397 protein-coding genes, 3 tRNA genes, 3 rRNA genes, 1 other RNA gene, 12 pseudogenes, 1 riboswitch and 1 other annotated feature (2 of these 418 cut by a window edge) are annotated in these 461373 nt (G+C 53.0%); of the genes and pseudogenes, 167 read left to right on the plus strand and 249 right to left on the minus strand.

Features of this window, described 5'->3' with window-relative positions:
- The 4 genes from HV037_RS17930 to ybaK form a co-directional block, all read left to right on the plus strand.
- Window positions 1–468, plus strand: the 3' portion of a protein-coding gene (locus HV037_RS17930) for a heme ABC transporter ATP-binding protein (protein ID WP_019076187.1). Its footprint begins 303 nt before the window's first position; 468 of the gene's 771 nt are visible here — the last part of the coding sequence; its start codon lies beyond the left edge, outside the window; its stop codon occupies window positions 466–468.
- Between the two features lie 146 nt (window positions 469–614).
- Window positions 615–3116, plus strand: a complete 2502-nt coding sequence (gene copA / locus HV037_RS17935; protein ID WP_016155883.1) for a copper-exporting P-type ATPase CopA — start codon at window positions 615–617, stop codon at window positions 3114–3116.
- 202 nt (window positions 3117–3318) lie between these two features.
- Window positions 3319–4113, plus strand: coding sequence for a TraB/GumN family protein (locus HV037_RS17940; RefSeq protein WP_016155882.1), 795 nt, complete (start codon window positions 3319–3321; stop codon window positions 4111–4113).
- Between the two features lie 200 nt (window positions 4114–4313).
- Complete coding sequence (ybaK, locus tag HV037_RS17945; protein ID WP_016152092.1) at window positions 4314–4793, plus strand: Cys-tRNA(Pro)/Cys-tRNA(Cys) deacylase YbaK; 480 nt, start codon at window positions 4314–4316, stop codon at window positions 4791–4793.
- A gap of 181 nt (window positions 4794–4974) precedes the next feature.
- On the opposite strand, the gene ushA is transcribed toward ybaK, so the two are convergent.
- Window positions 4975–6627, minus strand: a complete 1653-nt coding sequence (gene ushA, locus HV037_RS17950; protein ID WP_181500125.1) for a bifunctional UDP-sugar hydrolase/5'-nucleotidase UshA — start codon at window positions 6625–6627, stop codon at window positions 4975–4977.
- Between the two features lie 297 nt (window positions 6628–6924).
- Here ushA and fsr point away from each other — a divergent pair, with 297 nt between their 5' ends.
- Entirely contained in the window at window positions 6925–8145 is a 1221-nt protein-coding gene (fsr, locus tag HV037_RS17955; protein ID WP_016155879.1) for a fosmidomycin MFS transporter, read from the plus strand.
- Window positions 8146–8369: 224 nt separating this feature from the next.
- Complete coding sequence (ybaL, locus tag HV037_RS17960) at window positions 8370–10049, plus strand: YbaL family putative K(+) efflux transporter (RefSeq protein WP_016152087.1); 1680 nt, start codon at window positions 8370–8372, stop codon at window positions 10047–10049.
- Between the two features lie 45 nt (window positions 10050–10094).
- Here the strand turns inward: ybaL and gsk are convergent, their stop codons facing one another.
- The gene (gene gsk, locus HV037_RS17965; protein WP_016152086.1) at window positions 10095–11399 is read right to left on the minus strand and encodes an inosine/guanosine kinase; all 1305 of its coding nucleotides are present in this window, start codon (window positions 11397–11399) and stop codon (window positions 10095–10097) included.
- A 152-nt stretch (window positions 11400–11551) separates the two neighbouring features.
- Here gsk and aes point away from each other — a divergent pair, with 152 nt between their 5' ends.
- The gene (gene aes / locus HV037_RS17970; protein WP_016155878.1) at window positions 11552–12511 is read left to right on the plus strand and encodes an acetyl esterase; all 960 of its coding nucleotides are present in this window, start codon (window positions 11552–11554) and stop codon (window positions 12509–12511) included.
- Here aes and hemH read toward each other — a convergent pair.
- The 8 genes from hemH to HV037_RS18010 all read right to left on the minus strand — a co-directional run bounded on the left by hemH (window position 12508) and on the right by HV037_RS18010 (window position 20675).
- Window positions 12508–13470 carry a ferrochelatase gene (gene hemH / locus HV037_RS17975; RefSeq protein ID WP_181624245.1) on the minus strand — a complete coding sequence of 321 codons (963 nt, stop codon included), beginning with the start codon at window positions 13468–13470 and terminating at the stop codon, window positions 12508–12510. The genes aes and hemH overlap by 4 nt on opposite strands.
- Window positions 13471–13650: 180 nt before the next feature.
- Window positions 13651–14295, minus strand: coding sequence for an adenylate kinase (gene adk, locus HV037_RS17980; protein ID WP_003021773.1), 645 nt, complete (start codon window positions 14293–14295; stop codon window positions 13651–13653).
- 232 nt (window positions 14296–14527) lie between these two features.
- Complete coding sequence (htpG, locus tag HV037_RS17985) at window positions 14528–16402, minus strand: molecular chaperone HtpG (protein ID WP_181500126.1); 1875 nt, start codon at window positions 16400–16402, stop codon at window positions 14528–14530.
- Window positions 16403–16512: 110 nt separating this feature from the next.
- Window positions 16513–17118, minus strand: coding sequence for a recombination mediator RecR (gene recR / locus HV037_RS17990; protein WP_016152082.1), 606 nt, complete (start codon window positions 17116–17118; stop codon window positions 16513–16515).
- Window positions 17118–17447 carry a YbaB/EbfC family nucleoid-associated protein gene (locus HV037_RS17995; protein ID WP_003021764.1) on the minus strand — a complete coding sequence of 110 codons (330 nt, stop codon included), beginning with the start codon at window positions 17445–17447 and terminating at the stop codon, window positions 17118–17120. The genes recR and HV037_RS17995 overlap by 1 nt, the downstream gene beginning before the upstream one ends.
- A 58-nt stretch (window positions 17448–17505) precedes the next feature.
- Complete coding sequence (dnaX, locus tag HV037_RS18000) at window positions 17506–19434, minus strand: DNA polymerase III subunit gamma/tau (protein WP_019076181.1); 1929 nt, start codon at window positions 19432–19434, stop codon at window positions 17506–17508.
- Window positions 18109–18173 (minus strand) — a sequence feature (DnaX frameshifting element). It overlaps the preceding gene by 65 nt.
- A 118-nt stretch (window positions 19435–19552) precedes the next feature.
- Window positions 19553–20104, minus strand: coding sequence for an adenine phosphoribosyltransferase (gene apt / locus HV037_RS18005; protein ID WP_006685676.1), 552 nt, complete (start codon window positions 20102–20104; stop codon window positions 19553–19555).
- Between the two features lie 193 nt (window positions 20105–20297).
- Window positions 20298–20675, minus strand: coding sequence for a DUF454 family protein (locus HV037_RS18010; RefSeq protein ID WP_103284448.1), 378 nt, complete (start codon window positions 20673–20675; stop codon window positions 20298–20300).
- A gap of 69 nt (window positions 20676–20744) precedes the next feature.
- Between HV037_RS18010 and priC the strand changes: the two genes are divergently transcribed.
- A complete protein-coding gene (gene priC / locus HV037_RS18015) occupies window positions 20745–21272 on the plus strand; it encodes a primosomal replication protein N'' (protein ID WP_103283557.1) in 528 nt (175 codons plus the stop codon).
- Window positions 21273–21286: 14 nt separating this feature from the next.
- The gene (rsmS, locus tag HV037_RS18020) at window positions 21287–21448 is read left to right on the plus strand and encodes a pleiotropic regulatory protein RsmS (protein WP_016155875.1); all 162 of its coding nucleotides are present in this window, start codon (window positions 21287–21289) and stop codon (window positions 21446–21448) included.
- A 74-nt stretch (window positions 21449–21522) separates the two neighbouring features.
- Here the strand turns inward: rsmS and mscK are convergent, their stop codons facing one another.
- Window positions 21523–24888, minus strand: a complete 3366-nt coding sequence (gene mscK / locus HV037_RS18025) for a mechanosensitive channel MscK (RefSeq protein WP_103283556.1) — start codon at window positions 24886–24888, stop codon at window positions 21523–21525.
- 127 nt (window positions 24889–25015) lie between these two features.
- Window positions 25016–25666: a multidrug efflux transporter transcriptional repressor AcrR gene (acrR, locus tag HV037_RS18030; RefSeq protein WP_016152075.1), complete on the minus strand. Its 651-nt coding sequence runs from the start codon at window positions 25664–25666 to the stop codon at window positions 25016–25018.
- Between the two features lie 141 nt (window positions 25667–25807).
- On the opposite strand from acrR, the gene acrA reads away from it, so the two are divergent.
- The 6 genes from acrA to HV037_RS18060 all read left to right on the plus strand — a co-directional run bounded on the left by acrA (window position 25808) and on the right by HV037_RS18060 (window position 32600).
- Window positions 25808–27001, plus strand: coding sequence for a multidrug efflux RND transporter periplasmic adaptor subunit AcrA (gene acrA, locus HV037_RS18035; RefSeq protein ID WP_016152074.1), 1194 nt, complete (start codon window positions 25808–25810; stop codon window positions 26999–27001).
- Between the two features lie 22 nt (window positions 27002–27023).
- Complete coding sequence (gene acrB / locus HV037_RS18040) at window positions 27024–30173, plus strand: efflux RND transporter permease AcrB (RefSeq protein WP_016152073.1); 3150 nt, start codon at window positions 27024–27026, stop codon at window positions 30171–30173.
- A gap of 487 nt (window positions 30174–30660) precedes the next feature.
- Window positions 30661–31035 (plus strand): Hha toxicity modulator TomB, encoded by a 375-nt coding sequence (gene tomB / locus HV037_RS18045; protein WP_181500127.1) that lies wholly within the window; start codon window positions 30661–30663, stop codon window positions 31033–31035.
- Between the two features lie 27 nt (window positions 31036–31062).
- On the plus strand, window positions 31063–31281 hold the full coding sequence (locus tag HV037_RS18050) for an HHA domain-containing protein (protein WP_002892050.1): 219 nt from the start codon (window positions 31063–31065) through the stop codon (window positions 31279–31281).
- A 180-nt stretch (window positions 31282–31461) separates the two neighbouring features.
- Window positions 31462–32013 carry a maltose O-acetyltransferase gene (maa, locus tag HV037_RS18055; RefSeq protein ID WP_103283555.1) on the plus strand — a complete coding sequence of 184 codons (552 nt, stop codon included), beginning with the start codon at window positions 31462–31464 and terminating at the stop codon, window positions 32011–32013.
- 116 nt (window positions 32014–32129) lie between these two features.
- On the plus strand, window positions 32130–32600 hold the full coding sequence (locus HV037_RS18060; protein ID WP_016152071.1) for a YlaC family protein: 471 nt from the start codon (window positions 32130–32132) through the stop codon (window positions 32598–32600).
- A 77-nt stretch (window positions 32601–32677) separates the two neighbouring features.
- On the opposite strand, the gene ykgO is transcribed toward HV037_RS18060, so the two are convergent.
- Complete coding sequence (gene ykgO, locus HV037_RS18065; RefSeq protein ID WP_005125190.1) at window positions 32678–32818, minus strand: type B 50S ribosomal protein L36; 141 nt, start codon at window positions 32816–32818, stop codon at window positions 32678–32680.
- Window position 32819: 1 nt separating this feature from the next.
- Window positions 32820–33080, minus strand: a complete 261-nt coding sequence (locus HV037_RS18070; RefSeq protein WP_016152070.1) for a type B 50S ribosomal protein L31 — start codon at window positions 33078–33080, stop codon at window positions 32820–32822.
- 188 nt (window positions 33081–33268) lie between these two features.
- Here HV037_RS18070 and HV037_RS18075 point away from each other — a divergent pair, with 188 nt between their 5' ends.
- Window positions 33269–34822, plus strand: a complete 1554-nt coding sequence (locus tag HV037_RS18075) for an EAL domain-containing protein (protein WP_047416867.1) — start codon at window positions 33269–33271, stop codon at window positions 34820–34822.
- A gap of 51 nt (window positions 34823–34873) precedes the next feature.
- Here the strand turns inward: HV037_RS18075 and HV037_RS18080 are convergent, their stop codons facing one another.
- Both HV037_RS18080 and HV037_RS18085 read right to left on the minus strand, forming a co-directional pair.
- Window positions 34874–35227, minus strand: a complete 354-nt coding sequence (locus HV037_RS18080) for a DUF1428 family protein (protein WP_003831033.1) — start codon at window positions 35225–35227, stop codon at window positions 34874–34876.
- Between the two features lie 64 nt (window positions 35228–35291).
- Window positions 35292–35921: a hypothetical protein gene (locus HV037_RS18085; RefSeq protein WP_103283554.1), complete on the minus strand. Its 630-nt coding sequence runs from the start codon at window positions 35919–35921 to the stop codon at window positions 35292–35294.
- Window positions 35922–36008: 87 nt separating this feature from the next.
- Between HV037_RS18085 and HV037_RS18090 the strand changes: the two genes are divergently transcribed.
- Window positions 36009–37436, plus strand: coding sequence for a PLP-dependent aminotransferase family protein (locus HV037_RS18090; protein WP_029139437.1), 1428 nt, complete (start codon window positions 36009–36011; stop codon window positions 37434–37436).
- A 59-nt stretch (window positions 37437–37495) separates the two neighbouring features.
- On the opposite strand, the gene HV037_RS18095 is transcribed toward HV037_RS18090, so the two are convergent.
- The 3 genes from HV037_RS18095 to ffs form a co-directional block, all read right to left on the minus strand.
- Window positions 37496–37714, minus strand: coding sequence for a hypothetical protein (locus HV037_RS18095; protein ID WP_016152066.1), 219 nt, complete (start codon window positions 37712–37714; stop codon window positions 37496–37498).
- Window positions 37711–37962, minus strand: a complete 252-nt coding sequence (locus HV037_RS18100; protein WP_016152065.1) for a hypothetical protein — start codon at window positions 37960–37962, stop codon at window positions 37711–37713. The genes HV037_RS18095 and HV037_RS18100 overlap by 4 nt, the downstream gene beginning before the upstream one ends.
- A gap of 197 nt (window positions 37963–38159) precedes the next feature.
- Window positions 38160–38256: signal recognition particle sRNA small type (ffs, locus tag HV037_RS18105), an RNA gene on the minus strand.
- A gap of 150 nt (window positions 38257–38406) precedes the next feature.
- Here ffs and HV037_RS18110 point away from each other — a divergent pair.
- Window positions 38407–38730, plus strand: a pseudogene (locus HV037_RS18110) (MGMT family protein); the annotation flags it as partial.
- A 31-nt stretch (window positions 38731–38761) separates the two neighbouring features.
- Here HV037_RS18110 and HV037_RS18115 read toward each other — a convergent pair.
- Window positions 38762–39331: a YbaY family lipoprotein gene (locus HV037_RS18115; RefSeq protein ID WP_016152063.1), complete on the minus strand. Its 570-nt coding sequence runs from the start codon at window positions 39329–39331 to the stop codon at window positions 38762–38764.
- Between the two features lie 212 nt (window positions 39332–39543).
- Between HV037_RS18115 and tesB the strand changes: the two genes are divergently transcribed.
- Window positions 39544–40404, plus strand: coding sequence for an acyl-CoA thioesterase II (tesB, locus tag HV037_RS18120; RefSeq protein WP_016152062.1), 861 nt, complete (start codon window positions 39544–39546; stop codon window positions 40402–40404).
- 49 nt (window positions 40405–40453) lie between these two features.
- Here the strand turns inward: tesB and amtB are convergent, their stop codons facing one another.
- The 5 genes from amtB to decR form a co-directional block, all read right to left on the minus strand.
- Window positions 40454–41740 (minus strand): ammonium transporter AmtB, encoded by a 1287-nt coding sequence (gene amtB / locus HV037_RS18125; protein ID WP_008783954.1) that lies wholly within the window; start codon window positions 41738–41740, stop codon window positions 40454–40456.
- A gap of 31 nt (window positions 41741–41771) precedes the next feature.
- Entirely contained in the window at window positions 41772–42110 is a 339-nt protein-coding gene (glnK, locus tag HV037_RS18130) for a P-II family nitrogen regulator (protein ID WP_003021657.1), read from the minus strand.
- Between the two features lie 256 nt (window positions 42111–42366).
- The gene (locus HV037_RS18135; RefSeq protein WP_181545562.1) at window positions 42367–44145 is read right to left on the minus strand and encodes a SmdB family multidrug efflux ABC transporter permease/ATP-binding protein; all 1779 of its coding nucleotides are present in this window, start codon (window positions 44143–44145) and stop codon (window positions 42367–42369) included.
- A complete protein-coding gene (locus tag HV037_RS18140) occupies window positions 44138–45910 on the minus strand; it encodes a SmdA family multidrug ABC transporter permease/ATP-binding protein (RefSeq protein WP_016155869.1) in 1773 nt (590 codons plus the stop codon). Before HV037_RS18140 ends, HV037_RS18135 begins: the two co-directional genes overlap by 8 nt.
- Before the next feature lie 44 nt (window positions 45911–45954).
- Window positions 45955–46413, minus strand: a complete 459-nt coding sequence (decR, locus tag HV037_RS18145; RefSeq protein WP_016152059.1) for a DNA-binding transcriptional regulator DecR — start codon at window positions 46411–46413, stop codon at window positions 45955–45957.
- Window positions 46414–46529: 116 nt separating this feature from the next.
- On the opposite strand from decR, the gene HV037_RS18150 reads away from it, so the two are divergent.
- Complete coding sequence (locus HV037_RS18150) at window positions 46530–47585, plus strand: PLP-dependent cysteine synthase family protein (RefSeq protein ID WP_152692699.1); 1056 nt, start codon at window positions 46530–46532, stop codon at window positions 47583–47585.
- A 50-nt stretch (window positions 47586–47635) separates the two neighbouring features.
- On the opposite strand, the gene cof is transcribed toward HV037_RS18150, so the two are convergent.
- Window positions 47636–48454 (minus strand): HMP-PP phosphatase, encoded by an 819-nt coding sequence (gene cof, locus HV037_RS18155; RefSeq protein ID WP_016152057.1) that lies wholly within the window; start codon window positions 48452–48454, stop codon window positions 47636–47638.
- Window positions 48455–48671: 217 nt separating this feature from the next.
- Between cof and HV037_RS18160 the strand changes: the two genes are divergently transcribed.
- The gene (locus tag HV037_RS18160) at window positions 48672–50372 is read left to right on the plus strand and encodes an SgrR family transcriptional regulator (protein ID WP_016155866.1); all 1701 of its coding nucleotides are present in this window, start codon (window positions 48672–48674) and stop codon (window positions 50370–50372) included.
- Between the two features lie 64 nt (window positions 50373–50436).
- Window positions 50437–51132 carry a 7-cyano-7-deazaguanine synthase QueC gene (gene queC / locus HV037_RS18165; protein WP_003021638.1) on the plus strand — a complete coding sequence of 232 codons (696 nt, stop codon included), beginning with the start codon at window positions 50437–50439 and terminating at the stop codon, window positions 51130–51132.
- 107 nt (window positions 51133–51239) lie between these two features.
- Here the strand turns inward: queC and fadM are convergent, their stop codons facing one another.
- From fadM to bolA, 9 genes are all read right to left on the minus strand, one after another.
- Window positions 51240–51638, minus strand: a complete 399-nt coding sequence (fadM, locus tag HV037_RS18170; RefSeq protein WP_016152055.1) for a long-chain acyl-CoA thioesterase FadM — start codon at window positions 51636–51638, stop codon at window positions 51240–51242.
- A gap of 105 nt (window positions 51639–51743) precedes the next feature.
- Window positions 51744–52118 carry a helix-hairpin-helix domain-containing protein gene (locus HV037_RS18175; RefSeq protein ID WP_047416882.1) on the minus strand — a complete coding sequence of 125 codons (375 nt, stop codon included), beginning with the start codon at window positions 52116–52118 and terminating at the stop codon, window positions 51744–51746.
- Between the two features lie 146 nt (window positions 52119–52264).
- A complete protein-coding gene (ppiD, locus tag HV037_RS18180; RefSeq protein ID WP_016155864.1) occupies window positions 52265–54139 on the minus strand; it encodes a peptidylprolyl isomerase in 1875 nt (624 codons plus the stop codon).
- 267 nt (window positions 54140–54406) lie between these two features.
- The gene (gene hupB / locus HV037_RS18185) at window positions 54407–54679 is read right to left on the minus strand and encodes a nucleoid-associated protein HU-beta (protein WP_003021629.1); all 273 of its coding nucleotides are present in this window, start codon (window positions 54677–54679) and stop codon (window positions 54407–54409) included.
- A 208-nt stretch (window positions 54680–54887) separates the two neighbouring features.
- Complete coding sequence (lon, locus tag HV037_RS18190; RefSeq protein WP_016152052.1) at window positions 54888–57242, minus strand: endopeptidase La; 2355 nt, start codon at window positions 57240–57242, stop codon at window positions 54888–54890.
- Between the two features lie 184 nt (window positions 57243–57426).
- Complete coding sequence (clpX, locus tag HV037_RS18195) at window positions 57427–58701, minus strand: ATP-dependent protease ATP-binding subunit ClpX (RefSeq protein WP_003831013.1); 1275 nt, start codon at window positions 58699–58701, stop codon at window positions 57427–57429.
- A gap of 126 nt (window positions 58702–58827) precedes the next feature.
- Complete coding sequence (gene clpP, locus HV037_RS18200) at window positions 58828–59451, minus strand: ATP-dependent Clp endopeptidase proteolytic subunit ClpP (RefSeq protein WP_003021624.1); 624 nt, start codon at window positions 59449–59451, stop codon at window positions 58828–58830.
- 247 nt (window positions 59452–59698) lie between these two features.
- Window positions 59699–60997 (minus strand): trigger factor, encoded by a 1299-nt coding sequence (gene tig / locus HV037_RS18205; RefSeq protein ID WP_003021622.1) that lies wholly within the window; start codon window positions 60995–60997, stop codon window positions 59699–59701.
- A 344-nt stretch (window positions 60998–61341) separates the two neighbouring features.
- Entirely contained in the window at window positions 61342–61659 is a 318-nt protein-coding gene (gene bolA, locus HV037_RS18210; RefSeq protein ID WP_016152051.1) for a transcriptional regulator BolA, read from the minus strand.
- Window positions 61660–61965: 306 nt separating this feature from the next.
- On the opposite strand from bolA, the gene HV037_RS18215 reads away from it, so the two are divergent.
- From HV037_RS18215 to cyoE, 7 genes are all read left to right on the plus strand, one after another.
- A complete protein-coding gene (locus HV037_RS18215) occupies window positions 61966–62544 on the plus strand; it encodes a lipoprotein (RefSeq protein WP_103283543.1) in 579 nt (192 codons plus the stop codon).
- A gap of 44 nt (window positions 62545–62588) precedes the next feature.
- Complete coding sequence (gene ampG / locus HV037_RS18220) at window positions 62589–64064, plus strand: muropeptide MFS transporter AmpG (RefSeq protein ID WP_103283542.1); 1476 nt, start codon at window positions 62589–62591, stop codon at window positions 64062–64064.
- Window positions 64065–64523: 459 nt separating this feature from the next.
- Window positions 64524–65471 (plus strand): cytochrome o ubiquinol oxidase subunit II, encoded by a 948-nt coding sequence (gene cyoA, locus HV037_RS18225; RefSeq protein ID WP_003847580.1) that lies wholly within the window; start codon window positions 64524–64526, stop codon window positions 65469–65471.
- A gap of 19 nt (window positions 65472–65490) precedes the next feature.
- On the plus strand, window positions 65491–67482 hold the full coding sequence (cyoB, locus tag HV037_RS18230; RefSeq protein WP_003831008.1) for a cytochrome o ubiquinol oxidase subunit I: 1992 nt from the start codon (window positions 65491–65493) through the stop codon (window positions 67480–67482).
- Complete coding sequence (locus HV037_RS18235; protein WP_003831007.1) at window positions 67472–68086, plus strand: cytochrome o ubiquinol oxidase subunit III; 615 nt, start codon at window positions 67472–67474, stop codon at window positions 68084–68086. The genes cyoB and HV037_RS18235 overlap by 11 nt, the downstream gene beginning before the upstream one ends.
- Window positions 68086–68415, plus strand: a complete 330-nt coding sequence (locus tag HV037_RS18240; protein ID WP_003831006.1) for a cytochrome o ubiquinol oxidase subunit IV — start codon at window positions 68086–68088, stop codon at window positions 68413–68415. Before HV037_RS18235 ends, HV037_RS18240 begins: the two co-directional genes overlap by 1 nt.
- 11 nt (window positions 68416–68426) lie before the next feature.
- Entirely contained in the window at window positions 68427–69317 is an 891-nt protein-coding gene (cyoE, locus tag HV037_RS18245; RefSeq protein WP_003831005.1) for a heme o synthase, read from the plus strand.
- Window positions 69318–69376: 59 nt separating this feature from the next.
- Here the strand turns inward: cyoE and HV037_RS18250 are convergent, their stop codons facing one another.
- Genes HV037_RS18250 through tssD form a run of 3 tightly spaced genes read right to left on the minus strand, consistent with a single transcriptional unit; the run spans window position 69377 to window position 70649 of the window.
- Window positions 69377–69706, minus strand: coding sequence for a DUF1493 family protein (locus tag HV037_RS18250; RefSeq protein ID WP_047357697.1), 330 nt, complete (start codon window positions 69704–69706; stop codon window positions 69377–69379).
- The gene (locus tag HV037_RS18255) at window positions 69706–70155 is read right to left on the minus strand and encodes an STM2901 family protein (RefSeq protein ID WP_047357696.1); all 450 of its coding nucleotides are present in this window, start codon (window positions 70153–70155) and stop codon (window positions 69706–69708) included. Before HV037_RS18255 ends, HV037_RS18250 begins: the two co-directional genes overlap by 1 nt.
- An 11-nt stretch (window positions 70156–70166) precedes the next feature.
- Complete coding sequence (gene tssD, locus HV037_RS18260; protein ID WP_016155861.1) at window positions 70167–70649, minus strand: type VI secretion system tube protein TssD; 483 nt, start codon at window positions 70647–70649, stop codon at window positions 70167–70169.
- Window positions 70650–70831: 182 nt separating this feature from the next.
- Here tssD and HV037_RS18265 point away from each other — a divergent pair, with 182 nt between their 5' ends.
- Window positions 70832–72196, plus strand: coding sequence for an MFS transporter (locus HV037_RS18265; protein ID WP_103283541.1), 1365 nt, complete (start codon window positions 70832–70834; stop codon window positions 72194–72196).
- 94 nt (window positions 72197–72290) lie between these two features.
- Here the strand turns inward: HV037_RS18265 and HV037_RS18270 are convergent, their stop codons facing one another.
- A complete protein-coding gene (locus HV037_RS18270; protein WP_003831002.1) occupies window positions 72291–72782 on the minus strand; it encodes a YajQ family cyclic di-GMP-binding protein in 492 nt (163 codons plus the stop codon).
- 174 nt (window positions 72783–72956) lie between these two features.
- Between HV037_RS18270 and panE the strand changes: the two genes are divergently transcribed.
- Genes panE through HV037_RS18285 form a run of 3 tightly spaced genes read left to right on the plus strand, consistent with a single transcriptional unit; the run spans window position 72957 to window position 75532 of the window.
- Window positions 72957–73868 (plus strand): 2-dehydropantoate 2-reductase, encoded by a 912-nt coding sequence (gene panE, locus HV037_RS18275; RefSeq protein WP_016155860.1) that lies wholly within the window; start codon window positions 72957–72959, stop codon window positions 73866–73868.
- Window positions 73831–74421 (plus strand): protein deglycase YajL, encoded by a 591-nt coding sequence (yajL, locus tag HV037_RS18280; RefSeq protein ID WP_016152043.1) that lies wholly within the window; start codon window positions 73831–73833, stop codon window positions 74419–74421. Before panE ends, yajL begins: the two co-directional genes overlap by 38 nt.
- A 31-nt stretch (window positions 74422–74452) precedes the next feature.
- Window positions 74453–75532 carry a hypothetical protein gene (locus HV037_RS18285; protein ID WP_046276092.1) on the plus strand — a complete coding sequence of 360 codons (1080 nt, stop codon included), beginning with the start codon at window positions 74453–74455 and terminating at the stop codon, window positions 75530–75532.
- Between the two features lie 99 nt (window positions 75533–75631).
- Here the strand turns inward: HV037_RS18285 and thiI are convergent, their stop codons facing one another.
- Window positions 75632–77080, minus strand: coding sequence for a tRNA uracil 4-sulfurtransferase ThiI (gene thiI, locus HV037_RS18290; protein WP_005125147.1), 1449 nt, complete (start codon window positions 77078–77080; stop codon window positions 75632–75634).
- 208 nt (window positions 77081–77288) lie between these two features.
- On the opposite strand from thiI, the gene xseB reads away from it, so the two are divergent.
- Genes xseB through yajO form a run of 4 tightly spaced genes read left to right on the plus strand, consistent with a single transcriptional unit; the run spans window position 77289 to window position 81349 of the window.
- A complete protein-coding gene (xseB, locus tag HV037_RS18295) occupies window positions 77289–77531 on the plus strand; it encodes an exodeoxyribonuclease VII small subunit (protein WP_016152040.1) in 243 nt (80 codons plus the stop codon).
- Window positions 77532–78431 (plus strand): (2E,6E)-farnesyl diphosphate synthase, encoded by a 900-nt coding sequence (ispA, locus tag HV037_RS18300; RefSeq protein ID WP_016152039.1) that lies wholly within the window; start codon window positions 77532–77534, stop codon window positions 78429–78431.
- Between the two features lie 24 nt (window positions 78432–78455).
- Window positions 78456–80318 (plus strand): 1-deoxy-D-xylulose-5-phosphate synthase, encoded by a 1863-nt coding sequence (gene dxs / locus HV037_RS18305; protein WP_019076160.1) that lies wholly within the window; start codon window positions 78456–78458, stop codon window positions 80316–80318.
- A 56-nt stretch (window positions 80319–80374) separates the two neighbouring features.
- A complete protein-coding gene (gene yajO / locus HV037_RS18310) occupies window positions 80375–81349 on the plus strand; it encodes a 1-deoxyxylulose-5-phosphate synthase YajO (RefSeq protein ID WP_049270173.1) in 975 nt (324 codons plus the stop codon).
- Window positions 81350–81449: 100 nt separating this feature from the next.
- Here yajO and pgpA read toward each other — a convergent pair whose 3' ends face one another.
- From pgpA to nrdR, 6 genes are all read right to left on the minus strand, one after another.
- The gene (gene pgpA / locus HV037_RS18315) at window positions 81450–81968 is read right to left on the minus strand and encodes a phosphatidylglycerophosphatase A (RefSeq protein ID WP_016152036.1); all 519 of its coding nucleotides are present in this window, start codon (window positions 81966–81968) and stop codon (window positions 81450–81452) included.
- On the minus strand, window positions 81946–82923 hold the full coding sequence (gene thiL / locus HV037_RS18320) for a thiamine-phosphate kinase (RefSeq protein WP_075846808.1): 978 nt from the start codon (window positions 82921–82923) through the stop codon (window positions 81946–81948). Before thiL ends, pgpA begins: the two co-directional genes overlap by 23 nt.
- Window positions 82924–82999: 76 nt before the next feature.
- On the minus strand, window positions 83000–83419 hold the full coding sequence (nusB, locus tag HV037_RS18325) for a transcription antitermination factor NusB (protein ID WP_000801129.1): 420 nt from the start codon (window positions 83417–83419) through the stop codon (window positions 83000–83002).
- A gap of 19 nt (window positions 83420–83438) precedes the next feature.
- Window positions 83439–83909: a 6,7-dimethyl-8-ribityllumazine synthase gene (ribE, locus tag HV037_RS18330; RefSeq protein ID WP_016152034.1), complete on the minus strand. Its 471-nt coding sequence runs from the start codon at window positions 83907–83909 to the stop codon at window positions 83439–83441.
- A gap of 86 nt (window positions 83910–83995) precedes the next feature.
- A complete protein-coding gene (gene ribD, locus HV037_RS18335; RefSeq protein ID WP_016152033.1) occupies window positions 83996–85099 on the minus strand; it encodes a bifunctional diaminohydroxyphosphoribosylaminopyrimidine deaminase/5-amino-6-(5-phosphoribosylamino)uracil reductase RibD in 1104 nt (367 codons plus the stop codon).
- A gap of 3 nt (window positions 85100–85102) precedes the next feature.
- The gene (gene nrdR, locus HV037_RS18340) at window positions 85103–85552 is read right to left on the minus strand and encodes a transcriptional regulator NrdR (protein ID WP_016152032.1); all 450 of its coding nucleotides are present in this window, start codon (window positions 85550–85552) and stop codon (window positions 85103–85105) included.
- A 153-nt stretch (window positions 85553–85705) separates the two neighbouring features.
- On the opposite strand from nrdR, the gene HV037_RS18345 reads away from it, so the two are divergent.
- Together HV037_RS18345 and HV037_RS18350 are read left to right on the plus strand one after the other, a co-directional pair.
- Entirely contained in the window at window positions 85706–86245 is a 540-nt protein-coding gene (locus HV037_RS18345; protein WP_016155853.1) for a DUF3251 domain-containing protein, read from the plus strand.
- 298 nt (window positions 86246–86543) lie between these two features.
- Window positions 86544–87407 (plus strand): nucleoside-specific channel-forming protein Tsx, encoded by an 864-nt coding sequence (locus HV037_RS18350; protein WP_003021561.1) that lies wholly within the window; start codon window positions 86544–86546, stop codon window positions 87405–87407.
- A gap of 45 nt (window positions 87408–87452) precedes the next feature.
- Here HV037_RS18350 and HV037_RS18355 read toward each other — a convergent pair whose 3' ends face one another.
- The 7 genes from HV037_RS18355 to queA form a co-directional block, all read right to left on the minus strand.
- Window positions 87453–88145: a YafY family protein gene (locus HV037_RS18355; protein ID WP_103283540.1), complete on the minus strand. Its 693-nt coding sequence runs from the start codon at window positions 88143–88145 to the stop codon at window positions 87453–87455.
- Between the two features lie 23 nt (window positions 88146–88168).
- Window positions 88169–88534: a VOC family protein gene (locus HV037_RS18360; RefSeq protein WP_016152028.1), complete on the minus strand. Its 366-nt coding sequence runs from the start codon at window positions 88532–88534 to the stop codon at window positions 88169–88171.
- 169 nt (window positions 88535–88703) lie between these two features.
- Window positions 88704–89675, minus strand: a complete 972-nt coding sequence (secF, locus tag HV037_RS18365) for a protein translocase subunit SecF (RefSeq protein WP_003021550.1) — start codon at window positions 89673–89675, stop codon at window positions 88704–88706.
- A 10-nt stretch (window positions 89676–89685) separates the two neighbouring features.
- A complete protein-coding gene (secD, locus tag HV037_RS18370) occupies window positions 89686–91533 on the minus strand; it encodes a protein translocase subunit SecD (RefSeq protein WP_003021547.1) in 1848 nt (615 codons plus the stop codon).
- Window positions 91534–91560: 27 nt separating this feature from the next.
- Window positions 91561–91893: a preprotein translocase subunit YajC gene (gene yajC / locus HV037_RS18375; protein ID WP_003021544.1), complete on the minus strand. Its 333-nt coding sequence runs from the start codon at window positions 91891–91893 to the stop codon at window positions 91561–91563.
- Between the two features lie 22 nt (window positions 91894–91915).
- Entirely contained in the window at window positions 91916–93043 is a 1128-nt protein-coding gene (gene tgt / locus HV037_RS18380; RefSeq protein WP_103283539.1) for a tRNA guanosine(34) transglycosylase Tgt, read from the minus strand.
- 55 nt (window positions 93044–93098) lie between these two features.
- Window positions 93099–94169 (minus strand): tRNA preQ1(34) S-adenosylmethionine ribosyltransferase-isomerase QueA, encoded by a 1071-nt coding sequence (queA, locus tag HV037_RS18385; protein ID WP_181545564.1) that lies wholly within the window; start codon window positions 94167–94169, stop codon window positions 93099–93101.
- A gap of 217 nt (window positions 94170–94386) precedes the next feature.
- Here queA and acpH point away from each other — a divergent pair, with 217 nt between their 5' ends.
- Window positions 94387–94968, plus strand: coding sequence for an ACP phosphodiesterase (gene acpH / locus HV037_RS18390; protein WP_016155851.1), 582 nt, complete (start codon window positions 94387–94389; stop codon window positions 94966–94968).
- Between the two features lie 168 nt (window positions 94969–95136).
- A complete protein-coding gene (locus tag HV037_RS18395; protein ID WP_003021524.1) occupies window positions 95137–95739 on the plus strand; it encodes a peroxiredoxin in 603 nt (200 codons plus the stop codon).
- Window positions 95740–95787: 48 nt separating this feature from the next.
- On the opposite strand, the gene HV037_RS18400 is transcribed toward HV037_RS18395, so the two are convergent.
- The 5 genes and pseudogenes from HV037_RS18400 to HV037_RS18420 form a co-directional block, all read right to left on the minus strand.
- Window positions 95788–97182: a DUF3999 domain-containing protein gene (locus tag HV037_RS18400; RefSeq protein ID WP_103283538.1), complete on the minus strand. Its 1395-nt coding sequence runs from the start codon at window positions 97180–97182 to the stop codon at window positions 95788–95790.
- Window positions 97179–99821: pseudogene (locus tag HV037_RS18405) on the minus strand (DUF2339 domain-containing protein). Before HV037_RS18405 ends, HV037_RS18400 begins: the two are co-directional and overlap by 4 nt.
- Before the next feature lie 136 nt (window positions 99822–99957).
- Window positions 99958–101826, minus strand: coding sequence for an amidohydrolase (locus HV037_RS18410; protein WP_016155848.1), 1869 nt, complete (start codon window positions 101824–101826; stop codon window positions 99958–99960).
- A gap of 21 nt (window positions 101827–101847) precedes the next feature.
- Window positions 101848–102393: an antibiotic biosynthesis monooxygenase gene (locus tag HV037_RS18415; protein ID WP_016152022.1), complete on the minus strand. Its 546-nt coding sequence runs from the start codon at window positions 102391–102393 to the stop codon at window positions 101848–101850.
- A gap of 173 nt (window positions 102394–102566) precedes the next feature.
- Entirely contained in the window at window positions 102567–103208 is a 642-nt protein-coding gene (locus HV037_RS18420) for a hydrolase (RefSeq protein WP_003021513.1), read from the minus strand.
- Window positions 103209–103481: 273 nt separating this feature from the next.
- Between HV037_RS18420 and HV037_RS18425 the strand changes: the two genes are divergently transcribed.
- Window positions 103482–104384 carry a LysR family transcriptional regulator gene (locus HV037_RS18425; protein ID WP_049042268.1) on the plus strand — a complete coding sequence of 301 codons (903 nt, stop codon included), beginning with the start codon at window positions 103482–103484 and terminating at the stop codon, window positions 104382–104384.
- Here HV037_RS18425 and malZ read toward each other — a convergent pair.
- The 5 genes from malZ to phoB form a co-directional block, all read right to left on the minus strand.
- On the minus strand, window positions 104378–106195 hold the full coding sequence (gene malZ, locus HV037_RS18430; RefSeq protein ID WP_103283537.1) for a maltodextrin glucosidase: 1818 nt from the start codon (window positions 106193–106195) through the stop codon (window positions 104378–104380). The genes HV037_RS18425 and malZ overlap by 7 nt on opposite strands.
- Window positions 106196–106333: 138 nt before the next feature.
- Window positions 106334–107707, minus strand: a complete 1374-nt coding sequence (gene proY / locus HV037_RS18435; protein ID WP_016152018.1) for a proline-specific permease ProY — start codon at window positions 107705–107707, stop codon at window positions 106334–106336.
- Window positions 107708–107787: 80 nt separating this feature from the next.
- Window positions 107788–109107, minus strand: coding sequence for a branched-chain amino acid transporter carrier protein BrnQ (gene brnQ / locus HV037_RS18440; protein ID WP_016152017.1), 1320 nt, complete (start codon window positions 109105–109107; stop codon window positions 107788–107790).
- A 405-nt stretch (window positions 109108–109512) separates the two neighbouring features.
- Window positions 109513–110808 (minus strand): phosphate regulon sensor histidine kinase PhoR, encoded by a 1296-nt coding sequence (gene phoR / locus HV037_RS18445; RefSeq protein WP_016155846.1) that lies wholly within the window; start codon window positions 110806–110808, stop codon window positions 109513–109515.
- A 50-nt stretch (window positions 110809–110858) separates the two neighbouring features.
- Entirely contained in the window at window positions 110859–111548 is a 690-nt protein-coding gene (gene phoB / locus HV037_RS18450; RefSeq protein ID WP_003021496.1) for a phosphate response regulator transcription factor PhoB, read from the minus strand.
- Window positions 111549–111738: 190 nt separating this feature from the next.
- Here phoB and sbcD point away from each other — a divergent pair, with 190 nt between their 5' ends.
- The 3 genes from sbcD (at window position 111739) to araJ (ending at window position 117444) form a co-directional block, all read left to right on the plus strand.
- The gene (gene sbcD / locus HV037_RS18455; RefSeq protein ID WP_103283536.1) at window positions 111739–112941 is read left to right on the plus strand and encodes an exonuclease subunit SbcD; all 1203 of its coding nucleotides are present in this window, start codon (window positions 111739–111741) and stop codon (window positions 112939–112941) included.
- Window positions 112938–116084 (plus strand): exonuclease subunit SbcC, encoded by a 3147-nt coding sequence (gene sbcC, locus HV037_RS18460; protein WP_103283535.1) that lies wholly within the window; start codon window positions 112938–112940, stop codon window positions 116082–116084. The genes sbcD and sbcC overlap by 4 nt, the downstream gene beginning before the upstream one ends.
- Before the next feature lie 187 nt (window positions 116085–116271).
- The gene (gene araJ, locus HV037_RS18465; protein WP_094169087.1) at window positions 116272–117444 is read left to right on the plus strand and encodes an MFS transporter AraJ; all 1173 of its coding nucleotides are present in this window, start codon (window positions 116272–116274) and stop codon (window positions 117442–117444) included.
- 27 nt (window positions 117445–117471) lie between these two features.
- Here araJ and mak read toward each other — a convergent pair whose 3' ends face one another.
- Entirely contained in the window at window positions 117472–118380 is a 909-nt protein-coding gene (gene mak, locus HV037_RS18470; protein WP_103283534.1) for a fructokinase, read from the minus strand.
- 91 nt (window positions 118381–118471) lie between these two features.
- Here mak and rdgC point away from each other — a divergent pair, with 91 nt between their 5' ends.
- The gene (gene rdgC / locus HV037_RS18475) at window positions 118472–119383 is read left to right on the plus strand and encodes a recombination-associated protein RdgC (RefSeq protein ID WP_003021479.1); all 912 of its coding nucleotides are present in this window, start codon (window positions 118472–118474) and stop codon (window positions 119381–119383) included.
- A 50-nt stretch (window positions 119384–119433) separates the two neighbouring features.
- Here the strand turns inward: rdgC and ppnP are convergent, their stop codons facing one another.
- The 5 genes from ppnP to HV037_RS18500 form a co-directional block, all read right to left on the minus strand.
- Window positions 119434–119718: a pyrimidine/purine nucleoside phosphorylase gene (gene ppnP, locus HV037_RS18480; RefSeq protein WP_016152010.1), complete on the minus strand. Its 285-nt coding sequence runs from the start codon at window positions 119716–119718 to the stop codon at window positions 119434–119436.
- Between the two features lie 71 nt (window positions 119719–119789).
- Window positions 119790–120467, minus strand: coding sequence for an AroM family protein (locus HV037_RS18485; protein ID WP_016155840.1), 678 nt, complete (start codon window positions 120465–120467; stop codon window positions 119790–119792).
- 247 nt (window positions 120468–120714) lie between these two features.
- Window positions 120715–120906, minus strand: coding sequence for a protein YaiA (gene yaiA / locus HV037_RS18490; RefSeq protein WP_016155839.1), 192 nt, complete (start codon window positions 120904–120906; stop codon window positions 120715–120717).
- Between the two features lie 26 nt (window positions 120907–120932).
- On the minus strand, window positions 120933–121478 hold the full coding sequence (gene aroL, locus HV037_RS18495; RefSeq protein ID WP_016155838.1) for a shikimate kinase AroL: 546 nt from the start codon (window positions 121476–121478) through the stop codon (window positions 120933–120935).
- A 185-nt stretch (window positions 121479–121663) separates the two neighbouring features.
- On the minus strand, window positions 121664–122119 hold the full coding sequence (locus tag HV037_RS18500) for a YaiI/YqxD family protein (RefSeq protein WP_016155837.1): 456 nt from the start codon (window positions 122117–122119) through the stop codon (window positions 121664–121666).
- A 148-nt stretch (window positions 122120–122267) separates the two neighbouring features.
- On the opposite strand from HV037_RS18500, the gene proC reads away from it, so the two are divergent.
- Entirely contained in the window at window positions 122268–123077 is an 810-nt protein-coding gene (gene proC, locus HV037_RS18505) for a pyrroline-5-carboxylate reductase (protein WP_016152005.1), read from the plus strand.
- Window positions 123078–123094: 17 nt separating this feature from the next.
- Here the strand turns inward: proC and adrA are convergent, their stop codons facing one another.
- From adrA to HV037_RS18530, 5 genes are all read right to left on the minus strand, one after another.
- Window positions 123095–124195: a diguanylate cyclase AdrA gene (gene adrA, locus HV037_RS18510; protein ID WP_016152004.1), complete on the minus strand. Its 1101-nt coding sequence runs from the start codon at window positions 124193–124195 to the stop codon at window positions 123095–123097.
- A 106-nt stretch (window positions 124196–124301) separates the two neighbouring features.
- Window positions 124302–124622 carry a phosphate starvation-inducible protein PsiF gene (gene psiF / locus HV037_RS18515; RefSeq protein ID WP_003830956.1) on the minus strand — a complete coding sequence of 107 codons (321 nt, stop codon included), beginning with the start codon at window positions 124620–124622 and terminating at the stop codon, window positions 124302–124304.
- Between the two features lie 97 nt (window positions 124623–124719).
- The gene (gene phoA, locus HV037_RS18520) at window positions 124720–126135 is read right to left on the minus strand and encodes an alkaline phosphatase (RefSeq protein ID WP_019076143.1); all 1416 of its coding nucleotides are present in this window, start codon (window positions 126133–126135) and stop codon (window positions 124720–124722) included.
- 104 nt (window positions 126136–126239) lie between these two features.
- The gene (locus HV037_RS18525; protein WP_016152002.1) at window positions 126240–126482 is read right to left on the minus strand and encodes a sigma-S stabilization anti-adapter protein IraP; all 243 of its coding nucleotides are present in this window, start codon (window positions 126480–126482) and stop codon (window positions 126240–126242) included.
- A 249-nt stretch (window positions 126483–126731) separates the two neighbouring features.
- Entirely contained in the window at window positions 126732–127928 is a 1197-nt protein-coding gene (locus HV037_RS18530) for a multidrug efflux MFS transporter (RefSeq protein WP_103283533.1), read from the minus strand.
- A gap of 302 nt (window positions 127929–128230) precedes the next feature.
- Here HV037_RS18530 and ddlA point away from each other — a divergent pair, with 302 nt between their 5' ends.
- Complete coding sequence (gene ddlA, locus HV037_RS18535; protein ID WP_103283532.1) at window positions 128231–129325, plus strand: D-alanine--D-alanine ligase; 1095 nt, start codon at window positions 128231–128233, stop codon at window positions 129323–129325.
- Window positions 129326–129350: 25 nt separating this feature from the next.
- On the opposite strand, the gene HV037_RS18540 is transcribed toward ddlA, so the two are convergent.
- Window positions 129351–129572 carry a DUF2754 domain-containing protein gene (locus HV037_RS18540; protein WP_019076140.1) on the minus strand — a complete coding sequence of 74 codons (222 nt, stop codon included), beginning with the start codon at window positions 129570–129572 and terminating at the stop codon, window positions 129351–129353.
- A gap of 263 nt (window positions 129573–129835) precedes the next feature.
- Here HV037_RS18540 and HV037_RS18545 point away from each other — a divergent pair, with 263 nt between their 5' ends.
- A complete protein-coding gene (locus tag HV037_RS18545) occupies window positions 129836–130159 on the plus strand; it encodes a DUF2755 family protein (protein ID WP_103283531.1) in 324 nt (107 codons plus the stop codon).
- Here HV037_RS18545 and HV037_RS18550 read toward each other — a convergent pair.
- Together HV037_RS18550 and sbmA are read right to left on the minus strand one after the other, a co-directional pair.
- Entirely contained in the window at window positions 130144–131247 is a 1104-nt protein-coding gene (locus tag HV037_RS18550; RefSeq protein WP_047497835.1) for a DUF1615 domain-containing protein, read from the minus strand. The two genes, HV037_RS18545 and HV037_RS18550, sit on opposite strands and share 16 nt — an antisense overlap.
- A gap of 16 nt (window positions 131248–131263) precedes the next feature.
- On the minus strand, window positions 131264–132484 hold the full coding sequence (gene sbmA / locus HV037_RS18555) for a peptide antibiotic transporter SbmA (protein WP_103283530.1): 1221 nt from the start codon (window positions 132482–132484) through the stop codon (window positions 131264–131266).
- Between the two features lie 383 nt (window positions 132485–132867).
- Between sbmA and ampH the strand changes: the two genes are divergently transcribed.
- Window positions 132868–134025: a D-alanyl-D-alanine-carboxypeptidase/endopeptidase AmpH gene (ampH, locus tag HV037_RS18560; protein WP_103283529.1), complete on the plus strand. Its 1158-nt coding sequence runs from the start codon at window positions 132868–132870 to the stop codon at window positions 134023–134025.
- A gap of 1 nt (window position 134026) precedes the next feature.
- Here the strand turns inward: ampH and iprA are convergent, their stop codons facing one another.
- Window positions 134027–134650: a hydrogen peroxide resistance inhibitor IprA gene (gene iprA, locus HV037_RS18565; protein WP_103283528.1), complete on the minus strand. Its 624-nt coding sequence runs from the start codon at window positions 134648–134650 to the stop codon at window positions 134027–134029.
- An 89-nt stretch (window positions 134651–134739) separates the two neighbouring features.
- Entirely contained in the window at window positions 134740–137664 is a 2925-nt protein-coding gene (gene ehaB / locus HV037_RS18570) for an autotransporter adhesin EhaB (protein WP_049282015.1), read from the minus strand.
- Window positions 137665–138173: 509 nt separating this feature from the next.
- On the opposite strand from ehaB, the gene hemB reads away from it, so the two are divergent.
- Window positions 138174–139148: a porphobilinogen synthase gene (gene hemB, locus HV037_RS18575; protein ID WP_016151991.1), complete on the plus strand. Its 975-nt coding sequence runs from the start codon at window positions 138174–138176 to the stop codon at window positions 139146–139148.
- A gap of 78 nt (window positions 139149–139226) precedes the next feature.
- Here the strand turns inward: hemB and tauD are convergent, their stop codons facing one another.
- The 4 genes from tauD to tauA are packed head-to-tail and all read right to left on the minus strand — an operon-like array spanning window position 139227 to window position 142646.
- Window positions 139227–140078, minus strand: coding sequence for a taurine dioxygenase (gene tauD, locus HV037_RS18580; protein ID WP_049270213.1), 852 nt, complete (start codon window positions 140076–140078; stop codon window positions 139227–139229).
- Window positions 140075–140905, minus strand: a complete 831-nt coding sequence (gene tauC / locus HV037_RS18585) for a taurine ABC transporter permease TauC (RefSeq protein WP_103283526.1) — start codon at window positions 140903–140905, stop codon at window positions 140075–140077. Before tauC ends, tauD begins: the two co-directional genes overlap by 4 nt.
- Complete coding sequence (gene tauB, locus HV037_RS18590) at window positions 140902–141669, minus strand: taurine ABC transporter ATP-binding subunit (protein ID WP_103283525.1); 768 nt, start codon at window positions 141667–141669, stop codon at window positions 140902–140904. Before tauB ends, tauC begins: the two co-directional genes overlap by 4 nt.
- A 14-nt stretch (window positions 141670–141683) precedes the next feature.
- A complete protein-coding gene (tauA, locus tag HV037_RS18595) occupies window positions 141684–142646 on the minus strand; it encodes a taurine ABC transporter substrate-binding protein (RefSeq protein WP_103283524.1) in 963 nt (320 codons plus the stop codon).
- A 256-nt stretch (window positions 142647–142902) separates the two neighbouring features.
- Between tauA and HV037_RS18600 the strand changes: the two genes are divergently transcribed.
- The 6 genes from HV037_RS18600 to fbpC all read left to right on the plus strand — a co-directional run bounded on the left by HV037_RS18600 (window position 142903) and on the right by fbpC (window position 150697).
- A complete protein-coding gene (locus HV037_RS18600) occupies window positions 142903–143532 on the plus strand; it encodes a response regulator transcription factor (protein WP_029139427.1) in 630 nt (209 codons plus the stop codon).
- On the plus strand, window positions 143532–145073 hold the full coding sequence (locus HV037_RS18605; RefSeq protein WP_046275611.1) for an MASE1 domain-containing protein: 1542 nt from the start codon (window positions 143532–143534) through the stop codon (window positions 145071–145073). The genes HV037_RS18600 and HV037_RS18605 overlap by 1 nt, the downstream gene beginning before the upstream one ends.
- 85 nt (window positions 145074–145158) lie before the next feature.
- A complete protein-coding gene (gene uhpC, locus HV037_RS18610) occupies window positions 145159–146463 on the plus strand; it encodes an MFS transporter family glucose-6-phosphate receptor UhpC (RefSeq protein ID WP_103283523.1) in 1305 nt (434 codons plus the stop codon).
- On the plus strand, window positions 146460–147491 hold the full coding sequence (locus HV037_RS18615) for an ABC transporter substrate-binding protein (protein WP_016151983.1): 1032 nt from the start codon (window positions 146460–146462) through the stop codon (window positions 147489–147491). Before uhpC ends, HV037_RS18615 begins: the two co-directional genes overlap by 4 nt.
- Window positions 147492–147560: 69 nt before the next feature.
- Window positions 147561–149639 carry an iron ABC transporter permease gene (locus HV037_RS18620; RefSeq protein ID WP_047357661.1) on the plus strand — a complete coding sequence of 693 codons (2079 nt, stop codon included), beginning with the start codon at window positions 147561–147563 and terminating at the stop codon, window positions 149637–149639.
- 11 nt (window positions 149640–149650) lie between these two features.
- Complete coding sequence (gene fbpC, locus HV037_RS18625; protein WP_049270222.1) at window positions 149651–150697, plus strand: ferric ABC transporter ATP-binding protein; 1047 nt, start codon at window positions 149651–149653, stop codon at window positions 150695–150697.
- 69 nt (window positions 150698–150766) lie between these two features.
- On the opposite strand, the gene mmuM is transcribed toward fbpC, so the two are convergent.
- From mmuM to HV037_RS18670, 9 genes are all read right to left on the minus strand, one after another.
- Complete coding sequence (gene mmuM, locus HV037_RS18630) at window positions 150767–151708, minus strand: homocysteine S-methyltransferase (RefSeq protein WP_047497862.1); 942 nt, start codon at window positions 151706–151708, stop codon at window positions 150767–150769.
- Entirely contained in the window at window positions 151695–153098 is a 1404-nt protein-coding gene (mmuP, locus tag HV037_RS18635) for an S-methylmethionine permease (RefSeq protein WP_103284446.1), read from the minus strand. The genes mmuM and mmuP overlap by 14 nt, the downstream gene beginning before the upstream one ends.
- A 274-nt stretch (window positions 153099–153372) precedes the next feature.
- Complete coding sequence (gene mhpT, locus HV037_RS18640) at window positions 153373–154584, minus strand: 3-(3-hydroxy-phenyl)propionate transporter MhpT (protein ID WP_016155816.1); 1212 nt, start codon at window positions 154582–154584, stop codon at window positions 153373–153375.
- A 68-nt stretch (window positions 154585–154652) separates the two neighbouring features.
- A complete protein-coding gene (gene mhpE, locus HV037_RS18645) occupies window positions 154653–155666 on the minus strand; it encodes a 4-hydroxy-2-oxovalerate aldolase (protein ID WP_016151976.1) in 1014 nt (337 codons plus the stop codon).
- Window positions 155663–156613 carry an acetaldehyde dehydrogenase gene (gene mhpF, locus HV037_RS18650; RefSeq protein ID WP_103283522.1) on the minus strand — a complete coding sequence of 317 codons (951 nt, stop codon included), beginning with the start codon at window positions 156611–156613 and terminating at the stop codon, window positions 155663–155665. Before mhpF ends, mhpE begins: the two co-directional genes overlap by 4 nt.
- The gene (mhpD, locus tag HV037_RS18655) at window positions 156610–157419 is read right to left on the minus strand and encodes a 2-keto-4-pentenoate hydratase (RefSeq protein ID WP_016151974.1); all 810 of its coding nucleotides are present in this window, start codon (window positions 157417–157419) and stop codon (window positions 156610–156612) included. Before mhpD ends, mhpF begins: the two co-directional genes overlap by 4 nt.
- A 9-nt stretch (window positions 157420–157428) precedes the next feature.
- Window positions 157429–158295, minus strand: a complete 867-nt coding sequence (mhpC, locus tag HV037_RS18660) for a 2-hydroxy-6-oxonona-2,4-dienedioate hydrolase (RefSeq protein ID WP_016151973.1) — start codon at window positions 158293–158295, stop codon at window positions 157429–157431.
- A gap of 28 nt (window positions 158296–158323) precedes the next feature.
- Window positions 158324–159268, minus strand: a complete 945-nt coding sequence (mhpB, locus tag HV037_RS18665) for a 2,3-dihydroxyphenylpropionate/2,3-dihydroxicinnamic acid 1,2-dioxygenase (protein WP_046275617.1) — start codon at window positions 159266–159268, stop codon at window positions 158324–158326.
- A gap of 1 nt (window position 159269) precedes the next feature.
- Window positions 159270–160934 carry a bifunctional 3-(3-hydroxy-phenyl)propionate/3-hydroxycinnamic acid hydroxylase gene (locus HV037_RS18670; protein WP_103283521.1) on the minus strand — a complete coding sequence of 555 codons (1665 nt, stop codon included), beginning with the start codon at window positions 160932–160934 and terminating at the stop codon, window positions 159270–159272.
- Between the two features lie 191 nt (window positions 160935–161125).
- Here HV037_RS18670 and HV037_RS18675 point away from each other — a divergent pair, with 191 nt between their 5' ends.
- Entirely contained in the window at window positions 161126–161938 is an 813-nt protein-coding gene (locus HV037_RS18675; RefSeq protein WP_046275638.1) for a DNA-binding transcriptional regulator, read from the plus strand.
- 135 nt (window positions 161939–162073) lie between these two features.
- Window positions 162074–162382, plus strand: a complete 309-nt coding sequence (locus tag HV037_RS18680) for a putative quinol monooxygenase (protein ID WP_046275619.1) — start codon at window positions 162074–162076, stop codon at window positions 162380–162382.
- Between the two features lie 127 nt (window positions 162383–162509).
- Here HV037_RS18680 and HV037_RS18685 read toward each other — a convergent pair whose 3' ends face one another.
- The 8 genes from HV037_RS18685 to HV037_RS18720 all read right to left on the minus strand — a co-directional run bounded on the left by HV037_RS18685 (window position 162510) and on the right by HV037_RS18720 (window position 180798).
- Window positions 162510–162986: a cold shock domain-containing protein gene (locus HV037_RS18685; protein WP_016151966.1), complete on the minus strand. Its 477-nt coding sequence runs from the start codon at window positions 162984–162986 to the stop codon at window positions 162510–162512.
- A gap of 86 nt (window positions 162987–163072) precedes the next feature.
- A complete protein-coding gene (locus HV037_RS18690) occupies window positions 163073–163318 on the minus strand; it encodes a DUF2543 family protein (protein WP_019076120.1) in 246 nt (81 codons plus the stop codon).
- A gap of 579 nt (window positions 163319–163897) precedes the next feature.
- Window positions 163898–164068 carry a hypothetical protein gene (locus HV037_RS24675; RefSeq protein ID WP_230851692.1) on the minus strand — a complete coding sequence of 57 codons (171 nt, stop codon included), beginning with the start codon at window positions 164066–164068 and terminating at the stop codon, window positions 163898–163900.
- A 493-nt stretch (window positions 164069–164561) separates the two neighbouring features.
- Window positions 164562–165476: a hypothetical protein gene (locus tag HV037_RS18700; RefSeq protein ID WP_247799040.1), complete on the minus strand. Its 915-nt coding sequence runs from the start codon at window positions 165474–165476 to the stop codon at window positions 164562–164564.
- Between the two features lie 127 nt (window positions 165477–165603).
- The gene (locus HV037_RS18705) at window positions 165604–165978 is read right to left on the minus strand and encodes a hypothetical protein (RefSeq protein WP_000171782.1); all 375 of its coding nucleotides are present in this window, start codon (window positions 165976–165978) and stop codon (window positions 165604–165606) included.
- Between the two features lie 5 nt (window positions 165979–165983).
- Entirely contained in the window at window positions 165984–177872 is an 11889-nt protein-coding gene (locus tag HV037_RS18710; RefSeq protein ID WP_103283520.1) for a hemagglutinin repeat-containing protein, read from the minus strand.
- 12 nt (window positions 177873–177884) lie between these two features.
- Window positions 177885–179522, minus strand: coding sequence for a ShlB/FhaC/HecB family hemolysin secretion/activation protein (locus tag HV037_RS18715; RefSeq protein WP_227021731.1), 1638 nt, complete (start codon window positions 179520–179522; stop codon window positions 177885–177887).
- Window positions 179523–180189: 667 nt separating this feature from the next.
- Window positions 180190–180798, minus strand: coding sequence for a class I SAM-dependent methyltransferase (locus HV037_RS18720; RefSeq protein ID WP_181500129.1), 609 nt, complete (start codon window positions 180796–180798; stop codon window positions 180190–180192).
- Window positions 180799–180962: 164 nt separating this feature from the next.
- On the opposite strand from HV037_RS18720, the gene HV037_RS18725 reads away from it, so the two are divergent.
- From HV037_RS18725 to HV037_RS18735, 3 genes and pseudogenes are all read left to right on the plus strand, one after another.
- Window positions 180963–182045 (plus strand): LacI family DNA-binding transcriptional regulator, encoded by a 1083-nt coding sequence (locus tag HV037_RS18725; RefSeq protein ID WP_181500361.1) that lies wholly within the window; start codon window positions 180963–180965, stop codon window positions 182043–182045.
- 121 nt (window positions 182046–182166) lie between these two features.
- A complete protein-coding gene (locus tag HV037_RS18730) occupies window positions 182167–185250 on the plus strand; it encodes a beta-galactosidase (protein WP_181500130.1) in 3084 nt (1027 codons plus the stop codon).
- A 52-nt stretch (window positions 185251–185302) separates the two neighbouring features.
- A pseudogene (locus HV037_RS18735) lies at window positions 185303–185737 on the plus strand (oligosaccharide MFS transporter); the annotation flags it as partial.
- Between the two features lie 11 nt (window positions 185738–185748).
- Here HV037_RS18735 and HV037_RS18740 read toward each other — a convergent pair.
- A protein-coding gene (locus tag HV037_RS18740; protein ID WP_223274117.1) for an IS1 family transposase occupies window positions 185749–186446 on the minus strand; the annotation gives its coding sequence in 2 pieces (ribosomal slippage) (window positions 185749–186197 and window positions 186197–186446; 699 coding nt in all).
- A 49-nt stretch (window positions 186447–186495) separates the two neighbouring features.
- Here HV037_RS18740 and HV037_RS18745 point away from each other — a divergent pair.
- The gene (locus tag HV037_RS18745; protein ID WP_103283518.1) at window positions 186496–187236 is read left to right on the plus strand and encodes a class I SAM-dependent methyltransferase; all 741 of its coding nucleotides are present in this window, start codon (window positions 186496–186498) and stop codon (window positions 187234–187236) included.
- Between the two features lie 49 nt (window positions 187237–187285).
- On the opposite strand, the gene HV037_RS18750 is transcribed toward HV037_RS18745, so the two are convergent.
- From HV037_RS18750 to HV037_RS18760, 3 genes are all read right to left on the minus strand, one after another.
- Complete coding sequence (locus HV037_RS18750; RefSeq protein WP_049281633.1) at window positions 187286–187849, minus strand: DJ-1/PfpI family protein; 564 nt, start codon at window positions 187847–187849, stop codon at window positions 187286–187288.
- Between the two features lie 165 nt (window positions 187850–188014).
- Window positions 188015–189403, minus strand: a complete 1389-nt coding sequence (locus tag HV037_RS18755) for an APC family permease (protein WP_016151916.1) — start codon at window positions 189401–189403, stop codon at window positions 188015–188017.
- Between the two features lie 387 nt (window positions 189404–189790).
- On the minus strand, window positions 189791–191209 hold the full coding sequence (locus tag HV037_RS18760; protein WP_046276299.1) for a glutamine synthetase family protein: 1419 nt from the start codon (window positions 191207–191209) through the stop codon (window positions 189791–189793).
- 211 nt (window positions 191210–191420) lie between these two features.
- Here HV037_RS18760 and puuD point away from each other — a divergent pair, with 211 nt between their 5' ends.
- From puuD to HV037_RS18865, 21 genes and pseudogenes are all read left to right on the plus strand, one after another.
- Entirely contained in the window at window positions 191421–192185 is a 765-nt protein-coding gene (puuD, locus tag HV037_RS18765) for a gamma-glutamyl-gamma-aminobutyrate hydrolase (protein ID WP_016151914.1), read from the plus strand.
- A 25-nt stretch (window positions 192186–192210) separates the two neighbouring features.
- Window positions 192211–192768 carry an HTH-type transcriptional regulator PuuR gene (puuR, locus tag HV037_RS18770; RefSeq protein ID WP_016151913.1) on the plus strand — a complete coding sequence of 186 codons (558 nt, stop codon included), beginning with the start codon at window positions 192211–192213 and terminating at the stop codon, window positions 192766–192768.
- Between the two features lie 137 nt (window positions 192769–192905).
- The gene (gene puuC / locus HV037_RS18775) at window positions 192906–194393 is read left to right on the plus strand and encodes an aldehyde dehydrogenase PuuC (protein WP_016151912.1); all 1488 of its coding nucleotides are present in this window, start codon (window positions 192906–192908) and stop codon (window positions 194391–194393) included.
- 2 nt (window positions 194394–194395) lie between these two features.
- A complete protein-coding gene (locus HV037_RS18780) occupies window positions 194396–195676 on the plus strand; it encodes an FAD-binding oxidoreductase (protein ID WP_016155784.1) in 1281 nt (426 codons plus the stop codon).
- A gap of 208 nt (window positions 195677–195884) precedes the next feature.
- Window positions 195885–197012 (plus strand): hydrogenase 1 small subunit, encoded by a 1128-nt coding sequence (gene hyaA, locus HV037_RS18785; protein ID WP_049270897.1) that lies wholly within the window; start codon window positions 195885–195887, stop codon window positions 197010–197012.
- Window positions 197009–198802, plus strand: coding sequence for a Ni/Fe-hydrogenase large subunit (gene hyaB / locus HV037_RS18790; protein ID WP_103283516.1), 1794 nt, complete (start codon window positions 197009–197011; stop codon window positions 198800–198802). Before hyaA ends, hyaB begins: the two co-directional genes overlap by 4 nt.
- Before the next feature lie 18 nt (window positions 198803–198820).
- Complete coding sequence (gene hyaC, locus HV037_RS18795) at window positions 198821–199555, plus strand: Ni/Fe-hydrogenase b-type cytochrome subunit (protein WP_016155781.1); 735 nt, start codon at window positions 198821–198823, stop codon at window positions 199553–199555.
- Entirely contained in the window at window positions 199552–200133 is a 582-nt protein-coding gene (gene hyaD, locus HV037_RS18800; protein WP_016151907.1) for a hydrogenase 1 maturation protease, read from the plus strand. The genes hyaC and hyaD overlap by 4 nt, the downstream gene beginning before the upstream one ends.
- Window positions 200134–200138: 5 nt before the next feature.
- Complete coding sequence (gene hyaE, locus HV037_RS18805; protein WP_103283515.1) at window positions 200139–200546, plus strand: hydrogenase-1 operon protein HyaE; 408 nt, start codon at window positions 200139–200141, stop codon at window positions 200544–200546.
- Window positions 200539–201396: a hydrogenase expression/formation protein gene (locus HV037_RS18810; RefSeq protein ID WP_016155779.1), complete on the plus strand. Its 858-nt coding sequence runs from the start codon at window positions 200539–200541 to the stop codon at window positions 201394–201396. Before hyaE ends, HV037_RS18810 begins: the two co-directional genes overlap by 8 nt.
- Before the next feature lie 89 nt (window positions 201397–201485).
- Entirely contained in the window at window positions 201486–203030 is a 1545-nt protein-coding gene (appC, locus tag HV037_RS18815; RefSeq protein ID WP_080859982.1) for a cytochrome bd-II oxidase subunit 1, read from the plus strand.
- Between the two features lie 11 nt (window positions 203031–203041).
- Entirely contained in the window at window positions 203042–204178 is a 1137-nt protein-coding gene (gene appB, locus HV037_RS18820; RefSeq protein ID WP_103283514.1) for a cytochrome d ubiquinol oxidase subunit II, read from the plus strand.
- Window positions 204179–204191: 13 nt separating this feature from the next.
- Window positions 204192–204281: a cytochrome bd-II oxidase subunit CbdX gene (gene cbdX / locus HV037_RS18825; RefSeq protein ID WP_016151902.1), complete on the plus strand. Its 90-nt coding sequence runs from the start codon at window positions 204192–204194 to the stop codon at window positions 204279–204281.
- Window positions 204282–204689: 408 nt separating this feature from the next.
- A pseudogene (locus HV037_RS18830) lies at window positions 204690–206084 on the plus strand (integrase family protein).
- Window positions 206085–206753: 669 nt separating this feature from the next.
- Window positions 206754–207734, plus strand: a complete 981-nt coding sequence (locus HV037_RS18835; RefSeq protein ID WP_000019445.1) for an IS5-like element ISKpn26 family transposase — start codon at window positions 206754–206756, stop codon at window positions 207732–207734.
- A complete protein-coding gene (locus HV037_RS24840) occupies window positions 207716–207916 on the plus strand; it encodes a hypothetical protein (RefSeq protein WP_308457824.1) in 201 nt (66 codons plus the stop codon). The genes HV037_RS18835 and HV037_RS24840 overlap by 19 nt, the downstream gene beginning before the upstream one ends.
- 501 nt (window positions 207917–208417) lie before the next feature.
- Window positions 208418–209341: an aminoimidazole riboside kinase gene (locus tag HV037_RS18845; protein WP_003029584.1), complete on the plus strand. Its 924-nt coding sequence runs from the start codon at window positions 208418–208420 to the stop codon at window positions 209339–209341.
- Window positions 209342–209506: 165 nt separating this feature from the next.
- Window positions 209507–211024, plus strand: a complete 1518-nt coding sequence (locus tag HV037_RS18850; protein ID WP_003029587.1) for a carbohydrate porin — start codon at window positions 209507–209509, stop codon at window positions 211022–211024.
- A gap of 137 nt (window positions 211025–211161) precedes the next feature.
- Complete coding sequence (locus HV037_RS18855) at window positions 211162–212532, plus strand: sucrose-specific PTS transporter subunit IIBC (RefSeq protein ID WP_000345204.1); 1371 nt, start codon at window positions 211162–211164, stop codon at window positions 212530–212532.
- Entirely contained in the window at window positions 212532–213932 is a 1401-nt protein-coding gene (locus tag HV037_RS18860) for a sucrose-6-phosphate hydrolase (protein ID WP_003029589.1), read from the plus strand. Before HV037_RS18855 ends, HV037_RS18860 begins: the two co-directional genes overlap by 1 nt.
- A gap of 29 nt (window positions 213933–213961) precedes the next feature.
- The gene (locus HV037_RS18865) at window positions 213962–214966 is read left to right on the plus strand and encodes a LacI family DNA-binding transcriptional regulator (protein WP_003029591.1); all 1005 of its coding nucleotides are present in this window, start codon (window positions 213962–213964) and stop codon (window positions 214964–214966) included.
- Window positions 214967–215140: 174 nt separating this feature from the next.
- Here HV037_RS18865 and HV037_RS24680 read toward each other — a convergent pair.
- The 12 genes and pseudogenes from HV037_RS24680 to proB form a co-directional block, all read right to left on the minus strand.
- Window positions 215141–215319: pseudogene (locus HV037_RS24680) on the minus strand (DDE-type integrase/transposase/recombinase); the annotation flags it as partial.
- An 80-nt stretch (window positions 215320–215399) separates the two neighbouring features.
- Entirely contained in the window at window positions 215400–216908 is a 1509-nt protein-coding gene (gene ltrA / locus HV037_RS18875; RefSeq protein WP_001189123.1) for a group II intron reverse transcriptase/maturase, read from the minus strand.
- Window positions 216909–217580: 672 nt separating this feature from the next.
- Window positions 217581–218006 (minus strand): annotated as a pseudogene (locus HV037_RS18880) (IS3 family transposase); the annotation flags it as partial.
- A 9-nt stretch (window positions 218007–218015) separates the two neighbouring features.
- Window positions 218016–219167, minus strand: coding sequence for an IS30-like element IS30 family transposase (locus HV037_RS18885; protein ID WP_001254932.1), 1152 nt, complete (start codon window positions 219165–219167; stop codon window positions 218016–218018).
- Between the two features lie 62 nt (window positions 219168–219229).
- Window positions 219230–219565: pseudogene (locus HV037_RS18890) on the minus strand (molecular chaperone); the annotation flags it as partial.
- Entirely contained in the window at window positions 219562–221178 is a 1617-nt protein-coding gene (locus tag HV037_RS18895) for a fimbrial protein (RefSeq protein ID WP_103283508.1), read from the minus strand. The pseudogene HV037_RS18890 and the gene HV037_RS18895, both read right to left, overlap by 4 nt.
- A gap of 4 nt (window positions 221179–221182) precedes the next feature.
- The gene (locus HV037_RS18900; RefSeq protein WP_103284444.1) at window positions 221183–223675 is read right to left on the minus strand and encodes a CS1-pili formation C-terminal domain-containing protein; all 2493 of its coding nucleotides are present in this window, start codon (window positions 223673–223675) and stop codon (window positions 221183–221185) included.
- A gap of 58 nt (window positions 223676–223733) precedes the next feature.
- Entirely contained in the window at window positions 223734–224411 is a 678-nt protein-coding gene (locus HV037_RS18905) for a hypothetical protein (protein ID WP_094761451.1), read from the minus strand.
- Window positions 224412–224464: 53 nt separating this feature from the next.
- Window positions 224465–225052: a common pilus major fimbrillin subunit EcpA gene (locus HV037_RS18910; RefSeq protein ID WP_016151870.1), complete on the minus strand. Its 588-nt coding sequence runs from the start codon at window positions 225050–225052 to the stop codon at window positions 224465–224467.
- Between the two features lie 595 nt (window positions 225053–225647).
- Window positions 225648–226367 (minus strand): Crp/Fnr family transcriptional regulator, encoded by a 720-nt coding sequence (locus HV037_RS18915; RefSeq protein ID WP_103283507.1) that lies wholly within the window; start codon window positions 226365–226367, stop codon window positions 225648–225650.
- 280 nt (window positions 226368–226647) lie between these two features.
- Window positions 226648–227901 (minus strand): glutamate-5-semialdehyde dehydrogenase, encoded by a 1254-nt coding sequence (proA, locus tag HV037_RS18920; protein ID WP_016151868.1) that lies wholly within the window; start codon window positions 227899–227901, stop codon window positions 226648–226650.
- 11 nt (window positions 227902–227912) lie between these two features.
- Window positions 227913–229016 carry a glutamate 5-kinase gene (gene proB / locus HV037_RS18925; RefSeq protein WP_103283506.1) on the minus strand — a complete coding sequence of 368 codons (1104 nt, stop codon included), beginning with the start codon at window positions 229014–229016 and terminating at the stop codon, window positions 227913–227915.
- A gap of 289 nt (window positions 229017–229305) precedes the next feature.
- Between proB and phoE the strand changes: the two genes are divergently transcribed.
- Window positions 229306–230361 carry a phosphoporin PhoE gene (gene phoE / locus HV037_RS18930; protein ID WP_075846726.1) on the plus strand — a complete coding sequence of 352 codons (1056 nt, stop codon included), beginning with the start codon at window positions 229306–229308 and terminating at the stop codon, window positions 230359–230361.
- Between the two features lie 57 nt (window positions 230362–230418).
- Here the strand turns inward: phoE and crl are convergent, their stop codons facing one another.
- From crl to gpt, 3 genes are all read right to left on the minus strand, one after another.
- Window positions 230419–230820, minus strand: coding sequence for a sigma factor-binding protein Crl (crl, locus tag HV037_RS18935; protein ID WP_016151866.1), 402 nt, complete (start codon window positions 230818–230820; stop codon window positions 230419–230421).
- Window positions 230821–230877: 57 nt separating this feature from the next.
- Entirely contained in the window at window positions 230878–232122 is a 1245-nt protein-coding gene (gene frsA, locus HV037_RS18940; protein WP_016155767.1) for an esterase FrsA, read from the minus strand.
- A gap of 98 nt (window positions 232123–232220) precedes the next feature.
- Window positions 232221–232679: a xanthine phosphoribosyltransferase gene (gpt, locus tag HV037_RS18945; protein ID WP_003031380.1), complete on the minus strand. Its 459-nt coding sequence runs from the start codon at window positions 232677–232679 to the stop codon at window positions 232221–232223.
- Between the two features lie 261 nt (window positions 232680–232940).
- On the opposite strand from gpt, the gene pepD reads away from it, so the two are divergent.
- Window positions 232941–234398: a cytosol nonspecific dipeptidase gene (gene pepD / locus HV037_RS18950; RefSeq protein ID WP_016151863.1), complete on the plus strand. Its 1458-nt coding sequence runs from the start codon at window positions 232941–232943 to the stop codon at window positions 234396–234398.
- 53 nt (window positions 234399–234451) lie between these two features.
- Here pepD and dinB read toward each other — a convergent pair whose 3' ends face one another.
- The 11 genes from dinB to lafA all read right to left on the minus strand — a co-directional run bounded on the left by dinB (window position 234452) and on the right by lafA (window position 243736).
- Window positions 234452–235507 (minus strand): DNA polymerase IV, encoded by a 1056-nt coding sequence (dinB, locus tag HV037_RS18955; RefSeq protein ID WP_016155765.1) that lies wholly within the window; start codon window positions 235505–235507, stop codon window positions 234452–234454.
- Between the two features lie 66 nt (window positions 235508–235573).
- Window positions 235574–236215, minus strand: coding sequence for a hypothetical protein (locus HV037_RS18960; RefSeq protein WP_016151861.1), 642 nt, complete (start codon window positions 236213–236215; stop codon window positions 235574–235576).
- A 55-nt stretch (window positions 236216–236270) separates the two neighbouring features.
- Window positions 236271–237269: a putative lateral flagellar export/assembly protein LafU gene (gene lafU / locus HV037_RS18965; protein WP_016151860.1), complete on the minus strand. Its 999-nt coding sequence runs from the start codon at window positions 237267–237269 to the stop codon at window positions 236271–236273.
- Between the two features lie 2 nt (window positions 237270–237271).
- Window positions 237272–238135, minus strand: a complete 864-nt coding sequence (gene motA, locus HV037_RS18970; RefSeq protein WP_016151859.1) for a flagellar motor stator protein MotA — start codon at window positions 238133–238135, stop codon at window positions 237272–237274.
- A 29-nt stretch (window positions 238136–238164) separates the two neighbouring features.
- Window positions 238165–238881 (minus strand): FliA/WhiG family RNA polymerase sigma factor, encoded by a 717-nt coding sequence (locus tag HV037_RS18975; protein ID WP_046275416.1) that lies wholly within the window; start codon window positions 238879–238881, stop codon window positions 238165–238167.
- A 20-nt stretch (window positions 238882–238901) separates the two neighbouring features.
- Entirely contained in the window at window positions 238902–239372 is a 471-nt protein-coding gene (locus HV037_RS18980) for a flagellar basal body-associated FliL family protein (protein ID WP_047357630.1), read from the minus strand.
- Between the two features lie 7 nt (window positions 239373–239379).
- Entirely contained in the window at window positions 239380–240555 is a 1176-nt protein-coding gene (locus tag HV037_RS18985) for a flagellar hook-length control protein FliK (RefSeq protein WP_016151856.1), read from the minus strand.
- The gene (locus HV037_RS18990) at window positions 240552–240869 is read right to left on the minus strand and encodes a hypothetical protein (RefSeq protein WP_016151855.1); all 318 of its coding nucleotides are present in this window, start codon (window positions 240867–240869) and stop codon (window positions 240552–240554) included. Before HV037_RS18990 ends, HV037_RS18985 begins: the two co-directional genes overlap by 4 nt.
- Window positions 240870–240873: 4 nt before the next feature.
- Window positions 240874–241266 carry a flagellar export chaperone FliS gene (fliS, locus tag HV037_RS18995; protein ID WP_003843794.1) on the minus strand — a complete coding sequence of 131 codons (393 nt, stop codon included), beginning with the start codon at window positions 241264–241266 and terminating at the stop codon, window positions 240874–240876.
- A 33-nt stretch (window positions 241267–241299) separates the two neighbouring features.
- Window positions 241300–242625 carry a flagellar filament capping protein FliD gene (gene fliD / locus HV037_RS19000; RefSeq protein ID WP_049040790.1) on the minus strand — a complete coding sequence of 442 codons (1326 nt, stop codon included), beginning with the start codon at window positions 242623–242625 and terminating at the stop codon, window positions 241300–241302.
- Window positions 242626–242821: 196 nt separating this feature from the next.
- Complete coding sequence (gene lafA / locus HV037_RS19005) at window positions 242822–243736, minus strand: lateral flagellin LafA (RefSeq protein ID WP_103283505.1); 915 nt, start codon at window positions 243734–243736, stop codon at window positions 242822–242824.
- A gap of 554 nt (window positions 243737–244290) precedes the next feature.
- Between lafA and HV037_RS19010 the strand changes: the two genes are divergently transcribed.
- The gene (locus HV037_RS19010; RefSeq protein WP_103283504.1) at window positions 244291–245238 is read left to right on the plus strand and encodes a winged helix-turn-helix domain-containing protein; all 948 of its coding nucleotides are present in this window, start codon (window positions 244291–244293) and stop codon (window positions 245236–245238) included.
- Window positions 245216–245695, plus strand: a complete 480-nt coding sequence (locus HV037_RS19015; protein WP_016151851.1) for a hypothetical protein — start codon at window positions 245216–245218, stop codon at window positions 245693–245695. The genes HV037_RS19010 and HV037_RS19015 overlap by 23 nt, the downstream gene beginning before the upstream one ends.
- On the opposite strand, the gene HV037_RS19020 is transcribed toward HV037_RS19015, so the two are convergent.
- The 12 genes from HV037_RS19020 to flgB all read right to left on the minus strand — a co-directional run bounded on the left by HV037_RS19020 (window position 245692) and on the right by flgB (window position 255761).
- Complete coding sequence (locus tag HV037_RS19020; protein WP_103283503.1) at window positions 245692–246693, minus strand: flagellar hook-associated protein; 1002 nt, start codon at window positions 246691–246693, stop codon at window positions 245692–245694. The two genes, HV037_RS19015 and HV037_RS19020, sit on opposite strands and share 4 nt — an antisense overlap.
- Before the next feature lie 25 nt (window positions 246694–246718).
- Entirely contained in the window at window positions 246719–247648 is a 930-nt protein-coding gene (gene flgL / locus HV037_RS19025; RefSeq protein ID WP_019076091.1) for a flagellar hook-associated protein FlgL, read from the minus strand.
- A 17-nt stretch (window positions 247649–247665) separates the two neighbouring features.
- Window positions 247666–249042 (minus strand): flagellar hook-associated protein FlgK, encoded by a 1377-nt coding sequence (flgK, locus tag HV037_RS19030; RefSeq protein ID WP_047357628.1) that lies wholly within the window; start codon window positions 249040–249042, stop codon window positions 247666–247668.
- Between the two features lie 98 nt (window positions 249043–249140).
- On the minus strand, window positions 249141–249443 hold the full coding sequence (locus HV037_RS19035; protein WP_029139422.1) for a rod-binding protein: 303 nt from the start codon (window positions 249441–249443) through the stop codon (window positions 249141–249143).
- Window positions 249444–249451: 8 nt separating this feature from the next.
- Window positions 249452–250573, minus strand: coding sequence for a flagellar basal body P-ring protein FlgI (locus tag HV037_RS19040; protein WP_016151847.1), 1122 nt, complete (start codon window positions 250571–250573; stop codon window positions 249452–249454).
- A 14-nt stretch (window positions 250574–250587) separates the two neighbouring features.
- On the minus strand, window positions 250588–251253 hold the full coding sequence (gene flgH / locus HV037_RS19045) for a flagellar basal body L-ring protein FlgH (RefSeq protein ID WP_029139421.1): 666 nt from the start codon (window positions 251251–251253) through the stop codon (window positions 250588–250590).
- Window positions 251254–251321: 68 nt separating this feature from the next.
- Window positions 251322–252107, minus strand: coding sequence for a flagellar basal-body rod protein FlgG (gene flgG / locus HV037_RS19050; RefSeq protein ID WP_019076088.1), 786 nt, complete (start codon window positions 252105–252107; stop codon window positions 251322–251324).
- 30 nt (window positions 252108–252137) lie between these two features.
- Window positions 252138–252875 carry a flagellar basal body rod protein FlgF gene (locus HV037_RS19055; protein ID WP_016151844.1) on the minus strand — a complete coding sequence of 246 codons (738 nt, stop codon included), beginning with the start codon at window positions 252873–252875 and terminating at the stop codon, window positions 252138–252140.
- Between the two features lie 9 nt (window positions 252876–252884).
- Window positions 252885–254087: a flagellar hook protein FlgE gene (flgE, locus tag HV037_RS19060; protein ID WP_046275408.1), complete on the minus strand. Its 1203-nt coding sequence runs from the start codon at window positions 254085–254087 to the stop codon at window positions 252885–252887.
- Between the two features lie 26 nt (window positions 254088–254113).
- Window positions 254114–254980, minus strand: coding sequence for a flagellar hook capping FlgD N-terminal domain-containing protein (locus HV037_RS19065; protein WP_046275407.1), 867 nt, complete (start codon window positions 254978–254980; stop codon window positions 254114–254116).
- Window positions 254980–255411, minus strand: coding sequence for a flagellar basal body rod protein FlgC (flgC, locus tag HV037_RS19070; RefSeq protein WP_016151841.1), 432 nt, complete (start codon window positions 255409–255411; stop codon window positions 254980–254982). Before flgC ends, HV037_RS19065 begins: the two co-directional genes overlap by 1 nt.
- A 2-nt stretch (window positions 255412–255413) precedes the next feature.
- Entirely contained in the window at window positions 255414–255761 is a 348-nt protein-coding gene (gene flgB, locus HV037_RS19075) for a flagellar basal body rod protein FlgB (protein ID WP_016151840.1), read from the minus strand.
- Window positions 255762–255843: 82 nt separating this feature from the next.
- Between flgB and flgA the strand changes: the two genes are divergently transcribed.
- The 12 genes and pseudogenes from flgA (at window position 255844) to HV037_RS19135 (ending at window position 267868) form a co-directional block, all read left to right on the plus strand.
- Window positions 255844–256614 carry a flagellar basal body P-ring formation chaperone FlgA gene (flgA, locus tag HV037_RS19080; protein ID WP_103283502.1) on the plus strand — a complete coding sequence of 257 codons (771 nt, stop codon included), beginning with the start codon at window positions 255844–255846 and terminating at the stop codon, window positions 256612–256614.
- Window positions 256615–256710: 96 nt separating this feature from the next.
- Window positions 256711–256998 (plus strand): flagellar biosynthesis anti-sigma factor FlgM, encoded by a 288-nt coding sequence (flgM, locus tag HV037_RS19085; RefSeq protein ID WP_016151838.1) that lies wholly within the window; start codon window positions 256711–256713, stop codon window positions 256996–256998.
- Window positions 256999–257010: 12 nt separating this feature from the next.
- Complete coding sequence (locus HV037_RS19090) at window positions 257011–257439, plus strand: flagellar protein FlgN (protein ID WP_046275405.1); 429 nt, start codon at window positions 257011–257013, stop codon at window positions 257437–257439.
- Window positions 257440–257574: 135 nt separating this feature from the next.
- Window positions 257575–258519 (plus strand): lysine-N-methylase, encoded by a 945-nt coding sequence (locus HV037_RS19095; RefSeq protein ID WP_103283501.1) that lies wholly within the window; start codon window positions 257575–257577, stop codon window positions 258517–258519.
- A gap of 56 nt (window positions 258520–258575) precedes the next feature.
- Complete coding sequence (locus HV037_RS19100) at window positions 258576–261137, plus strand: glycosyltransferase (protein WP_103283500.1); 2562 nt, start codon at window positions 258576–258578, stop codon at window positions 261135–261137.
- 154 nt (window positions 261138–261291) lie between these two features.
- A complete protein-coding gene (locus HV037_RS19105; protein ID WP_220131381.1) occupies window positions 261292–262272 on the plus strand; it encodes an IS5-like element IS5 family transposase in 981 nt (326 codons plus the stop codon).
- Window positions 262273–262467: 195 nt separating this feature from the next.
- The gene (locus HV037_RS19110; protein ID WP_016151824.1) at window positions 262468–262839 is read left to right on the plus strand and encodes a FliM/FliN family flagellar motor switch protein; all 372 of its coding nucleotides are present in this window, start codon (window positions 262468–262470) and stop codon (window positions 262837–262839) included.
- Window positions 262836–263593, plus strand: a pseudogene (gene fliP / locus HV037_RS19115) (flagellar type III secretion system pore protein FliP). The gene HV037_RS19110 and the pseudogene fliP overlap by 4 nt, the downstream one beginning before the upstream one ends.
- Before the next feature lie 12 nt (window positions 263594–263605).
- Window positions 263606–263878: a flagellar biosynthetic protein FliQ gene (locus HV037_RS19120; protein ID WP_016151822.1), complete on the plus strand. Its 273-nt coding sequence runs from the start codon at window positions 263606–263608 to the stop codon at window positions 263876–263878.
- Between the two features lies 1 nt (window position 263879).
- Window positions 263880–264662 (plus strand): flagellar biosynthetic protein FliR, encoded by a 783-nt coding sequence (gene fliR, locus HV037_RS19125; RefSeq protein WP_103283494.1) that lies wholly within the window; start codon window positions 263880–263882, stop codon window positions 264660–264662.
- Window positions 264652–265791, plus strand: a complete 1140-nt coding sequence (flhB, locus tag HV037_RS19130) for a flagellar biosynthesis protein FlhB (RefSeq protein WP_103283493.1) — start codon at window positions 264652–264654, stop codon at window positions 265789–265791. Before fliR ends, flhB begins: the two co-directional genes overlap by 11 nt.
- On the plus strand, window positions 265775–267868 hold the full coding sequence (locus HV037_RS19135; RefSeq protein ID WP_103283492.1) for a flagellar biosynthesis protein FlhA: 2094 nt from the start codon (window positions 265775–265777) through the stop codon (window positions 267866–267868). The genes flhB and HV037_RS19135 overlap by 17 nt, the downstream gene beginning before the upstream one ends.
- 38 nt (window positions 267869–267906) lie before the next feature.
- Here HV037_RS19135 and HV037_RS19140 read toward each other — a convergent pair whose 3' ends face one another.
- Window positions 267907–268668, minus strand: coding sequence for a C40 family peptidase (locus tag HV037_RS19140; RefSeq protein WP_016155761.1), 762 nt, complete (start codon window positions 268666–268668; stop codon window positions 267907–267909).
- A 349-nt stretch (window positions 268669–269017) separates the two neighbouring features.
- Here HV037_RS19140 and dpaA point away from each other — a divergent pair, with 349 nt between their 5' ends.
- Complete coding sequence (gene dpaA, locus HV037_RS19145; protein WP_016151817.1) at window positions 269018–269758, plus strand: peptidoglycan meso-diaminopimelic acid protein amidase; 741 nt, start codon at window positions 269018–269020, stop codon at window positions 269756–269758.
- On the opposite strand, the gene HV037_RS19150 is transcribed toward dpaA, so the two are convergent.
- A complete protein-coding gene (locus HV037_RS19150) occupies window positions 269729–270496 on the minus strand; it encodes a class II glutamine amidotransferase (RefSeq protein WP_016151816.1) in 768 nt (255 codons plus the stop codon). The genes dpaA and HV037_RS19150 overlap by 30 nt on opposite strands.
- A gap of 149 nt (window positions 270497–270645) precedes the next feature.
- The gene (lpcA, locus tag HV037_RS19155; RefSeq protein WP_016151815.1) at window positions 270646–271224 is read right to left on the minus strand and encodes a D-sedoheptulose 7-phosphate isomerase; all 579 of its coding nucleotides are present in this window, start codon (window positions 271222–271224) and stop codon (window positions 270646–270648) included.
- A 239-nt stretch (window positions 271225–271463) separates the two neighbouring features.
- On the opposite strand from lpcA, the gene fadE reads away from it, so the two are divergent.
- The 3 genes from fadE (at window position 271464) to HV037_RS19170 (ending at window position 275375) form a co-directional block, all read left to right on the plus strand.
- Entirely contained in the window at window positions 271464–273908 is a 2445-nt protein-coding gene (gene fadE, locus HV037_RS19160; protein ID WP_103283491.1) for an acyl-CoA dehydrogenase FadE, read from the plus strand.
- A gap of 110 nt (window positions 273909–274018) precedes the next feature.
- On the plus strand, window positions 274019–274786 hold the full coding sequence (locus HV037_RS19165) for an amidohydrolase (protein WP_016151813.1): 768 nt from the start codon (window positions 274019–274021) through the stop codon (window positions 274784–274786).
- Window positions 274787–274964: 178 nt separating this feature from the next.
- Entirely contained in the window at window positions 274965–275375 is a 411-nt protein-coding gene (locus HV037_RS19170) for a Spy/CpxP family protein refolding chaperone (RefSeq protein ID WP_016155758.1), read from the plus strand.
- A gap of 15 nt (window positions 275376–275390) precedes the next feature.
- On the opposite strand, the gene HV037_RS19175 is transcribed toward HV037_RS19170, so the two are convergent.
- The 9 genes from HV037_RS19175 to HV037_RS19215 all read right to left on the minus strand — a co-directional run bounded on the left by HV037_RS19175 (window position 275391) and on the right by HV037_RS19215 (window position 284410).
- On the minus strand, window positions 275391–276110 hold the full coding sequence (locus HV037_RS19175; protein ID WP_016155757.1) for an EAL domain-containing protein: 720 nt from the start codon (window positions 276108–276110) through the stop codon (window positions 275391–275393).
- A 1-nt stretch (window position 276111) separates the two neighbouring features.
- Window positions 276112–277695, minus strand: a complete 1584-nt coding sequence (locus HV037_RS19180; RefSeq protein WP_103283490.1) for a Wzy polymerase domain-containing protein — start codon at window positions 277693–277695, stop codon at window positions 276112–276114.
- A gap of 1 nt (window position 277696) precedes the next feature.
- On the minus strand, window positions 277697–278239 hold the full coding sequence (locus tag HV037_RS19185; RefSeq protein ID WP_016155755.1) for a fimbrial protein: 543 nt from the start codon (window positions 278237–278239) through the stop codon (window positions 277697–277699).
- 9 nt (window positions 278240–278248) lie between these two features.
- Window positions 278249–279313, minus strand: coding sequence for a fimbrial protein (locus tag HV037_RS19190; RefSeq protein ID WP_016155754.1), 1065 nt, complete (start codon window positions 279311–279313; stop codon window positions 278249–278251).
- Complete coding sequence (locus tag HV037_RS19195; RefSeq protein WP_103283489.1) at window positions 279310–279915, minus strand: fimbrial protein; 606 nt, start codon at window positions 279913–279915, stop codon at window positions 279310–279312. The genes HV037_RS19190 and HV037_RS19195 overlap by 4 nt, the downstream gene beginning before the upstream one ends.
- A 12-nt stretch (window positions 279916–279927) precedes the next feature.
- Window positions 279928–280704 (minus strand): fimbria/pilus periplasmic chaperone, encoded by a 777-nt coding sequence (locus HV037_RS19200; RefSeq protein ID WP_019076064.1) that lies wholly within the window; start codon window positions 280702–280704, stop codon window positions 279928–279930.
- Window positions 280705–280730: 26 nt separating this feature from the next.
- Window positions 280731–283202, minus strand: coding sequence for a fimbria/pilus outer membrane usher protein (locus HV037_RS19205; RefSeq protein ID WP_016155751.1), 2472 nt, complete (start codon window positions 283200–283202; stop codon window positions 280731–280733).
- Between the two features lie 41 nt (window positions 283203–283243).
- Window positions 283244–283792, minus strand: a complete 549-nt coding sequence (locus HV037_RS19210; protein WP_016155750.1) for a fimbrial protein — start codon at window positions 283790–283792, stop codon at window positions 283244–283246.
- A 69-nt stretch (window positions 283793–283861) separates the two neighbouring features.
- Window positions 283862–284410 carry a fimbrial protein gene (locus tag HV037_RS19215; protein ID WP_016155749.1) on the minus strand — a complete coding sequence of 183 codons (549 nt, stop codon included), beginning with the start codon at window positions 284408–284410 and terminating at the stop codon, window positions 283862–283864.
- A gap of 645 nt (window positions 284411–285055) precedes the next feature.
- Between HV037_RS19215 and HV037_RS19220 the strand changes: the two genes are divergently transcribed.
- Together HV037_RS19220 and HV037_RS19225 are read left to right on the plus strand one after the other, a co-directional pair.
- The gene (locus HV037_RS19220) at window positions 285056–285844 is read left to right on the plus strand and encodes a winged helix-turn-helix domain-containing protein (RefSeq protein WP_016155748.1); all 789 of its coding nucleotides are present in this window, start codon (window positions 285056–285058) and stop codon (window positions 285842–285844) included.
- 1 nt (window position 285845) lies between these two features.
- Window positions 285846–286364: a hypothetical protein gene (locus tag HV037_RS19225; protein WP_016155747.1), complete on the plus strand. Its 519-nt coding sequence runs from the start codon at window positions 285846–285848 to the stop codon at window positions 286362–286364.
- A 155-nt stretch (window positions 286365–286519) separates the two neighbouring features.
- Here HV037_RS19225 and HV037_RS19230 read toward each other — a convergent pair.
- Window positions 286520–286596, minus strand: a tRNA-Asp gene (locus HV037_RS19230).
- A gap of 134 nt (window positions 286597–286730) precedes the next feature.
- Window positions 286731–287459: a DNA polymerase III subunit epsilon gene (gene dnaQ / locus HV037_RS19235; RefSeq protein ID WP_029139417.1), complete on the minus strand. Its 729-nt coding sequence runs from the start codon at window positions 287457–287459 to the stop codon at window positions 286731–286733.
- A gap of 64 nt (window positions 287460–287523) precedes the next feature.
- On the opposite strand from dnaQ, the gene rnhA reads away from it, so the two are divergent.
- The gene (gene rnhA / locus HV037_RS19240) at window positions 287524–287991 is read left to right on the plus strand and encodes a ribonuclease HI (RefSeq protein ID WP_016151805.1); all 468 of its coding nucleotides are present in this window, start codon (window positions 287524–287526) and stop codon (window positions 287989–287991) included.
- Here rnhA and HV037_RS19245 read toward each other — a convergent pair.
- Window positions 287988–288710: a class I SAM-dependent methyltransferase gene (locus tag HV037_RS19245; protein ID WP_019076062.1), complete on the minus strand. Its 723-nt coding sequence runs from the start codon at window positions 288708–288710 to the stop codon at window positions 287988–287990. The two genes, rnhA and HV037_RS19245, sit on opposite strands and share 4 nt — an antisense overlap.
- Before the next feature lie 33 nt (window positions 288711–288743).
- Between HV037_RS19245 and gloB the strand changes: the two genes are divergently transcribed.
- Together gloB and mltD are read left to right on the plus strand one after the other, a co-directional pair.
- Window positions 288744–289499, plus strand: coding sequence for a hydroxyacylglutathione hydrolase (gene gloB / locus HV037_RS19250; protein WP_046274999.1), 756 nt, complete (start codon window positions 288744–288746; stop codon window positions 289497–289499).
- A gap of 71 nt (window positions 289500–289570) precedes the next feature.
- Window positions 289571–290929: a murein transglycosylase D gene (gene mltD, locus HV037_RS19255; protein ID WP_029139416.1), complete on the plus strand. Its 1359-nt coding sequence runs from the start codon at window positions 289571–289573 to the stop codon at window positions 290927–290929.
- Between the two features lie 49 nt (window positions 290930–290978).
- Here mltD and HV037_RS19260 read toward each other — a convergent pair whose 3' ends face one another.
- From HV037_RS19260 to HV037_RS19270, 3 genes are all read right to left on the minus strand, one after another.
- Complete coding sequence (locus HV037_RS19260; protein ID WP_049271174.1) at window positions 290979–291749, minus strand: class I SAM-dependent methyltransferase; 771 nt, start codon at window positions 291747–291749, stop codon at window positions 290979–290981.
- A gap of 76 nt (window positions 291750–291825) precedes the next feature.
- Complete coding sequence (locus HV037_RS19265) at window positions 291826–292626, minus strand: endonuclease/exonuclease/phosphatase family protein (protein ID WP_029139415.1); 801 nt, start codon at window positions 292624–292626, stop codon at window positions 291826–291828.
- A 131-nt stretch (window positions 292627–292757) separates the two neighbouring features.
- Entirely contained in the window at window positions 292758–293933 is a 1176-nt protein-coding gene (locus tag HV037_RS19270; protein WP_103284442.1) for an MFS transporter, read from the minus strand.
- 104 nt (window positions 293934–294037) lie between these two features.
- Between HV037_RS19270 and yafC the strand changes: the two genes are divergently transcribed.
- Window positions 294038–294952 carry a DNA-binding transcriptional regulator YafC gene (gene yafC / locus HV037_RS19275; RefSeq protein WP_103283488.1) on the plus strand — a complete coding sequence of 305 codons (915 nt, stop codon included), beginning with the start codon at window positions 294038–294040 and terminating at the stop codon, window positions 294950–294952.
- Between the two features lie 20 nt (window positions 294953–294972).
- Here the strand turns inward: yafC and dkgB are convergent, their stop codons facing one another.
- The 7 genes from dkgB to gmhB form a co-directional block, all read right to left on the minus strand.
- A complete protein-coding gene (dkgB, locus tag HV037_RS19280; protein WP_049282727.1) occupies window positions 294973–295776 on the minus strand; it encodes a 2,5-didehydrogluconate reductase DkgB in 804 nt (267 codons plus the stop codon).
- A 164-nt stretch (window positions 295777–295940) separates the two neighbouring features.
- Window positions 295941–296017 (minus strand) — tRNA-Asp (locus HV037_RS19285).
- 55 nt (window positions 296018–296072) lie between these two features.
- Window positions 296073–296188: ribosomal RNA gene (rrf, locus tag HV037_RS19290) — 5S ribosomal RNA — on the minus strand.
- Window positions 296189–296282: 94 nt separating this feature from the next.
- Window positions 296283–299189: ribosomal RNA gene (locus HV037_RS19295) — 23S ribosomal RNA — on the minus strand.
- Window positions 299190–299409: 220 nt separating this feature from the next.
- Window positions 299410–299485: transfer RNA gene (locus tag HV037_RS19300), tRNA-Glu, on the minus strand.
- 85 nt (window positions 299486–299570) lie between these two features.
- A 16S ribosomal RNA gene (locus HV037_RS19305) occupies window positions 299571–301112 on the minus strand.
- Together the 16S, 23S and 5S rRNA genes with 2 tRNA genes alongside form the textbook arrangement of a ribosomal RNA operon.
- 364 nt (window positions 301113–301476) lie before the next feature.
- The gene (gene gmhB / locus HV037_RS19310; protein ID WP_016151783.1) at window positions 301477–302043 is read right to left on the minus strand and encodes a D-glycero-beta-D-manno-heptose 1,7-bisphosphate 7-phosphatase; all 567 of its coding nucleotides are present in this window, start codon (window positions 302041–302043) and stop codon (window positions 301477–301479) included.
- A 189-nt stretch (window positions 302044–302232) separates the two neighbouring features.
- On the opposite strand from gmhB, the gene metN reads away from it, so the two are divergent.
- The 7 genes from metN to HV037_RS19345 all read left to right on the plus strand — a co-directional run bounded on the left by metN (window position 302233) and on the right by HV037_RS19345 (window position 308704).
- On the plus strand, window positions 302233–303264 hold the full coding sequence (metN, locus tag HV037_RS19315) for a methionine ABC transporter ATP-binding protein MetN (protein ID WP_103283487.1): 1032 nt from the start codon (window positions 302233–302235) through the stop codon (window positions 303262–303264).
- Window positions 303257–303910 carry a methionine ABC transporter permease MetI gene (locus HV037_RS19320; RefSeq protein WP_016151781.1) on the plus strand — a complete coding sequence of 218 codons (654 nt, stop codon included), beginning with the start codon at window positions 303257–303259 and terminating at the stop codon, window positions 303908–303910. Before metN ends, HV037_RS19320 begins: the two co-directional genes overlap by 8 nt.
- Window positions 303911–303954: 44 nt before the next feature.
- Window positions 303955–304770, plus strand: coding sequence for a methionine ABC transporter substrate-binding lipoprotein MetQ (gene metQ, locus HV037_RS19325; protein WP_006686809.1), 816 nt, complete (start codon window positions 303955–303957; stop codon window positions 304768–304770).
- A 116-nt stretch (window positions 304771–304886) separates the two neighbouring features.
- A complete protein-coding gene (gene rcsF / locus HV037_RS19330; protein ID WP_016151780.1) occupies window positions 304887–305291 on the plus strand; it encodes an Rcs stress response system protein RcsF in 405 nt (134 codons plus the stop codon).
- A complete protein-coding gene (gene tsaA / locus HV037_RS19335) occupies window positions 305288–305995 on the plus strand; it encodes a tRNA (N6-threonylcarbamoyladenosine(37)-N6)-methyltransferase TrmO (protein WP_016155737.1) in 708 nt (235 codons plus the stop codon). The genes rcsF and tsaA overlap by 4 nt, the downstream gene beginning before the upstream one ends.
- 113 nt (window positions 305996–306108) lie before the next feature.
- Complete coding sequence (gene proS / locus HV037_RS19340; protein ID WP_016151778.1) at window positions 306109–307827, plus strand: proline--tRNA ligase; 1719 nt, start codon at window positions 306109–306111, stop codon at window positions 307825–307827.
- Between the two features lie 52 nt (window positions 307828–307879).
- Complete coding sequence (locus HV037_RS19345) at window positions 307880–308704, plus strand: YaeF family permuted papain-like enzyme (protein ID WP_103283486.1); 825 nt, start codon at window positions 307880–307882, stop codon at window positions 308702–308704.
- A gap of 47 nt (window positions 308705–308751) precedes the next feature.
- Here the strand turns inward: HV037_RS19345 and nlpE are convergent, their stop codons facing one another.
- From nlpE to HV037_RS19360, 3 genes are read right to left on the minus strand one after another with little or no spacing between them, the layout of a single operon-like run.
- Window positions 308752–309453: an envelope stress response activation lipoprotein NlpE gene (nlpE, locus tag HV037_RS19350; protein WP_103283485.1), complete on the minus strand. Its 702-nt coding sequence runs from the start codon at window positions 309451–309453 to the stop codon at window positions 308752–308754.
- A 30-nt stretch (window positions 309454–309483) separates the two neighbouring features.
- Window positions 309484–309906 carry an alternative ribosome rescue aminoacyl-tRNA hydrolase ArfB gene (arfB, locus tag HV037_RS19355; RefSeq protein WP_016151775.1) on the minus strand — a complete coding sequence of 141 codons (423 nt, stop codon included), beginning with the start codon at window positions 309904–309906 and terminating at the stop codon, window positions 309484–309486.
- On the minus strand, window positions 309903–310448 hold the full coding sequence (locus HV037_RS19360; protein ID WP_046275338.1) for a YaeQ family protein: 546 nt from the start codon (window positions 310446–310448) through the stop codon (window positions 309903–309905). The genes arfB and HV037_RS19360 overlap by 4 nt, the downstream gene beginning before the upstream one ends.
- A gap of 188 nt (window positions 310449–310636) precedes the next feature.
- On the opposite strand from HV037_RS19360, the gene HV037_RS19365 reads away from it, so the two are divergent.
- Together HV037_RS19365 and rof are read left to right on the plus strand one after the other, a co-directional pair.
- Window positions 310637–310837: a YaeP family protein gene (locus tag HV037_RS19365; RefSeq protein ID WP_003018499.1), complete on the plus strand. Its 201-nt coding sequence runs from the start codon at window positions 310637–310639 to the stop codon at window positions 310835–310837.
- Complete coding sequence (gene rof / locus HV037_RS19370; RefSeq protein WP_016151773.1) at window positions 310824–311084, plus strand: Rho-binding antiterminator; 261 nt, start codon at window positions 310824–310826, stop codon at window positions 311082–311084. The genes HV037_RS19365 and rof overlap by 14 nt, the downstream gene beginning before the upstream one ends.
- A gap of 54 nt (window positions 311085–311138) precedes the next feature.
- On the opposite strand, the gene tilS is transcribed toward rof, so the two are convergent.
- From tilS to rpsB, 20 genes are all read right to left on the minus strand, one after another.
- The gene (gene tilS / locus HV037_RS19375; protein ID WP_103283484.1) at window positions 311139–312431 is read right to left on the minus strand and encodes a tRNA lysidine(34) synthetase TilS; all 1293 of its coding nucleotides are present in this window, start codon (window positions 312429–312431) and stop codon (window positions 311139–311141) included.
- A gap of 61 nt (window positions 312432–312492) precedes the next feature.
- On the minus strand, window positions 312493–312882 hold the full coding sequence (locus HV037_RS19380; protein WP_016151771.1) for a VOC family protein: 390 nt from the start codon (window positions 312880–312882) through the stop codon (window positions 312493–312495).
- 66 nt (window positions 312883–312948) lie between these two features.
- Window positions 312949–315087: a lysine decarboxylase LdcC gene (gene ldcC, locus HV037_RS19385; protein WP_181500133.1), complete on the minus strand. Its 2139-nt coding sequence runs from the start codon at window positions 315085–315087 to the stop codon at window positions 312949–312951.
- A 99-nt stretch (window positions 315088–315186) separates the two neighbouring features.
- Window positions 315187–316146, minus strand: coding sequence for an acetyl-CoA carboxylase carboxyl transferase subunit alpha (accA, locus tag HV037_RS19390; protein ID WP_003018513.1), 960 nt, complete (start codon window positions 316144–316146; stop codon window positions 315187–315189).
- 12 nt (window positions 316147–316158) lie between these two features.
- Complete coding sequence (gene dnaE / locus HV037_RS19395; protein ID WP_016155731.1) at window positions 316159–319641, minus strand: DNA polymerase III subunit alpha; 3483 nt, start codon at window positions 319639–319641, stop codon at window positions 316159–316161.
- 24 nt (window positions 319642–319665) lie between these two features.
- Window positions 319666–320262 (minus strand): ribonuclease HII, encoded by a 597-nt coding sequence (gene rnhB / locus HV037_RS19400; RefSeq protein WP_019078405.1) that lies wholly within the window; start codon window positions 320260–320262, stop codon window positions 319666–319668.
- Window positions 320259–321407: a lipid-A-disaccharide synthase gene (gene lpxB / locus HV037_RS19405; RefSeq protein WP_003829168.1), complete on the minus strand. Its 1149-nt coding sequence runs from the start codon at window positions 321405–321407 to the stop codon at window positions 320259–320261. The genes rnhB and lpxB overlap by 4 nt, the downstream gene beginning before the upstream one ends.
- Window positions 321407–322195 carry an acyl-ACP--UDP-N-acetylglucosamine O-acyltransferase gene (lpxA, locus tag HV037_RS19410; RefSeq protein WP_003018525.1) on the minus strand — a complete coding sequence of 263 codons (789 nt, stop codon included), beginning with the start codon at window positions 322193–322195 and terminating at the stop codon, window positions 321407–321409. Before lpxA ends, lpxB begins: the two co-directional genes overlap by 1 nt.
- Window positions 322196–322198: 3 nt before the next feature.
- Window positions 322199–322654, minus strand: coding sequence for a 3-hydroxyacyl-ACP dehydratase FabZ (fabZ, locus tag HV037_RS19415; RefSeq protein WP_003018528.1), 456 nt, complete (start codon window positions 322652–322654; stop codon window positions 322199–322201).
- Window positions 322655–322757: 103 nt separating this feature from the next.
- A complete protein-coding gene (lpxD, locus tag HV037_RS19420; protein WP_046275342.1) occupies window positions 322758–323783 on the minus strand; it encodes a UDP-3-O-(3-hydroxymyristoyl)glucosamine N-acyltransferase in 1026 nt (341 codons plus the stop codon).
- A 3-nt stretch (window positions 323784–323786) separates the two neighbouring features.
- Window positions 323787–324272, minus strand: a complete 486-nt coding sequence (skp, locus tag HV037_RS19425) for a molecular chaperone Skp (RefSeq protein ID WP_016151765.1) — start codon at window positions 324270–324272, stop codon at window positions 323787–323789.
- Window positions 324273–324394: 122 nt separating this feature from the next.
- Window positions 324395–326809, minus strand: a complete 2415-nt coding sequence (gene bamA, locus HV037_RS19430; RefSeq protein ID WP_016151764.1) for an outer membrane protein assembly factor BamA — start codon at window positions 326807–326809, stop codon at window positions 324395–324397.
- A 29-nt stretch (window positions 326810–326838) separates the two neighbouring features.
- Window positions 326839–328191 (minus strand): sigma E protease regulator RseP, encoded by a 1353-nt coding sequence (rseP, locus tag HV037_RS19435; protein ID WP_016151763.1) that lies wholly within the window; start codon window positions 328189–328191, stop codon window positions 326839–326841.
- 11 nt (window positions 328192–328202) lie between these two features.
- Window positions 328203–329060, minus strand: a complete 858-nt coding sequence (gene cdsA, locus HV037_RS19440) for a phosphatidate cytidylyltransferase (RefSeq protein WP_016151762.1) — start codon at window positions 329058–329060, stop codon at window positions 328203–328205.
- A 12-nt stretch (window positions 329061–329072) separates the two neighbouring features.
- Window positions 329073–329831 (minus strand): (2E,6E)-farnesyl-diphosphate-specific ditrans,polycis-undecaprenyl-diphosphate synthase, encoded by a 759-nt coding sequence (gene ispU / locus HV037_RS19445; RefSeq protein ID WP_003018543.1) that lies wholly within the window; start codon window positions 329829–329831, stop codon window positions 329073–329075.
- A 312-nt stretch (window positions 329832–330143) separates the two neighbouring features.
- Window positions 330144–331340, minus strand: a complete 1197-nt coding sequence (gene ispC, locus HV037_RS19450) for a 1-deoxy-D-xylulose-5-phosphate reductoisomerase (RefSeq protein ID WP_016155727.1) — start codon at window positions 331338–331340, stop codon at window positions 330144–330146.
- Window positions 331341–331559: 219 nt separating this feature from the next.
- Entirely contained in the window at window positions 331560–332117 is a 558-nt protein-coding gene (gene frr / locus HV037_RS19455; protein WP_016151760.1) for a ribosome recycling factor, read from the minus strand.
- Between the two features lie 139 nt (window positions 332118–332256).
- Window positions 332257–332982 carry a UMP kinase gene (pyrH, locus tag HV037_RS19460; RefSeq protein WP_005132114.1) on the minus strand — a complete coding sequence of 242 codons (726 nt, stop codon included), beginning with the start codon at window positions 332980–332982 and terminating at the stop codon, window positions 332257–332259.
- Between the two features lie 145 nt (window positions 332983–333127).
- A complete protein-coding gene (gene tsf / locus HV037_RS19465) occupies window positions 333128–333979 on the minus strand; it encodes a translation elongation factor Ts (RefSeq protein ID WP_016151759.1) in 852 nt (283 codons plus the stop codon).
- Between the two features lie 134 nt (window positions 333980–334113).
- Entirely contained in the window at window positions 334114–334839 is a 726-nt protein-coding gene (rpsB, locus tag HV037_RS19470; RefSeq protein WP_016151758.1) for a 30S ribosomal protein S2, read from the minus strand.
- 450 nt (window positions 334840–335289) lie between these two features.
- On the opposite strand from rpsB, the gene map reads away from it, so the two are divergent.
- From map to HV037_RS19490, 4 genes are all read left to right on the plus strand, one after another.
- Window positions 335290–336084, plus strand: a complete 795-nt coding sequence (gene map / locus HV037_RS19475; protein ID WP_016155726.1) for a type I methionyl aminopeptidase — start codon at window positions 335290–335292, stop codon at window positions 336082–336084.
- Window positions 336085–336198: 114 nt separating this feature from the next.
- Entirely contained in the window at window positions 336199–338871 is a 2673-nt protein-coding gene (gene glnD, locus HV037_RS19480) for a bifunctional uridylyltransferase/uridylyl-removing protein GlnD (protein WP_016151756.1), read from the plus strand.
- A 31-nt stretch (window positions 338872–338902) separates the two neighbouring features.
- On the plus strand, window positions 338903–339727 hold the full coding sequence (gene dapD / locus HV037_RS19485; RefSeq protein WP_003829186.1) for a 2,3,4,5-tetrahydropyridine-2,6-dicarboxylate N-succinyltransferase: 825 nt from the start codon (window positions 338903–338905) through the stop codon (window positions 339725–339727).
- Window positions 339728–339836: 109 nt separating this feature from the next.
- Complete coding sequence (locus tag HV037_RS19490) at window positions 339837–340223, plus strand: DUF3461 family protein (RefSeq protein ID WP_003018562.1); 387 nt, start codon at window positions 339837–339839, stop codon at window positions 340221–340223.
- Window positions 340224–340265: 42 nt separating this feature from the next.
- Here HV037_RS19490 and cdaR read toward each other — a convergent pair whose 3' ends face one another.
- The 3 genes from cdaR to dgt form a co-directional block, all read right to left on the minus strand.
- Complete coding sequence (cdaR, locus tag HV037_RS19495) at window positions 340266–341423, minus strand: DNA-binding transcriptional regulator CdaR (RefSeq protein WP_016151755.1); 1158 nt, start codon at window positions 341421–341423, stop codon at window positions 340266–340268.
- A gap of 148 nt (window positions 341424–341571) precedes the next feature.
- Window positions 341572–343005 (minus strand): serine endoprotease DegP, encoded by a 1434-nt coding sequence (degP, locus tag HV037_RS19500; RefSeq protein WP_016151754.1) that lies wholly within the window; start codon window positions 343003–343005, stop codon window positions 341572–341574.
- A 129-nt stretch (window positions 343006–343134) separates the two neighbouring features.
- Window positions 343135–344652, minus strand: coding sequence for a dGTPase (dgt, locus tag HV037_RS19505; RefSeq protein WP_016155724.1), 1518 nt, complete (start codon window positions 344650–344652; stop codon window positions 343135–343137).
- Between the two features lie 83 nt (window positions 344653–344735).
- Between dgt and mtnN the strand changes: the two genes are divergently transcribed.
- The 3 genes from mtnN to HV037_RS19520 are packed head-to-tail and all read left to right on the plus strand — an operon-like array spanning window position 344736 to window position 346888.
- Window positions 344736–345434 carry a 5'-methylthioadenosine/S-adenosylhomocysteine nucleosidase gene (mtnN, locus tag HV037_RS19510; RefSeq protein WP_016151752.1) on the plus strand — a complete coding sequence of 233 codons (699 nt, stop codon included), beginning with the start codon at window positions 344736–344738 and terminating at the stop codon, window positions 345432–345434.
- Complete coding sequence (gene btuF, locus HV037_RS19515) at window positions 345427–346227, plus strand: vitamin B12 ABC transporter substrate-binding protein BtuF (RefSeq protein ID WP_016155723.1); 801 nt, start codon at window positions 345427–345429, stop codon at window positions 346225–346227. The genes mtnN and btuF overlap by 8 nt, the downstream gene beginning before the upstream one ends.
- A gap of 37 nt (window positions 346228–346264) precedes the next feature.
- Window positions 346265–346888, plus strand: a complete 624-nt coding sequence (locus HV037_RS19520; RefSeq protein ID WP_006686772.1) for a TRIC cation channel family protein — start codon at window positions 346265–346267, stop codon at window positions 346886–346888.
- 119 nt (window positions 346889–347007) lie between these two features.
- Here HV037_RS19520 and erpA read toward each other — a convergent pair whose 3' ends face one another.
- The 3 genes and pseudogenes from erpA to clcA all read right to left on the minus strand — a co-directional run bounded on the left by erpA (window position 347008) and on the right by clcA (window position 348855).
- Window positions 347008–347352 carry an iron-sulfur cluster insertion protein ErpA gene (erpA, locus tag HV037_RS19525; protein ID WP_003018581.1) on the minus strand — a complete coding sequence of 115 codons (345 nt, stop codon included), beginning with the start codon at window positions 347350–347352 and terminating at the stop codon, window positions 347008–347010.
- Window positions 347345–347410: pseudogene (yadW, locus tag HV037_RS24455) on the minus strand (small protein YadW). The gene erpA and the pseudogene yadW overlap by 8 nt, the downstream one beginning before the upstream one ends.
- Before the next feature lie 23 nt (window positions 347411–347433).
- Window positions 347434–348855, minus strand: coding sequence for a H(+)/Cl(-) exchange transporter ClcA (clcA, locus tag HV037_RS19530; RefSeq protein WP_103283483.1), 1422 nt, complete (start codon window positions 348853–348855; stop codon window positions 347434–347436).
- A 168-nt stretch (window positions 348856–349023) separates the two neighbouring features.
- Between clcA and hemL the strand changes: the two genes are divergently transcribed.
- Window positions 349024–350304: a glutamate-1-semialdehyde 2,1-aminomutase gene (gene hemL, locus HV037_RS19535; protein WP_103283482.1), complete on the plus strand. Its 1281-nt coding sequence runs from the start codon at window positions 349024–349026 to the stop codon at window positions 350302–350304.
- 100 nt (window positions 350305–350404) lie between these two features.
- Here the strand turns inward: hemL and fhuB are convergent, their stop codons facing one another.
- The 6 genes from fhuB to hrpB all read right to left on the minus strand — a co-directional run bounded on the left by fhuB (window position 350405) and on the right by hrpB (window position 361691).
- Entirely contained in the window at window positions 350405–352387 is a 1983-nt protein-coding gene (gene fhuB / locus HV037_RS19540; protein WP_103283481.1) for a Fe(3+)-hydroxamate ABC transporter permease FhuB, read from the minus strand.
- Complete coding sequence (gene fhuD / locus HV037_RS19545; protein WP_019078397.1) at window positions 352384–353274, minus strand: Fe(3+)-hydroxamate ABC transporter substrate-binding protein FhuD; 891 nt, start codon at window positions 353272–353274, stop codon at window positions 352384–352386. The genes fhuB and fhuD overlap by 4 nt, the downstream gene beginning before the upstream one ends.
- Window positions 353274–354071, minus strand: coding sequence for a Fe3+-hydroxamate ABC transporter ATP-binding protein FhuC (gene fhuC, locus HV037_RS19550; RefSeq protein WP_003845793.1), 798 nt, complete (start codon window positions 354069–354071; stop codon window positions 353274–353276). The genes fhuD and fhuC overlap by 1 nt, the downstream gene beginning before the upstream one ends.
- Before the next feature lie 47 nt (window positions 354072–354118).
- Window positions 354119–356353 (minus strand): ferrichrome porin FhuA, encoded by a 2235-nt coding sequence (gene fhuA / locus HV037_RS19555; RefSeq protein WP_016155718.1) that lies wholly within the window; start codon window positions 356351–356353, stop codon window positions 354119–354121.
- 232 nt (window positions 356354–356585) lie between these two features.
- The gene (gene mrcB, locus HV037_RS19560) at window positions 356586–359126 is read right to left on the minus strand and encodes a bifunctional glycosyl transferase/transpeptidase (protein ID WP_016151745.1); all 2541 of its coding nucleotides are present in this window, start codon (window positions 359124–359126) and stop codon (window positions 356586–356588) included.
- Window positions 359127–359261: 135 nt separating this feature from the next.
- Window positions 359262–361691 (minus strand): ATP-dependent helicase HrpB, encoded by a 2430-nt coding sequence (gene hrpB, locus HV037_RS19565; RefSeq protein ID WP_181500134.1) that lies wholly within the window; start codon window positions 361689–361691, stop codon window positions 359262–359264.
- Between the two features lie 73 nt (window positions 361692–361764).
- On the opposite strand from hrpB, the gene thpR reads away from it, so the two are divergent.
- The 9 genes from thpR to panD all read left to right on the plus strand — a co-directional run bounded on the left by thpR (window position 361765) and on the right by panD (window position 368925).
- Window positions 361765–362295 carry an RNA 2',3'-cyclic phosphodiesterase gene (gene thpR / locus HV037_RS19570; RefSeq protein WP_016155716.1) on the plus strand — a complete coding sequence of 177 codons (531 nt, stop codon included), beginning with the start codon at window positions 361765–361767 and terminating at the stop codon, window positions 362293–362295.
- A 15-nt stretch (window positions 362296–362310) separates the two neighbouring features.
- Entirely contained in the window at window positions 362311–363015 is a 705-nt protein-coding gene (sfsA, locus tag HV037_RS19575; RefSeq protein WP_016155715.1) for a DNA/RNA nuclease SfsA, read from the plus strand.
- Between the two features lie 177 nt (window positions 363016–363192).
- Complete coding sequence (gene dksA, locus HV037_RS19580; protein ID WP_003018625.1) at window positions 363193–363648, plus strand: RNA polymerase-binding protein DksA; 456 nt, start codon at window positions 363193–363195, stop codon at window positions 363646–363648.
- Between the two features lie 70 nt (window positions 363649–363718).
- Entirely contained in the window at window positions 363719–364615 is an 897-nt protein-coding gene (gene gluQRS / locus HV037_RS19585) for a tRNA glutamyl-Q(34) synthetase GluQRS (protein ID WP_016155714.1), read from the plus strand.
- 71 nt (window positions 364616–364686) lie between these two features.
- Complete coding sequence (gene pcnB / locus HV037_RS19590; RefSeq protein WP_203457720.1) at window positions 364687–366081, plus strand: polynucleotide adenylyltransferase PcnB; 1395 nt, start codon at window positions 364687–364689, stop codon at window positions 366079–366081.
- A complete protein-coding gene (folK, locus tag HV037_RS19595) occupies window positions 366078–366557 on the plus strand; it encodes a 2-amino-4-hydroxy-6-hydroxymethyldihydropteridine diphosphokinase (protein ID WP_016155713.1) in 480 nt (159 codons plus the stop codon). Before pcnB ends, folK begins: the two co-directional genes overlap by 4 nt.
- A 120-nt stretch (window positions 366558–366677) precedes the next feature.
- On the plus strand, window positions 366678–367469 hold the full coding sequence (gene panB / locus HV037_RS19600; RefSeq protein WP_016155712.1) for a 3-methyl-2-oxobutanoate hydroxymethyltransferase: 792 nt from the start codon (window positions 366678–366680) through the stop codon (window positions 367467–367469).
- Window positions 367470–367594: 125 nt separating this feature from the next.
- Entirely contained in the window at window positions 367595–368449 is an 855-nt protein-coding gene (gene panC, locus HV037_RS19605) for a pantoate--beta-alanine ligase (RefSeq protein WP_016151737.1), read from the plus strand.
- A 95-nt stretch (window positions 368450–368544) separates the two neighbouring features.
- Window positions 368545–368925: an aspartate 1-decarboxylase gene (panD, locus tag HV037_RS19610; RefSeq protein WP_016155711.1), complete on the plus strand. Its 381-nt coding sequence runs from the start codon at window positions 368545–368547 to the stop codon at window positions 368923–368925.
- A gap of 6 nt (window positions 368926–368931) precedes the next feature.
- Here panD and HV037_RS19615 read toward each other — a convergent pair whose 3' ends face one another.
- The 4 genes from HV037_RS19615 to HV037_RS19630 all read right to left on the minus strand — a co-directional run bounded on the left by HV037_RS19615 (window position 368932) and on the right by HV037_RS19630 (window position 372460).
- Window positions 368932–370161, minus strand: a complete 1230-nt coding sequence (locus HV037_RS19615; RefSeq protein WP_016151736.1) for a polysaccharide deacetylase family protein — start codon at window positions 370159–370161, stop codon at window positions 368932–368934.
- A gap of 61 nt (window positions 370162–370222) precedes the next feature.
- Entirely contained in the window at window positions 370223–370663 is a 441-nt protein-coding gene (locus tag HV037_RS19620) for a PTS sugar transporter subunit IIA (RefSeq protein ID WP_016151735.1), read from the minus strand.
- A 103-nt stretch (window positions 370664–370766) separates the two neighbouring features.
- On the minus strand, window positions 370767–371537 hold the full coding sequence (locus tag HV037_RS19625) for an ABC transporter permease (RefSeq protein WP_003829467.1): 771 nt from the start codon (window positions 371535–371537) through the stop codon (window positions 370767–370769).
- Window positions 371534–372460: an ABC transporter ATP-binding protein gene (locus HV037_RS19630; protein ID WP_016155710.1), complete on the minus strand. Its 927-nt coding sequence runs from the start codon at window positions 372458–372460 to the stop codon at window positions 371534–371536. The genes HV037_RS19625 and HV037_RS19630 overlap by 4 nt, the downstream gene beginning before the upstream one ends.
- 101 nt (window positions 372461–372561) lie before the next feature.
- Here HV037_RS19630 and can point away from each other — a divergent pair, with 101 nt between their 5' ends.
- Entirely contained in the window at window positions 372562–373251 is a 690-nt protein-coding gene (gene can / locus HV037_RS19635) for a carbonate dehydratase (RefSeq protein ID WP_016151733.1), read from the plus strand.
- A gap of 70 nt (window positions 373252–373321) precedes the next feature.
- Here can and hpt read toward each other — a convergent pair whose 3' ends face one another.
- Window positions 373322–373858, minus strand: a complete 537-nt coding sequence (gene hpt, locus HV037_RS19640; RefSeq protein WP_016151732.1) for a hypoxanthine phosphoribosyltransferase — start codon at window positions 373856–373858, stop codon at window positions 373322–373324.
- Between the two features lie 203 nt (window positions 373859–374061).
- On the opposite strand from hpt, the gene HV037_RS19645 reads away from it, so the two are divergent.
- Window positions 374062–376452 (plus strand): glucose/quinate/shikimate family membrane-bound PQQ-dependent dehydrogenase, encoded by a 2391-nt coding sequence (locus HV037_RS19645; RefSeq protein WP_103284441.1) that lies wholly within the window; start codon window positions 374062–374064, stop codon window positions 376450–376452.
- Window positions 376453–376486: 34 nt separating this feature from the next.
- On the opposite strand, the gene HV037_RS19650 is transcribed toward HV037_RS19645, so the two are convergent.
- On the minus strand, window positions 376487–377008 hold the full coding sequence (locus tag HV037_RS19650) for a hypothetical protein (RefSeq protein WP_016155709.1): 522 nt from the start codon (window positions 377006–377008) through the stop codon (window positions 376487–376489).
- A gap of 122 nt (window positions 377009–377130) precedes the next feature.
- Window positions 377131–378747: a multicopper oxidase CueO gene (cueO, locus tag HV037_RS19655; RefSeq protein WP_103283480.1), complete on the minus strand. Its 1617-nt coding sequence runs from the start codon at window positions 378745–378747 to the stop codon at window positions 377131–377133.
- Window positions 378748–378900: 153 nt separating this feature from the next.
- Between cueO and HV037_RS19660 the strand changes: the two genes are divergently transcribed.
- The 3 genes and pseudogenes from HV037_RS19660 to HV037_RS24690 all read left to right on the plus strand — a co-directional run.
- Window positions 378901–379248, plus strand: a complete 348-nt coding sequence (locus tag HV037_RS19660) for a YacC family pilotin-like protein (protein ID WP_003018667.1) — start codon at window positions 378901–378903, stop codon at window positions 379246–379248.
- A 63-nt stretch (window positions 379249–379311) separates the two neighbouring features.
- Window positions 379312–379508, plus strand: a pseudogene (locus HV037_RS24685) (polyamine aminopropyltransferase); the annotation flags it as partial.
- Window positions 379509–379527: 19 nt separating this feature from the next.
- Window positions 379528–379743, plus strand: a pseudogene (locus HV037_RS24690) (hypothetical protein); the annotation flags it as partial.
- 13 nt (window positions 379744–379756) lie between these two features.
- Here the strand turns inward: HV037_RS24690 and HV037_RS19665 are convergent.
- The 3 genes from HV037_RS19665 to acnB all read right to left on the minus strand — a co-directional run bounded on the left by HV037_RS19665 (window position 379757) and on the right by acnB (window position 384219).
- Complete coding sequence (locus HV037_RS19665) at window positions 379757–380971, minus strand: rhomboid family intramembrane serine protease (protein ID WP_049281552.1); 1215 nt, start codon at window positions 380969–380971, stop codon at window positions 379757–379759.
- A gap of 113 nt (window positions 380972–381084) precedes the next feature.
- On the minus strand, window positions 381085–381447 hold the full coding sequence (yacL, locus tag HV037_RS19670) for a protein YacL (RefSeq protein WP_016155706.1): 363 nt from the start codon (window positions 381445–381447) through the stop codon (window positions 381085–381087).
- A 174-nt stretch (window positions 381448–381621) separates the two neighbouring features.
- Entirely contained in the window at window positions 381622–384219 is a 2598-nt protein-coding gene (acnB, locus tag HV037_RS19675) for a bifunctional aconitate hydratase 2/2-methylisocitrate dehydratase (protein WP_049042705.1), read from the minus strand.
- Between the two features lie 447 nt (window positions 384220–384666).
- Between acnB and HV037_RS19680 the strand changes: the two genes are divergently transcribed.
- The gene (locus tag HV037_RS19680; protein ID WP_103283478.1) at window positions 384667–386268 is read left to right on the plus strand and encodes a DUF3300 domain-containing protein; all 1602 of its coding nucleotides are present in this window, start codon (window positions 384667–384669) and stop codon (window positions 386266–386268) included.
- A gap of 10 nt (window positions 386269–386278) precedes the next feature.
- On the plus strand, window positions 386279–387073 hold the full coding sequence (locus HV037_RS19685) for a DUF2950 family protein (protein ID WP_016155703.1): 795 nt from the start codon (window positions 386279–386281) through the stop codon (window positions 387071–387073).
- 50 nt (window positions 387074–387123) lie between these two features.
- Here HV037_RS19685 and traT read toward each other — a convergent pair.
- The 5 genes and pseudogenes from traT to pdhR form a co-directional block, all read right to left on the minus strand.
- Window positions 387124–387306 (minus strand): annotated as a pseudogene (gene traT / locus HV037_RS19690) (complement resistance protein TraT); the annotation flags it as partial.
- A 67-nt stretch (window positions 387307–387373) separates the two neighbouring features.
- Entirely contained in the window at window positions 387374–388798 is a 1425-nt protein-coding gene (lpdA, locus tag HV037_RS19695; protein ID WP_016155701.1) for a dihydrolipoyl dehydrogenase, read from the minus strand.
- A 175-nt stretch (window positions 388799–388973) separates the two neighbouring features.
- On the minus strand, window positions 388974–390866 hold the full coding sequence (gene aceF / locus HV037_RS19700) for a pyruvate dehydrogenase complex dihydrolipoyllysine-residue acetyltransferase (RefSeq protein ID WP_103283477.1): 1893 nt from the start codon (window positions 390864–390866) through the stop codon (window positions 388974–388976).
- Window positions 390867–390880: 14 nt separating this feature from the next.
- Window positions 390881–393544 (minus strand): pyruvate dehydrogenase (acetyl-transferring), homodimeric type, encoded by a 2664-nt coding sequence (aceE, locus tag HV037_RS19705; protein WP_016151717.1) that lies wholly within the window; start codon window positions 393542–393544, stop codon window positions 390881–390883.
- A 162-nt stretch (window positions 393545–393706) separates the two neighbouring features.
- Window positions 393707–394471: a pyruvate dehydrogenase complex transcriptional repressor PdhR gene (gene pdhR / locus HV037_RS19710; RefSeq protein ID WP_003018699.1), complete on the minus strand. Its 765-nt coding sequence runs from the start codon at window positions 394469–394471 to the stop codon at window positions 393707–393709.
- A gap of 564 nt (window positions 394472–395035) precedes the next feature.
- Here pdhR and aroP point away from each other — a divergent pair.
- The 3 genes from aroP (at window position 395036) to HV037_RS19725 (ending at window position 398923) form a co-directional block, all read left to right on the plus strand.
- Window positions 395036–396409: an aromatic amino acid transporter AroP gene (aroP, locus tag HV037_RS19715; RefSeq protein WP_085951098.1), complete on the plus strand. Its 1374-nt coding sequence runs from the start codon at window positions 395036–395038 to the stop codon at window positions 396407–396409.
- Between the two features lie 157 nt (window positions 396410–396566).
- The gene (locus HV037_RS19720; protein WP_016151715.1) at window positions 396567–397973 is read left to right on the plus strand and encodes an MFS transporter; all 1407 of its coding nucleotides are present in this window, start codon (window positions 396567–396569) and stop codon (window positions 397971–397973) included.
- Window positions 397973–398923, plus strand: a complete 951-nt coding sequence (locus HV037_RS19725) for a family 43 glycosylhydrolase (protein WP_075847960.1) — start codon at window positions 397973–397975, stop codon at window positions 398921–398923. The genes HV037_RS19720 and HV037_RS19725 overlap by 1 nt, the downstream gene beginning before the upstream one ends.
- 83 nt (window positions 398924–399006) lie before the next feature.
- Here HV037_RS19725 and ampE read toward each other — a convergent pair whose 3' ends face one another.
- Complete coding sequence (gene ampE / locus HV037_RS19730; RefSeq protein ID WP_016155697.1) at window positions 399007–399861, minus strand: beta-lactamase regulator AmpE; 855 nt, start codon at window positions 399859–399861, stop codon at window positions 399007–399009.
- A complete protein-coding gene (gene ampD / locus HV037_RS19735; RefSeq protein ID WP_181500135.1) occupies window positions 399858–400421 on the minus strand; it encodes a 1,6-anhydro-N-acetylmuramyl-L-alanine amidase AmpD in 564 nt (187 codons plus the stop codon). The genes ampE and ampD overlap by 4 nt, the downstream gene beginning before the upstream one ends.
- Before the next feature lie 87 nt (window positions 400422–400508).
- Here ampD and nadC point away from each other — a divergent pair, with 87 nt between their 5' ends.
- The 4 genes from nadC to hofC all read left to right on the plus strand — a co-directional run bounded on the left by nadC (window position 400509) and on the right by hofC (window position 404669).
- Window positions 400509–401402 (plus strand): carboxylating nicotinate-nucleotide diphosphorylase, encoded by an 894-nt coding sequence (gene nadC / locus HV037_RS19740; protein ID WP_016151711.1) that lies wholly within the window; start codon window positions 400509–400511, stop codon window positions 401400–401402.
- A gap of 242 nt (window positions 401403–401644) precedes the next feature.
- The gene (gene ppdD, locus HV037_RS19745) at window positions 401645–402082 is read left to right on the plus strand and encodes a prepilin peptidase-dependent pilin (protein ID WP_016151710.1); all 438 of its coding nucleotides are present in this window, start codon (window positions 401645–401647) and stop codon (window positions 402080–402082) included.
- 9 nt (window positions 402083–402091) lie between these two features.
- Window positions 402092–403477, plus strand: a complete 1386-nt coding sequence (gene gspE, locus HV037_RS19750) for a type II secretion system protein GspE (protein ID WP_049269183.1) — start codon at window positions 402092–402094, stop codon at window positions 403475–403477.
- The gene (gene hofC, locus HV037_RS19755) at window positions 403467–404669 is read left to right on the plus strand and encodes a protein transport protein HofC (protein WP_103283476.1); all 1203 of its coding nucleotides are present in this window, start codon (window positions 403467–403469) and stop codon (window positions 404667–404669) included. The genes gspE and hofC overlap by 11 nt, the downstream gene beginning before the upstream one ends.
- A gap of 55 nt (window positions 404670–404724) precedes the next feature.
- Here the strand turns inward: hofC and HV037_RS19760 are convergent, their stop codons facing one another.
- A complete protein-coding gene (locus tag HV037_RS19760) occupies window positions 404725–405768 on the minus strand; it encodes a GMP reductase (RefSeq protein WP_003829510.1) in 1044 nt (347 codons plus the stop codon).
- A 225-nt stretch (window positions 405769–405993) separates the two neighbouring features.
- On the opposite strand from HV037_RS19760, the gene coaE reads away from it, so the two are divergent.
- Genes coaE through yacG form a run of 3 tightly spaced genes read left to right on the plus strand, consistent with a single transcriptional unit; the run spans window position 405994 to window position 407561 of the window.
- Complete coding sequence (gene coaE / locus HV037_RS19765) at window positions 405994–406614, plus strand: dephospho-CoA kinase (protein WP_046275369.1); 621 nt, start codon at window positions 405994–405996, stop codon at window positions 406612–406614.
- Window positions 406614–407357: a cell division protein ZapD gene (zapD, locus tag HV037_RS19770; RefSeq protein WP_016151705.1), complete on the plus strand. Its 744-nt coding sequence runs from the start codon at window positions 406614–406616 to the stop codon at window positions 407355–407357. The genes coaE and zapD overlap by 1 nt, the downstream gene beginning before the upstream one ends.
- A 9-nt stretch (window positions 407358–407366) precedes the next feature.
- Window positions 407367–407561 (plus strand): DNA gyrase inhibitor YacG, encoded by a 195-nt coding sequence (yacG, locus tag HV037_RS19775; RefSeq protein WP_016151704.1) that lies wholly within the window; start codon window positions 407367–407369, stop codon window positions 407559–407561.
- A gap of 88 nt (window positions 407562–407649) precedes the next feature.
- Here yacG and mutT read toward each other — a convergent pair whose 3' ends face one another.
- The 23 genes from mutT to leuO form a co-directional block, all read right to left on the minus strand.
- Window positions 407650–408039, minus strand: a complete 390-nt coding sequence (mutT, locus tag HV037_RS19780; RefSeq protein WP_016155691.1) for an 8-oxo-dGTP diphosphatase MutT — start codon at window positions 408037–408039, stop codon at window positions 407650–407652.
- A gap of 56 nt (window positions 408040–408095) precedes the next feature.
- Entirely contained in the window at window positions 408096–410801 is a 2706-nt protein-coding gene (secA, locus tag HV037_RS19785; protein WP_016151702.1) for a preprotein translocase subunit SecA, read from the minus strand.
- Window positions 410802–410861: 60 nt separating this feature from the next.
- The gene (secM, locus tag HV037_RS19790) at window positions 410862–411368 is read right to left on the minus strand and encodes a secA translation cis-regulator SecM (protein ID WP_016151701.1); all 507 of its coding nucleotides are present in this window, start codon (window positions 411366–411368) and stop codon (window positions 410862–410864) included.
- 285 nt (window positions 411369–411653) lie between these two features.
- Window positions 411654–412571, minus strand: coding sequence for a UDP-3-O-acyl-N-acetylglucosamine deacetylase (gene lpxC / locus HV037_RS19795; RefSeq protein WP_006686706.1), 918 nt, complete (start codon window positions 412569–412571; stop codon window positions 411654–411656).
- A 100-nt stretch (window positions 412572–412671) separates the two neighbouring features.
- Window positions 412672–413823, minus strand: coding sequence for a cell division protein FtsZ (ftsZ, locus tag HV037_RS19800; protein ID WP_003018753.1), 1152 nt, complete (start codon window positions 413821–413823; stop codon window positions 412672–412674).
- A 186-nt stretch (window positions 413824–414009) separates the two neighbouring features.
- Window positions 414010–415272 (minus strand): cell division protein FtsA, encoded by a 1263-nt coding sequence (gene ftsA, locus HV037_RS19805; RefSeq protein ID WP_003018755.1) that lies wholly within the window; start codon window positions 415270–415272, stop codon window positions 414010–414012.
- A complete protein-coding gene (gene ftsQ / locus HV037_RS19810) occupies window positions 415269–416102 on the minus strand; it encodes a cell division protein FtsQ (RefSeq protein ID WP_103283475.1) in 834 nt (277 codons plus the stop codon). Before ftsQ ends, ftsA begins: the two co-directional genes overlap by 4 nt.
- A gap of 1 nt (window position 416103) precedes the next feature.
- Entirely contained in the window at window positions 416104–417024 is a 921-nt protein-coding gene (locus HV037_RS19815) for a D-alanine--D-alanine ligase (protein WP_049269172.1), read from the minus strand.
- Window positions 417017–418492 carry a UDP-N-acetylmuramate--L-alanine ligase gene (gene murC, locus HV037_RS19820; protein ID WP_016151698.1) on the minus strand — a complete coding sequence of 492 codons (1476 nt, stop codon included), beginning with the start codon at window positions 418490–418492 and terminating at the stop codon, window positions 417017–417019. The genes HV037_RS19815 and murC overlap by 8 nt, the downstream gene beginning before the upstream one ends.
- 51 nt (window positions 418493–418543) lie before the next feature.
- Complete coding sequence (gene murG, locus HV037_RS19825; RefSeq protein ID WP_049281563.1) at window positions 418544–419611, minus strand: undecaprenyldiphospho-muramoylpentapeptide beta-N-acetylglucosaminyltransferase; 1068 nt, start codon at window positions 419609–419611, stop codon at window positions 418544–418546.
- Window positions 419608–420852, minus strand: coding sequence for a cell division protein FtsW (gene ftsW, locus HV037_RS19830; protein ID WP_016151696.1), 1245 nt, complete (start codon window positions 420850–420852; stop codon window positions 419608–419610). The genes murG and ftsW overlap by 4 nt, the downstream gene beginning before the upstream one ends.
- Complete coding sequence (gene murD, locus HV037_RS19835) at window positions 420852–422168, minus strand: UDP-N-acetylmuramoyl-L-alanine--D-glutamate ligase (RefSeq protein WP_047417193.1); 1317 nt, start codon at window positions 422166–422168, stop codon at window positions 420852–420854. Before murD ends, ftsW begins: the two co-directional genes overlap by 1 nt.
- A 2-nt stretch (window positions 422169–422170) precedes the next feature.
- Window positions 422171–423253, minus strand: a complete 1083-nt coding sequence (gene mraY, locus HV037_RS19840; protein WP_016151694.1) for a phospho-N-acetylmuramoyl-pentapeptide-transferase — start codon at window positions 423251–423253, stop codon at window positions 422171–422173.
- Entirely contained in the window at window positions 423247–424605 is a 1359-nt protein-coding gene (gene murF / locus HV037_RS19845) for a UDP-N-acetylmuramoyl-tripeptide--D-alanyl-D-alanine ligase (RefSeq protein ID WP_019078371.1), read from the minus strand. Before murF ends, mraY begins: the two co-directional genes overlap by 7 nt.
- Window positions 424602–426089: a UDP-N-acetylmuramoyl-L-alanyl-D-glutamate--2,6-diaminopimelate ligase gene (gene murE / locus HV037_RS19850; RefSeq protein ID WP_103283474.1), complete on the minus strand. Its 1488-nt coding sequence runs from the start codon at window positions 426087–426089 to the stop codon at window positions 424602–424604. The genes murF and murE overlap by 4 nt, the downstream gene beginning before the upstream one ends.
- Window positions 426076–427842, minus strand: a complete 1767-nt coding sequence (gene ftsI, locus HV037_RS19855; protein WP_103283473.1) for a peptidoglycan glycosyltransferase FtsI — start codon at window positions 427840–427842, stop codon at window positions 426076–426078. Before ftsI ends, murE begins: the two co-directional genes overlap by 14 nt.
- Before the next feature lie 15 nt (window positions 427843–427857).
- A complete protein-coding gene (gene ftsL, locus HV037_RS19860; protein WP_006686695.1) occupies window positions 427858–428223 on the minus strand; it encodes a cell division protein FtsL in 366 nt (121 codons plus the stop codon).
- Window positions 428220–429161, minus strand: a complete 942-nt coding sequence (rsmH, locus tag HV037_RS19865; protein ID WP_016155687.1) for a 16S rRNA (cytosine(1402)-N(4))-methyltransferase RsmH — start codon at window positions 429159–429161, stop codon at window positions 428220–428222. Before rsmH ends, ftsL begins: the two co-directional genes overlap by 4 nt.
- Window position 429162: 1 nt before the next feature.
- Window positions 429163–429621 carry a division/cell wall cluster transcriptional repressor MraZ gene (gene mraZ / locus HV037_RS19870; protein WP_005124560.1) on the minus strand — a complete coding sequence of 153 codons (459 nt, stop codon included), beginning with the start codon at window positions 429619–429621 and terminating at the stop codon, window positions 429163–429165.
- Between the two features lie 613 nt (window positions 429622–430234).
- On the minus strand, window positions 430235–431239 hold the full coding sequence (cra, locus tag HV037_RS19875) for a catabolite repressor/activator (RefSeq protein ID WP_016151689.1): 1005 nt from the start codon (window positions 431237–431239) through the stop codon (window positions 430235–430237).
- A gap of 175 nt (window positions 431240–431414) precedes the next feature.
- Entirely contained in the window at window positions 431415–431906 is a 492-nt protein-coding gene (ilvN, locus tag HV037_RS19880; RefSeq protein ID WP_003829566.1) for an acetolactate synthase small subunit, read from the minus strand.
- 2 nt (window positions 431907–431908) lie between these two features.
- Window positions 431909–433633 (minus strand): acetolactate synthase 3 large subunit, encoded by a 1725-nt coding sequence (gene ilvI, locus HV037_RS19885; protein WP_016151688.1) that lies wholly within the window; start codon window positions 433631–433633, stop codon window positions 431909–431911.
- Window positions 433634–433951: 318 nt separating this feature from the next.
- The gene (gene leuO / locus HV037_RS19890) at window positions 433952–434899 is read right to left on the minus strand and encodes a transcriptional regulator LeuO (protein ID WP_016151687.1); all 948 of its coding nucleotides are present in this window, start codon (window positions 434897–434899) and stop codon (window positions 433952–433954) included.
- An 831-nt stretch (window positions 434900–435730) separates the two neighbouring features.
- On the opposite strand from leuO, the gene leuA reads away from it, so the two are divergent.
- From leuA to leuD, 4 genes are read left to right on the plus strand one after another with little or no spacing between them, the layout of a single operon-like run.
- A complete protein-coding gene (gene leuA / locus HV037_RS19900) occupies window positions 435731–437302 on the plus strand; it encodes a 2-isopropylmalate synthase (RefSeq protein WP_016151686.1) in 1572 nt (523 codons plus the stop codon).
- A complete protein-coding gene (leuB, locus tag HV037_RS19905) occupies window positions 437302–438393 on the plus strand; it encodes a 3-isopropylmalate dehydrogenase (RefSeq protein WP_016155686.1) in 1092 nt (363 codons plus the stop codon). The genes leuA and leuB overlap by 1 nt, the downstream gene beginning before the upstream one ends.
- A gap of 2 nt (window positions 438394–438395) precedes the next feature.
- Window positions 438396–439796 (plus strand): 3-isopropylmalate dehydratase large subunit, encoded by a 1401-nt coding sequence (leuC, locus tag HV037_RS19910; RefSeq protein WP_016155685.1) that lies wholly within the window; start codon window positions 438396–438398, stop codon window positions 439794–439796.
- Window positions 439797–439806: 10 nt separating this feature from the next.
- Window positions 439807–440412, plus strand: a complete 606-nt coding sequence (gene leuD / locus HV037_RS19915) for a 3-isopropylmalate dehydratase small subunit (protein ID WP_016155684.1) — start codon at window positions 439807–439809, stop codon at window positions 440410–440412.
- A gap of 49 nt (window positions 440413–440461) precedes the next feature.
- Here leuD and HV037_RS19920 read toward each other — a convergent pair whose 3' ends face one another.
- Both HV037_RS19920 and sgrT read right to left on the minus strand, forming a co-directional pair.
- The gene (locus HV037_RS19920; RefSeq protein WP_016155683.1) at window positions 440462–441640 is read right to left on the minus strand and encodes a sugar efflux transporter; all 1179 of its coding nucleotides are present in this window, start codon (window positions 441638–441640) and stop codon (window positions 440462–440464) included.
- 115 nt (window positions 441641–441755) lie between these two features.
- Entirely contained in the window at window positions 441756–441878 is a 123-nt protein-coding gene (sgrT, locus tag HV037_RS19925) for a glucose uptake inhibitor SgrT (RefSeq protein ID WP_016151681.1), read from the minus strand.
- Window positions 441879–441977: 99 nt separating this feature from the next.
- On the opposite strand from sgrT, the gene sgrR reads away from it, so the two are divergent.
- From sgrR to thiQ, 4 genes are all read left to right on the plus strand, one after another.
- The gene (gene sgrR / locus HV037_RS19930) at window positions 441978–443633 is read left to right on the plus strand and encodes an HTH-type transcriptional regulator SgrR (protein ID WP_016155682.1); all 1656 of its coding nucleotides are present in this window, start codon (window positions 441978–441980) and stop codon (window positions 443631–443633) included.
- A 239-nt stretch (window positions 443634–443872) separates the two neighbouring features.
- Window positions 443873–443975, plus strand: a riboswitch (TPP riboswitch).
- A gap of 33 nt (window positions 443976–444008) precedes the next feature.
- Window positions 444009–444992, plus strand: a complete 984-nt coding sequence (gene thiB / locus HV037_RS19935; RefSeq protein WP_080859376.1) for a thiamine ABC transporter substrate binding subunit — start codon at window positions 444009–444011, stop codon at window positions 444990–444992.
- Window positions 444968–446578, plus strand: coding sequence for a thiamine/thiamine pyrophosphate ABC transporter permease ThiP (gene thiP, locus HV037_RS19940; RefSeq protein ID WP_103283472.1), 1611 nt, complete (start codon window positions 444968–444970; stop codon window positions 446576–446578). The genes thiB and thiP overlap by 25 nt, the downstream gene beginning before the upstream one ends.
- Window positions 446562–447263, plus strand: coding sequence for a thiamine ABC transporter ATP-binding protein ThiQ (gene thiQ / locus HV037_RS19945; RefSeq protein ID WP_016151677.1), 702 nt, complete (start codon window positions 446562–446564; stop codon window positions 447261–447263). Before thiP ends, thiQ begins: the two co-directional genes overlap by 17 nt.
- Before the next feature lie 49 nt (window positions 447264–447312).
- On the opposite strand, the gene HV037_RS19950 is transcribed toward thiQ, so the two are convergent.
- Both HV037_RS19950 and araC read right to left on the minus strand, forming a co-directional pair.
- Window positions 447313–448080: a DedA family protein gene (locus HV037_RS19950; RefSeq protein ID WP_016151676.1), complete on the minus strand. Its 768-nt coding sequence runs from the start codon at window positions 448078–448080 to the stop codon at window positions 447313–447315.
- A gap of 119 nt (window positions 448081–448199) precedes the next feature.
- Window positions 448200–449045 carry an arabinose operon transcriptional regulator AraC gene (gene araC / locus HV037_RS19955; protein WP_003018834.1) on the minus strand — a complete coding sequence of 282 codons (846 nt, stop codon included), beginning with the start codon at window positions 449043–449045 and terminating at the stop codon, window positions 448200–448202.
- 339 nt (window positions 449046–449384) lie between these two features.
- Here araC and araB point away from each other — a divergent pair, with 339 nt between their 5' ends.
- The 3 genes from araB to araD are packed head-to-tail and all read left to right on the plus strand — an operon-like array spanning window position 449385 to window position 453360.
- Complete coding sequence (araB, locus tag HV037_RS19960; protein ID WP_049281576.1) at window positions 449385–451094, plus strand: ribulokinase; 1710 nt, start codon at window positions 449385–449387, stop codon at window positions 451092–451094.
- 10 nt (window positions 451095–451104) lie between these two features.
- On the plus strand, window positions 451105–452607 hold the full coding sequence (gene araA, locus HV037_RS19965) for an L-arabinose isomerase (RefSeq protein WP_016155678.1): 1503 nt from the start codon (window positions 451105–451107) through the stop codon (window positions 452605–452607).
- A gap of 57 nt (window positions 452608–452664) precedes the next feature.
- Window positions 452665–453360, plus strand: a complete 696-nt coding sequence (gene araD, locus HV037_RS19970; protein WP_047498360.1) for an L-ribulose-5-phosphate 4-epimerase — start codon at window positions 452665–452667, stop codon at window positions 453358–453360.
- A gap of 44 nt (window positions 453361–453404) precedes the next feature.
- On the opposite strand, the gene HV037_RS19975 is transcribed toward araD, so the two are convergent.
- Window positions 453405–453788: a DUF4751 family protein gene (locus tag HV037_RS19975; RefSeq protein WP_016155677.1), complete on the minus strand. Its 384-nt coding sequence runs from the start codon at window positions 453786–453788 to the stop codon at window positions 453405–453407.
- A 601-nt stretch (window positions 453789–454389) separates the two neighbouring features.
- Here HV037_RS19975 and polB point away from each other — a divergent pair.
- From polB to rluA, 3 genes are all read left to right on the plus strand, one after another.
- The gene (gene polB / locus HV037_RS19980) at window positions 454390–456741 is read left to right on the plus strand and encodes a DNA polymerase II (RefSeq protein ID WP_080859379.1); all 2352 of its coding nucleotides are present in this window, start codon (window positions 454390–454392) and stop codon (window positions 456739–456741) included.
- 177 nt (window positions 456742–456918) lie between these two features.
- Window positions 456919–459825 (plus strand): RNA polymerase-associated protein RapA, encoded by a 2907-nt coding sequence (rapA, locus tag HV037_RS19985; protein WP_181500136.1) that lies wholly within the window; start codon window positions 456919–456921, stop codon window positions 459823–459825.
- 11 nt (window positions 459826–459836) lie between these two features.
- Window positions 459837–460496, plus strand: coding sequence for a bifunctional tRNA pseudouridine(32) synthase/23S rRNA pseudouridine(746) synthase RluA (gene rluA / locus HV037_RS19990; RefSeq protein ID WP_094168672.1), 660 nt, complete (start codon window positions 459837–459839; stop codon window positions 460494–460496).
- 94 nt (window positions 460497–460590) lie between these two features.
- Here the strand turns inward: rluA and djlA are convergent, their stop codons facing one another.
- Window positions 460591–461373, minus strand: the 3' portion of a protein-coding gene (gene djlA / locus HV037_RS19995; protein WP_005124510.1) for a co-chaperone DjlA. 33 nt of this gene lie beyond the right edge of the window; 783 of the gene's 816 nt are visible here — the last part of the coding sequence; its start codon lies off the right edge, out of view — the gene reads right to left on this strand; its stop codon occupies window positions 460591–460593.

Consider the following 461373-nt stretch of genomic DNA (forward strand, 5'->3'; position numbering starts at 1 on the left):
CCGTATCGTACGCGCAACACGGGCGATGAAACGGAGTACATCATGGCATTGTGTGATTGCCAGGCGCTGGCCGCACGCGATTACCGGCATCTCTCGGGAGGAGAACAACAGCGGGTACAACTGGCGCGCCTGCTGGTTCAGCTTTGGGAGCCCGAGCCTGGGCCGAAATGGTTGTTTCTTGATGAACCCACCTCCGCGCTGGATATTCACCACCAGCAGCACCTTTTTCGTCTGCTACGTCGTCTGGTGCGTGAACGACAGTTTAACGTCTGCTGCGTCCTGCACGATCTCAACCTCGCGGCGCGCTATGCCGACCGTGTGGTATTGATGGAACGCGGCAGGATAGTTGATAACGGATATCCGCAGGATGTTCTGAAGCAACGGTCGCTGAACGCGCTGTACGGTGCCGATCTCACGGTCATAAATGAACCGGAGCATCGAACGCCGATTATCGTCCTCAATCAATAACAGACCGGGAACCCCTGACATGGCGTTCCCGTTTTTCTCCCTTTACACCCTTTTTTCACCTTTTCTAAAAACGCCCTTGACCTTCCCCTTGCTGGAAGGTTTAACCTTTATCACAGTCAGTTAATCCTGCAAAAAAGGAGTTGGTTATGTCTCAAACAATCGATCTAACCCTGGACGGCCTGTCCTGTGGTCACTGCGTAAAACGCGTTAAAGAAAGTCTGGAACAACGTCCGGACGTTGAGCAAGCGGATGTCACCGTGACAGAAGCGCATGTTACCGGGAGCGCCAGCGCAGAAGCGCTGATTGAAACCATTAAACAAGCCGGTTACGGCGCGGAGTTAAGCCACCCAAAGGCTAAACCGCTGACGGAGTCATCAATCCCGTCGGAAGCACTGGCAGCGGTCCCTTCCGAGCTTCCGGCAGCTACGGCTGATGATGACAGCCAACAGTTGCTGTTAAACGGCATGAGCTGCGCCAGTTGTGTGACCCGCGTACAAAATGCATTGCAAAGTGTACCGGGCGTCACGCAGGCACGGGTAAACCTGGCGGAACGCACTGCGCTGGTAATGGGCAGTGCCTCCGCCGCAGATTTAGTACAAGCGGTTGAAAAAGCGGGCTACGGCGCAGAAGCGATTGAAGATGATGCTAAGCGTCGCGAACGTCAGCAAGAAACCGCCGTGGCAACCATGAAACGTTTTCGCTGGCAGGCAGCCGTCGCGCTGCTCCTGGGTATCCCGGTGATGGTATGGGGCATGATTGGCGACAACATGATGGTGAGCGACGACAACCGCAGCCTGTGGCTGATGATTGGTCTGGCAACGCTTGCCGTGATGGTTTTCGCGGGCGGTCACTTTTACCGCAATGCGTGGAAAAGCCTGATGAACGGCACCGCGACCATGGATACGTTGGTGGCGCTGGGTACGGGGGTGGCATGGCTCTATTCCATGAGCGTCAACCTCTGGCCACAATGGTTCCCGATGGAAGCGCGACACCTCTATTATGAAGCCAGTGCCATGATTATCGGTCTGATTAACCTCGGACACATGCTGGAAGCGCGGGCTCGCCAACGCTCGTCTAAAGCACTGGAAAAACTGCTCGATCTGACACCGCCGACCGCACGCGTCGTCACTGACGAAGGTGAAAAGAACGTGCCGCTGGCAGAGGTGCAGGCTGGAATGTTGCTGCGCCTGACCACCGGTGACCGCGTTCCGGTTGATGGCGAAATCACTCAGGGTGAAGCCTGGCTGGATGAGGCCATGCTGACCGGTGAGCCGATTCCACAGCAAAAAGGCGCAGGCGATAGCGTCCACGCCGGTACGGTCGTACAGGACGGTAGCGTGCTGTTCCGCGCCAGCGCTGTTGGCAGTCACACCACGCTGTCGCGCATTATTCGTATGGTGCGCCAGGCACAAAGCAGCAAACCGGAGATTGGCAAACTGGCCGACCGCATCTCGTCGGTGTTCGTTCCGGTCGTGGTCGCCATTGCGCTGGTCAGTGCGGCTATCTGGTATTTCTTTGGACCGGCGCCGCAGATTGTCTATACGCTGGTAATCGCCACCACCGTCCTGATTATTGCCTGCCCTTGTGCGCTGGGTCTGGCAACGCCGATGTCGATTATTTCCGGCGTCGGGCGTGCCGCTGAATTTGGTGTGCTGGTACGTGATGCCGATGCGCTGCAGCGCGCCAGCACGCTCGATACCATCGTGTTTGATAAAACCGGGACGCTAACTGAAGGCAAACCACAGGTTGTCGCCATCAAAACGTTTGGCAATACCGACGAAGCGCTGGCAATTCGTCTGGCAGCGGCCCTTGAACAGGGTTCCAGCCACCCGTTAGCCAGGGCGATTCTGGACAAAGCAGGTGATGTCACGCTGCCGCAGGTCAACGGTTTCCGTACGCTGCGCGGTTTAGGCGTCAGTGGCGAAACGGAAGGTCATTCGCTGCTGCTGGGAAACCAGGCGCTGCTCAATGAACAGCAGGTAGATACCACTGAAATGGAGGCTGAAATCACCGCTCAGGCTTCCCAAGGCTCAACCCCAGTACTGTTAGCGATTGACGGTAAAGCGGCAGCGCTGTTAGCGGTACGTGATCCTCTGCGTAGCGACAGCGTGGCAGCACTCCAGCGTCTGCACCGCGCCGGGTATCGTCTGGTGATGCTCACCGGCGACAACCCAACGACCGCCAACGCCATTGCCAAAGAGGCGGGTATTGATGAGGTGATTGCTGGCGTTCTGCCGGACGGTAAAGCCGAGGCGATTAAACGTCTGCAGAGCCAGGGGCGTCAGGTTGCCATGGTCGGTGACGGTATCAACGATGCGCCTGCGCTGGCTCAGGCTGACGTAGGGATTGCCATGGGTGGCGGCAGCGATGTGGCGATTGAAACCGCCGCGATTACGCTGATGCGCCATAGCCTGATGGGCGTTGCCGATGCGCTGTCTATCTCCCGGGCAACGCTGCGCAATATGAAGCAGAACCTGCTCGGCGCGTTTATCTATAACAGCATCGGTATCCCCGTTGCCGCCGGGATTTTGTGGCCGTTCACCGGAACACTGCTCAACCCGGTCGTTGCCGGGGCGGCGATGGCGCTCTCCTCCATTACCGTGGTGAGCAACGCTAACCGACTGCTGCGCTTCAAACCTAAAGAGTAAGCCTTTACCGGATGTCGCTCTGAACGGGGCCCCAAATCATTCGCGTTGCCTCAAGGCGGCAAGTATAAAAACCCCAGGAGCATAGCCAACTATGTGACTGGGGTTTTTGCTCGCTGCCAATAAAGAGGCTGAGCGAATGATGAAGTGTATTTGCACCTTCCAGGACCACGCGCTAGCATGGAAGTCTACTTAGGGAGGCCGTATGGATCTGTTGTACCGGGTAAAATCATTTTTCACCGCGCTACGCGGCAACCACTATACCTGGCCTGCCATCGACATCTCCTTGCCCGGAAACCGCCATTTTCATCTGATTGGCAGTATTCACATGGGCAGCCGCGATATGGCGCCTCTGCCTGCCAAATTACTCAAAAAGCTCCAGCGTGCCGATGCGCTCATTGTCGAAGCCGATGTTTCCGGCGACGACGCGCCGTTTGCCAACCTTCCGACCTTTGCCGCACTGGAAGAGCGCATCAGCCCAGAGCTGCTAGATAATCTGCACAAAGTCACCGACGAGCTGGGTATTTCCTCTTCCCTGCTGTCTACCCAGCCGCTGTGGCAAATCGCCATGGTCTTGCAGGCAACGCAGGCGCAGCAGTTAGGGTTGCGGGCAGAATACGGCATTGATTACCAACTTCTGAATGCGGCAAAACAGGTGCATAAACCCATAATCGAGCTGGAAGGCGCATCCAGCCAAATCGAACTGTTGTGTCAGTTACCCGATAACGGACTGGCTCTGCTGGACGATACCCTGACGCACTGGCACACCAATGCCAGACTGCTACAACAGATGATGGGCTGGTGGCTTAAAACGCCGCCACGCAATAGCGAACTCACTCTACCCAATACTTTTAGCCAGTCGCTGTATGACGTTTTGATGCATCAGCGTAATGTGGCCTGGCGCGATCGACTCAGGGCGATGCCTGCCGGGCACTATGTCGTGGCCGTTGGCGCGCTGCATTTGTATGGAGAAGGAAATTTGCCGGAGATGTTACGGTAAAAAAATGGCCAATATTGCTATTGGCCCGTCAAAGAGGAATTTCATCATTATTATGATCCCGACGCTTAAAGCATCGGTGTAGTTCGATTGTCGCTCAAAGTCATCATCCTGCCAACACTATTGCGCAAGATGGTACTATTTTTTAGACAGACATCAGGCGTATGCTTGTGTCGTATTTTGTCTGGGCCAGGAAAATTGCTATGACACCCGCCGTTAAATTACTCGAAAAAAACAAAATTTCTTTCCAGATCCACACCTACGATCACGATCCGTCCGAGACGAACTTTGGTGACGAAGTGGTACGCAAGTTAGGTCTGAATGCGGACCAGGTCTACAAAACGCTACTGGTTGCCGTGAATGGCGATATGAAGCACCTGGCGGTTGCCGTTACGCCGGTAGCCGGTCAACTGGATCTCAAAAAAGTCGCCAGGGCGTTGGGAGCCAAAAAGGTCGATATGGCCGATCCGATGATCGCGCAGCGAACCACCGGGTATCTGGTAGGCGGCATCAGCCCGCTGGGGCAGAAAAAAAGATTGCCGACGCTCATCGACGCTCCCGCCCAGACGTTTGACACCATTTATGTGTCCGGCGGCAAACGCGGGCTGGATATTGAACTGGCAGCGGGCGATTTGGCGAAAATTCTGGATGCGAAATTCGCCGATATCGCACGCCGTGATTAATTGTCTTTTGCCCGGTGATACGGCGATTGAGCCTACTGCGATTACAGGGTGTGATTGGTGAAGACAGTTTGGACTCGGCCAGCGCGCAAGAACCGGAGCGTAGATGTAATAAGTAGGATTATTGGGCCGCCATGAAGGGCGGCCCGGAGGAGCGGATAAAATGATGCCCCAAATTGCCCTGTTACTGCCAGCTTACCTCGCCCTTCGGCTCATACGCACCAGCATCGAGCGGTGAGTTCTTCTGCACGTACTCTTTCAGCACTTCCGCATCAATAAACCCGGTATTTACATAGCCAGGCTTGTTATCAATTCGCGGATAGCCATCGCCGCCGGTGGCATTGAAGCTCAGCGTTGCCATGCGATAGGTTTTGGCTGGATCAACGGGTTCGCCTTTAATTTTCAAATCGTTAAGCTTGCCGTCTTTCGCCACGAAGCTGACATTGGCAAACTGCGGATAGGCCCCGGAATCCGGCTTCATTTGTGCCACGGCGGTCAGATAGTCAATCACCTCTTTCCCGCTCATGTCGGCGTACACCACGATGTTACCGAACGGCTGCACTTTCAGCACGCTCTTATAGGTGATATCACCGCCTTCGATGGAGTCACGGATACCGCCGCCGCTCATCACGCCAAAATCAGCGCTGGTTCGCGCCATTTGCGCAGCCAGCAGTAAATGCCCCATGTTGGTCTGTACGAAACGGACTTTGCTACGGTCGCCTTCGAGGCGCGCATTGACGCTACCAATTTTCACGTCGAGCTGCGCTTTACCTTTATTCTGGAACGGCGTCAGCAGTGAAAGCATTTGCTGATTTTCTGCAATTTCCGGGGTGTAGAGTACGCGCTCACTTTTACCGTTGTCCCAGGTCACTTTTTTCTTCTGGTTGACGGGGATGAGCTGGTAGTTAACCATTTTCATTTCGCCATTGCGGAACTCAAAGTCCGCCCGCCCCACGTATTTCCCCCACTCATGCGCCTGCACAATCCAGATCCCGTTTTGCTTGTCTGGCGCACACGGCGTACCCGGTACGTAATCAACCTGCTTCTTGTTTTCCGCGGCCATACATACCGGATCCTGCGAGTGACCACCCACAATCATTGCCAGCGATCCCGCCGGCAGGCTGCGCGCCATTTCTACGTCGCCAGGCGCGTTCGAGCCGTGATTGCCATTGTCATAATGTCCCATATGGGTGGTCGCAATAATGATGTCCGGCTTTTCCCCCATATTCAGTTCCTGGATAACCAGTTTGGCTTCATCAGCAGGTTTACGGAACTCAATATCGGTAAAGAACTCTGGGTTGCCAATTTTCGCCGTATCGTCAGTGGTTAAACCGAGTACGGCAATTTTTAAATCCTGGCGCTTAAAGATGGCCCACGGCTTAAACAAACGCTCGCCGGTGCTTTTCTGATAGATATTGGCCGAGAGAAACGGGAATTTGGACCATTTTTCCTGCTGGCGCAATACGCTAAGCGGATTATCAAACTCGTGGTTTCCGACCGCCATCGCATCATAGCCAATCAGGTTCATTCCACGAAAATCAGGTTCAGCATCCTGCAGATCGGACTCCGGTACGCCGGTATTAATGTCGCCACCGGAAAGCAGCAGTACGCTGCCTCCTTCCTCAGCCACCTCTTTACGAATACCGTCCACCAGCGTTTTTTGTGCCGCCAGCCCGTATTCACCGTATTCGCTGCGCCAGAAGTGACCGTGATGATCGTTGGTATGCAGAATGGTAATTTTGTAGGTTTTATCTTTTTCGTACGCCTGTGCAGGTTGACCTGCCAGCGCAAATGCGGCTAATAACGCCAGCGCCACGCCCCGTTTTAAAAACTTCATATTTCACTCCCTGACTCAATATCAACCGCCATACCCGTTATCCTTCAAATTACATGTGCGTTGGCTGCGCTCACTTCCCCCTGTCGCTTATGCAGTAAGCTCCTGGGACTCTCGCGTTTGCCGCCTACCTGTAAGTCGAATTAGTTCGGGCATAAAATTACAGCTACTGAAAATAATAGCCGAAAATGTTTTCAGAAATGAGACTTCCTTCAAACACCTTCCGCAGGTATGTTAGTCAGGTAATAATAACAAATTAGATTACCCTCATAATCGCAACCCAAACAGAAGTGACTTTCTATGGCAATAAGTGAACCAACCCAGCCAGTGGCTGGCGCGTCAGCGTCGGTTGCTAAAGCACGCACCTCATTTGGCATTTTAGGGGCAATCAGCCTCTCCCATCTGCTAAACGATATGATCCAGTCGCTGATCCTGGCGATTTATCCGCTATTGCAGTCAGAGTTCTCGCTGACGTTTATGCAGATAGGGATGATTACCCTGACCTTCCAGCTTGCTTCCTCACTGCTGCAACCGGTTGTGGGTTACTGGACGGATAAATACCCGATGCCGTGGTCGCTGCCCATTGGGATGTGCTTCACGCTGAGTGGGCTTGTTTTGCTGGCCATGGCCGGCAGTTTCCATATGGTCCTGCTCGCCGCAGCGCTGGTTGGTACCGGCTCTTCGGTATTTCACCCGGAATCATCCCGCGTGGCGCGAATGGCCTCCGGCGGTCGTCACGGTCTTGCCCAGTCAATTTTCCAGGTTGGCGGCAACTTCGGTAGCTCTCTGGGACCGTTACTGGCGGCTGTCATCATCGCGCCATATGGTAAGGGTAATGTGGCTTGGTTTGTGCTGGCTGCGTTATTAGCGATTGTCGTTCTGGCGCAAATCAGCCGTTGGTATGCCGCGCAGCACCGGATGAGTAAAGGAAAACCGAAAGTCGCCATCGTGAATCCGTTACCACGGAATAAAGTGGTACTGGCGGTAAGCATCCTGCTGGTGCTGATTTTCTCCAAATACTTCTATATGGCGAGCATCAGCAGCTATTACACCTTTTATCTGATGCAAAAATTCGGATTATCGGTACAAAATGCCCAGTTTCACCTGTTTGCCTTCCTGTTTGCCGTCGCAGCCGGGACGGTGATTGGTGGACCATTGGGCGATAAAATTGGCAGAAAATATGTTATTTGGGGCTCTATCCTCGGCGTAGCACCCTTTACCCTCTTTTTACCCTACGCAACGCTGGAATGGACCGGGATTTTAACCGTGATCATTGGTTTTATCCTCGCATCGGCGTTTTCTGCCATTCTGGTCTACGCGCAGGAGCTGCTTCCTGGCCGTATCGGCATGGTTTCTGGGCTATTTTTCGGTTTTGCCTTCGGCATGGGCGGCTTGGGAGCCGCGGTGTTAGGGCTGATTGCCGACCATACCAGCATCGATTTGGTCTACAAAATATGTGCTTTCCTGCCACTACTGGGGATACTGACCATATTCTTACCTGATAACCGACATAAAGCGTGATTTCCTGACGGCCAAAAGTAAATTTTGGCCGTCAGACTTACAGTAGCCATCAGCCTTTGCCTCTCACATACCGCTGTACTTTTCCGATCCGTGCTTTTTTACGTCTAAAATCCTATTTTCATCAAAATTCAATAATTATTCACAAACAAAAACATCAAAATTGTCATAAACTATTACTCGTCGTTTGAGTTTTCAGGATTATCACAGCAACCAAAGGAGACGGAATGCATCACGCCACCCCGCTTATCACCACCATTGTCGGCGGCCTTGTGCTCGCTTTTATATTAGGCATGATTGCCAATAAACTACGTATTTCTCCTCTGGTGGGATATCTGTTAGCGGGCGTTCTGGCCGGTCCATTTACACCTGGTTTTGTTGCTGATACCAAGCTAGCGCCTGAACTGGCCGAGCTTGGCGTAATCCTGCTGATGTTCGGCGTGGGGCTGCACTTTTCGCTGAAGGATTTGATGGCGGTAAAGTCTATCGCCATTCCCGGCGCGATTGCCCAGATAGCGGTGGCAACGCTGCTGGGCATGGCGCTTTCAGCAGTGATGGGCTGGTCGCTGATGGTTGGGATCGTGTTTGGTCTGTGTCTTTCAACCGCCAGTACCGTAGTGCTATTGCGTGCGCTTGAAGAAAGGCAGCTCATTGACAGTCAGCGCGGGCAAATCGCCATTGGCTGGCTGATTGTCGAAGACCTGATGATGGTGCTGACGCTGGTTCTCCTGCCAGCCGTCGCTGGAATGCTGGAAAAAGAAGATGTCGGCTTTGCCTCGCTGGCCGTAGATATGGGCATTACCATCGGTAAGGTAGTGGCGTTTATCGCAATTATGATGCTGGTTGGTCGTCGCCTGGTGCCGTGGATTATGGCCCGTAGCGCCGCAACCGGCTCACGCGAACTGTTTACCCTGTCAGTCCTCGCCCTCGCATTAGGTATCGCATTTGGCGCAGTGGAGCTGTTCGATGTCTCCTTTGCACTGGGGGCATTCTTCGCCGGCATGGTGCTGAACGAATCTGAACTGAGTCACCGTGCGGCGCATGACACCCTGCCGCTGCGCGATGCGTTCGCCGTACTGTTCTTCGTTTCCGTCGGGATGCTCTTTGATCCCATGATTCTGATTCAGCAGCCGCTGGCGGTGCTGGGCACGCTGGCGATTATCATCTTTGGTAAATCCCTTGCCGCCTATTTCCTGGTGCGCCTGTTTGGTCACTCCCAACGCACAGCGCTCACCATTGCCACCAGCCTGGCGCAGATTGGTGAATTTGCCTTTATCCTGGCGGGTCTGGGCATGGCGTTAAACCTGCTGCCGCAGGCCGGACAGAATCTGGTGCTGGCGGGGGCGATCCTGTCTATCATGCTTAACCCGGTGCTGTTCGCGGTGTTAGAAAAATATCTCGCCAAAACAGAAACGCTGGAAGAACAGACGCTGGAAGAGGCTATTGAAGAAGAGAAGCAAATTCCGGTGGATATCTGCAATCACGCCCTGCTGGTTGGCTTTGGGCGCGTCGGTAGCCTGCTGGGCGAGAAATTGATGGCTGCGGGGATCCCGCTGGTAGTTATCGAAACCTCACGCACCCGAGTGGATGAACTGCGCGAGCGCGGGATCCGCGCGGTGCTGGGGAATGCCGCCAACGAAGAAATTATGAATCTGGCGCATCTGGATTGCGCACGCTGGCTGCTGCTGACTATTCCCAATGGCTATGAAGCGGGTGAAATTGTCGCTTCAGCACGCGAGAAGTGCCCGTCGATTGAAATTATCGCGCGCGCGCATTATGACGATGAGGTGGAATACATTACCGAACGCGGCGCCAATCAGGTCGTCATGGGTGAGCGTGAAATCGCCCGTACCATGCTGGAGCTGATTGAAACGCCGCCTGCTGGTGAGGTGGTCGTTACAGGCTGATGTCGTTGCCGGATGACGCTATCGCTTATCCGGCATGTGCATGATTTAACGATCCCAGTACGACTCTTCGAGGCTATCTTCGCGTTCCGGCAAACCGCGCGTCAGGCGCGGGGAATGCTGGTTCAGCACCTGATAACTCACGCGATTCGCATATTTACACACCTGGGCTAACGACGAATAGGTCAGCCAGGTGAACTTGTGCTTGCTGGAGTTAGGCACGTTGCTGCGGTGATAGCTGTTAGCGGTAATATCATGCAGCAATGCCGCCAGCGCGCCGTCGCCAGCGCCGTTGGTATTCATGATCTTCTCTGGACCGCCCATATACGGTGCGATGTGCGAATACACACGCAGCGGATTGGTACAATCTTTATGGCGCATGGCGCGGCTAAACTCGTACTGGTTGAATTCGGCAATGGCCCCAGGCAGCAGCGGATGCTGGGTTTTACGTTTGACTTCTTCTTCCGTAAAGCCCGCCATATAAAGACCCGCCGGTCCCGCTGTGCACAGCACCAGATCCACCCAATCCAGCGCCTTGTCGGACGCCAGCAGCGGATCGTTTTCGCCGGTCAGCGCTTCGGCCTCTTCTTCATTCATCGCCAGAATTGAGACATGCTCTTTCAGGAATGCCTGCCACCACTGCGGATTATCGGCAATGACAAATTTGGTGCCCAGCGTCAGTACCACCGGAACATTGTGTTTTTTAGCAAATTCGATCGCCTTCATGGTCGCTTCCGGCATTGGCTCGCCCGGCTCGCAGCGCACCAGATAGGACGTCAGCACCAGCGCGGACGCTCCGGCAATCACCGATTCAGGGATGCTATCCGCCCGTAGCTTGTTCATATGCCCTGGGCTGATTGCAAAGGTACGCTCACCGGACTCGCCAATCAGCGTAAAGCAGCGACCAATCGGTCCATCTACGCCCTGCAGGTAGTTCAGATCGGTACGACTGGAGGTATTGCATAAATAGCGGTACGCATAGCTGCCAATCTCGATATTGCTGCACATCACACCCAGCAGCACCGAGCGGTCATCCGCCAGCACAGAGTAGTTGTGCATCGTATTACCGATAGTACCGCCCGCAAACTGATGGGTGATCAAATTTTCACGCACCAGTTCCTGGTAGAGCGCTTCAGCGACATCATCTGCAATCACCAGAGAGTGCCCGGCACTTAATCCATAACGTTTTACAAAGTTATCATCAACTTTGGCTTCAATATCCACCAGCGTCTGGTCAATACCCACCACCCAGGCTGCGCTGGTTTCATTTTCTGGCTGAATTTGTTGCAGCAACGGATCGCGCGCGCTGACGGGAAAATAGTGTTTGGATTTACGTTTACCGGGAAATTTCATGGTCGATTTTACGGGTGGTTAGCTGAGCGATGCATGGTAGCACATTCCCCGCTGCGCATGCGATGCGGCGCTGAGTTTCAATATCGGACGGTGAGATCGCAGTTTATCCGGGATGAATTTCTACAATAACTCACCTTCACAAGGAGCGCTTTATGAAGCCGGAAAACAAGATCCCCGTACTCGACAACATTTCGGATGAAATGAAAAGTGTGGTGAATTTTCATCGCGAAGATTTGCCGCCGTGGCCCGCTGCCGATGACTTTGTGGCCCAGCGTAAACACTACATTCATGAACGGCAGTTGTGGAATGCCGATGCCCCACAGATGAATACCCGAGAATGCGTTATTTCCACCGCATGCGGCCCCGTTGCCACACGAATTTACGCTCCGCTGCCCCATAGCCAGGCGACGCTATATTACCTGCACGGCGGCGGTTTTATTCTCGGTAATCTGGATACCCACGATCGCATTATGCGTTTACTGGCGCGCTATACGCAGTGCACGATAATTGGCATCGACTATTCGCTTTCGCCAGAGGCCCGCTACCCGCAAGCCATCGAAGAGATTGTCGCCGTCTGTCAGTACTTTTATCAGCACGCTGGCGATTATTCCCTTAATGTGAATCATATTGGTTTTGCGGGCGATTCCGCCGGGGCCATGCTGGCGCTTGCCAGCGCGTTGTGGTTGCGGGATAAACACATTGCCTGCGGCAAGGTGGCTGGCGTGCTGTTGTGGTATGGGCTTTACGGCCTGCAGGATTCACTGAGCCGACGGCTAATGGGCGGAGCCTGGGATGGTTTAACTCGCGAGGATCTGCAGATGTACGAAAACGCGTACCTGCGTAGCGCCGACGATCGTGAATCACCGTACTATTGCCTGTTTAATAACGACCTGACGCGCGACGTGCCGCCGTGTTTTATCGCCGGTGCGGAGTTTGATCCGCTGATTGACGACAGCCGCTTATTGTTCCAGACGCTACAGGCGCATCAGCAGCCCTGCCAGTACAAAATGTACCCCGGCACGTTGCACGCCTTCCTGCACTATTCGCGGATGATGAAAACCGCCGACGATGCGTTGCGGGAGGGCGCGCGTTACTTCAGAGCGCAGCTTTAACGGTAGGCTGCGGTCAGTTTAACCATCATTTCGATATGTTCCGGTGTGGCATTCAGCGCCGGAATATACTCATATTGCTTACCGCCTGCCTCGAGGAAAATCTCCCGGTTTTGCACCGCTATCTCTTCCAGCGTTTCGAGACAATCAGCCGCGAAGCCCGGACACATGACCTGGATATGTCGGGTCCCTTTCTCCGCCAGCATTTTTAACGTTTCATCGGTATATGGCGTCAACCACGGTTCACGGCCAAAACGAGACTGGAAGGTCATCATCACTTTTTCCGGCGGCAAGCCAAGCGCAGAAACCAGCTCACGAGTCGTATCACGACAGCGCTGCGGGTAGTCACCGCCTTCATCGGCGTAGCGCTGCGGAATGCCGTGATAGGAAAGCAGCAGCAAATCGGGTTCACCATGTTGAGCAAATGAATCACGGGCGCTCTTGGCCAGCGCATCAATGTAGCTGCTGTCATCGGCGTAATCACGAATAAATGAGATGCCAGGAATACTGCGTTTACGCGCTAAGATTCGCGCCAGTTCATCCCAGACTGCCGCCACGGTAGAACAGGAATATTGCGGGTACAGCGGTAACACCACCATGTGTTCAACTCCGCTTGCCAGCAGTTCATCGACCGCGCTTTCAAGCGACGGTGAACCGTAGCTCATCCCCAGCGCGACAGGCGTATTTGGCAGACGTTGTGCCAGCGCCAGCTGTTGCGCCTTGCTGTAGACCATCAGCGGGGAACCGTCTTCCATCCAGATTGACTGGTACAGCTTTGCCACGCGTGGCGCACGTAGCGGCAAAATCACACCACGCAGCAGCGGCCACCACAGCGCAGGTGACGTATCGACTACGCGTTGATCGCTTAAAAACTGGCGCAGGTAGCGCTTAACGGCTTCGGGGGTTGGGGCATCGGGAGTGCCGAGGTTTGCCAGCAGGATACCGGTTTTCGTCTGACGCATTACCGCCTCTTATCGATTCAAATTGTTGATAATTGTAGCGGAAAAGCGATAAAGAAGAACTAATTGCTGTGAAAGGTAAGACGAGAATTTGCCTGATGGCGCTGTGCTTATCAGGCCTACATAAAATCGTAGGCCGGATAAGGTGTTTACACCGCCATCCGGCATTGACTGCGCTAAAACTTAACCGAGGATTTTTTCCAGCGCTGCGCGAACGTCAGCCACAGCCTGGGTGCCGTCAACTTTCGCGTATTTGGTGTTACCCGCCTGCGCTTCTTTAGAGTAGTAGCCGATCAGCGGAGCGGTCATCTGATGGTATTCCACCAGGCGCTTACGTACGGTCTCTTCCTGATCGTCTTTACGGGTGGTCAGCTCTTCGCCGGTCACGTCGTCTTTGCCTTCAACCTTAGGCGGGTTGAATTTGATGTGGTAAACGCGGCCAGAAGCAGCGTGTACGCGACGACCCACGATACGGTCAACGATCAGCTCGTCCGGAACGTCGAATTCAAGAACGTAGTCCACGTTGATGCCTGCTTCTTTCATGGCATCAGCCTGCGGAATAGTACGCGGGAAGCCATCAAGCAGGAAACCATTACGGCAGTCTTCCTGAGCAATACGCTCTTTTACCAGCGCGATCACCAGCTCATCAGTCACCAGCTTACCGGCGTCCATGATGTCTTTCGCTTGTTTGCCCAGCTCGGAGCCAGATTTCACGGCAGCACGCAGCATATCACCGGTGGAGATTTGCGGAATACCATACTTCTCCATGATGAACTGAGCCTGAGTTCCTTTACCCGCGCCCGGAGCGCCAAGCAGAATGATACGCATTACGAAAATCCCCTTAAAGGTTGTCGATATTTTTTAAAAAGCGCTAAACGATACCACCATCACGCAATTGGCTCAAGGAAGACGCCCGACGCTGAAACGGTTAACGATGGGAAAATTAAAAATGAGGAGAGAAAATGCCGGATCGCGGTGTAAACACCGTATCCGGCCAGGGATCGACGAGATGGTGTAAGCCGGACACGCGTTAGCATCATCCGGCATTACCTTACGGCTATCAGGACACCAGCAACTGGTTCATACGACGAATGAACTGGTTTGGATCTTCCAGCGTGCCGCGTTCAGCAAACAGCGCCTGATCCAGCAGCAGTTCAACCCACTCTTTGAACTGCGCTTCGTCCTGGGTATCCGCTGTGCGTTTGACCAGCACGTGGTCCGGGTTGAGTTCAAAGATATATTTCACTTCCGGTACGGCCTGGCCAGCAGCTGCGAACAGTTTCGCCATCTGGGTGCTCATTTCGTCCGCATCGGTGGTAACGATGGCCGGCGTGTCGGTCAGACGGTGAGTCAGACGCACTTCTTTTACGCGATCGCCCAGCAGGGTTTTCACGCGCTCAACGAACGGCGTCAGCGCTTTTTCCGCTTCTTTTGCCGATTCGTCAACGTCATCCGCCAGCTTGTCGATGGACTCGTCAGCTTTGGCTACGGACTGGAATGCCTTACCGTCGAACTCGGTCAGGTAGTTCATCATCCACTCATCGATACGGTCAGAAAGCAGCAGCACTTCGATGCCTTTCTTACGCAACAGTTCCAGGTGCGGGCTGCTCTTCGCCGCCGCATAGCTGTCTGCGGTGATGTAGTAGATTTTCTCCTGCCCTTCTTTCATACGCGACACGTAGTCTTCCAGCGACACGGTTTGTGCGGAGGAGTCAGTGTGCGTGGACGCGAAGCGCATCAGCTTAGCGATCGTTTCCTGGTTAGCGTTGTCTTCCGCCGGGCCTTCTTTCAGCACCAGGCCGAACTGTTTCCAGAAGGTCTGGTATTTTTCCGCGTCGTCTTTCGCCAGTTTTTCCAGCATCTGCAGTACGCGTTTGGTCAGCGCGCTACGCAGGTTACGGGTGACGGTGCTGTCCTGCAGGATCTCACGAGAAACGTTCAGCGGCAGATCGTTAGAATCTATCAGGCCACGCACAAAGCGCAGGTAATTCGGCATGAACTGCTCGGCGTCGTCCATAATGAACACGCGCTGAACGTACAGTTTCAGACCATGCTTGTGATCGCGGTTCCACATATCCCACGGAGCCTGAGACGGGATGTACAGCAGGCTGGTGTACTCCTGCTTACCTTCCACACGGTTATGACTCCAGGTCAGCGGATCAGTGAAGTCGTGCGCGATATGTTTGTAGAATTCGTTGTACTCGTCGTCTTTGATTTCCGACTTGTTACGGGTCCACAGCGCCTGCGCCTTGTTGATCTTTTCCCAGGAAACTACGGTCTCGCCGTCTTTCTCTTCGGATTTTTCGATCTCTACCGGCAGCGCGATATGGTCGGAATATTTGCTGATGATGGAACGTACGCGCCAGTCATCAAGGAACTCGTCTTCGCCTTCGCGCAGATGCAGCGTGATTTCGGTGCCGCGATCGTCTTTGGTGATGTCGGCAACGGTGTACTCACCTTCACCCGCAGATTCCCAGAACACGCCGTTTTCCGGTTTATCGCCCGCTGCGCGGGTACGCACGGTGACTTTATCCGCCACGATGAACGCAGAGTAGAAGCCAACCCCGAACTGGCCGATCAACTGGCTGTCTTTTGCCTGATCGGATCCCATGGATTCAAGGAAAGATTTAGCACCGGATTTCGCAATGGTCCCCAGATGATCGATAACGTCATCACGGTTCATCCCCACGCCGTTATCGGCAATGGTCAACGTACGCTTATCTTTATCGAAGGAAACACGCACACGCAGCTCACCGTCACCTTCATACAGGTCCGGGTTAGACAGTGCGCGAAAACGCAGCTTGTCTGCCGCATCCGAGGCGTTAGAGATAAGCTCACGCAGGAAGATTTCTTTATTGGAATACAGAGAATGGATCATCAGGTGCAGAAGCTGTTTTACTTCTGACTGAAAACCACGAGTTTCTTGTCCTTTCATGTAGGTCTACCTCAACAATGCCATTTTCAATGGTAAAAACAGGTTGAGGGTGAAATGGGGACAAGCGGAAAGGATTTCAAGCGGAAGCCGCCGTCGCGGCCTCCGTTTGTTCAGAATTTAATCTTGTGTCGTCCTGCCAGAGAGTGCGACAGCGTGGTGCCATCGACCATTTCCAGCTCGCCACCAACCGGAACGCCATGGGCGATACGGCTGGCCTCAACGTCATATTGCATGCAAAGCTCAGCAATATAGTTGGCGGTCGCCTCTCCTTCGACCGTGGGATTGGTCGCCAGGATCAGTTCGCTGATTTGCTCAGATGCCAGCCGCTGCTCGAGACGATCCAGCCCGATATCATCAGGACCAATACCGTCCAGCGGCGACAGGTGTCCCATCAGCACGAAGTAACGTCCGGAAAATTGCCCGGTTTGCTCAATGGCGTAGATGTCCGCCGGACTCTCCACCACGCAAATCTGACCGTTTTCCTGGCGACGCGGGTTCGAGCAGATGTTGCAGACGTCCTGTTCTGTGAATGTGCGGCAATCGGCACAGTGGCCGATTTCCGACATCGCCTTCGTTAACGCCTGCGCCAGACGCATCCCGCCGCTGCGATCGCGCTGAAGCAGCGTGAACGCCATGCGCTGCGCAGACTTCGGGCCAACGCCCGGCAGACAGCGCAGCGCTTCCATAAGCTGAGTTAACAGCGGGCTGGTTTGCATCAGAACGGCATCTTAAAGCCAGGCGGCAGCTGCATTCCGGAGGAAACAGAGGCCATCTTCTCTTTCTGCGTCTCTTCAATACGGCGCGCGGCGTCGTTGAATGCCGCAGCAACCAAGTCTTCCAGCATCTCTTTGTCGTCTTCCAGCAGGCTTGGATCGATCTCCACACGACGGCAGTTATGCGCGCCGTTGATGGTTACTTTTACCAGACCAGCGCCAGATTCGCCGGTCACTTCCAGCTTGGCGACTTCTTCCTGCATCTGCTGCATTTTTTCTTGCATCTGCTGGGCCTGTTTCATCAGGTTACCCAGACCGCCTTTACCAAACATAGGCTTCTCTCTCAATCACGTTAAGGGATGACGACCGTCAAACCGTAATGGCTGACGATCAAATGGGGCGAATACTCTCTTCGTCCAGGTCCGCATCGAAAAAACGACGCAGCGTCTGAATGTTATTATCCGCAATAATCGACTCACGCGCCTGCGCGAGTTTCTCTTCATAAATGGCCTGACGCCACTCCAGCGGCGTGCGCACCGCTGGATTATCATCTTCAACGATGGTCAATTCAACCGTTGACCCCGTTAAGGAACTCAATGCTTCGGCCAGTTTTTGCTGCGCGCCGCTGGAGTTAAGGTGTCGCTGCGTGGAACGCAGGTGCAGGCAAACCACGTTGCCATTCTCTTCTTTCCAGGCATTAAGCGCCACCTGCTCCACCAGTTTAGGCAGCGAGAGCTGGCTTACCTGTGCAGCCCACGGGTCGCGTTCGATGGCCTCAGCCGCCAGCTTTGCCGCCAGTTCTGGCGTTTTTTCATGCTCAAGCGCTTTTTTCAGCGCTTTCGGCGTAGCGACGACCTCTTTGACTTCTGCAACAGGATTGGTCGCTTTCCAGCGATACGCTTCTTTCTTCGCTGGCGCTTTTTCCAGCGCAGAGACCGCTGGACGCGCCTGAACACGTTCCGACACCGAAGCCAGTCTTTCCAGCGCAGCATTATTCACCGGCCGCGCGCGGGAAGCGGCTGCCGGTTCACTCTTTTTTGGTTTGGTTGCTCCCTGAGCGCGTTGCAGCTGGCTGCGTGCCGCCAGCACCTGGCTGGTAGCATCGGAGAGCGGTACATTCTGTTGCTGTTGCGCTGCCGCAGGCTGCTGCGGCACCTGCGTCGGGTTCATCACCGCAGTGGGGGCGACCGGGGCAAAAGACTGTCGCGGGGCTTCAGGTTCCGGGAGCGGCATGCGCGGATGAAAAGCCAGCGCACGTAGCAGCGTCATTTCAACGCCCATTCGCCTGTCCGGCGCATACGGCAGTTCTTTGCGCCCGATTAACAGGGTCTGGTAGTAAAGCTGCACATCGGTTGGCGGGACGATTCGCGCCAGTTCGCGCATACGCTGTTCAATGGCGGCCATATCGCTGCCGAGCGCGGCAGGTGAAAGCTGAACCATGGCAATACGATGCAGCAGAGCCGACATCTCAACCAGTAGCGCTTCCCATTCAATACCGCGCGCGGCGGCATCGTTCACCAGCGTCATAACGCGTTCGCCGTCCGCAGCCACAACCGCTTCAACCAGCGAAAGCGCCTGGTCGTCGTCCAGCGTACCAAGCATGGTGCTGACCGCGTCGGTCGAGACCTGACCATCGCCGCTGGCGATCGCTTGATCGGTCAGGCTCAGCGCATCGCGCAGGCTGCCGTCCGCGGCGCGAGCCAGCAGTTGCAACGCACGTGGCTCATGGGCGATATGCTCTTCTTTGAGGATATGCTCAAGCTGATGGCGAATCTGTTCGACATCCAACGCTTTAAGATGGAATTGCAGACAGCGCGACAGGATAGTCACCGGCAGCTTCTGCGGATCGGTGGTCGCCAGCAGGAACTTAACGTGTGCGGGCGGCTCTTCGAGCGTTTTCAGCAAGGCGTTAAAACTGTGGCGCGACAGCATGTGCACTTCGTCAATCAAATAGACCTTAAAGCGACCGCGCGCTGGCGCGTACTGGACGTTATCCAGCAGGTCACGGGTGTCTTCGACTTTGGTGCGTGAGGCGGCGTCGATTTCAATCAGATCGACAAAGCGCCCCTGCTCGATTTCACGGCAGTTATCACACACGCCGCACGGCGTAGCGGTGATGCCGGTTTCACAGTTTAATCCCTTCGCCAGCAAACGGGCGATTGACGTTTTCCCGACGCCACGGGTGCCGGAAAACAAATAAGCATGATGAATACGCCCTAACGACAAGCCGTTCGCCAGTGCCGTCAGCACATGTTCCTGGCCGACGACGTCAGCAAAGGTTTGTGGGCGCCATTTTCGGGCTAAGACCTGATAACTCATTGGCAGGCTCTGAAAGGCTGGAGGGTGGATTCACAGGGAGATAATGCTAACACAACCTCGCAGCGACGGCGAGGTTGTGTGTCTCGGTATTAATCTGCCGAGATAAGATAGCCCGAAATTAGTGGCCCGGGAATGGAACCAGGCTATAACAGGTCAGTCCCTGCTTTTCCAGACGCTGCTCGCCACCCAGATCAAACAGGTTAATGATAAATGCAGCATCGGTCACTTCGCCACCCAGACGGCGGATCAGTTTCACGGTCGCTTCAATCGTGCCGCCGGTTGCCAACAGGTCGTCCACAACCAGGACTTTATCACCAGGTTTGATGGCATCAACGTGGATTTCCAGTTGATCGGTGCCGTATTCCAGCTCATAGCTCTCAGCAATAACTTCACGCGGAAGCTTACGGGGTTTACGTACCGGAACAAAACCAACGCCCAGACCCAACGCTACCGGCGCGCCAAACAGGAAGCCACGCGCTTCGGTACCAACCACTTTAGTGATACCCGCATTTTTGTAGCGTTCAACCAGCAATTCAATACTGAGGGCGTAGGCTTTCGGGTCTTCCAGTAAACTGGTGACATCACGAAAAAGAATGCCCGGTTTTGGGTAATCGTGGATGCTTTTGATGCTATTTTTGAGAAACTCAAGCTGCTGTGCAGTCGCGGTCATAAGTTTGTGCCTGATTAATACAGTATTACTTCACGGCGCACTATACACTTCATCCTCGACGTATCTTGAATGATTTTGTGTCTGTATAAGAGCCAAGGTTATATTTGCTTAACCTTTGACCACCTGCGCCTGTGCTCGAAAACGGTCGAATTTACTGGCTGTGAGAGACAATTGCAACAGCGTTTATTGCGCTTTACTGCTTTTGTTGTTTTTCATCAATCACCGGGATCCGCCACATAAAAATCAGTAAACAGGCGAGAATAACCAGCAGCAGGCCGCGTACCCACATCATATTGACCAGCCACAGTGAAATACTAAACGTTACCAGGATCAACAAAATAGCGCGCGGCTTTGCTCCCGGCGGCATCGCGCGGTGTTTTTGCCAGTGGCGCAGATACCCGCCGAACCACGAACGGTACAGCAACCAGTCGTGAAAACGCGGCGACGAGCGAGCAAAACACCAGGCGGCCAGCAAGATAAACGGCGTTGTCGGCAACAGAGGCAATACAACGCCCAGCGTTCCTGACACTACCGCTATCCAGCCTATGATGATTAGAATAATGCGTTGCATAATATGAATACTTAACACAGAGAATCGCTACTTTATCATAACAGTTCTCATTTTCATCGGAGTGTTGTCGTGAAAACCGTCATGCTGCTTCAGACGCTCGAAAACCAGCTTAACCGCTTGCGGCAGCGTTGTGCCCCACTGGCACACCATGCCACGCTTAGCGCCCGCTTTGACAGGCATCTGTTTCACACCCGCAGCACGTTGCTACAGGCCTGTCTGGATGAAGCTGATGATAATCTCACTGCTCTACGTCGCGCAGTTGAACAGCAACAACTACCACAAATTACCTGGCTTACGGAACACCTTGCCTCACAGTTAGAGGCGATTTCACGTGAAACCGCCAGTTGGTCGCTCCGGGAGTGGGACTGCGCCTCTCCTGGTCTGGCGCGCTGGCAGCGTAAGCGAGTTCAACACCAGGAGTTTGAGCGCCGCCTGGTTGAAATGACGCGTGAACGTAAAGAACGCCTGGCACAGGTTACAGGCTTTGAAGAACAGCAAAAACTGCATCGCGAAGTAGAGGCATTCGAAGCACGACTGGCACGCTGTCGTCATGCACTGGCAAGAATAGATAACATGCTGGCGCGTTTAACCCGCTAATCCCCGGAGAATTTATGTCATTAGAGAACGCCCCAGATGAAGTCAAACTGGCCGTCGATTTGATTGTCCTGCTTGAAGAGAATCAGATGGAGCCTGAAACAGTTCTGAAAGCACTGGAGATTGTGAAGCAGGATTACGAGAAGAAACTACTCTCTTTATCTAAAAAAGAGCTGTAACTGAAAACCTGATGGCTTTGCACTTATCAGGCCTACGAATGAATCGAAGCTCGCAGGCCTGATGATTATTTCTGTTAACCTACCGAAGGCGTCGGATCGTCACCTTTAATGATGTCACGTTTAACCTCGGTCACGGTGTCACCTTTCGCGTTATGCAGGTGAACTTCGAGCTGGTTAAAGGCGATATCAATGTCATTTTCACGACACAAACGATCGACCGCCCGGTTAAGTTCATCAACCGTGTGGCTACGATCGCGCAATTCACGCACGTATAAACGCAGCTCATGATCCAGCGTGCTGGCGCCGAAGGCGGTAAAGAACACTGCAGGCTCCGGATCGTGCATCACTTTCGGGTGTTCTGTCGCCGCCTGCAACAGCACCTTCTTCACTTTGTCCAGATCCGAACCATAGGCCACGCCAATGCGGATCACCAGACGCGTGGTGGTATCGGAGAGCGACCAGTTGATCAAACGCTCCGTCACGAATGCTTTGTTCGGGATGATCACCTCTTTACGATCGAAGTCAGTAATAGTAGTGGCACGGATACGGATCTTGCTGACCGTTCCGGAGAACGTACCGATGGTCACGGTATCGCCGATGCGTACCGGGCGTTCAAACAGAATAATCAGACCGGAAACAAAGTTACCGAAAATTTCCTGCAAGCCGAAACCAAGACCAACCGAGAGAGCAGCGGCCAGCCACTGTAGCTTATCCCACGAAACGCCGAGCGATCCGAAGACCGTCATCGCACCAATGGCGATGATGGCGTAATTCAGGATCGTGGTGATCGCATAAGAAGCCCCCTGGCGCATCTTCAGTCGCGAGAGCACCAGCACTTCCAGCAGGCCGGGTAAGTTGCGGATCAGCGCCCACGCGACCATTGACGCAATAATCGCAAACAACAGGCTGCCCATGGTGACGTCTTTCACCACTGCCGCACCCGCTTCGGTGCCGTTGTAATGCCAGAGCGTTATGCTGTCGAGATAGCTGAACACGGTGATCAAATCAGACCAAATGGCCCAGAACAGAACACCAAACAGGGCAACCATCACCAGCATGGTTATACGCAGCGTTTGCTGGTTAACCTGTTCCAGCGCAATAGTCGGTTCTTCCTGCGGCTCTGCGCCTTCGGCCCCTTCTTTCACCAGGTTCTGACGACGCGCTAACGCACGACGCCAGGCGATACGGCGTGCCGCTACGCTCAACCCTCGCAGCACCGTCTGGTACAGCAGATTCCAGAGGATAACCAGATAGACCGTTTCAATCCAGCGGCCCGCCAGGCGCAGCGTGGTGTAGAAATACCCTGTCGCCGTCAGCACCATTAATGCAATCGGAATAATAGACAGCACGGTAATAGTGACCAGACGCAGACCATGCGACTCTTTGTCACGCCAGCTTTCGCGGCACATTGGCCATACCAGGAAGGCGATCAGCAGCAGGTTGAGGAAAATGACCACCTGGCCAAGCACATCGTCCATCAAATTAAGCGGCGACAGCTCAGCAATGACCGACCAGAAGTTAAGCGGCAACAGCGCAAGGCTAATACGCACAATCTGGCGACGCCAGTGGCTGGTCTGCTTCGCTGGCATGCCAAAATGACGTATCGCCACGCCATCTTTTTCCAGCACCTTCCAGCACAGACCAAACACCAGCCAGAAGATGGTCATCTTCTTACTGAACGCCCACAGCAGGTCGCTAATATTCAGTTGCATAGTCAGCAGAATCAGACCCACCGCGAGGATAATCAGACACGCCGGCAAGGCTCTGATGAGATCGATCAGAATCGCTTTTGGCGTATTAAGCTGACTGTCATTGCGCAGGTTCCCCACCGCGGCGGCTAATTTTGCCTGATAATCCTTCAGCCACTTCAAACGCCAACGGATTAACCCGGCGATAAGCAGCAGCGGCAGCCCTGCCAGGAACGCAATAAACACGGCGGGCCAGGCTTTTTCCCAGTTCACCGTGATTTTCATCGACTTAAACTGGTCTTTTAGGGTTTGCGGGAAGGCTTTGATCCAGTCCCAGTCCATCGGACGGTTACTGTTAACCCAGAAGATTTGCTGCGTGAGGATCTCTTTCAGGTTTTTCGACACGCTCATTAACTGCTGCTGGTTGATTTGCAGATTAATCGCCATCATCAACTGGTTGCCCAGCTGCTTATTTAGCTGATCCAACAGTTCACGACGCATATCCACGACCTGCAGCAGGGCATCATGGACTTCAGGGTTAACGTCGTTGCTGTGTCCTTCTTCCAGTTTGGCGACAAACGCATCATTCTGGAACAACGTATCGCGCTGCTGGTTAACTTCGAACTGCTCCAGACGCAAATCGGCGATCCGGTTGGTCATATCGGCAAGCTCATCCGCCGACGGCAGCGTTTGTTGTTGCTGATATAAAATGCGCGACAGCAGCAGACTGCCTTTCAGGACGGCGATCTGCTCTTTAATGTTGCGTTCGGATTGCATCGCGCGGTCAAGCCAGTTTTTGACCTTGATATTTTGCTGCATCAGGCTGTTGCCGTTTTCAGTCGCGGCAATCAGGCGCTGGCTGAGCTGATGGTTAACATCAAGTTCCTGCTTCACTAACGGATTGGACTGAATACGCTCGGCTTCGTCCGGCGTTACCGCTTCCTGTGCCGTCTTTTCGGTTAACGTCAGTCGTTTGCTGTTCACCGCCTCTTGCAGGAGCTGGAGCTGGTGTTCAAGGCGGTTACTGTGCGCCGTCACATAATCGCGTTGTTTTTGCAGGGTATCCTGCAAAACGGTATTCCCTTCGAGGCTCTTACGCTGCTGGTCGATCTGCGCGTTCAGCAACGCTTGCTGCGCCTGCAGCAGCACCTGCTGGCTGGGGCGTAAAGCCGCCTCTCCCACAGTGGTGCCATCGAGTCGATTGCGGATTTGCTGCATCTGTTGCGACGCGGTGTACATCGCATTTTGTACGCGCTCTGGCTGTGTCTGCAGCGATACCAGTTGGCTGTTGTAAGCGGCCAGATCGTTTTGCGAGCTTTGCAGATCATCCAGGACCTGCGACACGCGCGACTCAAGCTGTCGTAAGGAGAGCGTACTCAGCGTTTTTCGCGTTTCATCGTCATTATCGACATCGCTAAGCGAATTTAGCGCATCCGTCGCCTGACGCATTTTCTCCGGCGCCTGGGCAACTTTTTGCCGAAGCTGTACGGTTTCATCCTTCACACGATCGATTTTATCCAGCGTGGCAATGGTATCGATGAGATCCTGTTGAACCAGCTTATCCTGTGCGGAGAGATCTTTTTGTTTATTCAGCGTGTCTAACTGGCTCTGAATATCCGCTTTCGTCGGCAGTTCACCACTCTGTTGCGCCCGCGCAAATGCAGATGACTGGCAGGATAGCAATAGAATGAAGAAAAGAATGGTAATAGCAATAAGATGCTGTGAACGTTTATAGAGCTGCAACATAGTCATGAGAATGAAGGTTTCTGAACCGGAAAAGTGACCGAAAATAGTCAAACGGCAAGAATATCACGGCTGTGACCGGCAGAATAGCAGGAGGCAAAATGACCAGGAGAATTCCTGGTACAGACCCAGAGAGTTAACAGGTTTCCGCTACGTTAACCCGCAAGGTTGGGCAGAGAAGACACATCTCAAGCAGCACGGCGACGTATTCCCGAGCCTCTTTTTTCAGATCAAAAGATTCAGGGGCAAATAACCAGTTCTCGATAATTCCGGTAACATAACTACGCAGCAGCACCGCCACGCGACGCGTGTTCAGATTTTCCGGCAGCATGTTGGCGTTCATGCAGTGCCGCAATGTTTGTTCGATACGGTCGTAATTTTCAATACACAGACTGCGTTGAGCTAGCTGAACTGAGGCCATTTCCCCGACAAATTCGCATTTGTGGAATATAATTTCCAACAATAAACGTCGGCGTTCTTCTGTCACGGTAGCTTCAAGAACGTAAATTAAAATTTCTCTTAATACTGATAGTGGATCGTCGGGGAATTTTGCCTGATACTCAGTCTCTAACTCATCAATGTTAGGTTTTGCTAGCTCCCAGATTTCACTGAATAAATCCGATTTGTTTTTGAAATGCCAATAGATCGCGCCGCGCGTGACACCAGCGGCTGCTGCGATCTCCGCAAGCGAGGTGGATGATACCCCTTGTTGCGAAAACAAACGCAGAGCGACATCGAGAATGTGCTGTCGAGTTTCCTGTGCTTGTTGTTTGGTTTTTCGTGCCATAGGTCAGTGAATTTACAGGCGTTAGATTTACATACATTTGTGAATGTATGTACCATAGCACGACGATAATATAAACGCAGCAATGGGTTTATGGGCTTTCAGCCATTGATCAATTTGAAATCGGACACTCGAGGTTTACATATGAACAAAAACAGAGGGTTAACGCCTCTGGCAGTCGTTCTGATGCTCTCAGGCAGCTTAGCGCTAACAGGATGTGACGACAAACAGGCCCAACAAGGGGGCCAGCAGATGCCAGAGGTTGGAGTTGTTACGCTCAAAACTGAACCTCTACAGATAACAACCGAACTCCCGGGTCGCACCAGTGCGTATCGCATTGCAGAAGTTCGCCCTCAGGTTAGCGGTATTATCCTGAAGCGTAATTTCACGGAAGGTGGTGACATCGAAGCGGGTGTATCTCTCTATCAGATTGATCCTGCTACTTACCAGGCCGCTTATGAAAGCGCAAAAGGCGATCTGGCAAAAGCGCAAGCCGCAGCAAATATCGCTCAACTGACGGTCAAACGTTATCAGAAACTGTTGGGTACTAAGTACATCAGTCAACAGGATTACGATAGTGCACTGGCAGACGCACAGCAGGCGAACGCCTCCGTTGTCGCCGCGAAAGCCGCGGTAGAAACTGCACGCATCAATCTGGCTTATACCAAAGTAACGTCGCCGATCAGCGGCCGCATTGGTAAATCATCCGTTACTGAAGGCGCTCTGGTGCAAAACGGTCAGGCAACCGCACTGGCAACCGTTCAGCAGTTGGATCCCATCTATGTGGACGTGACGCAGTCAAGCAACGATTTCCTGCGCCTGAAACAAGAGTTGGCCAACGGCACTCTGAAGCAAGAAAACGGTAAAGCGAAAGTCGAACTGGTGACCAATGACGGCATTAAATTCCCGCAGTCCGGTACGCTGGAATTTTCTGATGTCACGGTAGATCAAACCACCGGGTCGATTACGTTACGCGCAATCTTCCCTAACCCGGATCACACCTTACTGCCGGGTATGTTCGTCCGTGCTCGTCTGGAAGAAGGGACTAACCCAACTGCATTACTGGTTCCACAGCAAGGCGTTACCCGCACACCGCGTGGCGATGCCAGTGCATTGGTTATCGGTGCAGACAACAAAGTTGAAACCCGTCAAATTGTCGCCGCACAAGCGATTGGCGACAAATGGTTAGTCACTGATGGACTTAAACCGGGCGACCGCGTGATTGTCACTGGGCTGCAAAAAGTACGTCCTGGCGCGCAGGTAAAAGCGCAGGAAATCACCGCTGATAACAACCAGCAAGCTGCAAGCGGTAGCCAGCCTGAACAGTCCAAGTCTTAACTTAAACAGGAGCCGTTAAGACATGCCTAATTTCTTTATCGATCGCCCAATATTTGCGTGGGTGATCGCCATTATCATCATGTTGGCAGGGGGGCTCGCGATCCTCAAATTGCCGGTAGCGCAATATCCGACTATTGCACCGCCAGCAGTGACGATCTCCGCGACCTACCCTGGCGCTGATGCCAAAACAGTACAGGATACTGTTACGCAGGTTATCGAACAGAATATGAACGGTATCGATAACCTGATGTACATGTCCTCAAACAGTGACTCCACGGGTACCGTGCAGATCACGCTTACCTTTCAGTCTGGTACTGATGCGGATATCGCGCAGGTACAGGTGCAGAACAAACTGCAGCTGGCAATGCCGCTTCTACCGCAGGAAGTACAACAACAGGGTGTGAGCGTTGAGAAATCATCCAGTAGCTTCCTGATGGTTGTCGGCGTAATCAACACCAACGGCACCATGACGCAGGAGGATATTTCCGACTACGTGGGCGCCAACATGAAGGACGCCATCAGCCGTACTTCAGGTGTGGGTGATGTTCAGCTGTTCGGTTCCCAGTACGCGATGCGCATCTGGATGGATCCGAACAAACTGAATAACTTCCAGCTGACGCCGGTTGATGTGATCAGCGCCATCAAAGCGCAGAACGCCCAGGTTGCAGCCGGTCAGTTAGGCGGTACGCCGCCGGTGAAAGGCCAGCAGCTTAACGCTTCGATCATCGCGCAAACCCGTCTAACCTCCGCCGATGAGTTCAGCAAAATTCTGCTGAAAGTGAATCAGGACGGTTCCCAGGTGCGCCTGCGTGACGTAGCGAAAGTCGAACTGGGTGGTGAGAACTACGACATCATTGCGAAGTTCAACGGTAAACCGGCATCCGGTCTGGGTATCAAGCTGGCGACAGGCGCTAACGCCCTGGACACCGCAAACGCTATCCGCGATGAACTGAAGAAGATGGAACCGTTCTTCCCGTCAGGTCTGAAGATCGTTTACCCGTATGACACCACGCCGTTCGTGAAAATCTCTATTCACGAAGTAGTGAAAACGCTGGCGGAAGCCATCATCCTCGTGTTCCTGGTAATGTATCTGTTCCTGCAGAACTTCCGCGCGACGCTGATTCCGACTATCGCCGTGCCGGTGGTGCTATTGGGTACGTTTGCCGTCCTTGCGATTTTCGGCTTCTCGATAAACACGCTGACGATGTTCGGGATGGTGCTCGCCATCGGCCTGTTGGTGGATGACGCCATCGTTGTGGTCGAGAACGTTGAACGTGTAATGGCTGAGGAAGGGCTACCACCGAAGGAAGCAACGCGTAAATCGATGGGCCAGATTCAGGGCGCACTGGTTGGTATCGCTATGGTGCTGTCAGCGGTATTTATTCCGATGGCCTTCTTCGGGGGATCTACCGGTGCAATTTACCGTCAGTTCTCCATCACCATTGTTTCGGCGATGGCGTTATCAGTCCTGGTGGCATTGATTCTGACCCCTGCCCTGTGTGCGACCATGCTCAAACCGGTTGCTAAAGGCGATCACGGAGAAGGCAAAAAAGGTTTCTTCGGCTGGTTTAACCGCATGTTCGATAAGAGCACGCACCATTACACCGACAGCGTGGGCGGAATTCTGCGCAGCACCGGTCGTTATCTGGCGCTGTATCTGATCATCGTCGTGGGTATGGCCTATCTGTTCGTTCGTCTGCCAAGCTCGTTCCTGCCGGATGAAGACCAGGGGGTATTCCTGTCAATGGCTCAGCTGCCAGCGGGTGCAACGCAAGAGCGTACCCAGAAGGTGCTGGACGAAATGACGGATTACTATCTGACCAAAGAAAAAGCGAACGTTGAATCGGTGTTTGCCGTTAACGGCTTCGGTTTTGCAGGACGTGGTCAGAACACCGGTATCGCATTCGTGTCTCTGAAAGACTGGAGTGAACGTCCAGGCGAGGAGAACAAGGTTGAGGCAATTACTCAACGTGCGATGGGCGCATTCTCGCAGATTAAAGACGCGATGGTCTTTGCTTTTAACCTGCCAGCGATTGTGGAGTTAGGGACCGCGACCGGTTTCGACTTCCAGCTGATTGACCAGGCAGGTTTAGGTCATGAGAAGCTAACCCAGGCGCGTAACCAGCTGTTTGGTGAAGTTGCGAAACATCCTGATCTGTTAGTCGGCGTACGTCCTAACGGTCTGGAAGATACGCCGCAGTTCAAGATCGATATCGATCAGGAAAAAGCGCAGGCTCTGGGTGTATCCATTAGTGATATTAATACAACGCTGGGTGCAGCATGGGGCGGAAGCTACGTAAATGACTTCATCGACCGTGGTCGTGTGAAGAAAGTTTACATCATGTCTGAAGCGAAATACCGTATGTTGCCGGAAGATATTGGAAACTGGTATGTCCGCGGTAGCGATGGACAGATGGTACCGTTCTCCGCCTTCTCTACCTCACGTTGGGAATATGGTTCACCGCGTCTGGAACGCTATAACGGTCTGCCTTCCATGGAAATCTTAGGCCAGGCCGCACCGGGTAAAAGTACCGGTGAAGCCATGGCAATGATGGAGGAACTGGCCAGCAAACTGCCATCCGGTATCGGCTATGACTGGACCGGTATGTCCTACCAGGAACGACTGTCCGGCAACCAGGCCCCTGCTCTGTATGCCATTTCACTGATTGTCGTATTCCTGTGTCTGGCGGCATTGTACGAGAGCTGGTCAATTCCGTTCTCCGTCATGCTGGTGGTACCGTTAGGTGTTATCGGTGCATTGCTGGCAGCAACGTTCCGCGGCCTGACCAACGACGTTTACTTCCAGGTAGGCCTGCTCACAACCATTGGGTTGTCGGCGAAGAACGCGATACTTATCGTCGAATTCGCCAAAGACTTGATGGATAAAGAGGGTAAAGGTCTGATAGAGGCGACGCTGGATGCGGTCCGCATGCGTTTACGTCCGATCCTGATGACATCGCTGGCCTTTATTCTGGGCGTAATGCCGCTGGTTATCAGCTCCGGCGCAGGCTCCGGCGCGCAGAACGCCGTTGGTACTGGCGTAATGGGCGGGATGGTGACGGCAACCGTGTTGGCTATCTTCTTTGTTCCGGTGTTCTTTGTGGTGGTACGCCGCCGCTTTAGCCGCAAAAGTGAAGATCTTGAGCATAGCCACTCAGTAGACCATCATTGATAGATCTCTAAAGATAAGGCCGCGCAAGCGGCCTTTTTTCTGGAAAAATCATAAAAATCACTTATTGCTATTTCGTTTATTTTCTCCAGGGTAAATAAGCGATATAATCCCTGTAGCCTTAAAGGCTATTCTTAAAAATCATTGAGAGTTCTTATTTACTTTAATAAATATTAAGATTATTCCTGGTAAGCGGTTCACATTGTCGATTGTTACCTTTCGTTGCTAAACCTAATCAAGATAACTCGATGATTGCCCGAAGAATAAAGAAATTGTCCGATTCCGAATAACCGCATTTATCTGTTAAAATGTAAAAATGACCTGACATCATAAGTTTGCATAATTGTAATTTTTCGTGATATGACGATGAAATCTTTTTTAGACTAGATTATAGTTAAATCATCAGGAGTCGCGGGCAAGTTCCAGGTAGTCTGTTGTATCCATCCCGAAGGTGTTCGGTTAGTTTAAGCCACGAAGAAGGGGATGCGTTATGGATGAATACTCACCCAAAAGACATGATATCGCGCAGCTTAAATTTCTCTGCGAAACCCTGTATCATGACTGTCTTGCAAACCTTGAACAAAGTAACCATGGCTGGGTTAATGACCCTACCTCTGCCACTAGCTTGCAGCTCAATGAACTGATAGAGCATATTGCAACCTTCGCACTTAATTATAAAATTAAGTACAATGAGGACAATAAGATGATCGCGCAGATAGATGAATACCTGGATGACACTTTTATGTTGTTCAGCAGTTATGGTATTAATACGCAGGATCTGCAGAAATGGCGGAAGTCAGGTAATCGACTGTTTCGCTGTTTTGTCAATGCCACCAGGGCTAATCCTGTTAGTTTGTCTTGTTAAAAATTATTACAATCATAGGTAAGATTTATGTCCGATAAACCATTAACTAAAACTGATTATTTGATGCGCCTGCGACGTTGTCAGACAATTGACACACTTGAGCGCGTTATTGAAAAAAATAAATATGAATTGTCCGACAACGAACTGGCTGTATTTTACTCAGCAGCAGATCACCGCCTTGCTGAATTGACTATGAATAAGCTCTACGACAAGATTCCAACTTCTGTTTGGAAATTCATTCGCTAATTGCTCACGGGTTAAGTCAGGTATAGCGGTACATTTGTCTGGCTGACCATTTTCGTATTTACAATGGTTATTTAAATCAAATCACGTGACTACGATCACAGCGAAGAAGTGGGAACGTTCCCCTTGTTTGCATTGCGTTTTACTGTGTTGAAATGACCTCCAGTACACAGGAAATTCGTAATGAGTAATGAAAAGCAAAAAATGATCGCCGGTGAACTTTATCGCCCGGCGGATGAAACATTGCGCCACGACCGACTACGCGCTCGTCAGTTGACCCATCGCTACAACCTCACCGCTCCCGATGAAAAAAATGCGCGACAAGCTATCCTGCATGAGCTGTTGGGCCAGAGCGAAGGGGCTTATATTGAACCCTCTTTTCGTTGTGATTACGGCTATAACATCTATCTCGGTAAAGAATTTTACGCCAACTTCGACTGCGTTATGCTCGACGTCTGCCCGATCCATATTGGCGACAACTGCATGTTAGCCCCAGGAGTCCATATTTATACAGCCACCCACCCGCTGGATGCCACCGAGCGAAACAGTGGCATGGAGCTCGGCAAACCCGTGACTATTGGCAACAACGTCTGGATAGGTGGACGCGCAGTGATAAACCCTGGCGTAACGTTGGGTGATAACGTGGTTGTGGCCTCAGGCGCGGTGGTCACGAAAAGCGTTCAGGCAAACTGCGTGGTTGGGGGCAATCCCGCCAGGATTATCAAAACGCTGTGATCTTAAATGTAACTGTTATGCTAAATTGTGGTTAATCTGTTACTTTCTTCACAAGGTATCCCCTTTTAAAATAGGGCGATCGCATCTGAATATCGCAGACACTACAAAGGCAAGAGATGACAGAAATACAGCGCCTGCTTACCGAAACCATCGACGACTTAAATATTCGCGAAAAGCGCGACAACAAACCGCGCTTTAGCATCAGCTTTATTCGCAAACATCCCGGCCTGTTCATCGGCATGTATGTTGCGTGGTTTGCCACGCTGGCGGTGATGCTGCAGTCAGAAACGTTAGTCGATTCAGTATGGCTGCTGGTGGTTCTGTTCGTCATACTCAACGCGTTTTTCTTTTTCGACGTTGCGCCGCGATACCGCTTTGAAGATATCGACGTACTGGATTTCAGAGTTTGCTATAACGGGGAATGGTATAACACGCGCTTTGTCCCCCCTTCACTCATCGATACCATCCTGCACTCACCTTCCGTCGATAGCGAACATAAAGCGCAGCTGCAAAAGATGATATCGCGTAAGGGTGAACTCTCGTTTTACGATGTCTTTACGCTAACCCGCCCCCAGACCAGCCAGTAACCACATCTCAACGCAGATAAAAAAGTGCGTCCCGATGAAGGAAACGCACTTTAATCCCTGAAATGTTGGTAAAGAAACTAACGTCTTTTTTTACGACCCTGAACAGCTTTAAAGCGCGGATTCGTTTTGCAGATTACGTACAAACGCCCTTTGCGTTTCACTATCTGGCAGTCAGGATGACGCTGTTTTGCACTACGAAGTGAATTGAGTACCTGCATCTTAACCTCGCTTAGTGCCAATAAAATGACCAAAACGTTTCTGGAAACGTGCTGCACTGCCTTCGTTATCAAAGGTTTTTTGTTTCCCGGTATAGTACGGATGCGATTTGGAAGAGATATCCAGGGTCACGTACGGGTACATTTTCCCCTCAAACTCAATCTCACGTTCCGTTTTAATGGTCGAGCCGACCTTAAAAAATTCATTGGCGCTGGTATCGTGAAACACCACAGTACGGTAAAAAGGATGAATATCCGGCTTCATGGCAACCTCAATTTGTTACGTTATAACATAACTATCAAAATACACCACTCTTGTATAAATCACAACCTGGTTTACGCGATTAAGAGTTAAACGGGATGATAAGTGGCTGTAAATATATGATGCCAATCGAATAGCTTTTTCGGCTTTCGGATATACTTTCCCTACGCTGTGTTAATAAGGATATCACTGTGATAACACGACATCTGATAAGCCTGGTGACTGGGGTGCTGTTTCTTTCCATCCTCGCGCCCGTAGGTTTAAGCCTGTGGCTGGCGCATCGTCAGGTCGAAACGAAATTTATCGATGAACTCGATATGTTCTCAACCCGAGTCGCATTACGTACGGAACGCGTAGGTGAACAGGCCAAAAAAGCGTTGCGCCATATTGAAGCTTTTCAGGGTGAACCTTGTAGTGAAGAGCATCTGCTTGAAATGCGTCGTTTGTCATATAGCTATCGCTATATTCAGGAAGTGCTGTACCTCAAAGATAACGTTCCACAATGCTCATCCCTGGAAAAAAGAAGCCGGGCAGCCGCGTTTCCTCCAGCAATGAAAATCACGCCCGATGGCTACCACGCATGGTTGACCATGCAAAACGATTTGGGCATCAAGCGTTTTATGGCGGCATTAGGTAGCAAGCATTACGTCGTGATGATCGATCCCGGTTCTTTTATTGATGTCATCCCGTTTGGCTCATGGCCGATTGAAGTCGCTATCATTGGTACCGCGCGTAACACGGTGGTAGCCAGTAGCACCGATCTGCCACCGGATGTTTTACAACATGTGCAACTAGAGCATTCGATTACCCATCTGCAGAAAGACGGCAGTATTTATAACGCCCGCCCCTTCCCCGAACTGGGCATTACGGTTGTAACCTGGGCATCCACTGTACCTTTGCAAAAGAGCTGGCACCGACAAGCGCTAATCTGGCTGCCGGCAGGGATCCTCCTCGGCTTACTCACCGCAGCCTTTATTCTGCGTATTTTGCGCCGTTTACAGTCCCCTCATCACCAGTTGCAGGACGCTATCCAGCATCGGGATATCAAGGTCTACTACCAACCGATTATCTCGCTCAAAACGGGGAAAGTGGTCGGGGCAGAAGCGCTGGCTCGCTGGCCACAGGCCGACGGGAGCTATCTGTCGCCTGAGATTTTCGTCGCACTGGCGCAAGAGACCGGGCTTTCAGAGCCGCTCACCCGTTTGATTATTGAAAGCGTATTTGACGATTTAGGAAAATGGTTGCGTCAATATCCCCACCAGCATATATCCATTAACCTTGAGTCAGCCGATCTGACCTCCGAAACGCTTCCTGCTCTGTTAAGCCAGAAGGTGAACCACTGGCAACTTAAGCCTGCGCAAATCGCGCTGGAGCTGACCGAACGTGAATTTGCCGACCCGAAAAACAGCGCGCCGTTTATTGCTAAATACCGACAGGCAGGCCATTCGATCTATATTGATGATTTTGGTACCGGCTATTCAAGTCTTAGCTATTTGCAGGATCTGGATGTGGATATCCTGAAGATCGACAAATCGTTCGTCGATGCGCTGGAGTACAACAACGTCACGCCACATATCATCGAGATCGCGAAAACGCTGAAGCTGGAGATGGTGGCAGAAGGTATTGAAACCGAGAATCAGGAAGCCTGGCTACGCCAGCACGGCGTGCAGTACGGTCAGGGCTGGCTCTACAGTAAAGCGCTGCCGAAAGCGGAATTTATTCTGTGGGCAGAAAAACGGCTTTAGCATAGCTGTTGATGGTGAGATGGCTGGCGGCACGCCGCACAGCCAGTCACATCACTCTTCCATAATGGGCGCAAATCCACCGTAGATCATTCGCTTGCCATCAAATGGCATAGATTCACCGAATTCCTTCATACGGGGATCGGACATCATCTTCTGATTCGCCGCATCGCGGACCTCTTTGGAAGGGTATTCAATCCAGCTGAATACCACTTCTTCATGATCCTGCGCTTTCACAGCCATGCGAAAATCGGTCAGTTTGCCGTCGGGGACATCATCTGCCCAGCACTCCACCACGCGCAATGCACCGAACTCCTTGAAAAGCGGAGCTGCTTTTGCCGCCATCGCAATGTACGCCTCCTTGTTTTCAGCGGGTACGGCAACCACAAAGCCATCAACATACTTCATGAGAAAAACCTCCGAAGTGTACTGCGCGGCAAGCCGATTCCGGCCGCGTCAGTCGAGGTTAAGTTTAGTCGCCAGCAGGCGATCGTGCCCCAGGCGCATTCCTGATGCGAATACGCGCCTGTGGCTGATGGCAAAACCATGGCAGGCAAATTTGAATCAGCGGCCCAATAGCCAGTGCATACAGCACCGTTCCAAACCCAACGGTTCCCCCCAGCAGCCAACCAATAAGCAACACGGACACTTCGATTGCGGTTCGAATTCGTCGTACTGGCCAACCGGTACGCGCGTGAATTCCAGTCATCAGACCGTCACGCGGGCCCGCGCCAAAACCGGCACCAATGTACAGAGCGGTTGCTAACGCATTCAGTATCACCGCTGACACCAGCAGCCCGCTGCGCGCCAGCAGGGATTCAAATCCCGGAATCACCAGCAGCGCGATATCTGCCGCCAGCCCAATCATAATCACGTTGCTCAACGTGCCAAACCCTGGGCGCTGGCGTAGCGGTATCCACGCCAGAAGCACCAACACACCCACGGCAATAATCACCACGCCGATATTCATCGACAGTAAATTTGCCACCCCCAGGTGAAACACGTTCCACGGATCGGCCCCTAAATCGGCACGGACAAACATCGCCGTCGACACACCGTACAGCGTCAGCCCAATAAACAGCTGAAGTAAACGACGCAGCATGTTCTTCCCCTCTTACTCTCAGATAACTTTCATCTTCACCGCAATTGGCACTATGATTAATGTCCAGTTTTCAAAAAGTGGACTGCTATGTCATCTCGCCGTTACGGAAGCCAGTCTTTGCAACGCCTGCTCGGACACTGGCAGGAAAGTCCCTCGCGAACGCCCATCTGGCGACAGTTGGCAGAAGCGTTACGTTTGCTGATCCTCGATGGACGACTGGCGCTGGATAGCCGCTTGCCCGGTGAGCGCGAGCTCGCTGCCGTTCTGCAAGTCAGCCGAACCACCGTCGCCAGCGCCATGGCACAACTGCGTGAGGAGGGATATCTGGAAAGCCGACATGGTAGCGGTTCACGGGTGATCCTGCCGGAACACATTCGCCATGTGCCTACGCGGACCAGCACTGGCACAGCGCTTGATTTGTCCACGGCAGCGCTGAGTGCCGGTCCTGAAATTCATCAGGCTTACCAGCAGGCACTGTTCGCAATGCCGCAGCATCTGCTGAGCTCCGGGTATCTACCGCAGGGACTGTCGGTTTTGCGTGAATCCATCGCCCGGCATTATTGCGAACGCGGTCTCCCGACGCAGCCCGACGAAATAATGGTCGTGAACGGCGCGGTTAGCGGTCTGGCGTTGATCCTGCGTTTACTCACCGGCCCCGGCGATCGCGTAGTGGTAGATCACCCCACTTATCCGCTGGCCATTGCAGCAATACAAGGGGCGTCATGTCGCCCCGTCGGCGTGTCGCTGCCCGAGCACGGTTGGGATACGGCGGGTCTGGTCGCCACCATCGCGCAAACTGCACCGAGAATGGCCTATCTGATGCCGGATTTTCACAACCCGACCGGGCGCTGTATGGACACCGCTACTCGCCAGGTCGTGGCGGATATTGCTGAAAGAACCCGCACGACGTTGGTGGTCGATGAGACCATGGTGAACCTGTGGTATGACGCCCCACCGCCACCGCCGCTTGCCGCATTCAATCGCGATGCCCCAATCATCCTGCTCGGTTCAGCAGGGAAAAGCTTTTGGGGCGGATTACGTCTGGGCTGGATTCGGGCGTCGGCGCGTACCATTGCCGCGCTGGTCCAAACCCGCGACACCTTCGATTTGGGCTCCCCGGTGCTTGAACAACTCGCCACCAGTTGGCTGCTGGATAACGCCGAGGACTTTCTTCCTGACAGAAGACGCCGACTCACATCACAGCGAGACCTGTGCTCGCGCCTGATGAACTCACATTTCCCGGAATGGCAGTTTACCCAGCCACAAGGAGGACTCTCTTTCTGGGTTGAACTGCCTGATACGCTGGCGACGCTCTTTGCCACGCGCGCCGAAAGTGCAGGCATTCAGTTGGGAACCGGTACGCGGTTCGGCCTTGATGGCGCATTCGACCGATTTTTGCGTATGCCCTTCACGTTGCCGGATGACACAGCTTGTGCCGCCTTCAGAGTGTTGCAACCCATTTGGGATAGCCTGCGCTTGCAGGCCAGCAGTGGGAAAATGCGTAAAATAATCTAAACGACGAGTTAAAGGACTCGCTCTTGAATGCCGTGATGGACGAGGAGGTCCAGGCAATACTACCGCTGAGGAGGAACCGGAAAACCCTTCAGGGAAATCACGAAATTCTCACCATCTTTCTTAATTTTTGCCCCAGCATCACACCAGTCGGAGGCAATACGGAAGAACTCATCGCTGCCGACATTCCAGCTCAGACGAACGTGTTTCACATAACCGGAGCGCAGCATTTCACAGGCTTCGCCATAATTACAGGCGGTTGAGAGCGATTGTTGTTTCATTTTTTCTTCTTCAGTAATCTTCGCAATGCTTTGATTTCTTTAGGAGTCAGTGCATCAACTACGGATTCTTCCGTATGCTGGCTATCGATATCCTCAGCGGAGACTCCCACCTCTTCAATGGCGGAAAACGCGATCAGTAGCAGTTTTTCCGTGGCGATACTCAAATTTTCATTATGCACTTCAGCATAATGGCGAAGCTTTTCTTTTAGCGCCTCATCAACTTTGACATTCAATACAGCGGTCGACATCGTAGAAAATCCTTGTGGTCAGCCACAACACACCGGATGTAAGACCATGTCATTACAGCGCAATGGCGGCGGCAAAAGCTCAAATAACATCCCCAAAACACAGTGACAGTATTTGATGACAATAAAATGACGATACGATGACAAAGAAAAGAAGATAAACAGAAGAGAAATTGCCGGACGGCAGAATTGGGTGGGGGCCCTGCCAGCTACATCCCGGCACACACGTCATCTGCCTTGGCTGCTTCCTTCCGGACCTGACCTGGTAAACAGAGTAGTGTTGCGGGAGAACCAACAGAGCCCCCATTGAGAGCGTTGTTAACCAACGCGCAGGCGCATTATCACTGCTGCACCCTGTAATTGCAACCCATCCAGCATCGGATGCTGTTTTCTTGTGCAATGCGGCTTCACTCCTTCGCCATTCGGCATTATGCTGGAGGATTAGCGCAGGAATAAATGATGGATATACAGGACTCTTTCCCCCAACGCGTCTGGCAAATTGTCGCTTCAATCCCCGAAGGTTTCGTCACCACGTATGGCGATGTTGCCAGGCTTGCGGGATCGCCGCGCGCTGCGCGTCAGGTAGGCGGCGTGCTTAAGCGTCTCCCCGAAGGCAGCACCCTGCCCTGGCATCGGGTGGTCAATCGCCACGGGGCCATTTCGCTGACAGGTCCCGACCTACAACGACAACGTCAGGCGTTGCTGGCTGAAGGAATAGTGGTTTCAGGAAGCGGACAGATCGATTTACAGCGCTATCGCTGGGTGTACTAACCCTCTCCAGGCGGAGAGGGTTACAACGACCTTAGTACTGCGTGGGAGCCGGAACCGCAGATGACGGATTCACCTGGGTTGGTGACGTTGACGGAACCGTGGTAGTAGCCCCACCGCTCGCCTGAACCGGTACTGCTGTTTGCTGTACCGGGACCAACGTCAGGTCGGCTTTAGTCCCACCCTGATTGATGACCGTCTGAACGGTATCAGTAATAAAGACCAGTTTATCATTTACCGTAATAGCCGCACTCAGCAGAATACGGGCGTTAGGTTGAATATCTGCCGGGTTAAACGGTAATACAAAGCTGAATGGCGCTTGTTTACCTTCAGTACGAACCGCTTTCTGCGACAGCACTTTTGACGGCGCATCGGCCAGTGAAGCATCTGACAGCGTAACGGTTAGCACCGCATCGGGTGGCAAGGCCACTTTCTGACGGATCCATACTGTACCGGAGACATTTGGCTGCTGAATTTTAGACTGTGTGTCAGAAATTGACGTATTAGGGCTTGGCGCAGGTGTCTGAATATCAGCGCTTTTATCGGCACAGGCCGCCAGAGCGACTGCAACCGCTAAACCACTTACCATGTGCACGAGTTTCATTAAATTCTCCTTATCATCTATGCACCAGCGAGAACTTTCCTCGCCAGAAGAGTGGTTAACAAAAACATAACGTGACTAAGTGTGGCACAAGACAGCTATTTTTGCCTGTAATAGGCCAGTAATTCAGACAATTGCACCCATCGGACCACTTTTAAAATTGCGTTATACTCTGCCTACCTCGCTGCGACATCGATATCACCTGGAGAGCACGTATGAGTCTGGCACTGAAAAATTTGCTGACATTGTTAAATCTGGAAAAAATTGAAGAAGGACTCTTTCGGGGCCAAAGTGAAGACTTAGGGTTACGTCAGGTTTTTGGGGGACAGGTTGTCGGTCAGGCGCTATATGCCGCAAAAGAAACCGTACCGGAAGAGCGTCTGGTACACTCTTTTCACAGCTACTTTTTACGCCCCGGCGATAGCCAAAAGCCCATCATCTATGATGTGGAAGTCCTGCGTGATGGTAACAGCTTCAGCGCGCGCCGCGTTGCCGCGATCCAGAATGGTAAACCCATTTTTTACATGACTGCCTCTTTTCAGGCACCGGAAGACGGATTTGAACATCAGAAAACCATGCCAGATGCGCCGGGTCCCGATGAGCTGAAATCAGAAACGGAAATTGCCCGCTCAGTGGCGCATTTGCTGCCGCCGCTGTTGAAAGAAAAATTTATCAACGATCGTCCGTTGGAAGTACGCCCTGTCGAGTTTCATAACCCCCTAAAAGGTCACGTCGCACCTCCGACGCGCCAGGTATGGATCCGAGCTAACGGCGTGCTGCAGGACGATCTGCGCGTCCATCAGTATCTGCTGGGTTATGCCTCAGACCTGAACTTCCTGCCTGTTGCGCTGCAACCGTATGGGATTGGCTTCCTGGAAAAAGGGATTCAGATCGCCACCATTGACCATTCCATGTGGTTCCACCGTCCGTTTAATATCAATGAATGGCTGCTGTATAACGTCGAGAGTACTTCGGCATCCGGTGCCCGGGGCTTTGTACGCGGAGAGTTTTATACCCAGGATGGCGTGCTGGTCGCTTCTACCGTACAGGAAGGGGTAATGCGTAATCGCAATTGAGAATTACCGGATGGTGGCGCAAAAGCGTTGCCATCCGGCAAATTGAGAATCAGGCGTTGTAAGCGTTCTCGCCGTGACTGTTTACATCCAGACCTTCGCGCTCCTGCTCTTCCGGTACGCGCAAACCAACCGTCATATCCGCCAGCTTATAGCCAATGAAAGCCACCACGCCAGACCAGACGATGGTGATCGCCACGCTTTCCAGTTGCACCAGCAGCTGATGCCCCATGGTCACGCCCTCGGCAAAGCCCACGCCTCCCAAAGAGCTGGCAGCGAAAACTCCGGTCAGGATACAGCCGACAATGCCGCACACGCCGTGAACGCCAAACACGTCACACGGATCGTCCACACGCAGAAAACGCTTCAGCATGGTCACGCCCCACAGGCCTGCCAAACCCGCAACGACACCGATTATCAGCGCGCCGCCGACACCGATGTAGCCACATGCAGGTGTTACGCCCACCAGACCCGCAATGGCACCAGAGCAGGCGCCCAGCAGAGACGGTTTACCACGCAGCGCCCATTCACCGAAGATCCATCCGAGGATGGCTGCAGCGGTGGCGACCACGGTATTGACGAAGGCCAGTGCGGCGATTTCATTTGCCGTACCCGCTGAACCAGCGTTAAAGCCAAACCAACCAATGTAGAGAATAGCGGTACCGGTGAAGACCATCGGCAGGTTATGCGGTTTAAAAGCTTCTTTGCCAAAACCGACACGTTTGCCAATCAGATACGCGCCTACCAGACCGGCAATCGCCGCGTTGATGTGCACAACCGTTCCGCCGGCAAAATCCAGCGCGCCGTGGGAAGCCAGCAAGCCGCCGCCCCAGACCATATGGGCAATGGGGATGTACGACAGCGTTAACCATACCACCACAAAAATCAGCACCGCGGAGAAGCGAATACGTTCAGCCAGCGCACCGACGATTAGCCCAACGGTGATGCAGGCGAACGAGCCCTGAAAAGCAACGTGAATGTACTGGTAGAAGCTCCCCGTTACTGCCGTCAGCGCAATATTCTTCAGCAATACCCAGTTGAAGTTGCCGAAGAAATTATTTCCTTCGCCAAAGGCCAGTGAGTAGCCATAAACCACCCATAAAATACAAACCAGAGCAAATGTCACCGTAACCTGAGTCAGCATCGACAGCACGTTCTTACCGCGAATCAAACCGCCGTAGAACAGCGCAATGCCAGGGATGGTCATAAACAGCACCAGCGCGGTACAGATCATCATAAAAGCGTTATCCGCTTTATCCGCAACCGCCGGTGCCGCCATCGCCAGTCCCGGCAGCAGCGCCAGTGAAGCAATACCTGTTTTCATCGTTGCTATCTTCATTTTTTGGTTTCCTATCACTGTGTGCCAGACGTTACAGTGCGGCTTCGTCGGCTTCGCCGGTACGAATACGAATCACACGTTGCAGCTCGGCGACGAAGATTTTGCCGTCGCCAATTTTTCCGGTGTATGCCGCCTTACTGATGACATCAATCACGCCATCCAGTTGGTCGTCGGCAATCGCCACATCAATCTTCACCTTCGGCAGAAAATTGACGCTATATTCAGCCCCACGGTACAGCTCAGCATGACCTTTCTGTCGGCCAAACCCCTTCACTTCGGTGACGGTCAGCCCCTGAATACCAATAGACGACAATGCTTCACGGACGTCTTCCAGTTTGAACGGTTTGATTACCACGGTAACCAGCTTCATAGATCCCCTCCAGTCAGAATTCAGTAGTGGCTGCAGATACACGAGAGGAATATTGCAAGGGATGTGCCAGAAATGAAAAAGGCGGGATGATTCAGGTTCTCAGGGTACTTCCGGGAGAGAAAAAGAAAAAACGCACTATAACGGTGCATAGTGCGTTACATTTTTGCACCAGATTGTTGATTGCCGGATGGCAGCGTAAACGCCTTATCCGGCCTACGAGACCGCGCAGGCCCCAGACCGGATAAGCGCCGCGCCATCAGGCGATAACAGAATCGTCTTGCGTACTGGCGGCTAACTCTTCACCCGCCAGCTGCAGCTGATACATCTGCCAGTAACGGCCTTGCGCCGCGAGTAATTGCTGGTGCGTACCACGCTCAACCGCCTGACCGCGATGCAGCACCAGAATGGTGTCCGCATCGACAATCGTCGATAACCGATGCGCAATCACCACCAGCGTGGTGTGTTCACGTACCGCCGCCAGAGCTTGCTGAATGGCCTGTTCAGTACCGGAGTCAATACTGGCCGTCGCTTCGTCGAGGATCAACACCTGTGGCGTTTCAACCAACACCCGCGCCAACGCCAGCAGCTGTTTTTGACCAACGGAGAGATTATTGCCCTGCTCGCCCAGCCGGGTATGAATCCCCTCGCTCAGACCTCGCGCCAGTTCTGCCAGTTGCTCGGTCTCCAGCGCCTGCCATACCCGCTCTTCTGAGATATCGCGGCCCAGCGTGACGTTCGCCAGGAAGGTATCTGCCATCACCACCGGATCCTGCTGCACCATGGCGATGCCCTGACGTAACGCACCGTGGCTCAGTGAAGACAGCGGCCGTCCATCAAGGCGGATTTCCCCCTGCGTCAGCGGGTAGTAACCCATCAACAGGCTGGCGAGCGTGCTTTTACCACTGCCGGTGTGTCCGACCAAAGCCACAAAGCTGCGCGAAGGCACGGACAAACTGATATTTTGCAGCACCAGATTGTCGTCGCGATAGGCAAATGAAACGTTATCCACCTCAATGTCCCCGCTCTTTAGCGGCCGCTCATCTTCACCATAGCGCTGACGTGGCCCATCCATCAGTTCGAACACTCGCTCACCGGCGACAACCGCCTGCTGCAGCATTGATTGCTGAGTGGTCAACTCGATCAGCGGTTCGTTCAAACGGCCGAGGTAGCTGATAAACGCGTACAGCACGCCAACCTCGATCGAGCTGCCAGAGGTAAAACTGAACAGCATCAGCAATCCGCAGAGGATCAGCGCCGAGAAAAGGCTAAGCAGCGGGCGCAACAAAAAACCATCCAGTCGCAGGGTCTGCATACGCGCCATATAGTGCGAGCGGCTTGCTTCGCCCATTCTCTCGCCAAATCGCGCCTGCTGGCGGAACTGCTGGATAACACTCATGCCGTTGATGACTTCGTTAAAGCCATCGTTAATATCCGCCAGATAAGCGCGAACCCGGCGCACAATCGGGGTGCTGTAGCGTTGATAAATCACCATCACCACCAGCACGGCCGGGAAAATGGCCATCGCCACTAACGCCATACGCCACTCAAGGCTGAACATCGCTACCAGCATGGCGCCAATTAATGCCGCGCTGCGCAGGACCGTTGCTACCACCGTCACGTACAGGTCGCGAATAACTTCAGTGTCGTTGGTCACGCGGGAGATTAGCTGTCCGACGGGTTGAGTATCAAAGGCGCTGAGCGGCTGGCGCAGCGCAGCGTCCATTACGTCGGTGCGCAACTGTTGTACTACGCCAACTGCCGCCTGGTTAAACAGCAATGACTGCGCGTAATGCAGGCCAGCCGCCAGCAGTTGCAGACCGATATATGCCGCAACCAGCCCGGCGACCATCGCCAGCGGCAGATTATTCTTCGCCACCATGTTATCGATAAAATAGCTAATCAGCAGCGGACCGCTGACTTCCGCCGCAGCTGCCACCCACAGCATGACTACCGCAATAGCCAGCTGTTTTCGCCATGGAGAGCCATACGCCAGCAATCTTTTCAGGGTCGGCCATAATTGCCCAAAACTACGCATTAGCCGCCTCCTCGTTTATCTCTGGTGCATCAGTCAGCGCCGCTTCCAGTTGCTGATAGCGGTACATATCGCGATACCAGCCAGGCTGCTGCACTAACGCATCATGCTCGCCGCGCTGGGCAATATGCCCATGCTGCATCACGATAATCTCACTGGCTTCCGTCAGGGCCGATAAACGGTGGGCGCTAATAATGACGGTTCTGCCTTCGCCCCACTGGCGCAGGTTATGCAGGATCTGATGCTCGGTACGACCATCTACCGCCGACAGCGCATCATCCAGAATCAGGATTTCAGCGTTCAGGAGTAGCGCTCGAGCGATAGAAATACGCTGTTTTTGCCCACCAGACAGCATCACCCCACGTTCGCCCACTTCGGTGTCGTAGCCCTGCGGAAGACGTAAAATATCCTCATGAACGCTGGCAAGGCGTGCCACATACTCGATCTCTTCCTGCGTGGCCTGAGGGCGTCCTAACGCGATGTTATTGCCAACGGTATCCGAAAACAGGAATGGCGTCTGGCTGACAACTGCCAGCCGGCTGCGCCAGCTATCCAGTTGTAATCGCGTTAAGGGGATATCATGAAAGCGCACATCGCCGTGGGTGATATCAAAATGACGCTGAATCAGCGACAGCACCGTACTTTTCCCCGCGCCGGTAGGCCCACAAATACCCAACATCTGCCCAGGTTTAAGCTGGAAGTTCACATTTTCCAGCGCCGGATGTGCCGTTTGCGGGTAGCAAAATTCACGAATCGCCACCGCCAGCTCTCCACGCCCTTCCGGTACCGGTTCAGTGCCGTCATCCACCACCGGCGCTTCAGACAGCATGGCGCGAATACGGCTGTACGCCGCGCTGCCACGTTCGACGATGTTAAACATCCATGCCAGCGCCAGCATCGGCCAAATCATCAAACCGAGATACATCATAAAGCTGGTGAGCTGGCCGAGCGTCAGCGAACCGTGCACCACCATCCAGCTTCCCCCAGCAATCGCCAGTAGGTTAGCCATGCCAATGGCGATATAAATCGTGGGATCAAAGCGGGCGTCAATGCGCGCCACGCGCAGGTTTTTCTTACCGGTATCTTCGGCATCGGCGGCAAATAATGCCGATTGCCGATCCTCCAGACCGAAGGCCTTGATCATGCGAATACTGGTCAGGCTTTCCTGAGTACGGTCGTTGAGACTGGAAAACGCCGCCTGCGCCAGCTTAAAGCGGTTATGCAGTCGATCGCCGTAACGTTTGATCATCAACGCCATCACCGGCATCGGCAGCAGCGCAATTAACGTCAACTGCCAGCTTATCTGCGTTGACATCACGATCAGCACCGCACATCCCATTACCAGCGAATCTACCAGCGTCAGCACGCCTTCTCCGGCGGCAAATACGACCCGATCGACATCGTTGGTCGCACGCGCCATCAGATCGCCCGTGCGGTGACGCAGATAAAATTCTGGATGCTGGCGACTCAACTGACGGTAATAATCTTCCCGCAGCTCAACCGCTAGTTGGTAGGATGCGCCAAACAGCAGCACGCGCCAGACATAGCGCAGCAAATAAACCACCACTGCAATCAGGGCAATTGTTCCCACCCACATCAGCAGTCGCTCGGTGGTGAAGCGTTGAGTCGTCACGCCATCCACAATGATCCCGACCACTTTCGGCGGAATAAGCTGAAGGATAGCGATGATGATAAGCAGGGCCACCGCCCCGAGGTAGCGACGCCACTCCCGGCGGAAGTACCAGCTTAATTGAGCAAATAATCGCACGCGTTATGTCCTGACAAGATTTCCGGCAATAAGCGCCGGGAGAGTTATTCAATAGGGAGAGCAGTTGTGTATTTAATCTGTTCCATCGCAAAGCTGGAGGTGACGTCAGACAGGCCCGGTACGCTGTTCACCAGGCGCTTATAAAATTCATCGTAGCTTTTCATATCGGCGACCTGCACTCGCATCAGGTAATCATATTCCCCTGCCATACGCCAGAACCCCAGAACCTCCGGCATACCGGTGACTTCGGTGACAAAGCGGCAATACCATTCACTGCTGTGATGCTGAGTCTTAATCAGCACAAACGCGGTCAGCCCCAGCCCCAGTTTTTCTGGATCTAACAGGGCGACTCTACCCAGCAGGATACCGTCATCCTCAAGCCGTTTGAGGCGTTTCCAGCAGGGGGTGGTAGTCAGATTAACGGCATCTGCTAACGCCTGCAAAGAAAGGGTGCAGTCCTGTTGCAGTAAGCTAAGCAGCTTACGGTCAATTTTGTCTAACATATCCACTCCACAGAGAAGAATTTTCTCCTTACATTCTATTTTAAAGGCTAAATGGCAACAATTTTTTCCGTGCTTTTCGCTATTCTTGGCACAAAATGACAAATGGATATCTATTAATTATGAATAGCTCCTGGGTTAAAAACGCCATCAATGAAATCAACGCGGATTATCAGCGTTCTGCGGATACGCATCTCATTCGTCTGTCGCTACCGGCGTTCCCGGGCATTCAGATCTATTTAAAAGATGAGAGCACGCATCCCACCGGGAGCCTGAAGCATCGTCTGGCGCGTTCACTGTTTCTGTACGGATTGTGCAATGGCTGGATTAAAGAAGGCACCACCATCATTGAATCATCGTCCGGTTCAACGGCGGTCTCCGAGGCTTATTTCGCCCGACTGTTAGGGCTGCCGTTTATTGCCGTCATGCCTTCCTGTACGGCGAAGCGTAAAATTGAACAGATTGAGTTTTACGGCGGTCGCTGTCATTTCGTGGAAAGCGCCTGTGAAATCTATGCGGCCTCTGAACAGCTGGCGCGTGAGCTGAACGGTCATTACATGGACCAGTTCACTTATGCTGAGCGCGCTACCGACTGGCGTGGCAATAACAATATTGCTGACAGCATCTTCCGCCAGATGCAGTGCGAGCCCAACCCCGTCCCCCGCCATATTGTGATGAGCGCCGGAACCGGCGGCACCTCTGCAACCATTGGCCGCTATATTCGTTGTCAGGGCTACGATACTCGCCTGATGGTGGTGGATCCGGAAAACTCAGTCTTTCTGCCCTTCTGGCAGGATCGCGATGCAACGTTACGCAGCCCGGTAGGAAGCAAAATCGAAGGCATCGGCCGCCCACGTGTCGAACCCTCCTTCATTCCTGACGTAGTCGATGAAATGCTGCGCGTGCCGGATGCCGCAAGCGTGGCCACCGCACACTGGCTGGAAACGCAGTTGGGCCGCAAAGTCGGCGCTTCAACTGGCACCAACATGTGGGGAACGCTGCAACTTGCCGCCCGTATGCGCGATGCAGGAGAAAGCGGTTCACTGGTCACGCTGCTGTGCGACAGCGGCGAACGCTATCTTGAAACCTACTACAACCCGCAGTGGATCGACACGCACATCGGTGATTTAACGCAGTGGAAAGCGGAACTCACCCGGCTTCTGAACACCCATTAATGGGATAAAAAAAAGCCAGACGCGAAGTCTGGCTTGCTGGAAGGGATCTCTCATTCGGGGGAATAAGGTAGATGCGGATTGTCCAGCCAATGCGTCAAAAAGTGTGACACCGCCTGATTTCGGCAATGCCCAATCACCGACAAATGCGGCAGTTCAGCAATCAGTTGTGGCATCGCGTTACCCATAATCAGGCCGCGCCCAACGCTACCTAACATTTCGCGATCGTTCATGGCATCGCCAAACGCCATACATTCGGCCATTGAATAACCTAAGTGGTCGCTTAGTACCGCCAGCGCCGATCCTTTGTTACAGCCCACCGGCAGCACCTCAAGGCAATCAACCGCGGAAAAACAGAGATTTGCCTGCTCACCCAGCGCCTCATTCAGTTGAATGCGTAATTGGATCAGGGAGTCATGATCCCCACAGAAACAGACTTTCGTTACCTGATGAGCCGGGATACGTTTCACATCGACGATCTGGTAGCGAAATCCGCTATACACATGCGCCTGTAGCAGCGATGGGATCTCTTGTCCGGTGAACCAACCGTTGTCATTAAAGACATGCATGCTGGCTGTAGTATCCCACTTCTGATGTAACACGATATCCGCCACAGTCGGATCCAGATCCTGACGGTGCAATACATCGCCCTCAACAGAGTGAATGCGCGTGCCGTTACCCGTGATCAAAAAGGCGTCCAGTGAGATAGAACCCAAAATATGGCGCATCTCCAGCACATGGCGGCCGGTGGCAAATGTCAGGGTGATCTCGCGTTCACGCAGGCGCGCCAGCGTTGAAAGCGTTTCGTCACCTAAATGGTGATTCGGCATCAAAAGGGTGCCATCCATATCAAATGCAGCCAGACGAGCCATTTCTTTCTCCACACTGTGACGCGGTTAACTTGTGATTCAGTATTACCTGAGATATACGGAAGTAATAGTGAATAGATAAAATGAATTGTTCCGGGTTTATTACACAAAATCATTCAAGTTGCATCCAGGCGGCAAGTGAATGAACGTCCAGGAGCATGCAGTGACTGGGGTGAATTAACGCCGCCAACAAAGAGGCAGCTTGAAGGATGACGTGTATATGAGATTGTTGAATCGCCTGAATCAGTACCAACGCCTGTGGCAGCCTTCGGCGGGAGAACCGCAGTCGGTGACCGTCGGGGAGCTGGCAGAACGCTGTTTTTGCAGCGAGCGCCACGTGCGTACCCTGCTGAAGCAAGCGCAGGATGCTGGCTGGCTGGAGTGGCACGCCCAGTCGGGGCGTGGGAAACGCGGGCAACTGCGCTTTTTGGTGACGCCAGATTCGCTACGCAGCATTATGATGGAGCAAGCGCTGCAAAAGGGGGAGCAACTTAGCGTACTGGAGCTGGCTCAGCTGGCGCCGGGAGAATTAAGAACGCTGCTCCAGCCGTTTATGGGCGGGCAGTGGCAAAACGACACGCCAACCCTGCGCATCCCCTATTACCGCCAGCTCGACCCTTTGCACCCTGGATTTCTCCCTGGTCGCGCAGAACAACACCTCGCCGGACAAATATTCTCGGGCCTGACCCGGTTCGACAGTGTTACGCAACGCCCCTGCGGAGATTTAGCCCACCACTGGAATATCTCCGCCGACGGCCAGCGCTGGGATTTCTATATTCGTTCCACCCTGTACTGGCATAACGGCGATGCGGTCAGCAGCACACAGCTACATCAACAGTTGCTGAAGCTGTTAGAGCTACCCGCGTTAAACAAGCTGTTTATCAGCGTAAAGCGCATTGAGGTGACGCATCCCCAGTGCCTAACCTTTATTTTGCATCGCCCCGACTTCTGGCTGGCGCATCGTCTGGCAAGCTACAGCAGTCACCTGGCACATCCCGAACTCCCGTTTGTTGGTACCGGTCCGTTCCGGTTGACGCTGTTTACCCCAGACCTGGTGCGCATCGAGAGTCACGATCACTACCACCTGAGTCACCCGCTACTAAAAGCCATTGAATACTGGATAACCCCGCAGCTTTTCTCCCAGGATTTGGGCACCAGCTGTCGCCATCCGGTTCAAATTGCAATTGGTAAACCCGAAGAGCTTCCCATGCTAAGCCAGGTAAGCAGCGGGATCAGCCTCGGTTTCTGCTATCTCACGCTCAGAAAAAGCGCGCGGCTGAATACGCAGCAGGCCCGTCGCCTGGTCAATATTATCCACCGCTCTTCCCTGCTACAAACGCTTGACGTGGATGAAAACCTGATCACGCCAAGCAATGCGCTGCTGCCGGGATGGATGATCCCCCAATGGGATGAACTGGACGACGTGCCGCTACCGGAAAAACTTACGCTGGCCTATCACCTGCCGGTAGAATTGCACGCCATGGCTGAACAGCTTCGCCAGGCGCTGGCGCTACTCGGCTGTGAATTAACGCTTATTTTTCATAATGCTAAAAACTGGGATGGCGACCATCCTTTAGCCCAGGCCGACCTGATGATGGGCGACAGGCTGATTGGCGAAGCGCCTGAATATACCCTCGAACAGTGGCTGCGTTGCGATCAGCTCTGGTCACATGTATTGAGCTCGCCGGCATATACTCATCTGCAAACCACCCTGGATGCCCTGCAAATCCAGGCCGATGAGGACGATCGTCATGCGGCTTTACAACACGTTTTCGCCTCGCTGATGCATGACGCGACCCTGACACCGCTGTTCAATTATCACTATCGTATTAGCGCTCCGCCGGGCGTGAACGGCGTACGCCTGAATCCTCGCGGCTGGTTTGAATTTACCGAAGCCTGGCTACCGCCCCCGTCGGCGTGAAGAAGCTGGTCGGCGACACGCCCAGGCGCTACCATAAGGGTTTCGTTATTTGTCAGGAAAAACCATGAAACGTGCCGTTGTTGTATTCAGTGGGGGTCAGGACTCCACAACCTGTCTGGCGCAAGCGCTGCATCAGTATGATGAAGTGCACTGCGTGACCTTTGATTATGGTCAGCGCCATCGCGCTGAGATTGATGTCGCACGTGACCTGGCCTTAAAACTTGGCGCGCGTGCGCACAAGGTACTTGATGTAACGCTGCTCAGCGAACTGGCCGTCAGCAGCCTGACCCGCGATAACATTCCGGTACCCGATTACGAACCGGATGCGAACGGCATTCCTAATACCTTTGTGCCAGGACGCAATATTCTGTTTTTAACGCTGGCGGCGATTTACGCGTATCAGGTGCAGGCGGAGGCGGTCATTACCGGCGTTTGTGAAACGGATTTCTCTGGATATCCGGACTGCCGCGATGAGTTCGTCAAAGCCCTGAACCATGCCGTAAGCCTGGGAATGGCGAAAGATATCCGCTTTGAAACCCCGCTGATGTGGATCGATAAAGCCGAAACCTGGGCACTGGCCGATTACTGGGGCAAGCTGGACCTGGTACGCGAAGAAACGCTGACCTGCTATAACGGCATCAAAGGTGACGGTTGCGGTCACTGCGCGGCCTGTAATCTGCGCGCCAACGGCCTGAACCATTATCTGGCAGATAAACCGGCAGTGATGGCGGCAATGAAGCAGAAAACAGGACTAAAGTGATCGTTTTGCCGGATGGCGGTGCACGCACCTTATCCGGCTTTCGACGTTCACCGTGGTCAATATCGCCCGTAAGCCTGATAAGCAAAGCGCCGTCAGGCTTCCTTCCATCACTTCACCATCTGCTCCAGTTTTTCGCGCAACTCCCCTTCCAGCGGTAGCGCCTTTTGCGTTTTCAAATCAATACAGACGAAGGTAATCAACGCGTCTGCCACCACCTGTCCTTCCGGCTCCAGGGTGATAGTCTGGTTCAACACACCGCTTTTGCCATTTAACTGTTGCACCTGACTGGTAATGGTCAGCAGGTCGCTCAGCACCGCAGGGCGGCGGTAGTTAATGTTAATATTCACGACCACAAAAGCGATGTTGTGTGCGGTCATCCACTGAAAGCTGTCGCTGTTTTCCAGGCCATCCCAGCGGGCTTCTTCCAGAAACTCAAGATAGCGAGCATTGTTAACGTGCTGATAGACATCAAGATGAAAACCACGAACTTTGATTTGTGTTTGCATAGCGCAGGAGCCTTACGTTGTTTTTATAGGAACACACTTCAGGGTAAGAGGTCATAACTGGTATGACCTCTACAGTCTGGCAAACTTTCAGCACTCTGCAAGTTATTAAAGTGTTAAAACTGCCAGATTGCGCTCTACCAGCGAACTCCCCATGCCCGGTACCTGCTTTAAGTCCTCCACCGTTTTAAACGGCCCGTACTCCTCACGATAGCTGACAATCGCCTGCGCTTTCTTCAGACCCACGCCATTCATGACTCGCGCTAAATCCTCCGCAGAAGCGCTGTTGATGCTTACCCTGGTGCCTTCATCATCGCTCGCTTTAGCCGGTTGCGTGGCTTTGCTTTGTGCTACTCCCGTAGCATCCGCTTTGGCTTGAGTCGCCTGGCTTTTGGCGACTGGCTCTGCAGCCAGTGCGCTTTGAGCCATACCGGCACAGGTCAATGAAAGGGTAATAAGCAGGGCTTTGATTCCATGTTTCATACTGTTTTCTCCTTGTTTGTTAACAGTGGAATCACGATAGCGAGGTGCAGAACGGCAGACAAACGGCAAATATCAGAAATGGAAAAGGCCGCGAAAGCGGCCTTTGGTTGATACAATTTTTTGCAATTTTTTGCGAGTAGCCTCGGTTATTGCTGCTGTTCCAGCGCGTCACCGACTTTAATTTTTGCGGCTTTACGCAGGTTGCTCATCAGCGCTTCAAAGACAATCTGCGCATTGTTCTGGGTAATCCCCTGAACCATCGCTTTCTTCTGCTCTTCAGGCATAGAACCGGCTTTCACCTCGTCCAGCGCCAGCAGTACAACGTTACCCTGCATGTCGTTCGCCACGCCGTAGCTCGGTTTGTCTTTCGCCGGCAGGCTCAGGCCAAAGGCCGCCTGACTCAGCGGATCCTGACCCGTACGGCTCAGCGTTTTCGCCTCGCCAAAGCTCAGACCCGCCGCTTTCATGGCTTCATCGCCTTTACCAGCTTTCAGATCCGCCAGCAGTTTATCGGCATCAAGCTTCGCCTGCTGCTCTGCTTTATTGTGCTTAACAAGCGCAGTTACCTGATCTTTCACTTCAGCCAGTGGTTTAACGGCTTCAGCTTTGTGCTCTGCAATACGCAGTACAAACGCGCGATCGCCATCCACGGTGATGATGTCAGAGTTACTGCCAGGCGTACCGTTCTCACCAACCAAACCACCATTGAAAATGATGTCAGCGACCGGTTTGAAGTTCAGCTCTTCCGGCAGGCTGTCACGGCTAAACCAGCCCGTTTCAACCGCTTTCATACCCGCCGCCTGCTCCGCGCCCGCCAGGGATTCGTTATCGTTGCTGGCGGCATCGCTCACTTTCTGCTGCAGCGCATAGTAGGCATCCAGCGCTTTTTCCTGCTTCACTTTCACCGCAATGTCGTCACGGGCTTCGCTCAGCGGTTTAACCTGCGCAGGCTGTACGTCGTCAAGACGCGCAACGAGGAAACCAACGGAAGACTTAATCACACCTGACAGCTGGCCTTTCTCTTTCAGACCGGCATTCTTCAGCTCATCCGGGGTGGTGGAATCTTCCAGCCATCCCATATCGCCGCCTTTACGGGCAGAGATGATGTCAGCAGATTTTTCTTTTGCCAGCGCAGCGAAATCACCGCCTTTGTTCAGCTCGTCCAGTACCGCTTTGGCTTCATCTTCCGTTTTGGTCTGAATGATGCTGTAGCGGTTACGCTGCGGCTGAGTGAACTGATCCTGATGCTGGTCATAATAAGCCTGAATATCCGCATCGCTGGCCGTCTCCTGCATAGCAGCAGCATCCAGCTTGATGTAGCTCACGCGGAACTGTTCCGGCGTCATAAAGTTGTTTTTATTCTGCTCGTAGTAGCTGGCAACTTCTTGCTCGGTAACAGACTGCTTAGCGGCCAGTGCGTTAACGTCAATTGTCGCCTCGCGAACGATACGCTGCTGTGCGACCAGCGCCGCCAGCTCGTCCGTTTCGCCTTTCAGCATGAAGTCCGTACCGGCAACACCGTTAATCAGTTGCTGGGTAGTAAGCTGATTACGTAATGCCTGAGCGTACTGGTCTGCGGTCATTCCCATCTGATTAACAATCGCGTTGTAGCGATTGTTATCAAATTTACCGTCCACCTGGAACGCAGGCGTGGCGAAAATAGCCTGTTTAACCTGATCGTCGCTGATGTTGAGATTAAGCTCGCGGGAGTACTGATCCAGCAGCGCTTCGTCAATAAGACGATTCAGCACCTGCTGACGCAGCGTTTTCATGTAGCCTTCGTTCGCAGCCAGTTCGGAGTATTGATCGCCCAGCTGTTGCTGCATGCGGTTACGTTCGCTGTTGAACGCATTCTCGAACTGCCCGCGGCTAATCTCCTGGCCATTCACTTTGGCGGCGAAGTTATTGCCCCCGCCAATCAGGTAACCACTCACGCCGGTCAAAATGAACGACACGATAATGATACCGAAAATAATCTTGAGCACGAGACTGTTAGCAGCCGTGCGTAAGCTGTCCATCATGGTGTAACCACACTCCGCTGTAGATGACTATACGCGTTATCTCTCAAGCCGCCTGCGCGTTGTCACCACAGCGGCGGCAAGGATTTTGAGTATATATGCTTCACGCAGCATAGCGTTTCCTGAACGCTGCGTACAAAGGCCTATTGTGACAAGAAACAGGGGCAATTGTCAGCCCACAACGCGTAGAAAGTACCGGAATTACAAATAAAAAAGGCACATCAGTCGATGCGCCCTTGTACTTCGTCACATCCCCAAAGGGGAAATCACTTAGTTTACCGCGTCTTTCAGTGCTTTACCTGCACGGAAGCCCGGTACTTTAGCCGCGGCGATGGTGATCTCTTTACCTGTTTGCGGGTTGCGACCAGTACGGGCAGCACGCTCTTTAACGGCAAAAGTACCAAAACCTACCAGCGCTACGTCATCACCTTCTTTCAGAGATTCGGTAACAGAAGCAATAATTGCATCTAACGCACGTCCAGCCGCAGCTTTAGAGATATCAGCCCCTGCAGCAATTTTGTCGATCAGTTGAGATTTATTCACTCTTCTCTTCCTCTTTATAATTTATATCGCACCTGAATCCTTCAAAGTGCGAACGCGCAGCAGTTATATCAGGCCTGCCATGCCCTTACAACACCCGTTAATGATGGCAAGCCCAATCCGTCATCTAAATTAGCTATACAAAAAAAGGCTGGCAAGTCCGAAATGGCCTGCCAGCCCTGTTTTTATTAGTGCTCTTTGCGCGAGGTCACTATTTTGCGGTCACAACCTGCATTCCGGAGGGCTCATTTTGCAACGCGAGCGTCAGAACCTCCTCAATGCGTTTCACCGGATGGATGTCCAGATCGGCAATTACGTTGTCAGGAATCTCTTCCAGGTCACGTTTGTTTTCGTCTGGAATTAAGACCGTTTTAATACCACCACGGTGTGCTGCCAGCAGTTTTTCTTTCAAACCACCAATAGGCAGAACCTGGCCACGCAGGGTGATCTCGCCGGTCATCGCTACGTCGGCGCGAACCGGGTTACCGGTCAGACAAGAAACCAGCGCAGTACACATGGCAATACCCGCACTTGGACCGTCTTTCGGCGTCGCCCCTTCAGGTACGTGAACGTGGATGTCGCGTTTTTCGTAAAAGTCCGGATTAATGCCCAGTTTTTCCGCGCGCGCGCGCACCACGGTCAGCGCAGCCTGAATGGATTCCTGCATGACTTCACCCAGAGAACCGGTGTAGGTCAGCTTACCTTTACCCGGTACGCAAGCGGTTTCGATGGTCAGCAGATCGCCGCCCACTTCCGTCCATGCCAGACCGGTTACCTGACCAACGCGGTTTTCGTTGTCCGCGCGGCCATAGTCAAAGCGCTGTACGCCCAGGTAGTCGTGCAGGTTGTCACCATTGATCTCAATATGTTTCAGCGACTTGTCGAGCAGCAACTGTTTCACCGCTTTACGGCACAGTTTGGAAATTTCACGCTCCAGACTACGCACGCCAGCTTCACGGGTGTAATAACGAATAATGCCCACAATGGCGCTATCGTCGACCGTCAGCTCGCCTTTTTTCAGCGCGTTACGCTCAATCTGTTTCGGCAACAGGTGACGTTTAGCAATGTTCAGCTTCTCGTCTTCGGTATACCCGGACAGACGGATCACTTCCATACGATCCAGCAACGGTGCGGGAATATTCATGGAGTTAGAGGTCGCAACGAACATCACGTCGCTGAGATCGTAGTCCACTTCCAGGTAATGATCGCTGAACGCCACGTTCTGCTCTGGATCCAGCACCTCAAGCAGTGCGGAAGCCGGATCGCCACGCATGTCGGAAGACATTTTGTCGATCTCATCAAGCAGGAACAGCGGGTTTTTAACGCCCACTTTAGCCATTTTCTGGATCAGTTTACCCGGCATCGAACCAATATAGGTCCGGCGGTGACCGCGAATTTCAGCTTCATCACGCACGCCGCCCAGCGCCATACGGATGTATTTACGTCCGGTTGCTTTAGCGATGGACTGTCCCAGAGAAGTTTTACCTACCCCCGGCGGCCCAACCAGGCACAGGATCGGCCCCTTGATTTTATTCACACGGCTTTGAACCGCGAGATACTCAAGAATACGGTCTTTGACGCGTTCCAGACCGTAATGGTCAGTATCGAGGATTTCCTGAGCCTGACGCAGATCTTTTTTGACCTTGCTACGCGCATTCCACGGCACCTGAACCATCCAGTCGATGTAGCCACGGACTACGGTCGCTTCCGCTGACATCGGAGACATCATTTTCAGCTTCTGCAGTTCTGCTTCCGCTTTCTCTTTTGCCTCTTTCGGCATTTTCGCCGCGTCGATTTTACGCTTCAACGCTTCGTTTTCGTCCGGCGCATCGTCCATCTCGCCGAGCTCTTTCTGAATGGCTTTCATCTGCTCGTTCAGATAGTACTCACGCTGGGATTTTTCCATCTGCTTTTTCACGCGGTTGCGAATGCGTTTCTCAACCTGCAGCAGATCGATTTCAGACTCCATCATCGCCATCAGATATTCCAGACGTTCGTTAACGTCAGACATCTCCAGTACGGACTGCTTGTCAGCAAGCTTCAGCGGCATGTGCGCAGCGATGGTGTCCGCCAGACGTGCAGGATCGTCAATACTGTTCAGCGACGTCAGCACTTCGGGCGGGATTTTCTTGTTCAGCTTGATATAGCCTTCGAACTGGCTGATAGCGGTACGCACCAGCACTTCCTGTTCGCGCTCATCAATAGCAGGCGAGTCAAGGTACTCCGCTTTCGCAGAGAAGTGCTCACCGTTGTCAGACAGCGCTGAAATACGCGCGCGCTGTAACCCCTCGACCAGCACTTTTACGGTGCCGTCAGGCAGTTTCAGCATCTGCAAAATAGAGGCCACGGTCCCGACGGTGAAAAGATCGTTTACACCCGGCTCATCCGTTGACGCTTCTTTCTGGGCAACCAGCATGATTTTTTTATCATGGTCCATAGCCGCTTCCAGACAACGGATAGATTTTTCCCGCCCTACAAATAAGGGTATGACCATGTGCGGATAAACCACCACATCGCGCAACGGCAATACGGGGATTTCAATGCGTTCAGAACGCTCAGGATTCATAGAGCTCTCTCTTAGTTTAGTTTCCGCCAGGTAATCAGGTGGTACGACTGTGCTCCACACCACCTTTAACATGTATGTCAGTATATGGGGATGTTTCCCACACATTCAACGCCATGTTTACGGAAAAATAAAAGGGGAGATAAAATCCCCCCTTATTAATTAAATGTCTGTATGAATTGATGAATTATTCGCCAGATGCCTGCTGCGCTTCCGGCTTACCGTAAATCAGCAATGGCTTGCTCTGGCCACCAATCACCGACTCATCGATCACCACTTTTTCGACGTCTTCCATAGAAGGCAGATCGTACATGGTGTCAAGCAGCGCGGCTTCGACGATAGAACGCAGACCACGAGCACCGGTTTTACGTGCCATCGCTTTCTTGGCGATCGCATCCAGCGCTTCCTCACGGAATTCCAGATCAACACCTTCAAGATTGAACAGCGCCTGGTACTGCTTGGTCAGGGCATTTTTCGGCTCTTTCAGGATCTGGATCAGCGCTTCTTCGCTCAGTTCGCTCAGCGTCGCTACAACCGGCAGACGCCCGATGAACTCAGGGATCAGACCAAATTTGATCAGATCTTCCGGCTCCACCTGCGACAGCAGTTCACCTTCACTGGCTTTATCAGACTGCGCTTTTACCGTTGCGCCAAAACCAATGCCGGAGCCCGTTTCAACACGGTTAGCAATGACTTTATCCAGACCGGCAAAGGCACCGCCACAGATAAACAGGATCTTGGAGGTATCAACCTGCAGGAATTCCTGCTGAGGATGTTTACGCCCTCCCTGCGGTGGAACGGCAGCAACCGTACCTTCGATCAATTTCAACAGCGCCTGCTGTACACCTTCGCCAGAAACGTCACGGGTAATGGACGGGTTGTCAGACTTACGAGAAATCTTGTCGATTTCATCGATATAGACGATCCCGCGCTGTGCTTTCTGCACGTCGTAATCGCACTTCTGCAGCAGTTTCTGAATAATATTTTCAACATCTTCACCCACATAACCAGCTTCGGTCAGCGTGGTGGCATCGGCCATAGTGAACGGAACGTCCAGCAGGCGTGCCAGCGTTTCAGCCAGCAGCGTTTTACCGGAACCCGTCGGGCCAATCAGCAGGATGTTACTTTTGCCCAACTCGACGCCATTGCTGGTGTCGCCGTTGCGCAGACGTTTGTAATGGTTGTATACCGCGACCGCCAGCACTTTCTTCGCCTGCTCCTGACCGATGACGTAATCGTCCAGGTGGTTGCGAATTTCATGTGGCGTCGGCAGCGCACTGCGTTCACGGTGCGGTGCTACTTCCTTAATCTCTTCGCGAATGATGTCGTTACATAAATCAACACATTCGTCGCAGATATACACGGATGGTCCGGCAATCAGCTTACGCACTTCATGCTGGCTTTTGCCGCAAAAAGAGCAGTACAACAATTTGCCCGAGCCATCTTTGCGTTTATCTGTCATGGGTCAAAACCTCTTCTTTGTTCTTTGTGCCGCACACGACGACGCAAATGCCATTCTCAGGCGCAAGACGCTAGTCAGCGTTGTGCCGCTCCAGGTAATTATAGCGGTACACCTGCGCGCTGGGCATTAATTACGATGGGTCAAAATCGAGTCGACCAGACCGTACTCTACCGCTTCAGAAGCGGAGAGGAAGCGATCGCGCTCGGTATCACGTTCAATCTGCTCAAGAGATTGACCCGTATGATGCGCCATAAGTTCGTTCATGCGCCCTTTTACCTTCAGGATTTCACGGGCATGAATTTCAATATCCGTTGCCTGGCCCTGGTAACCGCCCAGAGGCTGGTGGATCATGACGCGAGAGTTAGGCAGGCAAAAACGTTTACCTTTCGCCCCGGCAGTCAGCAGGAACGCGCCCATTGAGGCCGCCTGGCCCATACAAATGGTGCTGACGTCCGGCTTAATAAACTGCATGGTGTCATAGATAGACATCCCGGCAGTGATCACTCCACCAGGGGAGTTGATGTACAGGTAGATATCTTTTTCTGGGTTTTCTGCTTCCAGGAACAGCATCTGCGCCACGATCAGGTTAGCCATATGGTCTTCGACCTGGCCGGTCAGAAAAATGACGCGTTCCTTAAGTAGACGAGAATAGATATCAAAAGAGCGCTCACCACGTGAGGTCTGTTCAATGACCATCGGCACCAGCGCCATATGGGGTGCAAAGTTATCTCGTTCGCCGCTGTATGACATTTCCGTCTCCTGGATAAAATTTGAAAAAACCTGCTGTGCTGATTGTAACCTTATGGACGGATTATCAGCTAGTCCCTCAGTAATGGGTACGACATCGCCATAATTCAAGCATAACAATCTTTTGTTGTAACGCTAACACTGAAACGCTGTTTTCGCACTCTTCCCATGCAAAATCCGTGACAAAAAAAAACCCGCCACCAAAAGGTGACGGGCTTGTGTACGAAATTCGTGCTAAATAAGCGACGAATTACGCCTGCTGGTTCATCAGCTCGTTGAAGGAAGTGGCTTTTTCAGTCACTTTCGCTTTCGCCAGAACGGCTTCAACAGCCTGCTCTTCCAGAGCGACGTTACGCATGTTGTCCATCAGCTCTTTATTTTTGCTGTAGAACTCAACAACTTCTTTCGGATCTTCGTAAGCAGAAGCCATCTCTTCGATCAGGCCTTTAACGCGATCTTCGTCAGCTTTCAGCTCGTTGGTACGAATCACTTCGCCCAGCAGCAGACCTACAACTACGCGACGCTTAGCCTGTTCTTCGAACAGTTCACGCGGCAGTTCCAGAGCTTGTTTTTCGTTGCCGCCAAAACGCTGTGCAGCCTGACGACGCAGAACGTCGATTTCGCTGTCGATCAGAGCAGCCGGAACGTCGATGTCGTTAGCTTTTACCAGACCTTCGATCGCCTGAGACTTAACGCGGTTGCGCACAGCGCCTTTCAGCTCACGTTCCATGTTTTTACGTACTTCAGCGCGCAGACCCGCTACGGAACCATCTTCAACGCCGAAACGTTTGATGAATTCTTCAGTCAGTTCCGGCAGTTCGCGCTCTTCAACTTTCTTCAGGTTGATAACGAACTTAGCGGCTTTACCTTTCAGGTTTTCAGCGTGGTACTCTTCCGGGAAGGTCACATCGATAGTGAACTCTTCGCCAGCTTTGTGGCCTTTAACGCCTTCTTCAAAGCCTGGGATCATACGACCCTGGCCCATCGCCAGTACGAAGTCAGACGCTTTGCCGCCTTCGAACTCTTCGCCGTCTACAGAGCCGGTGAAGTCGATGGTTACACGGTCTTCTGCATCAGCAGCGCCGTCTTTGTCTTTCCAGGTAGCCTGCTGCTTACGCAGGGTGTCCAGCATCACGTCAACGTCAGCGTCGGTGACTTCAACAACCGGTTTTTCAACTTCGATTGCTTCCAGGCCAGTCAGCTCAACTTCCGGGTAAACTTCGAACTCTACCGCGTAAGTAAAATCTTCACCCAGTTTGTATTCGCCCGGAACGTAGTTCGGTGCGCCAGCCGGATTGATTTTTTCTTTGATGATCGCGTCAACGAAGTTGCGGCTCATCAGGTCGCCCAGAACGTCCTGGCGAACAGACGCGCCATAACGCTGAGCAACAACATTCATCGGTACTTTTCCTTTGCGGAAACCGTCAATACGCACTTTCTTCGCTACGTTGACCAGCTCGCTTTTCACAGCGGTCTCGATGCTGTCAGCAGCGATAGTAATCGTTACACGGCGGCCAAGGCCTTGAGTGGTTTCAACTGAAACTTGCATCTTGTTACCTCAAAAAATCACAGTGCTCGGTCAACTCTTCTCCGCAAGCACAGGTTGTTGGCTTCGCGGAACTGGGATGTTCTCATAAGCAATCACATTCCCTGTCGTCAGAATCATCCCGAAGACATTCCGAAAAATAAGACGCGCATTATAGCGGCATCACTTTTATGAGTCGAGAACGGTTATCGCGCGTTGCTGCGGCTTTTTTCACAATTCCCGGCTAATTTTTGTCTGAATACTGTACGACTGCCCCAGAATTCAGACAAAACAAAACGGCCCGCAGGCCGTTTTCACATAATCTGTAGCAACATACTGGAAAAGCGTCGGTTGTTGCAAATCCGTTTTTACGCGATGCTTCCCGCCCCACGACACGGAGGCGATGCAAAAATCGTATCCTGCAACGCTTCCCACTCCTTAATGGTGTAGGTATGCAGGGCAAGTGCATGAACGGTTGTGGAAAGCTCCACCGTTAAGGTGCTGTAAATCATCCGATGACGATTCAGAAAACGCTCACCTGTAAAGCGATCGCTAACCAGCACAACCTTAAAGTGGCTTTCAGAACCTGCCGGGACATTGTGACGATAGCTTTCATCCACAACTTCGAGGAACACGGGTTGGAACGCTGCCCTTAATTTTTCTTCTATTTGCTCACGAATCATCATGAAGTTTTTCCTCCGACAACGCTGAGATGTCACCCATCCCTTTAAATACTAGCCGCTTTTACCGCTTTCATTACACCTTAGCAACAAAAAATTAGCGTTTGTCTGATTTTCTCAGCCAAATGGATGAAGTTCACTAAATCCTCACTTCGATTTATTGCAAAAAGTCCGTTTATGGTCTCCACAAAGACATAAAACTGACAACACAATGAATTTACATGCGTTACCCACTTCCCCTCATCGTTGGCGATGTTATGATGGCGGGTATTTTCTCCAACCATACAATTTAGATTCGCTGAGAGCCCTGGCATGTTTAAAAAAATCCTCGTCCCGTTTGTCGCGCTGTTTATGTTAGCTGGATGCGCAACGCCGCCGACCACTATTGAAGTTTCCCCGAAAATTACCCTGCCACAGCAGGACCCGAGCCTGATGGGTGTGACCGTTAGCATCAACGGTGCCGACCAGCGTCAGGATCAGGCGCTGGCAAAAGTTACCCGTGACAACCAGCTTGTTACCCTGACCGCGTCCCGCGATATGCGCTTCCTGCTGCAAGAAGTACTGGAAAAACAGATGACCGCACGCGGTTATATGATTGGGCCAAACGGTGCTGTTAACCTGCAAATCATTGTTAGCCAGCTGTATGCAGACGTGTCCCAGGGTAGCGTGCGCTATAACATCGCCACCAAGGCAGACATCGCCATCATTGCGACCGCTGCTAACGGCAACAAGATGACCAAAAACTACCGCGCAAGCTATTCTGTTGAAGGCGCACTGCAGGCCTCTAACAAAAATATCGCTGACGCCGTTAACAGCGTGCTGACCGATACCATCGCTGATATGTCTCAGGACACCAGCGTTCACGATTTCATCAAGCAGAACGCTCGTTAATTTCTGCCCATATGGCCCGGCGTTCGTCGGGCCTATAGAAGCCCATGTCCAGTCATTACTTACGTATTTTTCAGCAACCACGTTCAGCTATCCTGCTTATACTGGGATTCGCCTCCGGTTTACCACTCGCACTGACCTCGGGTACGCTTCAGGCATGGATGACAGTCGAGAATATCGATCTTAAAACTATCGGTTTCTTTTCTCTGGTCGGCCAGGCCTACGTGTTTAAGTTCCTCTGGTCTCCGCTAATGGACCGCTACACGCCGCCGTTTTTAGGTCGACGCCGTGGTTGGTTGCTGGCAACTCAGGTGCTGTTACTGATTTCTATCGCCGCGATGGGCTTTCTGGAGCCAGGCACGCAGCTACGCTGGATGGCCGCGCTTGCGGTGGTGATCGCGTTTTGCTCGGCATCGCAGGATATCGTCTTTGACGCATGGAAAACCGACGTGCTACCCGCCGAAGAACGCGGCACCGGCGCGGCTATCAGCGTGCTGGGCTATCGTTTAGGGATGCTGGTTTCCGGTGGGCTGGCTCTGTGGATGGCCGACCGCTGGCTGGGCTGGCAAGGAATGTACTGGCTGATGGCGGCGCTGCTGATACCTTGCATCATCGCTACCCTGCTAGCGCCCGAACCGACTGATGCCATTCCGGTGCCCAAAACGCTGGAGCAAGCGGTTGTGGCCCCGCTGCGCGACTTCTTTGGTCGTAACAACGCCTGGCTAATTCTGCTGCTTATCGTTCTGTATAAGCTCGGGGATGCCTTTGCCATGAGCCTGACTACAACCTTTTTAATCCGCGGCGTCGGATTTGATGCGGGTGAAGTTGGCGTGGTGAATAAAACGCTCGGACTACTGGCAACCATCGTTGGCGCGCTGTACGGCGGGATCCTGATGCAACGCCTTTCGCTGTTTCGCGCATTGCTGATTTTCGGCATCCTGCAGGGGGCGTCGAATGCGGGCTACTGGTTATTGTCCATCACTGACAAACACATGTTTAGTATGGCCGCCGCCGTCTTCTTTGAAAACCTGTGTGGTGGTATGGGTACGGCAGCGTTTGTCGCCTTATTAATGACGCTGTGCAATAAGTCCTTTTCAGCGACCCAGTTCGCTCTGCTCTCCGCGCTTTCAGCCGTTGGTCGCGTTTACGTTGGTCCGGTAGCAGGTTGGTTTGTTGAAGCGCACGGGTGGCCAACGTTTTATTTGTTCTCTGTGTTTGCCGCTATCCCCGGCCTCATACTGCTGCTGGTTTGTCGCCAGACTCTGGAACATAGCTGGCAAAATGAGAGCTTCATTCCGCGCACGGAATTTCGTAGCGCGTACAGCCTGGCATTAATGACGTTGGTTGCGGGCTGCTGTCTGCTGGTGGTTTGGCTGCTGCTGTTAACTATGAACGCGCTGGATTACACCAACTTCTCCTTCCTGCCGGAACTGCTGGAAATCTCGGTGGTGGTCGCGGTCTGCGGGGTCGTTTTTGGTGGATTGCTGGATTATCTGGCACTGCGCAAAACCCGCCTGGTGTAAAAATCCACATTAATATCGCCGTTGTAATCACCCTGCGTAATTATAACGGCTAAATAAACAACAATTACTAAAAATATTATTTGTTATTTTGTGCGCCAAAGAATTTGGAAATTATTGACGCCTTTTATATATACTATTTCCCTTACTCGATTCAGCCACTACAGATTTATTTTTTGTTCTTCAATTGTCTTTTTATTGATAATCAATTGTTAAACAATTGTTTTATTTTCGTATTGGTTATACCAATTGCCCTCAGCACGTCTCCCGCTTGCCCTCTTTCGTTATAACGTGATGTTGCAACAGGTTCTTAAAGTCAAAACGACATATATTGCAACATATGTGACATGCCCGGCAGAACCCAGTAACACAGATCCAAGGATGTTTACAGTAATGTAACCTTCCCGTAAAATGCCCTCACACTTTAAACGCCACCCGGTCCCGTGGAATTGAGGTCGTTAAATGAGACTCAGGAAATACAATAAAAGTTTGGGATGGTTGTCATTAATTGCAGGCACTGCATTACTCAGTGGCTGTAATTCTGCGCTGCTTGACCCTAAAGGACAGATTGGACTGGAACAACGTTCTCTGATACTGACGGCATTTGGCCTGATGTTGATTGTCGTTATTCCTGCCATCTTGATGGCTGTTGGTTTCGCCTGGAAGTATCGTGCAAGCAATAAAGATGCGAAGTACAGCCCGAACTGGTCACACTCCAATAAAGTGGAAGCTGTGGTCTGGACGGTACCGATCTTAATCATCATTTTCCTTGCCGTACTGACCTGGAAAACCACTCACGCTCTTGAGCCAAGCAAACCGCTGGCGCATGACGAGAAGCCCATTACCATTGAAGTGGTTTCCATGGACTGGAAATGGTTCTTCATCTATCCGGAACAAGGTATCGCTACCGTGAATGAAATCGCCTTCCCGGCGAATACTCCGGTTGAGTTCAAAGTGACGTCCAACTCCGTGATGAACTCCTTCTTTATCCCGCGTCTGGGTAGCCAGATTTATGCCATGGCCGGTATGCAGACTCGACTGCATCTGATCGCCAACGAAGTCGGTACTTATGATGGTATCTCCGCAAGCTATAGCGGACCAGGCTTCTCCGGTATGAAGTTCAAGGCTATCGCAACAAAGGACCGCGCCGAATTCGACCAATGGGTTGCTAAAGCTAAACAGTCCACGAACACCATGAGCGACATGGCTGCGTTCGAAAAAGTGGCTGTGCCAAGCGAATACAACCAGGTGGAATACTTCTCCAACGTGAAACCAGATTTGTTTAAAGACGTTATTAACAAATTTATGGCTCACGGTAAGAGCATGGACATGACCCAACCCGAAGGTGAGCACAGCGCACACGAAGGAATGGAAGGCATGGACATGAGCCACGCGGAATCCGCTCACTAAGGGGCCGAGGAAGAATACGATGTTCGGAAAATTGACGCTGGATGCAGTGCCGTTCCATGAACCAATTGTCATGGTTACGATCGCTGCCATTATCATCGGTGGTGCGGCCTTACTGGGCCTAATCACTTACTTCGGTAAGTGGACCTACCTGTGGAAAGAGTGGCTAACTTCGGTTGACCACAAACGCCTTGGCATCATGTATGTCATTGTCGCAATCGTCATGTTGATTCGTGGCTTTGCCGACGCCATCATGATGCGTAGTCAGCAAGCGCTGGCTTCTGCAGGTGAAGCGGGCTTCCTGCCACCTCACCACTACGACCAGATCTTCACGGCTCACGGCGTGATTATGATCTTCTTCGTGGCAATGCCATTTGTTATCGGTCTGATGAACCTGGTGGTTCCGCTGCAGATCGGCGCACGTGACGTTGCATTCCCGTTCCTGAACAACCTGAGCTTCTGGTTCACCGTTGTCGGCGTAATCCTGGTTAACCTGTCTCTGGGCGTGGGTGAATTCGCACAGACCGGTTGGCTGGCGTACCCGCCACTCTCGGGAATAGAGTACAGTCCAAGCGTCGGGGTCGATTATTGGATATGGGCAGTCCAGTTGTCCGGTATTGGTACAACCCTAACCGGGATCAACTTCTTTGTGACCATCATTAAGATGCGTGCGCCAGGAATGACCATGTTCAAGATGCCGGTATTTAGCTGGGCATCGCTGTGTGCGAACATCCTGATTATCGCGTCTTTCCCAATCCTGACGGTTACCGTCGCGTTGCTGACCCTGGATCGCTATCTGGGCACCCATTTCTTTACCAACGATATGGGCGGCAACATGATGATGTACATCAACCTGATTTGGGCCTGGGGCCATCCGGAAGTGTACATTCTGGTTCTGCCGGTCTTCGGTGTGTTCTCCGAAATCGCTGCAACCTTCTCACGTAAACGTCTGTTTGGTTACACCTCACTGGTGTGGGCAACCGTGTGTATCACCGTTCTGTCGTTCGTTGTTTGGCTGCACCACTTCTTCACCATGGGTGCAGGCGCTAACGTAAACGCCTTCTTCGGTATTACCACCATGATTATCGCCATCCCGACCGGGGTGAAGATCTTCAACTGGCTGTTCACCATGTACCAGGGTCGTATCGTATTCCACTCAGCGATGCTGTGGACGATTGGCTTTATCGTTACCTTCTCAGTCGGCGGCATGACCGGCGTACTGCTGGCGGTTCCGGGTGCGGACTTCGTGCTGCACAACAGTCTGTTCCTGATTGCGCACTTCCATAACGTTATCATCGGCGGCGTCGTATTTGGATGCTTCGCAGGTATGACCTACTGGTGGCCAAAAGCGTTTGGCTTCACGCTGAACGAAACCTGGGGTAAACGCGCATTCTGGTTCTGGATCATCGGCTTCTTCGTGGCGTTTATGCCGCTGTATGTGCTGGGCTTTATGGGGATGACCCGTCGCCTCAGCCAGCAGATTGACCCGCAGTTCCATCCGATGCTGGTCGTTGCCGCCTGCGGTGCCGCGCTGATTGCATTGGGTATCCTGTGCCAGCTGATTCAGATCTTCGTTTCTATTCGCGACCGCGAGCAGAACCGCGACCTGACCGGTGACCCATGGGGTGGTCGTACGCTGGAGTGGGCAACCTCTTCCCCGCCTCCGTTCTACAACTTTGCCGTTGTGCCGCACGTTCATGAGCGTGATGCCTTCTGGGAAATGAAAGAAAAAGGTGAAGCGTACAAGCAGCCTGCGCACTATGAAGAAATTCATATGCCGAAAAACAGCGGTGCCGGTATCGTCATTACCGCCTTCGCAACACTGTTTGGTTTCGCCATGATCTGGCATATCTGGTGGCTGGCGATTGCAAGCTTCGCAGGCATGATCATCAGCTGGATTGTGAAAAGCTTTGATGAAGACGTGGATTACTACGTGCCGGTCCCGGAAGTCGAAAAACTGGAAAACCAGCATTTCGATGAGATTACTAAGGCAGGGCTGAAAAATGGCAACTGATACTTTAACGCACGCGACTGCCCACGCGCACGAACACGGGCACCACGATGCAGGCCAGACCAAGATCTTCGGATTCTGGGTCTACCTGATGAGCGACTGCATTCTGTTCTCTATTCTGTTTGCAACCTATGCCGTTCTGGTGAACGGCACAGCAGGTGGCCCAACAGGTAAGGACATTTTTGAACTGCCGTTCGTTCTGGTTGAAACATTCCTGCTGTTATTCAGCTCTATTACTTACGGCATGGCGGCGATCGCCATGTACAAGAACAACAAGAGCCAGGTTATCTCCTGGCTGGCGTTGACCTTCTTGTTCGGTGCCGGATTCATCGGGATGGAACTCTATGAATTCCATCACCTGATTGTTAACGGTATGGGCCCGGATCGCAGCGGCTTCCTGTCTGCGTTCTTCGCGCTGGTCGGCACGCACGGTCTGCACGTCACCTCCGGTCTTATCTGGATGGCGGTGCTGATGGTGCAAGTTGCTCGCCGCGGCCTGACCAGTACTAACCGTACCCGCATCATGTGCCTGAGCCTGTTCTGGCACTTCCTGGATGTGGTGTGGATCTGTGTGTTCACTGTTGTTTATCTGATGGGGGCGATGTAATGAGTCATTCTAACGAGAGCGGCGGCGCATCCCATGGCAGCGTAAAAACCTACATGACAGGTTTTATCCTGTCGATAATCCTGACGGTTATTCCGTTCTGGATGGTCATGACAGGTTCTGCCTCTCCTGCCGTCATTCTGGGAACTATTCTGGCAATGGCAGTGGTACAGATTCTGGTGCACCTGGTGTGCTTCCTGCACATGAATAGCAAATCTGATGAAGGTTGGAACATGACAGCCTTTGTCTTTACTGTGCTAATCATCGCCATCCTGGTTGTGGGCTCCATCTGGATTATGTGGAACCTTAACTACAACATGATGATGCACTAAGAGCGGCGATTATGATGTTTAAGCAATACCTGCAAGTAACAAAACCAGGCATCATCTTTGGCAACCTGATCTCGGTGATTGGGGGATTCCTGCTGGCCTCGAAAGGCAGCATTGATTATCCCCTGTTTATCTACACGTTGGTTGGGGTGTCACTGGTTGTGGCGTCGGGTTGTGTATTTAACAACTACATCGACAGGGATATCGACAGGAAGATGGAGAGGACCAAAAACCGTGTGCTGGTTAAAGGTCTGATTTCCCCTGCGGTCTCGCTGGTATACGCCACCCTGCTGGGTATTGCTGGCTTTATGCTGCTGTGGTTTGGCGCGAACCCTCTGGCCTGCTGGCTGGGGGTAATGGGCTTCGTGGTCTATGTGGGCGTCTATAGCCTGTACATGAAGCGCCATTCCGTTTATGGCACGCTGATTGGCTCACTCTCCGGTGCTGCGCCGCCGGTGATTGGCTACTGCGCCGTAACCGGTGAGTTCGATAGCGGTGCGCTGATTCTGCTGGCTATTTTCAGTCTGTGGCAGATGCCGCACTCTTACGCGATTGCGATTTTCCGCTTTAAGGATTATCAGGCAGCCAACATCCCGGTACTGCCGGTGGTGAAAGGTATTTCGGTCGCGAAGAACCATATCACGCTGTACATCGTGGCGTTTGCTATCGCCACGCTGATGCTAACCCTGGGCGGCTATGCTGGTTATAAATACCTGATTGTTGCTGCGGCGGTGAGTGTCTGGTGGTTGGGCATGGCGCTGCGCGGTTATAAAGTGGAAGATGACAGGGTCTGGGCACGCAAGCTGTTCGGTTTCTCCATCATCGCCATTACCGCGCTTTCCGTGATGATGTCCGTTGACTTTATGGTGCCAAACTCGCAGAACCTGCTGACTTACGTCTGGTAACGATCTGCTGATACGAAAAGGGTGCCTCCGGCACCCTTTTTTATTGGCAGGGATGTTATTCAGTCATAAAGCCATTTCCCCGCTTCAGCCGACTCAGCAAACATCCTTACGGTTAGCGGTATGCGTGTTGCTTCCACTTCTTCCCGGTTAGCTTTGAACCATCTAGTGAATAGTGGCAGATTGTGCCATGGATAATAAGGTTTCCAGTTCACACATGATAAATCGACTTTGAACTCTTTCTCATATCGATCCAGAGCACTGTGAAGATCATCACCGGGGGCATCAAACAAATCTGAGTCGAGTTCTAAAGGAACCTCTTTCCAGTTTTCATCCAAATACCCAGGTATTTCTTCCCTGAAAAGCTTTAACACATCGTCTTGAATACTCATTAGAATGATGTCCACTGAATGCGATCTTTAGAGCGAGCAATTAAGTTGTATTTTATCTGAGTCTTTCTGGATACTTGCACAAGTGCATTTACAAGACCAATCCACCCAAGCCAGGGTACATAACGAGCAATCACAGCAGCGAGTTTGTTAGTGCTTTGTATCCTTAACCCCACCGGAGTGGGGACTTTAATACCAAATGGTACCCGCGCATCTTTCAGAAGCATTCTCCCGTATTTGGAAACAACACTTGTTCCTTCAATAGCCCCGGAAGGTTTTTGTCTCGTCTTTAACCAGGGTTGACCAGCCAGAATAGCGGCTCCCGATTCAATACCAATACCTAACTCATCACAAAACTGTTCCAGAAAGATGAGATCGAACAATTCGCCAGCGGACAGATTGCTGTGACCATGATACCAATAGGTTCCATTCGCCTCTTCAGTTGTGTCCATTCAATCCCCCATTATGCCGTCTGCCGGTCATTCCATGCGTCGGTATAGATAATGTTCCCGTCGCAATGCTTCCAGGTGATTTTTTCGTAGCGTAATTCTATGGTTTCAAGATGGTTATTATTCATGTCCTCTGGACCAGCCATCGAGGGAGAAACGGAGACAATCCGCACCCCTTCCAGAAACATATTGAAGTATTCAACTTCCTGACCGGCATCATTGATTTTGTACCAACGAATCTCTGCGGACTTAAGATTCTGACCAGAAGCGACAGCTTTGTATAAATACGGGCTAGAGTAGTCAAACTCTTTGACGATCATCATCGGTGAATGTTGGCGTGTGCCTGTTGGCTTGCCTGTACCGTTATCAGTGGGAATAGACAAATTGTGATGAAAGCCTTTAAATTCAATACTGTATTCTCTTCCCTTTACATCACACCCACCCTTAATCAGCGCACCACCATCGTCATAAATCCACATATTGCCCGGAATCGCCATTTTCCTTTTCCCTCTTTCCATTAGAAATAACCACAAAAAGACTACACCTGTAATTATCGCAAGTAAATTAGTCGCAGTTGTAATTATTTCAATTTTCCCACTACACAATTCCACATATCGTAGAGGTTTACCGCACTCCTTCCCCGCTTTACACTAGGCGCGAAATTAATACAGAGGTGGGAATGAACGATTACAAAATGACGCCCGGTGAGTTGCGCGCCACCTGGGGTTTAGGGACCGTATTCTCGTTGCGCATGCTTGGCATGTTTATGGTTCTGCCGGTTCTGACCACGTACGGTATGGCGCTACAGGGTGCCAGTGAAGCGCTAATTGGCCTTGCCATTGGCATTTATGGTCTGGCGCAAGCCGTTTTACAGATCCCCTTTGGTCTGCTTTCTGACCGCATCGGTCGTAAGCCGCTTATCGTCGGCGGGCTGGCGGTGTTCGTTCTCGGCAGCGTGATTGCCGCCCTCTCCGATTCAATCTGGGGCATTATTCTCGGTCGCGCTTTGCAAGGCTCTGGCGCGATTGCCGCCGCCGTGATGGCGCTGCTTTCCGACTTAACCCGTGAGCAAAACCGTACCAAAGCGATGGCGTTTATCGGCGTCAGCTTTGGTATCACCTTCGCCATTGCGATGGTGCTAGGACCGATCGTTACCCATGCGCTGGGGCTACACGCGCTGTTCTGGATGATTGCAGCTCTTGCAACCACCGGCATCGTGCTAACCATTTGGGTCGTTCCCAATAGCACCAGCCACGTGCTGAACCGCGAATCTGGCATGGTAAAAGGCAGCTTCAGCAAAGTGCTGGCGGAGCCCAAACTGCTCAAGCTCAACTTTGGCATCATGTGTCTGCACATTTTGTTGATGTCCACTTTCGTCGCCTTACCGGGCCAACTGGCGAAAGCCGGTTTCCCCGCCGCAGAACACTGGAAAATTTATCTGGTGACGATGCTGCTGTCCTTTGTTTCCGTGGTGCCGTTCATCATCTACGCAGAAGTGAAGCGGCGGATGAAGCGCGTATTCCTCGCCTGCGTGTTACTGATCCTTATCGCAGAGATTGTATTGTGGAGCGCTAACGTGCGTTTTTGGGGGCTGATTGCGGGCGTTCAGATATTCTTCCTCGCCTTCAACCTGATGGAGGCCCTCCTCCCCTCGCTTATCAGCAAAGAGTCTCCGGCTGGCTATAAAGGCACGGCGATGGGCGTTTACTCCACCAGCCAGTTTCTTGGCGTGGCGATTGGCGGTTCGTTCGGCGGTTGGGTGGTCGAAATGTTTGATGGTCAGGCGGTATTCCTGGCCGGCGCGCTTCTGGCGGCAGTTTGGTTGTTGGTGGCAAGCACAATGAAAGAGCCGCCGTATGTCAGTAGCCTGCGAGTGGAAATCCCACCTGAGATTGCCGCAGATGACACCCTTAAGCAGCGTCTGCTGGCTAAAGAAGGGATAAGCGAAGTGTTAATTGTTGCGAAAGAGCATTCGGCTTACGTGAAAATCGACAGCAAAGTGACGAATCGATTTGAGGTTGAACAGGCCATCAGCCAGGCGTGAAGAGTGCCAGATGGCGACTATCGTTTGATCCAGCCTACAAATAGCGTGTGCAACCTGTAGGCCGGATAAGCGTAGCGCCATCAGGCATTACGACTTAATCGCGGAAGTTCTTAAACTGGAACGGCTGGCCGAGATCGCCGCCGCGAACCAGCGCCATAACGGATTGCAGATCGTCACGCGCCTTGCCGGTCACGCGGATTTCTTCGCCCTGAATCTGCGCCTGCACCTTCAGTTTGCTGTCTTTGATCAGCTTAACGATTTTCTTTTGCACCGCGCTTTCAATGCCCTGTTTCAGCTTAGCTTCAACAAACCAGGTTTTACCGCTATGCACGAAGGTTTCTGGTACGTCCAACGAAGTGCCTTCAATACCACGTTTCAGCAGCTTGGCACGTAAAATATCCAGCAACTGATTGACCTGGAAATCAGACTCGCTTAGCACCTTAATCGTCTTATTCGACTCGTTCAGCTCAAAAGTCGCTTCAACGCCACGAAAATCAAAGCGTGACTCCACTTCACGGCTGGCGTTATCTACCGCGTTACGGGCTTCCTGAAGATCAACTTCAGAAACAATATCGAAAGATGGCATCTTTTCCTCTCCCTTCATTTTTGATGCGAAGCATAATACCTGCAAAGTTACACAACAGACAGCGCTATACTAGGCTGTATCCTTTAATTGTACGTGGTACTGATACCTGCGAACAATAATGGGGTACGGCCGATATGGATTAACACCTGGTGATGTTGCAGGTGAGGAGGAAGAATGAAAATTACCGTACTGGGATGTGGAGCGTTAGGACAGCTTTGGCTAACCACGCTGTGCAAACATGGACATGAGGTTCAGGGGTGGCTACGCGTACCGCAACCCTATTGCAGCGTTAACCTGATCGACACGGATGGGTCAGTATTCAATGAATCCCTGACGGCAAACGACCCCGATTTTTTGGCGAAAAGCGACCTGCTGCTTGTCACTCTGAAAGCCTGGCAGGTTTCTGATGCGGTCAAAGGCCTGGCCGCCATTCTGCCTGACACCACTCCCATTCTGCTGATTCACAACGGTATGGGGACGATTGAAGAGTTGCATAACATTAAGCAACCTCTATTGATGGGCACCACAACCCACGCGGCACGCCGTGACGGGAACGTGATCATTCATGTCGCTCAGGGAACAACAAGGATTGGTCCGGCGCGTGAACAAGACGGTGATTTCAGTTATCTGGCTGAAGTCCTGCAAGAGGTGCTGCCGGACGTCGCCTGGCACAACAATATTCGCGCTGAGTTGTGGCGCAAGCTGGCCGTCAACTGCGTCATTAACCCGCTGACCGCATTATGGGATTGCTCGAATGGAGAGTTACGCCATCATCCTGAAAAAATAGCGCTCATCTGCGAGGAGGTGGCGGCGGTCATTGAACGCGAAGGCCACCACACATCAGCAGATGATTTACGCTATTATGTTGAGCAAGTGATTGACAGTACGGCGGAAAATATCTCATCAATGCTGCAAGACATACATGCCCTGCGCCATACTGAGATCGACTACATTACTGGTTATTTGTTAAAACGCGCCCGCGCGCACGGCATCGCCGTACCGGAAAATGCCCGCCTGTTTGAAATGGTTAAGAGAAAGGAAAGTGAGTATGAGCGCTCAAGCACTGGTATGTCTCGCCCCTGGTAGTGAAGAGACCGAAGCGGTCACCACTATCGATCTGCTGGTTCGCGGCGGAATTAAGGTCACGACCGCAAGCGTTGCCAGCGATGGCGGCCTGACGATCGTGTGCTCACGCGGAGTAAAACTACTGGCGGATGCACCATTAGTGGAAGTTGCTGACGGGGATTTCGACATTATCGTGCTGCCCGGCGGTATTAAAGGCGCCGAGTGTTTTCGCGACAGCCCTCTGCTTGTCGAAACCGTGAAACAGTTTCATCGCTCCGGGCGCATTGTCGCGGCAATTTGCGCCGCTGCCGCCACAGTCCTCGTCCCACACGATATTTTTCCCATCGGTAACATGACCGGTTTTCCGGCGCTGAAAGACAATATTCCCACTGACCAGTGGCAGGATAAGCGCGTCGTATGGGATCCGCGCGTCAATCTGTTAACCAGCCAGGGACCGGGAACCTCAATCGATTTCGGTTTAAAAATCATTGATCTCCTGGTGAGTCGCGAAAAAGCTTACGAAGTGGCATCACAACTGGTGATGGCAGCGGGAATTTATAACTACTACGAGTAATCTTCAGGCCACTCGCATTCAAGGAATTATGATGAAAGGATATCTGAGCGGAGTGGCTTTACTGCTCCTTTCCGGCTACGCCAGTGCGACTCAACTTGAAATTGAGAGCCTTGAGTATCGCTATCCCGCAAGCACTGAGATGCAATATCGCGTGCCGTGGTTTACCTCAACGGATAACCCACAGGTTGCAAAACGCATTAACGATTATATTTTCACAAGCTTTATCAATCAGCTACCGGGAAATAATCCACGAGCGACCGTGAATCAGTTTGCGAAATCAGAGATGAATCCCACCGCAAACCTTGACTACACGGTTGAGTATCGCGACGCCAAAGTGTTGACCCTCAACATGTTTGTCGAAGGCTGCGGGGCGTATTGCGAGTCGTACAATGTACCGATCAGCTTCGATTTAGCCAACGGCGCGACAATTACCCTTAACGACCTCTTTTCCCGCTCCACGATGACCGAATTAAACACCCGTATCAGAAAAGATATCCGCAGCCAAATTGATACCTTTGTTGCCGCACAGAAATCACAAAAGCCGGAGCAAATAAAAGAAGACGGTGGAGATTCTGGCTTTGCCGAATTCTACGCATCGTGTGCAACCTACACCGACGGTCTGTACTACATCGACAAATTCTCCCTGCAAAAAGACCATCTGGCTTTCCTGAACGGACGTTGTAGCAACCACGCCAATCGCGCGGGTGACGAACTGGGCGATTTCACCACGAAAATCCCGACCGTTGAACTGCATAATCAGCTCACGCCTTACGGCCAGTATCTGACTGCCGCAAAGAGATCTACACCGGTTTCGCCAGCGCCCGGCATTGACGGCAAGGTCATGTACGGCACGTTGGGAAAAAGCATGCGTATTGTGTTGAAGGTCGACTGCAAATACGGTGATTTTTTTGAAGGGGCTTACTTTTACCAGAAATTTGGCGCACCGATTGAATTAAACGGTAAATGCGACACAGCCGACAATCAACATTATGTACTGAAGACCTCTGCCGCTGAACAATCGGAAGAGAAGATAACGCTGGAGTTAAAAGACGGCGTCTATCAGGGTGTCTGGGAGTCGAACGGGAAAAAGCTCCCCATCCGTTTTGAATAATATTGTTATATTGCCGGATGGCAGCGTAAACAATTTATCAGGCCTACAAAACATACCGCTTGCAGGCCTGATAAGCGCAGCACCCTCAGGCAAAAGTCACTACGGGCGATATACCTTCACGTTTTCAAAGCCCTGCTCGCGCAGATACAGCGCCTGCAGACGGCTCATCACCCCGCGTTCACACCACAGCAGCCAGGTTTTACTCTGGTCCAGATCGCCGAATTTGGTGCTCAGTTTGTAGAACGGCAGAGAAACGACGTCCACACCGTCAACCTTCAGCGGTTTGTCATCCTGTTCATCCACAGAGCGGATATCCAGAATCACATCGTTCGGGCCGAAGCCGCTCACGGTTTCCACTTCCACCACGGTCTGCTGCGTCTGCTGGGCGATATCACGAATATCGATATTGTTCGCTTCTTCAACCACTTTATCGAGGATAGAGAAATCGAAGTTTTCTTCTTCGGCCTCAATCTTCGCTTTAATCGCTTTCACCGTCGGGCTTTTTGAAATCACACCGCAGTATTCCGGCATGGTACGGGCAAAGTCCTCAGTACCAATTTCACGCGCCAGATTAATGATGTGCTCCTTATCATGGGAGATAAGCGGGCGCAGGATCAGGGTGTCAGAAACGTTATCGATCAGGCGCAGGTTGGTCAGCGTCTGGCTGGACACCTGGCCCAGCGCTTCACCGGTTACCAGCGCCTGTACGCCGTAGCGCTCAGCGACTTTCGACGCTGCACGAACCATCATACGTTTAAGGACCACGCCCATCTGACCGTCGTCGACTTTCTCCAGGATCTCGCCAACCACCGGCTCAAAGTTGATCGCGACAAAACGCACGCGATGCGAGCTACCAAAGCGGTTCCACAGATAATGCGCCACCTGACGAACGCCGATTTCATGCGCTGCGCCGCCGAGATTAAAGAAGCAGTAGTGCACACGGCAACCGCGACGCATCAGCATATAGCTGGACACGCCGGAGTCGAAACCACCGGAAATCAGCGACAGTACATCTTCCTGCGTCCCGATCGGGAAACCGCCAATACCTTCATAGCGGCCTTTAACCAGCAGCAGACGGTCGTTTTCGATTTCAAGATTAACCGTCACGTCCGGCTTCGTCAGCTTCACGCGCGCGGATTCAATATGCTGGTTCAGTCCACCGCCAACATAGCGTTCCACCTCAATAGAGCTAAACTCATGCTTACCGCGACGCTTAACGCGTACGCAGAAGGTTTTGCCTTCCAGTTGATCGCGATACTGCACCAGCGCTTTCTCGAAAATATCGTGCATATCGGTAAACGGCACGTCTTCAACTTCGAGAATATGGTGGATCCCCGGAATACGGGTCAGCGCGTCGCGAATATCCAGGCGCTGGCTTTCATCTTTAGCGCGAACCTCAACGTGATCCCAGTGGCGGACAACGGCAAGGTCTTCATCATAGTGCTTTAAAACGTTACGAATGTTCCCTGTCAGAATTTTTATAAAGCGCAAACGCACAGATTGGCTTTTGATGGTGATTTCTGGGAACAATTTAATGATAAACTTCATGGCGGCAATGGTTCTTTGGCAAGTCTGAATGACTTGTAATGGAAAAAAATACAGCAGCCCATACCCTGCGGCTGCATCCAGGCGCGCAAGTATACCACCATCATGGTCATCCTGTGCACATCGCCTTACCATTGTGCGTTATTTGCTTATCAGTGCGAGTCCGTTACCATAGCCTTGTGCTGCCAATACAGAGAGTCAGACATTCATTATGCCGAAGAAAAATGAAGCGCCAGCCAGTTTTGAAACAGCGCTGAGCGACCTGGAACAGATTGTTACCCGTCTGGAAAGCGGCGACCTGCCGCTGGAAGAAGCGCTGAACGAATTTGAACGTGGCGTACAGTTAGCACGTCAGGGACAGGTCAAGTTGCAACAGGCTGAACAGCGCGTACAAATCCTGCTGTCAGATACTGAAGACGCCGCCCTTACGCCTTTCACACCGGATAATGAGTAAATGGATTTTACGCAGCAGCTACAGGCTTGCGTTGAGCAGGCCAACCAGGCACTGAGCCGTTTTATCGCGCCATTGCCCTTTCAGAACACTCCCGTGGTCGAAACCATGCAATATGGCGCATTATTAGGCGGTAAACGTCTGCGCCCGTTTCTGGTGTATGCGACCGGTCAGATGTTTGGCGTCAGCCTGAGTACGCTTGATGCTCCCGCTGCCGCCGTCGAGTGTATCCATGCCTATTCGCTGATGCACGATGACTTACCCGCGATGGACGACGATGACCTGCGCCGCGGTCTGCCGACCTGCCACGTAAAATTTGGCGAGGCGAATGCGATCCTGGCCGGAGATGCGCTACAGACGCTGGCGTTCTCCATTATCAGCGACGCCCCGATGCCGGAAGTTTCTGATCGTGACCGCATCGCGATGATCTCTGAACTGGCCCAGGCCAGCGGTATCGCCGGTATGTGCGGCGGTCAGGCGTTGGATCTGGACGCTGAAGGCCATCAGGTAGAATTGGATGCGCTGGAGCGTATTCACCGCCATAAAACCGGGGCATTGATTCGCGCCGCCGTGCGTCTGGGTGCGTTAAGCGCAGGCGATAAAGGGCGAGAATGCCTGGCAATACTCGACAAGTACGCAGAAAGCATCGGTCTGGCCTTCCAGGTTCAGGATGACATCCTGGATGTGGTAGGCGATACTGCAACATTGGGTAAACGTCAGGGTGCTGACCAGCAGCTTGGCAAAAGTACCTATCCTGCACTTCTGGGTCTTGAGCAAGCCCAGAATAAAGCCCGGGATTTAATTGAGGATGCCCGCCAGTCGCTAAGTTTGCTGGCCGCACAGTCACTCGATACCTCGGCACTGGAAGCGCTAGCGGACTACATAATCCAGCGTGATAAATAAACCAACATATCCCATGAGCTTGCGATGAGTTTTGATATAGCCAAATACCCGACCCTGGCGCTGGTCGACTCCACTCAGGAGTTACGCCTGCTGCCAAAAGAGAGCCTGCCAAAGCTTTGCGACGAACTGCGCCGCTATTTGCTCGACAGCGTAAGCCGTTCCAGCGGGCACTTCGCCTCTGGTCTGGGCACGGTGGAACTCACCGTAGCGCTGCACTACGTCTACAACACCCCGTTTGACCAGTTAATCTGGGATGTGGGACATCAGGCTTACCCGCACAAAATTCTGACCGGCCGCCGCGATAAAATCGGCACCATTCGGCAGAAAGGCGGTTTGCATCCATTCCCATGGCGCGGTGAGAGCGAATATGACGTACTGAGCGTTGGGCACTCCTCAACCTCCATCAGCGCAGGTATCGGTATTGCGGTTGCCGCCGAGAAAGAAGGCAAGGAACGCCGTACCGTTTGTGTGATTGGGGACGGTGCAATCACCGCAGGCATGGCATTTGAAGCGATGAACCACGCGGGTGATATTAAGCCCGACATGCTGGTTATCCTCAACGACAACGAAATGTCGATTTCAGAGAACGTCGGCGCGCTGAACAATCACCTGGCGCAACTGCTCTCAGGCAAACTCTACTCCTCGCTGCGCGAAGGCGGGAAGAAAGTGTTCTCCGGTGTACCACCGATTAAAGAACTGCTCAAACGTACCGAAGAGCACATCAAAGGCATGGTTGTGCCGGGTACGCTGTTTGAAGAGCTGGGCTTTAACTATATTGGTCCGGTGGACGGACACGACGTGCTGGGGCTTATCACCACGCTTAAGAACATGCGCGATCTCAAAGGTCCACAGTTCCTGCACATCATGACCAAAAAAGGTCGTGGCTACGAGCCTGCGGAAAAAGATCCGATTACGTTCCACGCGGTACCCAAATTCGATCCATCCAGCGGATGCCTGCCGAAAAGCAGCGGCGGCCTGCCGAGCTATTCAAAGATCTTCGGTGACTGGCTGTGTGAGACCGCGGCGAAAGACAATAAGCTGATGGCGATCACCCCGGCGATGCGCGAAGGCTCCGGTATGGTGGAGTTCTCACGTAAGTTCCCGGACCGCTACTTTGATGTGGCGATTGCCGAGCAGCACGCGGTGACGTTTGCGGCCGGTCTGGCGATTGGCGGTTATAAGCCGGTCGTGGCTATTTACTCCACCTTCCTGCAACGCGCTTACGATCAGGTACTGCATGATGTCGCCATCCAGAAACTGCCGGTCCTGTTCGCCGTCGACCGGGCAGGTATCGTTGGCGCAGATGGACAAACCCACCAAGGGGCGTTCGACCTCTCTTTCCTGCGCTGTATCCCGGAAATGGTCATTATGACCCCAAGCGATGAGAACGAATGTCGCCAGATGCTGTTCACCGGCTATCACTACAACGACGGTCCAACGGTCGTACGTTATCCGCGCGGTAACGCGGTGGGCGTTGAGCTGGCGCCGCTGGAACATCTGCCAATCGGCAAAGGCATCGTGAAGCGTCACGGTGCGAAAGTAGCGATCCTCAACTTCGGCACCCTAATGCCGGAAGCCGCTCAGGTCGCAGAGTCACTGAACGCCACGCTGGTTGATATGCGCTTTGTGAAACCGTTGGATGAAACGTTGATCCTCGAAATGGCAGCCCAACACGAGGTGCTGGTCACCCTCGAAGAGAATGCCATTATGGGTGGCGCTGGTAGCGGCGTAAACGAAGTGCTGATGGCCCATCGCAAGCCTGTTCCGGTGCTGAACATTGGCCTGCCTGACTTCTTCATCCCGCAGGGGACTCAGGACGAGGCTCGCGCCGAACTGGGACTTAATGCCGCCGGAATTGAGGCCAAAATCAAGGCCTGGCTGGCATAATCCCCTCCCCGCTCCTGCTATGCTTAACTCATCACGAGCTAAGCAGGAGTGGATTAATGAAATACAACACCTTAGGAAAAACCGACCTACGGGTCTCCCGCCTTTGCCTGGGTTGCATGACGTTTGGCGAGCCCAATCGCGGCAATCACGCCTGGACGCTACCTGAAGAAAGCAGCCGCCCGATAATCAAACACGCTCTTGAAGGCGGCATTAACTTTTTTGATACCGCCAACAGCTACTCCGCTGGTAGCAGCGAAGAGATTGTCGGCCGCGCGCTGCGTGATTTCGCCCGCCGCGAAGAGGTCGTGGTCGCCACCAAGGTTTTTCACCAGGTTGATGATTTAGCGGAAGGATTATCCCGCGCACAAATCTTGCGCTCAATCGACGATAGCCTCAGACGCCTGGGTATGGACTATGTGGACATCCTGCAAATTCACCGCTGGGATTACAATACGCCTATCGAAGAAACGCTGGAAGCCCTTAACGACGTAGTGAAAGCCGGTAAAGCTCGCTATATTGGCGCCTCATCCATGCACGCGTCTCAGTTTGCTCAGGCGCTGGCTTTACAGAAACAACACGGCTGGGCGCAGTTCGTTAGCATGCAGGATCACTACAACCTGATCTACCGTGAGGAAGAACGCGAAATGCTGCCGCTTTGCTATCAGGAAGGCGTCGCGGTGATCCCTTGGAGTCCGCTGGCGCGTGGTCGCCTGACGCGCCCCTGGGGAGAAACGACCGCACGTCTGGTTTCTGATGAAGTCGGTAAAAATTTATACAGTGACAGCGATGAAAACGACGCGCAAATTGCCGCGCGGCTGACCGGTGTCAGTGAGGAATTAGGCGTAACGCGTGCGCAGGTTGCGCTGGCCTGGCTGCTGAGCAAACCGGGGGTGGCAGCGCCGATTATCGGCACTTCACGCGAGGAACAGTTGGATGAGTTACTTAATGCGGTGGATTTGACGCTGAAGCCAGAGCAGATTGCCGAGCTGGAAACGCCGTACAAACAGCATCCGGTGGTCGGATTTAAATAATCTGGCATTGCCCGATGGCGCTGCGCTTATCGGGCCTACGAAACCGCCATCGTGTTTCCAGGCCGGATAAGGCGTTTACGCTGCCATCCGGCAAGCCCATTTAAATGATACCTACCGGCCAGTGATGGCCGATAAAATACAAAATTCCGGCGGAGAGTATTCCGGCCACAATATCATCAATCATGATCCCCGTACCGCCATGCACGTTGCGATCGAACCAACGGATCGGCCACGGCTTCCACATATCCAGAATACGGAAAATCACAAATCCGGCGGCGACCCACTGCCAGTCGTGGGTCGGCAGCGCCATCAGGGTTATCCACATCCCGACAAACTCGTCCCAGACAATGCTACCGTGATCGTGCACGCCCATATCTTTCGCCGTTTGATGGCACAGATAAACGCCGATACAGATAGACAACATGACCACCAGTGAATACAGCTGCCACGGCAGAAACGTCATTAAATACCAAAAAGGGATCGCCGCCAGCGATCCCATCGTGCCTGGAACAATTGGGCTCAGCCCGCTGCCAAAACCGGTGGCCAACAGGTGCCACGGATTGCGCATACTCAGGCGGCTTTTGGCGACATCTTTTTTAAGGCGCGGCAAAATGGTCATATCCTTTCCAGTCGAACGTGACGGGTTTTCCGTCGCGCGTAAAGTGAATGCCTTCCACGTCCGCGCTCATCTGCCCAATGCAGGTAAACGATGCGCCGAGATTCCCCAGCGCCACGTCCAGTGCGCCACGGTTAATTTCCGGTACGGTAAAGCATAACTCATAATCTTCACCCCCCGAAAGCGCCCAGCGCAGGGCTTGTTCCGGCTCAACGTGTTGGGCAAATGCCGTGGAGTATGGCAACGCATCGACGTTAACCCGCGCCCCACAGCCGCAGGCATTGACGATATGCCCCAGATCGGAAATCAGGCCGTCGGAAATATCGATAGCCGCACTGGCCAGATCGCGCAGGGCTTGTCCCTGCAAAATACGCGGTGTTGGACGCAGATGACGTTTAAGCAGATAGTCTGCGTCTTTTGCATCTGCCACCTGCAAGCGATCCTGCAAAATCGCCAGCCCGGCCGCGCTGTCGCCCGGCGTACCGGTCACATAAATCCAGTCCCCCGGTTTCGCACCGGAGCGTTTTAAGGCCCGTCCAACAGGGACGTAGCCGTGGATACCCAGCGTCATCGACAATGGCCCACGCGTGGTGTCACCACCTATCAGCTGCATATCATAGTAATTGAGGAGTTCAAACAGGCTATCGCTGAAGGCTTCAAGCCAGGCTTCATCGACGTCAGGCAGTGTGAGCGCCAGCGTCAGCCACGCAGGATCGGCTCCCATCGCCGCCAGATCGCTCAAATTCACCGCCAGCGCTTTCCAGGCGAGATCGGTGGGATCAATGTCGGGGAGGAAGTGGTTGCCTGCCACCAGCGTATCGGTGCTGATCGCCAGCGTCTGTTTTTCAGGGATGTTCAGAAGTGCGCAATCGTCACCAATACCGGTTTCGACATCAAGACGAGACGTTCTTACGCGGTCAAAATAACGGGCAATCAGGGAAAATTCGCCGCATGCCATACGTTATGCCTCAGCAGAAAAAAAGAAAAAGCCGGGGGCAGCGGAAACAAGTTCCACCATCCAGCCGGCCTCGGGATTACTTTTTGTTGGGGCGAATCACAGGTGCTGCTTTATCCAGTACGCCGTTCACGAATTTATGGCTGTCTTCAGCGCCGAAGGTTTTCGCCAGTTCAATCGCTTCGTTGATGGCCACTTTGTACGGCACATCACTACGTTTAGACAGTTCAAACAGCGCAATACGCAGCACGGCTTTTTCTACCTGACCCAGCTCTTCCAACAGACGAGACAGATAAGGCTTCATTAATCCATCCAGGTACGCGCTGTTAGTCGCCACCCCGGACAGCAGTTCACGGAAATACAGAACGTCGACATCTTTTACGTCCTGTTCCGCCAGGAACTGGTATTCAACATCAGCGATGTCGTTCTGGGACAACTGCCAGGAGTAGAGCGCCTGGACGGCACACTCACGGGCGCGGCGACGAGCAGCAGGTTTCACGGATTTCCCCTTACAAAAATCAGGCCTTGATGGCTTTCAATACATTAATCATTTCAAGTGCAGTCAGTGCAGCTTCTGCGCCTTTGTTGCCAGCTTTAGTGCCAGCACGTTCGATGGCTTGTTCAATACTTTCGGTGGTCAGAACACCGAAGGCTACCGGAATGCCACTGTCCTGAGCGACATGCGCCAGGCCATTGCTTGCACCGCCAGCCACATATTCGAAGTGCGCGGTACCACCACGAATCACCGTACCTAACGCAATCACCGCGTCGTATTTACCGGATTTTGCAAGTACTGAGGCTGCCAGCGGCAGCTCATACGCGCCCGGAACCCAAACGACGGTAATGTTTTCATCTTTAACCTGACCAATACGTTTCAGGGCGTCGATCGCACCTTCCAGCAGGCTGTCATTGATAAAGTTGTTGAAACGCGCAATGGTGATGGCGACGCGAGCGTCCGGGGTAGCAACGTTAGCTTCAATAATGTTCATATTCTTCCTTCGGATTCACTGGACCCCGCAGGGGGGCGGATTTTATCATAATAATCTGTGCGCTGCTTCCCTTTCGAACCGGGAGATCATGCGCCCACTAAATGCAGGCAAAGGTCCGGACCTACATGGCGTATTTCGTTGAATTTGAAATGGGGGGCGTCAGCCAGTTTCTCAAGGCCTGGAAGCACACATAATCCTCGTGCATCGCTGCCTAACAGTTTAGGCGCAACATACACGATTAGCTCATCGACCAGACCGGCCTGTAATAACGCGCCCGCAAGCGTTGGACCAGCTTCAACCCAAATGCTGTTAATTTGCTGCTTGCCCAGTTGCATCATCAGCACCACCAGATCCAGATGCCCGTTATGTTCCGGCACCTTCAGGCTGCGCACCGTCTCCGGCCAACTACGAGGATCATCTTTTGTCCGGGCAATCCAGGTTTCTCCAGGCTGTTGCACAATACGGTGTTCCGGCGTGACCTGATTCTGGCTATCAACAACAATGCGGATAGGCTGGCGCAGATTTTCCTGCGGGTAACTCGCCTGGGTTGACTCCCCAAGTTCCGACCAACGCACGGTAAGCTGAGGGTCGTCAGCCAACACCGTAGCGCTGCTGGTTAAGATGGCATGGCTTTGCGCCCGTAATCGTTGCACATCGCGACGCGCCTGTGGCGAGGTTATCCACTGGCTTTCACCACTGGCCATCGCCGTACGCCCATCAAGCGACGCACCAAGTTTAAGCTGCACGTAGGGGAATCCCGTACGCATACGCTTGAGAAAGCCTTTATTAAGCTGCTCAACCTCGCTCATCATCAGCCCGTGACTGACGTCAATGCCCGCCTGCTGCAAACGGTAGAGACCACGACCTGCTACCTGCGGATTGGGATCCTGCATCGCTGCAACCACACGTGACACGCCTGCGGCAATCAGCGCATCGCAGCACGGGGGTGTACGACCATGATGGCTGCAGGGTTCAAGCGTTACATAGGCAGTCGCCCCTTGCGCTTTTTCTCCAGCCATGCGCAGAGCGTGGACTTCGGCATGCGGTTCACCCGCGCGGTGATGATACCCTTCACCGACGATCTCCCCATCTTTGACAATCACGCAGCCCACGTTGGGATTGGGGTGAGTGGTAAAACGTCCGCGCGCAGCAAGCTTCAGCGCGCGCGCCATGTACAATTCATCCTGCATGGCTTAGTCCTGTAGGCGAGCAATCTCTTCGCCAAATTCTTTGATATCTTCGAAACTCCGGTAAACCGAGGCAAAGCGGATGTAGGCGACTTTATCGAGTTTTTTCAACTGCTCCATCACCAGGTTGCCGATCATCTTGCTCGGCACCTCACGCTCGCCAGTCGCACGCAGTTGTGATTTGATATGGTTCAACGCCATTTCGACGTCATCTGAGCTGACCGGACGTTTCTCAAGCGCTCTGAGCATGCCGCTGCGCAGCTTATCTTCATTAAAGGGTTCACGCACATCGTTGCTTTTCACAACGCGTGGCATGACAAGTTCAGCCACTTCAAAAGTGGTGAAACGTTCGTTACAGACCAGACACTGCCGACGGCGGCGTACTGAGGAGCCCTCGCCTACAAGACGAGAGTCAATTACCTTAGTGTCTACGGCGAAACAGAATGGGCAATGCATACGGCGTCCTGTCCTCAGTGGTTAACAGAAATCTATTTTACCCTGAACTGGCGTGACAACAAAGGCGCAGCGCTTTTGAGACAAAGGATCGATGCCTTCGTGCTCGGTGCGCACTACCATTATGCTATCGCGACAATGAAGGAAGTAATCACAATGACAAGACGTTACCTAAGAATTCTCCTGGTGGGAAGTCTCTTTAGTCTTAGCGCATGCGCACAGCAAAGCGAAGTACGCCAGATGCATCAAAGCGTTAGCACGTTGAATAAAGAGATGACACAGCTAAATCAGGAAACGGTAAAAATTACACAACAAAATATGTTGAATGCCAAATCAACCAGTGGAGCCTATCTGCTGCCGGGTTCCAATACACCAGCCCGACTGGACAGCCAGATTGGCATGTTACGGATGTCACTTGTCAATATTGCGCCGAACGCCGACGGCACGCGGCTCACATTACGTATTCAGGGTGAATCCACTACGCCTTTACCCGCCTTTAGCGCCACCGTCGAGTATGGACAAATTCAGGGCACCACGGATAACTATCAGGAAACGAACGTTCAGAACCAATTGGTAACGGCCCCGGCAAGTATCCTTGCTCCCAGCGACGTAGACATTCCGCTGCAGATAAATGGCCTCTCTCCGGACCAGTTAGGATTTGTTCGTATCCACGACATCCAGCCTGTTAATCAATAAACTTTTTTGCGGGACGTTTTGTGCGTTCCGCAACATCACTCCGGCCCGTTTTGTTACTCACCTGACATAACCGATATTTCTGGTAAAACTTGGCAACATTCATGGGAGCCAGTACAATTCGCCGCCTAAAGTAAGCAAACGTGAACGCAATCGATTACGTAAATGATAGAACTGTGAAACAACACATATTTTTGTGAACAATGATTTTTATAATAGGCTCCGAAGAAACACGAAATATTTAGAAACGCAATTTGCGCCTTTTTCACTCCCGAAAGGGATTTCAAACAGTGGCATACATATGAAAAAAACATTACTTGCAGCCGGTGCAGTGCTGGCGCTCTCCTCGTCTTTTACTGCCAACGCTGCAGAAAATGACAAACCGCAATATCTGTCCGACTGGTGGCACCAGAGCGTCAACGTGGTGGGAAGCTACCACACCCGTTTCTCCCCGAAACTGAACAACGACGTTTATCTGGAATACGAAGCGTTTGCCAAAAAAGACTGGTTTGACTTCTATGGCTACATCGATATTCCGAAAACCTTCGACTGGGGTAACGGCAACGATAAAGGCATCTGGTCTGACGGTTCCCCGCTGTTTATGGAAATCGAACCGCGTTTCTCCATCGATAAACTGACCGGTGCTGACCTGAGCTTTGGTCCGTTCAAAGAGTGGTATTTCGCCAACAACTACATCTACGATATGGGTGATAACAAAGCCAGCCGCCAGAGCACCTGGTATATGGGTCTGGGTACCGATATCGATACCGGTCTGCCGATGGGTCTGTCCCTGAACGTGTATGCTAAGTACCAGTGGCAGAACTATGGCGCATCCAACGAAAACGAGTGGGATGGCTACCGTTTCAAAGTGAAATACTTTGTGCCGATCACCCAGGTTTGGGGCGGCCAACTGACCTACATCGGCTTCACCAACTTCGACTGGGGCTCCGATTTGGGTGATGATCCGAACCGCACCAGCAATTCTATCGCTTCCAGCCACGTCCTGGCGCTGAACTACGATCACTGGCACTACTCCGTAGTAGCGCGTTACTTCCATAACGGCGGCCAGTGGAAAGGTGGAGATACTCTGAACTGGGGCGAAGGCGACTTCAGCGCGAAATCTACCGGTTGGGGTGGTTACCTGGTCGTAGGTTACAACTTCTAATCCTGCCAATTTATCGCAGACAAGCCAGCTTAACCGCTGGCTTTTTTATGGCTGGTCTTCACAGCGTACTTTACGTAAAAAGTCACTTAGCGAGCGATCTGCAGATTCACGAAAATGCCTGTCGAGCAGCGTGATCTTCAGACACCGATCAACGCGAAAGCAGCGATAATCGTTACGTTTCTCGCACCAGGCAACCAGCAACCAGTGCTCACCCCAGAAAAATAACCCCAGCGGCTGAACGTCGCGCCAGGAGAGATTCCCGGACTCGTCGCGATAATGCAGCGCCAGCACCTGCTGCGCCGAAACCGCGCGATGTATGAGATCAAAAGCACTGCGTGAATGCGGCTGATTGCCAAAATCTGGCGCGAAAACCCGCGTTTGCTCGGCTCTGCGCCGACACTCTGGCGGCAATATCGCCAGCACTTTTTCCTGCGCGGATTCCAGCGCCTGTGAGAGTGAATCCCCACCCCATGTTTTCAGCAACCGAATCGCTACCATTAACGCTTCTGATTCGCGATGCGTTAACATCAACGGCGGCAGATCAAACCCCGCCATTAAGCGGTATCCACTGCCCACTTCTCCTTCAATGGGCACGCCGGATAAAGAGAGATCGCGGATATCGCGATAAATCGTCCGTTCAGAAACCTCAAGACGTTCTGCCAGCAGCGCCGCCGTTGTCACTCGCCTGCCACGCAGGATTTGTACAATCTGAAACAAGCGGTCGGCGCGTCTGGTCATTTTAATCCTCAGTCCTGAAAATATTACGCGGGTTGATGTAAACCAACACGATTGCCTTCGCTGTCAGTAAACAGCGCAATAGTGCCAATATCCTGCCCCAGTTCGAGCGGACCAAACACGCACTGGCCGCCAGCGGTGGCGACGCGTTTAAGCGTTGCAGCCAAATCGTCCGTATGCAGATAAATAATAGCGCCCTGCGCTGAAGGCGTAATACCGTCAAATTTAGCCAGCGCCCCGCCGGGAGCGGGATCCTGATGTGGAAATACGGCCAGCTCCGCGCTGTCCATATTCTCACGACGCAAAGAAACCTGCATCACTGGCTCATAAAAAGCAATGGCGCGCTCCATTTGTGCCACGGGGATTTCAAACCAGCTAATTACGTTATTCATACTTCCTCCTGCCTGTGTGGGTAATCTCAGAAGGACTATAAGACAGGGCTACTGACAGCATACTGTCAGTAGTATGGCGACCGGAAAAGATAATGGACTGCTAGCAAATCGCAGGCAAAAAAAATCCCGACCTTGCGATCGGGATTCCAGTATCTTCACTCTTAATAGTTTAAGGCAGAATTGACGGTTGATCCGCCCCTTCTTTCTCAACCTTCTGCTGCAGCATGTGCTCACGCTTCATACCCAGCTTCAGCGCCAGCGCCGATGCTACGTAGATAGAAGATGCAGTACCGATGGAAACACCGATCAGCATCGTCAGCGAGAAGCCTTCCAGTACCGGACCACCGAACAGGAACAGCATCAGAATAACCATCAACGTCGTACCGGACGTAATCAACGTACGGTGCAGCGTCTGAGTCAATGACACGTTAAAGATTTCGTAAGGCGTACCGCGACGAATTTTGCGGAAGTTTTCACGAATACGGTCAGATACGACGATACTGTCGTTCAGCGAGTAACCGATTACCGACATCAACGATGCGACGATAGTCAGATCAATTTCGATATGGAACAACGACAGGATCCCAAGTGTGATAATCACGTCGTGCGCCAGAGCGATAACTACCCCTGCCGCCAGTCGCCACTCAAAGCGGAAACCGACGTACACCAGGATGGATATTAACGCCGCCATCAGCGCCATTGCACCGGTTTGCGCCAGGTCTGCACCCACGCTCGGCCCCACGAATTCAATTCGTTTCACCGCGGCGTTTTGGTTGGTGGATTCGTTAATCACACTCAACACTTTGCTGCCCAGTACCTGACCGCCGTCTGCGCCTTCAGTTGGCGGCATACGCACCATAATGTCGTGGCTGCTGCCGAAGTTCTGCAGAAGCGGATCAACAAAGCCCGCTTTCTCCAGCGCATCGCGCATCACGTCCATATCGGCCGGTTTTTCCAGCGTGATTTCAATTACCGTACCACCGGTGAAATCGAGCCCCCAGTTAAACCCGCGTACGCCCATCACCACGATGGCCGCAATCAGCAGGAAACCTGAAATGCCGAAAGCCCAGTAGTCCCAGCGCATAAAGTCCCAGACTTTACGGCCGTGGTTCAATTGTTCAACAGTATATTCCTGTGCCACTTCGCACTCCTCAGATTGACAGCTTTTTGACGCGCTTGCCGCCATACAACAGGTTTACGATGGCACGTGTACCGACAATCGCGGTAAACATCGACGTCGCCACACCAATACCGGTAGTAATCGCGAACCCTTTAATTGCCCCGGTGCCAACTGCGTACAGGATAATGACCTTAATCAGCGTCGTAATGTTCGCATCAAAGATGGAGCTAAATGCACCCGCATAACCTTCATTGATGGCCTGCTGCACCGAACGCCCGTTACTCAACTCTTCTTTGATACGTTCGTTAATCAGTACGTTCGCATCGACCGCGACGGCAAGGGTTAAGACGATCCCCGCAATCCCCGGCATACTCAGCGTAGCGCCCGGCAGCAGCGACATAATACCGACAATCAGTACCAGGTTAGCAATCAGCGCACTGGTCGCGATCAGACCGAACTTCTTATAGAAGAAGATCATGAACAGGATAGACACCACCAGACCGGCCAGACACGCTTCCAGACCCTGTTTAATGTTCTGCATACCCAGGGTAGGACCGATGGTACGTTCTTCAACAATCTGAATCGGCGCAATCAACGCACCGGCACGTAACAGCAGAGAAAGCTGACGCGCTTCGTTCGGGTTGTTAATACCGGTGATACGGAAGCTGTTGCCCAGGCGAGACTGGATGTTGGCGATGTTAATCACCTCTTCCTGTTTCACCAGCACTGCGCGACCGTTGGCATCTTTTTTACCGCTGTCTTTGTACTCCACGAACAGGGTCGCCATCGGCTTACCGATGTTGTCCTTGGTGAAGTTGGACATGATGTTACCACCCGCGCTATCCAGCGAGATGTTAACCTGCGGCTGATTGTATTCGTCCTGGCTGGAAGTGGAGTCGGTGATATGATCACCGGTCAGGATCACGCGTTTGTACAGCACAACCGGCTGACCTTCACGAGACTGTTTCACTTCCGAATCACCCGGTACACGCCCGGATGCCGCAGCAGACTGGTCAACGTTGGTGTTCACCAGACGGAATTCCAGCGTCGCGGTAGCGCCCAGAATTTCTTTCGCACGCGCGGTATCCTGAATGCCTGGCAGTTCGACCACAATGCGGTCAGCACCCTGACGTTGGACCACCGGCTCAGCAACACCCAGTTGGTTAACACGATTACGCAGAATGTTGATGTTCTGCTGTACCGCGTACTCACGGGCTTCGCTCAGGCGCGCATCGGTCATCACCGCACGCAGAGCATTGCTGCCCTGGCTGGAAATAACCAGATCCTGGTGACGCTTGCTCAGGTAAGAGATAGCTTCATCACGAGCGCTGCTATCACGGAAGGTGATGCTCAGACCGTAGTTATCTTCTTTGCGAACGGTAGTATAAGGAATGCCTTTTTCACGCAGATCGCTGCGCAGGCTATCGATATTTTGTTCCTGCAACTTACTCAGCGCGGTGTCCATATCCACTTCCATCAGGAAGTGAACGCCGCCACGCAGGTCAAGACCGAGTTTCATCGGTTCTGCGTGAATGGCTGCCAGCCAGCGTGGAGTTGCCGGTGCAAGGTTAAGCGCCACGACGTATTGATCGCCCAATACGCCCATTAACACTTCACGAGCGCGCAGTTGGGTATCAGTGGAGTCGAAGCGCGCAAGAATAGCACCCTCTTCCAGAGCCACAGACTTAGGTGTGATTTTATCTTCTTGTAACGTTTTCTGGACCTGGATCAGCGTTTGCTCACTGGCGGCGGCACCGCGCACGCCAGTGATTTGAACAGCCGGATCCTCACCATACAGGTTGGGAAGCGCATAGAGCAGACCGACGACAATAACGACGATCAGCATGACATACTTCCACAAAGGATAACGGTTTAACACGGCAGTTCCCTTTGGGAAAACAATAAATTACAGCGCCTTCATGGTGCCTTTCGGCAGAACGGCAGCTACGAAATCACGTTTAATAACCACTTCAGTGGTGTCGTTCAGCGCGATAGCGATGTAGCCAGATTCTGCTACTTTGGTCACGCGACCCACCAGACCACCGTTAGTCAGCACTTCATCGCCTTTCGCAATGGAGTTCATCAGATTTTTGTGTTCTTTGGTGCGCTTTTGCTGCGGGCGCAGGATCATGAAGTAGAAAATCAGACCAAACACCACCAGCATCAGAATCAGAGACATCGGGCTGCCCTGCGCCGGAGCACCTGTTGCCGCTACCGCATCAGAAATAAAAAAGCTCATTCAAATTCCCTCATTATTAAAATTAATCAACGTTCACAGGTGGAACTGGTCTACCCTGACGTTGGTAAAAATCGGTCACGAAGCTCTCTAATTTACCCTCTTCAATAGTCTTGCGTAAACCCGCCATCAAACGCTGGTAGTAGCGAAGGTTATGAATCGTGTTGAGTCGCGCGCCCAATATTTCGTTGCAACGGTCGAGATGATGCAAGTAAGCGCGCGAATAATTGCGACAGGTGTAGCAATCACACTCAGCATCGAGCGGACTGGTGTCGCTTTTATGTTTCGCGTTACGAATTTTTACCACGCCGTCAGTCACAAACAAATGACCATTACGGGCATTTCGCGTTGGCATCACGCAGTCAAACATATCGATACCGCGACGTACGCCTTCAACCAGATCTTCTGGTTTGCCGACGCCCATCAGGTAACGAGGTTTATCTGCCGGAATCTGTGGGCATACATGCTCCAGGATGCGGTGCATATCTTCCTTCGGCTCACCGACAGCCAAACCGCCGACAGCGTAGCCATCAAAACCGATGTCTACCAGACCTTTAACGGAGATATCACGTAAATCTTCGTAAACACTGCCCTGAATGATGCCAAAAAGCGCATTTTTGTTGCCGAGGCTATCAAAACGATCCCGACTGCGCTTCGCCCAACGCAGAGACATCTCCATCGAGCGTTTAGCATAGTCCCAGTCGGCCGGATACGGTGTACATTCGTCGAAGATCATGACGATATCGGAACCGAGATCGTATTGAATCTCCATCGACTTCTCGGGATCGAGGAAAATCGGATCGCCGTTGATTGGGTTACGGAAATGCACGCCCTGCTCGGTAATCTTACGGATATCACCCAGGCTGAAAACCTGGAAGCCGCCGGAATCGGTGAGGATTGGCCCTTTCCACTGCATAAAATCGTGCAGATCGCCATGCAGTTTCATGATTTCCTGCCCCGGGCGCAGCCACAGGTGGAAGGTGTTACCGAGGATAATCTGCGCGCCAGTTGCTTCAACTTCTTCCGGCGTCATGCCTTTCACGGTGCCGTAAGTACCGACCGGCATAAAAGCAGGTGTTTCTACTACGCCACGATCAAAAACCAGGCGGCCGCGGCGAGCGCGACCGTCTGTGGTATCCAGTTCAAATTTCATCTTAACTCCTGCGTCAGAAAAACAGTCCGACGTTTTAAATACTCATATCGCGGATTTATTCCCCGACACGCTCAGAAATAGCCTGCGGATTGTACGTGATAAACATCGCATCACCGTAACTAAAAAAGCGATATTCCGCTTTTACCGCTTCATGATAGGCGTGCATGGTGTTTTTATAACCAGCAAACGCGGAAACCAGCATGATCAGCGTTGATTCCGGCAGGTGGAAGTTGGTTACCAGGGCATCAATCACCTGATATTTATAGCCAGGATAAATGAATATTTGCGTATCGCCGAAAAACGGCTCGATAAGGTCGTTTTTGGCCGCCTGCGCCGCGCTTTCCAGTGAACGTACGGAGGTGGTGCCCACCGCAATCACGCGGTTTCCGCGCGCTTTCGCCGCCAGCACAGCATCAACGACATCCTGCGGCACTTCCGCATATTCGGAGTGCATGATGTGATCTTCGATGGTGTCTACGCGCACCGGCTGGAAAGTCCCCGCGCCCACGTGCAGCGTGACGAACGCCATTTCAATGCCTTTATCGCGCAGCTTAGCCAGCAGCGGATCGTCAAAGTGCAGACCCGCAGTCGGCGCGGCGACCGCACCCGGTTTTTCGCTATACACGGTCTGATACAGCTCGCGATCGGCGTCTTCATCCGGACGGTCAATATACGGTGGCAGCGGCATATGGCCGATGGCGTTAAGGATATCCAGCACGCTGCGCTCGTCGTTAAACTCGACTTCAAACAGCGCGTCATGGAGTGCCACCATCGTTGCTTTAATACTTTCGTCGTCGCCCAGCAGCAGCTCGGCCCCCGGCTTTGGCGCTTTCGAGGCGCGAATATGCGCCAGAATACGTTTGTCATCCAACATACGCTCGACCAGCACTTCGATCTTGCCGCCGCTGGCTTTACGGCCAAACAGACGCGCCGGAATAACGCGGGTGTTGTTAAAGACCAGCAAATCGCCAGGGTTGAGCTTATCGAGCAAATCGGTGAAAGTACCGTGCGTCAGCGCGCCCGTCGGCCCGTCCAAAGACAGCAAGCGGCAACTACTGCGCTCAGCTTGCGGATAGTGGGCAATCAGGGATTCGGGTAGTTCAAAGGTGAAATCGGTAACGCGCATGACACTGACTCAGACTAAAATAAGAGGCGGGTAGTCTAGTGCCGGGGCGTCCTCCCTGCAACCTTTACCCCTCAAGTTAAAAGACATAATCTATACACAAAATCATTCAAGATGCATCGAGGCGGCAACTGAATGAGTCCCCGGGAGCTTACTCAAGTAAGTGACAGGGGTGAGAGAAGGCAGCCAACAAAGAGGCAGTTTGAAGGATGAAGTGGATATGAATTTTCTTGCACATTTGCATCTGGCTCACCTTGCCGACAGCTCGCTTTCCGGCAATTTGTTGGCCGACTTTGTCCGGGGCAATCCGGAAACGCACTTTTCGCCTGACGTGGTAGAAGGCATCTTCATGCACCGTCGTATCGACGTGATGACCGATAACCTGCCGCAGGTGCGTGAAGCCAAAGAGTGGTTTCGCAGCGAAACGCGCCGTGTCGCGCCAATTACGCTGGACGTAATGTGGGATCATTTTCTGTCGCGCCACTGGTCGGAAATATCCCCCGACTTCCCGCTGGCGGACTTTGTGCGCTATGCTCGCACCCAGGTGACCACTATTTTGCCTGAATCGCCACCGCGCTTTATCAATTTAAACAACTATATATGGTCAGAGAAATGGCTTGAGCGCTATCGGGACATGGATTTTATCCAGAACGTCCTGAATGGCATGGCCAGCCGCCGCCCACGACTCGATGCCCTGCGTGACTCATGGTATGACCTGGATACGCATTACGATGCGTTAGAGGAACGATTCTGGCAGTTTTATCCGCAAATGATGGAACAGGCGCAGCGTAAAACCCTTTGACTACAGCCCGTATTAGCCGCCGGATAAGCAGTAGCCGCCATCCGGCAAAAGATTGATAGACAAAACCTGTCTCATTGATTGCCAGCGCCTCTTTGTCTTATTCCCGAACACTCTCTATACTGGCCCGCGTTGCGTTCCAAAAACCCCTTAACATTGCAGGAGAATTATATGGTACTGGTAACTCGTCAGGCTCCGGATTTCACAGCAGCTGCGGTACTGGGTAGCGGTGAGATCGTTGAAAACTTCAACTTCAAACAGCATACCAACGGTAAAACTACCGTTCTGTTCTTCTGGCCGATGGACTTCACCTTCGTTTGCCCGTCTGAACTGATCGCTTTCGACAAACGTTACGAAGAATTCCAGAAGCGCGGCGTGGAAGTTGTTGGCGTTTCCTTCGACTCTGAATTTGTCCACAACGCATGGCGTAACACCCCTGTCGACAAAGGCGGCATCGGTGCAGTGAAATACGCAATGGTTGCTGACATCAAACGCGAAATCCAGAAAGCCTACGGCATCGAGCACCCGGAAGCGGGCGTTGCTCTGCGCGGTTCTTTCCTGATCGACGCTAACGGCGTTGTTCGCCACCAGGTGGTTAACGATCTGCCGCTGGGTCGTAACATCGACGAAATGCTGCGCATGGTTGACGCGCTGCAGTTCCACGAAGAGCACGGCGACGTTTGCCCGGCACAGTGGGAAAAAGGTAAAGAAGGTATGAACGCGTCTCCGGACGGCGTAGCAAAATACCTGACCGAGAACGTTTCCAGCCTGTAATTGGCATGAATCGTAAGAGGCCCGCAAATGCGGGCCTCTTTTATTGGTTTATGTCGGATTACCCTTTTTCACTTCACGCCAGATTCGCCACGCCATAAGCGCCAGTACGGCGACCCCAAGAATTAACGCCCCCCACACCAACAACGTTTTCCACTGGCTTTGTTGCTCAGCTACTGACGTTGCCGTCAATCGCGCTTCACCACCAAGCGCCACGCTCTCCTGAAGAGTCGCCCACGGTAGATAATCTATCTCCTGCGATTTACGCAGCGACGCCGGGATCAGCATATCGAGACCAACATCTGCCTTTTTCGCCGCCCGGTTTCCCCACGCCAGCATATAAGGCCCTTTGCCCTGCGTATTAAACACCAGTTGATAACTGTCGCGCATGCCGCTCAACTCAGGCAGCCTCTCTGGCAACCGGGCGTTAATGGTCGTCATCCGGACAGCCTCAACCAACTGACCGGAAAGACGAATATCTTCCGCACTCCTCCAGTCCAGATTGTAAAGCATGGTTTTTGTCAGCGGCTGCCAGGGCTCTTTTTCAGCGCTGCGCCAGGCCAGTTCCACCGGTAAAACACCTTCACTTTCCAGATCGATGCGAAGCGAGGTCAGCGGCTGGGGCTGCGCCCATCGCCAGACGGCTTCGTCATCCGAAACCTTAATCCCCTGGGCTTCAATCACGATACGCTCGGATTCCGGCTCGCTGCTGGCCGCTATCGCGCTCACGCTGTTTAACGTCAGCGCCGGACTTTGCGAGTCGAGGATCACAAGCAGGTAGCGAGTCGCCTCCACAGAGAGCGTGAGGCTGGCGCTGATGGTGTCCATTTTCAGGCGATCGTTATCACGCGTCAGATCCATTAACGGCGCATCTTCCTGCACGGGTCGCCAGTAGCGCAAATCACTGCTTGCATAAACCGAGGCTTTCCCCTGCCAGTTGCCCGCCTGCGAGTCCCAGTTCAGGCGTAACTGCGCCAGTGAAAAGGCATCTTTCGTCTCTTCCGGGAGCGTCAGTAAATAGCTCTGGCCGAGCGCTTTGACATCATCACTTTGCAAATGAATTTCAATGCCGCTCTTCGAGCGTAAAACAATAGCGTCTCCGCCTCGTTGCCCCTCCTCACGCGGCGCAACCGGTGACATATCAAGCGGGAAAAAACGCAGCGCCACTGCCTCTGGCGTAACGGGCTGGGTTTTCTGCGCCACCAGAGTAAACGGCACCGTCTCCCCCAGATGGTTAAAGACCCGGACATCGCGCAAATCCGCCCAGGCGGTACCCGGATACACCGCCGGAGGTAGCGAAACGCGATACCACGGCGATGTGCCCGTAGTTTCCAGCGTCACCCCCGTTACGTAGTCCGCCGGAGACTCTTTCACTTCATCGCTGCTTACCGCCGCGCCTGTCGCGCCCAGCAGTACGCTGCATAACACCGCTTTCATCCATTTCATTTTTCTTCTCCAGCTTTGGGCGGTAATGGTGAAAAATACCCGATAATCAACACCAGAATGGCCACGCCGATAAACGCAACCGCGCGCGCCAGGCCGCCGCCTCCTGCGCTGTCCACCAGCATCAGTTTCACAATGACTATCCCCAACAATACCGCGCCACACAGCCATTCCCGACGCGAGCGGCGCCGGGTCGCCCGCAGCATCACCACCAATGCCGCCAGCATCCAGAACAGAGCAAAACAGGTTTGAATCAGCCGTGAATCCCATAGTGCGTCTACACGCCACGCAACCTCGCCATACCAGGACAATGCGCGCAGCAGCACACCATTGAGCCACCAAAAGCTGAGCGCCATCAGCGCCACAACCGGCCATGGGCGGCATACCGAAAGCTGCACCGGGAAATAGCGTTCAGACGCGCGATAAAACACCACCAAGCCCAGCAGGGCAAAAGCTGCGCCCTCTTCCTGCGGGTTGAGCAACGGCAGATAAGTCTGACGATAAACCATGCCATCTTGTAAATTCGTCAGCACGAGCAGACCGACCAGCACCAGCACAACGGGAACCATCGCCTGAACAGAATAGAGGGCCGGCCAGATGCGAAACGGCTAGATTTGTCGATGAACAGACTGATAAATCAGGAAAATAAGCAGCCCGCCAGCCGCCATCATCAGGCCGCTACCCCACGCAGCCCTTCCCCACGGCAGCCCCTGCGCGAACCAGAACAGTTCAACCGCGAGCGCCAGTAAAATCATCCAGAAGAACGATAAATGCGCCAGTCTGGAAAGCATTGGCGGTAATATTTGTGCATCACGCCAGAGCAGCGCTACCGCAACAATTAGCGCCGCGCACCAGGCCAGATTCGGCCAGCCCGCCGCAAAAATCTGCTGTACAGCGATCTGATACATCAGCATCACCAGCATCATCGGCCACAGCAGCCATTTACTGGCATCCAGCTCCCGCCACGCCAGGCGACCCGCGATACTTCGCCAGCCCCAGCTCGATACCGCCATTAATGCCAGCACGCCAGACAGTACCCACCGCTCCTGTTTCAGAACGAGTTGCGATGCCGCAACGAGCGCAACAATCCAGAAAACCAAACCACCAGCGAGTAGCGCCCAACTGCCCGGCATCCAAATGTTGCGCCATAGCCAAGCAGCAACCAGCCAACTGAGGCTGAGCACGGCAAAAATCAGCATGACTGAGAGCGCGGTTGTTCCGTTCGCCAGCGCCCATAGCGCGCTGCCCACGGCCAGCACGAGCAGCGCCGAACCGCTATAACTCATGCGTCGTTGCTGTTGTTGCACGCCCAGCCAGAGGATCCCAAGCCCCTCCAGCGACCAGGCCATCGCCGTCCAACGGGCTGAAAGCGCCAACGGGATAGCAAGCGTGGTAAACGCACCACCGAGCGCCAGGGCGGACAATACCAGAGGTCTCCCCAGAGAAGAGGAACGGCGCAACGCAAACTTTGCTAACACCAGATAGAAACCACCGTAACCCAGCGCACTAAGCGCCGGACCATAAGCCATATGCCGGGTAATGGCATACTGCATTCCAAAACCGATCAGCGGTGGGGCAAACAGCAGTACGCCGTCAATAATCTGTTTGCCTTTTTCCTGCGCCCGGAGCGACAACGCCACGCTCAGCACGCCAAAAATAATCGTGTTGGCGATCAGGAACAGTTGGCAACTCAGGTAATACTCTGGTCGATAGCCCTCCAGGCCCCACACCCCGCCAACGCCGAAGGTGAACAGCAGGCCAAGCAGATTAAGCTCCCGCCAGTGCTGCCAAATGCTGATGGCGAGAATGCCGACCGAGAGCAGAAGATAGAATGAGAAGAGCGCGACATGACTGCCGCCGCCGGTGGAAAGCAACAGCGGCGCGAGATAACCGCCAAGACTTGCCAGCATCGCCAGGCTGAGCGCCTTTTGCAGAATAGCCAGCCCCACACTCGCCGCACAAATCGCCACCAGCAGCGCAAATGCCAGCGTCATTGGCAGCATTTGCCACAGCCGGAACGCGCCAAACACGGTGAGATAGAGTGCTCCGGTAGCTCCCCCCTGTAATATCAGCGCATAGATCGGTTGCTTATGCCGCAGCCGCCAGCCCAACGCCAACAGCACAATAGCGAACAGCGCGGCCGCCACCAGACGCAGCTCCAGCGGAAACAGAGAATGTTCGACCGTATAACGCAGCAGGAAAGAAAGCCCCAAAAACAGGAGCAAAATACCGAGCTTTGCCAACGGGTTACCCTGCATAAACCAGCGCACCAGCGATGACATTACCCCGCCAAAAGCAGAAGGCCGCTCGACGTCGGGCGTAGATACCGCCGCATTATCCGGCTTCGGCTGTGAAACCCACGTGTTAACGGGCTCAGGCGGCGGCTCAGTTACTGGCTCCGGCGATACGCTGCTCATCGCAGCCGTTGGCGCATCGGCAGGAACAATATCTTTTGCTGCCGTTGGCTCAACGGCGCTGGTCTGCGCCACACCGCGCAGCTCCAGCTCCTCTACCCGACGGCGCAAGGCCATCAGCTCAGAACGTACAGCCGCACTGCGTCTGAATGCCACGATCGCGAGGCCAGGAACCACTACCAGCGCGAAGAATAATACAATGCAGCCAAGGGTTAGCAGCTCATCCATGTTTCCACCTTCACTGTATAAAGACAGACCAGAATGACACAAATTGTTGCAGTTGCGCCATATCGGTTAACACGATGAACCGCTTTTCAGAATAGACAATCAGCCCCTGCGTTTGGCCAGGGGCTGTGATGAGGGATTAAAACGCGAAGCAGGAGCAGCCAAGCGCGCCCCAGAAAGCCCGGTCATCTGACACCGGAATTGCCGATTTACGCGCTATATCATGCTGATGACCGTGTACGCCGCAGCTGCCGCAGCACTGGTGCATCTGCACCATTGCGCCAATTTTCGCCGCAGCAGGCGGCGCTGAGCGATAGTGCCCCGGCACTTTTACCACCGGCGACCAGTCAGGTACAACCGGGATGGCCGGCGGCGCCAGCGGAGTGAAATGCCCGGCCGCATACACCACTTTGCCATCGACAATGGTCATTACCGACTCTATGCCTTTGATCTCCTCTTCCGGCACACTGAAGTAATCTTTAGACAGCACCACCAGGTCGGCCAGTTGGTCTTTCTCGATGCGCCCTTTCTTACCCTGTTCGCTGGAGAACCAGGCGCTACCGGCCGTCCACAGTTCCAGCGCCACATCGCGCGGCAGGCGATTGTTATCATCGTACATCGCCATCCCTCCCACAGTACGGCCCGAAACCAGCCAGTAGAGCGCTGTCCACGGGTTGTAGCTGGCCACGCGGGTGGCATCAGTCCCCAGCCCTACCGGAACGTCAGCCGCCAGCATTTTCGCCACTGGCGGGGTATGTTTGACCGCATCTTTGCCATAGCGATCGACAAAATATTCGCCCTGGAACGCCATACGGTGCTGAACAGCGATCCCGCCCCCCAGCGCTTTTACGCGCTCGATATTCCGTTCGGTAATCGTTTCAGCGTGATCGAAGAACCAGTGCAGGCCATTGAACGGGATATCGCGATTCACCTTCTCGAATACGTCGAGCATTCGGCTGATGGATTCATCGTAGGTGGCGTGCAGGCGGAACGGCCAGCGGTGCTCCACGAGGTGGCGCACCACGCGCTCCAGCTCATCTTCCATACCTTCCGGCAGATCCGGGCGTGGCTGGAGAAAGTCTTCAAAATCCGCGGCCGAGAAGACCAGCATTTCCCCTGCCCCATTGGCACGGTAGAAGTCGGTCCCCTGCCCTGGTTTGAGCATATCGGTCCAGCGCTCAAAGTCTTCCAGTTCCTGCTGCGGACGCTGGGTAAACAAGTTGTAGGCGATGCGCACCGTCATCTGTTTGTTGGCGTGTAGCTGCTCAATTATCTCGTAATCTTCCGGGTAGTTCTGAAAACCACCGCCTGCATCGATGGCGCTGGTCAGCCCGAGACGGTTCAGCTCGCGCATAAACTGCCGGGTCGAGTTGACCTGCATTTCCAGCGGCAGTTTTGGTCCTTTTGCCAGCGTCGAATAAAGGATCATGGCGTTGGGTTTGGCGATCAGCATCCCGGTTGGGTTACCGTTGCTATCACGCACAATCTCACCACCCGCCGGGTCCGGCGTCGCTTTGGTGTAGCCGACTGCTTTCAGTGCGGCACGGTTCAGCAAAGCTCTGTCGTAGAGGTGCAGAACAAAAACTGGGGTATCCGGGGCAGCTTCATTCAGTTCTTCGAGGGTTGGCATGCGACGTTCGGCAAACTGGAATTCGCTCCAGCCGCCCACCACGCGCACCCATTGCGGCGATGGCGTTCTGTCAGCCTGCTCTTTGAGCATGCGTAGCGCGTCCGCCAGCGACGGAACGCCTTCCCAACGCAATTCCAGGTTGTAATTCAGACCGCCGCGAATGAGGTGCAGGTGCGAATCGTTCAGGCCCGGGATCACCGTATGCCCTTGCAGATCGACAACCTGCGTCCCGTCGGTGGCAAAACTCATGATGCGATCGTGGCTACCGGTCGCCAGGATCTTACCATTGGCGATCGCCACCGCCTCGACCTGCGGGTTTTGTCTTTCGAGAGTATGAATTTTTCCGTGAGTCAGAATCAGTGTGGCAGTTTGAGACATAACAATCTCCTGAGAAACCGGTCAGGCTTTTTTCAGCCATCCGGCAAACAGACGGGTTACGATGGGCATCCAGAACCAGACCACCAGCGCAACCACACAGGCATCATTGATCAGATGCAGGAGTAACGAGCCCTTCATGGCAGGCAGCACAATACCGGTCAACCACGGCACCAGATTGGTGCTGGGAAAAATCACCAGCAGAGTTATCAGAAACTGTTTCCAGCGCCTGGGCTGACGTACATGGGGCGCGGGCGGTGTAAACCAGAACGCCGCTTCGGTGCGGATTTCAGTTTTATCCCCTTCCGCCAGCAGCGGGGCAATCTCTTCGACCAGCACGCGGCGCGTATCGGACTGGGTCCAGTTATACAGATGCTCAAGCGTGTCGAAGCGGATAATGATGTTCCACAAATTGTTGCCATCTGCAGGACGAATCACATTCGCCCCAAGATGACCGGGAAACTCGGCCGCCACCGGCATGATTTTCCCCAGCCACTGCTCATACCGCTGCGCTTGTTCAGGCAGCAGGGTGTGGGAAATCACCAACGTCACATGTTTGTTCTGCGCCATAAAGGGTTCCTTGTGGAGAGGAAACAGGCCCGCTTAGGCCACGGAAGCAATACACAAAATCATTCATGGCGCATCGAAGCGGCAAGATTGTGTATCCCCGGAAGCTGACAAAGTGAGTGACCGGGGTACGCAAACGAAGCCTACAAAGAGGCAACATGAAGGATGAGGTGTATTTAGGCTTTACGTTCCGGCGCGCCATGCACCATGGTGTAGGCGTAATCCACGCCCATACCGTAGGCGCCGCTGTGCTCACGTACCAGATCCATGACGGCGTCGTAGGTTTCTTTGCGGGACCAGTCGCGCTGGTACTCGAGAAGAACCTGTTGCCAGGTCACTGGTACGGCGCCCGCCTGTACCATGCGGTCGATAGAACGCTCATGGGCATCCACGGACGTGCCGCCGGAAGTGTCAGTTACCACATAAACTTCGTAACCCGCTTCCAGCGCCATCAGCGCCGGGAAAGTCAGGCATACTTCGGTCCACAGCGCGGAGATAATCAATTTTTTACGCCCGGTCGCTTCCACGGCTTTCACAAACGCCGCATCTTCCCAGGAGTTCATCGAGGTGCGTTCAATTGGTTTCACATCAGGATGAACCGCTAACAATTCCGGCCAGATATAACCGCTAAAACTTTTCGTTTCCACAGAAGTATAAATCACCGGAACATTAAATATTTTCCCGGCCTTCGCTAATGCCACGGTATTATTTTTCAAAGTCTGGCGGTCAATATTCGCCACACCAAATGACATTTGCGGCTGATGATCAATAAAAATAAGCGTTGAGTTTTGAGGGTCAATCAGTTCCCGAATAGACATAGCACACCTTCTTAATCAATAAGTTAAAAGGCAACGGTCTGTATCTGCCGTCAGCAGCAGGATCCTGAATCAGAAAGCTTGTTGAGTATAGCGGGAAATTTCTAACGAGTTATTAAAGAAAACTTACCATCCAGTGAAACTATTAATTTTGTGTTGCGATATATCCTAAACAACATCAAAAAAATGCGCATGACTCATCTAATTTATTCACTGGCATTGTTTTTCTCCATTCGGTACAACAGAGGGGTTTAATTTTCAGGATATTTTCTGCTTATGCGCATCAATCTGGATGTTTTGCTAATTCTCGACGCACTTGATAAACAGGGTTCATTTGCCGCAGCGGCCGAATCGCTGTTTAAAACCCCTGCAGCACTCAGCTATATGATTCAAAAGCTGGAAAGTGATTTGAATATCGAGTTGCTTGACCGTTCCGGTCACCGGGCAAAATTTACCGACACCGGTCAGATGATGCTGGAAAAGGGACGTTTGCTGCTGAGTGCGGCAAAAGATCTCGAAAAGCAGGCGGTGCAGCTGAGTTCAGGCTGGGAAAAAGAGCTGGCGATTGCGCTGGACGACTCCTTCCCTTTCGCCTCGCTGCTGCCCATTATCGATGAATTTCACGCGCTGAATAAGCAAACCCGCCTTAACTTCACCCACCATACGCTGGCGGGCTCCTGGGAGGAACTGACGCATAATGGAGCAGATATTATTTTGGGGGCGATTAATGAACCGCCTACGTCAGCGGCCTGGTCCTACAAAATGCTTGGCACGCTGGACAATGTGTTTGTCGTTGCGCCTGAGCATCCGCTGGCCGCAGCACCGGATGGCCTGACTAACGAACAGCTGTGCCTGCACCGGGCGATTGTCATTAGCGACAGCGCCCGCTTTTGTCATCCGTTACAAACCAATCTGATGGAGGAGCAGGCGCAGATTCGCGTTGATGATTTCCACAGTAAGGTGATGCTACTGCGGGCCGGCTTGGGCTGCGGATTTCTCCCCCGCCATATTGCTAACCCGTGGCTTGCCACGGGCGAGCTGGTGGAAAAAACGGTGATCTCATTTCGCCAAAAAGACGTGGCCTATATGGCCTGGCGCAATAACCGCGATGGACTGGCGCAGCGCTGGTGGCGGGAAACGCTGCTGGCAAGCCAGGATGTTACGCGCTTATATCAATGACCCATCCACACCGAGGCGGAAATCGCCGGCAGCGTCAGGATATCCTCGGCAAGCACGCCTTTGCCCTCCTGGTGCTGCCATTGACTGACGCTCAGTAATGGCGAGGCTGGCAGGACCACTTCACAAGCGTGGCCACGGTTAATCGCCACCAATACGCGCTGGCGGTTTAGCACGCGTACAAACACCACCACGTTATCCTCGGCGTAAATCACCTGACAACCACCATGGCGCAGCGCCTGGCTCTGGTGGCGTAATGTTGCCAGCCGCTGATACAACGCCAGCAGGTTAACGTCCTGTTTTTCAGGCTGCCACGGGAATGGTTTGCGACAAAACGGATCGTTGTTCCCATCCAGTCCCACTTCGTCACCGTAGTAAATACAGGGCACACCAGGCCAGGTAAACAGCCACACCACCGCCAACGGTAAACGTGCGACGTCTTTACCGAGCAGAGATTTAAAACGGGCGGTATCGTGGCTGTCGAGCTGGTTGAACATCCGCAACTGCTGCTGATGCGACAAACCCGCGCGATAGTTATCCATCCACGCCATACAGGTCTGGGCGTCAATGAATTGCGGATCGTATGAAATATCGGTATTGGCGAGAAATCCCCATACAGGGAAGGTAAAACCGCGATAGTTCATGGCGGCATCTTCCGCGTCGGCCTGCAACCATTGACGCGCGTCGCCAAAATGCTCGCCCACCACATACGCCTCTGACTGGGTCTCTTTCGCCGCCTGCGTAATTCCGGCCACGTGCTGCAGGTTGTTGTGCGCACCACCGGCCTCTCCCAGCATATGCACCACGTCAAGACGCCAGCCGTCCATACTCCACGGCGCTTTCAGCCAGTGGCGAACGATACTGTCTTCGCCGCGATAAATTTCATTCACCAGGCTTTCAGAGGAAAAGTCCAGCTTGGGCAGGCTGGAATACCCCAGCCAGTCGAGCGCGACGCCGTCGGCTGAGAAATGATACCAGTCGCGCCAGGGGGATTGCGGATTATGGCACGCGCCATCCGTTCCCCGATTATGTCGGTCAAACCAGGCGTGTGAATCGCCGCTATGGTTAAAAACACCGTCGAGAATCAGGCGCATCCCCTGCTGTTGGGTGGTGTGACGCAGGCGCAGCAGCGCCCTGTCGCCGCCAAACTGCGGATCAACATGACGGTAATCTTCGGTATCGTATTTATGCACGCTCGGCGCGGTAAATACCGGATTCAGGTACAGCGCCGTGACGCCTAACGTTTTCAGATACGGCAGCTTTTCGCTGATGCCGTCCAAATCGCCGCCATAAAACGTGGAGCCACCGGCCTGGGCCGTAAGCGGTTCATCCCACTCGCGCCGCACAATATCGTGTCCGGCGGCGTGGTGGTAATAGACGTTATCCTGAGTCGCTTCACGCGACTGGCTGCGGGCAAAACGGTCCGGGAAAATTTGGTAAAAAATCTGATCGGCGACCCACTGCGGACCGTTATCCGGCACATCAACAGCAAACTGCTCCAGACGCGCAGGCGGAAAACGGCTGAATCCCTGCGGGGTGAACCACAGCTGACGATCGAGCCAAAGTAATTTAAAACTATAGCGTCGACGAGGCTGTCCGCTGGAGAGATCGATCGCCGCTCTCCACGCGGTCACGCCCGGCAGCGGCTGGCTGCGTTGCTTGTGCATACCCAGCGAAATCTCTTCGTTATCGTTTTCTGCGCGTAGCGTCACCCGCTGGGGTGGATTTTCCCCCGCCAGCCATAATGTAATCGTCAGTTGATCTTTGTTTTGCTTAACAAATGGGGCAACCGGAAGGTGCCAGGCGTTCAACATCACGTATCCCCTTTGATGATAATGACGTCACCTTGCCATAGCGAAGTGCAGGATCACTCATCATCTTAACGTTTATTGGGGGAGGAGTGTGGGGGAGGAGAAAATTGCCGGGTAACATTAAGCTACCCGGCAAAAATATTACTGCGCTTCAGCCAGTTGGCGCTCGCGACGGCGCTTGAAAACCCAGCCGGCAAGCAGCAGGATAATCCACGCAAAGCCGACGTATAGCGAAATGCGGGTATCCGGATGATAGCCGATAAGCGCGATGATAAAGACCAGGAAAATCAGGCCAATGACGGTCGTCACAACCCCACCCGGCACTTTAAATTTCAGCGCCTTAACCTCTTCCGGCGGCAGACGACGACGGAAGGCAATTTGTGACAGCAGGATCATAATCCACACCCATACCGTTGCGAAGGTCGCCAGAGAGGCGATCACCAGGAAGACGTTTTCCGGCATGATGTAGTTAAGATACACCGCAAACAGCAGCGCGATAGTCATCACCATCACCGTCACCCATGGCACGCCACGACGCGACGTCTTGGCGAACATTTTCGGCGCGCTGCCCTGCTCCGCCATACCGTGCAGCATACGCCCCACGCCAAAGACGTCAGAGTTGATGGCCGACAGCGACGCGGTCAGGACTACGAAGTTGAGGATCCCGGCGGCAAAGGTAATCCCCATATGCTGGAACGTCAGAACGAACGGGCTACCGTCAGTGCCGACCTGGTTCCACGGGTAAATAGACATGATGACGAACAGCGTCCCCACGTAAAACACGAGGATACGCATCGGTACGGAATTGATGGCGCGCGGAATAGATTTTTCCGGGTCTTTGGCTTCGCCAGCGGTAATCCCAATAATCTCAATCCCGCCGTAGGCGAACATCACCATTTGTAGCGACATCACCATGCCGAGCCAGCCGTTGCTGAAGAAACCGCCGTTGCTCCACAGATTATGGATACCGGTAGGCTGTCCGCCGTTACCAATCCCCCAAATGATGATGCCAAAACCGGCGACAATCATGATGATAATGGTGGCAACTTTAAAGAACGAGAACCAAAATTCCAGCTCGCCAAACACCTTCACGCTCATCAGATTGATGGCGCAGATAATCAATACCACGCTGAGTACCCAAATCCAGTGCGGTACGGCCGGGAACCAGACGCCCATATAAATACCAAAGGCAGTCACATCGGCAATGGCGACAATCAGGATTTCAAAACAGTAGGTCCAGCCGGTTATGTAGCCTGCCAGCGGTCCGAGGTTTTCCTGCGCATAGCGCGAGAAGGAGCTGGCTGCAGGGTTATGAACGGACATTTCGCCCAGCGCGCGCATAATGATATACGCCGCTACGCCGCCGATAATATAGGCCAGCAACACGCTTGGCCCCGCCATTTTGATGGCATCGGCCGAGCCGTAGAACAGCCCGGTACCAATTGCTGAACCTAATGCCATAAAGCGAATGTGCCGGGTGCTCAGCCCACGCTTTAGCTTGTTATTACTTTCCATCGATTCCTAACCTGTTAACACAATAAAAAACCACGGGGCCATGTTAATAGCCCCGTGGTTAAAACTTATTGTCAGTGATATTAGTGTGCGCTGGAGGTCACTTGTCGACCCGCTGCACGATCCCAGATAACTGCCAGGACCACCATCACGACTGTTGGCATCAACCACGCCAGCCCCTGCTCCGCCAGCGGTAAACGCTGGGTCCAGGCCGGTAACACGTCGCCAATTGCAGAAGCTTTAATGCCATCAAGGATACCAAAAATCAGGCTGATAAACATCGCAGGTGCAATGACGCGGGAAGAATTATGCCACCATGAGCGGGTAAAACTTAATACAACCAGTGCGATACATGGCGGATAGATAGCCGTCAGCACCGGAATAGAGATCTGAATCAGATGGCTCAGACCCAGGTTAGAGACCACCATCGAGAAGCCGCCGAGGATAAATACCAGCGTACGATAAGACAGTGGAACGTACTGGGCAAAGAACTCTGCGCACGCGCAGGTCAGGCCAACAGCGGTGACCAGACAGGCGATGAAAATCAACGCCGCCAGCAGGAAGCTCCCTGCGCCACCAAAGGTGTGCTGAACATACGCATGCAGAATTGCCGCGCCGTTAGCAGACTGATCGACCAGAATTGCGCTATCTGAACCCAGACGGAACAACGCGAGATACAGCAGCGTTAAGCCCACACCCGCCATCAAACCCGCCCAAACGGTATAACGGGTCAGCAGACGCGCTTCAGTAACGCCACGCGAGCGAGCGGCGTTGACGATAACAATACCAAATACCATCGCGCCCAGCGTATCCATGGTCAGATACCCGTTCACGAAGCCATTAGAAAACGCCGCAGTTTGATAGGCTTCCATCGCATTGCTGATCGGGCCTGCTGGCCAGACGATTGCGGCGACAGACAGGACCACCAGCGCCAGGATTTTCAGCGGGGCCAGGAAATTACCAACCGTATCCAGCAGTTTGCCCGGATACAGCGAAACCAGAATCACAATCGCGAAATAGACCACGCTGTAGATAAGCAGCGGCAGCGCGGAGTCACCGGTCAGCGGAGCAATCCCGACTTCGAAAGAGACCGTTGCGGTACGCGGCGTAGCAAATAACGGTCCAACAGCCAGATAGCACACGGTCGCCAGCAGCAAACCAGCGACTTTACCGATAGGCGTGCTCAGTCGGTCCACACCACCACCGACTTTCGCCAGCGCGACAACGGTAAGTACCGGCAGGCCAACGGCGGTAATCAAAAAGCCAAAAGCCGCAGTCCAGACGTGTTCACCTGCCTGCAAACCAACCATTGGGGGGAAGATGATGTTACCTGCACCAACGAACAGTGCAAATGTCATAAATCCCAAAGCGATAATATCGCGCGATTTTAACTGATGGGTCATAAAGTCTTACTGCCTGTGGATGTGGTGTTGAAAATAATAAATTTTTGCCTTTCCCTGGGGGACAATACAGCGGCATTTTTGCTCAATTCCAGCGGGAAACACTCCCAGACTGGCGCGGCGAAGAATAGTTTTTCGATTTACCGCGTAAATGCAGTCGGTATGACAGCACCTGGAGCGCAATTTAAACGCTTATAACGTTTTAAAGCAAGGTGGGATCCCAAAACCAGAACAATATAGCGATATGAAAAATGGGGTTAGCACAAAACACCATTTCATGGAAAAAGGCATGGGTAATAGTTCGAACAAAAAACAACCAAACGTCGTAAAATTCAGGATGGTTATATTGACCGCATAGAAAAAGCCAGCTTGCGCTGGCTTTTGGAAAGATTATCTTACGAATGCGCCTTAACCGTTAATTTTGGCAATTAAACGTTCCGGGATCACGAAACTAAATCGCGTCCCAACGCCTGGTTCGCTTTCGATATTCAAGCGACTGTCGTGATGATGCAGCGCATGCTTAACGATGGCCAGACCAAGTCCGCTGCCGCCCGTTTGCCGCGATCGCGCCTTATCCACACGATAAAAACGTTCGGTTAAGCGTGGAAGATGCTCGGCGGCAATGCCTGGACCGTTGTCTTCCACGCAAAACTCCGCCCCCGACGCCACATGCTGCCAGCGTACGGTAATGTGCGTTCCCGCTGGCGTATGGTTCACCGCGTTGTAGACGAGATTCGAGATAGCGCTACGCAACTGCTCCTCGTTACCCCGCACATTCAGGCTGTTATCAACATCAAAGGTAAACGTATGTTTTTGCTGGCTCAGCGTTTGCGCTTCGTGTTCGAGCACGCGCAGCATCATGGGCACATCGACCTTCTCATTGAGCAGTAGCGTCGGCGCAGCCTCAATTTTTGACAGCGTCAGCAGCTGTTTCACCAGCCCTTCCATGCGATACGTTTGTTCACGCATGGTATGCAGCGCTTTTTCACGCGTCGTCCCTTCCAGCGGATGCTCCTGCATCATTTCCAGGTACCCTTGTAACACCGTCAGAGGCGTACGCAGTTCATGGCTGGCGTTGGCGAAAAAGTTACGTCGTGAACCTTCCAGTTGATGCATCTGGGTAACGTCGCGCGCCACCATCAGCAGTTGCTTATCGGTATAGGGCATCACGCGAATTTCCAGATGCCGTCCGGTATTGAGTACCAGATTGATCGGTCGGCTAAAATCGCGCGTTTTCAGATATTGTGTAAATTCCGGGTAGCGCAACAGGTTAAGAATATTTTGCCCGCTATCGTCCGGCCAGCGCAGTCCCAGAACCTGCTGGGCCAGTCCGTTACACCAGAAGATACCGCCTTCTTCAGTGGTCAGCACCACCGCGTCGGGTAGCGATTCCGCCCCGCTGCGAAAACGTTTAATCAGATTACCCAGTTCACGACGGCGCTTTTTGTTGCGCAGTTGCATTTGATGCAGCCCGTACAACAACGGCTCCCAACTGCCTCGCCCCGGCGGCGGCGTCATGCTTCTGTCGACCCATAGCCACCAGGACAAACGTAATAAATTCCAGAAATGCCAGATAAGCAGGCCCGTTACCGACGCCAGTAAAAACCAGGGCAGGTAACCGAAAAAAGCGCTAAGGATAAATGCCGGTATGCAGCACAGGATCAGCTCCAGTACCAACCTTTTCCATGACAATCGTTCTAGCAAACGTCTTACTCCCTATACGGCCTATTCCTTCAGGCCTTGATTCTTGTCAGTCAGAAGCGGGTTGAAAAACGATATCCCGTCCCGCGAACCGTCTGCACCATACGATCGTGTCCGCTGTGCTCCAGCGCCTTACGTAAGCGGCGGATGTGCACATCCACTGTCCGGTCTTCCACGTACACATTGGTTCCCCAGACATGATTAAGGAGTTGCTCGCGACTGTAGACACGCTCGGGATGAGTCATAAAGAAGTGCAACAGTTTGAATTCGGTCGGCCCCATATCCAGCGGATCCTCGCCGGTCATCACGCGATGCGAGGTGGGATCAAGGCTTAGCCCCTGCATCTCTATAACCTCTTCCACCGCCATCGGTGAAATACGACGCAGAACTGCTTTAATACGCGCCACCAGCTCCTTGGGAGAAAAGGGCTTGGTAATATAATCATCCGCGCCGGTTTCCAGCCCCCGGACGCGATCTTCCTCTTCCCCCCTCGCCGTCAGCATCATCACCGGGATATCCCGCGTCATCGCTTCGCGCTTGAGATGTTTAATAAACTGTAGACCCGAGCCGCCTGGAAGCATCCAGTCAAGCAGGACGAGATCCGGCCAGGGTTCATTGAGTTGGTTCACAGCACTGTCATAGTCTTCGGCTTCAACGGGTTGAAATCCGTTTTGCTCGAGCACGAAGCAGACCATTTCACGAATTGGAGCTTCATCTTCTACGACCAGAATACGTCTCGCCATGATTTGCCCTGTTTGTAATTAAATCGTTTGCCATCAATACAGTGCCATTATGCGTCAGTTTTATGACAGATTTATGAAAAGATAGTCCAGGTTTAACGCAGCCCGGCGAATTATGACAGCCCGGAGACAAGATATTCCCACTCGTGAAGGGTTATAATCCCCGCCATTGTTTTACCGTCATGGAACTCTTATGCGCATCCTTCACACGTCTGACTGGCATCTGGGCCAAAATTTCTACAGCAAGAGCCGCGCCGCCGAGCATCAGGCCTTTCTCGACTGGCTGCTGGAAACGGCACAATCCCAGCAGGTGGATGCCATTATTGTGGCAGGCGACATTTTCGATACCGGCTCACCGCCTAGCTATGCCCGTGAGCTGTATAACCGTTTTGTCGTCAATCTGCAGCAAACCGGCTGTCATCTGGTGGTGCTGGCAGGCAACCACGACTCCGTCGCCACGCTCAATGAATCCCGCGATATTCTGGCGTTTCTCAACACAACGGTGATTGCCAGCGCTGGCCATGGGCCGCAGATACTGCCGCTACGCGACGGTACACCGGGGGCGATCCTGTGTCCGGTGCCTTTTTTACGTCCGCGCGACATCATCACCAGCCAGGCCGGGCTGACAGGACAAGAAAAACAGCAGCATTTACTGGGCGCAATCACCGATTATTATCAGCAGCAGTATCAGGATGCCTGCACGCTGCGCGGCGACCACAATCTTCCCATCATTGCGACCGGGCATTTGACCACCGTCGGAGCCAGTAAAAGCGACGCCGTACGTGACATTTATATCGGTACGCTGGACGCCTTCCCGGCGCAAAACTTCCCACCGGCAGACTACATCGCGCTGGGACATATTCACCGGGCGCAGGTTATCGGCGGCACGGAACATATTCGCTACTGCGGCTCGCCGATTCCTCTCAGTTTTGACGAGTGCGGCAAAAGCAAATGTGTACATCTGGTGAGCTTTGACGCGGGGAAACTCAGCGCCGTTGAAAATCTCACCGTGCCGGTTACGCAGCAGCTTGCGGTACTGAAAGGCGATTTAGCCGCCATTACTACCCAGCTTGAGCAGTGGCGCGGCGTGCAGCAAGAGCCACCGGTGTGGCTGGATATTGAAATCACCACCGATGACTACCTGCATGATATGCAACGTAAGATCCAGGCCTTAACCGAAGATTTACCGGTAGAAGTGCTACTGGTGCGCCGCAGTCGTGAACAGCGCGAACGCATTATGGCCAATGAACGACGTGAAACGTTAAGCGAGCTGAGCGTGGCAGAGGTTTTTGACCGCCGCCTGGCGCTGGAAGAACTCGAAGAACCGCAGCGTGAGCGGCTTAACCAGCTGTTTAGCGCAACCTTACAAACGCTTGCCGGGGAGGCTGAAGCATGAAAATTCTCAGCCTGCGCCTGAAAAACCTCAACTCCCTGAAGGGAGAATGGAAAGTCGATTTTACGGCAGAACCTTTTGCCAGCAACGGGTTATTCGCCATCACCGGACCAACGGGTGCGGGGAAAACGACCCTGCTGGACGCAATTTGCCTTGCGCTGTACCACGAAACGCCACGCCTGAATACCGTGTCACAGTCGCAAAACGACCTGATGACCCGCGACACCGCGGAGTGTCTGGCCGAGGTCGAGTTTGAGGTGCGGGGCGAAGCCTACCGCGCATTCTGGAGCCAGAACCGGGCACGCAATCAGCCGGAGGGCAATCTGCAGGTCCCTCGCGTAGAGCTGGCCCGCTGCTCCGACGGTAAAATCCTCGCCGATAAGGTCAAAGATAAGCTGGAGATGATCGCCGAGCTTACCGGGCTGGATTACGGACGTTTTACCCGTTCGATGCTGCTGTCTCAGGGGCAGTTTGCCGCATTTCTCAATGCCAAACCGAAAGAACGCGCCGAGCTGCTGGAAGAACTGACCGGCACTGAGATCTACGGCCAAATCTCCGCCATGGTATTTGAAAAGCACAAATCAGCGCGTACGGAACTGGAAAAACTGCAGGCCCAGGCCAGCGGTGTTGCGCTGTTAGCGCCAGAACAGCTGCAATCCCTGACAGAAAGTTTGCAGGTACTTACTGACGAAGAAAAACAATATCTTACCTGCCAACAAGCCCAGCAGCAGCACCTCAACTGGCTCATGCGGCAAAATGAGCTACAGGCGGAGATAAACCGCCACCAGCAGGCATTACAGGCTGCACTTCAGGCGCAGGAAGAGGCGCAGCCGCAACTGGCGGCGCTGAGTCTGGCACTCCCGGCCAGAGCGTTACGCCCACACTGGGAGCGAATCCAGGAACAAACGGCTACGATTGACCGTACGCGACAGAAGATTCAGGAAGTGAATGCTCGCTTACAAAGCAGCTTAGCGCTGCGCGGACGTATTCGTCAGCAGGCACAAACGCAGTCAGCCGCTATGCTCGCCGGACAGCAAACGTTAACCGACTGGTTGAAGGAACATGACCGCTTCCGTTTGTGGAGTAGCGAACTGGCAGGATGGAAAGCGCTACTGGCCCAACAGTCCGACGCCAGCGCCCAACTGCGCCAGTGGCAGCAGTTGCGGGAGAACGACACGCGCAAGCTCGATGCGCTGGCGCTTCCCACGCTGACCCTTTCGGCACAACAGGTAACGGAAGCGCTGGCGCAACATGTGCAGCTTCGTCCGTTACGCCAGCGGCTGAGTAATCTGCACGGGCAAATCGCCCCGAAGCAAAAGCAACTGGCGCAGCTACGCGCCACGCTTGTGCAGCGTCAGCAGGAGCTGGCCCAGCGCAATGCGGTGCTTACAGAAAAGCGTCAGCGCTATAAAGATAAAAATCAGCAGCTTGCCGATGTGAGAATCATTTGCGAGCAGGAAGCCCGGATCAAAGATCTGGAAAGCCAGCGGGCACTATTGCAATCCGGCATGCCTTGCCCACTTTGCGGCTCCACCACGCACCCGGCGATTGAGCGCTATCAAACGCTCGAACTGAGTGTGAATCAGACACGGCGTGAAGCGCTGGAAAAAGAGGTCAAAACGCTGGCCGATGAGGGTTCAACGCTACGCGGTCAACTTGAGGCGATAACCCAGCAACTTCAGCGCGATGAACGCGAAGTACAAACGCTTTCTCAGGAAGAGCAAGCACTTACTCAAGAGTGGCAGACCGTCACCGCCAGCCTCAACGTGACGCTGCAACCGCAGGATGACATCGCCCCGTGGCTTGCCGCCCAGGAAGAGCACGAGCAGCAGCTTCACCAACTGAGTCTGCGTCATACCCTGCAAGCGCAAATCACCGCACACACAGAGCAGATTACTCAGCTCCAGCAGCATATTGACCAGCGTCAGGCAACGTTAACCGCCGAGCTGGCCCGTCATGGTCTGTCCCTTCCGACCGAGGCTGAAGTCGCCTCATGGCTGAGCGAACGGGCGAACGAAGCGCAAATGTGGCAACAGCGCCAGAACGAACTGACTGAATTACAGGCCCGAATCGCCCAGCTTGCGCCGGTGCTGGAAACGCTGCCTGAAACCGATGCGCTTGGTGAAAACATTGAGAATCTGTCGCTGGAAAACTGGCGGCAGGTGCACGACGATTGCCTCTCTTTACAGGGGCAGTGGCAAACCTTACAGCAGCAGGAGGCGCAGGACGTTCAGCGCGCTGCAGAAATTCAGGCGCAGTTTGATACCGCATTGCAGGCCAGCATCTTTGCCGATCGCGACGCCTTTGTTGCCGCCCTGCTGGATGAAGAGACCTTTAACCGCCTTGAACAATTGAAGCAATCACTGGAAGGCCAGCGACAGCAGGCGCAAACGCTGCTTAATCAGGCGCAGCAGGCGCTGGCGACTCATCAACAACAGCTACCAACCGGGGTGGATCTCACGCTCACCGTGCAACATCTTCACGACGCGCTGGCGCAACTCACCCAGCAGCTACGGGAGAACACCACTCGTCAGGGCGAAATTCGCCAGCAGCTCAAGCAGGATGGTGAAAACCGCCAGCAGCAGCAGGCGCTGATGCTGACGATTGCGAAAGTCGCACAGCAGGTCGAAGACTGGGGCTATCTGAACGCACTGATCGGCTCGAAAGAGGGAGATAAATTCCGCAAGTTTGCCCAGGGGCTGACGCTGGATAATCTGGTCTGGCTTGCCAACAACCAGTTGACCCGTCTGCACGGTCGCTATCTGTTGCAGCGCAAGGCCAGCGAAGCGCTGGAGCTGGAAGTGGTTGATACCTGGCAGGCCGATGCCGTGCGTGACACGCGTACGCTTTCCGGCGGCGAGAGCTTCCTCGTGAGTCTGGCGCTGGCGCTGGCGTTGTCCGATCTGGTCAGCCACAAAACGCGAATTGACTCCCTGTTCCTCGACGAAGGTTTCGGCACGTTGGACAGCGAAACGCTGGATACCGCCCTGGATGCGCTCGATGCGCTCAACGCCACTGGCAAAACCATTGGTGTCATCAGCCACGTTGAAGCGATGAAAGAACGCATTCCGGTGCAGATCAAGGTCAAAAAAATCAACGGACTGGGCTACAGTAAACTCGATAAAATGTTTGCAGTTGATGCTTGATAGCAGCTCAGCACCTGGAGGCCGGATATGCGCCAGCGCTATCCGGCACGGCACATAGCACGATCGTGAATACACAAAGACGGATATGAAATGGCATTCCACTTCGCTTATCCGCAAGCTATCTCTATTGGCGGCGAACGTTCGCCGCTATGGCGCATATCGTGCGTCTTTCTTGTTGGCAGGTGGTATGAAAAAAGTCATTTTCTCTTTAGCTCTGGGGACATTTGGGCTGGGCATGGCCGAGTTTGGCATCATGGGTGTACTCACCGAGCTGGCGCGGGACGTGGGAATTTCCATCCCTGCCGCTGGCCATATGATTTCGTTTTACGCTTTTGGCGTGGTGCTGGGCGCGCCTATTATTGCGCTCTTTTCCAACCGCTTTTCTCTCAAGCATATTCTGCTGTTTCTGGTCACGCTGTGCGTGATCGGCAACGCCATCTTCACCCTCTCCTCCTCATATTTAATGCTGGCGGTGGGCAGGCTGGTTTCCGGCTTTCCACACGGCGCGTTTTTTGGCGTTGGCGCGATTATCCTGTCGAAGCTGGCCCGTCCGGGAAAAGTCACCGCCGCCGTCGCGGGCATGGTTTCGGGTATGACCGTTGCTAATCTGATTGGCATTCCCATCGGCACCTGGCTGAGCCAGGAATTTAGCTGGCGCTACACGTTTCTGCTGATAGCCGTCTTTAATATCGCCGTGATGGTCTCGATAACTTTTTGGGTACCCAACATCAGCGATGAAGCAAAAGGGAAACTGCGCGAACAATTTCACTTTTTGAAAACCCCCGCCCCGTGGCTCATCTTTTCCGCCACCATGTTTGGTAACGCCGGGGTTTTCGCCTGGTTCAGCTACGTCAAACCGTACATGATGTTCATCTCCGGCTTTTCCGAAGCGCTGATGACCTTCATCATGATGCTGGTGGGATTGGGGATGGTGTTGGGAAATCTGCTGAGCGGTCGCCTTTCTGGCCGCTATACGCCGCTGCGTATTGCGGTAATAACCGACTTTGTAATTATGCTGGCTCTGCTGCTGCTCTTTGCCTTTGGCGGGATCAAAGCCGCGTCGCTGATCTTCGCCTTTATTTGCTGCGCGGGCCTGTTTGCCCTATCGGCGCCGCTGCAAATTTTGCTGCTGCAAAATGCTAAAGGGGGTGAGCTGCTGGGTGCGGCTGGGGGGCAAATTGCCTTTAATCTCGGCAGCGCGATTGGCGCCTGGTGCGGTGGTATGATGCTGACGCTGGGCTTTGCCTACAACTACGTGACGTTGCCGGCGGCGCTGCTGTCGTTTTCTGCGATGTCGTCGCTGCTGCTCTATGGTCGCCTGAAGCGCAGCGTATCCCAGATGACTCCCGCTGCCGGATAGCCTCTGCGCTACCCGGCAGCGCGAACATTACTCCTGCGGCCACAACCAGGCCGCGCCGCGCACGCCGCTGGAGTCACCGTGCAGCGCCTTGCGTAGAGGCGTTTCGCACTCACCGCCAAAAACAAACTGTTTAATCAACGTTGGCACGTTTTGATACAGTCGATCGACATTGCTCATTCCACCGCCCAGCACGATTACATCCGGATCGAGAATATTCACCACATGTGCCAGTGATTTCGCCAGACGCAGCTCGTACCGACTCAACGCCTGTTCCGCCAGGGTATCCCGGGCATTAACAAGACTGATAATTTCACTGCCCTTGAGCGGCTTACCGCTCAGACGCTGGTAGTCGGTGGCAAAACCGGTTCCGGAAATGAAGGTTTCAATACAGCCTTGCTTGCCGCAATAGCAGGACACTTCCTGCCGATAACGCAGTTCGTCTTCGTCCATCCACGGCAGCGGATTATGCCCCCACTCGCCCGCAGTACCGTTGCCGCCCGTGTGCGCCCGGCCGTTCAGCGCCACTCCAGCGCCACATCCTGTACCGATAATCACCGCAAACACGGTTTGCGCCCCCGCCGCTGCACCATCAACGGCTTCAGAAACCGCCAGGCAGTTGGCATCATTTGCCAGCCGCACTTCGCGATTCAAACGCGTACTCAGGTCTTTGTCAAAAGGTTGCCCGTTAAGCCAGGTCGAGTTGGCATTCTTCACCACTCCGGTGTAGGGCGAAATTGAACCGGGAATGCCCATCCCGACGGTTCCCGACTGCCCGGTGGCCTTTTCCGCCATCTCCACCAGCGCGGCGATGGTTTCTATCGTTTGCCGATAATCATCACGCGGCGTGGGCAGGCGATGGCGAAAAAGCTGTTCGCCTGCATCGCCAAGCGCGATAACTTCCGTTTTCGTACCGCCTAAATCGATACCTATACGCACTGTTTGCTCCTCTTCCCGATTAACAATGCAAGCATAGCGACAATTCGCTATCATGCCCGCTGGATTTAACGACAAGGCCGTGGAAATTATCATGCTGTGGTTCAAAAATTTAATGGTTTACCGTCTTAGCCGCGATGTTTCTTTGCGTGCCGAAGAGATGGAAAAACAGCTGGCATCAATGACGTTCACCCCTTGCGGTAGCCAGGATATGGCAAAAATGGGCTGGGTTCCGCCGATGGGATCGCACAGCGATGCATTAACGCATACCGCCAATGGCCAAATTATTATCTGCGCCCGCAAAGAAGAAAAAATTCTGCCGTCGCCGGTTATTAAACAGGCGCTGGAAGCCAAAATTTTCAAACTGGAAGCTGAGCAAGGTCGCAAACTCAAGAAGACCGAAAAAGACTCGCTGAAAGATGAAGTTCTGCACTCATTGCTGCCGCGCGCCTTTAGCCGTTTCAGCCAGACGATGATGTGGATCGATACCGTCAACGATCTGATCATGGTTGATTGCGCGAGTGCGAAGAAAGCCGAAGATACGCTGGCGCTGCTGCGTAAGAGTCTCGGTTCGCTGCCGGTCGTTCCGCTGACGATGGAAAACCCCATTGAGCTGACGCTGACCGAATGGGTTCGTTCCGGCACAACGGCACAGGGATTCCAGTTACTGGATGAAGCTGAACTAAAAGCGATCCTTGAAGACGGCGGCGTGATCCGCGCGAAAAAGCAGGATCTGGTCTGCGACGAAATCGCCGTGCATATCGAAGCGGGCAAACTGGTCACCAAACTGGCCCTCGACTGGCAGCAGCGCATTCAGTTCGTGATGTGTGACGACGGCTCGATTAAGCGTTTGAAGTTTAGCGACGAGCTGCGCGATCAGAACGAAGATATTGACCGCGAAGATTATGCTCAGCGTTTTGATGCCGATTTCATCCTGATGACGGGTGAACTGGCGGCGCTGATTAAAAGTCTGGTGGAAGGATTAGGCGGCGAAGCGCAACGTTAAGCCGTGTTTACCGAATGGCGGCACAATGTCGCCATTCGTCATTTCTATGCTTACAGATAGCGGCAAAGATAGGATGTTGGCTCTGCCACCTGCAGATGAAACTCGCTGTTGCCCGGTACGTTGAACACGTCCCCTGCGGCATACACCTTCCACTCGGTTTCCCCCGGCAGCAGCACGTTCAGTGCGCCGCTAACGACAGTCATCTCTTCAGGCGCCGCAGTACTAAAGGTATATTCGCCTTCAGCCATCACGCCAACACTGGCTCGGCCAGTACTGCTGCTGGTAAAACCGATCGATTTTACTTTGCCGGAAAAGTATTCATTACTTTGAAGCATACAACTGGCCCTATCTCGTGATTAAGTTGAGAACCAATATAGGGGGCTGACGTTCCACCTGTCACGCAAAATTACGCCAACAGCTCCGAAGCCAGTCGGGCAATCAACACATTAGACAGAAGAACCGGGACATCCAGCGATTTTTGCAGTAAATCACGATGGCGTTGATTGAACCCCAGACAATCCAGCATGATCACATCCGCGCCTTGCTCCAGCAGTTCTTTCCCGGCATCAATCAATTGTTGTTCGGTACCTTCGATCGGATTCGCCACGGCATACACTGGTGGAGTTTGTAACACCTGCCATTTTTGCGTCTGGGCTTTGAGCAATTCGGTGACGGGGACAATAACCCCGACCTGATGCCCATCGACAATCGAGGCCACCAGCGGGGGGATAATACGTAACGGCTCCAATAGAATGCTATTGCGGGCGGTCAGGCGAGCGATTGAGGCGGTACTCATCAGCAGGATCACGTCAAAGCCCTGGTTATCCAGCACCTCCACGATACTTTGCAGCGAGCGCTCTACCTTCTGGCGTGAGACATGAGCAAGTTGGTGGTCGCTGAGCAGCGTTAATAAAGGCTCGTCACCGGGCGAAACGCCGTACTCAGCCATCACATCTTCTCGCCGCATCTGTCCAAGCAGACTGTGGTGAGTAATGTGCTGTTCATCGATATATTCCGTCAGGAGCGGTAACACCTCACACATCGGCACCACGCCAATCGTGAGGATAGCCAACGACGCACTCATTTGTTGCTCCACCATCTTCTTACTTTGCTGTGAAATCCCGGGCAAGTGCCGGGCGCTGACCTGCGCTACAAATGCTCAAAAGCGTAGCAGCTGATCGGCGGTGTATTGTGTAAAGATTCCAAATCATTCCGGTACTGGATTGTTATTGCTTAATTTTCAATTTTAACGGTATACGGCGAAATTTAAGAAAATGTGATGAACGCCCGTCCTGGCACTGTTCAGACTCGTGCCAGGACGGTGCTTAATATCAGGTTTTATCGGGGTCTTCGTAGCGTTTTTTGGCATCCATGGCTTCCTGCGCAGAAGGATGCTCACTGATCAACGTATTCGGTTTAGGGTGATCGGCTCGAAGTTGATACCAGGTTACCGTCTGGCCTGGCGTCCCCTTTTCAACCGTAACAATGTTCGCTTGACGTGGGTAAGGTGGTTTTGTCGGCATAGTTCTTCCTTTTCACTGGATGAACATTAAGTATAGACACCGCCCTGTAACCGTGGCGCTGCCTGCGCCAGTATCTCAAGAATGTCTTCCACCACCTGCGCAGGTTTATGGGTGGCATCAACGATGTAGTGCGCAGCTTCACGGTACAGAACATCGCGCTGAGCGAGCACTTCCTGCACCTCTTCAGTCAGCGGCTTACCGGTTAAGGTTGGGCGCAATCCCTCTTCAGGCGTGGCCTCCAGACGATCAACCAGTACTGATACCGGTGCGCTTAAATAGATAACCACGCCGTGGCTGCGCATGTAATGACGATTAAATTCGGTAAGAATGATGCCGCCGCCGGTCGCAACAACCGTTGCCGGGGCTGTGACGGCCTGCAGAGCGCTCGTCTCCTGGGCACGAAACCCTTCCCATCCTTCCCTTTCGACGATCTCCGCCACGGTCATCTGCACGTGCGATTGCAACCAGCGATCGGTATCGACAAACTGGAAATCGATAGCCTTCGCCAGCGCCATACCGGTAGTTGTCTTACCACACCCCCGGGGGCCGACAAGATAAAGAGGTTGCGTCATTACAGAAATTCCCCAGGGAGCCGCGAGCGAGCGGGATCTGATGCGGTTAAAGATATAATCATATCACCAAACTAGTACATCGCCAAAGCGTAAAGAAAAAATTACATACAGGGTAGAGATACCTATTAACTCCTACTATAACAAGAATTCACCATGAATAAAGTGTAAATAATAAATTACACGTTTTATTTTCTGCGCTGTACTTCCAGCCACCACTTATCAAGCTCAGCAGCAAAATGCTGCCTGTCTCGTGGTGAAAGGCTGTCCGGCCCGCCGGTCTGAATACCGCTGGCGCGTAGCGTATCCATAAAATCACGCATCATCAGACGCTCACGGATCGTGGCTTCGGTATAACGTTCACCGCGCGGATTAAGCGCCGCCGCACCTTTTTCAATGACTTCTGCCGCCAGCGGGATATCCGCTGTTATCACTAAATCACCGGCACTACACTGACGTACAATCTCGTTATCCGCCACGTCAAACCCGGCGGGAACACGTAATGTGCGGATAAACCGCGAAGACGGGACGCGCAAACTTTGGTTGGCTACCAAAATAAGCGGCATCTGCATGCGCTCAGAAGCGCGGTACAAAATATCTTTAATCACATTCGGACACGCATCGGCATCCACCCATATTGTCATAATTTCTCCCCACTAATGTGCAGTTGCACATTGTCGCGTGCTTTTACTTGCAGGCAAAGTGCTGTTTATCCTTCTGCACATATTCAATCCGCGCTAAGCTTAGCTTTCCCAGGTAAAACAATGAATATCACGCATAGGGAGTGACAAAATGGACAAGAAAATCGGTTTTATCGGCTGCGGTAATATGGGCAAAGCGATACTTGGCGGCATGATCGCCAGCGGCCAGGTTCTCCCTGGACAAATCTGGGTCTACACCCCTTCCCCCGATAAAGTCGCTGCATTGCACGACCAGTACGGTATTAATGCGGCGCAGTCTGCGCAAGAGGTCGCGCAAATCGCTGACATCGTTTTTGGGGCCGTAAAACCAGGCATCATGATTAAAGTGCTGAGCGAAATTACCTCCAGCCTGAACAAAGACTCCCTGGTCGTCTCGATTGCCGCTGGCGTCACCCTCGATCAGCTCGCCCGCGCGCTAGGCCATGACCGTAAAATCATTCGCGCGATGCCAAACACGCCGTCACTGGTGAATGCCGGAATGACTTCCGTCACACCGAACGCCTTAGTCACGCCAGAAGACACCGCCGACGTGCTGAATATCTTCCGCTGCTTTGGCGAAGCAGAAGTCATTGCGGAGGCAATGATTCATCCGGTCGTTGGCGTCAGTGGTTCAGCCCCGGCTTATGTGTTTATGTTTATTGAAGCGATGGCGGACGCCGCCGTGCAGGGTGGCATGCCTCGCGCGCAAGCTTATAAATTCGCGGCGCAGGCAGTAATGGGTTCGGCGAAGATGGTGCTGGATACGGGTAAACATCCCGGAGAACTGAAGGATATGGTGTGCTCGCCTGGTGGAACCACCATTGAAGCGGTACGCGTCCTGGAAGAACGAGGTTTTCGTTCATCAGTGATTGAAGCGATGATTAAGTGCATGGAGCAGTCGGAAAAACTCAGCCGCTCCTGAGTTAACACCGCCGGACGTCAGGCCGCCGCCTCAGTGCGGTTACGTCCGGAATTCTTTGCTTTGTAGAGCGCCATATCCGCCGACTTTAACCATTCTCGATAATGCTCGGTTTCTGCGGTCAGCGGCGCAACGCCCACGCTGATCCGCAGAGCAACCTGCGGCGCGCAGGATAAACGCAGTTGGCCAAGTCGTTCGTGAACGCGAGACATCGCCGCAATCGCGCTGGTTGCCGGCGTGCCGCACATAATCACCGCAAACTCATCACCGCCAAAGCGCCCGATCACGTCGCTACCGCGTAAGGTCATCTGCAACTGGCGGGTCAGCGCGACAATCGCCTGGTCCCCAACGTCATGACCCCAGGTATCATTGATGCTCTTAAAATGGTCGATATCGATAATCAGTAACGTGGCGTCACGCTGGTAGCGGCGGCAATTATCAAATTCATTACGCAGTAACAGTTCCCAATGGCGGCGGTTGTACACCCCAGTCATGCCATCTCGCGTACTCATCACCTGTAAACGGCGTTTATGTTCCGCCAGCTTGATGACCGTCTGGTAGCTGACCCAGGCAAACAGCAGCGGATAAATCACCAGCACCGGCAGCGTCAATAGCACGCTAAGTTGAGTACTGCTAAAAGCGACGGAGATATCGGTTAACTGTAACGTCACCAGGCATGAAACCATCATCAAAACGGCGCCTGCGATGAATATTCGCATCCCGCCTGCGCCCATCAGGTTGATGCAGATAATCATCAGCAGCGCCGTGGATGGCAACAGGTTTACGCCCATAATCCCTATCCACATACCGGCAAGAATGGCATCGGCTTTTAAGTTGGTAAATTCGCTATGCAGAGGATCGTCGGCTTTGCTGGCCAACTGCCAGGCCAAATGCGGCCAGACAAACGCCCATCCCACCAGTAATAGCCACCAGCCACCGGTAATGGGCTGAGCAACTAATACCGACGCGATAGGGAAAAACATTCCCCCCAATCCCACCGCTCGCGGCAGCCTGATTCGTCGGGCGAATCGCAGACCGGAACGTTGGTGGTCATTTTGATGAAGCGATAAAAATGCTTCATTCGGGACGACCTTCTTTTGATAAAAGTTTTCATCATTCATTGTATTTGGGAATGTTCTGAAACAAATTTCCCAAATTATAGGAAGGGGTCTGGTGGCGGAAGTATGATATTTCGGGTGAGCGATTTTACCTGCTCACCCGTAAGTGCTACGCAGATTTCTTCAGGCAAGCGCTCATAAATTTATTACGATCATCACCTTTCAGAGACTGCTCCGTCGCCTTAACGTTACATTCACGCATTTTTTGCTGCTGCGGCGTCAGGCTCTTTTCCTCCGGCGCAGATTTACTGTTTTTCAGGCAATCACTCATATATGTCTTACGCGCATCCCCTTTTAAGGTCTGCGCCGTTGCCTGCTGATTGCAGGTGGTCATACGCTGTTGTTGCGGGGTTAAAGTCTTCTCGGCAGCACCGACGGTAGTTAAAAAAATCAGACCAAAAAGCAGCGTCATTAATAATGTAATTTTCATAGCATCCTTCTTTTCTGAACGACAACACACAGGTAAGTTTGGCTGCTAACGATAAAAATACCACCCGGCGGCAAAAGTATTGCCGCCGGGCGTCGGGTTATTTCAGTCCTAACGCCGCTTTCATGGTGTAAAACAGGTCGGTTTGATCGGTCAGGCCGACCACATTCGCCGCGTGCGGGCCATAGGCTGCAATTCGCAGCTGGCTGCCGGTGTGCTCCTGAGATTCCTCTTCAGAGTTGCCGTAGCTGATGACCATGACCGCGCCATCTTTGGTGTTCAGCGCCTGGGTCAGGCCAGGTGCTTTGGTATCCGGCGCGACAATCTGGCTGGCATGTGCGTGGTCAGCGGTTACCACCACCAGGGTGTTGCCATCTTTCTTCGCAAAGGCAAGCGCGCGCTGTACCGCTTCGTCCAGATCGACCGTTTCACCAATCTGTCCGCACGGGTTGGCGGCGTGGTCCTGTTTATCGATTGACGCCCCTTCCACTTGCAGGAAGAAGCCTTTCTCATTTTTGCTTAACAGCTCAATCGCTTTATCCGTCATCTGCGCCAGCGTTGGCACGCTGTCGTCACGCTTTGGATTTGGCGTACAGGTCACAACCGGCTTATCCAGATTGCCATGATAAGACGCTTTCGGACCTTCCCAGCGCACGGGCATATTGCCGTCAGAGAACAGGCCCAGCAGCGGTTTATCCTGATTAGCTTCGGTAATCGCCGCCAGCGTCGCGGTATCACTCACCATCTGATAACCGCGGGCCAGGGCTTGTTCACGCAACGTTTTACCCTGCCACTCGCCCGCCGCAGCGGTTTCCGCAAACGTTTTGGCCCCGCCGCCCAGCGTAACGTCAGCCCTGGCATTCAGTAATTGTTCGGTGATTGACCCTTTACCGCCTTTTTCCAGCGCATTGGTTGGGCATTTTTCACGTGTCACGCCAGGGCCATAGCACTTACGCGAAGTCACATGGGCAACCAGCGCCGCCGGGGTAGCATCCTGCAATTCAGCGGTAGAAACGTTGCCCGTTGCCAGCCCCGCCGCTTTTGCCATTTCAAGAATTGTGGCGTGATCTTTTTCATGAATATCAACGCCCAGCGCACCATTATAGGTTTTCACACCGGTGGTCCACGCCGTCGCGGATGCCGCAGAATCCGTCACATAATCGGGTTTACCCGTTTTCTTATCCAACGCATAGTGCGTGTATTGTCCGGTCAACGGTAAAGCATCAATTCCTTTAAAAAAGCCGCCTGCGCCTTCGGCATAATTTCGCGCGGCCGTTATTTCTGAGTCACCCATCCCATCGCCAATCAATAAAATAATATTTTTGGCAGGTTTATCGCTCAGAGATTCGCGCAGAGCCGCCGTTTGATCGGCAGACAATCGGCGGGCGCCGCCCGGCGTGGTGATATCACCCTGAGCGGCACGATTATCCATAACCGCTATGGCAGAGGTTTCTGCATTAATAACCGGGGTAAACAGCAAAGGTAACAGGGCAATAGCGAGTGCGCTTTGTTTCACTTTATTTTCTCCATGTATAAATACGGTAAAATTAAAACAAAGCGACTATAAGTATTTGATGTGACACTTTTATGATAATTTGTGGATGACGCACCACGGATTACTCAAAACGCTTTTGGCACACTCTCGCCAGCGTTATGAACGTTGGTCAGAAACGCAGGCATACGGCCTTCTCCAGCCAAAGCCCCCTCAATTTGGCGAATAAATATTTGCCGATCGTTACACGTCATATTGCGCAGCATTTCGATGATTACCTGCTCCAGCGTTTCAACCTGCGCCGTCAGTTCTTGCGACTCTTCTTCTTTTTGGGCGAGCTTAAGTAACAACTCAGTAACGAGATTTTTCATTTACGTATTCCCTTAACCAAATATAGGCCACGTTATCATTAAGACTCACAACTGCCTAGAGGATGAAAGTTGTATTTTCATAAGAAATAAAACGTTTTGCGAAAACAATCACAACACAAAATAAGGGGGAAGGAGTCTTAGCGCAGAATTATTCCATATAAAAGGGTAAGGGGATTAATAATCACCTGGATATATAAATGCATAATGATGGATTAACAACGCTGACGGGCAGCGTTGTTAATCAGGTACTCAGCGTGCGCAGCGCCGACGTCGCAACGCGATAGCCAGTTGCCAGATGTTGATTAGCACAATGCACGCCGTGGCAATAAACACCCAGCGAAAGCCCGCCATTGCCGAAACTGTTGCCCCCATTAATGGCCCGGCTACGTTGCCGAGGTACATAAATGACTGGTTATAACCAAAAATGCGCCCGGTTATCTGGTCGCTGGAGTATTTCACCAGCAGCGTCTGCACCGCGGGCAACATCGCGCCGTCGGCAAAGCCGAGCAGAAAACGTAAGATCCCCAACTGCAACGGCGTAGTGACCCATGACATGGCGAAAAACAACACGACGGCGAAGATTAACGTTGCCATTAAAATCCGCTCGGTCCCAATACGATCGCCTAATTTACCTAGCCGGGGCGCAGAAATCAGCGCCGAGATGCCCGGAACCGAAGCAATCAGCCCGCTGAGAAAGGCAATATTAGAACTGTCTGGGACCATTGATTTAATAAACAGCGCCAGAATTGGCCCAATTGAGCCGTTACATAACTGGATCACCATCGTAGTAAAAAACAGGCTGATCACCAGCGCCGGATAAGGCAGCGAGGCAAAGACGGCCTTCCCGCTCAGGCGTTCGCTTTTTTTGATTGTCGGGCGCACACCTTCTTTGATAAAGAACAGCGTGACCAGAAAACTCACTACCAGCAAAGCCGCGGTAATACAGAATACCGCCCGTAAGCCAACGTGGTCGGCAATAAAGCCCCCCATCAGCGGTCCGCCAATAACGCCGCTAATTTGCGCCGTCGAGAGCGTACTCAGCGCCCACCCGCTGCGTTCGCGCGGAACCTGTGAGGCTACCAGCGCCATCGCATTGGGAATATAGCCAGACGTTAACCCCATGACCCCACGCAGCAGAAAAAGCTGCCAGACGTTAGTGGCAAAGGCCTGCAGTAAAATCGCAATCGCCATACCCAAAGAGGCCCGCAGCAACATTAGCTTGCGTCCTTTACGGTCGGCTAAACTCCCCCACATCGGAGAGACAATGGCTGAAATCAGGAAGGTGACGCTAAACGTTAAGCCGGACCACATTGAGAGTGCTTCATGGGAGCTTACCCCCAGTTGGGAGATATAGAGCGGTAAAAAAGGTAGGATTTGGCTGATTGCCAGGCCGGTGAAAAAGCAACCGAACCATACGGAAATGAGGTTGACTCTCCAGGATTCCATAGGGACTCATAACGATAAGTAGCTAAAAACTGCGAGCAGCTTAACAAATTACTTAGCCAAATAAGGGTCCACAGGTGCGATATATCACAGTTTAGGATTTTATCTTCCCGCTCATCATATTTGTGATATACCTCACATCAACCCCACAATATCAGCAGGGGTTTATGCTCCGCGTCCGTTCTGCGCGTTTGCGCTTATCTGTTCCTCTGTTGCCCACCAAAACAATCTGCCAGAAGCCGAGGAAACCTGCGTTTTGTCGTGGTAATGTATGTGCTTTGCATTCATGGAATGGGTTTTTTAAGATGGCAAAGTTGCGGGTAGGAATCGTATTTGGTGGTAAATCAGCGGAACATGAAGTGTCATTGCAATCGGCAAAAAATATTGTCGATGCCATCGACAAGACTCGCTTTGACGTTGTGCTGTTAGGTATTGATAAGCAAGGGCAATGGCACATTAGCGATGCCAGTAACTATCTGCTCAATTCAGATGATCCAGCGCATATTGCACTGCGTCCTTCCGCGACCAGCCTGGCTCAGGTCCCGGGTAAACAAGAGCACCAGTTGATCGATGCGCAAAACGGTCAGCCACTGCCAACGGTCGATGTTATTTTCCCGATCGTACACGGTACGTTGGGTGAAGATGGCTCTCTGCAGGGTATGCTGCGCGTGGCGAATCTGCCGTTCGTCGGTTCTGATGTCCTGGGTTCTGCGGCCTGTATGGATAAAGACGTGACCAAACGTCTACTGCGCGATGCCGGATTAAACATCGCGCCATTTATTACGCTCACTCGCGCCAATCGCAACCGCATCAGCTTTGCCGAGGTGGAATCCCGCCTTGGCCTGCCGCTGTTTGTGAAACCAGCCAACCAGGGCTCGTCCGTTGGCGTCAGTAAAGTGACCAGCGAAGCGCAATACAATCAGGCCGTCGCGCTGGCATTTGAATTCGACCATAAAGTCGTGGTGGAACAAGGGATTAAGGGCCGCGAGATCGAATGCGCGGTGCTGGGCAACGATCAACCGCAGGCCAGTACCTGTGGCGAGATCGTGCTGAACAGTGATTTTTACGCTTACGACACCAAATACATTGACGATAACGGTGCCAAAGTGGTTGTTCCGGCAGCGATCGCACCGGAACTTAACGATAAGATCCGCGACATTGCTATTCAGGCTTATCAGGCGCTGGGCTGCGCCGGTATGGCGCGCGTGGACGTTTTCTTAACCGCAGAGAACGATGTTGTGATCAATGAGATCAACACGCTGCCGGGCTTTACCAACATCAGCATGTATCCAAAATTGTGGCAGGCGAGCGGCTTAGGCTATACCGATTTGATCACTCGCCTGATCGAACTGGCGCTGGAACGTCATGCGGCGGATAGCGCGTTGAAAACCAGTATGTAAACCCGCCTGGATGCCTGATCGATAGCTATTGGGCATCCTTTGCTTCTTCTTCATCTTCCACGCGGCGACGGATAATTAATCCGGCCAGCCAAAAGCTAATCACCCACGTCACCAACCCCACCGCATAGGTCTGCCATCCCTGCGCTTCAAAACCCAGTAAGCCGACCACACCGTTCAGAATAAAGATAAGCCCAATAGCGAAGGCATAGTAGTGCCAGTCTCGGCGGATTTTAACAGGCAGGTTCATAACGGCTCCGGTGGAAATACAACGTGAAAGCGCATCCTCGCACATTTCCTCATAGACATCTGTGGCCTGTGCGGAATTTCTGAAATGTAACTTAATTTCACTTAAGGTTACGTAATTGTGACAGTCAGCAAAAAACCGAGATCCAGGAATAATCTCTACCTGAAATTACCATCATTCTGATATTGACATTGCTAATCACCTGTCAGACTCACTGTCAGTTCCAGGCATCACGTCAAAAAAGCAGGTTATTTCCGGAGGTCTTTATGGCTGATTTTACGCTCTCAAAATCCCTGTTTAAGGGCAAGCATCGGGATACCTCCTCCCTGCCCGGCAACATTGCGTATTCCGTATTTGTGCTGTTTTGCTTTTGGGCAGGCGCGCAGGTTTTAAATCTGTTGGCCCACGCTCCCGGCATCTATGAACAGCTGATGCAGTTGCAAATGCAAGAGACAGGACGCCCACGAGTTGAAATTGGCTTAGGCGTCGGTACCCTTTTTGGGCTGGTCCCTTTCCTTGCCGGAAGTCTGATTCTTGGCGCCATTGCGGCATTCGTTCGCTGGCGCCGCCGTCATCATAACGATGACTGACCCATACATTTCGCTCGACGATCGTCCACGCGTTTCGCAAACCACGCGGTGGTCAGATTACGTGTAATCTTCGGGCTTTCCAGCTGAATGCCTGGCAGCATTTCACGGGGTAGCGCTTTCCCGCTCTTCGCTTCCGCCAGCTTATAGACCTTCTCGTACAGCGCGGTATCCTCAAATGCCAGGCTGTCACCTTTTTGCAGTTGACGGTGGATCTCACTCTCGCTCATCCCCAGCTTCCCGGCCAGTTTACGTACCGCCAGCTCGGTTTTGCCCGGCTCGCTGCTGCCGTAGAGAATCAAGTCACCATCCATCGCCAGCTTCACTCCGCTGGCTTTACTGACCGCATTCTGGAAAGCTGCATTGCGGCTGGCATACCATCCCGCATTGAAATCGGCGAAACGGAATATTGGCGCGCTGTAATTCGCCGGGTAGTTAAGCAGATGATACGTACCGAACCACAGCCCACCGCGGCGGCTGAACACTTCCTGACGAACTGTTCCCGCCATTTTCCACGGATACCCGTCGGCGTGCTGCTCGGCAAACGCGATACTGACCTGCATTGGCCCACCGGTATGTACCGGATTAAGCGAACCAAACAGCGTCTGCCCCATCGGTACCATATTGATAAAATCATCAAAAATGGCGCTAAGCTGTTTTTCCGTTTTCACCGTATCCAGACGCTCGCTGTAGCTTTTCCCCGTTGGCGAGTTAATCTTCAGTGCGGTATGCACCACAAACTGCGGGATATGCATACGCTCGGCGCGCCGGTCGATCTCTTTCCAGGCGATTTTACTTAAGTTTGGAACGGCCGGATCCGCCTGATAGTTTGACTCCTGTTGCGCGACCGCCAGCACCGAACAGATATTTTCAACCGTCGGCGCCAGCTTCTGGCTTTCAAACGTCTTCGCTAAATCCTGCGCCCATGCGTCCCGGTCTTTCACGCTGGCGGGCATTTTCTGGCGCACCACGCTCGCCACATCGACGGCTTTCTCCCCTTTTTTTAGCGGCTGCGCGGGTTGGCTACTACATCCCACCAGCACCAGAGCGGCCAGACCGGACAAGGGGTAAAGACGGGAAACCGTCGACATAACATCTCCTTTTTTATTAACTAAGCGTATGGGTAACTTCCTGAATATCCTGGCCATCAAGCTCACGTTCAAAGCTGCGCAGACGCTTATAAATAGACATCAGTTCGACTAACGTTGTCCAGGAGTTAATCAAATACTGGAACGAGCCGCGCACCTGGCCAAACACGTTGGTGATTTGCGTCATCAGGCCGAGCGTAATCGTACCGGCAACAATCGACGGAAACAGCAGGAACAAGCCGAAAACGTTATCAACCTGCAGGTATAGAATGCGGGCGATATTGAAGTACATATAGTGAAAATAGAGGCGGAAGTAGTTCTGGCGCACCGCATGGAACAGTTCACGCACCGTCGGCGGGGTCGCACGATTAGCGTCATCTTCACCGTAAACCAGTTCTTTACGGTAGGCCGCTTCCACGCGCTGGTTTTTAAACTCCAGCCCCGGAAGTTTGATGCCGACTACCGCCAGCAAGCCGGTTCCCATCAACGACCAGACAATCGCGGCAATCACCAGGCCATAAGGAACATGTCCAACAATTGGCAGGTCCGGCACATGGGATGAGAGTGTGACCAGGACAGGTAAGAAGGCAATCAGCGTCATAATCGCATTGATAAAGCTGACCCCCATATCTTCAAGCGTGGAGGCAAAACGCATGGTATCTTCCTGCACACGCTGCGCCGCGCCTTCGATATGACGCAGATGCTGCCAGTGCGCCATATAGTGTTCGTTCATTGCGGTACGCCAGCGGAATACATAGTGGCTGACGAAGAAGTTGTTCATCACCCCAATGACCACGGCAATCAGCGCAATGCCAAGAAAGATGCCTACTTCATGATAGAACTGCTCAATCTTCACCTTATGCGGCGCACTCAACGCGGATTGAATCAGATCATAGAATGGCGCATACCAGGCGTTGACGGCGACGCCAACTTCAACCAGAAACCAGGTCACGAAAATAATCAGCGACGTGCCCAGTATGGACCAGTACTGCCAGCGGTGCGGGCTGTAGATAAACCAGAACAGCGCGAACACTCCAACACAAAGAATGTAATACGCATAAAAAATCAGGTAATCCAGCGACCAGAATCGGGCCGCGCTAATCGGTACGTCTCCCGACGCGCCGGTAATATGTGCAACCCAGGCTCCCCCTCCTCCTTGCCAGAATACAACGGCGACCAGTGCCCAAATAAATGCCGAAATAAAGAACGGCCCCGGCTTTGGGAAAAAAGACTTAAACATAGTGCTCTCCTGCTAACTTCTTATCGTTATGACGACTGCTGTGTATTTGCCACCGTGGAGTGCGGTGGCCAGACGGCTTACGCCCAAAAACACAAGCTGAAACCGACAAGTGTGACCAAAACCGCGGCACTTAGTTCGCACCCGGGTATGAAGAATTGTTTCTGTGATTTTCACACTCGACAACGTTCCAGCAAGTGCAGATTATCACAGCGTGAGATCACAAAAGCGAACATCCGTAATCCGGGAAACGCTTGCGTTTACTCATCGTTACGTTTTTCACACTATCATTGGCTGATAAGCGCTTTGCAATACGCCGATGAGTAGTATAAATACGCATACGCACGACATCCTTTTTCACTTTCTCTAACTCATGGACACCACCGTTGAAACGTAGTCTGCTTTTTTCTGCCGCGCTGTGTGCGGCGTCATTGACATCTGTCCAGGCGGCACAGCCTATAACCGATCCGGTCTTCGCCTCTGATATCGTCGATCGTTATGCCGACCATATATTTTACGGCAGCGGTGCTACGGGGATGGCGCTCGTGGTGATTGATGGTAACCAGCGCGTATTTCGCAGCTTCGGCGAAACACGCCCTGGCAATAACGTTCATCCGCAGCTGGATTCCGTTATTCGAATTGCCTCTATTACTAAATTAATGACCAGCGAAATGCTGGTGAAATTACTCGATCAGGGTACGGTTAAACTCAACGATCCATTGAGCAAATATGCGCCGCCTGGCGCGCGCGTGCCAACTTATCAGGGCACGCCGATTACGCTGGTGAATCTGGCGACGCATACCAGCGCGCTACCGCGCGAACAGCCTGGCGGCGCGGCGAAACGCCCGGTATTTGTCTGGCCAACCCGTGAACAGCGCTGGAGTTATCTCTCAACCGCCACGCTTAAAGCCGCACCGGGCTCGCAGGCTTCTTATTCCAACCTGGCGTTTGACCTGCTGGCTGATGCGCTAGGAACCGCATCCGGAAAGCCTTATCCACAGCTGTTTGAAGAAAAAATTACCCGTCCGCTGGGGATGAAAGACACCACCTTTACCCCATCCCCCGATCAATGCAGACGCCTGATGGTCGCGGAAAAAGGCGCCAGTCCTTGCAACAATACCCTGGCGGCAATGGGCAGCGGCGGTGTTTATTCAACGCCCGGCGATATGATGCGCTGGATGCAGCAGTATCTCTCATCTGATTTTTACCATCGTAGGCAGCAGGCCGACCGTATGCAGACGCTGATTTATCAGCGTACGCAGTTAACCAAAGTGATAGGGATGGATGTTCCGGGTAGAGCCGATGCGCTGGGTTTGGGCTGGGTCTATATGGCGCCGAAGAATGGGCGACCGGGAATTATTCAAAAAACCGGTGGCGGCGGCGGCTTCATTACCTATATGGCGATGATCCCGCAGCAAAACGTCGGGGCATTTATCGTGGTGACCCGCTCTCCGCTAACCCGCTTTACCAATATGAGCGACGGTATCAACGATCTGGTTGCTGAGCTGAGCGGGAACAAACCGCAGGTTATTCCTGCATCCTGACTTAATACTCAAAAGGCAAACGGTTAATGCTCACCAGTTTGCCTTTATTCATTTCAATGTAACCACCTTTACGCAATGCCGCGAGAACCTCAGCGACAACTGAGCGTGAAATTCGCGTGCGTTGGTGAATATAGTTCATGACGCCGATACGCGAACGCAGTACGTCGTCCCATTTCATCATGGATATCAGCGTCGCGCGGATCTGATCGTAGGAGTTATTGCCGATCAGTTGCAGATCGCGCAACTCAAACATGGAATTTTGCCATGCTAACCAGCAAAAGGCTTCACGCCAAAGCTGGCATTGTTCAATTATATTTATCGTTTGCGAAGCAGGCAGGTGGTATCCTGTACAATTACTTTCGGTTATTAATTTGTATTGTACATCTGTTTTCATCACGCCATCAGAAAGGCCCATAATAAAAGGTGCCTGTGCAATCCCGACCAGCACGCTTTCCCCTCTACGCAAGGAAACAACACCACTTAAAATAACGAAAGTATCATCACTATTAATATCACCGGAATAAATTATTTCTTTATCGTTCTCACACTCAAAGTGTTTACCATATTTCGCTAAACATTTATCAAGCTTACCAAACTCAAGAAGAGGTTTATTTGAAGATAGCATGTGCGCATTCCTTGCAATAAATGCCCGTCAAATCCGTGACGGGCATTATTCTAAATTAAATTACCTTTTATTTCTCTGCGAGAAAGTTGTTACCAGGTATATTTAACACCAACGTTTGCAGACCAGTCTTGATCGACATCACCGCCACCGAGGTAATTAGCATCGGTGTACGCGCTGAAGTTCTTGGTGAAGCTGAACTGAGTACCCAGCCCAACGCGTACCGCAGAACCTTCTACGCCGTTGTCGATAGAATCACCGTTTACATCAGAATCGTTGTTAGAGTCGTCGTAAACGTAGGCCAGTTTGAAGTACGGGGTCAGCGCCTGGTCATCGCTGTAGGCGAAGGTATAACCCGCATCTACACCAAGTTCATAACGCATGCTGTCATAAGACTGACCGTCAACTTTCATGTCGTTGCTCAGCTTATAGTCATCACCAGACTGGAACAGACCGGATACGCTACCGTAAGGGGTTACGTAACCTGCGTCACCCAGCTTCAGGTCATAACCCAGTTTCAAGCCAAAGCCCCAGGCATCAGAAGAGGTGCTGCCATCAACATACTGACCGTTGCTCATGCTGGCAGACAGATCGTTGTTGAAGTGGGAGTAGCTTAAGTTACTGTCAACAAAGATGTTGTTCGCAAAACGAGCAGAAGAGTAGATATAGGCAGTCTGGCTATCCTGATCTACCTGACCGGTACGATCACTCATGTCACCTTTCGCGAAGCCTGCCGCAGCACCGACAATCCACTTAGCGTTGTTACCATCGATTTTGGAATCAACACCGACCATGATGCCGTTAACATCCTGATCATAGTTAATGTTGCCGTTATCCGCATCGAAGCTGCCGCCGAAGTAGCTCACCCATGCACCACCGTTATCTACCAGGCCATGACGCGCGTTAGTCAGACGAGTACCAACGGTGTCTTGTTCCAGGTTCCAGATATTGGTGTTGGCAGACGGAATGCTCAGCGCCATGTTCGCGTAGTCGGTCAGCTCCATCTGCTGCAGAACAACGGTGTTACCCTGCTGCTGAGCCTGATAGGTGTAAGCACCCAGGTCTGCTTTGTTGGCTGCAGAGAAGGTTGCGGTGCTGTTCGTGTCGTTAACGTAGATCAGCTCGTTACCGTTGTAATCAGCAACAGAACCTGCGCCAGTGGCGTTATCGATGCGAACTTTATAGTTACCGGTTGCCGCTGCTACGTGATCACCGTAGTTATCAACTTCAGACTGATCGCCTGAGGTGTCGGAATCGCCGTTACCGTTGATAGTCAGATGACCATCAGAGTTCATCGCGATCACGCCATAACCGTAGTTAGCCTGGCGCGTATCGTTGGTACGATCGTTGGTCAGGTCAGCATTCAACACATAGTTAGCGCTGTTGATGTCGAAAACACCCGCATTAACATGGTTGTAAGCGTCGGTGTAGCTGGTCAGATTCAGGGTATCAACCTGCAGCGCGTTTCCGGTGCTGTTGCCCACATCCAGAACGCCGTTGTTGGTGACGTTAATGGTATTGGCATACAGCGCGGCATTAAGCACATTCCAGCCTGCAGAGACATCATCAGCAATCGTTACGGTACTGTTGTCAATAGACAGCGTATTAGTCGCAACACGACCATCTTCATTGATGTTCAGTGCGGAAGCACCGGTCAGAGAGATGGAGTCAGAAACCAGCGCAGAATCACCCACGTTGACAACGGAACCGCTGTTGATGCTCAGAGTGTCAATCAGAGAAGTTTTGGTGGTATCCCACTGGGAAGCGCCGTTCAGCGTCACGTTGAACAGACCGCTCTGATAAACGGTATTGCCAACCACATGACCATTTTCGTCATAAGAGGTTGTGTCGCTATCGATACCGTAGGTTGAAGAAGGCCACAGGCTGTTGGCAGCGATATCAATCAGCGTAGCGGTGGCTTCAGTGCCCTCAGCATAGCTTTCGTAAACGCCATCACCATCAACGTCAACCTGATGGACGGACATTGCCGCACCAACCCACTTGCTGCCGTGGTTCAGGGTCAGATCCAGACGGTCAGTACCATCCCAGCCGTTGGTATCCAGATCGGCATCAGTATCACGGTAAGTATCAGCACCGTTCGGGAAGAAGTTCTCATCAAAGTTGCTGGAGAACAGCACATCGCCCATCAGCGTAGCGTTATCAAACGTGGCGGTGGTCTGCATCGCGTTATCTGCATCGGGATGAGCAATAACCGCCAATGCGATATCATTCGCGTTCCAACCGTTACCGTTGTAGTCGCTCGCATTGCTGGTGTTACCAAACCAGCCGGATCTTCCTTCATCAGACCAGGAACCGGAGGTCAGGGTAGAGTCGGTAACAGCGATAGTGTTGTTAAACACTTCGCCGCTGTTTACGCCGGTGATGACGGTATTATCGTCAATATCTTCCCACTCATAACCTTGAGTCAGGGTAATACCCGCAACGTGAGAGTTGTTGGTGATAGACAGATCAACTTCTTGATCCAGAGTGATAGCCGTACCCAAGTTATAAACGTCGACAACGTGCGTATCAGCCACGTCATTATAGGTACCGTTGTAGGTATAATGTTCGTAGTTGTCATCGATAGTAGAATTGATGACGTTCATCGCCAGACGATCGTAGTAATAGTCGGTACCCGTACGGTTAGTACAATCCGTGGTCATACATTCGGATGTCACCATACCGTGAATGGTACTGTTTTTAATCGTCAGGCTGTTATAATTGCCGTTGGTTGACAGTCCATCATCCAGATAATAAGTAGAAATAACGCCGTTGACAGTAGCGTTATTGATTACCGGATAAATATCACCGTTATAAATACTATCAGTGCCGTAATTGTTCCAACCGACATAGCCATCGAAGTAAACGTCATCAACATGTGATGCGTCATTATAATGGGTGAACGTTGTGTACGTCGTCCCAGAAATATCAGTAGAAGCATTCGCCTGAGAAGTGATTGCCAAAGTACAGGCTAATGCTAATTGTGAGACTACAAGTTTCTTTTTCCAAGTGTGCATTTGTCATCCCTCCTCAGGGACGTAATATAGTTGATCCATCAATTATCAATGCAAAGAAAACATTTTATGTTTCGCGGGGACGATTATGCGGTTTCACAAAGGAAAGGTTCAATTATTCTTTGCTTGTCGTCCGAAACCGGACAACACTACGAATACCCCCGCCTCTGACACAAAAGACAAAAAAACTCATTCTTTCAATGAAATATCTCACAAGACATTTCTGAAGCATATAATTAATAAATAACTCACCACTCACCTAAACAAATAAACAATAAATGAAATGGAATTATTTCAAGATCTATAAAAATAAACGCATCGATATTTAAAATAATAAAATAGAAACAAACAAAATAATGAATATGAATAATTTGCCATAAATGTGAATAAATTGCTCTAATGATTCAGCCTTCCACCATGGAAAATCCAGATATAACGCCAACTTTCGTAAACCACCCACCCTCAGGTTCGGGTATACTACGGCCTTCGATTCCACAAACATCAGGCATACCATGACAGACCTAATCCAACGCCCTCGCCGCCTGCGCAAATCACCTGCGCTGCGCGCTATGTTTGAAGAGACAACACTCAGCTTAAATGACCTGGTGTTGCCGATCTTTGTTGAAGAAGAACTCGACGATTACAAAGCTATCGAGGCCATGCCCGGCGTGATGCGCATTCCAGAGAAGCATCTGGCGCGCGAAATTGAACGCATTGCTAATGCAGGCATCCGCTCGGTCATGACCTTCGGCATTTCTCATCACACCGATGACACCGGCAGCGATGCCTGGAAAGAAGACGGTCTGGTGGCGCGCATGTCGCGTATCTGTAAGCAGACCGTACCGGAGATGATCGTCATGTCCGACACCTGCTTCTGTGAATACACCTCGCACGGTCACTGCGGCGTATTATGCGAGCACGGCGTTGATAACGATTTAACCCTTGCCAATCTCGGCAAACAGGCGGTCGTTGCCGCCGCTGCGGGCGCAGATTTCATCGCCCCTTCCGCCGCAATGGACGGCCAGGTGCAGGCGATTCGCCAGGCGCTGGATGCCGCGGGCTTTACCGATACCGCGATCATGTCCTACTCCACCAAATTTGCCTCTTCTTTCTATGGCCCATTCCGTGAAGCCGCAGGTACCGCGCTGAAGGGCGATCGTAAAACCTATCAGATGAACCCGATGAACCGTCGGGAAGCGATCCGCGAATCGCTGCTGGATGAAGCCCAGGGCGCAGACTGCCTGATGGTCAAACCGGCTGGCGCATACCTCGATATTCTGCGCGATATCCGCGAGCGCACCGAGCTGCCGATTGGCGCTTATCAGGTCAGCGGTGAATACGCGATGATCAAGTTTGCAGCCCTCGCGGGTGCAATTGATGAAGAGAAAGTGGTGCTGGAAAGCTTAGGCTCGATCAAACGCGCTGGCGCGGATCTGATCTTCAGCTACTTCGCACTGGATCTGGCTGAGAAAAAAATCCTGCGCTAATCACTTTGTTGCCTAATGACGGCTTCGCTTTACCGGACCTACAGGTCGTAGGCCCGGTAAATGAAGCGTCTCCGATAATCATCCCGCCCGAAAAAACGGCTTGTCTCCCAAAATTGTCGCCCGGTGCATAATGCGCCGCTGGGGCAGATAATCCGCATTCGCATAATGCTGCGTCACGCGATTATCCCAAATCGCCACATCGTTGGGCTGCCAACGCCAGCGCACCTGGAACTCCGGTTTAGTGATATGCGCGAACAAAAAGCGCAGTAACGCCTCGCTCTCTTTTTCCGTCACATCGACAATTCGCGTGGTAAATCCTTCATTCACGAACAGCGCCTGCTTCCCGCTCACTGGATGCGTGCGCACCACCGGATGCAGCAGGGGCGGATGCTTTGCCACCGCCTCCAGCCAGCGCTGATGCTCCTCTGGCGTCTGGCGGTATTTATATTCCTGGAAGGATTTACGAAAATCATGCTCTGCCTGCAGGCCGCTCAGCAACTGGCGAAACGGCTCAGATAATGCGTCATAAGCGGCAATCCCGCTGGTCCACAGGGTGTCTCCCCCTGTCGATGGCAGCTCTTTTGCCGCCAGAATCGCGCCCGCTGGCGGCGTGTCGATAAAGGTCACATCGGTGTGCCAGTTGTCGTTATCCGGGGGATTATCGTTATGAGTATCCAGCACGATAATCTCTTCAACCCCTTCGGCATGCGGATAGACAGGGTGAATATGCAGATCGCCAAAACGCAGCGCCAGCGCCCGCTGTTGTTGCGGCGTAATCACCTGCTCACGTAGAAACACCACCTGATGGCGCAGTACGGCGTGATAAAGCTGTTCAAACTGATTATCGCTCAGCGGGCGCGTCAAATCCGCACCGGTGATTTGTGCGCCAATGTTCGGCCCCAGCGGGGTAATGCTCAGACGTTCACTCATTGTACTTCTCCATGCCAGGGCGTCAGGCGGCGCTGAAGCGCGCGCAGACCCAGTTCTAAAATAAACGCGATAACGGCAATCACCGCGATCCCCGCCAGCACCACATCCGTTGCCAGAAACTCACCGGCTGACTGCACCATAAATCCTAAACCTCGCGTGGCGGCAATCAGCTCTGCTGCCACCAACGTCGACCAGCCCACGCCAAGCCCGATACGCAACCCTGTGAGTATCTCCGGCAATGCCCCCGGCAAAATAACAAACCACAGCACCTGCGTACGGCTGGCTCCCAGCGACTGTGCGGCACGCACTCTCACCTGCTGCGCGCTTTTAACCCCCGCCAGCGCCGACATCGCTACAGGGGCGAAAATCGCCAGATAGATCAGCAGGATCTTGGAGGTCTCACCAATGCCAAACCAGATCACCATCAGCGGCAAATAGGCCAATGGCGGAACCGGACGATACAGTTCAATGATCGGATCGAGAATGCCGCGCATCGTCGGACTCAGCCCCATAGCGATCCCAACCGGAACGCCGAGCAGTACCGCCGCCAGCAGCGCGATAACAATACGCGTCAGGCTCGCCGCCAGATGCTGCCACAGCGTGGCATCCATAAACCCCTGCGGCCCGGCAATAACCATCAGTTTTTGCAAAACCTGGCCCGGCGGGGGTAAAAACAGCGGACTGATTAACTGCAGCGCCGCCACCGTCCACCACACCGCCAGAATGACGACCAGCGTACTGAAGCTTAAGGTAATCTGCCGCGAGAACGGCCAGCGCCAGCTCAGCGCGCGCTGGCGGCGGGGTTTATCATTAATCACCACGCTCATGAGAATGCCTCCCGTTGTTCAAAGACACGACCTAACACATACTCGCGCATGGCGATAAACTGCGGGTCGGACTTAATGCTGCGGCTCGGCTCTCCGGCCACAAAGCGACGAGCGAAATTCAGCGGCAGACGCTCCAGTACCCGGCCAGGGCCTGGCGACAGCAATACCAGCTCCGTTGCCAAAAAAACGGCTTCTTCAATATCGTGGGTAATCAACAGCACCTGTTTGCCAGTCTCATGCCACAACTTCAGCAGCAGGGTTTGCATCTGCTCGCGGGTAAAGGCGTCGAGCGCGCCAAAGGGTTCATCCAGCAACAACAGCTGCGGGTTGGCAGCCAACGCCCTCGCAATGCCGACGCGCTGACGCTGACCACCAGAGAGCTGCCAGATAAAACGTTTTCCCGCATCCTCCAACCCAACTTTCTGCAACATCTCCCGCGCGATTCGTTGACGTTGGGGCTTCTCCATCCCCGCCAGTTGCAGCCCGAAGGCCACGTTGTCCTGCACGTTGCGCCAGGGCAGCAGGCCATCGTTCTGGAACACAACCCCGCGCTCTGCGCCTGGACCTTCAACCTTGTTGCCCGCCAGCATAATGCTGCCATGCTGATACGGCACAAACCCGGCAATCAGATTTAACAGCGTGGTTTTTCCGCAACCAGAAGGTCCGAGTACCACCAGCAGTTCGCCACTATCGAGCGTCAGGTTGATATCTTCCAGCACCGGTTTTCCACCGTAGCTGGCGGCAAGATGAGAGATTTGCAGCATCAGCGCCTCCTTATTTATTGCACGAAGCGATCGGTCACATACTGGCTGTAATCCGTCGCGACGGCGGGGACTTTGCCCTGCTCTTTGAGGAACTGCGCGGTGTCGATAATCGCTTTATTCACCGGGCCGGTTAGCTCAGCGGTTTGCTGTTGTGCCGTCAAATAGGTGTTACCTTTCACCAGGCCCGGCACATCCGCCTCCGGTACACCACTCAAACGCGACAGTTTGCTGATATTCTCCGGCTGTTTCAGCCATTCATCGGGATTAGCGATATAAGGCTGCTGGGCGTCGATGGCGCTTTTGGCAAAGGCTTTCACCACGTCAGGATGCTTCTCGGCAAAATCTTTGCGCACCACCCACACGTCCAGCGTCGGTGCGCCCCACTCGCCAACCTGCGATGAGTCGGTTAATACCTTGCCATCTTTTTCCAGCGCGTTTACCGCAGGCGCCCAGACATAAGCACCATCAATATCTCCGCGCTGCCAGGCGGCAATAATCGCGGGTGGCTGCAGGTTCACAATCTCCACCTGCCCTGCTTTGATACCCCAGTGTTTCAACGCCGCCAGCAGGCTGTAATGGGTAGTGGAAATAAACGGCACGGCAATGCGCTTACCAATCAAATCTTGCGGTTTACTGATGTTTTTCTTCACCACCAGCGCTTCAGAATTGCCGAGTTTTGACGCCAGCAGGAAAACCTCAATAGGCACCTGCTGGCTGGCAGCGACCGCCAGCGGGCTGGAGCCAAGATTACCGATCTGCACATCACCGGATGCCAGCGCACGGACGATGCTCGCACCGCTGTCGAATTTGCGCCAGTCAACGGTAGCCCCGCTCTCTTTAGCAAAGGTGTTATCCGCCTGCGCCACTTTGGCGGGTTCAGCGGAGGTCTGATAAGCAACGGTGACGTTCACCGCCTGTGCCTGAAATGCGATGAATGCCAGTGTGGCAAGTAGTGCGTTACGCGATGAAATAGCCATGATTGTCTGCTCCCCTGTCTTGTTATGGGGGCAGTATTTCGTTGCGGCACAATTTGATAAAGGAATTAAAAATTCTGGCTAATAGCGATCTGTTTTTAGAAAAAAAGCGGCAATGCTTAGCCCGGAAATGCATTTGATTGCAGGCCGGCAAATTATTGCGATTTTGTTACATTCGTTACATATCCGCGCCACGGGGATTGCCAGCGCGGCGCTGGCAGGCATCATAGATGCCATTGTCAGGCAAGAGAGCAAGATCATGATTCATGTTGTGCTGGTGGATGACCATGTGGTGGTGCGTTCCGGCTTTGCGCAATTACTCAGTCTCGAAGACGATCTCAACGTTGCTGGCCAGTACAGCAGCGCGGCACAGGCGTGGCCAGCATTACTGCATGATGACGTCAACGTTGCGGTGATGGATATCGCCATGCCGGATGAAAATGGCCTGAGCCTGTTAAAACGACTGCGGGCGCAAAAGCCCGGTTTTCGCGCCATTATTCTCAGCATCTATGACTCACCCACGTTTGTGCAAAGCGCACTGGATGCCGGTGCCAGCGGTTATCTGACCAAACGCTGCGGGCCAGAGGAACTGGTGCAGGCGGTACGATCGGTTGGTATGGGCGGGCATTACCTGTGCGCCGACGCGCTGCGGGCGCTACGCGGCGGCGAACAGCCCGCGCAGGTACTGGAGGTATTGACCCCGCGCGAGCGCGAAGTGTTTGATCTGCTGGTCAAAGGCGACAGCGTAAAAGAGATCGCCTTCAAGCTCGACCTCAGCCATAAAACGGTGCACGTTCATCGTGCGAACGTGCTGGGCAAACTGCAATGCCACAGCACCATCGATCTGGTGCATTTTGCACTCGACCACCAGTTGCTGACGGGGCATTAATGTCACGCAGCCTTCGTCATTGGGTTATTTCTCTGTTTATTCTGCTGGCCTGGGGATCGGGCTGGCTGATGCTGTGGACGCTGGGGTTTTACCTGACCCACAACGGCCAGCAGGCAGCGCTATTCCTGCCGCACGGCGTCTATCTCGCCCTGCTAATCCTGCTTTCTCGCCGTTACTGGCCCGCGCTGGTACTGCCGCCGGTGCTGATGCTGTTCTGGCTGCACAGCGAGCAATTAGTGAATGGCTATATCCTGCTGGTTGCGCCGTTGATTAGCCTGATCCCGGCGAGTATCGGCCAGTCATACTGGCACCGATTCCCCCTTTACTGGCAGCGCTTAACGTTGCTGCTGGCCGCGGTGACGATCACGTCATTGCTCAATACCCTCCTGCTTTCACCGTTTATCCAAAGCCCGGCAACGTTAATTGGCCTGGCGTCGTTTACCGGCGGCGTGCTGCTGACGCCGTTTGTCTATCTGATCTATGAATTTCTGCGCCAGCAGCACCGCTATCATTTGCTCGGACTGGATACCACCAATCCCCCCCTGCGTACCTCGCTTATCATCTGGTGTAGTCTGTTTTTCATTATCGGCATAGGTACCCAGATGGTGCTGTCACCGGAGATCGAGCGCCTGCTGCTAATCGTGGTGTTCTTACCGAACGTGGTGATGGCGTGGAAATTTGGCTGGCAGGGCGGCGTGTTGTCCGGACTGCTCGGCAGTATGATGATCACCATCGCCCGGCAAATCGGCGTCGGGTTCAGCAATTTACTGGAGCTAGAGATTTTCCTCGCCACCCAGGCGCTGCTGGGCATAGGGCTCGGGATCGCTATCAGCCGCCAGCAGCATCTGGCGCAAAACCTGCACCATTATCGCCAGCGTCTGGAAGCCGAACTGGCAGCGCGACGCGCGCTGACCGAACAACTGATCCGCACCGAGGAAAATACGCGCAAAAGCCTGGCGCGGGAACTACACGACGAAATTGGTCAGAACATCACCGCCATTCAAATTCAGTCGCAACTGGTCAAGCGCGCGCCGGGTCGCGAGCAAACGCTTGAAGCGGCAAATCAGATCAACGACCTTGCCCGGCGCATTCACCACTCCACCCGCCAACTGTTGCGCCAGCTGCGACCGCCCGCGCTCGATGAACTGGCCTTTAAAGATGCACTGCATCATCTGGTGAATGAATTTGCCTTTGCCGAACGCGGCATTCGCTGTTGGTTTGACTATCAGCTTGAAAATACGCCAGAAAATGAAACGGTGCGTTTCACACTGTATCGCCTGCTGCAGGAGTTGCTCAATAACGTCTGTAAACATGCCGATGCCAGCGAAGTATCGATTACGCTGCGCCAGCAGGAACACCGCGTGTTTCTGCACGTCGCTGACAACGGCGTAGGTATTCTCGCGGAGAAAATCCCCGGGTTCGGTATCCAGGGGATGCGTGAGCGGGTCAGCGCCCTTGGCGGCGAACTGACGCTCGAATCGAACAACGGCACGCGGGTAATTGTTAACCTGCCCACAAATTTGCAACAAATCAGCCGTTAACCAGGAAAAAGTCTTAGTCACTGCGGACTTTATCTCATCCCATTTTGCTTTCACTTTCCTATAGTCAGCACAAACGGAGGCTGCCATGCATGCACGTGCATCACGCGAAACAGACCAACAGTACCGGGCGCTACGCCCCCGGCTGCTGATGTGTATGGTGATTGGGTACGCCGCGTTTTATCTGACGCGCAAAAGCGTTAACTACGTCCTCCCGGCGCTGCAAACGGATCTGGGTCTGGATAAAGGCGATATCGGCCTGCTGGGATCGCTGTTTTATCTGACCTATGGCCTGTCGAAATTCACCGCCGGGCTATGGCACGACAGCCACGGACAGCGCGCGTTTATGGGCATTGGCCTGTTTGCCACCGGCGTTTTAAACGTGCTGTTCGCCTTTGGTGAATCGCTGACGCTGCTCCTGGTGGTCTGGACGATGAACGGATTTTTTCAGGGCTGGGGTTGGCCGCCCTGCGCCCGACTACTGACTCACTGGTACTCGCGCAACGAACGCGGCTTCTGGTGGGGCTGCTGGAATATGTCGATCAACATCGGTGGGGCCATCATCCCGCTGATTAGCGCCTTTGCCGCCCACTGGTGGGGTTGGCAGGCAGCCATGCTGACTCCAGGAATAATCAGCATGGCGTTAGGCGTCTGGCTCACCCTGCAACTGAAAGGCACGCCCCGGGAAGAAGGCTTACCCACGGTTGGGGAATGGCGGCAAGACCCGCTGGAGTTGCGTCAGGAGCAGCAAAGCCCGCCGATGGGACTGTGGCAAATGTTGCGCACCACCATGCTGAAGAACCCAATGATCTGGCTACTCGGCGTGTCATATGTGTTGGTCTATCTGATCCGCATTGCGCTGAACGACTGGGGCAACATCTGGCTGACGGAAAGCCACGGTGTGAACCTGCTCAGCGCCAATGCCACGGTAATGCTGTTTGAAGTCGGCGGCTTGCTGGGGGCGCTGTTTGCCGGATGGGGATCGGATCTGCTGTTCAGCGGTCAGCGTGCGCCAATGATTTTGCTGTTCACACTGGGGCTGATGGTCTCCGTCGCCGCGCTGTGGCTGGCACCGGTGCACCACTACGCGCTACTGGCAGTGTGTTTCTTTACCGTGGGCTTTTTTGTGTTTGGCCCACAGATGCTAATTGGCCTCGCGGCCGTGGAATGCGGACATAAAGCGGCGGCAGGTTCAATTACTGGTTTTCTCGGGCTGTTCGCCTATCTGGGGGCCGCGCTGGCGGGTTGGCCGCTGTCGCTGGTCATAGAACACTACGGCTGGTCGGGAATGTTCAGTTTGCTCTCGGTTGCCGCTGTCTTTATGGGTTTATTGCTGATGCCATTGCTCATTGCGGGCATTCCCCCTTCTCTCAGTCAAAGGATAAAACAATGAAACTGACGCTTACCTCTACCCTAATTGCCTCCGCTCTGACGCTGGCAGCCTTCAGCAGTGCTGCTCAGGCGCAGGGTCGTCTGGTGGTATATTGCAGCGCCACCAACGAAATGTGCGAAACCGAAACCAAAGCCTTCGGTGAAAAATATGATGTGAAGACTTCATTCATTCGCAACGGCTCAGGCAGTACGCTGGCGAAAGTGGATGCCGAGAAGAAAAACCCGCAGGCGGATGTCTGGTACGGCGGTACGCTGGATCCACAGTCTCAGGCCGGTGAAATGGGGCTGCTGCAGCCGTATAAATCACCAAACCTCGAACAAATCATGGAGAAGTTCCGCGATCCGGCAAAAGTGAAAGGCAACCTCTCCTCGGCGGTTTATGTCGGTATTCTGGGCTTTGGCGTCAATACCCAGCGCCTGAAAGAGAAAAACCTACCGGTGCCAAAATGCTGGAAGGATCTGACCAAACCGGAATACAAAGGCGAAATCCAGATTGCTGATCCGCAAAGCTCCGGTACCGCCTATACCGCACTGGCGACCTTTGCCCAACTGTGGGGGGAAGATCAGGCCTTTGACTACCTGAAACAGCTCAACGCCAACGTCTCCCAGTACACCAAATCCGGCATTGCCCCGGCGCGTAACGCCGCCCGTGGCGAAACGGCTATCGGCATCGGTTTTTTGCACGACTACTCGCTGGAAAAAGAACAGGGCGCACCGCTGGAACTTGTCTCACCGTGCGAAGGTACCGGTTATGAAATCGGCGGTGTCAGCATCCTGAAAGGCGCGCGCAACCTCGATAACGCCAAACTGTTCGTTGACTGGGTACTGTCGAAAGACGCGCAGGAGCTGGCGTGGAAGAAAGGTAAATCCTATCAGATCCTGACCAACACCACCGCCGAGACGTCCCCTAACTCGCTGAAGCTCGACGACCTGAAGCTTATCAATTACGACATGGATAAGTACGGCTCGACCGACGTGCGTAAAGCCCTGATCAATAAGTGGGTCAGCGAAGTGAAGATGGGTAAATAACCCCAGATTTGCGTTCATTTGCCGGATAAGGCCTTAACGCCATATCCGGCCTGAAATACCGGAACCGCTATGTCACACACACTTGCACTCCATCCCGTGAAAAAACGGGATGCGATATTTCTTTGGATTTTACTCGGCTGGCTGGCGTTTGCCCTGCTGCCGAGCTGGAGCCTGGACTACGGTCTGCTGGAGTCGACGCGCGAAGAAATTCTCGCCGCCTACGGCTGGTCACAGTTCAATATCAGTTGGCTCTGGTATCTGCTGCCAAGCCTGCTGCTGGTGCGCCCGTTCCATGAAGCCAGACGCGAACAGCGCAGCCGCCATTATTTTGACGCGGGCTGGGCGTTTTTCTGTATGGCGTTTATCGTCGCCAGCGCGACTCTTGAGGGGCGCGGCTTAGGCTATGCCACCATCGTGCTGTTTGTGGCACTTGGCGCGATCATGACCCTGGCGCTCACCCGTCTGGAATGGCTGGGTGGCGACCGTTTCGTCATCGGCTCGCTCACCGCGATTGTCGCGCTGATCGGTATTTTTATCGTCTGGCCAAGTATCGCTATTTTCATTCCGATGTTCACCAACGACGCCGGGGAATTTGCTCCGCTGGCGTTTATGAATGTGCTGTCGCAGGCGCATATCATTCAGGTGATCCTCAACTCGATTATGCTGTCGATTGCCGTCGGCGTCGGCTGTACCTTCTTTGGCCTGGTGCTGGCTATCTACACCACCCGTATCGCGAAACGCAGCGCCATTATCGGACGTATTTTCTCGATTCTGCCGATCGTCACCCCGCCGTTTGTTGTGGGTTTAGGCGTAACGCTGATGATGGGACGCTCCGGTTACATCACCGAATTTATGGTCGAATGGTTTGGTTTGACCAACACCAACTGGCTGTACGGTTTTACCGGCATCTGGCTGGCGCAGGTGCTGGCCTTCACTCCGATGGCGTTTATGATCCTCGACGGGGCGATCAAAACCATTCATCCGTCGCTGGAGGAGGCGTCATACACCCTGCGCGCCAGCCGCTGGCAAACCTTTAACGGCGTGTTTGTCCCGCTGCTAAAACCGGCACTGGCAAACGCCTTTTTAATTGTGGTGGTGCAGTCGCTGGCCGACTTCAGTAACCCGCTGGTGCTTGGCGGTAACTTCGACGTGCTGGCAACGCAAATCTACTTCTATATCACCGGTTCCCAGCTCGACTACCAGGCCGCCAGTACGCTGGGTGCCTTCCTGTTGCTGTTCTCGCTGCTGGTGTTCTGCGTGCAGTACATGTGGATTGGTAAACGCTCGTACGTCACCGTTTCTGGTAAATCCTATCGGGGCGACGTGCAGCCGCTGCCGGTAACGCTGGTATGGAGCGTGGTCGCGCTGCTGGCGGTGTGGATTGCCTTTAACGCCCTGCTCTACGGCAGCATTTTCTACGGCAGTTTCACCGTAAACTGGGGCGTGGACTACACCCTGACACTGGCGAACTTTACCAAACTGTTCGGTCAGGGAATGAGCGACGGCGCGTGGCCTTCACTGCTCGACACCCTGCTCTACGCCGGGATTGCCGCGCCGATCACCGCTATCTTTGGCCTGCTGATCGCATGGGTTGTGGTGCGTCAGCAGTTTAAAGGCAAAAAGACCATCGAGTTCACCACTATGCTGTGCTTTGCCGTTCCGGGCACCGTAGCGGGCGTATCGTACATTCTGGCCTTTAACAGCGCCCCGGTATACCTCACCGGCACCGCCGCCATCGTGATTATCTCAATGGTGATGCGTAACGTCCCGGTCGGTATCCGGGCGGGCATTGCGGGCTTAGGCCAAATCGATAAATCGCTGGATGAAGCCTCGCTCAGTCTGCGTGCCGGTTCCCTGCGCACCATTACGCATATCCTGTTGCCGCTGCTGCGCCCGGCGATCCTCTCAGCGCTGATCTACAGCTTTGTGCGCGCCATTACCACCGTCAGCGCCATTGTGTTCCTCGTCACGCCGGATACCCGCGTGGCCACGGCCTACATCCTGAACCGCGTAGAAGACGGCGAATACGGCGTGGCGATTGCCTACGGTTCCATTTTGATCGTGGTGATGCTGGCGATTATTTTCATCTTTGACTGGCTGATCGGTGAATCACGTACCTCCCGTTCAAAAGCCAAAAACCAGGCGTAATGGAGCGCACTATGACTCAGAAAAATTTCGTTGAACTGCGCAACGTCACTAAACGATTTGGCAGCAACACGGTTATCGACAATATCAATCTCACCATTCCGCAGGGGCAAATGGTAACGCTGCTCGGCCCGTCCGGCTGCGGTAAAACCACCATCTTGCGTCTGGTTGCCGGGCTGGAAAAACCGAGCGAAGGACAAATTTTCATTGATGGAGAAGACGTTACCCATCGTTCTATTCAGCAGCGCGATATCTGTATGGTGTTTCAGTCATATGCCCTGTTCCCGCACATGTCGTTAGGGGAGAACGTCGGTTATGGCCTGAAGATGCTCGGCGTGTCGCGCGCGGAGGTGAAAACCCGCGTCAAAGAGGCGCTGGCGATGGTGGATCTGGAAGGATTTGAAGACCGCTTTGTCGATCAGATCTCCGGCGGTCAGCAGCAGCGCGTGGCGCTGGCCCGTGCGTTGATCCTCAAACCGAAAGTGCTGCTGTTTGATGAACCGTTAAGTAACCTGGACGCCAACCTGCGTCGCAGCATGCGCGACAAAATCCGCGAGCTGCAAAAGCAGTTTGATATCACCTCGCTGTACGTCACCCACGATCAGAGCGAAGCCTTTGCGGTTTCCGATACCGTACTGGTGATGAACAAGGGACACATCATGCAGATCGGCTCGCCGCAGGATCTCTATCGCCAGCCCGCCTCCCGCTTTATGGCGAGCTTTATGGGCGATGCCAACCTGTTCCCGGCCACCTTCAGCGACAGATACGTTGATATCTACGGCTATCATCTGCCGCGCCCACTGCACTTTAGCGATCAAGGCGAGGGCATGGTAGGCGTGCGCCCGGAAGCGATCACGCTCAGCGACCGCGGCGAAGAGAGCCAACGCTGCGTGATCAGCCACGTCGCGTATATGGGACCCCAATATGAGGTCACGGTGGAGTGGCACGGACAGGAGATTTTATTGCAGGTCAACGCTACGCGTCTGCAGCCGGACGTCGGCGAGCAATATTATCTCGAAATCCATCCGTACGGCATGTTTGTGCTGGCGGATGCGGCATAAAGTGTTACCCATGTTTCCGGTTCATACCGTATCGCCATCTGGCAAAAATGCCCGATGGCGGCTTACGTCTTATCGGGCCTGGGCCTGAACTTTTAACGCGGCAATATCCGCAGGCGTGGTGCGACAGCACCCGCCAATCAATCGTGCGCCAGCGGCCTGCCACTGTGGCAGATAATCCGCCAGTTGCGCACAAGACTCACCGTGATGATGCCAGGTTTTGCTCGCGGCATCGTACTGCTCGCCCGAATTCGGATACACCACCAGCGGCAGCGCCGTTAAGCCGTGTAAATGCTGCAACGCAGCGGTGGTGTTTTCCAGCGCAATGCAGTTAATGCCTAACGCCACCACCTGCGGATAATCCGCCAGCAACGCGACCACGTCACGCAGCGGCGTACCGTCGCTCAGGTGCTCGCTGTCACGCAGAGTAAATGAGAACCAGGCTCGTGCACGCGGGTACGCGGTCAACAGCGCAGCCAGTGCGCCAATCTCGACAAAATTAGGCAGGGTTTCGCAGGCCAGCAGATCGGCCCCGGCATCCAGCAATGCTTCCACGCGCGGGCGATGAAACGCCTGGAAAGCCTCGGCGCTGCGCTGGTAATCGCCACGGTATTCAGAGCCGTCCGCCAGATACGCGCCGTAAGGTCCGACAGATCCCGCCACCAGCAGCGTGCCCGCTTGCGGGTTCTCTGCCAAATACGCTTCACGCGCTTTACGCGCCAGCTCCACGCTTTTGCCAATCAGCGCTTTCGACTGCGCTTCATCCAGGCCACGCGCGGCAAAGCCCGCCGGTGTCGCCTGATAGCTGGCGGTGATCGCGCATTGCGCCCCCGCCCGGTAATAATCAAGATGCACTTCGCGGATAAGCTCCGGGTTTTCTACCAGCACTTTGGCTGACCACAGGCTGTCGGCTAAGTTACACCCTCGCGCTTCCAGCTCCGTCGCCATCGCGCCATCCAGTAACAGGACATCCTGTTTCTCAAGGAGAGCGCGTAACGGATTATTCTGCGACATGTTCTGGCTCCTGTTTTGCGTTACGGGGTTGAGTAAGGAAATATGCACCATAGCACAACGCAACAAACGGTAACCCGCACCACAACGCAATTCTCTGCGCTGGATCGAATGCCAGCCCCACACAGGCCACCAGACACAACACAAATCCTAATACCGGCACCAGCGGATACCACGGCGCACGATAATGTAATGCACTCAATGCCTTACCCTGTTGCAGATGACGGCGGCGAAAAACAAAGTGCGAGGCGCAGATGCTCAGCCACACCGCCACCACCGCAAACCCAGAGATTGCCGACAGCGCGACAAATACCGTGTCCGGGGCCACCACGCTGGAAAACAGCGCCAGTACGCCGCCGAGCATACTGACCGACAGCGCCGTCAGCGGCACGCCGTTTTTCGTTACTCGCGCAAAACAGACTGGCAGCGTACGTTCATTCGACAGCGACCAGAGCATGCGCCCGGAGGCATACAGCCCGGAGTTCGCCGCAGAAAGAATGGCTGTCAGGATCACGAAGTTAAAAATATCGGCGGCGTACGGAATACCTACCTTCTCAAATACCAGCACAAACGGGCTTTTCTCCACGCCCGCCTGCTGCATCGGGATCAGCGCCGCCAGCACAAACACGGTGCCGATAAAGAAAATAATCAGTCGCGCGATGGTGGTACGAATCGCCACCGGGATCACCTTGCGCGGATTTTCCGTTTCACCGGCGGCAATACCGATAAGCTCAGTTCCCGAAAAAGCAAAGTTCACCGCCACCATAGTCATCAGGATCGGTAAGCCACCATGCGGGAACCAACCTTCAGCCGTGATATTACTCAGCCCCGGCGCGGGCGAGCCATCCTGCATCGGGATAAAGCCAAAAATCGCCGCCCCGCCGAGGATAATAAAGGCGATGATAGTGACCACTTTCACCAGCGAGAACCAGAACTCCCCTTCGGCAAATAAGCGCGTGGAGATAACGTTCAGGCCAAAAATAATCACACAGAACACCACGCACCAGACCCAAACTGGCACCAACGGAAACCAGTACTGCATACAGAATCCGGCAGCGGTAAAACTCGAACCAAGCGCCACGGTCCAGGTCAGCCAGTAGAGCCAGGCCACGGTATACCCCGTCGCCGGGCCGAGATAGCGCGCGGCATAGACGTGAAACGCCCCGGTCTCCGGCATCGCGACCGACAGCTCGCCCAGACACTGCATAACCAGCCAGACCACCAGCGCGCCAATCAGATAGGCCAGCAGCGTTCCCGCGGCCCCGGTAGTGGAGATGATGTAGCCGGTATTGAAGAATAACCCTGTGCCAATCACGCCGCCTAAGGAGAGCATAATCAGGTGACGCGTTTTCATCGTGCGCTTCAGTGGCGCATTTTGTTGTGTTGTTTGCATATAACCTTCCAAACGTATGGACATCTAAACATCCAAAGAAGGTTTGTTATACCGCGTTTGTTAACACAATGCAAAGTCAACCCTGCACCAGACGCAGATGACCGCGCCGGGCGCTTAATATCGGGTGGGGGTTAATTATCAAATATAAAAAGGGCCGCCAGCTCATAACGCCTCCGTTGCCAGGCTTTATATAAACTCTGGCAACGTCATCGCCGACTGGCGTTCACCCGGAAGTGGGAACCGTATCTCCCCACTCATACAACCGAACGATTGCTTATGAGCCACTGGTCGGGATCGGCATCTGCGATTTACGGCTCATCAGGAAAAATACCGCCAGCCCTGCCAGTAAAATGCCCGGCGCAGAAGCTGCCATCACGCCTACCGTTCCAGTGCCGAGCGCTAACATTTTTCCTGCCAGCAGCGGGCCGCTCATCGCCCCCAGACGCCCAACGGCGACGGCGGTACCCACGCCTGTCGCGCGGATCTGCGTGCTGTAAAACAGCGGAGCCAGCGCATACAGCACGCTTTGTCCTCCAGTGGCAAACATCCCCGCCACAAATCCAGCCATCAGCATACCGCTCAATGACGACACCGTCCCCAGCGCCAGCAGCGAAGCCAACATCCCGGTGTAGATCAGAAGCGACATGACCACCGGGCGCAGTTTGTCCATTAACGCCCCGAGAATTAACGTGCCGCTGGCCGCACCGATTTGCAGAGCAAACATCACGCCAGCCGCCTGCGAGGGCTGAAAGCCCTGCTCCACCAGCAGCATCGGCAGCCAGTTGATCAGCATATACACCACCAGCAGGGTGAAGAAATAGCACAGCCACAGCAGCAGCGTGGCTGTCGCGGTAGCAGGTGCGAACAGGGCGCGCAACGGCGCGGCGGCCACCTGCGTTTGCTGGGCATAAACCTGTGATTCTGGCAGCCAGCGCATCAACAACGGCACCAGCAGCAGCGGGATCACTCCGCCAACCCAGAACACCGTTTGCCAGGCTGCGGCCAGACCGCTAAACCCGAGCGCCGCCGCTAACGCCGCGCCAATCGGCACGCCACAGTACATCAGGCTCACCGCCGTACCGCGAAAACGCGGGCCCGCCGCTTCGGAGGTCAGCGCGATCAGATTCGGCAACGCCGCGCCCAACCCGACGCCGGTCATCAGACGGGCAAACACCAGCGACGAGAAATCCCAGGAAATCGCCGTCGCCAGCGAGAACAGGCCGAACAGCGCCACGGAGGCAATAAGAATACGCTTGCGGCCATAGCGATCGGCCAGCATGCCGCCCACCAGCGCGCCGGGCAGCAGCCCGAGAATGCCCGCACTGAAGATCCAGCCCATCTGCATTTTATCCAGCGCAAACGCCTGGGCGATACCGACGGCAGCGATCCCGGCGGCCTGTAGATCCAGCCCTTCCATCAGGGCAACTAAAAAGCAAAGCCCGACGGTTAACGTCAGGCGGTAAGATGTGGGGGTACGGGTAGTCATAAGATGTACCTCTGAGGTCACGATGCAGGTGAGTCGCGGCTGATACGTTGCCAGCCGCGTAATCATTTTTATTTGCTATTGCGCAGATCCAGCGCCACGTCGACGATCATATCTTCCTGGCCGCCCACCATTCGGCGTTTGCCCAGCTCAACCAGAATATCGACCGCGCTCAGGCCATAACGCGCCGCCGCCACTTCGCAGTGACGCAAGAAGCTGGAGTACACCCCGGCATAGCCCAGTGCCAGCGTTTCGCGATCCACCCGCACCGGACGGTCCTGCAATGGACGCACCAGATCGTCGGCGGCGTCCATCAGCGCATACAGATCGGTGCCGTGCTGCCAGCCGAGCTTATCCGCAGCGGCGATAAATACTTCCAGCGGCGCGTTGCCCGCGCCAGCGCCCATACCCGCCAGGCTGGCGTCGATACGGTCGCAGCCCTCTTCCACCGCGGCAATCGAGTTCGCCACGCCGAGGCTCAGGTTGTGATGCGCATGCATTCCGGTTTCTGTCTCTGGCTTCAGCACCGCTTTCAGGGCGCGGAAGCGGGCGCGAATATCGCTCATATTCATCGCCCCGCCAGAATCGACCACGTAGATACACGTCGCGCCGTAGTTTTCCATCAGCTTCGCCTGCTGCGCCAGATTCTCCGGCGTGGTCATATGGCTCATCATCAGAAAGCCGACGGTATCCATGCCAAGCTCACGCGCGTACTGAATATGCTGGGCCGACACGTCCGCTTCGGTGCAGTGGGTCGCCACGCGCACCACTCGCGCGCCAGCCTGATACGCGTTTTTCAGGTCATGAAGAGTGCCGATGCCCGGCAGCAACAGCGTGGCGATCTTTGCGTGTTTGACCACGTCTGCTGCCGCTTCAATCCACTCGAGATCGCTGTGCGCGCCAAAGCCGTAGTTAAAGCTGGAACCTTGTAAACCGTCGCCGTGGGCCACCTCAATGGAATCAACCCGCGCATCGTCCAGCGCTTTGGCAATCTGGCGCACGTTTTCCAGCGAATACTGGTGACGAATCGCATGCATGCCGTCGCGCAGGGTCACGTCAGAGATATAGAGTTTTTTACCGTTCATGCTGCTTCTCCTGCCTGACGGGTGAGTGACTGCGCCATCTGCTCAGCGGTCGCCAGCGCGCTGGAGGTCATAATGTCGAGGTTGCCCGCATAGGCGGGTAAATAGTGCGCCGCACCTTCCACTTCCAGATACACCGCGGTTTTCAGCCCGGAAAACTGACCAATACCCGGCAGATTCACCGGTTTATCCTCCGGGATGACTTCAAACTGGACGCGCTGTTTCAGGCGATAGCCTGGCACATACGCCTGCACCGCCGCCGCCATGTCATTAATCGACGCTTCAACTTCAAGCTGAGAGGCCGCTTCGCTCAACACATACACCGTGTCGCGCATCATCAGCGGCGGCTCCGCCGGGTTAAGTACGATAATGGCTTTGCCTTTGGCCGCGCCCCCCACCACTTCAATCGCCTTCGAGGTGGTTTCGGTAAACTCGTCGATATTGGCGCGGGTGCCCGGTCCCGCAGATTTACTGGCGATCGAGGCGATAATTTCGGCGTAATGGACTTTTGCCACGCGAGAAACCGCCGCCACCATCGGGATGGTCGCCTGTCCGCCGCAGGTCACCATATTGACGTTCTGCTGGTTAACGTTGGTCTCCAGATTCACCACCGGGACGCAGTACGGGCCGATCGCTGCGGGCGTCAGGTCGATCAGACGGATCCCCGGTTTTACGGCGCGCAGCACGGCGTCATTTTTCACGTGCGCGCCCGCACTGGTGGCATCAAACACGATGTCGATGTCGGCGAATTCTGGCATCGCAAGAAGCCCCGTCACCCCTTCATGGGTGGTGGCAACGCCCATACGCCGGGCGCGTGCCAGACCGTCGGATTGCGGATCAATCCCCACCATCACCGCCATCTCCAGACGTACGCCGTGACGCAGAATTTTAATCATCAAATCGGTGCCGATGTTGCCAGAGCCGATAATGGCGACTTTACGCTTACTCATGACTGACTTCCTTTTGTAACCGCCGCTGAAAAGGTGGCGGCAACTGAACCAATACCGTCGATATGGGCTTCGAAACGATCGCCCGCATTCACCGCCACCATCGGGCCTAACGCCCCGGTGAGAATAATGTCCCCGGCACGCAGCGGCTCGCCGAGGCTGGCCATTTTGCGCGCCAGCCACACGGCGGCGTTGATCGGATGTCCCAGACATTCGCTACCGCGCCCGCTGGAAACCTCTTCGTTATTGCGCGTCATTTTCATCGCACAGTTTTTCAGATCTAATCCTGCCGGACGTTGTGCCGGGCCGCCGACCACATACACGCCACAGGAGGCGTTATCCGCCACGGTATCAACAAACTTGATCGACCAGTCGCGAATACGGCTGCCGACCACTTCCAGCGCGGGTAGCACCCACTCGATGGCGTTGTACAGCTCGTCAAAGGTGGTATCGGCATTGGGCAGATCGCGGTTCAGCACCAGCGCAATCTCCGCTTCAATACGCGGTTGTAGCACGCGGGCAAACGCAATGGTGTCGTTGTCGCCGTAGCACATGTCGGCGAACAGCGTGCCGAAGTCCGGCTGATCGACGCCCAGCTGCTGTTGCACTTTCGGGTGCGTCAGCCCCACTTTGCGCCCGACGACGCGACGCCCGCGCGCCACGTCATACTGCACATTGATACGCTGAATGGCGTAGGCCGCTTCGGCGTTATCCACGCCGATCAGTTCACGCAACGGGGCGATAGCGTCCCCTTTTTCCTCAGCCTGACGTAAATCGGCGGCTAACTGCTCAAGATTAAGATTCGTCATGTCCGTTCCTTAAGGGCGTGCGAGGAAGTTCAGCACCAGCTGGTTAAAAGCATCCGCATGTTCCCACTGTGCCCAGTGCCCGCAGTCGCGGTAGATGTGCAGCTCAGACCCGGCAATCCCGGAGAGCAGGCGCAGGCCGGCGTCCATCGGCACGAAGCGGTCGTTGCGTCCCCAGACAATCAGGGTCTGGGCTTTGATTTCGCCCAGGCGCGGGCTGAAATCCGGAAACTGTTTCGGGTTGGCTTCAAGGCTGTGGACAAAGTTTTCCAGGTGATCGCGACGCGACAGCATGTTATTCAGACGCGCCTCAAACAGCGCCTCGGTCAAGTCGCTGGTGTCGAAGACAAAGATCTCCATCATCAGCTTCAGGTTCTCGATGGTCGGTTCGCGGTACAGCTGATTCAGGCGCTTGATGCCTTCGGTCGGCATCGGGGTAAACAGGCTCATGCCCCCCGTCCCGCCGCCCATCAGCACCAGCTTGCCCACACGCTCCGGCCAGCTCAGGGTGAACGCCACGGCACTGTGGCCCCCCATCGAGTTGCCCAGCAGATGGATTTTCTGAATATCCAACTGATCGACCACGCTTTTCAGGATGCGAGCATTAAGATCGGATCGCGAACCGCGGTTAACGATGCCATCGCTTTTGCCCCAGCCAGGACAATCCAGCAGGATCACCCGGTATCCAGCCTCCACCAGCGGATCGATATTGCGGCTGAAGTTCGCCCAGCCCGTCGCACCCGGACCAGATCCATGCAACAGCACGACGGTCTCTTCGCCCTGCCCACAGTCATTGAAATGCACGCGCAGCGTTTCGCCTGCTTCCTGCACCTGCAGAAAACGACTGGTTGCGGCTTCGGTTTGCGGTTGGTAAGTCATGATGTTCTCCTGCATATTCAGTTCTGTTTCAGTTCTGTGTGGTGGCGCTCAGGGAGCCGAATCCAGCGATCCACTCTGGGATCGGGCGGTAATAACGGCCTTCGCTGCGCCAGTTGCCAAAGGCAGAAATTGCGGCGAAGGCAGCAACCCAGGTTTTAACTTCGTGCGTTGATTTGCCCGCCATCGCGGACAGTTCTTCGTTACTGACCGCGTCCAGCTCCTGCAAACGTCCCTGTTCAAGCAGCGTCATAAAGCGGTTATCCCAGACAGGGTTAAGCGGATGCAGCGTGTGTTGATCGGCCACAAACTTCTCGGCGGCGCTGATCACCCGCTGCTGGCGCAGCTCGCGCTCGTTTTCAGGCAGTTGTTTGCCGCTGCCGAGCAGGCGGTCGCGCATATGGGCATCGGCCTTCGCCAGCTCCGGGACCGGCGGCTGATGCGACAGGCCGCCGGAGCCTAAAAACAGCACACGCTGATTCAGCGAGCTGGCGAATCGGCCAATCGCTTCACCGAGCATGCGGGTACGCTGAAAGCCCGGCAGCGGCGTGGCGACGCCGTTAATAAACACTGGCAGCACCGGCACGTTATCCAGACCGCCGAGCAAAAACTCCAGCGGCTGCGCGAAGCCGTGATCGACCTGCATGTTGTAGGACACGGCGAGATCGATGCCGCTTTTCATTACCGCGTGGGCGCAGGCTTCAGCGAGATCTGTCGGCACCGGCAGCTCCCCCGCCGCGCTGCCGAAATCGCCGATCGCCGTAGCGCCTACGCCTAAACAGAACGGCGGCATCACGTCGTAGAAAAATCCGTTGTAGTGATCGGGGGCAAACAGCACCACCAGTTCAGGGTCGAACGCCGCAATACGTGCCCGGGCGCTGGCGATCACACCGTTAACCTCGTCGAGCACGGCCTGCGCCGGGTCGACGTAACCCACCAGCGGCGAGTGGGAAAGACAGTGAAGATAAGCGTGCATATCAGGCCACCTTTTCAGCGGGAATGTGGGCATTAACGCGGGTGAGCGTCATCACCGACGCCAGTTTATTCAGGGTACTGCCCAGGGTTTGCGGAATGGCGATGGCGGCCACAAAGCGGTCCGGGCGTATCACCACCAGCGCGGCGTTGTGCTGGGCAAACCACGTGCGCAGGCGGTTTTGCGTATCGCCAATGCGGGTAACGCCGTCGTGGTTATCCTGATCGGTTTGTATCTGTGTATCCGGCACCACCTGGATAAACTGCGTCCCCAGCGCCTGCCACTGTTGGATCTGCGCCTCGCTCATGCCCCACAGCGGGTTACAGCCCCAACCGATCACCGCGAAATTCGGCCCGATGACGTTGTCGAGCAGCGTCACTTCACCTGATTCCAGCGTTACCTTCGGCTGGATAAACATCTTGCCAACGGGAGAGGTTTTCGCGTCGCCTTCACGCACCAGCGCCCCGGCGTGGTACTGCGGCATCGGCTTAAAGCGCATTTCAAGGAAGTAGCGTTTGACCGGCGGAATGTAGTTCAGCAGCCAGGAAACCCCGTCGCGCACCGCGCCGTGCCAGCGTTTCGGCGGCGCAAGTACGTTGCCTGCGGTCACCGAGAGATCGATCATCGCTTTGGCGTGGTCGCGGCGTTCCTGCTGGTAGGAATCCAACAGCGCATCACCGGCTTTACCCTCAATCACCAGCGCCAGTTTCCACGCCAGATTGAAGGCATCGCGCATGCCGCTGTTGTAACCCTGCCCCTGCCAGACCGGCATAATGTGCGCCGCATCGCCCGCCAGCAGCACGCGGTCAATGCGAAAACGTTCGGCCAGACGTGCGTTATGGGTATATACGCGCTGGCGGATCAGCTCGACGTTGTCCGGGTTCGGCAGCACTTTGCTCAAAAGCTGGCGCATATTCTGCGGTTCGCTGAGCTGCGCTTCGGTTTCCCCTGGCATCACCATAAATTCAAAGCGCCGCACCGCGTGCGGCAGCGCGGCGGAGACATACGGGCGCACCGGATCGCAGCACAGATACACATGCGGCGTGCTGAGCGGATCGTTAGCAATATCCACCACAATCCACTGATTCGGCGCGGTTTTGCCTTCAAATGGCACATTCAGCGAACGTCTGACGTTGCTGGCCCCACCGTCGCAGGCCACCAGCCACTGAGCTTTCACCGTTTCACGCTGGCCATCCGGCGCTTTCAGGTTCAACGTCACTTCACCATTTTGCTGGCTGAAGGCTTCCAGTTCGCGGGAGAACAGGCAGCGCACGTTGGGAAAACGCGACAGCCCTTCCAGCATCACCGCGTCTACCTGCGGCTGAATAAACGCGTTGCGGCGCGACCAGCCAAATTCGTCGGTCATCGGCTGGATATCAGCAAAACAGCGCCCTTTCGGGGTGAGAAAGCGCATCGCATGCCACGGCGTGGTGTGCGGCAGAACATTTTCGACCAGACCGACGGACTGCATGGTGCGCAGCGCTTCATCGTCAATGCCGATGGCGCGAGGATAGTCGATAAGGGTATCGAGCTTCTCCACCACCAACACCTCAATGCCCATCTGGCCAAGATAGTTCGCCATCATCAGCCCTACCGGACCGGCTCCGGCAATCGCTACCTGCACGGTGTGCTGCACAGCGGGTTGGATATCTGGATTTATTGTTGTCATTTCAGAACCTCACTACTCGGACAAAATGCAATTGCAGACCCTGGTGAGGCGCAATTGTTTTTGTTAAAAGAATGTGAATATTTTTTTATTGTGCGGTCAGTATAGAAGTGAGTTTTTGCGCTACAATCAAAACATGCCTGGATGTGCACTAAGTGCACAACGTTGTTTTAACTGTAGATTTGTCAATAAATATGAAAAGTGACGACGGTACCGAATACAAAACCGTGCGCGGGTTAACGCGCGGACTAATGTTATTAAATATGTTAAATCGTCTCGACGGCGGGGCCAGCGTTGGCCTGCTGGCAGAGCTGAGCGGCCTGCACCGCACCACGGTCAGGCGACTACTGGAAACCCTGCAGGATGAGGGTTACGTCCGGCGCAGTCTGTCCGATGACAGCTTTCGCTTAACCATTAAGGTCCGTCAGCTCAGTGAGGGATTTCGTGACGAGCAGTGGATTTCTGCGCTCGCCGCCCCGCTGTTGGGAGATTTGCTGCGCGAGGTCATCTGGCCGACCGACGTTTCCACGCTGGATGTGGACGCGATGGTGGTGCGTGAAACCACCCATCGCTTCAGCCGCCTGTCGTTTCATCGGGCGATGGTCGGGCGTCGTTTGCCGCTGCTGAAAACCGCATCCGGCCTGACCTGGCTGGCATTTAGCCCGGAGAATGAACGTCAGGAACTGATTGAAATGCTGGCTTCACGACCGGGAGATGAGTTCCAGTTGGCGCGCGAACCGCTGAAGCTCGACGCCATTTTGAGCCGTGCGCGCAAAGACGGTTTTGGCCAGAACTTTCGCGGTTGGGATCAGGAGGAGAAAATCGCCTCCATCGCCGTCCCCATTCGCAGTGAACAGCGGGTGATCGGCTGCCTGAATCTGGTGTATATGGCCAGCGCCATGACCATCGAACAGGCCGCGGAAAAACATCTTCCGGCCTTACAAAAGGTGGCGAAACAGATAGAGGACGGCGTTGAGTCGCAGGAGATTTTGGTTGCCGGGAGGTGAGATGGATCACAGTTAAGCGGATCATCGGATTAATAGCTGAGATAACTCACTCACCGACCGATATAACACTGTGGCGTCTTGCCCTAAATATATCTTCATCACATAGTGTGCATTCGTTTTCTGCCAGGAGGCTGCATGTTAAAGGTCATTGCCGAAGATTTCATCAAACCTGAGTATATTGAAACCGTTCTTCCTTGGTACCGTGAGCTAATATCGGCGACGAAGAAAGAACCGCAATGCATTGCTTATGACCTCTATATTGATGAAAAAGATCCGGGGCATTTTATTTTTATCGAAGAATGGCCAAACCACGCGGCTCTCGATGAACATTGTGCTAGTGAGCATTTCCGGCGACTTGTGCCGTTAATCGATCAATACACGCGCCAGGAAGCACGTTACATACTGATGGATGACGTGGTAATTCCAGGTGCCTCGTCAAAATAAAAAAACAGAATGGAATTTGCTATTTGGCTCAAATGGATATTCCCTTCTGACAAAAATACGCATAAAAAAACCGAAACCCCGCTTCTGAAGAGAGCAGGATTTCGGTTTTCATTCACTCTGAAGGGCTTCAGACCTTAAGCAGTTTCACCGTCTCGTCGATGTCGATTTCATCTTCCGAGAAGATCAGCGTCGTGCCCTGGAAGGTGGTGATGGCCAGCTTTTTCAGCGTGCGCATTTCACCAGGCTTCACGTCTGATTTCGGTCGGATGCTGTTCATCAGCACACCAACGGACAGCACCGCATTTTCTTTGTCGATACGAGTCTCAGCAGGGACTTCTTCGCTGTAGACCAGGTAAGACTTGATCGCCGTGAGCTTCAGACGCTCACCGGCGATATAGATGTATTTGCTGTCGGGTATGACTTTTACCGCGTAGGCAGATAAGCCTTTGTTGTTGGTGGTAGGCTCAAAGGTCACCGCCGCGTCTTTCTTGATCAGCTCAGGATTAGCAACCTTAATCACATGAAAATAGCGGTTGTCGCCGTTTTCATCTTTGATAAATCCAAAGCCTTTATCTTTAAACCACGTTGTGATTGTTCCGTTCATTGCTGTTTCCGCCTGATTAAACCTATTACTTGTAGAGTATACCTACTCAATTTGCGCGCAGTGTAAAACACAGGCCATGTCTTTGGCTACTCGTTACCCCAACGATTGAGGAACTCCGCGATATCATCGATACGCTGTGCGTCGACTCCGGCCTCGGTTGCCATCTCCTGCTGCGCTTCTTCGCTGATCTCTTCATTGTTCATCAAACGAGTGATCAACTGCTGGAAGTAGAGTGCCAGTGCGTCGCGTTCTGTATCGCTCACCGGCTTTGCCGCTTCAGTCGCGTATTCGTCGGCGATATCATAAAATTTTAGCGGAATGTCGTTGTTCATCGGGTGCTCCGGGGTAAATGCGTGTGTCAGCAGTTGCCTGCCGCGTCTGGTGTGAATGATAGCATTCTTATTTCATGGTTCGCGATCTGTTTTATTGGCTGCAATACGTTGCATATATCAACACTATTTTCTGGAGCCGCTTCGTATTTAATAAATCAGCCCTTATTTAAATGACTGTGTTTTTATTCAGCTCGGTATAACAGCCACAGGTTAAATAGTGTAGTAAAGAAGGAAAGTAGTTAAAGTCTTTTCCCGGAGCATTAAATGATTTAGGGGATATTCCGGTGATTAAACAGCAAAAAATAATGATTCCCCTGCTAGCCTGCTAAGCGAAGCGCCATCGAGCATTTATCCTCGCCGCCACTCCCCCTCCAGGATGGCGGCCAGACCGCGAGTCCATCCCTTCGATTGGCGTCCAATTATTTTTCCATTCCCTACGCTTGCTTCTAACCCCCCAATTACAGGTGTAGAGTCAGCACCTAAATTACCTACAATATTTAGCGCCTTATTTCGAGCACTTTCCCAGTTTTTCTCAGACTTTAATATTGTTTCAATTCGAGTTACTGAGCCAGGTACTATCTAACCTGGCAATATAATGCAAGCCAGCAAACCACCTGGCGCTTCAAGCGCAACCTGGTTCCCTGATGAAGCGTCTTTAACTGTGTCCGCTATCGCCGACCAGGTTTCACTCTTCATCAGCGCAGTAACCGTATCCGCCACCACCTGATTCTTCCCGGCCAGGTCACTCATGGCCTTGCTTCAGTAACTATCACCCGCAGCACAGGCTGCCAGCGCCATGGCCGCATCAGCAACATAATCCGCTGAGCCTAGTGCTGCATCACCGGTATCAGCGAGGGCATTGATAATACCGTTCGCGATGGAAGAGGTTGTACCGTCACCCAGCTTTTCCCTGACTTGATTTTTCAGCGATTCAGCGGCCTGTTTCGCCGCTTCACGGGCCCGGTCACCACTGAGCGAGTTATTCTCAACAACTATTATTTCCTATGACGCTCATGCAATTTATTTTTCAACCATACTCCAGCACCTAATACTACTCCTGCGATGCTCCCTTTTTTCAATGCGATATATAATGCCTCTTCCCATGAAAAAAGGAATGCCCCATCCTTGAAGTAGAAAATTGTTGACACTCCTAGTTGGCATATGAAAAGAACAACAGAGATTAAGGCAGTACAGTACACAACCAAGAAAAGAAGCCAAAGGGTACCAACCTTGCTGAAGAGATTCATTGCTTCTTCTCCCGCTTGTCTAATTCATCTTTTACAGCTTTTCCTGTAAGTTCAGAAGCAGTAGAACCTGTAACTGCACCAATAACATCCTTTGTCACTTGATCAGTTACCGGAGACAATGAATCAACAACTTTTCCCCCTAAACTACCAGCCGCACTACCAAAGCCAGTACTTATCACAGAGTTAGTCGGATCTTCCCCTTTAATCGCACTGCCAATCGCAGCACCTCCCATATTGATCGCTGCTGATGCCTGCCAACTTTTACCTGTAGTCGCGGCAGCTGTCACACCGGCGAGAATTGCATCAACATAGCTGAAAGGATCATTCCCGCTAAGTTGTACGCCCGTATTCACGCCCACACCGATTGCCGCATTAACCGCCATACCTTCTTTTATTGTGGTGCCAAGGACACTGCTGCCAAATAACAATACCGGGTCTCCAATACTGGCATTGGATTTATGATAACCCCATGTATTCATGATGGTTTGTGCTTTCTGCTGCGCCTCTGTCTGTGGCGCTGACTTCATATAATCCTGCCCAGTCAGCATTCCTGCGATCAGCTCTTTAGTTACTGCCTCACCATATTTAGCCTGCATGTCAGATGCATATATTTTCAAATAACTTACCAACTCGGTTCGCTCTGCCGTGCTCAACTCCGCTGGTTCTTTATTGAACTTAGCAACCAGTGCATCGCTACGTTTATCGGCATTCTCAAGTTGTAAAAACTCTTTCGCGGTTTGCAGGGATTTATCGCCTTTTAAGACTTTCTCTGCCAAAGCATCACGTTTTTCCGAGGAGGTACTGCTCAGGAAATTATTCTCAACAACAACTCGCTCCGGTGTACATTGCTGTGATGATAACGGTTTTTCCCTGTTCTTTCCGTGAGTTACAACCGGTCTTTCCTGTTGCATTTTCTCCACGGGCTTTTTTTGCGTTGTTACCCCGTCCCGCTGTTGAGAGGAAAACCGTGTAAAGCTGTGGCAGATGACGCGCAAAAAAAAATCCCGGCATAAGGGTCGGGATTTGCGAGCTTTCCCACTATTTCTTGATTCCTAAACGGAACATATCAGTTGGGAATAAAGGTTGTATTATCACTTCATCATTAAAAATGAATAATTTGGGCGATAAAGCTGTTACGTCATAGATATTTTCAGCGATTAATCTTAGATTTGACCTAAAAACTGGAATACTTGCATCATCTGCAAAGACAAACATGTCATCATTTTTTACAGAGTTTGCACTCAATAGCTCATCAAAACTCTCATAATCAGAATGCCTGATCTCTGACCAAGTAACACTTCCTTTCGCGAGAGGATACTTATTTAAAATGCCCAGAGCCTCCTGCTGAGCCAGCCCCTCTACTATATTAAAATCAGCACTCAGTGCTTCCCGACACTCATCAAATAAAGTCATTTGCTCTACCTGTTTAGCTGTTTCAATATTGTTTCAAAAGACTTTTCATTGCCTTCAAAAGGTATGACTAGCTTCATCGCTTTTCCAGGGCCTTTACCTTGTGAGTAATCCCATATATTGATGTGTGTGCCTTTTTCAGGATCATAATCAACACGCCAACCAACCTTTCCGTCGCTGGATTGCCGCCCTATGACTTTCCCATTACCAGCGCTGACTTCCAAACGTCCGATAACTGGCTTAGAGTCCGCTCCTAAATTACCTACAAGATCCAGTGCCTTGTTTCGAGCAGTTTCCCAGTTTTTCTCTGGCTTGAGGATTTGTTCAATTTTAGGCTGGGAATTCCCTTTAGCCTTACTAATTCCCCCAAATGCTGACGCCGCAGCGCTCGCGACTATTCCCGCCTGAACTTCATCCAGACCGTATTCTTTCTGGAGTGCTTCCGAGACTTTGTTGGTCGCGACAACCCCTTCGGACTGCATTTGCTGCGCAAAAGTCGCCGTCAGATCGTAGACCATCTTGATCGGGATATCTTCACCCAGAGCACGATCTATTGCCTGCTTCACCGCCAGACTGTCAGTCAGTACATCACCGTATTTCTGCTGGCAGGTTGCCGGGCTGGCTGCACAGTCACTGATCAGTTGCTTCTGCTGTGCCGTACTCAACTCTTCGTACTTTTTGATAATACCGCCGCAGTCACCGCCTTCCGCCTGACAGGACTTCATTTCAGCGGACCAGGCATCTATCTGCTTACTGCTAAGGTAGTTATTCTCAACTGAATTTTTACCAGACTGCGCCCCTGTTGTCGTGCTTTTCGAATCCCCCCCGGCCAGATTACCTGCCAGCCCGGATGCAATAGTCGCAAGATTGCTGACTAACTGCCTGTCACTTTCATCCAGCTCACTGACGTGCTTGCCCGGATACATCGTTTTCAGTATCGCATTTGCAGCAAGCTCTCCTGCCGCTGCGCCAGCCGCTCCGGCTGCTACATTGTTCCCCTGCATAGCCGCCGCAGCACCACCCAGTATCGCATGCGCGATGGCTTTAGCCGCGATATCATCCTCGCTGAGGCCCGCCTTATGGCCTATGATATTGGCAAGCTCCGGTGCCGATGCCCCCGCCAGCGCCGCGCCAATATTACCGCCAGCCAGCCCCTGCAGAGCGCCTACTGCAGCCTGAATACCCCGCTGCACGTCACTGCCCGTACCGTATTTCGTCTGCTCGGTTTTATATGCCGCTGAGTTCCGTAGTTGCGTCTGGTATCTTGCTTTTTCTTCATCACTGGCGTTCACATCCGGCTCAGGAATGCCTTCCTTTGCCAGTGCTTTTTTACCCGCGTTCAGGCCATTTATCTCACCTTGCGTCCGCGCGATATCCGCCGCCTGGTTACCTATCTGGGCTATCAGTTGCACTTCTTGCAGACGCCTCTGCTCTTTTTCCTTGTCAAAAATAGGACTGATGCTGCCGTTTGCATGCTCCGCATCCCGGCTCAGACCGGCGACATCCTGCTTCTGGTTTTCCGTGTCGCGAACAGTTAACGTCCCCTCACTCACCGCCGCCTGCGTTGTTCCTTCCGCATGCCCGCTGCTGCCACCTCCGGCAATCAGGGCGTTCGCCAGATTACCCGCGAACTGTTGACCAATACTGCCTCCCGTACTGATCCCTCCCCCCTGGTGATCCACTTTGTAATCTGCCTGATTGTGGATATCGCCAAAGCCCAGCGTGCCCGTATCCAGACTGTTTTTATCCGCTGAACCGGTAGAAGCAATGACCGCGCCATCCAGTTGGGTGTGCTTGCCCACGGTGATATCAAAGCCACCGTCTCCCGCGAATATCCCGCTCTGCTCCTGCACCGAATCATAGTCGCTCTTCATCCTGTCGCGGCTGGCATTGATACTCGCAGAAGCCGTCCCCGCGCCGAAGGTATATCCCACTCCTCCGCTCACGCTGTTCTGTTTGCTATCGTAGTGGTCGCTGTCCTGCGTACTGGTAATCGTCAGATCGCGGCCGACATCTGCCGTCACTTGATTGCCGTTGACCTGCGCACCAGCAAGCGTAGTGTCCCGCCCGCTGTTTATCGTGACCTGATTACCCGCATCCACCGTGGTTTCATTCTGCCAGGTGCCGTTGCCTTTCTCACGCCCTTTACTGCTGTTGGCGTTCGCCGAGACGCTGATCCCCGCGCCACCGGAACCCACACCGATACCCACGCCAATACTGCCACCGCTGCTGCTGTTTTTACCGGTCGTCAGTTGCGTATCCTGCGAAGCGATAAGATTCACGTCACGTGTGGCATCCAGCACCACATCCTTACCGGCCTTCACTTCACTGCCTGCAATAGTAATATCGCTTCCTGTGGACGTGATATTGACGCTGTTGCCTGCGTTCAGAGTACTTCCCGTCGTTGAATCCTGCTCACTGTGGGAGGTCGATTTTGAGGACTGTGAGCCCAGAGAAGCACTGACACCTATCGTATTGGTATTGTCTTTAGCGGTCCCTTTCGCCTGATCCAGAGCCACAGCCTGCCCGGCCTGTACTCCGGAGAGAACTGCCTGCGTACCCTGCAGTGCCGCTAGTCGGGAATCGCTGCTTTGTTTTGCTCCCTGTGCTGCTGAAACCGCGCTGTTCACCGCACTGCCCGCAGCCCCCGACAGCGCCACCGTCAGTCCGCTGGTTTTCTGCTCAAACTTCTCATCACGTGTGCGTTTGTCATGACCCGGTTCAATAAGTACGCTGTCGCCGCGAACAGCAATATCTTTCTGGGCGATGATATCCGCGCCGCCGATATGTGCCTGCTGGCCTGCGGTGATACTGACGTTGCCCGCCGTTGAGCCGACAGTACTGAAGCTCTCGCTTTGGGTGGTGCCTTTTTCGCGCAGATCGTGCGTGGTTTTGCTGCTACCGATGGTGAAGCCGATCCCGCCTGACCCCATCAGGCCGCTCTTTTTAGTCTCTTTAAAGCGCCATGAGGTATCGGTATTGGTGGCGGCAACAATATCCACATTGTTGCCAGCCCCCAGCGCCACATTGCCGTCACCGGCAACGGCTGAGCCCTGTACCAAAATGTTATTCCCGGCGGTGACAGTTACATTGTTCCCACTCAGCAGCGCGCCTTTTTCCCGCGTAGCGCTGTCTTCTTCAATCGTATGGGTAGTCTTTTTACTAAGGAATCCTTTTTTGGTTTTCGTGGTTTCCTGGTAGTGATAATCGCTCTCTGTGGCGGTCGTGAGATTCACATCCCGGCCTGCCGTTACGCCGATATCGGCCTGTGCCGTAACATCTGCTGCCTGTGCGTTTACATCACGCCCGGCAATAATGACGGCGTCGCCGCCGCTGGCAATTTCCGTTCCCTGCTGGCGTACGGCGTCATTGACTACGGTTTTCTTCTTCGCACGATAGCTGTCGCCGTCGGTCGTTGCTTCAGCCAGCAGGTTGACATCTCGCCCGGCCAGCAGACCGACATCATTCTCCGCAGCCAGCCCAGCCGCATGGGAATTAATATCCTGACCCGCTTTCAACACCAGATTGTCACCCGCTGAAACGGTAGTACGGGAAAGCCCGGTGCTGTGCGATTCACTGCCCCCGTTACGGCTACTTTGCTGAGTGGTAGCTGCATTCAGATTGAGATCGTTACCCGCTGTTAGCTGAGCATTCCCTCCCGCTTTAACATCGCTGGCGGTGATATTGAGGTTATTCCCGGCATTGATACCGAGGTTACCGCCCGCGCTGATGGCGCTACCCTGCCAGTCTACTGACGACCGACCAGTCTCAGTTATCCAGCGTCCGGAGCGACTCCGGGCATCGTTAATCTGGTTGGCATTTACCGCAATATCCCCCCACGCATCCATCAGCAATGAGCCACCTGCAGAGAGATTCGCGCCAGTAACAGTGATATCTTTGCCTGCCGAGAGCGACAATCCGTCCTGCGCGGTTATCGATGCCGTAGCCCCCAGCAGAGTATCTTTAAAGCTCACATTGCGGTATTTGTCCCTGGCACTCACATCAATCTGTTCTGCCAGCGTCAGATTATTGATGTTGCCGCCCAGGCTTTCCAGCGCCACCGTTTTTCCGCTGATGGCGGAGCTGACGTTATTGATATCACCAATCGCGCTCAGGTCGAGGTTGCCCCCGGCCTGCATCAGACCATTGTTAAGGTTGTTAATACTGTTTTGGCTGTCGAGAGTGAGGTCGTTTCTCGCCAACAGCGTACTGCCGGAGTTGGTGATATTCCCGCTGGTAAGCTGAACATTATTCCCGGCAATGACGCTACCGTTGTTCACGGTGATATCTTTCGGCGAGAGATACAGCTTCGGTATCATTACCGTCTCACCGTTGACGGTGGCGGCTTCCCACCACAGCATACTGTGCTCAAGGGACGCTATCTGATCTGCCGTCAGCGCCACCCCAAATTTCAGTCCCAGCGACTGCTGAGTACTTGCAGCGCTATCCATCAGATAACGCATCTGGTCAAGGTCAGAACCAATGCCGTTGATGTATCGACTTCCCGTCTTATTCAGCATGGCGTTACTAACATAGCGGGTATCGAACGCCGCATCACCGAGGAAACGGTAGTCATATTCAGGGTTCAGTTTGAGACGATCGAGCATATAGGCCGATCCCAGGAACTGGTTTTGATCGGTATACGCAATATTGGTTTCACGCGGCGCTTCACCAGGTTTGATACCCAGCATTGCATTCAAATCACCAAACAGGCTGGGATCGAGCTGACCAAGACCATTCAGTTTCGGGTTAACGTTGATCAGATACGGGCTTTTCGGATCGTCAGAGACGACGAAATACCCGTTCTTTCCGGAAGGCAACGGATAAGCGCTGGTATCCACCGTTTTGCCCTGATTTATCCCAGCGGCATTCACGCCCTTCTCGCCTGGGTTAATCAGGCCATTGAGTTGACCGAGGCTAGCGTTACCTTTCTGCGTGGTAGAAACAGGGTTGAGCGTAGCGTCTGATACGCCGCTGCTCTCCAGCGCGCCGCCGCCGTTAATCTTCTGCAATACGTCATGCAGTCGATCGTTCCACTGTGGAGAGCTGACACTTACCGTGTCATTGCCTGCCAACGCCTGCTTTTGCACCCCATTACTGATGGTTTGGTTGCTGAGGGTGTTGAGGGTAGGCACAGAAATAGTGATGCCAACTCCACTGTTTGCCGTGATGCTGGTATTACTAATGTCATTAGTGAACGTCGCTGTGATATTCCCACCCGCACTAATCACTGAGCGGTATGATTCACTATCAGCTGTAAACTCTTTTTTAATCCCCCCTAAAATATACGGAACCCCTATGTATTCGAAGCCATTTTTAGTGGGTAAAGCTGATATTCCGTAAGTATTAGTGGACTGATACCATTTACCGTATTTTGGAGAGTCCTTTAGTTTCAAAGGGGTTACATTGCAGTTATCAGAGAACCACTCACACCGGTATTCAGCCTCTTGATAAACGATTTCATGCCCAGCTTCGGCAGAAAGATTATTCAACGAATCTCCACTCAGTAATGCATCTCTGTCCGAAAGAACATGACTTGCACGGTTATCCATTATTGTAGCGTCGATAACAATGTCCCGACCTGCGGCAATACGTGCGGCATCCCCCGTAGCATTCGCTTCAACTATTAATTCACTTAATATAAAACGACGAATATCATTCCCAAGTAAAAGATACTTATATATATCGTGGCAGATCTGACTATTTCCGGCACATCTTTCCCCCCAATAGCTCCAGATAATATTCTCAGGGGACTTCAGCCATTCCTGCAAACTAAGCTCAACATCCGGCTTTTTCTTACCATCACCGATCGTGCTTGAAAATAAAAATGGTCCCGAAGGTAATGCATTAGAAAATTCCTGCTTTCTCTGACTGATAGTAAGCCCATCCCGCTGATTCAGCAGATGCCCGGTTTTGATGGTGATATCACCGTTCTGGGTTTCGATATTACCGGAGGTGTTGACCACTTCGCTGTTGGCATTTCCCGCCGCATCTCGCTGCATCCACAGATTGTTTCCCGCGAGGATATCGCCGCGCTGGTTGGTAATGGTGTTAGCATATAGCGCCAGATTATTTGCCGCGTACAACAGCGCCGTATTGACGATGGCACCCGGTGCATTGAGCGTCAGAGAGCCACGCGTTCCGGTGAAACCAGAGACTGAAATATTACCGCGACTGGCCAGCGTAATATCGCCGCCGCCCTGTAACGTTCCGGCGGTATTGAGCGCTACGCTGTCGCCGCTGAGATAACTGGCGCCGTTGCCAGTGGTGATTTGTCCATTATTGCTGAGCTGTCCGCCCGCCGTCAGGTTGAGCGATTGCCCCTGAAGCACGCTACGGTTGTCGATAGCGCCATCGCTGGTAATGGTCAGCGTTTTACCCGCGGCAAAAGCGCTTTGCACAGTAAAGTCATTCACCAGTTTCAGCGTCAGATTACCCAGCGCAACCACCTGCCCCAACGTACCCAGCCCGTGACTCTCAACGGACAGATCGCCGCCGCTGAACAGTTTCCCTACCGCATTCTGATTAATCTGGCTGGCATTAACACTCAGTTGCGAGGTGCCCAACAGCGTACCGTTATTTGTTAGTTGCGTGTATTTCACCGCCAGTTGACCGGCCTGCGCGGTTCCCAGGTTGGTAAAACTGGTCCCTGCAAGCGTGGCGCTGTCAGCCAGCCAGTTCCCGCTATTGGTGGCCGTTGCTGCATTCAGAATGAGGTTTGCCGCCTGTAACCAGCCTGCGCCGGAATACTGCGGCGTGGTCAGCTTCATTCCCGCGCCAGAAAGCAGTTTGCCGTCATTGAGTGCGCGAGTTGTGGCGTTAAGATGGGTCTCTCCACCGCCCTGCATTAAACCGTAGTTGGACAGCACTGGCGTAGAAAGCGTCAGCCCCTGGCGGCTGACAATCTCCCCGGAAACCTGGTTTATCAAATCACCGCTCAGCGACAGCGTTGCGCCATTATCCCCTTGCAGTCGTCCGCTGTTGGTCAATGCGCCGGTCGTCATGCCCAGCGTCGCCCCCTGAATTTTGCCCTCATTGGTGACTGACGCCGCAGTCAGATCCAACGCGCCCCCGCTCAGCATACTGCCCGCTTTCTGCTGCCTGACCGCGCCGTTCATGGCAAGCGTAAACGCATTTACGCCGCTAATCGCCGCACTGTTATCAAGGGTTGTCCCCTTCAGCGTAAGATTTTTCGCCGTCCATTGCCCGGCGTTAGTCAGAGAAAGCGCCTGTAGCGTCGCGTTACCAAGGGCAGTAATTTTGCTGCCCGCCGCAGACGTCAGGTTATTTGCGAGCGTAAGCTGCAGAGCGTCGGCGCTTTGTATTGCCCCGTTGTTTGTCAGCGTTTGCGCATTGAGCAGAACAGACTGCCCTTGCCACACGCCGTTATTCGTCACCTCGCCAGAAGAGAGTTTCAGCGTCCCCTGCGTCAGCAGTGAACCACCTGCTGCGTTAATCAATTCCTGTTGCGGTGAAGCCATCGCCATGCGCGCCATCAGACGCTGACGAGCCTCTAGCGTCAGGCTTTGCAGACCGGTCAGCGTACCCTGATTGTGGATCCGGTTTTGCTGCAGGGTCAGGGTATTTCCCTGTACCGTGCCACTGTTATTAAGCTGCACGCCGTCTAGCGTTACGTCGCTTTCGCTGAGCAGCTTGCCGCTGTTATCAAGCTGCTGCGCGGTCAGTGACATTCCGCCATGACTCATCACTTCGCCTGATGTAGTAAGGCCGTTGTTTACATCAGCCGTCAGATTACCCAGGCTTATCAGCGATCCTTTGTGCAGCCAGTCATCTGCGGTCAGCGTAAGTTGCTGCCCCTGCAGCGTTCCCTGCGTCGTGATAGTGCCGGCATTGACGCTCAACGCGCCGCCGCTCAGCGTACGGGACGTAATGCCCGTCGTGAGCACATCGCCAGCCAGCGTAAGCCCATTCGTCCCCTGCCACAGGCCTGTATTGTTTAACGTCGAGGCTGCAAGTGTCAGCCTGTCACCGGTAATACGCCCGGCGCTGTTGATATCATCAGCCGTAAGCGTCAGTGCGCCGCCACTTTGAATGTGTCCGGGGTTGGTAAGTCGCCCGGACAGCTTGCCTTCCAGGCCATGCAAACCGTTAAACACGCCGCTGTTATTCAGCGAGTCGGCAGTGAATGTCAGGGTATCGCCTTGCAGTACGCCGGCGTTTTCCATCGCACCGGAATGCACCAGCAGCGCATTACCGGCCAGCCATTTACCTACGGTATCCGTGATGAAGGTATTCGCAGAAACCGAGGTATTGTCGTTGCTCTGTACCAGACCGCTGTTACGGATTGATTTTCCATCCAGAGTGACACTTTTCGCCGCCAGCGTACCGCGGTTATCCAGGGATGCAGTATTCATCGACGCCCCCTGTTTCGCCACCATACTCCCCTGGTTTTCAACCGAGTTCGCCAGCGTCAGGTTCAGGGAATCGGCCTGAATATCACCTGCGTTAATTAATTTGCTGCCGCGCAGTGTGAAGTCGGTATTTGTCAGCAGCAGACCGTGGTTTTCCAGCATGTCGAGGCCTAAATCCAACCCCGCGCCGCTAACCAGTTGTCCCTGCTGACCATTGAACAGATTGCGGGTGGTGAGTTGTAGCGCCGAATTACCCTGCACAATGCCGTTATTCACCAGCTCCGGTGCGGAAATGCTCAGGGATTTTGCAGCAATCATTTCGTCGTTAAACAACTGTGCCGCAGCCAACTCAAACAGGTTGAGACTGCGCAGCGATCCCTGATTATCCAGTCGCCCGTTAGCCTTAATCTTCAGACTGTCCAGTGCCTGAACGCTGCCGCTATTGCGCAGGTTATCCAGTCTAATCGCCGCGGTACGGCCCTCTAGTTGACCATCATTTTCAAAACGCTTTCCGCTGAGCTGTAGATCTTCACCGCTGGTCACCTGCCCACCAGCAAGGTTTGTAAAGCGATTCCCATCCCAGGCGAGCGCCTGATTCCCCTGCAGGATCCCACTGTTGCTGAGATCGCCGTGTAATGCCAGCACCTTCGCTGCCAGCATTCCGCTGTTATTCACGCTGGCGGCATGCACGGTCATACCTTGTTGACTGAGTACTTTTCCCTGGTTAGTGAACGCGTCGTGTACTGTTGCCGTTACCCCCGTTTCACCCAACGCATTACCGCTATTTTGCCACGTATTTGCTTCCAGATTCAGCGTACCGCCCTGCAGCAAGCCAGTGTTGTGGAGAGTCTGATTCTTAATACTTAATTCACCCACCGACAACACATTACCGTCGTTATTCACGTCCTGACTGTTCAGCGCGAGCGTATCGGCGGCCATGAGTCCGAGGTTATCTGTCTGCTGTCCGTGAACAGATAATGACGTGTCAGCCAGCAGGCGTCCCGCGGCTTCGTTTTTTATCGTCGCATATTCACTTTGCAGATTAACGCCGTTAATTTCTCCGCCGTTAACCAACTGGCGACCGTTGAGGTGCAATGAACCGTCGGTTGTAATCAACCCATGGTTAGCCAGATACGGTATATCCAGCGCTAGAGATGCTTTGCTGTAGAGTGAGCCGCCGCTGAGGTTTTCCAGTCTGTCGGTATGCAGGTTCAGCGCGGTGTTGCCCTGCATCAGACCGCTGTTCACGACATGCTGACTCTGGAGAGTTAACGTGTCGGCGATCAGAGAGCCGCTGCTGGCGAGTCCATCAGATGCAATAATCGAGATGCGTTCGGCGCTGGCGCTACCGCTATGGGTCAGCGTTGTCCCACTGAGCGCCAGAGTATCGGCCAGCAGCTCTCCATGGTTATCAACTGACTGCTGCGCGCTGAAACCGACGCGTTCCCCAGTGGATTTCCCGCCATGACTGAGCCTGTCAGCCGTCACATCCAACGAACCTTTAGCCGCCTGTACGCCGTTCAGCGTCACGTTGTTGCCCGTAATCGCAAGGTCCAGACCGCTCTGCAAATGACCGTCTTTGCCAGTAGTCAACTGCTTTGCGTCGACATTAAGCGCACCAGCGGCATTAACCTGACCGTTCAGATTAAGGTTTTGCGTAACGTTTAACTGTATGTCCTGTTGCCCGGCGATCAGCGAATCTTTCGCGGTGGTGAGGTTTTCAGCATTGACCGTTACCCCCTGGTTGCCAGAGAGGACGCCATGTTGTTCAACTGTCGCGGCCTGCACCGTTAATGTGCCATCAGAGAGCAACTTTCCACCATTACTCAGCGTGGCATCAGCCCGGATATCCGCATCGTTTTTCGCGCTCAGGATCCCCTGTTGGTTCAGCGCTACCGTTTGTACTGAAAGCTGGCCGCCGCTCGCCAGCGTACCCATATTATCCAGCGCCCCGCTGTTGACCGATACGCTGTTACCCTGCATCAGACCTGCGTTGTTAAGGCTGCTGACAGAAACATCAAGACTGCCATTTGCAGCCAGTTGACCACCATTAACGAGGTGCCCACCAGAAAGGGACAACGCGCCTCCCGCATTGACCTGTCCCTGGTTGTTCATGTCGCTACCGGTCAGGCTTAATGCGCCCTTCGCATCGGCACGACTGGCGTTATTCAGAGCTATGCGCTGTGCCTTCAGCGTTAATCCGTTACCTGCTGAGAGCAATCCCCCATGCGCCGACAGTTCGCCTTGACTGTTAAGGCTGACATCAGTATCACTCCCCAGTGTGGAACGGGTCAGCGCCAGCCCATTAGTACCCGTAACATGCATTTTTTCTTTACTGGTCAGGCTGCCGTCGGTGATTTTCAGCGAACCGTCACTGCGCAGTGAGGTGTTTTTCTGGCTAACCAAAGTGGTTGCCGCAATGGCTACATCCTGTTTAGCAGCCACCTGCAACTCGCCAGCTGCGGCAACCCCGCCCCCCTCGATCGTCACCTTGCCATCGCTGCCCAACTGCACGCCTGCGCCGGTGGAGAGATTTGCATTCTGTAACGCTAACGCCCCGGTGCTGTTGATGACCATCCCGCTTCCGGTCTTATGACTGCCGGTCAACGTGACGCCTTCGCCACTGGCGGATAGACCACCATTTGCCAGACTGTTGCCGATCGTTAATTTCCCGTTAGCATTGAGGGTGATATCACCCTGACGGGCATTCAGATTCCCGAGGTTGACCCCCAGCCCTTTCTCGCTGGAGACCAGATGAATTCGATTAGCATACATGCCGCCTAACGCACCGGTGTCTACCGCAATTTTCGGTGCTTCCCCTTCGCCATTCAGCGGGCTCACCTGGCCATTCGCCGCCACGCGATTCGCGCCGGCGATAACCGTCAGATCCTTGGCGTGCAACGCAGCATTAATTTCCGTGGCACGGGCAATAATCGACACCGCATCGCTCTGACTACCATCCAGCCCCTTACCTTCGATGGTAATGCTGCCCTTGCTTACATCCAGCGACTGTAGGTTGCCGTTGGCATCCAACACGGGTTTACCGGTGGTCAGCGTGGCGTTAGGCGTGTTGATAAATCCACAACCATTACAGGTAATGCCATAGGGGTTGGCAACCATGACGTTGGCAGCTTTCCCCGCGACTTCGGTATAGCCCTGAAGCTGCGAACGGTTAGCGCCGGTAACTTCGTTGATGATCCCTGAAGCTTCCTTTCCCGGTTGCAGGTTCGGGTTATTCTGGATGATGCCGCCGAGCTGGGTCTGGGTAAATTGCCCGGTCGCGTTGTTGAGGATCAGCCCCTCTTTTCCCACGTTGTAGTCGTTATATTTATTGTGTGAAATCCCGGACTGGTTCGGCGTGGCAATATTCACCACCGGAACACCATTGGCGGCTTTATCCATCTGCGTATTGCCTTCAGGCGTGATGGCGGCGGCCATCGCTGGGAGCAGTGGTTGGGTAGCCAACAGGAAACTCAACATGCCACTTAGCAAACGCTGGGAAAAACGAACCTGATCCTTTTTCATCACCCTTATTCCTTAAAATGCCACCGCAACGCGGTAATACACATTGAGATGATCCGGCGCCAGCCAGTCCGGATAGTTAACTGGCGTTCCTACGGTAAACTGACTGGAAAACCAGCGCCCTGAACTGGTTAATCCCAGCGCAGCCCCCCACAACGTGCCGGAGGCATAGCTATCAACGTTATCCTGTTTCAGCCAGCCGCCGTCGAATGCCGCTATCGCGCCAATCTGTCCCAGCACCGGCAGTGTAAATAGCGAATAATTCACTTCATTGCGCCAGTAGCCGCCGTTATCTCCAGAAATGTACTGTTCTTTAAAACCGCGAACGGAGGTTTCTCCGCCCAGCGTCAGGCGTTCACTTCCATAGAGTCGGTCTGGAGACCATTGAAAATACACGCTGCTTAGCCACCACAGTTTCTCTGCCAACGGGCGCTGGAAACTACCGCTGACGCCCCATTTGCGAAATTCCGCCCTTGGCACATCACCCTGTTTATCGTTGTCATCCTCTGCGCCAAACCATGGCACGCCCTGGGTGAATGAAGGGTTAAACGTCGCAACGCCGGAAGCAATTTTTTGCGTATGGTTGATGCCCAGCGAAACGCTGGAAAGCTTGCGACTACTGGTTTCCAGCAGGATATCATTCAATTTGTTACGGTTAATTCGATGCGTCAAACCCAGCGATGCAGCGGTTTTGACATCACCATTGCGAAACAAAACCCAGGATCCGTTCAGACGATGGGTTTCGCTATCTCCGGTGGAACGCCAGGCATAACCATTGTTATCAATCGTGCTGAGGTAGTTACTCCAGCTGTAGTTGTAATCAAGCAGTCCGTAGCCGTAAGGAATACTCACGCCGGCCGCAAAGTTCTGCGCATCTTTGCTGCTGGAAAAATCGCTACTGCGTCCGCCGCTAATAAACCATTTATCCGCCAGGCCGAGCATATTATTGAAAAATAGCGCACCACTGAGCTGTCCGGTTCCGGTGCTCTTTTGTCCACTGTTATCAAAACTAACTGAGCCATTGAGTGGAAATTCAGGCGTGGCGGTGAGGTTAACTATTGAGAACCCCTGCTGACTGCCCGGCAAAATTTCAATTTCCACCGGCGTCTGGCGAACCCGGTTCAACTGCTCCATCCCCTGTTCAATGTCACGCAGATTGAGAATTTTTCCTTCCATTCCGGGAAAGGTCATCAGCAGAGTGCGCGATGGGACGCCTTCCAGACGTATTTGCTGCAATTTACCCTCAAGCACCGCAATGTGCAGCACCCCGGATGAGAGATCCTGTTCGGTTAAAAAGGCACGACTGGTGATGTAGCCTCGACTGATATACCAGTCGGAAATTGCATTTGTCAGTTCCGTAAGGCGGGGAATATTCAGGCATTGATTCACCCATGGCGCGGTAAGCTTTGCCGAGGCAGCGGCGGACAACTTCGTTGCGCCGTCAATATCAATACGCGAAATCATAAAACACGGCCCTTCAGTCTGGGCTGGCGTTTTCGGCGTTACGGTTTCGGGTAGCGTAACGCTACGCTCCAGCTCTTCACGCTGGCGCTGGTTTTCATTAAGTCGCTGCTGCTGTTGCTGCTGAATGGTATTCCGATCCGCAGGAGAGAGTGGCGCCGCAGAAACAGTTGTGAACGGCAAAATTAACATCCCAATTAATATTGCCAACTTTCTTTCATCCCTGAACTTCACCCCACCCCCCATAAAAGTACGAAAGCGAACTTGACTGTAAAGCACAGCCGATCCTTGTAAAAAAGCACAAAATGTAAACAAAAGTAAAGACATTAAGTGCTATTTCACTTCATTCCAATTGCATTTTAGGATTTCTTATGCTCTTAAGTTAAATTATTCTTACTCTGTTGACCTAATCCCATCGCAAATCGCCCATTTACCCACATTAACGCTCTGGACAATACGCTACGATGACGCCACTCGCATCGTGCTAACAGACACACCTCCCCGGCACTAAATAAGCGGAATCCGCAATACCTGGAAATTGTACTATTATCGCTTAACTTAATTGTCGTAAAGTAATAGCGTTAAAAAACATGGAATAATTAGAAATGAATACCAGCATAATTAAACCTTCCGCGATCGTTCTTTTCTTCCTTATTCTGGCAATGCTCAATGGTTTTATTGCAACCCTGGGTTTATTCTTGTCGATTTATACCCTGTGTAAATTTCGTTCCGACGAATACAGCCCATATCAGTATTTTTTAGCAACCAACTCACTCATTTGACAATTATGCCTTTTGTTTTAATAGGGCTCACCAAAGCAGAAGGGAAGGAAGAGAAGGGAACGCTTAACGTTGAGAGTTTAGCCACGTTTTTGCGCCAGCCAGATGGTATGCCCGGCGCAGTGCGGATCTTCCATCACCATCTCTACCACCACAAAACCGTGCGCTGACAGCAATGCGCGGTATTCATCCGGCGCGAGGCTGGCGTGAAACAGCGGTTCGCCCTCAAATTGCCCCATCGCGATACCGTTTTCCGTTCCGCTGGTAAACATCAGCGCGCTGCCGGGACGGCTGAGTCGGTCAAAAATCGGGAACATCTTTTGCTGATCCTGCTGAGTTAAATGGAAAAAGCTGTCCCAGGCGATCAGACCATCGAAAGTCTCGTTAAGTCCCAGCTCGCGCATATCCTGCGCCAGCCAGCGCTGTGCAGGAAAAGAGTGCCGGGCCCGCGCCAGCATCGCCGCAGAACCATCAATTCCCGTAAGCGGAAAGCCTTGCTGAATAAAATAACCAGCAATCGGCTGACCGTTGCCGCAGCCAATATCCACAATGCTGCCCTGCCCGCCCATCACGGTGATGAACTTATCCAGCCAGCTTTTCTCGAACAGTGCGCGTGAACGCTGGCTGGCAAAGGCCTCCACATGACGTTGGTAGATGGACAGAATGTTGTTTGCCGCAGAGTCGCTCACGATGTCCTCACTTTTTTATGCTGTTAAGCATCACGACGATAAATCCTCCAGCACACGATCTGCAACCCTGGAATGCGCCTCGCAGAACCAATGCGCAAATACCCCAAAACCGTCCCGCTGTGGCATCATAGCGCGCAGATAACGTCATGACAGGGGTGATAAACGTGAAACCGGTAACGCTATACGATGTGGCAGACCATGCAGGAGTCTCTTACCAGACCGTCTCGCGCGTCGTGAATCAGGCCAGCCACGTTTCCGCAAAAACCCGACAGAAAGTTGAGGCCGCGATGGCGGAGCTCAATTACATCCCCAACCGCGTCGCACAGCAGCTGGCGGGCAAACAGACGCCGCTGATTGGCGTCGTGACGGCGAACCTTGCCCTGCACGCCCCCTCGCAAATCGTTGCCGCCATAAAATCCCGCGCCGACCAGTCCGGGGCCAGCGTTGTGATCGCCATGGTCGAACGTAGCGGCGTTGAGGCATGTAAAGCCGCAGTCCACAACCTGCTTTCTCAACGCGTAACCGGGCTTATCATCAACTACCCGCTGGATGAAGAAGACGCCATTGCCGTGGCTGCCGCCTGCGGTACGGTGCCGGTGCTGTTTCTCGATGTCTCAGATCAGACGCCAATTAACAGCGTGATTTTCTCCCATGACGACGGCGCACGTCTCGGCGTTGAACATCTGGTGCAGCATGGGCATCAGCGTATCGCCCTGCTGAGTGGGCCACACACTTCGGTTTCGGCAAGACTTCGCCATGCGGGGTGGCATAAATATCTGGCGCACTACCAGCTGCAACCCACCGCGGAGCTGGAAGGCGACTGGAGCGCGATGTCAGGTTTTCAGCAAACGCTGCATATGCTTAATGGTGGTAATCTCCCCACTGCCATGCTGGTCGCTAACGATCAAATGGCGCTGGGCGCGATGCGGGCGATCAGCGAGTTCGGTCTGCGGGTGGCGGTTGATATCTCGGTGATCGGCTACGATGACACCGAAGACAGCGCCTGCTACATCCCACCACTGACCACCATCAGGCAGGATTTTCCGTTACTGGGTGAAACCAGCGTCGACAGACTGCTGCAACTTCCCCGTGGGACCTCAAGCGTGGGCAACCAACTGCTGCCCGTAACCCTGGTTAAGCGCAATACGGTTCTGCCTCCCGATACGCAAACCATCTCACCCCAGGTGCTGGCCGACTCACTGATCCAGCTAGCGCGGCAAGTTTCGCAGCTCACACCCAAATTGTGAACGCATAACAATTGTGTGAGTCAGTTCACTCATTGAGCGCCCCATCCTTTACAGTTGGGATCGCTTATTCGTATTTTGATTGAAATTGTGAGCGAATAACAAATTCAAACAGGATACCGTTATGAACCTGAACACAGATTCACTCTCCGCTGTACTGGCCCGCCGTGACTGGGAAAATCCCGGCGTCACGCAGCTCAACCGCCTGGAGGCGCACCCGCCGTTTTGTAGCTGGCGCTCAGCGGATGATGCGCGCACCAATCAGCGATCAACTCAGTTACGCTCGCTGAATGGCAAGTGGCAGTTCGCCTGGTTTTCCGCGCCTGAGGCCGTGCCGGAAAGCTGGCTGACAAGCGATCTGCCACAGGCTGATACTATCAACGTCCCCTCTAACTGGCAGATGGACGGTTACGACGCGCCAATTTATACCAACGTCACCTACCCGATCCCGGTTAACCCCCCGTACGTTCCAGCGCAGAATCCGACAGGATGTTACTCGCTCACATTCAGTATCGAAGACGCGTGGTTAGATGAAGGTCAGACGCGCATTATTTTTGACGGGGTGAATTCCGCGTTTCATTTGTGGTGCAATGGTCGCTGGGTTGGCTACGGTCAGGACAGCCGCCTGCCGTCTGAATTCGATCTTAGCGATTATCTGCTGCCAGGCGAAAACCGCCTGGCTGTGATGGTGCTGCGCTGGAGCGACGGCAGTTATCTGGAAGACCAGGACATGTGGCGCATGAGCGGGATCTTTCGCGATGTATCTTTGCTGTATAAGCCCACTACGCAAATCCGCGACCTGCGCATTAACACCCGTTTTAACGACGATTTCAGCCGCGCCACGCTGGAAACAGAAGTCAGAGTGGCGGACAACGAGAGCGAAGATTTACGCGTCACCCTGCAATTGTGGGACGGTGAAACGCTCACTCACGAAACGACTTCCCCGCTCGGCAGCGAAATTATTGATGAACGCGGCGCTTATCATGATCGGGTTACCCTGCGTCTGAACGTCGAAAACCCGGCGCTGTGGAGTGCCGAAACGCCTAATCTGTACCGCGCTGTGGTCCAGTTACGTACCGCTGACGGAGTGCTGATTGAAGCGGAAGCCTGTGATGTCGGCTTTCGTCAGGTTCGTATTGAAAACGGCCTGCTGTTACTCAACGGTAAGCCGCTGTTGATTCGCGGCACCAACCGTCATGAGCACCATCCGGTCAATGGTCAGGTGATGGACGAGGCGACGATGGTGCAGGATATTCTGCTGATGAAGCAGAACAACTTTAACGCCGTGCGCTGCTCCCATTACCCGAACCATCCATTGTGGTACACCCTGTGCGATCGCTACGGCCTGTATGTGGTCGACGAAGCCAACATTGAAACCCACGGCATGGTGCCGATGAATCGCCTCACCGACGATCCCGCATGGCTGCCAGCCATGAGCCAGCGCGTCACGCGCATGGTGCAACGCGATCGCAACCACCCGAGCATCATCATCTGGTCACTGGGCAATGAATCCGGGCATGGCGCCAACCATGACGCGCTCTACCGCTGGATAAAATCAGAAGATCCGTCCCGCCCGGTACAGTATGAAGGCGGCGGCGCAAATACCACGGCGACCGACATTATTTGCCCGATGTACGCCCGCGTCGATCAGGATCAGCCCTTCCCTGCGGTACCCAAATGGTCGATTAAAAAGTGGCTGTCGATGCCCGGCGAGCAGCGTCCGCTGATCCTCTGCGAATACGCCCACGCCATGGGCAACAGTTTTGGCGGCTTCGCCAAATACTGGCAAGCGTTCCGTCAATTTCCGCGCCTACAGGGCGGGTTTGTCTGGGACTGGGTAGATCAGTCGCTGATTAAATATGATGAGAACGGCAAGGCATGGTCTGCCTACGGTGGTGATTTTGGCGACACGCCTAACGATCGTCAGTTTTGCATGAACGGCCTGGTGTTCGCCGATCGCACCCCGCATCCGGCATTATACGAGGCCAAACATGTGCAGCAGTTTTTCCAGTTTACGCTGCTGCCGGGACCCAAACGCCAGATTGAAGTAACCAGCGAATATCTGTTCCGCCACAGCGATAACGAAGTTCTGCACTGGTCGATTGCCCAGGATGGCAACCCGCTGGCCGCCGGAGAAATCGTGCTGGATATCGCCCCACAGAGTCGCCAGGTGATTACCCTGCCAGATGTCCCGCTGCCGGAAACCGCCGGCCAGCTATGGCTAAAGGTACGCGTAGAGCAACCTCAGGCCACCGCATGGTCAGATGCCGGGCACATTAGCGCCTGGCAGCAATGGAAGCTGGAAGAGAAACTCAGCCTGGCGCCACGGCAAACTGCCCGTACCGCACCACAGCTGAACGTGAGCGAAAACACCTTTACTGTTGAGGTCAACGACAAGCGCTGGCAATTCAACCGTCAGTCTGGCCTGCTGACACAGTACTGGATTGGCGACGCAGCTCAGCTGTTAACCCCGCTTACTGACCAGTTCACCCGCGCGCCGCTGGACAACGACATCGGCGTGAGCGAGTCAACCCGCATCGACCCTAACGCCTGGGTCGAACGCTGGAAAGCCGCCGGTCATTATCTGGTCGAAGCAACGTTACTGCACTGTGCTGCCGACACGCTAAGCCATGCGGTACTGATCGCCACCGAACATGCGTGGCAGTATCAGGGCGAAACACTGTTCGTCAGCCGAAAAAGCTATCGCATTGACGGCAATGGTGAAATGCAGATAACGGTGGATGTCGACGTCGCCAGCGGCACGCCACATCCGGCCCGCATCGGCCTGAGCTGCCAGCTGGCGCAGGTCGCTGAGCGCGTGAACTGGTTAGGTCTCGGCCCACATGAGAACTACCCGGATCGCCTGAGCGCTGCCTGTTTTGATCGTTGGGATTTGTCGCTTGATGAGATGTACACCCCGTATGTTTTCCCTGGCGAAAACGGTCTGCGCTGCAACACGCGTGAGCTACGCTACGGCGAACATCAATGGCGAGGGGACTTCCTGTTCAACATCAGCCGCTTTAGCCAGAAGCAACTGATGGAAACCAGCCACCGCCATCTGCTGCAACCGGAGGCTGGTACCTGGGTCAATATTGATGGCTTCCATATGGGCGTGGGCGGTGACGACTCCTGGAGTCCTTCCGTTTCACCAGAGTTCCTGCTGAGTGCCGGACGCTACCACTACCAGCTGGTCTGGGGTCAAAAATAATAATAATCGGGCAGGTTCCCCCCTGCCCGCATTCATCGTAAGGAAGTCCATTATGTATTATTTGAAAAACACTAACTTTTGGATGTTCGGCTTCTTCTTTTTCTTTTACTTTTTCATTATGGGTGCCTATTTCCCCTTCTTCCCTATCTGGTTACACGATGTAAACCATATCAGTAAAGGTGACACCGGGATCATTTTCGCCTGTATTTCACTATTTTCATTATTATTCCAGCCTGTTTTCGGACTGCTCTCCGATAAGCTTGGCCTGCGTAAACACCTGCTGTGGGTAATTACCGGAATGCTGGTAATGTTTGCCCCATTCTTTATTTACGTCTTTGGCCCGTTATTACAGGTTAATATTTTACTGGGTTCGATTGTCGGCGGGATTTACCTTGGCTTTATCTACAATGCCGGCGCTCCGGCGATTGAAGCCTATATTGAAAAAGCCAGCCGCCGAAGCAATTTTGAATTTGGTCGCGCGCGGGTAATGACTCCAACTTACTGATAGTGTTTTATGTTCAGATAATGCCCGATGACTTTGTCATGCAGCTCCACCGATTTTGAGAACGACAGTGACTTCCTGCCCAGCCTTGCCAGATGCTGCCTCAGATTCAGGTTATGCCGCTCAATGCGCTGCGTATATCGCTTGCTGATAACGTGCAGTTCTCCCTTCAGGCGTGATTCATAAAGCGGCCAGCCATCCGTCATCCATACCACGACCTCAAAGGCCGACAGCAGGCCAAGAAGACGCTCCAGCGTGGCCAACGTGCGTTCACCGAATACGTGCGCCACAACCGTCCTCCGTATCCTGTCATACGCGTAAAACAACCAGCGCTGGCGTGATTTAGCGCCGACGTAACCCCACTGTTCGTCCATTTCCGCGCAAACAATGACGTCACTGCCCGGTTGTATGCGTGAGTTTACCGACTGCGGCCTGAGTTTTTTAAGTGTCGTAAAATCGTGTTGAGGCCAACGCCCATAATGCGTGCACTGGCGCGACATCCGACGCCATTCATGGCCATATCAATAATTTTCTGGTGTGTACCGGGCTGAGAGGCGGTGTAAGTGAACTGTAGCTGCCATGTTTTACGGCAGTGAGAGCAGAGATAGCGCTGATGTCCGGCAGTGCTTTTACCGTTACGCACCACGCCTTCAGTAGCTGAACAGGAGGGACAGCTGATAGAAACAGAAGCCACTGGAGCACCTCAAAAACACCATCATACACTAAATCAGTAAGTTGGCACCATTACCAAGATTTTTACCATCAGCGAAAGCGCACATCGCATTCATAATCCGTTCACCGCACAGAAATACGCCACGTTAGGCGAGGTTTTAAGGATGGCACCGGGAACACGCATTCTGGACCTCGGCAGCGGTTCGGGTGAGATGTTGTGCACCTGGGCACGCGATCACGGTATTTCCGGCGTTGGTATCGATATGAGCCGGCTGTTCAGTGAGCAAGCCACCCTGCGGGCCAAAGAGTTGGGTGTCAATGAGCACGTGCGTTTTATTCATGCCGATGCAACAGGTTATATCGCCGAAGAAAAATTCGATATTGCCGCCTGCGTTGGTGCGACCTGGATTGCCGGCGGCGTCGCTGGAACGGTCAGACAACTGGAACAAAGTCTCAAACCATGCGGAATTATGCTCATCGGCGAACCTTACTGGCGTCAGACGCCTGCAACGGAGAGCATCGCCCAGGCTTGCGGCGCGACTTCGGTGACCGATTTTCTTTCTCTGCCAGAGCTCGTTTCATCTTTCGACCTGCTCGGTTATGACGTGGTTGAAATGGTACTGGCTGACCAGGAGGGTTGGGACAGATACGAGGCGGCCAAATGGCTGACGATGCGCCGGTGGCTGGAGGCAAATCCGGACGATGAATTTGCCCCGGAAGTCAGAGAGCAACTGAGGAGTTCACCAGCACGCCACGTAGCCTTCACCCGGGAGTACATTGGTTGGGGGGTGTTCGCACTCATACAGAGGTAATATGTCCAGTCGGTATAACGAGGCAGGTTATACCGACTTTTTTCATCGCTTACTTCATTAATACTTCAACAAATTTAGCCAGCCATTGCGGATGCGCGGGCCATGCAGGCGCGGTAATCAGATTGCCATCCACGTGGGCTTGATCAATGCCGATATCTGCGTAATGCCCGCCGCTCAGACGAACTTCTGGCGCACAGGCCGGATAGGCGCTACAGGTCCGGTTTTCTAACACCCCCGCCGCCGCTAATAGCTGAGGTCCATGACAGACCGCGGCGATAGGCTTACCGGCAGCGTTGAAATCTTGCACCAGCTTAATGACATCCGGATTCAGCCGGAGATATTCCGGAGCACGTCCGCCGGGGATCAGCAGCGCGTCGTAATCGGTGGCCCGCACCTCGGCAAAATTTGCATTCAGCGTAAAACGATGACCCGGTTTTTCACTGTAGGTCTGCGCCCCATCAAAATCATGAATAGCGGTTTGAACGTAGTCCCCCTGACTTTTATCCGGACAGACGGCATCAACACGATGGCCCAGCATCTGCAATGCCTGAAAAGGCACCATCGTTTCATAATCTTCGACATAATCGCCGACCAGCATCAGTATCTTCTTCATTCACATCCCCCGCTCACGGTTATTAATGATGAGAAATAACGGCCATCTTTACTATAGCCCACGCATTTCACGACATTAATAAATACCGCAGGACACGCCGTCACCGGACGTCTGAAGGTAGTTGCCCCTGACGGCGTGCCCTGTTGTTAATACCTGAAGTTTATGTCACTCCCAGGCCTGCTCAGATTTCGCGGCGTCAAACTGCGGCGGCGGCTTGCGGAAACGTCCGGTCAGGTAGGCGAGATACACCAACCCCACGCCAGCCCATACCAGTCCCAGCGTCAGCGATGTCACCTCCAGGTTCACCCACAGTACGGCAACGGTGGCGGCGCCGACCATTGGCAATACCAGGTAGTGCAACTTTTCCTGCCAGGTATGCTTACGCCCTTCACGACGCCAGAAGTGGTTAAACACGGACAAATTAACGAACGTAAAGGCCACCAGCGCGCCAAAGTTAATCAACGCCGTGGCGGTCACCAGGTCAAAAAACAGGGCCGAGAGTGCCACAATCCCGACCATAATGACGTTCAGCGCGGGTGTACGCCATTTCGGATGGACATAGCCGAAGTACTTCTCCGGGAAGACGTTATCGCGGCCCATCACGTACAGCAGACGTGAAACGCTGGCATGGGACGCCAGACCTGACGCCAGCGTATTTACAAAGGTCGTACACAAGAAAATAGACTGGAACAGTTTGCCGCCGACGTACAGCGCAATCTCCGGCAGCGCCGCGTCCGGGTCTTTAAATCGGCTAATATCTGGAAAAAATAGCTGCATAAAGAACGAGGCAGCAATGAAGATCAGTCCACCGTAAAGCGCGGTAAGGAAAATTGCTTTTGGAATGGTACGCGCGGCATCCGGTGTCTCTTCAGAGAGCGTGGTTACCGCATCAAAACCGAGAAACGAGAAGCAGACGATGGTCGCCCCGGTGATAATCGGGATCAAATGCGCATTCTGGCTGATAAACGGTTGCAGCGACCAGACGGTCCCGACCCCTTCGCCTTTGTGCAGCCCCTGCACCACGAGAACAATGAACACCACGATTATCGCAACCTGCACCAGTACAAACAGCGCATTGAAGTTCGCCACCAGATTTACGCTTTTCAAATTGGCCGCGGTGAGGATCGCTACAAACATCACCACCCAAATCCATGGCGCAACGCCCGGGAACAACGCGGAAAGGTAAATTTTCGCCAGCAGGACGTTAATCATCGGCAGGAACAGGTAATCAAGCAGTGACGACCAGCCGACCATAAACCCCACATGCGGGTTGATTGCTTTTTGCGCATAGGTGTAGGCCGAACCGGCTTGTGGAAACTGGCGAACCAGCTTTCCGTAACTGATGGCGGTAAACAGCACGCCCGCCAGGGCCAGCAGATAGGAGGCCGGAACATGACCATTGCTGATACCCGAAACAATACCAAAAGTGTCAAATACCGTCATCGGTGTGAGATAGGCCAGCCCCATCACCACCACCTGCCACAGCTTGAGGGATTTACGCAACTGTGCTTTGCCCGGCTGGGCCGCGAGATCCACAGAAGAATTAGTCGACATAGCTTTCCTCCCCGCCACGGGCCCAGATCTGCGATCGAAACGTGGGTACAGCAGACCTGGGTCGTGTCGGGGTGGAAAGCCAAAAGAAAGGCGTCAATGTTGCACGGCACAGATGCGGTCCGTACTTACTGCGGGAGCCATGGATGCTCACGCGGGGCGGGTTTTTAAACATTGGCATCATCACATTTCCTCGTCACAAACTCTGTCGGTTATCTGAAGACCCGTTGTCGCAAGCCGCTCCATTACGCGACATCCGGGAAATGGCAGGTGATCCTGCAATATTGACGGGCTGGCTCCGCTCAGACCGCATGATGCGACTTCTTTTTTTCAATGACCAAACAATGCGTACAGGCCCGACAAACATTCCGCCGCCGGGCCACTTTCCTGTCAGGCGTTTTTCAGCATCCACTCAATTTCAGTGTCGGTAATCAGGCGTTCAAACTGGATCAGTTCATCGTGTTTACAGGCGTGATACACATGGCTAAAACGCTCCCCGAGCAACTCACGCAGACTGTCATTTTGCATGAACTCCCACAGCGCATCGCTCTGGCGGATCGGGAACGGTAGCCCTTCCTGCTCCAGGCCGTTACCTTCCACCTCTTCCTGCAACGGCAGCTCGTTATCCAGCCCATGCAGGATCCCCGCCAGAATGGTCGACATCACCAGATACGGGTTGGCGTCAGCCCCCGCCACGCGATATTCAACCCGATGGTTATCACGATCGCCGCAGGGAATGCGCAGTGCCACCGTACGGTTGTTGTGCCCCCAGGAAGCCTGGGTCGGAACATACATCCCCGGCTGGAAGCGGCGATAAGAGTTCACATTCGGCGCCAGCAGCGCCATTGACGCGGGCATCAGATCAATCATCCCGGCAAGCGCACGTTTAAGTAACGCGGAATCATCGCCATTCGCATCGGCTAACACGTTCTCGCCTTTATTATTCATAATGCTGATGTGGATATGCATTCCGCTACCGGCATGCTCCTCATAAGGTTTTGCCATAAACGTGGCATGCATCTTATGTTTCTCCGCCACCAGCCGTACCAGCCGTTTCAGCGCCAGCGCGTCGTCGCAGGCGTCGAGTACGTTATCGGTATGGTAGAGGTTGATTTCAAACTGCCCAGGGGAGGCTTCAGCCACCGCGCCGTCAGCCGGGATCAGCTGCAAACGGGCCAGTTCATCGATATCGTTCAGCACATCAGCAAAGTGGTTCAGGTTATCAACCGAGTAAACCTGACTTTGCGTATTCCGATCGTCCGTTCCCGGCGCGCACGGCGGCTGCAGATAACCTTCGGGATCGCGCTTACGATCGAGTAAATAGAACTCCAGCTCTACCGCTACGACGGGGAACAGACCGCGCTGGCGAAGTTTCTGCCAGAGTCGGTTAAGTACGTTCCGCGGCTCAACGTCAAAGGGAGCGCCATCTTCATCCAGCATCGTCAGCATCATCTGCGCAATACATTCCGGATCGGCGGCCGAAGGCGTTAACGTGCCAGGCACCGGGACACAGGTCCGATCCGGTTCGCCAAGCTCCTGCCCTAATCCCGCCTCTTCGACCACATTGCCAAGAATATCCATCGCGAAAACGGATGCCGGGAAATAGCAGCCTTTCTCTAACTTGTGTAACCCTGCAACGGGAATGCGTTTACCACGAAAGCAACCATTCAGGTCGGTTAACAGCACATCCACGAACTGCGTGTTGGGATAGCGCTCCAGATACTGCTTAACTTCACGCGCAAACGCGCTACTTCGTCTCTCTTCAGAATGCTGAACAAAATTCTCAACTTCTACGATATTGGTTTCCATGATTCACCGCCGTTGGCCTGTAAGCTGTTCTGTGATTTGACTGTTAAATATAATGTCCACTCTTCGACTCTGGATGCAAACAAATTGTTTGTCAAATGTTAAATTAAGTTTGCTAGAAGGTTATTCCACTGCTAGATTGAGAAAATAATGAACGGAATGGCATAACAAGGAACCGTTTGGCAATAATTTATTCCAAAACGTGAGGTCGATCATGGGCAATATATTTGACAAGCCAGTTATTGGTGTAGTGATGTGTAGGAACAGGCTTAAGGGTCACGAGACCCAGACTCTGCAAGAAAAGTACCTGAATGCAGTATTAAACGCCGGTGGATTACCGATAGCGATTCCCCATGCGCTTGCGGAACCCGAATTACTGAACGCGCTGTTACCGAAACTGGATGGTATCTTCCTGCCAGGAAGCCCAAGCAATGTGCAGCCGCACCTTTATGGTGAAAATGGCGATGAGTCTGACGCCGATCCCGGGCGTGATCTTCTGAGCATGGCGCTAATTACCGCCGGGCTCGAAAGGCGCATTCCCATTTTCGCCATCTGCCGGGGCTTACAGGAATTAGTTGTCGCCACTGGCGGGACTCTGTATCGTCGCCTGTGCGATCACTCACAGTTCCTGGAACATCGTGAAGATGCGGAACTCCCGGTGGAGCAGCAATATGCGCCATCTCATGAAGTCCAGGTTCAACAGGGAGGATTGCTATCTCAGCTAATACCAGGTTGCAGCACGTTTTGGGTTAACTCCTTGCATGGTCAGGGCGCAAAAACCCTTGGCCCGCAACTGCGCGTGGAAGCACGCTCGCAGGATGGATTAGTGGAAGCAGCCAGCGTTCACGACCATCCTTTCGCGCTTGGCGTGCAGTGGCACCCGGAATGGAACAGTAGCGAATATGCCCTGTCGCGTTTGTTACTTGAAGGTTTTATCACCGCTTGTCAGAACCACCTCGCTGAAAAACAGCGACTCTGACCACTACAGTTAAGGAAATGCAATTATGAGCGATGACGGCCTGGCGCCGGGTAAACGTTTGTCAGAGATCCGCCAGCAATTGGGTCTTTCACAGCGTCGTGCCGCCGAACTGTCTGGGTTAACGCATAGCGCCATCAGCACCATAGAGCAGGATAAAGTCAGTCCTGCCATCAGTACGCTGCAAAAGCTATTGAAAGTTTATGGGCTGTCGCTCTCCGAGTTCTTCGCGGAACCGGAAAAGCCTGACGAACCGCAGGTGGTTATCAATCAAGATGATTTGATTGAGATCGGGAGTCAGGGAGTATCCATGAAGCTGGTACACAACGGAAATCCGAATCGTACGCTGGCCATGATGTTTGAAACCTATCAGCCAGGTACGACAACCGGGGAGAGAATTAAACACCAGGGTGAAGAGATTGGGACAATACTTGAAGGTGAAGTGATACTGACCATCAACGGTCAAACGTATCATCTTGTTGCAGGGCAAAGTTATGCCATTAACACCGGTATACCACACAGCTTCAGCAACACCTCGGCAGGGATCTGCCGCATCATCAGTGCCCACACTCCTACCACTTTCTAATAAGTAGCGGCCTGAGTTTCTCAGGCCTTCTTAAATAACGCGCATTAACAGGGTACATCCCTGGGGCATCGTGCAGCCTGATTTTGCCTGAAAAGATCAGCAACGAACTTTATCTTATTGATATAAAAGGAGTAGCTATGAACTTTCAGAATCTTAAATATTGGCGTGAAAAAGCCAGCCATTATTCGCCGGAGACCCGTTTATTTATTAACGGCGAATATTGCGCAGCCGCCGATAACGAAACCTTTATTACGCAGGATCCGGCAGGACAACGCCCGCTCGCCAAAGTCGCCCGCGGCAAAAAAGCGGATGTAGACCGCGCGGTCACCGCAGCCCGCACCGTGTTTGAACGCGGAGACTGGTCGCAAGCATCACCCGCAGAGCGCAAGGCAGTCCTGCACAAGTTCGCCGATTTAATGGAGCAGCATCACGAGGAGCTGGCGCTACTGGAAACGCTCGACACCGGTAAACCGATTCGCCATAGCCTGCGTGATGATATTCCAGGCGCGGCACGCGCCATCCGTTGGTACGCCGAAGCAATAGATAAAGTCTATGGCGAAGTGGCCACCACCTCGGTGAGCGATCTGGCGCTGATTGTGCGCGAGCCGGTAGGCGTCATTGCGGCCATCGTGCCGTGGAATTTTCCCCTGCTGCTGGCCTGCTGGAAACTTGGCCCGGCACTGGCTGCAGGCAACAGCGTGATCCTCAAGCCTTCAGAAAAATCACCGCTGACCGCCATTCGCCTTGCTGCGTTGGCAAAAAAAGCCGGTTTGCCAGATGGCGTACTCAGCGTGGTGAGCGGATATGGCCACGAAGCGGGCCAGGCGTTGTCGCAGCATCCGGATGTTGATGTGATCACCTTTACCGGCTCGACCCGCACCGGCAAGCAACTGCTCAAAGACGCTGGCGACAGCAATATGAAACGCGTCTGGCTGGAGGCCGGTGGTAAAAGTGCCAACATCGTTTTTGCCGACTGCCCGGATCTGCCGAAAGCCGCCGCCAATGCTGCAGCAGGCATCTTCTATAACCAGGGTCAGGTCTGTATCGCCGGTACGCGTCTGTTACTGGAAGAGAGTATTGCCGACGAGTTCATCGCCCTGCTGAAAGAGCAGGCGAAAAACTGGCAGCCGGGCAACCCGCTGGATCCGGAAACCACGATGGGCACGCTTATCGACAACGCGCATGCCGACACCGTGCACGGTTTTATTCGCGACGGTGAAGCGCAAGGCACGCTGGCGCTGGATGGTCGCAGCCACGTCCACCCAGCGGCTATCGGCCCGACTATTTTTGTCGATACAGCCCCGCAAGCCCACGTCAGCCGCGATGAGATTTTCGGCCCGGTACTGGTCGTCACCCGTTTTAGCAGCGAAGCCGAAGCCCTGGCGCTGGCCAACGACAGTGACTACGGCCTGGGGGCCGCGGTCTGGACCCGCGATCTGTCGCGCGCCCACCGCATGAGCCGTCGCCTGAAGGCCGGTTCGGTCTTCGTTAATAACTACAACGATGGTGATATGACTGTGCCGTTCGGCGGTTATAAGCAAAGCGGCAACGGGCGCGATAAGTCCCTGCATGCGCTGGAAAAATTTAGCGAACTGAAAACCATTTGGATCTCCCTGGAGCCTTAATCATGACTGAACATACCAGCAGTTATTACGCCGCAAGCGCCAATCAGTACGAACCGTTTCCCACCCTTAGCGAGTCGGTTAGCTGTGATGTTTGCGTCGTGGGCGGTGGATATACCGGACTCTCCTCCGCCCTGCACTTAGCGGAGATGGGTTACGACGTAGTGCTACTGGAATCCGCGCGTATCGGCTTCGGGGCCAGCGGACGTAACGGCGGTCAGTTGGTGAACTCCTACAGTCGCGATATCGACGTCATCGAGCGCACCTATGGCCCGGACGCCGCCAAAATGCTTGGCAGCATGATGTTTGAAGGCGGTAATATCATCCGCGAACGTATCAAGCGTTATCAGATCGAATGCGACTATCGCCCCGGCGGACTGTTTGTGGCGCTGAACCACAAGCAGATGGAAACGCTGGAAGAGCAGAAGTCGAACTGGGAACGCTACGGCAACACGCAGCTTGAACTGTTAGACAGCAGCGAAATTCGTCGCGAAGTCAGTAGCGATCGTTATGTCGGCGCGCTGCTCGACCACAGCGGTGGTCATATTCATCCGCTGAACCTGGCGATTGGCGAAGCTAACGCCATTCGTCTGAACGGCGGGCGCGTCTTCGAACAGTCGCCGGTCACCCGTATCCAGCACACCAGCCCGGCGGTGGTCAGCACCGAAAAAGGTCAGGTTACGGCCCGCTTTGTGATCGTCGCGGGCAACGCCTACCTCGGCGACAAACTGGAGCCTGCGCTGGCAAAAAGCAGCATGCCATGCGGCACACAGGTGTTAACCACCGAACCGTTGTCTGCAGAGATGGCGCGCTCGCTGATTCCTAAAAACTACTGCGTGGAAGATTGTAACTATCTGCTGGATTACTACCGTCTGACCGGTGATAACCGCCTGCTGTACGGCGGCGGCGTGGTCTACGGTGCCCGCGATCCGGACGATATTGAACGTCTGGTAATGCCGAAATTGCTGAAAACCTTCCCGCAATTGCAGGGGGTAAAAATTGATTACCGCTGGACCGGTAATTTCCTGTTAACGCTATCTCGCATGCCGCAGTTTGGCCGTCTTGATACCAACATTTACTATATGCAGGGCTACAGCGGCCACGGCGTGACCTGTACCCACCTGGCAGGACGTCTGATTTCTGAACTGCTGCGCGGGGATGCCGAGCGCTTTGACGCTTTCGCCAAACTGCCGCACTACCCGTTCCCGGGGGGGCGCAGCCTGCGCATTCCGTTTACCGCCATGGGGGCGGCATATTACAGCTTACGCGATCGCCTTGGGGTTTAAGTTCTTCCGCAATAAACCCGACGCACAGGGCGGTCTCCCCTGTGCGTTTTTTTATTCCCGGACAGTGAAAAACAGGTAACGGGCACGAAAATATCGCAATAGGACATAACCCTACACTTTACATTGTTTCTCCCCGCTGATCGGATAGGCTTTTTTAGATTATCGCTGGCGACGTGGCCAGAACTCAACGGGGGAAGAAACGCGTGTTATGAATACGAATAACGAGGAGACCTTTTATCAGGCGATGCGCCGCAAAGGGGTGAGTCGACGCAGTTTTCTCAAATATTGCAGCCTCGCAGCAACATCGCTTGGGCTGGGAGCCGCAATGACGCCCAGAATAGCCTGGGCGCTGGAAAACAAACCCCGGATCCCGGTCGTCTGGATCCACGGGCTGGAATGCACCTGTTGCACTGAATCATTTATCCGCTCCTCTCACCCACTCGCCAAAGACGTCATCCTCTCCCTGATTTCTCTTGATTACGACGACACCCTGATGGCCGCCGCCGGAACGCAGGCCGAAGAGGTATTTGAAGACATTCTGAGCCGCTACCACGGCCGATACATTCTGGCCGTCGAGGGCAATCCTCCGCTGGGTGAACAAGGAATGTTCTGCATCAGCGGCGGGCGACCGTTTATTGAAAAGCTAAAAAGAGCCGCGGCAGGCGCCAGCGCGATTATCGCCTGGGGAACCTGTGCCTCCTGGGGCTGCGTGCAGGCCGCACGGCCTAATCCAACCCAGGCAACGCCGATCGATAAGGTGATCACCGATAAGCCAATCGTGAAAGTGCCCGGCTGCCCGCCGATTCCGGATGTCATGAGCGCCATCATTACCTATATGGTGACGTTTGATCGTCTGCCTGAACTCGATCGTCTGGGGCGTCCGCTGATGTTCTATGGTCAGCGTATTCACGACAAATGCTACCGCCGCGCCCACTTTGACGCCGGGGAGTTCGTTGAGAGTTGGGACGATGACGCAGCCCGAAAAGGCTATTGTCTGTACAAAATGGGCTGCAAAGGGCCTACCACTTATAACGCCTGCTCCACCACCCGCTGGAATGGCGGCGTTTCTTTCCCCATCCAGTCCGGTCATGGGTGTCTGGGATGTTCAGAGAACGGCTTCTGGGATCGCGGTTCGTTCTACAGCCGCGTAGTCGATATCCCGCAGATGGGGACGCATTCAACCGCCGATACCGTGGGCCTCACCGCGCTTGGCGTGGTGGCCGCCAGCGTCGGTGTCCACGCAGTCGCCAGCGCCGTCAATCAACATAACCGCCACAAACAGCAATTAGCCGACGCCGGACAACAGTCGCAAGACAATGAGGATAAACAGGCATGAGCAATTCGTATCAAACCCAGGGATATACGGTCAATAATGCCGGCCGCCGCCTGGTTGTCGACCCCATTACGCGCATTGAAGGCCATATGCGTTGTGAGGTGAACATTGATGAGCAGAACATCATCACCAACGCGGTGTCCTGCGGCACCATGTTCCGTGGACTGGAAATTATTCTGCAAGGGCGCGACCCGCGCGATGCCTGGGCGTTTGTCGAACGAATTTGCGGGGTGTGCACTGGCGTACATGCGCTCGCATCGGTCTATGCCATTGAAGATGCCATTGGCATCAAGGTGCCCGATAACGCCAACATCATTCGCAATATTATGCTGGCGACGCTGTGGTGCCACGACCACCTGGTCCACTTTTACCAGCTAGCCGGAATGGACTGGATTGACGTTCTGAATGCCCTGAAAGCCGACCCGCGCGCAACATCGCAGTTGGCACAAAGCCTTTCAGCCTGGTCGATGTCCTCCCCGGGCTACTTCTTTGACGTACAAAACCGCCTGAAGAAATTTGTCGACGGCGGTCAGTTGGGGATTTTCCGCAACGGTTATTGGGGGCATCCGCAGTACAAACTGTCGCCAGAGGCTAACCTGATGGGCTTTGCCCATTATCTGGAAGCGCTCGATTTTCAGCGCGAGATTATCAAAATCCATACGGTGTTTGGCGGCAAGAATCCGCATCCTAACTGGATTGTCGGCGGCATGCCATGCGCTATCAATATCGATCAGAGCGGCGCGGTTGGCGCGGTCGATATGGAACGCCTTAACCTGGTACAGTCGATCATCACCCGCACCGCCGACTTCATCAACAACGTCATGGTTCCTGACGCGCTGGCTATCGGCCAGTTCAACAAACCCTGGAGCCAGATTGGCACCGGGCTGTCTGATAAGTGCGTCTTAAGCTACGGCGCGTTCCCGGATATCGCCAACGACTTCAGCGCGAAGAGCCTGTTGATGCCTGGCGGCGCGGTCATTAACGGTGATTTTAACAACGTCATGCCGGTGGATCTGGCCGATCAGCAGCAAATTCAGGAGTTTGTCGATCATGCCTGGTACCGTTATCCGGACGATCAATTAGGTCGTCACCCGTTCGAGGGGATTACTGAACCCTGGTACAACCCCGGCGATGTCAAAGGCAGCGATACCGATATCCAGCAGCTCAACGAACAGGAACGCTACTCGTGGATCAAAGCCCCGCGCTGGCGCGGACACGCCATGGAAGTTGGACCGTTGGCGCGTACGCTGATTGCCTATCACAAAGGGGATGCCGCCACGATTGAATCCGTCGATCGCATGATGTCCGCACTCAAACTGCCGCTGTCGGGTATGCAGTCGACGCTGGGGCGTATTTTGTGCCGCGCGCACGAGGCGCAGTGGGCCGTGAGCAAGCTGCAATATTTCTTCGACAAGCTGATGACCAACCTGAAAAACGGCAATCTGGCTACGGCGAATACCGAAAAATGGGAGCCTGCAAGCTGGCCGCAGCAGTGCCGTGGGATCGGTTTTACCGAGGCGCCGCGCGGAGCACTCGGTCACTGGGCGTCGATTCGCGACCAGAAGATCGACGTGTATCAGTGCGTAGTGCCGACCACCTGGAATGCCAGCCCGCGCGATCCGAAGGGGCAAATTGGCGCCTACGAGGCGGCGTTGATGGGCACCCAAATGGCGATACCGGATCAACCGCTGGAGATCCTGCGCACCTTGCACAGCTTCGACCCCTGCCTGGCATGTTCAACCCACGTCCTCGGCGACGACGGCAGCGAACTTATCGCAGTCCAGGTTCGCTAAGCGTTAAGGAACGGAACGATGACTGGAAAGATATCCCCACGCGTCGGGGAGGCGCGTGATACCGCCGTCAGCCACTATGTGTTTGAAGCGCCCGTACGCTTGTGGCACTGGCTGACAGTGGGCTGCATGTTGGTTTTGATGGTAACCGGATACTTCATTGGCCGACCACTGCCGTCGGTCAACGGCGAGGCCACTTACCTGTTCTACATGGGCGACATCCGGTTAGTACATTTCGCCGCAGCCATGGTGTTTACGGTGATACTGCTGGGTCGCATTTACTGGGCCTTCGTCGGCAATCGCTATTCACGCGAGCTGTTTATCGTGCCTGTCTGGCGTCGCAGTTGGTGGCAGGGTGCCTTTTCGGTGGTGCGCTGGTATCTGTTTCTGGAAAAAAAACCGGGAGAGGATATCGGCCATAACCCCGTCGCGCAGGCGGCGATGTTCGGTTATTTCCTGCTCTCCGTTTTTATGATCCTCACCGGTTTTGCCTTATACAGCGAGCATAGCCAGTACGCCATTTTTACCCCCTTCCGCTATGTGACGGAGTTTTTCTACTGGACCGGCGGTAACTCTCTCGATATCCACAGCTGGCATCGGTTGGGGATGTGGTTCATCGCCGCCTTCATCATCGGTCATGTGTATATGGCTATCCGCGAGGACATCATGTCTGACGATACCGTCATCTCAACTATGATCAACGGCTACCGTAGCCACAAATTTGCCAAACGCCAGCGCGATAAGGAGGCGTCATGAGCGAACCTAACGTCATCGTGATGGGCTTAGGCAACCTGCTGTGGGCAGATGAAGGATTTGGCATTCGCGTTGCCGAACGCCTGTACGCCCACTATCACTGGCCGGAATGGGTAGAGATTGTCGACGGCGGCACGCAAGGGCTGAATCTGCTGGGCTACGTTGAGCAGGCCAGCCATTTGTTGCTGCTGGACGCTATCGACTACGGACTCGCGCCAGGCACTTTGCAATCCTACGCCGGTGAACAAGTCCCCAGTTACCTCAGCGCCAAAAAAATGAGTCTGCATCAGAACAGCTTCTCCGAAGTGCTTGCTCTGGCGGAGATTCGCGGTCATCTGCCCGCCCACATCGCCCTCGTAGGACTACAGCCGGTGCAGCTGGACGACTATGGCGGCAGCCTGACCGACATCGCGCGCGCTCAGCTCCCGGCGGCAGAACAAGCCGCGCTAACGCAACTGGCCGCGTGGGGCATCGCGCCACAGACAATCGATGAAACGCGTTGCCTGAACTATGAATGCCTGTCGCTGGAAAACTATGAAGGCGTGCGTATTCGCCAGTATCGTGTAACGCTGGAGAGATAAGCAACATGTTGAATGAAAAACCATTTTCTGCGTTATGGCAACGCATGCTGGCGCGCGGCTGGCAACCGCTGACCGCATCTGAACTGGATGACTGGGTAACGCGTGTGCGTGATGGCGTGGTGCTGCTCAGTAGCGATCCCCGCCGCACGCCAGAAGTCAGCGATAACCCGGTAATGATTGCCGAGTTGCTCCGCGAGTTTCCCCAGTTTGACTGGCAAATCGCTATGGCGGATCTCGAGCACAGCGAGGCTATCGGCGATCGTTTTGGCGTATTCCGCTTCCCGGCCACGCTGGTATTTATCCACGGCGAGCTGCGCGGCATTCTCAGCGGCATCCACCCGTGGGCCGACCTGCTCAACCTGATGCGCCCCCTCGTTGAAGAACGCATCCCCCGGAGCCTGCAAGATGAGTGATACCTTTTTTCATCTGCTGGGACCGGGAACCCAGCCGGGCGATGACAGCTTCAGCATGAATCCCTTGCCCCTCACCTGCCAGGTCAACAGCAGCCCCAGCATGGCGAGGCTGGAAAACTGTCCGCACAGCCCGGCGGTGATGGCATTGTTAGCCGACGTGCGCCACCAGCTTAGCCAGAAAATCCCCGTAAAACAGGACGTGCTGGGATGGGATTTATCCACGCTCAACGCAGACGACCTCACGTTTTTGAATACGCTGCTCGGCGAAGGCGAAGTTTCCGTGCGTATCCAGCAGGCTGACGGCAGGGCGAGTGAGATTCAGGAGTCTATTTTCTGCGGAATCTGGCGGGTGCGTTGCCAGAATGACTTGGGTCAATGGGAGGAGCATCTGGAGGCAGGCAGTGCGCCACGGGCGCTGTGGCAGGCAGCAACAATCACGACGCTGCCAGACGATAGCCTGTTGCCTCCGCCCGTCGATGGGTTGATGAATGGCCTGACGCTGGCTCAGGAACTGCTGGCGCACGTGCGCGATCCGGCCACGCAACCTCATAGCATTAACCTCACCCAACTCCCGGTTAGCGATGCGGATCGCCAGTTCCTCTCCCGCCTGTGTGGCGAAGGGCGCATTCAGATCCGCACCATCGGCTACGGCGAGAGCCAAATCGACGCCACGGCGCTGCGCCATGTCTGGCATGTGCGCTGTCTGGATACCCTGAAAGGGCTTCTGCTCGAGAGTTATGAGATCTGTCCATTACCGGAACTGGTACTGGCTGCTCCGGAGGATCTGCTCGACTCGCTCCAGCGCCTGGATGAAGTCTGTAGCTGGCTGGCATCCGGCCCGCCGGCCTGATCCCCTTCTCCCGACCCGCATACTTTTCTGCTGCGGGTCTGGCGTTTTCTTCCTTATCTATTCACTCTCTAATGCCTGATGGAGTTCGCATGTGGGACGTCATTGACTTATCGCGCTGGCAGTTTGCGCTGACCGCGCTGTACCATTTTCTGTTTGTTCCCCTGACGCTGGGGCTGATTTTTTTGCTGGCCATCATGGAAACCCTGTTCGTGGTGACGGGCAAAACAGTCTACCGCGACATGACGCGTTTCTGGGGAAAGTTATTCGGTATTAACTTTGCGCTCGGTGTGGCGACCGGCCTGACCATGGAGTTTCAGTTCGGGACTAACTGGTCGCTCTATTCCAACTATGTGGGCGATATTTTCGGTGCCCCGCTGGCGATGGAAGCCTTGATGGCTTTCTTTCTTGAATCCACATTCGTGGGTCTGTTCTTCTTCGGCTGGCAGCGCTTAAACAAGTACCAGCATTTACTGGTGACCTGGCTGGTAGCGTTTGGCTCCAATATCTCGGCCCTGTGGATCCTCAACGCCAACGGCTGGATGCAATATCCAACGGGCGCTCACTTTAATATTGATACCCTGCGCATGGAGATGAGCAGCTTTAGCGAGCTGGTTTTTAACCCCATCAGCCAGGTGAAATTTGTGCATACCGTGATGTCTGGTTATGTCACAGGCGCCATGTTTGTGATGTCCATTAGCGCCTGGTATCTGCTGCGTGGTCGCGCTCGCGAGTTCGCCCTGCGCTCCTTCGCGGTAGGTTCTGTCTTTGGCACACTGGCTATCCTCGGCACTCTGCAACTGGGAGATAGCTCAGCTTATGAGGTCGCCCAACGCCAGCCGGTAAAACTGGCGGCAATGGAAGGGGAATGGCAAACCGAACCGGCACCTGCGCCCTTTCATGTGATAGCCTGGCCGCAGCAGGAGCAAGAGCGTAACGCCTTTTCCGTGAAGATACCGGCCCTGCTGGGTATCCTGGCAACTCACTCTTTAGATACGCCAGTTCCGGGGCTGAAGAACCTGATGGCAGACGCGCTACCCCGCCTGCAGCGGGGCCGGGAAGCATGGTTGCTGATGCAGGAAATCGCCAAAGGTAACCGCACGCCTCAGCTACTGCACGCTTTTCACGCCGTGGAAAAAGATCTGGGTTACGGCATCCTGTTAGCAAACTACGCCCCTGACATGAACCATGTCACGCCAGCGCAATATCAGGCCGCACAACGCGGCGCTATTCCGCAAGTCGCCCCCGTGTTCTGGAGCTTTCGCATCATGATTGGATGCGGTTCCCTTCTGCTGCTGGTGATGGCGATTGCGCTGATACAGACCTTACGCTGGCGTATCGACCAGCATCGCTGGGTACTGCACATAACGCTGTGGAGCCTGCCACTACCGTGGATTGCCATTGAAGCAGGCTGGTTTATGACGGAGTTTGGCCGCCAGCCGTGGGCGATTCAGGATATTTTGCCGACCTGGTACGCCCACTCCGCGCTGAGCGCGGGCCAACTGGCCTTCTCCATGGGGCTAATCCTCACGCTTTACACCCTGTTTTTAATTGCCGAAGTCTACCTGATGCAAAAATACGCGCGTCTTGGTCCAGATGCGATGCAACGTCAACAACCGGCACAACAACAAGAATAAAGGAGAGCATCATGTTGGATTATGAAACGTTGCGGCTCATTTGGTGGCTGCTGATTGGCATTATTCTGGTGGCCTTTATGGTCACTGACGGGTTTGATATGGGGGTCGGCTGCCTGTTACCGCTGATCGCGCGCAACGATGATGAACGTCGGGTGTTAATCAATAGCGTAGGGGCGCACTGGGAAGGTAACCAGGTGTGGCTCATTCTGGCGGGCGGTGCATTATTCGCAGCCTGGCCACGCGTCTATGCTGCCGCATTTTCGGGGTTTTATGTGGCGATGATTCTGGTGCTGTGCGCCCTTTTCTTTCGTCCATTGGCCTTTGATTATCGCGGTAAAATAGCGAATGCACGCTGGCGCGCCATGTGGGACACCGGGTTGGTTATCGGCAGCCTGGTGCCACCGGTTATCTTCGGCGTCGCCTTCGGCAATCTGTTCCTGGGGGTGCCTTTTGTGTTCACACCACAATTACATGTGCAATACCTGGGCACTTTCTGGGAATTGCTCTCTCCTTTTGCCCTACTGTGCGGCGCATTAAGCCTGATGTTGGTCATTATGCAGGGGGGCGTTTGGCTCCAGTTGAAAACCGACGGCATTCTTCACCTGCGCGCGCTGTCTGCCACCCGACGCAGCGCGATGTTAGTGGTGCTCTGCTTCCTGTTAGCCGGGTACTGGCTGTGGACGGGGATCGACGGCTATGTGCTGCTTAGCCAGGATCCTAATGGTCCGTCCAACCCGCTATTAAAGGCAGTAACGACCGCACCGGGCGCGTGGATGGCGCACTTTGAAAATTCACCACTATTGTTGGTTATTCCGCTGTTGGGCATGATTTTTCCAATGCTCGCGATCTATGCCTGCGGGCAACGTCGGGCCGTGTGGGGATTTCTGTTTGCTTCATTGACCCAGACCTGCGTGATCTTCACCGCTGGAATCACCCTGTTTCCATTTGTGATGCCATCCAGCGCATATCCACTCTCTAGCCTGACGGTGTGGGACAGTACCTCCAGCCAGATGACGCTCAGTATCATGCTGGTTATCGTGCTGATTTTCCTACCGATAGTTCTGCTTTATACCTTGTGGAGTTATTACAAGATGCTGGGACGAATCAACGTAGAAACCATCCGCCGCCACAACCACGAACTTTATTAGGGAGGACTGTACGATGTGGTATCTGTTTTGGTTTGTCGGCATTCTGCTGATGTGCACGCTCTCCACGCTGGCGCTGGTCTGGCTTGAGTCACGGCAGAAATAGCCCTGCGCGTGCGTTACGCTTCCTGGCTCCCCTGTTTATTCAGGGAGTCTTTATTCGTTCACACAAAAGCAGCATGGCTGCACCCAACCCCTGGTTAGCACCAAGCTTATCTATAAACCGCAGAGTGGTGCTGCAATGGACGTGTTCGAAGAGCGGAAAGGAAATGAGAAGCTATAGAGTGCTAAACCAGTGCGCGAGACAAAAAGAAGGAGATTACATTGAAGATGTGGAGTTGTAACTGCTTGATTGAATGGTGCCGATAATAGGAGTCGAACCTACGACCTTCGCATTACGAATGCGAAGTTTTTATATTTTAACTGCTTGAACAACCATCAGAAATCACAAATTTATCATTTTAAATCATAATATTAAAACAAAAAACCTGTTGATGTAAATTGATGAGTGTTGATGTTTATCCTTTCAATTTACTTACACCAGCCGTTACATTACTGTAAACCGTAATCCCCAACAGGAACCCTAAAAATGGCGCTTTCAAGACAAAAACTAACCTTCGAACGAATTCGAAGATTTACTTTACCTGAAGGGAAAAACCAAGTTTTCCTTTGGGATACGGACGTAACAAGCTTGGCATGTCGAGCAACTCGTGGAGCAAAAGCCTTTGTATTCCAAAGCCTGTATGCGGGAAAAACCCTTCGCATGACCATTGGCAACATTAACGATTGGAGGATTGATGATGCGAGGGCCGAAGCCAGGCGACTGCAAACATTAATCGATACTGGGATAGATCCGCGTATAGCTAAGGCGGAAAAAATTGCTGAAGCGGAATCACAGCAGGCTGAATCTCGTAAAACGAAGGCAACCTTTTCAAGCGCTTGGGAAGATTATCTTGATGAATTGAGAACCGGAATCAGCGCAAAAACTAAACGCCCCTACTCTGCACGCTACATTGCCGATCACGTTAACTTGTCCAGTCGTGGAGGCGAAAGTAAAAAAAGAGGCCGGGGCCCAACCTCACCTGGGCCACTGGCTAGCCTGCTCGACCGACCATTATCAGAACTAACACCAGAGAACATTGCCGAATGGCTAAGTACAGAGAGACAAAATCGGCCTACCGTCACTGCTCATGCCTACCGTCTGTTGCGTGCATTCATCAAATGGGCTAATTACCAGAAAAAATATCAGGGAATAATCGATGGCGATCTTGCACAAGATCATAACGTGAGAAAAATGGTTCCAATATCAGCGAGCAAAGCGGGAGATTGCTTACAAAAAGAACAGCTCAAAAGCTGGTTCAGTGCCGTGCGTAGCCTCAATAATCCCATTGCATCAGCCTATCTCCAAGTGCTTTTGCTCACCGGTGCACGGCGTGAAGAAATTTCCTCACTTCGCTGGTCTGACATAGATTTCAAATGGTCAAGCATGAGAATTAAAGACAAGATCGAAGGCGAGCGAATTATCCCCCTCACTCCCTATGTTTCTGACTTGTTACGCTCACTGATGGAGATCCCCAATCGTGGTACAAACGAGGAGAATTGGGTTTTCAGAAGTAACAGCAAAAGTGGCAAAATTATTGAACCGCGTTCAGCACATAATAGAGCATTAACTCGCGCGGAGTTACCACATATCAGCTTGCACGGATTGCGCCGTAGTTTTGGGACCCTCGCTGAATGGGTCGAAGTACCAACAGGTATTGTTGCGCAGATTATGGGCCATAAGCCTAGCGCTCTTGCTGAAAAGCACTATCGCCGCCGTCCATTAGATTTGCTAAGAAAATGGCATGAAAAAGTTGAATTATGGATCTTAGAAGAAGCAAAAATAAAAAACAACGTTGATAAGCGTTGATTTTATCAAATATCAACAACTTACATAAAATCACATGTGTTGACAGAAATTTTTTTTCAGTTATCTTTTATTACTGCTAACTACATTCACTCACTAAGCAGGAGATTAACTACAGTGACTAACCCAATAACTGTATCAAGAGAAGACCGAAGTGCGGAAATCAGAGCGAGATGGGGTTTACATCCGACTAAAAACAAAAGTTCTAATTTTTGGGAAACAACAATTCAGCGTTTTAATAATAGTAGTACTGACCGAATACTACCTCTTTGGCACCGTGTTTCAAAACTTTTAGTTGCTATTAGGAATGTAGTCAATACTATAACATGCCTTTTTCCACCAAAGGGGAATACTTCCCGCTCACGCCGAAGTTCAACAACGTCATCAAAAAACTCATCATCATCTTCATCGGATGGTAGTAGTAGCGACCCCGATCCCGATAGAGACCCCATATTCACCCCTTTTCATTTCATTCTTTCATCTCTGTTAAAAACAATGATCGTCTTATTTGCCCACATATCAAATGTTGGGGTGATGAAATGAGCGATATCAAACATCAAAAACCCTCTCAGTCACAACTAATTTCTACCCGCGAGTTAGCTAAGGAAGGTGCGAACAAGTTCCTGATATGAGATCATCATATTCATCCGGAGCGCATCCCAGAGGGACATCATGAGCCATCAACTCACCTTCGCCGATAGTGAATTCAGCACTAAGCGCCGTCAGACCCGAAAAGAGATTTTCCTCTCCCGCATGGAGCAGATTCTGCCATGGCAGAATATGACCGCTGTCATCGAGCCGTTTTATCCCAAGGCGGGCAATGGCCGACGGCCCTATCCGCTGGAGACCATGCTGCGTATTCACTGCATGCAGCATTGGTACAACCTGAGCGACGGTGCCATGGAAGATGCCCTGTACGAAATCGCCTCCATGCGCCTGTTTGCCCGATTATCCCTGGATAGCGCCCTGCCGGATCGCACCACCATCATGAATTTCCGCCACCTGCTCGAGCAGCATCAACTGGCCCGTCAATTGTTCAAGACCATCAATCGCTGGCTGGCCGAAGCAGGCGTCATGATGACCCAAGGCACTTTGGTGGATGCCACCATCATTGAGGCACCCAGCTCTACCAAGAACAAAGAGCAGCAACGCGATCCGGAGATGCATCAGACCAAGAAAGGCAATCAGTGGCACTTTGGCATGAAGGCCCACATTGGTGTCGATGCCAAGAGTGGCCTGACCCACAGCCTGGTCACCACCGCGGCCAACGAGCATGACCTCAATCAGCTGGGTAATCTGCTTCATGGAGAGGAGCAATTTGTCTCAGCCGATGCCGGCTACCAAGGAGCGCCACAGCGCGAGGAGCTGGCCGAGGTGGATGTGGACTGGCTGATCGCCGAGCGTCCCGGCAAGGTAAAAACCTTGAAGCAGCATCCGCGCAAGAACAAAACGGCCATCAACATCGAATACATGAAAGCCAGCATCCGTGCCAGGGTGGAGCACCCGTTTCGCATCATCAAGCGGCAGTTCGGCTTCGTGAAAGCCAGATACAAGGGGCTGCTGAAAAACGATAACCAACTGGCGATGTTATTCACCCTGGCCAACCTGTTTCGGGTGGACCAAATGATACGTCAGTGGGAGAGATCTCAGTAAAAACCGGAAATAACGCCAGAAATGGTGGAAAAAATAGCCTAAATAGGCTGATTCGATGTGTTTGCGGGAAAAAAATCGGCCCAGATCCGCGAAATTTTAATCAGCGAGTCAGCTTGGGAAGAAATGACCTGCTTATTCGCACCTTCCCTTGCATATCGGCAGACTACATCAGAACCCGGTAACCTTGGATGCTGGGATAATGGCAGAGAAGAGGCACTTACTGTATCTACGGTAAAAAGCGGTTTTGTCGATGAAGTTTTAAAGGAAACCCTCCAGAAACGCTGATGAAATTGCGCAGTTTCGCTGGCCTGATGCGACAACAACTCGCCAGTAGAATGGGTATTTCTTACAAATACCTGCGCAGCATAGAAGCAAACCCATCCAGAGCGAGCATTACTACACTTAACCATTATGCCAAGAAGTGTGGTGTTAAAAGCCCTTTGATTTATCTGTAAATAAGATAAAACATGATAATTTCATCAAGTTGCATGGTAATTTATCCAGGATCCATTTGTGTCCAGGACGTAAGTCTTCACAGCTGTCGAATCAATTCTATTTCGTAAGGCGGCTCACGTTTTTATGCCCTGAGCAGTGCTTTTCCGGCTGGAACTTTCCCCCACTCATTCACTGTGATTTAATATGCTAAACCGGTTTAATTAAGTTTAGCCTTGGAGGGTTTTAGCATGAAAGCAAAAGTTTGGGTTCTGGGCGACGCAGTGGTGGACCTGCTACCGGAGAGTGAAGGGCGCTTGCTACAGTGCCCTGGAGGCGCGCCGGCTAACGTGGCGGTAGGGGTTGCCCGCCTTGGCGGCAACAGCGGATTTATCGGCCGCGTCGGCGGTGACCCGTTTGGCCGCTACATGCGTCATACCCTGCAACAGGAGCAGGTCGACGTCAGCCATATGTATCTTGACGATCATCACCGCACGTCCACTGTGGTGGTCGACCTTGATGACCAAGGTGAACGCACCTTTACCTTTATGGTACGCCCCAGCGCTGACCTGTTCCTGGCTGAAGAAGACCTGCCACAGTTTGCCGCCGGACAGTGGTTGCACATCTGCTCCATCGCGCTCAGCGCCGAGCCCAGCCGCAGTGCTACCTTCGCGGCTATGGAGAACATCAAACGTGCCGGTGGCCGGGTGAGCTTTGACCCTAATATCCGCCTGGATCTCTGGCAAGATCAGAACCTGTTGCACGCCTGTCTCGACCGCGCCCTGCGTCTGGCGAACGTGGTGAAACTGTCCGAAGAAGAGCTGATACTCATCAGCGGGAGTAATGATATCGCGCAGGGGATCGCCAGCATCACTGAGCGTTATCAGCCTGAATTACTGCTGGTGACTCAGGGTAAAGCGGGCGTCATCGCCGCATTCCAGCAGCAGTTTATCCATTTCAGCGCTAAACCGGTTGTCAGCGTGGATACCACCGGTGCGGGCGATGCGTTTGTCGCCGGACTGCTTGCCAGCCTTGCTGCCAACGGGATGCCGGCGGATATCAATGCCCTGGAGCCAACGCTCGCTCTGGCGCAAACCTGCGGTGCCCTGGCAACCCTGGCGAAAGGCGCGATGACTGCCCTGCCATACCAGCGCGATCTACACCGCCAGATTTGATCCTAAATACCGTCGTACGCGGTCCACTTTGTTGCATCCATCACACTTATTAAACCGGTTTAGCAAAATCAATTTCAAAATGTTAAATGTCGTGCTTAACATTGCAACTAAACCGGTTTAGTAAAAACACACAATTTTTTATTTTCCTTTTGGGATGCAATCAATATGTTCAGAAAAAGCACACTCGCGGTTCTTATCGCTTTGCTAACCGGCGCCGCCTCAGCCCATGCACAAACGGATCTCAGCAGTATCGAAGCCCGTTTAATTGCGCTGGAAAAACGCTTACAGGATGCCGAAAACAGAGCGCAAACGGCAGAAACCCGCGCAGAGTCGGCAGAGAAGAAAGTACAGCAGCTCACGACACAGCAACAAAAAACCCAGGACAGCACTCAGGAAGTGGCTCAGCGTACCGCCAAACTGGAGAAAAAAGCCGATGAGAAAAGCGGGTTTGAGTTCCACGGCTACGCCCGCTCCGGCGTGATAATGAATGACTCCGGCGCCAGCACCAAATCCGGAGCCTACATGACGCCAGCAGGGGAAACCGGTGGGGCTATTGGCCGCCTGGGAAACCAGGCCGATACCTATGTTGAAATGAATCTTGAACATAAGCAGACCCTGGATAACGGGGCAACGACCCGCTTCAAAGTCATGGTCGCCGACGGTCAAACCACTTATAACGACTGGACGGCGAGCACCAGTGATTTGAACGTGCGTCAGGCCTTTGTTGAACTGGGCAACTTGCCCACCTTCGACGGGCCGTTTAAAGGCTCCACCCTGTGGGCCGGGAAACGCTTTGACCGGGATAACTTTGACATTCACTGGATCGACTCGGATGTCGTGTTCCTCGCCGGTACCGGCGGCGGTATTTACGATGTCAGGTGGAACGACAGCGTTCGCAGCAACTTCTCTCTTTACGGGCGTAACTTCGGCGATATTGCTGATACCAGCAACAGTGTGCAGAACTACATCGTCAGCATGAACAATTTCATCGGGCCGGTGCAGATGATGGTCAGCGGGATGCGGGCAAAAGACAACGACGAACGCCAGGATACCAACGGTAATCCGGTCAAAGGCGATGCGGCAAATACCGGTGTACATGCGCTGCTCGGGTTGCACAACGACAGTTTTTACGGCCTGCGTGAAGGTGCCAGCAAAACCGCCCTGCTCTACGGTCACGGACTGGGTGCCGAAGTTAAAGGTGTCGGCTCTGACGGCGCGTTACGCTCGGGGGCTAACACCTGGCGCTTCGCCAGCTACGGCACCACGCCACTGAGCAAGAACTGGTTTATCGCCCCGGCGATACTGGCACAAACCAGTAAAGACCGTTATGTCGATGGCGACAGCTACCAGTGGGCAACCCTCAACATGCGTCTGATCCAGGAGATCAATCAAAACTTCGCCCTCGCTTATGAAGGCAGTTACCAGTATATGGATCTCAAACCTGAAGGTTATAACGATCGCCATGCGGTAAACGGCAGCTTCTACAAGCTCACCTTCGCCCCGACCTTTAAGGTTGGCGACATCGGCGATTTCTTCAGCCGTCCTGAAATCCGTCTTTACACCTCGTGGATGGACTGGAGCAAAAAACTCAATAATTACGCCAGCGATGACGCGCTGGGCAGCAGTGGTTTTAAATCGGGCGGCGAATGGTCGTTCGGGATGCAGATGGAAACCTGGTTTTGATGGTTAACACCTGGCGACAGTAACCGCCGGGGCGACAAAATACGTTTCGTCGCCCCGGACACAATAACAACGAAGAGAATGCGCTCCGGCTACCACGGGACGACAACTCGAAAATCAATACGCATTCAGAGGGTACTATGGATTTTGAACAGATTTCCCGCTCGCTACTTCCGCTTCTGGGAGGCAAGGAAAATATCGCCAGCGCCGCGCACTGTGCCACACGCCTGCGCCTGGTGCTGGTCGATGACTCACTGGCCGATCAGCAGGCCATCGGCAAAATTGATGGGGTGAAGGGCTGTTTCCGTAACGCCGGACAGATGCAGATTATCTTCGGCACCGGGGTGGTGAACAAAGTCTACGCCGCCTTTATCCAGGCGGCAGGGATTGGCGAATCCAGCAAATCGGAAGCTGCCGACATTGCGGCGAAAAAACTGAATCCTTTCCAGCGCATTGCCCGCCTGTTGTCGAACATCTTTGTGCCGATCATCCCGGCTATCGTCGCCTCCGGCCTGTTGATGGGCCTTCTGGGGATGGTTAAAACGTACGGCTGGGTCGACCCGGGTAACGCCATCTACATCATGCTGGATATGTGCAGCTCAGCGGCGTTTATTATTCTGCCGATCCTGATTGGCTTCACCGCCGCCCGCGAGTTCGGTGGTAATCCTTATCTTGGCGCGACGCTTGGCGGCATCCTGACTCACCCGGCGCTCACCAACGCCTGGGGTGTGGCCGCCGGTTTCCACACCATGAACTTCTTCGGCCTTGAGATTGCCATGATCGGCTATCAGGGCACGGTGTTCCCGGTGCTGCTGGCGGTGTGGTTTATGAGCATCGTTGAGAAACAGCTGCGTCGCGTGATCCCCGATGCACTGGATCTGATCCTGACGCCGTTCCTGACGGTGATCATTTCCGGTTTTATCGCCCTGCTGATTATCGGCCCGGCTGGTCGCGCGCTTGGCGACGGTATTTCGTTTGTCCTTAGCACCCTGATTACCCACGCCGGTTGGCTGGCCGGACTGCTGTTTGGCGGTCTCTATTCGGTTATCGTCATTACCGGTATTCACCACAGCTTCCACGCCATCGAAGCGGGACTGCTGGGCAACCCATCCATCGGCGTCAACTTCCTGCTGCCGATTTGGGCGATGGCCAACGTCGCTCAGGGCGGTGCTTGTCTGGCGGTGTGGTTCAAAACGAAAGATGCCAAAATCAAAGCCATTACCCTGCCCTCGGCGTTTTCTGCCATGCTCGGCATCACCGAAGCGGCGATTTTTGGTATTAACTTACGCTTTGTAAAACCGTTTATCGCAGCCCTGATTGGCGGCGCGGTGGGCGGCGCGTGGGTGGTATCCATGCATGTTTACATGACCGCGGTGGGCCTGACGGCTATCCCTGGCATGGCTATCGTGCAGGCCAGCTCGCTGCTGAACTACATTATCGGGATGGTTATCGCCTTTGGCGTCGCCTTTGTCGTCTCCCTGGTACTGAAATACAAAACGGACGCTGAATAATGTCACATCCATCACGCCTGCCTGCGATTTTGCAGGCTGTTATGCAGGGCCAGCCGCGCGCGCTGGCCGACAGCCACTATCCCCGCTGGCACCATGCGCCGGTGACCGGGCTGATGAACGATCCCAACGGCTTTATTGAATTTGCCGGACGTTATCACCTGTTTTATCAGTGGAACCCGCTCGCCTGCGATCATAAGTTCAAGTGCTGGGGGCACTGGAGCTCTGCCGACCTGCTGCACTGGCAACATGAGCCGATCGCGCTCATGCCGGATGAAGAGTATGACCGCAACGGCTGCTACTCCGGAAGCGCCGTGGATAGTCAGGGCACGCTCACCCTGTGCTATACCGGCAACGTAAAATTTGACGACGGCAGCCGAACCGCGTGGCAGTGCCTGGCGACGGAAAATGCCGACGGCACGTTTACCAAACTCGGCCCGGTATTACCGCTGCCGGAGGGCTATACCGGCCACGTGCGTGACCCGAAAGTCTGGCAGCACGAAGGTCGCTGGTACATGGTGCTGGGCGCACAGGATTTGCAAAAGCGTGGCAAGGTGTTGTTATTCAGCTCAGCGGACCTTCATGAGTGGACGAGTCAGGGCGAAATCGCCGGTTATGGCATCAATGGCCTGGACGACGCGGGCTATATGTGGGAATGCCCGGACCTGTTTGCCCTCGGCGACCAGCATGTCCTGATTTGCTGCCCGCAGGGCGTGCCTCGTGAGAAAGAGCGCTATCTCAACACCTACCCGGCAGTGTGGATGAGCGGCGATTTCGACTACCACCGCGCGGCCTTCGAGCATGGCGAACTGCACGAATTGGACGCAGGGTTTGAGTTCTACGCCCCGCAAACCATGCTTACCAGTGATGGCCGCCGTCTGCTGGTCGGCTGGATGGGCGTGCCGGAGGGCGAAGAGATGCTTCAACCGACCCTCACCAACGGCTGGATCCATCAGATGACCTGCCTGCGTGAGCTGGAGTTTATCGATGGTCAGCTATACCAACGTCCTCTACGAGAGCTGAGCGCCCTGCGCGGCGAAGCGCACGGCTGGGCAGGGAACTCCCTGCCGCTGGCACCGATGGAAATCGTTCTACAAACCACTGGGGACGATATTTTGAGCCTCGATTTTGACGGCGCATTAATCCTTGAACGCGATGCCAGCGGGATCCGCCTGGCCCGACCCAGTCTGGCCAGCGACGAGAAGCATTATCGTTACTGGCGCGGAGACGTCCGCTCGCTGCATATTTTCATCGACCAGTCTAGCGTGGAGATTTTCATCAACGGCGGCGAAGGAGTGATGAGCTGCCGCTACTTCCCGGCCTGTTCAGGGCAGCTAATGTTCTCTGGCATCACACCGGACGCATTCTGCTACTGGCCGCTGCGAACTTGCATGGTAGAATAAGCGTTTTGCCTCAAGCTCATGGCGTCGTAATGAAAACTAAACGCGTAACCATTAAAGATATCGCCGAACAGGCTGGCGTCTCAAAAGCGACCGCCAGCCTAGTACTGAACGGTCGTGGTAAGGAGCTGCGTGTGGCGCAGGAAACGCGTGAGCGAGTACTGGCGATTGCCCGTGAGCAGCACTATCAGCCAAGCATTCACGCCCGCTCGCTGCGCGACAACCGCAGCCACACCATCGGACTGGTGGTGCCGGAGATCACCAACCACGGCTTTGCGGTCTTTTCACATGAGCTGGAAATGCTGTGCCGCGAAGCAGGCGTCCAGCTATTGATCTCTTGTACTGATGAAAACCCCGGTCAGGAGAGCGTGGTGGTCAATAACATGATTTCCCGCCAGGTTGACGGTCTGATCGTCGCTTCATGTATGCACAACGATGCCGACTATCTTAAGCTCAGCCAACAACTGCCAGTAGTGCTGTTTGACCGTTGTCCTAATGAAAGCCTGCTGCCGCTGGTGATGACTGATTCGATTACCCCAACGGCGGAACTGATTTCCCGCATTGCACCTAAGCATAGCGATGAGTTCTGGTTTTTAGGCGGTCAGTCGCGTCTGTCGCCTTCACGCGATCGTCTGACCGGCTTCACGCAGGGTTTGGCTCAGGCGGGTATTGCACTGCGCCCGGAATGGGTGATTAACGGTAACTACCACCCGAGCTCAGGCTATGAGATGTTCGCCGCACTCTGCGCGCGACTTGGGCGGCCGCCTAAGGCGCTGTTCACTGCCGCCTGTGGACTGCTCGAAGGGGTACTGCGCTATATGAGCCAGCACCATTTACTCGACTCAGATATCCATCTGACGAGCTTTGACGATCACTATCTTTATGATTCGCTGTCGCTGCGTATCGATACCGTACAGCAGGATAACCGCCAGTTGGCCTGGCACTGCTATGATCTGATAAGCCAATTGATCGAGGGCGATACGCCCGAAACGCTACAACGCTACCTGCCCGCAACGCTGCAGTTTAGGCATCAGTAATAACTGAGCATTTTTGAATACCCTACAGAGGTGAAATCTGGTGCGAATCCAACAATCAAAAATCAATATTTGTAGTGATGTGATGCGGAAAGGTCTTCACTGCATCAGTAATCACACCAATCGGGTTAAACGGCAAACTGAGTGGTGGTAAAGACTGACACCGGCATTATTACTGTCACTGTGGAACATCACTCCGGCGGGTTTACCGCAAGCTTCCCACGCAATTTCCAGCGCTTTGATGTCAGCTTGCTGTCCGGTGAGAATGACATTGCCCAACCCTCAGGTTTCCTTGCGAACAGATCGAGAACAACAGCAAGGTAAGCCCAACGCTTGCCTGTCCAGAGTAGAGTAAGAGGCAGGGCGTAGTCGGACTATTTCCCTGCCTCTCCTCCCCGAACCGGACGTGCACCTTTCAGCGCATCCGGCTCTCCATTTAAATGCTGGCGAACGCCATTGCCACTTCTGTAAAGCGCGATGTATACGTGTTTCTGGTCTCCGTCCTCAGATAGGGATTACCTTCGGGTAGCCGCCAGCGGAACAGCTTCTTGCCTTGCCCCACCAACCGGTACAGTATTTCGCCGCTGAGCTTGCCGTGATTGGTTTTACCAAATAAAACCCACGTTTTGCTCTGACCCGGTTTCGGTGATTTACACCACCACCTCATCAGGGAAGCGATACCTGTACGGTATTTGCGGGCCAGCCAGTGAGCCAGCTTCCAGAACACGACACGGTCGATATAACTGAAGACTTTGGCCTTAAAATCAACGAACTGATAGAACATGGCCCAGCCTTTCAGTTTTCGGTTGAGTTGTTCAGCCATATCGACTTTGCTTTCACTGTAGTTGCCTGATAACAGTGCTGTCAGCGATGCGGCGAAGTTTCTGGCTTTCTCCTGCGGGATCGTTGAGACCACTCGCATCTCGCCATAACGACTGCGTTTGCGAATGATCCTGTGCCCCAGAAAGATAAAGCCGTCATTAACATGGGTGATTTTAGTCTTATCCATGTTCAGCCTGAGTTTCAGACTGCCTTCGAGCACACCCCGACACTCCTCCCTGATGGCTTCCGCCTGTGCTTTGGTGCCTTTGACGATGAGGACAAAATCATCGGCATAGCGGCAGTACGCCACCGCGGGTTTCCACTGCCAGTTTTCTCTGACCGCCGTACTTCGGCCCCGTTGGATACTGTTATTCCAGTACCACCGATCTTTTCTGGCTTTCCCGCTCAGGTAGCGCTCATGCAGGTATTGATCGAACTCATTCAGCATGATGTTCGATAATAGCGGCGATATAACACCGCCCTGTGGCACACCTTCACTGGCCGCCCGAAAGAGACCGACATCGATATGTCCCGCCTTGATGGTTTTCCACAGCAGAGTCATGAAACGTGCGTCACTGATCCTGCGGCGTACAGCCTTCATCAGCAGTCGATGATGTACGGTGTCGAAGTAACTGGACAGGTCGCCTTCAATCACCCAGCGTCCCCGGGTTTCACCACAGTCTGTGAGCTGTAATTTCACCGTGCGGATCGCGTGGTGGACACTGCGCTCAGGCCGGAAGCCATATGAGAGCGTATGAAAATCACTCTCCCATATCGGCTCCATCGCCATCAGCATGGCCCGCTGAACAATACGATCCCGCAACGCGGGGATACCCAGTGGTCGCAGTTTGCCGTTGCTTTTAGGGATGTAAACCCGTCTGGCGGGCAAGGGCTGGTAGTGGCCTGAGAGTAATTCATCCCTGAGGATTTGCAGCTCAACAGCCAGTCTGGCCTGTAGCATTGTTTTGTTCACGCCATCAACGCCGGGGGTATGGGCCCCCTTTGATGAAAGCGTGATCCGCGCCGCTTCAGCCAGCCATTCTGGTTGTGTTATCAGACGCAGCAGCCGTTGAATCCGTAGGGACGGATCGGTGACTGCCCATGTGGCAAGCTTGCGTTGCATTTCGCTGATTATCAAAGGTCTTCACCTCGTTAGGTCAGTTAATTCACGTCGCAAACACATTCAAACTGCTTCCCTTCGCCATGTAATGGGCTTTCCCCATCGCGGACTACTACGGAAGCTCCGCCAGCCAGCGCGTCATCGGAGCCATGCCCCCTTAACATCCGTCGCTGACCTTCCCCGGTTTACCTGCCTGGACTCAGGCATACTGAGGAGGCTGCCCGTCGCACTCTTTATCCTTGCTTGCCGCAAGTTGGCAGAGGTCAGCAACGCAAGCGTGATAGACGCTGCTGCCCCGGTGTTTCGCATACATGTCAAAACACCTTCGACCGGCAGTGCTTACGTATCACTGCCAGTTCCTCCTGCACGGCCTGTCAGATCACGTAGGCCGTGGTGACGTTTTCAACCCACAGAGGCGGATTAACGGGTTCATGTTCTTCAGCCTTTCAGTACTTAACCTTGAGGATCATCTCGGCTTAGTGATCTCGCCTCAATCCCCGTTGTCAGCGGGTTACATCACCCTGCGGGCATGCCGCAGGTCACTGCCGCTCAGGTTCTCCACCGTCACACCCGGTGGGATTGTTGGGTTTCTCATCGTGAGTTACCGGTTCAATATTCCAGACAGACTCGCGGTTCATTTAAGCATCCATGCCCGCCCTGAACTCCGGGCACACTATAGGTCACATCACCGCACCACACCTGATTTGGCTCGGTCACGGCGAACTGCCGTTCAAGGTAGTTAGGGATAGCAACATGTTCATGACCACCACGTTTATACCGGTGAGTCGGCTGCTGACAGCTGACCAGCCCCAGCTCTTTCATGAGCCTGCCAGCAAGCCAGCGTCCCATCTGGTAGCCTCTCCGGGTTGCCATTGTGGCAATGCTTCTTCCTCCGGCCGAACCGTGGCTGATGCCATGTAGCTCAAGTACCTGACTGCGTAATACAGCCCGTCTGCCGTCTGGTTTTTCAGGACGGTTTTTCCAGTATCTGTAGCTGCTGCGATGAACCCCGAACACATGGCAGAGTGTGGCCACAGGATAATGCGCTCTGAGTTTCCCGATTATCGAGAACTGTTCAGGGAGTCTGACATCAAGAGCGCGGTTGTAGATTCAATCTGTCAATGCAACACCCCTTTCAATTATCTCTTTCGGTGTTTTGAACTTCAGTGTCTTTCTCGGTCTGTTGTTTAGCTGAGCAGCAACCAGATCTAGTTCATGTTGAGTATATTGGGCAAGACATGTCTTTTTAGGAAAGTACTGCCGAATTAGCCCATTTGTGTTCTCATTTGTTCCCCGCTGCCAAGGACTCTGAGGATCGCAGAAGTAAACTTTAACGCCGGTGCTGACAGTAAATTCTAGATGTCTGGCCAGTTCCATTCCTCTGTCCCATGTCAGTGATTTTCTGAGTTCTGACGGTAAACTCAGGAATTTGTCGGTAAGAGCCTGATTTACTGAGACAGAATCTTTGCCCCTGAGTCTAAGGATGATCGTATAACGTGATTTTCGGTCTACAAGTGTGGCTATATGAGAGTTTTTTGTACCTGAGACTAAATCGCCCTCCCAATGCCCCAGAGAGCGTCTGTTATCGATATTTCGGGAACGTTCGTGAATTGGTGTTCCGTTCACTATGTTAATCGTACCTCTTTCGCCTTTGCGGGTATGACGCCTGCCATGGCGAAGGCTATGCGACCGTCGCAGATGCTGTATATTCAGGTGGTGTAGCGCTTCACGGCTACGAAAGTACAGCGTTTTATAAATTGTCTCAGGTGATATTCGCAGCGTTTTTTGACGTGGTTTTGTTCGCCTTAACCATCCTGATATTTGCTCTGGAGACCATTTCATCTCCAGCTTTTCCAGAACAAGCTTTCGCAATGGTAAATTTTGATCCAGTAAGCACGGTTTTGGCCTTTTCGCCATTCTGTTGGCTCGGTTATTAGCATCAACAGCTTTGTAATAGCGTCTGCCCCGATTACGCTGAACTTCACGTGAGATCGTCGAAGGACTGCGATTCAGCGCAGTAGCTATCGCACGAATGCTCATTTTGGCTGACAAACCAGCTCGTATCTCCTCGCGCTCAGACAGTGTCAGGTGAGCTACAGCCCGCTTACGCTCATGGGGTTTTATGCCGCCAGTATCCCTTAACATAGTGAAGATCGTTCCGGGTTTTGAACCCAGGATATTCGCTATTTCACTGAAGCCTGTTCCGTTCTTCCATAGTTCAAAAACAGAGGCTTTTTCCTCTGCTGTAAATGTTCGTCTCATTCAAAAAACCTCCGCAACCCCATGTTTTCACATAACTGTTGCGTTGACCAATTGAATCTACAATAGCGTTCTTTATCATCCTGCGGTCCACGGTAGAAAATCTTAAAAAACTCACTCGCCTGCGGAGCCAGTGAAAAATTCAGTGGCGTAAACAAAAGTTCGCCTTCAGCAATGGCACTTCTGTTTTCACCTCCCGGTCCCGGCTTATCAATTTTTACTGCGCCAATACTGTACAAATTCTGTTTCTGGCTATCGTTATAGATCCGTTTGCTGATAAATGATTTATCCGATGGCATCTCATAAATGGTCGACTCCAGGTAGACAGCCTGTGCGGAGAATACAGTCAGCCCGGAAAGTAATATAAATACCCATCTAAGCACCAAACGGCAGCGGTTCATGGCGTCACTCCCACCCAATTCGCCGTGACTTTTATCTCTCCACTGGCACTGACGACACCTTCCCAATCTGTACCGGAAACAGTTAACATCGAACGTGAATCATTCATTGGGAAAAGCAATTTCAAATCAGTAGCATAATAGCTTCCATCATCATTGTTATTTGCGTCCCAGGGCGTCTGTCGCCACTGCGCATCGCTCATATTAATTGCTGCTTCACTACAGCTATTTCGTTTCTGTACCACGCCCCCCGACTGACTGTTGTACTGCAGAAAGGCAGGGATTGGGACTGACAGCCCGCCTTGAGGGGAGGTAAACAGACAGTAAGGCACACTGTTTATCGTCGTACTTTCCCCGATAACTTGCGCGGTAATGCTATCAGCCTGACGAGGACCGGAGACTGTCACGGTGTAATCCATTTCTATAGGAGCGGCGTCGCCAATCGTGCCACTGCCGCTCGCAGAAGCGGTGTTATCTGAAGAGACGATACTGATCCCATACTCCTTCGGCACAATATTGAGCTGTAGCGAAGGCGTAAACTGGTAGTGCCCTGACTCTGGTGTTAAGCCATTATAAAAACCGAAGGTAAACGGTTGACTGTTAGTAATGCTGATTCCTGAATCGACGAGATTTTTCAGGAATGCTTTTGACAGAAAAATATATATGTACTCTCCAGAGGTCGTGAAAACGTTGTAATAAGCAGTTGAAGTACCATAGTTATACCAGTTTGAACCATTCCCGGAGTATCTCACGGTGGCCGGTCCAGGCGTAAAACCAAGCATCGCCGTGTCGACATAAGCGCGAAACGTCAGGGAGGCGGTCAGATTGGCGGTTTGTTGCAGGTTATAACTCACCATTTTGCAAATCACGCCGTCAGCACCGCCCACCACGCCAAGCTCACAATAACCAGAGTCTTTGGTGATGCTCGGCGTACCATCGCTGGCAACCCAAAGTTCCTGAAATGCATTAGTCGATACCAGTGACAGATGACCGCGTTTGGTTAACGTATAATTGACGTAATTCCATAATCCTGTTGATTGATCTTTGCAGCGTTGCCCGGAAGAATAATCATAATTCACGGAAGTATAACAACGGTTGAACACATAGGTTTCGCTGCTACCGGTAGGCACATTGCGAAAGTACTCATAGGCAGTATCCGTCAGGGAAGCGAATCCGTAGGCGCCACCAATAACGCCAGCGACAGATCCTACCTGCGCATGATAAAAACCGTTATTGTCAGTGCCTTGCCCGGCGATAAACCCAGTTGATGGACACTGGCTGCCGCTATAACAACGGATCCCCCGAAAAGGGCCGTTAATCGGGGAATTATCAATCCACATGTCCTGATAATAATTTCCTGGCGCAGTCCAGCCGACAAAACCTAAATACCCGAGACTCACCTGAGAAGTACCGTATTTTATCCACGTGTTTGACCCGCTGAAACGCGGATCGAGTGCCGAGGGGGTAATAAAGTATTCACTATCAATGGCATTTTCAATAAACAAATAGTTATTACTGACTGAGCCCGAAGATATTGCATTCAAAGCCAACGCAGGCGCAGGCGCAAAACTCCCCACAGCACAGATTACAGTAGCTAATTTAATTAATACTTTCATTTTATTACCTCTGCGCCATCGTGGTTTGCGTGGCACATTTCACATCACCAACCCACGCTGCGCCGCGTGCTTTTTCCAAATCGAGATCGGCTTCGCATATGCTGCCATTGGCTGAAATTAACGTGATGACCGGATATTTCTTATCGATATCGATAGCAAACTCCCCTTTTTCATCCGTACGCGTTTTACCGATGTGATTATGAATATCGGTGTTTGCAGCCAACTGCCCATCGGGATAACGAATACGCCCGAATACGGTGACCATACTTTTCACTTCAGGGTTGATAACACCCACGTTACCCGGATATAGCGTCAGTTCCTGTTTGCGCCCTGAAACAATATCAAAGCTGTCTTCAGAGTTTTTATCATTGAGGATCTCCAGCTTATACTGAGCATAAGGCGGCAGTGCAATGAAATTTGATTTACCGCTGAGAAGATAATTTCGGTTATTAATCTTCGCAGCCAGTTTCCCTTCGCCGGTCAAATCGGTTTTCACAATAATGCCTGACCTTTGCCTCTCTTTACTCAGACCGAAATCTTTTCCTGCCCACGCCAGGGAACCTTGAGAAGAGAAGTTCATATTGGTGGAGTTGTCCGCAGAACGCGTTACCGATACGGTGCCGGCGTTATATTTCGTGTCATAACTCAGATTGCCGTTTACCGAGTAATTATTGTCGTAATACTGCTCGCCACTCAGGCGTGTCGAAGCCGACAATCCGACCGATTTAATGGGGCCTTCAGCATACTGCTTGCGCGCGCTGAGATTACCCTGAGTGCTGCCATAGCGATCCCGGGAGACGCCCATGCTCATCCAGGACGCCAACGGCAACGATAAATCCAGGCTGACATAACGTTCCTGTCGCCCATCGTCATTCCGGTTGTTGTAGTAATAACGCTGAATACCTGCGCGCAACCCAACCGTGGCATACTTGCCTGAATAAAGGTTCGTGCTGTAGTCCAGGTTACGGTATTTATTTCCCGAGTAGCGATTCTCCGTCTGACTCACGGTAAGCGAGCCGCCATGAGGAATAAACTTCCCGAGGTTAAGAGTGCCACCAATGGAATAATTGTTACGCTCCTGCATGGGCAGACGGTCGCCAATTTTACTGTCTTCACGAGATGCCCAAAGAGAACCATATCCCTCGGGGATATTGAGATTGATATTACTGATGTTTCGCCATGACGAATCGTTAGCTACCAGCGTCTGATTGCCAATGCTTACGTATTCATTCACATTGAGTGTGACATCCGTTTCATTAACCGTATTGTTGCCAAAACCGTAGAGCGTAGATTTCAGGCCCAGCCCCGACAATATCGCCAACGTCACCGATGCGGCACCGCCGGCAATCCAGGTCTGCTCATTGCCTAAATCCTGATAGTGGTTTCGCTTATAGCTCACACGGTCATAATCCAGTGAGCCACCAAACAGTTGCCATGAGAGCTGATCAATTCCAGCTGCCTGCTGGCGGGCAAAGATTTTATTAACCCGACTAATACGACTATTAATTGTCCGGCCATTGACCACGATATCTACCGTGACATCATAAACACCATACGGAAAACGACTGGTATCAATTTCATAACTGCCCATATTAAAGTTCTGTACGCTGAGCAAACGCCCGTCACGAAATACATGAACCTCGCCAGCGGCTGGCAAAAATACGGTAATTGGCGTGAGCGAAAGCGAGGTATTCTCAACAACCGTACTTCCTTTGTTTCCGTAGCTTACGCCGTAAATTTTCCCACCATTCAGCGCATTCAGGCTGGCAATAGACTGGACATTCCAAGTGTCGAGCATCCCGAGCGCCAGTCGATATCCGTCATAATCACGCTCATACATCGCGCGATAGAGTTTACTGGTGCTGTTGCTGTCGCCTATGCCGTAAAACGAACCGTTAATGTTGACATGGTGTTCACGCAGCGATGTTGTATTGTCCATCGTCAGATAGCTGCGGGTACTGCTGCCGTTATGATAATCGTTGTAGTAGGTGCCAAAGTTATAGTTCAGGACGTTAGAGAGAGTCTCCACGCTGGAAGGTCCAAGCAGGCTGCTGCGTGCGACAATCGCTTCAGTTAACGCATCTTTGCTGACAATCATCTCCAGGTGAAATGAGGAGACGTTGAGTTGCAGGCGTGCATCATCCGATAGCTCGATATTGGTGTTATCGTGAAACTTCACATCACGAATTTTTTCCACCAACGCGCGGGTTTTTCCAGATAACACGGCATTATTGGGCAATTCAGCAAGAGTCAGGGCTTTAACTGTAATATTGCCATCAACAAGGGAAATCACCGCATCGGCAACTTTTTGCTGACTTTTCTCGTCAGTCTCGTTGTAACGAATATATACCGGCACCGTCATTCCCTGCTCCAGTGAACGGGCGAAAGCGCTGGGAATAACGTAATTACCCACTTTTACTGGGGCTGCATGTGAAAATCCTGGTGTCAGCGCAATAAAAAGACAAATGCTACCGCCGACAATATTTGTTGTTGTCATATGCATCCTTACATTCCGGTAATTTTATTTATCCCGTACAGATGGCTGCTATTGACCATCACTTCACTGTAATAAACTGCTTACCGTGCCAGATACCGATGCGTGAACGGCTATTACTAATGTCGGTAAACTGTAATTTTATTTTTGTACCCGGCATAATGTAATAACGTTCGCGACAGCCTCGTCCCCGCTCGCGAGCCTTATCTTTACAAGCCCCATAAGCGATCACACGAAATGAAACATTGCCGGTATTGGTAATAACATCGCCATTTCGGCTATATTCAAAACGTTCCTTGCGCGGCGCGACTACCAGAATAGTGCCAATTTCAGCCGACGCTGTTGCAACAGCCATTTTATTCGCCCGGGTTTCCGCGCTCTCGGTGACCGGCTCATCTATCCATTGCAGACGATAATAACGTTCGATATCATCTGCAGGTCCTTTATAAAAGAAACGAAAAACATCCTTCGCCTGGCCAGGAAGAATAAGATTGGCAGGTGTAGAGAGTAATTCTCCGGAATTAACGGGCTTTATTTCGATTCCCCCGGCCAAAGGTGATGACAATTGTTTTACCGAAACACTGACATAACGCGCCGCATCTGTCGTATTGATAATTTCTTTCGATAATGAACTCTCAGCAGAAGTCATGATCGATGTAATTTCACCAACATTAATTGCCCATCCGGGAAAAGATGCTACTAACCCTACCAACATCGCTGCCGGTAAATATTTTTTCATGACACCATTCCTGATAAATTCGGGAGAACAAATTCTCCCGAATTTTTTATTACTTAGGCAGACGGAGTCGTCCAGGTTGCATTGAACTGTACTTTTACATCGCCAGTCCAATAGCCGTCTGGCAGTGCAGAGTAATCTGCTACTGTCTGACTACCATCAGAAGTCGCTGACGCGATGGTGAATTTGAAGTTGGATTGATCGCTGACACGAGCGGCACCGTTATAAGCGCCATCTGCCATCAGGCTTTCAAGACCAGAAGTAGAGCTGGAGTTAACAAGGACAGTATCTGATGAATTAGTCAGTGCCGTGCCATTCCATGCCACCCCTACGTTCAGGGTAGAAGCATCACCACTGGCGTTGGTCAGAGTGTTGCTAATAATCTGAGCAGTCAGCTCAAAATCAGTTGCCGTCTCCTGACCCTGAATCGTCACATCAAAAGCACCGTCCTGAGAGTTGAAGGCATTCAGCCCTTCAGCATACTGGAAAGTTAAAGAGTTCAGCGGGGTGACAACCAACATGCTGGTGGTATCTTTTGTTGCCGTCGCGTCCCACGAGGCAGTTGCAGAAGCAGTAACATCTGCCATTGCATTTGCTGCAACAAATACAGAAGCCAGAGAGGTTACTAATAATAATTTTTTCATTTTATCTTCTCCTAAGAACAAACTCACCACCGAGTCTTATTATTAAGTCACTCCAGCGGTTCCATTAATTGCGAGCCAGAATTGCCGCGCCAAAAAATTATCATTTGAATTAAGTAACATCTCAACAAACCCTGAAACGCAAAAATTACAAAAAACTAAGAATTTTCCCGTAAAAAACATTGCCTAAGAAGTTTCCTAAGACACAATCACTTAAAACACATCCATTTTCAGAATCATTACCCACCCAGATAAGCAAAATCAAACAATTCATCTTTTTTATGTTTTTGATAAATATCAAAAAGATCATACAAATAACACCAGAGCAAAACCCTTACAAAACATAAAGATAATTAACATCTCCATATTCTCTCTATAATGCTTATTATTTGTTGCAATTATGCTAATTTTTTAACTTCACAAGAAAATTCTCATGAAATATTTAGTTATGGGGGAATATTCTTATAAAAATAGCGCTGACCTGTAGGATTATTATTCGAATTGATAATTATTTCACATAAATAAAACCAGGAATTTTCCATATAAAACGAATATTCCTGGAATATCAAGAGATAAATAACACACGGCAAAGATAGCGTTAGCTGAAACCTTTTAACCCCAAGTAACTATTAATTGTTACCGTACGAACCCGATGTAAGCTAATCAACTTTTGTTGTTCGAGGGATTTTAATGAGCGGCTAACGGTTTCAATTTTAAGATCGAGATAACTGGCAATTTCCTCCCGCGAGAATGGCAAGCGAAGCGTCGTTTCTGGCCTGCCAATACGTAAATGCATTTCGTAAAACTCCACGAGGAAAGCAGCGATTCTGGCCTCAGCATGTTTATTGGCATAACGCCGTAGTTTTTCAACAATGAATCCATTGTCCCTGCAGAGAAACTTGATGACTGCCGCTGCAACCGACGGCTCCTTTTCTGCTGCCTTGAACAACCGCGCAATATCGATATGACATACCTCCGCAGCCGTTGCAGCCTTGATCGTTGTCAGATACTTACCCCCTTCAACAGCATCCAGCGCCATGATGTCTCCCGGAAAATAAAAGCGACTGATAAAATCATTATCACCACATTCCACGCTGGACGTGCAGTACCCCTCGTGAATAACAAAAAGCATGTCTGCGGCTTCATCCTGCCGGGCGAGTATCTCCCCCGCTTTAAACTTCCTTCTTTTGTCTATCAATCGGTATTGATTATCACGATCAATCGCCGCGCCCTTTGGACACAGTGAACAATGGCGGGGGGGAAACGGGTTACCGAGCGGCACAACAGGAATGCTATGTTTGTGAATATCCGATTTCACGCAACAACTCCTCATAAAAATGAGACTGATTCTAATAGATCGAACCATGGGAACAATACGTGAGCTACAGACCCAGAAAATTCATGCTGGCAGGGAAAATTCTGTGATACGTCGTCTTTCAACGCCAGGGAGCGCATGGGTAAAAACCAGACTGATGCGGATGATGATAAAACGCAGGATAGAAAACAAATACGGTAGCGGGGTAAAGGGTAGAATTAACCGGGCAATGCCTTAATAGACCTGAAAATCATAGACCTATTATGGCATCGCCCGTTTTCAATTACGCACGAATCGTGTCGTCACCGAAGCCAACCCACTTATAGGTGGTCAGTGCTTCCAGACCCATTGGGCCACGCGCGTGCAGTTTTTGCGTACTCACAGCCACTTCCGCCCCCAGTCCGAATTGGCCGCCATCGGTAAAACGAGTAGAGGCGTTAACGTACACGGCAGAAGAGTCCACTTCATTCACGAAACGATCGGCGTTACGCAGTGTGCGCGTCAGGATGGCATCGGAATGCTGGGTCCCATGCTCGCGAATGTGGGTGATAGCATCGTCCAGATCGGTAACGATTTTAACGTTCAGATCCAACGACAGAAACTCGTCGTCATACTCTTCGGCTTTCACCGCAACCACGTTAGCGGGCCCTGCCTGCAATGTGGCCAGCGCGGTGTCGTCGGCATGCAGCGTGACGCCGCTTTGTGCCATCTGCTGGCTCAGCGCAGGCAGAAAACGCGCAGCGATATCCTGATGCACCAGCAGGGTTTCTACGGTGTTACAGGTGCTCGGACGCTGGGTTTTGGCGTTGACGATAATCTTCAGCGCCGGGTCGATCTCCGCGCTATCATCAACATAAATATGACAAACCCCAATGCCGCCGGTGATGACCGGGATAGTCGACTGCTCACGGCACAGCTTATGCAGACCCGCGCCACCGCGAGGGATCAGCATATCAATGTACTTATCCATACGCAGCATTTCGGCGACCAGCGCTCGGTCCGGGTTATCTATCGACTGCACGGCTGCGGCGGGTAAACCACAGGCTTCCAGCGCCTTTTGGATAACCGCCACGGTTGCCGCATTCGTCCGGTACGTCTCTTTCCCACCGCGCAGGATCGCCGCATTACCGGTTTTCAGGCACAGGGAAGCAACGTCAACGGTGACATTTGGACGCGCTTCATAAATCACGCCAATCACGCCCAGCGGAACGCGACGACGTTCGAGACGCAGGCCGCTATCCAGCAGACCGCCATCAATCACCTGCCCGACCGGGTCGGCGAGATTACATACCTGACGCACATCGTCGGCAATCGCTTTCAGACGCGCCGGAGTCAGCGCCAGGCGGTCGAGCATCGCTTCGCTCAGGCCGTTGGCTCGCGCTTGCTCAACATCTTGTACGTTCGCGCTGAGGATGCTTTCCGTTTGCGCTTCCAGCTCATCAGCTATCGTTTCCAGTACGCGGTTTTTTTCGCGACTGGAGAGCAGCGCCAGCTTGTATGACGCAGCTTTGGCAGCAATGCCCATTTGTTCCAGCATATGCCTGTTCCTTAACGGGTAATCATGTCGTCGCGATGGACAGCAACCGGACCGTATTCGTAGCCCAGGATGGTGTCGATCTGTTGTGAGTGATGTCCGGCAATACGGCGCAGCGCATCGCTGTTATAGCGGGTAACGCCGTGGGCAATATCGCGCCCTTCGAGATTGCAGATGCGGATCACTTCACCACGAGAGAAGTTGCCTGTCACGCTTTTAATGCCTTTTGGCAGTAATGAACTGCCACGCTCCAGAATCGCTGCGGTCGCCCCCTCATCAACGGTAATTTCCCCGGCTGGCGCTGCGCCGAAGATCCAGCGTTTACGGTTCTCCAGCGGAGAGGCCTGTGCATGGAAACGCGTCCCAACGGAAACGCCTTCCATCACGTCGCCAATTACGCCCGGCTTGCTGCCTGCGGCAATAATGGTGTCAATCCCGGCGCGGCATGCAACATCAGCGGCCTGCAGTTTAGTCCCCATACCACCGGTTCCCAGACCCGAGACGCTATCACCGGCAATGGCGCGCAGCGCATCATCAATACCGTGAACGTCTTTGATCAGCTCAGCCTGCGGGTTGGTGCGCGGATCGGCGGTAAACAGCCCTTGCTGATCGGTCAGCAGCAGCAGCTTATCGGCCCCGGCCAGAATCGCCGCCAGCGCAGAAAGGTTGTCGTTATCACCGACTTTAATTTCGGCGGTCGCTACGGCGTCGTTCTCATTAATGACAGGAACGATGTTGTTATCCAGCAGCGCGCGTAGCGTATCGCGGGCGTTAAGGAAGCGCTCTCTGTCTTCCATATCCGCACGCGTTAGCAGCATCTGTCCGATGTGAATACCGTAAATCGAGAACAACTGTTCCCACAGTTGAATCAATCGGCTCTGCCCTACCGCCGCCAACAGCTGTTTCGAGGCTATCGTTGCCGGGAGCTCAGGGTAACCCAGATGCTCACGTCCGGCGGCAATCGCGCCCGAGGTAACGATAACAATACGATGCCCTGCGGCATGGAGCTGCGCGCACTGGCGAACCAGTTCTACGATATGGGCGCGGTTCAGGCGGCGCGATCCGCCCGTTAACACACTGGTGCCAAGTTTTACCACCAGCGTCTGGCTGTCACTCATGATTCTCTGCCATTCAAAATTGGGGAAAATGATATCAAACGAACGTTTTAGCAGGACTGGCCCCGGTTGCCAACAACCAGCGCACAAAGCATGAAATTTTATTGCGCAGGATCAGCAAGCGTAGCGGCAGATTTTGACGCATTTATTACAGAAACAAAAAAACATCCTTTTTTAAAAATATTCTTACTTTGTCATAAAACGTTCATTACCAGACGTTAAAAACCCTCCTGTCTTTTAACGGGGATCACACCCAGTGAATATTAGCGCGTACTTTTAATCAGGAATGAAAATGAAAAAGAGCACTCTGGCATTAGTGGTGATGGGTATTACTGCGTCGGCATCCATACAGGCAGCGGAAGTGTATAACAAGAACGGTAATAAACTGGACCTGTACGGTAAAGTAAAAGCCATGCATTACATGACGGATTATGACAGCAAAGACGGCGACCAGAGCTATATCCGTTTAGGTTTTAAAGGCGAAACGCAAATTAACGATGAACTGACGGGATATGGCCGCTGGGAAGCAGAGTTCGCCGGCAATAAAGCCGAAAGCGACTCAAACCAGCAAAAAACCCGTCTGGCCTTTGCCGGTCTGAAATTAAAAAACCTTGGCTCGTTTGATTACGGTCGTAACCTCGGCGCGCTGTACGACGTGGAAGCGTGGACCGATATGTTCCCGGAATTCGGCGGCGACTCCTCCGCGCAGACCGATAACTTTATGACCAAACGCGCGAGCGGCCTGGCGACCTACCGTAACACCGACTTCTTCGGCGTCGTGGATGGTCTGGATCTCACCCTGCAATACCAGGGGAAAAATCAGGACCGCGATGTGAAAAAACAAAATGGCGACGGTTTTGGTACTTCCGTTACCTATGACTTTGGCGGCAGCGATTTCGCGGTGAGCGGTGCGTATACCAACTCCGATCGTACCAACCAGCAGAATCTGCAAACGCGTGGGACTGGCGATAAAGCAGAAGCCTGGGCAACCGGTTTAAAATATGATGCTAACGATATTTATATTGCGACGTTCTATTCTGAAACGCGCAATATGACGCCAATTTCCGGTGGCTTCGCTAATAAAACACAGAACTTCGAAGCGGTAGTTCAGTACCAGTTTGACTTTGGTCTGCGTCCGTCACTGGGTTATGTGCTGTCAAAAGGGAAAGATATTGAAGGCGTAGGCAATGAGGATCTGGTGAATTATATCGACGTTGGCGCAACATACTATTTCAACAAAAATATGTCCGCGTTTGTCGATTATAAAATCAACCAGCTCGATAGCGACAATAAACTGGGCATCAACAATGATGATATCGTTGCTGTCGGTATGGTTTATCAGTTCTGATGTAGCATAAAAAAATGCCGGATGGGGTTGCGCCGCCATCCGGCATTTTACTGTTCATTATGCCGTTAATTTAACCGGTTCATCGTTAAAATCGTCAGCAGGCTCCAGCGCCAGATTCAGCGACGTTAACAACCCACGTAATTTTTCATGAAATTCACGTAAGGTGTATTCCAGTCGCTCTACCACTTCAGTCTCTTTCACCGGCACCGCAGTCCAGTTCCCGTCTTTATCGAACAAGCCAAACTGGTAGCTGTACGTGAAGCGTTTTTCCTGCGCCTCCAGTTCCATCCACCAGCCCCAAAACTCGCGTTTCTCTGGGGCGGGTTTCACATTGACGCAAACAGCCAGACAATCGAAAAAAAACCGATTATCTTCGCACTGCCCTTCCCGGATGTACGGGCCAAGCGCGGTGAATTTCTTGATCAATCTACTTTTCGGATGCCCACTCGGTAACGTCATTACGATCTCCTTAGGTGAAGCACCTGTTTTACCAAATCGATAAAATTTAGCAAACTTTTAACACAATCTCTGATTGATCCAACCGGTTATTTCCTGCAGCCCTTTGTCAAAATTGCGATACACCGGGTTGAATGGAATCTCCAGCAGCTTACCGTCAGAAGATGAAGATGTGATTAAACGCGACTCCTCTTCCGGGCTAAACGGATCGTTTTTCCAGAACCCCGACAGCATTGGCGTCGGGCAGCGTCGGCCCAGCAGGCCCTGCACTTTTAATGAATAGCGATTAAGCTCAACGCGCAACGCTTCATCGGATGCGTCGTGCATCCCTAAACGACTGGCCAGAACGTCAAGGTACATTTCCGGGACGCTTGCCTGGCGCTGCGGGTCGCTAAGCAGCGCATGAACCACCGGACCCAAACAGGCCACCGCCTTCAGACGTGATGATTCCAGATACGCCAGGCGTACCGCCACGTTGGCGCCAAAACGGAAGCCGAAGGCCGCCACACGGGTGTGATCCACCCACGGAACATTCGGCAGCGCTTTTAATACGTGCTGATGCAGCAGGCTGGAGTCCTGGGTCAGTTTCCATTTTGACGAGAACCCGACCGACGGCATATCCAGCGTCAGCATGGCAATACCGCGCGGGGCAAAGTAGCGCTCATACAGAGTGTAATAATCCGTTTGCATGGAATCGAGGCCACCGCACATCAGCACCGTCGGGAACGGACCGTCGCCTTTTGGCATATGCAGGAAGCCGGTAATCGGCGCGCCGCCGGTAACGGCAAATTCCATCTCACGCAGCGTGCCCGGCAGACGCTGTGCGGCCTCTTCATAGGCGCGATTGGCCAGAGCCTGCGCCTGTTCTGCCAGCTCATCGCCTTTTAAGTGCGGATAAGCGGCGATGTTGTAGAGCGTGGAAGCATGCAGCCAGTGGCGTCCGCTCACCTGCGGATCCTCTTCCATAGAGGCTTTCTGTTGCCAGTCCATCGCCTGCTTCGCCCACTCGTAAATCCAGTTTCCGCCGCGATAGCCGATAACCGTGTCGTAGAGCTCTTTATCAGTGCGTTCGGCTTCGCTCATGACGATACGTGCCTGCACTTCGAGGATTTCGCGCGGATCGACGCCACGCCAGATCCACATCAGGCGGTTCACCATGCGGTACCAGTGCGGGATGGTTTTGCCATCCAGGGTCGATTGTACGGACGGCTGCGCGCCGTGATTAAAACGACGAACCAGCGTTGACGTTTCAGGGTGTTTGAAGCGGGGTTTAAACAGGACTTCGCTGAGGTTAGCCTGTGACATGATTGCAGCCTCCATGAGTACTCACTAAGGCATAGTGTAACCTGACACAGCACAAAAAGAACAACGCCCGACAGTGCGGGCGTTGAAAACTTTTTAGATTAGCGACCCGAGATCGGCGGAACGAACACTACGCCCATATCCCACGGCTGCTCAATCCAGGTATCCTGAGGGATATCAACAACATAATCATTCACCAGCGGGCGACCTGCCGGCTTAGCGAAAATAGTGACGAAATGCGCTTTAGGGTACATTTCGCGGATCGCTACGGCGGTACCACCGGTGTCAACCAGGTCATCAATTACGATGAAACCTTCACCGTCGCCTTCGGCACGCTTCAGCACTTTCAGTTCGCGCTGGTTGTCGTGATCGTAGCTGGAGATGCATACGGTATCGACATGACGAATACCCAATTCACGCGCCAGCAATGCGCCCGGCACCAGACCACCACGGCTAACGGCAATAATGCCTTTCCATTGTTCAGAAGGCATCAGGCGGCTTGCCAGTTTACGTGCATGGATCTGCAACATGTCCCAGGTGACGACGTATTTTTCGCTCATGTGAAGTGTCCCAGCCTGTTTATCTACGGCTTAAAAAGTGTTCGAGGGGGAAATAGGTTGCGCGAGATTATAGAGATCTGACGCACTAAAAACCAGTGTTTCGCGGAATCCGTGCCTCTTTTTGCATGCTTTATGCTAGCCGTCAGCGGAGAAAGTGGTATTCTCAATCGCATCGCGCAAGCCTGTCTTGTGATGTTTTTAATTCTGCTAACCCTGTGGCCTGCAAGCAAGTTTTGTAGGACATCGCCAAGGAGACTCAACGTGTCTGAACTGTCTCAGTTATCCCCGCAACCGCTGTGGGATATTTTTGCCAAAATCTGTTCTATTCCTCATCCGTCCTACCATGAAGAGCAGCTCGCTGAACACATTCTGAGCTGGGCCCAAGAGAAAGGTTTCCACGTCGAGCGCGATCAGGTCGGTAATATCCTGATTCGCAAACCCGCTACCGCAGGAATGGAAAACCGCAAGCCGGTCGTTCTGCAAGCGCACCTGGATATGGTCCCGCAGAAAAATAACGACACCGTGCACGACTTCACTAAAGATCCTATCCAGCCTTATATTGACGGCGAATGGGTAAAAGCCCGTGGCACCACGCTGGGTGCGGATAACGGCATCGGTATGGCGTCCGCACTGGCCGTTCTGGCTGATGACAACGTGGTACACGGTCCGCTCGAAGTGCTGCTGACCATGACCGAAGAAGCAGGTATGGATGGCGCGTTTGGTCTGCAGGCTAACTGGCTGCAGGCAGATATCCTGATCAACACCGACTCTGAAGAAGAAGGTGAGATCTATATGGGTTGCGCAGGCGGTATCGACTTTACCTCTAACCTGCCGCTGTCCCGTGAAGCAATCCCGGCTGGCTTCCAGAGCTTTAAGCTGACGTTGAAAGGCCTGAAAGGCGGTCACTCCGGTGGCGAAATCCACGTGGGTCTCGGTAACGCTAACAAGCTGCTGGTACGCTTCCTGGCGGGTCACGCTGAAGAGCTGGATCTGCGTCTGGTTGATTTCAACGGCGGTACGCTGCGCAACGCAATTCCGCGTGAAGCCTTTGCCACCCTCGCCGTGGCGGCAGATAAAGTTGATGCGTTAAAAGCGCTGGTCAACACCTACCAGGAAATCCTGAAAAACGAACTGGAAGCCAAAGAGAAGAACCTGGCTCTGCTGCTGGATGCCGTTACTCACGACAAAGCCGCGCTGACCACTCAGTCTCGCGACAGCTTCGTACGTCTGCTGAACGCCACCCCGAACGGTGTTATCCGCAATTCCGACGTAGCCAAAGGCGTGGTTGAAACCTCCCTGAACGTCGGCGTTGTAACCATGACTGACGACAACGTTGAAATTCACTGCCTGATCCGTTCCCTGATCGACAGCGGTAAAGACTACGTGGTGAGCATGCTGGATTCACTGGGTAAACTGGCTGGCGCGAAAACCCAGGCCAAAGGCGGATACCCTGGCTGGCAGCCGGATGCTAACTCTCCGGTTATGCACCTGGTTCGCGAAACCTACCAGCGTCTGTTCAACAAAACGCCAAACATCCAGATCATTCACGCCGGTCTGGAATGTGGCCTGTTCAAGAAACCGTATCCGGAAATGGACATGGTTTCCATCGGGCCAACCATCACCGGTCCGCACTCCCCGGATGAGCAGGTTCATATCGAAAGCGTTGGCCACTACTGGACGCTGCTGACTGAACTGCTGAAGTCGATTCCGGCGAAGTAAGATTCTGCGCTAAATGCCGGATAGCGCTGCGCTTATCCGGCAATCCATCAGAGTCACAGCCCCAACAGCAGCTGTCTTTCCAGTTGGGGATCCAGCAGCGTGACGTGTAATCCCACCAGCCTCACGCCTCGCCCTCCCCGACGTTCTTCCCAGGTTTTACGCGCCGTCGCAATTAAGTCATCTTTATTTAAGCGCGGCCAGACGTGCTCCTGCGTGGTCTGCTGAAAATCATTAAACTTGAGTTTTATCCCCTGGCGAGCGATAAGGAGATCCGGCTTTACCTTGGCCAGACGCCGTTCCAGTTCGGGATAAAGCCGCTCAATAATCGCCTCGCATTCTGACCACTCATGAATATCTTCCGCCAGCGTGCGCTCCACGCCGACGGATTTGCGCAGTCTGTCGTTGTTAACGTCCCGCTCGTCAATGCCCTGGCTTCGCTCCCACAGCACGCGACCAAACTTACCAAAACGTTTGAGCAGCATTGCCAGGTCGTATTTTTGAACATCCTCGCAGGTACGCAATCCCATTGATTCCAGCTTCGCGGCGGAGACTTTGCCGACGCCGGGAATTTTGCCTAGCGGTAACGTTTTGAGAAATTCAGGAACATCGGCAGGGGTAATCACATATTGCCCGTTGGGCTTGTTGAGATCGGAGGCTATTTTTGCCAGAAATTTAACCGGCGCAATCCCGGCGGAGGCGGTTAGCTGCAGCTCGTTAAAAATCGTCTGGCGGATCTCCTGGGCGATCAGCGTGGCAGAACCGTGGCAGTGGGTGCTGTCGGTTACATCCAGATAGGCTTCATCCAGCGACAGGGGTTCAATCAGCGAGGTATAGCGGGAGAAAATAGCCTGAATCTGGCGGGAGGCTTCTTTGTAGGCCTCGTAGCGACCGGGTAATAAGGTAAGATGCGGGCATAGCTTTAACGCCATTCCCGTTGGCATCGCGCTACGCACGCCAAATTTGCGCGCCGGGTAATTGGCTGTACTGATAACCCCCCGGCGCTCCCGGCTGCCGCCGATGGCAATGGGAATGTCACGCAGAGCGGGGTTATCGCGCATTTCCACCGCTGCGAAAAAGCAGTCCATATCAACATGTATGATTTTGCGCATTACTCGCCTCCCACAACACTGTTTAAGTATACAGTATTTTTATAGTGTGAGAAGTATGATTATTCCTTACGCCGGACCATTCATGACGAAGCGGGCATCGCACAGGTAACGCACAATATCCTTTTTCGTATGTTCTGCGGGATTCCCCGCCGTACTGACAAACAGTTTATTCACTTTGCGAACATTTGCCCGCAGCAGTTTTTCGATTGTCATCAGGCGGAAGGCATCATTTTCAACGCAGAAAAGCTCGTAGTCGCCCAGACGTTCACCACAAATTTCACAGTGATTCATCCAGTAACGTAGCCCGGTGGTTTTACTTTTATCGAGGTAGTAATTGCTGGCTTTGATGTTCTTTTTTATCTCTTCAGGCAGAGAATTAATGTGGAACAAAAAGCTGTTACGCCTGACCGACTGCCAGCCCTGACCATCCTGATTTTTCTTAATAAAGCGGGTAAACATCACGCCATGGATGCGGGTAATTTGGTGGCAGCTCCAGCAGTGCATCTTCGAGGTAATCACCAGATAGTACGGCGCGACAATATTAAAATTGTCGGTGTCGTAGACATAGTCACGAAGCGCCCCGTTTAGCTCGTGGGGTTCGGTGTACCAGATACCTGAGACCTTGTCGAAATGCGCCCCCTGACAGGCTACATCGGTGACGTTATCAGTATGAATCTCCAATGGAATAATATGGGTTACATCTATCACATTGCCTTCCTGAGGAATAAATTGCCCCCACGTTGCGTGGGGGACGAGAACAGAATTAATGAGTGACGGGAGCAGATTGTTGACGTAAAGAAGTCACCTGCTTTTGCTTGTCCAGCTTATCCACCAGCGGTTGCACAACCTTCTCTCCCTGCTGGCCAAAATATTGATACAACGTATCGGAAGCGCTTTGCGTCAGCACCATGATCTCAATGCGACGGTTCCCGGCACTTTCCGGATTTTTCGCATCCAGCAGCATTTGGTCCGCCATCGCGCTGACCTGCATGACTTTATTCTGCGGCATTCCGGCATCCTCCAGCACGCGTCGCGCCGACAAAGCGCGGTCGCCGGAGAGGTTCCAGTTGTTGTAAATGTTACTCTTATAGCTCATCGCGTCTGTATGCCCGGTGATGATTATCTTGTTATCCAGCGAGTCAAACACGGGAGTCAGTTCAACCAACAGCGATTTAAAGAACGGCATAATCCTGGCGCTACCGCGCTCAAACATATTGCGATTCTGGTCATCTTTAATCAGTACGCGCAGCCCCTGAGGAACAATCTCCATCTCAAGGTTAGTTTCCATATGCGCATTGCGGGCGATAACGTTAATGTCGGTCGCCAGTTCGCCCAATTCGCGGGCTGATTTTTGTTTCAGCAGCACCGCTTTTTCATTCACATCCAGCGCCTTTTTCGCGTTCTCTTCCGTAATTTTCGCCGTCTCCTGCGGGTTGACGGTTTTATCGAGTTTGTTGCGCGTGACGTTTTTCTTCTGCGCTCCCGGCGCTATCGGCTGCTTGCCCAGCTTATTTAATGGCGCCATACCGCCACCGTTAAAGATTGACTGACCATGCAGCGCCGCCACAATATTTTCGCGGTCAGCTTTACTGACGCTGTTCACAATCCACAACGTCATAAACAACGCCATCATCGCCAGCGTAAAGTCAGCAAATGCCACCTTCCACGCTCCCCCATGATGACCTGCATGATTCTTTTTGATTTGTCGGCGGATAATGGTGGTTTTCGCGCCGCGATCGCGACGATTTGGCCCCTTCCTCATGCTTATTCTTGCTCCAGCATCGCATTCACCCACGCATCCAGATTGGCGAATGTGGGTTTGGAAGCCAGATGAAGAAGTTTACGTCCCGCATCAACCGCCAGCAGCGTCGGCTTACCGCCCGCCTGCGCCACCAGCACGGTACGTACACATTCGAGCAGCGAATGTTCCGCCCGCGCCTGCTGTTCCATGGCGTTTGCCAGCGGATCCATCACGCAATAACAGATGAAGACCCCTAAGAATGTCCCCACCAGCGCCGCCGCCACTTTCAGGCCGATAAGCGCAATGGAACCATCGATTGACTGCATGGTGATGATGATACCCAGCACCGCCGCGCAAATGCCGAAGCCAGGCATCGCCTCGGCGGTACGCTGCAGAGAGCGCGAAGGGGTTAACAGCGATTCTTCCGCGGTATCCAGTTCCTGATCGAGGATCCCTTCCAGCTCGTGGGCATCAATTTTCCCCATCGCCATCAGACGGAAATTATCGGCGATAAAGGTCACCAGTCGTTTCTGGGTCAGTACCAGCGGGTATTTCTGGAAAATGGTACTCTCTTCCGGCTGTTCGATATGCTGATCCAACATACGCAGACCGCCGTTTTGCACCATTTCCAGCAGTTCATACAGGCACATCAGCAACTGACGCTGGAACTCCGGCCCCATTTTCTTTTTGCTGACCACGCCTTTGATCTGGTGAGCAATCTCTTTAAGCACATGCATTGGGTTACCGATAATCATCGCCCCCAGACCGGCCCCCACGATAATAATAATTTCTGCCGGCTGCCAGATAGCAATTAACTGTCCGCCAGCCTCAAAGTAGCCACCAAATACGCAGCCTAAAACCACCAATAAACCAAAAATCTTTTGCATTACGTCCTCCGCATGTTGATTCGGAATTGTTAATCTGGATATAAACAATCACGAATCTTGTGCGTGATTTTTTTATTCATTTGACAAATTCGAGCTTCAGTCAGCCCTAATACCAGCGCGATTTCTTTTAAATTCATATCGTGCTGGTAATACATTGAGAGCACCAGTCCCTCCTTTTCGCTGAGTTGGCTCAGGGCATAACCCAGCATTTCCTGCGTGACGAATTGTTCTTCAAGCCCCCGCCCTTCGAGCGGCGCAATCGGTATATCGCCATTCAGTAATTCATCCAGGCTGGCCAGCGACTCGGCACCTTCCAGCTGTTGATATTCCTGATAATCTTCAGACGACAAACCCAACCGGGAAAGCTCCTCCCATGAGGGTTCATGCCCGAGCTGAGTACGCGCATCACGAATCAAATCTTTAATCTGATGGTATTTTTGTCGTAGCTGACGAGGCCGCCAGTCGAGGCTGCGCAGCTCATCGAGTATGGCTCCGCGGATACGATGGACGGCATAACCGGCAAAGCCCTCATCCGGTTGACCATAGCGGCGAATCGCATTCAGCAATCCCATCAGCGCCGTTTGCTCCATATCCTGCCTGTCCATAACGCAGGTACATTGCGGCGCAAGTTGACGCACCACTTTGCGCACCAAAGGAAGATAAGCCTGTAAATAATGGCTCTCTTGCTTTGGCGTTAGCACGGGCGTCGCATTAAAATCTTCTGACTCGTAAGCATCCTGGATCATGTTATTTCCTGGCTTGTCGCTTATTGAAACACGACTTTTTTCACCAATATGTCCTTATACGGTGTCGCCATTTTGCGTTTCGCTAATTCAATTTTTAGATTTTCAAAAACTTTCTTTCTGATATCGGAGATCTTCAGCGCCCGAATCTCTTCATATTTCATATTCGAGAGTTCATCTACCGTAATACTTTGATAGAGCGGTTCGTCTTTCTTAATTTTTTCAGCATCTTTCTCTGAATCAACGACCATTACCAGCTCTGCCACCATGTATCGGTCTGTCCCTTCACTATCATGAAGCGTAACCACCGTTTCCGGCAGAGAGACAAAAATGCTGCTGCTCTCATCCTGATTTTCTTCGGGTATCTCAGCGGGTTTTGCTGCCTTAGCTGTCGCACCTTTATTCATAAAATGATAAATACCCCATCCAGCCCCACCAGCAATACCCAGAGCAACGACAGAGCTGATCACACACGCAATAACAATTTTCTTCATCTTGCTTTTACACTTTGATCAGAACGGATTCGTTCTGTTGAAATTGAGGTTCGTCGTTAAGCGTTAGCGCCGACGTCACCTCGTCCTGTTGATGGCCTGACTGCTGTTGTTGCTGTTGCGATTGTCCCTCGGAAGAGACCTGAACATTCACTTCCATGAAGTTCTGCGCCGTGAGGTGCTGGCGTAAGTTCTCGCTAAATTGCTGCAACGAGCGGCAGACATCGCTCTGATTTGCGCCGATGTGCACCATCAGCTTTCCTGCGTCCAGCTGCACGGCAATTTCCAGTTTGCCCAGCGATGGCGGGTCTAGACGAATGGTCGACACCTGCTGTTGCTGACCCAACTGGAACTGAATTCTGTCTTTGAGCAGCGCGGTGAGCTTCTCGCCGAGCTCCTCTGTTGACAGCGTGGTAGGCGCGGAAACTTGCGTCGACACCACGTTGTGGTCGCTCAGGGCATTTACCGGCTGAGTTCCCTGCGCCGCCGTATTGAGCAAACTTTGCGACGCAAGCGATGGGTTAACCGTTACGCTATCCGTTTTTCTCACCGCCATCGGGCGAGGAACGGCGTGATCCGCTGACTTCACCCGGGCGGAAATTTGCTGTGAGGTCGAAAGCGAGACAGGTTCAGGCGCAATCGCGCGCAGATCCTGGGCGGAGAATGTCGCCAGTTTGGCCTGCTGATCCGGGGTTGCCTGGGGCAAATTCTCGGTGATCGATGCCAGTAACGTTTGCAGCTTTGGCGACAGTGACGATAAATCCGTGGCGTGCTGCTCAGCCGACGGCATGGATTGTTTTCCTTGCCCGGCCATCGCGCTCGCCAGTTGGCGCAAAAGCGCAGACCCCGCCCCCGTAGTTTGCGCCTGCGTCAGCATTTTCAGCATCTCACCGTCAGGCTGCTTCTGCGCCGCCGCAGGCGTTAACGGCTGTGCCGGTTGCGCCAGTAACATCGCCAGCAATGCCTGCATGGCCGCAGGATCTGCATCATCGCGTTGATGCTCAGGCAACGACGCCTGCTGTTGGTTTATTTTTGCGCCGATCAAACGTTCAGCCACCGCGTTAAGCCCGGCCTGCGGTAAAGAAAACGTGCTGCCGCTCGTTGACGTTGTTGGGGCCGAAATAGCCGCCTTTTCCGGTGTGGCCTCTGCCAACGCACTGGCCGAGGCCAGTAATACAGGATTCATGCCTTCTCCGAAATTAAATTAACCATTGAGTACGCCAACATTCCTTCCTGGTTTTGCTGATGTTGATCCATGCGCGCTTTGAGTTCTTCCGCACGCTGCGTTCGTCGGGCAATCAGCACCTCAAACGCCGCATGCAGGGTGTCTTTGACCTCTCGCAACGCGGTGGCATCGGTTTCCCAGGCGGCATAGTCATGAAAAACGCGCATCACCTGCTGATGCAGGCCGGGTAATCGGCGCCAACGCTTTCGATCCAGCGCCTCGTTCATCTCTTTTACCAGGGCATAAAGCTGCTGTTGCTGACGCTCTCTTTCCATCGTCTTATCCCAGCTTTGCCGACAGACCTTCCCAGCCTGTGCGTAGATTGGTCAGGATGAGGATCACTTCATCAATTTTTTCCAGCGACAATTCGCCGCTGGCTTCATACAGGCGGTAGACGCAGTGGTCATACAGCCGGGACAAATTCACCACCAACTCGCCGCCCGTTTCAAACTCCAGCGAGCTGGTTAAGGCGTTGAGAATATCGATGCATTTGTTGATGCTTTGCGCCTTGCGCTCATAGCGTTTGTTCTCAATGTGGCTTTTGGCGCGTTCCAGCTCGTCCATCAGCCCCGAAAACAGCACCAGCACCAGCTCTAATGGCGATGCTGCTGCGGTACGCGCAGCAAGATCCATCTCTTTGTATTGCGAATAACCATCCTGCGTGTCGTACATGTTGATTCTCAATCCTTCTCTTAAATCAGCCGGTTACATAAACGCGGCCATACTCATTTTCATGGTGTACGTTTCCACCAGCGTATTGGTGTACTCTTCCACATAGCGCTCGTAGTTGGTGTTATAGGTTTCAGTCAGCTGATCGCTTTCGTCCTGAATTTTGCTCTGCTGGTCATCAATGTTTTCCTGGCGCAGGGCGATGATGCCGTTGCTGGAATCCAGATAGCTTTCCATCAGGTCGTCCATCTGCGCGACCATGCTGTCCTCCCCGACAAAAATAGCGGTCAAACCGTCCGGGTTTTCTTCCATTGCTTCGCTGAACTGAGTGGAGTCAATTTGTAAGTGACCGTCGGAATCCAGCGTGATGCCATAATCAACAATCGACACGCCACCGTAAGACGCGTGAGCAATATCATCCATCTGATTTGCCAGCGAATTCATCCCGGCGTCCCCCGCAAAAACCCCGGACGCTGTGTCGTCATCGCCGTAGCTGGTCAGTGAATCGATGGTGTCGACCAAGGTGTTGTAGGCATCAACAAAGGTCTGTACTTTGGCCTGCGATCCGCTGGAGTCTTCCGCGACGGTAAAAGTGGTCACATCGTTAGGATCATCAGGATCGCTAACCTCAGAAAAAGTCATCGTCACGCCGGGGATCACATCGTCAAAGGTATTGGTGCTGCTGGTGATCGCAGGGCCATCCTCGTTACCGAGGTGAATAATGGCGTCCTGCGCTTGCGTTATCTGTTGTTCACTGGAGGATTCCGCCGTAGCCAGATCGGTGTTACCCGAAACGCTCACCGAAAAACCGCTTTGCTCACCGGTGGTATCAGAGGTCAGCATGATGGTGGTCGTGCCGTCGGTCTTAACCAATGCCGCCGACACGCCTGGGTTATCGTCCGAGTTATTAATCGCATCAACCAGTTCACTGGCATCAACACAGTTATCGCCATCCTCATCGACCGTAGACAGGTCAATATCCATGGTTGTGCCGTCATCCATGGTTATCTCAAATGAACCCGTCGCGGCGTAAGTATCGTCGCTCATGCTGAACGTGGTTTGTTGCCCCTGAGCTAACTGCGAAACATAAAATGAATAGGTCCCCGCCTGTGCCTGCGAGTTAGCCGACACCGTATTCGACTCATTATTTGTGGTGGCGGAAAACGTCAGTGGGCCGTCGGTGTCGCTGTTCAGCGCATCGATTGCCGTCTGAAAATCAGTCAGCGCGGTACTTAGCGAGTCCAGACCGCTGCTCTCAGCATTCAACTCGTTCTGTTGGTTCTGCAGATTCGTCGCCTGGGTGGCAATATCGGCGTAGGCAAATTGTTGTGCTAATTTTTGGATCGGACTCGTATAGCTCATGATCAATGACTCCGTGCAACGTTATTTATGTAAAAGCAAAATACATGCCAATAATTTTTACAATTAAAATTCAGTGAGTTAACTTAGTAGCGGAAATGAATTTTCCCTTCCCCAGGAAGGTTTCCAGGTAAAAGCCAGGTCGCTGAAAGCACAACACCGCCGGGTGGCGGTGTTGGAAATGACGTTAAGTCAGGAATTACTGCAGCAGGCTGGAAACCATGCTGGACATGCTGTTGGACTGCTTCAGCATGGTGATGCCGGTTTGCATCAGCACCTGTTGCTGGGTCATGTTGGACGCTTCCGTCGCGTAGTCGGTATCCATAATGTTACCGATCGCCACTTCAGTGTTGTCCTGCATGCTGGTCAGGTTCGCTGCGGTATCGTTCAGACGGTTGATAGATGCACCCAGTTTGGACTGGATCTTAGACACGTCGTCCATTGCAGTCTGGATAGTAGTGATCATCTGGTTTGCAGAACCAGAAGCGGTCAGCTCAGTACCACCGGAAATGCCTGCAGTACCGGTCGCATCTAACTGATCAGCTTCGAAAGAGTTGCTAACGCTGTTTAAATCGTTAACCAGATCGCCCAGTTGGCTGGAGATATCAACGGTCATGGTGTCAGAAGATTCAGCACCAACCTGGAAGGTTACCGCCCCCTGGAACAGACCGTCTTTGCCGGTGTTGCTGGTACCGGAAACACCGAACAGGTTGGTGCCGCCGTAAGTGGTGTTCTGCAGCATATCGGACATCTGCTGACCCAGTTCGTCGTATTCGTCCTGCATCGCCTGCAAATCTTCGTCGTTGTAGGTTCCGTTCGCTGCCTGAGTGGACAGGTCTTTCATACGGCCCAGTACGTCGGTCATTTCGTCAAACATGCTGTCTGCAGTCTGCAGCATGGCAGTCGCGTCCTGAATGTTACTCAGCGCAACGCCCATACCGCTGGACTGCGCAGTCAGACGGTTGGCAATCTGTTTGCCCGCAGCATCATCTGCAGAAGAGTTAATACGGTTACCTGTCGCCAGACGTTCCATAGAAGTAGACAGTGATGCGCTGCTTTTGTTGATAGCGTTAACAGCGGACATTGATGCGGTATTAGTATTAATCGATAACATGGTACTGCTCCTTGGGAATAATCGTTTTCGTTTCGATACTCTGTAAAAACGACCACCCCTTCGGAAAACTTAAAGCGCTGCAGAAAAATTTTTTACGCCTTGCACAACATCGTTAACGCGAGAGATAAAACGTCTCCAACTCTATTTTAGCTTTCCGTGCTCCTCACCAAAACAATCACTGCATAAGGAAGATCTCAATCAAGATTTAATTAAAAGATTATTAGAAATATCTAATAACGACCTGATCGATTACACATCTGATATGTTAACCTTATGATAAAGATAGGATTATACTTAGATAAAAATGTTTTAAATCGCCTGGTTATAACTTTATTTTACATTTGGTTGCAAATGCCCTGTATTTTTATATTGTGAGTCTCAGACACTTTCGCTACATTTCCAATCCTCTTTTGCACAGCATAAAAAACACTCAATACCGATTTACCTGCTGTTTCTCAGGCAGAAGACATCTCAATTTCTCCAGAATTTTAATGCACTGATTTTTAACGGTGTGGCACCAGGGATATAAAAATCTTGCGCGGGTATAATAAACCATGAGTATTGTAGTCAACAATTGGCGGATGGACTCTTCGCTTAATGCGTTAATCCACTGTGAAACAGGTGAGATACGTCGCCTGGGCGAATACCATTTTATTCTGTTAGAGACATTAGCTAAAAATGCCGATGTTGTTTTATCTCGTTCATTTTTAATGACCGCTGTCTGGAAGAATCGCATCGTCGGTGGAAATAGTCTGCCGACAGCCGTTCATGCCCTGCGCGTCGCTATTGATGATGATGGTAAACAACAAGAAATTATAAAAACCATACCAAAAAAAGGGTATTTGTTTAATAAACTCTATCTAACTGAAATCATTGCTCCTAATGAAAATAAGGTTAATGACAGCGCCAGTGAGGTAACCGAAGAGAATGCTGAGGTAGTTGAAACCCTCGCATCTGAGGAGCAACCGCCATCAGAAATAGAAAAAATATCTTTAAATAACAGCTCATTACATGAAGCTAGCAAGAAAAAACTGGCAACCAAACATCATCCTTATCGGGCTGTTCTGATTACCTTGCCCGTTATCGTTGTCGCTCTGTCGCTGTTTGCGCTGATCTCATATTTTAAAGCGCCGTCATCCACTAAAACGGAAGAAACCCCACAACTGGTTAAAGAAACGCTTGAAAATGCCAACCGTATTACGGTCTATCAACTTTACGATCCAGGTGAGAATAAGAAATCGTTATCGCTTGTTTCAAAACATATTCTTCCTGGTATAGAGCAAATCAATCAACTGTTGGTCGCGCATAGCGCCTCGATGACCCTTTATTATCGGGTCTCGTTGAACAAACTCGCACTTGATATTGTGATGAGCAATCAATGCAATGATAGCTGGCAGTTAGCACTAAGCTTTGATAACTGGCTAAATAAAGATAACGAAATGAATGGTATTTTAATTAAAGAAGTGGAGAAAATGTTAAATGAAATGCCAAAATGCAAATAATTACGCTTTTTATATCCTGGCTATTTCCTCCCTATTTTTTAGTTTTCTGGCCCATGCCCACATTGAGCACACGGTTATTGCCTATTATGATCTTAACGCCGGAAGGAATGCACATTACCAACTTATTCTGAGCCCACAACACAAGGATACGGCCCTTACGCTCATCCCTTTGGAACATAATAACCAGGTTCCTTCAGTATTCGAGATCTCCACTTGCCTTAATCGTTCTACAGAATCATCTCAACAAGGTGAGCTTCATTTTAGCGATGCGAAAGCGGATAATAACGATCTCCGCTTATCAAATTTCAGTTCCTTTATTGTTGAGCATAACCTTCATACGTGGTGGATTCATTTAAACCCGCAGCAAAATTTGCTCTTCACTCAGGATGTAGGAGGCCTGTTAATCACAGACCCCTCGGCATTTACCTTTTCGACAACATCTTGTCAGCAGAATTAACTTAATAAGCTACGGACAGTCTGGCTGGAAAGCCGGGCTTGTCCGTTGACCGCCTGGGCTAAAACCTGATAGTTGTGATTAGCATGATCCAGTACCCCGCCCAGTGATTCAGATGCTTTAACCGCACTTTCTGCCTGTGGAAAACGCGCCATACCGTCAATCAGCTGCCGGGCCTTCTCCTGCTGCGCGGCCATTTGCGCGCGCTGATCGCCAATCGCATCCAGCGCCTGCTGTAACCCATCCTGAGTGCGGGAACTGCCCTGCGCGATATGTTGCAGAAGCTCATCTGAACGAGAGGGATCGGCAAATGTCTTTAGCAGAGTAAACGCCGAGGACTTCGCGTCAACATCACGTACGCTCAGGGTTTGTTGGATCTGCTGCCATTGCTTCTCCGTCGTGGAAAAGCTCAGCGCCCCCTGCTGATCGTGCACCTGTACACCGACACGGCGCAGTGCGTTGCTCATCATCATTTTGTATTGACCAGGATCCAGGTCCTCGCCTACCACCACCGCAGAGTGCTGCGTCTGCCGCCCGTCAGAAACACTGAACATGCGTGAACTTATCGCGTTTTTTTGCAGCATCTGCGCCAGTTCAGGCGAGTGAAAAGTGACGCGTGCCTCACCCTGTAAAACCGGACGCAACTGCCTGTCGACCGCATCACCGGACAATGCTGGCCGTTTTTCCAGCCACTGAGTTAGTTCAGCCCCCTTCTGCTGCAGCGTCTGTCCGCCGCGGCGAGAGGCGTGACGAAAGTCCAGCAAATGCTGCTCCAGTTGACCCAGGTAGTGGTCAGCTTGCTGCAGCGTGGTGAGCTGATCGTTAAGCTGCACGCTGTAGCGCTGAGGCCGGGTAGTAATAAGGGGTGAGGCCGGGTAATCACTCGCCGTTGCGGGTAACTTTTGACGGACAGGGGCATTCTGCGCAACGGTATGCTGCTGCACAGAAGGATTAAGCGCTCCGCTACCGGAGAGTGATGTTGTATTTAAACCGACCTGCATACTATTCCTGAGCTACTGCTAACTGTTAAATCACACTGAAAAGGTTTAACTCACTCACTTTGGAGTAGGTTTTTAAAGTGGCTTCCATCGCCATTTCCAGACCGGTAAAGGTAATGGAGGCTGGGCCATAATCCAGATCGCTCAACTGACTGATAAGCTGATCGTTGGAGGTAGTGATATCCGTCTGAGCACTGCTCAGCATGCTCATCGTATTCTGCGTTTCACCAATGGTGGCTATAGAAGCGTTGAGCGCGTCTGAGGCCACATCCACCGTATCAATGGCATTTTGAATATCGCTTTGCACCTGTGGATCGGCAGGGTCAACCGACGGATCCTGTAATTCTTTCGACAACGACGTCAGAGTGTTCAGAACGTCGAGGCTATCGCCGAAGAAATCGCTGACTGCCACATTGGTATCAACCTCAACGCCATTGGACACCGTGGTCTGGCGATGATCGTCGTTACCCTGATAGGTATAACTGTCGGTCACCCCGTCACCGTCTTCATCTACCGCGACAATGGGCGGTTGATCGTTCACCGTCCCGCCAAACACATAGTGACCGTCTTCATCCTGATAATTCAGCGCCGAGACCATCGCTTCGGTCATCGACTGAATATCCTGCCCCAGGCTGGATAACGACTCGGCGGTGTTGGTGCCGTTGGCGGCCTCCAGCAGATCGTCGCGAATCGCTAACAGATCGTTATTCACGCCATCCAGAATAGACTCCTGCTGGCTCATCCCCGCCGAGGCGGAATCAATATTAGTTTGATACTGATCGAGAGCCGATTGCTGGCGGTTAAGCTGGGTGATTCGTGTCGCAGCGATAGGATCGTCTGACGGCAGCAGAATACTTTTCCCTGTCGCCATCTGCGTGACAACGTGGGAAAGATCGCTGGAAAGGTCGTTAAAACTTTGCGTCATAGACACATAGGATTGTTGGGTAGACACGCGCATGATAATAGCCCTCCAGATTAACTACACATTTCCAGCACAGAGTCGAAAATATCTGCGCCCGTTGAGATAACTTTGAGGTTGGCCTCGTAAATTTGCTGGTAGGTAATGAGGTTCACCGCTTCTTCATCCATGCTGACGCCGCTGACGCTGCTCTGCTGGTTCTGTGCTTCGGAGTACACGTTCGCTGCCGCTTGCGCTTCCGTCTGGTTTTGCTGGCTGTAAATACCGATGTTACTGATGATTGATGAACAGGCTTCGCCCACGGTTACGCTACCAAGCCCCTCGATATCTAACGGTTCGGTTGAGAGGTTGATCAGCGCCTGCAGGTTATCGCTGTTGCCGCTTTCATCCGGCGAACTGGAAAACGCCAGCTCATCGGCGGTGATATCGGGGTTCACTTCCAGCGGGCCATCCGAGGAGTTTTCGTCATAAATAAACAGCGGCTCGCCGGGATTTCCGTTCAGGTCGTAGCCCTGCGCCAGTTGGGTGTTAACCGCATCGGCAAACTGCTCTGCCATACTGTTAATCGTCCCCGTCAGTGGCGTCAGTACCTCATTCTGATAATCAAACAGCGCGCCCAGCGAGCCGCCGGTATCAGTGTTCATGGATGACGTGGTTCCGGCGAACGTCAGCGACATGCTCTGCGTGCCGTCGGCGTTGGTTTCCAGTTCGAGGGTGGAACTCTCTTGCCCGCTCACCAACGGCTGACCGTTTTGCAGCGTGACGTTGTAGTTACCTTCATCATCAATATTGACCTGAACATCCATAATGCCGCTCAGTTCTTCCACCATCTGGTCGCGGGCATCGTAGAGCGCAGACGCGTTATCCCCGTTGGCTTCGGCTTCAGTGATCTGCTGGTTGTAGCTGGCAATACCGCTGGTAAGCGTATTCACCTGCGCCACCATCGCCTGCTCCTGACTAACGATTTCACTGCTTTGCGAATCGATATAATCGAGGGTGTTATCCACGCGCAGCGCCAGCGCGCCAGACTCGCTGATCACCTGCTCACGCAGAGCAGAGTCATCCGGGCTGGTGGTAGCTGCGTTTAGAGCGGCAAAAAAGTTGTCAAAGCCGCCGCTCAGGCTGCTGTTATCATCGCTGAGCACGGTTTCCAGCTGAGTTAAATACGTCTGCTGGGTGTTGTAATAGCCGTAATCGCTGGCGGCATACCAGACCTGGTTCACCTGATACTGGTTGGATACCCGGCGAATACTGTCCACCTGCACACCGTTACCCGCACTGTTCGCCGAGCCTGAGCTGGCGCCAATAGTACTGGTGACGGCCACCTGCCGGGTATAACCGTCGGTCATGGCGTTCGCCGTGTTTTGCGCCGTTACGTTAAGCTCCACCTGCGCAGTAGATGCGCCGCTGTAGCCAATGTTAATCATGTCCATCAAAGAGTCCTCGCCGGTCAGTTCCCCGGTCTGTCGTTAACAACCTTGCCGATTAAAAGCGGCGAAAAAACCTCAGTTCTTAAGCCGCCGCGCAACCTTTATCCTTTGTGATGCGGGGAGAGCTGTTTAACGATCATCGCCGCAATCCCAATACCGTGCTGCTGGGCCAGGCTGTTACATAACTGATCGTCGTAAAATCCCTGCATCATGCGCACCGAGTCGCTGTTAAACGGGTTATCTTTGGAGTCGAAGATCTCATTGGTTTTACGCATCTCTTTCAGCATGTTGCGTAAGAAAATGGCTTCAAACTGCTGGGCGGCTTTCTGCAAATCGTTATCTTTAATTTTCGGGCCCATTAACGCATCGCTACCGTCAATGCCCCCGCTATGATTCACTTTGATGTCAGCCATTAAATGACCTCCAGATCGGCATCCAGTGCCCCGGCTTCATGCAGGGCCTGTAAAATGGACATAATGTCGTCCGGCGTGGCCCCGAGACTGTTGAGCGCATTAACCAGCGTTTTCAGGCTGCTGGATTCAGGCAGCGTAATCATCCCCGGTCGGGCGTGATTCACCGAAATATTGCTCTGCGGCGTCACCGCCGTACGACCACCGGCAAAGGCATTCGGCTGGCTGACGTTGCTGCTTTCATTGATGGAAACCGTCAGGCTGCCATGCGATACCGCCGCCGCGTGCAGGGCAATGCCATCCCCCATCACCACCGTACCGGTACGCGAGTTAAACACCACGCGGGCGCGTACTTTTTCTGCCTGAACCTGGACGTCATCTAACTGAGACATAAAGGCAACGCGCGCCCCTGGGCTGGTTGGCGCGCGGACGCTGACGTTGGTCGAGCTTTGTGCCGTAGCAATGCCGCCAAACGAAGCGTTGATCGCCGCCGCAATGTTATTGGCATCTTTAAAGGAGGGACGTTTCAGATTAAGCGTAATGGTGTCACCCATCTGGAAATCGCTGGGAATTTCACGTTCGACCGACGCGCCATTCGGTATCAGTCCGGCTGTGGGGGTATTCACGGTCACGCTGGAGCCGCTAGCCCCGGTCGCGTTCATCCCACCCACCACCACGCTCCCTTGTGCAAGGGCATAAACCTCCCCATCTGCGCCGTGTAGCTGGGTGAGCAATAACGTACCGCCGCGCAGGCTTTTGGCATCGCCAATCGACGAGACCGTGACATCAATGGTCTGCCCACGCGAGTACATTGGCGGCAGCATCGCGCTGACCGCTACCGCCGCGACGTTTTTCACCTTCGGATCGATTTTACCCGGCAGTTGTACCCCGAACTGGCGCAGCATGTTGGTAATAGTTTGGTTCGTGAATTTGACCTGGTTTTTATCCCCGGTTCCGTCCAGCCCCACCACCAGGCTGTAGCCAACAAGTTGGTTTTCCCTGATCCCCTGGACGTTGACCAGCGACTCCAGAGATTGCGCCTGCGTAGTGCCGGGCAGCACCAGGCTCAGGGCGATAACGATGCCGTTTAACGCCTTCATCCAGCGCCCGCTTATGTGTTGCATATTAAAATCCTGCATTAGATCGGGAAGAGAGGATGGTTAAACAGACGCGTCAGCCAGCCCGCCGCATTGGCATCGCTCAATGCGCCACGGCCCGCATAGGAGATACGCGCATCGGCAATGCGCTGCGATGAAACGGAGTTGTCGTTTTGAATATCATCGGCGCGCACCAGACCACTCAGGCGAATGTACTCATCCCCCTGGTTGAGGGTGAGCCATTTTTCACCGCGAATTTCCAGAATGCCGTTCGACTGTACCGAGTGCACCGACACCGTAATTTCGCCACGCAAACTGTTTTGCTGCTGCGAGGTCGCCGTCCCGTTGAAGTCGCGATTGGCGTCCACGGAAGCGGAAAGATTATCTTTGGTATGCCCAAAAAGAGTCGGTGCACCGATATCAACGGTATTGTTCTTGCCGAAATTGGTTTTCGCCTGTTTGCTCGACTGGGTGGATTCTTCCAGCATCACGGTCAGGATGTCGCCCACCCGATAGGCGCGGCGGTCTGCCGTCAGCGACCACTTGTAACCCGTTTCGAACACCCCTCCCGCGCGACCATCCGCCGTTGGCGGCAACTCGGTTTTGGGAGGAGCAAAGAATTCGTCATTTTTTTTGACCAGGAGGGCCTGCGATTCGCACCCGCTTAACAGGGGCAGCAGTACCACCAGCCAGAGATAATTTTTCACGTTCTGCCTGTTTACTTTAAATTTGCCGGATAAGGCGAAGCCGCTATCCGGCATTTCACATTCTTGAATTACAGCGTCTGACTAATAAACTGCAGCATATCGTCTGCCGCAGAGACCATTTTGGCGTTCATCTCATAGGCGCGCTGCACGTTAATCATCGCCACCATTTCGTTGACAATATCCACATTCGAGCCTTCCAGCGCGCTGTCCTGCAAGGTGCCCAGACCATCTTCCCCCGGAATACCTTCCGTCGGTTGACCGCTGGCTGCCGTTTCCAGATACAGGTTGTCGCCTTCGGCTGAAAGGCCCGCCGGGTTGGCGAAGTTCACCAGCGTTAGTTGCCCCAGTTCGGTCGGATCGCTGTCGCCGGGCAGGATCGCCGTCACGGTGCCATCTTCGCCAAATGCCACGTTGGTCGCGCCAGCGGGAACATCAATTTCCGGTTGCAGCGGCAAGCCCTGGGCGTTGGTTAGCACGCCGTCGGCGTTAATCTGCATATTGCCGTCACGGGTATACGCAATATCCCCGTTGGCCTTTTGCACCTGCCAGAACCCCTGCCCCATGATGGCCACGTTCATCGCATTATCGGTGGTTTCCACATTCCCTTCGGTGAAGGTTTTTTGGGTTCCAACGATGCGCACACCGCTACCGAACTGCATTCCGGTCGGCATGATGTTGTTTTGATCGAGCATGGCGCCCGGCGCTTCCTGAGTCTGATAAAACAGATCCTGGAACATCACGCGGTCACGCTTAAAGCCCGTGGTGTTGACGTTGGCGATGTTGTTGGCAATCGCACTCATCTCAGCATCCTGCGCCGACAGGCCGGTTTTACTGATCCATAACGCTGCGTTCATAAAACTTTATCCCTGATTAAAGGCTACGACTCAGGAGCCGCGTAGCAGCCTGTTGCCGGAGTCGCTGAGATCTTCAGCGGTTTTCATCATTTTGATTTGCGCTTCAAACTGACGGTTCATCGCAATGGACGACATCATTTCGCTCACCGCAGACACGTTACTGCCTTCCAGAAAGCCGCCGCTTACTTTGATGTTTTCATCGCGCTGGGCCGGTACGCCATCCGCCGTCACCAGCATTCCCTCGCTGTTTTTCGCCAGATTAGCGACCGGGATATCCACCAGCTTCAGCCGATCGATATCCATCGTGGCGGTAACATCACCGTCGTCAGGCGTAACCGAGAGCGTGCCGTCGCTGCCGAAAGAGGCAATCGCGTTTGGCGGCAAAATAATCGGGCCGTTATCTCCGAGCACCACGTTACCGTCGATGGTCAGCTGACCCTGATCGTCTTGCTGAATATTGCCGTTGCGGGTATAGACCTCGTTTCCGGCTTTGTCCTGCACGGCGATATAGCCCGTCCCCTGAATGGCGACGTCCAGCGGGCGCTCGGTTTTTTCCGCCACGCCGGTACTGTCATTGACGCCGCTGGGACTTTCCTTCGCCATAAAACGCGTATCAAAACCACCGCCCTTCACTTTGTCATTACTCGCCATCGCCATATCCGCGCGAAAACCATTGGTGTTGACGTTGGCGAGGTTGTTGGCGCTAATTTGCTGCTCTTGTAACGTCTGGGTGGCGCCGCTCAGCGCGGTATAAATCAACCGATCCATTTCTTAGCCTTACATCGCCTGGAAGAGAGCCTGATCCAGCTGCGTACTGGTGGAAATCACCTTGGTGTTCGCCTGGTAGTTACGCTGGGCGGTCATGAGATTGACCAGTTCGTTGGTGATATCCACGTTGGAGCTTTCGAGCATGCCGGAGGAGAGCGTGCCGCAGGAGCCGGAGCCAGGCGTACCTATCAGCGGCGTACCGGATTCGCCCGTCTGTACCCAGGCAGTACCGCTCACTGCTTCCAGTCCGTTCTCATCCGGGAAGGTGGCGAGTACAACCTGGCCCTGCAGCATGCGCTCACCGTTGCTGTAGGTGGCGTACACTTTACCGTCATCATCCACCTGCACGCCGTTTTGTGTCGCAGAGGCATAACCGGTGGCGGCGTTGGTGGTGACCGAGAAATCAGAGCCGTACTGAGTACAATCGGAGTAGTCAATCGTCATTGAAATCGGTGCGGCTTCATCGGTGGTGAAGGTGATGGTTTGCGGTGTGGTTGGAGCCGTCAGCTTGCCGGTATTTGGGTCGAAGGTCAGGGTAGTCGGCGGTACACCGCTCTGCGCTTCACCATCAAAGGTGTATTGCACTTCCCAGGTGTTATCCGCCGTTTTAGTAAAGTACTGGCTAACCGAGTGCTCATTACCCAGCGAGTCATACACGGTGGTGGTGTAGCTGTCGGTGTAGGTATCGCTGTTGTTGGCATCAAACGGCACGGTTGCGCGATCGATTGTTTCATCACTGGCGTCAAAGTTTGCCGTGAAGGTCATGCTGTCCGTGGCCTGCGCCGGGATGTTGCCGGTTTTAATCTGGATATCGGTAACGGTACCGGTTTGCAGCGTGCCGCTGTCATCAACCGGATAGCCCTGCAGGTAATCGCCGGACGCATTGACGATATAGCCGTTTTTGTCCGTCACGAAGGAACCCGCGCGGGTATAGGAGATGTTCCCGGCGCTGTCGCACATCACAAAAAAACCATCGTCGTTGATCGCCAGATCCAGCGCATTGCCGGTTGAAACCATAGAGCCGCCGGTGGAGATGCTTTGTGCCGAACCCGCCACGCTCACGCCCATCGCCTGCGTTCCGGCATACATGGCGGAAAACTGGGTGGTCATCGATTTATACCCAACCGTACCGGAGTTTGCGATGTTGTTACTGATGCCATCAAGCTGTTCGTTGACGGCGTTCAGTCCCGTCGCTGCAATTTCATAACTCATTGTTTCTTCCTGTAATGTAAACGAGATCAGATCACGGTGTTGCTGTCGGCGTTATCGCCGCCGTCGTCAGTATCCGGCGGCGTGATGTCATCAGTGCTGTCCGGTACGCCAAACTGGGTGATCATGGTGAAAGGCACTTCGCCAACGCCGTCAACGTTGAGCACCGGCGTGCTGCCATCGAGCGGAATACGCACATCTTCCACCGTTCCGGTCACCTCAATCGGCACTTCCTCTTCTCCGGTATTGGTCACCACGGATACGCTGTAATCGCCCGGCGGGATGCCGTAATCCGCAGGATTGATGTCGAAATCCACCTGGCCGGGCCCGACGGAGGTTTCACCTTGCGGGATCAGCGACACGGTGTAGTCATCACCGGCTTCATCGGTAAAGTGCAGATCCACATCGGTACAACTGTCATCCAGCGTCACGCGTCCCTGGATTTCTTTGCTGTTGTCTTCGATATCCAGCGAGGTGGTTTGCACCATGATGTCGTCGCCGACCATATTCCCCAGCGCCATCACCTGAATGTTGCTCATCAGTACGGCGTTAGTGTTTGCCTCAACGCTCATCTCTTCCATCATGGCAACCTGCGCCATGGAGGCGAGCTGATCGATATAGGCCGTAGGATCGGTTGGATCGGTCGGGTCCTGGTTTTCAATTTCAGCCACGAACAGCGTCAAAAACGTATCAACCGCGGACGTTTCGGTGGACGTTGTCGTGGTTGGAGTACCGCTTGTCCCGCTGGTATTCGTTGTTGACGACGTTGAGGAAGAACTGCTGTCTCCCAGATTGCTGCTTTGCGCCGTAGCGCCGACGTTATTTTCAGCCACCGCCGTATTCTCCGAAGAAGGAGCCTGCGCCTGAGATTGGGCATACAGAGTCAGGGTATTCATTACACTTCTCCCAGTTTGAGTAAGCTTTGCTGCATACTTTTGACGTTATTCAGCACATCAACGTCGGTTTCAAAATCACGTGAGGCGGACATCATGTCGGCCATTTGCTCGACCACATTGACATCCGGATACCAGACGAAACCGTTCTGGTCCGCCATCGGATGGTGTGGCTCATAACGCTTCACCGCCCCGCCGCTTTGCATGACGTCCTGTACCTGTACGCTGGCACCATCAATGGCATGGCGGTTATGCCCACCCATCAGGCTATTGTGGTAAACCGCGGCAAAAACCGGGCTGCGCGCCTTATAGGCCTGCGCCTCGCTGCTGGCGGGAGATTCCGCATTCGCCATGTTGCTGGCGACGGTATTCAGACGGATGGTTTGCGCCGTCATCGCCGAGCCGGAAATCTGGTAAATATCAGTAAACGACATGGTTATTTCCCTTCGATGGCCTCTTTGATACCGCTAAGTTGCAGGTTCAAAAAGGTCAGACTGCTTTGATAATCCATACTATTTTGTGAAAACCGGGCCTGCTCGGTATTCAGCTCTACGGTATTGCCATCCTCTGAGGGCTGCATCGGCACACGGTATTTCACGTCAGCCTCGGGCAGCACATTTGTGCGACTTGCCCGTTGCATCTCAGCGGCAAAATCAATATCTTTAGCTTTGAAATTTGGTGTATCGACGTTTGCCAGATTCGCAGTCAGTAGCTCGGTCCTCTCAAGACGTAACTTCACTGCCTGCGGATGTACACCCAATGCCTGCTGAAAACTGATTCCCATTTCTTACATCACTCCTGCGTAGATATCGCTGTTATTAGCAATATGTATGCCAACTTTTAAGTGATTGATGAGAAATGACTTTATGAAATTCCCCTTCGACATAAGGAAGCCTTCTTTCCCCTTTGCCGCGGAAATAATGCTGGCGTTATGCTGTGTCTTGCCCGCACATGCCGCCGTCCATCCCATTCAGCACAGCGCCCGGGAACAGATCAACGCGCGGGTCATAACTGCCGCCGGTCATGAAATTGACGCGCTGGCGAAAAAACAGCAGTGGCAGGACTATCGCTACACGTTCAACGTCTATATTCCCTCAACGGTGAGCACCAGCGCGCTATGCGCAACAGCGCCCCAGATCACTTCCAGCACATCCCCAAGAATGGCCCTGACGCGAATGAACTTTGTGGTGAGTTGTCCGGGCAGCGCGGGCTGGCAATTTAACGTTGCGGTACGCCCCGACGTGTCGGTGCCGGTAGTGATGCCAAAGTCGTTGATTGCCCGAGATACGGTAATTACGGCCAACGACCTGCAGCTTAAAAAATTCAATATCAGCAACCAGCGGGAAGGATTAATGACAAATATGGATGAGGCGATTGGTCTCACCAGTAAGCGCGCCCTGCAACCGGGCAAACCGATTACCCGGAGCGAACTGGTTCAACCGGTGCTGGTCAAACGCGAGCAACCGGTGATGATCGTCTCCCATACGGCCGGAATTACCGCCTCGATGCCGGGCGTGGCGTTGAAGAACGGGCGCAAAGGGGATGTGATAAAAATTCGCAACAGCAGCAGCCAGCGGATCATTAGCGGGATGGTGGACGATATCGGCGTGGTCACCACACTGACGGCCGAGCAGTGAAGGGATTTTTTGTGATGGGATTAAAGTTTTCCTCTCTTACCGTCGCTTTTAGCCAATAACAGATAACCAACCCAACGAAATATGTACGAGGTTGCTATGAAAATTACCCCGACTCTGCCAGGCGATCGCCCTGCATCTACAACCGGGCAGACGCGTTCAGACAAGAGCAGCACGCAGACCACTACCTCCAGCGCCGCGACGCTTTCCGCCGACGATATTACTCAGGCGGGATTGCAAACGGCGCAGCAAACGCTGAACAGCGATCCGCAAAGCGACGTTGATTACGACAAAGTGGCGCAAATGCAGGCCATGCTGGCCGCAGGCGACATGCAGGTTGATACCCAGCAACTGGCTGGTGACATGCTCAGCTTTTTCCAGAAATAAGAGGCCAAAATTGTGAGTACCAGGCTACAGCAGGTGAAAACGCTGCTTCAGGGTATCCGGGAGGACGGGACGCGATATGACGCGCTCAGACATCAGTTAGAACAACAACGTCTGTGCATGATCCGTCGCGCCAGTGAAGAGCTGTTGGCGGTCAATGAGACGATTCAACAGCACTATGAGCAGTTGAATAACAGTAGCCAGCAGCGCCGCTCAATCCTGCAATTGCTGGGCGTAAGCGTCGATCGTGCAGGGATGGAACAGGTATTTAGCTGGTTGCCGGGCTTACAAAAAAGTGCCGCAGAGGGTTGGTGGCAGAGCCTTGAGCAAAAAGCGAAACGCTGCAAGGCGTACAACGAAAAAAACGGCGAGTTGCTGATCCGCCAGTATGAATTTATTCAGACTTTTTTAGGCACCGAGCCGGATTTTATTTACCAGCGCTAAACCTTCCTTCCCTGACGCGGAAAACGACTTTCCGCGCACACCCTAACTAATTGATATAAATACAATAAAAATTCAGGCATGGATATTGCAATGATGTAGCCAGATTTTGAATTTAGGGATTGCTGAGAACACATTATGAGTATGGTTGATTGTTATGAACCTGACTTTGTCCGGTTGTTTTTATCCCACCATCCGGATTCCGCTTTACTGGCCGAAATGCGCTGGAAAACGGAAGTACGTCAGAGTCTGGTATTAACCGATCCGGCCAGCTGTCAGGCTGCATTAGGCGATCCCAACGCCTTTGTGCTGCATACCTCGCAATGTGCAGCCGATGCGGACAGCCCGGCGTTATCTCCACGCGATCAGGTACTTAATCAATCTGCTCTGCATACCATCACGCTCCCCGGTTTGTCACCGGAACTGCGCTTGTATGCGCTGGGCATCATGCTCTCTTTTTCCGAGAAATGCCCTGGCGACAGCGATCCTATGCTTGAGAAACTGGCCTCGCTGCCGCAGGTTCTGGCCGCCCACGCGCAAAGCGGAAAACTGCAGGAGCAGTTCGTGCAACTGCCCAGCCTGCCCCAGCTGCAGCGGGAGCTGATCACCCAAATGGGCAGTTGTGAGTTCAATTGGGATCTGTTGCCGGAAAGCACGCGCAAGCTGACCTTACCTCTGCAGGTAAGTCTGCTGATGCTCCAGGATGCAAACAGTGAGGCTATGCTTCAGCAGCAGTTGCAGGATCAGTGGTTAAAGACCTATGAGCGCTACTTTGCCCATGACGCATGGATATTCAGTAACTATCTGATTTATCGCCTGTATCACGATACCTTCCCGCAGCACGAGAGTGAAAGCGCGCTGCAGCGCTTCTTCTGGCTGGTGGCTGACATCTTTATGCTTCGCACCCTATTTTGCCTGTGGACAATGGATGATTCCACGCTGAGCCATGACGAAATCTACGCCCTTTTCGCGCTGTTTGAAGCGTGGCGCAACAGCGAGAATGCCCGCTCGTTGCGTCAGCATATTCTGGATATGTTGTCGGGAGACCCTCTGCTCTCGGCGTTCTCCCTGATTACACGTTAGCGCCTGTTGGCCGGGTACATACCCGGTCCTTTTTCGAATCGCGAATACACATCACCATGTCTGAATCCTCCAAAGCACGTTCCGCCCTGACCGGCATCGTTAAAACGCTCGACACTGGTCGCGAAAAACCGTTTGTCAGCGTCATTACTCCCACGTGGAACCGCGGCGCTTTCTTACCCTATTTGCTGTATATGTTCCGCTATCAGGACTACCCTGCCGACCGCCGGGAGCTGGTGATCCTGGATGATTCCCCACAAAGCCATCAGTCAATCATTGACAGGCTGACGCAGAATCACCCGGAGAAATTCAATATTCGTTATATCTACCATGCGGAAAAACTGACGCTGGGAAAAAAGCGCAACATGCTCAATGCGCTGGCGTTAGGCGAATATATTCTCTGTATGGATGACGATGATTATTATCCGGCGGATAAGATCTCCTACACTATCGACATGATGCAGCGCCACCGGGCGTTGATTTCAGGTTCCGATCAGATCCCCATCTGGTATAGCCATATCAACCGCGTGTTCAAAAGCCGCAGCTTTGGCCCGCAGAACATTCTCAACGGCACCTTTTGCTACCACCGCAATTATTTAAAAAAGCACCGTTACGATGATGAATGTAACTTAGGCGAAGAGGAAGGATTCACTAATCAATTCACCGCAAACCCGCTGCAATTGCCGGGCGAGCGCACCATTATTTGTATCTCGCACAGTCAAAATACGTTCGATAAAGACTTTGTGCTGGGCAGCAGCGAGCCGCTGGAAACCTCGCTGGCACAGGCGATTACAGACCCGATGCTGAAAAACTGGTATCAAAGCCTGCATAACGCCACCCATCATCAGCCGATCCAGTGGGATTACATCGATCAGGTGGTGATCGTGAATCTGGACTCACGCCCGGATCGTTTAGCCCACATCCAGCAAGAGCTGGCGTTTCTCAATTTCCCGGCGCAAAAGATCACCCGCCTTGCGGCGTCCGTTGCCACTAACGGCCAGGCTGGTCGCCGCCAGTCCCATCTGCAGGCGCTGCAACTGGCACAGCGTAACGGCTGGAAAAACTACCTGCTACTTGAAGACGATAGCGTGATCCTGAAGCAGGAAAAGCATATCCGGGTACTCAACTCACTTCTGAATGCGCTGCCTGGTTTTCCGTGGGAAGTGGTTATCCTCGGCGGAGAAATTAAACAAGGCCGCGAACTCAAAAGCCTCAATGGCATGATCCATGCCCGTGACTGCAATAAGGTTTGCGCCTATCTGGTCAACAGCAGCTATTACCCGGTGCTGGCTCAGCAGATGGAGCATGACCTCTCAGATACGCTCGAAGGGCAATGGCAGCCGCTGCTGCGTGAAGGGAAATGGCTCTCCTGCTATCCGAGCATCTGCTATCAGCGCGCGGGATACAGCGATATTGAGAAAAAAGAAACCGATAACATCGGTTACTACTTCAACAAAATCAATAAGAAACCCGCCACCGTCAGCACGCTGGTAAGCAACCCGCTTCCTACGGCATCCACGCAGATAGATGCCATTGGCTTCTATATGGAAACCTCGCTGCACTACGCGGTCTACCGCCCTATCATTACCGCGCTTCAGGCGATGGGCCATACCTGCTCGCTGCTGGTCAGTGACAAAATACCTAAATCGTTTCTGGATGAGATGACCGCGACGATTAAAGCCATCAACGACCCTGCGCTCGGCGGTACGCGTCTTTCAGCGGTCATTGAGAACCGTCAGCGCTTCCGGTGCCTGGTCAGCCCTTACTACACGCCACTGCTGAACGGGCTGGCGGATACCCATGTACGCACCCTGTATGGCCTGGCGAAAGAAGAGTGGAATCATGCCTGGTGGAACGCCTTTTATCACCGCATCCTGTGTTACAGCCACTATAGCCAGCACGCGCTTGATATCGGTGGCAGCGCCAAAGTGGTGGGCAATCCCCGTTTCGATGAGTGGCATAATCACACTTACGATACTGCGCTGCCAAAAAGCCTGAAGCTGAATGCGAAAAAGCAGACCATCCTGTATGCGCCAACCTATGGCGCGCTAAGCTCTCTCCCTCACTGGGCGGAACAGCTCAGCCGGTTAAGTCATGAATACAATGTCGTCACCAAACTACATCATGGCACCCTGCACAGACCGGAAGAAGCCGCCTCTCTGGCGCTGGCGCAGCGCTATTTAAAAAACCGAATTGACGATCCACAGCATCTGCTGGCGCTTATCGCGCAGGCGGATTACGTCCTGACAGACAGCAGCGGCTTTATTTTTGACGCCATTCATATGAATAAACGCGTCATTTTACTGAGCTGGCCAGAGATGCCCTTGCTGCTCGATGGTCAACAAAGTTTCTCTACTCCTGACAGCGCCGATCAGCGTATTCGCGATGTTCTCCCGGTGGCACAGGATATACAGACGTTGCGCCACGCCCTGTCATCCGCATTTGACTGGGCTGCGCTGGAAGCGCCATTGGAGGAGATTCGCCACCATTATTGCGATGCGTTTATGGATGGTCAGGCGGGGAAACGGGCGGCTCAAGAGATCGAAAGCCTGATAAATGCGCCACAACCGCTAATGACAAATACGTTACTGCACAGTCTGCAGAAAAAACTATTTAGTTGAGCTTCAATTCAACGTTATCAAAGGGAATGTCAATATGACAATGAATAATTACCCTGCTATAGATCATCGTCTTTGCCAGGTACTGGGGAAGGTGCGAACAAGTCCCTGATATGAGATCATGTTTGTCATCTGGAGCCATGGAACAGGGTTCATCATGAGTCATCAACTTACCTTCGCCGACAGTGAATTCAGCAGTAAGCGCCGTCAGACCAGAAAAGAGATTTTCTTGTCCCGCATGGAGCAGATTCTGCCATGGCAAAACATGGTGGAAGTCATCGAGCCGTTTTACCCCAAGGCTGGTAATGGCCGGCGACCTTATCCGCTGGAAACCATGCTACGCATTCACTGCATGCAGCATTGGTACAACCTGAGCGATGGCGCGATGGAAGATGCTCTGTACGAAATCGCCTCCATGCGTCTGTTTGCCCGGTTATCCCTGGATAGCGCCTTGCCGGACCGCACCACCATCATGAATTTCCGCCACCTGCTGGAGCAGCATCAACTGGCCCGCCAATTGTTCAAGACCATCAATCGCTGGCTGGCCGAAGCAGGCGTCATGATGACTCGAGGCACCTTGGTCGATGCCACCATCATTGAGGCACCCAGCTCGACCAAGAACAAAGAGCAGCAACGCGATCCGGAGATGCATCAGACCAAGAAAGGCAATCAGTGGCACTTTGGCATGAAGGCCCACATTGGTGTCGATGCCAAGAGTGGCCTGACCCACAGCCTGGTCACCACCGCGGCCAACGAGCATGACCTCAATCAGCTGGGTAATCTGCTGCATGGAGAGGAGCAATTTGTCTCAGCCGATGCCGGCTACCAAGGGGCGCCACAGCGCGAGGAGCTGGCCGAGGTGGATGTGGACTGGCTGATCGCCGAGCGCCCCGGCAAGGTAAGAACCTTGAAACAGCATCCACGCAAGAACAAAACGGCCATCAACATCGAATACATGAAAGCCAGCATCCGGGCCAAGGTGGAGCACCCATTTCGCATCATCAAGCGACAGTTCGGCTTCGTGAAAGCCAGATACAAGGGGTTGCTGAAAAACGATAACCAACTGGCGATGTTATTCACGCTGGCCAACCTGTTTCGGGCGGACCAAATGATACGTCAGTGGGAGAGATCTCACTAAAAACTGGGGATAACGCCTTAAATGGCGAAGAAACGGTCTAAATAGGCTGATTCAAGGCATTTACGGGAGAAAAAATCGGCTCAAACATGAAGAAATGAAATGACTGAGTCAGCCGAGAAGAATTTCCCCGCTTATTCGCACCTTCCAAAGACAAACTGTTTTTATCCGAATTAACGAGCAAGACGGAGAAATCCTATGAGTAAGCCAGAAGATATTTTAGAGCAAGGTTTCGAGTTAGCGCCCGAAACAACCACGCCAACGGCACCGTCGGCAACAGAAACGTTGGTGGCGCGTTTAGAAGACCGCTTTTCCGAGTCGATGTCATTACTCAAACGTATTCCGGTCACGCTAACGCTGGAAGTGTCATCCGTGGAAGTGATGCTGTCCGATCTGCTGAACATTGATGACGACACCGTCATTGAGATGGACAAGCTTGCCGGTGAACCGCTGGATATTAAGGTTAATAACATCCTGCTGGGCAAGGCTGAAGTGGTGGTGGTCAATGAAAAATATGGCCTGCGCGTCCTTGAATTCAACACGCATGAAATCAACGACCTGGCACCATGAAACGCGCACCAATCCTCACGCTCATACTCGGTATCTCATTACTCATCCTTTCTCCCTTTGCCTGCGCGCAAGGGGGAGATATCCCGTTGCTGAATGTGATTTCACACGGTAATAGCCAGGAATACAGCGTAAAAATCCAGGTCCTGATCCTGATGACCCTGGTGGGCATTCTGCCAACCCTGGTACTGATGATGACCTGCTTTACGCGTTTTATTATTGTTCTCTCCCTGCTGCGCCAGGCGTTGGGGCTACAGCAAACGCCACCCAACCGCATACTGATAGGCATTGCGCTGTCGTTAACCATGCTGGTGATGCGTCCGGTCTGGATCAACATTTACGACCACGCGGTTGTGCCTTTTGAAAACGATCAAATCACGCTCCCTGACGCCCTGAGCACCGCCGCCTCGCCCCTGAAGCGCTTTATGCTGGCGCAGACCAACAAAAAAGCGATTGCGCAGATCATGACGATCGCCAACGCGAAAGGTAATGCAGCCGATCAGGATCTCTCCATTATCGTCCCGGCGTATGTGCTGAGCGAACTTAAAACCGCCTTCCAGATAGGCTTCATGATTTACATCCCGTTCCTGGTGATCGACCTGATCGTCGCCAGCGTGCTGATGGCGATGGGGATGATGATGCTGTCCCGCTGATCGTTTCCCTCCCCTTTAAGCTGATGCTGTTTGTGCTTATTGACGGCTGGGCGCTGACCGTCGGTACGCTGACCTCCAGTATTCGCGGTCTGGGACTGGGCTAACGGAGATCGGATATGTTAACCATTGATGTAGCCGCAGATATCGTCGCCAGCGGTATAAAAGTCGTGATCATTTTAGTCTGCGTGTTGGTCGTTCCCAGCCTGCTGGTGGGGATGCTGGTCAGCATTTTTCAGGCCGTTACGCAGATTAACGAACAAACGCTCAGCTTTTTGCCCAGGCTTATCGTCACCCTCGCAGTTTTGGGCATTAGCGGAAAATGGATGATCGTCCAGTTAAGCGATCTCTGCGTGCATCTGTTCACTCAGGCCGCCATTCTGGTGCACTGACATGCGCGAAACAGACGTTACACAGTTAAGTAACCTGATACTGGGCATGTGGTTTCCATTCGTGCGCATTATGGCGTTTATTCACTACGCGCCGGTACTGGATAACGCGGCGCTCACGGTGCGCATACGCATTATTTTGTCCCTGGCGCTGGCCTTTATCATTACGCCGCTTATTCCCCATCCGGTTCCTGACAGCCTGCTGTCAATCAACAGCATTATTTTGACCGCAGAGCAGTTTCTGTGGGGCATGCTTTTCGGCCTGATGCTGCAGTTTTTATTTTTAGCGCTGCAGCTGGCGGGCCAGATCCTCTCTTTCAATATGGGGATGAGCATGGCGGTGATGAACGACCCCAGCAGCGGCGCATCAACGACGGTACTGGCGGAGATGATCAACATCTACGCGGTGATCCTGTTCTTTGCGATGGATGGGCATTTGCTGCTGGTGAGCATTTTATTCAAAGGCTTTACTTACTGGCCGATTGGTAATGCACTGCATCCACAATCTTTGCGCACCATTTCCCTGGGGCTGGGCTGGGTATTTGCCGCGGCCACCCTGCTGGCGCTACCGACAACCTTTATCATGTTGATTGTCCAGGGCTGCTTTGGCCTGTTGAACCGCATTGCGCCTCCGCTCAACCTGTACTCGTTAGGTTTTCCGATCAACATGCTGGCGGGTCTTGTCTGCTTTGCGACTCTGTTTTACAACCTGCCCGACCACTATTTGCACCTGGCAAATTTCGTCTTGCAGCAACTTGACGCGCTCAAGGGGCACTATGGCGGATAGCAGCAGCGAAGAAAAAACAGAAAAACCCTCGGCGCAAAAACTTCGCAAAGCCAGGCAAGAGGGGCAAATTCCACGCTCAAAAGATATGGGGCTTGCCGCCAGTCTGTTTGCCGCGTTTATGGTGATCTCCAGCAGCTTCCACTGGTATGAAGATTTTGTCCGCGAAAGCTTTATCAGTGTGCATCAGTATGCGCAGAACATTAATGATCCGGACATTATCGGCCAGTTCCTTGAGCACCATCTGCTGATTTTAGCCAAGTTCATCCTGACGCTGTTACCCATGCCGGTTGCCGCGCTGTTTGCCTCGCTGATTCCCGGAGGCTGGCTGTTCCTGCCGAAGAAAATTTTGCCGGACTTTAGCAAATTAAGCCCGCTCAAAGGGATTGGCCGTCTGTTTTCCACCGACCATCTGGTGGACACCGGCAAGATGACGCTCAAAGCGATGGTACTGCTGGTGATGCTGTGGATTAGCGTACGCAATAACGTTGCCGCCTTTCTGGGGCTACAGGAGCTGTATTTCAAACAGGCCGTCAGCGATGGCCTGGCGCTGTACAGCAGCATCATGCGCAACTTTGTCATCCTGTTTATTTTTTTCGCTCTGATTGATGTTCCTCTGGCGAAAAAAATGTTCACCAAAGGGTTGAAGATGACCAAACAGGAAGTGAAGGAAGAGTATAAAAATCAGGAAGGTAAGCCGGAGGTACGGGCCAGGATCCGTCGCCTGCAACGGCAAATGGCGATGGGGCAAATTCGCAAGGTGGTGCCAAAAGCCGATGTGGTGATCACCAACCCAACCCACTATGCCGTGGCGCTACAGTATGACCAGTCGCGCGCCGCCGCACCCTTCGTTGTCGCCAAAGGCACCGATGAAATCGCGCTGTATATCCGTCAGGTGGCGGCGGAGAGCAATATTGAGATTGTTGAATTTCCTAAGCTGGCGCGCTCCGTTTATTACACCACCCAGGTCAATCAACAGATCCCATTTCAACTTTATCGGGCGATAGCACACGTCCTGACCTATGTACTGCAAATGAAGCACTGGCGTGACGGTTCACAATCACGCCCTTCGCTGAACAGACATATTTCCATTCCAAAAGAGGTTCTTAAACTGGATGCCGAAAACAACTAAACAATTCCTCGCGCTGCTGCGTAACGGTAACATCGGCATTCCGCTGGTCATACTGTCTATCCTGGCGATGGTGATCCTGCCATTACCACCGGCCGTGCTGGATATTCTGTTCACCTTTAACATCGTGCTGGCGGTGATGGTGCTGTTGGTGGCCGTTTCCGCGAAACGCCCGCTCGAATTCAGCCTGTTCCCGACCATTTTGCTGATCACCACCTTAATGCGCTTGACGCTGAACGTAGCATCAACGCGCGTGGTGTTACTGCACGGCCATATGGGCGCAGGCGCTGCCGGTAAGGTGATTGAGTCCTTTGGTCAGGTGGTGATCGGCGGTAACTTTGTCGTCGGTTTTGTGGTGTTCATCATCTTGATGATCATCAACTTTATCGTGGTTACCAAGGGTGCCGAGCGTATCTCCGAGGTTTCGGCCCGCTTTACGCTGGACGCCATGCCCGGAAAGCAGATGGCGATCGACGCCGATCTGAACGCAGGCCTGATTAATCAGGCCCAGGCGCAGGCACGACGTAAAGATGTGGCGGGCGAAGCGGATTTCTATGGCGCAATGGACGGTGCGTCGAAGTTCGTGCGCGGTGATGCCATCGCCGGGATGATGATCTTGGCCATCAACCTGATAGGCGGCGTCTGTATCGGTATTTTCAAATACGATTTAAGCGCCGAAGCCGCCTTCCAGCAATACGTACTGATGACCATCGGCGACGGTCTGGTCGCCCAGATCCCGTCTCTGCTGCTGTCGACGGCGGCGGCGATTATCGTTACTCGCGTGAGCGACAGCGGTGATATCGCCACAGACGTGCGTAGCCAACTGCTGGCCAGCCCCTCCGTACTCTATACCGCCACCAGCATTATGTTTGTACTGGCGGTGGTACCGGGAATGCCGCACTTCCCGTTCCTGGTGTTCAGCGCCCTGATGGGGTTCACCGCCTGGCGTATGAGCAAGCGCCCGAAGGTGGCTGAAACTGAAGAGAAAAATCTTGAGACGCTGACCAAAACCATCGTTGAAACCACCGAGCAACAGGTCAGTTGGGAAACTATCCCTTTGATCGAGCCAATCAGCCTGAGCCTGGGGTACAAGCTGGTGTCGCTGGTAGACAAATCCAAAGGGAATCCGCTCACTCAACGTATTCGCGGTGTACGGCAGGTTATCTCAGACACTAACGGCGTGCTGCTCCCGGAAATTCGCATCCGCGAAAACTTCCGTCTAAAACCGACCCAGTACGCCATTTTTATCAATGGGATCAAGGCTGATGAGGCCGATATTCCTTCAGATAAACTGATGGCGCTGCCCTCCAGTGAAACGTATGGCGAGATCGATGGTGTGTTAGGCCACGATCCGGCCTATGGTATGCCGGTGACGTGGATTGTCCCGGCGCAAAAAGCCAAAGCGCTAAATATGGGGTATCAGGTCATTGATAGTGCCAGCGTCATTGCGACGCATGTGAATAAGGTCATTCGCAACTTTATTCCCGACCTGTTTAACTACGATGATATTACCCAACTGCATAACCGCCTCTCTTCGATGGCCCCCCGTCTGGCGGAAGATCTGAGCACGGCGCTGAATTACAGCCAGCTCTTGAAAGTTTATCGGGCGCTACTGGTCGAAGGCGTGCCGCTGCGCGATATCGTTACCATTGCCACCGTACTGGTCGCCAGTAGCGCCGTCACTAAAGATCATATTCTGTTGACGGCAGATGTACGTCTGGCGCTCCGTCGCAGCATTACCCATCCGTTTGTGCGCAAAGATGAGCTGGCGGTCTACACGCTGAATAATGAGCTGGAGAATCTGCTGGCTAATGTAGTGAATCAGGCTCAGCAAAGTGGAAAAGTGGTGCTCGATAGCGTACCGGTCGATCCTAATATGCTGAATCAGTTCCAGACCAATATGCCGCAGATTAAAGAACAGATGAAAGCCGCGGGTAAAGAGCCGGTACTGCTGGTCGCACCGCAGCTACGTCCTCTGCTTGCGCGCTATGCGCGCCTGTTTGCACCAGGCTTACAGGTGTTGTCATATAACGAAGTTCCGGATGAGCTGGAATTAAAGATCATGGGGGCGTTGAGTTAACCCCTGACGAGGCGGTGCCATTCGCACCGCCTTTTTGATTACAGAATGGTATTTTCCGTCAGAATACGACGAGCGCCGAGATAATGATCCTGCCAGAAGTCATCGGATAAATTGCTCACCCGAATCGTTTCTCCCGTACGCGGCGATTCAATAAATTGTCCCTGCCCCAAATAGACGCCCATATGATCGGCAATATCCCGACTGTGAATATGAAAGAACAATAAATCACCACGACGAAGGTCGCGATTCGCGACGATGGTCGCCCGCCGATAGTGATACATTTCATTCGCCGTACGTGGCAATTTTGCTGCCAGAATTTTGTTGTAGGCATAAAAGATCAGCCCGCTACAGTCAAAGCCTTGTTCCGGGCTGGTCCCGCCCCACAAATAGGGTTTACCTAACTGCTGCTCAAGACGGTGGATTGCCACTTCGGTTATGTTGTGCAGATGATCGCTACTGAGAAAATGGTCATTCTCAGCCAGCTCCTGCCAGCGTTGATCGCTCGCTTTTAGTGGCCCCGGGAACCACTCCGGGTGCTGTTTAATCAGCGTCCTGTTTTGCTGGCGCAGCGCGCTTTTACTTTGCGCATTACCTTCCACCACATAACTTGCCTGCTTTTTTACCTGCGCGTGGTACTGCTTCAGTAGCCGGGCGCGGTTACGCATGCGTAATTGCGCCGCATAGCTTAAATGGGCGTCAGATAAGAGGGGCTGAACTTTGGCGACAGACGGCGAGGACAACACAACACACAAAGACAGCAGACCCGGCAAAAAGCGTCGGGGCGCAGAGACAAAAGACATGAAAACAACACTACCTAATCAAACACGTTCGCCGCAGTCTACCGCTATTGCCGGGCATTCCATTTTAATATTCGATTATTAAATTATTAATTTTTTAAATTCAATATATTAGGAATTCTGCACTCAGAAGACTTAATGACGTGCGCTAACCCACAAAATACGTCAGTGTCTGACTGCCTTTAAGCACAATTTTCCGTATAAAGAAAATCTAAAGTGTAAACGCCGCACGAGAGACTTGCGAAAAACTCTCTGGGTGATAATGTGAGCGCTCCAGATCCAGATTTATCCGATTTGGGAACTCTTTTTGCCGTCCTGGCGTGTGTAATCGTTTTATCAAGGAATAAGCAGTATGCGTAAAATCGCATTTTTTCTTGCGATGCTTTTATTGCCGTGCGTTTCATTTGCCGGTTTGCTGAGCAGCAGCAGCCCGACTACGCCTGTCAGCAAAGAATATAAGCAGCAATTAATGGGCTCCCCCGTCTATATCCAGATCTTCAAAGAAGAGCGAACGCTGGATCTGTACGTCAAGATGGGCGAACAGTATCAATTGCTCGACAGCTATAAGATCTGCAATTATTCCGGCGGCTTAGGTCCGAAACAGCGTCAGGGCGATTTCAAAAGCCCGGAAGGGTTTTACAGCGTACAGCGCGGACAGCTGAAACCAGATAGCCGCTTTTATAAAGCGATTAACATTGGTTTCCCTAACGCCTATGACCGCGCACACGGTTATGAAGGTAAATACCTGATGATCCACGGAGCCTGCGTTTCCGTCGGCTGCTACGCAATGACCGACAACGGCATTGATGAGATTTTCCAGTTTGTCACCGGCGCACTGGTGTTTGGGCAGTCCAGCGTGCAGGTTAGCATTTATCCATTCCGCATGACCGATGCCAACATGCAGCGCCATAAGTTCTCGTATTACAAAGAATTCTGGGCGCAGCTAAAGCCTGGCTACGATTACTTTGAACAAACGCGTAAGCCACCGACCGTTTCCGTCGTCGATGGCCGTTACGTTATCAGCAAGCCGTTGAGTCACGAAGTGGTTCAGCCGCAGCTGGCATCAAACTATACGCTCCCCGAGACAAAATAACGCCCACTCGCCTGGCATAATCTTTTGCCAGGTTTCATTGCCGGTTAGCGGCTGAGTGGCAATCACGGTGACCACATCATTGGGTGTGGTCTCTGAGCTAAAATCGATTTCCACATCCTGATCCAGCAGTGTCGCCACGCCAAACGGCGCACGACGAGTGATCCAAAACAGGTTGGTCGAGCAGAAAGCCATCACATAACGCCCGTCAGACAACAGCATGTTGAAGACGCCCTTCTCACGCAATTCTCCTGCCAGCATCGCGATATATTTAAACACTGCCGTCATATTGCCAGGCGTACGCGGATACCGTTCAGTCAGCTTGTGGAGCAACCAGCAGAAAGCTTTTTCGCTGTCGGTTTCCCCGACCGGGCGGAAATTACCGGTTTCCAGCGATTTATAGCCGCTGAGCTGTCCGTTATGAGCGTACGTCCAGTTACGTCCCCACAGTTCACGCGTAAATGGATGGGTATTTTCCAATGCCACTTCGCCACGATTCGCCTGACGAATATGGGCAATCACGGAACAGGATTTGATGGGATAGTCTTGTACCAGTTTGGCGATAGGCGAATTAAAGCTGGGTTGCGGATCTTTAAACGTACGGCAACCCTTACCTTCATAAAACGTAATACCCCAGCCGTCTTTGTGCGGCCCGGTACCTCCGCCGCGCTGAACCAGCCCGGTGAAGCTAAAGCAGATATCGGTTGGCACATTGGCGCTCATCCCGAGCAGTTCGCACATACATCACCTCCACAAACGCCTTTAAGCGGGAAGGCGTAATTGTTGCAGCCAGTTTAGATTCGGACAGCGCGCGGAAACCGGAGCGTACACGTAGTACGTGAAGATTTCGGGCACTGCCCGGATTCAAAATGGCAAATAAAATAGCCTTCTTACTTCACCATCTCTTTTTCGATCAACTGGATCAGGATATGGATCACTTTGATATGAATTTCCTGAATGCGGTCAGCATAGCCAAAGTGCGGCACGCGAATTTCGATATCCGCGCTGCCCGCCATTTTGCCGCCATCTTTACCAGTCAGGGTGATGACTTTCATCCCTTTCTCGCGCGCTGCGGCAATCGCTTTAATCACGTTACCGGAGTTACCCGAAGTAGAGATGCCTAACAGGACATCGCCTTCGCGCCCCACGGCTTCAACGTAGCGGGAGAAGACATAATCGTAACCGAAATCGTTGCTGACGCAGGAGATATGGCTGACATCAGAGATAGCGATCGCCGGGTAGCCAGGGCGGTTTTCGCGATAACGTCCGGTCAGCTCTTCGGCGAAGTGCATCGCGTCGCAATGGGAACCGCCGTTACCGCAAGAAAGTACCTTACCGCCAGCTTTAAAGCTGTCTGCCAACAGGACCGCCGCGCGCTGAATGGCGTGAATATTGGCGTCATCTTTAAGAAAATTAGCCAGCGTTTCCGCCGCTTCGCTCAGTTCGTTACGAATAAGATCCTGGTACATGAGGATATCCTTCAGCATGAATGTAAATGACAAGATGCAGTGTACCGGATAGCGCTACCAGCGAGAAGTACAAGCCACAGGAATGGCTGCGGCTTTTGATTTTTTGTGCCGGTTAAAACAGCAACAATGTGAGCTTTGTTGTAATTATTTTGTAAACACATTGCTAAAAGAATTTACATCCACTACAACCATATCATCACAAGTGGTCAGACCTCCTACAAGCAAGGGAGCTTTTCGTTATGATGATTTTGAGTATTATCGCTACGGTTGTTCTGCTCAGCGTTCTGTTTTATCACCGCGTGAGCTTATTACTCAGCAGCTTAATTTTGCTCGCCTGGACAGCTGCGCTTGGCGTGGTTGGCCTGTGGTCAATCTGGCTGCTGGTTCCTCTGGCCATTCTCCTCGTACCGTTTAACTTTACGCCAATGCGCAAATCCATGATCTCTGCGCCAGTGTTCCGCGGTTTCCGTAAAGTCATGCCGCCGATGTCGCGTACTGAGAAAGAGGCGATTGATGCCGGTACAACCTGGTGGGAAGGCGACCTGTTCCAGGGCAAGCCAGACTGGAAAAAACTGCATAACTATCCTCAGCCGCATCTGACAGCTGAAGAACAAGCGTTTATTGACGGCCCGGTGGAAGAAGCCTGCCGCATGGCGAATGACTTCCAGATCACCCATGAACTCGCGGATCTGCCGCCGGAACTGTGGGCGTATCTGAAAGAGCACCGCTTCTTCGCGATGATCATTAAGAAAGAGTACGGCGGGCTGGAATTCTCCGCATATGCTCAGGCTCGCGTTCTGCAGAAACTCTCCGGCGTTTCCGGGATCCTGGCGATCACCGTTGGCGTACCTAACTCCTTAGGCCCTGGCGAACTGCTGCAGCATTACGGCACCGAAGAGCAGAAGAATCATTACCTGCCGCGTCTGGCACGTGGTCAGGAGATCCCCTGCTTTGCTCTGACCAGCCCGGAAGCGGGTTCCGACGCAGGCGCGATCCCTGATACCGGCGTGGTTTGTATGGGCGACTGGCAGGGCCAGCAGGTGCTGGGTATGCGCCTGACCTGGAATAAGCGTTATATCACCCTAGCGCCTATCGCTACCGTACTGGGTCTGGCATTTAAACTCTCCGACCCGGAAAAACTGCTGGGTGGTGAAGAAGATCTCGGCATTACCTGTGCGCTGATCCCAACGTCAACCCCAGGCGTACAAATTGGGCGTCGACACTTCCCGCTGAACGTGCCGTTCCAGAACGGTCCGACGCTGGGCAAAGATGTCTTCGTGCCGATTGATTACATCATCGGTGGCCCAAAAATGGCCGGTCAGGGCTGGCGCATGCTGGTGGAATGTCTGTCCGTGGGACGCGGTATTACCCTGCCGTCTAACTCGACGGGCGGCGTGAAATCGGTCGCAATGGCAACCGGCGCGTATGCGCATATTCGTCGCCAGTTCAAAATCTCTATCGGTAAGATGGAAGGTATTGAAGAGCCGTTGGCACGTATTGCGGGTAACGCGTACGTGATGGATGCAGCGGCGTCGCTGATTACCTACGGTATTATGCTGGGTGAAAAACCGGCGGTGCTGTCGGCCATCGTGAAGTATCACTGTACCCACCGTGGACAGCAGTCAATCATCGATGCAATGGATATTACTGGCGGTAAAGGCATTATGCTTGGCGAAAGCAACTTCCTCGCCCGTGCTTATCAGGGCGCGCCTATCGCCATTACCGTAGAAGGTGCCAACATTCTGACCCGGAGCATGATGATCTTCGGTCAGGGGGCGATTCGCTGCCATCCGTACGTTCTGGAAGAGATGGCCGCGGCACAGAGTAACGATGTGAATGCGTTCGACAAGCTGCTGTTCAAACACATCGGCCACGTCGGCAGTAACAAAGTGCGCAGCTTCTGGTTGGGCCTGACGCGCGGCTTAACCAGCAGCACGCCAACCGGCGATGCGACCAAACGTTACTACCAACATCTGAACCGTCTGAGCGCTAACCTGGCACTGCTTTCGGATGTCTCCATGGCCGTACTGGGCGGTAGCCTGAAGCGCCGTGAACGTATCTCCGCGCGTCTGGGCGATGTGTTAAGTCAGCTGTATCTGGCCTCCGCGGTACTGAAGCGTTATGACGATGAAGGCCGTAATGAAGCAGACCTGCCGTTGGTTCACTGGGGCGTTCAGGATGCGTTGTACAAAGCGGAACAGGCGATGGACGACCTGCTGAAAAACTTCCCGAACCGACTGGTCGCGGGCCTGCTGAGTGTGGTTATCTTCCCTACCGGTCGCCACTACCATGCACCGTCTGACAAGCTGGATCATAAAGTCGCGAAGATTCTGCAGGTTCCGAGCGCCACCCGTTCTCGCCTTGGTCGTGGTCAATACCTGACGCCGAGCGAGTATAACCCGGTAGGTTTGCTGGAAGAGGCTTTGCTGGATGTGATTGCAGCCGACCCTATCCACCAGCGGATCTGCAAAGAGCTGGGTAAAAACCTGCCGTTTACCCGCCTGGATGAACTGGCGCACAATGCGCTGGCTAAAGGGCTGATTGATAAAGACGAAGCCGCAATTCTGGTGAAAGCCGAAGCGAGTCGTCTGCGTAGCATCAACGTGGATGACTTTGAACCCGAGGCGCTGGCGACTCAGCCGGTAAAGCTGCCAGAGAAGGTGCGTAAAGTCGAAGCCGCGTAACGACACACGCACAACGTTTAGCCCCGCTTAATGCGGGGCTTTTTATTGCCACATTTCCGTTAGAGCTCATGCTACAGTGTCAAAATGTTGTTCAATGAGGAGCCTCGATCGTGCCCGGTTTGAAAATTACTCTGCTGCAACAACCGCTGATCTGGATGGATGGCCCGGCCAACCTGCGCCATTTCGACCGCCAACTGGAAACCGTCACCGGACGTGATGTCATTGTGTTACCTGAAATGTTTACCAGCGGATTTGCCATGGAAGCGGCAAGCAAATCGCTGCCGCAGGAAGAGGTTGTCAGTTGGATGCGCACTAAGGCGCAACAGACGAACGCCCTTATAGCAGGCAGCGCCGCTCTCCTGTCTGAACGTGGCCCGGTAAACCGCTTTTTGCTGGTCGAACCCGAAGGTAATGTCCATTTCTATGACAAGCGCCACCTGTTCCGCATGGCGGATGAACATCAACATTATCAGGCGGGTGACGCGCGGGTTATTTTTGAATGGCGCGGCTGGCGCATTCTGCCGTTGGTCTGTTATGACCTGCGTTTTCCGGTATGGTCGCGCAACCGCAACGATTACGACCTGGCATTGTATGTCGCCAACTGGCCGGCGCCTCGTTCGCTACACTGGCAGGTTCTGCTCACCGCGCGGGCAATTGAGAACCAGGCTTATGTAGCAGGATGTAACCGCGTGGGTACTGACGGTAACGGCCATCATTATCGCGGTGACAGCCGGGTGATTAATCCGCAGGGGGAGATTATTGCCACCGCCGAGCCGCATCAGGCTACGCGCATTGACGCTGAACTGTCACTCTCGGCGCTGCGCGAGTACCGCGAGAAGTTCCCCGCCTGGCAGGACGCTGACCCGTTCACGCTGTAGATATCGCCTTCCCTCCCGCTGCACAACGTTTTCCGTAGCGGGATTGTTTCACTCCGTAACCAACCGCAAAACAAATTCGCGTGGCGACGTGTTTCGGGCATCGTATTCTGCAAAGGATAATCACTCGTCACCAGCGAGTGACAGACAATGTTAATAATTCCCTTATCAGGATCCCGAAATGAAGAACTTCGTACGCATGACTTTGCTGGCGGCAACCGTGGCTGGCGCTTCTTTTAGCACGCTTGCAGCAAACGTATCCAATGTACCCGCACCAGCTCAGGACCCGGTAGTTCAGCACCTTAAACTGAGCACTGACCAGGTTGCGCAGATTAAAAAACTGCACCAGCAGCTTGAAACCAACGTTAGCCAGATATCGGTGAAGGATGTTAAAGACGGCGCGTTGATTGACGTCATCAAGTCCGGGAAATGGGATGAAGCCGCCGTCAAAAAACAGCTTTCCGCCTTCAGCAATATCGAACAGCAGGCGCGTTATTACCGCGTGAAATACTATTTCGACCTGAACAAAGTACTGACCCCAGAACAGCGCCAGCAGGTGCAAAAAGATATCGCACAGACGCTGAGCGAATAATGACCATGGCCTGAATCAGCAATGATTCAGGCCTTTCGGTAATACTTCCTGCTCGAACAAAAATCCCTGCACAGCATCTGCGCCGCTCATACGGCAAATGGCGTAATCCTGCGGCGTTTCCACCCCCTCGATCACAACCCGTTCTCCCAGCCCGCGAAATTGATTGACCAGTACCCTTAACTGCCAATCCGACGTCCTGAACTGATGAAACATTCCGCTTTCAATTTTGATGGCATCGAAACGGATGCCAGACAGTCGCCAAACAAAAAATAGCTCAGGCGAAACATCATCCAGCCACACGCGAAACCCGTGACGCACCAGGGTTTTAACGGCAATGCATACGGCCTGCTGTTCTGCCTTTTCCAGTCGCATCATGGTGCCAGGATCCTGTATTTCGATAACAATCCGCCCCTGATGCGCCTGCCGGGCGAGCTGCGCAATCCACGACAGACAGGTCAGCATCCTGACGGATAAATTCAGCGAATAACTTCCTGAGAGTGCCAGTACCTGCCGCATTTGCCACAGAAATAGCTGCTGTTTTGCGGTGATGGAAAGGTGCTTGAAAAAAAGATCGAGCGGTAGCGGCGTGCGTACCTGACTTAACACCTCACAGACATCCAGCGATGCATCATCAAAAAAATGGATGCGCTGCAAACGGATCCCGGTGATCCGCAGCAGCTCGGCGTTGCGGGGAAGCTCTGGCACATGGCGGGTCTGTTCGCTGAATCTGTTCATATCATTCCATTTTTTGATTGAAAGGACGTCGTGCATCCTGCAGCCACGGGATACGGCGATCGTTCGGGTATGTCAGGTAAAAGCGCGTCGCCAGACGATGCGCCTCAGGTAGGTCGCGCTGCTGTAACGCCAGCAAGATTTGCGTGAAGGAGACATTCGGGTCTGGGTGAACACGCACATAGTCAGGCGCCCAGCGGCGAACCGCTTCCAGCCAGCGAGCATCCCGGGTACGCTGATACCGTTGCAGATACCCCATCTGAACATCAAACCGGTAGCGAGGGGCAAGGAGCCAGCCTCCTACCGGGAGCGACTCGGCCAGACGCCACTGCGCTGACTGCCGCTCCGCCAGCGTCAACTGCTGTTGCGTGTGCAGTGAGAGAAGCAACAGTGGCGTGAAGGTTAAAAACGAGATCAATGCCAGCGCACGAATCAGCGACGTCGACGTAAGCGTCAGGCGAGCCCCTTTTAGCGGGCTATCTGCACAACGAAGCAGCAGGATCAGCAGTAACCAGTGTGGTGTTGACTGCCTGGCGGGGTATTCCGTCAACATATGAATGACCACCGGCAGCGCCGCCACCAGACAAGCGCGACGCCAGCGATTTCCGTGCATCCACAGCCAGAAGCCCCCCGTAATAAAGCACAGCGCCCCCGCACGTTCGAGAAACACGGCGGCAAAACTGCCCACGCCCCACCCCGTCCACGGGCGTTCGGCAAATAATGCCAGTGACGTTTTAAGCACCGTCCAGCGCACCTGGGAAGTGGTCAGGTGATCGACTGTAGCAACGGACAAAAAATAGCGAGCGAGCGTGCCCGCCACCATGCCTAACGCCAGCGGCAGCAGAAGTAGCAACAACATACGGCGTTGCGCCGGGAAAACCACCAGCAGCAAGACTTCACCTACCACCACAGACACATAGCCGGTTTGCGACTGGGATTCATGCAGCACAAAGCCCATCATCACCAGGGCAATCCCGATGACAATTCGATATCTGTCGCGTAGCCGTAAAAAGAGCGGAGCTGACAGCAGCACACCAGATGCAGTGAAGCTGGCCATCAGATTGACCTGCTGAAAAATACCGTAGGGCCGCGTACCGCGTCGCCAGGCAAACTCCCAGTAATCAACACCCGGCAAATGCCAGTACTGATACAAAAACGCCAGACATTCGATGACGCACGCGCCCCATAGCAGAGTCAGCAGTACCGTCAGGGTGTTTGCCGCAAGCGGAATCTGTAATGTCACCAGATAGACGAGCACGCCTCCCAGCAGCGCCCCTGCGACCAGCTGCGCCTCGAACTGCCAGACGCCAGGCGTCAGCAGACAAAGCAGCGTCAGGATGAGCGCCCCCATCGAAAAAACCGTGGCGGGGACAGTGATACGCCAGCGTTGACGAGGCACCAGCACTGATGCGCTTGCAGCCAGCACAACGGCATAAATCCAGCTCGTAATATTAAGCGGCAACGACAGACCGCTGCCGCCGTTATTCGGCCAGTAGAGATGCATTACCCCACACCAGAAAAACAGACTAATAACGAGCAATAATTTCTGCGCAGGCAGCGGGGCAATACGATTCATTGCGTTCATCATGCTACTGGTAGTTCAGTGTCCAGGTCCCGCTGGCGCTGAACGGACCGTATTCGAGAGACTGATTTTTTATCGCCGACGGCTCTGCTGCGACCCACGCCCAAAAATTTAGCGTCATCGAGCCTGCAGTTATCTCTTTGACTGACGTGCTCTCATCAAGGCGAATTGCCGTGCCGTCCTCTTCGCTCATCCCAATACCGATCCCAGTCGCGCCACCCTGTTCACTGCTATCCAGCGCCAGATGATCGTCCAGTTCAGCATCCTCACTACCACTGAAAGTGACCGAGATCCCGCGAAAAACCTCGGGGTTGCAGTCGCGTAGCTGAATGCTGAATTTTTCCGGCTTACTGCGCCCCGAGAGATAGAGATCCTGCGTCGCGATTTGCCCGAAATCGACCTCGATTTTGTCGCCTCCTGGTGCCAGGCTGCAGGCCAGCGCTCTGATAGTGCCGTGAAAATACATATCACCGCCGACCAGTTTGGTGTCGGCCTGCGCCATGCCGCCAAGCAGTAACACACCGATCGCGAATAACGCCGAAAATCTCATGGCATCCCCCTACTGAAACTGCGCAACAACGGTGGCAGAGGCTTCAAACTCACCTTCCTTAACGCTTCCCACGCCCGGCTTTGCCACCGGTGCAGCGGTGAGATTCCAGTCGCCCTGATTCTGGTAAAAACCTTTCACGTTATAGAATTGATTGGGCACGACGGTGCCACCGCTCTCGTCTTTAAGCATAATGCCGAGATCGTCGCGCTTTTGTCCGCCGCTCAGCGTGCCGAGGAGATGATCGTTGAACCCCGCAGTGCCTGACGCCGTGGTAGTTTGTACGCCAAGATTAATGTTCAGCGCGCCCTGATCGAAGCTGCCGCCTTCACAAACAACATGAATGGGGATCGACTTGCTGTAGTTAGTGCCATTGAGCCGGGCAGCGGATCCTGGCAGATCGCCAAACTCAATACTGATTTTGTCTCCCCGGTTGAAGGTGCATTTGTCCGGTACGGTAATCAGCCCGGATTTAATCACCACACGGGAAATCGCCGTAGTGGGCGTAGGTCCCGCGCTCCCCATGCGCCCGGCAACCTCCACCAGCGATTGGGAAGTGATATTGATGCCGTTGATAATGGGTTTAGTGACAATAAACGTCACTTTCCCTTTTGAACCACTTTCAACGTTAGTGGCGCGCGTGTAGCCCTTGCGCTTTTTGCAAGTGTTATTGCTGTTGCGGTTTGAAACGTTGGTAAAAGGCGCCTGAACATACTGTTTATAGCCCCCGGCAACCCACACCTGCACTTCCACATCCAGATACTCATTTAGCCGAAAACGGTTCGCCCCCTGATTTGAAGGCGGCATCGTAGTCGTGGTGGTGTAGTAAATCGGCGACCGGGAGATGTCAGCCTGCTCGCAATAGAAATTCACCACATACCAACTGCCCAGATTCCAGGTAAACGGATCCGTTCTGCCACCCACGTGGTTTTTACTGACATCCAGCGAGCTCAATTCGATATCGTACTGATGCGGCGACCCGCCCTCCGGCTCACCTTCCCCCTGTGTAAATGCCTGCCCGGCCAGTGGACAGCCAGCCAGGGCAACCCACAACAGCGCTTTGCGTAATACGCTCATAGATACTCCAGCTTAAGTCTCACCAGGCCGTTAAATTCTCCGGCAGTCACCTCTGGCCCAAAAGATTCCAGCGTGGCCAGAAAGTGAATGGCGTTATCGCCTGGTTTGAGGATCCACATACGTTGCGGTTGGTTCAGATGGATCAGCTGATTACGCTCGGTCAGTAGCCGAATGCCCGCGCCGCGCACATCACCACGAATACGCCCCAGGTCACTGTTTTCCGGCGCGCCTTCGGCCATCAGCGTCATAGAAACGCCACGTTCCACCGTGCTGTGCGCCAGCTCAGGCATTTCGCTGGTCTGCCCGGGGAAATCCCTCAGGGTATGACCAGAGCCCTTTAAGCAGCCGTTCAGGTACAGCGTGACCAACACCGGTTCGCTGCGATCGCCGCCCTGGCGAAACCGACTGGCGGAAATATCACCAAGATTGATGATCTGATCGCGTGAGGCCATATCCAGCACGCACGGCGACACGTAGACCCGGCCGTGAAAGCGGACGTTGCCATACTCACCGGACACGTTGCTCATATCCTGGCGGCCGCTGGTGGCCTGAACCTGCCAGGCCATGCCCGCCATCAGCAGGGCGCAAAGCATCTTTTTCATTTACGATTCCTGTTACCGGGGCTGTTGCTCCATCGGCAATGCTTTACATACATTGCCTGTGCAGCTGAATTTCAGTTCGGGATGACCGCCAAAATCGTTCACGTACATCATGCTGAACTGGCTGACGCTGCCGTCCGTGACGCTGAAATCGAGAGAGGATTTTGGTGAGACCATAACGCCGGGGAAGTCGGTCAATCTGCCGCCTCCCTGCGCTTCTGGCTTGCGGCTTAAGCCGATTAAGGTGACGAAGTAAGGCGTTGGGTTATCCACACGCCAGCGCTGGCCCTGCTTGTGAAAGACCAGTTGGTTTTGCCACACGGCGCCCGGCGTTTCCGGCACAATGGCGGCCGGACGGTAGAACAATTTGATGCGCGACTGCATCGCCAGTTGCAGCACGTTCGGCTTATCCGGTTTAGGCGGAATTTCACGTACGTTCAGGTAGAACAAGCTCTCGCGATCCTGCGGCAGGGCGTTGATCCCGCTGGTTTTCGTCACGCGGGCAATTCCCTTTTGCCCGCCGTTAATTCGTTGCAGCGGCGGTAAGACCATCAGCGGCGAGGTAATTTTTGTTCCGTTGGCATCTTCCACCCACGACTGAGCCAGAAACGGAATGCTCGGGCTGGTATTGGTTAAGTTCGCACTGACTGAGCGCGCATCACCAGTGATGATCATGCGAGTACGGTCGAGCGCAATACCCGCCCATGAGGTGTTGATCTCTGCAATCAAAAGCAGGCCACAGGCCACGGGTTTAAGCCAACGCTGCACGGAGTAAAAAGCTTGATTATTCATGACAAAATTCATTCAGGTTATTGAAATTATTCACAAGGCAACAGCACGTTACCTTCCGGGTTGATTTGTTGTGGCACCTGTAAGTGGCACTGCGCACGGCCAGCCCAGGCAACGGAAAGACGCTCAGCCGGATTCACACCCGCAATCCAGGCCATACCGTTTTCCATTACCATGGCGACGCTAACGCCGTTAGCGTTAAACACTTCGGCGCCAAACGGCGGTACCGAACCATCCTTCAGGCGCAGCAGCGCCATCATTTTTTGCCCCTGCGCCACGGCAAAATGCTGGTAGCCAATCGCTCCTTCCGTCAGGGTGTTGGTCACGATGGCTTTAGTCGCGGAAATGTCCTCGTCCATTGCGTCCACATCGATACGGGTATCAAAGCTGTGATAGCTAACGACGTCCGGTACGACGGCAATACCGAAGCGGTTTGAGTGCGCCTGTTCGCCGTTCAGCGGCACGTTCGCCACCCCGTCGGTATCAACCATCACTCTGGCGGTATTCATCGACGCCTGGCTGTTGTGCAGCGCCGCACCGTGACGCGTCGCGGTAAAGCCGCCGCGCATCGTGCCGCCAACGGAGAAATAACGTGATTGCTGCCAGCTGACGTTAGATTCCAGTTCCGCCATCATGCTGCGGTGCTTGTAATAGCCATCAAATGCCGTACGCCCTTCACCGGAAACCCCTGTGCGCAAACGCCACGGATTGTTACGGTCACGGTTATCGGAATACGAAACCATCTGGCTGGTCTGGTTGCCGCTGTTCTGCAATTCGTAATCCATAGAGCGGCCATCGCTCCATGGCACCGAGATTGAAAGCGAAAGACTGTCGTCTCGTTTGCCCTGATACTCAGAGCGGTAAGCCGCAACGTTGGCGCTGATCCCCTGGATGCCAGCAAATGAAAAGCTGTGCCCCATCGATAATCCGTAACGATCCTGGGAACCGCGATCCCAATAGTTCTGGTGGGTATAGGTCAGGTACAGCGTGGTCGCTAATAGTGGGTCGTCAGCAAAGAAGGTTTTGTTGCCGGTGATGGTGTACATCTCTTTTTCGTTGCCGGCACTGTTGTTATTTTCATACTGCTCGTCGAGAAACTGCGAGAAAGTGCGGAAGTTACGCTGTGAGAAGCGGTAACCGGCAAAGGTGATGGCGCTGTTGTACTCATCAAAAGTTTTGGCGTAGCTGAGCTTAAAAGACATGCCTTTTTGTTCAGCCTGATGCTTTACCCGACTCACGGATTGCGTCGCATCAGCCGACAGCGCCCCCAGCCAGCTCAAGTCCCGCCCAATCCCCATCGACCAGGCGTTATAGCGATCGCCAGTCAGCAGCGCGCCGCCGTACAGCGACCAGGCATTGCTGACCCCCCATGAAAAATCACCGCTATAAAATGCAGGCCCCTGAACGTCGTGGTTATAACGCGATGGCTTCCCGACCGCGGCGTTGTAGCGCACATAGCCTGGTCGCGTCAGGTAAGGAATATCGGCCGTATTGACCTGAAAAGTGTGTACGCTGCCATCCTGCTCCTCGACGCGAACATCCAGCGTGCCGCGTACCGAACCGTGCAGATCCTGAATATTAAATGGCCCTGCAGGAACGGTGGTTTGATAGATAACACGGCCCTGCTGACTGACGGTAACCTTCGCATTGCTGCGGGCGATGCCGTGCACTTCAGGCGCGTAGCCCTGCAAATTCGGTGGCAACATACGCTCGTCGCTGGCGAGGTTAGCCCCGGTGAAACGTACCGAATCAAAAACCTGAGAATTCAGGTAGATTTCGCCGACCGTCAGTTTTGCAGCCTGCATCGGCAACGGTCGATAGGCATAGATCTGATCCCAGTCGATACGGCCGCGATTATCATCCGAAGCGTAATTGGCCTGATACTGGCCACGAAATCGCCACGCGCCGAGGTTAAAACCTGTCTGCCCATAGCCAGACAGAGAGCGATAACGATCGCCGCCCTGTTCATAATGTGTGGCCTGGCCCGAGACGCTGTAGTCAAAAATCAGCCCCGCGACGCCGTTATCCCAGCGTTCCGGTGGCGTCCAGTCTGGATCGGTATATTTCATCCACGCCTGAGGCACGATAATGTCCAGTACGCCTGCGCTATTATTCAACGCCACACCCGGCAGGCGGGAAATGTCATAGCAGGTCGCGCTAATCGGATGAATATAGGCCAGCGCTTCTTCTTTGAGCGCCAGTAATTCGAGTTGTTGCGGGGTCAGACATGCCATGGATTTATGCGGGTTGGCAGGATCGACGATATAACGGATCGACTGCTGTGGAATCTCCTGGCTGTTAATACGAACATCCAGCAGATATTCTCCGGGAGTCACAAAGTTGCCTTCGGAAAAACGCTGCAAATCGACATTGTGCCTGTCACTGGCATCCAGTACGTCGGTATTAAATTCAATGGCCTCATCCGCTTCAGCCCATGAAGAGGCACAGACCAGAGCAATAAAAAGCGCCAGACGTTTTTTATCTGTTTTCAGCGTGATCATTTTCGTTCGCAAACCTTCAGATACCCGAATTGCAGTGCAGCTCAGAGATAATTCACAACAAAATGCGTGACCGCAGTAAATTCGCCAGATGTCATTCTTCCGTCGCGGGAGATCAAATAAGCCGTAAAATTGAGCATGTTTTTCCCTGGATTAAGCACATAGTCCGGTGATGGCTCACCCAGATGAATTTGCTGTCCGTTGCTGTCATATATTTCTATCGCTAAATTTTCAGTTTCCGATTGCACGCTTAGATAATCTGGATTGTCACTATCCGGTGCGCCAGAAAAGGTAATATTGGCACGTTGAAACAGATTCCCGGGGTGTTGAGAATCCCCTAATGAACATCCCAACAAATGAATGCTGAAATCATGCGCTGATACTTTCTCTGGTTTTCCGGAAATATCTCTGGCTGAGAGATCATCAAATTCAACCAGTAGCGACCGGTCGCGTGGATCGACATAACAGGCAGCCTCAATAATATTTCCGTGCATGCGCATTTTGCCGGGCGTACTGACAAGACGATTGGTGTCAGCCAAAACCCATGCAGGCGATATGAAGATAAAAAGCAGTAAAATTCGCCATCCAGGCATCACCGCATTTCCTTTCAGTTATTCGCAGGAAGGGTTAAGCAGGCGCGTTAATGCGCCTGCTGCAGATCGTTACTGGTAGTCGATCTGGAAATTAACGGTAGATTCGAAATCACCTGGGGTTACCGCAGCAGATGCGTTGTTTGCCTGCAGGTAAGCGACGAAATCAATGTCGGTTTCACCATCGGTAATGTTGACCTGAGAGGCGGCTTGACCCCATTCCACGTCCTGGTTGCCACTGTCAATCATACCGATGCCCGCGCCCTTTGCAGTACCAGAGGTGAACGCAGCTAGTGCGTTGTTGTCTGTATCAATCGTTGCCGGGGTATAAGTCACAGTGGCCGTTTTCGCGACGGTCGTATCACAGCCCTGCAGAACGATTTTGGCATGCTTAACGCCAGCACGTTGGTTGTCTTTTAACTGGGAAGTTGGGATCTCACCAAAATTAACCTGTACCGGGCTGGATTCTGGTGCCAGACCACATGCGGAATTAACCAGAGAACCGGTGAAGTGAATTTTACCGTTAGTCGGTTCGACATTTTTTGCAGCAAAAGCAGAAGAGGCAGTAAAAGTCATTCCCGCCATCAGCGCACAGGCCACAGCCACGTTTTTCATTTTCATATTACTACTTAACCTTATATCTGTTTTTTAGTTATTCCGAAGATCTATTTCCGCAGATAATTTATGTCCGGAAAATCCTGATCTGCAGGTGGCGGTAGCGCATATCCTTGCAAACAATCCATCTCAAGCCGCCCCGTATTTTGAACTTCATTGGTATTCCATCCGAAATACCGTCCACAGTTGTTTACGCTGTTTCGGGGCTTATATTAAGTCGACGGGAAAATGACACAATGCAAAAATCCGGTATTAATCAAACTCAGGGAATCATGTTGTAACACTGTCTGCACAGCGATCGTTTACCTAAAAAACCGCCAAAAATCACGACTTAGCCAGTGTTAGTATCTATCATTTAGCATTTTTATAGAGTTTTTATCTATCAACTATTTTTTTATTTAGCCAGAACAACAGGCAAAATGTATTTATGAAATTTTTGTAAAAATGAAATTGGATATCAAAAGCGAGTAATGACAATAAGATAGTGAAAGAGATGAAGGAGAAAAGAGGATTCTATAAGAGATATTAAAATATTGTTATATAAATATTAATAAAGCGATCTATGGTACAACCATTTTTTATAAATGAATTATGTTATGCTATTGCTTCCCCCACTCGAATGCGAGATATCCTGCTTTAAAGGAGACATCAGTGATTTCTCATATACCAATAAACAAAATTAAATCCGTAATTATTGGTGATGGCTTAGTTTTCAGACCACATAAAAATACCCTAAAAGACCTGGCATCTGGTGAAATGGCCACATTGAATAATGTGGCAACACAATTACTGCTCTATTTGTTGCAAAATGGTAAAGAGATATCCTCGCGTGATGAAATTCTGCTGAATGTTTTTCAGCATAATGGCGCCAGAGCGACGGATGCGAATCTCAATCAGCACATTTCATTTCTGCGCAAAGCAATAACGTCTACGGGTCATCCTGCAGAGCTCATCGTCACAATTCCGCGGATGGGATTTCGGATGGGCGACGCTAATATCAATATTCAGCAACTGGAAGAAGCGCAAGCTCCCGCCAGAATTGCCAATGTTGCATCGACGCTCAACAAAAAGAAACAAAGCCGTTGGCCTGTGGCGATAACCGCGTTAATTACTGGTATCGCCGTGCTGGCGACAGCGTGGTTAACATGGATTCCCAATGAAATCGCCATGACGGACGCGACTATCCTGCGGACTATCGACTATGAACAATGCCGTGTACATATATTAGGAAACGCCCTCACCGACACCATAACCGAAAAGAAAGCGCTGGATATTTTCAAGTCCGTGGGCATTAACCCCGACTGTTCGTACCCAAAAGATCTGTATCTCAATACCTGGGCGAGCAACCATAATCTGGTTGAGTGGTCGTTTGCCGCTGAATGCGGGCTGAACCTCGGCTATTACCATTGCATCAGCCAGTATCGCCATCATGAGGAATGATATGAAGCAAGAAAGCGATCACTCTCCTTTACTATGGTCAGTCGTGATTGCCATTTTTGGGCTGGCGGCTATCGCTTTTTTTATTATCGCCGGGAATGCGAAAAAACAAGAAATCAGTTTTTCCTGCTCCTCGGAATTCACGTCGATACTCGACATCCAGGATACAAAAAAGGTACTCCATGGAATAATGCTGATTACCAGCTACAACTCCGGACACCTTTCATTGTCAGTACAAGGGAAACTCAAAAGTGATGATGGCGAGTTTGCTGTGAACCGAAAACTGTTCTTTCGCTATGCCCGACCACTCGGCCATACCGCCGGTGTTTTCATGCTCACTCCCAACGGACGTGAAAAATCTCCCGATGATGAAGCAACGGATGCTGTCGATTATCTCTTCTTCGACGCTTACGAACGTGCCGACAAGCTGTATATGCTAAAGCACTTGAATGAAGAAACGGTGCTTATCGGCGATAACTTTTCCCCCCGCTTCGCCTGCGTGATGAATCACTTCGCAGGTTGATCTGCCCCTGGATATGCGTCGGGTTAAGGATGACCTGATGTGTTGCCTGCCCGATAGCACGGACGTGGTCGATAAAGTGTGATGATGAGATTATTATTGTGGCGGGCTAAAACGACGAAAGCCTGAATCATTTCTGATTCAGGCTTTCTGAATAGTGGCGGAATGGACGGGACTCGAACCCGCGACCCCCTGCGTGACAGGCAGGTATTCTAACCAACTGAACTACCACTCCGCGTTGTGTTCCGCTTGGGAACGAAGCGAATATTACGGATTGCCTCACGCCTCGTCAACGCTTTTTCTCACGTTTTTTAATCGTTTGCTGCAAAAATCACCCGAATGGTCATTTCCATACGGAAAACGTACAAACTATGCCCGCCAGAGGCAACTTCCGCCTTTCTTCTGCACCAGGTCAAGGCGCGACTCATGGGCCGCTAACTCTTCATCAGTGGCGAAAACAACGCGTAGTTTGCTGGACTGTCGCACAATACGCTGGATCCCCGTGTCATTCTGCTGCTGGCTGTCACCTTCCATTGAGAACGCCATCGTGGTCTGCCCACCGGTCATCATCAGATAAACGTCGGCCAGAATCTGGGCATCGAGCAATGCGCCGTGCAGGGTTCGCTTACTGTTGTCTATTTCATAGCGTGAGCATAACGCATCAAGGCTGTTGCGCTTGCCAGGAAACATTTTCCTCGCCAGCGCCAGGCTATCGGTAATTTTGCAGAATTCGTTTGTCTTCGGAATATCCCGCCTGAGCTTAGCGAATTCGTAATCCATAAACCCGATATCAAACGATGCGTTATGGATGACCAGCTCCGCACCGCGGATGTAGTCGAGAAACTCATCGGCCACATCGGCAAACGTAGGTTTATCAAGCAGGAATTCGTCTGCGATTCCGTGTACACCAAACGCTTCCGGGTCCACCAGCCGATCCGGTTTCAGGTAAACGTGGAAGTTATTCCCGGTCAGGCGGCGGTTCACCACTTCAACCGCACCGATCTCAATGATCTTGTGGCCTTCGTAGTGGGCGCCAATCTGGTTCATACCGGTGGTTTCGGTATCGAGGACGATCTGTCGTGTAATTCCAGTGCTCATAACGGTCATTTATGTCAGACTTATCGTTTGATTTCGATTTGCTAAAACAGGAAGTCTACCAGAGATGCTTAAACAGGTAGAGATTTTCACCGATGGTTCTTGCCTGGGAAATCCAGGGCCAGGTGGTTATGGGGCGATTTTACGCTATCGCGGGCGCGAAAAAACCTTTAGCGAAGGCTACAACCTCACCACCAATAATCGCATGGAGCTGATGGCGGCAATCGTTGCGCTGGAAGCCCTGAAAGAACAGTGTGAAGTGATACTCAGCACGGACAGCCAGTATGTGCGCCAGGGCATTACGCAGTGGATCCACAACTGGAAGAAGCGCGGCTGGAAAACAGCAGATAAAAAACCAGTGAAGAACGTCGATCTGTGGAAACGTCTGGATACCGCGCTGGGGCCGCATCAAATCAAATGGGAATGGGTTAAAGGCCATGCGGGCCATCCGGAAAACGAACGCTGTGATGAGCTTGCGCGCGCTGCTGCAATGCGTCCCACTCAGGATGATATTGGGTATCAGGCTGAGGCTTAAACGTCTGGTTTACGGTATTGCCGGGTTGCGCCAACGGCCTGGCGGATAGGCGTTTTGCTTTTATTTTGTTTCATCGGGTTGAGCGTAAGCGGAATGGTTCGCTTACGCGCAACCACCAGTTGCAAACAGCCCAGCGCAGGGATATGGGCGCTTAACATTTTCCCGCCCTTCTTGTTCCAGGGCAGGACATGAAAACGGCTATAGTGCAGTACTTCAAAATTCAACAATGAGAGCCAGTCCAACTGCCGCATGAGGGTAAACATCCGGCTGTTGTAGGGCGATGTTTTACGCAATACGGGCACCAGTTTACGCAATCCCATCAGACTTACCGGGTTAAAGCCGCTCAGAATCAACCAACCGTCATCAATAAGCACGCGATCGGCTTCATGCAATAAGCGATGTGGATCGGAACACCACGGCAGCGTATGAGCCAACAAACAAACATCCACGGACTTATCGGCAAAGGGCAGATGTAAAGGATCGGCAGTCACCTGCATGGGAGCGCCTTGCAAAGAAACATTTACCTGATGAGAAACCGCGCACGCTTCAGAATTGATTTCTGCGCTTAAATTGCCAATCTTAAGCAGATGAAATCCGTACATTTTTGCGAACCACGGGTTAAGCTGATGCTCCAGCGCCTGACGATAGTGTTCGCCCCAGGGCAAATCATCCCAACTAACGGGCGCTACGACAGTTTGAGGGATCCTTGCCGGTTTCATCACAACCTTCCGTTACGCATTGAGAGGTAATCTATGAATCTTAACAGTATTCCTGCATTTCAGGACAATTACATCTGGGTCCTGTCGAATAATGACAAACATTGTCTGATTGTGGACCCGGGTGAAGCAGAACCTGTTCTGAAAGCTATTGCAGAACATAACTGGGTTCCCGAGGCCATTCTGCTGACACATCATCATCAGGATCACGTGGGCGGCGTGAAAGAACTTCTGCAACATTTCCCACAAATAGCGGTATACGGACCGGCTGAAACGCAAGATAAGGGAACGACGCATATAGTCGAAGATGGCGATATTGCACTCGTTTTGGGGCATGAATTTACGGTAATTGCTACGCCGGGTCACACTTTAGGACATATCTGTTACTTTAGCCACCCTTACCTGTTTTGCGGCGACACGCTCTTCTCCGGTGGCTGCGGTCGGCTTTTTGAAGGCACAGCATCTCAAATGTATCAATCACTTAAAAAACTAAACGCACTTCCTGACGATACATTGATTTGTTGCGCACATGAGTACACATTAGCAAACATGAAGTTTGCCTTAAGCATTCTTCCGCACGATCCGTTCATAAATGAATATTATCGTAAAGTTAATGAGTTACGCGTAAAAAAACAAATGACACTGCCCGTAATTCTGAAAAATGAGCGACGAAATAATCTTTTTTTAAGAACGGAAGATATTGATTTAATTAATGAAATAAATAAAAAAACAATATTGCAACAACCTGAAGAGCGTTTTGCCTGGTTAAGGTCAAAGAAAGATACGTTCTGACAATTCCGGGTTGCCTTTTGAAAACTTCGCCGTTATGATCGGTCGTCTTTTAAGCAACTATTGACACACACATGAAGGCAAAAGCGATATTACTCGCCTCTGTCCTGCTTGTTGGGTGCCAGAATACTGGTAACGTCCAACAACACGCACAGAGCCTTTCTGCAGCTGGTCAAGGGGAAGCAGGAAAGTTTACAAGTCAGGCGCGATGGATGGACGACGGAACATCTATCGCTGCTGATCAAGATTTGTGGGCTTTCATTGGTGACGAGCTAAAGATGGGAATTCCGGAAAACAACCGGATTCGCGAACAGAAACAGAAGTATTTACGCAATAAGAGCTATCTCCACGATGTAACTTTACGGGCAGAGCCGTATATGTACTGGATAGCCGGGCAGGTTAAGAAACGTAACATGCCAATGGAACTGGTACTACTACCCATAGTGGAGAGCGCTTTTGATCCTCACGCAACGTCTGGCGCCAATGCCGCAGGTATTTGGCAGATCATTCCGAGCACGGGGCGCAATTATGGTTTAAAACAGACCCGCAATTATGATGCACGTCGCGACGTTGTGGCTTCCACCACCGCCGCACTGGACATGATGCAGCGTCTGAACAAAATGTTTGATGGCGACTGGCTGCTGACCGTTGCTGCTTATAATAGCGGTGAAGGTCGTGTCATGAAGGCAATTAAAACGAACAAAGCCCGTGGTAAACCCACTGACTTCTGGTCGTTGCCATTGCCTCAGGAAACGAAGCTATATGTGCCAAAAATGCTGGCATTGAGCGATATACTCAAAAACAGCAAACGCTATGGCGTGCGTCTGCCAACAACAGACGAAAGCCGCGCGTTGGCACGTGTTCGCCTGAGTAGCCCGGTTGAAATGGCTCAGGTTGCCGATATGGCAGGTATTTCCGTCAGCAAGCTGAAAACCTTCAATGCAGGCGTGAAAGGCTCCACGTTGGGTGCCAGCGGTCCGCAATATGTGATGGTGCCAAAGAAGCATGCAGAGAAGCTGCGTGAGTCTCTGGCCTCAGGCGAAATTGCAGCCGTGCAGTCAACGTTGGTTGCGGATAACACGCCGCTGAACAGCCGTAGCTACAAAGTTCGCTCTGGCGATACGCTTTCTGGCGTCGCTTCACGTCTTGGCGTGAGCACCAATGACCTTAAGCAGTGGAATAATCTGCGCGGATCATCGCTGAAAGTAGGCCAAAATCTGACGGTGGGCGCTGGTACCAGCGCACAGCGACTGGCGAACAACAGCGATAGCATCACCTATCGTGTGCGTAAAGGCGACTCGCTCTCGAGCATTGCCAAACGCCACGGGGTTAACATCAAGGATGTGATGCGCTGGAACAGCGATACGAACAATCTGCAGCCAGGCGATCAGCTAACGTTGTTTGTGAAAAACAGCGGTATGCCGGACTCCTGATAGCATTGTAGAAATGAAGGCACTGGTTTCCCCCCAGTGCCTTTTTTATTTATCCCGCTTTATGTGCTTCAACCATTATCGTGTCGCTGGTAAACGAGCCATCTTCCTGTAACGCAAAATAGGCTTTCACTTCCGCAGAAGCACTTTGTTGGTATACACGGATCGCGTCGCTCAATGCTGCAGGCGTGCGCATCCGCGCCACCCACGAACTGAACTCCAGCGGCAGACGATCGGTTAACAAGGTATCGGCAATCAGATTGGCGTCATTGATTAACGACAGCCATTCTCCGCTGGAATAGTTGCGTACGTGCGAGGTATCGCGTAACGCCTCCACAGTTTGCAACCAGATGTCACGTACAGGATGGCCTGGCGACATCACATCCATCACAATCAGCACGCCGCCGGGCTTCAGAACGCGGTTCACTTCTCGCAACGCACGCCCGACATCATGCCAGTGATGCGCGGAATAGCGGCTAATCACCACGTCAAATACGTTATCTTCAAACGGCAGGCTTTCAGCATAACCCTGCCGTGTGGCGATATTCTCCAGACCTCTGTCCTTTGCCGCTTCAGTGACCACGTCAAGCATCTGCGACGATAAATCATATGCCACTACCTGCTTTACGTATTGCGCGGCCACAAAGCTGGCGTGCCCCGCTCCGCATCCCATATCCAACACGCGGGCCTGCGGAAATGCCAGCAACCTTTCCCCCAGACGTTGCAAGTCACGACCAGAGGCGTGCACCGCACTGGTTAAGTAGGCATTAGCCTGAGAACCAAACTGTTTTTCGACGTTGTCATGATGAGAGCGTGTTGTCATTGTGTTGTCCTTCGGTTGTTGTGAAATATGAAGGGCAACCATCACAGGCCTGCCCTACGGCAGACCTGACACACCGTTATTGTTCAGGTTTGCCGGGACTGAATTCAACGAGTAGCGGGTTGTGGTCGGAGGCGCGGGTGACCAGCACAGAGGCCTCACTCACGTTCAGACCGCGATAGAACACAAAATCGAGAGGACGACCAAACGCGCGGCGGCGCTGATCGTCGGTAAAGCGCACCTGGCGCAGCGACATTTCACGCGCAAAGCGGTACAGCGCATTCATCCGTCGACGGCTCCAGGCATTAAAATCGCCGGCCATAATCACCGGACCGCTGTGATGAGCAATCTGATCGCCAATGGGAAGTAACTGCTTACTATAGACATCAACGCCAAGGCTAAAGTTAACCGCGTGGATATTCACCACCATTAACAACCGAGTGTCAGGCAACGGGTACACCGTCACCAGCGCCGATTTCGCCAGCCGTAAAATAGGCTCACGCTCGCGCAATGGGCAGCAGTAAACAGGATGGGCGGAGGAGAGTGTCATAACGCCAGAGGGGTGCTGAGGCAGCACAAAGGCGGGAACCTGGTCGGCAGCGAGATAGTTAGTGGTCGCAAACTGCACCAGTTCTGGTGTGGTTTGCGCTTCCTGCAATAACACCAGATGCGCGTCTTTGCCAAAATTCTTCAGCACCGACTGCCACTCAGCTCGCTGCTGTTTAAAAATATTCCATACCAGCACGCGAATGCGATCTTCACTGCTCAACGGTACGCCTGCGGGTAATGCCTGGCCAATATGCGCAAACGAGCCCGGCGGTAAAATCCGCTCGGCGGGTTGTCCGGCAACATAACGCATGGCATAGGTGTTTTTTCGCACTTTAGACTTTCAAACCTCTGTAACGTCAACCAGTCCGCAGCCGGACTGGTTCTTCTGTTATAGGGATTTTAGCACTCACTTTCAACGAACAATTGCAGTTTGTTTTGTAAGTGGGCGCTTACATCAATGATTTACCCCAGAGCAACGTGCGTGGGCTTATCAAGACGGCCGCTCAGCCCCATCAGCAGGAAAGCCACCAGAACAATAAGTGCGCCAATCCATGGTGTCTGCGCCAACCCATAATGCTCGACCGTTTGTCCGCCAATCACGGAACCCAGTGCAATACCAATGTTAAACGCTGCAATGTTCAGCCCTGACGCCACATCAACAGCATTGGGCGTAAATTGTTCCGCTTTCTGTACCACGTAGACCTGCAACCCCGGTACGTTACCGAAGGCAAAGATCCCCATCACCAGAATGGTAGCCAGCGCGGCGTACTGCGTGGAAGCCGTCAGTTGGAAGACCATCAGCAGAACAAACAGTGCGGCGAAAATGAATTTCAACGCAGGAACCGCACCATGTTTATCCGCCAGCTTACCGCCCCAGATATTGCCGATAGCGACTGATACGCCGTAACCCAGTAAGATCCAGCTCACCGCTGCCGGGGAGAAGCCCGCCAGATCCTGCATCATCGGTGCCAGGAAGGTGAAAGCCGTGAACACACCACCGTAGCCCAATGCCGTAACGGCGTAAATCAGCAACAAACGAGGATGAGTCAGCACTTTCACCTGGTCGCGAATGCTGGCGGCCGCTCGACCAGGAATGTTAGCCGGGATCAGTAGTTGGCTACTAATCAGCGCAATCACGCCTAACATTGATACTGCCAGGAAAGTCTCACGCCAGCCAAAGTGCTGGCCGATAAACGTACCCAGCGGCACGCCCGTGACCAACGCAACGGTTAAGCCACCGAACATAATAGCGATAGCGGAAGCCGCTTTTTCTTTTGGCACCAGACTTGTCGCGATAGTGGAACCAATCGAGAAGAATACGCCGTGAGCCAGCCCCGTCAGCAGACGGGCGACAATAAGTGTCATATACCCGGGTGCCTGCCATGCCAGTAAATTCCCCGCCGTAAACAGGACCATCAGCGCGACAAGCAACTTTTTACGTGGCAAGCTTCCGGTCAGAGCGGTCAGCACTGGTGCGCCAATCGCCACACCCAGCGCATAGATTGAAACCAGCATCCCGGCTGAAGGTAACGAGATCGCCAGTTGTTGAGCGATGGTCGGCACCAGGCCAACAATCACAAACTCAGTCGTGCCAATAGCGAAGGCACTTATTGTTAGTGCAAATAATGCGAGAGGCATAAATAACTCCGTAACATCAGTAATCAGATGACACGCAGTATGCCGGGATGTTTTAATAACAAAAATATTCAAAATCTCAATATAATTTTGCGTCAGGTGCAAAAATGAAAGCAACCTCTGAAGAACTTGCGATTTTTGTGGCCGTTGTGGAAAGCGGCAGCTTCAGCCGGGCGGCAGAACAACTCGGTCAGGCTAATTCCGCAGTCAGTCGGGCAGTAAAAAAGCTGGAGATGAAATTGGGTGTGAGTCTGCTTAATCGAACTACCCGACAGCTAAGCCTGACTGAAGAAGGAGAACGCTACTTCAGGCGTGTGCAGCAGATACTGCAAGAGATGGCAGCAGCAGAAACGGAAATCATGGAGTCGCGCAATACCCCGCGCGGCCTGCTGCGTATCGACGCGGCAACGCCGGTGATGCTGCATTTCCTGATGCCGCTAATCAGACCGTTCCGTGAGAGATATCCTGACATGACGTTGTCTCTTGTCTCCTCAGAAACGTTCATCAATCTTATTGAACGAAAAGTGGATGTCGCGATACGAGCAGGTACGCTGACTGACTCGAGCCTGCGTGCGCGTCCGTTGTTTACCAGTTATCGTAAGATTATTGCCTCACCGGACTATATTGCCCGTTTTGGCAAGCCCGAGACCGTCGAACAGTTAAAGCAGCATCTGTGTCTGGGGTTTTCCGAACCCGTTTCACTCAATACCTGGCCGATTGCCCGTAGCGACGGACAGCTCCATGAGGTCGAATGTGGGATTTCTTCCAACAGCGGGGAAACGTTAAAACAGCTTTGCCTGAGCGGCAATGGTATCGCATGTCTTTCAGATTATATGATTGATAAAGAGATCGCGCGGGGAGAACTGGTGGAGCTGCTGGCCGATAAACGTCTGCCGGTAGAAATGCCTTTCAGCGCCGTTTACTACAGCGATCGTGCGGTCAGTACACGCATTCGGGCATTTATAGACTTTTTAAGTGAGTATATAAGAACAGCTCCCGAAGGAGCTGTGAAAGAGGGTTAAAGGTACAGAGGGTCGGGCAATTAATCCCAATCAGGGGCCAGGCCTTCCGGGCTGACCAGACGATCGTTGCAGTCCAGTGCCGCGATCGCTTTTTTATCTTCAGTATCCAGATGCAGGTCCAGCGCCAGCAGGTTGCTTGCCAGGTTTTCACGCTTGGTAGATGAAGGGATCACGGAGTAACCTTCATCCATTGCCCATGCCAGAATAACCTGCGCCGGGGTCGCGTTATGTTTAGCGGCAATACGTGCAATCACTTCATCTTTTAGCGCCTTACCGTAAGCCAGCGTCATGTAAGAGGTGATGTGGATACCGTGCGCTTTAGCCCAGTCAACCACCTTACGACTCTGCAGATACGGAGACAGCTCAATCTGGTTGGTCGCGATATTGTCTGCACCTACTGTAGCAATGGCTTTTTCCATCAGCGGAATAGTGAAATTTGAGACACCAATTTCGCGAGTCAGCCCCTGCTCTTTCGCTTCAAGCAGCGCCTGCATAAATTCTTCAACGGATACCGCATCGCCCGGAGATGGCCAGTGGATCAGCGTCAGATCGACATAATCCGTACGCAGTTTCTTCAGACTTTCTTTCAGACTTGGGATCAGTTTGTCTTTGCTGAGATTTTCAATCCAGATCTTGGTGGTGATGTACAACTCGTTACGCGGTACGCCACTTTCGGCAATTGCCTGACCAACAGCCGCTTCATTTTCATAGATTTGCGCAGTGTCGACAGCACGGTAGCCCAGCTCAAGCGCCGTTTTGACAGAAGCGATAACCACGTCGTCTTTCAGGCGAAACGTACCTAAACCGAATGCAGGGATAGTCATAGAATTCCTCTTGTTAATCACTATGTTCGTTAACTGAGAGGATTATGACCATCAGTTCTTTGCCGAAAAAGAGTGAAAAATGCAGAGGATTTTTGCGGATTCAGCAATAATTAAATCGCTGGAAAAGAAAAAGCCCTGAGCGTTAGCTCAGGGCTCTTAATAAGTGGCGGAACGGACGGGACTCGAACCCGCGACCCCCTGCGTGACAGGCAGGTATTCTAACCAACTGAACTACCGCTCCACCGAATTTCTTTGTCACTACCCGGATTATTCATCCCGGTTTACTGCAATTTAATGCCTGGCAGTTCCCTACTCTCGCATGGGGAGACCCCACACTACCATCGGCGCTACGGCGTTTCACTTCTGAGTTCGGCATGGGGTCAGGTGGGACCACCGCGCTACAGCCGCCAGGCAAATTCTGTCTATCAACACACTTTTCGCATGTCGATGTCATCTGTAATCAAGCTGAATATCGTGTCTCTTCGCCAAAACATCTTCGGCGTTGTAAGGTTAAGCCTCACGGTTCATTAGTATCGGTTAGCTCAACGTATCGCTACGCTTACACACCCGACCTATCAACGTCGTCGTCTTCAACGTTCCTTCAGGACCCTTAAAGGATCAGGGAGAACTCATCTCGGGGCAAGTTTCGTGCTTAGATGCTTTCAGCACTTATCTCTTCCGCATTTAGCTACCGGGCAATGCCATTGGCATGACAACCCGAACACCAGTGATGCGTCCACTCCGGTCCTCTCGTACTAGGAGCAGCCCCCCTCAATTCTCCAGCGCCCACGGCAGATAGGGACCGAACTGTCTCACGACGTTCTAAACCCAGCTCGCGTACCACTTTAAATGGCGAACAGCCATACCCTTGGGACCTACTTCAGCCCCAGGATGTGATGAGCCGACATCGAGGTGCCAAACACCGCCGTCGATATGAACTCTTGGGCGGTATCAGCCTGTTATCCCCGGAGTACCTTTTATCCGTTGAGCGATGGCCCTTCCATTCAGAACCACCGGATCACTAAGACCTGCTTTCGCACCTGCTCGAGCCGTCACTCTCGCAGTCAAGCTAGCTTATGCCTTTGCACTAACCTCCTGATGTCCGACCAGGATTAGCTAACCTTCGTGCTCCTCCGTTACTCTTTAGGAGGAGACCGCCCCAGTCAAACTACCCACCAGACACTGTCCGCAACCCGGATCACGGGTCTACGTTAGAACACCAGCCATTAAAGGGTGGTATTTCAAGGTTGGCTCCATGCAGACTGGCGTCCACACTTCAAAGCCTCCCACCTATCCTACACATCAAGGACCAGTGTTCAGTGTCAAGCTATAGTAAAGGTTCACGGGGTCTTTCCGTCTTGCCGCGGGTACACTGCATCTTCACAGCGAGTTCAATTTCACTGAGTCTCGGGTGGAGACAGCCTGGCCATCATTACGCCATTCGTGCAGGTCGGAACTTACCCGACAAGGAATTTCGCTACCTTAGGACCGTTATAGTTACGGCCGCCGTTTACCGGGGCTTCGATCAAGAGCTTCTCCTTACGGATAACCCCATCAATTAACCTTCCGGCACCGGGCAGGCGTCACACCGTATACGTCCACTTTCGTGTTTGCACAGTGCTGTGTTTTTAATAAACAGTTGCAGCCAGCTGGTATCTTCGACTGATTTCAGCTCCATGAGTAAATCACTTCACCTACATATCAGCGTGCCTTCTCCCGAAGTTACGGCACCATTTTGCCTAGTTCCTTCACCCGAGTTCTCTCAAGCGCCTTGGTATTCTCTACCTGACCACCTGTGTCGGTTTGGGGTACGATTTTGTGTTACCTGATGCTTAGAGGCTTTTCCTGGAAGCAGGGCATTTGTTACTTCAGCACCGTAGTGCCTCGTCATCACACCTCAGCGTTAACAAGACTCCGGATTTACCTGGAATCTCCGCCTACATGCTTAAACCGGGACAACCGTCGCCCGGCTAACATAGCCTTCTCCGTCCCCCCTTCGCAGTAACACCAAGTACAGGAATATTAACCTGTTTCCCATCGACTACGCCTTTCGGCCTCGCCTTAGGGGTCGACTCACCCTGCCCCGATTAACGTTGGACAGGAACCCTTGGTCTTCCGGCGTGCGGGTTTTTCACCCGCATTATCGTTACTTATGTCAGCATTCGCACTTCTGATACCTCCAGCATGCCTCACAGCACACCTTCAACGGCTTACAGAACGCTCCCCTACCCAACAACACATAGTGTCGCTGCCGCAGCTTCGGTGCATGGTTTAGCCCCGTTACATCTTCCGCGCAGGCCGACTCGACCAGTGAGCTATTACGCTTTCTTTAAATGATGGCTGCTTCTAAGCCAACATCCTGGCTGTCTGTGCCTTCCCACATCGTTTCCCACTTAACCATGACTTTGGGACCTTAGCTGGCGGTCTGGGTTGTTTCCCTCTTCACGACGGACGTTAGCACCCGCCGTGTGTCTCCCGTGATAACATTCTTCGGTATTCGCAGTTTGCATCGGGTTGGTAAGTCGGGATGACCCCCTAGCCGAAACAGTGCTCTACCCCCGAAGATGAGTTCACGAGGCGCTACCTAAATAGCTTTCGGGGAGAACCAGCTATCTCCCGGTTTGATTGGCCTTTCACCCCCAGCCACAAGTCATCCGCTAATTTTTCAACATTAGTCGGTTCGGTCCTCCAGTTAGTGTTACCCAACCTTCAACCTGCCCATGGCTAGATCACCGGGTTTCGGGTCTATACCCTGCAACTTAACGCCCAGTTAAGACTCGGTTTCCCTTCGGCTCCCCTATTCGGTTAACCTTGCTACAGAATATAAGTCGCTGACCCATTATACAAAAGGTACGCAGTCACCCCATAAAGAGGCTCCCACTGCTTGTACGTACACGGTTTCAGGTTCTTTTTCACTCCCCTCGCCGGGGTTCTTTTCGCCTTTCCCTCACGGTACTGGTTCACTATCGGTCAGTCAGGAGTATTTAGCCTTGGAGGATGGTCCCCCCATATTCAGACAGGATACCACGTGTCCCGCCCTACTCTTCGAGTTCACAACACATGCACTTTTGTGTACGGGGCTGTCACCCTGTATCGCCGGACTTTCCAGACCGTTCCACTACCACACATGCTGATTCAGACTCTGGGCTGCTCCCCGTTCGCTCGCCGCTACTGGGGGAATCTCGGTTGATTTCTTTTCCTCGGGGTACTTAGATGTTTCAGTTCCCCCGGTTCGCTTCATTACGCTATGTATTCACGTAATGATAGTGTGACGAATCACACTGGGTTTCCCCATTCGGAAATCGCCGGTTATAACGGTTCATATCACCTTACCGACGCTTATCGCAGATTAGCACGTCCTTCATCGCCTCTGACTGCCAGGGCATCCACCGTGTACGCTTAGTCGCTTAACCTCACAACCCGAAGATGTTTCGTAAAACACTTCAGTGTTGCGAAAATTTGAGAGACTCGGACACACCGCTTTTCATTTCTTGTTTACGGAGAAATGAAACAGTGTTTCGTTTCAATTTTCAGCTTGATCCAGATTTTTAAAGAGCAAATATCTCAAACGAGACTCGAAAGTCTGTTTTGAGATACTTCGGTCGGCGACTTTCACTCACACATACCAGCAAGTGGCGTCCCCTAGGGGATTCGAACCCCTGTTACCGCCGTGAAAGGGCGGTGTCCTGGGCCTCTAGACGAAGGGGACACTGAAGTCTCAATCGCAAGACGCCTTGCTATTTACTTTTCATCAGACAATCTGTGTGAGCACTACAAAGAACGTTTCTTTAAGGTAAGGAGGTGATCCAACCGCAGGTTCCCCTACGGTTACCTTGTTACGACTTCACCCCAGTCATGAATCACAAAGTGGTAAGCGCCCTCCCGAAGGTTAAGCTACCTACTTCTTTTGCAACCCACTCCCATGGTGTGACGGGCGGTGTGTACAAGGCCCGGGAACGTATTCACCGTGGCATTCTGATCCACGATTACTAGCGATTCCGACTTCATGGAGTCGAGTTGCAGACTCCAATCCGGACTACGACATACTTTATGAGGTCCGCTTGCTCTCGCGAGGTCGCTTCTCTTTGTATATGCCATTGTAGCACGTGTGTAGCCCTACTCGTAAGGGCCATGATGACTTGACGTCATCCCCACCTTCCTCCAGTTTATCACTGGCAGTCTCCTTTGAGTTCCCGGCCGGACCGCTGGCAACAAAGGATAAGGGTTGCGCTCGTTGCGGGACTTAACCCAACATTTCACAACACGAGCTGACGACAGCCATGCAGCACCTGTCTCAGAGTTCCCGAAGGCACGTTCGCATCTCTGCAAACTTCTCTGGATGTCAAGAGTAGGTAAGGTTCTTCGCGTTGCATCGAATTAAACCACATGCTCCACCGCTTGTGCGGGCCCCCGTCAATTCATTTGAGTTTTAACCTTGCGGCCGTACTCCCCAGGCGGTCGACTTAACGCGTTAGCTCCGGAAGCCACGCCTCAAGGGCACAACCTCCAAGTCGACATCGTTTACGGCGTGGACTACCAGGGTATCTAATCCTGTTTGCTCCCCACGCTTTCGCACCTGAGCGTCAGTCTTTGTCCAGGGGGCCGCCTTCGCCACCGGTATTCCTCCAGATCTCTACGCATTTCACCGCTACACCTGGAATTCTACCCCCCTCTACAAGACTCTAGCCTGCCAGTTTCGGATGCAGTTCCCAGGTTGAGCCCGGGGATTTCACATCCGACTTGACAGACCGCCTGCGTGCGCTTTACGCCCAGTAATTCCGATTAACGCTTGCACCCTCCGTATTACCGCGGCTGCTGGCACGGAGTTAGCCGGTGCTTCTTCTGCGAGTAACGTCAATTGCTGCGGTTATTAACCTCAACACCTTCCTCCTCGCTGAAAGTACTTTACAACCCGAAGGCCTTCTTCATACACGCGGCATGGCTGCATCAGGCTTGCGCCCATTGTGCAATATTCCCCACTGCTGCCTCCCGTAGGAGTCTGGACCGTGTCTCAGTTCCAGTGTGGCTGGTCATCCTCTCAGACCAGCTAGGGATCGTCGCCTAGGTGAGCCGTTACCCCACCTACTAGCTAATCCCATCTGGGCACATCCGATGGCAAGAGGCCCGAAGGTCCCCCTCTTTGGTCTTGCGACGTTATGCGGTATTAGCTACCGTTTCCAGTAGTTATCCCCCTCCATCGGGCAGTTTCCCAGACATTACTCACCCGTCCGCCACTCGTCACCCAAGGAGCAAGCTCCTCTGTGCTACCGTTCGACTTGCATGTGTTAGGCCTGCCGCCAGCGTTCAATCTGAGCCATGATCAAACTCTTCAATTTAAGTTTGATGCTCGTGAATTAAACTTCGTAATGAATTACGTGTTCACTCAGAGACTTGGTATTCATTTTTCGTCTTGCGACGTTAAGAATCCGTATCTTCGAGTGCCCACACAGATTGTCTGATAAATTGTTAAAGAGCAGTTGCGACGCGCTTTAGCGCTCTGTCGCGAGGTGGCGTATGTTACGCTTTCCTCTTTCAGAGTCAACCCTCATTTTCAGGTTTTTCTCTTCAACCGAACCGGCTGTTTGTGTGAAGTGATTCACATCCGCCGTGTCGATGGAGGCGCATTATAGGGAGTCGACTCAGGAAGACAAGCGGAAAAATGCATTTTTGTTTCAACCGCTCACCTTTTATCCATTGCGCTTACTTTTGCTGCTTTTTTATCGCCATTGGCAGGTCTGCCAGACTATTTATGACCAAATCTGCCGCATTTTCTGCTTCCGGCGTAACAGGTTTGCCCGTGCGCACCAGAACCTTCGTTCCAACATTCGCCGCTGCCGCTGCCTGCATATCTTCTATCTTGTCGCCTACCATATAGGAAGCGGCCATATCGATATGCAGGAAGTCTCGGGCGGAGATCAACATTCCAGGATGCGGTTTACGACAGTCGCAGACCTGACGATACTCTTCTACTGTGCCCTGCGGATGATGCGGGCAATAGTAGATACCATCCAAATCAACGTCGCGATCGGCCAGCGACCAGTCCATCCATTCGGTCAACGTTTCAAACTGTGCCTCAGTAAATTTGCCACGAGCGATACCAGACTGGTTTGTCACGATAATGAGCGCGTAACCCATATTTTTAAGTTCACGCATGGCATCAATAACGCCGTCGATAAACTCGAACTCGTCAATCTCATGTACGTAACCGTGGTCCACATTAATGGTGCCGTCGCGGTCGAGAAAAATTGCGGGTACAGATTTTGCCACCTTTTATAGCTCCTGAATAAGGCATGTGGCTCTAGTATCGCATGTTTCGGCGGGCAAGAAAGTGCTCATCGTGCAAAGCTAGATTGATTTAGACGTCTGGATGCCTTAACATCCATCTTGTTGACGGCTTCGACCGTCCCAGACAGACGAAAATGCCACGGCTAACTTAATTACGATAATAAATAACCAATGATTAAACTTTCGAATATCACCAAAGTGTTCCAGCAGGGGACTCGCACCATTCAGGCGCTAAATAAAGTCAGCCTGCACGTTCCTGCCGGGCAGATTTATGGCGTCATTGGCGCCTCCGGTGCCGGTAAAAGTACGCTCATTCGCTGCGTTAACTTACTTGAACGCCCAACCGAGGGCAGTGTTCAGGTTGGCGGTCAGGAGCTGACGACGCTTTCTGAATCCGAGCTGACTAAAGCTCGCCGTCAAATCGGCATGATTTTCCAGCACTTTAACCTGCTTTCTTCCCGTACCGTGTTTGGCAACGTCGCGCTGCCGCTGGAACTGGATAACACGCCAAAGGAAGAGATCAAACGCCGTGTAACAGAACTGCTGGATTTAGTCGGCCTTGGCGACAAGCACGACAGCTACCCGGCCAACCTTTCCGGCGGACAAAAACAGCGAGTGGCGATTGCGCGTGCGCTGGCCAGCAATCCAAAAGTGTTGCTGTGTGATGAAGCCACCAGCGCACTTGATCCGGCAACAACCCGCTCGATTCTGGAATTATTGAAAGACATTAACCGTCGTTTGGGACTCACCATTCTGCTGATTACCCATGAGATGGACGTTGTAAAACGCATTTGTGACTGCGTAGCGGTCATCAGTAATAGTGAGCTGATTGAGCAGGACACCGTCAGCGAAGTGTTCTCCCACCCGAAAACGCCGCTGGCACAGAAATTTATCCAGTCCACGCTACACCTGGATATCCCGGAAGATTATCTGGAACGTTTAAAAGCAAAGCCAGAAGCCGACAGCGTGCCAATGCTGCGCATGGAATTCACCGGTCATTCGGTTGATGCGCCATTACTTTCGGAGACGGCCCGTCGTTTTAACGTGAATAACAACATTATTAGCGCGCAGATGGATTACGCCGGCGGCGTGAAGTTCGGCATCATGCTGACTGAAATGCACGGCACACAGGAAGATACACAAGCAGCCATTAACTGGTTGCAGGAACACCATGTAAAAGTAGAGGTACTGGGTTATGTCTGAGCCGATGATGTGGCTACTGGTTCGCGGCGTATGGGAAACGCTGGCAATGACCTTTGTGTCCGGTTTTTTTGGTTTTGTGATTGGCCTGCCGGTTGGCGTGTTGCTGTACGTAACGCGGCCGGGGCAAATCATTGAGAACGCGAAGCTCTACCGCACGCTCTCTGCACTGGTGAATATTTTCCGTTCCATCCCGTTCATTATCTTGCTGGTGTGGATGATTCCGTTCACCCGCATGATCGTTGGCACCTCTATTGGGCTGCAGGCCGCTATCGTCCCGCTGACCGTCGGCGCCGCGCCGTTTATCGCCCGTATGGTGGAAAACGCGCTGCTCGAAATCCCGACCGGGCTGATTGAAGCCTCCCGTGCAATGGGCGCCACGCCGCTGCAAATTGTACGTAAGGTATTACTTCCAGAAGCACTGCCTGGACTGGTCAATGCGGCCACCATCACCCTTATCACGCTGGTGGGGTATTCCGCGATGGGCGGTGCCGTCGGTGCCGGTGGCCTTGGCCAGATTGGTTATCAGTACGGTTATATTGGCTACAACGCTACCGTCATGAATACAGTGCTGGTATTGCTCGTCATTCTGGTTTATTTAATTCAGTTATCCGGTGATCGCATCGTCCGGGCTGTCACGCACAAATAACGTTGCACACAACACTAAAAACTCATTAAGAAAAGGAAATAAGCATGGCGTTCAAATTCAAAACCTTTGCGGCAGTTGGAGCCCTGATCGGTTCTCTGGCACTTGTGGGTTGCGGTCAGGATGAAAAAGATCCTAACCACATCAAAGTGGGCGTTATTGTTGGCGCAGAGCAGCAGGTCGCAGAAGTCGCGCAGAAAGTGGCTAAAGAAAAATACGGTCTGGACGTTGAGCTGGTCACGTTTAACGATTACGTCCTGCCTAACGAAGCACTGAGCAAAGGCGATATTGATGCTAACGCCTTCCAGCACAAACCGTACCTGGATCAACAGATCAAAGATCGCGGCTACAAACTGGTTGCCGCAGGTAATACTTTTGTTTACCCGATTGCGGGCTACTCTAAAAAAATCAAATCACTGGATGAGTTGCAGGAAGGCTCTCAGGTCGCGATTCCAAACGATCCGACTAACCTTGGCCGCTCCCTGCTGCTGCTGCAAAAAGTGGGCTTAATCAAACTGAAAGACGGTGTTGGTCTGCTGCCGACCGCGCTGGACGTGATTGAAAACCCGAAAAACCTGAAGCTGGTTGAACTGGAAGCGCCGCAGCTGCCGCGTTCCTTGGACGATGCACAAATCGCACTGGCGGTCATCAACACGACCTACGCCAGCCAGATCGGCCTGACCCCGGCTAAAGACGGTATCTTTGTTGAAGATAAAGATTCTCCGTACGTAAACCTGATCGTGACTCGTGAAGACAATAAAGATGCTGAGAATGTGAAGAAATTCGTTCAGGCATACCAGTCTGACGAAGTGTACGAAGCAGCAAACAAAGTCTTCAACGGCGGTGCTGTTAAGGGCTGGTAATTTTAGGCTGTTTCCAGAATCTGTAATATCATCAGGACGGGCGCTTGCCCGTCTTGTCATTTATGCAAGCACCTGATTCAATATCTGACGTTTAGATCATTCATTGAGGAAATATTATGCGTGCTTTACCGATCTGTTTAGTAGCACTCATGCTGAGCGGCTGTTCTATGTTAAGCAGATCCCCTGTTGAACCCGTTCAAAGCACCGCTACCCCGCCTAAAGCGGAGCCGGAAAAACCCAAAGCACCGCGCGCGGCGCCGGTAAGAATCATTACTAACGCTGAAGATTTAGTTGGCAAACCGTTCCGCGATCTCGGCGAAGTCAGCGGCGAATCCTGCCAGGCATCCAACCAGGATTCTCCGCCGAGCATTCCAACCGCACGCAAACGCATGCAGATTAACGCATCTAAAATGAAAGCAAATGCGGTATTGCTGCACAGTTGTGAAGTAACCAGCGGAACGCCGGGTTGCTATCGCCAGGCGGTTTGCATCGGTTCTGCACTGAACATTTCGGCGAAATGAGCCATTTTCAGTTCGAGCAAATAGGCGTTATCCGCTCACCTTATAAAGAAAAGTTCGCCGTTCCACGCCAGCCGGGTCTGGTGAAAAGTGCCAACGGTGAACTGCATTTGCTCGCACCTTATAACCAGGCCGATGCCGTTCGCGGCCTGGAAGCCTTCAGCCATTTGTGGGTGATTTTTGTTTTTCACCAGACAATGGAAGGTGGATGGCGTCCAACCGTGCGCCCTCCCCGTCTTGGCGGCAATGCCAGAATGGGCGTCTTTGCCACGCGTTCAACGTTTCGTCCGAACCCTGTTGGCATGTCGTTGGTTGAGCTGCGGGGCATCCGTTGCCATAAAGAGCACGTAATCCTTGAGCTCGGCGGGCTGGATCTTGTTGATGGCACGCCGGTAGTGGATATAAAACCGTATCTGCCGTTTGCCGAATCGCTGCCTGATGCTCGCGCCAGCTATGCTCAGGACGCGCCGCAGGCCAGTGTAGACGTGACGTTCAGTGAAGAGCTCGCTGAGCAACTCCCAAAGCTCGAACAGCGTTACCCGCATCTTCGTCAGTTTATTGCCGAAGTGCTGGCGCAGGATCCGCGTCCTGCCTACCGTAAAAACGAGGAAGAAGGTAAAACCTATGCCGTCTGGTTGCTGGACTTTAACGTCCGCTGGCGCGTGACGCCGTCAGGATTTGAGGTCTTTGCTCTGGAAGCCCGCTAATTTGCATCGCGTACTCTTTTGACATCCCCTTCTCGCTGGTAAACTAAACCACTTTTGTTTTGTGCCAGGCTCATTTTGAGCCTGTTCGATCGTTCAACTGGAACCGTAACAACATGCGTACTAGCCAATATCTGCTCTCCACTCTGAAGGAGACACCTGCCGACGCCGAGGTCATCAGCCACCAGCTGATGCTGCGCGCCGGGATGATCCGCAAGCTGGCCTCCGGGTTATATACCTGGCTGCCGACCGGCGTGCGCGTCCTGAAAAAAGTCGAAAACATCGTGCGTGAAGAGATGAACAACGCCGGTGCGATCGAGGTGTTGATGCCGGTCGTTCAGCCTTCTGAACTGTGGGAAGAGAGCGGCCGTTGGGAACAATACGGCCCGGAACTGCTGCGTATTGCTGACCGTGGCGATCGTTCGTTCGTACTCGGCCCAACGCATGAAGAAGTGATCACCGACCTGATCCGTAATGAGCTGAGCTCTTACAAACAACTGCCGCTGAACTTCTATCAGATCCAGACCAAATTCCGTGACGAAGTGCGTCCGCGCTTCGGCGTGATGCGTTCCCGCGAATTCCTGATGAAAGATGCCTACTCTTTCCACACTTCTCAGGAATCTCTGCAGGAAACCTACGACGCGATGTACGCTGCGTACAGCAAAATCTTCAGCCGTATGGGGCTGGATTTCCGTGCGGTACAAGCGGATACCGGTTCTATCGGCGGCAGCGCCTCTCACGAATTCCAGGTGCTGGCGCAGAGCGGTGAAGACGATGTGATCTTCTCTGACTCTTCCGACTATGCGGCAAACATCGAATTTGCCGAAGCTGTTGCACCGAAAGAACCGCGCGCCGCTGCAACGCAGGAAATGACGCTGGTTGATACGCCGAACGCTAAAACCATCGCCGAGCTGGTTGAACAATTCAACCTGCCTATCGAGAAAACCGTGAAAACCCTGCTGGTGAAAGCGGTTGAAGGCAGCAGCTACCCGCTGGTTGCGCTGCTGGTTCGTGGCGATCACGAGCTGAACGAAGTCAAGGCGGAAAAACTGCCGCAGGTTGCCAGCCCGCTGACCTTCGCCACCGAAGAAGAAATTCGTGCGCTGGTTAAAGCAGGTCCTGGATCTCTGGGTCCGGTGAACATGCCGATTCCGGTGGTTATCGACCGTACCGTTGCGGTAATGAGCGATTTTGCTGCCGGTGCCAACATCGACGGTAAACACTATTTCGGTATCAACTGGGATCGCGATGTGGCCACCCCGGAAGTAGCTGACATTCGTAACGTGGTCGCCGGCGATCCAAGCCCGGATGGCAAAGGTACGCTGATGATCAAACGCGGTATCGAAGTGGGCCACATCTTCCAGTTGGGTACCAAGTACTCTGAAGCGATGAAAGCCGCCGTTCAGGGAGAAGATGGTCGTAACCAGACGCTGACCATGGGCTGCTACGGTATCGGGGTCACTCGCGTTGTGGCTGCCGCGATTGAACAGAACTACGACGATCGCGGCATTGTATGGCCAGACGCCATTGCCCCGTTCCAGGTTGCTATTCTGCCGATGAACATGCACAAATCCTACCGTGTGCAGGAGCTGGCTGAAAAGCTGTACGCGGAGCTGCGCGCGCAGGGTATTGAAGTGCTGATGGACGATCGTAAAGAGCGTCCAGGCGTGATGTTTGCTGATATGGAGCTCATCGGTATTCCGCATACCATCGTGCTGGGCGACCGTAACCTCGACAACGACGATATCGAATACAAATACCGTCGTAACGGCGAGAAAGAGCTGATTAAAACCGGCGACATCGTCGACTACCTGGTCAAAGCTATTAAAGGCTAATACCAGCACAAGGCCCTGAGGATCAGGGCCTTTTTTACATGGATTGTATAAAATGCCTAAACCAACGGCGTATTACCGCCTGCTCCTCCCCTTCGTTCTTCTGCTTTCAGCCTGCACGATTGACGTCAGTCAGCAAAATTCATCAGCAACCGCTGTTGATGCCCAGGCAAAGAAATGGGAGATAAAACTCCAGCATCAAAGCTCATTTACCGATCAAGCGCTGCATGAAATTACGGATACCGACCTCAGGCCGGGCGACCTGCTGTTCTCCTCCAGTCTTGGGGTGACCTCATTTGGTATTCGCGCGTTCAGCACCTCTTCTGTCAGCCATGTCGCCGTTTACCTTGGCGATAATGAAGTTGCCGAAGCGACCGGGGCGGGAGTACAAATCATTTCGCTCAAAAAGGCTGAAAATCACAGCGATAAGCTTTTTGCTCTGCGGGTCCCCAACCTCACACCGCAGCAGGCCGAAGAAATCAAAACATTCGCTTATAAAATCAAAGATAGCGGCTATAACTACCGCGGCATCGTCGAATTTATTCCGTTTATGGTGACCCGGCAAATATGTTCATTGAATCCTTTCTCAGAGGATTTTCGCCAGCAATGCGTCAGCGGGCTGGCAAAAGCACAGTTGAACAATACCAGTGAAGGAGAAAAGAAGGCGTGGTTTTGCTCCGAATTTGTAACCGATGCGTTTGCCACAGCCGGGCATCCGCTAACAATGGCGCAGCCGGGTTGGATTAGCCCTTCCGACCTGATGCATATGCGCGAAGGTGACATTTCAGCGTTTAAGTCTGAAACGCAGCTACAGTATATCGGCCACCTGAAGTTAGGGATTTATATCAAAACCAGCCGTTTTGTTGGATTGATCCGATAAGGAAAAACTGTCCGGCGATCGCCCGGACAGTTTTTATAAGCTGCAGATTAATCATCGCAACTCTGGCCAGGGATAAACTTAATTTCTTTATCCGCTCTTAAGGTTTTCACTGGTGTGCCCGTATCAGGATTTTCTTCCATCGTGAAGTGCCCTTCCACAGTAAGCAGAACTGCCTTATCCGTTGCACCACGCGCAGTCAGATAATCTCGCTCCAGTTGTGCATTGTTCGCGACAGAGACTCTTTTACCCGTCGCACAATCAGTGAAGGTTGCCGCGTCAGCCATATAGAAGTACATGCCCCGCATCGGCATTGGCGTCACCGGTAAGCTGGCAGAAACTGGCTCAAGCGTGTAGTTGAACTGTGACTCAATCGGGTTACCTTCACGATCGAGCATCTCCAGCGCTTCACCTTTTGCCCGGTAGTACGACTTTTCACCTTTGCTGTCAGTCAGCACCAGCTTATCGGCAGTGCGCGCCCATGTACCATAAGAGGCAAAGGAGGACGGTTCATCCCGCACGCCCTGATAGCGTTCGTTCATCACCCATGTGCCGTCTTTTTCCAGGAACAGAGAGGTTTCAATTCCTTCGCAGTCCGCGCAAGGCAAAATGCCACGCCAGCTTTGCTGCATCGGTTTTAATTCTGCCGCCCGCGTCGGCTGTACTACATCGACTTCAGTACGGTTGTTACAGCCGATCAAGGAAAAAAGCGTGCATGCAGCGACCACGGACAATATTGCTGTTTTCACTATGAATTCCTTATAATTTTTTATTCCCGCTCGTCAGTCTTGCGTTCGACGAACTCTCCCACGCAGTGCTTTCACTGTGGATTTTTGCGCCTTCGATGACAACCTGCGCTCTTTCGAGGCGCGCGTTGGACGTGTTGCCTGTCGGCTTTTTTGCACCGCGGTTAATTCTTTTATCACCGCCACCAGTCGGGAGATTGCCGCTTCCCGATTTAGCTCCTGGCTACGGTATTCCTGCGCCTTTATGATAATAACGCCATCGCTGCTAATCAGATGATGGCTGGCGGCCAGCAGACGTTCCTTGTAATACTCTGGCAGGCCTGAGGCCCGAATGTCAAAGCGCAAATGGATAGCCGTAGAGGTCTTGTTAACGTGCTGACCGCCCGCGCCCTGTGCCCGAATCGCCGTGATTTCCAGCTCACTGTCAGGGATAGAGACGTTTCGGGAGATAACAATCATGAACGCGGCTGCCACGCGGTCAGATGAATTTCCAGATTGTTCTGAGAATCAGACAGCCAGATAGCGCCATCCTGGATAGTTGCCTGCAGCGCCATTGTACGACCAGCAAAATCACTCAGTTGCGCCAGCTGTTCATCATCCAGATACCACACGGTGAGATTTTTAAACTGCGCACACTTGTTCTGGTTTTGCTGCCACCAGATCTGGGCCGCACGGCTGTTGTAAGTAAACAGGGCAACTTCACCAGACTGGGTACAGGCTTTTTTAATACGACGCTCATCCGGCAGACCCAGTTCAATCCAGAGATCGATGCCCAGATGATCGTTACGCAGCCATGCTTCAGGCTCGTCTTCAGCACTCAGGCCACGCGTGAACTGCAGCCGTTCATCGGCATATTTAATCCAGGCCAGCAGGCGCAGCATCATGCGCTCCTGGGTTTCAGAGGGATGACGCGCCAGCGTCAAGGCCGCGTCAAGGAACTGGTTGCGGTCGAGATCCGCTACGTTGACGACGGCTTTATAAATTGTCGCTTTAAGCGCCATGAGAGAACTCCTTTCGAATCAGGCGCTCATTGTAGCGAAAACTGCCGCAAAAGGCTGCTAACAGCTCCTCAATCAAGGCGCTGATATTGCTTGAATGAGTATGGTATAGTCACCTTGCTAAACAGAGTTTATCTTCGTAGGCTTAGACTTGCATCCACGGTTAAGTCAGAGTGCTGACAGGAGGGCATGTGGAAAAATATTGTGAGTTAATACGCAAGCGGTACGCGGAAATCGCCAGCGGAGACTTAGGGTATATCCCGGATGCGCTGGGTTGCGTATTGAAGGTGCTTAATGAAGTGGCGGCAGACAGCGCCCTTCCAGAGTCGGTCAGGGAAAAAGCGGCCTATGCTGCCGCCAACTTACTGGTGAGCGATTATGTCAATGAATGAAACGTATCAACCCATCAATTGTGATGATTACGACAATCTTGAACTCGCCTGCCAGAACCATTTGTTACTGACGCTGGCGCTAAAAGATGGCGAAGTTTTGCAGGCGAAAGCGAATGACCTGGTTTCACGCAAAAACGTGGAGTATCTGGTCGCAGATGTCGCAGGTGAAATCCGGGAGCTTCGTCTCGATAAAATTGCCAGCTTCAGCCACCCGCAAATCGGTACCGTGGTCGTCAGCGAATCTTAGCTTTTCTTGCGCCTTATCAGGCCTAAATGACCAGGCCTGATAATCGCAGCGCCATCAGGCGTGCCAAATCAGACTCATGCCTTCTTCATCTACCGCCGCCCCCTCACGCGTCACAAAAACACCCGCAGCCGCAATCAACGTTTCACCGTAAAACAACAACGGCGTGGTATCTCGTCGCCAGGGCGGGATCCCCTGCTCCTGCCAGATTTTCTTTAATTTACGTCCACCGTTACGCCCGACAATATGCAATACGCCTGGCGCTTTAAAACGAATACTGATCGCTTCACTTGCTTGCGGCATGCGCAATTCGCCAGCCGAGATTAGCTGCACCGAGCCTAACCCGGCAGGCAGCGTCAACGGCGTTTCCCGACATGACCACGGGATGACTGTTTCGCTTTGCCCGTCGACCGATTTAACCCACCATAGCTGTGACTGATAGCGACGGACCTCATATTCTCCTAGACGAAAACAGGGGGAAGCATCTTCTCGCGCCAACGCCACTTCCTGCCAGATACGTTCCAGCCCGTCCCGGGAAGGCATCGGTGCATTTACCCCCGCCAACCAGCGACGAAGCAGAGCGGCACGCCGCACGCCACTCATCATCATTAACGGTGCCAGTAACAGCGTGCCTTGGGCAGTCACGCAGTCGGCTAAATCATTGGCCAGCAGTTCATCCAGTAAACTCTCCTGCTCGGCGCACAGCGCGGCGCTACGGGCTGCGGCTTGCGCGAAGTGCGGCCATCGCTGTTGGAGCAAGGGGGTAACGCGCAATCTGAGAAAATTGCGATCGTAGGCATCATCCTGATTACTTTCATCTTCGATCCAGCATAATTCATGCTGTCGCGCCCATGCTTCAAGCGCCTCTCGCGTTTGCGCCAGCAGCGGTCGAATCAGTTGGGTTCCGGCAAATGGTGAGCTTTCGCCCATGGCGGAGAGCCCGGCAGGACCACTGCCGCGTTTAAGCGCCAGTAGAAAGGTTTCACACTGGTCGTCGAGATGCTGGGCGGTCATCAGCACTTCACCCGGTAGTAAGATCTGCGCAAATGCCTGATAGCGCGCGCGTCGCGCCTGAGCTTCGATGCCCAAACCATCATCCTCAAGATGGACCCGTTCAACCACCAGCGGCACCTGCCACTGTGCGCATACCGACTCACAGTGTTGCACCCAACTGTCTGCCTGCGGGCTTAATCCGTGATGAATATGGATTGCGCGCAAGGCAACCTCAGGATTTTGCGCTCGCCACAGTACCAGCTGATGCAGCAGCACGGTGGAGTCCAGCCCGCCGCTAAAGGCGACCAGAATCGATTGAGAATTCAGCAGTGAAGTGTTCAGCGTGAGTGTCGTCATGATGGTTACTTACAAGGGCATTGCCCGGCACATTGCCAGGCTAATGCCACAATGATAAGACTTACAGCTCGTACAGTTCGAGCGGTAATCCGTCCGGATCGTTAAAAAACGTAAAGCGTTTGCCGGTAAACGGATCGATACGCACGGATTCGCACTTCACGTGGTGAGCTTCCAGATGCGCGATCGCTTTTTCCACGTCATCTACGCTGAACGCCAGATGGCGTAAACCGCAGGCTTCCGGTCGGCTCGGACGGCAAGGCGGAAATGGAAAAGAAAAAAGCTCAATCACATACTGACCGTTCAATGCCAGATCACCCTTCCACGAGTCACGTTCTTCCCTGTAGGCTTCGCTGATTAGCGTAAAGCCCAGCACATCACAGTAAAATGCCTTACTCGCCGCGTAGTCCGTCGCAATAATGGCAATATGGTGAACCTGTTTTAATCCCAGCATAGCGTCATCGCCTCTTTCGTTTTTCTGCCAGCACGTTACTCATGCGTAATGGGTTCACGCAAGTCGTCATGCCATTTTTAGGACTCGCACGCGATACACGCCATCTTCACCCAGTTTAGCGCCATGGATATCGGTTTCAAATCCAGGATAGTGATGGCCCACTGAACACAACATCAGCAGAAAATCGAGTACAGCCCGACTTTTAGCCGTAATCATTTCCCCGGGCATCAAGAGCGGCACACCGGGAGGATAAGGCAGAATCATATTGGCAGAAATGCGCCCCACCAGTTGATCGAGCGCCACCGTTTCGACCTCACCTTTGATCTGCCGCTGCCAGGCCTGGTGCGGGGTCATTTTCATTTCCGGTAAGGTATCAAATGCCCGCAGCATCAGCCCGGAGAGATCGTGCTGGCGGATCAGCTTATGGATCCCCTGCGCCAGATCCTGAATACGCATATTACGATAGAAATCGGGATCCTCGGCATACAGATCCGGCAGCATATTTTTCACGCGTAAATTCAGATCGTACGAGCGTTTAAATTCCGTCAGGCCGCGCAGTAGCCCCATCGCCCGGGTTTTATCAATGCCAATACTGAACAGGAACAACAGATTATACGGTCCCGTTTTCTCGACAACGACGCCGCGCTCATCAAGGAATTTCGCCACCAGCGCCGCAGGGATCCCCTCTTCACTCATATTTCCCTGTTCATCCATTCCCGGCGTAAGAATGGTGACCTTCACCGGGTCGAGGAACATATGGTCGGCGTCAGCATCAACAAATCCGTGCCAGTCTTCACCAGGCGCTACCGGCCAGCACTCCGCCTCATCTACCCTTTCCGGCTGCCAGATATCAAAGAACCAGCCATCCGACTCTTCGCGTAGCCGCTGCACTTCTTTACGGAAATGCAGCGCCCGCTCCACCGAACGATTGATTAACCTCTTGCCTGAATTGCCACGCAGCATTGCCGCCGCCGTTTCTATCGACGCGACAATCGGGTAGCTCGGGGAAGTGGAAGTGTGCATCATAAAGGCTTCGTTGAACGTCTCTTCGTCGTAGTCGCCCTTAATGTGGATCAGAGAAGCCTGTGATAGTGCCGCCAGCATCTTGTGGGTTGACTGGGTTTCAAAAATCACTTTCCCCGGCACCCGTTCGCCGCTCATCCCGCTTTTCCCCTGATAGATCGGGTGAAAATGGGTATACGGCACCCAGGCAGAATCAAAATGAATGGAGGGCACATCCAGGGTTTGCTTGATCCAGTTGGTGTTATACAACAGGCCGTCATAGGTGGAATTGGTGATCACCGCGTGTACCGGCCATAGTGCCTGAGGGGTCTCTTCTACCTTGCGTTCAATGCTTGCGCGGGTGAATTCCCGACGAGGTATACCGCCGAGGATCCCCAGCGCATTGCGCGTAGGCTTCAGCCAGATTGGCACCACATCGCTCATCATTAGCAAATGCGCCAGCGACTTATGACAGTTGCGATCAATCAGTAGCGTACTGCCTGAAGGCGCGGCATACATGCCGACAATCTTGTTCGACGTCGAGGTGCCGTTGGTCACCATATAGCTCTGCTCGGCGCCAAAGGTGCGCGCGATATACTCCTCCGCTTCCAGATGCGGGCCGGTATGATCCAGCAGCGATCCGAGTTCAGTCACGGAAATAGACACGTCGGCCTTCAGCGTATTGCCGCCAAAGAAATCATAGAACAGGCAGCCTACCGGGCTTTTCTGATACGCCGTTCCCGCCATATGTCCGGGTGTGCAGAAGGTGTACTTTCCTTCCTTCACATAGGTAAACAGCGCCTTGGTGAAAGGAGGCGTGATGTTATCGAGGTATTCGCTGGTGTACTGACGGATGCGGGTTGCAATATCTTCAGACTGGCCCAGCGCATACTCAAAAAACCACAGCGCCATGCGCAGGTCGTGCGCGCTGACATCCATCGTCGAATGGGTATTAATAAAGGCGTAGAGCGGGAGATACTCGTTGAGCTGGTTGATGTCACTGCACAGATCCAGACTGTATTCATCCCAGTCAAAAATGACACTGCAAATTCGTGGGTTATGTTCGATAAACTTAAGCAGGTCGACGCTATTCTGCGGCCAGATAATCTGAAACCCCTGCTGTTGCAGCGCACGCTCAAGTTCCTTGATGGGCTCATCTTTATAAAAGACGCCATGCGGTCCCATGATGGCAATGATATTCATGCGTTCCTCCTGGAAAAACCTTAGTTAATCATAGCCTGGTGAAACCACAGGTAAAAAAAAGGGCCACAGCGTTGTGGCCCTTTTCAGAATTAATGCAGTTTACGCGTAACCGTAGCTCATCAGACGCTGGTAACGACGGTTTTTCAAATCATCTTTGCTTAACACGTCGAGGTCGGCGAGATCGGCCAGCAACTGTGCTTTCAGGGACGCAGCCATCACTTCCGGGTTGCGGTGCGCGCCGCCCAGCGGTTCCGGGATGATAGAGTCGATAAGCTTCAGCTCTTTCAGACGCGGCGCGATAATCCCCATCGCTTCTGCGGCCAGCGGCGCTTTGTCGGCACTTTTCCACAGAATGGAGGCACAACCTTCCGGGGAGATAACGGAATAGGTGCTGTATTGCAGCATATTCACTTTATCGCCCACGCCGATCGCCAGCGCGCCACCGGAACCACCTTCACCAATAACGGTGCAGATTACCGGTACGCTCAGACGCGACATTTCACGCAGGTTGCGCGCAATCGCTTCAGACTGACCACGTTCTTCCGCGCCCACGCCCGGATAAGCCCCTGGGGTGTCGATGAAAGTAATGATCGGCATATTGAAACGCTCGGCCATTTCCATCAGACGCAGCGCTTTGCGATAGCCTTCCGGTGCCGGCATGCCGAAATTACGACGAATTTTTTCTTTGGTCTCACGGCCTTTCTGATGACCAATGATCATCACCGGACGGCCATCCAGACGCGCGATGCCGCCGACAATAGCTTTATCATCCGCATAGGCACGATCGCCCGCCAGCTCATCAAATTCATCAAATGCCAGGCGGACATAATCCAGGGTGTACGGACGCTGTGGATGGCGCGCCAGTTGGGCTACCTGCCATGCGCCAAGATCGGCGAAGATTTTACGCGTCAGCTCTACGCTTTTTTCACGCAGACGATGCACTTCTTCATCGATGTTAATATCCAGTTTCTCATCCTGACGGCTAACCGCAGTCAGAGAATCGATTTTTGCTTCCAGCTCTGCAATCGGCTGTTCAAAATCAAGGAAATTCAGACTCATAGTATTCCTGTATTAGTCAAACTCCAGTTCCACCTGCTCCGAACCAATAAGGCCACGGAGATCGTTTAGCAAACGATCGCTCGGAGAGACACGCCACGTTGTGCCAAAACGCAATCGCGCACGTGCATCCGCCCTCTGATAGTAGAGATGTACTGGAATTGTCCCCGAGCGGTGGGGTTCCAGAGACTGACGGAGTCGGTTTAAAAGCTGGTCATCAATTTGCCTGTCCGTCAGCGAGATAGCAAGCCCGCGAGCATATTTTTCCCGGGCTTCGTCAATATCCATGACTTCACGGGCCATCATTTTAAGCCCGCCGCTGAAGTCATCAAAGCTGACCTGTCCGCTGACGATAAGTATGCGGTCTTTTTCCAGCAATTGCTGGTATTTATCCAGGGCGTCGGTAAACAACATAACTTCCAGACGCCCGGAACGGTCATCCAGGGTACAGATGCCGATACGATTGCCGCGCTTGGTGACCATTACCCGCGCAGCAATGACGAGCCCCGCAGCCGTGGTGACTTTACCACGTTCTGTCGGATGCATGTCTTTCAGCCTGTGGCCTCCAACATAGCGCTCAATTTCTTTTAAATACTGGTTGATGGGGTGTCCCGTCAGGTAAAGCCCTAACGTTTCACGTTCCCCTTCTAATACCACCTGCTCCGGCCACGGTGTACAGTTAGCATAAGACTGTTCAATTTGTTCCGGCTCTTCAGCCAGCACGCCAAACATGTCCGCCTGACCCGTTGCCTCGGCTTTCGCATGCTGATCGGCGGCTTTTAGCGCATCGTTGAGCGAATTCATCAGCGCCGCACGATGCGGACCAAGGCGGTCAAACGCCCCGGACATGATTAACTTTTCCAGCACCCGGCGGTTGAGTTTTTTGATGTCCGTGCGCGCACAGAGATCAAACAGCTCGCGGAAGTAACCGCCTTCGTTGCGCGCCTCAATAATAGCTTCAATTGGCCCTTCACCCACGCCTTTTATCGCGCCGATGCCATAGACAATTTCGCCATCATCATTCACGTGAAAATGATAAAGCCCGGAGTTGATATCCGGCGGCAGGATTTTGAGCCCCATACGCCAGCATTCATCCACCAGCCCGACCACTTTCTCGGTGTTATCCATATCGGCGGTCATTACCGCCGCCATAAACTCGGCGGGGTAATGCGCCTTCAGCCATAGCGTCTGGTAAGAGACCAGCGCATAGGCAGCGGAGTGCGATTTGTTAAATCCGTAACCGGCGAATTTCTCCACCAGGTCAAAGATTTTCATCGCCAGTTCGCCGTCGACGCCGCGCTTTTTCGCCCCTTCTTCAAAGGTGCCGCGCTGCTTAGCCATCTCTTCCGGCTTTTTCTTACCCATCGCACGACGCAACATGTCCGCACCGCCAAGGGTATATCCGGACAGCTCCTGGGCAATCTGCATAACCTGTTCCTGATACAGGATAATGCCGTAGGTCGGCTCCAGTACCGGTTTCAGACACTCATGCTGCCATTGTACGTCCGGGTAGGAAATCTCTTCGCGACCATGCTTACGGTCGATAAAGTTATCTACCATCCCCGACTGTAGCGGACCTGGACGGAACAGGGCCACCAGGGCGATCATATCTTCGAAGCAGTCAGGCTGCAGACGTTTGATAAGATCTTTCATGCCGCGGGATTCTAGCTGGAAGACCGCCGTGGTCTCCGAGCGTTGCAGCATGTCGAAGCTTTTCTTGTCATCCAGCGGGATAGCGGCGATATCCAGCGGCGGCTCGCCGTTCTTTTCACGGCGCGCGTTAATCATTTCCAGCGCCCAGTTGATGATGGTGAGCGTACGCAGGCCGAGGAAGTCGAACTTCACAAGGCCGGCATATTCCACGTCGTTCTTATCAAACTGAGTAACCGGGTGCAGCCCCTGTTCATCGCAGTACAGCGGCGCAAAATCGGTAATTTTGGTCGGCGCGATAACTACACCACCGGCGTGTTTACCGGCGTTACGCGTGACGCCTTCCAGCTTACGCGCCATATCGATCAGCGCTTTAACCTCTTCATCTGCCTCATAGATTTCCGGCAGTTGGGGTTCGGCTTCAAAGGCTTTTGCCAGCGTCATGCCCGGATCGGGTGGCACCAGTTTCGAAATACGGTCAACGAAGCCGTACGGGTGTCCCAGCACGCGCCCCACGTCACGGATAACCGCTTTGGCCGCCATCGTACCGAAGGTAATAATCTGCGAAACAGCATCACGACCGTACATTTCCGCCACGTGTTCAATTACCCGGTCGCGTTTCTCCATACAGAAGTCAACGTCGAAGTCGGGCATTGAGACACGTTCCGGGTTCAGGAATCGTTCGAACAGCAGGTCAAATTCCAGCGGATCCAGGTCGGTAATTTTCAGCGCATAGGCGACAAGCGAGCCGGCACCGGAACCACGTCCAGGGCCTACCGGTACGCCGTTATCTTTCGACCACTGGATAAATTCCATCACGATCAGGAAGTAGCCAGGGAATCCCATCTGGTTGATAACTTTCAGTTCAACTTCCAGACGTTCGTCATAAGGCGGGCGCTTCTGGGCGCGAACTTCAGGGTCCGGGAACAAAAACGCCAGACGCTCTTCCAGACCTTCGCGCGATTTCGCCACGAGGAAATCCTCGGTGGTCATATCACCGGTCGGGAACTGTGGCAGGAAATACTCACCCAGACGTACCGTCACGTTACAGCGCTTAGCTATCTCAACGGTGTTTTGCAGCGCTTCCGGAATATCGGAAAACAGCTCGCACATCTCATCTTCGCTACGCATGTACTGCTGCGGCGAATAATTTCGCGGGCGTTTCGGGTCGTCAAGGGTGAACCCGTCATGGATTGCCACGCGGATTTCATGCGCGTCAAAATCACCGGTTTCAAGGAAACGAACATCGTTGGTCGCCACCACCGGAAGACCACGTCTTTCCGCCAGTTCTACCGCTGCATGCAGATAATTTTCTTCATCTTGCCTGCCGGTGCGGATAAGCTCGAGGAAATAACAATTTGGAAAATGTTCTTCGTAAAACGCTACGCACTCATCAACCAGCGCGCTATTACCGCGCAGCAGGCTGCGCCCGACGTCGCCCATGCGGCCGCCAGAGAGCAAAATCAAACCTTCTTTTAACTCGGCCAACCAATCCCGGTCGATGACCGGCCCTTCTGCGCCATAACCACGCTGATAGGCTTTCGATATCAACAACGTCAGGTTCTGATAGCCGGTATTATTTGCGGCCAGCACGGTGAGCTGCGTGAGTTCATCGCCCAGCAGTTCGCTACGGACATGAAAATCTGCGCCAACTATCGGCTTGATACCCGCACCGTGACCCGCTCCGTAAAACTTCACCAGACCACACAGGTTGGTAAAATCGGTGATCGCCAGCGCAGGCATGCCTAACGCGGCCGCCTTTTTCACTAGCGGCCCGGTTTTCGCCAGCCCATCGATCATGGAGTAGTCGCTGTGCACCCGCAGGTGGACGAAACGAGGTTCAGACATCTTCAGATTCCTTCGACACAAGAATCAGGACGTGAGTCCCAGTGCGCGTTTGACGGGGCCAAAACTACGGCGATGGTGCTCTGTTGCGCCATGCATTGCCAACTTTTCCAGATGAAAAGCGGTTGGATAGCCTTTGTGCTGTGCAAAGCCATACTGCGGGAACACCGTATCCAGGGCCGCCATTTCAGCATCACGTGTAACTTTTGCCAGTATCGACGCCGCGCTAATCTCCGCCACACGGCTATCACCTTTTACCACCGCAAGCGATGGCACCGGTAATGCCGGGCAACGATTGCCGTCGATCAGTACGTATTCCGGCGCTATATGCAGACCCGCAACCGCACGCTGCATGGCCAGCATAGTGGCATGTAAAATATTCAACTCGTCGATTTCATGTGGTTCCGCACGCCCCAGGCTCCAGCTTAACGCTTTTTCTTTAATCTCATCGAATAGCGCCAGGCGACGTTTTTCCGACAGTTTTTTTGAGTCGTTAAGACCGATAATAGGGCGAGCCGGATCCAGAATGACGGCGGCAGTGACGACCGCGCCGACTAAAGGACCACGTCCAACTTCATCTACACCCGCCACTAAATGCGTATGCGGATATACAAATTCAATCATTGCGCTAACTCCAGGACCGCATCCGCCGCCTGCTCATCAGCGTTGCAACGGATCTGCTGATGCAGTTCACGGAATGTGTCGTGCATTGCATGGCTGGTTTTGCCATTCGCCAGCAACGGCAACAGCGCTTGCGACAGCGCCTGCGGTTCGCACTCTTCCTGCAACAGCTCTTTAACCAGTTCTCTTCCCGCCAGTAGGTTAGGTAGCGAAACGTAATCGGTCTTCACCAGACGCTTTGCCAGCCAAAAGGTGAAAGGTTTCATACGATAGCCAACCACCATCGGGCATTTTGCCAGCATACATTCCAGCGCAGCGGTGCCTGAAGCCAGCAGTGCGGCATCGCTGGCAACCATCGCTTCACGTCCCATCCCATTAAGCAGATGTACGGAAAGCTCCGGTGCAACTTCAGCTTTAATGCGCTCAAACTGCTCGCGACGTTTGGCATTCACCAACGGCACTACCACTTCGAGATCTGGATAATGCTGGCGTAACAACTGCGCCGTTTTCAGAAAATCGGCGCTAAGCATCTCCACTTCTGCGCCACGGCTTCCTGGCAATAGCGCCAGGCAGTGAGCGTCATGGGGAATACCCAGAACATCGCGAGCCGCGTTTTTATCCGGGTCCAACGGCATGGCATCTGCCATGGTATGACCGATAAAGCGGCACGGGACGTTAAATTTGTCATAAAACGCTTTTTCGAAAGGCAGAAAGGCCAGCACCATATTGGTGGATCTGCCTATTTTGAAAACGCGTTTCTGTCGCCAGGCCCACACAGAGGGGCTGACGTAATGAATGGTTTTAATGCCCTGCTTTTTCAAATTCCCTTCGAGGGTAATATTGAAATCAGGCGCATCAATACCGACGAAAACATCCGGCTTTAAGTCGGTAAATCGGCGAGTGAGATCGGCGCGAATATGCAGTAACCGGCGCAGGCGTCCGAGCACTTCAACAATGCCCATTACCGCCAGCTCTTCCATTTCGTACCAGGCTTCACAGCCTTCGGCCTGCATCAGCGGACCCGCCACGCCAACAAAACGCGCATTGGGAACGCGAGCCTTGAGTGCACGGATTAACCCTGCACCAAGAATATCGCCGGAGGTTTCTCCGGCGACGAGGGCAATCGTTAAAGGACGCTGCTCAGTCATTAACGAATCAGACCACGCGTTGAGCGCTCAAAGAAGTCGCTGAAAGCCTGAACTTCAGGGTATTGTTTCGCCAGTTCCGCGATTTCCGGTTTCACTTCTTCCAGCGTTTTACCACTACGGTACAACGCTTTGTAGGCATTACGAATCGCGGTAATCGCTTCGCGGGTGAACCCACGACGCTTCAGACCTTCGATATTGACGCCAAATGGCGTTGCGTGGTTGCCCTGGGCGATAACGTATGGAGGCACGTCCTGAGCAACGCCAGAACAGCCACCAACCATCACATGCGCGCCGATGATGCAGAACTGATGCACCGCAGTCATACCGCCGATGATAACAAAATCATCCAGCGACACATGCCCGGCAAGCGTGGCGTTATTCGCCAGAATACAGCGGTTGCCTACCGTACAATCATGCGCGACGTGCGCATTAATCATCAGTAAGTTATCGCTGCCCACCTTCGTCACTCCACCGCCCTGCACTGTGCCACGATGAATGGTGACGCTTTCGCGGATGCGGTTGCGATCGCCAATTTCCACGCGGGTCGGTTCGCCAGCATATTTCAGATCCTGGTTAACTTCACCGATGGAGGCAAACTGATAGATCTCGTTATCGCGACCAATTTTTGTATGGCCATTCACGACAACGTGAGACTTCAGTACGGTACCCTCACCAATTTCAACATGGGGTCCAACAATACAAAATGGGCCAATGTGAGCGTTAGCGCCAATGCTGGCGCCTTCTTCCACAATGGCAGTTGGGTGAATAAAGGCGGATTTATCAATCACGTATCAGGCCTCCCGGCTACGGGCACACATCATCGTTGCTTCGCACACAACTTTACCGTCGACCAGCGCAACCCCTTTAAAACGGGTCAGGCCGCGGCGCGTTTTCTCGAAAGTCACTTCCATGATCATCTGATCGCCTGGCACGACAGGACGCTTAAAGCGCGCTTCGTCAATACCCGCAAAATAGTACAGTTCACCTGGTTCCAGTTTCCCTACGCTTTTAAACGCGAGGATACCAGTGGCCTGCGCCATTGCTTCCAGAATCAGTACGCCTGGGAAAATAGGTTTACCCGGGAAGTGGCCCTGGAAGAAAGGCTCGTTAACAGATACATTTTTCACTGCGCGCAGAAAGCGACCTTCTTCAAAATCCAGCACGCGGTCAACCAGCAGAAACGGAAAACGGTGCGGCAGAAGTTCTAAAATCTCTTCAATATGCAGAGTATGAGTGTTAGTAGTCAAAATACTCTTCCTGTCAAAATATACTAAAAGGCAATAATAACACGGCCTGTCGCAATCGTATGAATGGGACAGGCCGAAAAGTCAGACATGCAAAAACGGTGCTTTAGTCTTGTTGATTAACCTTGCGCTCAATCGCTTTGAGACGCTTGCTCATATCATCAATATTCATCACCAGTGCAGCTGTTTTACGCCATACCTTATTGGGTTGTAGCGGAATGCCTGAGGAATAGACGCCAGATTCGGTGATAGGACGCATCACCATACCCATGCCAGTCACCGTGACTTTATCGCATATTTCCATATGCCCATTGATCACGCTGGCGCCGCCAATCATGCAGTAACGGCCAATCTTCAGGCTACCCGCCATAATGACGCCACCGGCTACCGCCGTATTGTCGCCAATCACAACGTTATGCGCAATCTGGCACTGGTTATCAATGATAACACCATTACCGATCACAGTATCGTCCAGCGCACCACGGTCAATGGTGGTACAAGCGCCTATCTCGACGCGATCGCCGATAATCACGCGACCAAGCTGCGGGATCTTCACCCAGTTACCGCGATCGTTCGCGTAACCAAATCCATCAGATCCGACGACAGTGCTGGACTGGATCAGGCAATTCTCACCGATCTGAATGTCGTGGTAAATCGTCACATTCGCCCACAAGCGTGAACCTGCGCCGATTTTAGTATTTTTTCCGACGAAGCAGCCTGCGCCGATAACGACGTTATCGCCCAGTTCTACGCCAGACTCAATGACCGCATTTGCGCCCACAGAAACATTATTACCCAGCTTCGCCGTCGCATCGATCACTGCACTCGGTGCAATGTTTTGTGCGGGCTGCGGCGTGGTATCTAAGATTTGCGCCATACGTGCATAGGTCAGGTAGGGATTCTTCACTACCAGCGCAGCACTCTTAGCAAAAGGAAGATCGTCCTGCGTCATCACAACGGCAGAGGCCTGGCATACGCCTAAGTGTTCACGGTACTTAGGATTCACCATGAACGTGATATTGCCAGTTTGCGCAGATTGCATGGACGCTACGCCGGTGATGACGATATCGCCATCACCGTGTAATTCTGCATCCAACTGCTCTGCTAAATCAGCCAGTCGAATTGAAGGCATTACTTATTTAACCTGTTTCAGTACGTCAGCGGTGATGTCTTTTACATCGCTGCTGTTGTATGCAACGGTGTTTGCGTCAACAACCAGATCGATGCTCTGACTGTTAGCAACAGATTTCACAGCTGTCTGGATACGAGTAACCAGTTTGCCACGTTCTTCGTTGGAACGACGCGCACGATCCTGCTCAAAAGCCTGAGCTTTCTGAGAGAAAGTCTGACGCTGAGCCATGACGTCTTTTTCCAGCTTGGTACGATCGCTACCCGCTTTCATGGATTGCAGACGCTGCATTTTAGATTGCAGATCAGATTCCATACGCTGCAGTTCGCTGGCACGGCCTTTGAACTCGTTTTCCAGCGTAGCAGAAACGCCCGTCTTCTGTGCAACCTGTTGGAACAAGCTACCCATGTTGACGATTGCAATTTTGTCAGCAGCCTGTGCGGACGTTGCCATCGCTAAACCGAGACCTGCAGCTAATAACCACTTTTTCACAATTAACTCCTTACCATCCCATTTGCACCCGAAGGTACAGTTCTTTGCGTGGCCAGGCGATCCCATGCAAGATCGCCTAAAGTCATCGCTACACTACCACTACATTCCTTTGCGAAGAACAATTACCAGGTTTTACCAATGTTAAACTGGAACTGTTCCGCTTTGTCTCCATCGTACTTCTTGAACGGCTGGGCGTAGGAGAAAACCAACGGCCCCAATGGGGACATCCATTGTAAAGCGATACCCGCTGACATACGGATATTGTTCGGATCGCTGTAGTCCGGATAACCAGAGTACTTAGCTGAATCCCAGTTCGTATCCCAAACGGTACCCATATCCCAGAAGAACGAGGTACGGACCGAGTTGGCATACTTGTCGCTGATAAACGGCGTCGGGGTAATAAATTCCAGGCTGGCGACAGCCATGGCGTTACCGCCCACCGCATCATCCGATTTACACGGTGAAGTATTGGTGGCGTCACATTCGTTATCGTAATCGCTATCGTTGTTATAACGATTAGCCGGTAAATAGACAGCCTTTGGACCGATGGTGTTGGACTGGAAACCACGCACGGTGCTGGAACCACCCGCATAGAAGTTCTCGTAGAACGGCATCTCTTTGCTGCCGATGCCGTCACCATAGCCCCACTTCGTGCGACCCAGAACAACCCATTTGTGATCGTCATCGATCGGCACATAGGTCGCGGTATCCAACGTCGCTTTGTAGTATTCGTTGTCAGAACCCGGAATGGTTACTTTACCGTTCAGGTTGACACGCGTACCTTCCGTTGGGAAGTACCCACGGTCCAGCTTGTTATATGTCCACCCATAGTTGAAGGTGAAATCGTCTGATTTAAAGCTATCAGCGTCAGGATCCTTACCCATTGAAACCAGATAACGTTGCATTGCAACCTGTGGATCCATGTTAGACAAGGAGTTATGCACATAACCCACACCCGCACGCAAGGTGTTGTATTCGTTGATCGGGAAGCCGAGCGTTGCGTCAGTACCATAACTTTTGTTGGTATAGTCGGACAGGTCTGCATCATCCGCTTTAAAGTCATTGTAGAAAACGCGACCACCAAGGCTCACCCCATCAACGGTGAAATATGGGTTGGTGACAGACAACTCAGTATAGGTCTGATAGTCGTTTTTGGTGCCGTTGATGCCGACTGAATAACCGGTACCTAACCAGTTATCTTGCTGAACGCCAGCCTGGAAGCTCACGCCGCTTTCAGTACCGTAACCAACGCCGAAGTTAAAGCTACCGGTGTTACGCTCTTTAACCTTATAGACCACATCAACCTGATCCGGGCTACCCGGTACACGCTGAGTATCGGTATCGACAGTTTCAAAGTAACCCAGACGGTTCAGACGCTCTTTACCCTGATCGACCAGATCGCTACCCAACCAGGCACCTTCCATCTGGCGCATTTCGCGACGCAGAACGGAATCTTTAGAGGTGTCGTTACCTTCAAAACGAATCTTACGCACGTAGAAACGGTTACCTGCATCTACGTTTACGCGTAATTTAACAGTTTTGTCGGCGTCGTTGATTTCAGGTTGCGACTGTACGCGCGGATAGGCATAGCCATAGCGACCCAGAAGCTTCTTGATATCATCTTCCATTTTGGTCACTTTGGTGCCGTTATAGAGTTCGCCTGGCTCGATTTTGGTCAGGGTCTCAATTTCGGCGGAGTGCCCAGCCAGGTTACCGCTCACCTGTACCCCTGAAAGCTTGTATTGATCGCCTTCAGTGATGTTAACGGTAATGTAGATACCTTTTTTATCCGGCGTCAGGCTAACCTGGGTGGAATCGATATTGAAGCGAGCATAACCGCGATCCAGATAGTAACTGCGCAAGGTTTCAAGATCGCCTGCCAGTTTCTGTTTCTGGTATTTACGATCGCCCACCACGTTCCACCACGGCACTTCATCACGCAGTTGGAAGTGAGAGATCAGTTCGTCGGTCGAGAAAGCATGGTTGCCGACGATATTGATCTGTTGGATCTTCGCCGAAACGCCTTCCTGGAAGACCAGCTTGAGGTCAACGCGGTTACGCGGCAACGGCGTTACCACCGCTTTCACACTGGCGCTGTACTTACCGACGCTATAGTAGAAATCTTCCAGCCCTTTTTCGATATCGGCTAGCGTGGTGCGATCCAGAGACTCGCCAACACGCACACCAGAAGCCTCGAGGTTTTGCTTGAGCATGTCATCTTTCACCGATTTGTTACCGGAGAAAGTGATGCTGGCAATCGTCGGGCGTTCTTTTACCTGAACCAGAAGGGTATCACCATCGCGCAGGACGCGGACATCCTCAAAGTTACCGGTGGCGAACAGAGCACGAATGGTATTACTGATGTCTTCATCATTAACCGTGTCGCCTGTGCGCACCGGCATACTGAGGAGAGCCGCACCAACGGCGACTCGCTGTAGGCCTTCGAAATGAATGTCCTTCACTACGAACCCTTCAGCACCGTATACGGTGGCGCTGCTAAACAGCAGCGACGCTATGAGCAACTTTTTCATCGCCATCGTTATTATGCGTTCTTCCTAACACTCTCTTACAACCGAGAGAAATCATTGAAAAGTGCAAGCCCCATTAACAACACCAGCAAGATAGAGCCAATGCGATAACTAAAGTCTTGAACCCGCTCGGATACCGGACCGCCCTTCAGCTTTTCAATCGCCAGGAACAGCAGATGCCCCCCGTCAAGAACGGGCAACGGAAACAGGTTGATTATCCCTAAGTTCACGCTGATAAGCGCAAGGAACATCAGGTAATAAATAACCCCGAACTCCGCTGACATCCCAGCCCCCTGGGCGATAGAAATCGGCCCACTGAGGTTGTTCAGTTTTACATCACCGGTAATCAATTTTCCCAGCATACTGACCGTCAGCTTCATCAACTGCCACGTTTTATCCGAGGCTTCGAGGATGGCGCTGAATGGCCCATACTGGCGTACAGTCTTATACTCATCAGGCAGAGGAATAACTTTAGGCACCACGCCCGCAAAACCCTCTGCCTTCCCGTTAACCTGTTTTGAATCTGGGGTTAACGTTAAAGACAAGGAACTTCCTTGTCTTTCAATATCTAGCGCTAACGGCTTATCCGGATTATCGCGCACCAGCGTCACGAACGTCATCCATTGCGTCAGCGGCTGACCATTGACTTTAACGATCCTGTCGCCAGCTTGCAAACCCGCCTTACTTGCAGCGGAGTTTACCTGCACTTCTGACAGCACCGATTCAATCTGCGGACCGCGCGGGCGAATCCCTAAACTGGAAACAGGATCCTCTTTGTCTGGCTCAAATGCCCAATGGCGTAAATCCAGCGTTTTGTCCTGCCGCTGGTTGCTGCCAAACTGCGCCACGCTGAGAGTCGTATGTTCATCGCCAATTTTTGATACCAGTTGTAATCGCACGGCATCCCAATCAGGGGTTTCGATACCATCAACCGCTTTTAGTTCCGTACCCGGCTGAATTTGCGCCTGTGCGGCAATCGAGTTGGGTGTTATTTCACCAACAACCGGACGAACGCCAGGGACACCGATGATAAACACCAGCCAATACGCGAAAATAGCAAAAAGGAAGTTGGCAATCGGACCTGCGGCGATGATGGCTGCGCGTTGTCCAACCGTTTTATTGTTGAAAGCGTAATGGCGCAGCTCCGGTGCGACCGGTTCAGCGCGCTCATCCAGCATTTTGACGTAACCGCCGAGGGGAATCAGGGCGATGACGTATTCCGTACCTGATTTATCGGTACGCCGCCAAAGCGCTTTTCCAAAGCCAATGGAAAAGCGTTCGACGCGGACTCCGCAGCGCCGTGCAACCCAGAAATGACCAAATTCATGCACGGTGATAAGCACACCAAGTGCAACGATGAATGCAGCCAGATTCCAGAGAATACTCAGCATAAGACCATCCGTTAGAGCGTCCTGAATACCAGTAACAACAGGCAGGCAAAGACCGGTACCGCAGCCGTCAGGCTATCAATACGATCCAAAATACCGCCGTGTCCTGGTATTAAGTGACCACTGTCCTTAATACCTGCTTCACGCTTAAACATACTCTCGGTCAGATCACCCAGCACGGAGGCCAGGGCTGCAACGATGGAGCAAATAAGCAAGGTGACAGGCGCAACCTCAAGATTCGCCCACATGCCATAACCCCATGAGATCACGGCAGCAGTGGCGAGTCCGCCAATAAAACCCTGCCAGGTTTTACCAGGAGAAACCTTCGGCGCCAGCTTATGTTTGCCAAACAGCTTACCAAACATATAGGCACCCGAGTCCGCTCCCCAGACGAGGATCATGACATACAGCAGCCATAGCGCGCCACTATAATGATTCTCATCATAGTGCCATGCACGTAGCGCCAGCATTCCCCAAAAGAAAGGGACTATGGTTAACACGCCGAAAATTATGCGTAATGTTTTGGAATTACGCCAGACCGACGCAGAGCCGGGATAAAACAGCACCAGTAACAGCGCCACGACCCACCAGCCCAGCGACGCCCACAGCGATACTTCAACCAGCGGCTGATGAATATTGCGATGGTATTCCGGCAACAAAAATAGCATCAGTGCCAGCAATAGCCCGCACAAAACAGCCAGCCAGACTCGCTGCGTACGCGTGGTAAAACCGCTTAACTGTCCCCATTCCCAGGCGGCCAGCATACAGACGGCCAGCGTAACAATGGCGAACCCCACCGGCGGCAGCAAAAACAGCGCCGCGATGACAACGGGTATTAAAACAAAAGCAGAAATCAGGCGATACTTCAGCAAAAGCGACCCCCATCAGGCTTTTTCATCACCGGGCTCGGTGCCGCCGAAACGACGCTCACGATTAGCAAAGGCATGCAGCGCACCTTCAAAGTCTTGTTCATCGAAATCGGGCCAGAGAACATCCGTAAAGTAAAGTTCGGCATAGGCAATTTGCCACAACAGAAAATTACTAATTCGATGCTCTCCCCCAGTCCTTATCACTAAATCCACAGGAGCCAGTTCATGCATACAAATTTGCTGCCCCAGCATCTCTTCATCGATTTGCTCTGGACGCAGCAGACCATCCTGCACCTGTTGTGCCAGTTGTCTGACTCCCTGGACTATATCCCACCGTCCACCGTAATTCGCTGCAATATTTAGCGTCAACCCGGTATTCTGGGCAGTAATCGCTTCTGATTTGCGAATCCGTTCTTGCAAACGTGAGTTAAATCGACTGATATCCCCGATAATACGCAGACGTACGTTATGGCGGTGCAGGTTTTTCACTTCGCTATCAAGCGCCCACACAAACAGCTCCATTAACGCGCTCACTTCCTGCGCGGGTCGGTTCCAGTTCTCACTGCTAAAGGCATACAGCGTTAACGCATCAATACCGTTATTGGCAGCAAAAGAGACAGCCCGGCGGACGGACTTTGCTCCGGCCTTATGTCCAAAGGCGCGAATCTTCCCTTGCTTTTTCGCCCAGCGGCCATTGCCATCCATGATAATTGCTACATGGCGACAACCATGTGCTGGCAAATTTTCGCTTAATGGTTTAGTTGCAGACAACATAACGCGTTTTTAGTCCCTGAAAGGATTATACGGTACTCAGGAATACTGAAGCCTTTTGCGCTTCATCCTTCAGGCTGCTCCTTCGTTGGCTGTGATCTTCGCCCCAGTCACATACTCTTTGTATGCTCCAGGGGACTCATCCACTTGCCACCTTGATGCAACCTGAATGATTTTGTGCATCCACAAAAAAGCCGTGTCAAACCACGGCTTACCCGACCGAAAAAAAACAAATACCCGCGATCGAGTGGCGCAGACTATATCACTGAAGCCCAACGCTAACAAATAGCGCGATTCTCCGTGGAGGGATTATCATCAGCTTGAGCGTCGCATCACTTCTTTTCTGGCGACTTCCCGCGCGATAGCATCAACCTTCAGCACGTCATCAACGCTCTGTGGTTCCTGCAAATCCATCTTATCCAGTACGGATAAATTCAGGTCAGCAATATCGGTAAATCGGATCTGCTGCGCCAGGAATGCGGCAACGGTAATTTCATTCGCTGCGTTCAAAGCGGTCGTCGCCGCCTGCCCTTGCTCAAACGCGTCCATCGCCAGTTTCAGGCATGGATAACGCTGGTAATCAGGTGCGGAAAACGTCAACGCACTGAGCTTGCAAAAGTCGACAGGCTTAACGCCGGACGTCACTCGTTCTGGCCATGCCATCGTATGAGCAATAGGTGTACGCATATCAGGTTCCCCCAACTGCGCCAGAACGCTACCATCCTGATAACGCACCATCGAATGAATAACCGACTGCGGGTGAATCAGCACTTCCATCTGGCTTGCATTGGCATTAAATAACCAACGCGCTTCAATGTATTCCAGACCTTTATTCATCATGGTGGCTGAATCGACAGAGATTTTTCGTCCCATCGACCAATTCGGATGACGACATGCCTGATCGGGGGTCATAGAAACCAGATCGCGCAATGCCGTTTCACGGAAAGGGCCACCAGACCCGGTAAGCAAAACTGATATGACGCCATTTTGCTCAAGGTCAGCGTATCCCAGATTGTGTTGGATAGGTTGCGGTAAACTCTGAAAAATCGCGTTATGTTCGCTATCTACCGGCAAAAGCTGTGCTTTGTGGCGTTGCACGTCGTCCATAAACAGACGCCCGCAGGTCACCAGTGACTCTTTATTCGCCAGCAAAATGCTTTTGCCCGCACGGATTGCCGCCAGCGTCGGTAGCAAGCCCGCCGCGCCGACAATCGCCGCCATAACCTGATCAACATCATCCAGCGCAGCCATATCACAGGCCGCCTGCTGCCCGCTCATAACCTCAGTACGACTGCCCTGCTCCAGCAGAGCTGCTTTTACCAACGCAGCGCTTTTTTCATCGTCCATTACCGCATAGCGAGGAGAAAATTCCAGACATTGCTCAACCATACGGACGACATTTTTACCCGCCACCAACGCAGCAACACGAAATTTTTCCGGGTTATGGCGTACTACATCCAGCGTACTGCAACCAATGGAACCGGTTGATCCCAGGATGGTTAATTGCTTCATCAGACATCCAGAAGAATTTTACTCGTCATACTTCAAGTTGCATGTACGTTGGCTCTCCTCGTTCACCCCTGTCACGCACTGGTGTACGCTCCCGGGGATGCCCTGCGTCGCCGCCTTCCTGCAACTCGAATTATTTAGAGTATATAGACAGAAAAAAGCAAAACGCCGCCATCCAGCCTTCTCAGGCCTTCTAAGCGGCGTTTTTAGCGTACAGGCGAATCAGAACTGCATCAGTTCCGTTTCTTTCTCTGCCAGCGCCGCATCAACTTTCTTGATAGCTGCGTCAGTCAGTTTCTGTACGTCGTCCTGAGAACGGCGATCGTCATCTTCGCTGATCTCTTTTTCTTTCAACAACGCTTTCACTTTGTCGTTGGCATCGCGGCGTACGTTACGTACGGCAACGCGCGCGCCTTCAGCTTCGCCACGCACGATCTTGGTCAGATCTTTACGACGTTCTTCAGTCAGCGGCGGCAGCGGAACGCGGATGTCGGAACCCGCAGAACTTGGATTCAGACCGAGGTCGGAAGCCATAATTGCTTTCTCAACGGCTGGCCCCATAGAACGGTCAAACACGTTGATTTTCAGGGTACGGGAATCTTCAACCGTTACGCTTGCCAGCTGGCGCAGCGGGGTCGGTGTGCCGTAATATTCCACGACAATACCATCCAGCAGGCTAGGAGAAGCACGGCCCGTGCGAATTTTGCTGATTTGGTTTTTGAACGCTTCGACGCATTTGTCCATGCGTACTTCAGCATCTTTTCTGATATCGTTGATCACGTTACGAATCCTTGAAAGCTTATTTCAGTCAGACCATACCCACCACGCAAGATGTGACAAGTATAGTCTTGATTAATTTTGAGGGACGTATCCCGCGACATTAAAGCGGAATATTACCTGCATTTAGCCGCAACGGGAATTATTCCGTGATTAACGTGCCTTCTTTTTCACCCATAACAACACGGCGCAGCGCACCCGGTTTGTTCATGTTAAAGACACGAATCGGTAATTTGTGGTCACGAGCCAGCGTAAACGCCGCAAGATCCATCACTTTCAGCTCTTTATCCAGAACTTCAGCATAGGTCAACTGTTCGTACATAGTCGCCGTTGGATCTTTAGCCGGGTCAGCCGTAAATACGCCATCGACTTTGGTGGCTTTCAGTACCACATCCGCTTCAATTTCAATACCACGCAGGCAAGCCGCAGAGTCGGTAGTGAAGAACGGATTGCCAGTACCCGCAGACAAAATAACAACGCGGTTGTTACGCAGCAGGCTGATTGCTTCCGCCCAGCTGTAGTTATCACACACGCCATTCAGAGGAATTGCGGACATCAAGCGAGCGTTCACATAGGCGCGGTGAAGCGCATCGCGCATCGCCAGACCGTTCATGACGGTGGCTAACATGCCCATGTGGTCGCCCACAACGCGGTTCATCCCTGCTTTCGCCAGACCAGCGCCACGGAACAGGTTACCACCACCAATCACTACGCCAACCTGGATACCCAGCTCAACCAGCTCTTTGATTTCCTGAGCCATACGGTCAAGGATGCTTGCATCAATACCGAAGCCTTCTGAACCTTGCAGAGCTTCGCCACTTAACTTAAGCAGAATACGTTTGTAGACGGGTTTTGCATTGGTAGCCATGTTTCTTTCCTGAGACTGTCAACGAATGAGATGAATTAATTCCGGCGACATTGTATGTCGCTTTTCAGCATGACCACTATAGCGGTTCGCTGAATTTACAAGCCAGACACAAAAAGAAGCCGCCCTCAGGCGGCTCCTTTAAAAATTAAGACTGCTTGGACATCGCAGCAACTTCTGCTGCAAAGTCAGTCTCAACTTTCTCGATACCTTCACCCACTTCAAAGCGGATGAAGCCTGTTACATCAGCGTTGTGCTCTTTCAGCAGCTGACCAACAGATTTGCTCGGATCCATAACGAAAGGCTGACCAGTCAGAGAAACTTCGCCGGTGAATTTCTTCATACGGCCTTCAACCATTTTCTCTGCGATTTCTTTCGGCTTACCAGACTGCATCGCGATGTCCAGCTGAACCTGGTATTCTTTCTCTACCACTTCAGCAGAAACGTCTTCCGGCTTAACGAATTCTGGCTTGCTTGCAGCAACGTGCATTGCCAGCTGTTTAACCAGCTCTTCGTCAGCGCCAGTTGCAGCAACCAGAACACCGATACGAGCACCGTGCTGGTAGTTACCCAGAACTTCGCCTTCCAGGGAAGCAACGCGACGGATGTTGATGTTCTCACCGATTTTAGCAACCAGAGCAACACGTTCTTCTTCGAACTGCGCTTTCAGAACTTCAACGTCAGTGATTTTGCCAGCAACGGCAGCGTCCAGTACTTTGTCAGCAAATGCCTGGAAACCAGCATCTTTAGCAACGAAGTCAGTCTGGCAGTTAACTTCCAGAATGAAAGCGATGTTGCCGTCGATTTTGGTTTTGATTACGCCGTCAGCAGCAACGTTGCCTGCTTTTTTCGCCGCTTTGATTGCGCCGGACTTACGCATGTTTTCGATTGCCAGCTCGATGTCGCCATTAGCTTCAGTCAGTGCTTTTTTGCAATCCATCATGCCTGCGCCAGTACGCTCACGCAGCTCTTTTACCAGGGATGCGGTAATTTCAGCCATTCTAAAATCCTCGGAAGATTTGATCTGCCCGGCATGAAACCGCACAGATTTAAAAGTGAAAAAGGGGCCTAAAGGGCCCCTAACCAAACGTGATACTACCTGGTTTATAAGGGGGCTCGAACGAGCGTGCCTTATTATTCAGCTTCTACGAAGCTTTCTTCCGCCTGGGAAGCCAGATCCTGAGAACGGCCTTCACGAACGGTAGTAGCTACAGCGCCCAGGTACAGGGTCACAGCACGGATTGCGTCGTCGTTACCCGGGATAACGAAGTCAACACCGTCCGGATCAGAGTTGGTATCAACGATAGCAAATACTGGGATACCCAGGTTGTTTGCTTCTTTGATAGCAATGTGCTCGTGGTCAGCATCGATTACGAACAGAGCGTCCGGCAGACCGCCCATGTCTTTGATACCGCCCAGGCTGTTTTCCAGTTTCTCAAGCTCACGAGTACGCATCAGCGCTTCTTTCTTGGTCAGCTTTTCGAAAGTACCGTCCTGAGACTGAGTTTCCAGATCTTTCAGACGTTTGATGGACTGACGAACGGTTTTCCAGTTAGTCAGCATGCCGCCCAACCAGCGATGGTTCACGAAGAACTGGTCGCAGTTGTTAGCAGCTTCTTTCACCGCTTCGCTTGCAGCGCGTTTAGTACCAACGAAAAGGATTTTACCTTTACGAGCAGAGATCTTGTTCAGTTCAGCCAGAGCTTCGTTGAACATCGGTACAGTTTTCTCAAGGTTGATGATGTGAACTTTGTTACGCGCACCGAAGATGAACGGCTTCATTTTCGGGTTCCAGTAACGGGTCTGGTGACCGAAGTGAACACCAGCCTTGAGCATGTCGCGCATGGAAACAGTTGCCATGATTAAAACCTCTATATATAAAAGTTGGGGTTAAGCCTCCACGCATCCCATATTACCGACCCCAAAGGGCACCCCGGAATATGTGCCGATACGTGTGTGTTGTTACACAAAGTGAGATTTGTCGCTCCCGTCCATCGTGTGTAGTCTTCAAATGGATCGGAAGTCCGGCGCGCTTTATACCACAAATACGCTACCGACACCAATAATTGTTGGCGGTGCGTGCTGAATGAACGATGAATTTCGTGTTACAGGGAGGCAGCCAATTTTTTGCATCTCCGGGCGCTTACATGCAGTGAGCGACTGGAGTGAAAAATTTCAGCCAACACACCTGTGGCACGAAAGGCGAAGTTCAGAATGATTCTCAATTTGGCAGCATGTATGCCGGACTGATACCATTGGCACCACTTAAACAATTATTGCCGATATCATCGGCACTGATGGACAGAATTCATGGCTATCTCAATCAAGACCCCTGAAGAAATCGAAAAAATGCGCATCGCTGGCCGTCTGGCCGCCGATGTACTGGAAATGATCGAACCGTTTGTTAAGCCAGGCGTCAGCACCGGCGAACTGGATCGCATCTGTAATGACTACATCGTGAATGAGCAGCAGGCCATTTCCGCCTGCCTGGGCTATCACGGTTATCCGAAGTCCGTGTGCATCTCTATTAATGAAGTGGTGTGCCATGGGATCCCGGACGACGCCAAGCTCCTGAAAGACGGCGATATCGTCAACATCGACGTAACCGTGATTAAAGACGAGTTCCACGGTGATACCTCGAAAATGTTCATCGTCGGCAAACCAACCATTCTGGGCGAGCGTTTGTGCCGCGTCACGCAGGAAAGCCTGTATCTGGCGCTGCGGATGGTAAAACCGGGTATTCGCCTGCGCACGCTGGGCGCTGCGATTCAAAAATACGCGGAAGGCGAAGGCTTCTCTGTGGTCCGTGAATATTGCGGTCACGGCATCGGTCGCGGCTTCCATGAAGAGCCGCAGGTTCTGCACTACGATGCAGACGACGGCGGTGTGGTACTGCAGCCGGGCATGACCTTCACCGTAGAGCCCATGCTGAATGCCGGTGATTACCGCATCCGCACCATGAAAGACGGATGGACGGTGAAAACTAAAGATCGGAGCTTGTCTGCTCAGTACGAGCATACTATTGTGGTGACGGAAAAAGGCTGTGAAATTCTGACATTACGCAAGGATGACACCATCCCGGCGATCATCACACACGACGAATAATGTTTTGCCTGATGGCGATGCGCCCGCATCTTATCAGGCCTACAAATTGTACTACTTCGTAGGCCGGGTAAGGCGTTCACGCCGTCATCCGGCTTTTTTAATGGGTGGCGCATAATGAATACTCTTCCTGAACAACACGCAAATACTGCCCTCCCCACCCTGCCAGGCCAACCGCAGAACCCCGGAACCTGGCCACAGCACGATCTCAACTGCCCCGGCATTAAAGCGCATATCGACACTTTCCAGCACTGGTTAGGTGACGCGTTTGACAGCGGGATTTCCGCAGAACAGCTGATTGAAGCCCGCACCGAGTTTATTGACCAGTTACTGCAACGTCTGTGGATTGAAGCCGGTTTCGGTCAAATTGCCGACCTGGCGCTGGTTGCCGTTGGCGGTTACGGGCGCGGCGAACTGCATCCGCTTTCCGATATTGACCTGCTGATCCTGAGTCGTAAAAAGCTACCAGACGCGCAGGCCGAAAAAGTTGGCGAATTGTTAACGCTGCTATGGGACGTGAGGCTCGAGGTTGGGCACAGCGTGCGCACGCTGGAAGAGTGTCTGCTGGAAGGATTGTCAGATTTAACCGTCGCCACCAACCTGATTGAAACACGCCTGCTGATTGGTGATGTGGCGCTGTTTCTTGAGCTACAAAAGCATATTTTTAGCGAAGGTTTCTGGCCGTCCGATAAGTTTTACGCAGCCAAAGTTGAAGAACAGAATCAGCGCCACCAGCGCTATCACGGCACCAGCTACAACCTGGAGCCGGATATCAAAAGTAGCCCCGGCGGCCTGCGCGATATTCATACCCTGCAATGGGTGGCCCGCCGCCATTTTGGCGCCACCTCACTGGATGAAATGGTCGGTTTCGGCTTTTTGACGCAGGCAGAACGTGCCGAGCTGAATGAATGTTTGCATATCCTGTGGCGCATTCGCTTTGCCCTGCATCTGGTCGTTAGTCGTTACGACAACCGTCTGCTGTTTGATCGTCAGCTCAGCGTGGCGCAACGCCTGAACTACGGCGGTGAAGGCAATGAGCCTATCGAGCGGATGATGAAAGACTATTTCCGCGTCACACGACGGGTCAGCGAACTGAACCACATGCTGTTGCAACTGTTCGACGAGGCGATCCTCGCCCTGCCCGCCGATGAAAAACCACGTCCGATTGATGACGACTTTCAACTGCGCGGCACGTTGATTGATCTGCGCGACGACGACCTGTTTATTCGCAAACCCGAAGCAATATTGCGGATGTTTTACATCATGGTGCGTAATAGCGCGATCAGCGGAATTTACTCCACTACGCTGCGCCATTTACGTCATGCCCGCCGTCATTTAACGCAGCCGCTGTGCTACATCCCGGAAGCGCGTTCGCTGTTTCTCAGTATGTTGCGCCATCCGGGCGCGGTGAGTCGCGGCCTGCTGCCTATGCATCGCCACAGCGTGTTGTGGGCCTATATGCCGCAATGGTCGCATATTGTCGGCCAAATGCAGTTTGACCTGTTTCATGCATATACGGTGGATGAACACACCATTCGCGTAATGCTCAAGCTGGAAAGTTTTGCTAACGAAGAGACCCGTCAGCGCCATCCGCTGTGCGTGGATCTGTGGCCGCGTCTGCGACAGCCGGAGCTGATTTTGATTGCCGCGCTGTTCCACGATATCGCCAAAGGTCGCGGCGGCGATCACTCGGTTCTCGGCGCCCAGGATGTGCTCAAATTCGCCGAACTGCACGGTCTGAACTCCCGCGAAACGCAACTGATCGTGTGGCTGGTGCGCCAGCATTTGCTGATGTCGGTTACCGCTCAGCGCCGCGATATTCAGGATCCCGAAGTCATTAAGCAATTCGCCGAAGAGGTGCAAACGGAACATCGTCTGCGCTTTTTGGTGTGCCTGACCGTCGCAGATATTTGCGCCACCAACGAAACGCTGTGGAATAGCTGGAAGCAAAGCTTGCTGCGCGAGCTGTACTTCGCGACGGAAAAACAGTTACGGCGCGGGATGCAAAACACGCCGGATATGCGTGAGCGCGTACGCCATCATCAGCTTCAGGCGCTGGCGCTACTGCGCATGGACAACATTGATGAAGAAGCGCTACACCATATCTGGTCGCGCTGTCGCGCCAACTATTTCGTACGTCACAGCCCAAATCAACTGGCCTGGCATGCACGTCATCTGCTGCAACACGATCTCAGCAAGCCGCTGATCCTGCTCAGCCCGCAGGCCACGCGAGGCGGGACGGAAATTTTCATCTGGAGCCCTGACCGCCCTTATCTGTTTGCTGCCGTCTGCGCCGAACTGGACAGGCGCAACCTTAGCGTCCACGATGCGCAGATTTTCACCACCCGCGATGGGATGGCGATGGATACGTTCATTGTGCTGGAACCAGACGGTAGCCCGCTGTCGTCAGACCGACACGAAGCGATCCGTTTTGGGCTTGAACAGGCGATCACCCAGCGTAGCTGGCAGCCGCCGCAACCGCGTCGCCAGCCGGCAAAATTACGTCACTTTACCGTCGATACCGAGGTCACTTTTCTGCCGACCCATACCGACCGAAAATCATTTCTTGAGCTTATCGCTCTCGACCAGCCAGGACTGCTGGCGCGGGTCGGGCAGATTTTTGCCGATCTGGGAATTTCGCTGCATGGCGCCCGAATTACAACTATTGGCGAGCGAGTAGAAGATTTATTCATAATCGCCACCGCCGACCGGCGCGCCCTTAATAATGAGCTGCAGCAGGAAGTGCATCAACGGTTGACAGAGGCCCTCAATCCAAACGATAAAGGGTAATGTTTTTATTTATTATGGAAAGAGTTTAACAATGCAGCAGTTACAGAACGTTATTGAGTCCGCTTTCGAGCGCCGTGCCGACATTACTCCGGCAAATGTAGATACCGTAACCCGCGAAGCGGTGAATCAGGTTATTTCTTTACTGGATTCCGGTGCACTGCGCGTCGCAGAAAAGATTGAGGGTCAGTGGGTCACGCATCAGTGGCTGAAAAAGGCGGTCCTGCTCTCTTTCCGTATTAACGATAATCAGGTTATCGAGGGTGCGGAAAGCCGTTACTTCGATAAAGTGCCGATGAAATTCGCCAACTACGACGAAGCGCGCTTCCAGAAAGAAGGTTTCCGCGTGGTTCCGCCTGCGGCAGTGCGTCAGGGCGCGTTTATCGCCCGTAACACCGTGCTGATGCCGTCTTACGTGAACATCGGCGCTTATGTTGATGAAGGTACGATGGTTGATACCTGGGCGACCGTAGGTTCCTGTGCGCAAATCGGTAAGAACGTACACCTGTCCGGTGGCGTTGGTATTGGTGGCGTACTGGAACCGTTGCAGGCTAACCCGACCATCATCGAAGACAACTGCTTCATCGGCGCGCGCTCTGAAGTGGTTGAAGGCGTGATCGTCGAAGAAGGCTCCGTCATCTCTATGGGTGTGTATATCGGCCAGAGCACCCGTATTTACGATCGCGAAACCGGCGAAGTGCATTACGGCCGCGTTCCAGCGGGTTCCGTGGTCGTCTCCGGCAACCTGCCGTCGAAAGATGGCAAATACAGCCTGTACTGCGCGGTGATTGTGAAGAAAGTCGATGCCAAAACGCGTGGCAAAGTGGGAATCAACGAACTGTTACGCACCATCGACTAACAGCGATTTGAAAAAGCGGGCTTAGCCCGCTTTTTTTACATCTGCGAGTGGCATAAACAAGGCTTTTCGTTAATTATTCAATGGTTATAGTGAGCTTAAGGGTACCGCTATGTATGACAATCTGAAAAGTCTGGGCATTACTAATCCTGAAGAGATCGATCGTTACAGCCTGCGGCAAGAAGCCAACAACGATATCCTGAAAATCTATTTCCAGAAGGATAAAGGCGAGTTTTTTGCCAAGAGCGTGAAGTTCAAATATCCCCGTCAGCGTAAAACGGTTGTCGCCGATGGCGTCGGCCAGGGTTACAAAGAAGTGCAGGAGATCAGTCCCAACCTGCGCTATGTGATCGACGAACTGGATCAGATCTGCCAGCGAGATCGCAGCGAAGTCGATCTTAAACGCAAGATCCTCGATGATTTACGTCACCTGGAAAGCGTCGTGACCAACAAGATCAGCGAGATTGAAGCCGATCTGGAAAAACTGACGCGCAAATAAGTCGATTGTTGCCTGATAGCGCTACGCTTATCAGGCAATTAATCAATGCTGCTCATCCAGCTGCAACGCCACATACAGCAGCAGTCGATCGTCAAAATTCCCCAGATCCAGCCCGGTCAGCTCTGAAATACGGTTCAGGCGATACTCCAGCGTATTGCGGTGAATAAACAATGCTTTTGAGGTCGCCAGCGGCTGAACGTTATGTCGAAACCATGCCGATAATGTTCGACGCAGCAAACCGTTGTTATCCATCGCTTTCAGCCTTACCAGCGGGCGCGCTAGCTCATTGGCCTGCCAGCCGCCGCGCAGGCTGTCCAGCAGCACCGGCAGCATCAAGTCCTGATAGAAATAGCTCCGGCTTTCCGGCATCCGCTGCTTGCCGACCATCATGGTGGTGCGCGCCGTACGATACGAACGGGCAATGCTGCCGGGCCCGGTAAAATAGTTGCCCAGCGACACGCGAAAACGCAGTTGTCCATTCTCTTTCATGCGGGCAATCAGTTGCTCAACGCGCTTGCGATGATCTTCAGCGTCCCAGCGGCCAAACTGATTGAGCGCTGGTTTCAGCACCACCATCTCGGTCAGAGAAACAATCGCAATCAGATTATTACGTTCGGGTGTAGTCAACGCGTTCTGCAATTGCTGTAGCTCCGCCATCGCACTATCAACGCCAAGCTGACCGCTGTCGACCTCCACTACCGCCACCACGCGCGGCTGGTTCAAATCAATGCCCAATCGCTGTGCCCATTCCATCAGCGCCGGGGTATTCTCTTCAGCCTGAATCAGGTTCATCACCAGCTCTTCACGCAGACGGCTATCCTGCGCTAACAGATGCATCAGACGCGACTGTTCCAGCATCATTTCGGCGGTCATGCACACCAGTTCGCCATACTTGCGCAGATGTTCCGGCTCGCCAGTAAGACCGATAACGCCAACGATTTCGCCTTCCAGACGCAGCGGCAGGTTTATCCCCTGACGCACGCCGTGTAAATGCCGGGCTACCGCATCGTCAATATCGACCACCCGACCTTGCGAAAGCACCAGCAGCGCGCCTTCGTGCAATTCACCAATTCGTTCGCGATCGCCGCTGCCAATGATCCGCCCGCGAGCATCCATTACGTTGATATTGGTATCAATGATGCGCATGGTTCGCGCTACGATATCCTGCGCCATTTTGGTATCAAGATGCCAGCCAGCCATAAACCCCTCCTGTGAGCAGAGCTCAAGCATAGGGAAGATAATAAGCGGCGGCATTGTGCAACTGCACAAAGCGAGAGGGAGAAGTATGGAGTTGTGGGAAGTATCACAAAAAGAAACCCCTTCCTGTGCAGGAAGGGGTTTAGGGACATTACTGCATCAACAGATAGATGGAGCTGTCACCACGCTGAATGTTCAGCGCCAGTACAGCCGGTTTGCTGTCGAGGATTTTGCGCAGTTCGGCGATATTTTTCACCGGCTGCTGGTTCGCACCAATAATCACATCCCCTTTCTTCAGGCCAATCCGTGCAGCCGGAGAATTCGCTTTCACCTCGCTGACCACGACCCCTTTGTCCTGGCCTTTGTTGCTCATATCAGCCCCTTCAATGCCTTTGAAGATAGAGCTGGAATCAACCTGAGTCTGGCTGCTCTGCTGCAGTTCCAGATTCACAGTGACCGGCTTACCGTCACGCAACAGGCCAAGGTTAATTTTGCTGCCTACCGGCATCGTACCCACCTGCGCACGCAGGGCGGCGAAGCTGCTGATCGGTTTACCGTTCAGGGAGGTAATCACATCCCCGGCTTTAATACCTGCTTTCGCTGCGGAAGAGTTCGGCATCACCTGGCTGACAAATGCGCCACGCTGAGCATCAACTTTCATCGCTTTCGCCAGCTCAGAGCTCAGCTCGGTACCCATAATACCCAGCTCACCGCGTTTAACCTGACCAAACTCAACCATCTGTGACGTCAGGTTTTTCACCATGTTGCTCGGGATTGCAAAGCCGATACCGATGTTACCGCCGTCCGGCGCAAGGATCGCGGTGTTAATACCGATCAGCTCACCGTTCAGGTTAACCAGTGCGCCACCGGAGTTACCCCGGTTGATCGCGGCATCCGTCTGAATAAAGTTTTCGTAGTTTTCCGCGTTCAGGCCGCTACGGCCCAGCGCAGAAACAATACCGGAGGTCACGGTCTCACCGAGGCCAAACGGGTTACCAATTGCTACGGTGTAATCACCTACACGCAGCGCGTCGGAATCTGCCAGCTTAATCGCCGTCAGGTTTTTCGGATCCTGAATTTGGATCAGCGCGATATCGGAGCGCGGATCTTTACCCACAATCTTCGCATCAAATTTACGGCCATCGCTCAACTGAACCTTAATCACCGTGGCGTTATCCACCACGTGGTTGTTGGTCACGACATACCCTTTCGCGGCATCAATAATTACACCGGAACCCAGGGCCATAAATTTCTGCTGCTGGCCGCCGCCGTTGTCAGCGCCCGGCGCGCCGCCCTGGCAGAACGGTGAACTCTGGAACGGTGAACCGTCCTGGCAGAATGGTGAATTATCACCGAAGAACTGCTGGAAATTACGCGGCATACGCGGCGTATTTACCGTCGTGCTCCCCTCGACGTTAATACTTACCACCGATGGCATCACTTTTTCGAGCATCGGGGCCAGGCTTGGCATCTGTTGGGCGGTCATTGCTGAAGACGACGTCTCAGCCGCTGTGGCAGACAGGGGGGACAACGCCAAACCTAAACTCAGAGCCAGTGCACTCATTGCTAATGTGGTTTTTTTCATGTGTTTCGTTCTCGATTAACAGGTAACGCAAAATTGCTGTATACGTCAGAGTCGTTTTATAGCGCTAAGTTCCAGAATTGAGTTTAAGGAAAAAGTAAAATTTTATTGGCCGTCTTTACAAATGAGTATTTATTGTTCTACGGCCATCAAGCGACGATATTCATCCCAGGCATACAGATCGGTCATCCCGCTGATATAATCCTGAATCAGCCGGCAGCGATAATAATATTCCATTACCGAAAACTCAGCGCAACCCGTTGATATTTTACTAACCGCCTCGACATAAGCAAGGCGATGGCGAGTAGACAACTTCTGAAATAATCGTGATTCGATAGGAAAACGTTTAACTCTTTCATTGTCGACCAGCTCAGTAAAATCTGACTGGGACATTTTTAATAAAGGCTGATAGATCTCCAGCAACCCGCTGATCACCCGATACCCCTGCAATTCCAACTGCTCAACGTCCGGATGACTAAATACGTGTTTTACTGCCACATTTTTATAGACACCCAGCAACTGACTAAAGCTACTGGCATCTTCTAACAGGGCGTGATTAAAGCTGCCGTCAAAAACCTGCGGTAAATTATCAATAAACCGCTGGGCTGCATACGGCACCAGTTTATTCAGCGTATTGACGCGTAAATACATAAAGAACTGATCTTCCGTGCTCCGGCTTAATGTATTTGAACGTGATTTCTCCCAGGCATTCTCAACAACCTGACTAAACAGGGAACCTTTTTCGTGATGCCCCCACGCCTCATGCAGATGGTGATAAAGTTGTTCGACGCTAAAGATTCTTTTCTCAACGGCATCTTCCAGGTCGGCCACGCAATAAGAGATATCATCGGCAGCTTCCATTATCCAGGTTAATGGAAAGCGACTGTAGGGCGCTAATGATAATTCTTTACGTAACCGTTCAATATACGGTTCTTCAGAAAGGTAATAGCCCGGTTTCTTCATTAAATAGTCATGCGTAGTAGGCGTACTTCCGCGCCACCACGCCGGACGGGTATATTTTAAAATACCGCCAACTTGGGCCCAGGTAAGATTCATACGCATCAAAGTATGCACCAGACGAATCCCCTGGGCATTACCTTCAAAATGGCACAGGTCCTGGCGCACCTTACGGCGAATATCATTCAGCGACTCTTCGCCTTCGCGCAAACGTAACGCCGCCACCAGGCAGCGGTCATCGCTGAGGGGCTGACTTTCCGCGTCGGCGGGATACAGCCGCTGTCGGAACCAGTCATTAATCGCCGCTTCACCAAAATGACCAAACGGCGGATTGCCGATGTCATGCATCAGGCACGACATTTCGACAATACTCTCAAACGGTCCCGTCAGTTCATCCAGACCATACTGCTCCAGCAGTTTTAGTTCTTTCAGTCGGCTGAGGATCTCTTTAGCGATATAGCGCCCAACTTGCTGAACTTCCATCGAGTGCGTCAGGCGCGTGCGCACCGCCGCGTTACGCTCCAGCGGAAAAACCTGGGTTTTTTGTTGCAGTCGGCGAATAGCCGGAGAATTGATAATACGTCCACGATCGCTTTCGAAAATACGCAGGATCTCATGCTCCGTCTTCACGCCCTGCGGCGAACGGTAACGACGATGCCAGTTTATTTTTTTTCGGAAATCGATCTGTACCATATCCTCTCCCGCCTGAGAAATGCGCTACCCCTTAAGCGCATGATAGACTATGCCCTCAAATCTGGCTTATCGCGAGTAAATCTATGAAAATCGGCATCATTGGTGCAATGGAAGAAGAAGTTACGCTGCTGCGTGACAAAATCGAAAACCGTCAGACCCTCTCTCTCGGCGGTTGTGAAATTTACACCGGCCAACTGAACGGTACAGAGGTTGCGCTACTGAAATCAGGTATCGGTAAAGTGGCGGCGGCGCTGGGCGCTACGCTGCTGCTTGAACGCTGCAAGCCGGATGCCATCATTAACACCGGTTCCGCGGGCGGCCTGGCCTCTACGCTGAAAGTCGGCGATATTGTGGTTTCTGACGAAGCGCGCTATCACGATGCCGACGTCACCGCCTTTGGCTATGAATTTGGTCAGTTACCGGGCTGCCCGGCTGGTTTTAAAGCCGATCCTGCGCTGATTGCTGCAGCAGAATCCTGCATTGCACAACTCAATCTGAACGCCGTTCGCGGACTTATCGTCAGCGGCGATGCCTTCATTAATGGCTCCGTGGGTCTGGCTAAAATTAAGCATAACTTCCCGCAGGCCATTGCCGTTGAGATGGAAGCGACCGCGATTGCGCACGTTTGCCATAACTTCAATGTGCCGTTTGTCGTGGTTCGCGCCATCTCTGACGTCGCCGATCAGCAGTCCCATCTCAGCTTTGACGAGTTCCTGGTTGTTGCCGCGAAACAGTCAAGCCTGATGGTTGAAACGCTGGTACAGAAACTGGCGCATGGCTAAATTACTCTCCAGGGCGCTGGTCGCCCTGCTTTTCACTCTTCCGGCGTTCCTGTACGCCGCACCGCGTGTTGTGACGCTTTCTCCTGCCAATACCGAACTCGCCTTTGCCGCCGGCATTACACCCGTAGGCGTCAGTAGCTACTCAAACTACCCGCCAGCGGCCAAAAATATCGAGGAGGTTTCCACCTGGCAAGGTATGAACCTTGAACGCATTGTGGCGCTTAAACCGGATTTAGTCGTCGCCTGGCGCGGGGGAAATGCTGAGCGGCAGGTGAATCAGCTGACCGCCCTGGGAATTAAGGTCATCTGGGTGGACGCCGTTACCATCGAGCAGGTCGCCGATGCGCTCCGTCAGCTGGCAGCGTGGAGCCCAAAACCTGAGCAGGCCAAACAGGCGGCGCAAACCATGCTTGATGACTATGCTTTACTAAAATCTCGGTATGCCAACAAACCGAAAAAACGCGTGTTTCTCCAGTTTGGCGCAAATCCTCTGTTTACCAGTGGAAAAGGGTCCATTCAGCACGAAGTTCTTGAGGTATGCGGTGGAGAAAACATCTTTGCCGGCAGTCGGGTTCCCTGGCCACAGGTTAGCCGTGAGCAGGTCCTGGCACGAGCGCCCCAGGCTATTGTTGCAACCGGAGGGCCAGGCGAAACTCTGAAAATTGAACAATACTGGGGAAACCAGCTAAAAATACCCATTATTACACTTAATAGTGACTGGTTCGAACGCGCGAGCCCGCGTATTATCCTCGCCGCAAAACAACTCTGTAATGCGCTTTCACAGATAAATTAGCGCCTGCCCCCACCAGGTCTGTTGTGAGGATTTAAAAATGCTCGTCTATTGGCTGGATATTGTCGGCACCGCGGTATTTGCTATCTCTGGCGTCTTACTGGCCGGAAAATTGCGAATGGACCCGTTTGGCGTCCTGGTACTCGGGGTGGTTACCGCCGTTGGCGGCGGTACGATCCGCGATATGGCGCTGGATCATGGGCCGGTATTTTGGGTTAAGGATCCCACCGATCTGGTGGTGGCAATGATCACCAGCATGCTGACAATCCTGCTGGTACGTCAGCCACGACGTTTACCGAAGTGGATCCTTCCGGTGCTGGATGCCGTTGGCCTGGCGGTGTTCGTGGGGATTGGCGTCAATAAAGCATTTCTCGCCGGGACGGGCCCCCTGGTGGCGATTTGTATGGGGGTGATTACTGGCGTCGGCGGCGGGATCATTCGCGATGTGTTAGCTCGTGAAGTCCCGATGATTCTGCGCACCGAAATCTACGCCACGGCATGTATTATCGGCGGGATCGTGCATGCGACAGCGTTTTATACTTTTAATGTATCGCTAGAAAACGCCAGTATGATGGGGATGATCGTCACCCTGCTGATTAGGCTTGCCGCCATTCGCTGGCATTTGAAATTGCCGACGTTTGCTCTGGATGATAACGGGCGTTGATGTGATGATGCAGAACATGTAGGCCGGATAAGGCGTTTACGTCGCCAACCGGCACATTGCCCGGTGGCGCTACGCTTACCGGGCCTACACCATCAGACCATCGGTATTACAGGCAGCAATCAGATGCTGAAAGAAGAACCACACCCGCAGGTGCTTTTCGCATTGGGGTTAGTCACAACGAAGCGGGAACCTTCCAGACCTTCGGTATAGTCAACCGCGCCGCCCACCAGATATTGCAGGCTCATCGGATCAACCACCAGCCCCACACCTTGTTTCTCAATGGTCATATCACCATCGTTCACCTGATCATCAAAGGTGAAACCGTACTGGAAACCGCTGCAACCACCGCCGGTGATATACACGCGTAATTTCAGATTCGGGTTATCTTCGTCAGCGATCAGGCTTTTTACTTTATTGGCTGCTGCTTCAGTAAATTGCAGTGGCAGCGCTACGTCATCACTCATATTTTGCTCCAAACGACATTGGCAATTGGGCAAATTATAACCCAATGGTTAAGGCCATTATCTAATACCCTGGTATTTCGTTCAAGTATTCTCGCCAGCGGCGGTACTCTGGCTTTTTGCCGCCTGCTCCGCTTCCTGTTTTGCCAGCGTGCGGGCAAGGATAGTCGAGTATAGCGGCTTTCCACCCATAAATTGGGCTAATAGTGTTGCGCCAAGACAGGTAATAATCATTGGCAAAATGAGCTGATAGTTATCGGTCATCTCCAGCACCAGTACAATACCGGTTAGCGGTGCACGTACCGAAGCCGCCAGCAAAGCCCCCATTCCGGCAATGGCAAAGGTTCCGGCCTCCAGATGATACTGTGGAAAAGAGGCCGCCGCGGCCATACCGAACGCGGTGCCAAGTAATGTGCCCAACGCCAGCATCGGGGCAAAAATCCCACCGGGCGCGCCGGACGAGAAGCACAACAGCGTGGTGATCACCCGGGTAATAAATATAAACAGCAGTAAACCGACGCTAAAATTACCCGCCGCGGCGATAGGAATCAGGTTAAACCCGCCGCCTGCCGCTTCCGGTTTAATTAATCCCAGGATCCCGCACAGGCCACCAATCGCGCCACCCATCAGCACCCATTTTTTAATTTCACCGCCGTGGAAGCGCTGGAACATATCCTGGGTACGCAACACCATCGTGTTGAACAACGGCCCGACACAGCCAAAAATAAGCCCGAGCACAAGATACAGCCACAGCGTATTTACCGGCGCATTAGACAGCTTCCCGACTTCAATAATAGGTGCTTCACCGTTGAACACACGAAACACAATGCTCGACATAATAACGCCGGTAAACACGGCTTTGATCGAGACGAGGTTATAGCGAAACTGCGGGCGCATCTCTTCAATAATGAACAGGATCCCAGCCAGAGGCGCATTAAACGCCGCCGACAAACCCGCAGCCGCACCGGTGGCCAGCAGGGTATGTCGCGCTTCGGCGCTACGCATGCGGAAAATATCCAGCACCATGCGCCCAATGTTCCCGCCTATCTGTACGGTCGGCCCTTCTCGCCCGAGCACCATACCGGCTCCCAGCGTGCCCATGCCGCCAATAAATTTTACCGGCAGAACGCGCCACCAGCGCACAGGTCGTAGCTCTTCCAGCGCGCCTTCAATCTCAGGGATCCCCGAGCCTCCCGCTTCCGGCGCAAATTTACGAACCAGAAAATAGCCGACCATCGCCAGCAATGCAGAGAGAATAAACGCCAGCGGCCACAGCAGAATGGCATGGTCCGCAACCTGGGCCAGGACGCCAATGCGCTGATTTTGTACCCAGGTCACCGCTTTCTCAAATGCCACGCCAACAAGCCCCGTCACGGTACCGACAACGGCGGCCATCAACAGGATCGCCAGCGGCGTTTTGTCGCGTTCCAGGAGTCGACGGATTTGATCCCTGCGGCGTAAACGCACAATTTGTTGTGCTTCAAAAGAGGGAGAGTCAGTCTTCATCAGATGATCATTAATTGGTAATACAAATACGGAATCGGCATTCTACTCGCACATTTCACGAAAATCCCCTGCAAATCGCATTGTTTCAATTGCGTAAAACTTTCATAACCTTCTCTGAATAACTAGAATAGCGGGCATTTACTTTTTCTACGAACCAGGACCCCATCCATGAGTAAGTCTGAAAATCTCTACAGCGCAGCACGCGAACTTATCCCTGGCGGCGTTAACTCCCCCGTTCGCGCCTTTACTGGCGTGGGTGGTACTCCGCTGTTTATCGAAAAAGCGGACGGCGCGTATCTGTACGATGTCGATGGTAAAGCCTATGTCGATTACGTCGGTTCCTGGGGACCGATGGTACTGGGCCATAACCACCCGGCAATTCGCAATGCGGTGATTGAAGCCGCAGAGCGCGGTTTAAGCTTCGGCGCGCCGACCGAGATGGAAGTGAAAATGGCGGAGCTGGTCACTGAACTTGTGCCGACCATGGATATGGTGCGTATGGTGAACTCCGGTACGGAAGCGACGATGAGCGCAATCCGTCTGGCGCGCGGTTTCACCGGTCGCGATAAGATCATCAAATTTGAAGGCTGCTATCACGGTCATGCCGACTGCCTGCTGGTTAAAGCTGGTTCCGGCGCGTTAACGCTGGGTCAGCCAAACTCCCCGGGCGTTCCAGCCGATTTCGCGAAACACACCCTGACCTGCACCTACAACGATCTCTCTTCAGTTCGTGCGGCATTCGAACAGTATCCGCAGGAGATCGCCTGCATTATCGTTGAGCCGGTCGCAGGCAACATGAACTGCATCCCGCCGCTGCCAGAATTCCTGCCGGGCCTGCGTGCCCTGTGTGATGAGTTTGGCGCACTGTTGATCATCGATGAAGTCATGACCGGTTTCCGCGTGGCACTGGCCGGTGCGCAGGATTATTACGGCGTCGTTCCGGATCTGACCTGCCTTGGCAAAATCATCGGTGGCGGGATGCCCGTTGGCGCATTCGGCGGTCGCCGTGATGTGATGGACGCGCTGGCGCCAACCGGTCCGGTTTATCAGGCGGGTACGCTTTCAGGTAACCCGATTGCGATGGCGGCAGGCTTTGCTTGTCTGAACGAAGTGGCCCAGCCGGGTATTCATGAAACGCTGAACAAACTGACGACGCGTCTGGCGGAAGGTCTGCTGGAAGCCGCCGCAGAAACGAATATTCCGCTGGTGGTTAACCATGTGGGCGGGATGTTCGGGATTTTCTTCACCGATGCAGAAACCGTGACCTGCTATCAGGATGTGATGGCATGCGACGTTGAACGCTTCAAGCGTTTCTTCCACATGATGCTGGATGAAGGGATTTACCTGGCGCCGTCCGCCTTCGAAGCGGGCTTTATGTCCGTCGCGCACAGTGAAGACGATATCAATAACACCATCGACGCCGCGCGCCGGGTGTTTGCGAAATTGTAAAAGAGAACATCCAGAAATAACGTAGGCCGGGTAAGGCGAAGCCGCCACCCGGCTTTTTCATTGCCGGATGGCGACGCAGCCTAAATGGAAGAGATTAACCTCAGCGACTCTGCTTACGTAGCAGATAGATAAAGTACGGCGCGCCAATAAACGTCGACAGTAATCCTGCCGGGATCTGATACGGAAACAGCACCATCCTGCCGCACCAGTCAGCAAAGACCAGCAGCACACCTCCCGCCAGCGCCGAAATCAGCATATGCGGCATCGCCCGACGAAAACCCATCATTCGGGCAATATGCGGAGCCATCAGCCCGACAAAACTCAACGGTCCAATGGTCATGGTTGCTGTCGCCGTTAGCCCCGCAGCCAACAGCAGTAACCCTACGCGTGACGGCGTGATCGCCATACCCACCGCACGCGCCGTATCGCCGCCGAGCGGTAAAATCGTCAGCCAACGACGACACAGCGGTGTCAGTGCCAGCAGGATAACCATCACAATCCCGGTGCGCAGTACCTGTTCGCCCGTCGCGTTATAGGTTGAGCCGGAGATCCAGGTCAGCACGCCCGCCATACGCGGATCGCCGCTGGCCTGCAGCATCATCAACAACATAGTAAACGCCGTACTGATCGCCATCCCTGCCAGCAGCATACGGTGCGGCGAAAAACCACCGCGCCCGGCGGCAATCATAATGATAAGCAAGGTGACCGCAGCCCCGAGACTCCCTGCGGGCAGCAGCCAGCCAAATGCATTTCCGGGGACCAGAAACAGCATTAACACCACGCCAAATGCCGCGCCGGAGCTAATGCCCAGAACTTCCGGGCTCGCCATTGGGTTTCCGGTCAGACGCTGAATAATACAACCCGCTACCGCCAGCATCACCCCGGCAATCAACGCCGCCAGAATACGTGGCCAGCGCCAGGGCATCAGTTCATCCAGCATCGCGCCGCTGGCCCATGTCCAGCCGTGCGCATCGCGGCCAAACGACAGCGCCACCACCAGAGTCAGCAGCAAAACCACCCCGCCCGCCAGCGCAAACATCAGTACATTCTGACGCTCCGCGGCGATACGGTTGCTGGCATTCATATCCGGTGCGCTCATACTTCTAAGGCGCGGCAACAACCACAGCAGCAATGGCGCGCCAATCAGCGCCGTCACCGAACCGGTGGAGACCTCCATCCATACGCGGGTCAGCCACAGAATGATTTGGTCAGAGAGCCAGAGGATCAACGCACCAATCAGCGGGGCCAGCATCAGACGCGCCAACAGACGCCGCGCGCCGAGCATTTTCGCCAGCAGCGGTGCAAAGAGGCCAATAAAGCCGATAATCCCAACCGCGTTAACCAGCAAGGAGCTGATGACAATCGCCAGCGATAAGGCCGCCAGGCGCGCCAGCGACAACGCCAGACCGAGGTTACGCGCCACGCCGTCATCCAGTCCCATCAGCGTCATTGGACGCAACAGCAGCAGAGTCAGCATCACGCCGCCCAGCAGCTGTGGCCACAGTCGCTGTACGCCGCTCCAGTCGGTTTGGGTTAGCGTGCCGCTGCTCCATAAAAACATGCTTTGCAGTTGATCGTGATGGAAGATAACCATCAACTGGTTAATCGCCCCGCAGTACAGGCTGACCACCAGTCCGGCGAGGATTAACGTCACCGGAGAAAGACGTTTGCCCCAGGCGACGCCAAACACCAGCGCCCCAACGACACAAGCACCTGCCAGCGCAGCAAATTGCGTGGTGAGCGCACCGGGAATAGCCCACAGCGTCGTGACGGTAATGCCCAACTGCGCACCGGTCGCAACGCCTAGCGTGGTTGGCTCCGCCAGTGGGTTACGCAGCACCTGCTGAAACAATACGCCGACCAGTCCCAGCCCGGCACCGACCAACAGCGAAATCGCCAGCCTCGGCAGCAGGCTGTAGTGGAAAACCATCTGTTTAATGGCATCGATATCCGGTGACCAGATAGCCTGTTGCCACTGGTTGCGCGGTAGCGCAACGGAGAAGTTAACCCATGTGAGCCAACAGGCGGCAACAAACAGAACCGTCAGCAGGAGAATGGGGAACAGCGCGATACGTTTACTCACGCTTTGCCTCCCAGCGCATTATCCAGAATGCGGGCAAAATGCATGGCTGATAGCGTTGCGCCATAGAACCAGACGGCCGGCACGCGCTGAAAACGTCCACTGCGAACAAAGGGCATCGCCTGCCACAACGGCGTAGACATCAGTGCAGCCATCTCTTTATCGTTGCCGTGATCAAAGCACAATACATCGACATCCTGAAAAGCAGCCAGACGGTCAATACTCACGGCAGTGCTGCCCCAAAAGTTTGTCTCTCCCTGCCAGGCGTTAGGGATCCCATATTCGTCCAGCACGTCCTGAAACAGGCTGTTTGGGCCAAACACCAGCATATGCCGCGAATCAAGCAGAGAGGTGAGAAGCACAGGGCGCGCGCCGCGTTGAATGAAGCGCGGCTTCAGGCTGGCAATAAAACGATCGTACTCAGTCAGATGGCGTTCAGCAGAGGCCTGCAGATTGAACAATTGCGCCATTTCCTGCAGCGATTGTCGCGCAACGACCAGCGGTTTTTTACCGTCGCTGAAGTTAAATCCCCGACCAGGTGCAATACGTGCCAGCTTTTCAGGGGAAGGACCATAGCCTGCCGACCAGAGCAGAAACGAGGGTTTCATTTCGGTTAGCAGTTCGAGATTGGGTTCCGTGCGTAGCCCGACATCAATCACCGAGTCCGGTAGAGGTGGCTCACTGACCCACAGCTTGTAGTTAGGGATATCCGCAATGCCATACGGCGTAATACCCAGCGCCAGCAACAGCTCTACCGGCAGCCATTCCAGCGCCACAATACGCTGCGGATCAATCGCCGCGGCGGACGCCGTATTCATCCGCCACAGCAGCGGCGAGAGCGCCATCGCCGTAAGCAGACGCCGACGGGTAATATGATGTAATTCAATCATTAATAGACAAAACTCACGGGTGCGGCACCGGCCGGATGCGGCAAAATGCCCATCGGGATACCGTAAATCTGTTCCAGAGTTTCACTGCGCATCAGTTCAGCAGGCGTTCCTTGCGCAATCATTTCACCACCGCGCAGCGCAACTAAGTAATCGCAGTAGCGGGCCGCCATGTTGATATCATGCAGCACCGCAATCACCGTTAGCCCACGCTGCTGGCTTAAGCGATGCACCAGCGCCAGCACGTCAACCTGATGAGCGATATCCAGCGCGGAAGTCGGCTCATCAAGCAGCAGACAGCGGCTGTCCTGCGCCACCAGCATGGCAATCCACGCACGCTGGCGTTCTCCGCCGGACAGGCTATCCACCAGGCGGTGCGCCAGCGGTTTTAAGCCGACCAACGAAATAGCTTCTTCTACTTTCTCTCTGTCGGCAACGCCAAAACGTCCCAGCGCCCCGTGCCACGGATAGCGGCCAATCGCCACCAGTTCACGCACCGTCATCCCTTCGGCCTGCGGCAACTGCTGCGGCAGATAGGCGACCTTGCGGGCAAACGCTTTACTGCTCCAGTTCTCCAGCGGCTGTTCGTCGAGCAGGATTTCACCTTCCGACGGCGGCTGATGACGTCCCAGCATTTTCAATAACGTCGATTTTCCGGACCCGTTGTGACCGATAAGGCCGGTCACTTTCCCCACTGGAAAAGTTAATGAGAGAGGATGCAACAGCGTGCGGCCAGGCACACGAAAGGAGACATTACGCAACGCGAAAGTGGTGTCGGGATGGGATCTGTTTTCCTGCATAGCAGCCAACTTGTAAAACGGGCACGCAAAGCGTGCCCAAAAAGAAATTAGAAACGGAAGGTTGCGGTTGCAACGACCTGACGTTCTGCGCCCCAGAAGCAGCCATAGGTTTGGAAGCAACTAGAAACGTATTCACGATCCAGCAGGTTGGTAACGTTGACAGCAACACTAGAGCCAGCCATACCAAAACGCGCTAAATCGTATTTCACGACAGCATCCATTACAGCAGCACTTCCCACTTTAAAGGTGTTTGCAGGATCGCCATAGCTTGAACCGATAAAACGTCCACCGGTTCCCAGGGTCAGTCCCGACAGAACGCCTTCGTTAAAGGTATAGTCGCCCCAGAGTGATGCCATATTTTCAGGAACTTGTTCTACGTTGTTCCCTTTGAGATTGGTGTCCTTAGTGTACTCCGCATCAGTGTAAGTATATGAAGCAGTCACATTGATATTGGCATTCAAGGCCGCTTTAGCTTCAAATTCAAAGCCCTGAGAACGTACTTCGCCTGACGGAACTTGCAGATTCGAGTTGGTCGGATCGGTTGTCAGCGTATTCGTCTTCGTCAGATGATATGCCGCAGCCGTAATAACCACAGGCAGATCTTTCGGCACATATTTTACACCCGCTTCATACTGTTCACCCTTGGATGGCGCAAAAGCCATGCGTGGAGTGCTGTAGAGATCGAATGCGTTTGGTTCAAATGACTGGCTATAGCTAACGTACGGAGAAATACCATTATCAAACAGGTAGTTTACACCGCCACGCCATGTGAACTGATGATCGTTACGCTCAATATAACCCGCTTGCGGAGTGGTTGAATTCTGACGAATCGTCGTCGCTTGCTGTGACCAGTCATAACGACCACCCAGCGTAAAGACCCACTTATCCCATTCCGCCTGATCCTGGATGTAGATACCGGTTTGTTTGGTTTCGTTCATCTGATAAGGCTCGGTAGAGTCGAAATCAAAATCTTCCAGAGGCTGTGGGTTATAAAGATCCAGAACAGGAGCTGTGCCAAATTTAGCATTGATATCATTACGCATACGCATGAAGTCAACACCTGTCAGCAACGTATGGTCCACCGTTCCTGTCGCGAAATTGCTCTGCAACTGGGTATCAACACTGAAGTTCTGCAAGCGTTCATCATCGACAACCGTGCCACGACCAAGATAATGGTCGCGCTGATCGGCCGGAATTGCCTGGCAAGGCGCGTTAAACGCATTTGTTGTACAGATACCCGTACCGTACACGCTCTGCTGCGACGTTTTCATTTCAGCAAAACGTAAATTCTGCCGGACAGTGAAGGTGTCATTAAAGTCGTGTTCAAAGCTGTACCCCACCATTTTCTGATTGCGGGAATAAGTGTTATTTGAAGCACCTTCATTAAAATCAGTCGGCAAACGCTTGCCGTTAGGTAGCGGTTCAACCGTACCTTCCTTCGGCAACCAACCGTAGTAACCCGTTTCGGGTTCATTCTGGAAATAAGAAAGGAATGTAAAGTTAGTCTTGTCGTCAGGACGCCATGAGAAGGACGGAGCAACGGTATAACGCTGTGATTCAGAACCTTGCTGCTGCTCATTTGTGGAACGAGCCAGACCGGTTAAACGGTAAGAGAATTCACCGTTATCATCCAATGCATCACTAAAATCAAACCCTGTCTGGAACAGATTATTTGTTCCCATTTTAAACTGAACTTCTTTTAGCGGCTCGGTGGTTGGACGTTTGCTGACCATCGAAATAATACCGCCAGGGTTACTCTTACCGTACAACACGGAAGTTGGCCCACGCATCAACTCTACACGCTCCAGCATGTAAGGATCGATAACCGCGTCGTTATAGAAGTTCCCTTGTAGCTTCAGACCATCCAGATAGTTGTTCTGGCTTAAACCGACAGAGGTAAAACCACGGATGCTGACAAAATCGTATGTATTTGAAGCACCACGGTTACTGACCACAACCCCTGGGGTATAACCCAGCGCTTCCTTGACGGAACGAGACTGATGGATCTGCATCTCTTCGTTTGTCACTACCGAAACAGACTGTGGCGTCTTTTCGATCGGCGTGTCGGTTTTGGTAGCGGTGGCGGAACGCTTCGCGGCAATTGTCGGCGAAGGCCCCCATGCGCTTTCTTGTGCGGCAGGAGCAGCAGTTACGGTGATGGTTTCTTCTTTCGGGTCAACCGCCGCCTGTGCATAGACAGACATGCCGCTAACCGCTGTGGCTACCACTACTGCGATTTTACGCAGCGATGAACTTGGCTGAGCAGTTTTAAGACGCGCCATTGGTATTTCTCTGATGAAAGTGAATGATAACGTAAACGAGAATTATTATTATAACGGCAGCATAATATTCGAAACTCTGGCGAGATAGCAAGCAATACGCGTCCCTACTAAAACTGAGGGGTTAAGAAATAACCAGATGAAAAGAAAGGGTTAATAAATTAGGCTGGAATGTTATTCGGCCCTGAGAATGGACCAAAGAAGAAAAACCCGCCGAAGCGGGTTTTGAGCAATATCAGTTACTGCCGAACATATCCTTTATCCAGCCAGCGACACCGTCGCTATCTTTCTTTTCCTGCTGCGCCGGTTGTTGCTGCTGCTGTTGAGGCTGCTGCTGCGGCGTTGACTGATCGAACGGATTCCCGGTCGGCTGTTGCATCATTTCACCCTGCTGACACAGCGAATCAGGATCGGTAGTCCATACCGGAAGCGTACGCATCCCCCCGCTACAAACAAAGTTACCGTCGTAGTCCACGCCCATATCCACCACATCTTCCGGCGGCGTCAGCACCAGCGGTGTTGGCGTCTGGTTGGCAAGATAACGCTGATAAATCGACATCGCACCGCTGGCACCGTACAGCTTGGTTGGCTGGTTGTTATCACGGCCCACCCAGGTGATGGTTACCTGGCTGCCGTCGATCCCGGCAAACCAGGTATCCACGTTGTTGTTAGTGGTCCCGGTTTTCCCTGCCAGATGAAGCCCAGGATATTTCGCGCCAAGCTGGCGGCCCGTACCACGCTGAACCACCTGTTGCATGGTCCACAGCGTCATATACGCCGCCTGCGCCGGAACGGCACGCTCGGCCTGCGGGAAGCTCTGATACAGCACCGTCCCATCTTCGGCAATCACCGAACGCAGCGCCGACAGCGGCGCGCGGTTCCCGCCGCTGGCGATAGTCTGGAACGCCTGCGCCACTTCGATCGGCGTCAGGTTCAACGCCCCCAGCAGCATGGCTGGAACCGGGTTAAGCTGATCTTTCGGCGCGCCCAGCTTCAGCCAGGTATCGGTGACGGCAGGCAGGCCCAGCGCCATCCCCAGATTTACCGTTGGCACGTTCATTGAGCGCGTTAACGCATCCACCAGCATCACTTTTCCGCTTTCGCTATAGCGACGGTCATCGTTCTGCGGCGACCACACCTGGCCGTTAGGCTGGCGCAGCGCAATCGGGGCATCGGCAATCCAAGTATTTAGACGATACAGCTTCGGCTGGCTGAGCGCGGTCAGATAGGTCGCTGGTTTAGCCAAAGAACCAATCGAACGACGTGCCTGCATCGCACGGTTATAACCAGCGAACTGCGGTTCTGCCCCACCAACCATGGCACGCACTTCGCCGCTAAAGCGGTCGACCACCACAATCGCGGTTTCCAGATCGCTCAGCTTACGTTGTTTCTTCAGCACCGGAATACCTTCCACCGCCGCTTTTTCTGCAGCATCCTGCGCCACGGAATCAAAGGTGGTGAAAATCTTCACGCCGGAGAGGTCTTTAACTTTATCGCCCAGCTTTGCCTGTAGCTCCTGGCGCACCATCTGCATAAAGGCGGGCTGCGGTGAGATCACCCCACCACGCGGCTGTACGCCTAACGGACGCGCGCTCAGCATGTCATACAGATCCTGGTCGATAATCTGCTGCTGTTGTAGTAAACGCAGCACCAGGTTACGACGCTCCAGTGCCAGCTTCGGGTTACGCCACGGGTTATAGATTGACGCTCCTTTAACCATCCCTACCAGCAGCGCCTGCTGGTCGAGGCTCAGCTCTTCCACCGGACGGCCAAAGTAGTAGAGGCTCGCCAGCGGGAAGCCGCGGATCTCATTGTCACCGCTTTGACCGAGATAGACTTCGTTCATGTACAGCTCAAGAATGCGGTCTTTGCTGTAACGCGCATCCATGATCAGCGCCATATAGGCTTCGTTGGCCTTACGCCAGTAGGAACGTTCGCTGGACAGGAACAGGTTTTTCACCAGTTGCTGGGTCAGCGTACTGGCCCCTTGTACCGTGCGCCCCGCCGTCAGGTTCGCCAGCACCGCGCGGCCAATGGAATAGAGGCTGATACCGTCATGCTCATAGAAGTGACGATCTTCGGTCGCCAGCAGCGTGTCCACCAGCAGATCCGGGAATCCACTGCGCGGGACAAACAGGCGCTGCTCACCGTTAGGCGAAGAAAGCATGGTAATCAGCCGCGGATCGAGACGGAAGAAACCGAACTGGCGGTTGTTATCCATATTCTCGATGGTATCCAGATGGTCGCCATCAAAGGTCAGACGCGCGCGCACCTGTCCTTCTTTACTGTCCGGAAAATCAAACGGACGACGGATCATCTCGATGCTTTTCGCCTGCACGGTGAATTCGCCAGGGCGCGTCATCTTCGTCACCTGACGATACTGCGTAGCCTCCAGCAGTTTCACCATCTCGTTCTTGCCGATCGGCATTTCTGGCTCAAGGTTAACCATACGGCCATATACTGCCGCAGGAAGCTGCCAGACTTTACCATCTATACGGCTGCGGATTTTTTGGTCCAGATAAACGCCGTAAATGGCGATCAGCACCAAAAAAACAATCGACAGTTTTACCAGCAGCCAGAACCAGCCGCGTTTACCACGAGGCTTACGCCCTTTGCCTTTACCCTTACGCGGCATCGGTTCTTCATCCTCATAGTCATCATCATCATAATCGTCGTCATACTCTTCATCTCTGAGTTGACGACGGCTCACCTTTTGTTTCACCGGACGCGAGGGTTTCCCTTTACGTCCAATTGGCTCGCGGTCATTCCCCGCCATGCTTTTTCTCCGCAACATTCAGGCGCAAGGGCCCGATTCTCTGTTCTTCCGTCAGTTAACAGAAGAAGAAATCTCTCAATTTACTGCCGTGTTTATACCGGATGACGGCTTCGCTTTATCCGGCCTACAGTTTCATTACGAATACTTCTTTGTTCGCCGCGTTGGCGCGGTATTCGCCGGATCGTCCGGCCAGACATGTTTGGGATAGCGCCCTTTCATCTCTTTTTGCACCTCACGGTACGATCCCTGCCAGAACGCGCTTAAATCGCTCGTTACCTGTAGTGGTCGTTGCGCCGGAGACAGCAGTTCCAGCACCAGCGGCACGCGCCCCTCGGCGATGGTTGGGGTCTTCGCTTCACCAAACATTTCCTGCATCCGAACCGCCAATACCGGAGGGTTATCCTCATGATAGCGAATGGCAATCCGGCTTCCCGTCGGCACAGTGTAATGCGCTGGCAGTTCACTATCCAGACGTTGCAGCATTGACCAATCCAGCAAACCGCGCAACGCCTGACCCACATTTAGCGCTTTTAACGCGCGTAGCGAATGCACACCGCTCATGTGCGGCAGCAGCCAGCTCTCCAGCGTCGCCAGCAGAGAATCCTCATCTACCGCAGGCCAGTTATACTCTGACAACCAGTTTGCCGCACATTGCAGACGCAGGCGAAACTGCTCGGCTTCCGGCGTCCAGTTGAGCACACTTAGCCCTTTATCGCGAATGCCGTTCAACATCGCCAGGTGCAACTCCTCTTCCGAGGGTTTGGCCAGCGCCTGTACTTTTACCGTTAGCTGGCCAATGCGCGACCGACGCAATGCTTTTAACGTTCCCTGAGTTTCATCCCATTCGATGGTGTCAGATTGTTGTAGCAGTTCAGGGCATGCCTGTATCAGCGCTTCGATATCCAGCGGCAGAGCCAGCAGAATACGCGCATCCGGCGAAGCGCTGCCCTGCAGTAGCAGCGGCGCAATTAGCCATTCATGGCGTCCGGAGGCGTCATCGGCATCCAGCATTGCCCCCATGCCATTCGCCAGTTGATAGCGCCCTTCCTGCCCGCGCCGACGCGCGATCCGATCGGCAAACGCCTGCGCCAGTAATGAGGGGAGCAGCGCGCTGTCCGGCTGTCCGCTGCGAACGTTAAGCCGTTTCAGTAATTGCTGGCTGCGCTGCTGCCAGGCGGGCTGATTTCGTGAAAACGCTACAGCCAGATCGGTACTGCCACCGCGCGGCGGCTCTTCCAGAATCGCAGCCAGTTTTGCCGCCGTTGCCGCTTCATTGTCATTGTTGGCGCTAACCAGCATAGCCGCTAAACGGGGGTCGTTACCCAACGTCGCCATTTTCTGCCCCCTGGCGCTGAGCCTGTCACCCTCAAGCGCCCCCAGCATCTGCAGCAGCCGCTTTGCCGCCTGCAAGTTGATGGCGGGCGGTGTATCCAGCCAGTTCAGTTGCTCAGGGTCGGTGCATCCCCATTGCAGTAACTCCATCAGCAGTCCGGACAGGTCGCTCTGTAAAATCTCCGGTTCTCCCTGTGCCGCCGCTCTTTCCGCCTGCTCTTTGGCAAGCAAATGGAGGCAGATACCGGGTTCCAGACGGCCCGCGCGTCCCGCTCGCTGGGTCATCGAGGCCTGGCTTATGCGTTGGGTAATCAGTCGCGTTAAACCGGTACGCGCATCATAGCGCGCCACGCGCTCCTGGGCGCAGTCCACCACCAGCCGGATGCCTTCGATCGTTAAGCTGGTTTCGGCAATATTGGTCGCCAGCACCACTTTGCGCTTGCCTTGCGGCGCGGGCAAAATCGCCTGACGCTGCTCGGCAAGCGTCAGCGCGCCGTACAGTGGGCACAACAACACATCGCTGCCCACACGCGTTGCCAGTTGCTCCTGCACGCGCTGGATTTCCCCTACACCCGGTAAAAACAGCAGCAGCGACCCGCTTTCATGGCGCAGGAGTTCTGCCGTCGCTATCGCTACCGCTTCAGCAAAACGCAGATGCGCCGCCAACGGCTGATATCGTCGATCAACGGGAAAAGCGCGGCCTTCAGAAACGATCGTCGGCGCATCAGGCAACATCTGCTGCAAACGCCCGTTGTCCAAAGTGGCAGAAATGATCAATATTTTCAGATCGTCACGCAGCCCTTGCTGCACATCCAGCAACAGCGCCAGCGCCAGGTCGGCCTGCAAACTCCGCTCGTGAAATTCGTCGAGGATGACCAGCCCAACGCCCGTCAATTCGGGGTCGCGCTGGATCATGCGTGTCAGAACCCCCTCCGTCACCACCTCAAGGCGGGTCTGCGGCCCTACGCAGCTTTGCGCACGCATGCGATACCCCACGGTCTCGCCAGGCTTTTCATTCAGCAATTCCGCCAACCGCTGCGCCACATTGCGTGCTGCCAGACGCCGCGGCTCCAGCAAAATAATCCGTCCCTTGATACCGCGATGTTCAAGGAGTCGCAACGGCAGCCAGGTTGATTTCCCGGCACCGGTCGGCGCCGTCAGCAAAACCTGCGACGAGGCATCAAGGGCGGTAAGTAGTTCAGGCACTACGGCGGCAACGGGCAACGACGTCACAAATGACTCCAGAGGGTTAACATTCTTCGCGCTGCATTGTAGCATCGCGTTAATTCATAACCGAGTATCCATCATGTCTGAGCCAAAAAGGCTGTTCTTTGCGATTGAATTGCCTGGCGAGGTTCGGGAGCAGTTAATCCACTGGCGGGCCGCGCAGTTCCCCCCTGAAGCGGGTCGTCCCGTCGCCGCCGATAATCTGCATCTGACGCTCGCCTTTTTGGGCGACGTCAGCGCTGAGAAGCAGCATGCGTTAACGCAGCTTGCGGGGCGTATTCGCCAGCCTGGTTTTACGCTCAAACTCGACGATGCCGGGCAATGGCTGCGCTCGCGAGTCGTGTGGTTGGGAATGCGTCAGCCGCCGCGCGGGCTGCTGCAGTTGGCGAACATGTTGCGGGCACAAGCCGCACGCAGTGGGTGCCACCAGAGCCCGCAGCCGTTTCACCCGCATATCACGTTGCTGCGTGACGCCGGTCACGCGGTATCTATCCCTCCGCCAGGGTTTGGCTGGTCGTTTCCGGTAACGGAGTTTGGGCTTTATTCCTCCTCATTCATGCGAGGACGCACGCGTTACACGCAGTTGCAACGCTGGACGCTGACTGAATAATCAAAGGAACTGTTCATGCAATTTTCTCCACCTTTACAACCAGCAACGCTCATTCAGCGCTATAAGCGTTTTTTAGCGGATGTGATCACACCGGATGGCACAACGTTAACGCTACACTGCCCCAATACGGGAGCCATGACCGGCTGCGCAACGCCGGGAGATACTGTCTGGTATTCGACATCAGAAAATACTAAACGAAAATATCCACATACCTGGGAATTAACGCAAACCCAATCCGGTGCACTTATTTGTGTTAACACGCTGTGGGCCAATAGATTAACGAAAGAGGCTATTCAGCGTTCGTTAATTTCGGAAGTTTCAGACTACAGCACCTTGAAAAGTGAAGTAAAATACGGCACCGAAGGGAGCCGCATCGACTTTTTGTTACAGGCGGATTCCCGACCTGACTGCTATATTGAAGTGAAATCAGTCACGTTGGCGGAAAAAGATCAGGGTTATTTTCCCGATGCCATCACTGAACGAGGTCAGAAACATCTTCGGGAATTGATGAGCGTAGCGGCCGAAGGCAAGCGCGCGGTGATATTTTTCGCGGTGTTGCATTCAGCCATTACACGGTTTTCACCCGCGCGCCATATCGATGCAAAATATGCGCAATTATTAGTTGAAGCACAGCTTAAGGGGGTAGAAATTCTGGTTTATAAAGCGGAACTTTCTGCCCATGGTATGACTCTTAAAGAGCCGTTGCCCATTACCTTGTAATGGTGTAAATATTCGGTTAATTAGTATTCTGGGCGCGTGGGCAAATACGCTTTTCCTCACAGGGTTGTCAAGTGTTACGTTTAGATAATTGCTATCCGGAAAAGCATCTGCTATTTATAGCGACCTGATTTTTCCCCCGAACATGGGGATCGATAGTGCGTGTTAAGGAGAAGCAACATGCAAGAAGGGCAAAACCGTAAAACATCGTCCCTGAGTATTCTCGCCATCGCTGGGGTGGAGCCGTACCAGGAGAAACCGGGCGAAGAGTATATGAACGAAGCCCAGCTGTCGCACTTCAGGCGTATTCTTGAGGCATGGCGTAATCAACTTAGGGATGAAGTTGATCGCACCGTATCTCATATGCAAGACGAAGCGGCTAACTTCCCTGATCCGGTGGACCGCGCCGCACAGGAAGAAGAATTCAGCCTTGAGCTGCGTAACCGTGATCGTGAGCGCAAACTGATCAAAAAGATCGAGAAGACGCTGAAGAAAGTAGAAGACGAAGATTTCGGCTACTGCGAATCATGCGGCGTAGAAATTGGTATTCGCCGTCTGGAAGCGCGTCCGACAGCCGATCTGTGCATCGACTGTAAAACGCTGGCAGAAATCCGCGAAAAACAAATGGCAGGTTAATTCCGGTCATTTTTACCACGTTTACTACAGGCGGGAGCTTCTCCCGCCTTATTATTTGTTAGCCCGCAAAATGAGCGATTCACATTATATTGGCCGCTTCGCCCCTTCCCCCTCTGGCGAACTCCATTTTGGTTCACTGATTGCCGCCCTCGGGAGTTACCTGCAGGCCCGTGCTCGTCGCGGAATCTGGCGGGTACGCATTGAAGATATTGACCCCCCTCGTGAAGTTCCCGGTGCTGCAGACACGATTCTGCGTCAGCTGGAACATTACGGGCTGCACTGGGATGGCGATATTTTATGGCAATCCCAGCGTCATGACGCCTACCGCGAGGCGCTGGCCTGGCTGCATCAGCAGGATCTGAGTTATTACTGCACCTGTACGCGCGCGCGTATTCAAAGCGTCGGCGGTATTTACGACGGTCATTGCCGTGAACTACGCCACGGGCCTGAACAGGCGGCGGTCCGCATTAAGCAACGCCATCCGGTGATGCAGTTTACGGACCAACTGCGCGGTGTGATTCAGGCTGATCCGCGGCTTGCAAAGGAAGATTTTATTATTCACCGTCGCGACGGGCTGTTTGCCTATAACCTCGCGGTGGTGGTAGACGACCACTTCCAGGGCGTGACGGAAATTGTGCGCGGTGCCGATCTTATCGAACCGACGGTACGGCAAATTTCGTTGTATCAACAGTTCGGCTGGCAAGCGCCGGACTATATTCATCTGCCGCTGGCGCTCAACGAACAAGGCGCTAAACTTTCAAAACAAAATCATGCACCTGCACTGCCGCAAGGCGATCCACGCCCGGTGATTGTTGCTGCGCTGCGCTTTCTCGGCCAGCACTCCGATATCCCGTGGCAGGAGATGCGCGTGGATCAGATTCTCACGTTTGCCATTGAAAACTGGAGTCTGACAGCGGTGCCAGAATCGGCGATCGTAAATCCGCCATTCTCAAATGCATCATGCTGAGCTATGATTAGCCGCTATTTTTACACAGCAACACTTGTTCTGATTGAAGTTTGACACTACCGAGGTGCACTATTTTTACCCGAGTCGCTAATTTTTGCCGCAAGGTGCTAAGCCGCGAGGAGCGCGAGGCCGAGCTCGCCGTCGCCCGTCCACATATGACGGTAATCCCGCGTGAGCAGCACTCTATCTCCCGCAAAGATATCAGTGAAAATGCCCTGAAGGTAATGTACAGGCTCAATAAGGCCGGATACGAGGCATGGCTGGTTGGCGGAGGCGTACGCGATCTTTTGCTGGGCAAAAAGCCGAAAGATTTTGATGTCACGACTAACGCCACGCCAGATCAGGTGCGAAAACTGTTTCGTAACTGTCGTCTGGTTGGTCGCCGTTTCCGTCTGGCCCATGTCATGTTTGGCCCGGAAATTATCGAAGTGGCAACTTTCCGTGGTCATCATGAAGGCAGCGAGTCCGATCGCACAACCTCACAGCGCGGACAAAACGGTATGCTGCTGCGCGACAACATCTTCGGCTCCATCGAAGAAGATGCCCAGCGTCGCGACTTCACGATTAACAGCCTGTATTACAGCGTGGCCGATTTCACCGTGCGTGATTACGTTGGTGGCATGCAGGATCTCGAAGAGGGCATCGTTCGCCTGATCGGTAATCCGGAAACGCGCTACCGCGAAGACCCTGTACGTATGCTGCGGGCCGTGCGCTTTGCCGCCAAGCTCGACATGCGTATCAGCCCGGAAACCGCTGAGCCAATCCCGCGTCTGGCAACACTGCTTAACGATATTCCCCCCGCACGCCTGTTTGAAGAAGCACTCAAACTGTTACAGGCGGGCTATGGGTATGAAACCTATAAAAAACTGCGTGAGTACAGCCTGTTCCAGCCGCTGTTCCCCACCATTACGCGCTATTTCACCGAAGACGGTGACAGCCCAATGGAACGCATCATCGCTCAGGTGCTGAAGAATACCGATAACCGCATCCACAATGATATGCGCGTTAACCCGGCGTTCTTGTTCGCCGCCATGTTCTGGTATCCGTTACTGGAAGCTGCGCAGAAAATTGCCCAGGAAAGCGGTCTGGCTTATTACGATGCCTTCGCACTGGCGATGAACGACGTACTGGATGAAGCCTGCCGCTCGCTGGCGATCCCGAAACGTCTGACCTCGCTGACCCGTGATATCTGGCAGTTGCAGCTACGCATGTCTCGTCGCCAGGGCAAACGCGCCTGGAAGCTGATGGAGCATCCGAAGTTCCGCGCCGCTTACGATCTGCTGGCCCTGCGTGCCGAAGTGGAAAACAACGCTGAACTGCAGCGTCTGGCGCAGTGGTGGGGAGAATTCCAGGTTTCAGCGCCGCCGGAACAAAAAGGCATGCTCAACGAACTCGACGAAGAACCAGAACGCCGTCGTCATCGTCGCCCGCGTAAACGCGCCCCGCGCCGTGAAGGTTCCGCGTGACCATCGCCTATATCGCTCTCGGCAGTAATCTAGCCTCTCCTCTGGAGCAGGTTAATGCTGCCGTAAAAGCGATTGGCGACATTCCCGACAGCCGTATCGTCGCTGTTTCCTCCTTTTACCGCACACCGCCATTAGGCCCGCAGGATCAGCCAGATTACCTGAACGCTGCCGTGGCGCTGGAAACCACTCTCGCTCCCGAAGAATTGCTTAATCATACCCAACGCATTGAGCTGCAACAGGGACGCGTACGTAAAGCCGAACGCTGGGGGCCGCGCACTCTGGACCTCGATATTATGCTGTTTGGCGATGAAGTGATTAACACCGAACGTCTGACCGTGCCACACTACGACATGAAAAACCGTGGTTTTATGCTGTGGCCGCTCGCTGAAATCGCACCTGAGCTTATCTTCCCGGAGGGTATCAGCCTGCATCAGCTCCTCACCCATCTTGGTGCCGCAAAACCTGCACACTGGTAAAGTATCCCCTCCCCTTCAGCGTTTACTACTTTAGTGCCAAACGGTTGCTTAAAACAATTGCCCCCCTGAATGTGACTGTTAGAATGCCGATAAATATGACTTTCATCATCAGGAAATGTTATGAAACCCACCACCATTTCACTGCTGCAGAAATGCAAGCAAGAGAAAAAACGCTTCGCGACCATTACCGCCTACGACTACAGCTTCGCTAAGTTATTTGCCGACGAAGGCATTAATGTGATGCTGGTTGGCGACTCGCTGGGCATGACGATCCAGGGGCATGACTCCACCCTACCGGTCACCGTTGAAGATATTGCTTACCACACTCGTGCCGTACGTCGTGGCGCTCCCAACTGTCTGCTGCTCTCCGACCTGCCATTTATGGCTTACGCCACGCCGGAACAAGCATTTGAAAACGCCGCGGTGGTGATGCGGGCGGGCGCTAATATGGTCAAAATTGAAGGCGGCGCCTGGCTGGTAGATACGGTAAAAATGCTCACCGAACGCGCCGTACCGGTTTGCGGTCATCTGGGATTAACACCGCAGTCGGTGAATATTTTCGGCGGCTATAAAATTCAGGGCCGCGGCGACGCCGGGCAGGTATTGCTGGATGACGCGCTGGCCTTAGAAGCCGCTGGCGCTCAGTTGCTGGTGCTGGAGTGCGTGCCGGTTGAGGTGGCGAAGCGCGTCACCGAAGCGCTGTCGATTCCGGTTATCGGTATCGGCGCTGGTAACGTCACCGATGGACAAATCCTCGTCATGCACGATGCCTTTGGTATTACCGGTGGCCACATCCCGAAATTTGCGAAGAATTTCCTCAATGAAGCAGGCGACATGCGCGCCGCAGTGCGGCAGTATATGGCTGAAGTGGAGTCCGGCGTTTATCCGGGCGAAGAACACAGTTTCCACTAATTTTTCAGGCCATATATCGGCCTGAAAAGCGTAGCGCCATCAGGCGGTTCGCTGCATGTTGCCGGATGGCGGCGTAAACGCCTTATCCGGCCTACGGTTCCTCAGGCAACTCAAGGAGTCTTGTCGTGTTAATCATTGAAACCCTGCCGCTGCTGCGCCAGCATATTCGTCGTCTGCGTCAGGAAGGCAAACGCGTCGCTCTGGTTCCCACCATGGGCAACCTGCACGACGGCCATATGAAGCTGGTCGATGAGGCAAAAGCGCGGGCTGATGTGGTGATCGTCAGCATTTTCGTCAATCCGATGCAGTTTGACCGACCGGACGATCTGGTGCGCTATCCACGCACGCTGCAGGAAGATTGTGAAAAGCTGAACAAGCGTAAAGTCGATTATGTTTTTGCGCCAGCCGTTGAGGAAATCTACCCGCAGGGTCTGGAAGGCCAGACTTTCGTTGAAGTTCCCGGTCTCTCCACCATGCTGGAAGGCGCCAGCCGTCCAGGCCACTTCCGTGGCGTTTCCACTATCGTCAGCAAGCTGTTTAACCTGATCCAGCCAGATATCGCCTGCTTTGGCGAGAAAGATTTCCAGCAGCTCGCACTGATCCGCAAAATGGTGGCGGATCTGGGTTATGACATTGAGATCGTTGGCGTGCCGATTATTCGCGCCAAAGACGGTCTGGCGCTTAGCTCACGTAACGGTTATCTGACCGCAGAGCAGCGAAAAATTGCGCCGGGTCTGCACAAAGTGATGAACGGCATCGCTGAAAAGCTGCTTGCCGGCCATCGTGACCAGGAAGAGATTATTGCCATTGCCGAGCAGGAACTGAATGAAAAAGGCTTCCGTGCCGACGATATTCAGATTCGTGATGCCGACACGCTGCTGGAGCTGACGGAAACCAGTAAACGCGCGGTGATTCTGGCCGCCGCCTGGCTGGGTCAGGCACGTCTGATCGATAATCAAAGCGTTACATTAGCCCAGTAGACAGGGGTTAAAAATCAGGCAATACTGCCTGAGAATTTCTCAAAGCAGGCCAGTAGTGCCTGCTTAGCCAAGGTAAACGACAGGGTATAGAAGTTATGATTCGCACCATGCTGCAAGGCAAGCTCCACCGCGTAAAAGTCACGCAGGCGGACCTGCACTACGAAGGCTCCTGCGCCATCGACCAGGATTTCCTCGATGCCTCTGGTATTCTGGAAAACGAAGCTATTGATATCTGGAACGTGAGCAACGGTAAACGTTTCTCAACCTATGCGATTGCGGCTGAACGCGGCTCCAGAATCATCTCGGTGAACGGCGCAGCGGCACACTGTGCTGAAGTCGGCGACATTGTGATTATCGCCAGCTTCGTCACCATGTCTGATGAAGAAGCCCGCACCTGGCGTCCGAAAGTGGCCTACTTTGAAGGCGACAACGAAATGAAGCGCACCGCGAAAGCCATTCCGGTACAGGTTGCCTGACAGCCCTTACCCCTGCGGCTGATTACTTATCAGCCGCGACATCGTCTCCAGCGAATCCGTTCTTAAAATATAAAGTCTTTTCAATAAGAACGGATTATCCCCCGGTTTAACCTTCCCTCTCACCGTGGTGACCGCCATGTGGAATCCCGCGTCGCCTGCCGCTTTTACTGCGGTGGCGTTATAGCCGCCAAACGGGTAAGAAAGATAAAGAACGTGAGGGTTAAACTGAGACAACGCCCGACGCGAACGGGCAAAATCAAACAGAATATTGTGATAGCTGCGACTCAGCAGGATTGGCCGGTGATTCGCATCAACCCGATGTAAAAAATGGGTATGCGACTGGAAGTCGAACACGTCCCTGATCTCATTCAGTTCCGCGATGCTCATAAACTGCAGTGATTTCGGATCCCACTTCTGCGGGTGGCGCTTGATACGTGAGGAGATAATAAACGCCGTTGCCTTCATGCCGTGCTGCTTCAGAATCGGGTAAGCATAACGACTCACCGACTTCAAACCATCATCAAAAGTCAGCACCACCGCCCGCGCCGGGAGATTCATATTGTTGCGAACATAGCCTTCCAGTTGGTACATCGTCAACGTGGTGTAGCCGCGGTCCTGTAGCCAGGCCATCTGGTTGCTGAAGGCGCGTACGGAGGTTGTCGTGGAGGTGTGGCGAAAACGGGTATTCTCTTCATCGCGCAGAATATGGTGATAGGTTAACACCGGGATACCGTTGTCTTCCTGCGCATCCAGAGCACTGATATAGGCCAGTCTGCCGCCAATACGGATCTGGTACCAGGTTTGGTTGAGACGGTCTTTAAGCTTGCTGATAACCGGATAACGCAGATTATCCGCCAGCACGCCAAACGGGGCGCTACCAACATCCGGAGCGTTATAAACCGGCGTATCTTTCCAGGTGATCAGGCTTTGGTTGCTGAGGGGTTTATTGAGATCGCCCAGACCATCGTCGACTTTCTGCCGCCCCTGCACAGGCTCCAGATGCCCCTTATCAATAAACCCGGTACCAAAACCAAAGGTAAATTCGTAATAGTCTGCCGCAATTGGCTCAACGGCGAGGATCTGCCCGGCGCGAATATTTCCTACCGTCACCATCTTGTTGCCAATCTGCGCCCACACGGCGGCTGCTTCGGTGGTTTGCATGTAGCGAGCAGGCAAAGCCGCAGCTATGCTGCCAGAAAACAGGAGCAATAAAACAAGCAGAACGCGCATAACCATATGAGATAACCGAGGCGAGAAACCCCGGCTATTGTAGCAAAAGCGCCATCAATACCAATGATTAATACTCATACAAATCATGCTTCAACACGAAGGGGGGATTTTTCTGTTGTTGATGCCAGAGGCTAGAGACTTCGGGCCCGCCAAGCGCAACGATGCTATCACGAAACGCAGAACTGCTCATCGATTCCCGCGACGAAAGCATTCGCTCAAGCAATGGATAACTGATACCTGAAATCACTTCACACTGGGGATGTTTATGGCTCATTAACGAAGCCACGCGGTAAGGCGCGGCCCCGGCCATATCCGTCAGGAATATCACACCCTCGCCAGAGTCTGTAGCATGCAGGGCATGGCACATCATGCGGCTTAGCATATTCGAGCTAAGCCCACGCCAAAAACTCACCGCCTGGCATTGAACCAACGGGCCGTACTTTTTCTCCAGACGATGCAGCATATCCTGTGCCTTATCATCATGACAGGTAATTACCCAACCTAGCATTGCCTACCTCCTTAGCAGGCAAGTAGTTTATCAGGGTGATAAATCCGTAATGGTGATAAGCATCAAAAGTCTTCCTCTCCCGGGTAAGGAGAGGAAGAAAGACTTAGCTGCGCAGGCCGCGTCCGCGCTGAATCAGGTACCAGCACAGCAAATAAAATGCTGCGATAAACACCACCAGCACGCCAAAGGTGGTAACCAGCGGAACATCGTGGATCCCCAGGAAGCCGTAACGGAAACCGCTAATCATGTAGACAATCGGGTTCAGATGCGACAGTCCCTGCCAGAACGGCGGCAGCAACGTTAACGAATAGAAAACGCCGCCCAGATAGGTCAGCGGAGTCAGCACGAAGGTTGGGATCAGGCTGATATCGTCAAAGGTTTTAGCGAAAACCGCGTTCAACAGACCGGCCAACGAAAACAGCACCGCCGTTAACACCAGCGTAAGCGCCACAAAGACCCAGGAATGCACCTGGAACGGCACAAAGAACAACGAAATCGCTGTTACCAGGATCCCTACGCACAGGCCACGCGCCACGCCGCCGCCAACAAAGCCGGCGATGATCACGTGCGTCGGTACCGGAGCGACCAGTAACTCTTCAATGTTGCGTTGAAACTTGGCGCTGAAGAATGACGATGCCACGTTAGCGTACGAGTTGGTAATTACCGCCATCATAATCAGCCCTGGCACGATAAACTGCATGTAGCTAAAACCATGCATTTCGCCGATTCGCGAGCCGATCAGGTTACCAAAGATAATAAAATAGAGCGTCATAGTAATGACGGGAGGAACCAGAGTCTGGACCCAGATACGCATAAAGCGGTGGATCTCTTTCGCCCAGATGCTTTTCAGCGCAACCCAATAAAGCTGCATCATGCGCGATCTCCTTGTTTTTCATGCACCAGAGAAACAAACAGTTCTTCCAGTCGGTTCGCTTTGTTTCGCATACTCAATACCTGAATGCCCTGGGCGCTCAGCTGTGAGAACACGCTGTTGACCCCCTGTTCACGCAGTACTTCAACTTCCAGCGTGGAGGTATCCACCAGCCGGTAATGATAGCCTTCCAGTTTTGGCAGCGGGCTTTTCGGCGCCAGATCGAGAATAAAGGTCTCGGATTTCAGCTTAGAGAGCAGGCTCTTCATCGAGGTGTTTTCCACCAGCTCGCCGTGCTGAATAATGCCGATGTTGCGACACAGCATTTCCGCTTCTTCGAGATAGTGAGTGGTCAGAATAATCGTGGTGCCTTTGTCGTTTAAATCCTTTAAAAAACCCCACATTGAACGACGCAGCTCAATGTCGACCCCCGCCGTCGGTTCATCAAGGATGAGTAATTTAGGCTCGTGCATTAGTGCGCGGGCAATCATCAGACGGCGTTTCATCCCGCCGGAGAGCATGCGCGCGCGCTCGTTACGTTTTTCCCATAAATCGAGCTGCTTTAAATATAATTCGCTGCGTTTGACCGCCTCTTTATACTCAACGCCGTAATAACCCGCCTGGTTGACTACGATCTGCTGCACGGTTTCAAACGGGTTAAAGTTAAACTCCTGCGGTACCAGACCAAGCTGGCGTTTCGCATTAACGGTATCTTTTTCAAGATCGTATCCGAAGACGCTCACCCGCCCAGAGGTTTTATTCACCAGCGAGCTGATTATCCCGATGGTGGTGGACTTGCCTGCGCCATTCGGTCCCAAAAGCGCATAAAAATCCCCCGCTTCGACTTGCAAATCTATTCCGCGTAACGCCTGAACGCCACCGGGATAGGTTTTTTTAAGTTGTTGAAGTTCCAGAGCAATGGTCATGGTTTTTTACTTACCTTACATTCTAATGCTTGATATTTGGTTTTAATAAATCAGGAGTTACCCTATATTAGCGCAACGCAATTCAATTGGTTACAGCCTCCATGAAAGACATAGATACACTCATCAGCAACAACGCGCTATGGTCAAAGATGCTGGTAGAAGAGGATCCCGGATTTTTTGAAACGCTGACTCACGCACAAAATCCGCGCTTTTTATGGATTGGATGTTCCGACAGTCGCGTTCCCGCAGAACGTTTAACCGGTCTTGAGCCGGGTGAATTATTTGTTCACCGTAATGTTGCCAATCTGGTTATTCACACCGACCTGAACTGTCTCTCAGTGGTTCAGTATGCGGTGGATGTGCTGGAAGTGGAACATATTATTATTTGCGGCCACTATGGATGTGGTGGCGTACAGGCGGCTATTGAAAATAAAGAACAGGGGCTGATTGATAACTGGTTACTGCATATTCGCGATATCTGGTTTAAACACAGTTCACTGCTGGGTGAAATGCCGCAGGAACGTCGCATTGACACCCTGTGCGAACTGAATGTAATGGAGCAGGTCTACAACTTGGGCCACTCAACCATCATGCGTTCAGCCTGGAAGCGCGGTCAGAAAGTTACCATTCACGGCTGGGCTTACGGTATTCATGATGGCCTGCTGCGCGATCTGGACGTCACCGCCACCAGTCGCGAGACGCTGGAGCAGCGCTATCGCCAGGGGCTGTCTAACCTCAGCCAGAAACATACCAATCACAAGCAGATACCAACAAGCGGCAGCGACGCTTAAGTCGCTTTTCGGCCTGCGGGGAAGTATCGTGCAGGCCGAATAAGCAAAGCGCCATCAAGCGCTCCCGACATTACTCGTCCAGCAGCACCACTTTGCCAACGTACGGCAAATGGCGATAACGCTGGGCATAGTCAATGCCATAGCCGACAACAAACTCATCTGGGATAGAGAATCCGATAAACTCAACCGGAACATCCACTTCACGACGGGTAGGTTTGTCCAGCAGCGTACAAATAGCCAGGGATTTCGGCTCGCGCAGGCTCAGAATCTCACGCACTTTGGACAACGTGTTACCGGAGTCGATGATGTCTTCGACAATCAGCACGTCCTTGCCACGAATGTCTTCATCCAGGTCTTTCAGGATTTTAACATCGCGCGTGGTGGACATTCCGCTGCCATAGCTGGAAGCAGTCATGAAATCGACTTCGTGGGAGACATGCACTTCACGGCACAGGTCGGCCATAAACATAAATGAGCCGCGTAACAGACCAACCAGCACCATATCGCTGCCGCTGTCCTTGTAACGTTCGTTAATCTGACGTCCCAGTTCAGCAATACGCGCTTTGATCTCCGCTTCCGGGATCATGACTTCAACAGTATGTTTCATATCTCTAACCATATGATTTAAAAACAAATCACTCAATGCTAACTTTTAATAAGCCAGCATCTAAGCGCAAGGCACGCAGTATACCAGCAAAAGCATTCATACGCGGCATCTGTTGATAAAGTTCATAATGTGACGTTTATCACGCGTTTTAGCTCCTATAATTAACTGCTATTAAAGAAATAACACCTGTGATGGTATTTTTTATGGCAAATAACAACGTACGTTCTCAACGGCTTATCGTGACCCTGAGCGCCCTGTTTGCGGCACTTTGTGGACTATATCTCCTGATTGGTGGAGGCTGGCTGGTCGCCATCGGTGGCTCCTGGTATTACCCGATCGCGGGCCTTGCCATGCTCGGTGTGGCTCTCCTGCTGTGGCGCAGTAACCGATCCGCCCTTTGGCTGTATGCCGCCCTGCTTCTCGCCACCATGATTTGGGGCGTCTGGGAAGTCGGCTTTGATTTCTGGGCGCTGACGCCGCGTAGCGACATCCTGGTCTTCTTTGGTATCTGGCTTATCCTGCCTTTCGTCTGGCATCGCCTGATTATCCCTTCCAGTGGCGCAGTAGCGGCGCTGGTGGTGGCCCTGCTGATTAGCGGCGGTATCCTGACCTGGGCTGGCTTCAACGACCCACAAGAGGTTCACGGCACGCTGAGTGCAGATACCTCTCAGGCCGATGCAATCTCAGCGGTTGCCGACGAGGATTGGCCGGCTTACGGTCGCAATCAGGAAGGTCAACGCTACTCACCGTTAAAACAAATTAACGCTGACAACGTTCATCAGTTGAAAGAAGCCTGGGTATTTCGTACCGGGGATTTAAAACAACCCAACGATCCCGGTGAAATCACCAATGAAGTCACGCCAATAAAAGTGGGGGATACTCTTTATCTGTGTACCGCCCACCAGCGGCTGTTCGCCCTGGATGCGGCCAGCGGTAAAGAGAAGTGGCATTTCGATCCCCAACTCAATACCAATACCAGCTTCCAGCACGTAACCTGTCGCGGCGTTTCTTATCATGAAGCCAGACCGGATACAGCTTCTGCAGAGGTGATGGCCGACTGTCCGCGCCGCATCCTTTTGCCGGTCAATGATGGTCGACTGTTTGCCTTGAATGCCGAGACCGGCAAGCTGTGCGAAACCTTCGCCAATAAAGGTATTTTGAATCTGCAGACCAATATGCCGGATACCTCACCGGGCCTGTACGAACCGACGTCTCCCCCGATAATCACCGATAAAACTATCGTTATTGCCGGGTCGGTAACCGATAACTACTCAACCCGCGAAACATCCGGGGTGATACGTGGTTTTGACGTCAATAACGGCAAGCTTCTGTGGGCATTTGATCCCGGTGCCAAGGATCCTAATTTCATCCCGTCAGATGAACATACCTTCACCTTTAACTCACCCAACTCCTGGGCGCCTGCGGCCTACGACGCGAAGCTGGATCTGGTGTATCTGCCCATGGGCGTTACCACGCCGGATATCTGGGGCGGTAACCGCACACCGGAACAGGAACGTTACGCCAGCGCCATTCTGGCGTTAAATGCCACGACCGGGAAATTGGCCTGGAGCTATCAGACCGTTCACCACGATCTGTGGGATATGGACTTACCGGCGCAGCCAACCCTGGCGGATATCAACGTCAATGGAGAGAAAATTCCGGTCATTTATGCCCCGGCAAAAACCGGTAATATCTTTGTGCTCGACCGCCGTAATGGTGAACTGGTGGTGCCTGCCCCGGAAAAACCGGTGCCGCAAGGTGCAGCCAAAGGTGATTATGTCAGCAAAACCCAGCCGTTCTCCGATCTCAGTTTCCGTCCGCAAAAAGATCTCAGTGGTGCGGATATGTGGGGCGCAACCATATTTGACCAGTTGGTGTGCCGCGTAATGTTCCACCAGCTGCGCTATGAAGGCATTTTTACCCCGCCTTCAGAGCAAGGCACTCTGGTGTTCCCGGGTAACCTCGGCATGTTCGAATGGGGCGGCATTTCCGTTGATCCCAACCGTCAGGTAGCCATTGCCAACCCGATGGCGCTGCCGTTCGTTTCTAAGCTGATCCCACGCGGTCCCGGCAACCCGATGGAGCCGCCGAAAGATGCCAAAGGTACTGGCACAGAGTCCGGGATTCAGCCGCAGTACGGCGTACCATTCGGCGTAACGCTTAATCCATTCCTTTCACCATTTGGTCTGCCGTGTAAACAGCCAGCATGGGGCTACATTTCCGCCGTAGATCTGAAAACCAATCAAGTGGTGTGGAAAAAACGCATTGGCACGCCACAGGACAGCATGCCATTCCCAATGCCGATTCCGGTGCCGTTCAATATGGGGATGCCGATGCTGGGTGGACCTATCTCCACCGCGGGTAACGTGCTGTTTATAGCCGCGACTGCCGATAACTATCTGCGCGCATACAACATGAGCAACGGTGAAAAACTGTGGCAGGGTCGGCTTCCGGCAGGCGGCCAGGCAACGCCGATGACGTATGAAGTTAACGGTAAGCAATATGTGGTGATATCCGCCGGGGGCCACGGCTCATTTGGCACCAAGATGGGCGATTATATTGTGGCATATGCGTTGCCGGACGACGCGAAGTAAAATGGAAAACGCCCGCTAATCAGCGGGCGTTTTTTTATTCAAACTTCAGTGACAGTAACGACGCTTTTGCGGCTTCCTGATACTGAGCCACCAGATCTTTGGTCATATTGAAGGAGACCTGCACCGCTTTCTCGTTTTGCGAGGTAATCAGCAGCATATTGAGAATTTCAGTATCCGGCGCTTGAGAACGGAAAGTAATCAGCCACGCTTTATGCCCATCAACCGTGACAGGTTCCGCCTGCGGCTTGAAGTTGGTCAGCATCTTCAGTGTCGCATCCTTTGCCATATCCAACTGAGCGGCAGGCAACGCGTTGCGCCCGGCGGTAATACCTAGAGACGCTTTACCGCGTTCGTCACCGTAAATCACCTGTGGACGGTTTTCAGAAGGGTATTTGATTTTTGCCATTTCGTCCGGCATCGGCGTGAGCGTCTGCGGAATTTCGAGACTTAAATTCAGTTTTGAAATCTGTTGGCGTTCCATCTTCATCGCAGCCTGTGCCGAAACCGCCAGAAGCATAATAAAAGATGCCGTCAGTACTTTACGCAAAAGGGTCATGAATACCTCGTGATGAGTGATTAACCTCATCAGTATATGAATGCTTTTACTCGACGATAAGGGTAATAATCCGTTTTTGAAATAAACATTTAGCGGATAGCGCCACCGCTATCCGCCGCTGTTTATACGGTAAAACCGAGCATCATCCCGGTATCCTCATGCTCTAACAAATGGCAGTGCGCCATATAGGCATGTTCCTTTGGCGCGTCGTGGTCAAATTTCACCAGCACCTCGCTCACGCCGCCCTCAACCCGCACCGTATCTTTCCATCCCGCGCGGTGCGCAGCAGGCGCTTTGCCATTTTCAGACAGAATACGAAACTGCGTGCCGTGAATGTGGAACGGATGCAGCATCATGTCGCCCTGACCGGAAATCACCCAGCGTTCGTGTTGACCTTTCGCCGCGGCAAACATCGGTTTATTCATATCAAACGCCTGACCATTAATCCGGTTGGCATTATGGAAATCGAATGTTCCATGCTTCATGTTGCCCATGTCACCATGCTGCATATTCCCCATCTCACCGTGGTTCATATTGCCATGCTTCATGTTCCCGTGGCCCATATTGTCATTATTCATATGGCCCATCATCTTGCCATGATCCATACCCGCCATAGCCTGAGCGCCGTACTTCTTCATCAACATTTGCATGCCCATCATGTCGAGCATTGGGTCCATCGATAATTGCAGTTTGCGCACCGTCAGCCCCTCAAGCGATGGCAGCGCCGGCATGGATGTCAGCGTATCCGGCAGCGTGCCGGAAGCGGTAATCAGCAGTGGCTGAACGTGCATCACCGGATGCGGCTTATCAAATGGCGCAATCGCCATGCCCATCTGACCCACAGGCAGAGTGACCAGATCAAACGCTTTACCATCGCTCACGTCCACCAGCACTTCAAATCGTTCGCCCATCAGCATGGGAAGTTCGGTTACTTTTACTGGCTCTGCCAACAGTCCGCCGTCGCTGGCAATAACGTACAAAGGACGATTGTCGCTGGCCGCGATATTCAGTGAGCGTGCGTTACAACCATTTAGCAGACGCAGGCGCAACCAACCGCGCGGTGCAGCATGCTGAGGATAAATCGCCCCATTGGTCAGCAGCGTATCGCCAAACCAACCGACGGCAGCGGTCATGATGTCCAGTTGATAGTTAACCTGACCATCAGCAGAGAACTGTTTATCCTGAATAATCACCGGCACATCATCAATGCCCCACTGCTTAGGCAGCAGCAGCTTGCGAATCTCTTCATCTTCAATCAGCACCAGCCCGGCCAGGCCCATCGCCACCTGATGACCAGTCTTCCCATGCTGATGCGGGTGGAACCAGCAGGTTGCCGCGCGCTGATCCGGTGTGAAGGTCACAGAACGTTTCCCACCCGCCGGAATAATACCTTGCGGGCCACCGTCGACTTCACCGGGGATTTCCAGCCCGTGCCAGTGCAACGTCGTCTCTTCGGCAAGCTGGTTATGGATATCCACCGTCACCGATTGCCCTTTACTCAGCTTGACCGCCGGCCCGAGCAAACTGCCGTTATATCCCCAGGTCGTGGCTGTTTTACCGGCAAAACTCGACTGTCCGGCTTGCACGATCAGCTGCATACGGTTAGAGGCATCTGCGGTTAACAGGTCTGGAATGGGTAATGCGGGACGGTCTGCAGCAAATACGCTCCGGCTCCACAGAGGTAACGCTGACGCGACGCCCAGCGCCACGGAGTACTTTAAAAAGTCACGACGTTGCATAATCACTTCCTTATATTCAGCAGCTTAAGCAGGCTATCTTTTAAGCATAAGCCTTCCCCTTACGGGAAGGTCAAGTAAACGGCTAATAATAAAGGTCGTCGCTTCGCTCGCAGTGTGCTAACGTTTAAATTCCGTGATGCAGTGGTAGAAGCAATGAAGACGTTTTTCAGAACCGTTTTGTTCGGCAGCCTGATGGCCGTATGCGCAAACAGCTACGCGCTTAGTGAGTCCGAAGCCGAAGATATGGCCGATTTAACGGCAGTTTTTGTTTTTCTGAAAAATGACTGTGGATACCAGAATTTGCCAAATGGGCAGATTCGTCGCGCACTGGTCTTTTTTGCCCAGCAAAACCAGTGGGACTTGAGTAATTACGACACCTTCAATATGAAAGCGTTGGGTGAAGACAGCTACCGCGACCTCAGCGGTATAGGCATCCCAACGGCCAAGAAATGCAAAGCGCTGGCACGTGACTCCCTGAGCCTGTTGGCTTACGTTAAATAGCCTCTATCCACTGAAACGTCTATTGAAACAATGACTGGGCATTCCCTGTCATTGTTTACTTTGGATCACCAAGATCACATCATTTTTGAAAACGAAGATTTTGGCTGCTGGATGACGTGGTGCAAATCACCGAGCGCGATGAGTTTATGAATCATGAAATGATGGCCCACGTTCCTGTATTGGCCCATAGCCATGCCAGGAATATGCTGATTATCAGGAGGGGGGACGACGCTATACCGAGTGAAGTACCACGTTCGCGACTTCACCTACGACGTGAACAAGGAAAATATCTTTCATACTAAGATTTTACTGAAAGAAATCTACCTTCAGCACTGCACGTCCCATACTGAACCGAAAGAGTTTAGAGAAGAGGAACCTAATGTCATCACCGGTCTGCTCTGGAGAGAGATACGCGAAATCTACTCCCCCCATAATATACAAGTAATTTTATCTAACTTCACATTCAGACACCGATTTTCAACACAGGTCTTGTGACAAAAATTGTTTATTACCACCGACGACAAATTGTAGTTCTGCACCGCTCTAAAGAAACAGCATTAAATATTAATTCAGGGATATTCTCAAATATTTTACTAGAGTTATCATTCACGATCACTGATTCGTTAAATTGATGTTCAGCTTCAAAATATTTTTTGATATCTACAGATGAATTTGGATAATTTTTAAAAGAAATATTAACAAGTTTTTGTCGGGCCACGCAATAATTACTAATTATTTCTATACTATGTTTTTCAGTTTCACTTATCTTTTCAGAACGCAGATCCTCAGTAATATTTATACAATTATTCAAATCCTCTTCAATACGCTCTTTAATTCTTAAGCCATATTTATAAAACAACCCCCTCATTTTTTCACAGTCGATTAGTTCAGATCGAACAATACTTCCGCTTTCAACACTAGCATCAACACATTGGTTAAAAAATCTAAAATCTATCGGTTGGTCTGGGGCACCCTCTCGCATGTCTTTCACAATAAACTCTAATCTAGAAAGTCGAACGAACTTAATATTCTCAGGAATTGAATATTTAGCAAGCACAGCACCTTCAATTATACACACTGTCATGATCAGAATTATTGAAACCTTGCCTGGTTTTTTAAAAAAATGGGTCTTCCCATCTACACTTAGGGCACCTAAGACGAACCCAGTAACAAAACCACCCAAATGTGCCATGTTATCTACAGGCAGAAATAATCCTAAACATATTACAATAATAACATTGGTGAAAATTTTAGAAAATGGAAGCTCGATCTTGTTACACAATCCAAAAGCTAGCAAATAGCCGGTAATACCAAGAATGGCTCCTGATGCTCCACAACTAACTATCAACTCATATCGATGAACTACAGCACTTAATATCCCTCCAGCGATACCAGATAACATATAGACAGCAATAAAAACTCTACGTGAAAACATGTTTTCAAACAAAAAACCAATCCCAAGTAGTGCAATCATATTAGAGAAAAAATGAAAAATACTTAAATGCATAAACATGCTACTTAAAAGTCTCCAGTATTCACCTGATAGGGTTAACGGAGACGCATTCCCTCCCCATGCAATGATGAATGAGGATGCTTGATATAAATTAAACGCCCGCGAATCCAAATAAGCCGAAAAAACAAAGAAAACAAAATTAACAAAAACAAGAACCGCAGTAACAGCCCATTTACTATTTTTAAACCCACTTATCTTTAGATAACTCATGATTGATAATCCCTGTTTCTGATTTACTTTCATCCATAAAATTTAGACATCTTGTTAATTCACAAGATGTCTAAATTTAAAACCTCCCAGTTAATTACACAACCCTAAGAAGATCATTTTTGCTTTAAAAATTCACGATAAGCCGCCACGACCTGAAGAAAGTCCTCTACGCCGCAAAGTGAAAAGCTCTCTTCGTCGTAGTAGCTCATCCCCTCTTCCATTTCATCTCCGGAGAATTCCAGCTGATTGGCGCGCACCATCACCTCTTCACCATCCAGCCAGAGCGTGTATTCATGCCCTGCTCGCTGCCAGGAGCGCTCACTGCCCTTCACCGCATGCGCCGCCTGTTCCACTTCATCAAGTAAGGCCAGGTTCTCTTTCACTTCTTCGTTAAACCAGTGCCCCACCACCTCGTGGCCCATGGACATACGCACTTTTACCACTCCGGTAATATCGCGCAGAAATTCGTAATCCATAATGTCTTCCTCTGCTCCCGGCAATGCGCCAATACCGCATTGCGCCTTGCTGTAATTATCGCAGCAGCGCGGCAGAAAAAAAGCGTAGCGGGTATAAGGAATAGAAATAAAAATGCCCGGAGAAGCAGACTTCTCCGGGCATTGATGCGTTTTTACACAAATCGCGTTTGCGTATTACACCGCGGTCTGGAAAATCACACCATCGGCTTTCTCAGTATACTGAGACAGCTGGTCGAAGTTCAGATAACGGTAAGTATCCACCGCCGTCTTATCAACCTGCGCCACATAGGTCTGATACTCTTCCGCCGTCGGCAGTTTGCCAATCAGCGCCGCAACCGCCGCCAGCTCCGCAGAAGCCAGGTAGACGTTCGCCCCGGTACCTAAACGGTTCGGGAAGTTACGGGTAGAGGTCGAAACCACCGTTGCGCCGTCAGCCACACGCGCCTGGTTACCCATGCACAGCGAACAGCCAGGGATCTCAATACGCGCACCGCTCTTACCAAACACGCTGTAGTAGCCTTCTTCGGTCAGCTGCGCCGCATCCATACGGGTTGGCGGAGCCACCCACAGACGCGTCGGCAACTGGCCTTTGTGTGCATCCAGCAGTTTACCCGCCGCACGGAAGTGGCCGATGTTGGTCATGCAGGAGCCGATGAAGACTTCATCGATCTTCTCGCCCTGCACGTCAGACAGCAGACGCGCGTCGTCCGGATCGTTCGGTGCACACAGGATTGGCTCTTTGATATCCGCCAGATCGATGTCGATCACCGCCGCGTATTCTGCGTCAGCGTCGGCTTCCAGCAATTGCGGATCCGCCAGCCATTTTTCCATCCCCTGCACACGACGCTCCAGCGTACGGCGATCGCCGTAACCTTCAGCGATCATCCACTTCAGCAGAACGATGTTAGAGTTCAGATACTCAACGATCGGCTCTTTGTTCAGTTTGATGGTACAACCGGCAGCGGAACGTTCAGCGGAGGCATCGGTCAGTTCGAACGCCTGCTCCACTTTCAGATCCGGCAGACCTTCGATTTCGAGGATGCGGCCAGAGAAGATGTTTTTCTTACCTTTCTTCTCAACGGTCAGCAGACCCTGTTTGATCGCGTACAGCGGAATGGCGTGTACCAGATCGCGCAGGGTAATCCCCGGCTGCATTTTGCCTTTGAAACGCACCAGAACGGATTCCGGCATATCCAGCGGCATCACGCCGGTCGCAGCAGCAAACGCCACCAGGCCAGAACCCGCCGGGAAGGAGATGCCAATCGGGAAACGAGTATGGGAGTCACCACCGGTGCCGACGGTATCCGGCAACAGCATGCGGTTCAGCCAGGAGTGGATTACGCCATCGCCCGGACGCAGCGACACGCCGCCACGGTTCATGATGAAGTCCGGCAGAGTGTGGTGCGTGGTCACGTCAACCGGCTTCGGATACGCGGCAGTGTGACAGAAGGACTGCATCACCAGGTCAGCAGAGAAGCCCAGGCACGCCAGGTCTTTCAGTTCATCACGGGTCATCGGGCCGGTGGTATCCTGAGAACCCACGGAGGTCATCTTCGGTTCGCAGTACGCGCCCGGACGGATACCTTTCACGCCGCAGGCGCGGCCCACCATTTTCTGCGCCAGAGAGAAGCCGCGGCTGCTTTCCGCCACGTCTTTCGCCTGACGGAATACGTCGCTGTGCGGCAGTCCCAGCGCTTCGCGCGCTTTGGTGGTCAGGCCACGACCGATGATCAGCGGAATACGGCCACCAGCGCGCACTTCGTCGATCAGCACATCAGTTTTCAGCTCAAAGCTTGCCAGCAATTCGCCGGTTTCGTGGTTACGCACTTCTCCTTTGAACGGGTAAACGTCAATCACGTCGCCCATGTTCATGTTCGAAACGTCCACTTCGATTGGCAGTGCGCCCGCATCTTCCATGGTATTGAAGAAGATCGGTGCAATTTTGCCGCCGAGACACAGACCGCCGCCACGCTTGTTCGGTACATGAGGGATATCATCGCCCATGAACCACAGTACGGAGTTGGTTGCAGATTTACGCGAAGAGCCGGTACCAACAACGTCACCCACATAAGCCAGCGGGTAGCCTTTTTTCTGCAGTTCTTCAATCTGTTTGATCGGACCTACCGCGCCCGGCTGGTCCGGTTCGATACCTTCACGGGCGTTTTTCAGCATCGCCAGCGCGTGCAGAGGGATATCCGGGCGAGACCATGCGTCCGGTGCCGGAGAGAGGTCATCGGTGTTGGTTTCACCCGTCACTTTAAACACGGTAACGGTGATTTTTTCAGCCAGAGCAGGACGGTTCAGGAACCATTCGGCATCGGCCCAGGACTGCATTACCTGCTTCGCATATTCGTTGCCCGCTTTGGCTTTTTCTTCTACATCGTAGAAGTTATCGAACATCAGCAGCGTTGAAGAGAGCGCTCTGGCGGCAATCGGCGCCAGTTTTGCGTCGTCAAGCGCGTCGATCAGCGGATGAATGTTGTAACCACCCTGCATGGTGCCCAGCAGTTCAATGGCTTTTTCTGGCGTCACCAGCGGGGAGGTGGTGTCGCCTTTCGCGACGGCAGCGAGAAAACCTGCTTTAACATAAGCGGCTTCATCTACGCCAGGAGGAACGCGGTTGATCAACAGGTCTAACAGGAATTCTTCTTCGCCCACAGGCGGGGTCTTCAGCAGCTCGACAAGTGCGGCCATTTGGGTTGCGTCTAACGGTTTTGGCACAATCCCCTGGGCAGCACGCTCAGCTACGTGCTTACGGTATTCTTCTAGCACGACGATATCTCCTCGCTCTCATTGTCATAATGCGGCGCTTTTGTAGATGGGCGATTCTCTTCACGCTCCTGTGAGACAGTAGTTAGTAGGGTAAATGCCCGGTACCGCGTAAGGCACAATAACAGGATTTTCATTAAGTGTTAATCCGTTTACAAAAAAGCAACATAAAAAATTGGCTGAATCGTTAAGAATGGTGTAGCGACAAGGCGGGGCGTAATTTAGGCTCCCTAAAAACGATGTGAAACGGTGGATTTTCAAGCGCGACATGCTGAATATTCCAGCGATTTTTCAGCCATCAGATATAATTGTGTAATAAATCTTCACACTCTTTTTCCGGACCTGCCGGGTGAATCCCCAATAAAAGTCAAAACTATCTAACACGGGTGAATAATACTCGCGGCAACAGAACGCCTCACGGCACAGCGCTTGTCTCGTTGGAGTCATTTTATGAAGTTGCCCTTTAAGCCACATCTGCTTGTCCTTCTGTGCAGTGCCGGGCTATTTGCCGCCTCTGGCGTGATGTTCGTTAAAAGTCGCGCAACGGAGCCAGCAGCTCCAGCCCCCGTCGCACAGCAACCGTCCGCACCGGCTCCAGCTCCCGTAGCGGCCCCTGCCTCGGCCGATCAACCAGCGCCCACCGCAGCCCCTACGTACACATCGGCACAAATCGATCAGTGGGTTGCGCCTATCGCGCTCTATCCGGATTCACTGCTGTCGCAAATTTTGATGGCCTCAACCTACCCGGCCAACGTCATCCAGGCCGCGCAGTGGTCAAAAGACAATCCCAAAATGCAGGGTGATGCCGCCATTCAGGCCGTTGCCAGCCAACCCTGGGATCCCAGCGTGAAATCGCTGGTGGCGTTTCCACAGCTGATGTCGCTGATGGGTGAAAATCCGCCGTGGGTACAGAGCCTGGGCGATGCATTCCTTGCGCAGCCGAAAGAGGTTATGGATTCCGTTCAACGCCTGCGTGCGCTGGCGCAACAGACCGGAGCATTGCAATCAACACCGCAGCAGACTGTTACCACCGTGGCCAAAGCAGCTCCGGCTAAAACCGTTACCAGCGAGTCAACGACCACAACAGCCACGACCGCCGCCTCAGCAAGCCCAACGGTAATCAAAATTGAATCCGCCGACCCGCAGGTAGTTTACGTTCCCACCTATAACCCAAATACGGTTTACGGTACCTGGCCGAACACCGCCTATCCGCCAACCTATCTACCGCCAACGCCCGGCGAGCAGTTTGGCAACAGCTTCGTTAACGGTTTAGGCTTCAGCCTCGGCGTCGCCACAACTTATGCCATCTTCAGCAATATTGACTGGGATGACGACGATGACTGGGATCACCATCATAACGATGACTGGGATAACCATGGCGGCTATAACCGCAACGGTGATAACAACATCAATATCAACGTTGATAACTTCAATAAAATCAGTGGACAGCGTCTGACGGATGCCAACCGTACCTGGCAGCACAACCCGGCCTATCGCGAAGGGGTTCCGTACCCTAATAGCCAGCTCAATAACCGCTTCCACTCCACTAACACGGCTACGGGCCTAAGCTCAACCCAGCAAAGACCGGTCAACCGTGATAGCCAGCGTCAGGCAGCGTTGAGCCAGATGGAAAAATCAACGGGGAAAACCTTCCCCCAGACGGCGCGTACGGGAACGAAAGACGCCCAGCGTCAGGCATCCAGCCAACAGCTAAAGCAAATTTCCCAGCGTAATAACTACCGTGGTTACGATAGCAAACCGCAAACGGCAAAACGGGCAAACACTCAGCAACATGAACATCGCCAGGCCGCCACTCAGCGACAAGAGAAACGGGTCACGCAACCAGCGCAGCAACGCAACGTGCAGCAGCGCAATCTTCAACAACGGACCAGCCAGCCGCGGGCCAATGCGCTGAGCGGCAACGACAGTCGCTCCGCCAGTTGGCAGGCGCAGCAGCAGCGAGGGGCTCAAAGCAGGCAGGTCGCCCGCAACCAGCCATCTCGCCAGCTATCCGGCGACCGTGCTGAACACCGTGAATTCCGTCATCGTTAAGGGAAGCGACATGAAAAATAAACTACTCAGTGGAATGGTGTTATTCATGGTTTCGACCACCGCGATGGCACAGCAATCCTTCAGCACACCAGACCAGGCGACCGATGCCCTGGCAACCGCGATAAGCGAGCAGAATGAAAGCGCGATGAACAACCTGCTCGGGGAAAACTGGCGCGAGTTTCTGCCACCGGAAGGCGTCGATCCTGATGCGGTTGATCGCTTCCTGCGCGACTGGAAGGTCCGCCATAATACCGTCATCGACGGCAATACCGCGCACCTGGTGGTCGGGGACAGCGACTGGCAACTGCCGATCCCGGTTGTTAAAACCGCTTCCGGCTGGCAATTTGATATCAAGGAAGCGGCTGAAGAGATCCTGACCCGAGAGATTGGGCGCAACGAACTTGCGGCTATTGAAGCATTACACGCCTATGTAGATGCTCAGCAAAGCTACTTTGCGATGAACCAAAAATACGCGCAAAAGATTGTCAGTTCTGAAGGGAAAAAAGATGGTCTGTACTGGCCTGTTTCGCCCGGCGAAGCGCCAAGCCCGCTTGGCCCGGCCTTTAGTCCGCAAGAGCCTGGCACGGGCTATCACGGCTATCGTTTCCGTATCCTTCCCGATAAAACCAGCGGCTTTGCGATGGTTGCCTGGCCCGTCAGCTACGATCACACTGGTGTTATGAGTTTTATGATTAACGGTGATGATAAAGTCTACCAGGCCGATCTCGGCGCTGATGCACAGCAGAAAGCCGAGGCGTTAACCGCATATCATCTGGATAAAAACTGGCAGCCCGTAGCGCCCTGAATGCCAGTCAAATAGTGAGTTGACCGGGGCTCCGGCCAACTCACGAGAGATTACAGGATGTTAGCGACGGATTTCGCCAGCTGCGCTTCCAGAACCGGTTTCGCTTCTTCGAACTTCAGGTTCACTTTGTTGGCATTAGACACGACGCGGGTCTGGTATTTTGCGCGATCGCCCTGCGCGCTGCTGGTTTGCAGCTTGATACCGGACGTGCCCTGGCGCAGTGCGGCAACGTTACCAAAACTGGTAGCTTTCAGGCAAAAAAAACGCCTCCGAAGAGGCGTTTTCACAAAAGCGGGAAGATTACTTTTTCTTCGCTTTCGGGTTTGGCAGGTCGGTGATGCTACCTTCGAACACTTCTGCCGCCAGGCCCACAGACTCGTGCAGAGTCGGGTGCGCGTGGATGGTCAGCGCGATGTCTTCAGCATCACAACCCATTTCGATCGCCAGACCGATTTCACCCAGCAGCTCGCCGCCGTTGGTACCGACAATCGCACCACCGATAACACGGTGAGATTCTTTGTCGAAAATCAGTTTAGTCATACCGTCTGCGCAGTCGGAAGCGATAGCACGACCAGAAGCAGCCCACGGGAAGGTGGCGGTCTCAAAGCTGATGCCTTTCTCTTTCGCTTCTTTCTCAGTCAGGCCAACCCATGCAACTTCTGGTTCAGTGTATGCGATGGATGGGATAACTTTCGGATCGAAGTAGTGTTTCTTACCGGCGATAACTTCAGCGGCAACGTGACCTTCGTGAACACCTTTGTGCGCCAGCATCGGCTGACCGACGATATCGCCGATAGCAAAGATGTGCGGCACGTTGGTACGCAGCTGTTTGTCAACGCGGATGAAGCCACGGTCATCAACTTCCACGCCAGCTTTGCCCGCGTCGAGGTTTTTGCCGTTCGGTACACGACCGATAGCCACCAGCACTGCATCGTAACGCTGAGCTTCAGCTGGCGCTTTTTTGCCTTCCATAGAAACGTAGATACCGTCTTCTTTCGCTTCAACGGCGGTTACTTTGGTTTCCAGCATCAGGTTGAATTTCTTGCTGATGCGTTTGGTAAAGACTTTAACCACGTCTTTATCGGCAGCCGGGATAACCTGGTCGAACATTTCAACCACGTCGATCTCTGAACCCAGCGCATGGTACACGGTACCCATTTCCAGACCGATGATACCGCCGCCCATTACCAGCAGGCGCTTAGGAACAGTTTTCAGTTCCAGTGCATCGGTGGAATCCCACACGCGCGGATCTTCATGCGGAATGAATGGCAGTTCGATCGGACGGGAACCCGCCGCGATGATCGCGTTGTCAAAGTTGATCACGGTTTTGCCGTTTTCACCTTCAACTTCCAGGGTGTTCGCCCCGGTAAATTTACCCAGACCGTTAACCACTTTCACTTTACGGCCTTTGGCCATACCCGCCAGACCGCCGGTCAGTTGAGTGATAACTTTTTCTTTCCAGGTACGAATCTTGTCGATATCGGTTTTCGGCTCGCCAAAAACGATACCGTGTTCAGCCAGCGCTTTGGCTTCTTCGATAACTTTTGCTACGTGCAGCAGCGCTTTAGAAGGGATACAGCCGACGTTCAGACAAACACCACCGAGGGTGCTGTAACGTTCTACGATGACGGTCTCCAGACCTAAATCTGCGCAACGGAAGGCAGCAGAGTAACCTGCAGGGCCTGCCCCAAGTACCACGACCTGAGTTTTGATTTCAGTGCTCATCATGACCTCTTAATTTATACCCGTCGTCCACCGGGTCGTTCTATCCGCCCGTATTTTACAAAATTGTTAACAATTTTGAAACAACAAACGGCAACCGATTTGTCTTTCGCACAATAACCTCACTGACTTCATGAGATTACCAGAAAAAAGCCGGCCGTCGGGCCGGCTTTTTCGCTTACATCACCAGGCGGCGAATGTCAGACAGCATGTTGTTGATGATGGTGATAAAGCGCGCACCATCAGCACCGTCGATTACGCGGTGGTCGAAGGAGAGCGAAATCGGCATCATCAGACGCGGCATAAACTCTTTACCGTTCCACACTGGCTCCATAGAGGACTTGGAGACACCGAGGATAGCCACTTCCGGCGCGTTCACAATCGGCGCGAAGTGGGTCGTACCCAGGCCACCGATGCTGGAGATGGTGAAGCAACCCCCCTGCATTTCGCCAGCGGTCAGCTTGCCATCACGCGCTTTCTTGGAGATGGTGGTCAGTTCACGAGACAGCTCGGTAATGCTCTTCTTGTTCACGTCTTTGAAGACCGGAACAACCAGACCATTCGGCGTATCTACCGCGACACCGATGTTGATGTATTTTTTCAGGGTCAGACGCTGACCGTCTTCAGACAGAGAGCTGTTGAAGCGCGGCATCTGTTCCAGAGCGGCGGCAACGGCTTTCATGATGAAGACCACTGGCGTGAATTTCACATCCAGTTTACGTTTTTCAGCTTCGGCGTTCTGCTGTTTACGGAACGCTTCCAGATCGGTGATATCGGTCTTGTCGAAGTGAGTAACGTGCGGGATCATCACCCAGTTACGGCTCAGGTTAGCACCAGAGATTTTCTGGATACGGCCCAGTTCCACTTCTTCGATTTCACCAAACTTGCTGAAGTCCACTTTCGGCCAAGGCAGCATGCCCGGAATACCGCCGCCTGCTGCTGCCGGAGCAGCTTCAGCACGCTTGATAGCGTCTTTCACGTAAGCCTGAACGTCTTCACGCAGGATACGACCTTTACGGCCAGAACCTTTCACTTTCGCCAGGTTTACACCGAACTCGCGCGCCAGGCGACGAATCAGCGGCGTTGCATGAACGTAAGCGTCGTTCTCAGCGAACTCAGATTTACCTTCCGCTTTCGCGGCCGGAGCTGCGGCTGGTTTAGCAGCCTGAGCCGGTGCAGCTGCAGAGGCTGGAGCAGCCGCGGCAGCTGGAGCGGCAGCAGGTGCTGCGCCTTCAACTTCGAAGATCATAATCAGAGAACCGGTTTTGACTTTGTCACCGGTGCTGATTTTGATTTCTTTCACGGTGCCCGCGAACGGTGCCGGAACTTCCATCGACGCTTTATCGCCTTCAACGGTAATCAGTGACTGCTCAGCGGCAATTTTATCGCCCACTTTAACCATCACTTCAGTGACTTCAACTTCGTCACCGCCGATATCCGGAACGTTAACCTCTTTCGAGCCAGAAGCTGCCGGAGCCGCCGCTGCAGCTGGAGCTGCCGCCTGAGCCGGTGCTGCAGCAGGCGCTGCGCCTGCAACTTCGAAGACCATAATCAGAGAACCGGTAGACACTTTATCGCCCGTGTTGATTTTGATCTCTTTAACGGTGCCCGCGAACGGCGCCGGAACTTCCATTGACGCTTTATCGCCTTCAACGGTGATCAGAGACTGTTCAGCCGCAACGGTGTCGCCCACTTTAACCATAACCTCGGTAACTTCGACTTCGTCACCGCCGATGTCCGGTACGTGTACTTCTTTCGCCGCTGCCGCAGCAGGTGCTGCTGCCGGAGCTGCTTCTTTCTTCTCTTCTGCCGAAGCAGGTGCAGCGGCTGCTGCACCATCGGCGGAATCGAAAATCATGATCAGTTTGCCGGTCTCAGTTTTGTCGCCAACAGAGACTTTGATCTCTTTAACGATACCTGCCTGAGGAGACGGAACTTCCATAGAGGCTTTGTCGCCTTCTACGGTGATCAGCGACTGTTCAGCTTCAACTTTGTCGCCCACTTTGACCAGGATCTCGGTGATTTCAACTTCATCAGCCCCGATGTCCGGTACATTGATTTCGATAGCCATTATTCTTTTACCTCTTACGCCAGACGCGGGTTAACTTTATCTGCATCGATGTTGAATTTGATGATTGCGTCAGCAACCACTTTCTTATCGATTTCGCCACGTTTAGCCAGTTCGCCCAGGGCCGCTACAACCACATAAGAAGCATCAACTTCGAAGTGGTGACGCAGGTTTTCACGGCTGTCAGAGCGACCGAAGCCGTCAGTACCCAGTACGCGATAATCATCAGCCGGTACATAAGTACGAACCTGTTCGGCAAACAGTTTCATATAGTCAGTAGATGCCACTGCCGGAGCGTCGTTCATCACCTGAGCGATGTACGGAACGCGCGGAGTTTCCATCGGGTGCAGCATGTTCCAGCGTTCACAATCCTGGCCATCACGCGCCAGTTCAGTGAAGGAGGTTACGCTGTAAACGTCAGAACCTACACCGTAGTCGTTCGCCAGGATCTGTGCTGCTTCACGCACGTGACGCAGGATAGAACCGGAGCCCAGCAGTTGAACTTTACCTTTCTTACCTTCGAGGGTTTCGAGTTTGTAGATACCTTTACGGATACCTTCCTCGGCACCTGCTGGCATTGCCGGCATGTGGTAGTTTTCGTTCAGCGTGGTGATGTAGTAATAAACGTTCTCTTGTTTCTCACCGTACATACGCTCCAGACCATCGTGCATGATGACCGCAACTTCGTACGCGTAAGACGGATCGTAAGAGATACAGTTCGGGATAGTCAGAGACTGAATATGGCTGTGACCATCTTCGTGCTGCAGACCTTCGCCGTTCAGCGTCGTACGACCAGAAGTTCCCCCTACCAGGAAGCCGCGAGCCTGTTGGTCGCCTGCCTGCCAGCACAGGTCACCGATTCGCTGGAACCCGAACATGGAGTAGTAGATGTAGAACGGAATCATCGGCAGATCGTTGGTGCTGTAGGAGGTCGCAGCAGCCAGCCAGGATGCGCCAGCACCCAGTTCGTTGATGCCTTCCTGCAGGATCTGACCTTTCTCGTCTTCTTTATAGTAAGCAACCTGCTCACGGTCCTGCGGGGTGTACTGCTGACCGTTCGGGCTGTAGATACCGATCTGACGGAACAGACCTTCCATACCGAAAGTACGCGCTTCGTCAGCGATGATCGGAACCAGACGATCTTTGATCGACTTGTTCTTCAGCATCACGTTCAGGGCACGAACGAAAGCGATAGTGGTGGAGATTTCTTTGTTCTGCTCTTCCAGCAGCGCACCGAAGTCTTCCAGAGCAGGCAGTTCCAGCTTCTCGGTGAAGTTCGGCTGACGAGCAGGCAGATAGCCGTGCAGTTTCTGACGCTGAGCGTGCAGATAAGTGTGCTCTTCAGAACCTTCCGGGAAGGTGATGTAAGACAGGTTTTCAACCTGCTCATCGGTCACAGGAACGTTGAAACGGTCGCGGATATAACGCACGCCGTCCATGTTCATTTTCTTAACCTGGTGAGCGATGTTTTTACCTTCGGCGGTGTCACCCATGCCGTAACCTTTGATGGTATGGGCCAGGATTACAGTTGCTTTGCCTTTGGTTTCCTGCGCTTTCTTCAGTGCAGCGTAGACTTTCTTCGGATCGTGACCACCACGGTTCAGAGCCCAAATCTGCTCGTCAGTCCAGTCAGCAACCAGGGCTGCGGTTTCCGGGTATTTACCGAAGAAGTGCTCACGTACGTATGCGCCATCTTTGGATTTAAAGGTCTGGTAGTCGCCGTCAACGGTTTCGTTCATCAGTTGGATCAGTTTACCGCTGGTATCTTTACGCAGCAGCTCATCCCAACGACCGCCCCACATGACTTTGATAACGTTCCAGCCAGCGCCCGCGAAGATGCCTTCCAGTTCGTTAACAATCTTGCCGTTACCGGTGACCGGACCGTCAAGACGCTGCAGGTTACAGTTGATAACAAAGACCAGGTTGTCCAGTTTCTCACGGGTCGCGATGGTGATAGCACCCTTAGATTCTGGCTCGTCCATTTCGCCGTCGCCCAGGAAGGCGTAAACGGTTTGTTTAGAGGTATCTTTCAGGCCACGGTGTTCCAGATATTTCAGGAATTTAGCCTGGTAGATTGCACCGATTGGGCCCAGACCCATAGATACGGTCGGGAACTGCCAGAATTCCGGCATCAGTTTCGGGTGCGGGTAGGAAGACAGGCCTTTGCCATGTACTTCCTGACGGAAGTTGTTCATCTGCTCTTCAGTCAGACGACCTTCCAGGAATGCGCGAGCGTAGATGCCCGGAGAGATGTGGCCCTGGAAGTAAACCAGATCGCCGCCATCCTGCTCGTTGCGTGCACGGAAGAAGTGGTTGAAGCAAACATCATACACCGTTGCGGAGGACTGGAAGGATGCCATGTGGCCACCCAGCTCGAGGTCCTTTTTAGACGCGCGCAGTACGGTCATGATGGCGTTCCAGCGGATAGCAGAACGAATACGACGTTCCAGCTCCAGATTGCCCGGGTATTCCGGTTCATCTTCAACGGCAATAGTGTTTACATAATTGCTGGCCCCAGCACCTGCCGCTACTTTCACGCCGCCTTTGCGAGCTTCTGAAAGCAGTTGGTCGATCAGATACTGAGCACGCTCAACACCTTCTTCACGGATGACCGATTCGATCGCCTGTAGCCAGTCGCGAGTTTCGATCGGATCCACGTCATTTGGGAAACGTTCTGACATGGGGGTATTCCTTATCTATCTAATACGTTGAGTTATCTGGAACCTGTCCCATTACGTTCTCACCAGAGAGCGTAATAAGACAGGTTCTGCGTTTAGTTGCCGCGCCTTTCGATAGCGCTTGATTTACAACATCTTCTGGTTAACGTTCTGCCAGAAAAATCACTAATTCTTTCGTTGCTCCAGACGGCGTAAGGCGCGTTCACGACGGCTTTCCTCACGGCTCCTGTCCAGCAGAATCTCTTCGATAAACGCCAGGTGACGGTGAGACGCTTCACGCGCTTCTTCAGGCTTCCCGGCGATAATTGCTTCAAAGATGCGGGTACGGTGACTGCTCACCAGCGGCAGCATCTCGCGACGCGCATACAGCAATTCGAAGTTTTGCCGAACGTTCTGGGCCAGCATCGGCTCCATACACCTTAGCAAATGGAGCAGCACCACATTATGTGCCGCTTCGGTGACAGCAATTTGATACTGGAGTACCGCGTCAGATTCGCCGTCAAGATCGCCGGACTGTTGAGCAAGCTCGATCGCATGGTGGAGTTCACGGATACGCGTTTTGTCTTCATCCGTGCTGCGCAGTGCAGCGTAATAGGCTGCAATACCTTCCAGCGCATGGCGCGTCTCAAGCAGGTCAAACTGGGATTCAGGATGGTCGGAGAGCAGCTCTACCAGTGGGTCGCTAAAGCTCTGCCACAGGCTGCTCTGAACAAAAGTGCCACCGCCCTGACGACGAAGCAGTAACCCCTTCGCTTCAAGGCGTTGGATCGCCTCGCGTAAGGAGGGGCGGGAGACGTCGAACTGTTTTGCCAGCTCGCGTTCCGGTGGGAGTTTTTCTCCGGGGCGAAGTGTCCCCTCAAGAATTAAAAACTCCAGCTGCTGCTCAATCACATCGGAGAGTTTTGGTTGGCGGATTTTGCTGTAGGCCATGATTTCCTGTCTTAAGCCATTTGCCCGGAGTCAATTGGTCTTACCAATTTCATGTTCTTGACGCTAAAGTAACAAAGTATTCACCTTCTGTCCATACAGGTTTTGATTGAAATCAGTAAAGGGGGCATATTTTAACAACATTACAGAAATAACGTTTCAAACATGTAACTATGCACAAATGTTAAATTTACCCACCACGGGGTAGTTTTAACGGAATTGAAACGAAAAAATATCTCATCTGAACCGATTCACCTGATTATTTATCGACACATTAGCCACAATTAGTGAATAAAAATTCAAAATGGAAATTTTGTGGTAGATAAACTCGCATTTACAAATGGTTTCTTTTTATTCAACTCGTCATCTTGCCCGCATAAAGCAGGTGCATTCGCGCTCGCATATCATTATTCTGATCAAGACAAAAGCATTGAGGCAACATTTTATATAAAGCATCTGTAAACAAATAAATACAACAAACGGAATTGCAAACTTACACACGCATTGCTGCGTAGTTCAAAAAATAAGTACTCGAAATATGAAGAGTAAAACCACACACGAGGTTTAATGATGGAAAGTCAACAGCATGGCGATCAGCTCAAGCGCGGTCTTAAGAACCGCCATATACAGCTAATCGCGCTGGGTGGCGCGATTGGTACCGGGTTATTCCTCGGTAGCGCATCCGTTATCCAGTCTGCAGGACCGGGTATTATTCTGGGTTACGCAATTGCCGGCTTTATCGCCTTTTTGATTATGCGTCAATTAGGTGAAATGGTAGTTGAAGAGCCGGTTGCAGGCTCCTTTAGCCACTTTGCTTATAAATACTGGGGCGGTTTCGCGGGTTTCTCTTCTGGCTGGAACTATTGGGTACTGTACGTCCTGGTTGCCATGGCTGAACTGACTGCCGTAGGTAAATACATCCAGTTCTGGTATCCGGATATCCCCACCTGGGTTTCTGCTGCAGCCTTCTTCGTGCTGATCAACGCCATCAACCTGACCAACGTGAAAGTGTTTGGGGAAATGGAGTTCTGGTTCGCCATTATCAAAGTCATTGCCGTGGTTGCGATGATTCTGTTCGGCGGCTGGTTGCTGTTTAGCGGCAACGGCGGCCCGCAGGCCAGCGTCAGTAACCTGTGGAGTCAGGGTGGCTTCCTGCCGCACGGCTTCACCGGTCTGGTGATGATGATGGCTATTATTATGTTCTCTTTTGGTGGGCTGGAGCTGGTCGGGATCACCGCAGCAGAAGCCGATAACCCGGAGCAAAGCATTCCCAAAGCAACCAACCAGGTTATCTACCGTATCCTGATTTTCTATGTAGGTTCGCTGGCAGTTCTGCTTTCCCTGATGCCGTGGACGCGCGTCACGGCTGATACCAGCCCGTTTGTCCTTATTTTCCACGAGCTGGGCGACACCTTTGTTGCCAATGCACTGAACATCGTAGTGCTGACCGCTGCCCTTTCTGTGTATAACAGCTGCGTATACTGCAACAGCCGTATGCTGTTCGGTCTGGCACAGCAGGGCAACGCGCCAAAAGCGCTGATGAACGTCGACAAACGCGGTGTACCGGTGAACACCATTCTGGTCTCCGCGCTGGTTACGGCTCTGTGTGTACTGATCAACTATCTGGCCCCGGAATCCGCCTTTGGCCTGCTGATGGCGCTGGTGGTTTCCGCACTGGTGATCAACTGGGCAATGATTAGCCTGGCGCACATGAAGTTCCGCAAAGCCAAACAGCAGCAAGGCGTTACCACCCGTTTCCCGGCGCTGCTCTATCCGCTTGGTAACTGGGTATGTCTGATTTTCATGGCTGCAGTGCTGGTGATTATGCTGATGACGCCGGGCATGGCGATTTCGGTGTACTTAATCCCGGTATGGATAGCCATTCTTGGCATCGGCTATTTGTGCAAACAGAAAACCGCCAAAGTAGCTAAAGCGCATTAATTCTCCCTCCCCCACCTGCATCAGGTGGGGGTTGTTACCTGCCTCACACTTTCCCACTCACGACTGTTTCGTCCATATCACTGGCGTTATCCTGCAACGCAAAAACACCTCTGCCAGACAATAATTATCTCCATATCTTATTAATGGAGTGCAGTTGATGGAAACCAGTAAGCTCACGGTGAAAGAAAAGATCGGCTATGGAATGGGCGACGCCGGATGCAACATCATCTTTGGCGCCATCATGTTGTTTGTTAACTATTTTTACACAGATATTTTTGGCCTGGCACCGGCCCTGGTCGGCGTGTTACTGCTCTCAGTACGCGTTATAGATGCCGTTACCGACCCTATTATGGGCGCGATGGCCGACCGCACCCGCAGCAAATATGGTCGATTTCGTCCATGGCTTTTGTGGATGGCTTTCCCATACGCATTATTTAGCGTACTCATGTTTACCACCCCTGAGTGGACATATAACAGCAAAGTAATCTATGCGTTCGTCACCTACTTCCTGCTCTCTATCACCTATACGGCGATCAATATCCCTTACTGCTCGCTCGGCAGCGTCATCACTAACGATCCAAAGGAACGTGTCGCCTGCCAGTCATATCGCTTTGTGTTGGTAGGAATTGCAACCCTGCTGCTCTCCCTCACCTTGCTGCCAATGGCGGACTGGTTTGGCGGGGAAGATAAAGCTAAAGGCTATCAGATGGCGATGGCAGTGCTGGCCTTCATCGGCATGTGTATGTTCCTGTTTTGCTTTGCAACCGTCCGTGAGCGCGTACGTCCTGCCGTCCCGACTAACGACGATTTAAAAGCCGACCTGAAAGATGTATGGAAAAACGATCAGTGGGTAAAAATCCTGCTGTTAACCCTGTGCAACGTCTGTCCGGGCTTTATTCGCATGGCTGCCACCATGTACTACGTAACCTGGGTTATGCAGCAAAGCACGCAGTTCGCAACGCTGTTTATCAGCCTTGGCGTTGTGGGCATGATGATCGGCAGCATGCTGGCGAAGGTGTTAACCGATCGCTGGTGCAAACTGAAAGTCTTCTTCTGGACCAATATCATCCTGGCGATTTTCTCCGGCGCGTTTTACTTCTTTGATCCTAAAGCCACCATGATGATTATGGTGCTTTACTTCCTGCTCAACATTCTGCATCAGATCCCATCCCCACTGCACTGGTCGCTGATGGCGGATGTCGATGATTACGGCGAGTGGAAAACCGGTAAACGTATCACCGGAATCAGCTTCTCCGGCAACCTGTTCTTCCTGAAACTGGGCCTGGCGATTGCCGGAGCGATGGTTGGTTTCCTGCTCTCCTGGTACGGCTACGACGCAGGGGCGAAAGCGCAAAGCGACTCCGCCATTAACGGTATTATGCTGCTGTTTACCATCATACCGGGTGTAGGCTACCTGATTACCGCAGGCGTAGTTCGTCTGCTGAAAGTTGACCGCGAGTTTATGCAACAAATCCAGACAGATTTAGAAAAGCGCCGCGCCAACTACCGTGAACTGAATGAGTACCACGATATAAAAACGACTGAAAACGTAAGGAAAGCCTAATGAATCAGTGGCCAAACCCCTTTATTGAACAGCGTGCCGACCCGTTTATTTTACGTGACGGTAGCCACTACTATTTCATTGCTTCAGTGCCCGAATACGATCGTCTGGAGATCCGCCGGGCGGACTCGCTGGAAGGGTTACGCACCGCCGTCCCGGTTGTCGTCTGGCGCAAACCAGAAAACGGCCCCATGAGCCAGCTGATCTGGGCACCTGAGATCCATCATCTGGCAGGCAAGTGGTACATCTATTTTGCCGCCGCCCACACACAGGCGCTCGACAAGCTGGGGATGTTCCAGCACCGTATGTTTGCGCTCGAATGTGCAGACGCCGATCCGCTGACCGGCCAATGGACAGAGAAAGGGCAGATTAAAACGCAGTTTGATACCTTCGCGCTCGATGCCACCACCTTTAACCATCAGGGAAAACAGTGGTATCTGTGGGCGCAGAAATCCCCCGATATCGCCGGAAACTCCAATATCTATCTCGCCGAACTGGAAAATCCATGGACGATTAAAGGCGAGCCGGTAATGCTCAGTCATCCAGAGTATGACTGGGAATGCCGGGGTTTTTGGGTCAACGAAGGCCCGGCCGTCATGGTTCACGGCGATAAGCTGTTTATCAGCTATTCCGCCAGCGCCACCGATGAGAACTACTGTATGGGATTATTGTGGATTGATCTCAATGCCGATCCGCTCAACCCGCAGAACTGGCACAAATCGCCGCGCCCGGTCTTTACCACCAGCTACGAAAACCGCCAATACGGGCCGGGGCACAACAGCTTTACGCAAACGCCGGAAGGTGAAGATGTGCTGGTGTACCACGCGAGAAATTACACTGAAATCGAGGGCGATCCGCTGTACGACCCAAACCGCCACACTCGTCTGAAGCTGGTGCGCTGGAACGAAAACGGGATGCCAGATTTTGGCATCCCGCATGCTGATACGCTTTGAAAGATTGGCCCGCAAGCACAAAGCGACCGGGCCAATTTTTTCCTCGACGGATAAGCGCAGCGCCATCCACCAATAATAATGGCTTAAATTAATGTTCCATAAATGGTCAACACGGCAATGACCACCACCACCACAAACGAGGTCTTCTTCGCCATCGAAACCGCGGCTTTTGGCGTTGCGACTTTATCGGTATGTGGTTCACGCGCTAAAGAAAACTGCGCAAGGCGAGTAAGCACCTGATATTGCGAAGTATGCAGATCCGCCAGCGACGCAAACCAGGCAGGCAACGCCTTCTCGCCGTGCCCCAGCAGCGCATAGACGACACCCGCCAGGCGCACCGGGATCCAATCCAGCACATGCAGGATCGCATCGATACCTGATTGCAAACGCTGGTGTGGCGTCTGATAGCGCGCCAGCCAGGACTGCCAGGCACGTAGAAAGGCATAACCCACCAGCGTCACCGGTCCCCACGGGCCACCGACAATCAGCCAGAATAACGGCGCCAGATAAAAGCGAAAGTTGTTCCATAACAGCGCGTTCTGCAGTTCGCGCAAGAACTCACGCTCATCGCACTCAGGCGGAATCCCATGAATCAGGGTCAGCTCGCTGGCCATCGCTTCACGGGCGTGAGCGTCATCGCGAGCAGCCGCGTTCAGATAGGCATGATAATGAAGACGCGTCTTGCCAGCGCCGATGCACAGCAAACCAATTAAGATCCACGCCACCAGCAAAGGCACGTTAAACAACAGGCCTTGAAGTGCGCGCAGCAGCAGGAATGTCACCCCCATCGCAATAAGGGCCATGCCTACCGTACGCATCATCGAAAAATGCTTCACCCGGCGGAAAAAAGCTTCAACCCGGTGATCAAGCTGCCAGTGCTCACCCAACTTAAACAGGCGTTCAACAATCAACACCAGTAATGTTGTAAACAGCGTCATGTCATCTCCTTGTGCGACGAGGGGGTGACCAGGGCGCGAAACCTTGCCCAGTCAAAAGAGGGCCCGGGATCGGTCTTACGCTCGGGCGCAATATTGCAATGTCCTGTCATGTTGTTGGCAATGGCCGGATAACGCGTAATCAGGGCATTCGTCACGGCTGCCAGTTGCTGATACTGCGCATCGGTATAGGCCAGCGTATCCGTCCCTTCCAGCTCAATACCAATTGAGAAATCATTACAGCGTTCGCGGCCTTGATAGTTCGACACGCCAGCATGCCAGGCGCGTTTATCAAAGGGGACATACTGCACGATTTCACCGTCACGGCGAATTAAACAATGTGCCGAAACGCGCAAATGGGCGATCCCGGCAAAATAAGGATGGGCATTGGGATCAATCGTGCCCGTAAACAGCGCATCGTTCCACGGGCCGCCAAACTCGCCGGGCGGCAGGCTGATATTATGCACCACCAGCAGAGAAGGGTTTTCGTCATCCGGGCGGCAATCGTAATGAGGAGAGGGAACGCGTCGCGCCTCTGCCAGCCAGCCCTCGTCTAACAACATGCAGAATCTCCTTATTGGTGGTGCTCATATCAGGTTCAGGGTAGCATGTTTCCACCTTATGATTCGTTAGCAATTTGGAGTTTTATCATGCCGCCTCGCCGCTATAACCCTGACTACCGACGTGACGCGCTGTTGGAACGCATAAATCTGGATATCCCTGCCGCTGTAGCTCAGGCGCTGCGTGAAGATTTAGGCGGAGAAGTTGATGCCAATAACGATATCACCGCACAGCTTTTACCCGCGGAGATGCGCTCCCACGCCACCGTGATCACCCGCGAAGATGGCGTTTTTTGTGGAAAACGTTGGGTGGAAGAGGTCTTTATTCAACTGGCTGGCGATGATGTCAACATCACCTGGCATGTCGAAGATGGCGACAGCATTAAGGCCAATCAGCCGCTATTTGAACTGGACGGCCCTTCCCGCGTGCTGCTAACCGGCGAACGTACCGCGCTTAATTTTGTACAGACGCTTTCGGGTGTGGCGAGCGAGGTGCGTAAATATGTCGACCTGCTGGCGGGAACAAAAACCCAACTGCTGGATACACGTAAAACTCTGCCGGGGCTGCGTACCGCGCTGAAATACGCCGTATTATGCGGCGGCGGCGCGAATCATCGTCTGGGGCTTTCTGATGCTTTCCTGATTAAAGAAAACCACATTATTGCTTCAGGTTCGGTACGTCAGGCCGTTGAAAAAGCCTTCTGGCTGCACCCGGATGTGCCGGTTGAAGTCGAAGTAGAAAGCCTGGATGAACTGGACGACGCGCTGAAAGCAGGGGCCGACATCATCATGCTCGATAACTTCGAAACTGACCAAATGCGGGAAGCGGTAAAACGCACCAACGGCCAGGCGCGTCTGGAAGTGTCGGGTAACGTCACTCATGAAACTCTGCGCGAATTTGCCGAAACCGGCGTGGATTTCATCTCTGTTGGCGCGCTGACCAAGCATGTTCGCGCGCTCGATCTCTCTATGCGTTTTCGCTAATTACTGATGGTTTAGCCCGATAGTACATTCACTTATCGGGCCCATCACGCCGGTTTTTCTATCGGCCGGATAAGCGTTTACGCCGCCATACGGCTGTTTCTTCGAGCCTCTTCGCAAATACGTTGTCTGACTCTGTAATTTCATAAAAATCCTCGGAACCCGCCTTCCCGTTCTGTTTTTTGCCTCTCGCCGTGACCCCGAGCGTTTGCCAAAGTAGCGCCAGCTAACTCAAGGAGCGAACGATGGACAAGCAACGAGGCTTCACACTTATCGAACTCATGGTGGTCATTGGCATTATTGCCATCCTTAGCGCCATCGGTATTCCGGCTTATCAAAACTATCTGCGCAAAGCCGCGTTAACAGACATGCTGCAAACCTTTGTTCCCTATCGCACGGCGGTTGAGCTCTGTGCGCTGGAGCATGGCGGAACAACAACCTGTGATGCCGGAACGAATGGCATCCCTTCTCCAGCCACCACCCGTTATGTCTCCGCCATGAGCGTTGAAAAAGGAGTGGTCAGCCTCAGCGGACAAGAAAGCCTGAACGGGTTAAGCATCACCATGACGCCGGGTTGGGACAATGCCAACGGTATTACCGGCTGGAGCCGTAACTGCGTTATCCAGAATGACAGCGCATTGCAACAGGCCTGTGAAGACGTTTTCCGTTTCGATATTAATTAAGGAAAAGAGATGAATACCACCCAACTTACGGCGCTGTGCCAACGTCATCAGGGAATATTACTGGATGCAGACAATGAAGTGGTGCACATCGCCGTCGTGGACGCTCCATCCCACGAATTGCTGGACGCACTGCATTTTGCCACCACCCGACGTATCGACATCGTCTGCTGGACGCGTCAACAAATGGAAGGCCACACGCATACGCCACAGAAAATGCTCCCGGCAGTGGTCACGAAAAGCAGCGCCAGCGCAGCAGATTTGCTGAATCAGACGTTTCAATCCGCGCTGGTGCAACGGGCTTCTGATATTCATTTTGAACCAGCGGAAAATCACTATCGAATCAGATTACGTGTGGATGGCGTACTGCATGCTTTACCGGACGTCACGACCGAGATGGGTATCGCCATCACTGCCAGACTAAAAGTTTTAGGCAGTCTGGATATTGCCGAGCACCGACTTGCGCAAGACGGCCAATTTACCGTTGAGATTTCAGGAGAGCCGGTCTCGTTTCGCATCGCCACCTTGCCCTGTCGCTTTGGCGAAAAAGTGGTGCTACGGCTACTGCATCAGGTCGATCAAGCGCTGGAAATCACCGCGCTGGGAATGCAGGACGCGCAGCTGGCAGCATTTTCACAAGCGTTGCAGCAGCCTCAGGGGCTGATTCTGGTCACCGGACCGACCGGAAGCGGTAAAACGGTCACGCTGTACAGTGCGCTGCAGACCCGAAACACTCCGGACGTTAACCTCTGTAGCGTGGAAGATCCAGTAGAGATCCCGATCGCAGGTCTTAACCAGACACAAATTCATCCACGTGCCGGTCTCACTTTTCAGGGAGTATTGCGCGCGCTGCTGCGCCAGGATCCCGACATTATCATGGTGGGTGAAATCCGTGATGGCGAAACGGCTGAAATAGCCCTTAAAGCCGCACAAACCGGTCATCTGGTTCTATCAACACTACATACCAATTCCACCACAGAAACACTAATACGCTTGCAGCAAATGGGGGTTGCACGCTGGATGATCGCCTCCGCGCTGACGCTCGTTATTGCGCAGCGGTTGGTGAGAAAATTGTGTCCCCATTGCCGACAACGCCTGGAAACGCCGATCATGCTCCCGGAAGCGATCTGGCCTACGCCACTGCCTCGTTGGCAGGCTCCGGGCTGCCAACATTGCTATCACGGATTTTATGGCCGTACGGCATTGTTTGAAGTTCTCCCCGTGACACCTGCATTGCGCCAGAGCATCGCCAACGGTACGTCCGTAGACGGAGTGGAATCGAATGCTCAGCAACTGGGGATGAGCACGCTTTTCGAAAATGGTTGCAAGGCCGTCGAACAAGGGTTAACAACATTTGAAGAGTTGGTACGCGTACTGGGCATGCCCCATGTCAGCTAAACTGCTTTGGCGCTGGCAAGGTATTAGCAACGAAGGTAATCCACTGGAAGGCGTACTTTGGGCCGATACCCGCCCCTCATTGATGCTTGCTCTCGAGCAACGGCATATCACGCCGCTGCGCATTAATCGTATGCGTGTCAAAGCCTCACACTGGAGCCGTGAAAAAAGCGCTGAAACCATACATCAACTGGCGACGTTGCTGAAAGCAGGGCTAACACTCTCGGCAAGTTTAGCTTTGCTGGCTGAACAGCATCCCAGCAGCCAATGGCAAGCGCTACTGCGTACGCTGGCTCACGATATGGAACAGGGTATTTCTCTCTCCACATCGCTATCTCAGTGGCAACACGTTTTTCCGCCTCTTTATCTGGCAATGATCCGTACCGGAGAGCTTACGGGTAAGCTGGACGACTGCTGCTTTGAACTCGCCCGCCAGCAGAAGAATCAACAGCAGCTGGCGGATAAAGTTAAAAAAGCCCTACGCTATCCGATATTCATCATCACGATGGCAGTGATGGTGGTATTCGCGATGCTGCAGTTTGTACTCCCTGAGTTTGCCGCCATTTACCAGACGTTTAACACCCCGCTACCAGTACTCACTCAGCGGATTATCGCCATCGCGCATTTTAGCAGCCAATGGGGATGGCTGGTGGGAGCATTCATCCTGATAGCGGTTGCAGCATATCACCTGATGAAGCAGCAGCCATACTGGCTCACTCTGCGCCAGAAATTGCTGCTCGGCTTCCCGGTCATAGGGCCGATGGTGAGAGGGCAAAAACTCACGCAGATCTTCACTGTTCTGGCGTTAACGCAAAATGCAGGTATTCCTTTTCTGCAAGGTCTTGAGAGCGTCACTGAAACGCTGGCCAACCCTTTCTGGTCACAACGCTTAGCGCAGGTACATCAAGATATCAGCGCCGGAAAACCGGTCTGGTTAGCGCTAAAAAATTGCGGTGAATTCAGCCCATTGTGCATACAGTTGGTCAGAACAGGTGAGGCTTCCGGCTCGCTGGATACAATGCTGCGTAATCTCGCCCATCACCACGGCGAGAAAACATTGTCTCAGGCAGAGAATCTGGCTGCGCTACTCGAGCCTGCGTTACTGGTCATTACGGGGCTGATAATCGGTACGCTGGTCGTTGCGATGTATTTGCCGATTTTTCATTTAGGAGATGCGATGAGCGGGGTGGGATAAATTCAAATGCCGGATGGCGCACAGCTTATCCGGCATGTCATAGTACTACCTGTTCTTACAGGCTATTGAAAACGCGGTTTTCTTGTTCCTGTACACGAATAAACGTTGTACGTTTGGTCAGTTCTTTCAGGCGAGATGCACCGACATAGGTACAGGCAGAACGCAGGCCGCCAAGGATATCGCGTGCAGTATTATCAACCGGGCCACGCAGAGGCAACTTAACTGTTTTACCTTCCGCAGCGCGGTATTGTGCAACACCACCAACGTGACGCGTCATGGCTGATTCAGAGCTCATGCCGTAGAACAGCATGAATTTCTCACCGTTCTCTTCAACAATTTTGCCGCCGCTTTCTTCATGACCGGCCAACATACCGCCGAGCATAACGAAGTCCGCGCCACCGCCGAACGCTTTTGCCACGTCACCCGGCATTGTGCAGCCGCCGTCACTGACAATCATGCCGCCCAGACCGTGAGCTGCATCGGCACATTCAATAACCGCAGAAAGCTGTGGGTAGCCAACGCCGGTTTTTACACGTGTGGTACATACAGAACCCGGGCCAATGCCGACTTTAACAATGTCCGCGCCGGAAAGTACCAGCTCTTCACACATTTCTCCAGTAACCACATTGCCCGCACAAATTGTTTTTGTCGGCCATGCTTCACGCGCTTTCGACACAAACTGAACAAAATGCTCTGAGTAGCCATTTGCCACATCAATGCAGATAAAGTTCAGCGCCGGGTTGAGCGCCAGAATCTGTTTGGTTTTTTCGAAATCTGCGTCAGAGGTGCCGGTTGAAACCATTACGTGTTTGAGCACATCAGCAGAGCTCTCTGCGATGAAAGCAGCCCAGTCTTCAACAGAATAGTGTTTGTGTACCGCAGTCAGGATGTCGAAGGATGCCAGCGCCGTTGCCATGGCAAACGTCCCGACAGTGTCCATGTTCGCGGCAATAATGGGTACGCCGGACCAGGTCTGACCTGAGTGCTTAAAGGTAAATTGACGTTCCAGCTCAACATCGGAACGGCTTTTGAGAGTAGAACGCTTAGGGCGGATAAGAACGTCTTTGAAACCTAACTTCAGATCTTCTTCGATACGCATGTGCGGATTCCTGGGGTTAATGGCGAAAAATCGAAACTCACAACTCCAGTGACGCTATCATACGCACTAATCAATGCCGCGCAAGACTGCGAAATTCTCTTTTTTTACGCTACAATCCCATAAATTTACCTGGCGAATAGTAGGTTAATCCTGCAGCAACCTCGCCGTCGCACGCTTAACTTTTAACTGTTTGATAATCAAACTTAAACTCCAGGATCTGCATCTATGAGGTATACGGTAGCCTTAACCGGTGGCATTGGCAGTGGTAAAAGTACCGTTGCAAATGCGTTCGCAGACCTCGGAATAAACGTCATTGATGCAGATATTATTGCGCGCCAGGTGGTTGAACCCGGTACCCCAGCCCTTAAGGCGATCGAAGAACATTTTGGTACCGAAGTTATAGCTACCGACGGATCGTTGCAGCGACGCATTTTACGCGAACGCATTTTTTCCAGTCCTGAGGAGAAAAGCTGGCTGAATGCCCTGCTCCATCCGCTTATTCAGCAGGAAACGCAGCGCCAGTTTCAGCAAGCAACCTCCCCTTATCTGTTGTGGGTTGTACCTTTGCTGGTGGAAAATTCGCTGTATAAAAAAGCCAACCGCGTACTCGTGGTGGATGTTACTCCCGAGACACAGCTCAGACGCACTATGCAGCGCGATGACGTCACGCGTGAGCATGTTGAACAAATTCTTGCTGCCCAGGCAACGCGCGAAGCGCGTCTGGCCGTGGCAGACGATGTTATTGATAATAATGGCGCACCGGAGGCCATCGCCTCGGATGTCGCCCGCCTGCACGCGCTCTATCTGCAATGCGCGTTGCAGTTTGTCTCACAGGAAAAACCGTAATGCACACCCAGGTCCTTTTTGAACACCCTCTCAATGAGAAGATGCGTACATGGCTGCGCATAGAGTTTTTAATCCAACAGCTCTCCGTTAATGTACCCATAGCGGACCATGCAGGCGCACTGCATTTTTTCCGCAACATCGGGGACTTACTGGATGTCTTTGAACGCGGCGAAGTCCGTACCGAACTCCTCAAAGAGCTGGAAAGACAACAGCGTAAACTCCAGGCCTGGGTTGAAGTTCCCGGCGTCGATCAAAACAGGATCGACGCATTGCGCCAGCAGTTAAAAAGCGCGGGCAGCATACTTATTTCGGCTCCGCGTATTGGACAGACGCTGCGCGAAGATCGTCTGATTGGCCTTGTACGTCAGCGTTTAAGCATTCCTGGCGGATGCTGCAGCTTCGATCTGCCGACCCTGCATATTTGGTTACATCTACCGCAGTCGCATCGCGACGCGCAGGTTGAAACCTGGCTTGCAAGTCTGAATCCGCTCAATCAGGCACTGTCGCTGGTGCTGGATTTAATTCGCAACTCTGCGCCATTCCGTAAGCAAACCAGCTTGAATGGTTTTTATCAGGACAACGGCGAAGATGCCGATCTGCTTCGCTTGCAGCTGCCGCTTGATTCGCAGCTTTATCCGCAAATTTCTGGTCATAAGAGCCGCTTTGCTATTCGCTTTATGCCGCTGGATAGCGAGAATGGCCAGGTGCCTGAGCGTCTCGATTTTGATCTGGCGTGCTGTTAAGGAGTCAACATGTCTGAACAAACCATCGTCAACTGCCCAACCTGCGGCAAACCCGTAGTGTGGGGTGAAGTCAGCCCGTTTCGCCCATTCTGCAGCAAGCGCTGCCAGTTAATCGATCTGGGTGAGTGGGCCGCAGAAGAGAAACGTATCCCAAGCTCTGGTGATCTGTCGGAAAACGACGACTGGAGTGAAGAGCAGAAGTAATTCAGCTAAAACGTAGGGCGGGCAAGCGTAGCGACCCCGCCCTAATTTGCCGGATGGTGGGGTTGCCTAATCCGGCCTACGAACACCTTTATCCAGCAATCAGCTTTTCAATTACCGGCGCATTCGCAGGCGGAAAATCTTCTGTATTCAGAGCATCTTGCGCAATCCACTGCGCCGGTTGCCCCTCTTTCCCCCACGGTTCGCCTTCCCAGCTTTCAACCAGCCAGAACCACAGAGTGATATGCCGGTCCGGAAACTGGTACTCCAGCTTTTCGAACAGTGAGCTTTGAGTCGGCGTAATGCCTACTTCTTCCTGTAACTCGCGAATCAGCGCCTGCTCCGGCGTTTCGCCTGCTTCAATTTTCCCGCCGGGGAACTCCAGCTTATTTGCCATGTGGGCATCAGCCGCACGCTGGGTTATAAAAATTTCATGGTGCTGGTTGCGAATAATCCCGACGGCGATCTGCAGTATTTTCATCTTTATAGTCCATAAAAAAGGCGCAGAATTCTGCGCCTTTTCAGTAAGTTACTTTCTTAGCTCAGACGGCCATGGCACTGTTTGTACTTTTTCCCGGAACCGCAAGGACACGGATCGTTACGACCCACTTTACGATCGCCAGTTTGTGCTGCCAGCTCTTCTGCCGCGGCAGAATCGTCACCTTTATGGCTCAACTGCTGCATCTGCGCTAAACGTTCAGCGTCTTCACGACGTTGCTGCTCCATCGCTTCTACTTCTTCAGGCATACGTACCTGAACTTTGCTCAGGGTACTGATCACTTCGTACTTCAGTGATTCCAGCATTGATGCAAACATAGAGAAGGATTCACGCTTGTATTCCTGCTTCGGATCTTTTTGCGCATAACCACGCAGGTGGATACCCTGACGCAGGTAATCCATCGCCGCAAGGTGCTCTTTCCACAGAGAATCGAGAGTTTGCAGCATCACGCCTTTTTCGAAGTGACGCATCATCTCCGCGCCCACAACTTCTTCTTTACGCTGATAAACTTCGATGGCGTTTGCCAGAATACGTTCGCGCAGCGTTTCCTCATGCAGCTCAGGCTCTTTATCCAGCCACTCTGAAATAGGCATTTCCAGATCGAAGTCGTTTTTCAGACGTTCCTGCAGACCCGGGATATCCCACATTTCTTCCAGAGACTGCGGCGGAATATAGGCATCAATCGTCGCTTTGAAGACATCCTCACGGATGCTATTAATGGTTTCGCTAACGTCAGTTACGTCCAGCAGTTCGTTACGCTGGGTGTAGATTGCGCGACGCTGGTCATTGGCAACGTCATCATATTCCAGCAGTTGCTTACGAATATCGAAGTTGCGGCTTTCTACTTTACGCTGCGCGTTTGCAATCGCTTTTGTCACCCACGGGTGTTCAATCGCTTCACCAGGCTTCATGCCCAGTTTACGCATCATGCCGGACACGCGGTCAGAAGCAAAAATACGCATCAGCGCATCTTCCATCGACAGATAGAAACGAGAAGACCCCGCATCCCCCTGACGACCAGAACGACCACGCAGCTGGTTATCTATACGACGAGATTCGTGACGCTCGGTGCCGATAATATGTAAACCACCTGCTGCTAATACCGCATCATGGCGAACCTGCCACTCGGCTTTGATCTGCGCGATTTGTTCTGGAGTCGGGTCTTCCAGCTCGGCAATTTCCGCCTGCCAGCTACCACCCAGCACGATATCGGTACCACGACCTGCCATGTTTGTCGCGATAGTCACTGCGGACGGATAACCCGCCTGGGCGACTATTGCGGCTTCGTTGGCGTGGAACTTGGCGTTCAGAACGTTGTGTTTGATACCTGCCTTGTTCAGCTCGTTAGAAACCACTTCCGATTTTTCAATAGAGATAGTACCAACCAGCACCGGCTGGCCATTTGCGGTACGCTCTTTAATATCTTCAATGATCGCCTGAATTTTTTCCGCTTCAGTCATGTACACCAGATCCGGTAAATCCTTACGGATCATCGGGCGGTTGGTCGGCACAACAACGGTATCCAGTTTGTAGATGGAGCTGAATTCAAAGGCTTCAGTGTCTGCTGTACCGGTCATACCGGCCAGTTTTTCGTACAAACGGAAGTAGTTCTGGAAGGTAATGGATGCCAGCGTCTGGTTCTCGTTTTGGATATCTACGCCTTCTTTGGCTTCAACAGCCTGGTGCAGACCATCGGACCAGCGGCGGCCCTGCATAGTACGACCGGTGTGTTCGTCGACGATGATAACTTCGCCGTCTTTCACGATATAGTCAACGTCGCGGGTAAACAACACGTGCGCGCGCAGTGCAGCAGTCACGTGGTGCATCAGCATAATGTTGCCCGGAGAGTACAGCGATTCGCCCTCATCCATGATGCCTTCGTTAACCAACAGCTCTTCAATCAGTACCAGACCACGTTCGGTCAGGTTGACCTGGCGCGCTTTCTCATCAACAGAGAAGTGGCCTTCCCCCTGGAACGTGTCGGAATCGTCCTTCTCCTGACGAATCAGGTGCGGGATGATTTTGTTCACTTTTTTATACATTTCCGAGCTGTCTTCAGCCGGACCGGAAATGATCAGCGGCGTACGCGCTTCATCGATCAGGATGGAGTCGACTTCATCGACCAGCGCATAGTGCAGTTTACGCTGAACGCGCTCTTCCGGGCTAAACGCCATGTTGTCGCGCAGGTAGTCAAAGCCGTATTCGTTGTTGGTACCGTAAGTAATATCGGCATTGTAGGCTTCACGCTTGGCTGGCGCAGGCAGGCCAGACATGTTGATACCCACGGTCATGCCGAGGAATTCAAACAGCGGGCGGTTATTTTCGGCGTCACGCTGAGCCAGGTAGTCGTTCACGGTAACCACGTGTACACCCTTCCCGCTTAAGGCGTTCAGGTAGGCTGGCAGCGTTGCGGTAAGGGTTTTACCTTCACCGGTACGCATTTCCGCGATGCAGCGATCGTTAAGCACCATACCACCCAGCAGCTGTACGTCGAAATGACGCATGCCGAACACACGCTTACTCGCTTCGCGGACCACCGCGAACGCTTCCGGGATCAGGCTTTCAACGCTGGCGCCTTTTTCCAGACGGGCGCGGAATTCAGCGGTCTTCGCTTTCAGTTCATCATCGGAGAGTTTTTCCATCTCCGGTTCCATTGCATTGATGACATTGACCACTTTACGCATACGACGCAGCGTACGCTCGTTACGGCTACCGAATACTTTTGTTAATAATTTGATTAGCATAATAAAATCTCAAACGCCCCGCGGTGCGGAGTCAAAAATTATAAGTTGGAAGGTTCTTTTTTAGCTGAGGCGTTGAGGGCCAGCACGGATACCCTGCAGCTGGCTGATCCAGACCGGAACGCTAAATGCGGCCTGAGAGGTAAAATGAGCATATGTCACGCGACTCACGGCCGCGGGCGGTCTGCCTTCTTGCGTCAGCATCGCGCTGAGCGTATTCAGTAACGCAAGATGGTGCGCCTGGATTGGCAACGGCTCTTCGGCAACAGGCAGCGCCTGAGGAGCCATAGCAAAAGAAAGATGGCGAATGACTGTACGAATGGCATGCTGATGCCAGTAGTCAACGGTAAAATTCGGGCGGCGATTGGTCGCCTCCAGCAAAGCAAGCTGGCTAAAGTTAACTTTGGCAGATTGATCGTGATTGCTGGCGGTCGCCTTCGCGGGAGTATTAGGTTCAGCAGCATTACCGAGCGCAGGCAGGCCAAAACTAGCCGCGACCATCCCCAACAGGAGATGCGGCCAGAAGTACCGTCTGCCTAACTGTCGCCAACGCGTCAGTATTCCACTCACGTTATTGCCACCTGATATACCCTGCGTTTGGGGTTACAAATGCAAAACCATTTTTTTGCGCATAAATATTACCATTAAAGCGTACGCTCCACAGCAGTAATGACAGCAAGTCGCGGGTAAATATGCTTAAGAAAGCAGCGATCGAACGGTGTTTTAATCTGTCGGTGGGAAAAAAGTCGCTTCAGATAAGGTGGTTTTGCAATCGAAAGATAAAAAAACGACTGGCTCACCTGGCCGGAGAGAGTGCCAGATTTACCAGTCGAATTTATGCGACAGCGTATGTCGTTATGCCAGTACAGTCGAAGGTGCTTTGAACGCCAACGGCAGTTCTGCATCGTCCTGGAAGGTCACATATTCCCAGGCTTCCTGTTTTGCCAGGACTGCCTGCAATAGTTTGTTATTCAGTGCATGACCGGATTTATACGCGGTGAATGCACCAATAATGTTGTGACCACACATGAACAAGTCACCAATCGCGTCGAGCATTTTGTGACGAACGAATTCGTCTTCAAAACGCAGGCCGTCTTCGTTCAATACGCGATAATCGTCAACAACGATGGCACAATCGAAGCTGCCGCCCAGACACAGGCCGCGGGACTGCAGATATTCGATATCACGCATGAAGCCGAAAGTACGCGCGCGGCTGATCTGGCGCATGAACGCATCCGCAGAGAAGTTCATCGCGTAGCGCTGCGTGCTGGAGTCGATCGCCGGATGGTTAAAGTCGATGGTGAAATCCAACGTAAAACCATTATACGGCTTAAACTCAGCCCACTTATCGCCATCTTCGACACGAACGGTCTCTTTGATGCGAACAAATTTTTTGGCGCTGCTCAGTTCTTCAATACCTGCATCAAGCAGCAGGTAAACGAACGGAGCGGCACTGCCATCCATAATCGGGATTTCCGGGGCATTAACTTCAATAACGATGTTATCGATACCTAAGCCCGCCAGAGCAGCATTAAGGTGCTCTACGGTTGAAATCCGCACATCATGCTCATTGACCAGACACGTACAGAGCATGGTATCACGCACAGATTTGGCATCGGCCGGGAAATCTACCGGAGGATTCAAGTCGGTGCGACGATAGATGACCCCGGTGTTGGCCGGCGCAGGGCGTAATGTCAGGGTGACTTTTTTGCCGGTATGCAAACCGACGCCAGTCGCCTGAACGATACGTTTAAGAGTCCTTTGTTTGATCATCGTATAATCTCGCCAAATTACCTATCCAACCGAAGTGTACTATACATTCGGTGGGCCAGTTTAGCACAAAGAGCCACAATTCCCAAATTCCAGCTAATTCTTAATCAGCTTGCTTACGCAGGAATGCAGGGATATCCAGATAATCCGGCTCTTTCGTGGTTTGCGGCGTATTGTCGTTAACCACTTTCGCTACCGGTTTCTGCTCTTGCGTCAACGGCGCCATACCGTGCTGCTGGTAACGATCCATTACCGGCTGCTGTACCTGTTTGTTGGTCACCAGAGTGATTTCAGGACGCTTGTCCATACCAATTCCAGTCGCAACAACGGTCACGCGCAGTTCGTCGTTCATATCCGGGTCCAGAGAGGTACCGATAACCACAGTTGCGTTATCCGATGCAAAGGCACGAATCGTGTTACCCACGGTTTCGAACTCATCCAGACGCAGGTCGAAGCCCGCAGTAATGTTAACCAGCACGCCGCGTGCGCCGGACAGATCGATATCTTCCAGCAGCGGAGAAGAGATAGCCATTTCAGCCGCTTCTTCTGCACGGTCTTCACCGCTCGCCACGCCAGAACCCATCATCGCGTAGCCCATTTCGGACATCACGGTGCGCACGTCTGCAAAGTCGACGTTCATCAGGCCTGGACGAGTAATCAGTTCAGCGATACCCTGGACTGCGCCTTTCAGCACGTCGTTCGCTGCGCCAAATGCATCCAGCAGGGAGATACCACGGCCCAGTACTTTCAGCAGCTTGTCGTTCGGGATAGTGATCAGAGAGTCCACGTGTTTGGACAGTTCGGTGATACCCTGCTCCGCGAATGCCATACGCTTCTTGCCTTCAAAGTTGAAAGGCTTAGTCACGACAGCAACGGTCAGAATACCTAAATCTTTTGCGACTTCAGCTACCACTGGCGCTGCACCGGTACCGGTACCGCCGCCCATGCCAGCTGCGATAAACACCATGTCTGCGCCGTCAAGCGCTGCGCGCAGAGCTTCGCGATCTTCGTCTGCCGCATTACGACCGACTTCCGGGTTTGCACCCGCGCCCAGACCTTTGGTGATGCCGCTACCAATCTGAATGGTCTGTCCAACCGCCGTTTTACGCAACGCCTGAGCGTCGGTATTCACCGCGAAGAATTCAACACCTTCGATGCGCTCACGCACCATGTGTTCAACGGCATTACCGCCGCCGCCACCGACGCCGATGACTTTAATCACCGCGTCGTTGGTTAGTTCCATAGGTTCAAACATAGTTTCTCTCTCCGTTTTACACTTCATCCTTCAAGCCGCCTCTTTGTTGGCTGCCTTCACTCACTCCCGTGACATAGTAAACTATGCTCCAGGAGATTCGCTCAGTTGCCGCCGCGATGCAACTTGAATGACTTTGTGTAGTGCCTGTCGCCTGAGACCGTTAATTTGCGTCGGTCTCTTTAAAAATTAAAACTCTTTACGTAACCAGCTATTCAGTCGCTTGATCCACGATCCGACCGAGGCAGTTACGCGCTTTTCCACTTCAGCCTCACCACTTAAATGGGATTCTTTCCCGTAGTGCAGCAGCCCCACCGCCGTTGAATAATACGGCTCCTGGGCATAATCCGTCAGACCGGTAATATTCAGCGGTGCGCCAATACGTACTTGTGTATGGAACACGCGCTGTGCGCAGGCCGCAAGACCTTCAATTTGCGCAGCACCGCCGGTTAACACAATCCCCGCCGCCAGATGATGTTTCACACCCTGTTGGCGAAGCTGTTCTTGTAATTGCAAAATTTCTTCGTTTACCAGGTTGAGCAGCTCGGTATAACGCGGCTCAATGACCTCTGCCAGAGTCTGACGTTGCAGGCTACGCGGCGGACGACCACCAACGCTTGGCACTTCAACGCTCTCGTCTTTACCCACGATGGAACCCAGTGCGCAGCCATGACGCACTTTGATGGCTTCAGCATCGCTCGGCGGCGTACCAAAGGCATACGCGATATCGCTGGTCACGACATTCCCTGCATAAGGGATAACTTTAGTGTGACGCAACGCCCCGCCAGTATAAACGGCGATGTCCATTGTACCACCACCAATATCCACCACGCAGACACCCAGTTCACGTTCATCTTCCGTCAATACGGAATAACTGGCTGCCAACCCGGCAAAAATCAGTTGGTCAACTTTCAGACCACAACGTTCAACGGCTTTGACAATATTCTTCGCCATGTCGTTGTGGCAGGTAATAAGATGGACTTTTGCCTGCATACGCACACCGGAAAGACCGACCGGATTTTTGATACCTTCCTGGTAGTCGATGGCGTATTCCTGCGGAATGACGTGCAGAACACGATGTTCATCGCGAACGCGTACGGATTTTGCCGTATGTACCACGTTTTCCACATCTTCCTGCGTCACTTCCTCTTCGGAAATGGGCACCATACCAATTTCATTCTGACAGCTAATATGTTTACCGGAAAGCGCCAGATACACTGAAGAGATCTGGCAATCTGCCATCAGTTCAGCCTGGTCAATGGCGCGCTGTACGCACTTCACCACTGACTCAAGGTCATTCACCCCGCCTTTATCCATACCTCGCGATGGGCAACTGCCCACGCCAATGATATTGACCATACCGTCGGGCAGAACTTCCCCTACTAAAGCGGCTACCTTCGCGGTGCCAATCTCCAGTCCAACTACCAGTTTTCTGTCCGTCGCCTTGATCATTGTTGTTCTGCCTGTGCCTGATTCTGTTGCTGATTAGATTCCTCAGGAGGCAAGGGAACCCAGCCTACTGCCGCTCCTGAGTCATAACGCAAATCAACGTAGCTAATCCGTTTGCCATCGGTTTGCGCCTGCTGCTGTAAAACCGGGTAGAGTTCCACAAAGCGAGCCAAACGTTTTATCGTATCGCCCCTGCCCAGATTCAGCTTAATATCGTTATTCAGCGTCAACTGCCAGGAACGACGAGCGGTCATTGCCGCTTCCTTCAGGGTGAATCTGTCCTTAGCCAGCACCTGCCCCATATCGCGGAACCCTTGCAGCACTTCACTTGCGCTGCCTTCCGGTCCGTACAACATAGGTAATACCTGCTTATTGGCCCGACCGGTTGGGACACTGAAGGTATTTCCTTCAGCATCCACCATATGTTGGTCATTCCAACGCGCTATTGGCACATATTCAACCAGATGAATCTTCAATTCATCAGGCCATTGCTTTCTGACGCTCGCCTGTTTGATCCAGGGGAGGCGTTCAATCTGACTCTGGATGATGTTCACATCCTGAGTCATAAATGTTCCCGGAGCGCCCAGCGCCAGGATGAACTGACGGATATCATCATTGCGCGTGTAATGCCGTTCACCGGTTAACACCAGTTTTGACAATGGCAGGCGCTGCGCATCTTCCATCCATCCCAACACTACCCAGCCGCTGACAAACACGGTGCACAGCACTGTCAGCAGGAACAGTATTCCTGCAAGACGCGTTCCATTATTGCGGCGTGAGGAGTTTGCTTCTTCTTCATCACCGTTTCGCGTGTTCAGCGCAGCCTGCGACATATCAGTCCGCCAACTCCAGAATTCTTACCACCAACTGCGAGAAGCTCAGGCCCGCCTGACGCGCCGCCATCGGCACCAGGCTGTGGCTGGTCATACCCGGAGAGGTATTCGCTTCCAGCAGATAAAACTGGCCATCGCTGTCCAGCATGACGTCAATGCGACCCCAACCTTTACAGCCCAATGCAGTCCACGCTTTCAGGACTAATTCCTGTAAAAAGGCTTCTTGTTCGACTTCCAGACCAGCAGGGCAGAAATATTGTGTCTCATCAGAGAGATACTTCGCCTCATAATCATAGAAGGTTCCCGCGGGTTGGATACGTATTGACGGTAAAATTTCTTCGCCAAGTATCGCAACTGTAAATTCCGGGCCACTGAGCCATTTTTCAATCAGTACTTCTTCATCATGCTGAAAAGCCAATGCTAATGCACCCTGCAAAGCATTTTCTTCTTCAACTTTTGACATCCCTACGCTGGAACCTTCACGGCTTGGCTTTACAATCAGCGGCAAGCCTAACGCAGAAATTTTTGTAACTGCTTCATCGCTAAGACCTTTTTCGAACTCAGCGCGGGTCAGCGCAACCCATGGGGCGACGGGTAAACCTGCTCCCTGCCACAGCAGCTTGCTGCGCAGTTTGTCCATGGAAATCGCGGAAGCCATGACGCCGCTGCCGGTATACGGCAGGCCAATCAGCTCCAGCATGCCCTGCAATGTGCCATCTTCACCGCCACGACCATGCAGCGCAATAAACACCTTCTGAAACCCCATAGATTTCAGAAGAGTGACATCGACCTCTTTAGGGTCAACCGGATGGGCATCTACACCACCTTCGCGTAACCCTGCCAATACGGCCGCGCCTGAATTCAGCGATACTTCACGCTCAGCGGAGGTTCCCCCGAACAGGACCGCGATTTTATCAGCCATGTTGTTCTTCCTCCGGGTTTTGCGGCTTCAGTTTGATTTCAGCTAAGGAACGCGCGATTTTGCCGATATTTCCAGCGCCTTGCACCAAAATCAGATCGTTGCCGGTTAATACGGGTGCCAACATTTCTGCCACCTGGGCCGGGTCGGATACCAGAATCGGATCGATCTTACCGCGGCCACGAATCGTACGGCACAACGAACGGCTATCGGCACCCGGAATCGCGGCTTCGCCCGCGGCATACACATCCAGCATCAACAGCGCATCGACCTGGGTCAGCACGTTAGCAAAGTCGTCGTACAGATCGCGTGTACGCGTAAACCGGTGCGGCTGGAACAGCATCACCAGGTTTTTGTCCGGCCATCCCGCGCGCGCGGCTTTAATCGTGGCGTCCACTTCCGTTGGGTGGTGGCCATAGTCATCAACCAGCATCGCGGTCCCGGCTTTACCGTTCACCGGCTCAAGCGGGAATTCGCCGAGGAAGTCAAAACGACGTCCGGTACCCTGGAAACTTTCCAGCGCGCGCAGAATAGCGTCGTCTTCAATACCTTCTTCCGTCGCGACCGCCACTGCTGCCGCCGCGTTCAGTGCATTGTGACGACCAGGCGCGTTTAACGTAACACGTAAATCGGCCATCCCCTGACGCACCAGCGTGAAGTGTCCTTGTGGACCAATCTGCTGGTAATCTTCAACGCGCACATCGGCATCATCACTGAAACCATAGGTTGTGGTTTGACGGCCAACTCGCGGTAACAGTTCGCGGATCACCGGATCGTCAACGCACATCACCGCACGCCCATAAAACGGCAAGTTATGCAGGAAATTAATAAACGTCTGCTTTAAATTTTCGAAGTCGCCATGGTAGGTATCCATGTGGTCGGCTTCGATATTGGTGACAATCGCCACCATCGGCTGCAAATGCAGGAACGACGCGTCGCTCTCGTCCGCTTCAGCAATCAAATAACGGCTATGACCCAGGCGCGCATGCACGCCTGCAGCCTTCACCAGACCGCCGTTGACAAAAGTGGGATCCAGACCCGCTTCCGCGTAGATGCTGGAGACCATTGCCGTGGTCGTGGTTTTACCGTGCGTCCCGGCAATAGCAATACCGTGACGAAAACGCATTAACTCCGCCAGCATTTCAGCACGACGAATCACCGGAATACGTGCTTCATGCGCTGCAACAATTTCCGGGTTATCCGCAGAAATAGCGCTGGATACCACCACCACGCTCGCATCGCGCACGTTTTCCGGGCGATGGTTGAAGAAAATCGTGGCACCCAGATTCGTCAACTGCTGCGTCACAGGATTCGGCGCTAAGTCAGAACCGCTGATCTGATAACCTTCATTGGCCAAAACTTCGGCAATACCGCCCATACCAGCACCACCGATGCCGACAAAGTGAATGTGCCGAACGCGACGCATTTCGGGCACGATGGAACGCAGTTTTGCCAGTTGTTGTGTATTCATTCTTTAGCCATTAACTTCTTAGTTCATGCGATGCAAAAGGCATCACCACAATTACGCCCGGGCAGCCCGGCTCACTTCATTTGCAACGCGCTCTGTGGCATCCGGTATGGATGCGGCGCGCGCACGTTCTGCCATGGTTAATAACGTTTCTCGCGACCACCCGGCAAGGGTGCTGGCGACGGCATCCACAGTAAACTGCGGCTGCTCCAGAATTTTGGCGGCGCCCGCTTTCTCCAGCGGCAGCGCATTCCAATACTGCTGTCTGTCTTTGTGCTGGAACGGCACAAACAGCGCAGGCAAACCCGCGGCGGCAATTTCGCTCACCGTCAGCGCGCCTGAGCGACAAACCACGACATCAGCCCACGCGTAGGCCGCTGCCATATCATCAATAAACTCAGTGACCTTGTGCTGCGGTTGTCCCGCGTCGGCATACGCCTGTTCAACGGTCTGCTGCGCGCCTTTGCCGCTCTGATGCCAGATAGTCACCGCGTCGCCAAGCTTTGCGGCAACCTGCGGCATCGTCTGGTTCAGTACGCGTGCGCCCTGAGATCCCCCGACGACCAACACACGAACCGGACCTTCACGCCCGGCCAGACGCACTTTTGGCAACGGCAGCGCCAGCACGTCAGTGCGCACTGGGTTGCCCACCACTTCCGCATTCGGGAAAGCGCCAGGAAAAGCCTGCATCACCGTAGTGGCAATCTTCGCCAGCCATTTGTTAGTTAATCCCGCAATGCCGTTCTGCTCATGCAGTACAACCGGAATACCTAATGACCAGGCCGCCAGACCGCCAGGGCCAGACACGTAGCCGCCCATACCCAGCACCACATCGGGTTTAAACTGCTTCATGATGGCGCGCGCCTGACGCCAGGCATTAAAAATACGCACAGGTGCGGCAAGCAGCGCATTGACGCCTTTACCACGCAAACCGGAGATACGAATAAAGTCAATTTCAATGCCGTGTTTCGGCACTAAGTCCGCTTCCATACGATCGGCGGTGCCCAGCCAACGAACCTGCCAGCCCTGGGCCATTAAATGGTGCGCGACCGCCAGCCCCGGGAACACATGCCCGCCGGTACCGCCCGCCATCACCATTAACCGCTTCGGTTGACCACTCATCGTGCACCTCGTGTAAACGCCTGGGCTTTTTCCAGACGCGTTTCATAATCAATACGTAACAAAAACATGATGGCCGTCGACATAATCAACAAACTTGAACCACCATAACTGATCAGCGGCAGCGTCAGACCTTTGGTTGGCAGCATACCCGCCGCCGCACCGACGTTTACCAGTGCCTGGAAGCTAAACCAGATCCCGATAGAGCAGGCTAAAAAGCCTGAAAAACGGTGGTCAATTTCCAACGCCTTACGGCCAATCGACATCGCGCGAAAAGCGACGAAGAATACCATTAAAAGTGCCAATACCACACCGATATAACCCAGCTCTTCCCCAATGATGGCGAAGATGAAGTCGGTGTGCGCTTCTGGTAAATACTCCAGTTTTTGGACTGAATTACCTAAGCCCTGCCCCCAAACCTCACCGCGACCAAAGGCCATCAGGGATTGCGTCAGCTGGTAGCCACTGCCGAACGGATCTTCCCATGGGTTCCAGAAGGAGGTTACGCGGCGAATACGATACGGTTCGGCAAGGATCAGCAGCACAACTGCCGAAATACCCATGCCGATGATGGCAATGAACTGCCACAGTTTTGCTCCGGCGAGAAACAGCATCGCCAGGGTAGTGACAAACAGCACCACCACCGTACCAAGGTCAGGCTGTGCCAGCAGTAAAATAGCCAGCACCAGGATCACGCCCATCGGTTTTAAGAAACCGCGCAGGTTGTTACGCACTTCATCAACTTTACGCACCAGGTAGTTGGCGAGGTAACAGAACAGCGACAGCTTGGTAAATTCCGCAGGCTGAATACGCAGCGGCCCCAGCGCAATCCAGCGCGACGCCCCGTTAACGGAGCTACCCACCACCAGCACAATCAGCAGCATGATGATCGAGGCTATCAGCATCGTCGTACTGTACTTTTGCCAGAACTCCATCGGCAGACGCAGCGTCACCATTGCCAGACAGAAGGCGAGGAAGATGTACAGTGCGTCACGCTTAGCAAACAGGAAAGGATCGCCCGCCAGACGTTGTCCTACGGGCATCGATGCCGATGTCACCATCACAAAACCGATCGCTGCCAGACCAAAGGTCAACCACAGCAGCATGCGGTCATACATGATCAGGCTGTCCGCGTCTTTATCACGCGAAGCCATCACCCAGCCTTTAAGTGCCGCGAAGACCCACGCCAGGATACCCAGTCCCGGTAAGCGCGGCATTCTCAGACGAGGGAGAGATAAGCGCATCAACCCAACTCCTTCGCCAGGCGGGTAAAGACGTCACCGCGTTGCTCAAAGTTCTTGAACTGGTCGAGGCTGGCGCAGGCGGGCGACAGCAGCACCATATCGCCCGACTTCACGCGCGGTGCGAGCAGACGCATTGCCTGCTCCATGGTTTCAGTTTGTTCCGTAACGTCAGGTCGCAGAGCGGCAAGCTGCGCGCCATCGCGACCAAAGCAGTACAGACGAATGTTGTCGCCGGTCAGATATCGTTGCAGCGGCGTAAAGTCAGCGGATTTCCCGTCTCCCCCCAGCAACAGGTGCAACGTACCGTCCACGTGCAGGCCATTCAGCGCAGCTTCAGTGCTGCCGACGTTGGTGGCTTTAGAATCGTTAATCCAGCGCACGCCGTTGTGCTCAAGCACATTCTGGAAACGGTGCGCCAGACCGGTAAACGTGGTGAGCGCTTTCAGGCTCGACGCCCGCGGCAGACCTGCGGCATCCGCCAGCGCCAGCGCAGCCAGGGCGTTGGTATAGTTATGCTGACCGGAAAGCGTCATCTCTTTCACGTTAAGAACTTTTTCACCCTTCACTCGCAGCCAGGTTTCGCCCTGCTGACGGTTCAGGTGATAATCACCCATGTTGATACCAAAGCTCACGCAACGCTCATCCGCCCCGCGAACCGGCATGGTCAGCGCATCATCAGCGTTGACCACACACACTTTCGCGTTTTCATAGACGCGCAGTTTGGCCGCACGATACTGCTGCAAGCCAAACGGATATCTGTCCATATGGTCTTCGGTGACGTTCAAAATGGTAGCGGCTACGGCTTGTAAGCTGGAGGTCGTTTCCAGTTGGAAGCTCGACAGTTCCAGAACATACAGCTCACGTTCGTCATCCAGCAGCATCAGCGCGGGCAGGCCAATATTACCGCCAACCCCCACGTTCACACCGGCCGCTTTCGCCATCTCACCTACCAGCGTAGTGACTGTGCTTTTCCCGTTGGAACCGGTGATCGCGACGATCGGGGCTTGTGCTTCGCGACAGAACAGCTCAATGTCGCCGACAATTTCAATTCCCGCATCGGCGGCGGCGCTCAACGAAGGATGCGCCAGGGCAATACCAGGGCTGGCGACAATAAGATCAGCGGCCAGCAGCCAGTCATCATTCAGACTGCCAACATGACGCTCAACCGCTTCCGGTAATTTGTCCAGGCCCGGCGGCGTCGCGCGGGTATCCATTACGCGCGGCGTCACGCCACGCGCCAGGAAGAAATCCACGCAGGACAGCCCGGTCAAACCCAGACCGATAATGACGACTTTTTTACCCTGGTAATCAGCCATGATTAACGTACCTTCAGCGTTGCCAGGCCAATCAGCACCAGCATCAGCGAAATAATCCAGAAGCGCACAATTACGCGCGGTTCCGGCCAGCCTTTCAGTTCATAGTGATGGTGGATCGGCGCCATACGGAAGATGCGCTGTCCGCGCAGCTTAAAGGAGCCAACCTGCAAAATGACCGACAGTGTTTCTACGACGAATACACCGCCCATGATCACCAGCAGGAACTCCTGACGCAGCAGCACGGCAATAATGCCCAGCGCGCCGCCCAGCGCCAGCGATCCGACGTCGCCCATAAAGACCTGCGCCGGATAGGTGTTAAACCACAAGAAGCCTAACCCCGCACCGACAATTGCCGTACAAACGATCACCAATTCGCCGGCATGACGTAAATAGGGAATATGTAGATAGTTGGCGAAGTTCATGTTACCGGTCGCCCACGCTACCAACGCAAAACCTGCGGCCACAAAGACGGTCGGCATAATCGCCAGACCATCCAGACCATCGGTGAGGTTGACCGCGTTGCCAGTACCCACAATCACGAAGTACGCCAGCAGCACGTAGAACAGCCCCAACTGGGGCATCACGTCTTTAAAGAACGGCACCACCAGCTCAGTGGCCGGGGTATCTTTACCAGCCAGATACAGGGCAAAGGCCACGCCCAGCGCAATCACCGACATCCAGAAGTATTTCCAGCGCGCGATCAGGCCCTTGGTGTCTTTGCGTACCACTTTGCGGTAGTCATCGACAAAACCGATAATGCCGTAACCGACCAATACCACCAGCACGCACCATACGTACGGGTTCGACGGGTATGCCCACAGCAGTACGGAGATAACAATCGCGGTGAGGATCATAATCCCGCCCATGGTCGGCGTACCGCGTTTACTGAAGTGTGATTCCGGACCGTCGTTACGCACGACCTGTCCAAAGGACATTTTTTGCAAGCGGGCGATCATGCGCGGGCCCATCCACAAAGAGATGAACAGCGCGGTCAGCAGGCTGACGATGGCGCGAAACGTCAGATAGGAAAAGACGTTAAAGCCGGAATAATATTTGACCAAATGTTCGGCCAGCCAAACTAACATGTCCCATTCTCCTGTAATGCGCGTACTACCTCTTCCATGGCGGCACTACGTGAACCCTTCACTAAAATCGTCATAATCTGATGTTCTGCAATCAGCGCCTTAAGATGCGCGGTCAACGCGGTTTTATCCGCAAAATGCTCACCCACACCGCTGGCATGGCTAATTGCCTGACTCAGTTTCCCTGTACTCAGCACACGGTCGATACCTGCAGCCTTCGCAGCGTCACCCACCTGCACGTGGCATGCTTCGCTTTCCGCGCCAAGCTCTGCCATATCGCCAACGACCAGCACGCGGTAGCCCGGCATTTCGGACAGCACGTTTACCGCTGCGGTCATTGACCCGACATTTGCGTTATAGGAGTCATCCAGCAGTAGCTGATTTTCTGCCAGTTGAATCGGGAACAGACGGCCCGGTACCGCTTGCAGCTCCTTCAGACCCGCTTTAATCGCTTCGTGCGTCGCGCCTACCGCCATAGAGAGCGCAGCCGCCGCCAGGGCGTTAGCAATGTTGTGACGACCCGGCAGCGGCAGCAGAACATCAATGCTTCCGGTTGGCGTTTGCAGAGAAAACTCTGTGCCGTGTGAAGTCACATGAACATTGGCCGCCGAAAAGTCGCTGTTGGCCGCATTCGGGGAGAAGCGCCAGACTTTGCGATCGCCGATAATGCTCTGCCAGTTCAGCCAGTCGTTATTGTCGGCATTCATAATGGCGATTCCGTTCGCTGGCAGGCCGGTAAAAATCTCACCTTTTGCCTTCGCAACGCCCGCCAGTGAACCAAAGCCTTCCAGATGCGCGGCCGCCAGGTTATTCACCAGCGCCGCTTCCGGACGCGTCAGGCCAACGGTCCAGGCGATTTCGCCCTGATGATTAGCGCCAAGCTCAATCACGGCATAGTCGTAATCGTTGTTTAAGCGCAACAGCGTCATCGGTACGCCGATGTCGTTATTCAGGTTGCCCGCGGTATATAAGGTGTTGCCACACTGACTCAGAATGGATGCGGTCATCTCTTTGACGGACGTTTTACCGGAAGAGCCGGTCAGCGCGACAACGCGCGCCGGAACCTGGGCGCGTACCCATGCCGCCAGTTCACCAAACGCCAGACGTGTATCTTTAACAATCAGCTGCGGCAGGTTGGTGTCCAACGGACGGCTGACCAGCAGCGCACCCGCCCCGCTCTCTTGCGCCTTGTCTGCGAAATCGTGGGCATCAAAGCGTTCGCCTTTCAGCGCGACAAACAGGCAACCCGGCGTAACTTTACGCGTATCAGTTGTCACCGCATCAAGAGTCAGATCGGCTCCTTTCAGTTCGCCGCGGAGGATCTCCGCCAGTTGGCTGAGCGTTACGCTAATCATGCGATTACTCCCAGCAGACGCGCTGCCGTAACGCGGTCAGAATAGTCGAGGCGCTGCGAGCCAACGATCTGGTAGTCTTCGTGACCTTTCCCGGCCACCAGCACCACGTCGTTTTCTTTCGCCTGCATAATGGCGTTTGTCACAGCCTCTGCGCGACCTTCCATCACTTTCGCCTGTCCGGCATCCAGCATACCCGCCAGAATGTCGTTAATAATGGTGCGCGGCTCTTCGGTACGCGGGTTGTCATCGGTCACCACGACAACATCAGCAAACTGCTCGGCAATCGCGCCCATCAACGGACGTTTGCCTTTGTCGCGATCGCCGCCGCAGCCAAAGACGCACCACAGTTTGCCAGTACAGTGCAGACGTGCCGCCTGCAGCGCTTTTTCCAGCGCATCTGGCGTATGGGCATAATCAACCACAACGGTGGTTTTACCCGGCGCGCTGAACACTTCCATGCGCCCACAAACCGGCTGTAATTGTGTCGCCGTTTTCAGTAAATCAGCTAACGGATATCCCAACGCCAGCAGCGTTGCCAGCGCCAACAGCAGATTGCTGACGTTAAACGCGCCCATCAGGCGACTTTCAATTTCGCCGTCACCCCATGAGGAGGTAAAACGAATCGTTGCCCCGCTGTCATGATAATTCACGTCAATCGCCTTTAACCAACGACCGTGACAGTTCGGGTTGATGTGGTCTTCCATCGATACGGCAACCGCATCCGGAAGTTTGGCCAACCAGCGACGACCGACTTCATCATCCGCATTAACGATGGCCTGGCCGCAATGGTGCGTGGAATACAGCAGCCATTTCGCGGCTTCGTAATGTTCCATGTCGCCGTGGTAATCAAGATGGTCACGGCTTAAGTTAGTAAATACTGATGCGGCAAACTTCAGCGCCGCCACGCGATGCTGAACCAGACCGTGTGAAGACACTTCCATTGCGCCAACCGTTGCGCCTTGTGCAACCAGCCCCGCCAGCACATGCTGGACATCAACGGCTGAACCGGTGGTATTTTCCGTCGGGATCACTTTGCCCAGCAGGCCATTGCCGACTGTTCCCATCACCGCGCTGGTTTCACCAAGCAGTTGGCTCCACTGTGCCAGCAATTGGGTGGTGGTGGTTTTACCGTTGGTCCCGGTCACGCCGACCAGTCGCATTTTTTCAGAAGGCTCGTGGTAAAAGCGGCCCGCCAGTGCAGATAAACGTTCGTTAAGCTGACTGAGATAGATAACTGGAACGCCGTGCATTTCACGGATTTCACCGTCAGTAGCTTCATCTTTTGCTTCTGCAATAATGGCAGCCACACCTTGCGCTATCGCCTGCGGGATATACCGACGCCCGTCCGCCTGATGACCCAATACTGCGACAAAGAGATCGCCCGATGCAGCCATACGGCTGTCGAGCGTCATCTCCCGCAGTGCTCGCTCCGGTGCACCCGGCACCCATGGAGCAAGAAGGTCGCGCAAATTACGATCTGCCACCTGTTGCCTCGCCTTGATTATTCACAAATTCATTTTTATCGCCCGTTGTCAGCGCATCCGGTTCGATGTTCATGGTGCGCAGTACGCCGCCCATGATGGCACCAAAGACCGGCGCTGAAACGGCGCCACCGTAGTATTTACCCGCCTGCGGATCGTTGATAACAACAACCAGCGCGAAGCGCGGCTGACTCGCAGGCGCAACGCCTGCGGTATAAGCAATGTATTTGTTGATGTAGCGGCCATCCGGCCCTACTTTCTTCGCCGTACCGGTTTTAATGGCGATACGATAGCCTTTAATCGCCGCCTTCACGCCGCCGCCACCGGGCAACGCCACGCTTTCCATCATGTGCACTACGGTACGCACGGTTGATTCCGGGAAGATACGCTCGCCCGGAACAGGAGGGTCAACTTTGGTGATCGACAGTGGCCGATAAACGCCATAGCTGCCGATCGTTGCATAGACTCGCGCTAACTGTAACGGCGTTACCATTAGCCCATAGCCGAAAGAGAAGGTGGCCCTCTCTATGTCAGACCACCGTTGTTTTTGAGGATATAAGCCACTGCGTTCTCCGACCAACCCCAAATTGGTCGCTTTTCCCAGCCCAAAACGTGAGTAAGTGTCTACTAACGCTGAGGACGGCATCGCTAACGCCAGCTTGGAAACACCGACGTTACTCGACTTCTGCAAAACCCCGGTGAGGGTCAATTCGCTATAACGCGCCACGTCTTTGATTTCATGGCCATTAATTCGGTAAGGGATAGTGTTAAGTACGGTATTTTCGCGAACCACGCCACGCTGCAGCGCCGTCATCACCACCATCGGTTTGACGGTGGAACCCGGTTCAAACACGTCGGTAATCGTACGGTTACGCATCGCATCCTTCGGCGTACCGGTGAGATTGTTCGGGTTGTAGGACGGGCTGTTGGCCATCGCCAGCACTTCACCGGTGTTCACATCCACCAGTACCGCACTGCCTGACTCCGCCTTGTTAAACGCCACGGCGTTATTCAGTTCACGGTAGACCAGCGCCTGTAAACGCTCATCGATACTTAGCGCAAGGTTATGCGCCGCCTGGCTGTCGGTAGAGGAAATATCCTCAATGACGCGGCCATAACGGTCTTTACGTACAATGCGTTCGCCCGGTTGCCCGGTGAGCCATTTGTCGAAGCTCTTCTCAACGCCTTCAATCCCCTGGCTGTCAACGTTAGTAAAGCCGATAAGGTGAGCGGTCACTTCTCCGGAAGGATAGTAACGGCGGGATTCTTCGCGCAGGTGAATGCCTGGCAGCTTCAGTTTTTTGATGTAGTCAGCCATGTCAGGGTTTACCTGACGCGCCAGATAGATAAAGCGCCCTTTCGGGTTGGCGTTAATGCGGGAAGCCAGTTGATCGAGCGGGAGATTCAGCGCGGTCGACAGCGCTTTCCAGCGTTCACCAACGCTTACGCCGCCTGCGTCATGCACCTCTTTTGGGTCGGCCCAAATCGCCTTAACCGGAACGCTCACCGCCAGCGGACGACCTGAACGGTCGGTAATCATCCCGCGCGATGTGGACACTTCCTGTACGCGCAGAGAGCGCATATCGCCCTGACGCACCAGCATGTCCGGCGCGATGATTTGCAGCCAGGCAACGCGCCCCAGCAGAAAACCCAGTGCCAGCAAAATACAGCCGCACAGTAACGCAAAACGCCAACTGATAAAGTTGGCTTGTTCTTCCTGGCGTTTTGGCTTGTGCGTTTTTGCCGCTGCTTTCATGCGTCGCGTTTATCCTTATTTTTGTACTACGATATTTTCTTGTGAGGGATCAACATGCTGCATTTGCAGCTTTTCCGTTGCGATCCGTTCAACACGGCTATGGTCGCCGAGCGCGTTCTCCTCAAGGATCAAGTTGCGCCATTCGATATCCAACGCATCTCGCTCCAGAACCAGCTGCTCACGCTGCGCGGTCAGTAACCGCGTATGGTGTGCTGTTGTCACGACGGTAACCGCCGTCAAAATAATGCAAATGAACAGGCAGAGTGGCAGCTTCCCATACCGCAAAAGATCGTCACCGATCACGCCAGGCAAGGCATGGCGCTCGTTGCTTCCTATCGATCCTTTAACTTTGCTGAGGGCTTCTGTCACTCTGCTGATCATGCGTTCGTCCTCTCTGCAATACGCAGAACTGAACTACGGGCACGAGGATTTTCAGCTACCTCTTCTTCACCCGGCATCATCTTGCCTAGTGCTCTTAACTCACGGCCGCCCAGCTTTTTGATCTGCGCTTCGGTCATCGGTATTCCAGCCGGAACCTGAGGACCACGGCTTTGTTCGCGCATAAAGCGTTTCACAATGCGATCTTCAAGCGAATGGAAACTGATTACCGAAAGGCGACCACCTGGTGCCAGCACGCTGAGCGAGCTTTTTAGCGCCTGCTCTATCTCCTCCAGTTCACTGTTCACCCAAATGCGCACCGCCTGGAAGGTACGGGTCGCGGGATGTTTGAATTTGTCTTTCACCGGCATTGCCGCCGCAATAACTTCCGCCAGCTCTTTAGTGCGGGTCATCGGTTCGATGCGGTTGCGCTCTACTATGGCGCGAGCAATACGTTTGCCGAAGCGCTCTTCGCCAAAGGTTTTAATCACCCAGGCAATGTCTGCTTCATCGGCGGTTTGCAGCCATTCGGCCGCTGACTGACCGCGTGTTGGGTCCATACGCATATCTAACGGACCGTCACGCATAAATGAGAATCCGCGCTCAGCATCATCAAGCTGTGGAGAAGACACCCCAAGATCAAGAAGAATCCCGTCGATCTTACCGGTAAGTCCGCGCTCGGCGACATAATCAGCCAGCGCAGAAAAAGGACCATGGACGATGGAAAAACGGGGATCGGTAATCGTCTTTGCAACGGCAATCGCCTGCGGATCGCGATCGATGGCCAGTAAACGCCCCGCTTCGCCAAGTTGCGAGAGGATCAGACGTGAGTGACCACCGCGACCAAATGTCCCGTCAATGTAGATGCCGTCTGGACGAATATTCAGGCCGTTTACGGCTTCATCCAGCAACACCGTTGTATGTTTATAATTTTCCATCATTTTATAGAGACAAATCCTGCAATCGTTCCGACAGCGCGCCGGTAACAGACTGCTCAGCGTCGATATCTTCCTTGACCTGTTGATACCAGGTCGTTTCATCCCACAGCTCAAACTTATTGAACTGCCCAACCAGCATCACTTCTTTCGTTAGCCCTGCGTGTTGCCGCAGAATGGGCGCTATCAATAATCGGCCAGCGCTATCCATCTGACATTCGCTAGCATGACCCAACAACAGGCGCTGTACGCGACGCTCAACTGGATTCATGCTCGACAGACGCGATAACTTCTGCTCGATAATTTCCCATTCAGGCAGGGGGTACAGCAGCAGGCACGGGTGATGGATGTCAATGGTGCAAACCATTTGACCGGTAGCGCTCTCGAGCAGTTGATCCCGATAACGGGTAGGCACAGATAAGCGCCCTTTACTGTCGAGATTAACTAACGTTGCTCCCCGGAACATGCCAGCCTCACCCCCGATTACCACTTTATCCCACAAATTCCCACTTAAAGGAGTTTACGGAGCGGAGGAAAACCTTGTCAAGCAAGTCACGGCGCTTAGCGGAGCAAAAAACCCATTGTTTACGGCTAATATCAGCGTTGAACAAATTCCGTACAGCAAACGAAGCAAATTAACGTCATGAATATTTGTAAGAAAAAAATCCAACAACTCATGATTGTTTAAAACAACTGAATATCATCAAAAGAAAAATATAAAGTGTCAGTTTGCGACGCGAGCGGCATTTTAGGACAATATGCAGCGAGATAACAGTACCAGTTAATCAGTCTGTACGCCGCACAGGAGCGAGATAAGGGCGAGATTGTCGCAACACACCAGTAAAGTGTTTGTTAATTCGGCAAATCCCTACATGCTTGTAACAAAATAATACAACCGTAACGCATCGTTACGTCTCAATTACCCAAAAATGGATAGTTGCATTTTTAATTCGGCATAATAGAAGAATCAATTTCAGATAATTCTAAAGAATATTCTTAATTATAATGCGGTTATTTCCGAGAACGGGATAATTGATGATGTCAGAGGCTTATCCGCCGACATCATCAATTGAGGCAACTTAGTTACGGCTTAGAATACCGCGACGGTACAGATTACGCCGTATACGCGTTAAACCTGGTTTGGGTTTACGCGGCTCATCCAGGCTTGCCAACACAATCTCCAGCACGCGTTCCGCGACATCTCGATGGCGCTGCGCCACCGCCAGTACCGGGCACTGCAGGAAGTCGAGCAGCTCGTGGTCGCCAAAAGTCGCAATCGCTAAATCAGACGGTAACTGCCCGTCGCGCCGCAGGGTCACATCCATCACCCCCTGCAACAGGGCAAACGACGTGGTAAACAGCGCCTGAGGCATTGGATGCGTTTCCAGCCATTTATCAAATAACTGCGCGGCCGCCTCCCGCTCATAGCTGTTGGCATAGAGAAAATGCACTTCACGTGGATCGTCCTTCCACGCGGTACGGAAACCCTGTTCGCGCAGGAAACTGACGGACAATTCAGGAAGAGCCCCCAGATAGAGCACGGTTTCAGCAGGGAATTTACGTAACTCCTCCGCCAGCATCTGCGCATCATCCTGGTCAGCGCCCACCACGCTGGTGAAATGTTCACGATCCAGCGCGCGATCCAGCGCCACAATCGGGAATGAACTGTTCGCCCAGCGCTGATAAAACGGATGTTCAGGCGGCAAGGAAGTCGAAACGATAATGGCATCAACCTGACGTTGTAAAAGATGCTCAATACAGCGCATTTCGTTATCCGGCTGATCTTCAGAGCAGGCAATCAGTAGTTGATACCCGCGCTGACGCGCCTGGCGCTCCAGATAGTTTGCAATCCGGGTATAGCTCGTGTTCTCGAGATCCGGGATCACCAGCCCGATAGAACGTGTGCGTCCAGCACGCAGCCCGGCCGCCACGGCATTCGGATGGTAATTATGCTCACGCACCACCGCCATGACTTTTTCAACCGTTTTGTCGCTTACGCGGTATTGCTTTGCTTTGCCGTTAATAACGTAGCTTGCAGTCGTTCGCGAAACGCCGGCCAACCGAGCGATTTCATCCAGTTTCACAATTGCCCCTTGCGTAAAATGTACAAACCATAACCTTTGAGATGGCATGGGTTAAACTTCTTAACATCTAAGCGCAGAATAATGACTGCGGCAACCGCTTTTGTCTCTGGTTACTGCTGATTTCGCAAAAAAAAGCAACCGATAGCCAATGCATCTCGCGTAGGTCAGGTAAGCGTTAGCGCATAATTTTATCGCCGCGGGAAAGCCCCACCACGCCGGAACGGGCAACTTCCACGATTTTGGCGACTTCCCGTAGCGTTGCCAGAAACGCATCCAGCTTATCGCTGGTGCCCGCCAGCTGTACGGTGTAGATCGACGGCGTAACATCGATGATTTGCCCACGGAATATCTCCGTGTTGCGTTTCACCTCTTCCCGGCCATAGCCGCTAGCCTGGATTTTCACCAGCATGATTTCTCGTTCAACGTGGGCGCCCTGCCCCAGTTCGCTGACGCGCAGAACATCCACCAGTTTGTGTAGCTGCTTTTCGATCTGCTCCAGGACTTTCTCATCCCCTACCGTTTGAATCGTCATCCGCGATAAGGTCGGGTCGTCAGTCGGCGCGACGGTCAGGCTTTCAATGTTGTATCCGCGCTGGGCGAAGAGGCCAATCACACGTGACAATGCACCCGACTCGTTTTCCAGCAATACTGATAATATCCGGCGCATAATCAGGTCCTCTCCGTTTTACTTAACCACATTTCGTCCATCCCGCCCCCACGAATCTGCATCGGGTAGACATGCTCACTGCCGTCGACGGTGACATCAACAAACACCAGGCGATGGTTACGCACATGTTCCAGCGCTTCGCCCAGCTTGCTCTCCAGTTCGCCTGGATGATTAATCTGGATACCGATATGCCCATAAGCTTCAGCAAGGCGCACAAAATCAGGTAGCGACTGCATGTAAGACTGGGAGTGACGCCCGGAGTAAATCATGTCCTGCCACTGTTTGACCATGCCGAGATAGCGGTTGTTAAGGTTGAGCACCAGTACCGGTAGCTCATATTGCAGCGCCGTCGACAGTTCCTGGATGTTCATCTGAATGCTGCCATCCCCGGTGACGCACACCACTGTTTCATCCGGCAGCGCCATTTTCACCCCTAACGCCGCGGGTAAACCGAATCCCATGGTGCCGAGGCCGCCTGAGTTAATCCAGCGGCGTGGTTTATCGAACGGATAGTAAAGTGCGGCAAACATTTGATGCTGGCCAACGTCAGAGGTCACGTATGCATCCCCTTTCGTCAGACGCCAGATGGTTTCAATCACCGCCTGCGGTTTAATACTTTCACTTTGCGTGTCGTATTTCAGGCACTGACGAGCGCGCCAGTGTTCGATCTGTTGCCACCAGTCACGGTTATCATCCAGCGGCTGCTGCGATTTCTCCTGTGGCAGCAGTTCAAGCATCTGATCCAGCACCAGGCGAGCATCGCCCACAATCGGAATATCCGCAGTGACGGTTTTTGAAATAGAGGTCGGATCGATGTCAATATGCAGCACGGTCGCATTCGGGCAATATTTTGCCAGATTATTGGTCGTTCGATCGTCAAAACGAACGCCGACGGCAAAGATCACATCAGAATGATGCATGGTCATATTCGCTTCGTAAGTACCATGCATGCCCAACATTCCCAGCGCCTGGCGATGCGTGGCCGGAAACGCGCCTAACCCCATCAGCGAGGAGACAACCGGCAGATTAAGTGCTTCGGCAATTTGCCCCAGTTGTTCGTGACAGGCGGCATTCACCGCGCCACCACCAACATAGACAACCGGTTTCTTCGCCGCGACCAGCGTCTGCAAAGCACGTTTTATCTGTCCTTTGTGCCCGGTCGTTGTCGGGTTATACGAACGCATACTCACCGACTCCGGCCAGCTATAAGGCAGTTTTTTCGCCGGATTCAGAATATCTTTCGGCAAATCCACCACCACCGGCCCCGGACGACCGCTTGCCGCCAACCAGAAGGCTTTTTTCAGCACCTGCGGGATATCTTCCGTTTGTTTAACCAGAAAACTGTGTTTTACCACCGGGCGGGATATACCCACCATGTCGCACTCCTGAAAGGCATCGTAGCCAATCAGGGAGGTGGCGACCTGGCCGGAGAGGATCACCAGCGGAATGGAATCCATATATGCCGTTGCAATCCCGGTGATCGCATTGGTTGCCCCTGGTCCGGAAGTGACCAAAACGACGCCCACTTCTCCCGTGGCACGCGCCAGGCCATCAGCCATATGTACTGCGGCTTGCTCATGACGGACTAACACATGATCAATACCGCCGACCGTATGCAATGCATCATAAATATCGAGGACGGCCCCCCCGGGATAACCGAATACCTGCTTCACACCCTGATCGATAAGCGATCGGACGACCATCTCGGCTCCAGACAACATCTCCATGGCTTGCCTCACTCTTATAATGAATTACGGTTTAACAACACATTAACCGCTGACGATGACGCATGGCAATTGACTCCGAAGAGGTGGCACTGGAGTAAATAAGAATAAAACGGAGGTAAGAATTGAATAAATGGAGAATTAAACCAGCATAAGCAATTGATATGATAAATAATCGCTTAAAAAGGGGGACTTACAGCAATTAGTCTATTTTTTTACACTTTCGGACATACGTAAAAAGTCGAGTTCAGCACAAAATTTTAGATATAAAGATAAAAGCAGAATAAACCAGATGTATTCCCCGATTTATTCTGCCAGCGGCTACTTCTTACAGACGGAGACCAACAGTTCTTCCATCCATTGATGTCCTTTATCGCGCCCCGCAGCCTCATGCCAGGAAAGATAACATGTGCGGCTGTTCAATTTTAAAGGTAAAGGCAATATCTGCAGTTCTAAAGAATCGGCGAACTCTTCCGCCAACCAACGCGGCGCAATAGAGACCAGGTGCGTTTGCGACACAATATTAAGCACGCTGATTAATGCCATTCCCTGATAAGCCACGCAGGATTGTTTATCCGGTGTGTCATACCACGGCTGGCTGAATGAGGCGAAGCGATCGAGCGAAACCACGGCATGCTGTTCATGATAGAGATTGCTTTCCAGCAATGGGCCACTAATGCGCGGATGTTTTTTGCTTGCCACTAACACCATTTCGTCATTGAATAACGGAACACTGGTAAATTCCGGACGACGGAATTCTTCATAGCTAATAACAAACTCAGTTTCCTGATAACGTAATTGGTGCTCGGTATTTAGATTTAGTGAAGATTTAAAAACGACATTAATGTTCGGCGCGACTTGTTCAACTCGATTATAAATCAACGAAGTAAGAATATTATCCAATGGACTGCATACGCAAAGATTGAATACACGCTCGCTGCTGGTAGGTTCAAAGCCGGAACCAGGCAGTTCATTCTGCACTAATTGCAATGCCTGACGAACGGAGCCAAACAGCTGGAAGGCTCTTGCTGTCGGCTGGATTCCACGGCCATAACGAACAAAAAGCTCATCGTTAAACATGACTTTCAGGCGTGCGACCGCATTACTGACAGCGGGTTGCGACATCCCCAGCGTATGTGCAGCACGCGTAATATTTTGTTCCTGCATCACCGCATCAAAAACAGTTAATAAATTAAGATCAACCATGCGAAGCTGTGGCTTCCCCATCTCTATGAGATTAGATTTATCTATTATTTTTACTTCTGGCATATTTAACTCCACTGTCACTCTAAACTCCCTTTTCCCAGACGGAGTGCAGAAATAATCTCCGTTAATATGATTTACCATGCATATAAAATAAGAAAAAGGAAAAACATTAAAATTAGGAAAACATAAAGGCACAAATCTAAATGTACAAAAGAACACCACAAGCGTAGTGCGGCAGATGTCACTGCGCGATGATTCATATGTTTAAATTTCGAAAACAATATAACCATAAGCGTGGCGAATGCACAATCATACGCACAGTGAATACGTATTTAAGTTTTAATTAAACATTTCTATTATTAACACATTAAAAGTTAACATTAATTTATCAATTATTGGGTAACACATTGGTTTCATCCATTCAGAATGAATATAAAAGCTGATAAATCATAAAGATATGAAATCCCAAATGAGGCGTTATCTTCAGTTCTTCGTGACCATAAATGCAAATAAATATGCTTAAATATGTCAAACCGTGAAAAACATGTTCAACGATCAGATGATTAATTTTATATACCCTGAGAAATTCAGCACAATTCGCTTAAGTTTATCAGAAACTTTCCCCCTTAACGGGAGCATTTACAGGGAATGGGGTTGACATCAGTCTTCATATCCAGTACCACTAAAAGCATATCGCATTCGCCTGGAGCTTGATTGATGACTTACATTGCTCGTTTTATCGGTCTACTACTACTAAACGCATTCTCATTGCGCGGTAGACTGGTGGACGACATTCAGCATTAAGTCAGCTCCAGTTAAGACAAAAAACCCGCGCCGTTGCGCGGGTTTTTTTATGCTCGAAGCAAGGCGCCCTAAAGACCAAGGACCTAAACCATGAGCCAGCAAGTCATTATTTTCGATACCACCTTACGTGACGGTGAACAGGCGTTACAGGCGAGCCTGAGTGTGAAAGAAAAACTGCAGATTGCGCTGGCCCTCGAGCGTATGGGCGTTGACGTGATGGAGGTCGGTTTTCCGGTCTCTTCACCGGGTGACTTTGAGTCCGTACAAACCATCGCTCGTCAGGTGAAGAACAGCCGCGTTTGCGCCTTAGCCCGCTGCGTAGAAAAAGATATCGACGTTGCCGCAGAATCTCTGAAGGTCGCTGAGGCTTTCCGCATTCATACGTTCATCGCCACCTCGCCGATGCATATCGCGACGAAATTGCGCAGCACGTTGGATGAAGTGATCGAGCGAGCAGTCTACATGGTGAAGCGTGCGCGTAATTATACGGATGACGTGGAGTTCTCATGCGAGGATGCTGGCCGTACCCCTATTGCCGATCTGGCCCGCGTGGTCGAAGCCGCGATTAATGCGGGAGCCAAAACTATCAATATCCCCGATACCGTTGGCTACACCATGCCTTTCGAATTCGGAGCAATCATTTCTGGTCTGTATGAACGCGTACCGAATATCGATAAAGCCATCATCTCCGTGCACACCCATGATGATTTAGGTCTGGGCGTTGGCAACGCGTTGGCGGCCGTCCACGCCGGTGCTCGCCAGGTGGAAGGCGCGATGAACGGTATCGGCGAACGCGCCGGTAACTGCTCACTGGAAGAAGTGATCATGGCGATCAAAGTGCGCAAAGATATCCTGAACGTACAGACCCGCATTAATCACCAAGAAATCTGGCGTACCAGTCAGTTAGTCAGCCAAATCTGCAACATGCCCATTCCGGCCAACAAAGCCATTGTCGGTAGCGGCGCCTTTGCCCACTCCTCTGGCATCCATCAGGACGGCGTACTGAAAAATCGTGAAAACTACGAAATCATGACGCCTGAATCCATCGGTCTGAACCAGGTGCAGTTGAACCTGACTTCCCGTTCCGGACGCGCCGCAGTGAAACACCGTATGGACGAGATGGGATATAAAGAGAATGAATACAACCTGGACAACCTGTACGACGCATTCCTGAAGCTGGCGGATAAAAAAGGTCAGGTATTTGATTACGACCTGGAAGCGCTGGCCTTTATTAATAAACAGCAGGAAGAGCCGGAGCATTTCCGTCTGGATTACTTCAGCGTGCAGTCCGGCTCAAATGACATCGCCACCGCCTCCGTCAAGCTGGCCTGCGGTGAAGAAGTCAAAGCCGAAGCGGCGAACGGTAACGGTCCGGTCGATGCCATTTATCAGGCCATCAACCGTGTGACCGAGTACAACATCGAACTGGTGAAATACAGCCTGACCGCCAAAGGGCACGGTAAAGATGCGCTGGGCCAGGTGGATATCGTTGCTAATTATAACGGTCGCCGCTTCCACGGCGTCGGTCTGGCAACAGATATCGTCGAATCGTCCGCGAAAGCGATGGTTCATGTGCTGAACAACATTTGGCGCGCCGAAGAAGTCGAAAAAGAATTGCAACGCAAAGCTCAGAACAACGAGAACAACAAGGAAACCGTGTGATGTCGAAGAATTATCATATTGCTGTTTTGCCGGGCGACGGTATTGGTCCGGAAGTGATGGCGCAAGCCCTGAAGGTACTGGACGCAATCCGCAACCGTTTTAACATGCGCATTACCACCAGCCACTACGACGTGGGGGGGGCAGCTATCGATAACCATGGTCAGCCGCTGCCGCCAGCGACGGTTGAAGGCTGTGAGCAAGCTGACGCCATTCTGTTTGGCTCCGTTGGCGGTCCGAAATGGGAAAATCTGCCGCCAAACCAGCAGCCTGAACGCGGCGCGCTGCTGCCGTTGCGTAAACACTTCAAATTATTCAGCAACCTGCGCCCGGCTAAGCTGTACCAGGGGCTGGAAGCATTTTGCCCTCTGCGCGCAGATATTGCCGCGAACGGTTTCGACATCCTGTGCGTGCGCGAACTGACCGGCGGTATCTACTTCGGTCAGCCAAAAGGCCGCGAAGGCAGCGGACAACATGAAAAAGCCTTTGATACCGAGGTTTATCACCGTTTCGAGATCGAGCGTATCGCACGTATCGCGTTTGAATCTGCTCGCCAGCGTCGCCGCAAAGTCACGTCGATTGATAAAGCCAACGTACTGCAAACGTCTATTCTGTGGCGCCAAATCGTCAATGAAATTGCTAATGAATATCCGGATGTTGAGCTGGCGCATATGTACATCGACAACGCGACGATGCAGTTGATCAAAGATCCATCCCAGTTCGACGTGCTGCTGTGCTCCAACTTGTTTGGCGACATTCTGTCTGACGAATGCGCCATGATCACCGGATCAATGGGGATGTTACCGTCCGCCAGCCTGAATGAGCAGGGCTTTGGTCTGTACGAGCCCGCTGGCGGCTCCGCTCCAGATATCGCCGGGAAAAACATTGCTAACCCTATCGCCCAAATCCTTTCGCTGGCGCTGCTGCTGCGCTACAGCCTGGACGCCAATGATGCGGCAACCGCAATCGAGAGCGCCATCAACCGCGCATTAGAAGAAGGCATTCGCACCGGTGACTTAGCCCGTGGCGCTGCCGCAGTCGGTACCGATGAAATGGGTGACATTATTGCCCGTTACGTCGCAGAAGGGGTGTAATCATGGCCAAAACGTTATACGAAAAATTGTTCGATGCGCACGTCGTCTACGAAGCGCAAAACGAAACCCCGCTGTTGTATATCGACAGACATCTGGTGCATGAAGTGACCTCTCCGCAGGCGTTTGATGGCCTGCGTGCGCATGGCCGTCAGGTGCGCCAGCCGGGTAAAACCTTTGCCACTATGGACCATAACGTCTCCACGCAAACCAAAGACATTAACGCTTCCGGCGAAATGGCGCGCATTCAGATGCAGGAATTGATCAAAAACTGCAATGAATTTGGCGTCGAACTGTACGACCTGAACCACCCGTATCAGGGGATCGTTCACGTGATGGGGCCTGAGCAAGGCGTGACGTTGCCGGGTATGACCATCGTTTGCGGCGACTCCCACACCGCCACACACGGCGCGTTTGGCGCGCTGGCCTTTGGTATTGGCACCTCTGAAGTTGAACACGTTCTGGCGACGCAGACCCTGAAACAGGGGCGTGCCAAAACCATGAAGATTGAAGTTAACGGCACGGCAGCACCAGGCATTACCGCCAAAGATATCGTGCTGGCGATTATCGGTAAAACCGGTAGTGCAGGCGGTACCGGGCACGTCGTTGAATTTTGTGGCGAAGCCATCCGTGCGCTGAGCATGGAAGGCCGTATGACCCTGTGCAACATGGCCATTGAAATGGGCGCCAAAGCGGGTCTGGTCGCACCGGATGAAACCACCTTTAACTATGTGCAGGGGCGTTTACACGCACCGAAGGGTGAGGATTTTACCAACGCGGTTGCGTACTGGAAAACGCTGAAAACCGACGACAACGCGACGTTTGATACCGTCGTTACCCTGCAGGCAGAAGAGATCGCACCGCAGGTCACTTGGGGTACGAACCCGGGTCAGGTCATCTCGGTGAACGATAATATTCCCGACCCGGCGTCATTTTCCGATCCCGTTGAGCGCGCATCGGCTGAAAAAGCGCTGGCATATATGGGGCTGAAACCGGGTATTCCGTTAACAGAAGTGGCTATTGATAAAGTGTTTATCGGTTCCTGTACCAATTCGCGTATTGAAGATTTACGCGCTGCGGCCCAAATCGCCAAAGGACGCAAAGTTGCGCCAGGCGTACAGGCGCTGGTTGTGCCGGGTTCTGGTCCGGTGAAAGCGCAGGCTGAAGCGGAAGGTCTGGACAAGATCTTCATCGAAGCCGGGTTTGAATGGCGTTTACCGGGCTGTTCCATGTGTCTGGCCATGAACAATGACCGCCTGAACCCAGGCGAGCGCTGTGCATCCACCAGCAACCGTAACTTTGAAGGCCGCCAGGGCCGCGGTGGTCGCACGCATTTAGTCAGCCCGGCCATGGCCGCCGCTGCCGCCGTTACCGGTCATTTTGCCGACATTCGCAGCATCAAATAAGGAAACTACCATGGCAGAGAAATTTACCCAACATACCGGCCTGGTTGTCCCACTGGATGCCGCCAACGTGGATACCGACGCGATTATTCCCAAACAGTTTTTGCAGAAGGTTACGCGCACCGGTTTTGGCGCTCATCTGTTTAACGACTGGCGTTTTCTGGATGAAAAAGGGCAACAGCCTAACCCAGAGTTCGTACTGAACTTCCCGGAATATAAAGGCGCGTCAATTCTGCTGGCGCGGGAAAACTTTGGCTGCGGCTCTTCCCGTGAACATGCGCCATGGGCGCTGACCGATTACGGCTTTAAAGTAGTGATCGCGCCAAGCTTCGCTGACATCTTCTACGGCAACAGCTTCAATAACCAACTGCTGCCGGTGACCTTGAGCGACGCGCAGGTAGATGAAATGTTCGCCCTGGTGAAAGCCAATCCGGGCATTAAATTTGAAGTGGATCTGCAAGCGCAGGTGGTGAAAGCGGGCGATAAGTCCTACAGCTTTAAAATCGACGACTTCCGCCGCCACTGCATGCTGAACGGTCTGGACAGCATCGGGCTGACGCTGCAGCATGAAGCAGCCATCACCGAGTACGAAGACAAGCAGCCAGCGTTTATGCGCTAGTCCTTGTAGTGCCGGATAAGGCGTAAGCTGCCATCCGGCACTCCAAAAATCAAACGTCCTTTACCCGCCCGGTCATCACCAGCGTGACCACAGAAATCGCCGCAATCACCCAATAGACGGCAAAGTGACCGTAGCTTTGCGCAACAGCCCCCTGAATCACTCCCGCGAGAATGACCCCCGTTGAAATACTGTTGGTAAATAATGTGGTCGCTGACCCCGCACGCCCGGGCATAAGATCCTGAAACCACAGCATTCCTATCCCGGCGATGATACCGATAAATACTGCATTAAATAGTTGCAGCACCAGCAGCGCCGTGCGGCTGTGAAAGAAGATCAAACCAAGATAAAACAGTACGCCCGCCGCGACGGCCGCGATCATCATTCGCCGTTTACCAAAGCGCTTCACATAGTAGCCCGCCAGGATCATCGCCGGAATTTCCAGCCCAGCCGCCGTCCCCATCAGGATACCGGCCAGCTTGTCCGGTAACCCCAGCTCAAGGCTTATCCACAGCGGCATATCGATGATGTACATGGTATTGCAGGTCCACATCAGCGTGGAGGCAATAAACAACATGCGCACATTTTTGTCCTGCCAACCGCCGGTCTGTTCCAGCGGTACGTCAACAGGTTGCTCCACCCGTGTGACTGACGGCAGTATCAGCGCAATCAGCACCAGGCTAATGGCGAAAATCCCTGCGGCAATGGAAAACATCGCCGTAAAGCCGTAATTCAGCGCCAGCATGAAGGCCAGCGGCGGTCCAATTACCCAGGCCAGCGAAAGCTGCGCACGCATCACCGAGCTAAACATCACCACTTCACGCGCGGAGTTATCAGCGTATTCCCGCGCCAGCGCAAACAGCTGCGGCATGGCGGTATTCGCCAGCGAGGCCAGCAGCACACCGCAGGTGATAAGCGTGAGATAGTGGCGATTAAACGCAAACAGCAGCGCGTTTCCGATTGCCATCAGGCAGCAGAACATGATCAGCTTGCGCCTGTCGCCCTGGCTGTCGGATCGTTTCGCGAGGGCAAGGCTGACAACGATCCCGACAATCGCATTGACGGTATAAAACAGCCCGACCCAAAACGGCTGCGCCCCGACTTCACGGCTCAGGAACAAGCTCAGCGTGGGTGCCTGCAACGCCCCTGCTACGCCCATCATAAAAGCAACCAGCATAAATGCCGCGTAAACGCCGTTGAGGCGCCGTCCCATGGTCATAATCCAGAGCATTACAGTTCCTTTTAGCGCAGCAGAAACAAAAAAAGCCAGCAGTGATTATCTGCTGGCGCGGCGATTAACACCAATACTCAGTCACACATGATGTCTGCAATTCCCAATTCAGGAGTCAGGCTGTCACCTCCCACTGCATCAGTTCTTCGAGCATCTTTAAGCGCTGCGGTGCGCTCAGGCAAGCCAACCAGGACGATTTTTCCGTCGCGGTAAAGTATTTCAACCAGAACTGACGCATAGATGACCCCTTCGTTGTCTCATCGCTTCATCGGAATCTATTATTGGCTTAATATAGGGATAATAAAATTGCTGAGTTTTTCGCAGGAGTTCCCCTTTTATGTCTTCTGGTCGTCTGCAACAACAGTTCATCCGTCTGTGGCAATGCTGTGACGGCAAAACGCAAGACACGACGCTGAACGAGCTGGCGGAGCTGCTGAGTTGTTCGCGCCGCCATATGCGTACCCTGCTCAATACCATGCAAGAACGCGGCTGGTTAACGTGGGAAGCCGAAGTTGGGCGAGGTAAACGCTCGCGCCTGACTTTCCTCTATACCGGGCTGGCACTCCAGCAGCAGCGGGCAGAAGACCTGCTGGAACAGGATCGCATCGATCAACTGGTGCAGCTGGTCGGTGACAAAACGGCCGTACGACAGATGCTGGTTTCGCACCTGGGACGCAGTTTTCGCCAGGGGCGGCACATCATGCGCGTTCTCTATTATCGTCCCATGCACAACCTGCTTCCCGGTACGGCGCTACGCCGTTCAGAAACTCATATCGCCCGGCAAATCTTCAGCGCCTTAATTCGGGTAAATGAGGAAAATGGGGAACTGGAAGCGGACATCGCCCATCACTGGCAGCAGATTTCACCTTTACACTGGCGATTCTTCCTGCGTCCGGGGATTCATTTTCATCATGGCCGCGAACTGGAAATGGAAGATGTCATCACCTCGCTGATGCGCATTAACGCCCTGCCGCTGTACTCGCACATCACGCAGATCGTTTCTCCCACGGCCTGGACGCTGGATATCCATCTCGCCCAACCCGACCGCTGGCTTCCCTGGCTATTGGGGCAAGTCCCCGCCATGATCCTGCCGCGAGAATGGGAGACGCTCAGCAACTTCTCCAGCCACCCAATTGGCACTGGTCCCTATGCGGTGATGCGCAATACCAATAACCAACTGAAAATTCATGCATTTGATGATTATTTTGGCTACCGGGCGCTGATCGACGAAGTTAACGTTTGGGTTTTACCCGATATCGGTGAAGAGCCTGGCGGTGGGTTGACGCTAAAAGGCCCCACGGAGGATGAAAAGGCGATCGAAAGCCGCCTCGAGGAAGGATGCTACTACCTGCTGTTTGATGCGCGCACCCACCGTGGCGCTAATCAGGAGGTTCGCGATTGGGTTAGCCGCGTTCTTTCGCCAACCCATCTCATCTGCCACGCCGACGAACAGTTCCAGCGACTGTGGTTTCCCGCCTACGGTTTGCTCCCCCGCTGGCACCATGCCAAACCCGGCCATGGTGAAAAACCCGCCGGACTGGAAACGCTGACGATCACCTACTATCGCGATCACATCGAACATCGGATTATCGCGCAGATCATGAAGACGTTGCTGGCAGAGCATCAGGTACAGTTAAATATTCAGGAGATCGACTACGATCAATGGCATGCGGGTGAAATCGTCAGCGATATCTGGCTCAACAGCGCCAATTTTACCCTACCGCTGGATTTCTCGCTGTTCGCCCATTTGTGCGAAGTCCCGTTACTGCAAAACTGTATCTCGCGGGACTGGGAAAACGATGCGGCCCGCTGGCGAACGGGCGAAATGAGCCTGGCGGCATGGTGCCAACAGCTGCTCGCCACAAAGGCCATTGTGCCGCTGATCCACCACTGGCTCATCATTCAAGGACAGCGCAGTATGCGCGGATTACGCATGAACACCCTCGGCTGGTTTGATTTTAAATCGGCGTGGTTTGCACCACCGGATCCTTAGATCCGGCTCTTGATTGCCGCATAGCAACAAAATCATTACACTAACGCCGTTCTCAACGGGGTGCTAAATAAAAACATACACAAAATCATTCACGCTGCATCAAGGCGGCAAGCGAGTGAGTCCCCAGGAGCATAGATAACTATGTGACTGGGGTGAGCGACAAATCTGCCGGGAGCAGATTTGAACGCTGCTTGCAGCGGCCCCGAAGGGGCGAGGCCCGGAGATGGGCCGAGTAACGCAGCCAACACAGAGGCAGCGTGAATGATGAAGTGTATGGGCTGAGAGATACCCGTCGAACCTGATCCGGATAATGCCGGCGAAGGGATTTGAGGCTGCAACTCAAGTCCTTTGCCACCCAACTTTATGAGGTGCAAAGTGTTTAAAAAATGTCTTCCGCTTTTACTGCTGTGCGCAGCGCCTGCTTTCGCCAAACCTGTACTGACAGTATATACCTACGACTCGTTCGCAGCTGACTGGGGCCCGGGCCCGACAATAAAAAAAGCCTTTGAAGCTGACTGCAACTGTGAACTGAAACTGGTCGCGCTGGAAGATGGTGTCTCGCTGCTTAACCGCCTGCGCATGGAAGGAAAAAACAGTAAAGCTGACGTCGTACTGGGCCTCGATAACAACCTTCTGGAAGCCGCCACCCAAACCAAACTGTTTGCCAAAAGCGGTGTAGCAAGTGAAGCCGTAAACGTGCCCGGCGGCTGGAAAAACGATACCTTCGTTCCGTTTGATTACGGCTATTTCGCCTTCGTTTATGATAAGAACAAGCTGAAGAATCCGCCCAAAAGCCTGAAAGAACTGGTAGAGAGCGATCAAAAATGGCGCGTCATTTATCAGGACCCGCGTACCAGCACGCCGGGGCTGGGCCTGCTGCTATGGATGCAAAAAGTCTATGGCGATAAGGCGCCGGAGGCCTGGCGCGCGCTTTCGGCAAAAACCGTCACGGTCACCAAGGGCTGGAGTGAAGCCTACGGCCTGTTCCTGAAAGGCGAAAGCGACCTGGTACTCAGCTACACCACCTCTCCGGCCTATCACATCATCGCCGAGAAAAAAGACAACTACGCCGCAGCCAACTTTAGCGAAGGCCACTATTTGCAAGTGGAAGTCGCCGCCCGTACTGCGGCCAGCAAACAGCCGGAACTGGCCGAGAAATTCCTCAAGTTTATGGTGTCTCCAGCCTTCCAGAATGCGATTCCGACCGGCAACTGGATGTATCCGGTAACCCCGGTCGCCCTGCCTTCTGGATTCGAGCAACTGAATAAGCCAGCCACCGCGCTGGAATTTACGCCGCAGCAGGTTGCGGCTCAACGCCAGGCATGGATTAGCGAATGGCAACGCGCCGTCAGCCGTTAATTTCCGGCTGGCTGGTTCCAGGGCTTACCGCCGCCACGCTGATGGTGACCGTTGCCCTGGCCGCGTTTCTGGCGCTGTGGTTTAACGCCCCACGGGGGGAGTGGCGCTCACTGTGGCAAGACGACTACCTGTGGCACGTGGTGCGCTTTTCTTTCTGGCAGGCTTTTTTATCCGCAGTGCTGTCGGTCATCCCGGCGATTTTCCTTGCCAGAGCGCTCTATCGCCGCCGTTTTCCAGGACGACTGGCGCTGCTGCGCCTGTGCGCGATGACGTTAATCCTGCCAGTGCTGGTCGCGGTCTTCGGTATTCTTAGCGTGTACGGTCGTCAGGGCTGGCTGGCCTCGATCTGGCATACATTCGGGCTGGAATGGACGTTTTCGCCGTACGGTTTGCAGGGCATTCTGCTGGCGCACGTCTTTTTCAATCTGCCGATGGCCAGTCGTTTGCTGTTGCAGTCGCTGGAGAATATTCCCGGCGAACAGCGACAGTTAGCCGCTCAGTTAGGTCTGCGCGGCTGGCATTTCTTCCGCTTTGTTGAATGGCCGTGGCTGCGTCGGCAAATCCTTCCCGTCGCGGCGCTCATCTTTATGCTCTGTTTCGCCAGCTTCGCCACCGTTTTGTCACTGGGCGGTGGACCGCAGGCCACAACCATCGAGCTGGCGATTTATCAGGCGCTGAACTTTGATTACGATCCCGCCCGCGCCGCCATGCTGGCGTTGATCCAGATGGTTTGTTGTTTAGCGCTGGTGCTCTTCAGCCAACGTCTGAGCCGCGCCATCGCCCCCGGTACCACGCTGGTTCAGGGCTGGCGCGATCCCGACGATCGTCTGCACAGCCGCCTGGCAGACGCACTGCTGATTATTCTGGCCCTGCTGCTACTGCTGCCGCCGCTGCTGGCGGTAATTGTCGATGGTTTTAACCGCCATATGCTGGATGTTCTTAAGCAACCTGTACTGTGGCACGCACTGGGAACCTCGCTGCGCATTGCGCTGGCGGCAGGTGCGTTGTGCGTAGTTCTCACCATGATGCTGTTATGGAGCAGTCGTGAACTGCGTGCCCGACAGCAGGTGCTGGCAGGTCAGATGCTGGAACTTAGCGGCATGTTGATCCTCGCCATGCCGGGCATCGTGCTGGCAACCGGCTTCTTTCTGCTGCTCAATAACACCATTGGACTCCCCGAATCAGCCGACGGGATTGTCATTTTTACCAATGCGCTGATGGCGATCCCTTACGCGCTGAAGGTACTGGAAAACCCAATGCGGGACGTCACCACCCGCTACAGTATGTTGTGCCAGTCGTTGGGAATTGAGGGATGGTCGCGCCTGAAAGTGGTTGAACTGCGCGCCCTGAAGCGCCCGCTGGCGCAGGCGATGGCTTTTGCCTGCGTGCTGTCGATTGGCGATTTTGGCGTGGTCGCGCTATTTGGTAATGAGGATTTCCGCACCCTGCCGTTTTATTTATATCAGCAGATAGGCTCTTATCGCAGTCAGGATGGCGCAGTTACGGCGTTATTGCTGCTGATCCTGTGCTTTACGCTGTTTACCGTTATTGAGAAATTGCCGGGTCGAAATGTTAAAACTGATTGATATCACATGGCTTTATCACCATTTGCCGATGCGCTTTACGCTGTCGATCGCACGCGGTGAGCAGGTTGCGATCCTCGGGCCCAGCGGCGCCGGGAAAAGTACGCTGCTGAATCTGATCGCCGGCTTTCTCACGCCAGCCAGCGGTACCATGTTGATTGAAGGTGAAGATCACACCGCCACGCCTCCCTCACGTCGCCCCGTTTCGATGCTGTTTCAGGAAAATAACCTGTTCAGCCACCTGAGCGTGCAGCAAAACATCGGCCTGGGCCTTAACCCGGGATTGAAGCTGAACGCATCGCAGCGGGAGAAAATGCATCACATCGCGCAGCAAATGGGGATCGACTCACTGCTGGAGCGCCTCCCCGGTGAGCTTTCCGGCGGTCAGCGACAGCGCGTAGCGCTGGCGCGTTGCCTGGTGCGGGAACAACCCATTTTGCTGCTTGATGAACCGTTCTCTGCGCTCGATCCCGCCCTGCGCCAGGAGATGTTAACGCTGGTTGCTGAAGTCTGTCGCGATAAACAGCTTACCTTGCTGATGGTGTCCCACAGCGTAGAAGATGCGGCGCGAATTGCGTCCCGTTCGATTGTGGTCGCCGACGGGCGCATCGCCTGGCAGGGCAAAACGGATGAGTTATTAAGCGGTCAGGCCAGCGCCTCGACGCTCTTGGGCATCAAAGCCGAGTGATTGATTTCCCAGGCCGGATAAGCGTCAGCGCCATCCGGCAAAAGAATCGTCAGAAACCCACGACTTTACGCAGAATATCAATATACACCGGCATCAGCGGATGGCGCAGTAACGCCACCAGCGCGACCACGCCGATCCCAAGCGTCAACGGCGCCAGATACAGTAAACGGCTGCGGGGGAAATACGCGGTTAAGCGATCGACTGCCGCTTTGCCGCTACGCCACAGTCGCCAGCAAAACCAGCCCCCTACCCATAGCAACAGCGCCGTCGCCAGCAGCAACCATTTAAAATCCCCGCTCTGCATCTCAGAAGGAATATCAATTGCCGCCCCCGCCAGGATCCCCGGCAGGAAGTAGAACGGCGGCCACAGTACGCAACCAATAATATTCGGGACGATAAATTTAGCGACAGGCAGATCCAGCATGCCCGCCACCATTGGCACCAGCGGACGCGTCGGTCCCACAAAACGCCCCACCAGAATGGTAAACATGCTGTGCTGATGCAGCGCGTGCTCGGTTTTATCCAGCAACGCCTTGTTCTTTTTCATGAACGACCAACGGTGCAGCGGCTTTTTAAAGCGCCAGCCCAACCAGAAAGAGATCCAGTCCCCCAACAGGCAACCAATGATGCCCGCAAGCCAGGCATGCCAGAAGTTCAGTTCGCCACTGCCAATCAGCGCCCCCAGTCCCGCCATCATCACGGTACCGGGCAGAATCAGACCAACCAGCGCCAGCGACTCCAGAAAGGCCACCAGCAGTACGGCGATCAGGGAGTACAGGGCGGACTGAAGAATAAAGTGTTCCAGCAATGCTTGCATAATGTGTCCGTCAGATTTACGAAGCAGGGATTTTGATAACCCGTCTCAACTTCGTCAAGCCATCAATTGTCTGAATAGATTGCGAGTTATGACAACTTTCAGGACACATCATTCACTTTTTATTCACATCCGGCGCGAAACTCGCTCGGACTGGCGCCGGTACATTTTTTGAAAACGCGAGAAAAATAGAGCTGATCGTCAAAGCCAACATTGCGCCCTACCGTAGCAATGGGCATACGAGTGGTACTCAGCAATAGCTTGGCCTGGCTGATACGCTGATCCTCGCGCCAGCTTAATACGCTGATACCCAACTGCTGACGGAACAGATGCGACAAACGGGAAGGCGACAGGCAGACGTGCTGTGCGACGCTGGCAATATCAAAATTACTGTCCGCCAGGTGATCGCTGATGTACTGGCAGGCGTCGCGCACGCGGTTGTCCATGGGGGGATGTAGCGATTCATTAATGGCTTCCATACGTCGGAGCAATAACTGTTCCAGTAAATTAATCGCCAGCAGTTCGGAATAGCGACCTTCTCCCTGCCCGGCGTTGATTATCTGCCCAAACAGTTCGTTAAAATGCGGCTGATGTGCTTCATCCGGACGAAAGAATCCAGTCTGGGCAAAAATGGCCGGCCAGGTCAGCCACTCCTGCCAGTAGGCGCGTGGGCGAAAGTAAACCCACTGGTGATACCACTCGCTGGCATCAGGATGGCGTCCGTAGTGGTGAATTTCTCCGGGTGGAAACAGCAAAATATCGCCAGGCCGACAGACAAATTGTTTGCCCTGATTATTGATAACCCCTTCGCCACGGATAGTGAGATTGAGGATATAGCCCTTCATACCCAGCGGCCTGTCGATAAAAAAATCCAGGTATCCGTTCGCCTCGATGGGGGTTAATCCGGCCACCAAATGCGCGTTAAACGAATAGCCTGGCAGCAGGGGATCGTTTTGCGTTTCAGCCATACTTTCAATACTCCCTATGTTCTGCTAAGAAACAATTTGTCCATATTACGCCAGACATCATTGCCGTCGCCCCTGCGGGCCGCTGTGTTTGCGGTAATGGACCATCAACCCCGCTTGTGAAAAGCACTTTGTAAAAAATATGTACTGCGCCAACGTTAAAATCGGCTAACAAAAGTGTCTATAACTACGGCAGAAATGTCCACATTGATTATTTGCACGGCGTCACACTTTGTGATGCCACAGCATTTTAGTCCATAAGATTAGCGAATCCTGCCTGACGGTTTTTATCCCTACTAACTACTGTTTATCCATACCCGTATTTTTGGATGGAGTAAGACGATGGCGATTGCAATTGGCCTCGATTTTGGCAGTGATTCAGTACGCGCTTTGGCAGTGGAATGTGCCACCGGTGAAGAAATCGCCACCAGCGTAGAGTGGTACCCACGTTGGCAGGAAGGACAGTATTGCGATGGCCCAAACAACCAGTTTCGCCATCATCCACGCGACTACATTGAATCAATGGAAGCGGCGCTGAAAACCGTGCTGGCCGAACTGAGCGTTAAACAGCGTGCGGAAGTGGTCGGGATTGGCGTTGACAGCACCGGTTCAACCCCGGCCCCCATCGATGCCGACGGCAACGTACTGGCGTTGCGTCCGGAGTTCGCTGAAAACCCAAATGCAATGTTTGTCCTGTGGAAAGATCACACCTCAGTAGAAGAAGCTGAAGAAATTACCCGTCTGTGCCACACACCGGGCAAGATCGATTACTCCCGCTATATCGGCGGTATTTATTCCAGCGAATGGTTCTGGGCCAAAATCCTGCATGTGACCCGTCAGGACCACGCGGTTGCCGAGGCCGCGGTTTCGTGGATTGAACTGTGCGATTGGGTTCCGGCCCTGCTCTCTAATACCGTACGTCCACAGGATATTCGTCGCGGTCGCTGCAGCGCCGGGCATAAATCCCTGTGGCATGAAAGCTGGGGTGGTCTACCGCCAGCCAGTTTCTTTGACGAACTCGACCCCATCCTCAACCGCCATCTGCAATACCCGATGTTTACCGATACCTTCACGGCCGACCTGCCGGTTGGCACCCTGTGCGCCGAGTGGGCGCAGCGTCTGGGACTACCGGAAAGCGTGGTGATTGCAGGCGGCGCTTTTGACTGCCATATGGGCGCGGTCGGCGCGGGCGCACAGCCCAATACGCTGGTGAAAGTCATTGGCACGTCGACCTGCGACATTCTGATTGCTGACAAACACAGCGTCGGCGAGCGCGCGGTGAAAGGCATTTGCGGCCAGGTTGATGGCAGCGTGGTGCCGCATTTTATTGGCCTCGAGGCAGGCCAGTCCGCGTTCGGCGATATCTATGCCTGGTTTAGCCGTGTGCTGAGCTGGCCGCTGGAGCAGCTTGCCACGCAGCACCCGGAGCTGAAGACCCAGATTAAAGCCAGCCAAAAACAGCTGCTACCAGCGCTAACCGAAGCCTGGGCGAGAAATCCGTCGCTGGATCACCTGCCGGTGGTGCTCGACTGGTTCAACGGTCGCCGTACGCCCAATGCCAACCAGCGTCTGAAAGGAGTGATTACCGATCTGAATCTGGCAACCGACGCGCCAGCGCTGTTCGGCGGTCTGATTGCCGCCACCGCCTTTGGTGCACGCGCCATCATGGAATGCTTCACCGAACAAGGCATTGCGGTTAACAACGTAATGGCGCTAGGCGGCATCGCCCGTAAAAATCCGGTCATCATGCAGGCCTGCTGTGACGTGCTCAACCGTCCGCTACAGATTGTCGCTTCAGACCAGTGCTGCGCACTCGGTGCGGCTATCTTTGCCGCCGTTGCCGCGAAAGTACACACCGATATCCCAGCCGCTCAGCAACAGATGGCAAGCGCCGTGGAAAACACGCTGCAACCTCGACCAGAGCAGGCTCAACGGTTTGAACAGCTTTACCGCCGCTACCAGCAGTGGGCGGTTAGCGCTGAACAACAATACCTTCCGACTGCCGCTCCGGCGCAACAAACCCCGGTAGACCAGGCAACCCTGACACATTAAGGACACGACAATGACGATTTTTGATAACTATGAAGTGTGGTTTGTGATTGGTAGCCAGCATCTGTATGGCCCTGAAACCCTGCGTCAGGTAACCCAACATGCCGAGCACGTCGTTAACGCGCTGAATACTGAAGCTAAACTGCCCTGCAAACTGGTTTTAAAACCGCTGGGTACTTCACCTGACGAGATTACCGCTATTTGTCGTGACGCTAACTACGATGATCGCTGCGCAGGTCTGGTGGTCTGGCTGCACACTTTCTCTCCGGCCAAAATGTGGATTAACGGTCTGACTATCCTCAACAAGCCGCTGATGCAATTCCATACCCAGTTCAACGCCGCCCTGCCGTGGGACAGCATTGATATGGACTTTATGAACCTGAACCAGACCGCGCACGGCGGCCGTGAATTCGGCTTCATCGGCGCACGTATGCGTCAGCAGCACGCCGTGGTCACCGGTCACTGGCAGGACAAACAAGCGCACGAACGCATTGGCTCCTGGATGCGCCAGGCCGTGTCCAAACAGGATACCCGCCATCTGAAAGTCTGCCGTTTTGGCGACAACATGCGTGAAGTCGCAGTCACCGATGGCGATAAAGTCGCTGCGCAGATCAAATTCGGCTTCTCGGTAAATACCTGGGCCGTAGGCGATCTGGTGCAGGTAGTAAACTCCATTAGCGACGGCGAAATCAACGCGCTAATCGATGAGTATGAAAGCACCTACACCATGACGGCGGCAACGCAAGTCCACGGTGAGAAACGTCAGAACGTACTGGAAGCGGCCCGTATTGAACTGGGGATGAAGCGCTTCCTGGAACAGGGCGGATTCCACGCCTTTACCACGACATTTGAAGATTTACACGGCCTGAAACAGCTCCCGGGTCTGGCCGTACAGCGTCTGATGCAGCAAGGCTACGGCTTTGCGGGCGAAGGCGACTGGAAAACCGCCGCTCTGCTTCGCATCATGAAGGTGATGTCAACCGGTCTGCAGGGCGGCACCTCATTTATGGAGGATTACACCTACCACTTCGAGAAAGGCAACGATCTGGTGCTCGGCTCGCACATGCTGGAAGTGTGCCCGTCCATCGCGGTGGAAGATAAACCGATCCTCGATGTTCAGCATCTCGGCATTGGTGGTAAAGACGATCCCGCTCGTTTGATCTTCAACACCAAAACTGGCCCGGCAGTCGTTGCCAGCCTGATCGATCTTGGCGATCGCTATCGTCTGCTGGTTAACTGCATCGACACGGTTCAAACACCGCACTCCCTGCCGAAACTGCCGGTGGCTAACGCATTGTGGAAAGCCCAGCCTGATCTGCCGACCGCATCTGAAGCCTGGATCCTGGCCGGTGGCGCGCACCACACCGTCTTCAGCCACGCGCTGGATCTGAACGATATGCGCCAGTTCGCTGAAATGCACGATATCGAGATCGCCGTGATCGACAACGATACCCGCCTGCCGGCCTTTAAGGACGCGCTGCGCTGGAACGACGTCTATTACGGTTTTAAACGTTAATTATGTTGTTGCCGGATGGCTCTGCGCTTGCCCGCCATCCGGCACAGAGGAATCAACATGTTAGAAGATCTCAAACGTCAGGTGCTGGAAGCCAATCTGGCGTTGCCTAAGCACCACCTGGTTACCTTGACCTGGGGGAACGTGAGTGCCGTCGATCGCGAGCGCGGCGTGTTTGTGATAAAACCTTCCGGGGTCGATTACAGCGTTATGACCGCAGAAGATATGGTCGTAGTCAGTATCGCCACCGGTGAGGTTGTAGAAGGTGCGAAGAAACCCTCCTCTGATACCCCAACGCACCGTCTGCTGTATCAGGCATTCCCGACCATTGGCGGCATTGTTCATACCCATTCGCGTCATGCGACCATCTGGGCGCAGGCGGGCCAGTCGATTCCAGCCACGGGTACCACTCATGCGGACTATTTCTACGGATCGATTCCCTGCACACGGAAAATGACCGAGGAAGAAATCAACGGCGAATATGAGTGGGAAACCGGTAACGTGATCGTTGAAACCTTTGAGAAACAAGGCATTGACGCTTCGCAGATGCCTGGCGTGCTGGTGCACTCTCACGGTCCGTTTGCGTGGGGAAAAAACGCCGAAGATGCGGTACACAACGCCATCGTGCTGGAAGAAGTCGCCTACATGGGGATCTTCTGTCGCCAGCTCGCGCCGCAATTGCCGGATATGCAGCAAACCCTGTTAGATAAACATTACCTACGTAAACACGGCGCAAAAGCCTACTACGGCCAGTGAAAACAATCTGAGCGCGCCCGAAATCTCGGTGGCGCGCTCTCTGGTTATTCCTTTATATATTCCGCAAACGCACTTCGATACACACAGTTATTAGCACAAACGTATTTAATCACGTTGTCATAATGTCCCTGCGCCTCTTCACCATCCAGTGAATGAAAGAAAATGTAATCTGTAATCGTTGACTGCCAGCGCTGTCCATTCAACAGATAATTAATCACCGTATCACGATGACCATTTATTCTGTCATGCCCTTGCCAGTGAAAGAAAGCATTCCCACGTTCAATAACCTCAGTACGCCAAATTTGACCTGACCACGTTCTATACTCAATATATTGACTTACTGACTTAATTGTAGGGTTAGATAACTGAGTATTAACAAATAAATAGTGATCATATCCTACCTGTAACGCCTGAGTATAAATATCCATAATAGGCCTCCATAACACTACGCACCCAAGCTATTGATATAAAACACCCGAGCTATCAGATGAATAAAATTATATTCAGCGATAAAAATCAAATTATACAGAGAGATATTCCCGACGAAATCGAACCGAAAATCCGTTTTTATCCAGACAATAGCAAGCCATAAAAATATATTATATTCAATCTGGTAACCCGAGTGTTTGATTAAAATAGTTACACTAACCATGAATAAAAACAAATAAAAAAAAGAACCATTTTTCCTGAACCGAGGGATAAGTAACAAAATCGTACGAGCACGATTCCGAAAATGACATAAAAATCCTGAAACGGACTTCCAATTTATGAAACAAATATAATTACAAAAGAATAATAGATACAAATAGCCATGACAGGCCAATAAAATAATTAAAGGAAGAGTTTTTCAATTAAGGCATTCATTTATTAAATATCAAAGCCTATCCTGTAACACTTTTACTGCGGAGGGCATTTTACTGTTACTGTCACAATAACTTCCCGCAGCTCTCATTTTTAACTGTACAAAATAACAGTACAATCGTGTAAACCAGGCTATAATAATGCCTGGTTTTTTAATGGGTAAGCAGCGTGGCGCAGGCAGGCTTTATTTTAACCCGGCACTGGCGGGACACCCCGCAGGGAACTGAGGTCACATTCTGGCTGGCTACGGACGACGGGCCGCTACAGGTCACGCTCGCGCCTCAGGAGTCTGTCGCGTTTATACCTGTCAGTCAGGTTCCTCGCGTAGCGTCATTATTACGCAATGAAAACGGCTATCGTCTGACGCCGCTGCAATTGCAAGACTTCCACCGCCAGCCCGTTTCCGGCCTGTATTGCCGCTCACATCGCCAGCTCATGCGGCTGGAAAAGCTGCTGCGTGAAAACGCAATTACCGTCTACGAGGCCGACGTGCGTCCGCCGGAACGGTATCTGATGGAGCGTTTTATCACCTCACCTGTTTGGGTTGAAGGCGACAGACATAACGGTACGCTGGTTAATGCCCGGTTGAAGCCGAACCCTGACTATCGACCGCCGCTGAAATGGGTCTCGCTGGATATCGAAACCACGCGCCACGGCGAACTCTACTGTATCGGCCTTGAAGGCTGTGGGCAGCGTATTGTCTACATGCTCGGCCCGGCAAACGGCGATGCCTCAGCGCTGGATTTTGAACTTGAATACGTCGCAAGCCGCCCGCAGTTACTGGAAAAGCTCAACGACTGGATTGCCCGTCACGATCCTGATGTGGTAATCGGCTGGAACGTCGTGCAATTCGATTTACGCGTCCTGCAAAAGCATGCTGAACGTTACCGCATTCCCCTGCGTTTTGGCCGTGACAATAGCGAGCTGGAGTGGCGCGAACATGGCTTCAAAAACGGCGTATTCTTCGCGCAGGCTAAAGGTCGCCTGATTATCGACGGCATTGAGGCGCTTAAATCCGCATTCTGGAATTTCTCATCCTTTTCGCTGGAAACGGTGTCACAGGAGCTGCTGGGCGAAGGGAAGTCGATAGATAATCCCTGGGACAGGATGGACGAAATAGATCGCCGGTTTGCCCAGGATAAGCCCGCACTCGCCACCTACAATCTCAAAGACTGTGAGCTGGTCACGCGTATTTTTCATAAAACCGAGATCATGCCATTTTTGCTGGAACGATCGACGGTAAACGGCCTGCCGGTCGACCGGCACGGCGGTTCCGTTGCCGCCTTCGGCCATCTCTACCTACCGCGAATGCACCGGGCGGGCTATGTGGCACCGAATCTGGGGGAGGTTCCCGCGCACGCCAGCCCCGGTGGCTACGTGATGGACTCGCGCCCGGGTTTGTACGACTCCGTGCTGGTGCTGGATTACAAAAGCCTGTACCCGTCAATTATTCGTACTTTTTTGATCGATCCAGTGGGACTTATCGAAGGGATGGCACAGCCGGATCGGGAACACAGTACCGAGGGGTTCCTTGACGCCTGGTTCTCACGCGAAAAGCACTGTCTGCCGGAAATTGTTACCCAGATCTGGCATGGGCGCGATGAAGCCAAACGCCGCGGCAATAAGCCGCTCTCACAGGCGCTGAAAATCATCATGAACGCGTTTTACGGCGTGCTTGGCACCACCGCCTGCCGCTTTTTCGACCCGAGGCTGGCTTCGTCTATCACCATGCGCGGTCACGCGATCATGCGTCAGACCAAAGCGCTGATTGAGGCTCAGGGTTACGACGTCATCTATGGCGACACCGACTCCACCTTTGTCTGGCTTAAAAAGGCGCACTCGGAAGACGATGCGGCCCGGATTGGTCGGGAGCTGGTGAGCTATGTCAACAACTGGTGGGCGCAATCGCTGAAGCAGCAAAACCTGACCAGCGCGCTGGAGCTGGAATTTGAAACCCACTTTTGTCGCTTTCTGATGCCGACCATTCGCGGTGCAGATACCGGCAGCAAAAAACGCTACGCCGGAATGATTCAGTCAGGTGCTGAGCAACGCATGGTATTTAAAGGTCTGGAAACGGTACGCACCGACTGGACGCCGCTGGCCCAGCAGTTTCAGCAGGAGCTGTACCTGCGAATTTTTCGTAACGAGCCTTATCAAGAGTTTGTTCGCGAGACTATCGACCGTCTAATGGCGGGTGAACTGGATGAACACCTGGTGTACCGCAAACGCCTGCGCCGCCCGTTGAGCGAATACCAGCGGAATGTTCCGCCGCACGTTCGCGCCGCACGGCTCGCCGATGAGCAGAACGTCAAACTGGGGCGTCCGCAGCAGTATCAGAATCGTGGCACGATTAAATATGTCTGGACGATAAATGGACCTGAGCCTGTTGATTATCAGCTATCTGCACTTGATTACGAGCATTATCTGACCCGCCAGATCCAGCCGGTTGCCGAGGGAATTCTTCCCTTTATTGACGATAATTTTGCTACACTACTCACAGGACAACTGGGGTTATTTTGACGCGTGACGAAACCGCCGCCATCCAGTACCATAGCGCCCTTTCCATTCCTGGACCCATTTAACACCCCTACCACTGATTTATTAGCCTGGTAGCGGGGTCGTATGCTCTCAATAACGGGGACTAGCCCGGAAAATGACGAGTATTGCCTGCAATTAAAGATATAGAGCCGAACATATATGCCTTTTACACTTGGTCAACGCTGGATCAGCGATACAGAAAGCGAATTGGGACTTGGTACTGTTGTCGCCATGGATGCGCGAACCGTCACTTTACTTTTCTCATCGACGGGTGAAAACCGTCTGTATGCGCGCAGTGATTCCCCCGTGACCCGCGTGATGTTCAACCCTGGCGACACGATCACGAGCCATGAAGGCTGGCAACTGCATGTCGATGAAGTAAAAGAAGAAAACGGCCTGCTTGCCTATATCGGAACCCGCCTTGATACCGAAGAAACCGGTGTAATGCTGCGTGAAGTGCTGCTCGACAGCAAACTGGTTTTCAGTAAACCCCAGGATCGCCTGTTTGCCGGCCAGATTGACCGTATGGACCGCTTTGCGCTGCGCTATCGCGCACGTAAATTTCAGAGCGAACAGTACCGTATGCCGTGGAGTGGTTTGCGTGGTCAACGTACCAGCCTGATCCCCCACCAGCTCAACATTGCCCATGATGTCGGCCGTCGTCATGCCCCTCGCGTGCTGCTGGCTGACGAAGTGGGTTTAGGTAAAACCATTGAAGCTGGGATGATCCTGCATCAACAGCTGCTGTCAGGCGCCGCGGAGCGCGTGCTGATCATCGTCCCGGAGACGTTACAGCACCAGTGGCTGGTCGAAATGCTGCGTCGTTTCAACCTGCGCTTTGCGCTGTTTGATGATGTGCGTTATGCCGAAGCGCAGCACGATGCCTACAACCCGTTTGAAACCGAACAGTTGGTTATCTGTTCGCTGGACTTTGCCCGTCGCAGTAAACAGCGTCTGGAGCACCTGTGTGATTCCGAGTGGGATCTGCTGATTGTCGATGAAGCCCATCACCTTGTGTGGAGCGAAGACGCGCCCAGCCGTGAATATATGGCCGTTGAACAGCTGGCAGAGCGCGTACCAGGCATCCTGCTGCTGACCGCAACGCCGGAACAGCTGGGCCTGGAAAGCCACTTTGCGCGCCTGCGCCTACTGGATCCAAGCCGCTTCCACGATTTCGCCCAGTTTGTTGAAGAACAGAAAAATTACCGTCCGGTCGCCGACGCCGTCGCCATGTTGCTGGCTGGCAACAAGCTGAGTAACAATGAGCTGAACATGTTAGGTGACATGATTGGCGAACAGGACATTGAGCCGTTATTGCAGGCGGCAAACAGCGACAGCGAAGACGCCCAGAGCGCGCGTCAGGAGCTGGTTTCGATGCTGATGGACCGCCACGGCACCAGCCGCGTGCTGTTCCGAAATACCCGTAACGGTGTGAAAGGCTTCCCTAAACGCGAGCTGCATACCATCAAATTGCCGTTGCCAACCCAATACCAGACGGCCATTAAAGTCTCCGGCATTATGGGCGCGCGTAAGAGTGCGGAAGACCGCGCGCGCGACATGCTCTACCCGGAGCAGATTTATCAGGAATTCGAAGGCGACACCGGCACCTGGTGGAACTTTGACCCGCGCGTGGAATGGCTGATGGGCTACCTGACCAGCCACCGCTCGCAAAAAGTTCTGGTCATCTGTGCGAAAGCCACCACTGCGCTTCAACTGGAGCAGGTTCTGCGCGAGCGCGAAGGTATCCGCGCCGCCGTGTTCCATGAAGGGATGTCGATCATTGAACGTGACCGCGCTGCGGCCTGGTTTAGCGAAGAAGATAGCGGCGCCCAGGTGATGCTGTGCTCTGAAATCGGCTCCGAAGGGCGTAACTTCCAGTTCGCCAGCCATCTGGTGATGTTTGATCTGCCTTTCAATCCGGACCTGCTGGAACAGCGTATTGGCCGTCTGGACCGTATTGGTCAGGTGCATGATATCCAGATCCACGTTCCATACCTGGAAAAAACCGCGCAATCCGTGCTGGTGCGTTGGTACCACGAAGGTCTGGATGCGTTCGAACACACTTGCCCGACCGGACGTACCATCTATGACACGGTATATAACAATCTGATCGGCTACCTGGCTGAGCCAGAAAACACCGATGGCTTTGACGATCTGATCAAAACCTGTCGCGAACAGCATGACGCGCTGAAAGCGCAGCTGGAGCAAGGTCGCGATCGCCTGCTGGAGATCCACTCTAACGGCGGCGAAAAAGCGCTGGCGCTGGCTGAGAGTATTGAAGAACAGGACGACGATACCAGCCTGATCGCCTTCGCCATGAACCTGTTTGATATCGTTGGTATTAATCAGGATGACCGTGGCGACAATTTGATCGTGCTGACACCGTCCGATCATATGCTGGTGCCGGATTTCCCTGGGCTGCCGGAAGATGGCTGTACCATTACGTTTGAGCGTGATGTTGCCCTGTCGCGTGAAGACGCGCAGTTTATTACCTGGGAGCATCCGCTGATCCGTAATGGTCTGGATCTGATCCTCTCCGGCGACACTGGAAGCAGCACCATTTCTTTGCTGAAAAACAAAGCATTACCAGTCGGTACTCTGCTGGTTGAACTGGTCTACGTCGTTGAAGCGCAAGCGCCAAAACAGCTGCAGTTAAACCGCTTCCTGCCGCCAACGCCGGTACGCATGCTGCTGGACAAAAACGGCAACAACCTTGCCGCGCAGGTTGAATTCGAAACATTTAACCGTCAGCTCAGCGCCGTTAACCGCCACACCGGCAGTAAACTGGTCAACGCCGTACAGCAGGATGTGCATGCCATTCTGCAACTCGGTGAAGCGCAGGTAGAAAAATCGGCCCGCGCGCTGATCGACGCGGCGCGCAAAGAAGCGGACGAGAAGCTGACGGCTGAACTCTCCCGTCTGGAAGCGCTGCGTGCCGTTAACCCGAACATCCGTGATGACGAACTCAGCGCCATTGAAAGCAATCGTCAGCTGGTGATGGAAAGCCTGGATCAGGCGGGATGGCGTCTGGATGCCCTGCGCCTGATCGTCGTGACGCATCAGTAACGGAGCCTGACATGGGGATGGAAAACTATAATCCGCCGCAGGAACCCTGGCTGGTTATCCTGTATCAGGATGAGCACATTATGGTGGTCAACAAGCCGAGCGGCTTGTTGTCCGTGCCGGGTCGTCTGGATGAACACAAAGACAGCGTGATGACGCGTATTCAGCGCGATTACCCGCAAGCTGAATCCGTACATCGTCTGGATATGGCAACCAGCGGCGTGATTGTAGTGGCGCTAACTAAAGCGGCAGAGCGCGAGCTAAAGCGCCAGTTTCGCGAACGCGAGCCGAAGAAACAGTATGTCGCACGCGTCTGGGGGCATCCCGCTCCGGCCGAGGGGCTGGTTGATTTACCGCTGATTTGCGACTGGCCGAATCGGCCAAAGCAGAAAGTGTGTTATGAGACCGGAAAATCGGCGCAGACCGAGTATGAAGTGGTGGAGTTTGCGGAAGATAACACCGCCCGGGTCGTGCTCAAACCCATTACCGGACGCTCCCACCAGTTGCGTGTGCATATGCTGGCATTAGGGCATCCGATTCTGGGCGACCGCTTCTACGCCCCGCCACAGGTCCTGGCGTTAGCGCCGCGCCTGCTGCTGCACGCAGAGATGTTAACTATCACGCATCCCGAATACGGCAACAGTATGACGTTTAAAGTTCCGGCAGATTTTTAAACGCAGGCCCCATTTAGGCCGGGTGCTTCGCTTGCCCGGCCTACATTCATTAACGTAGGCCGGATAAGGCGCTAGCTGCCATCCGGCATAACGATTATTTAAAGCCTTTCTGTTCTTTAATTAGCTCGTAAGCTTTTTGAATTTCCTGCGCTTTTTGCTTCGCCATTTCCATCATTTCTGGCGGCAGGCCTTTCGCCACCAGTTTGTCCGGATGGTGCTCGCTCATCAGCTTACGGTATGCGCGCTTAATGGTGGTCGCATCATCGGTCGCTTTCACACCCAGCACATTGCAGGCGTCTTCCAGCGTCGGACCGCGTTGCGCCTGCTGCCAGCCACCGCCGCCGGACTGCTGCTGATATCCGCCGCCAAACTGGGCGCCGCCCTGCATCATGCGCAGAAACTGATCAAATTGGGTACGTGAGATCCCCAACTCTTCAGCAATCACATACAGCACTTCACGCTCGTTCGGATGCAACGACCCATCGGCAAAAGCTGCCTGGATCTGAATCTCCAGAAACATGCGGATCAGATCGAAGCGACCAAAACAGACGCTGCGAAACTGACGCATTTTTTCACGTAATGGGTAATTGTCCGATTTTCCCACCCGGAAGGCATGTTGCGCGGCGGTACGCGAGTCGCCGTGCAAATTCATTCGATCCATCAATTGACTGGCGATATGGATATCGGCTTCCGTGACGCGACCTTTGGATTTGGTCAGATGCCCCATCACCTCAAAAGTGGTGGCAAAAAACAGCGCCTGGCGTTCACGCTGGTTGGCAAACCACGCCATTTTGCGCATGCGGGCTTTGTCGAACATGTGGCCAACTAACAGGCCCAGAACCACACCCCAGAAGCCGCCGCCCATCATTAAGGCCAC

This window comes from Citrobacter sp. RHBSTW-00017, assembly GCF_013797615.1.
Lineage (GTDB): Bacteria > Pseudomonadota > Gammaproteobacteria > Enterobacterales > Enterobacteriaceae > Citrobacter > Citrobacter braakii.

Bases quoted from the DNA above. Each gene is read 5' to 3' on its own strand.
- copA (WP_016155883.1), top strand. From the start codon at position 615: ATGTCTCAAACAATCGATCTAACCCTGGACGGCCTGTCCTGTGGTCAC.
- HV037_RS17940 (WP_016155882.1), top strand. From the start codon at position 3,319: ATGGATCTGTTGTACCGGGTAAAATCATTTTTCACCGCGCTACGCGGC.
- ybaK (WP_016152092.1), top strand. From the start codon at position 4,314: ATGACACCCGCCGTTAAATTACTCGAAAAAAACAAAATTTCTTTCCAG.
- ushA (WP_181500125.1), bottom strand. From the start codon at position 6,627: ATGAAGTTTTTAAAACGGGGCGTGGCGCTGGCGTTATTAGCCGCATTT.
- fsr (WP_016155879.1), top strand. From the start codon at position 6,925: ATGGCAATAAGTGAACCAACCCAGCCAGTGGCTGGCGCGTCAGCGTCG.
- ybaL (WP_016152087.1), top strand. From the start codon at position 8,370: ATGCATCACGCCACCCCGCTTATCACCACCATTGTCGGCGGCCTTGTG.
- gsk (WP_016152086.1), bottom strand. From the start codon at position 11,399: ATGAAATTTCCCGGTAAACGTAAATCCAAACACTATTTTCCCGTCAGC.
- aes (WP_016155878.1), top strand. From the start codon at position 11,552: ATGAAGCCGGAAAACAAGATCCCCGTACTCGACAACATTTCGGATGAA.
- hemH (WP_181624245.1), bottom strand. From the start codon at position 13,470: ATGCGTCAGACGAAAACCGGTATCCTGCTGGCAAACCTCGGCACTCCC.
- adk (WP_003021773.1), bottom strand. From the start codon at position 14,295: ATGCGTATCATTCTGCTTGGCGCTCCGGGCGCGGGTAAAGGAACTCAG.
- htpG (WP_181500126.1), bottom strand. From the start codon at position 16,402: ATGAAAGGACAAGAAACTCGTGGTTTTCAGTCAGAAGTAAAACAGCTT.
- recR (WP_016152082.1), bottom strand. From the start codon at position 17,118: ATGCAAACCAGCCCGCTGTTAACTCAGCTTATGGAAGCGCTGCGCTGT.
- HV037_RS17995 (WP_003021764.1), bottom strand. From the start codon at position 17,447: ATGTTTGGTAAAGGCGGTCTGGGTAACCTGATGAAACAGGCCCAGCAG.
- dnaX (WP_019076181.1), bottom strand. From the start codon at position 19,434: ATGAGTTATCAGGTCTTAGCCCGAAAATGGCGCCCACAAACCTTTGCT.
- apt (WP_006685676.1), bottom strand. From the start codon at position 20,104: ATGACCGCGACTGCACAGCAGCTTGAGTTTCTCAAAAATAGCATCAAA.
- HV037_RS18010 (WP_103284448.1), bottom strand. From the start codon at position 20,675: ATGCAACGCATTATTCTAATCATCATAGGCTGGATAGCGGTAGTGTCA.
- rsmS (WP_016155875.1), top strand. From the start codon at position 21,287: ATGTCATTAGAGAACGCCCCAGATGAAGTCAAACTGGCCGTCGATTTG.
- mscK (WP_103283556.1), bottom strand. From the start codon at position 24,888: ATGACTATGTTGCAGCTCTATAAACGTTCACAGCATCTTATTGCTATT.
- acrR (WP_016152075.1), bottom strand. From the start codon at position 25,666: ATGGCACGAAAAACCAAACAACAAGCACAGGAAACTCGACAGCACATT.
- acrA (WP_016152074.1), top strand. From the start codon at position 25,808: ATGAACAAAAACAGAGGGTTAACGCCTCTGGCAGTCGTTCTGATGCTC.
- acrB (WP_016152073.1), top strand. From the start codon at position 27,024: ATGCCTAATTTCTTTATCGATCGCCCAATATTTGCGTGGGTGATCGCC.
- tomB (WP_181500127.1), top strand. From the start codon at position 30,661: ATGGATGAATACTCACCCAAAAGACATGATATCGCGCAGCTTAAATTT.
- HV037_RS18050 (WP_002892050.1), top strand. From the start codon at position 31,063: ATGTCCGATAAACCATTAACTAAAACTGATTATTTGATGCGCCTGCGA.
- maa (WP_103283555.1), top strand. From the start codon at position 31,462: ATGAGTAATGAAAAGCAAAAAATGATCGCCGGTGAACTTTATCGCCCG.
- HV037_RS18060 (WP_016152071.1), top strand. From the start codon at position 32,130: ATGACAGAAATACAGCGCCTGCTTACCGAAACCATCGACGACTTAAAT.
- ykgO (WP_005125190.1), bottom strand. From the start codon at position 32,818: ATGCAGGTACTCAATTCACTTCGTAGTGCAAAACAGCGTCATCCTGAC.
- HV037_RS18070 (WP_016152070.1), bottom strand. From the start codon at position 33,080: ATGAAGCCGGATATTCATCCTTTTTACCGTACTGTGGTGTTTCACGAT.
- HV037_RS18080 (WP_003831033.1), bottom strand. From the start codon at position 35,227: ATGAAGTATGTTGATGGCTTTGTGGTTGCCGTACCCGCTGAAAACAAG.
- HV037_RS18085 (WP_103283554.1), bottom strand. From the start codon at position 35,921: ATGCTGCGTCGTTTACTTCAGCTGTTTATTGGGCTGACGCTGTACGGT.
- HV037_RS18090 (WP_029139437.1), top strand. From the start codon at position 36,009: ATGTCATCTCGCCGTTACGGAAGCCAGTCTTTGCAACGCCTGCTCGGA.
- HV037_RS18095 (WP_016152066.1), bottom strand. From the start codon at position 37,714: ATGAAACAACAATCGCTCTCAACCGCCTGTAATTATGGCGAAGCCTGT.
- HV037_RS18100 (WP_016152065.1), bottom strand. From the start codon at position 37,962: ATGTCGACCGCTGTATTGAATGTCAAAGTTGATGAGGCGCTAAAAGAA.
- HV037_RS18115 (WP_016152063.1), bottom strand. From the start codon at position 39,331: ATGAAACTCGTGCACATGGTAAGTGGTTTAGCGGTTGCAGTCGCTCTG.
- tesB (WP_016152062.1), top strand. From the start codon at position 39,544: ATGAGTCTGGCACTGAAAAATTTGCTGACATTGTTAAATCTGGAAAAA.
- amtB (WP_008783954.1), bottom strand. From the start codon at position 41,740: ATGAAGATAGCAACGATGAAAACAGGTATTGCTTCACTGGCGCTGCTG.
- glnK (WP_003021657.1), bottom strand. From the start codon at position 42,110: ATGAAGCTGGTTACCGTGGTAATCAAACCGTTCAAACTGGAAGACGTC.
- HV037_RS18135 (WP_181545562.1), bottom strand. From the start codon at position 44,145: ATGCGTAGTTTTGGGCAATTATGGCCGACCCTGAAAAGATTGCTGGCG.
- decR (WP_016152059.1), bottom strand. From the start codon at position 46,413: ATGTTAGACAAAATTGACCGTAAGCTGCTTAGCTTACTGCAACAGGAC.
- cof (WP_016152057.1), bottom strand. From the start codon at position 48,454: ATGGCTCGTCTGGCTGCATTTGATATGGATGGCACCCTTTTGATGCCG.
- HV037_RS18160 (WP_016155866.1), top strand. From the start codon at position 48,672: ATGAGATTGTTGAATCGCCTGAATCAGTACCAACGCCTGTGGCAGCCT.
- queC (WP_003021638.1), top strand. From the start codon at position 50,437: ATGAAACGTGCCGTTGTTGTATTCAGTGGGGGTCAGGACTCCACAACC.
- fadM (WP_016152055.1), bottom strand. From the start codon at position 51,638: ATGCAAACACAAATCAAAGTTCGTGGTTTTCATCTTGATGTCTATCAG.
- HV037_RS18175 (WP_047416882.1), bottom strand. From the start codon at position 52,118: ATGAAACATGGAATCAAAGCCCTGCTTATTACCCTTTCATTGACCTGT.
- ppiD (WP_016155864.1), bottom strand. From the start codon at position 54,139: ATGATGGACAGCTTACGCACGGCTGCTAACAGTCTCGTGCTCAAGATT.
- lon (WP_016152052.1), bottom strand. From the start codon at position 57,242: ATGAATCCTGAGCGTTCTGAACGCATTGAAATCCCCGTATTGCCGTTG.
- clpX (WP_003831013.1), bottom strand. From the start codon at position 58,701: ATGACAGATAAACGCAAAGATGGCTCGGGCAAATTGTTGTACTGCTCT.
- clpP (WP_003021624.1), bottom strand. From the start codon at position 59,451: ATGTCATACAGCGGCGAACGAGATAACTTTGCACCCCATATGGCGCTG.
- tig (WP_003021622.1), bottom strand. From the start codon at position 60,997: ATGCAAGTTTCAGTTGAAACCACTCAAGGCCTTGGCCGCCGTGTAACG.
- bolA (WP_016152051.1), bottom strand. From the start codon at position 61,659: ATGATGATTCGTGAGCAAATAGAAGAAAAATTAAGGGCAGCGTTCCAA.
- HV037_RS18215 (WP_103283543.1), top strand. From the start codon at position 61,966: ATGTTTAAAAAAATCCTCGTCCCGTTTGTCGCGCTGTTTATGTTAGCT.
- ampG (WP_103283542.1), top strand. From the start codon at position 62,589: ATGTCCAGTCATTACTTACGTATTTTTCAGCAACCACGTTCAGCTATC.
- cyoA (WP_003847580.1), top strand. From the start codon at position 64,524: ATGAGACTCAGGAAATACAATAAAAGTTTGGGATGGTTGTCATTAATT.
- cyoB (WP_003831008.1), top strand. From the start codon at position 65,491: ATGTTCGGAAAATTGACGCTGGATGCAGTGCCGTTCCATGAACCAATT.
- HV037_RS18235 (WP_003831007.1), top strand. From the start codon at position 67,472: ATGGCAACTGATACTTTAACGCACGCGACTGCCCACGCGCACGAACAC.
- HV037_RS18240 (WP_003831006.1), top strand. From the start codon at position 68,086: ATGAGTCATTCTAACGAGAGCGGCGGCGCATCCCATGGCAGCGTAAAA.
- cyoE (WP_003831005.1), top strand. From the start codon at position 68,427: ATGATGTTTAAGCAATACCTGCAAGTAACAAAACCAGGCATCATCTTT.
- HV037_RS18250 (WP_047357697.1), bottom strand. From the start codon at position 69,706: ATGAGTATTCAAGACGATGTGTTAAAGCTTTTCAGGGAAGAAATACCT.
- HV037_RS18255 (WP_047357696.1), bottom strand. From the start codon at position 70,155: ATGGACACAACTGAAGAGGCGAATGGAACCTATTGGTATCATGGTCAC.
- tssD (WP_016155861.1), bottom strand. From the start codon at position 70,649: ATGGCGATTCCGGGCAATATGTGGATTTATGACGATGGTGGTGCGCTG.
- HV037_RS18265 (WP_103283541.1), top strand. From the start codon at position 70,832: ATGAACGATTACAAAATGACGCCCGGTGAGTTGCGCGCCACCTGGGGT.
- HV037_RS18270 (WP_003831002.1), bottom strand. From the start codon at position 72,782: ATGCCATCTTTCGATATTGTTTCTGAAGTTGATCTTCAGGAAGCCCGT.
- panE (WP_016155860.1), top strand. From the start codon at position 72,957: ATGAAAATTACCGTACTGGGATGTGGAGCGTTAGGACAGCTTTGGCTA.
- yajL (WP_016152043.1), top strand. From the start codon at position 73,831: ATGAGCGCTCAAGCACTGGTATGTCTCGCCCCTGGTAGTGAAGAGACC.
- HV037_RS18285 (WP_046276092.1), top strand. From the start codon at position 74,453: ATGAAAGGATATCTGAGCGGAGTGGCTTTACTGCTCCTTTCCGGCTAC.
- thiI (WP_005125147.1), bottom strand. From the start codon at position 77,080: ATGAAGTTTATCATTAAATTGTTCCCAGAAATCACCATCAAAAGCCAA.
- xseB (WP_016152040.1), top strand. From the start codon at position 77,289: ATGCCGAAGAAAAATGAAGCGCCAGCCAGTTTTGAAACAGCGCTGAGC.
- ispA (WP_016152039.1), top strand. From the start codon at position 77,532: ATGGATTTTACGCAGCAGCTACAGGCTTGCGTTGAGCAGGCCAACCAG.
- dxs (WP_019076160.1), top strand. From the start codon at position 78,456: ATGAGTTTTGATATAGCCAAATACCCGACCCTGGCGCTGGTCGACTCC.
- yajO (WP_049270173.1), top strand. From the start codon at position 80,375: ATGAAATACAACACCTTAGGAAAAACCGACCTACGGGTCTCCCGCCTT.
- pgpA (WP_016152036.1), bottom strand. From the start codon at position 81,968: ATGACCATTTTGCCGCGCCTTAAAAAAGATGTCGCCAAAAGCCGCCTG.
- thiL (WP_075846808.1), bottom strand. From the start codon at position 82,923: ATGGCATGCGGCGAATTTTCCCTGATTGCCCGTTATTTTGACCGCGTA.
- ribE (WP_016152034.1), bottom strand. From the start codon at position 83,909: ATGAACATTATTGAAGCTAACGTTGCTACCCCGGACGCTCGCGTCGCC.
- ribD (WP_016152033.1), bottom strand. From the start codon at position 85,099: ATGCAGGATGAATTGTACATGGCGCGCGCGCTGAAGCTTGCTGCGCGC.
- nrdR (WP_016152032.1), bottom strand. From the start codon at position 85,552: ATGCATTGCCCATTCTGTTTCGCCGTAGACACTAAGGTAATTGACTCT.
- HV037_RS18345 (WP_016155853.1), top strand. From the start codon at position 85,706: ATGACAAGACGTTACCTAAGAATTCTCCTGGTGGGAAGTCTCTTTAGT.
- HV037_RS18350 (WP_003021561.1), top strand. From the start codon at position 86,544: ATGAAAAAAACATTACTTGCAGCCGGTGCAGTGCTGGCGCTCTCCTCG.
- HV037_RS18355 (WP_103283540.1), bottom strand. From the start codon at position 88,145: ATGACCAGACGCGCCGACCGCTTGTTTCAGATTGTACAAATCCTGCGT.
- HV037_RS18360 (WP_016152028.1), bottom strand. From the start codon at position 88,534: ATGAATAACGTAATTAGCTGGTTTGAAATCCCCGTGGCACAAATGGAG.
- yajC (WP_003021544.1), bottom strand. From the start codon at position 91,893: ATGAGCTTTTTTATTTCTGATGCGGTAGCGGCAACAGGTGCTCCGGCG.
- tgt (WP_103283539.1), bottom strand. From the start codon at position 93,043: ATGAAATTTGAACTGGATACCACAGACGGTCGCGCTCGCCGCGGCCGC.
- queA (WP_181545564.1), bottom strand. From the start codon at position 94,169: ATGCGCGTTACCGATTTCACCTTTGAACTACCCGAATCCCTGATTGCC.
- acpH (WP_016155851.1), top strand. From the start codon at position 94,387: ATGAATTTTCTTGCACATTTGCATCTGGCTCACCTTGCCGACAGCTCG.
- HV037_RS18395 (WP_003021524.1), top strand. From the start codon at position 95,137: ATGGTACTGGTAACTCGTCAGGCTCCGGATTTCACAGCAGCTGCGGTA.
- HV037_RS18400 (WP_103283538.1), bottom strand. From the start codon at position 97,182: ATGAAATGGATGAAAGCGGTGTTATGCAGCGTACTGCTGGGCGCGACA.
- HV037_RS18410 (WP_016155848.1), bottom strand. From the start codon at position 101,826: ATGTCTCAAACTGCCACACTGATTCTGACTCACGGAAAAATTCATACT.
- HV037_RS18415 (WP_016152022.1), bottom strand. From the start codon at position 102,393: ATGGCGCAGAACAAACATGTGACGTTGGTGATTTCCCACACCCTGCTG.
- HV037_RS18420 (WP_003021513.1), bottom strand. From the start codon at position 103,208: ATGTCTATTCGGGAACTGATTGACCCTCAAAACTCAACGCTTATTTTT.
- HV037_RS18425 (WP_049042268.1), top strand. From the start codon at position 103,482: ATGCGCATCAATCTGGATGTTTTGCTAATTCTCGACGCACTTGATAAA.
- malZ (WP_103283537.1), bottom strand. From the start codon at position 106,195: ATGTTGAACGCCTGGCACCTTCCGGTTGCCCCATTTGTTAAGCAAAAC.
- proY (WP_016152018.1), bottom strand. From the start codon at position 107,707: ATGGAAAGTAATAACAAGCTAAAGCGTGGGCTGAGCACCCGGCACATT.
- brnQ (WP_016152017.1), bottom strand. From the start codon at position 109,107: ATGACCCATCAGTTAAAATCGCGCGATATTATCGCTTTGGGATTTATG.
- phoB (WP_003021496.1), bottom strand. From the start codon at position 111,548: ATGGCGAGACGTATTCTGGTCGTAGAAGATGAAGCTCCAATTCGTGAA.
- sbcD (WP_103283536.1), top strand. From the start codon at position 111,739: ATGCGCATCCTTCACACGTCTGACTGGCATCTGGGCCAAAATTTCTAC.
- sbcC (WP_103283535.1), top strand. From the start codon at position 112,938: ATGAAAATTCTCAGCCTGCGCCTGAAAAACCTCAACTCCCTGAAGGGA.
- araJ (WP_094169087.1), top strand. From the start codon at position 116,272: ATGAAAAAAGTCATTTTCTCTTTAGCTCTGGGGACATTTGGGCTGGGC.
- rdgC (WP_003021479.1), top strand. From the start codon at position 118,472: ATGCTGTGGTTCAAAAATTTAATGGTTTACCGTCTTAGCCGCGATGTT.
- ppnP (WP_016152010.1), bottom strand. From the start codon at position 119,718: ATGCTTCAAAGTAATGAATACTTTTCCGGCAAAGTAAAATCGATCGGT.
- HV037_RS18485 (WP_016155840.1), bottom strand. From the start codon at position 120,467: ATGAGTGCGTCGTTGGCTATCCTCACGATTGGCGTGGTGCCGATGTGT.
- yaiA (WP_016155839.1), bottom strand. From the start codon at position 120,906: ATGCCGACAAAACCACCTTACCCACGTCAAGCGAACATTGTTACGGTT.
- aroL (WP_016155838.1), bottom strand. From the start codon at position 121,478: ATGACGCAACCTCTTTATCTTGTCGGCCCCCGGGGGTGTGGTAAGACA.
- HV037_RS18500 (WP_016155837.1), bottom strand. From the start codon at position 122,119: ATGACAATATGGGTGGATGCCGATGCGTGTCCGAATGTGATTAAAGAT.
- proC (WP_016152005.1), top strand. From the start codon at position 122,268: ATGGACAAGAAAATCGGTTTTATCGGCTGCGGTAATATGGGCAAAGCG.
- adrA (WP_016152004.1), bottom strand. From the start codon at position 124,195: ATGAATGATGAAAACTTTTATCAAAAGAAGGTCGTCCCGAATGAAGCA.
- psiF (WP_003830956.1), bottom strand. From the start codon at position 124,622: ATGAAAATTACATTATTAATGACGCTGCTTTTTGGTCTGATTTTTTTA.
- HV037_RS18525 (WP_016152002.1), bottom strand. From the start codon at position 126,482: ATGAAAAATCTCGTTACTGAGTTGTTACTTAAGCTCGCCCAAAAAGAA.
- HV037_RS18530 (WP_103283533.1), bottom strand. From the start codon at position 127,928: ATGGAATCCTGGAGAGTCAACCTCATTTCCGTATGGTTCGGTTGCTTT.
- ddlA (WP_103283532.1), top strand. From the start codon at position 128,231: ATGGCAAAGTTGCGGGTAGGAATCGTATTTGGTGGTAAATCAGCGGAA.
- HV037_RS18540 (WP_019076140.1), bottom strand. From the start codon at position 129,572: ATGAACCTGCCTGTTAAAATCCGCCGAGACTGGCACTACTATGCCTTC.
- HV037_RS18545 (WP_103283531.1), top strand. From the start codon at position 129,836: ATGGCTGATTTTACGCTCTCAAAATCCCTGTTTAAGGGCAAGCATCGG.
- HV037_RS18550 (WP_047497835.1), bottom strand. From the start codon at position 131,247: ATGTCGACGGTTTCCCGTCTTTACCCCTTGTCCGGTCTGGCCGCTCTG.
- sbmA (WP_103283530.1), bottom strand. From the start codon at position 132,484: ATGTTTAAGTCTTTTTTCCCAAAGCCGGGGCCGTTCTTTATTTCGGCA.
- iprA (WP_103283528.1), bottom strand. From the start codon at position 134,650: ATGCTATCTTCAAATAAACCTCTTCTTGAGTTTGGTAAGCTTGATAAA.
- ehaB (WP_049282015.1), bottom strand. From the start codon at position 137,664: ATGCACACTTGGAAAAAGAAACTTGTAGTCTCACAATTAGCATTAGCC.
- hemB (WP_016151991.1), top strand. From the start codon at position 138,174: ATGACAGACCTAATCCAACGCCCTCGCCGCCTGCGCAAATCACCTGCG.
- tauD (WP_049270213.1), bottom strand. From the start codon at position 140,078: ATGAGTGAACGTCTGAGCATTACCCCGCTGGGGCCGAACATTGGCGCA.
- tauC (WP_103283526.1), bottom strand. From the start codon at position 140,905: ATGAGCGTGGTGATTAATGATAAACCCCGCCGCCAGCGCGCGCTGAGC.
- tauB (WP_103283525.1), bottom strand. From the start codon at position 141,669: ATGCTGCAAATCTCTCATCTTGCCGCCAGCTACGGTGGAAAACCGGTG.
- tauA (WP_103283524.1), bottom strand. From the start codon at position 142,646: ATGGCTATTTCATCGCGTAACGCACTACTTGCCACACTGGCATTCATC.
- HV037_RS18600 (WP_029139427.1), top strand. From the start codon at position 142,903: ATGATTCATGTTGTGCTGGTGGATGACCATGTGGTGGTGCGTTCCGGC.
- HV037_RS18605 (WP_046275611.1), top strand. From the start codon at position 143,532: ATGTCACGCAGCCTTCGTCATTGGGTTATTTCTCTGTTTATTCTGCTG.
- uhpC (WP_103283523.1), top strand. From the start codon at position 145,159: ATGCATGCACGTGCATCACGCGAAACAGACCAACAGTACCGGGCGCTA.
- HV037_RS18615 (WP_016151983.1), top strand. From the start codon at position 146,460: ATGAAACTGACGCTTACCTCTACCCTAATTGCCTCCGCTCTGACGCTG.
- HV037_RS18620 (WP_047357661.1), top strand. From the start codon at position 147,561: ATGTCACACACACTTGCACTCCATCCCGTGAAAAAACGGGATGCGATA.
- fbpC (WP_049270222.1), top strand. From the start codon at position 149,651: ATGACTCAGAAAAATTTCGTTGAACTGCGCAACGTCACTAAACGATTT.
- mmuM (WP_047497862.1), bottom strand. From the start codon at position 151,708: ATGTCGCAGAATAATCCGTTACGCGCTCTCCTTGAGAAACAGGATGTC.
- mmuP (WP_103284446.1), bottom strand. From the start codon at position 153,098: ATGCAAACAACACAACAAAATGCGCCACTGAAGCGCACGATGAAAACG.
- mhpT (WP_016155816.1), bottom strand. From the start codon at position 154,584: ATGACTACCCGTACCCCCACATCTTACCGCCTGACGTTAACCGTCGGG.
- mhpE (WP_016151976.1), bottom strand. From the start codon at position 155,666: ATGAACGGTAAAAAACTCTATATCTCTGACGTGACCCTGCGCGACGGC.
- mhpF (WP_103283522.1), bottom strand. From the start codon at position 156,613: ATGAGTAAGCGTAAAGTCGCCATTATCGGCTCTGGCAACATCGGCACC.
- mhpD (WP_016151974.1), bottom strand. From the start codon at position 157,419: ATGACGAATCTTAATCTTGAGCAGTTAGCCGCCGATTTACGTCAGGCT.
- mhpC (WP_016151973.1), bottom strand. From the start codon at position 158,295: ATGACTTACCAACCGCAAACCGAAGCCGCAACCAGTCGTTTTCTGCAG.
- mhpB (WP_046275617.1), bottom strand. From the start codon at position 159,268: ATGCACGCTTATCTTCACTGTCTTTCCCACTCGCCGCTGGTGGGTTAC.
- HV037_RS18670 (WP_103283521.1), bottom strand. From the start codon at position 160,934: ATGACAACAATAAATCCAGATATCCAACCCGCTGTGCAGCACACCGTG.
- HV037_RS18675 (WP_046275638.1), top strand. From the start codon at position 161,126: ATGAAAAGTGACGACGGTACCGAATACAAAACCGTGCGCGGGTTAACG.
- HV037_RS18680 (WP_046275619.1), top strand. From the start codon at position 162,074: ATGTTAAAGGTCATTGCCGAAGATTTCATCAAACCTGAGTATATTGAA.
- HV037_RS18685 (WP_016151966.1), bottom strand. From the start codon at position 162,986: ATGAACGGAACAATCACAACGTGGTTTAAAGATAAAGGCTTTGGATTT.
- HV037_RS18690 (WP_019076120.1), bottom strand. From the start codon at position 163,318: ATGAACAACGACATTCCGCTAAAATTTTATGATATCGCCGACGAATAC.
- HV037_RS24675 (WP_230851692.1), bottom strand. From the start codon at position 164,068: ATGAGTGACCTGGCCGGGAAGAATCAGGTGGTGGCGGATACGGTTACT.
- HV037_RS18700 (WP_247799040.1), bottom strand. From the start codon at position 165,476: ATGCAACAGGAAAGACCGGTTGTAACTCACGGAAAGAACAGGGAAAAA.
- HV037_RS18705 (WP_000171782.1), bottom strand. From the start codon at position 165,978: ATGACTTTATTTGATGAGTGTCGGGAAGCACTGAGTGCTGATTTTAAT.
- HV037_RS18710 (WP_103283520.1), bottom strand. From the start codon at position 177,872: ATGAAAAAGGATCAGGTTCGTTTTTCCCAGCGTTTGCTAAGTGGCATG.
- HV037_RS18715 (WP_227021731.1), bottom strand. From the start codon at position 179,522: ATGTTAATTTTGCCGTTCACAACTGTTTCTGCGGCGCCACTCTCTCCT.
- HV037_RS18730 (WP_181500130.1), top strand. From the start codon at position 182,167: ATGAACCTGAACACAGATTCACTCTCCGCTGTACTGGCCCGCCGTGAC.
- HV037_RS18750 (WP_049281633.1), bottom strand. From the start codon at position 187,849: ATGAAGAAGATACTGATGCTGGTCGGCGATTATGTCGAAGATTATGAA.
- HV037_RS18755 (WP_016151916.1), bottom strand. From the start codon at position 189,403: ATGTCGACTAATTCTTCTGTGGATCTCGCGGCCCAGCCGGGCAAAGCA.
- HV037_RS18760 (WP_046276299.1), bottom strand. From the start codon at position 191,209: ATGGAAACCAATATCGTAGAAGTTGAGAATTTTGTTCAGCATTCTGAA.
- puuD (WP_016151914.1), top strand. From the start codon at position 191,421: ATGGGCAATATATTTGACAAGCCAGTTATTGGTGTAGTGATGTGTAGG.
- puuR (WP_016151913.1), top strand. From the start codon at position 192,211: ATGAGCGATGACGGCCTGGCGCCGGGTAAACGTTTGTCAGAGATCCGC.
- puuC (WP_016151912.1), top strand. From the start codon at position 192,906: ATGAACTTTCAGAATCTTAAATATTGGCGTGAAAAAGCCAGCCATTAT.
- HV037_RS18780 (WP_016155784.1), top strand. From the start codon at position 194,396: ATGACTGAACATACCAGCAGTTATTACGCCGCAAGCGCCAATCAGTAC.
- hyaA (WP_049270897.1), top strand. From the start codon at position 195,885: ATGAATACGAATAACGAGGAGACCTTTTATCAGGCGATGCGCCGCAAA.
- hyaB (WP_103283516.1), top strand. From the start codon at position 197,009: ATGAGCAATTCGTATCAAACCCAGGGATATACGGTCAATAATGCCGGC.
- hyaC (WP_016155781.1), top strand. From the start codon at position 198,821: ATGACTGGAAAGATATCCCCACGCGTCGGGGAGGCGCGTGATACCGCC.
- hyaD (WP_016151907.1), top strand. From the start codon at position 199,552: ATGAGCGAACCTAACGTCATCGTGATGGGCTTAGGCAACCTGCTGTGG.
- hyaE (WP_103283515.1), top strand. From the start codon at position 200,139: ATGTTGAATGAAAAACCATTTTCTGCGTTATGGCAACGCATGCTGGCG.
- HV037_RS18810 (WP_016155779.1), top strand. From the start codon at position 200,539: ATGAGTGATACCTTTTTTCATCTGCTGGGACCGGGAACCCAGCCGGGC.
- appC (WP_080859982.1), top strand. From the start codon at position 201,486: ATGTGGGACGTCATTGACTTATCGCGCTGGCAGTTTGCGCTGACCGCG.
- appB (WP_103283514.1), top strand. From the start codon at position 203,042: ATGTTGGATTATGAAACGTTGCGGCTCATTTGGTGGCTGCTGATTGGC.
- cbdX (WP_016151902.1), top strand. From the start codon at position 204,192: ATGTGGTATCTGTTTTGGTTTGTCGGCATTCTGCTGATGTGCACGCTC.
- HV037_RS18835 (WP_000019445.1), top strand. From the start codon at position 206,754: ATGAGCCATCAACTCACCTTCGCCGATAGTGAATTCAGCACTAAGCGC.
- HV037_RS18845 (WP_003029584.1), top strand. From the start codon at position 208,418: ATGAAAGCAAAAGTTTGGGTTCTGGGCGACGCAGTGGTGGACCTGCTA.
- HV037_RS18850 (WP_003029587.1), top strand. From the start codon at position 209,507: ATGTTCAGAAAAAGCACACTCGCGGTTCTTATCGCTTTGCTAACCGGC.
- HV037_RS18855 (WP_000345204.1), top strand. From the start codon at position 211,162: ATGGATTTTGAACAGATTTCCCGCTCGCTACTTCCGCTTCTGGGAGGC.
- HV037_RS18860 (WP_003029589.1), top strand. From the start codon at position 212,532: ATGTCACATCCATCACGCCTGCCTGCGATTTTGCAGGCTGTTATGCAG.
- HV037_RS18865 (WP_003029591.1), top strand. From the start codon at position 213,962: ATGAAAACTAAACGCGTAACCATTAAAGATATCGCCGAACAGGCTGGC.
- ltrA (WP_001189123.1), bottom strand. From the start codon at position 216,908: ATGCAACGCAAGCTTGCCACATGGGCAGTCACCGATCCGTCCCTACGG.
- HV037_RS18885 (WP_001254932.1), bottom strand. From the start codon at position 219,167: ATGAGACGAACATTTACAGCAGAGGAAAAAGCCTCTGTTTTTGAACTA.
- HV037_RS18895 (WP_103283508.1), bottom strand. From the start codon at position 221,178: ATGAAAGTATTAATTAAATTAGCTACTGTAATCTGTGCTGTGGGGAGT.
- HV037_RS18900 (WP_103284444.1), bottom strand. From the start codon at position 223,675: ATGACAACAACAAATATTGTCGGCGGTAGCATTTGTCTTTTTATTGCG.
- HV037_RS18905 (WP_094761451.1), bottom strand. From the start codon at position 224,411: ATGAAAAAATATTTACCGGCAGCGATGTTGGTAGGGTTAGTAGCATCT.
- HV037_RS18910 (WP_016151870.1), bottom strand. From the start codon at position 225,052: ATGAAAAAATTATTATTAGTAACCTCTCTGGCTTCTGTATTTGTTGCA.
- proA (WP_016151868.1), bottom strand. From the start codon at position 227,901: ATGCTGGAACAAATGGGCATTGCTGCCAAAGCTGCGTCATACAAGCTG.
- proB (WP_103283506.1), bottom strand. From the start codon at position 229,016: ATGAGTGACAGCCAGACGCTGGTGGTAAAACTTGGCACCAGTGTGTTA.
- phoE (WP_075846726.1), top strand. From the start codon at position 229,306: ATGAAAAAGAGCACTCTGGCATTAGTGGTGATGGGTATTACTGCGTCG.
- crl (WP_016151866.1), bottom strand. From the start codon at position 230,820: ATGACGTTACCGAGTGGGCATCCGAAAAGTAGATTGATCAAGAAATTC.
- frsA (WP_016155767.1), bottom strand. From the start codon at position 232,122: ATGTCACAGGCTAACCTCAGCGAAGTCCTGTTTAAACCCCGCTTCAAA.
- gpt (WP_003031380.1), bottom strand. From the start codon at position 232,679: ATGAGCGAAAAATACGTCGTCACCTGGGACATGTTGCAGATCCATGCA.
- dinB (WP_016155765.1), bottom strand. From the start codon at position 235,507: ATGCGCAAAATCATACATGTTGATATGGACTGCTTTTTCGCAGCGGTG.
- lafU (WP_016151860.1), bottom strand. From the start codon at position 237,269: ATGAGGAAGGGGCCAAATCGTCGCGATCGCGGCGCGAAAACCACCATT.
- motA (WP_016151859.1), bottom strand. From the start codon at position 238,135: ATGCAAAAGATTTTTGGTTTATTGGTGGTTTTAGGCTGCGTATTTGGT.
- HV037_RS18975 (WP_046275416.1), bottom strand. From the start codon at position 238,881: ATGATCCAGGATGCTTACGAGTCAGAAGATTTTAATGCGACGCCCGTG.
- HV037_RS18980 (WP_047357630.1), bottom strand. From the start codon at position 239,372: ATGAAGAAAATTGTTATTGCGTGTGTGATCAGCTCTGTCGTTGCTCTG.
- HV037_RS18985 (WP_016151856.1), bottom strand. From the start codon at position 240,555: ATGAATCCTGTATTACTGGCCTCGGCCAGTGCGTTGGCAGAGGCCACA.
- HV037_RS18990 (WP_016151855.1), bottom strand. From the start codon at position 240,869: ATGGAAAGAGAGCGTCAGCAACAGCAGCTTTATGCCCTGGTAAAAGAG.
- fliS (WP_003843794.1), bottom strand. From the start codon at position 241,266: ATGTACGACACGCAGGATGGTTATTCGCAATACAAAGAGATGGATCTT.
- fliD (WP_049040790.1), bottom strand. From the start codon at position 242,625: ATGAGCTATACGAGTCCGATCCAAAAATTAGCACAACAATTTGCCTAC.
- lafA (WP_103283505.1), bottom strand. From the start codon at position 243,736: ATGTTATCGATTAATACTAATACCGCATCAATGTCCGCTGTTAACGCT.
- HV037_RS19010 (WP_103283504.1), top strand. From the start codon at position 244,291: ATGAGTATTGTAGTCAACAATTGGCGGATGGACTCTTCGCTTAATGCG.
- HV037_RS19015 (WP_016151851.1), top strand. From the start codon at position 245,216: ATGAAATGCCAAAATGCAAATAATTACGCTTTTTATATCCTGGCTATT.
- HV037_RS19020 (WP_103283503.1), bottom strand. From the start codon at position 246,693: ATGCAGGTCGGTTTAAATACAACATCACTCTCCGGTAGCGGAGCGCTT.
- flgL (WP_019076091.1), bottom strand. From the start codon at position 247,648: ATGCGCGTGTCTACCCAACAATCCTATGTGTCTATGACGCAAAGTTTT.
- flgK (WP_047357628.1), bottom strand. From the start codon at position 249,042: ATGGACATGATTAACATTGGCTACAGCGGCGCATCTACTGCGCAGGTG.
- HV037_RS19040 (WP_016151847.1), bottom strand. From the start codon at position 250,573: ATGCAACACATAAGCGGGCGCTGGATGAAGGCGTTAAACGGCATCGTT.
- flgG (WP_019076088.1), bottom strand. From the start codon at position 252,107: ATGAACGCAGCGTTATGGATCAGTAAAACCGGCCTGTCGGCGCAGGAT.
- HV037_RS19055 (WP_016151844.1), bottom strand. From the start codon at position 252,875: ATGGATCGGTTGATTTATACCGCGCTGAGCGGCGCCACCCAGACGTTA.
- flgE (WP_046275408.1), bottom strand. From the start codon at position 254,087: ATGAGTTATGAAATTGCAGCGACGGGACTGAACGCCGTCAACGAACAG.
- HV037_RS19065 (WP_046275407.1), bottom strand. From the start codon at position 254,980: ATGAATACCCTGACTCTGTATGCCCAATCTCAGGCGCAGGCTCCTTCT.
- flgC (WP_016151841.1), bottom strand. From the start codon at position 255,411: ATGTCGTTTACTGATATTTACCAGATTTCCGGCTCGGCGATGACGGCG.
- flgB (WP_016151840.1), bottom strand. From the start codon at position 255,761: ATGGGAATCAGTTTTCAGCAGGCATTGGGTGTACATCCGCAGGCAGTG.
- flgA (WP_103283502.1), top strand. From the start codon at position 255,844: ATGAAATTCCCCTTCGACATAAGGAAGCCTTCTTTCCCCTTTGCCGCG.
- flgM (WP_016151838.1), top strand. From the start codon at position 256,711: ATGAAAATTACCCCGACTCTGCCAGGCGATCGCCCTGCATCTACAACC.
- HV037_RS19095 (WP_103283501.1), top strand. From the start codon at position 257,575: ATGAGTATGGTTGATTGTTATGAACCTGACTTTGTCCGGTTGTTTTTA.
- HV037_RS19100 (WP_103283500.1), top strand. From the start codon at position 258,576: ATGTCTGAATCCTCCAAAGCACGTTCCGCCCTGACCGGCATCGTTAAA.
- HV037_RS19105 (WP_220131381.1), top strand. From the start codon at position 261,292: ATGAGTCATCAACTTACCTTCGCCGACAGTGAATTCAGCAGTAAGCGC.
- HV037_RS19110 (WP_016151824.1), top strand. From the start codon at position 262,468: ATGAGTAAGCCAGAAGATATTTTAGAGCAAGGTTTCGAGTTAGCGCCC.
- HV037_RS19120 (WP_016151822.1), top strand. From the start codon at position 263,606: ATGTTAACCATTGATGTAGCCGCAGATATCGTCGCCAGCGGTATAAAA.
- fliR (WP_103283494.1), top strand. From the start codon at position 263,880: ATGCGCGAAACAGACGTTACACAGTTAAGTAACCTGATACTGGGCATG.
- flhB (WP_103283493.1), top strand. From the start codon at position 264,652: ATGGCGGATAGCAGCAGCGAAGAAAAAACAGAAAAACCCTCGGCGCAA.
- HV037_RS19135 (WP_103283492.1), top strand. From the start codon at position 265,775: ATGCCGAAAACAACTAAACAATTCCTCGCGCTGCTGCGTAACGGTAAC.
- HV037_RS19140 (WP_016155761.1), bottom strand. From the start codon at position 268,668: ATGTCTTTTGTCTCTGCGCCCCGACGCTTTTTGCCGGGTCTGCTGTCT.
- dpaA (WP_016151817.1), top strand. From the start codon at position 269,018: ATGCGTAAAATCGCATTTTTTCTTGCGATGCTTTTATTGCCGTGCGTT.
- HV037_RS19150 (WP_016151816.1), bottom strand. From the start codon at position 270,496: ATGTGCGAACTGCTCGGGATGAGCGCCAATGTGCCAACCGATATCTGC.
- lpcA (WP_016151815.1), bottom strand. From the start codon at position 271,224: ATGTACCAGGATCTTATTCGTAACGAACTGAGCGAAGCGGCGGAAACG.
- fadE (WP_103283491.1), top strand. From the start codon at position 271,464: ATGATGATTTTGAGTATTATCGCTACGGTTGTTCTGCTCAGCGTTCTG.
- HV037_RS19170 (WP_016155758.1), top strand. From the start codon at position 274,965: ATGAAGAACTTCGTACGCATGACTTTGCTGGCGGCAACCGTGGCTGGC.
- HV037_RS19175 (WP_016155757.1), bottom strand. From the start codon at position 276,110: ATGAACAGATTCAGCGAACAGACCCGCCATGTGCCAGAGCTTCCCCGC.
- HV037_RS19180 (WP_103283490.1), bottom strand. From the start codon at position 277,695: ATGATGAACGCAATGAATCGTATTGCCCCGCTGCCTGCGCAGAAATTA.
- HV037_RS19185 (WP_016155755.1), bottom strand. From the start codon at position 278,239: ATGAGATTTTCGGCGTTATTCGCGATCGGTGTGTTACTGCTTGGCGGC.
- HV037_RS19190 (WP_016155754.1), bottom strand. From the start codon at position 279,313: ATGAGCGTATTACGCAAAGCGCTGTTGTGGGTTGCCCTGGCTGGCTGT.
- HV037_RS19195 (WP_103283489.1), bottom strand. From the start codon at position 279,915: ATGAAAAAGATGCTTTGCGCCCTGCTGATGGCGGGCATGGCCTGGCAG.
- HV037_RS19200 (WP_019076064.1), bottom strand. From the start codon at position 280,704: ATGAATAATCAAGCTTTTTACTCCGTGCAGCGTTGGCTTAAACCCGTG.
- HV037_RS19205 (WP_016155751.1), bottom strand. From the start codon at position 283,202: ATGATCACGCTGAAAACAGATAAAAAACGTCTGGCGCTTTTTATTGCT.
- HV037_RS19210 (WP_016155750.1), bottom strand. From the start codon at position 283,792: ATGCCTGGATGGCGAATTTTACTGCTTTTTATCTTCATATCGCCTGCA.
- HV037_RS19215 (WP_016155749.1), bottom strand. From the start codon at position 284,410: ATGAAAATGAAAAACGTGGCTGTGGCCTGTGCGCTGATGGCGGGAATG.
- HV037_RS19225 (WP_016155747.1), top strand. From the start codon at position 285,846: ATGAAGCAAGAAAGCGATCACTCTCCTTTACTATGGTCAGTCGTGATT.
- dnaQ (WP_029139417.1), bottom strand. From the start codon at position 287,459: ATGAGCACTGGAATTACACGACAGATCGTCCTCGATACCGAAACCACC.
- rnhA (WP_016151805.1), top strand. From the start codon at position 287,524: ATGCTTAAACAGGTAGAGATTTTCACCGATGGTTCTTGCCTGGGAAAT.
- HV037_RS19245 (WP_019076062.1), bottom strand. From the start codon at position 288,710: ATGAAACCGGCAAGGATCCCTCAAACTGTCGTAGCGCCCGTTAGTTGG.
- gloB (WP_046274999.1), top strand. From the start codon at position 288,744: ATGAATCTTAACAGTATTCCTGCATTTCAGGACAATTACATCTGGGTC.
- mltD (WP_029139416.1), top strand. From the start codon at position 289,571: ATGAAGGCAAAAGCGATATTACTCGCCTCTGTCCTGCTTGTTGGGTGC.
- HV037_RS19260 (WP_049271174.1), bottom strand. From the start codon at position 291,749: ATGACAACACGCTCTCATCATGACAACGTCGAAAAACAGTTTGGTTCT.
- HV037_RS19270 (WP_103284442.1), bottom strand. From the start codon at position 293,933: ATGCCTCTCGCATTATTTGCACTAACAATAAGTGCCTTCGCTATTGGC.
- yafC (WP_103283488.1), top strand. From the start codon at position 294,038: ATGAAAGCAACCTCTGAAGAACTTGCGATTTTTGTGGCCGTTGTGGAA.
- dkgB (WP_049282727.1), bottom strand. From the start codon at position 295,776: ATGACTATCCCTGCATTCGGTTTAGGTACGTTTCGCCTGAAAGACGAC.
- metN (WP_103283487.1), top strand. From the start codon at position 302,233: ATGATTAAACTTTCGAATATCACCAAAGTGTTCCAGCAGGGGACTCGC.
- HV037_RS19320 (WP_016151781.1), top strand. From the start codon at position 303,257: ATGTCTGAGCCGATGATGTGGCTACTGGTTCGCGGCGTATGGGAAACG.
- metQ (WP_006686809.1), top strand. From the start codon at position 303,955: ATGGCGTTCAAATTCAAAACCTTTGCGGCAGTTGGAGCCCTGATCGGT.
- rcsF (WP_016151780.1), top strand. From the start codon at position 304,887: ATGCGTGCTTTACCGATCTGTTTAGTAGCACTCATGCTGAGCGGCTGT.
- tsaA (WP_016155737.1), top strand. From the start codon at position 305,288: ATGAGCCATTTTCAGTTCGAGCAAATAGGCGTTATCCGCTCACCTTAT.
- proS (WP_016151778.1), top strand. From the start codon at position 306,109: ATGCGTACTAGCCAATATCTGCTCTCCACTCTGAAGGAGACACCTGCC.
- HV037_RS19345 (WP_103283486.1), top strand. From the start codon at position 307,880: ATGCCTAAACCAACGGCGTATTACCGCCTGCTCCTCCCCTTCGTTCTT.
- arfB (WP_016151775.1), bottom strand. From the start codon at position 309,906: ATGATTGTTATCTCCCGAAACGTCTCTATCCCTGACAGTGAGCTGGAA.
- HV037_RS19360 (WP_046275338.1), bottom strand. From the start codon at position 310,448: ATGGCGCTTAAAGCGACAATTTATAAAGCCGTCGTCAACGTAGCGGAT.
- rof (WP_016151773.1), top strand. From the start codon at position 310,824: ATGTCAATGAATGAAACGTATCAACCCATCAATTGTGATGATTACGAC.
- tilS (WP_103283484.1), bottom strand. From the start codon at position 312,431: ATGACGACACTCACGCTGAACACTTCACTGCTGAATTCTCAATCGATT.
- HV037_RS19380 (WP_016151771.1), bottom strand. From the start codon at position 312,882: ATGCTGGGATTAAAACAGGTTCACCATATTGCCATTATTGCGACGGAC.
- ldcC (WP_181500133.1), bottom strand. From the start codon at position 315,087: ATGAATATCATTGCCATCATGGGACCGCATGGCGTCTTTTATAAAGAT.
- accA (WP_003018513.1), bottom strand. From the start codon at position 316,146: ATGAGTCTGAATTTCCTTGATTTTGAACAGCCGATTGCAGAGCTGGAA.
- dnaE (WP_016155731.1), bottom strand. From the start codon at position 319,641: ATGTCTGAACCTCGTTTCGTCCACCTGCGGGTGCACAGCGACTACTCC.
- rnhB (WP_019078405.1), bottom strand. From the start codon at position 320,262: ATGATTGAATTTGTATATCCGCATACGCATTTAGTGGCGGGTGTAGAT.
- lpxB (WP_003829168.1), bottom strand. From the start codon at position 321,407: ATGACTGAGCAGCGTCCTTTAACGATTGCCCTCGTCGCCGGAGAAACC.
- lpxD (WP_046275342.1), bottom strand. From the start codon at position 323,783: ATGCCTTCAATTCGACTGGCTGATTTAGCAGAGCAGTTGGATGCAGAA.
- bamA (WP_016151764.1), bottom strand. From the start codon at position 326,809: ATGGCGATGAAAAAGTTGCTCATAGCGTCGCTGCTGTTTAGCAGCGCC.
- rseP (WP_016151763.1), bottom strand. From the start codon at position 328,191: ATGCTGAGTATTCTCTGGAATCTGGCTGCATTCATCGTTGCACTTGGT.
- ispU (WP_003018543.1), bottom strand. From the start codon at position 329,831: ATGTTGTCTGCAACTAAACCATTAAGCGAAAATTTGCCAGCACATGGT.
- ispC (WP_016155727.1), bottom strand. From the start codon at position 331,340: ATGAAGCAATTAACCATCCTGGGATCAACCGGTTCCATTGGTTGCAGT.
- pyrH (WP_005132114.1), bottom strand. From the start codon at position 332,982: ATGGCTACCAATGCAAAACCCGTCTACAAACGTATTCTGCTTAAGTTA.
- tsf (WP_016151759.1), bottom strand. From the start codon at position 333,979: ATGGCTGAAATTACCGCATCCCTGGTAAAAGAGCTGCGTGAGCGTACT.
- rpsB (WP_016151758.1), bottom strand. From the start codon at position 334,839: ATGGCAACTGTTTCCATGCGCGACATGCTCAAGGCTGGTGTTCACTTC.
- map (WP_016155726.1), top strand. From the start codon at position 335,290: ATGGCTATCTCAATCAAGACCCCTGAAGAAATCGAAAAAATGCGCATC.
- glnD (WP_016151756.1), top strand. From the start codon at position 336,199: ATGAATACTCTTCCTGAACAACACGCAAATACTGCCCTCCCCACCCTG.
- dapD (WP_003829186.1), top strand. From the start codon at position 338,903: ATGCAGCAGTTACAGAACGTTATTGAGTCCGCTTTCGAGCGCCGTGCC.
- HV037_RS19490 (WP_003018562.1), top strand. From the start codon at position 339,837: ATGTATGACAATCTGAAAAGTCTGGGCATTACTAATCCTGAAGAGATC.
- cdaR (WP_016151755.1), bottom strand. From the start codon at position 341,423: ATGGCTGGCTGGCATCTTGATACCAAAATGGCGCAGGATATCGTAGCG.
- degP (WP_016151754.1), bottom strand. From the start codon at position 343,005: ATGAAAAAAACCACATTAGCAATGAGTGCACTGGCTCTGAGTTTAGGT.
- dgt (WP_016155724.1), bottom strand. From the start codon at position 344,652: ATGGTACAGATCGATTTCCGAAAAAAAATAAACTGGCATCGTCGTTAC.
- mtnN (WP_016151752.1), top strand. From the start codon at position 344,736: ATGAAAATCGGCATCATTGGTGCAATGGAAGAAGAAGTTACGCTGCTG.
- btuF (WP_016155723.1), top strand. From the start codon at position 345,427: ATGGCTAAATTACTCTCCAGGGCGCTGGTCGCCCTGCTTTTCACTCTT.
- HV037_RS19520 (WP_006686772.1), top strand. From the start codon at position 346,265: ATGCTCGTCTATTGGCTGGATATTGTCGGCACCGCGGTATTTGCTATC.
- erpA (WP_003018581.1), bottom strand. From the start codon at position 347,352: ATGAGTGATGACGTAGCGCTGCCACTGCAATTTACTGAAGCAGCAGCC.
- clcA (WP_103283483.1), bottom strand. From the start codon at position 348,855: ATGAAGACTGACTCTCCCTCTTTTGAAGCACAACAAATTGTGCGTTTA.
- hemL (WP_103283482.1), top strand. From the start codon at position 349,024: ATGAGTAAGTCTGAAAATCTCTACAGCGCAGCACGCGAACTTATCCCT.
- fhuD (WP_019078397.1), bottom strand. From the start codon at position 353,274: ATGATTGAATTACATCATATTACCCGTCGGCGTCTGCTTACGGCGATG.
- fhuC (WP_003845793.1), bottom strand. From the start codon at position 354,071: ATGCAGGAAAACAGATCCCATCCCGACACCACTTTCGCGTTGCGTAAT.
- fhuA (WP_016155718.1), bottom strand. From the start codon at position 356,353: ATGGCGCGTCTTAAAACTGCTCAGCCAAGTTCATCGCTGCGTAAAATC.
- mrcB (WP_016151745.1), bottom strand. From the start codon at position 359,126: ATGGCGGGGAATGACCGCGAGCCAATTGGACGTAAAGGGAAACCCTCG.
- thpR (WP_016155716.1), top strand. From the start codon at position 361,765: ATGTCTGAGCCAAAAAGGCTGTTCTTTGCGATTGAATTGCCTGGCGAG.
- sfsA (WP_016155715.1), top strand. From the start codon at position 362,311: ATGCAATTTTCTCCACCTTTACAACCAGCAACGCTCATTCAGCGCTAT.
- dksA (WP_003018625.1), top strand. From the start codon at position 363,193: ATGCAAGAAGGGCAAAACCGTAAAACATCGTCCCTGAGTATTCTCGCC.
- gluQRS (WP_016155714.1), top strand. From the start codon at position 363,719: ATGAGCGATTCACATTATATTGGCCGCTTCGCCCCTTCCCCCTCTGGC.
- panB (WP_016155712.1), top strand. From the start codon at position 366,678: ATGAAACCCACCACCATTTCACTGCTGCAGAAATGCAAGCAAGAGAAA.
- panD (WP_016155711.1), top strand. From the start codon at position 368,545: ATGATTCGCACCATGCTGCAAGGCAAGCTCCACCGCGTAAAAGTCACG.
- HV037_RS19615 (WP_016151736.1), bottom strand. From the start codon at position 370,161: ATGGTTATGCGCGTTCTGCTTGTTTTATTGCTCCTGTTTTCTGGCAGC.
- HV037_RS19620 (WP_016151735.1), bottom strand. From the start codon at position 370,663: ATGCTAGGTTGGGTAATTACCTGTCATGATGATAAGGCACAGGATATG.
- HV037_RS19625 (WP_003829467.1), bottom strand. From the start codon at position 371,537: ATGATGCAGCTTTATTGGGTTGCGCTGAAAAGCATCTGGGCGAAAGAG.
- HV037_RS19630 (WP_016155710.1), bottom strand. From the start codon at position 372,460: ATGACCATTGCTCTGGAACTTCAACAACTTAAAAAAACCTATCCCGGT.
- can (WP_016151733.1), top strand. From the start codon at position 372,562: ATGAAAGACATAGATACACTCATCAGCAACAACGCGCTATGGTCAAAG.
- hpt (WP_016151732.1), bottom strand. From the start codon at position 373,858: ATGAAACATACTGTTGAAGTCATGATCCCGGAAGCGGAGATCAAAGCG.
- HV037_RS19645 (WP_103284441.1), top strand. From the start codon at position 374,062: ATGGCAAATAACAACGTACGTTCTCAACGGCTTATCGTGACCCTGAGC.
- HV037_RS19650 (WP_016155709.1), bottom strand. From the start codon at position 377,008: ATGACCCTTTTGCGTAAAGTACTGACGGCATCTTTTATTATGCTTCTG.
- cueO (WP_103283480.1), bottom strand. From the start codon at position 378,747: ATGCAACGTCGTGACTTTTTAAAGTACTCCGTGGCGCTGGGCGTCGCG.
- HV037_RS19660 (WP_003018667.1), top strand. From the start codon at position 378,901: ATGAAGACGTTTTTCAGAACCGTTTTGTTCGGCAGCCTGATGGCCGTA.
- HV037_RS19665 (WP_049281552.1), bottom strand. From the start codon at position 380,971: ATGAGTTATCTAAAGATAAGTGGGTTTAAAAATAGTAAATGGGCTGTT.
- yacL (WP_016155706.1), bottom strand. From the start codon at position 381,447: ATGGATTACGAATTTCTGCGCGATATTACCGGAGTGGTAAAAGTGCGT.
- HV037_RS19680 (WP_103283478.1), top strand. From the start codon at position 384,667: ATGAAGTTGCCCTTTAAGCCACATCTGCTTGTCCTTCTGTGCAGTGCC.
- HV037_RS19685 (WP_016155703.1), top strand. From the start codon at position 386,279: ATGAAAAATAAACTACTCAGTGGAATGGTGTTATTCATGGTTTCGACC.
- lpdA (WP_016155701.1), bottom strand. From the start codon at position 388,798: ATGAGCACTGAAATCAAAACTCAGGTCGTGGTACTTGGGGCAGGCCCT.
- aceF (WP_103283477.1), bottom strand. From the start codon at position 390,866: ATGGCTATCGAAATCAATGTACCGGACATCGGGGCTGATGAAGTTGAA.
- aceE (WP_016151717.1), bottom strand. From the start codon at position 393,544: ATGTCAGAACGTTTCCCAAATGACGTGGATCCGATCGAAACTCGCGAC.
- pdhR (WP_003018699.1), bottom strand. From the start codon at position 394,471: ATGGCCTACAGCAAAATCCGCCAACCAAAACTCTCCGATGTGATTGAG.
- aroP (WP_085951098.1), top strand. From the start codon at position 395,036: ATGATGGAAAGTCAACAGCATGGCGATCAGCTCAAGCGCGGTCTTAAG.
- HV037_RS19720 (WP_016151715.1), top strand. From the start codon at position 396,567: ATGGAAACCAGTAAGCTCACGGTGAAAGAAAAGATCGGCTATGGAATG.
- HV037_RS19725 (WP_075847960.1), top strand. From the start codon at position 397,973: ATGAATCAGTGGCCAAACCCCTTTATTGAACAGCGTGCCGACCCGTTT.
- ampE (WP_016155697.1), bottom strand. From the start codon at position 399,861: ATGACGCTGTTTACAACATTACTGGTGTTGATTGTTGAACGCCTGTTT.
- ampD (WP_181500135.1), bottom strand. From the start codon at position 400,421: ATGTTGTTAGACGAGGGCTGGCTGGCAGAGGCGCGACGCGTTCCCTCT.
- nadC (WP_016151711.1), top strand. From the start codon at position 400,509: ATGCCGCCTCGCCGCTATAACCCTGACTACCGACGTGACGCGCTGTTG.
- ppdD (WP_016151710.1), top strand. From the start codon at position 401,645: ATGGACAAGCAACGAGGCTTCACACTTATCGAACTCATGGTGGTCATT.
- gspE (WP_049269183.1), top strand. From the start codon at position 402,092: ATGAATACCACCCAACTTACGGCGCTGTGCCAACGTCATCAGGGAATA.
- hofC (WP_103283476.1), top strand. From the start codon at position 403,467: ATGTCAGCTAAACTGCTTTGGCGCTGGCAAGGTATTAGCAACGAAGGT.
- HV037_RS19760 (WP_003829510.1), bottom strand. From the start codon at position 405,768: ATGCGTATCGAAGAAGATCTGAAGTTAGGTTTCAAAGACGTTCTTATC.
- coaE (WP_046275369.1), top strand. From the start codon at position 405,994: ATGAGGTATACGGTAGCCTTAACCGGTGGCATTGGCAGTGGTAAAAGT.
- zapD (WP_016151705.1), top strand. From the start codon at position 406,614: ATGCACACCCAGGTCCTTTTTGAACACCCTCTCAATGAGAAGATGCGT.
- yacG (WP_016151704.1), top strand. From the start codon at position 407,367: ATGTCTGAACAAACCATCGTCAACTGCCCAACCTGCGGCAAACCCGTA.
- mutT (WP_016155691.1), bottom strand. From the start codon at position 408,039: ATGAAAATACTGCAGATCGCCGTCGGGATTATTCGCAACCAGCACCAT.
- secA (WP_016151702.1), bottom strand. From the start codon at position 410,801: ATGCTAATCAAATTATTAACAAAAGTATTCGGTAGCCGTAACGAGCGT.
- lpxC (WP_006686706.1), bottom strand. From the start codon at position 412,571: ATGATCAAACAAAGGACTCTTAAACGTATCGTTCAGGCGACTGGCGTC.
- ftsZ (WP_003018753.1), bottom strand. From the start codon at position 413,823: ATGTTTGAACCTATGGAACTAACCAACGACGCGGTGATTAAAGTCATC.
- ftsA (WP_003018755.1), bottom strand. From the start codon at position 415,272: ATGATCAAGGCGACGGACAGAAAACTGGTAGTTGGACTGGAGATTGGC.
- ftsQ (WP_103283475.1), bottom strand. From the start codon at position 416,102: ATGTCGCAGGCTGCGCTGAACACGCGAAACGGTGATGAAGAAGAAGCA.
- HV037_RS19815 (WP_049269172.1), bottom strand. From the start codon at position 417,024: ATGGCTGATAAAATCGCGGTCCTGTTCGGGGGAACCTCCGCTGAGCGT.
- murC (WP_016151698.1), bottom strand. From the start codon at position 418,492: ATGAATACACAACAACTGGCAAAACTGCGTTCCATCGTGCCCGAAATG.
- murG (WP_049281563.1), bottom strand. From the start codon at position 419,611: ATGAGTGGTCAACCGAAGCGGTTAATGGTGATGGCGGGCGGTACCGGC.
- ftsW (WP_016151696.1), bottom strand. From the start codon at position 420,852: ATGCGCTTATCTCTCCCTCGTCTGAGAATGCCGCGCTTACCGGGACTG.
- murD (WP_047417193.1), bottom strand. From the start codon at position 422,168: ATGGCTGATTACCAGGGTAAAAAAGTCGTCATTATCGGTCTGGGTTTG.
- mraY (WP_016151694.1), bottom strand. From the start codon at position 423,253: ATGTTAGTTTGGCTGGCCGAACATTTGGTCAAATATTATTCCGGCTTT.
- murF (WP_019078371.1), bottom strand. From the start codon at position 424,605: ATGATTAGCGTAACGCTCAGCCAACTGGCGGAGATCCTCCGCGGCGAA.
- ftsI (WP_103283473.1), bottom strand. From the start codon at position 427,842: ATGAAAGCAGCGGCAAAAACGCACAAGCCAAAACGCCAGGAAGAACAA.
- ftsL (WP_006686695.1), bottom strand. From the start codon at position 428,223: ATGATCAGCAGAGTGACAGAAGCCCTCAGCAAAGTTAAAGGATCGATA.
- rsmH (WP_016155687.1), bottom strand. From the start codon at position 429,161: ATGATGGAAAATTATAAACATACAACGGTGTTGCTGGATGAAGCCGTA.
- mraZ (WP_005124560.1), bottom strand. From the start codon at position 429,621: ATGTTCCGGGGAGCAACGTTAGTTAATCTCGACAGTAAAGGGCGCTTA.
- ilvN (WP_003829566.1), bottom strand. From the start codon at position 431,906: ATGCGCCGGATATTATCAGTATTGCTGGAAAACGAGTCGGGTGCATTG.
- ilvI (WP_016151688.1), bottom strand. From the start codon at position 433,633: ATGGAGATGTTGTCTGGAGCCGAGATGGTCGTCCGATCGCTTATCGAT.
- leuO (WP_016151687.1), bottom strand. From the start codon at position 434,899: ATGCCAGAAGTAAAAATAATAGATAAATCTAATCTCATAGAGATGGGG.
- leuA (WP_016151686.1), top strand. From the start codon at position 435,731: ATGAGCCAGCAAGTCATTATTTTCGATACCACCTTACGTGACGGTGAA.
- leuB (WP_016155686.1), top strand. From the start codon at position 437,302: ATGTCGAAGAATTATCATATTGCTGTTTTGCCGGGCGACGGTATTGGT.
- leuC (WP_016155685.1), top strand. From the start codon at position 438,396: ATGGCCAAAACGTTATACGAAAAATTGTTCGATGCGCACGTCGTCTAC.
- leuD (WP_016155684.1), top strand. From the start codon at position 439,807: ATGGCAGAGAAATTTACCCAACATACCGGCCTGGTTGTCCCACTGGAT.
- HV037_RS19920 (WP_016155683.1), bottom strand. From the start codon at position 441,640: ATGCTCTGGATTATGACCATGGGACGGCGCCTCAACGGCGTTTACGCG.
- sgrT (WP_016151681.1), bottom strand. From the start codon at position 441,878: ATGCGTCAGTTCTGGTTGAAATACTTTACCGCGACGGAAAAATCGTCC.
- sgrR (WP_016155682.1), top strand. From the start codon at position 441,978: ATGTCTTCTGGTCGTCTGCAACAACAGTTCATCCGTCTGTGGCAATGC.
- thiP (WP_103283472.1), top strand. From the start codon at position 444,968: ATGGCAACGCGCCGTCAGCCGTTAATTTCCGGCTGGCTGGTTCCAGGG.
- thiQ (WP_016151677.1), top strand. From the start codon at position 446,562: ATGTTAAAACTGATTGATATCACATGGCTTTATCACCATTTGCCGATG.
- HV037_RS19950 (WP_016151676.1), bottom strand. From the start codon at position 448,080: ATGCAAGCATTGCTGGAACACTTTATTCTTCAGTCCGCCCTGTACTCC.
- araC (WP_003018834.1), bottom strand. From the start codon at position 449,045: ATGGCTGAAACGCAAAACGATCCCCTGCTGCCAGGCTATTCGTTTAAC.
- araB (WP_049281576.1), top strand. From the start codon at position 449,385: ATGGCGATTGCAATTGGCCTCGATTTTGGCAGTGATTCAGTACGCGCT.
- araA (WP_016155678.1), top strand. From the start codon at position 451,105: ATGACGATTTTTGATAACTATGAAGTGTGGTTTGTGATTGGTAGCCAG.
- araD (WP_047498360.1), top strand. From the start codon at position 452,665: ATGTTAGAAGATCTCAAACGTCAGGTGCTGGAAGCCAATCTGGCGTTG.
- HV037_RS19975 (WP_016155677.1), bottom strand. From the start codon at position 453,788: ATGGATATTTATACTCAGGCGTTACAGGTAGGATATGATCACTATTTA.
- rapA (WP_181500136.1), top strand. From the start codon at position 456,919: ATGCCTTTTACACTTGGTCAACGCTGGATCAGCGATACAGAAAGCGAA.
- rluA (WP_094168672.1), top strand. From the start codon at position 459,837: ATGGGGATGGAAAACTATAATCCGCCGCAGGAACCCTGGCTGGTTATC.